The organism is Actinomadura sp. NPDC048021, from assembly GCF_040653135.1.
GTDB classification, from domain to species: Bacteria; Actinomycetota; Actinomycetes; order Streptosporangiales; family Streptosporangiaceae; genus Spirillospora; species Spirillospora verrucosospora.
The window spans coordinates 1-342,848 of record NZ_JBEZJQ010000007.1 but is presented as its reverse complement, the minus strand read 5'-3'; the positions used below and the strand labels follow the sequence as shown (position 1 = coordinate 342,848).

Sequence of the window (342,848 nt, the reverse complement as noted above, 5' to 3'; positions counted from 1 at the left end):
CGTATCTCAGCCGCCGCCCCTCTCCCCATCTCACCCTCAAGGTGTTCGACGCCGCGCCCTGGCGGGGCGTCCGCGCCGGCCGGGCGCCGCTGCGCGGCGGCGAGGTCGAACGGCGCAACGAGCTGGTCGAGGTGGTGCTGCGGCTGCGCGGGCACGGCGCGGCCGAGCCGTCCCTGGAGGCGTGGGCGCGGGCGGCGGCCCGGCGGTGGCTCGCGGCCAGGCAGCTCGACTCCCATCTGGCGCGCCGCCCCGAGCTGCGGGCCGAGCTGCGGGCCCTTCTCGCGGAGGGCGCGCCGTGAACCCCGTCATCGTGCTGCTGCTGATCGCCGTGTGGGCGGGCGCCATGTGGCTCGGGTTCCTGTACGTGTTCCCCGTGCTGTTCGCCGCGACGCTGGTCGTCGCCGGAGCCGCCGCGCTCGGCCTGTACTGCCTGCACGCGTGCCGGACGCTGGCGCCGTCCACGCTGGAGGGGCCGTCGCCGGTCGCCGAGCCCGCCGTCGCCTACCGGCACTACCTGCTCGGCCAGGTGTGGCGCGACTGGTGGACGATCAGCCGCACGGTCGTCCCGCAGGTGTACCGGACGGCCCGGGGCGTCGTGCTGAGGCTGACCCGGACGCTCCTCGGCGGCCCGTGGGGCTTCTTCGTCTTCCCGGTCTGGCTGGCGCTGTGCGCGGGCATCGTCGCCGCCGCCGTCCCCGCGGCGGTGTTCGTCCTCGCGCTGACGATCCTGTACGGGCTGGTCGCCGCGGTCGGGCTGGCGTCGTGGCTGGCGTGCGTGCTGGTCCTGGCGGTGGTCGAGCGCGTCTTCATGGGGTACGCGCGCATCCTGCAGACGTGCCCGCACCCCTTCTGCTACGAGCGGATCGGGCTGCCGGAGTACGCGTGCCCGAGCTGCGGGGCGCGGCACCGGCGCCTCTCGCCGGGGGCCGGCGGCGCGTTCCGGCACGTGTGCCGCTGCGGGGCACGGCTTCCCACGACCGTCCCGCTCGGGCGCTTCCGGCTGGCCGCGTACTGCCCGCACTGCGGCGGGCGGCTGCCCGAGCGCATCGGGCGCGTCCGCGTGGAGCCGCTGCCGTTCGTGGGCGGGCCGGCCGCCGGCAAGACCACGTTCATGGTCCTCGGCATCCGGGCCCTGCACGCGCGGGCCCGCGCGGTCCACGGGCGGCTGTCGTTCGTCGAGCAGCGGCACGCGCAGGCGTACGCGGGCGCGATACGCGAGTTCCAGCGCGGCGGGCGCCTCGCCAAGACCGGCCCCGAGCTGCCCCTGGCGACCATGGTGGACGTCGAGCTGCCGGGCCGCGCGCGGCGCATCCTCTACCTGTTCGACCCCGCGGGCGAGCACTACACGGGCGCGACGGAGGTCGAGTCGCTGCGCTACCTGGACCACAGCGAGGCGCTGCTGTTCGTCGTCGACCCGTTCGCGCTCCCCCAGCTCCGCCGGTCGCTCACCGGGGACGAGAGGGAGCTCGTCGACGAGGCCGCCGCCTCGTCGGAGGAGGACCCGGCCGACACCCTCCAGCGGGTGCTGAACGAGTTGCGCTCGCGTCCCGACCAGGGGCGGCAGAAGCGCGTCGCCGTCGTCGTCACCAAGACGGACCTGCTGCTGCGCACGGAGATCGGGCGCGGTCTCGACCCGGACGCCGGCCCGCGCGAATGGCTCGACCGCGTCGGGCTGGGCAACACGGTGCGCACGCTCGACCAGGTCGCCGCCGAGGTGCGGTACTTCGCCTCCGGCCTCGACACCGAGCCCGCCGCCGTCGCCGACCTGCTCGGCTGGGTGACCGGACTGCCCGCGGCGGACGCCGCGGACGGCGCCCGCGCGCCCGCCGACGTCCCTCCGGAGCCGCCGGGGACGGCGCCGCTGCGCGCCCCGTGGCCGGTGCGCGGCCGCGACGCCGGCCGCGTCCCCGCCGGGTACCAGGCGGGGCGCTGGGCGGTGCTGGCCGGAGTGTCGGTCCTGACCGTCGCCACCATCGCGGGCGCGCTCGTCGCGGCGGCCGAGCGCCTCCCGTTCTGACCGGCCGCCGCCGCGGCCGCCCCCGGGTGTGGCGCACCCCACTTCCTGACGCGGAAGATAACGGACCGTCATCGCATTGACCCTTCGGAGAGTTCCCGTCCGAGAGGCATCGCACGATGACGACCGCGACCCAGACCCCGCTGGTCCTGGACCCCGCCGCCCAGGAGCTGCTGTTCCGCGAGGCGCGCACCGCCAACGCCTTCACCGGCGAGCCGGTCGGCGAGGACCAGGTCCGCGCGATCTACGACCTGGTCCGGTGGGCCCCGACCTCCATGAACAGCCAGCCGCTGCGGATCGTGGACGTGCGCAGCCGGGAGGCGCGCGAGCGGCTGGTCCCGCTCATGAGCGAGGGCAACCGCGCCAAGACCGCGACGGCCCCGCTGACCCTCATCGCCGCCGCCGACGAGGACTTCCACGAGCACATGCCGGTCACGTTCCCGCACCGGGAGGGCGCCCGCGAGGCCCTGCGGGACAGCCCCGGCAGGCCGGCGATGGCCCGCTTCAACGCCGCACTCCAGCTCGGCTACCTGATCCTCGGCATCCGCGCGGCCGGTCTCGCCGCGGGCCCGATGACCGGTTTCGACGCCGGCGCCGTCGAGAAGGAGTTCTTCCCGGAGGGCAACGTCCGCCCCATCGCCGTGGTCAACGCGGGACGGCCCGCCCCGGACGCCTTCCACGCCCGCAACCCGCGCCTCGACGCCGCCCAGGTCATCACCACCGTCTGAGCCTCCCCCGCCCCCGCTGGAGACCCCCCATGACCCAGGCGGCCGCCTCTGCCGGCTCCAAGCTGTCCGATCCCCCCGCGGCCGGCCGGAGGCCGGTGCTGATCCTCGTGCTGGGCGCGCTGACGGCGCTGGCGCCGCTGTCGATCGACATGTACCTGCCGGCGCTGCCCCGGATGTCGGCGGACCTGTCCACGGGCGCCGCGCGAACGCAGCTCACCCTCACCGCGTGCGTCGTCGGCCTCGCCGCCGGGCAGGCGGTGGCCGGGCCGCTGAGCGACCGGCTCGGCCGCCGCCGCCCGCTGCTGGCCGGGCTCGCCGCCTACGCCGTCGCGTCGCTGCTGTGCGCCGCGGCGCCGACCGTGGAGACCCTCATCGCGCTGCGGCTGGTGCAGGGCGCCGCCGGGGCGGCCGGGATCGTGATCGCGCGGGCGATCGTCCAGGACCTGTACGACGGCGCCGCCGCGGCCCGGTTCTTCTCGGTGCTGATGCTGGTGAACGGGCTGGCGCCGATCCTCGCGCCCGTCCTCGGCGGCCAGCTGCTGCGGGTCGTGCCGTGGCCGGGCGTCTTCGCGGTCCTCGCCGGCATCGGCGTCGCGCTGTTCCTCGGGTCGCTGCTCGGGCTGGCGGAGACGCTGCCGCCCGGACGGCGCGAGACGGGCGGGCTGCGCGCGACGGCCGCGGCCTGCCGGACGCTCGTCCGGGACCGGGCGTTCACCGGGTACGGGCTGGCGATCGGCCTGTCGTTCGCGGCGCTGTTCACCTACATCTCGGGATCCCCGTTCGTGCTGCAGGACATCTACGGGATGTCGCCGCAGGGGTTCAGCGTCGCCTTCGGCGTCAACTCCCTCGGCATCGTCGCGGCCGGGCAGGCGGGCGCGCTGCTCGCCGGGCGCGTCGCCCTCACCCGGCTGCTGGCGGCCGGGCTCGCCGTCGTCGCCGCGGGCGGGGCGGTCCTGGTGGCCGCGGTCCTCGCCGGGTGGGGCCTCGGCGGGGTGCTGCCGGGGCTGTTCCTCGTCGCGGCCGGGCAGGGGCTGATCGGCCCGAACGCCACCGCCCTGGCACTGCGGGGACGCCCGCCGCGGGTGGCCGGGACCGCGTCGGCGCTGCTCGGGGTGGCCCAGTTCGCGCTGGGCGGCGCCGCCGCCCCGCTGGCCGGCGTCGCCGGGCCGGGCACCGCCGTCCCGATGGCCGTGACCATCGCCGCGCTGGCGGTGCTCGCCGCGGCCGCCGCCGCGGCCGCCTCCCGGGCCCCGCAGGCCGCGGAGCGGAGCTGAGACCGCGTCCCGCCGTCAGTCCGCGGGCCGGTCCAGGGCGCCGAGGATGAACCCGGCGACCTCGTCGGCGAGCCGGGCGGCGGGCTTGGGGCCGTCCGCGCGGTACCAGGACGGCATCTGGTTGACCATGCCGAGCGCGACGATCGTGATCGTCTCGGCGGGGGTCCCGGTGCCGAACACGCCGTCGCGCTGGCCCTGCTCGATGAGGTTCCGGAACGTCACGTGGTAGCGGCGGCGGTCGGCGCGGACCGAGCGCATCCGGGCGTGGTCCAGCCGGTGCATCTCGCGGGCGAACACCTTCGCCTCGTCGATGTGCTCGGCGGTGCTGCGGATCAGCCCGGTCAGCACCGCGTGGACGGCCTCGCGCGGCGGCAGCCCCCGCGCCAGCACCGCCCCGAGGTCGGCGAGCTGGCGGGCGATCAGCGAGTGGTAGATCTCGTAGAGCAGGTCGTCCTTGGAGTCGAAGTAGTGGTACAGCGCGCCCTTGGTGACCTCGGCGGCCTCCACGACGCTCTGCACGGGCGTCCCGTCGAAGCCGCGCTCGGCGAACAGCCGCAGCGCCGCGTCCAGGATCCGCCGCTCGACCGCGCTCTGCCGGACGGGCGCCGCCGACTCCGGCGCGGGGCCGGGCCCCGACTCGGACTGGGCCACCTGGGCACCTCCTTCGCGCGCCGCGTTGACTCCGGTGCGTTCCGCGCTCTAGCTTGCCAGAAACCGACCAGTCGGTATGCCCCCCGGGCCGATGTCGAAACCCCCGGCATCACCGCGCACCGCAGGAGAATCGATGCCCGCAGTTGAAACCGTCCGCGGCCCCGTCGACGCCGCCGCCCTCGGGCGCACGCTGATGCACGAGCACGTCTTCGTGCTCGGCGCGGAGTACGTCCAGAACCATGGCGCGGGCGACTGGTGGGACGAGGAGGAGAAGGTCGCCGACGCGGTCGGCAAGCTGCGCGAGCTGGCCGGGCTCGGCGTCACCACCATCGCCGACCCCACGGTGTGGGGTCTCGGCCGGTACCTCCCCCGGATCCAGCGGGTCAACGAGCAGGTGCCGGAGCTCAACATCATCGTGGCGACGGGCATCTACACCTACAACGACGTGCCGTTCCAGTTCCACCACCGGGGTCCCGGCACGATGATGGACGTGGGCCCCGACCCCATGATCGCCGACTTCACCCGCGACCTGACCGAGGGCATCGCCGGGACGGGGGTCAAGGCCGCGTTCCTCAAGTGCGCCGTGGACGCCCCCGGCCTCACGCCCGGCGTCGAGCGGGTGCTGCGGGCCGTCGCCGCGGCGCACCGGGAGACGGGGGCGCCGGTCACCGTGCACACCGAGAGCTCGACCCGGTCGGGCCGGACGGTCGTGGGCCTGCTCGCCGAGGAGGGCGTGGACCTCGCCAAGGTCGTCGTGGGGCACGCGGGCGACAGCAACGACCTCGACTACCTGATGGAGCTGGCCGACACCGGCGCGATCCTCGGCATGGACCGCTTCGGCCTCGACATCCTCAACACGACCGAGCAGCGGGTCGCGACCGTCGCGGCCCTGTGCGAGCGGGGCTACGCCGACCGGATGGTCCTCAGCCACGACGCGTCCTGCTTCATGGACTGGTTCGGCCCGGACCCGGCGACGGTGCCCGCGCTGCAGCCGAACTGGAACTACCGGCACATCGGCGAGGTCGTCCTGCCTGCCCTGCGCGCCGCCGGCGTCTCCGACGCGCAGATCGACCAGATGCTGGTGGAGAACCCCCGGCGCTACTTCACCGGCTGAGTTTGCCTCCTCCTCTTTCGGTCTAATCACATGGAATCGGGAATCATGGGAGGAACCTGCGGGAGGAGGCAACCAGGTGAGCGAGGACTCCAGGCGCCGCCGCGCCCGTGCCGCGGTCCCCCTGCTGCTGGTGGCGCTCCTGGCCCTCCTCGCACCCGGCTGCCGCGTCGTAGAGAGCGAGAGCCCGCAGGACGTCCCGCCGTCCGCCGCGCCGACCCGCCACCAGAACGCCAAGCCCAGCGGGCGGCGGCCGGGCGTGGTCAACATCGAGACCGAGCAGACGCTGAACGGCACCCGCGCCGCCGGGACGGGCATCGTGCTCACCGCGTCCGGCCTGGTGCTGACCAACAACCACGTCATCCAGGGCGCCACCGCCATCAGGGGGACGGACGTCGACGACCGGCGCGGCTACCCGGCGCAGGTCGTGGGCTACGACCGGGCGGGCGACATCGCGGTGATCCGGCTGTCCGGCGCGACCCGGCTGAAGACCGCCGCGTTCGCCTCCGCCGGCGGCGTCGCGGTCGGCGACACCGTCACCGCCGTCGGCAACGCGGGCGGCAAGGGCGGCACGCCCACGGTCGTCACCGGCAAGGTCACCGCGCTGGAGCAGTCGGTCACCGCGCGCGACGACAGCACCGGCACCTCCGAGCGGCTCACCGGGCTGATCGAGACGAACGCGCCGATCCGGCCGGGCGACTCCGGCGGGCCGCTGCTGGACACCTCCGGCAAGGTCATCGGCATCAACACCGCGGCGTCCGCCGGGTTCTCGGTGAAGGACGCCCGGAAGCGCGAGGACCACCGGGGCTACGCGATCCCGTCCGACCGGGCGCTGGAGACCGCCCGGCAGATCCAGCGCGGCGAGGCGTCCTCGACCGTGCACATCGGCCGCACCGCGCTGCTCGGCGTCAAGGTCCGCCCGAACGGCCGCTCCCCCGGCGCGCTGGTCGCCGAGCTCGTGCCCGGTTCCCCCGCCGAGGCCGCCGGGGTCCCAGTCGGGGGCGTCATCGTCGCCTTCGGCGGCGCCGCGGTCGACGCGCCGTCCACTCTCACGAGCCTGATGCTGGCCCGCCATCCGGGCGACACCGTCCGGATCGAGTGGACGACGAGCCGGGGCGACCGGAGGGCGGGGACGGTCCACCTGACGGAAGGCCCGCCCCAGTAGCGCGCCGGACCGGCGCCGGCGTGCGACAGTGGGGGTGTCGGCCGACCACGAGGATGTGCCCCATGACGCGCAAGGCGCCCGCCGGTGACTTCGACGACTCCGAACTGGAGGTCTCGGAGCCGAAGACCTGGGCGGCGGGCGTTCCCGGCGTCACGGCCGCGCTGCGCCACGCCCACGCGCAGATGGGCGTGCGGCGGACGGCGCTGACGCTGCTGCGCGTCAACCAGAAGCAGGGGTTCGACTGCCCGGGGTGCGCCTGGCCCGAGGGCGACCACCGGCACGCCGCCGAGTTCTGCGAGAACGGCGCGAAGGCCGTCGCGGAGGAGGCCACGGCACGGCGCGTCACCCGCGAGTTCTTCGCCGAGCACGGCGTCGAGGAGCTGGCCGGGCGCTCCGACCACTGGCTGGGCCAGCAGGGGCGGCTGACCGAGCCGATGGTGAAGCGCGCCGGGTTCGGGCACTACGAGCCGGTGTCGTGGGACGAGGCGTTCCGGCTGCTGGCGTCCGAGCTCAACGCCCTGGACTCGCCGGACGAGGCCGTCTTCTACACCTCCGGGCGGACCAGCAACGAGGCGGCGTTCGCCTACCAGCTGTTCGCGCGGGCGTTCGGCACGAACAACATGCCCGACTGCAGCAACATGTGCCACGAGTCGTCCGGGTCGGCGCTGAGCGAGACGATCGGCATCGGCAAGGGCTCGGTGCTGCTGGAGGACCTCTACCGGGCCGACCTCGTCTTCGTCGTCGGCCAGAACCCCGGGACGAACCACCCGCGGATGCTGTCGGCGCTGGAGCGGGCGAAACGGGAGGGCGCCCGCGTCATCGCCGTCAACCCGCTGCCCGAGGCGGGGCTGATGCGGTTCAAGAACCCGCAGCGCGCCTCCGGGATGGCCGGGCGCGGCACGGTGCTGGCCGACCGGTTCCTGCAGATCCGGCTGAACGGCGACCTCGCGCTGTTCCAGGCGCTCAACCGGATGCTGCTGGGGTCGGAGGCGCCCGGGGCCCTCGACCGGGAGTTCCTCGACGCCCACGCGCACGGCTTCGAGGCGTTCCGCGAGCACGCCCTCGGCCTGGACTGGGACGACGTGCTGGAGGCGACCGGCCTCACCCGCGAGGAGATCGCCGCGACGCTGGGCGACGTCCTCGCCGCCGAGCGGATCGTCGTCTGCTGGGCGATGGGCCTCACCCAGCACCGCAACTCCGTGCCGACCATCCGCGAGATCGTCAACTTCCTGCTGCTGCGCGGCAACATCGGCCGGCCCGGCGCGGGCGTCTGCCCGGTGCGCGGCCACTCCAACGTGCAGGGCGACCGGACGATGGGCATCTGGGAGCGGCCGAAGCCCGCCTTCCTGGACGCCCTCGCCGCCGAGTTCGGGTTCGAGCCGCCCCGCGAGCACGGCCTGGACACCGTCGGGGCGATCCGCGCCATGCGCGACGGCAGGGCGAAGGTGTTCCTCGGCATGGGCGGCAACTTCGTCCGCGCCACCCCCGACTCCGCCGTGACGGAGGCGGCCCTGCGCCGCTGCCGGCTGACCGCGCAGGTGTCGACCAAGCTCAACCGGTCGCACGCGGTGACCGGGGAGGTGGCGCTGATCCTCCCGACGCTCGGCCGCACCGAGCGCGACGTGCGGGAGACGGGGCCGCAGATCGTCTCCGTCGAGGACTCCATGGGCATGGTGCACGCCTCCCGCGGCCGCCTCGCACCGGCGTCCGGGCACCTGCTGTCCGAGGTGGCGATCGTCTGCCGGCTCGCGCGGGCCGCGCTGCCCGGATCGGACATCGCCTGGGAGGCGATGGAGCGCGACTACGACGTGATCCGCGACCACGTCTCCCGGGTCGTCCCGGGCTTCGAGGACTTCAACGCCCGCCTCCGCGAGCCGGGCGGCTTCACGCTCCCCCACGCTCCCCGCGACGAGCGCCGGTTCCCGACGGCGACCGGCAAGGCCAACCTCACCGTGAACGAACTGGAGGTCCTGCGGGTCCCCGAGGGGCGGCTGCTGCTCCAGACCCTCCGCAGCCACGACCAGTACAACACCACCGTCTACGGCCTGGACGACCGCTACCGGGGCATCAAGGCCGGACGCCGCGTCGTGCTCGTCAACCCCGCCGACCTGGACCGCCTCGGCATCGCCGACGGCGCGACCGTCGACCTGGTCTCGGAGTGGCCGGACGGCGCCGAGCGCCGCGCCCCCGCCTTCCGCGCCGTCTCCTACCCGACCGCGCCGGGCTGCGCGGCGGCCTACTTCCCGGAGGCGAACGTCCTGGTCCCGCTCGACAGCACCGCGGAGATCAGCAACACCCCCACGTCCAAGTCCGTCGTCGTCCGCCTGGAGCCGGCCGCGCCCTGACCCCCGCGGCGCGGAGCGCCGGTCTAGGCTGCGGGAATGACGAACCTCCCCGAGCATCCCGGAACGCCCGGAGCGCCGGAGATGCGGGCCGGTGACGCCGACCGCGAGCGGGTCGCGCAGGTGCTGCGGGACGCGGCCGGCGACGGGCGGCTCACGCTGGACGAGCTGGACGAGCGGCTGGACGCGGTGTACGCCGCCAAGACCTACGGGGAGCTCGAACCGATCACCCGCGACCTGCCGTCGCCGGGCCGGGCGGCTCCCCCGGCGACGGGGGCGGGCTGGCGGCCGGTCCCCGGCGCGCCGTCCTGGCGCCGCGGCATCGCGATCATGAGCGGGTTCCGCCGGGCGGGCGTGTGGAACGTCCCCCCGCGCTTCAGGGCGTTCGCCTTCTGGGGCGGCGGGAAGATCGATCTGAGGGACGCCCGGTTCGAGGAGGGCCGGGTGACGATCCGGGCCCTGGCGATCATGGGCGGATTCCAGATCATCGTGCCGGACGACGTCACCGTGCACGTCGACGGGCTCGGGATCATGGGCGGGTTCGACCAGCGGGCGAGCGGGCCCGGCGTGCCGGGCGCCCCCACGGTGGTCGTGAAGGGCCTGGCGTTCTGGGGCGGCGTCGGCGTGAAGCGCCGCAGGCGGCGCGGGGACGGGACCGCTCAGGACTGATCGGCCAGGCGGTCCAGCCACTCGCCCAGCAGCGCCGCCTCCGAGGGGGTCAGCCCCGCCGGCGGGGCTGACCGCAGCGCCGACTTCAGCGCCACCGCCCGCGCCGCGGGCGTGGCGTCGGCCGGGCCGTCGCCTTCCGAGGTCACGGCGGCGAGGACGGCCTCGCGCGTGCGGACCGCGGCGTCCCGGTCGGCGCCGCCGCCGGACGGGTTCGCGATCAGCGTGAGGGCCGTCCCGACCCCGGCGGCGTGGATCATGCGGGCGGCGGTGGCGACCGGGACGCGGAGCCGTCCCGCGGCGGCCGCGGCCTCGACCAGGCCCAGCAGGATGCCGTAGGCCTCGCCGGCGGCGGGCGGGGTGCGGGGCGTCCCGTACATCAGCGTGTAGAACGCCGGATGGGTGACGGCGTACTCGATGTGCAGGTCCCAGCCGCGGCGCAGGTCCTCGACCGGGTCGCCGGTGCCGCTCTGGGCCCGCTTGCCCGCCAGGTACTCCTCGAACCCGTGGGCGGCGACGGCGTCGAACAGGCCGCGCTTGTCGCCGAAGTGGTGGTACAGCGTCGGCGCCCCGACCCCCGCGGCGGTGCACACGGCCCGGGTCGAGACCGGCTCGCCGCCGGCCTCGGTGAGCAGGCGCGCGGCGGCGCGCAGGATGCGGTCGCGGGTGCGGGGATCCCTCTGAGCGGTCACAACAACGATGTTACAAAACTTTTCGAGCAGCGCTATGCTGCATCGTATAGCGTAGGTACAGTCATTGCTATACCGATGTTAGAGAACGGCCGGCCGGCCGTCACGACACGAGAGGGGGCGCCGCCATGCGCAGCGCCGTGCTCACCGCCCCGGGCGGGCCGCTGGAGATCGTCGAGCACGAGGAGCCCCGGCCCGGCCCCGGCGAGATCCTGGTGAGGGTCGCCGCCTGCGGGATGTGCTTCTCCGAGGTCAACCACCTGCGGGGCCACTACCCGTTCGGAACGTTCCCCGTCGTCCCCGGACACGAGATCAGCGGGGTCGTCGCGGCTCTCGGCGAGGGCGTCGACTGGCCCGAGGTCGGCACCGCGGTCGGCGCCGCCTGGCTGTACGGGTCCTGCGGCCACTGCGACCAGTGCGCCCGCGGCGACCAGATCCTCTGCACCGGCGCGCCGAAGCAGGTCACCGGCGTCAACCGCGACGGCGGGTACACCGAGTACTTCGTCGGCCGCGCCGGGTTCGTCACGCCGCTGCCGGACGGCCTGGACCCGGTCGCCGGCGCGCCGCTGATGTGCGCCGGCCTCACCGCCTTCAACGGGCTCCGGCAGGCCGGGGCCGCCGCCGGGTCGAAGGTGGCCGTGCTCGGCACCGGCGGCGTCGGGACGATGGCCCAGCGGTTCGCCGCCGCGATGGGCGCCCGCGTCGCCGTGGTGTCGCGGTCGCGCCGCGCCGAGAAGGAGGCGCTCGGCCTCGGCGCCGAACTGTTCGTCGCGACCGACGAGGAGGATCCCGCCGAGGCGCTGCGGGCGTGGGGCGGCGCCGACCTGGTGGTGAACGCCGCGCCCGCCACCGCGACGGGGCTCGCCGCGTTCGGCGGCCTGCGCCCGGACGGCACCCTGCTCTACCTCGGCCTGGGCGCCGAGAACGTGAGCGTGCCGCCGATGGCCCTGGTCAGCGGCCGGCTGCGGGTGATGGGCGTGCCCTCGGGCTCCCCGCACGACCTGCGCGACACCCTCGCGTTCGCGGTGGCGCACGGGATCGTCCCCGAGGTCGTCCCGGTCACGCTGGACGAGGCACCGGGCGTCCTCGCCGCGATGGACGAGGGCGTCCACCGGGGCCGCGCCGTCATCACCTTCCCGTGAACCGCCTCCACGGCCGCGCCCGCTCGTAGACGGCGCACGCGGCCATCACCAGGGCGTCGGCGTGGCGGGCGCCGACGACCTGGAGGCCGACGGGCAGGCCGCGGGAGGTGAAGCCGCACGGCAGGCTCGCCGCGGGCTGCTGGGTCATGTTGAACGGGTAGGTGAACGGGGTCCAGCCCGTCCAGCGCGGGGACGGCGAGCCCGGCGGGACCTCCAGGCCGGCCTCGAACGCGGCGATCGGCGTCGTCGGGGTGAGCAGCAGGTCGTAGCGCTCGTGGAACACGCCCATCATCCGCCCGAGCTCCATGCGCCGGGCCGTGGCCGTCAGGTAGTCCAGCGCCGAGTACCGCGCGCCCCGCTCGCAGATCTCCCGCAGCCCCGGGTCGAGCAGCCCGCGCTCCTCCTGCGACAGGTGCTCGACGACCTTGGCGGCGCCCGCGAACCACAGGACCTCGAAGTCCGCGACCGGGTCCCCGAAGCCGGGGTCGACCTGCTCGACCTTCGCGCCGAGCTCGGCGAAGGCCTCGGCGGCGGCCGCGACCGGCGCCGCGACCTCCGGGTCGACCTCCGCGAACCCGAGGTCCGGGCTGAACGCGACGCGCAGGCCGGTCAGGTCGTCCCGCCCGGCTCCGGCCTCGGCGAACGGCACGTCGGGCGGCGGCAGCGACGACCAGTCGCGGCCGTCCGCCCCGCACACGGCGTCGAGCAGCAGGGCGGCGTCCGCCACGGTGTTGGTCATGGGGCCGATGTGCGCGAGCGTCCCGAACGGGCTCGCCGGGTAGTGCGGGATGCGGCCGTAGGTCGGCTTGATCGTGAAGGTGCCGGTGAACGCGGCGGGGATGCGCACCGAGCCGCCGCCGTCGGTGCCGAGAGCGAGCGGCGCCATGCCCGCCGCGACCGCCGCCGCCGCGCCGCCGCTCGACCCGCCCGGCGTGCGGGAGGGGTCCCACGGGTTGCGCGTGACGCCCGTCAGCGGGTTGTCGGTCACGCCCTTCCAGGCGAACTCCGGCGTCGTCGTCTTGCCGGCGAACACCGCGCCCTGCTCGCGGAGGCGGGCCACGGACGGCGCGTCCTCGGCCCACGCGCCGGCGGGGTCGATCGTCCTGGAGCCGCGCAGCGTCGGCCAGCCGCGGGTGAGCAGGACGTCCTTGATGGAGACCGGCACGCCGTCCAGCGGCCCGAGCGTCGTGCCGCGCCGCCACCGCTCGGTCGCGGCCCGCGCCATGTCGAGGGTGGTCTCCTCGTCGACGAGGCAGAACGCGTTGAGCTCCGGATCGTCCCGCTCGATCCGGGCGAGCACGGCCCCGGCGGCCTCGACCGGGGACAGCGCCCCCGCCCGGTACTCCGCGAGCAGTTCGGTCGCGGTCAGATCGGCCGCATCGGCCATGGCTACCCCCTCTGGTGTGATGCCGCCCGCTCCGGGCCCACGTAGCCGAGGCGCTTGTCCACGACGTTGCGCAGCGGGCGGCCGGACACGTAGCGGCCGAGGTTGTCGGCGAAGAGCCGGACGAGCTCGTCCCGCCAGCCGACGACGTCGCCGGACATGTGCGGGGAGACGATGACGCCCGGCATCTCCCACAGCGGCGAGGACTCCGGCAGCGGCTCGTCCTCGAAGACGTCGAGCGCGGCGCCCGCGATCCGGCCCGCGCGCAGCGCCTCGACGAGGTCGCCCTCGGCCACCAGGCCGCCGCGCCCGACGTTGACCAGCCGCGCGGACGGGCGCATCCGCTCCAGCGCCGCGGCGTCGATCATGCCCCGGGTCTGCGGGGTGAGGGGCGCGGCGAGCACGACGTAGTCGGCCCGGGCGAGCGCCTCGCCCAGCCGCTCCATCGGGTGGACGACACCGAGGTCGGGGTCGGCGTCGCGGGCGGTGCGCCCGGCGCCGGAGACGACCAGGCCCGCCGCCGACAGGCGGCGGCCGATCGCGCGGCCGATCGGGCCGGTGCCGACGACCAGCGCGCGGGCGCCGGTGATCCGCTCGGTCTCGCGGTGCCGCCAGCGCCGCTCGCCCTGGAGGCGGACGGTGGTGTGCAGGTCCTTGGCGAAGGCCAGCACGAGCCCGAGGACGTACTCGGCGATCGGCTCGTCGAACACGCCGCGCGAGTTGGTGACAACCGTGTCACTGTCGACGAGCCCGGGGAACATGAGCCGGTCGACGCCGGCGCTGGCGATGTGGACCCATCCGGGGCCGCCGGACTCCGGCCACGCGCCGGCCACGGCGTCCGAGAGGAAATCCCACATGAACAGGACATCGGCGCCGGGAAGCGCCGCCGCGAGCTCTGTTTCACGCACGTAACGGACTCGCGCGAGGCTCTCCGCCTCCTCCATGCCGCGCGGATCGACGTCGCCCAGCAGGACCACCACGTCAGGCGGGCCACCGGATGCGTGCTGAGCAGGGTCCATCGGCGTCACTTCCGGGGTGTGCGGAGTTTACGAGAAGGCAACGGCGGGAGGCATTGACACGCTAGGAACCGTTCGTAGGATTGTCAACAATCAACGCGGTGGACCGCGGCCCCGGCCACCGCAGTGGGATATGTGCTGCAAGACCGTCGCAACCCGTGCCCAGCAGGGCCAGGACGGATCCCAGAGCGCTCTAACAGCCCCCGTCGGGGGTGTGGGGGGACGTCGTCCTCCCACGAACATGGAGAGTCCTTCGGGTGGCGACGCTCTCGCCCACCCCTGTTCACGGGGAGGTCAGCATGCCCAAGCTCATGACCATCACTCTGGAGCGCCGCGGCGTCTCCTGTGTCGCGGAGCTCCTGGAGAAGGATGCGCCGAGGACCTGCGAAGCGGTCTGGAACGCTCTACCGCTCGGAGGCGAGGCCTACCACGCCAAGTACGCCCGCAACGAGGTGTACACGATGGTCGAGCGGTTCTCCGAGGAGGAGGTCGGCCTGGAGAACCCCACCGTCACCCCGATCCCGGGAGACGTCGTCTACTTCTCCTTCCCCGGCGGGATGCTCGACCGGAAGTTCAAGGAGGAGAAGAACATCCACGCCCTGCCCGGCGTCATCGACCTCGCGATCTTCTACGGCCGCAACAACCTGCTGCTGAACGGGGACGTCGGCTGGGTCCCCGGCAACGTCTACGCGACGATCGTCGACGGCCTGGACCGCATGGCCGAGGCGTGCAACGACGTGTGGCGGTCCGGCGGCGTCGGCGAGCGCCTCCTCTACGCGCGCGCAGAGTCCTAGAGTGGCGGCCGCGCAGATGACATTCGACCCCTCGCTGGTCGTCGGCCCAGAGCTGCTCGCCCAGCACGGCATCGGGGTGGTCGCGCCTTTCGACTTCGCCCTCGACCGGGAACTGTGGCGCTGGACGCCCGACGACGTGTCGCTGTTCATGACCCGGCTGCCGTACGTGCCGGTCCCGGTCACGGTGGAGATGGCCTCGGCGCTGTCGGACCAGTCGATCGTCCGGCAGGCGACCCGCGACGTCCTGGCCCCCGAGCCGCTCGCGGTCGCCTACGCGTGCGCGTCGGGCAGCTTCATCCGCGGCAAGGCGGGCGAGCTCCAGCTGCACGAGTCGATGCTGCGGGCTGGCGCGCCGGTCTCGACGACGACCTCGGGCGCGCTGGTGGAGTCGCTCCGGCTGCTCGGCGCCCGGCGCATCTCGGTCGTCACGCCCTACATCGACGCCGTCACCGAGCGGCTCGTGTCGTTCCTCGGCGAGCACGGCGTCGAGGTGGTGTCCTCGGTCGGGCTGGGGCTGCTCAGCCACATCTGGAAGGTCGGCTACGGCGAGATCGTGTCGGCGGTGTCGGCGGTGGACTGCCCCGAGGCCGAGGCCGTCTTCATCAGCTGCACCAACGTCCCGACCTACGACATCATCGCGCCGCTCGAGCAGATGATCGGCAAGCCGGTGCTGACCGCCAACCAGGTGACGATGTGCTCGGCGCTGCGCGCCATGGGCCGGTCGGCGTCCGGTCCCGGACAGTCCCTGGTCGGCCTCGCTCCCTTCACGGCGGCCTAGCCGCCATGATCTCCAAAGGTAGGATTGTCGACAACATGCGCCAGAACGGGTTGCGCGCGGGGTTCCTCTACCCCGGCTACAGCGCCGAGGACGACTACCCCGCCATCGAGCGCGCCCTCGGGGAGGTCAGCCTCCCGGTCGTGCACACGCTGATGCGCGAGGACGCCCACCGCGTCGACGCGCTGCTGGACATCGGCGGCGCCGACGTGCTCGGCGACGGGGCCCGCACGCTCCGCGGCCTCGGCGTGAAGGCCGCCGTCTGGGCGTGCACCAGCGGAAGCTTCGTGTTCGGCTGGGACGGCGCCGCGCAGCAGGTCGCGGGGGTGCGCGAGGCGGCGGGCGTGCCCGCCTCCAGCACGTCGTTCGCGTTCGTCCACGCGGCGCGGGCGCTCGGCGTGACCCGGGTCGCGGTCGCCGCGACCTATCCCGCCGACGTCGCCGAGCGGTTCGTCGCGTTCCTCGCCCACGCCGGCATCGAGGTGGTGGCGCTGTCCTGCCGGGGCATCGTCACCGCCGCCGAGGTCGGCACCCTCGGCCGCGACGAGGTGCTGGCGTTCGTCGCGGCCAACGACCATCCGGACGCCGAGGCGGTGCTGGTGCCCGACACCGCGCTGCACACGGTGTCCTGGCTCGACAAGCTGGAGGCGCGGGTCGGCAAGCCGGTGCTGACCGCCAACCAGGTGAGCGTCTGGGAGGGGCTGCGGCTCGCGTCCGGCCCCGAGGGTCTCCCGCCGCGCACCGGGCTGGGCCGGCTGTTCTCCGTCCCCGCCGCCGCCCCCCTGCACGGGCGACATGCCTGGCAGACATGAGAAGACGAAAGGGAACCGCGCATGGGCCGACTGGGTGAGCTGGAGCCTGTTCCCCGCAAGTCGACGGTGGAGATCGTCTCGGACGAGCTGCGTTCGGCGATCATGTACGGGTCGCTGGAGCCCGGCGCGCAGCTCGGCGAGGCCGAGCTCGCCGCGCGCCTCGGCATCAGCCGCGGACCGCTGCGCGAGGCCATGCAGCGGCTCGTCCAGGAGGGGCTGCTCGTCAGCGAGCCGCACCGCGGGCTGTTCGTGATCACGCTGGACGAGGGGGACGTGGAGGACGTCTACCTCGCCCGGCTCGCGATCGAGCGCGAGGCCTGCCGGCTGATCATGGACCGCAACCGGGGCGAGGCGGTGGCCCGGCTCACCGAGGCGCTGGAGGCGCTCGTGGCCGCCGCCCGCGAGCGCGACCGGGTCGCGATGAGCGACGCCGACCAGGCCTTCCACGAGGTGCTGGTCAGCTCGTCGGGCAGTCCGCGGCTGGAGCGGATGGCGCACACGCTGCTGGTGGAGACGCGCATGTGCCTGAACGCGCTCCAGGACACCTATCCCGAGCCCGCCGACCTCGTGGAGGAGCACCGGCGGCTCGTCGACGCGATCGGCGACGGGGAGGAGGAGCACCTGCTCACCCTCATCGAGGAGCACATGACCGACTCCATCCAGCGGCTCCGCGAGTCCTAGCGACCGGCCCCGCCACGCGGGGCCGCGGGCCCTGGACAACGAACCCGGGGCCACCTAGATTGCAGATTGTCGACAATCTACCGGAGGGCCGTATGGCGACGCTGTCTCCCCTGCTCAAGCAGGCCACCCCCGTCCTCGCCGAGCGCGGCGAGGGCGTCTACCTCTACGACGCCGAGGGCCGCCGGCACCTGGACTTCACCGCGGGCATCGGCGTCGTCAACACCGGGCACTGCCACCCGCGCGTGGTCGAGGCCGCGCAGCAGCAGGTGGGCACGCTCGTCCACGGCCAGTACACGACCGTCATGCACCGGCCGCTGCTGCGGCTGACCGAGGCGCTCGGCGAGGTGCTGCCGGAGGGCCTGGACTCGCTGTTCTTCCTCAACAGCGGCAGCGAGGCGGTCGAGGCGGCCATCCGGCTGGCCCGGCACGCCACCGGCCGGCAGAACATCGTCGTCTTCCACGGCTCCTTCCACGGCCGCACGATGGGCGCCGCCGCGCTCACCACGGCGGGCACGAAGTTCCGCGCCGGGATCGGCCCGCTCATGCCGGGCGCCGCGATCGCGCCGTTCCCGCAGGCCTACCGGTACGGGTGGCCGGAGGAAGAGGCGACGCGGTTCGCGCTGCGCGAGCTCGACTACCTGCTCGCCACCGCGAGCCCGGCGTCCGACACGGCCGCCTTCGTGGTCGAGCCGGTCCTCGGCGAGGGCGGCTACATCCCCGCGCCGCCCGCCTTCCTGGAGGGCCTGCGCGAGCGCGCCGACCGGCACGGCATCCTGCTGGTCGTGGACGAGGTGCAGACCGGGTTCGGGCGGACCGGCCGGTTCTGGGGCCACGAGCACTCCGCCGCGCGCCCCGACGTCCTGATCACGGCCAAGGGCCTGGCGAGCGGGTTCCCGCTGTCGGCGATCGCGGCGCCGGAGGCCCTGATGGCCAAGGCCCGCCCGGGGTCGCAGGGCGGCACGTACGGGGGCAACGCCGTCTCGTGCGCCGCCGCGCTCGCCACCCTTCGGGTCATCGCCGACGAGGACCTGGTCGGCAACTCCGCCGTGCAGGGCGCGCGGCTGAACGACGGGCTCCGCAAGGTCGCCGCCGACCACCCGGCGATCGGCGACGTGCGCGGGCTCGGGCTGATGCAGGCCAGCGAGTTCACCACGCCGGACGGCGAACCCGACGCCGCCGCGGCGGCGCGGGCGCACGGGGCCGCCGCCGAGCGCGGGCTGCTGCTGCTGACCTGCGGCGCGTACGGCAACGTCGTCCGGATGATCCCGCCGCTGATCGTCACCGCGGAGCAGATCGACGACGGCCTCGCCCTGTGGGCGGACGCCGTCGCCGACGCCCTCGGCTAGGGGCCGCGCCTCAGGGCGGGTCCTTCGGGCCCGTCCTGCGGTAGACGATCGTGAGCGCCACCACCACCACGACCAGGGCCGCCAGGACGATCCCGCCCTTGATCAGGCGGTCCGCCAGCAGTTCGACGACCACGTCTCCGTCACCGGCCGCCGGCATCACCGGCCCCCTCCCGTCCCGCGGATGCCGCTCCGGTCGAGGTAGTGCAGGACGCCGCGGACGGCCAGCCGGCCGAGTTCGGACCGGCCGCCACGCCGCGCGTCGAGGCCGCCTCGGCCCTGGCCCGGGCGCGGACCCGGGCCGGCCGCCGGGCGGTCGGCCCAGGCGCGCAGGACCGGCTCGACCAGGCCCCGGGCCCGGCCGAGCCGGCCGCGGCGCTTCAGCATGATCGCCACGCTGAACACCGCGACGACCAGCAGCGCGATCCCGGCGACGATGATCGCGAAGCGGATCAGCAGGATGTTCATCACCTCGTCCACGTCGACCTCCCCTTCGGCCCGACTTCTTTAGCACGACCGTGCCAAAAACGACTGTAGCATGAGCGTGCTATAAAAGAGCGGTGCCGAAGATCGTCGATCCCGAGGCCCGCCGCCGCGAGGTGGCCGAGGCCGTGTTCCGCGTCGTGCGCCGCGACGGCCTGGACCAGGCGTCGCTGCGCACCGTCGCCGCCGAGGCGGGCCTGGCGATCGGGTCGGTCCGGCACTACTTCGACGGCCAGGCGGAGATCATGATCTTCGCGATGCGCACGTTCGCCGAGCGGGCCGGCGAGCGGCTGCGGCTGCGCGCGGCCCGGCTCGCGGCCCCCGGCCCCGCCGCGCCGCCGGCCGAGCACGCGGCGGCCGTGGAGGCGCTGTTCGCCGAGCTGCTGCCGCTGGACGCCGACCGGCGCGAGGAGGCCGAGGTGTGGCTGGCCTTCACGGCCGGCGCCCGCACCCGGCCCGAGCTTCGCCCGCTGGCCCGGGAGATGCACGACGACCTGCGCTCGATCGCGACGCGGGTCCTGCGGGCGGCCCGCCGCGCCGGCGCCCTGCGCCCCGACCTGGACGTCGAGGTCGAGGCCGCGCGGGTGCACGCGCTGGTGGACGGGCTGACCTCGCACGCCGTCCTGCGGCCCGACGCCGCCGGCCCGGCGGAGCTGCGGGCCGTGCTGCGCCGGCACGTCAGCGAGCTGACCGGCGTCCCGGCGGGAGACCTGCCCGCGCCGCCCGGCCCGGAGGACCTGCGCGCCGGCGGGTGACGCGCCGCCTGCTAGATTCCGAACCTCGTTCTACACGAGGAGGCGCGTTGGACCCCTGGCAGACCCCGGAGCGCGCGGCGCTGCGCGCCCTGGTCCGCGACTTCACCGCGCGGGAGATCGTCCCGTTCCTCGCCGGCTGGGAGGACGCGGGCGAGCTGCCCCGCTCCCTGCACGCCCGCGCCGCCGAGGCGGGACTGCTCGGGGCGGGGTTCCCGGAGGAGGCCGGCGGGTCCGGCGGGGAGCTGTTCGACGCGCTGATCGTCGCCGAGGAGATCATCCAGTCCGGCGGGTCGGGCGGCGTGGTCGCCTCCCTGTTCACGCACGGGATCGCGCTCCCCCACATCATCGCCTCCGGGGACGAGGCGCTGATCGAGCGGTTCGCGCGGCCGGCGCTCGCCGGGGAGCTGATCGGCGCGCTCGGCGTCACCGAGCCGGGCACCGGGTCGGACGTCGCGGGCATCCGCACCACCGCCGTCCGCGACGGCGGGCACTACGTCGTCGACGGCGCCAAGATGTTCATCACCTCGGGCGTGCGGGCCGACTTCGTCACCACGGCGGTGCGCACGGGCGGGCCCGGCTTCGACGGCATCTCCCTGCTGGTCGTGGAGAAGGGGACCCCGGGGTTCACCGTGTCGAAGCCGCTGCGCAAGATGGGCTGGCTCTGCTCGGACACCGCGGAGCTGTCGTTCGACGGCGTCCGCGTCCCGGCGGAGAACCTGGTCGGCGCGGAGAACAGCGGGTTCCTGCAGATCGTCGAGAACTTCGTGACCGAGCGGCTCTCCCTCGCCGTCCAGGCCTACGCGACGGCGCAGCGCTGCCTGGACCTCACCCTGGCCTGGGTGCGGGACCGGGAGACGTTCGGGCGCCCCCTGGCCTCCCGGCAGCTCGTCCGGCACAAGATCGCCGAGATGGCGCGGCGGACCGACGTCGCCCGCACCTACACCCGCGCCGTCGCCGAACGGCACGCCGCCGGTGAGGACGTCCTCACCGAGACCGCCTACGCCAAGAACACCGCCGTCCTGGCCTGCGAGCACGTCGTGCACGAGGCCGTCCAACTGCACGGCGGGACGGGGTACATGCGCGAGTCGGAGGTGGAGCGCCACTACCGCGACGCCCGCATCCTCGGCATCGGCGGCGGCACCAACGAGATCATGAACGAGATCGCCGCGAAGCGCCTCGGGCTGTGACGCCGGAGGCGGCGCGGCGGCGCCCGGCGGTGAGAGGGGAGCCCGCCGGACGCCGCCGTCTCCGGGTCAGCCGAGGGGGTTCGCGCAGTCGATGGGCCAGTACGGGCCCCAGACGTCGAGCGAGTTCAGCACGAATCTGATCATCACCGGGTCGAAGGCGATGCCGACGTGCGCGTTGGTGTCGTTCGGGCACTTGTCCTGCAGCAGGACGTTCTGCGCGTTGGAGCCGTTGAGGAACTCCGAGGTGTAGGGCGTGACGACCTCGTCGTACTTGGTGGACAGCACGATGTAGGTCGGGCCGGGCACGGTGTCGCCGCCCTCGTTCAGCTTCTTGAGGAAGTCGGAGCCGACGATCTGCTGGCCCGCGGCCGGCGCCGCCTTCACGACCGCCTGCGTGATGCCGAGCAGGCTGCCCAGCTCCACCAGCCCGGACATGTTGGTGCCGTGGTTGGACGGCACGACGCCGACCAGCTTGTTCACCTTCGCGGCGCCGCCGAGGAACTTCATGTAGTACCGCGGCATCATGCCGCCCTGCGAGTGCCCGACGATGTCGACCTTGGACGCCCCGGTGGCGGCCGTGACCCTGTCGACGAACGCCGCCAGCTCACCGGCCGACGTGGGGATGTCGCCGATCCCCTGGACGGGGCCGTCCTTGGGGCCGCCGTAGTTGAGGGCGTAGACGCAGTACCCGGCCTTCTTGAGCGCCGGAGAGAGCTTCTGCCAGTTGAAGGCCATGTTCTCGAACGTGCCGTGCACGAGCACCACGGGGCGCGGGTGGAGGAACGAGGGCTTGCAGTTCCAGTCGTTCGCCCCTTGCGGGCTCGTCTCGGCGTGCGCGGCGGGCGCGACCGTCCCGGCCAGGCCGAGGGCGGCGGGGACCGCCGCGGCGATGACCGCCCACGAGCGGAGTCGTGTGAAACGCATGGGCATCTCCCTAATGCGGGCACGACGAACCAGGCCGGCGTCCGGCCTTTCCTGTCGCCGTGTTGATCGGGGGTGGGGTGCCCACAAGGTACGACCGCGTTCCGGCGCAGTCTTGTGGAATGACCACCGGTTACCGCGAGGGAATTGTCAGCCGATTCACAAGCGATCCGCCGCGGCCGTGTCCGGACGGGCGCGGCCGCGACGGCCGGTCAGGCCTGGGCGACGGCGCCCTCCTTGAGGAGGGTCTCGGCGTCGTCGAAGCCCAGGTCGTCCAGGACGGCCCTGGTCTGGCCGCCGGGGAGGACGGGGACGCCGTCGGTCTCGGCCGGGGTCCGGGAGAAGCGGGGGGCCGGGGCCGGCTGGCGGTGGCCGGCGAGCTCGGGGAAGACCTCGCGGGACGTGTTGAAGGGGTGCTCGGCGGCCTCGGCCAGCGACAGGACGGGGGCCACGCAGGCGTCGCTCGGGACGAAGACCTCCGTCCACTCGTCGCGGGTCCTCGTGCGGAAGGCGGCGGCGAAGCGCTCGCGCATGGCGGGCCATCGGTCGCGGTCGTACTGGGCGGGAAGGTCCTCCCCTTCGACGCCGAGCCGGCGGAGGAACTCGGCGTAGAACTGCGGCTCGATGGCGCCGACGGCCATGTGGCGGCCGTCGGAGGTCTCGTAGACGTCGTACCAGGGGGCGCCGGTGTCGAGCATGTTGACGCCGCGGCGGTCCTCCCAGATGCCGCCCGCGAGGAAGCCGTGGATGAAGGTGGACAGGTGGGCGGTGCCGTCCACGATGGCGGCGTCGACGACCTGGCCGCGCCCGGTCGTCCGCGTCTCGAGCAGGGCCGCGAGGACGCCGGTGACGAGGTACATGCTGCCGCCCGCGAAGTCGCCGAGCAGGTTCATCGGGACCTGGGGCGGCCCGCCCGCGCGGCCGATGGCGTGCAGGGCGCCGGTGATCGCGATGTAGCCGACGTCGTGGCCGGCGGTGTGCGCCAGCGGCCCCTCCTGCCCCCAGCCGGTCATCCGCCCGTACACCAGGCGCGGGTTGCGGGCCAGGCAGTCGTCCGGGCCGATGCCGAGGCGCTCGGTGACGCCGGGGCGGAACCCTTCGAGCAGGACGTCGGACTTCTCCACCAGGCGGAGGACGACGTCCTTGCCGCGCTCGCTCTTGAGGTCGACGGCGATCGACCGCTTGCCGCGGTTGGTGAAGTCGGTGCCGCCGGCGGCCTGCCCGTCCCGGACGGCGGAGGCGCGGTCGACGCGGATCACGTCGGCGCCGAGGTCGGCCAGCAGCATCGCCGCGAACGGCCCCGGCCCGATCCCGGCCAGCTCGATCACCCGTACTCCGGAGAGCGGCCCGTTGCCCATCTGCGACTCCCTGAATCTCGTTCGGTCCCCCCAGTGTGCCCGATCGAGGTAAGCGGGTGCTGACCCGACCCGCCCTATCGGGCGGTGAGGGTCACGGCCGTGCCGGGGGTCCCCCTGCCGACGAGGAGGCGGTCGCGCGTCGCGGCGCCCCGGACCCCCTCGGCGTGCGGGACGAGACCGCGTCCCGCCGCGGCCACGTAGTACCAGCGGCCCGACGCCGCGCGCCACCACGTCCCGCTGACCGGACGCTGGACGTCGCAGGCGCCCGTGGCCCGGTTCTCCGCCCCGAGCAGGGTCGCGAAGGAGGCGGCGCCGCCGTCGGCGTACGCGACCCGGGTGCAGGTCCAGTCGGCGCTCTCCCCGCCGTGCGGCAGCGTCCCCGACCAGAAGTGGGACGCCGTGGCCGCGGAGAGGGGCCGCGAGGACGCGGGGACCGCGCAGGCCAGCCTCTTCCAGAAGGCCCGGGCGGTGCGGCCGAGCACGGCCGGGCGGTCGGGGCCGCCCGGGCGGCGGTCCGGCGGGCGGTAGCCGAGGACGGCGGCGCGCGGGCCGCCGAGGTCGCCGACCGTGCGCGCGCCGAGGTGGAAGAGCGGTCCGCGGCCGCAGCCGGTGCCGGGACGGACGGGCGCCGTCACGCCGCCGGACGCGGCGAGCCGCCCCCCGGCGAGGGTCTCCGGCCGGGCGTCCCAGGGCGACAGGAGGTAGCGCCCGCCGCCGAGGGCGATCGGCGCGGACGGGTCGGCGCCGATCGCGGCGACGTCCAGGCGCCCTGAGGCGTAGCGGGCCAGGCGTCCGCCGCTGCGCATCACCGCGAGCGGCACGCCGTCCACGGTGCCGGCGTACAGCAGTTGCGCGACGCCGCTGTCGGGGCGGCGGCCCCCGGGCTCGGCGGCCCACGCGGCGGCGGCGCGGCGGCCGAACGCCCGGTCGCCGGCGAGGTCGCCGCGGGCGGGCCAGACGTCGAGGGAGCGGGCGCCGCGCGTCCAGGCGTCCGGCGCCGCCGTGACGAGGCCGAGGCCGCGGGCGGACGCCTCGCGGGCGCCCTCCCGCTCCGTCACCAGCAGCGCGCCGACCAGCGCGGCGGTGAGGAAGACCGCGGCCGCCAGCGGGATGACCGAGCGGGTGCGGACGGGGCGCAGCAGCTCCGCCTCGAACCGGTCGCCGCGGCGGGGCACCGGCACCTCGACGGCCTCGGCGGCACGGATCACCGGCCAGGGGTCGCGCACCCGCAGCTCGATCAGCTGGTCGCGGACGGCGTAGCGGGGCATCCCCTCGACGTTCCGCAGGACGTAGGCGACGCGGACGTGGGGGTCGAGCCTGGACAGCGCCGCGGTCAGCGCCGGGTCGGGCAGGCGGGCGGGCAGCGCGCGCAGCCACGGGCCGAGGCCGATCTGCAGGCGGCGGGACGGCCGCAGCGCCCGGCGCAGCACGCGGGTGCGGCGCCGGGCGTGCCCGGCGGCGGAGCGGTCGCGGGCGCCGCGCGAGGTGGAGTCCACGATCCGGCGGGCGATCGCCAGCCGGTAGACGCGCTTTCCCCGTCCCGGCAGAACGAAATACGCCATCCGGACAAGGTCGCCATAAGCCGATTCGGTCGGTGGTGTTTCCCTGTGCGGATTCGTCATGACATCGTCCGTCACGGCGGGCCACTCCCTCTGGGGCAGTTCCTTCGTCGCGAATCCCGAGGTTAGGACGGAGAGAGCCGGTACTGGAGCGCAATTGGCACAACGATTAACCGACCGAATGGAAATGTCATCTCATTTCCGTACGATGTGCCGGAGGCGGCGGGCCCGGCCTTCCGCGCGAGAGCAGCCACGCCCGTTTCCTCCCCGTACTACGCTTGTGCCCGGGGGAACCGCCCCGGGCCGCGCCGCATCGAACGAACCAGCCGCGCACGCGCCCGCACGCGCCCCGGACGAGACGAGCGACCGAGAGGGAACCCCCGACCCATGACCGAGGACGTTCCGGGCTACCGGGTGCTTGAGCAGGTCGGCGAGGGCGGCTTCAGCGTCGTCTACCGCGCCCACCAGGAGCGCCTGGACCGGATGGTCGCGCTGAAGGTCATGTCGATCAGCGCGGTCGACGACGCGGCGATGCGGCGGTTCCAGCGCGAGTGCAAGATCACCGGTCGGCTCTCCGGGCACCCGAACATCGTGACCGTGCTGGACACCGGCACCACCCGGTCCGGGCGCCCCTACATCGTGATGGAGTACTTCGAGCACGGAGCGCTCACCGACCGGCTCGCGCGGGAGGGGCCCCTCGCGTTCGCCGAGGTGCTGCGGATCGGGGTGAAGATGGCGGGCGCGCTCGCCGCCACCCACGAGACCGACGTCCTGCACCGGGACGTCAAACCGCAGAACGTGCTGCTGTCGCGGTACGGCGAGCCCGCGCTCGCCGACTTCGGCATCGCCCGCCTCGTCGACAGCTTCGACGCCACCCACACGCAGGCGTTCACCCCGCACCACGCCGCCCCCGAGGTGCTGGAGGGCAGGCCGCCGGGCATCGGGTCCGACCTGTACTCGCTCGGCTCGACGCTCTACCAGCTGCTGGCCGGACGGCCCGCGTTCAAGGGGCCGCCCCGCGAGGGCATCGCGCCGCTGATGCTGCGGATCCTCAACGACCCGCCGCCGCCGATCCCCCGCCCCGACGTCCCGCGGCAGGTCACCGACGTCATCGTGCGCGCGATGGCCAAGACGCCCGACGAGCGGTTCGCGAGCGCCGTGGAGTTCGCGCAGGCGCTCCAGCGCGTCCAGGCCGAGCTGGGGCTGCCGGTGACGGACGTGGCGCACGCCGGCCGCGGCGCCCTGGCGCTGTCGGACGCCGGCCCGATCCCCTCGTTCCCCGACGTCTCCGCCCCGCCGCCGGCGCCCGCCGCGCAGGCGCCGTCCCCGCCCGCCCCCGCGCCGCCGGCTCCGGCGCCCCTCGCCGCGCCGACATCGGCGCCGCCGCGGTCGCCGTGGGCGCCGAACGCCCTCCCGCCGCAGACGCGTGAGACGGCCCTCCCCCAGGAAGGTCCGCCCCCCTCCCCGGAAGCCGCCTGGCCTCCGATGCCGGTGCCCCAGGCGGGCGACCGGCCCGCGAACGGGTCCTCCACGACGCCGCACACGTCACCGCACACGACGCCGCACGGGGGCCCGCACCAGACCACCTGGGACCAGCCCCGCCAGGGCCCGCGCCGCGGCCTGATCGTGGTGGGCGGGATCGTGCTCGCCGGCGGGCTGGCCCTCGGCATCGGGGCGCTCGCGCTGTCCGGCGGCGGCGACGGCAAGGGCGGGACCGCCGCCACGTCGCCGCCGCCCTCCCCGACCGCCCCGCAGGGGCAGACCACCCAGACCCCGCCCCAGCCGATCCCGGCCTCGCAGCTCGCGGCGACCCGCCCGCGCAAGGTGGTCGCGCGGCAGGTCGGCCGGACGGCGGCGCTGCTCTGGACGCTGCCGCCCGCCGCGCGCGGGCTGCCGCTGCTCGTCCAGCAGCAGCCCGCCGGGACCCAGCCGATCGTGTCGGTGAAGGCGGGCTCGCAGTCGGCGACCATGCCGGGCCTGCGGCCGAACACGGCGCACTGCTTCAAGGTCGGCGCGGTGCTGCGCCTCAACCAGGGCCAGGCTCCGGACGTGGCGTGGTCGGCGCCCGCCTGCGTCGGCAAGGCGAAGAAGCGCCCCAAGCCGTAGCTCTCGCGGAGGGTCCGCGGGTCAGGGCGCGCACGTCCAGACCGCGGGCCCCGCGAGGCTCCTCCAGTCGCCCGGCGTGTTGACCAGGTACCCGATGACGTAGCCGGTCTTGCCGCTCCACGTGATGTTGGCGTACATGTCGCCGGCGAGGGCGGCGTCCCTGGGGTGCCTGTAGTAGACGCCCTTCTTCTGGCAGTTCACGACGACGAGCTCGCCGTTGTTGTCGGTCATGGTGGCGACGGTCGTGCCGTTGTTGGCGTCGGCGGTGGCCCGGATGTAGGCGTTGGAGTTCCCGTTGCGCTCCACCGGGTACCTGGCGGCGGGCCCGGTGAGGCTGGCGCCGAGCGTCGCGGCGGCGCCCGTGCCGGCGCCGTTCACAGCGGAGACGGTGAAGGTGTAGGGCCCGTTGGTCCACACCTCCCCGAGCGTCGCGGTCATGGCCGAGCCCGTGGCGGCGGGCACCGTCCGGGACCCCTTGACCGGGCCGTCCCAGCCGATCCGGTAGGCGGACGCGCCGGGCGGGGCCGTCCAGGAGACCTTCGCCCCGGACGAGGTGGCCTGCGCCTTGAGGCCGGTCGGCGCGCCGGGCGTCACGCACGGGCGGGCGGGGTCGCTGGGCGCCGACACCTGCTCCCGGGTGCGTCCGCGGCCGTCCCGGTAGCGGACGGCGACGCGGAAGCGGTACTCGCGGGCGCAGTCCCCGCCGGTGACCGTGAACGTGAAGGGCCCGGCCCCCGGCGCGATCGCGGCCGGGCTCGCCGCGAGGCCGGACGGGACGTCCTTCAGCGCGTACCCGATGATCCCCTCGCCGTCCGAGGGCTGGAAGTCGATCCGCATCGTGCCCGCCCCGGGCGTGACCGACACGTTCAGCGGCGCGGCGGGCGGCGCGCCGGGCCGCGGGCGGCGCGGATCCCGCGGGGCGGTCGTCCGCGGCGGCTGCGGAGCGCCGCTGCCGCCGGGCTGCGGGAGGGCGCGGCGCACCGGGCCGCCCGGCACCTTGTCCCGGTACTTGTCGATGCCCTTGCGGCCGCCCTGCCCGTCGACCACGACGGCGCGCGGGCCGGACGGGTCGTTCGCCCACAGCAGGCCGTCGCGGACGAAGACGTCCAGCCGGGCGGGCCGCCCGCTGACCGGGACCGGCGCCTCGAAGCGGTTTCCCGCCGAGTCGTACACCAGCAGCGCCCCGGCCGTCTCGTCGGGGATGTAGACCTTGGGGCCGAGCATCTGCGGCGGCCGGTACCGGTGCTTCGGCATGGCGAGCCGCGTGCTGGAGTACCGCCCGGTGTCGGTGTCCACGGTCACCAGCGACCCGGCGCCGGGCACCAGCAGCGGGACGGTCTTGCCCTCGGTGGCGGGCGGGGCGAGGACGCCGCCGCGGCCCGCCTGCCTCACGGTGGCGGGCAGCCCGACCGTCAGGCGCGTCCCCGACGGCTTGACGACGGTGGCGGTGGCGTTCGTGGAGTTCACGACGACCGGGTCGCCCGCGGCCATGGTGAGCGCGAGGTCGTCCCCCGGCCCGCCGACGCGGACCGGCGGCTGCGTGCGTCCGTCCTTGAACGCCGTGACCTGCCCGTCCTTCGCCACGGGCACCCACAGGGCGCCCCGCGCGTCGATGCCCGCCTGCCCGAGGACGGGCGGGAGCGTCGCGGGCGCGCCGACCGGCGTCAGGCCGACCGGGTCGATCTGCTGGAGGAGGCCCTTGACGGAGTCGACCGTGTAGGCCTTCCCGGCGCCCGCGAGGACCTGGATGCCGCGGCCGAGCGGGCGGCTCGCGCCGACGTCCAGCTGGGAGGGGTCGAGCCGGCTGACGACGCCGGTGTCCTGGTCGATGATCAGGACGGTGGCGCCGTCCTGGACGATCCTGATGTCGTGGCCGCGCATCTGCGGGGGGACGCCGGTCTTGCCGTCCACCTTGGCCGCGGGCCCGTTGACGTGCACGACGAGGCCCTTGTCCCGCGCGGTGAGCCAGGCGCCGACGTCGGCGATCCGGTACTTGGCGCTCGCGACGCCCACCCCGTAGACGACGGCGGCGATGACGAGCAAGCCGGTGAGCCCGACGGCCACCTGCCCTGTCAGCCGATCACGCCGGAAGAAAACGCCCAGGCCCGCCATGTCCTGTTATCCCCCACCCATTTCGCAGGGGACACCGTAGCCGCTCGCGTCCCACCGGCGCCGGTGTTCCCGCGAAACGGCGGCGGTCAGTCTCCGCGGACGGCGGCGGCGTACTCCGCGGCGGTGATGTTGCGCCCGGACACGACCACCACCAGGCGGCCGGCGGCCTCGACCTTCCCTGCCATGACGGCGGCGACCGCCGCGCCGCCCGCGCCCTCGGCGACGAGGCCGTGCTCGTGGAACAGCAGGCGCAGCGCCGCCCGGATCTCGTCGTCGGTGACCGCCGTCAGCTCGGCGGTGCGGCCGATCACCTCGGGGGTGACGCAGCCGGGTTCGAGGTTGCCGGGCAGGCCGTCGGCGAACGTCTCGCCGACCTCGACCCGGGTGACCCGTCCCGCCGCCACCGACGCCGAGACTCCGCGCGACACCGCCGACTCCACGCCCACGACCCGCACGTCGCCGCGCTCGCGCGCCCACAGGCACAGGCCGGCGACGAGCCCCCCGCCGCCGACCGGCGCGACGACCGTGAGGGGGCCGTCCGCCTGCGCGTCGAGTTCGCGCCCGATGGTGCCCTGCCCCGCGATGACCGCCGGGTCGTTGTAGGGCGAGACGTAGTGGCCGGGCAGCGTCATCGCGTGCGCCTCGGCCTCGTCGTAGGTCGTCCCGTGCTGGACGAGGCGCACCGGGAACGCGCGGATCCTGTCGACCTTGACCTGCGACGCGCGGGTCGAGACCACCACGGTGACGTCCGCGCCCGCCCTCGCGGCGGCGTACCCCATGCCGAGGCCGTGGTTGCCCGCGCTCGCCGTGACGGCCGGCTCCCCGGCGGGGAGCGCGGCGACGGCCGCGAGCGCGCCCCGCACCTTGAACGCGCCGACCGGCTGGAACGTCTCCAGCTTCAGCAGCGCGCCCGGCGCCACGCCCGACGGGACCAGCGGCGTGGGGGCGAGCTCGGCGGACACGGCCCGCCAGGCGCGGTCCAGGTCGTCCGGGCCGGGCGGCCGGACGGCGCGCACCGTCATGCCGGCTCCCCCGGCGACCCGTCCAGCCGCTCGTGGAGGCGGTCCCGGATCTCCTCGGGGGTGTAGGCGCGGCGGCGGCGCTCGGCGCGCACGACCACGGCGCCGGTCGCGGCGACCCCGAGGAACCCCGCGACGCCCAGTGCCTTCCAGAGATTCGACGCCTTCAACAGGCCGGACCCTCGCAACGTGCGCATGCGGCTACCGTAGCGACCATGCCGGGCACGAGCATCTCCCTCGCCGAGGCCGCCGAACTGACCCGCACCGGGGACGTGTGGCTGTTCCGCGGCCGGACGGTCGCCGACCGCGCCATCCAGATGACCACCAACAGCCCCGTCAACCACGTCGGCATGGCGGTGGTGATCGACGACCTGCCCCCGCTGATGTGGCACGCCGAGCTCGGCCGCTCGCTGCGGGACATGTGGACCGGCGGGCACCACCGCGGCGCGCAGCTGCACGACCTGCGGGACGCGGTGCTGGCCTGGGGGAACCGCTACGGGCAGCGGGCCTGGCTGCGGCAGCTCGACCCGCCGCCGACCCGGGCGATGGAGGACGCGGCGCTGCGCGCGGTGGCGCGGCTGGACGGCACGCCGTTCCCCTCGACGTCGAAGCTGGCGACGCGGTGGCTGCGCGGGCGGGTGCCGATCCGGCGGCCGGCCGAGCGGGACCCGAACCTGGAGACGGCGTTCTGCGCGGAGATCGTCGCGGTGACGTACCAGTCCATGGGGCTGCTGCCGAAGGGGCGCCGCCCGAACTGGTTCGACCCGGGCCGGTTCTGGAGCGGGGACGACCTGGAGCTGGAGACGGGCGCGGTGCTCGGCGGCGAGATCGCCGTCAGCGTCCCCGCGTCCTGACGGCCCGGCGGTCCCGCAGCGACCGCGGGTGCAGGCGGCGCCGGAAGCGGCGCAGCCGCCCGGCCCTGGCGGTGACGAGGCGGCCGAGCTCGTCGGTGTGCCGCCACGCGCGGTCGGCGGCGCCGGGGTCCGGCTGGGACGCGGCGAACCGGCTGCGGTTGACCAGGTCGGCGAGCGGCCCGAGGTGGCCGTGGGCGTCCTCGCCGACGGCGGACGCGCCGAAGCGGGCGACCTCGTGCGCGGTCAGCGTCCGGGCCGTGGACAGGCCGACGTCGGCGAGATGGTCGAGCGCCTGGTGCCACGCGCCGGTGATGCGGGCGGCGGGCGGCCCGGCCCTCCGGCGCCGCTTCCGCAGGGCGGGGGCGAGGAGGACGGCGCCCAGGTAGCCGGCGGCGAGCGCGCCCGCCGCGAGCGCGGCGAGCACCCACCACGGCGTGGGACCGCCGTCCGAGGCGGTCGGCTTCTGCGGACCCTTCTGCGTCGTGGCGCCCGGCCCCTGGCCGCGCTGCTGGGAGGCCGCGTTCTTCTGGGCCTGCTCCAGCTTCTGCTCGGTCTCCCCCGCCGCGACGGAGTCGTTCTTCTTGGAGCGGCGCGCGCTGTCGGGGAGCGGGTTGAACCGGATCCAGCCGAGCCGGTCGAACTTGATCTCCGGCCACACCATCACGTCCCCGGACCGGACCTGGACGGTGTCGCCCGCGCGGGCGCCGCCGTCGAAGCCCACGGTGACCCGGGACGGCAGGCCGATCGTCCGGGCGAGCAGGGCGTAGGCGGTCGCGAAGTGCTCGGGCGTGCCGCGCCTGCCCTCGCCGAGGAAGTAGTCGAGCTGCCGGTAGCCGTGCCCCGGCGGGGCGGTGACGTCGTACCTGGCGTACCGCTTGAGGTACTCGGCGAGCATCGCGGCCTTCTGGATCGGCGACACGGCGCCCCGCGTCGCGGCCTGGGCGAACCTGCGGAACTCGGCGATCTGGACGGGCGGCTCCTTCGCGCCCGGACCCCACGGCAGCTCCCGCGCGGTCCTGGCCTCGGCGTCGCCGGCGACCTCCGCCCCGGCGAGGTCGTCGGCCGTCCATTCGGGGACGACGGAGTCGACGCGGTAGGTCTGGCCGGGGCGCAGCGGCTGCGCGGCGGCCAGCGCGCCGCTGCCGGGGTCGACGACGACGGGGAGCCCGGCGACCTCCCGCGGCCGGTCGGCGGCGGGCACCCACACGCCCGGCAGGTCGCGGATGGTGACGCGCTGCGCGACCTCGTGCTCGCGGTCCGGCTCCGGCCCCTCCGGAACGCGGCTCCCGGTGGGGACGAACCGGGCCGTGGACGACCAGGTCACGCCGTCGAACCGGTCCAGCACGGCGAGCCGCTCGATCTCGTCGCGCCTCGACTGGACCGTGAACATCACCTGGTCGGGGCTGAGCAGCCAGCCGCCGACGCGGTCCAGCGGGCTGACGCCGTCGCGCTGCTGCGGCGGAGGCGCCTGCACCTGCTCGCGCGGGTCGTAGGGGTCCGCGCTGACGGGGACGACGGGTCCGGCGGCGAACGCCAGCGCCCCGAGGAGGGCCGCGGCGGGGACGCCGACCAGCAGCGGCCGCCACGCGGTGCCCGAGTCGGGCCCGTCCGCGCGGACGAGGACCAGCACGGCGATGAGCACGACGGTCGCGGCGGCGAGCGGCAGGTTGGATCCGGGGCCGTCGACCCCGAGCAGCAGCGCGACCGCCCAGACGCCGAGCGCGGGCACGCAGGGCAGGGCGCGCAGCGAGGTGCGCAGCGCCAGCTCCGCCGCCGCGAACGCCGCCAGCCACACCACCACGTGGACCAGGACGAGGTACTCCGGCTTCGCGGGGGCGGGCAGCAGCGTGGTCAGGATCGACTTCCACGCGCCGAGCACGCCCTCGCGCAGCGTCTGCGGGAGCGTCCCGTCCCCGAGGGCGGGGCGCAGGACGGTCGCCGAGACCGTCGCCGCCCAGGCGAGGACGGTCAGCACCAGCGAGATCCACAGCGGCCAGGGACCCTTGTCCTTGCGCGGCCCCGACAGCAGCCCGCACAGCAGCGTCGGCACCACCGCCGCGACGGCGGCGACGGGGACGACCGGCCCGAGCCCGAACACCCGCTGGAACGCCAGCCCGGCGACGGCGACCAGGCAGGCCGTCACGGCGATCGAGGCGTACCGGGTCACCGGGCGCTCCCCAGCCGGTGCCACGCCTCCGCCAGCCCCTCCAGGTCGGCGAAGTCGACGAGCTGGACGCCGGGCGGCGCCGCCGCGGGACCCCCCGGGCGGACCCGCAGCACGACGATCCGGTCGAACCGGCTGCGGACGGCCGCGATGCGCCCGAGCTCGGCGGCGTCCGGGGTGATGACGACGAGGGACCCGCCCGGGCGCACACGGCGCACCGCGTCCACGACCGAGCCCGCCCCCTCACGCGTGCGGACGGCGGTGAGCCGGTCGAGGAGGACCTCCACGTCGTCCGGCCCGCCCCGCGTGTCGGCCACCTGGCCGTCGCCGGTGAGGATCCGGACGGGGAAGCTCGCCGACGCCGCCCCGGCCGCGACCGACGCCGCGGCGTCCACGGCGAGCTCGAAGTCGTCGGGTTCCGGCCACGAACCGGGGCGCGCCTCCAGCACGACCGTCGTCGTGGGCAGGCTGGCGTCCACGAGCTGGCGGACCATCAGCGTCCCGGTGCGCGCCGACGACTTCCAGTGGATGTGGCGCAGCTCGTCCCCGATCACGTACTCGCGCAGCGCGTGGAACGTCGCCGTCCCCGCCGGGGACCGGTCGCTGGTCGGGCCCTCCAGGTGGTAGGCGCGCCCGGACGGCAGCAGCGACAGCCGCACCGTCCTCGGCCGGACGAGCAGGACCCGCGGCGCCCCGTACTCGCGCACCCGGCGCGCCAGCCGGAGGGGGTCGGCGCGCACCAGCCGCAGCGGCCCCACCGGGATCTCGCCGCGCCGGGACGTCGGCAGCCGGTAGGTCACGGTGCGCCCGCCGCCCGGGCGCAGCCGCGGGATGTCGACCGCCACAGGCGTGGAGCCCGCCGCGTCCTCGGCGCTGAGCCCGCGCACGCCGCGCCCCTTGTTCGTCACATGCAGGACCCCGACGGCGGGCTCGCCGCGCGCCACCCGCGCCGGCGCGATCTCCCTGCCGACCTCCAGCTTCGGGCGCGGCAGCGTCCACAGCGCCGCCGCCCCCACCGCGACCAGGCCCGCGACGGCCAGCACGGCGGGCTCGGGATAGCCGAGCCACCAGCCCGCCGCGTACAGCAGGACCGAACCGGCCGCCGTCCCCCATCCGAGCGGCGTCAGCACGTCACACCCCGGCGGCCTGCGGCGTCGGCACGTCGCCCAGCGCCTCGGCGACCACGTCGGCGCCCGAGCGCCCGCGCAGCTCGGCCTCCGGCGTGACGATCAGCCGGTGCGCGATGACGGGCACCGCGAGCGCCTTGACGTCCTCGGGGACGATGTAGGAGCGGCCGGCCGCCGCCGCCCGCACCCGCGCGGCGCGCAGCAGCGCGATGCCGGCCCGCGGGCTCGCGCCGAGCCGCAGGTCCGGGTGTTCGCGGGTGACCGCGACGACGCGCACGAGGTAGTCGTACAGCGGCGGCGCGACGTGCAGCCGCTGCGCGAACTCGATCATCCGGGCGAGGTCCTCGCGGCTCAGCACCGGCGGCATCTGGTCGAGCACCGCGCCGGTCGGGGCCCCGGCGAGCAGCGCCACCTCGGCCTGGTGGTCGGGGTAGCCCATCGAGATCCGCATCAGGAACCGGTCGAGCTGCGCCTCCGGCAGCGGGTACGTGCCGTCCATGTCGACGGGGTTCTGCGTGGCGATCACCATGAAGGGGCGCGGCACCGGATGCGGGACGCCCTCGACGGTGACCCGGCGCTCCTCCATGACCTCCAGCAGCGCCGACTGCGTCTTGGGCGAGCCGCGGTTGATCTCGTCGGCCACGGCAAGGTTCGCGAAGATCGGTCCAGGGTGGAACTCGAACTCGGCCGTCCCCTGGTTGAAGATCGACACGCCGGTGATGTCGCTGGGCAGCAGGTCGGGCGTGAACTGGATGCGCGCCCACTTGGCCTCGACGGACGCCGCGATCGCCCGCGCCAGCGTCGTCTTGCCGACGCCCGGGACGTCCTCGACCAGCAGGTGCCCCTCGGCCAGCAGGCAGGTCAGCGCCAGCTCGACCTTCTCCCGCTTGCCGCGCACGACCCGCTCGATGTTGCCCGCCAGCGCCGCGAACATCTGCGCGAACCGCCCGGCCAGCGCGTCCGCGTCCACCGCCGCGGTCGTCCCGGGGTTCTCGGTCATCAGGTGCACTCCCACAGTGACGAAGAGAACGTCCCCGAGTTCGAGCCGGGGGTGTTCACGTAGAGGTCGCTGACCCAGCGCGTCTGGCCGTTGTACTCGATCTTGTCCCAGACGTTGCTGACGAGGCTGGGGTTGTTCTGGTCCGTGACGGTGTCGGATCTCTGCTGGCAGTACACCGTCACCTGGCCCGTGAAGCCCTGGGGGAACTGGCCGTTGCGCGGCGTGCCGGTGCCCGGACCGGTGTGCAGCCACGTGTTGGTGTTGTCGTTGTTGTGGCCGGAGTAGGGCTGGGCATGCGCGTCCGGGTTGAGGTCCGCCGACGCGCTCACCGCCGTGGACGACCCGGCGCCGTTGCGGGCCGTCACCCTCAGCGTGTACGTCCTGGCGTTGGCGAGGTTCCTGACCTGGTGCGAGGTGGCCTTGGTCGAGGCCGATCCGCCGTTCCAGGTGATGTCGTAGGTGACGTCGAAGCCGGCGGAGGGGGCCCATCGGAGGTCCGCTCCGTGGTTGACCGGGGTCGCGCTGAGGCCGGTCGGCGGGCCGGGGGCGGTGCAGGCGGTGGCGGCGACCTCGCCGGACTCGCTGTAGGCGGGCTTGCCGTCCTTCCCCCTGTACTCGGCTGCCACCTTGTAGACGTGGGTGGTCGTGTCGCAGGTGAGGCCGCCGACGGAGAACGTCCCGCCCTGGACGGCCCCGGCGAACTGCGCCGGCCTCGCGCCCGCGACCGGCTTGCCGTTCTGGCCGAGCAGGACGAACCGGGTCACCGGGTAGACGCCCTGCGGCTGCGCGGCCGCCGTGAACCGGACCTTGATCGAGCCGTTGTCGCCGGACGCGGCGGGCGTGGGCGGGTCGGGCGCGGTGGGGTCCTTCTTCACCGGAGGCCTGACGGGCCTGCTCGGCGGCGTGACGGTGGTGGTGCCGCCGTTGCCCGTGCCGCCGCGGTTGCGGTTGCCCTGGCCGCCTCCCGGGTTGGCCTGGACGGGCAGCGGGCGCCGCGCGCTGCCGGGGACCTTGTCGTCGTACTTCTCGATGCGCTTGACGCCGCCGTCCGGGCCGAAGGCGAGGGCGGTGGGGCCGTCGGGGTCGTTGACCCACAGCATGTGGTCGCGGACGAGCATCTCGATCGTTCCGCCGGGCCGCGCGGCCGCGACGGGCCGCTCCCAGGCGTTGCGCTCGGTGTTGAAGACCAGCAGCCGGCCGGACGTCCGGTCGGGCAGGTAGACGCGCTGCCCGAGGACGTTCGGGGGCTCGAAGGCGTGGTGGTCCGGCACGCGCAGGGCCACCGAGTCGACCCGCCCGACGCCCGTGTCCAGCAGGTAGAGGGAGCCGCCCGCGCCGAGCATCGGGACGATCTGCCCGTCGGCGACCGCCGGGACCTTGACCCCGTCCGCGGCCCGCGTGACGGGCGCGGGCAGGTTGACCCGCTGCGTGCCCTCGGGGCGGACGATCAGCGCGGTGGCGGACGTGCTGTCGGTGATCACGGGCCGTCCGGCGGCGATCGTCAGCGCGAGGCGGTCGCCGGCCTTCCCGACGGCGACGGGCTCGCCCTGGCGGCCCGACCTGAACGGGACGACGCGGCCCGTCTGCGGGACGGGCACCCAGAGCGCGCCGTCGGCGTCGATGCCCGCCTGCCCGAGCGGCGCGGTGAGGGTCGCGGGGGAGCCGACCGGCGCCAGGGTCACCGGGTCGATCTGCTGGACGGAGCCCTTGACGAGGTCGACGGTGTAGGCGGCGCCGGCGCCGGAGAGCACCTGCATGCCCGGCCCGCCGGCCTGCCGGCTCTTGGTGATCTTGAGCTGGGAGGGGTCGATCCGGCTGACGACGCCGGTCTCCTCGTCGACCAGCAGCACCGTGGCGCCGTCCTGGACGATCCTGATGCGGTGGCCGCGCATCTGCGGCACCACCGGGGTCTTGCCGTCGACCTTGCCGGCCAGCCCGTTGGCGTGCACGACCAGGCCCTTGCCGCTCGCGCTCAGCCAGGCCCCCACGTCCGAGAGCCGGTACCGCGCGCTGGCGGTGCCCACGCCGTAGACGAGCGCGCCCACGGCGAGCACGCCGACCAGCCCGGCGGCGATCTGGCCCGTCAGCCTGTCACGCCGGAAGAATCGGTAATGACCGCGCGGGCCGGTGGTCCGCGCGGAGGATCGGTCCCCGTTCAATCCCCGCTCACCCTCTCGGCGCGCCGGGAGCGGGAAACCGCTGACCCGGGGCGCGAAGGCACCTTAACGGCAATACGGGGCGCTCCGGAATGGGTTTGCGGAGATCGGCCTGGTAGATCGATGCCGGTCCGGCGGGTGACGGGCGATCCGCCATGACATCAATCGGTTGTGGGCAAGGGATTGCGGCTTGCCCCGGTCCGTCGGTCTGAGATCCGAACGCGAACGTTATCCGGGACGTCCTAGTGTTGGGCATCGCGACGACGACTCCGAGGTGGACGTGGAAAACGTGAGCATCGCCGACCTGTGGCACCGGGTGACGGGAACGCAGCCGGATCCGCCGTGGTGGCTGGTGGCCCTTGTCGGCCTCGTGGCGCTCGCCTCGGTGGTGCACGGCCCGACCTGGCGGATGGCGCGCAACACCGTCACGATCGCGCACGAGGGCGGGCACGCGCTGGTCGCGCTGGTCACCGGCCGCAAGCTGGACGGCATCAAGCTGCACTCCGACACCTCGGGCGTGACCGTGTCGCGCGGCAAGCCGCACGGCCCCGGCATGATCCTCACGGCGATGGCGGGGTACGTCACGCCGCCGCTGCTCGGGCTGCTGTTCGCGCTGCTGCTGGAGGACGGCCGCATCACGCTGATGCTGTGGTTCACCCTGGCCCTGCTCGCCGCGATGCTCATCATGATCCGCAATGCCTACGGGGCGCTCTCGGTGATCGTGACGGGCGCGGTGGTCTTCGCGGTGTCGTGGCTGGGCAGCGCCACGGTGCAGGCCGGGTTCGCCTACCTGGCCGCCTGGTTCCTGCTGCTGGCCGGCACCCGCCCGGTGATCGAGCTGCAGCGCATGCGGGCCCGGCACATGGCGCCGAGCTCCGACGCCGACCAGCTCCACCACCTCACCGGCGTCCCCGGGCTCGCCTGGGTGGGCCTGTTCGCCGCCACCGCCCTGCTGGCCCTGCTGGCGGGCGGCGCGCTCCTCATCCCGGACGTCTCGCTGCCCGACCTGCCCACCCCGCCCGGCTTCGGCGGGGTGGGCTGACGCCGGACCGGGCCGCGATGGCGCCGACTGTCCGAGGGCGCCGATAGTTTCGGCTGTGTGAGGGATCGGTGGTCTCGTGAGCAGGTGCTCGGGCTCGCGCCCGACGCGTCGTCCGCCAGGGCGGCGGGCGGCGTCGCCAAGCCCGCCAGGTGGGCGGGGACGGGGTGCGACGGCGAGGCCGTCTGGGGCGAGTGTCAGGGCAGCGGCAAGTCCTCCTACCGGACGTGCGCCGACCTGACCGGCCCGGCGTTCCGGTGCACGTGCCCGAGCCGCAAGTTCCCGTGCAAGCACGCCCTGGCGCTGCTGTTCCTGTGGGCCGACGGCCTCATAGAAGAAGCCGAAGGCGATGCGGGGGGTGCGGGGGGTCGTCCCCCCGCAGAGGTAGGAGCCGAAGGCGCTCCGGGGGCCGCGGGGGGTCGTCCCCCCGCAGAGGTAGGAGCCGAAGGCGCTCCGGGGGCCGCGGGGGAAGGCGCCGAGGGCGGGTCGCGTCCCGCGTGGGTCGCCGAGTGGCTGGAGGACCGCCGTGAGCGCGCCGGCCGGGCGGCCGAGCGGCGCCCCGCCCCGGCGGCCAAGGCCCGCGATCCGAAGACGGCGGAGCGGCGGGCCAGGCGGGTCGACGACGGGCTCGCCGAGCTCGACCAGTGGCTCCGCGACCAGGTCGCGCACGGCCTCGCCCAGGCGGAGAAGGCCCCCTACCGGCTGTGGGACGACGCGGCGCGGCGGCTCGTCGACGCCCAGGCGGGGGCGCTGGCGGGGCCGGTCAGGGGCCTGGCCGCGATCCCGCGCCGGCCCGGCTGGCCCGGGCGCCTGCTGGAGGAGTACGCGCTGCTGCGGCTGCTCGTCCGGGCCTACCAGCGGCGGGAGGAGCTGCCCGAGGGGCTGCGCGAGACCGTCCGCTCGCGGGTCGGCTTCACCGTCCCGCAGGAGGAGGTGCTGTCCGGCGGGGAGCGCGTGCGGGACCTGTGGTCGGTCACCGGGTCGCGCGACACCGCGCAAGACCTGCTCACCACGCGCAGGGTGTGGCTCCGCGGCGGCCGGACGGGGCGTCCCGCGCTCGTGCTGTCCTTCGCCGCGCCGGGCACGTCCCTGGACGGTTCCCTCGTGGTGGGTATGCAGATCGATGCGGAGCTGGTCTTCTATCCGGGCGCGCAGCCGCTGCGGGCGCTGGTCGCCGAGCGGTACGGGGCGCCGATGCGGGCCACGCCCGCGGGGACGTCCGTCCGGGGCTTCCTCGACGAGCACGCGGCCGCCGTCGCGCTCGACCCGTGGCTGGACCGCTGGCCCGCGACGCTGGCGGACGTCCGCCTGGCGCGCACCGGAGAAGGAGACCTGTACGTCGTCGACGGCGCCGGAGACGCGCTGCCGCTGCGGATCGGCGATCCGTGGCGGCTGCTCGCGCTGTCGGGCGGCGGGCCGGTCACCCTGGCCGGGGAATGGCGCCCGCGCGGCCTGCGCCCGCTGGCCGCGTGGCACGAGGACGAGGGGACGGTGGTCCTGTGACCGCGTGGGACGAGCACGTCACCGCCGCGCTGCTGGGCACCGAGCGCCGCGACCCGCCCGTCCTGGCGGAGGCGCCCCCCGACGGCGGCGCCGACAGGGCGGGGCGCCTGCTCGACCAGGCGGCGCTGCTGGCCGTCCGGCGGCGGGCGGGGCGCGTCCCGGCGGGCGCGGCGCCCGAGCCGGTGGCGCTGGCCCCGGTGGAGGACGTCCCGGCGGTGCCGAGGGCGGCGGCGGCCCGGCTGCGGCGGATCCTCGGCGGCGAGCAGATCCGGGTGCTGCCCGAATGGCTGGACGCGGCGGCCGCCCGGGGCCTGCGGGTGCCCGCCCAGTCCCTTCCCGAGCTGCTGGAGCGGGGGCGCAGCGACCGGATGCTGCGGCCCTCGATCGCGCGGGCGTGCGGGCGGCGCGGCGTGTGGCTGGCCCTCCAGAACACCGACTGGGCCTATCTGGTCGGCTCCGGCGACGACCCCGGCGGCGGCCCCGAAGTGTGGGAGACCGGGACGCGCAACCGGCGGGTGGCCTACCTGACCATGCTTCGCGAGACCGAGCCAGAGCGCGCGCGGGAGCTCCTCCGGGGAACCTGGGCCAAGGAGCCGGCGCCCGACCGCGCGGCGTTCCTCGCCACGTTCGGGCACGGGCTCTCCCTCGACGACGAGGAGTTCCTGGAGGCGGCCCTGGGCGACCGCGGCAAGGACGTCCGGCAGATCGCGTCCGACCTGCTGGCCCGCGTGCCGGGCTCGGCGTACGGGGAGCGCATGGCGGCGCGCGCCCGAGCCTGCCTGACCGCCGAGGAGCGCACGGTCCAGGGCCGGAAGCAGACGTGGATCCGGGTGGAGCCGCCGGACGCCCACGACGAGGACATGGCGCGCGACGGCGTCCCGTTCCACCCGACCGGGTCGTTCGCGCCGCGCGGCGGCGGCGCTCCGGTGGGGACGCGCGCCGCGTGGCTGCGCGAGATCCTGGCCCGCACCCCGCTGTCCACCTGGACGGAGCTGTTCGGGCTGCCGCCCATGGAGATCGTGTGCCTGCCCGTCTCCGACTCCGACGGGCGCGACGTCCACATCGGCTGGGCCCGCGCCGCCCTCGGCCAGCGCGACACCGGCTGGGCGCGGGCGCTGCTCAGGGGCGGCGTCATGGTCGACGAGCCGGAGGCCCTCGCCGACCTGCTGTCGGTCCTGCCCGGCCCGGAGCGCGACCCGGCGGCGGCCGACCTGATCCGCTGGGTGGAGGGGCGGCCCGGCCTGCTGCGGGTCCTGGAACGGGTGCCCGGTCCGTGGGCCGGGCCGCTCGCCGCCGCGGTGGTCGAGACGCTGAGCGCGTCGGCCGAGCGCCCCACCCGCCGTGACGAGCACCTGATCACGCAGCTGTGCCGGCTCGCCGACCAGCGGCTCGACCCGGCCGCCGCGGTCCGCCTGGCGGCCCTCGGACCGGCCGCCCCGCGGGCCGTGACCGACCTGGTCGCGACCCTGCGTTTCCGCGACGAGATGCTGAAGGAGCTTGACCAGTGACCGAAGAGGCAGGCCCGGCGGGCCTCGGGGACGGTTCCCCCGCGCTGACCGCGGGCGCCGTGCTGCGGCCGCACGCCGAGCAGGAGCACGCCGCCGAGCTGGCGCGGCTGGCCGAGCACGACGACCGGCCCCGGCCGCCCGGCTGGCGGCTGTCGCCGTGGGCCGTCACCGCGTACCTGCTCGGCGGCGAGCTGCCGGACGGCACGGCGATCACCCCGAAGTACGTGGGGCCGCGCCGGCTGATGGAGGTCGCGGTGGCGACGCTCGCGACCGACCGGGCGCTGCTGCTCCTCGGCGTCCCCGGCACGGCGAAGACCTGGGTGTCCGAGCACCTCGCCGCCGCGATCAGCGGCGACTCCACGCTGCTCGTGCAGGGCACGGCGGGCACGGCGGAGGAGGCGATCCGCTACGGCTGGAACTACGCGCGGCTGCTCGCCGAGGGCCCCTCGGAGCGCGCGCTCGTGGAGAGCCCGCTGATGCGCGCGATGCGGCACGGCTCCGTCGCCCGCATCGAGGAGCTGACCCGGATGCCCTCCGACGTCCAGGACGCCCTCATCACCGTCCTGTCCGAGAAGACGCTGCCCGTGCCCGAGCTGAACACCGAGGTGCAGGCGCGCAAGGGCTTCACGGTCATCGCGACCGCCAACGACCGCGACCGCGGCGTGAACGAGCTGTCCAGCGCGCTGCGCCGCCGGTTCAACACGGTCGTGCTGCCGCTGCCGGAGTCCGTCGAGGACGAGGTCGCGATCGTCGCGCGCCGCGTCGACCAGATCGGCGCCGGGCTGGAGCTGCCCGAGAGCCCGGCGGGCCTGGAGGAGATCCGGCGCGTCGTCACGGTGTTCCGGGAGCTGCGGTCCGGGGCGACGGCCGACGGGCGCACCAAGCTGAAGTCGCCCAGCGGCACCCTCAGCACCGCCGAGGCCATCTCGGTGGTCACCAGCGGGCTGGCGCTGGCCGCGCACTTCGGCGACGGCGTGCTGCGCGCCGCCGACGTGGCGGGCGGGCTCGTCGGCGCCGTCGTCCAGGACCCGGTGTCCGACCGCGTCGTGTGGCAGGAGTACCTGGAGGCGGTCGTCCGGGACCGCCCCGAGTGGCGGGACTTCTACCGCGCCTGCCGGGAGGTCTCTTGAGCCAGGTCGAAGTCTTCGGCATCCGGCACCACGGGCCGGGGTCGGCCCGCGCGCTGCGGGGTGCGCTGGAGGACTTCAAGCCGGACGCGGTGCTCGTCGAGGGGCCGCCCGAGGCCGACGCGATCGTGGAGCTGGCGGGCGACCCGGGGATGGTGCCGCCGGTCGCCCTGCTCGCCTACTCCCCCGCACCCGCCGACGGCGACCGCCGGGCCGCGTTCTGGCCGTTCGCCGAGTTCAGCCCGGAATGGCAGGCGATCAGGTACGCGCTGTCGGCGGGCGTGCCCGTCCGGTTCTGCGACCTGCCCGCCGCGAACCAGCTCGTCGCCGAGGAGGAGGAGCCGCCCGAGGAGGGCATCCGGCTCGACCCGCTCGGCTGGCTGGCGAAGGCCGCCGGGTACGACGACGCCGAGCGCTGGTGGGACGACGTGGTCGAGCACCGCCACGGCGGCCCGTCCCCGTTCCCCGCCATCGCCGAGGCCATGGCGGAGCTGCGCGGCGAGCTCGAACCGGCCGCCCGGGAGGAGCAGCGCGAGGCCCACATGCGCAGGACGGTGCGCCGCGCCCTCAAGGAGGGCCACGAGCGGGTCGCCGTGGTGTGCGGCGCGTGGCACGTCCCGGCCCTGCGCGCCAAGGTCCCGGCGAGCCGCGACGACCGGACGCTACGCGGCCTGCCGAAGACCAAGGTCGCCATGACGTGGGTGCCGTGGACGCACGGGCGGCTCGCCGGCCGGTCCGGCTACGGCGCCGGCGTGCGCTCCCCCGGCTGGTACCACCATCTGTTCGCGGCCCGCGACCGCCCGATCGAGCGCTGGCTGACCGCCGCCGCCCGCGTCCTGCGCGAGGAGGACCTGCACGTCTCCTCCGCGCACGTGATCGAGGCCGTCCGGCTCGCCGAGGCCCTGGCCGCGCTGCGCGGGCGCCCCCTCGCCGGGCTGGACGAGGTCACCGAGGCGACCCGGGCCGTCCTGTGCGAGGGCGCCGAGCTGCCCGTCCGGCTCATCCAGGACCGGATGGTCGTCGGCGAGCGGCTCGGCGCCGTCCCGGACCGGACCCCGATGGTGCCGCTGCAGCGCGACCTCCAGGCCGAGCAGCGGCGGCTCAGGCTCAGGCCGAGCGCCCTTGAGAAGGAGCAGGACCTCGACCTGCGCAAACCCACCGACCTGGAGCGCAGCCGCCTGCTGCACCGGCTCCGCATGCTGGACGTGAACTGGGGCGTCCCGTCGGAGAGCCGCTCCAAGGGCACGTTCCGCGAGACGTGGACGCTGCTCTGGCGGCCCGAGTTCGACGTGGAGCTGATCGAGGCGAGCGCGTGGGGCACCACCGTGCGCGGCGCGAGCACCGCCCGCGCGCGGGAGGCGGCCGAGAGCGCCGCCGCCCTCGCCGACCTCACCGACGTGGCCGAGCGCTGCCTGCTCGCCGACCTCGGCGACGCGCTCCCCGCGGTCATGCGCGCCCTCGCCGACCGCGCCGCGGTCGACACCGACGTCGCGCACCTGATGGCGGCGATGCCCGCGCTGGTGCGCGCGCTGCGCTACGGCGACGTCCGCGGCACCTCCACCGGCCCGCTCCGCACGGTGGTCGACGGCCTCGTCGTCCGGGTCTGCGTCGGGCTCCCGCCCGCGATCACCGGGCTCGACGACGACGCCGCCCGCGAGTTCCTCGGGCACGTCGACGCCGTCCACGGCGCCCTGTCCCTGCTCGCCGACGAGGGCCACGTCGAGCGCTGGCGCCGCGCCCTGGAGGGCCTGCTCGGCCGCCCGGACGCCCTGCACGGCCTCATCGAGGGGCGCCTCACCCGCCTGCTGCTGGACGCCGGGCGGCTGCACGACGTCCCCGACCGGATGGCGCGGGCCGTGTCCACCGGCGCGGCGCCCGACCGCGCCGCCGCCTGGGTCGAGGGCTTCCTCGCCGGCGGCGGCCTCCTGCTCCTGCACGACGAGGCGCTCCTGCGGCTCGTCGACGGGTGGATCGCCGGCCTGCCCGCCGACTCGTTCACCGACGTCCTGCCCCTCCTGCGCCGCACCTTCGGCGCCTACCCCGCCGCCGAGCGCCGCGCCATCGGCGAGCGGCTCCGCCGGCGGGGCCGCGCCCCCGCCGGGCGGGACCGGCCGCCGGAGGACGACGTCGACGAGGCCCGGGCCGCCCCGGCGGCCGCCACGGCCCTGCGGATCCTCGGATGGGAGAGCCCCGCATGACGAACGAGAGCGCGACCGGCGAGAGCGCGGACGACCGGCTGCGGCGCTGGCGGCTCGTGCTGGGCGGCGACCAGGCCGACGGGACCGGCGTGACGCTGGGCGGCGACGACGTCCGCATGGACGGCGCGCTGGAGCGGCTCTACGGGGCCGGCGGCGGCGAGGGGCGGCCGCGGCCGGGGCGGCGCGGCGCCGGGCTCGGCGACTCGGCGCCCTCCGTGGCCCGGTGGCTCGGCGACATCCGCGCCTACTTCCCGTCGAGCGTCGTGCGGGTGATGCAGAAGGACGCGATCGAGCGCCTCGACCTCACCCGGCTGCTGCTGGAGCCGGAGATGCTGGACGCGGTCGAGCCCGACGTCCACCTCGTCGGAACGCTGCTGTCGCTGAACCGCGTGCTGCCCGACAAGGCCAGGGAGTCGGCGCGCGCGGTGGTCCGCACGGTCGTGCGCGACCTGGAGCGGCGGCTCGCGCAGAAGACCCGCTCGGCCGTCGGCGGGGCCCTGGACCGGTCGGCGCGGGTGCTGCGCCCGAGGCGGCTCGCCGACGTCGACTGGGACCGCACGATCCGCGCCAACCTGCGCCACTACCTGCCCGACCAGGGCACCCTCGTGCCGGAACGGCTGATCGGGTACGGCAGGCGGCGGCAGGCCCTCAAGCGGGACGTGGTGCTCGCGATCGACCAGAGCGGCTCGATGGCGGCGTCGGTGGTGTACGCCAGCGTGTTCGGGGCGGTGCTGGCGTCGATGCGGTCGCTGCGCACGTCGCTGGTGGTGTTCGACACCAGCGTCGTGGACCTCACCGACCAGCTCCACGACCCGGTGGAGGTGCTGTTCGGCACGCAGCTCGGCGGCGGCACCGACATCAACCGCGCCGTCGCGTACTGCCAGGGCCTGGTGACGCGACCGGCCGAGACGACCCTCGTGCTGATCAGCGACCTGTACGAGGGCGGCGTCCGCGACGAGATGCTCCAGCGGGTCGCGGCGCTGACGGCGTCGGGCGTGCAGGTCGTCGTCCTGCTCGCCCTGTCGGACGAGGGCGCGCCCGCCTACGACCACGACAACGCGGCGGCCCTGGCCGCGATGGGCGTCCCGGCCTTCGCGTGCACCCCCGACGCCTTCCCCGGGCTGATGGCCGCCGCCATCGAACGCCGCGACCTCAAGGAGTGGTCAGAGCGCGCCGCACCGGACCGGTGAGCGCGTCAGACCGGTGAGCGGGACAGGCCGCGGACCAGGAAGAGCACCACCAGGGCGGTCACCAGGGCGTGGCCGGCCAGCGCGGACGGCTGGATCTCGACGAGCGCGCCCCAGGCCGCCCACATCGCGACGCGGGCGACACGCGCGGCCATCACCGTCCCGGCGGCGGCGCGGCTGCCGCGCCACGCCAGGATCACCCCGACCAGCGTGACGACGGCGACGACCGCGAACGACGAGGCGACCACGGGCAGAAGGCCGCCCCGGTGGCCCTCGCTGAGGGACGGCCGGGCGATCAGGATCGCGAGGGCGGCGACGTCCAGCGCGGCGAGAAGGCCGGCGAGGAGCAGGCCGGTCACGACCGCCGGGCCGCGCCGCAGCGTCCGGACGCCGCGGGGCGACCGGGGCAGCGGGCCCGGTGCGGGCGCCGATCCCTGCGTCGGCGCGGGAGCCGGCGCGGGCGAAGGCGGCGCGGGTGAGGCCGGTCCGGGTGAAGGCGGAGCGGGCGCAGCCGTGGACGGGCCGGGCCAGGTCGGCGTCTGCTCCCAGGAATCCGGGGCGGACGCGTCGGCGGCCGGCTGCGGCGCGAGCTCGGCCGCGGGCTCCGGGACCGGCGACGTCGGGCCGGCGAAGTCCTCCGTGAGGAACTCGGGAGGGATCTCCAGGCGGGCGTGCCGCTCGCTCTCGCCGAGCAGCCACAGCAGGACGTCCTCGGAGGTGGGACGGGCCTGCGGGTCCTTGGCGAGGCAGGCGGCGGCGACCTCGGCGAGCGGGCCGGGCAGGGCGCCGAGGTCGGGCGTCTCGTTCAGGATCCGGTACATCACCGCGGGCAGCGGGCCGCCCGCGAAGGGATCGCGGCCGGTGGCGGCGAACAGCAGGGTGCTCGCCCAGGCGAACAGGTCGGCCGACGGCCCGACCCGCCCGGTGAACTGCTCGGGCGCCATGTAGGCGGGGGTGCCGACCACCTGGCTCGTCATCGTCGCGCTCGCGTCGAACGCGCGGGCGATGCCGAAGTCGATCACGCGCGGCCCGTCCGGGCCCATCAGCACGTTCTGCGGCTTGAGGTCGCGGTGCACGACGTTCGCGCGGTGGATCGCCGACAGCGCCGTCACCGAGCTGATCGCGAGGCGGTCGAGCGCCGCGCCGGTGCGCGGCCCCTGGTCGTGGACGAGGGCGCGCAGCGACGGTCCCGGCACGTACTCGCTGACGATGTAGGGGCGGTCGCCCACCACGTCGGCGGCGAGCATCTGCGCGGTGCAGAACCCGGCGACCCGCTCCAGGACGGCCATCTCGCGCACGAACCGCTCCCGCGCGCTGGCGTCGCCGGCGAGCTGGGCGTGCAGCAGCTTGACGGCGACCCGGGACGGCCCGGGGCCCGGCTCGGCGGGCCGGCCGAGGTAGACCGCGCCCTGGCCGCCGGCGCCGATCCGGCCGAGCAGCTCCCACCGTCCGAGCCGGGTGGGATCGGCCGCTGTGAGGGGAACAGGACCCGCCATTCGCACCCTCTCGAAAAAATTGAGCATTCCCGCGGGCACAAAACCGCTCCGCCCGGCATCGAAGAGTATAGGTTCGGCGAGCCCGAAGCGGGAGAAGAGATGCTGCAGATTCGTTCGACGATTGCGCGGTCCAGGCCCGGCGCCGTGCCGCTGGCGGGGTGCGTCGCGGCCCTCGTGGCGGCCGGCGCGCTGACCGGCTGCGGGGACGCCGGCGCGACCATCACGCGGCTGACGGTGGGATCGCCGGGGCCCGACCCGTACACGCTGGTGTCCGGCACCGACAGGGTGGACGTGAAGGCGCGGCCGCAGGCGGGCGGCACGAAGGAGGGGGACGCACCGGGACTCTACGGCGGAACGCGCCGCGCTTCCACCTGCGACAGGGAGCGGCTCGTCGCCTTCCTGCGGACTCATCCCGACAAGGCGCGGGCGTGGGCGCGCGTGCAGGGCATCCCGGTGGGCGACATCCCGCAGTACGTGTCGCGGCAGACGCCGGTGCTGCTGCGCACCGACACGCTCGTCACCAACCACGGGTACCGGGACGGGGAGGCGGTGAGCGACCCCGCCGTCCTTCAGGCCGGAATGGGCGTTCTGGTCAATGGTTACGGAGTGCCCACGGTGAAGTGCAATTGCGGCAATCCCCTCAGTCCGCCCGGCAAAAAGATCTCCACCCGGAACGCGTCGTACAGTGGCCGGTCCTGGCCGGGATTCGAGAAGGGGAATGTCACCCGGGTACAGCCGCGGGATTCCCGTAAGGGACCGATCGCCACTTTCGTCCTTGTCGACCCGGAGGCCACGATGGGATTCGCCCGGCCCCGCGCCACCGGAGGGGCGTCGGACGGGCCGCCGACCGCGCTGCCGCCGGCGGAGACCGAGGTCGTGGCGAGCGACTCGCCCGCGCCGTCCGGCTCGGGCCTGGAGACGCCCGGCGCCGAGTCCCCCGGCACGGAGTCGCCCGGCACCGAGGCGCCCGCGCCGGAGTCGCCCGGCGCGCGGTCACCGGGGACCGAGTCGCCCGGACCGCAGACCCCGGGCCCCGCGCTCTCGTCCCCGTCGCCGGGCGTGGTCACGCAGGACCCGGGTACGGGCGCCGGTGGGAAGGAGGCGCCGGGCGACGAGGCGCACGGGCCCGTCTCCCTGCCGCCGTCGAGGGAGCCCGCGCCCGCGACCTCCTGAGATCGTGCGCTATCTTTGCTCATATGAGCAGTGCTTCAGATGTCATCGCCCCGGACGCCTGCGCCGTCCGGGTGGTCGACGCCGCGAAGGTCGCCGCCGTCTCGGCCTCCCTGCCGGACACGGAGACGATCACCGAGCTGGCGCAGGTGTTCGGGCTGCTGTCCGACCCCGGCCGGCTGCGGGTGATCACCGCACTGCTCGAAGGGGGAGAGATGTGCGTGTGCGACATCGCCGCGTCCTGCGGGCACTCGGAGTCGGCGGTCTCGCACGCGCTGCGCCTGCTGCGCGCCAACCGCGTCGTGCGCGTCCGCCGCGCCGGCCGGATGGCCTACTACCGGCTGGACGACTCGCACGTCCGGCTGCTGCTCGATCTCGCCCTCACCCACGTCGGCCACGGGGAGGAAGACCCATGATCGGGGACCGCGGGGACACGCCCGGGAAGCGGGGGCACGAGCACGGGGGCGCCCGGCACGGGGGGCACGGCCACGGGCACGGGCACGCCGTCTCCGCCGGCGCCGACCGGCGGCTGCTGACCGGCGCGCTTGCGCTGATCATCGCCTACATGTCGGGCGAGGTGGTTGTCGGCCTGCTCGCCGGGTCGCTGGCACTGATCACCGACGCCGCGCACATGATGACCGACGCGTTCGCGATCGCGCTGGCGCTGGTCGCGATGCGCATCGCCGCGCGCCCGCCGAAGGGCGGGTACACCTTCGGCCTGCGCCGCGCCGAGATTCTCTCCGCGCAGCTGAACGGGCTGACGCTGATCCTGCTCACCGTCTACTTCGTGTACGAGGGGGTCCGGCGGCTGGTCGAGCCGCCCGCGGTGGAGGGCCAGTTCGTCTTCTGGACGGCCCTCGCGGGCATCGCCGTCAACGTCGCGGCGACGATGCTGATCAGCCGGGCGGACCGGCGCAGCCTGAATGTCGAGGGCGCGTTCCAGCACATCCTGAACGACCTGTTCGCGTTCGTCGCGACCGCGGTCGCGGGCCTGGTCGTGTGGACGACGGGCTTCGCCCGCGCGGACGCGATCGCCTCGCTGGTGGTGGCCGCGCTGATGCTCAAGGCCGGGTACCGGCTGCTGCGGGACGCGGGCCGGGTGCTCATGGAGGCCGCGCCCGCCGGGATCGACCCGTCCGAGCTCGGCGCGCGGCTCGCCGGGCGCCCCTGCGTCGAGGAGGTCCACGACCTGCACGTGTGGGAGGTCAGCTCGGGCTACCCGGCGCTGTCGGCGCACGTGCTCGTGGACTCCCAGGGCGACTGCCACGCCGTCCGCCGCGACCTGCAGGAGCTGCTGCGCGACGCCTACGCGATCACGCACACGACGCTGGAGGTCGACCACGTGGCCGAGCCGTCCGGCGGCGGCCACGTCCACTGCGACGACGCGCACGGCCCCCGCCATGTGGCGGAGGCCGCCGAGCCCCACGAGCACGCGGGCGGCGCGCCGTGCGACCACTAGGGCCGCGCGGGCGCGCCGCCCCGTGATCAGCGGGCGGTGCAGGCGGCGCCGTTCACCGTGAAGGCGCTCGGGGGCGGGTTCGCCCCGCCGCTCGATCCGTTGAAGCCGATCGTCACCGAGCCTCCCGGCCGGATCGTCCGGTTCCAGTCGAGGTTGCGGGCGGTCACGTCCGGGCCGCTCTGCGACCAGGCGGCGTTCCAGCCCTGGGTGACGCGCTGCCCCGCGCCGAACGCGAACTTCAGCGCCCAGCCCTCGATGGGCGAGGTCCCGGTGTTGGCGACGGTGACCTGCGCGGTGAAGCCCGTCCCCCACTGGCTCTGCACCGAGTACCCGGCCGCGCACGCCGGGGCGGCCGGGCCGCCGCCCGCCGGGATCTCGACCAGCGTGATCGAGGACGCGGGGAACGTCGAGGTGAACCCGTCCGCTCCCGGCCTGTGGCGGGGGCGTCGCCCCGCACGAGCACGCAGGCGGCGGATCGTGCGACCACTAGCCTCTTCGCAAGGTCCTGCGTCGGCGGTCCGTCTGTCATCGTAGAGGTAGTTTTGACGCGCTCTCCAGCTCGAGGGCTGAGGGCAGCCTGGGCCGCATGTGCGGCGCTTCTGTGGCTTCCTGTTTCACCGGGTCCTGCCTCCCTCGGCGGGAGGTCTTGCGGTCCCTCCGCAGGCGTTTAGCCTGTCCGCCCGTCCGGCGGCCAGGATGTTGTCGGCGGCGTTGACGTCCCGGTCGTGGACCGCGCCGCACGCGCAGGCCCACTTGCGGATATTCAGCGGCAACGACTCGGCGACCGTCCCGCAAGCCCCGCACAGCTTCGAGGAGGGGAACCAGCGGTCGATCTTGGCGAAAGTGCGTCCGTGCCGGGCGGCCTTGTACTCCAGCATCGCCAAAAACTGGGACCAGCCCGCGTCGTGCACGGACTTGGCGAGCCGGGTGCGGGCCAGACCGTTCACGCACAGGTTCTCCACATAGACCGCTTGGTTATCGCGGATCAGTTGTGTGGAGAGCTTGTGGTGGTGGTCGCGCCGCGCGTCGGCGACCCGCGCGTGCAGCCGCGCGACCCTCGCGGCGGCCTTGCGCCGGTTGGCCGACCCCTCGGCCTTGCGGGACAGGGCCTGCTGGGCCTTGCGGAGCTTGCGCTCGGCGCGGCGCAAGAACCTGGGGCTGCTGATCTTGCGGCCGTCCGACAGCACCGCGAAATGTGCCAGCCCCAGATCGATGCCGACCTCGGCCGCGGTGTCCGGCAGCGGCTCGTCGGCGGTTTCGACGACGAAGGAGGCGAAGTACCGGCCCGCCGCGTCCCGGATCACCGTCACCGAAGACGGCGCCGACGGCAGCGTCCGGGACCACCGCACCGGTACATCCCCGATCTTGGGCAGACGCAGCTTCCCGCCCGCGGTGATCTTCCAGCGGGCGTTGCGGGTGAACCGGATCGCCTGCCGCCCGTCCTTGCGGGACCGGTACCGGGGCGCCGCGACCCCGCGGCCCTTCCGCCTGCCCGTCACCGACGCGAAGAAGTTGCGGTAGGCGGTGTTCAGATCGGCCAGAGCCTGCTGCAGGACCACGGCCGACACCTCGCCCAGCCACACCCGCTCGGGAGTCTTCTTCGCCTCGGTGATGACCCGCTTGGACAGCTCCCCGTCCGACGGGTACGCCAGCCCGGCCGCGCGCGCCTCTTCACGTGCGCGCAGAGCGTCATTGAACACCACCCGCGCGCACCCGAACGCCCTGGCCAACGCTTGCTGCTGGCCGGGGGCCGGGTAGAGCCGGAACCGGTACCTGAGCTGCACACCCCGATCCTGCCATCGACATGTGACAGTCTGCAGCGATCTCAGGACCGACAGACACTGTGCATTCGTCCTGCACGCCCGGAGAATGCACCAAGAGTAATCGCGTGCCGGGACGCGGACGGGTCGACGGTCAGAGCGGGCCCGTCGGCGGCCTGCGCCGGGGGCGCGGCGGCCGCGGCGACGGCGAGCCAGGCCTTCCTGGTCATGTCACACCTCGCATGCCTTGTCGTTCACCTCGAACGCGGCGGGCGCACCGCTCGCCGCGCCGGTCGCCTGGAACCCGACCGTGAGCGAGGCGCCGGGCGCGACCGAGGCGTTCCAGCCGAGGTTCTTGGCCGTGACGGCGGCGCCGCTCTGCGACCAGGCCGCGCTCCACCCCTGGCCGACCTTCTGGTCGCCGGGGAAGGCGAACTCCAGCGTCCAGCCGTTCAGCGCCGAGGACCCGGTGTTGGTGATGGTGACCTGGGCGGTGAAACCGCCTGACCAGCTGTTCTGCACGGTGTAGGCGACCTTGCACGACGTTCCCGGCGTGCCCGGGTCGCCGGGGTCGCCGCCCGGGTCGCCCGCGCCGAGCAGGTAGGGGTCGAGGTAGGCCTGCTTCGTCGTGTTGACGGTCGTCCAGTCGTCGTTGAGGATGCCGCCGGTGTCGCCCGAGTTGGGGTTCCACGACCAGAAGGTGAAGGAGACGCCGCCCGTGCCCTTGCCGAGGTAGGCCATCAGGGTGCGCAGCCACGTCTGGTCGCGCGGGTCCCTCAGCGTCGTCCCGAACTCGCCGAGCAGGACCGGCGCGACGTTGTTCTTGTAGAGGTAGCCCCAGTTCTTGTCCCAGATCCCGGCCAGGTTGGACGGGAAGGACGGGTCGTCGAACCACGGCTGCGGGTACACCGACGTGGCGTAGTCGTGGGCGGAGTACACGAGCCGGTTCGCGACGTTCAGCCGCACGGGGTACTGCGCGGCGCCCTGGAGGTTGCCGCCCCACCAGTAGTTGTCGCTCCCCTGGTCGTTGACGCCCTCGACGATGATCAGCCAGTTCGGGTTGGCCGCGAGGATCGCGTTGCCGGCCCGCTCGGCGGCCAGCCGCCAGTCCCTCGACTGGTCGCCGCAGCCCCAGCACGCCGGGGAGTGCGGCTCGTTGTGCAGGTCGGCCCCGATGACCGTGGTGTCGCCCGCGTAGTGCCGGGCGAGCATCGTCCAGTCGGAGATCCAGCGCGACTCGGGGTAGGCGGCGGTGTACCAGAGCGCGGACTGGCCGCCGGAGTCCGGGCGGTGCCGGTCGAGGACGACCTTGAGCCCGATCCGCCCCGCGTAAGCGATGATCTTGTCCAGGATCTGCAGCCCGTTCAGCCCCTGCAGGTCGGGGTTCTTGGAGTAGTCGATGCTGTTCGGCGTGCTGCCGGAGTCGAACAGCTGGCTGCTGTAGGGCAGCCGCAGCGTGTTGTACCTCAGGCTCTTGATCTGGTCGAGCATGTCCTTGTAGCCGCGCGACCAGAGGCCGTGCGGCGCGTAGTTGGACGTCTCGGCGCCGAACCAGTTGACGCCCGTCATCCGCACCGGCTGCCCGGCGGCGTCGAGCAGTTGCCGGCCGCTGGTGTGCCAGTAGCCGGCGCCCGCCGCGCGGGCGGGGCGCGGCGCGGCCTGGACGAACGCCAGCGCCAGCAGCACGGCCACGATGATCGGGACGAGGCGGGTCCGCCGGAGTCTCACGGTCACGGTCGTTCTCATACGGGGTCCTCGATCGACGGGGTGGGAGCGCTCCCACAGTCGGCCGCGGCACCCGGCCTGTCAAGGACGGCTCCAGCCGTCCCGCGCTGACCAGGCACCCCGCGTGAAAACCCGTGAAAAAAGACCGGCCCCGCCCGGGGGGCGGGACCGGTCTGCTTAATCAATCAACAAGGGCCGTTCGTCAGTTCCGCTAGCCCCGCTCGACGCCGAGGTTCTTCGCCACCTCGTCGATGACCTCGTTGAGGTCCTCCTCGGAACCGCTGACCACGGGCTGCTTGTCGGCCCAGTCGTCGCGCTTCTCCGGCAGTTTGCCGCCAGCCATATCGATCACTCCATCTCGTTTTATCCCTCACAAAAGGTCGAAGCATTGACTCCGACCACACCGGAGACAGTCCGCGATGCCCGGGACGCCGCAACAGCGGTGTGCCGGCTAGGAGAGGGCGAACAGGTCGGCGGGGCCGTGCCAGCAGACCGTGCGCAGCCAGTCGTCGCCGAGGCCGAGCGCGGCCAGCGACTCCAGCTGGTGCGCGTACTCGTAGGGGATGTTCGGGAAGTCGGTGCCGAGCAGGATGCGCCCCTCCAGGCCGAGGTCGCGCAGCCGGGGCAGCAGCGCGTCCGGGAAGGGCGCCAGGGCGGCGAAGCGGGTGAAGATCATCGTCGTGTCGAGGCGGACGCGCTCGTGGGCGTCGGCCAGGGCGAAGAAGCCCTCGAACTCAGGCGCGCCGAGATGGGCGACGATCGCCGTCAGGCCCGGGTGGCGGGCGAGCACCTCGCCGAACGGGCCGGGCCCGGTGAAGCCGTTGGCCACCGGCCCGGAGCCGGCGTGGACGAGGGCGGGCACGCCGGCGTCGGCGAGCATCCCCCAGACCGCGTCCAGCTCCTTGAGGCGCGGATCGAAGCCGCCGACCTGGAGGTGGACCTTGAAGACGCGGGCGCCCGCGTCCAGCGCGCGGCGCACGTACTCCTCGACGCCGGGCTCGGGATAGAAAGTGGCGGACTGGAGGCACTCGGGGACCCGGGCGGCGAACCGGGCGGCCCACTCGTTCAGGGACTCGGCCATTCCGGGCCGGTGCGGGTAGGCGAGCGAGGTGAACGCGCGGACGCCGAGCCCGCGCAGGAAGTCCAGCCGCTCCTGCTCGGAGTCGCGGTAGCGGATGGGCCACTCGGTGCCGATCAGCGGCCCGGCCTCGTCGAAGTAGTCCCACACCGCGCTCATCAGGCGCTGCGGCATGAAGTGGACGTGGACGTCGATGATGCCGGGCAGCCCGAGCGACCGCCAGAACGCGGGGACAGCTGAATCAGAACGAGGTTCGGCCACGCCCCGACCCTAGCCGCTCAGGTGATCTCGGCGAGCAGGGCGGGCAGCGCGGCCCGCAGCTCGCGGCGCCAGTACGGCCAGGTGTGGGTGCCGCGGTAGAAGTGCGTGGAGACGGGGACGCCGAGCTTCTTCAGCTTGCCCGCGAACTCGCGGGAGACGGTGTGGGCGAGGGCCTCCAGCGCGTCGTGCGGGACGGGGTCCCGCCCGCCCCGGCCGGGGTGGTCGAAGGGGCCGGGGGCGCCGTCCCCCGCACTGACGTGCACCCGGACGCCCGCGAGGCGCCCGGCGAGGTCGTAGGGGTTGTGCTGGCGCCACACGACGCGCTGCTCGTCGGGGTCGCCCCACACGTCCGTCCAGTCGAGGGACGGCGCGCCGATCGCGACGCTCAGCTCGACGAGGTCGGCGACGTCGAGACCGGCCGGGTCGCGGTGCAGCGTGTGGACCGGCCCGCTGAACGACGCCGCCGCCCGGAAGAGGCCCCGGTGCCTGGCCGCGTACGCCAGCGCGCCGAGCCCGCCCATCGCGTTGCCGGCGACGGCGCGGTCCGGGCCCGCGCGGTATCCGCGCTCCAGGATCTGCCGCAGCTCGGCGAGGTGGAAGGTCTCCCACTTCGGGGCGCCGCCGCCGCCGCGGTTCCACCAGTCGGTGTAGCTGCCGCACGGGCCGCCGTCCGGCATGACGACGATCACATCGGCGTCCTCGGTCAGCTCCTCGATGTCGCTGTGCTCGCTCCACGCGGTGTGGCCGTCCCGGCCCGCGGAGGCCCCGTGCAGGAGCCAGAGCGCCGGCCAGGTGCGGGAGGCGTCGCGCGACCAGCCGGGCGGCAGCAGGAGGCGGACGTGGACGACGTCCGCCAGGACGGGGGAGCGCACGGCCAGGTCGAGGACGCGGCGGCGCGGGCGGCGCTCGCCGACCACGGCCGCGCCGTCGTCGGCCGGGGCGCCGGGCGGGGCCGTGCCGCCCGCCGCGATGGACGCGGTCAGCCCGGCGACCGCAACGATGAGTCCCGCTCCCGCCAAGCCGCGCAACCGCATGATCTCCCCCGGTCGTCCAGAGGCGCCTGCTGGTAAAGGTTCCCTCTGACGGGAATGTTTCAACGCTGTGTAATCGGTTTATAAAATGTCGGGCCGGGAGTTCCGGTCCACGTACCCTCCAGGGTGGCGCGGACGAAGGGGGCGACCGGAAGAGATGCGGAGCGTCCAGATGCGGAGCAAGGCGGAGCTGGAATCGGCGATCGCGGGCGGCGGGCGCGCGGCGCTGGTGATCAACTCCCGCTCCCGGCGGGGGCGGCGGCTCTACGGCACGGCGCGCCGCCTGCTGCGCGAGGCGGGCCTGGAGTTCCCGCACGTCTTCCCGGTGACCGACCCGGCCCGCCTGCGGGAGCTGTTCACCGACGTCCTCGCCCTGGAGCCCGACCTGGTGGTCGTCGGCGGCGGGGACGGCACGGTCGCCGAGGCGGTCGGGCACCTGGCGCACCGCGACATCGCGCTCGGGGTGCTGCCGCTCGGCACCACCAACAACTTCGCCCGCAGCCTGGAGCTGCCGCTCGACCTGCCGGGCGCGGTCGCGACCCTCGCCCTCGGCCGGCCGGGCGGCGGGAAGGTCGCCGACGTCGACGTGGGCTGGTTCGAGTCGACGGGCGACCCGCAGGGCGAGGGGCCGGGCGCCGACCGCGAGCACATCTTCGCCAACATGGTCAGCCTCGGCCTGTCGGTCGAGGTCGCCGAGCACGTCCCGCACACGCTCAAGCGGTTCATCGGGCGCCCCGCCTACGCGCTGACGGCGGCGGGGCTGCTGCCCCGGCACAAGGCGTTCACCGCCCGCATCACGATCGACGGCGAGACGCACGAGGTCGCGACGCACCAGCTGAACGTCGCCAACGGCGCGCACCACAGCGGGCAGCGCATCGCCCGCGACGCCAGCCCGGACGACCGGCTGCTGGCCGTGTACCGGCTCGGCGACGAGCGGCGGCTGCGGCTGGCGTCGGCCACGGCCCGGCACGTCCTCACCGGCCCGTGGCGGTCGCTGGAGGACGACGCCTTCCTCACCACGGCGAACGTGGAGATCGAGACCGACCCGCCGATGCAGGTGGACGTGGACGGCGAGGTCCGCGGCCGCACCCCGGTGTCGATCAAGCTGCGCGGCAACGCGCTGCGGGTGATCGTCCCCAGGACGTTCGTCGACACCTGACCGGCCGCGGGCGCCGCGGGCGCCCGGGCCGTCAGCCGGTCGCGCCGCGCTCGTCGGCCATGACGTAGGCGCCCGCCTCCAGGCGCTCGATCACGCCGAGCGTCCAGGCCCTGGCGGAGTCGGCGGAGTGGACCCACCAGCCGAGCAGCTCGCGCAGGTGGTCGGAGGGGTCCAGCTCGTCCAGGGGCGGGGCGACGGAGGCGCGCCAGGCGGCGAGGCCGTCGAGGCGCTCGCGCAGCAGGGCGAGCGCCTCGGCGCGCGGCAGCTCGGTGAGGAACCCGAGGCCCGCCGTCAGCATCTCCGGATGCCGGACGTCCACCGCGGAGAGGGCGGAGCGCAGCAGCCGGTGGAACTCCGCCCGGCCGGCCTCGGTGATCTCGTAGTCGGTGTGCGGCGGGCCCGCCTCGCTCTCCTCCACCTCGTGGGCGTGCAGCAGGCCCTCCTTGGCCAGCTGCCTGAGCGCGTGGTAGATCGAGCCCGGGTTGACGTGGGCCCACTCGTCCGAGCCCCAGGAGAGCAGCTCACGGCGGACCTCGTAGCCGTGCGCCCGCCCGAACCTGCGCACCCCGCCGAGCACCAGCAGCCGCGTCGTCGACATCCTCTCCCCCTGATCGCAAACCCGTTCAGGGTAGAGGCTCCGGCGGCCGCGCGCGCGGTCCTCACCGCTTCAGGGCGGCGAGATCCTCCGGGGCGAGCACCAGATCCGCGGCGGCGAGGTTCTCCTCCAGGTGGTCCGGGGAGCCGGTGCCGGGGATCGCGAGCATCACCGGCGACAGCGCCAGCAGCCCGGCGAGCAGCACCTGCGGGACGGTGGCGCCGTGGCGGGCGGCGACCGCGTTGACGCGCGCGTCGTCGGGGATGCCGAACCCGCCGAGGGGGAAGTAGGGGGCGTAGGCGATGTGGTCGCGCTCACATGCGGCGAGGAGCTCGGCGTCCCGCGGCCGCGTCACGTCGAACCGGTTCTGGACGGCCGCGACCGGCGCGATCCCGCGCGCCTCCTCCAGCTGGGCGAGGCTCACGTGGCTCAACCCGAGATGCCTGATCAGCCCCTCCTCGCGGAGTCCGGCGAGGACGGCGAAGCGCTCCCCGATCGGCTCGGTCCCCGGCTCCTCCAGCCCGCCGGGCCGCAGGTAGACCAGGTCGAGCCGGTCGAGCCCGAGTTCGGTGAGGTTGCGCTCCACCTCGGCGCGCAGCTCCGGTGCCGGGAGCTGCCCGGACGGGAAGGGGTCGCCCGGGCCCCGGTACGGGCCCACCTTCGTGGCGACGACCAGGCCGGGCGGGTAGGGGGCCAGCGCGGCGCGGATCATCTCGTTGGCCGCGGGGCCGCCCTCGTAGTAGTAGAACGCGGCCGTGTCGATGTGGTCCACGCCCAGCTCGACGGCCCGCTGGAGGATCTTGATTCCGGTGTCCCGGTCGCCCGCGGGCCCGCCGCGGGTGCTCGCGGGCAGCCGCATCGCGCCGAAGCCCATCCGGGAGATCCGCAGGTCGCCGCCGAGATCGAAGTGTCGTGTCATGCGGTCCACTGTGCTGCGCCCGCCGGGGCGCGGCGACCGGCTGGCAGCTTGCTGCCACGGCGGCGGCCCGCGGGCCGCGTGGCAGACTGGGGCCGTGAGCGCCGATCTGGACCGGAACGTCGTGCTGCGCGGCGAGGAGGAGCTGGTCGAGCGCGCCGGACGGCTGTTCTTCGCGTGCGAGGAGTTCTCGTGCGCCGCGACGGACCAGAACACGTGGGCGCTGCCCGGCCTGCGGGAGTGGATCGTCGCCGAGCGGCGCCGGATCCGGCCCGCCCCGGCCGTCCGCAAGCTGTACAACCCGGCGGCCCTGGCCGACGAGGAGTCCGAGCGGCGGCTCCTCGCGATCGCCGCCGCGGGCGGGCGGGTGCGGATCTGCCCGGCCCCGCTCCCCCACGAGACGATCATCGTGGACCGGAGGGTCGCCATCCTCGCCGGCCCGGTCGAGGGCGGCGTCCGCGAGTACACCGTCGTCCGGTCGCCGGGCGTGGTGAAGGGCGTGGTCTCGCTCTTCGAGGCGACGTGGGAGACGGCGGCCGACCTGGCCGACCACCGGCGCGGCCGGCCGCCCGCGCTGAGCGAGGAGAGCCTGCGCATCCTGCGGCTGCTCGGCGGCGGGCTGAAGGACGAGGCCGCCGCGCGCCGGCTCGGCATGTCGCTGCGCACCTACCGGCGCCGCGTCGCTGAAATCCTGACCCTGCTGGACGCCGACTCCCGCTTCCAGGCGGGCCTGCGCGCCCACGAGTTCGGCCTGGTCGGCTGAGAGCCCCCTCAGCCGCCGACGAGCGGGACGAGCCTGATGAAGACCAGGTCGGGGTCGCCGGTGAGGTCGATCTCCTCGTCGAGGTCCTCGACCTGCCGGTCGGCGGCGAGGACGAAGAACCCGTTGCCCAGGAAGGCGCGCTCGGCGATGTCGGCCTGCCGCTCCCAGTCCAGGCGGCGGGGCTCGCGCAGGCGGTAGCCGTTCAGCTCGGCCTCGGCGCCGTCCGGGCGGACCAGGCCGTGGAACCGGTCGGAGGGGCGGGCGTTGTGCCGGGCGACCTCCTCGCGGACCCGGAGCCTGATCAGCTCCCGGAGGGTCATCCGGTCGGGCAGCCCGCCCACCTGGAACGCGGCGACGGGCGCGCCGGCGGCCGTCTCGTCGCGGAAGTTCACGGCGGTCATCAGGCGCCTCGCTTGATCTGCGTCAGGATGGACTCGTCGTCGATCGCGGCGTCGGCGGCGAGCAGGAACGCCTTGCTGAGGATGAGGGAGAGCCGCTCGTCCTCGAACGGCAGGAAGACCTTGGCGCCCGCTGCACGGCGCTCCGGGACGACGCACAGGAACGCGTCGTCCGGCTCCATCACGATGTTGGCCGAGCCGAGGTGGATCCTGTAGGTGCGCAGGTCGCCGCGCACGACCAGGTGGCGGCCCTCGATCGAGCAGCGGTCGGCGATCTTCGTGCGCGGAAGGACGCGTTCCAGGGCGTCCCGGCGCGTCCGGGCCGACTCGCCGAGGTCGGCGTACCACGCGCGCACCCAGTACTCGTGGGCCTCGCCGTCCTCCCACATGGGGTCGGCGGCGATGGAGGTGACGCCGACGAACAGGTCTACGTCGCGCATCGCCTCGCTGAACACCAGCGGCGGGACGTCGGCGAGGGCCGCCTCACGCCAGCCGCCGTCGCCTCGGCGGTCGAACACCACCCGGTTCGTGCCGGCGATCTCGTGCTCGCCCTGCCAGTCGGCCAGGACGTGAGAGAACCTGACCCGCCACTCCCCCGCCGCGAGCGTCCGGGCCGCCTCGTCGGAGCCTCCGCCGTCCCAGGGGCCGAGCAGGGCGCTCGTCCAGCCGCGGGCCCGGAACAGCGCGAACATCCGCCGGTAGTGGACGAGGTGCGCGGCGAACCGGTTGGAGTACGTCGCCGTTTCCACCTCCGCGGGGGTGAGCAGGTAGATCTCGCGGAACGCCTGCTTGAAGGGCTGCCGGATCCGCCGCTCGACGAGCAGGTCGCGCCAGGCGCGCACCTCGTCCGGCCCCGACCTGATGGGGTGCCACAGCCGGACGGAGGCGTCGTCGGCGGCGTCCGGAAGTTCGCCGGTCTCGGGCAGGACGGTGCGCCACTCGCCGGGCGCGGTCTCGATCTCCCAGATGAGGGTGCGCACCGTCGGCCCCGCGATCGGATGGCGCAGCAGGGTGTCCCGCCACCGGCCGAACGGGTGGACGGCGTCGACGGAGAAGCCGCCCTCCAGCGCCCGCGCGAGCGTGACGAGCTGGGCGTTGACGCGTGCGACGAGGTCGCGGAGCTCCTTGACCTCGTCCTTGTGGTCGCGGCGGACGGGCACGGGGACGCCCTTGAGCGCGGCGCCGCCCTTCTCGAAGGTCAGCGCGGCCTTGCCCGTGGTGATCGTGACGAAGGCGGTGTAGTCGCCCAATTCCCTGCGCAGGACCCCGCCGGGGCCGAAGCCGAGATCGGGGAGGCGCAGCGCGACCTCGGTCCGCTCGGCCAGGGCGGCCTCGACCTTCTTGAGCATCTTGTCGAGCTGCTTGGGCACCCCGGCGTGCCGGACGATCCCGCGGACGGTCCGGATCGCGGTGACCAGCTCGGGCGTGGGGAACTCCTGCGCGGCCCGGACGATCTCGTACAGCAGCGCCTGCGACGGCAGCGTCCTCGCCTGCGTCGGGGCCACCGAGACGCCGGGCAGGAGCCGGTCGAACAGGGCGGGCAGCCACGGCTCGTCGCGCAGCAGCGCGATGCGCGCGGCGAGCCCGACGGCGGCGACCTCGTCCCCGGTGAACGCCCGGTCCGCGCGGAACGGGACCTCCCCCTCCTGGACGGCGCGGGCGCGCTCGGCGGCGGTCTCCAGGGCGCGGCGGGCGAACTCGGCGCAGGCCGGGACGGCGGCGACGCGCTCCCACACCTCGGGCGGGACGGGCGGGGAGTTGAACGACCGGTTCTCGGCCACCTGGGCGAGCAGCACCCGTTCCACCGGAGCGAGGCGCACGACGGTGTCCAGTTCGTCGTGCACGATCGGTCCCTTCCACTTCTGGCGCAGGCGCCCGGCGACCGCCTGCAGGACGCCGTCGCCCGCGAGCCCGCCGACCGCGAGCAGCGCGAACGGCTGGTCGAGGCGCTCGCGGGCGAGGAGATACTCGACCAGCTTCCGGGCGGGGCCGGCGAGGTCGGGCCACGGCCCCGTGCAGCGGACCAGCGTGCCCGCGCCGAGCACGAGGTCGGCCCACTTGCGGTGGGCCAGCCCGCCGACGAGCGCCTGGAACATGCGCTCGCACGCCTCCGGCGTGTAGCGCGGCTGCCGCTGCTTGGCCTCGTCCTCGATCCTGAGCCGGACGGACATCGACACGAACGGCGCCTCCCGGCCGACCGCGTAGGCGGCGGGCACGAGGTCTCCGAGATCGCGGTCGGACAGCGCCGACAGGTCGGGATACCAGGTGCGGAACTCCTCGTCCTCCGCCGCCGGGTCGGTCATGGCGCGCAGCAGCCGCGCGGTCAGTTCCATCGGGCGTCCCTCCTGATCTGCCGCAGGACGGCCTCGTCGGTGATCCGGTGGTCGGCGGCCAGCAGGAACGCCGTGCCGAGGACGCGTGCCAGCACCTCGTCCTCGAACGGCAGGAACAGGCCCTTCTGCCCCGTCCGGCGGGACGGCCCGATCCGCAGCCGGTCGCCGCCCGGTTCCATCAGCACGCCGCCGGAGCCGAGGTCGACGCGGTAGGTGCGCAGCCCGCCGCGGACGACGAGGAACCGCCCGTCGACCGCGCAGCGGCCCGCGATCCTCGTGCCGGGCAGGATCCGGCGCAGCACGTCCGCCCGGATCTCGGCGGTCGCGGACGGCGCGCCGAACGGGTCCTCCTCCGCGGCCGGGGCGAGGCGCAGCAACAGGTCGGCCTCCCGCATCCCCTCGCTGAACACCGGCGGCGGCACGGCCCGCGGCGGCTCCTCCCGCCAGGACCCGGCGGCCCGCCGCTCGAACGTCACCCGCGCCCGGCCCTCGCGGCAGCCGACCCGCCACGCGCCCCCGGCGAGCACGCGCCGTTCCTCGCCGTCGAAGCGGCCGCGGCGCAGATCGGTCTCGGCCCCGGGCGGGCCGGGCCGGTAGGTCTCCCGGAACGCCTGCCGGAACGACTGCGCCATCCGGTTGCCGGTCACGAAGCTCCGCCAGGCCCGGACGGCGCCCGGGAGCGCCCGCACCGGATGCCACAGCCGTACCCGCGCGCCGCCCGGCGGTGCGGGCAGGGCGCGGCCGTCCACGGTGACCAGCACGTCCTCGCCGGGCGTGGCGGCCTGCCAGTGCCCGTCCGGCTCCTCGAACTCCCAGATCAGACCGTGCGCGACCCGTCCGGTGACCGGATGGTCGCGATAGTGCCGGCACCACTGCCCGTAGGGCCAGGTCCGCTCGGCCGCCATCAGCGCCTCGACCCGCGCCCGCTCGGCGGCCAGCGTCGCGCGGACCCGCCTCGCCAGCGCCTTCGTCTCCTTGACCTGCGCGGCGAAGCCCGTCCTGAGCGCGCCCGGGACGGTCGGCAGCGGGCGGCCCTCCGCGCCGATGAAGGTGAGCCGGACGGTCATCGGGTCGGCGATGGCGAGGACCGCCTGGTAGCCGCCGATGTCGCGGGCCAGCGAGCCGTCGCGGCCGAGCCCGTGCGCGGGCACCCCGGAGTCGGCGTGGCCGGCGGGCCCGCCGGGGGCGGGCGGGCGGTCCAGAAGGTCGAGCGCGGCCGGCGGCCGGTGGTCGTCGGACATGAGGCGATCTTTCCAGATGGAAGCGCCGGTTCCGGGACGTTTCAGGTGATCACACGCCGAGCTGCCGCCGGATCGACGGGTCGGTGATCTTGTGGTCGGCGGCCAGCAGGAACGCCTTGCTGAGGATGAGCGAGAGCCGCTCGTCCTCGAACGGCAGGTACAGCGTGCCGGGGGGCCGGCGGCCCTGGACGACGCACAGGTAGGCGCCGTCCGGTTCCATCAGGACGTTCGCCGACCCGAGATGGATCCGGTAGGTGCGCAGCTCGCCGCGCACGACCAGGTGCCGGCCGTCCAGGGCGCAGCGGCCGGCGATCCTCGTGCGCGGCAGGATGCGCTCCAGCGCCGCCCGGCGGACCTCGGCGCTCGCGGTCAGCGCGCCGAAGCCCGCCTCGCGCCGGTAGGCGGCGTGGCGGTCCTCGCCCCGGTCGGCCCAGTCCGGGTCGGCGGCGATGGAGGTGACGCCGACGAACAGGTCCACGTCCCGCATCGCCTCGCTGAACACGGGCGGCGGGACGTCGGCGAGCGGCGCCTCCCGCCAGCGCCGGCCGTGCCTGCGCTCGAAGCGGACCTGGTCGGTCGCGGCGTGCTCGACCGTCCAGTCGCCGTCGTCGTCGACCGGCTCGTGGTAGAAGCACGCCCGCCATTCGCCGCCGCCGAACTCGCCGCGCGCCTCGCCGTGGAGGCCGCCTTCGTGCCGGCCGAGGAAGTTCGACTGCCAGCCCCGCTCCTTGAACAGCGCGTACAGCCGCCGGTAGTGGACGATGTGCGCCGCGTACCGGTTGGAGTAGGTCGCGGTGCCCTCCTCCGCGGGGGTGAGGAGGTAGATCTCGCGGAACGCCTGCTTGAACGGCTGCCGGACCTGCTCGTCGACGACGCGCTCCCGCCAGGCCCGCACCTCGCCGACGGCCGCCCGGAGCGGATGCCAGAGCCTGACCCGCGCGGCGTCGCCGCCGGGAGCGCCGAGGGACGCGCGCCAGCGGCCGTCCTCGCCCTGGAACTCCCAGACGAGGCCGCGGGCGACCGCCCCGGTGATCGGGTGGTCGCGGTAGAACTCGCGCCATTCGGCGTAGGGCCAGGAGCGGTCCTCGGACAGCAGGCCCTCGACGCGCGCCCGCTCGCCCGACAGCGTCGCCCGCACCTCCTTGGCGAGCGCCTTCAGGCGCCTCAGCTCGTCGGGGAAGCGGTCCTTGACCGCTGCCGGGGCCGTCCGGGAGACGCGGCCGTCGGGGCCAGTGAAGGTGACGCGGACGGTCGCCGCGCCTTCGACCGCGACGCGCGCGGTGTGGTCGCCGAGGACCCGCTCCGCCGAGCCGTCCGGGCCGAGCCCGTGGGCGGGGACGCTGCGCTCCACGAGCTGCGCCCGCGTGATGCCCTGCCGCTCGGCCGCCGCCTGGAGCGCCGTGTCGAGCTGCTTGCGCAGCGCGCGGTTGGTGACCGGCGCGCGGAGCCGCCAGAGCGCCTCCAGCGCGCGCGGATCGTCGACCGCGCCCAGCGCGTTGATCGCCGCGCCCGCGACCTTGGGGCCCTCGTAGAGGTCGCGGCCGGCCGTGCCCATGCGGAGGGCGACCGCGCGGAGCCGGGGCACCGCGTCCGGGCCGCCGGTGAGGGCCGCCGCCCAGACGAGGCCGCGCGCGACGTCTCCGTGGTGCGGGTCGACCAGATGGTGGTACCCGCAGAACGTCGCGGTGTGCGGGCCGTCCTCGCGGGGGCAGTGCGGCTCGTCCTCCGCGAGCGCGCGGAGGCACTCGGCGACGTCCTCGCGCGCGGCCGCCTCGTCGGCGAGGGTGACGCACGCGCGGTGCCACGCGCGCGAGGGGCGCGGCGCCGACAGGCTCGCCAGGTGCCGGACGAACCGGGTCAGCTCGGCCGACGGCGCGACCCGCACTCGCTCGCGGAGCGGCGCGGCCCAGACGTCGTGGACGGGAAGCACCCCCTCGGGCAGGTACGCCTCGTCCACGCTCGCCAGCAGCGCCCGCAGGCGGCGGTCGACCCGCTGGCGGTACCCGATCGGGACCTCGGCCCGCGCGAAGACGCCGTTGAGTCGCTTCAGCGGCGGCGCCATCTCGCGCAGGGTTCCGGCGTCGAGGCGCTCGGCGCCGGACAGGGCCTCTTCGACGAGCACGGCCAGCCGGTAGCCCTCCTCTCCGGACTCGCAGGCGCGCGCCATCAGCGCCTGGACCGTTCCGGGACCGTCGTCGGCGCGCGCTTCGGCGGCGAGGGCATGGTCGGGCATGCCGGGATGCTGGCAGAACCGACCGACAAACGCGCCGCGGCGACACCTTCTCAGTGACTTCACGGTCACCTACGCTCGTGGGGGACCCAGACAGAATGAGATTCGGGACTGCCATGACGCACAGCGTGGTGATCATCGGGAGCGGGTTCGGCGGGATCGGGATGGCGATCCGGCTGCGGCAGGCCGGCGTCCGCGACGTGGTGATCCTGGAGAAGGCCGCCGACCTCGGCGGGACCTGGCGCGACAACACCTACCCGGGCGCGGCCTGCGACGTCCCGTCCCACCTGTACTCGTTCTCGTTCGAACGCAGGACCGACTGGTCGCGCCGCTTCCCGCCGCAGGCGGAGATCCTGGACTACCTGCGGCACTGCGCCCGCGAGCACGGCGTCCTCGACCGGATCCGGTTCGGCGCCGAGGTGACCGAGGCGCGGTTCGACGAGGACGCGGCGCTCTGGCGGATCTCCACCACGACCGGGGACCTCGCCGCGCGGGTGCTGGTCTCGGCGTGCGGGCAGCTCAACCGGCCCGAGCTGCCGCCGATCGAGGGCCGCGAGTCGTTCACCGGACCGGCCTTCCACTCCTCCCGCTGGGACCACGGCGCCGACCTGCGGGGCAGGCGCGTCGCGATGATCGGGACGGGCGCGAGCGCGATCCAGATCGTCCCGGAGATCGCCCGGGAGGCGGCGGAACTGCTGCTGTTCCAGCGGTCCGCGCCGTACGTGATCGACAAACCGGACCGGCCGTACCGGGCCTGGGAGCGGGCCGCGCTGCGGGCCGTGCCGGGGCTGTACGCGCTGAGCCGCGCCCGGATCTACGCGCTGTTCGAGGCCCGCGCGCTCGGCTTCATCCGGTACCCGCGGCTGATGGGGCTCATGGAGCGCGGCTTCCGCCGCCGCCTGGCCGAGCAGGTCGCCGACCCCGCGCTGCGCGCCGAACTCGTCCCCGGCTACCGGATGGGGTGCAAGCGGATCCTGCTGTCCGACGACTACTATCCGGCGCTGAGCAGGCCGAACGTCCACCTGATCACCGACCCGATCGAGCGCGTCACCCCGACCGGGATCCGGACCGCGCGCGGCGCGCACGAGGCCGACGTCATCGTGTACGCGACCGGGTTCCGCTCCACCGAGTTCCTGTCCCCCATGAAGATCGTCGGACGGGACGGCCGGGAGCTGAACGAGGCGTGGCGGGACGGCGCGCAGGCCCACCTCGGCATCACCGTCAGCGGCTTCCCCAACCTGTTCCTGCTGTACGGGCCCTACACCAACCTCGGGCACAACTCGATCATCTACATGCTGGAGTCGCAGTTCCGGTACGTCCTCGGATGCGTGGAGGCGCTGCGCGGCGCGGGCCTGGCCTGGATCGACGTGAGGCCCGACGTGCAGGACGCGTTCACCCGGGAGATGCGGGAGCGGATGCGCTCGACCGTCTGGGAGGCGGGCTGCCGGAGCTGGTACATGACGGAGGGCGGGAAGGTCGTCAACAACTGGCCGGGCTACACCTTCGCCTACCGCCGCGCGACCCGCCGCCCCGACCCGCGGCACTTCCGCGCGCGGCGTGCCGCCGCCCGGTAGGGAACGCGCCCTAGGCTCGGGGCCATGCCGACCGCCTTCATCACCGGCGCGACCGCGGGGATCGGTGCCGCCTTCGCCCGCCGCCTCGCCTCCGACGGGTTCGACCTGGTCCTGCTGGCCCGCGACGCCGAACGGCTGGAGCGGACCGCCGCCGAGCTGCGCGCGGCCTACGGCGTGCGCGCCGAGGCGCTGCCCGCCGACCTGTCCACCGAGGAGGGCCTGGCCGCGGCCGAGGAGCGCGTCGGCAAGGACGTCGACCTGCTGGTCAACAACGCCGGATTCGGCAACAGGGGCGTGTTCCTGGACGTCCCGGTGTCCGACGAGCTGACCATGCTGCGCGTGCACTGCGAGGCCGTCCTGCGCCTCACGCACGCCGCCCTCCCGGGGATGCTGGCGCGCGGCCGGGGCGGCGTCGTCAACGTCTCGTCGGTCGCGGCGTTCGCCACGCGCGGCACCTACGGGGCGTCCAAGGCGTGGGTCGTGAACTTCAGCCAGGGCGTCGCCGCCGACATCCGGAGACGGTCGCGGGGCCGCGTCCGGGTGATGGCACTGTGCCCCGGTTTCGTGCACACCGAGTTCCACGACCGCGCCCAGATGGACATGTCAGACGTCCCCGACTTCATGTGGCTGGACAAGGACGACGTCGTGGCCGCCGCCCTGCGCGACCTGCGCCGCGGCGTGCAGGTCAGCGTCCCGGGAGCGCAGTACAAGGCCGTCGTCGGGATCACCCGGCTGCTGCCCCGGGGCCTCGTCTCCCGCCTGTCGTCCACCCGCGGCCGTCACTACGATTGATCATGTAGTCAGGGGTCACGGCCTTGTCACGGGCGGTGCGAGAGGGCATCGTGGCAGGGCGAGTCGCTTCGAGGCGCGCCGGACGACTCTTCCCGCCCCCGTCCGCCGAAGGGTCTTTCCCGATGGGTCACGACCTGGGCTACGCCGCCCTCGCCCTGCTCGCCACCACCGTCTACTACATCGCCTTCCTCGTCTTCCGCGTCTCCGCGCGCCGGATGGAGCCGCTGCGGGGCAGCCGCCCGTTCCGCGTCGCCCGGCTCATGCTGACCGACCCCGTCTGGCTGGGCGGCGGCCTGCTGCTGTTCCTCGGCCTCGGCTACGAGGTCGTCGCGTTCTCCGCGGTGCCGCTCGCCGTCGCGCAGCCCGTCTTCGCCCTCGGCCTGGTGCTCCTCGTCGCCTTCGCGGCCGGGGTCCTCGGCGAGCGGCTGAGCCTGCGCGAATGGGCGAGCGTCGCGCTGTTCGTCCTCGCCACCGGGCTGATCGGCCTGTCGGCCACGACCGAGGGCGAACCGCGCGCCGACGCCACCCTCGCCGGGACCCTCGCCCGGCCCTGGACGATGCTCGCCGTCTGCGCCCCCGCGGTGATCGTCGCGGCCCTGGTCTGGCTGGTCGGCGACCGCCGCGCGGGCGGCCGGCACGCCCGCAGGCTCGCCGGGGTCGCCTACGGGATCGGCGCCGGGGCCTGCGCCGGGCTGGCCGAGGCCGGCATCCGCGGCATCTCGCTCGTCTACCAGGACACCGGCAGCGCGCGGGCGGTCCTGGAGTCCCCCTACCCGTACCTGACGATCGGCCTCGCCGCGATCGCGCTCGGGCAGCTCCAGGTCGCGCTGCAGCGCTGCCGGATCGCGATCGTCGCCGTCGTGCTCACCGTCATCGGCCGGACCTACCTCGTCCTCAGCAGCACCGTCCTGTTCGACGAGCAGTGGCCGCGCGACACCGCGCCGTTCGCGCTCCGGGCGGGCGGCTTCGCGCTCGCGCTGGCCGCGCTGGCGCTGTTCCCCCGCTACGAGGACCCTGCCGCGCAGACGCAGCGGGCCGCCGCCGGCAAACGCGTGCGCGCCGCCCCCTGATCGCCTACAGTGCGGCCATGGCCCTGCCCTCCCGCCGGTCCCTCGGTCTCGCGCTGCTCGGAGCCTGCCTCGGGCTCGCGCCGCTCGCCGCCACCGCCGCCCCCGCCGACGCCGTCGTGGGCGGCGCCCCGGCGCCCGCCGCCCGGTACCCGTGGATGGCCGCCGTCGGCTCCCCGATCTTCTTCGTCCGTCCGGCCGGGCAGTTCTGCGGCGGCGTCCTGGTGAAGCCCGATCGGCTGCTCACCGCCGGCCACTGCGTGTCGATGTTCCGCCGGGTCCCCGGCGTCCTCACCGCCACCTTCGGCCGGGACGACCTGGCCGGCCGCGGCGGGGAGACGGTCGCGGTGAAGTCCGTGCGCATGCACCCGAAGTACCGCGAGACGACCTTCAAGGACGAGACCGTCAGCCACCACGACCTCGCCGTCCTGACGCTCGCGCGCCGCGTGAACCGCCCGCCCGCGCCCCTCGGCGCCCCCGGCTCCGCCCGCACCGCAGAGATCGCCGGGTGGGGCTTCACCTCCGAGAACGACCTGTTCAACACCCGCCTCCGGGCCGCCGCCGTCCCGCTCCCCGGCGACGCGGCGTGCCGGCGCGCCTACGGCGACTCCTTCGACCCGTCCGACATGCTGTGCGCCGGATCCGCGAAGGCCGACTCGTGCCAGTTCGACAGCGGCGGCCCGCTGATCGCCGGCGGGCGCGTCGCCGCGCTCGTCTCCTGGGGCTACGGCTGCGGCAAGCCCGGCTACCCCGGCGTCTACGCCAGGCTCACCTCCCTGCCCTGACCCCGCGCCGCCCCGCCCCGGGCGCAGCGCGGAACGTTCCTACCCGCGCGGACGGATAAACTCGCCCGCGTGTCCGAGCCCAAGTTCGAAGTCCAGATGCTGCACGACCGCGTCATGATCAAGTCCGAGAAGGACAGCGGCGAGCGCCGCAGCACCGGCGGCATCGTCATTCCCGCGACGGTCGAGCAGCAGAACCGCCTGGTATGGGGAGAGGTCTGCGGGGTCGGCCACCACGTGCGGATCGTCAAGCCCGGCGACCGCGTCCTCTTCCACCCCGCCGACCAGTACGAGGTCGAGATCCAGGGCGAGAACTACCTGATCATGCGCGAGCGCGACCTGCACGCCATCGCCAGCGAACGCCCAGAACACGGCACTGGGCTCTATCTATAGCCTTTTTCTCCTCCTTCGGGCCTGGCGGCCCTCCATCGTCGAAAAACGCGGGCGATCGCTGGCATCGCTCCGGCTCGCCTTGCGGCTCGCTGCGCGATCAGATTCTTGCTTCGCTCGAATCTGCCTTCGGACGCGATCGCAGCCCCCCAGGTTGTCGCGTGGTCCTGTGGTGGCTGAGGTCGTCGCAGTAGTGGGTGCTGGTCTGCGGTATGGGGGCTCCGGACTTCGTCTGGTGTTGGGCGGCCAGTGCCCGCTGGGCGGGCGTGACAGGCCCTATCGCGCTTCCGTCGTCGTCCAGCCTGCTGAGACGCTTTGCTCCGGCTCGAAATCTGCGCCAGGCCTGCCAGGCGGCCGCACGTGCTCCGGAGATCTCGCCGCATGGCGGTCAGTGCCGGGTGCGGTGCTTCTCGGAGCCTGCAGCCGCCTGGAAATGGGCCTCTGCCCGGCGGAGTGACGGGTCAGTGCGCGGCCTCGAACTTCTGGAGCACATCGGCGGGAATGCGCCCGCGGTCGTTGACGGGGATTCCCGCCGACCTCGCCCACCGGCGGATCTCGGCGCTGCGCTCGCGGCTGCCCGCCGTGCGCGTGGCGCTCCTCGCCGCGGTGCGGCGCGCCTTGCGGGCGTGCTCCCGGTAAGGCTCGATGACCTTGCGCAGTTTGGCGGCGTTCTTCTTGTTCAGGTCGATCTCATAGGACCGGCCGTCCAGCGAGAACGACACGGTTTCCACCGCCTCCCCGCCGCTGATGTCGTCGACCAGGCGAACCTTGACCTGCTGCGCCATGAATTGCCTTCCCCCTCGTTCACTGACGAATGACGGTCCCGTCTTCATACTAGGCCGCCGGGGAACAGGCCAGGTCATCGCAACCGCGCCGCCACGGCCTCGTCCGGGCGAGGCACCGCCCCCATGTTCCGGTATAAAGGCAGCAGACCGGCGCGGACACGATGCTTCTGCAATTCGGACCCTGTCTTGGCAATTTCTTGTGCCCAGGGTGTCGATTGCAGTGCACTTCTCGGTCGGGCTCTCAGGGGGTGACCGGGAAGTTGCCGCGGAAGGTGTCGCGCGGGTCGTGGTGGGCCTTGACGCGGCGGAGGCGGTCCAGCGCCTCGGGGGCGAAGGCGTTCGCGGCGGTCTCCTCGGGGTTGAGGAACGTGAAGGGCTTGCGTCCGCTGGCGGGCAGGAGGCCGGCGAGCGCCTCCTGCTTCGCGGCGACCGCGTCGGCGGTCGCCGGATCGGCCGGGATGCCGAACATGTACAGCGCGTAGGGCTCGGTGAGCGGCCCGTGCGGGCTGTCGGAGGGACGGGTGAACGCGCCTTCCAGATGCCGGATCTGCACGCTCAGCAGCGGCGCGATGGGATCGGCCAGCAGCGCCTTGACCGCGCGGTCGTCCAGCTCCGTGAGCAGTTCGGCCCGTGAGCGGCCGGCGCCGGGGTCGGTGGGCTCGGCCGTGATGGCGCCCAGCTCGGAGACCGGCATGGTCGCCCTGCCGTCGGACAGGGGACGTGCGAGCCGGTCCAGGGGGCGCAGCAGGTCGCGCGCCTCGTCCGCGGGGCCGAGGTGGGTGACGTCCACCGCGACCATCGGGTCGGCGCCGGGGAAGTGCAGCAGGTCCAGCCAGACGGTCAGCTCGTCCGGGGCGGCGGCGGTGATCTGCCGGTAGGCGTCCATCACCTCGGGCGCGTGCACGGCCGGCCACAGCATCCGGCCGCCGTACAGGTGCGGCGCCGGGTGCAGCGCCAGGTCGAGGGACGTCACGACGGCGAGGCCGCCGCCCCCGCCGCGCAGCGCCCAGAACAGGTCGGCGTCGGTGTCCGCGGTGACGCGCCGGCGGCGGCCGTCGCCGTCCACGACCTCGAAGGCGGTGACGCTGTCGGCGACCCACCCGTGGGCGCGCCCGAACCAGCTCAGCCCGCCGCCGAGGGCGACCCCGGCGACGCTGACCACGGGAGAGCTCCCCGGCAGCCCGGTCAGGCCGTGCGGCGCGACCGCCGCCTGGAGCCGCCCCGAGGCGACGCCCGCGCCCACCCGGGCCCGGCGTGCCGCGGGGTCGATCTCCAGGCCGTCCAGCCGCCGGGTGCGCAGGAGGATCGCGCCCTCGGTGCGGCCGGTGGCGCCGTGGCCGTTGGGCTGCGTGGCGATCGCCGTCCCGGCGGAACGGGCGTACCGGACGAGCGCGGCGACGTCGTCGGCGTCGGCGGCCTCGACCACGGCCTCCACCGGCTGCTCCACGGCGAGGTTCCAGGGACGCCGCGCGGCGTCGAATCCGGCGTCGCCGGGCAGCAGGACCCGACCGCGGACAGCGGCGCGCAAGTCGTTCATCATTTCCTCCGAATCAGCAGGTCATCAAGCCCTACACCGAAATCTAGGAGGAGAAGAGACCGGAGATAGGGTGCAATCCCATGGCAGAAAACTGGGTCAATCTGGCAGAGCGGATCGGGGCCGACCTCCACCTCGACCTGCCCGGCGGCGGGCGGCGGGCGGCGCTGACCCGCGCGCTGCGCGCGGCGGTCCGCTCCGGGCGGCTGGCCCCCGGCACCCGGCTGCCGCCCTACCGTTCGCTGGCCGCCGACCTGGGCCTCGCCCGCAACACCGTCGCCGACGCCTACGCCGAACTCGTCGCCGAGGGATGGCTGACCGCCCGCCAGGGCTCCGGGACGAAGGTGGCGCTCGGCGCGCAGCCCCAGGCCCGGCCCGCCGCCCGTCCCCTCGGACCCCGCCCGTCCGAACCGGCGCACGACCTGCGGCAGGGCCAGCCGGACGCCTCGTCGTTCCCGCGCGCCGCCTGGCTGGCGTCGGCGCGCCGGGCGGTCACCGCGGCGCCGAACGAGGCCTTCGCCCCCGGCGACCCGCGCGGACGCCCCGAGCTGCGCCGCGCGCTGGCCGCCTACCTGGCCCGCACCCGCGGCGTGCGGACCGACGCCGACCACATCGTGGTCTGCTCCGGATTCGCCCACGCCCTGCGCCTGCTGTTCGGCGGCGGGGTGCTGCCCGGGCCGCTGGCGGTCGAGGGGTACGGCCTCCCCTTCCACCGGGCCCTGCTCGACCAGACCGGCACGCGCACCCGTCCGCTCACCGTCGACGGCGACGGAGCCCGGGTCGACGAGCTTTCCGAAGCCGAGCGCACCGTCCTCCTGACACCCGCGCACCAGTTCCCCACAGGCGGCCCGCTGCATTCGCGCAGACGCACGGCGGTGGTGGAATGGGCCGCCGCGTCGGACGGGCTCATCATCGAGGACGACTACGACGGCGAGTTCCGCTACGACCGCCAACCCGTCGGCGCGGTGCAGGGCCTGGCCCCCGACCGGGTCGTGTACGTCGGCTCCGTCAGCAAGAGCCTGTCCCCCGCCGTCCGGCTCGGCTGGATGGTCCTGCCCGACCGCCTGGTGGACGGCGTCCTCACGGCCAAGGGCGAGCGCGAAGCGTGGGCGAGCGTCCTCGACCAGCTGGCCCTGGCCGACTTCCTCGACTCCGGCTCCTATGACCGCCACGTCCGCCGGATGCGCCAGAGGTACCGCGCCCGCCGCGACCGCTTCGTCACCGCCCTGGCCGAGCACGCGCCCCACGTCCACGCGACGGGCATCGCCGCCGGTCTGCACGCCGTCCTGCGCCTGCCGTCCGGCACCGAGCCCGGCGCTCTGGCGTCCGCGACCCGCGCGGGAGTGGCGGTCGACGCCCTGTCGGCGTTCCGCCACCCCGGCGCCCGCCTTCCGCCCCAGGACGGCCTGGTGGTGGGCTACGCGACGCCTCCGGACCACGCCTTCGAGTCGGCGCTGCAAGCGCTCGTGCGCGTCCTCGCGGTCAGCCGCCGAAGAGGGGGAGGATCGCCCTGACCGTCTCCACCACGCCGTAGATCAGCGGGATGCCGACGACGGACCAGGAGACGGCGAGGCGCGCCGCCGCCCTGTCAGGGGGGCTCTCGTCCGGCGTTGACTCCATGGTGCTCCTCCTTCGCTCTCAGGTGGCCGGGCTGGGGTCGGTCACGGGGGCCTCGGCGTCCGCCACGTGGTGCCGCTCCGCCACCGGGCGGATGAGCAGGTTCGCGGCGAAGCCGACCGCGAGGACCCCGACCATCGTGAACAGGGCGGGCCGGTAGTCGGCGGCCGCCAGGGCGCCCGGTTCGCCGCGGGCGTCCAGGAACCGGTTCACGATCAGCGGCCCGGCGATGCCCGCCGCCGACCACGCGGTCAGCAGCCGGCCGTGGACGGCGCCGACCTGGTAGGTGCCGAACAGGTCCCGCAGGTACGCCGGGACGGTGGCGAACCCGCCGCCGTAGAAGGAGATGATCAGTGCGGCGAGGGCGACGAAGAACGCCGTCGAGGCGTCCCCGAAGAGCGCCAGCAGCACGTAGGCGGCCATGCCGGCGCCGAGGTAGCCGACGTAGACCGGTTTGCGGCCGAGGTAGTCCGAGGTCGAGGACCAGACGAACCGCCCGGCCATGTTGAAGATCGACAGCAGTCCGACGAACCCGGCCGCCTCGGTCGCCGACACCGAGGTCGAGCCGCCGGAGCGGAAGAAGTCGCCGATCATCGGCCCGGCCTGCTCCAGGATCCCGATCCCGGCGGTGACGTTGCAGAACAGCACCGTCCAGAGCAGCCAGAACTGCGGCGTCCTGATCGCCGACGCCGCCGAGACGCCGCGCGGAGCGCCGGCCCGTTCCGTCGTGGAGGCGGCCCCGGCGGGCCGCCATCCCGGCGGCGGCACCCGCACGGTGAACACCCCGAGCATCATCACCAGGAAGTATCCGGCGCCCAGCGTGACGAACAGCAGGGCGACGGCGGCGCCGGACGCGGGGTCGCCGCCCGGGTCGTAGAGCGACAGCAGCCGCCGCGACAGCGGCGAGGCGACCAGCGCGCCCCCGCCGAAGCCCATGATGGCCATGCCGGTCGCCAGGCCCGGCCGGTCCGGGAACCATCTGATCAGGGTCGACACGGGCGAGATGTAGCCGATGCCGAGGCCGATGCCGCCGATGACGCCGTAGCCGAGATAGACCAGCCAGAGCTGCCCGGCGGCGATGCCGAGCGCCCCGACCAGGAACCCCGACGCCCAGAAGCAGGCGGCGGTGAACATCGCCCGCCGCGGCCCGACGCGGTCGACCCACGTGCCCATGACCGCCGCGGACGCGCCGAGCATCACGATCGCGATGGAGAAGACGACGCCGACCGCGGTGAGGCTGGCGTCGAAGTGCTCGACGAGCGCCGTCTTGTAGACGCTGGTGGCGTAGGCCTGCCCGATGCACAGGTGCACGGCGAGCGCGGCGGGTGGAATCAGCCAGCGGTTGTAGCCCGGTTCCGCGACGGTGTGCCGCAGGTCGAGGAAGGAGAGCGCCACAGCGGGCCTCCGGTTCGGGAGCGTATCCGGACAGGTGATGCGCCCCCGACACCGACGACCATAAACACAAACGTGCTACATGAAAACCCCTCCACACCACCGACCTGTCGACCATGGTGCCGGGGGCGTCGGCCTTCCGCGGGCCTCAAGCGGGTGGCCCCGTGTGAAATCATGAGCGCATGTCCGAGCCGGTCAGCCCGCGCCCCCGCGGCCCCGGGAGGCCGGGGTACGACCAGGCCACGGTTTTGCGGCGGGCCATCGAGCTCTTCAATCGGAAGGGCTACGAGGGGACCAGCATGGGGGACCTCGCTGAGGAGCTCGGGTTCAGCAAGTCGGCGATCTACCACCATGTGCCGGGCAAGACGCATCTGCTCGCGCTGGCCCTGGACGAGGCGCTCGACGAGTTGACGGCGGTGATCCGCGAGGCGCAGGACGAGTCGGCGGGCAGCGCGTACGAGCGGCTGCGGTCGGTGGTGCGGGAGAGCGTGCGGGTGCTGGTGGCGCACCAGCCGGCGGTGACGCTGCTGCTGCGGGTGCGGGGGAACAGCGAGGTGGAGCTGGCGGCGCTCCAGCGGCGGCGGTGGATCGACGCGCGGCTGGCGGAGCTGGTGCGCGCGGCGGCCGCGGAGGGGGCGGTGCGCGCGGACGTGCCGCCGGAGCTGGTGAGCCGGCTCCTGTTCGGGATGGTCAACTCGCTGGTCGAGTGGTACCGGCCGGGCGGCGAGGTGAGCGCCGACGACCTGTCGGACGCCATCACCGCAATCGCGTTCGACGGGCTGGCCGCGCCGCCGTCCTGACGGGGTCAGGCGTCGAAGTCGACGGTGACGGCGGCGCTGACGGGGTGGGACTGGCAGGTGAGCACGAACCCGGCCTCGACCTCGGCGGGCTCCAGGGCGTAGTTGCGGACCATGTCGACCTCGCCTTCGGTGACGCGGGCGCGGCAGGTGCCGCAGACCCCTCCCTTGCAGGCGAACGGGAGGTCGGCGCGGGTGGCCTGGGCGGCGTCCAGGATGCGCTGGTCGCGCGGCATCGGCGCGGTGCTCGACCGGCCGTCCAGCACGACGGTGACCTCGCTGGTCTCGCCGGTGGCGGCCGGGGCGTCGCGCCGCACCTCGGGGGGCGGCTCGTCGACGTAGAACAGCTCGACGTGCACCTTCTCGCGCGGGACGCCGAACTCGGCGAGGACGTCGCGGGCGCCGGTGACCATGGGCAGCGGGCCGCACAGCCAGACGTGGTCGACGTCGTCGACGGGCGTCACGGCGCCCAGCAGGCGGCGCAGGCGGTCGGCGTCGAGGCGGCCGGAGAACAGCTCGACGTCGCGGGGCTCGCGGCTCAGCACGTGGACGAGCTGGAACCGGGGGCCGTAGCGGTTCTTGAGGTCGCCGAGCTCCTCGGCGAACATCACGGTCCCGCTGGTGCGGTTGCCGTACAGCAGCCGCACCTCGGTGCCCGGGTTGGCGAGCACGGTGGCGGCGATGGAGATCATCGGGGTGATGCCGGAGCCCGCCGCGATCAGCAGGTGCCGTCCGGGCTCGGCGGGGTCGGCGCGCAGGCTGCCGGACGGGACCTGGACGTCGATCTCGGTGCCGGGGCGGACCTCCCGCACGAGCCAGGAGGAGAACATCCCGTCGGGGATCTCCCGGACGCCGATCCGGGGCCGGGCGCCCGCGGGGGCGCAGATCGAGTACGACCGGCGGTGCTCCCGCCCGTCGATCACCCGGCGCAGGGTGAGGCTCTGGCCGGCCGCGAACGCGTAGTCGCCGGCGAGCTCGGGCGGGACGTCGAACGTCACCGCGGCCGAGTCGTCGGTCAGCCGGTCGACCGCGGCGACCTTCAACGGGTGGAACGTCGCTGGCGCCACCGCTAGATCTCCTTCACGTGCTCGAACGGCTCAAGGCAGCCGGTGCAGCGGTACAGCGCCTTGCAGGAGGTGGAGCCGAACTCCGAGGTCAGCTCGACCGAGGCCGATCCGCACCGCGGGCAGCGCAGCCTCCGGCGGGTCGGTGTCAGGGTGAGCGCGACGGGCCCGGAGGGCGCCGGGGCCGGGCCGGGCGGCGAGATCCCCGCGGCGGCGAGGGCGGCCCGGCCCCGCTCGCTGATCCAGTCGCTGGACCAGGGCGGGGACAGCTCGATCTCGACGCGCACCTCGGCGTACCCGGCGTCGGTGAGCCGGTGGACGAGGTCGTCGCGCATCGTGGCGAGCGCGGGGCAGCCCGAGTAGGTCGGGGTGATCGCCACGGTGACGGCGGAGCCGTGCTCCTCGACGCGGCGCAGCACGCCGAGGTCCTCCAGGGTCAGCATCGGCATCTCCGGGTCCCGGACGGACGCGGCGACGGCGCGGGCGGTTCCGGTCACGGCGGTCACCACCGTCCCAGGGGGTGGGCGCGGGCGACGACCTGCATCTCGGCCAGCATCCGGCTCAGCGCCTCGGTGTGGACGCCGTCGCGTCCGGCGCGCCCGCCGAGCATCCCCGTCTGCGGCACCTCGGGCCGCTCGACGCCGCTCGCGGTGAAGACCTGCGCGAGCACGGCGTCGGCGTCGCCGGCGGTGGCGGCGGGGTCCGCGGCGACGCCCGCCTCGGCCAGCGCCCGCTCGACCGGGTGGGTGCGGAACAGTTCGTCGTGGTGGCGCCAGACCTCGTCGAGCCCGGCGAGGACGCGGCGGCGCGACTCCTCGGTGCCCTGGGCGAGGGTGAGGAACCACCGGCCGGCGAAGTCGCGGTGGTAGGCCAGCTCCTTGGCGCCCTTGGCCGCGACGGCGGCGAGGACGGCGTCGCGGCTGCCGGTGAGGCGCTCGAACAGGGCCAGCCGGGCGGTCGCGAACACCAGGACGCGGGCCATGGTGTGCCCGAAGTCGCCGTTCGGCAGCTCGGCGAGGCGCACGTTGCGGTAGGCGCCGGCGTCGCGGAAGAACGCCAGCGCGTCCTCGGCCGGGACGGGTGACCCCTCCGGGAGCGCCGGGACGACCGACGGGTCGGCGGTGGCGGCGCGGGCGAGCAGCAGCCGCGCCTGGCCGAGCAGGTCCAGCGCGATGTTGGCGAGGGCGATGTCCTCTTCGAGGTCGGGGGCGTTGCCGCACCACTCGGAGAGCCGGTGCGACAGGACGAGGGCGTCGTCGCCGAGCATCAGGCAGTACGTCGCGAGCGCGTGCGGGTCGACGCCGTCGGGGACGGTCGTGTCGACGCCGGCCAGCGGGTCCTCGAAGTCGGTCCCGAAGGCCCACTGGGAGCTGTCGCCGTCCAGGAGCCCGTCGTAGACCGAGCCGTGCTGACTTTCCATGGCGGCCTTCACATGTGCGGGACGTTCTCGGGGATCTCGTAGAACGTCGGGTGCCGGTAGACCTTGTCGCCGCTGGGGGCGAACAGCGGGTCCTTCTCGTCCGGGCTGGAGGCGGTGATGGCGTCCGACCGCACCACCCAGATGCTGACGCCCTCGTTGCGGCGCGTGTACACGTCGCGCGCGTGCCGGACGGCCATCTCGTCGTCGGGGGCGTGCAGCGACCCGACGTGCACGTGGTTGAGGCCGCGCTTGCCGCGCACGAACACCTCGTAGAGCGGCCACTCGCTCATGTCCCGGCTCCTTCCTCGCTCCGGGCCGCCTGCTTGCGCGCGAAGGCGGTCGCGGCCTCGCGGACCCAGGCGCCGTCCTCGTGGGCCCGGCGGCGGTGCGCCAGCCGCTGGGCGTTGCAGGGCCCCTCGCCCTTGATCACGGCAGAGAGCTCCGACCAGTCGGGCTCGCCGAAGTCGTGGGCCTGGCGCTCCTCGTTCCACCGCAGGTCGGGGTCGGGGAGCGTGACACCCAGGGCCTCGGCCTGCGGGACGGTCATGTCGACGAAGCGCTGGCGCAGCTCGTCGTTGCTGTTGCGCTTGATGCCCCACGCCATGGACCGCTCGGAGTTCGGCGAGTTCGCGTCGGGCGGGCCGAACATCATCAGCGAGGGCCACCAGAACCGGTCCACCGACTCCTGCACCATCCGCCGCTGCTCGTCGGTGCCGCGCATCATCGTCATCAGCAGCTCGTAGCCCTGCCGCTGGTGGAAGGACTCCTCCTTGCAGATGCGGATCATCGCGCGGCCGTAGGGGCCGTAGGACGTCCGGCACAGCGGCACCTGGTTGCAGATCGCCGCGCCGTCCACCAGCCATCCGATCGTGCCGACGTCGGCGTAGGAGAGCGTGGGGTAGTTGAAGATCGAGGAGTACTTCTGCCGGCCGGTGAGCAGCATCTCGGTCAGCTCTGCGCGGGAGACGCCGAGGGTCTCGCACGCCGAGTACAGGTACAGGCCGTGCCCGGCCTCGTCCTGGACCTTGGCCAGCAGGATCGACTTGCGGCGCAGGGAGGGGGCGCGGGTGATCCAGTTGCCCTCCGGCTGCATCCCGATGATCTCCGAGTGCGCGTGCTGGGCGATCTGCCGGACCAGCGTCCGCCGGTAGGCGTCGGGCATCCAGTCGCGCGGCTCGATCCGGTCGTTGCGCGCGATCGTCGCCTCGAACTGCTCGGCGGGCGCCGGCTGGGGCGCGGCCTGCGGCGTCGTCATGGGCTCCTCCCGCTGGGGACCCGGCTGGACTCGGCCTATTAACTGACCGATCGGTCTGTATTCAGACTGACACAGGCCGCGCGAGCGTGCAAGAAGGGCGGCGCACCCACCCCGCGGCGCGACCGGGAGCTCAGTCGTCCCAGGCCTCCCACTGCGCTCCCCTGCCCCGCGCCTCGTCGAAGACCAGCCAGGTGCGGGTCGCCCGGACGCCGGGGATGTCCTGGATCTGCTCCAGCACCACGTGCCGGAGCGCCTCGTTGTCCGGGGCCCTGACCAGGGCCAGGACGTCGTAGTCGCCGCCGACCATCGCGAAGTGCTCGACGTAGGGGGTGTCCTGGAGCCGGGCGGAGACCGAGCGCCAGGAGTTCTGCTCGATCGTGACCGAGACGTAGGCGCTGGTGCCGAGGCCGGCCTTGTGCGGGGCGAGCTCGGCGGTGAAGCCGGTGATGACGCCCTCGTCCAGCAGCCGGGTGAGCCGCGCGTAGGCGTTGGCGCGCGAGACGTGCACGCGCTCGGCCAGCGCCCGCACCGAGAGCCGGCCGTCGCGCAGCAGCTCGGCGATGATCGCGCGGTCCACGGCGTCCAGCCGCGCGGCAGAACGTCCGGGCCGGACGCCCTCCGCGCTCACGTCGGATGACATTTGGTGCCCCCATAGCCACTGAACGAGCCATTTGTCGCTCATTGTGCCCCATGTCTTGAGCAGATCGTCGACCGAGCGGACGATCGAACCGACAACCGTCCACAGGAAGGGAGCGCGCCATGTCCGTGCGGACACCTCATCAGGAGGTCGAGGGCCTCCTCCCCTCCGCCGTCCCGGTGCGCTTCGTCGCCGAGGACGGGACGGACGCCGGGACGCCGGCCGGATACCGCGCCCCGGAGGACGGGACGCTGGTCGAGGCCTACCGCCGGATGGTGCTCGGCCGCCGGTTCGACCGGCAGGCGACCGCGCTGACCAAGCAGGGCCGGCTGGCCGTCTACCCGTCCAGCCGCGGGCAGGAGGCCTGCCAGATCGCCGGGGTGCTCGCGCTGCGCGAGGACGACTGGCTGTTCCCCACCTACCGCGACTCGGTGGCGCTGGTCGCCCGCGGCATGGACCCCGTCGAGGTGCTCACGCTGCTGCGCGGCGGCTGGCACTGCGGCTACGACCCGGCGGCCGCCCGCGTCGCGCCCCAGTGCACGCCGCTGGCCACCCAGACGATCCACGCCGTGGGCATGGCCGACGCCCTGCGCCGCAAGGGCGAGGACGGCGTGGTGATGGCGTTCGTCGGCGACGGCGGGACCAGCGAGGGCGACTTCCACGAGGCGCTCAACTACGCCGGTGTCCTGCGCGCGCCCGTGGTCTTCTTCGTCCAGAACAACAAGTACGCGATCTCGGTGCCGCTGGCCAAGCAGACCGCCGCGCCCGCCCTGGCCTACAAGGGGGTCGGCTACGGCGTCCGGTCCGAGCAGGTCGACGGCAACGACCTCGTCGCGGTGCTGTCGGTCCTGACCGCCGCCGTCGAGCACGCCCGCTCCGGAGGCGGCCCGTTCCTGGTCGAGGCGCACACCTACCGCATGGACTCCCACACCAACGCCGACGACGCCTCCCGGTACCGCGAGGACGAGGAGGTCGCGCGGTGGGAGGCGGCCGACCCCCTCGCGCGGCTGGAGACCCACCTGCGCGGGCGGGGCCTGCTCTCGGAGGAGGACGTCGCGTCGGCCCGGGAGGCCGCCGAGGAGTACGCGGCGCGCCTGCGCGACCGGATGGCCGCCGACCCGGAGGCCGACCCGTTCGAGCTGTTCGACCACGTCTTCGCCGAACCCACGCCCCAGCTGCGCGAGCAGCGCGCCCTGCTGGCGTCCGAGATGCTCCCCGGGGAGGACTGACATGCCCGCGACGACGATGGCGCAGGCGCTGAACGCCGCGCTGCGGGACGCGCTGGCCGAGGACGAGCGGGTGCTGGTCTTCGGCGAGGACGTGGGGCCGCTCGGCGGGGTCTTCCGCATCACCGACGGGCTGACCCGGGACTTCGGCGAGGACCGCTGCTTCGACACCCCGCTGGCCGAGTCGGGGATCGTCGGCCTGGCCGTGGGCATGGCGATGGGCGGCTTCCGGCCCGTGGTGGAGATGCAGTTCGACGCCTTCGCCTACCCGGCCTTCGAGCAGATCGCCTCGCACGTGGCCAAGTTCCGCAACCGCACCCGCGGCCGCCTGTCGCTGCCGATGGTGATCCGCATCCCCTACGCGGGGGGCATCGGCGGCGTCGAGCACCACTGCGACTCCAGCGAGGCCTACTACGCCCACACGCCGGGCCTCAAGGTCGTCACGCCCGCCACCGCCGACGACGCGTACTGGCTGCTGCGCGACGCCGTCGCCGACCCGGACCCGGTCGTCTTCATGGAGCCGAAGCGGCTCTACTGGGCCAAGGGCGACGTCACCCGCGAGAACCGGCGCGCCCCCGGGTTCGGCCGGGCCGTGGTGCGCCGCGAGGGGCGGGACGCGACGCTGGTCGCCTACGGGCCGAGCGTCCCGGTGGCGCTGGAGGCCGCCGAGGCCGCCGCGCGGGAGGGACGCGACCTGGAGGTGGTGGACCTGCGCACCATCGTCCCGTTCGACGACGGGACCGTCGCCGCCTCGGTCCGCAAGACGGGCCGGTGCGTGGTCGTCCAGGAGGCCCAGGGCTTCGCGGGCGTGGGCGCGGAGATCGCGGCCCGCGTGCAGGAGCGCTGCTTCCACTCGCTGGCCGCGCCGGTGCTGCGGGTCTCCGGGTTCGACATCCCCTACCCGCCGCCGAAGCTGGAGCACTCGCACCTGCCGGACGCCGACCGCGTCCTGGACGCCGTCGACCGGCTCCAGTTCGACGACGTCCCCGACGTCCTGCACCTGGACAGGGAGGCCTCGTGACCGCCGCCACCCGGCAGGTGTTCCGCCTGCCCGACCTCGGCGAGGGCCTCACCGAGGCCGAGATCGTCGAATGGAAGGTCGCCGCGGGCGACACCGTCGAGGTCGACCAGGTCGTGGTGGAGGTCGAGACCGCCAAGGCGGCGGTGGAGGTCCCCGTCCCCTTCGCGGGGACCGTGCTGAGGCTGGCCGCGGAGGCGGGCGCGATCCTCGCGGTCGGCGAGCCGCTGATCGAGGTCGGTCCCGCCGGCGGCGCCGGGACGGAACCCGCCGCGGACGTGCGTGCCGTCCCGGACGCGCACCCGGACGCCGCCCGCTACCGCGAGGAGGAGCAGGCCGGGTCCGGCAACGTGCTGATCGGCTACGGCACCGGGCACGGGCCGGGGCGGCGCGGACGCCGCCGCGCGGGCGGCCCGAAGGCCCCGGCGGCGGCCCCCGCTCCGGTGACCCCCGCTCCCGTGGCCCCCGCTCCGGCGCCCCGCCGCGCGGACGCCCCCCGCGTGATCTCCCCGCTCGTCCGCAGGATCGCGCGCGAGCACGGCCTCGACCTCGGCGCCGTCGCCCCCACCGGGCCGCGCGGCGTGATCCTGCGCCGCGACGTCGAGGAGGCCATCGCCGCCGCCGGCACTCCCGCCGAGACGGCCGCCGAGGCTCCGGCGCCCGCCGCCCGTCCCCTGCCCGAGCGGATTCCGCTGCGCGGGCTCCGCCGCGCCGTGGCCGACAAGCTCACCCGCAGCCGCACCGAGATCCCCGACGCGACGACCTGGGTGGACGCCGACGCCACCGCCCTGGTCGAGGCCAAGGACGCGCTGCGCCGGTCCCGCCCCGAGCTCGGCATCGGGCTGCTGGCCCTGCTGGCCCGCATCTGCGTGGCCGCTCTGCGGGAGTTCCCCGAGCTGAACTCCTCGGTCGACGCCGACCGGCAGGAGATCGTCCGGTACGGGCACGTCAACCTCGGCTTCGCCGCGCAGACCGACCGCGGCCTCGTGGTGCCGGTCGTACGGGACGCGCACCTGATGACGACCGCGCAGCTCGCCGCGGAGCTGGCCAGGCTCACCGGCCTGGCCCGCTCGGGCGGGCTGCCGCCCGAGTCCCTGACGGGCGGCACGTTCACCCTCAACAACTACGGCGTGTTCGGCGTGGACGGCTCCACCCCGATCATCAACCACCCCGAGGCGGCGCTGCTCGGCGTGGGCCGGATCATCGACCGCCCCTGGGTGGTGGACGGCGCGGTCGTGCCGCGCAAGATGACCCAGCTCTCGCTGACGTTCGACCACCGCGTCTGCGACGGCGGCGCGGCGGGCGGGTTCCTGCGGTTCGCGGCCGACTGCGTGGAGAACCCCGCCGTCCTGCTCACGAACCTGTGACGTCCGGCGGCGGGCGCCGGTAGGCGAAGCCGCCCCCGGCACCGTGGCCGGCGGCGGCGGTCAGGTCGCGCACCAGGTGGTGGTCGGGCGAGAGCGAGCAGGCGGGGTCGGTGCGGGCGGCGTCCCCGGTGAGGGCGTGCGCCTGGCAGCGGCAGCCGCCGAAGTCGGTGTCGCGGCGGGGGCACTCCCGGCACGGGCCGGTCATCCAGCCGGTCCCCCGGTAGGCGTTGAAGGCGGGCGAGTCCGCCCAGATCCATGCCAGCGGGTGGTCGCGGACGTTCGGCGCCTCCAGGTCCGGAAGCGCGTACGCGGCCGGGCACGGCAGCGCGGAGCCGTCCGGGCCGACCGTGAGGGAGCGCGCGCCCCATCCGCCCATGCAGGGCTTCGGGACGCCCTCGTAGTAGTCCGGCACCACCCAGACGATCTCGGGGCCGGGCCGTCCCCGGCGCTCGGCGACGACGGCCTTCGCCCGGTCCAGCTGGTCGCGCGAGGGCAGCAGCGCCGCGCGGTTGCGCAGCGCCCAGCCGTAGAACTGGGCGTTGGCCAGCTCGATCCGGTCGGCGCCCCAGGCCGCGGCGAGGTCGAGGATCTCCGGGAGGCGGTCGAGGTTGTGCCGGTGCAGGACGACGTTCAGCCCGAACGGGAGCCCGGAGGCGGCGACGACCCCGGCGGCGCGTTCCTTGGCCCGGAAGGACGTCCGCCCGGCGATGAGCTCGGACGGCTCCGGGCGCGCGTCCTGGACGGACAGCTGCACGCCGTCCAGCCCGGCGCGGACCAGGCCGTCCAGCCGTCGCGCGGTCAGGCCGAGGCCGCTCGTGACGAGCTGGGTGTGGACGCCCGCGCGGTGCGCGGCCCGGGTGATCTCCGGGAGGTCGCGGCGCAGCAGCGGCTCGCCGCCGGACAGGTGCGCCTGGACGACCCCGAGAGCCGCCGCCTCGGTGAGGACGCGGGCCCAGTCGCCGGTGCCGAGCTCGGCGTCCCGCCGGACGAGGCCGAGGGGGTTGGAACAGTAGGGGCAGTGCAGCGGGCAGGCGTGGGTGAGCTCGGCGAGCAGGGCCCACGGGGCGGGTGCACCGGTCATCGCAGCCATCCTTCCGCCCGCACGCGGTCGAGGAACTCGGGGACGTCGTCGTCGAGCGGCGCGTCCGGGAAGCTCTCGCCGAGCGCGGCAACGATGTCGCCGACCGTCCTCGCGCCGTCGCAGAGCCGCAGGACGCGGCCGCCGGTCGCGCTGAGCAGCACCGCCCGCTCGGGCATGAGCAGCAGGTCGGCGCCGCGGACCGCGTCGTGCCTGAGGACGACGGAGCGCGCGAGGGCCGGCCGCCACTCCCCCTCCGCCCGGTCAGCCGGCATCGGAGGGCTCCGCGGCGGCGGACGCGTGCTCGACGGCGTCCAGCAGCGACCAGAGGACGTCGCACTTGAAGGCGAGCGCGGCCAGCGCCGTCTCCTCGTCCTCGGGGGTGCGCGCCCACTCCCGGACGAGGGCGAGCGCCTCGGCGGAGTCGCGCCGCCCCTGCGGCACCCGCACGCGGAAGTAGCGCAGCCCCTCGGGCTCGACCCACGGGTAGTGGCGCTCGAAGGCGCCGATCCTGGTCGCCATCAGCTCGGGCGCGAACAGCTCGGTCAGCGAGGACGCGACGGCCTCCAGGCGCGAGCCGTCGCGGCAGAAGCCCACGTAGGCGTCGACCGCGAACCGGACGCCCGGCAGGACGCCCTCGCCGGACAGGAGCACCCGCCGGTCCAGCCCGACGGCCTCCCCGAGGCGCAGCCACCGCTCGGCGCCGCCGTCCTCGCCGGGGCGGCCGTCATGGTCGTGGATGCGGCGGATCCAGCTCCGCCGCAGGTCTCCGGTGCCGAGCTTGGCGAGGACGTACGCGTCCTTCACCGGGATGCGGCGCTGGTAGTGGAACCGGTTGAGCACCCAGCGGCGCAGCTCGTCCGGGGAGAGCAGGCCCTCGTGCATGCGGACGTTGAACGGGTGCCGGTGGTGGTAGCGCTCGGCGGCGAGCGCGCGGAGCCGGTCTTCGAGGTTCACAGTTCGATCACCGCGCCCTCCGCGGCGACCTCGATGCCGAGGGCGGCCAGCGCGCGGTGCCCGTCCGCGTTCGGGTCGACCAGCGGGTTGGTGTTGTTCAGGTGGGTGTAGAGGCGGCGCGCGGCGGGCAGCTCGGCGAACGGGCCGCGCGTGGCGGTGATGGGCAGGTGCCCCATCTCCGTCGCGGTCCGGTCGCGGACGCCGGAGCGCCGGGGCTCCTCGTCGTCCCAGAAGGTGCCGTCGAGGATCACGCAGCCGGCCCCGCTCAGCGCGGCGTCGAGTGCGGGGGGCCAGGCGGCCAGGCAGGGCGCGTAGACGACGGTCCCGCCGTCCCGTCCGTCGGTGATCCGCAGTGCCGCCGACCACGCGTCGCTGGGGGCGTCGAGGCCGGCGGCGTAGCGGGGCCGCTTCCCCGAGACGCGGACGGCCCGCACCTCCAGCGCGCCGAAGACGGCGGGCTCCTCCTCCCCGAGCTCCGCCCACGTCAGGTTCGCGTAGGGGGCGAGGACGGCGTCGAGCCGGAGGCCGCCGGAGAGGGCGTGCCGGACCGCGCCCGTGGCGAGGACGTGCAGGTCCGGCGCCTCCCGCAGCAGGGGGAGCCCGAGGACGTGGTCGAGCTCGGCGTCGGTGAGGGCCACGCCCGCCACCGGGCTGCGCCGCGACCCCGGCTCCGGGCGCAGCTCGGCGACGGCCCCGATCTGCTCGGCGACGTCGGGCGTCGCGTTGACCAGGAGCCACCGCCCGCCGCCCGCCTCGACCGCGACGCAGGCGTGCCGGCGGCGCAGGGCGGGACGGGCGCGGGCGGCGGCGCACCCGGTGCATCCGCAGTTCCATTGGGGAACGCCGCCGCCCGCCGCGGTGCCGAGAATCCGCAACCGCATATGAGCCGTTCTCAGCTTTCGGCGGTGAAATACGCCGTGACCTCCAGCGAGGTCTCGATGATCTCGTAGTCGGGCCTGACCCAGCGGGTCTCCCGGTCCTGGGAGCCGGTCATGGCCTCTCCTTTCGCTCGGTGACGAACCGTCCGAGGCGATCACCCGAGGGCCATTGAAGCACAATTTCCCGACTTTCTACAGAAAGCCAGTTAGACCCGCATGACCCTCCATAACACGGCAGATCTTCATGTTTTCCGGCGGACCATGAATGCCATTCACCTATTCCCGCGATGGCCGGTTCGGCGGTCAAAGTCCCCGGACGGCGGCGACGGTGAAGGGGATCTCCGGGGTGCCCTCGCCGAGCGGGCCGCCCTTGTCGAACTGCGAGCGGACGACGTAGAGGGTCCCGTGGCGGCGGACGAGCGTCGTCGGCACCTGGAGGGACGGGTCCGCCAGCGTGCGCTCAAGGCGGGCCCGCGTCCCGTCGGGCGCCACGCGCCAGCGCGTGAGGACGTTGTCGACGTTGTTCGCCGTCCAGAGGCGCCCCTCCTGGAGTTCGAGGCCGTCGGCGTTGCGCATGTCGCCGCCGCTGAGCGCGACCTTGCGGATGGCGCCGGTCGCGAGGTCGAGCCGGTAGAGGTCGCCGCCGAGCATGTCGTCGGTCAGCAGGAACCGCCCGGTGGGGTCGGCCACGATCCCGTTCAGGGTGAAGTCGGCCGGCTCGTGCGGTTCGAGGACGTCGCTCAGGTCGAAGCGCGGCGAGAGCGTCCCCGTCCCGCCGCGGGCGGCGTCCAGATCCCGCGGCGTGACCTCGTAGACGACGGCGCGGGAACTGTCCGTCAGGTAGACGGCGCCGTCGGGGGCGACGGCGAGGTCGTTGACGAACCGGGCGCCGTCGCCGGGAACGACGAAGCGCGCCAGGAGGGCGCGGCTCCGGGCGTCGTAGACCGCGACGCCGGACGAGGAGTCGGTCACCCACAGCCGTCCGGCCCGGTCGGTCTTCAGGCCGTTGGCGGTGCGGCGGCCGTCGGCGCCCGCGGGCAGGAACACCTCGGCCGTCCGGTGGCCCGGACGCATGCGGTAGACCGTGCCGTCCTTCCAGGACCCGGCGTACATCGTCCCGGTGCGCGGGTCCGCGGCGATGCCCTCCGGGTACACGCGGTCGCCCGGCAGGACGTAGGCCGCGGAGATCCGCGACGCGGCCGCGGACGCGGGCGCCGCGGAGACGGCGAGGGAGGCGGCGGCGAGGCCCGCCACGGCCGCCGCGGTGGAGCGCTGGATGCGCGACATGACTCTCCATTCGAGATGCATCATTAGTACGCACACATACGATAGTTAGAACTCTAATGCTCGTCAACGGTCTTCTCTTCAGGGGCTCGGTACCATGCGGGAATGACCTCGTTGCCCGTCTCGGAGCGGCTCGGCTCGCACCTCAAGCGCGCCGAGCAGGCGCTCAACGGCGCCAAGCAGGCGGCGCTGAAGCCGAGCGGGCTCACGAGCCCGCAGTACGCCGCCCTGCTGCACCTCGCCGACAACCCGGGCATGTCGGCCGCCGCGCTGGCCCGCAAGTGCGCCGTCACCCCGCCGACGATGAACACCGTCCTGAAGAACCTCCAGGAGCGGGGGCTGATCGAGCGCACCCCGCACGAGTGGCACCGCAACATCCTGGAGACGCGGCTCACCGCCGAGGGCACGGCCGTCCTGGAGGACGCCGACGCCCGCGCCGTCAAGGTCGAGCGCGGGCTCGCCGCCGAGTTCACCGACGCCGAGCGGCAGGCGCTCATCGACCTGCTCGGCCGGTGCGTCGGCTTCCTGGAAGCCGCCCGGTCCGCGCCCGGCGGCTGAGACACTCCCTACGGAACGGGACGAACGCCGCGAGCACCGGAGGAGCCATGGGCGACGGGGTCCAGCACGACAGGTCGGGCCAGCTCAAGCAGATCGAGAGCGGGCTGCTGCCCGGCGAGCAGATCATCGCCGTCTACGACGCGATCGGCGCCGGCACCGGGTTCATCGGGCTCACCGACCGCCGGGTCATCGTCCAGGACCGCAGCTTCGCCGGCAAGAAGTACGCCATCACCAGCGTGCCCTACTCCCGCATCACCTCGGTGAGCGTGGTCAGCAACAAGTCGTGGGCCGGGTCCTACTTCTCCACCGGCTCGATCGCGATCAACGTCGGGACCCACACCTACGAGGTCGAGTTCCGCGGCGCCGACAAGAGCCACCACGTGCACAACGTGATCCTGCAGTACATCTCCGCCTGACCGGCGCCCGGAGCCTCCGGCGCGTCAGACGACGACCGCGGCGGTGGAGCCGGCGCGGTCCTTGGTGACGCGGAGCTGGGCCGGGATGCGGGCCCGCAGCTCGGCGACGTGGCTGACGATGCCGACCGCGCGGCCGCCGTCGCGCAGGCCGTCCAGGACGTCCATCACCTCGTCGAGGGTCTCCTCGTCGAGCGTGCCGAACCCCTCGTCGACGAACAGGGTGCCGATCTCGGTGCCGCCCGCCTCGGCGGTGACGACGTCGGCGAGGCCCAGGGCCAGCGCCAGCGAGCTGATGAACGACTCGCCCCCCGACAGGGTGACCGGGTCGCGCGTCAGGCCCGTCCAGGAGTCGGCGACGCGCAGGCCGAGGCCCCCGGCGCCCTTGGTGCGGTCGCCCGCCGCCTTCTCCGTGGTGTGGACGAGGGCGTAGCGCCCCCCGGACATGCGGTGCAGCCGCTCGTTCGCGGCGGCGACGACCTGTTCGAGGCGGGCGGCCAGCACGTACGCCGACAGCGACATGGCGTGCCGGTTCGCGGCGTGCTTGCCCGAGGCGAGCCCCGCCACGCGCTCGGCGACCTCGTGCCGGGCGGCGGCGGGGCGCCACGCGCCGACGGCGGCGGCGAGGTCCATGCGCAGCTCGGCCAGCCGCTCGCAGCGGTGCCGCGCGCGGTCGGCGGCGTTCGCGGCCCCGGTGTGCGCCGCGTCCGCCGCGGCCACCGCCGCCTCCAGGGCGGGCAGGTCGGGCGCGGGCGCGGCGGCGGCCGCGACCAGCTCCGGATCGCCGAGCAGGGCGCGGACCTCCGCCTCCTCGTCGTCGAGCCTGCGGATCCGGTCGCGCAGGACGCCCTGCTCCTCGTCCGGCAGCGCGGCTTCGAGGACCTCCTCCGGCGTCCGGAACCCCTGCTCCTCGGCCTCCTGCGCCGCCTTGGCGCGGGCGGCGGCCAGCTCCTCGCCGGCGCGCGCGGACGCGCGCGCCGCCTCGACCGCCGCGGCGATCCGGTCGGCCTCCCCGGCGAGCCTGGCGATGCGGGCCTCCAGCGTCGGGTCGCCGCCGCGCGCCTCGTCGAGCTCGGCGGACAGGCGGGCCCGCTCGGCGGCCAGCTCCCGGTCGTGGGTGCGGTTCTCGGTGAGGGCGCGGCCGGTCTCCTCCTGCGCGGAGCGGACCCGGTCGAGCTCACGCTCGTCCCGGTGCAGCGCCGCCTCCAGCCGCTCGGCCTCCGCGGCGCGGGCCTCCGCGGCCGCCAGCGCCGCGTCCGCCTCGGCGAGCTCGGCGGCGAGGGCGTCGGGGTCGGCCTCTCCGGCGATCTCCCGCAGCTCGTCGCGCGCGGTGCGCAGCTCCCCGGCCGCCGTCGCGGCGCGCTCGCGGGCGTCCTGGGCCTCGTCGGCCTCGGCCTGCGCCCGCTCCACCTGCTCCTCGGTCGGGATCAGGGCGAGCGAGGTGACCGGGTCCGGGTGCTCGGTGGAGCCGCAGACCCGGCAGGGCTCGCCGTCGGCCAGCTCCTCGGCGAGGACGGCGGCCATGCCGTCCAGCCGCGCCTGCCGGAGGTCGAGGACGCGCTGCCGGGCGTCCTGGGCGGCGTCGACCGCCGTCCGGTACGCGGCCTCCGCCTCGGCGAGCCGGTGCTCCACCTCGTCGCGGCGCCGCGCCGCGTCGAGGCGGCGCCCGGCGTCGCGGACGGCGGCGGCGGCGCCGGAGCGTCCGGCGGCGGCGATCCTGGCCTCGTCCAGCTCGGCGCGGCGCTCCTCGACGCGCGCGGGCAGATCGGCGAGCGCGGCGCGGTTCCGCGCGTCCTCCGGCTCCAGCCGCCGCAGCTCCGCGGCCAGCGCCTCCCGCTCGCGGTCGACCTGCCGGAGCCGGGCGGCGGCGGCCCTGCGGCCCTCCAGCGCCGCGACCTCGTCGCGGCGGTCGCGCTCGGCCTTGGCGAGGACGTCCTGCGGCGCCCGCGGCGGGAGCAGCGCGGCGGCCCCGGACCGGGACTCCTCGGCCCAGCGGCGGGCGCGGCTCGCCTCCTCGTACCGGGCCTGGACGTCCCTGACCAGCGGGACGACCCGGTCGGCGCGGGCGGCGGCGTCGAGCCGCGAAGCCAGCCCCGACTTCTCCTCGGCGCGCCCGGCCAGCGCGTCGCGCCTGGCGAGCGCCTCGGCGTGGCGGCGCCGCCGGTCGGCGAGCGCCCGCGCCTCCTCCAGCTCCTCGCGCGCGGCGCGCAGCGTCGCCGCCACGCCCGCCCGCAGCTCCTCGACGACGGCGCGGACGTCCTCCTGGCCGCCCGCCAGCTCGGCGGCCCACGCGGTCAGCGCCTCCACCTCGGCGAACGGCTCCACGGCGGGCTCTCCGCGGCGCGGCGCCGGGACGGCCGGGCGCGACTCGCGCGGCGGCGCGGCGCCCGTCGTCTCGCAGATCCGATCGGAGATCGAGACGGCCCGCGCGCCGAGCTCGGCGGCCTCCCGGCCGGTGGCGGCGCGGCGCTCGGCGAGCCACTTCTCGACCTGCGCGAACACCTCGGCGGCGAACAGCCGCTCCAGCACCTTGCGGCGCTCGTCGGCGCCGGCGCGCAGGAACCCGGCGAACTCCCCCTGCGGCAGCATCGCCACCTGGCAGAACTGGACGGCGGTCATGCCGAGCATCCGCGTCACGAGGTCGCCCGCCTCGTCCAGGCGGGTGGTGAGGCCCACCCAGCCGCCGTGCTCGAACTCCTCGACGACGACCTTGGCGTGCTCGGTCGTCGTCCCGGACCCGCGCAGCTTCGGCCGCTCCCAGGCGGGCGAGCGCGAGACGCGCAGCCGGCGGCCCCGGATGGTCGTCTCCAGCACCACGCGCGGCCCGGCGCCGGGGGGCGCGTGGTCGCTGCGCAGGCCCTTCACCGCGTTGCGGACGCCGGGCACCTGCCCGTAGAGCGCGAAGCAGACCGCGTCGAGGACGCTCGTCTTGCCCGCGCCCGTCCGGCCCTGGATGAGGAACAGGCCGGCGTCGGACAGCGCGTCGAAGTCGATGACCTCCGTGCCCGAGAAGGGCCCGAAAGCCGCGATCTCCAGGCGGTGCAGCCTCACGCCGTGGCCTCCTTCTGGCGGCAGGCCTCGAAGGCCTCGTAAAGCAGGGCGCGTTCGGCCTCGGTCGCGGGCCCGTCGGTGACCTCGGCGACGAAGTCGCCCGCGATGTCGAGGGCGGAGCGCTCGCGGACGCGCTCGGACCAGGTGCGGCCGCCGTCCGCGCCGCCGCCCTGCGGGTCGAAGCCGAGCACGAGCGTGTGCGGGAAGCGGCGGCGCAGCCGCTCCATCGCCGCGGACGGGCGGCGCGCGTCGGTGAGCGTGACCTGGAGCCAGCGGTCCTCGACCTCGTCGTAGGACGGGTCGGACAGCAGGTCGTCGATGCGGCCGCGGACCCGGGCCAGGCGCCGCGGGACGGGGGCCTCCACGAACTCCGCAGCGACGCCGCCGGGGCGCAGGTCGATCAGCCACGAGCCCTTGACGTGCCGCTCCTCGGAGAAGGAGTACGCCAGCGGCGAGCCCGAGTAGCGGACGCGGTCGCCGATGCTCCAGGCGCCGTGCAGGTGGCCGAGCGCCGCGTAGTCGACGCCGTCGAACACCGACGCCGACACCTGCGAGGAGCCGCCGACCGAGATGTCGCGCTCGCTCTCGCTGGACTCGCCGCCGGTGACGAACGCGTGCGCGAGCACGACCGACAGCCGGTCGTGGCGGGCGGCGTCGTCGCGGACGCGGCGCATGGCCTCGGTGAGCGCGGCGGCGTGGCTGCGCTCCTCCAGCTCCCACGGGTGGCGGACGAGCTCGGGCTCCAGGTAGGGGACGCCGTAGATCGCGGCGTCGCCCACGACGACGGGCTCCCCCACGGTCGCGAAGTCGGTGCGGACGTGCACGCCGGCGGCGTCCATCAGCGCCGACCCGAACCCGAGGCGGCGCGCGGAGTCGTGGTTGCCCGCGATGAGCACCACCCGGGTGAGGGCGGCGAGCCGCTCCAGGGCCTCGTTGCACAGCCGGACGGCGTCCACCGCGGGCAGGGCGCGGTCGTAGACGTCCCCGGAGACCAGCACGCACTCGACCCGCTCCGCCGCGACGGTCTCGACCAGGTGGTCGACGAACGCCGCCTGCGCGGCCAGCAGGTCCTCGCGGTGGAACGATCTGCCGAGATGCCAGTCGGAGGTGTGCAGGATTCGCATGTCGCAGCAACCATAGGCACCCCCTCCGACACATCCGGCGCAGAAACGCCGAGTCGCCTCAAACGATCTGCGCCGGCGATGCGATCAAGGACGCGGCGCTCCCGTAGGGTGGCGGCGTGAGCGAGCGTCCCTACGTGCTGCTGAGCTGCGCGATGTCCGCCGACGGCTACATCGACGACGCGACTCCCGAGCGGCTCCGGCTGTCCAGCACGGCGGACTGGGACCGGGTCGACGCGGTGCGCGCCGGCTGCGACGCGATCCTCGTCGGCGCGGGCACCGTCCGGGCCGACGACCCGAGGCTGCTCGTGCGGTCGGCGGCGCGGCGGGAGCAGCGGGTCGCGCGCGGGCTGCCGCCCGACCTCACCAAGGTGACGCTGACCTGGAGCGGCGACCTGGACCCCGGCGCGCGGTTCTTCACCACGGGCGAGTCCCCGAAGCTCGTGTACGCCCCGACCGGCACGGCGGCCGGGCTGGCGGACCGGCTGGCCGGCCGCGCCGACGTCGTGGACGCCGGCGACCCGCTCGCGCTGGACGCGGTGCTCGGCGACCTCGCCGCCCGGGGCGTCCGGCGGCTGATGGTCGAGGGCGGCGGCGGGATCCACACGCTGTTCCTCACCGCCGACGCGGTGGACGAGCTGCAGCTCGTGGTCGCGCCGTTCTTCGTCGGCGACCCGTCGGCGCCGCGCTTCGTGCGGTCCGGGGTGTTCCCGCAGTCGCCCGCGCGCCCCATGCGGCTGCAGGAGGCCACCCGCATCGGCGACCTCGCCCTGCTGCGCTACCTGGTCGGGGGCGCGCGTGGATGACTTCGGCTGGCTGGCCCTGGCCTGCGACCTCGCGGCCCTGTGCCCGCCCTCGCGCACCGCGTTCTCGGTGGGCGCGGTCGTCGTCGGGGCGGACGGGCGGGAGGTCGCGCGCGGCTTCTCCCGGGAGCACGACCCGCACGACCACGCCGAGGAGGCCGCGCTCGCCAGGGCCGGCGGCGATGTGCCGGGCGCGACGGTCTACAGCTCCCTCGAACCGTGCGGGCACCGCGCGTCGCGCCCCCGCACCTGCGCGGAGCTGATCGTCGCCTCGGGCGCCCGCCGCGTCGTGTTCGCCTGGCGCGAGCCGGCCCTGTTCGCCGCGGGCACGGGCGCGGAGGTCCTCGCGGCCGCGGGCGTCGAGGCGGTCGAGCTGCCCGGGCTCGCCGAGCGCGCCCGCCGCCCGAACGCGCACCTGCTCTAGGAGGGGCCGAACCAGACGTCGGCGATCTCGGCCACGGCCCCGGTTCTACCAAATGAGACTCCAGTCTCATTCCTCTTGCCAACGCCCCGGGACGTCATGCGATGCTGTGGCCAAGCAAGCATTCGGTTACCCGCGTCGGCCCTCGGGCAGGGGAGGCACAGCAGCATGCGCGAGCACGATCGGCTGTTCATCGGAGGCGAGTGGGCCGCACCGGCCGGGACCGGCGTGATCGACGTCGTGTCCCCGCACACCGAGGAGGTCATCGGGCGGGTCCCCGAGGGCACCGAGGGCGACATCGACGCCGCCGTCGCGGCGGCCCGGCGCGCCTTCGACGAGGGCCCCTGGCCGCGGATGACCCCCGCAGAGCGCGCGGAGATCGTCGGCCGGCTCTCGGCAATCTACGCCGAGCGGCAGCAGGAGATGGCCGACCTCGTGACCGCCGAGATGGGGTCGCCCATCATGTTCTCGGTGTTCGGGCAGGCGGCCATCCCGCAGATGGTGCTGCAGTACTACGTCGACCTCGCCGCCTCCTACACCTGGGAGGAGGAGCGGCAGGGCATGCTCGGGCCGGTCACGGTCACCCAGGAGCCGGTCGGCGTCGTCGCGGCGATCGTCCCGTGGAACGTCCCGCAGTTCACGCTGATGCTCAAGCTCGCGCCCGCGCTCATCGCCGGCTGCACGGTCGTGGCCAAGCCCTCCCCCGAGACTCCCCTCGACTCCTACCTGCTCGCCGAGTGGATCCGCGAGGCGGGCGTCCCCGAGGGCGTCGTCAACTTCGTCCCGGCCGGGCGCGAGGTCGGCGCCTACCTCGTCGCCCACCCCGACGTCGACAAGGTGTCCTTCACCGGGTCCACCGCCGCCGGACGCAAGATCGGCGCGGTCTGCGGCGAGCAGCTCAAGCGGGTCACCCTCGAACTCGGCGGCAAGTCCGCCGCGATCATCCTGGACGACGCGGACCTGGCCTCCACCGTCGAGGGCTTCAAGCTGGCCTCGCTGATGAACAACGGCGAGGCGTGCGCCGCGCAGACCCGCATCCTGGCGTCCCGCCGCCGCTACGACGAGGTCGCCGACGCGCTCGCGACCATGGTGAGCGGCCTCAACGTGGGCGACCCCGCCGACTACGGCTGCGAGATCGGCCCGCTGGTCGCCAAGCGGCAGCAGGAGCGCGTGGAGAACTACATCCGGATCGGCCAGGACGAGGGCGCCAAGCTGATCACCGGCGGCCTGAACCGCCCGCACGACCGCGGCTGGTACGTCGCGCCCACCGTGTTCGGCGACGTCGGCAACGACATGCGCATCGCCCGCGAGGAGATCTTCGGCCCGGTGCTGGTCCTCATCCCCTACGAGGACGAGGCCGACGCCGTCAGGATCGCCAACGACAGCGACTACGGGCTCGGCGGCTCGGTCTGGACCTCCGACGTCGACCACGGCGTCGAGGTCGCCCGCCGCATCCGCACCGGGAGCTGCGGCGTCAACATGTACACCCTCGACCCGAACACCCCGTTCGGCGGCTACAAGAACAGCGGCCTCGGCCGCGAGCTCGGCCCCGAGGGCCTGCACGCCTACCTGGAGCACAAGTCCATCCCCCACCCCGCCCCCGCGGGCTGACATCCGGGCGTTCCCGCGCGTCTTCGGGACGCGCGGGAACGGCCCGTCAGGCCAGCGGGACGACCCGCCAGCCGTGCCGGGCGCGGCAGGCGCGGACCGCCTCGGCGGACGGCGCGCCCGTCACCAGGAGGCGGACCCCCGCGACGGCGACGCGTCCGTGGTCGAAGGCGATGGCGCGGAGCTTGGCCGGGGTGACGACGGCGGCCGTGGCCCGCTGGCCGAGGATCGCTTCGAGCAGGTCCGCCGCGTCGCGGCCGGGGACGCCCACGAGGGTGGCGCCCCGCATGAGGCACAGGTCCACCAGCCCCATCCGTGTGCGAGCGGAGACGTCCTGGCCGCACAGGACGAGCACGTCGCCGTCCGAGACGCCCAGCGTCCCGGAGAGGCGGTCGAGGTCGGCGAGGCGGTCGGCGTGGGTGATGTCCCGCGGCGGGGACGGGACGCGCAGGGCGGTGTCCCGGAGCGAGCCGGGCGGCCCGCCGCCCGGGGCGGCGCCGGGCTCCAGGAGGCGGCGGAACGGCGTGGCGCCGGGGACGTCTCCGAAGGCGAAGACCTGCCTGACGTACGACCGCTCCACGGCCGCCATCGACAGGTCCGCGGTGTCCTCGCCGGTCAGCAGGAACCGGGCGCCGGACTCGTTCATCAGCGCCGCGAGCCCGTCGGTGCCGCCGCCGGCCGGGAGCAGGACCGGCACGGCCCCGGCAGCGGCGACCGCGTGGACGGCGACGGCCAGTTCACGCACCCCGGAGACGTGCACCGCGCCGGGGTCGCCCTTCCGGACCCCGTGCCGGCGCAGGCCCTCCGCGGCGGCCGGGACGGCCCGCGCGAAGTCCCCGCGCGCGAGCCCGCCCGCCGGGTCGACGAGGGCGGGGCGCTCCCCGCGCCGGGAGGCGGCGGCTCTCTCCGCCGCCTCACCGGCCGCCTCCAGGACCACGTCGGTGATCGTGGCGGGTGCGCACGTCACGGGGCCAGGCCGGCGCGCTCCAGGAGCTCCCGGCGCCTGACCCGGCCTCCGGCCGTGCGGGGGATCTCGTCGACGACGTGCACCGCCGACACCGCCCGGGTCGCCGGCACGCGCCCGTTGACATAGGCGAGCAGGTCGGCCTCGGGCACCGGTTCGGACAGCACGGCGAACGCGTGGGGCGCGAGCCCGAGGTCGTCGTCGGGGGCGGGCGCCACGACGGCGTCCCCCACGGACGGATGGGCGGCCAGCACCGCCTCCGGGTCGCCGGGCGGTTCACGGCGCGCCCCGGAGAGCCGCCCGAGGATGAACGCCCGCCCGTGCTCGTCGGCGAAGGCCGAGTCCCCGGTGGGCAGCCACCGCCCGGGTCCCGCGGCGTCCCGCCCCGCCGGGAGCCGCACGCACATCTCGCCGGGCTGGTAGGACGGCTGCACCGCCCCGGTGCGCGGATCCACGACCCGCCACGCCACGCCCGGCAGGCCCCGCCCGACCGAGTCGAGCGTCCCCTCCTCGGCGGCGCGCAGGTTGAGGTGGGTGAACCCGCCGGCCTCGGCCGGCCCGTACGCCTGCCGCACCGGGCAGCCCAGCCGGGTCGCGGCGGCGCGGGCCCCCTCCGAGGCGAGCGGCCCGCCCGCGACCACGACGGCGCGCAGCACCCGCAGGTCGTAGTGGCAGACGGCGCGCTCGTGAGCGAGGGCCTCCACCAGCTCCGGCGGCAGCACCGCGACGGTCACCCGGTGGTCCCGCAGCGCGCGGAGCAGGTCGTGGCGTCCCGCCCCGGCGTACGCGACGGCGGTGGCGCCGAGCCGCAGCACCGGGTTGAGCACCCCGTTCAGCCCGAGGACGGTGCCGAACGGCAGCGCGCTCAGCACCGTGTCCGCGCCGCCGAACATGGCGGACTCGGCGACCCTCATCAGGGCCGCGACGACCTCCGCGTGCGTCAGGCGCACCGTCCGGGCAGGGCCGCCTTCGCCCTCCGGCGTACAGGCCAGCAGCGCGACGTCGCCCCCGGCGCGGTCGGCCACCGTGTGCGGGGCCGCGCCCGCGGGGGCCGGGGCGGCGAGCAGATCGGCGAGCCGCAGCCGGGCCGTCTCGCCGGTGTGGCCGGTTCCGGCGTCGTCATCGCCGCCGGGAGCGTCGGTGATGACGGAGCGTGCGCCGGCCTCTTCGAGCAGGCGGGACGCGTCCGGGCCGGTGACGGGGAAGGGGACGGCGCCGGCCGCGATCACCGCGTGCAGGGCGACGGCGAGGTCCAGGGGCTCGCGCAGGCGCAGGCCGACCACGTCCCCCGGCATGGTTCCGTCGCGTGCAAGAGCGGAGGCCGCGGTCCCGACCAGGGTGGAGAGTTCCGCGTGGGACAGGGCGCGTCCGGACGACGCGTCCAGCACCGCGGTCCTCCCGGGGTCGGGTGCGGCGCCGAACACCGCGTGGGTCACCGTGACCGCCGGGTAGGCGGGGTCCACGCTTCTGGGGAGCATGGCGCCGACGCTAGGCGGGCGCGCCGGCCCGCGCATGCGCCGAAGTGCGCAACCACCGTCGTATTCGACCGACGCCCGGGAGCGCACGCGATGTGTACACACCCCCGGTCAGGAATCCTCCGCGGGGATGTTGTCCACGGCCCAGGCGGCGATCTGGGCGCGGGAGGAGAAGCCGAGCTTGGTCAGGATGTTGGTGACGTGGCGGGCGACGGTGGCGGGGCTGATGACGAGCTCGTCCGCGACTCCGCGGTTGCTGAGACCGCGGCGGACCAGGCGGGCGATCTCCCGTTCGCGGGCCGTGAGGCTGCTCGGCGGCGTGACCGGTCCGGCGGCGCCCGGCGCGGCGAGGCCCCGCGCCGGCGGCCGAGGCGGCGGGACCGTCCCGGGACCGCGGAGCGCGTAGGTGATCGCGTCGTCGGCGGTCATCGCGCGGCCCTCCCCCCAGTACTGGGCGAGGAGGGGTTCGCCGATCCCGCGGCGGATCGGTTCGAGGACGCGTTCGCGGCGCGCGCCCGTGCCGGGCTCGCGGCCGGTCGCCTCGCGCAGCGCGGACGCCGCGCCGGCGAGCGTCACCGCGCCCCGCTCGTCGCCCTCGCACGCGACCACCTCGGCGAACGCGTCCAGGGCGCGGGCCATGTCCAGCCGGATCCCGCACGAGCGGCTCAGCGCGAGGCTCTCGGCGAGCGACGCGCGGGCCGAGGGCAGGTCTCCCCGGGCCAGCGCGACGCGGCCGAGACCGGCCAGGGCCCGCGCCAGCTCCGGCCGCGCGCCGATCTCGGCGAGGACCGGCAGGACCGCGGCGTAGTGGCCGCGGGCCGAGGCCGGGTCGCCGCGCAGCTCGGCGAGCCTGCCGAGGCCGATCATGGCGTGGGAGGCGCCCCACAGATGGCCGATGTCCCGCATGACGGACGCGGCCGCGCCGAGCCGCTCGCGGGCCTCGCGCAGCCGCGACTCCCGGATCAGCAGGTAGCCGCGGGCCGCGCACGCGTAGGCGCGGGTCCACTCCCGGCCGGGGTCGCGGACGAGGGCGTCGGCCTCGTCCAGGCGGCGGGCGGCGGCGGCGAAGCGGCCGGCGCGGGCGAGGCACTCGGCGCCGGTGATCAGCGCGGTCGCGGTCATGACGTCGTCCCCGGCCTCCCGGCAGGGCCCGAGCGCCTCGTCGGCGCGCCGGGCGGCCTGGACGAAGTCGCGGCCCCCCATGGCGAGCTGGGCGCGGCCGGCGAGCGCCGGGCCGAGGACGCGGGGGCCGACGTCGCGGGCGGCGGACAGGAAGCGGTCGGTCCGGTCTGCCCATTCGGCGACGCGGCCGCGCGCGATCCAGAACGTCCGCAGCGCCGTGCACAGCCGCAGCCCCTCGGCGATGTCGCCGTGGTCGAGCGACCAGGTCAGCGCGGCCCGGACGTTGCCGAGCTCGGTGTCGTACCGGTGGAACAGCGCCACCCGGTCCGTCCAGGGCGCGGGCTCGACGCCGAGCGCGATCGCGCCGTCGCGTTCGGCGTCGGCGAGGACGGCGTCGCGGTGCCGCCCGCGGAACTCCTCCTCCTCGCCGGCGTCCGCGAGCCGCTCCGCCGCGTACTCGCGGATGCTGTCGAGCAGCCGGAACCGGACCTTCCCGCCGGTCTCCCCGGTCACGGTCGCGAGGGACTTGTCGACGAGGGCGGTGAGCGCGTCCAGGACGTCGTCGGCGGGCAGGGCGCCGCCGGACGGCGCGGGATCGGCGCAGACGTGCTCGGCCTGCTCCAGCGTCCAGCCCGCGAAGACCGACAGGCGCCGCAGGAGGACGCGCTCCGGCCCGTCCAGCAGGTCGTGGCTCCAGTCGATCGCGGCGCGCAGGGTCCGCTGCCGGGCGGGGGCGGTGCGGTCACCGGCGCTGAGCAGCCGGAACCGGTCGGCGAGGCGGCGCGCGATCTGCTCGGCCGACAGCACCCGGACCCGGGCGGCGGCGAGCTCCAGCGCCAGCGGCATCCCGTCGAGGGCCCGGGTGACCTCGTGGACGGCCTCCGACACGGCGAACCCGGGCCGCGCCGCGTTGGCGCGCTCCAGGAACAGCCGGACCGCCTCGTCCGGCTCCAGGGGCGGCACCCGCCACACGTTCTCCCCCGCCATCCGCAGCGGCTCCCGGCTGGTGGCGAGGATCCGCAGCCGCGGGCAGCGGGCCAGCAGCCGGCCCGTGAGCTTCGCGCACTCCTCGACGACGTGCTCGCAGTTGTCGAGGACGAGCAGGACAGGCGGCGCGTGCAGCGCGTCGGCGAGCGTCTCGGTGAGCGGACGGCCGTCCTCCTCGGCCACGTCGAGGGCCGCGGCGACGCGCCGCGCGACGGGCTCGGTCGTCCCGTCCGGGCGGACGTCGGCCAGTTCCACGAACCAGACGCCCCCGTCGTGCGCGCCGGCCGCCGGGGACGCGTCGAGGACCGCGTGCGCGACGTGCAGCGCGAGCCGCGTCTTGCCGATCCCGCCCGCCCCGCACAGGGTGACGGCCCGCATGCCCTCCAGCAGCCTGCCGAGGTCGGCGGCGTCGCGTTCGCGGCCGACGAAGGCGTTGGGCTCGGCGGGGAGATTGGTCTTCACGGCTCTGTGAGTGTGGCATCGCGCTGCGTGATCCGCCACGGTTTCGCGGTCTCGGTCTGGAGAGCGCGCGCCCGCGCCGGACCGGCGCCGCCCGAGCCCCGGGCGAGGACCGCCCCGGGCCGCCGGAGCGGCCCGGGGGGCCGTCAGTCGCCGGTCAGGCCCAGGCTCTCGGCCTCCTTCGCCATCCGCGCGGCGGCGGCGGACGAGCCCGCCGCGTCGAGTTCGTGGGCGAGCTCCTCCAGCTCGCCCCCGCCCGCCATGAGGCCGGTGAGCTCCTCGCGGGTGATCTCCTCCTTGGTGTGGTACCCGATGCCGCGCCCGCGGTTGAGGATCAGGAAGCGGTCGCCGACCGGGTAGGCGTGGTGCGGGTTGTGGGTGATGAAGACGACCGCGAGGCCCCGCTCCCGCGCCTGGACGATGTAGCGCAGCACCACCCCGGCCTGCTTGACGCCGAGGGCGGCGGTGGGCTCGTCCAGGACGAGCGCCTCGGCCCCGAAGTGCACGGCGCGGGCGATGGCCACGCACTGCCGCTCGCCGCCCGACAGGGTCCCGATGGGCTGGTCGACGTCGCGCAGGTCGATGCCCATCGCGGCCATCTCCCGCTGGGTGGTCTCGCGCATCGACCTGACGTCCATCGCTCCGAAGCGGCCCCGCTTCTCCGAGCCGAGGAAGAAGTTGCGCCAGACCGGCATGAGCGGGACGACCGCGAGGTCCTGGTAGACGGTCGCGATGCCGCGGTCGAGCGCGTCGCGGGGCGATCCGAAGCTCACCTCCTCGCCCCGCACCTCGTAGGCGCCGGTGTCGTGGCGGTGCAGCCCGGCGACGATCTTGATGAGCGTGGACTTGCCGGCCCCGTTGTCGCCGAGGACGCAGGTGACCTCGCCCGCGGAGGCCTCCAGGTCCACGTCGCGCAGCGCGATGACGTTGCCGTAGTTCTTGCCGACGCCGCTGAGCCTGATGAGCGGCGCCCCCTTCGCGTCCGTCATGGCGTCCGCTCCACTCTGCGCCGCACCACCAGGTTGACCACGGTGGCGACCAGCAGCATCGCGCCGAGGAAGAACCGGAACCAGTCGGGGTTCCACTCGGCGTACACGATGCCCTTGTTCGTCATGCCGAAGATGAACGCCCCGATCGCCGCGCCGACCGCCGACCCGTAGCCGCCGGTGAGCAGGCACCCGCCGATGACCGCGCAGATGATGTAGAGGAACTCGTTGCCGACGCCCTCCCCGGACTGGACGGTCGCGAACGCGAACACCAGGTGCATCCCGGAGAACCACGCGCAGAACGCCACGCCCACGAACAGGCCGATCTTCACCCGGTCGACGGGGACGCCGACCGCGCGGGCGCTGCCGGCGGCCCCGCCCACCGCGAAGATCCAGTTGCCGAGGCGGGTGCGCAGCAGGAGCCAGGTGGCGATCGCCGTGAACGCCAGCCACCAGAACACGGTCACCTTGACGTTGACGCCGAGCACGTCCACGTCGGAGGCGAAGACCGCGCGGGCGGAGGCGAAGCCGTCCATGTCGCGGACGGAGTCGCTCGCGACGTTGCCGGTGAGCGCCTTCGTCACGCCGAGGTTCAGGCCCGCGAGCATGAAGAACGTGGCGAGCGTGATGATGAAGCTCGGCAGCCGCGTCCGGACGTACAGGACGCCGTTCACCATGCCGAGCGCCAGCGTCAGCACCAGCGAGATCACCACGCCCGCCCACACGTTCAGCGTGAACTGGTAGGCGGTCAGCGCGGCGATCAGTGCCGAGGACGTCACCATCACCCCGGCGGACAGGTCGAACTCGCCGCCGATCATCAGCAGCGACACCCCGACCGCCATGATCCCGAACGTCGAGGCCGCGTACAGGACGGTGGAGAACGAGCCGGCGCGCAGGAAGGCGTCCGCGACGATCGAGAAGAACGCGAACAGCGCCACCGCGCCGAGCAGCGCGCCGAGCTCCGGGCGGCCCAGCAGCCGCCGCACGGGCGACCGCCGGGCCAGGCGCTCGTCGGGGCGGGCCGCCGGCGGCCCGGCCACCGCCTGGGTCATCGCGTCCCCCGGTTCGCGAACGCCTCCAGCTGCGCCGCGTTCTGCTTGGTCACGATCGCGGGCCCGGTCAGCACGGGCCGTCCGCCGCCGAGCACGTTGCCGTTGTTCTTCAGCAGCCACAGCTCGTCGACGGCCCCGTAGCCCTGCAGGTAGGGCTGCTGGTCGACGGCGAACTCGATCGCGCCGGAGTTGATCGAGGCGATGAGGTCCTTGTTCAGGTCGAACGTGCCGACCTTGGCCTTGCTCCCGGTCTCCTTGACCGCGTCGACGGCGGTCGCGGCGAACGGGGCGCCGAGGGTGAGGATCCCGTCGATGCTCTTGTCGGCCTGGAGCTTGGCCGTGATGGAGGACTTCACCTCCGGCATGTTGGTGCCCTGGACGAACAGGTTCTGCAGGTCTCCGCCGAACGTCTTCTTCGCGCCGGCGCAGCGGTCCTCCAGGCCGACGTTGCCCTGCTCGTGGACGACGCACAGCGCCTTCTTGGCGCCGAGCTTCCCCAGCTCCGTGCCGGCCGCCTCACCGGCGATCGACTCGTCCTGCCCGAAGTGCGCGACCGCGCCGAGCTTCGCCGACTCCTCGGCGCCGGAGTTGATCGACACGACCGGCACCTTCGCGGCGGCGGCGCGGGCCAGCACGTCCTTCATCGCGTCCGGCTTGGCGAGGGTGACGATGATGCCGTCGACCTTCTTGTCGAGCGCGGCCTGGACGAGCTGGGCCTGCTTGCCGCCGTCCGGGTCGGCGGAGTAGAGGAACTCGACGTTGTCCTTGGCGGCGGCGGCCTTCGCCCCCTTCTGGACGATGTCCCAGAAGGTGTCGCCCGCGCCGGAGTGCGTGACCATCGCGATCTTCAACCGGGGGCCGGCGCCCTCCGGGGTCTCCTCGGACTTCTTGCCGCCCGAGCTGCTGCAGGCGCTCAGCGCCAGCAGCCCCGCGGCGGCCAGCACCGCCAGGCCCCTGGACGTCCCACGCGCGAAAACGCCTCTCATCGGCTGTTCTCCGTTTCTCCCCGAATGGTCGGTCTGAGGAGTTGATCACAGATGATGACGGCGCGTACGCCTATCCCTTTCATATCGGGCGCGGGCCTCCCGGGTGGAGTCCAGCGCCGACACCTCCGCGACCGGGACGTCCCACCATGCCTCACTGTCGGGGGTGTCCGCCAAGGGGTCCGTCTCAATGTGGACGACCGTCGTCCTCGGGGACTTGCGCGCCTGCTGGAGCGCGTCCCGCAGGTCGGCGGTCGTGGCCGCGCGGATGACGTCGGCGCCGAGGCTGGCGGCGTTGGCGGCGAGGTCGACGGGGATGGGGTCGCCGTCCAGGCCGGTGGGGGTGCGCAGGCGGTGGCGGGTGCCGAAGCGCTGGGCGCCGACGCTCTCGGACAGGTTGCCGATGGAGGCGTAGCCGTGGTTCTGGACCAGGACCACGACCAGTTTGATCCCCTCGGCGACGGCGGTGGTGAGCTCCTGGGCCATCATCAGGTAGGAGCCGTCACCGACCAGGACGAACACCTCCCGGTCGGGCGCGGCCATCTTCACCCCCAGACCCCCGGCGATCTCGTAGCCCATGCAGGAGTAGCCGTACTCGACGTGGTAGCCCTTGGGATCGCGCGCCCGCCACAGCTTGTGCAGGTCGCCGGGCATCGACCCGGCCGCGCACACCACCACGTCCCGCGGCCCGGCGGCCTCGTTGACCGCGCCGATCACCTCGGCCTGGGTGGGCGGCTCCCCGTTCCGGGGCGCGAAGGCCCGGTCGGCGGCGGCGTTCCAGTCGGCCGTCAGGGCCTGGGCGCGGTCCCTGTGCGCCTGCGGGACGGCGTAGCCGGTCAGGGCGGCGTGCAGGGCCCGGATCGCTTCGCGGGCGTCGGCCACGACCGACACTCCCCCGAGCTTGACCGCATCAGCGCGGGCGACGTTGATGTTGACGAACCTCACCGAGGGGTGGGCGAACAGGCTGTGCGAAGCGGTCGTGAAATCGCTGTACCGCGTCCCGATCCCCACCACCACATCGGCCTCACGCGCCAAAGCGTTGGCCGCGGCGGTCCCCGTCGCGCCCACCGCACCCACCGAACACCGGTGATCCCACGCCAGCGAACCCTTGCCCGCCTGCGTCTCGGCCACCGGAATCCCGGTCGCCTCGGCCAGCACCCGCAACTCCTCGGCCGCACCGGAATAGATCACCCCGCCGCCCGCCACGACCAACGGACGCTCCGCCCCCCGCAGCAGCCCCACCGCCTCCCGCAACGCCGCCGGCTCGGGCACCGCACGCGCGACCCGCCACACCCGCCGCGCGAACAACTCCTCCGGCCAATCGAAAGCCTCGGCCTGCACATCCTGCGGCAACGCCAACGTCACCGCACCCGTCTCGGCCGGATCGGTCAGCACCCGCATCGCCGCCAGCAACGCCCCCGGCAACTGCTCGGCCCGATTGATCCGATCCCAATACCTCGACACCGGCTTGAAGCAGTCGTTCACCGACACATCCAGCGAACGCCCATCCTCCAACTCCTGCAACACCGGACTCGCCGCCCGCGTGGCGAAAATGTCCCCCGGCAGCAACAACACCGGCAACCGGTTCACCGTCGCCAGCGCCGCACCCGTCACCATGTTCGTCGCACCCGGCCCGATCGACGTCGTACACGCCAACGTCGAAAGCCGATCACTCATCCGCGCGAACCCCGCCGCCGCATGCACCATCGCCTGCTCGTTACGCGCCATGAAATACGGCAGCCCACCACCGGACTCCAGCAGCGCCTGCCCCATCCCGGCCACGTTGCCATGCCCGAAAATCCCGAAACACCCCGCGAAGAACCGCCGCTCCACACCATCCCGCTCGCTGAACTGCACCGACAGGAAACGCACCAGCGCCTGCGCCACGGTGAGTCTCACGAGCGTCCCTCCGGCGAGGTCAGGGGCAGCCGGGGGTCCACCGGCTGCCCTTCCCAGGTGTCGCGGATCCAGGCGTGCGCCGGGTCGTCGCAGATGCGCCACGCGCGCTCCGGCGACGGCCCGGCCATCACGTTCAGGTAGTACAGGTCGTGCCCCGGCGGCGCCATCGACGGGCCGTGCCAGCCGTGCGGGATCAGCACGGCGTCGCCGCTGCGGACCTCCGCCAGCACGTCGATCGGACGTCCCGGCGAGCCGTAGACACGCTGGTAGGCCATGCCGTCCCGGGCGACCTCGAAGTAGTAGATCTCCTCCAGGACCGACTCGCCGGGCCTCTGCTCGTCATGCTTGTGCGGCGGGAACGACGACCAGCACCCGGCCGGCGTCAGCACCTCGCACGCGATCAGCTTCTCGGCGAACGGGAACCCCTCCGGCGTCCCGAAGTTGTTGACCTGCCGGCTCGCCGACCCCGCGCCCCGCAACTCCACCGGGACCTTCTCCGCCGGTCCGTAGCGCGGTGCGAGCCGCCGCTCGCACCGGGCGCCCGCCAGCGCGAACCGCCCGCCGCCGCGGACGGTCACCCGGGCGTCGCGCGGCACGTAGGCGAAGTCGCTGACCCGGGCGAAGACGTCCTCGCGGCCCTCCAGCTCGAACCGCTCGCCGTCGCACTCCACGGCGCACGACCCCGCCAGCGGCAGCACGATCGTCTCGAACTCACCGGTGTCGAACGTGTGGGAGCCGCCTTCCGGCAGCTCCAGAACCCGCAGCCCCGAATAGGCCCAGCCGGCCGACTCGGGGGTCACGACGAGCCCGTACGGGGCTTCGGCGGCGGTTCCGGCGGGGAGGTGGTACTTCATCGTGGCTCCTTGAGGAGTTCGTCGACCTCGTCTTGCGTGGGCATCGCGTCGGAGCAGGCGATACGGGACGCGACGATCGCCCCCGCGGCGCCCGCGAACCCGACGAGCCGCCGCAGGTCCCATCCGGCGAGGAGGCCGTGGCAGACGGCGCCGCCGAACGCGTCTCCGGCGCCGAGTCCGTTGACGACGTCCACCTTGACGGGGGGCACCTCCACGACCTCGTCGGCCGTCGCCGCGAGGACGCCTTCCGGGCCCATCTTCACGATGGCGAGCTCCGGGCCGCGGGCCAGGATCGCGCGGGCGGCGGCGCGCGGCTCCCGCTCCCCCACGGCGACCTCGCACTCCTCCAGGTTTCCGACCGCGACCTTCGCCCGTTCCAAGGCGAGGCCCGCCCAGTGCGGGGCCTCCGACGGGTCGTCCCACAGCATCGGCCGGTAGTCGAGGTCGATGACGGTCTGCCCGGGGTGCTCCCCCAGCGCGGTCAGGGTCGCCTCCCTGCTGGGCTCCTGGGAGAGGCCCGTGACCGTGGCCCAGACGATGCGCGCCGAGCGGATCGCGTCGAGGTCGAGCTCGTCCGGACGGATCTCCAGGTCGGGAGCCTTGGGGTAGCGGTAGAAGTACAGCGGGAAGTCGTCGGGCGGGAAGATCTCGCAGAAGGCCAGCGGGGTCGGCAGGCCGGGGACGGCGGTGACGAACCGGTCGTCCACGCCGTAGCCCCGGAGGGCCTTGTGGACGAACCGGCCGAAGGGGTCCTCCCCCGTGCGTGTGACGACGGCGGTCCTGCGGCCGTACCTGGCCGCCGCCACGGCGACGTTGGTCGGGCTGCCGCCGAGGTACTTGCCGAACGACTCGACGTCCTCCAGCGGCGTGCCCACCTGGTTCGGATAGACGTCGACGCTGACCCGCCCCATCGTGATGAGGTCGAACGTCATCGGGCCACCCCGGCGAGGTAGTCGAGGCTCCTGCGGACGTCGCCGCACGGTCCGGCGTCCCGCGCGGGTTCGCCGGTGAGGACGGTGTCCTGCTCCATCACCCACCAGCCTTCGTAACCGGAGACCTCCAAGGTCCGGATGATGTCGGGGATGTCGATGTCGCCGTCCCCGAGCGGCTTGTACAGACCGTCCCGCACCGCGCTCGTGTACGTGATGTCTCCCTTGAGTACCTGTTGGGCAAGTCCCACGTCCACGTCCTTCAGATGGACATGCGCTATGCGCGGCGCCGCGAAACGCGCCAGCCACACCGGATCGGTCCCGCCGACCAAGAGGTGCCCTGTGTCGAGGCAGAGCGGGATGCTGCATCCGCCCAGCACGCGTTCGACCTCGGCGCGCCGCTCCACGACCGTCCCGACGTGAGGATGCAGGGTGGCGAGCCTGCCGCGCTCGGCGGCGCGCGCGGCGATCGCGTCGAGGTTCGCGAGCAGCGCCGCCCACGCCTTGGTGTCGAGGACGGGGCGCTCGTCGTATCCGTCGAGTCCGGTCGCGGCGGCCAGGACGAGGACACCGTCGATGTCGTCCAGCGCCTGCTCGACCACGGGCAGCGGGTCGAACGCAGGGTCGTGCAGAACGACGGGCACGAACGCCCCTACGAGACCCAGGCCGAACGAGGTCAGCAGTTCGTCCCGCTCCTGCGCGGCCCTGGGGAGGAAGCCGTCCGGCCCCAGTTCCGTGGCGGCGAGGCCGAGGTCGCGCATCTCGGCGAGCACCCGGTCCGGTTCCATCTGGTGGCCCCAGCCGGGCACCTCGCACACACCCCACGAGATCGGCGCGCCGGCGATCCTCACCGCCGCACCTCCTCGACGGCCACCATCCGCCCTTGCCGCATGGACAGCTCGCACGCCTCGGCGAGGTAGAACGCCTCCAGCGCCTCTTCCGGCGGGCACGGATTGGCGCGGCGGCCCGCCACGACGTCCGCGAAGGCCCGCAGTTCGGCGTCGTAGGCGTCGGTGAAGCGCTCCATGAAACCGCCGTAGGGCGCCCTGGGCTGGTCCCCGTCCGGGAGCGCGGTCGCGGGCGTCCGGTCGTCCAGGCCGGCGATGACGCTGTCCTTGGACCCGAACAGTTCCAGGCGCGCGTCGTACCCGGCGGCGTTGTAGCGGGTGGCCGAGACCTGGCCGAGCGCCCCGTCGTCCAGGACGAGCATCGCCGAACCCGTGTCGACGTCCCCGGCCTCGCGGAAGAAGTCGTCGCCCCGGTTGGCGCCCACCGCCATCACGCGGACGACCTCGCGGCCCGTGACGAACCGGATGAGGTCCAGGTCGTGGATGAGGCAGTCGCGGAACAGCCCGCCGGAGGTGGGGACGTACTCGGCCGGCGGCGGCGCCGGGTCGAAGCTGCACGAGCGGACGGTGTGCAGCCAGCCGAGCCTCCCGGACGCGAGGGCCTCGCGCGCCGCCGCGTTCCCGGCGTCGAACCGGCGCTGGAACCCGACCTGCACCGGAACGCCGCCGCCGGCCGCCGCCCGGACGATTTGGAACGTTCCATCAATGTCGGACGCGAGCGGCTTCTCGCAGAAGACGGGGGTTCGCGCCGCCACGGCGCGCTCCACCAGGGCCGCGTGCGCGTCCGTGGCCGCCGCGACGACCAGGCCGTCCAGTCCGGCGGAGAAGAGCCCCTCGACGGTCTCCAGCGCGGTGACCTCGGACGGTCCCCCGCCCAGGCGCGCGGCCAGATCCCGGGCGCGCCCCGGTGCGGCGTCCGCGACGACCACCGCCTCGACCTCGGGCAACTCTCGCAACGCGGCGGCGTGGCGCGCACCGATGCGCCCCGCGCCGGCCAGTCCGATCCTCATCGATCCCCTCCCGGTGGGCGGTCAGATGGAGACACGAGTCTGATGGAGCGTTCCAGACGCGTCAACGCCCCGACCGTCCGCCTCTCCGGTAATGGAGGTGTCCGAAATCCCGGCCCTTACTCGGGGGCTCGGCTGTCGCCGGAGGCATACCAAGCGCTAGTTTTGCCCTATGCGGATCTTCGTCACCGGCGCCTCCGGGTTCGTCGGGTCCCACGCCGTCCGCGCCCTGCTCGCCGCCGGGCACCGGCCCCGCGCGCTGGTCCGCGACCCTGCCAGAGCGGCGCAGGTCCTGCGCGCCGTCGGCGTCGACCCCGGGGACGTCGAACTCGTCCCCGGCGACATGCTGGACGAGGACGCGGTCGCCGAGGCGCTCCGCGGCTGCGACGCCGCGATCCACACCGCCGCGGCCATCGGGGTGACCGGAGGCGCCGGCGACCTGGTGGAGGTGAACGTCCGGGGCACCCGCAACGTGGTCGGCGGCGCCGTCGCGCAGGGCCTGGCGCCGGTGGTCCACGTGTCGACGATCGCGGTGTTCGTCCCGCCGTCCGGCCCCGTCATCACCGCGGACGGCGCCCTGGCGAGCCCCCGGACCGACTACGGCCGGTCCAAGCTGGCGGCCGAGCACTACGTGCGCGGCCTCCAGGAGGACGGCGCGCCGGTCACCATCGTCTACCCCGGCGGCGTGTGCGGCCCGAACCAGCCGACGCTGGACGCGCTGATGGAGGGCCTCGCCGCCGCGCTCGGCAAGGTGTGGCCGCTTCCGGGCGGCGGCGTCTCGGTCGTCGACGTCCGCGACCTCGGCGAGGCGTTGGCACGTTCCGTCGAGGCGCGGCAGGGCCCCAGCCGCTGGGTGCTCGGCGGCCACTACCTGACCTGGCCGCAGTACGCCGACCTGTGCGACCGCCTCACCGGCGTCCGGTGCCGCCGCGTCCGCGTGCCCAGCCGCCTCATGCTCGCGCTGGGCTCCGTCCTCGACGCGGCCAAGCGCGTCCGCCGCTTCGACTACCCGCTCACCCGCGACGCCGCCGAGTTCATGGTCACGCTGGTGCCGACCGACGACCGCCCCGTCCTGGACGCCCTCGGGCTCACGCTGCGCCCCGTCGAGGAGACCGTCGCCGACGGCCTGCGCTGGCTGGCCGAGAGCGGCCATCTGAATCCGCGCCGGGCCGGACGGCTCGCCGCCAAGGAGGCCCCGATGCCGACCCTCGTCCAGCGCACCTTCGGCCCGGTCTTCCACCGGGTCTCGGGCGCCGAATGGTTCTCCCGGGTGGGGCCCAAGATCGTCCCGCCCGTCGACCGGACGCTGCACCGGCTCACCGGCGGACGGCTCATGCTCGGCCAGCTCCTCGTGCCGAGCCTCGTGCTGACGACGACCGGCGCCGTCAGCGGCCTCCAACGGCAGACGCCGCTCGCGTGCCTGCCCGACCGGGAGGGCGGCTGGTACGTCGTCGGATCCAACTTCGGCCGGGAGAAGCACCCCGCCTGGACGGGCAACCTCCTGAAGAACCCCGGCGCGCAGGTCAGCTTCCAGGGCCGCACCGTCCCGGTCACCGCCCACCTCCTGGACGACGTCGAGCGCAAGGAGATCTGGCCTCGCCTCACCGCCGTCTGGCCCGTCTACGACCGCTACGTGGAACGCACCGAGCGGCAGCTCAGGGTCTTCCGCCTGACCCCCCGCTAACGGCCGCGGAGGGTCCTGGAGAGCCGCCGGCCCAGGAGCAGGTAGGCGAGCACGACACCGATGACGTTCAGGATGACGTCGTCGACGTCGAAGGCCCGTCCCATCACGAACGTGCCCTGGACCGTCTCGATGGCCAGCGAGAGCATGCCGCTCACCAGCGCCAGCCGCAGGGGGCCGCGGAGGGTCGTCCAGACCAGGGGCAGGAGCACTCCCAGCGGCGCCAGGAGTATCACGTTGCCGCCGATCTGGAGGAGGGCCTCCTTCGTCGGGCGGTCCATATAGAACCGGAGCGACCTGCCGGGATCGGTGTTCCCGCCTGCCTGCCCGTTGTCATGGACGGGCGTCAGCGTGAGCCTGAACGCGAAATAGAAGAAGACGCCAAGAAAGCCCAACGCGATGATGACGACCAACGCGCGCAGGGCGACGACGTACCAAGGGACCCTCTCGCCCGCTGCTGCGGGCTGCCACATCTCGACCAACACGCGGCGCGGTCTGCCCCGTCCGCCGCGGTCCATGCACGGTCCCGGGTTTCGGGCGACCAGATAGTCCATTGAAGTCAGAACGCCCGTGCCGGGACGAACCCGGCACGGGCGTTCCGTGCGCCGCGATCAGACGGCGACCGGGGTGGTGGCGGGCTCCAGGGCCAGGTCCAGCACCTCGCGGACGTCGCTGACGGCGAACACCGTCATCGTGTCGAGCACCTCGGCCGGGACGTCCTCCAGGTCCGGCTCGTTGCGCTTCGGCACGATCGCGGTGGTGATGCCGAGCCTCGACGCGGCCAGCAGCTTCTGCTTCAGCCCGCCGATCGGCAGCACCCGCCCGGTCAGCGACACCTCACCGGTCATCGCCACGTCCGAGCGCACCGGGCGTCCCGACAGCAGCGACGCCAGCGCCGTCGTCATCGTGATGCCCGCGCTCGGGCCGTCCTTCGGGATCGCCCCGGCGGGCACGTGGACGTGCACGCCGCGGTCCTTCAGGTCGCCGACCGGCAGCTCCAGCTCCGCGCCGCGCGAGCGCAGGTAGCTGAGCGCGATGCGCGCCGACTCCTTCATGACGTCGCCGAGCTGGCCGGTGAGCGTCACGCCGGTGTCGCCGGTCTCCCGGTCGGCCAGCGACGCCTCGATGTAGAGCACGTCGCCGCCCGCGCCGGTGACCGCGAGGCCCGTGGCCACGCCCGGCACGCCGGTGCGGCGCTCGTTCCTGCTCAGCTCGACCTCCGGGGTGAACCGCGGCCGGCCGAGGTAGTCCTTCAGGTCGTCCGCGCCGATCCGGACGGGCAGCGCCGCCTTCCCGAGCGCGACGTTGGCCGCGACCTTGCGCAGCACCCGCGCGATCGAGCGGTCCAGGGACCGGACGCCGGCCTCCCGGGTGTACTCGGCCGCCAGCAGCCGCAGCGCGTCGTCGCCGAAGGCCACCTCGGACGCCTCCAGCCCCGCCTTGTCGAGCTGGCGCGGCAGCAGGTGGTCGCGGGCGATGGTGACCTTCTCGTGCTCGGTGTAGCCGTCCAGCTGCACCAGCTCCATCCGGTCGAGCAGCGGCCCGGGGATCGCCTCCACCACGTTCGCGGTGGCGAGGAACAGCACGTCGCTCAGGTCGAGCTCCACCTCCAGGTAGTGGTCCCGGAAGGTGTGGTTCTGCTCGGGGTCGAGGACCTCCAGCAGCGCCGCGGTCGGGTCGCCCCGGTAGTCGGCGCCGACCTTGTCGACCTCGTCCAGCAGGACGACGGGGTTCATCGTCCCCGCCTCGCGGATGGCCCGGACGATGCGCCCCGGGAGGGCGCCCACGTACGTGCGGCGGTGCCCCCGGATCTCGGCCTCGTCCCGGACGCCGCCCAGGGCGACCCGGACGAACTCGCGTCCCATGGCCCGCGCGACCGACTCGCCCAGCGACGTCTTGCCGACTCCGGGAGGGCCGGTCAGCGCCAGCACCGCGCCGCTCCTGCGTCCGCCCACGACGCCCAGGCCGCGCTCCTCGCGCCGCTTGCGCACGGCCAGGTACTCGACGATGCGCTCCTTGACGTCGTCGAGACCGGCGTGGTCGGCGTCCAGGATCTCCCGGGCGCCCGCGATGTCGTAGGCGTCCTCGGTCCGCTCGTTCCACGGGATGTCGAGGACGGTGTCCAGCCAGGTGCGGATCCAGCCGCCCTCGGGCGAGGCGTCGGACGACCGCTCCAGCTTGTCGACCTCCTTCAGCGCCGCCTCGCGCACCTTCTCGGGAAGGTTCGCGGCCTCGATCCGGGCCCGGTAGTCGTCCTCCTCGTCGGCCGGGTCGCCATTCAGCTCGGCCAGCTCCTTGCGGATGGCCTCCTGCTGCTGGCGCAGCAGGAACTCCCGCTGCGTCTTCTCCATGCCCTCCTGGACGTCCTTGCGGATGGTCTCCGCCACGTCCAGCTCGGCGAGGTGGTCGCGCGCCCATCCGATCACCAGGGTGAGCCGCTCCACGAGGTCGACGGTCTCCAGGACCTCGATCTTCTGCTCGTCGGTGAGGTACGGCGCGTACCCGGCGTTGTCGGCCAGTGTGGAGGGGTCGTCGATCTGCTGCACGACGTCCACGACCTGCCAGGCGCCCCGCTTCTGCAGGATCGCGCTGACCAGCCCCTTGTACTCCTTCGCCAGCTCCTGCGCCCGCCCGGTCGCCGGCGGCGCCTCCACCGCCGTCCCCTCGACCCACAGCGCCGCGCCCGGCCCGGTCGTCCCGGTGCCGATCCGCACCCGCTGCACGCCGCGGACGACCGCGCCCGGCTCACCGCCGGGCAGCCGCCCCTCCTGCTCGATCACGCCGAGCGTGCCGATGCCGGCGTACTGCCCGTTCAGCCGGGGCACCAGCAGCACGCGCGGCTTGGCCGCCGACCGGATGCCCGGCCCCTTGGTCTGCGCCACCGCCCGCGCGGCCTCGACGGCGGCCCGGACCTCGCCGCTCTCCGACAGGTCCAGGGGCACCACCATGCCGGGCAGAACGACCCCGTCCTCCAGGGGCAGCACCGGCAGCGTCAGGGTCTCGCTCATGCTCAGCTCCAACTCAGTAGGACACCCAACCGCAAGATTGAGTCACTCACACTCAAGAAAACGGAGCAGCATTTTGTTTCCGCAGCAACGTTCGCTCTCAGCGATCACACCCCGAGCCGGTTCTTCAAGGTCCAGATCACCGCCTCGACGCGCTGGCGCAGCCAGCCGGGGAACACCGCCACCGGCGGATCGGACTCGTCGGCGCGTGGTGGCCGGATCAGCACATGGCCCAGATCAGCGGCGGCCTTCCGCGCCCCGGCCCCGGCGAACCCCATCGTGCACACGATCGGGCACGACCCGAGCCCAGGCGGCTGGGCGTGCAGCAGGCGCACCGTCTGCAGCCGCTCCTGCCAGGACGGTGTCCGGCGGACCAGCCACGCCGCCACGGCCAGCAGCAGCGGGGCGGCACCGCGCAGATGACACACCGACCATGGGCGCCCTTCCCCGTGCCCACACCCAGTTCAGCAATTTCCCATCAACGATCTAGGCGCTGCACCCAGACGGCACCACGCGCCGCACCGGCTACGAACTGGTGTCCGACCGGACAATATTTCAATTATCTACGAGTGGTCAGTCACCCTCATCAACGTCTGCAACAAGTGCGCCACAGGCACGACATCCCTCGCTACGTCATGTCTATCTTCGGTCTCTCAACAACACGACGGAACGAGGCGGCGAGGAGATCCGCTACCAGTGCAGCCGGGACATCGCCAGCGTCATCATCGCCGTGTGGGACGCCAGCACGGCAAGCCCGCGCCCTCGTCCAGTAGTGAAATTGACGCTCGACACCCTGGACAGCTCCGAGGAGCACTGGACGACAACGGCGGCCGAGGCCTCCCCTCCCGATCGCCACGGCCCTAGCCGCCGAGAGCGGCTACACCCCCGACCCAGCAGGAGGAAAATGGGTCTGGGCCAGACTCAAACCATGACCCCACCGCAACGACTTGCGGCGTGTTGCTCCAAAGGGACGTCCCGTAGAGGCAACACGCCGCACGTCGATGCCCGAAAACGCCCCACTCGCCACTTACACAACAGTTCTTGCATTGAGCTCTCGCGTAGGACGTCACGCATAGGGGCAACGAGAACGACGTCTCAGTGGAGGTTCCTGGGGTGCCCCAGACCGAAAACCGCGGGCCATCCCGAGGGCGGGAACCAGAACACTCTGAATCGAGTCCAAAGAGCCCCAGTTTAGGTGTCGACCGAGGAGCAGCGATGGATGCGGACACTATGACCGCCGCCAGTGCCGTGGCGATCGCGATTGGGGCACTCGTGGTTTCTGTTGTTCAGACGCGGGCCATCATGCTGCACAACCGACAGTCGGTACGGCCGATATTGCAAATCAGGCGGAACCGTAAATACGACAGCCCCGGGGCCGGGCTAAGGATCATTAATAGCGGGCCCGGTCCTGCGGTGATCACGAAAACCATCGTCATGTTCGACGGCCAGGTCGTCGGGCCCTGGGACCGCGAGTCCGTCCGGAGCATCACTGACGGGATGCCGCACAAACCCCAGCTCAACTCCTTGGACGGAGCGGTCCTCGGCCCGGGATATGACGGCTACCTTCTCCGTCTCGACTCTTACGAACGCGAGGAACATGGGTGGTTCTGGGAGCTGATATCGGAGCGGCTCCAGTTGACCGTTCACTACGAGTCCCTCTACGGCGGCGAGGACTACGTGGTGATCAAGAGGACGGCCAGAGCGTGATCCATTCGTTCACGCGCCCGGCTGCCATCCCGGTCAGGGCCCACGATTCTGACCCGTGTCCGATTCGGCCGAGGCTGCCAGGACGCCCACGGCGTAGCGAGTGATGCACCTTGGAGCCCCGCCACCCCTCCGGCTCCGCGCTGATCCGGCCGCGTCGGATCAAACCGGAAAACTTCCCGGGAATCACATGCGCATCCCCGCGCCGGGCATCATCTGCCCGCGCGGCCGGTCCCGGGGCGCCCGCGCCCCGGGACCGGCCCACACGCCCGTCAGGCCCGGTTGAGCGCCCCGTCCTTGATCCGCCGAAGCAGACTCCCGAACGCATCGCCACTCACGGTCAACCGGCCCCCCATGGGGGTCCTTGGAATCCCCGATGGGCCGCTACGTCCCGGTGGTGTCTCCCCAGCCTTGGTTGCCGCTAGTAGCGGACGGCCCGAGATGGTTGGGTGTGGCGTGCTGTGCCTGACCGGCACGTTGGCCTTCGACGCCGCCTTCCACGCCCGCGACACCCTGAGCGAACTCGGCGTTCTGAGCACGCCCGCTCTCCCACCCGCCTTCTTGATCATCGACGTGGGACGCCTGCTGTTCTTGGGCATGGCGGGCCTGTGAGTCCTGCGACGCCACATCACCACCGCCGGTGGCAACGACCTCGTCGATTTCATCCTGGAAGTCACCGCATGACCGACGCCTTCCCCCGCCACCCCACCGTCGACCACGCCGCCGCCCACATCCACCCCGCCAACGGCTCGACCGCTGGCTGAGCACCGATCACACGCTCATCCCCTACGGGAAACGCTTCCATATAGAAACGCTGTCTAGCAGGGCCGACCGACCTCCGTAGCGCGTGCGCTGGTGGGTGCACTGCCGGTTGGATTTGCAGGACGGGCCCCCGCCCGTCAGGTCCAGGGCCAAGTGCCACTCCCACGGTTCGCTAGTCCTGGAGTGAGCGCCGTAGTTGGCCAGGGCCAGGAGCAGATGCGCGGACCCGCCCGGACCCCAGCCCGGGTGCGCTCGCCACGGGCAAGCACGAGAAAGCCATGGCGGGGGCTGCTGACGCGGGGCCCGGACGACCGGCCCTTCCTGACCGGCGCGGACGCCCCGCGCAGCAACTGCGCCGCATCGGCTACAAGCTGGTGGCCAACGAGTCGGAGAGTGCACCCGCCCCCCGCACAGGCGGCGCATGAACAGGCCGCGGGGCAGCCGCCGCAGACGTACCACCATGACCTGGGTGGGGTGCGAAGTGGGGTTGCGTCATTCGGAAGGAAGAGAGATACATGCGCCACCCAAGAACCCTGTTCGGCGTCGCGACAGGGACGGATGGCCGACTCGAACGCCCAGGTCAAGGGGCGGCCGTCATCGCGAGGAGGCCCTCCGCCGGACCCGGAACTCCTACAACGAAGCGACAGCGTTCCCGCCTCGCTTGCGCGGCAGCCGCTTGACACCCTTGGGCCGCGAGGTCTGCTGCCGGGGCGCGGTAGACCGCCGAGACCGACGGGGGCTTCCCGGTGTTGACGCCGGCGCGCGGGACATGAGAAGGGCCTCCGCCCGGCAGGAGCTGGAGACTCGACCCGGGGTGGGGCCCTTCCTCCCGCTAGGGGAGGTCCTGGACGCCGCGGAGCAGGTTCCAGAGGATCCACAGCCCGGCCTTGACGGCCTCCCCGGCGATGTGGACCTTCCAGTACCGCCGCTCCAGGTCAGCGCTCCGGTTGGCCCTCCGCTCCCGAACGTGTCCCCAGCCGCCAAGTAGCTGATCATTAGTGTCGGGATGTGGACGGGCGGCTGGGGATGTTTCCACCCGCAGGTGAGGTGGTTGCGGCCTGCGGGTACCGGATTACGCCTCGGTTGCGCCGGCGAATGCCTCGAGTTCGCTGAGGATGTCCGGTCCGGCCGGGACGTACACGATCTCGGTCACTCCGGCGGCGCCTGCCTCTTCGAACCGGGCTGCGATGGAGGCGGCGTCACCCGTCCAGCCGGGCTCCAGGATCGCTGGGCCGGCGGCGGTCACGACGGCGCGGTCGCGTTCGGTCAGCTGGGAGAGATGTCCCTGGTGGACAACGAGGTGCCGTTGGTTCTCGGGGCGTTCGGCTTCGATCGCGGTACGCCAGGCCTTGCCGCCGGGCAGGGCATCGACCGCGTTGCCGGTGTTCTGCCACACGGCGTGAACGATGCTGGCGTAGCCGGGGCCGGCGGCCTCGATGACCCGCGGGCTGGCGTGATCCTCACCCGCCCGCATGACGGTGCCGAACCTGAGCAGCGCGCACTGTGCCCAGCCACGATCACTTTCCGCCGGGACGCTGGTCATGACGACGCCGGGCGCGTCGAGCTCTCGCGCCGCCGTCGCCCCTTTCGGTCCGGCGGCTGCCACCCACAGCGGCACGTTGATCGGACGCGAGGCCCCAGAGCCGTGCAGTTGCATCATCTGGCACGGCCGGCCGTCGATCTCGACGACCTCGCCATCGAGAAGCCCCCGTACCTGCCGGATATAACGGACGGTATCGGCCCATGGGATGGGCTTCTTCCCCAGAGCGTGCCGGGCCGTGTAGCCGGTCCCGACGGCGACGATGAGCCGATCGGGCGCCAGCTCATGGATGGAGCCGATGGCTGATGCGGTCACCATCGGGTGACGCAGGCTCGGGACGGCTACCCCGGTGGCGAGCCCGATCCGGTCGGTCCCGGACGCGATGCGAGCCAGCGCCACCCACATGTCGCCGTGAAGCGCTGGTGAGTCGAACAGCCAGACGCGCTGGTAACCGAGCCGCTCTGCGAGCTTGGCCTTGTCGACGACATCGGCGGTCGGCGCAAGCGCGCAGGAGTAGCTCGGGCGAGCCGTCATGAGATGCTCGCGGTGGCGGGCTCCCACAGGGCGATCGTTGCGCCTTCCGGGTCCTGGATGACGATCACGGACCCGGCGGGGAAGTCCACTCGCGGCCGCACGATGGTGGCACCGAGTTCCATAGCTCGCTTTGCCGCATCCTCCAGGCCGGTCACCGGCGCGTAAGGGATCCACTGTGGCTGGCGGGTGTCGCCTTCGGCGAGCTGGGTGAAGCCGCCCCACGGGCCGTCTCCGTCAACGAACATCGGGACGGTCGCGGGTCCGGCGGGCACGTCGGCGACGGTCCAGCCGAACAGCTCGGTGTAGAAGCGTCGTGAGGCCTCGAGGTCAGCGGTTCGCAGGTCCATGAAGACGAACGGTGGGGTCATGATTGCCTTTTCTTCGTCGAGGTCGCGTTGCCTGCGCACCCAAGATTAGGACGCGCGTCCTGAACATTAGGACGAATGTCCCGACAGTGCAATCGAACCGATAGGCTCGTCCCTATGGGGTCATCGTCGGAGAGCCGGGCGAGGCAGTGGTCGCCGAATCAGCGCGCCAAGCAGGAGCAGATCATCGAGGCGGCGAAGGACATCCTTGCCCGTGAGGGCCTGGCCGCATGCACAGCTCGCGCGGTGGCCGATGCCAGCCCGCTGACCAAGAGCGCGATCCACTACTACTTCGATGACATGGACGAGATCATCGACGGCGCGATGGCGCGTCACATGAGCGGGTGCCTGGACCGCATCGCTGACGCGGCGAACCAGCAAGAGCGCCCTCTCGATCGTTTCTGGGCCGCCATCCGGACGTACCTGGAGATCTTCACAGAGCGGCCGAACGCAGCACTGCTGTGGTTCAGCTACTGGGTGGACGTGGGGCAGAAGTCCCGTCTAGAGCCGATCGATCGGATGCACCAAGCGATGATCGGTGCCCTTCAGGACCTGCTGGCCGCGATCCCCGTCGACGACCCACCAGCACGAGCCCACGCGTTGTTCTCCTACCTGCTCGGCACCCTCATGCAGCAGGCCGTACGTCCATTGCCCTTCTCTGGGTTGATGCCGGAGATCGCCACCGTGTGCCACCTGGACTCCACCCTCTCCTAAAGCCCAGCCGGAACCCCGCGCCAGGTCTCCCCTCCGGGTTTCTCGACGGCTCGGCAGGAGGAGCTGTGGTGTCGTTGGCGTAGTGGTGAGTCGCTGGGCTGTGTTGCCAGGGGCATGGAAGCGCAGCCACAGCATGTGCTTGCAGTTCCTGCTGCAGACCGGTGGACTGAAGATGCTTTGATCGTGTTTCGGGGTGAGGTGAGCGTCGGCGTGTTGTGAGCCGGACGCAGTGAGGTCTCCGGTAGATGGTTCATCGACCAAGAAGAACCTGAAACCGGAGCTCCGTGGCGGACGTGTCCGATTGCTACGGCGCCTGGCAGGCGGTCTACGGGCGGTTTCGCCGCTGGCGGCGTGACGGGACCTGGGCGCGTGTCCTGGCCGGGCTGCGGACTCGGGCGGACGCGGCCGGGTTGATCGGCTGGGAGGTCAACGTCGATTCCACCGTCGTGCGGGCCCACCAGCACGCCGGCGGCGCCCGGACCGGATCCGGGGCGACAAGGCCTACTCGTCCCAGGCGACCCGTGCCCGCCTGCGCCGACGCGGTATCGCAGCCACGATCCCAGGGCCGGCCGACCAGGCAGGCCACCGGCAACGCAGAGCAGCAACGGCGGCCGTCCACCCGCCTTCGGCCTAGACCCGCCACTTCCTCGCCGCTCGCCCGGACGGACCCCTGACCCGGCATCGCTCCGCCGTCCTGGCACTCGGCCGGCGCCTCTGGGGCGCGAGAAGCCGCAGCGGCAGCACCGACGTCATCACGCGATACGAAAGCGGCGCCTTCCAGCCACAGGCCATCGAGCGAACACTCTCAGTAAAGTCTGAGCAACAGATAGCGACCGGCGGTCTCCCGGCCGCGGATCGCGTCCCCCGAGGGCCAGAACGGCGGAACGGCGGGAACATCCGATGAACATGACGACCAGAATCACCGCGATCGCGGCGGCAGCCGGGCTGGTGCTCGGCGCCCACTCCAGTGCGGCGTTAGCCCTCGGAGCGCGGCCGGCGGCCGCGGCGGCGACCGGCGCGCGGGCTCAGGCGCCCGAACGGCACTGCGTGGTCCACCTGGGCGAGCGGGGGCGGACGAGCTGCCACCGCACCTTCCGCCAGGCCATCGCGGACGCCACCGGCGGCCGGGTCGCCGACGCTCCCCTCGACCCGGCCGCCGCGGTGTCCGACCAGACGTTCAACCACCACCTCGACTCGACGGCCGACGGCAAGAAGCACGCGCGGGTCGCCGTCCAGGACGCCATCGTGGTCTCCATCGAGTACCAACACGCCGACTTCGGCGGCTCCAGCAGGGTGTTCACGGGAACCCACCCGTGCACGGCCACCACTGGTGACGTGGACTTCGTCTACTCGAACCTGGCGGCGGTCGGCTTCGACGACACGATCTCGTCGTTCATGACCTTCGGCAACTGCTTCGTGTCCCACTTCGAGAACCCGGACTTCGGCGGCATCCGCACCGTGTTCGAGCCGACCCGGTCCTACATCGGCGATCTGATGAACGACCGGTCCTCGTCCCTGCAGTGGTCCTGACCCCTCGTCGCCCCGGTCCGGGACGGCCGTCCGTTCCGGACCGGGGCGGTCTGACGCGACCGTGCCCGGACGTGGCAGGCTCGGCGCATGGAGCGAACTGCGGGCGCTGAGCGCGGCGGATGGCGAAGGCGGGTCCGCGTGCTGCCGCCGGCCGCAGTGTGGTCGCCGGTGACCCCCTCACCAGGCCGCGCCGATGCGCATGGCGCACGGTCGCGCCGGCCGTGTCCGCCTTCGGCGCTGCCCTGGGCCCGGTGAGGGTGCGCGAATACCGTTATGTCGGCCCTGCCGACATCCTTGAGCAGGCACGGCCCGGGCGGCGCGGCCAGGCGATCGGGTCGCCGGGCGACCTCGCCGTCTGGCTGGCAGGGCAGACCGCGCAGGACGCGGGGGAACCGTTCACCTACGTGGTCGACCTGGGCGGGACGCTGCGCCTGGCCCCGCAGCGCAGCGAGCACGTCGCCTGCGCGGGCCGCGAGCCGGTGCTGGGCGCGGGTGAGATCACGTTCGCCGCGAGCGGGGGCGCCTGGACGGTCAGCGAGATCAGCAACCAGTCGACCGGCTACTGCCCCGACCCGTCCTCCTGGACGGCTGTCGCGGCGGCCCTCGACCGGGCCGGCCTCGAACGTCCCCCCGAGTTCACCCACCCGATCGTGTTCCGACGGTGCCGGCGGTGCCGCCAGCGCAACATCGTGAAGGACGACCACTACGTCTGCGCCGTGTGCGGGGGCGACCTGCCCGCCGCCTGGAACATGGACGAGCCCCACGCGCGCTGAGGCTCACGGAAAACCCGTTGCGGGCGGGGTCGGGGGCATGCAAGGGTCGGCGCGAAGATCTTGGATGCGCTACGGGAGGTCGCGCGTGTACACCGCTTCCGGCAAGGCCACTACCGGCGTCTCGGCGACGAGGCGCGCGGCGGCTTAGGCCGGCACCGCTCCACGACGCCGAGGCGATTCCGGCGGGGGGTCGATCCCCCGCTCTCCCGGCCTGCGCGGATTCCGCGCCGGTGTCGACTCGACGTGGAGCATCCTTGTCTTCTCCCCTGCCCGCGGCGGACGCCTCGATCGACCGCCGCACGCTCTTCCTTCTCTCTCTGACCTGCGGCGTCGCCGTGGGGAACATCTACTTCCCGCAGGCGGTGAGCCCGCTCATCGCGTCCGGGCTGCACGTGGCGCCGGACTCGGCGGCGCTGGTGGTGACCGCGGCGCAGTTCGGGTACGGAGCCGGAAACTTCCTGCTGGTGCCGCTCGGCGACCGGTTCCCGCACCGTCCGCTGATCATGGCGATGCTCGCCGTCACCGGCGCGGCGATGCTCGGCGCGGCGGCCGCGCCCGGGCTGGCGGCGCTGATCTGCGCGAGCGCCGTGACCGGGGTCACGACCGTCGTCGCGCAGGTCATCGCGCCGATGGCGGCCGGCCTGGTGGGTGCCGAGCGGCGCGGCGCGGTCATGGGGACGCTGCTGGCCGGCTCGATCGGCGGCATCCTGCTGGCCCGCACGTTCGGCGGGTTCGCCGGCGAGTGGCTCGGCTGGCGGGCACCGTACCTGATCGCCGCCGTCGCCACCCTGGCGATCGCGGCGGCGCTGGCGTTCACGCTGCCGGCGACCGTCCCGCCGTCGCGGCAGTCCTACCCGGCGCTGCTGGCCGCGCCGCTGCGGCTGCTGCGCGAGGAACCGGAGTTGCGGCGGTCGTGCCTCTACCAGGCGACGCTCTTCGGCGGGTTCCAGGCCGTCTGGACGGGCCTCGCGCTGTATCTCACGGGCCCCGGGTACGGGCTCGGGGCGCAGGCGGTCGGCGTCCTCGCGCTGGTCAGCGCCGGCACCATGGCCGCGATGCCCGCCGCGGGACGCCGGGTGGACCGGCGGGGCCCGGACCCGGTCAGCCTCGTCGCGATCACCGGGACGCTCGCGGCGGCCGGGGTGCTGGCGCTGGGCGCCCTCGGCGGAGCGCCGGGGCTCGCGGCGCTCGGCGCCGGGACGCTGCTGCTGGACGTCGCGCTGCAGTCCGGCATGATCGCGAACCAGGCGCGGATCTTCGCGCTGCGCCCGGACGCCCGCAGCCGCGTCAACACGGCCTACATGACGTGCGCGTTCCTCGGCGGCAGCACCGGATCGTGGCTCGGAGCGGCCGCCTGCACGCGGTTCGGCTGGACGGCCGTGTGCCTGCTCGTCGCCCTGCTGGCCGGCGTCGCGCTCGCCCGGCACCTGCTGCGCCGTCCCGGGGGCACCGGACCCGCGGGCCGGCGGGGCAACGCGGAGGCAAAGGCCCCTTCGCGATCTTGATTCTTTGCCTGGGGGCCGGTTTACGCGCGCATGACGCGAGGGTACCTAACGCAACGAGATCGTGACGCAGGGTGAACGGCAGGTACTCGGGCGGCAAAGCCCCAGGTAGAACGTCAGGAGGCGGCAGATGAACCGTGGCGAACACGCGAACCGGGCCGCCTCCGCGTCCCGTTCCCCGCGCGGCCCGGTCCGTACGGCCGAGAACGTTCGCGACGTACCGCGCCGCGGCCGCCCCCGCCCCCCGGCGGGTGCCGCGGAGGGCGGGCACGGCGACACACCTCGGGTCCTCGGCCGTACCGGACCGTCCCCGCGCCGCCTCCCTCCCCCGGGCCCCGTGCCGCTCGCCCCCGCGGCACCGGCGCCCCCACTGGCCGGACCGGCCGCGGCGCGCAGCCGCGCCGCCGGTCCGGCCGCAGGCATCCGGGCGCCGCGCAGGCGCCCTCTCCCGACCGCCGGGCGAGCGCCCGCGCCCGGCGCGGCACGGGAAGGAGGTGGGCCCGAGACCCGATTCGAACCGGCGCGCAGCCGGTGAGTTCAGGCGGCCGGTACTCCGTCCGACCCCCGTCCCGGCCGCCGACGCAGTCAGGGATCGCTGCGGAGCAGGGCCCGTGGAGGAGCGACACCCTCCACGGGCCCTGTTCACAGCTTCCTACGCCAGACCTGCCCGTGCACGACGTCCCCGAAGCGCTCCACCGGGTCCTCCTGCTCCTCCAGGACGAACCCGGCCCGCTCGTAGAGGCGGTGCGCGGGACGCTGCAGCGCCGTCGTCCACAGCATGATCTCGGAGTAGCCCGCCTCGGCGGCGAAGTCCACGCAGGCGCCGACCAGCGCCGCCCCGACGCCCGTCCCGCGGGCCCGCGGCTCGACGTGCAGCAGCCGGAGCTGCGCGACGTCGTCCTCCCGCCGGACGCAGAACACGGCGCCCAGCCGCTCCCCGTCCGACTCGGCGATCCAGGCGTTCTCCCGCTCCGGGTCGTGCCCGCGCACGTAGTCGGCGACGACGGAGGCGACCAGGGCCTCGTAGGTGCGGTCCCAGCCGCACTCCGCGTCGTAGAGGGCGCCGTTGCGCTCCACCACCCAGCCGAGGTCGCCGGGGCGCAGCGGGCGCAGAACGAACTCGGCTCCGCGGGGGCGCTCCCCGAGGACGTCCTGGACGGTGCGCATCGCCGCGAGCAGGCGGCGGCGGTCGACCGGGTCCAGGCCGTCCAGCAGCTCGCGGATCTCGGCGACGGACCGCTCGTCCAGCAGGGCGAACACCTCGCGGCCGCGCGGGGTGAGCCGGACGATCTGGCGCCGGGCGTCCCCCGGCGCGCGTTCCCGCGCGACGAGGCCGTCGGTCTCGAACCGGGCCAGCATCCGGCTGAGATAGCCCGCGTCGAGATCGAGGGCGCGGCGCAGGGCCAGCACCTCGCTGTCCTCGCGCTGCGCCAGCTCGAAGATCACCCTGGCCTCGGTCAGCGAGTACGGCGACCGGACGACCCCCTCGCCGAGCACCCCGATCACGCCGGTGTAGAAGCGGTTGAACGCGCGGATCGTGCCGACGTCCTCCCGGGTCGCCTCCATGCCCGCCTCCTAACGTTTGACTCAGTCAAACATTAGGCGAGACGGGCGCCGCGCGCCACCCCCAGGGGTCGTCAGACGTTCGCCTCGGCCTTCGCGGGCCGCAGTTCCCGCGCGTCGCGGACCACCCTGCGCTCGACGAAGAAGGTCATCAGCGGCACGACGCCGCCGAGCACGATCATCACCATCCGGCCCAGCGGCCAGCCGGTGCGCCGCCACAGGTCGTAGGCGACCGCCAGGTAGACCATGTAGAGGAAGCCGTGGACGGGCGCCACGATGCCCGCGAGCGCCGGCATGTCGGTGGGGCCGTACTTGAGGATCATGCCGATCACCAGCAGCACCAGCAGCGTGCCGACCACCAGCGCCAGGATCCGGTACCTGGCCACCGCGCCTTCCACAGCAAACGCACCTTTCGTTCGGCGGCCCCTCGGGCGGGGCGGGCCCCCATGGGCGGGGTGTGCGGGACGCGGGTCAGCCGCGCCCGCGGCTCTCGGAGTTGAGCCGCGCGAGGTAGCGGTTGTACGCCGCGAGCGCGGGGTCCTCTTCCTCCTGCTGCCGGATGATCTCCCGCTTGACCTCGGCCTCGGCGGGCTCCTCGATGGTCCTCGGCGCGGGCCGCACCCCGGCCCGCTCGTCCCGGACCATCTTGACCCACATCACGATCACGAAGATCGCGAAGATCGGCCACTCGAACGTGTAGGCCCAGCTGCGGTCGTTGCCGCCCTGGGCCCGGTCGAACTGCCACCAGCCGAAGCCGAGGAACGCGCCGCACAGCACGATGGCGAGCGCGTGAAGCCCGAGCCAGCCGGGGGTGAGGAACCGTCGCACGTCACCGAGCCTACCCCCGGTCCGGCGGCCCCCGACCGCGACCCCGGCCCGGCGCGCCGGGCCGTCAGGAGGGCTCCGGGCCCACGTAGACGGCGCGGGGGCGCAGCGGGCCGCGCCGCCCGTACTCCTCCAGCGCGTGCGCGAGCCACCCGGCGGTGCGGGCGACGGCGAAGACGGCCTCGCCGGCCCCCGGGACGAGCCCGGCGACGGCGCCGAGCGCCGCCAGGGAGAAGTCGACGTTGGGCTCGGGCAGGCGGCGCCGGGCGGCCTCGGCGAGCACGGCCTCCGCGGCGGCGAGCCGGTCGTGGCCGGGCGCCGCGGCCCGGACGAGGTCCATCAGCAGCGCGGCGCGCCCGTCGCCGGACTTGTAGACCGCGTGCCCGAACCCCGGCACGGGCTCGCCGCCGCGCAGCCGCTCCCCGACCACGCGGGACGCCGCCTCCGGGTCGGCGACTTCCGCGATCAGGCGTTCCGCGCCGTAGGACGCGCCGCCGTGCAGCGGGCCGCTCAGCACTCCGAGCCCGGACGCGACGACCGCGTAGGGGTCGGCGCGCACGGACGCGGCGACCCGCGCCGCGACGGTGGAGGCGGCGAGCTCGTGGTCGGCCAGCAGGATCATGGCGGCCTCGAACGCGCGCAGCAGCCCCGCGTCCCCGGGCGGGTGCGGGCACAGCCGGTTCCAGAGCCGCTCGGCGATCCGTCCGCCGCTCCCCTCGCCGCCCCGTCCGCCGCCGGGGGCCCGGTTCGCGGCGGGCAGGGCCTCGACGAGCCCGGCGATCAGCGCCCGCCCGGTCGCGACGACGCCCTCGGGATCGAGGTGGTGGCGCAGCGGGTCGGTCGCGGCGAGCGCGGCCGCGATCAGGTGGAGGCGGTCGAGCGGGAGGAGCCCCGGCGGCAGGCCGGACTGGGCCGCGACGGCCGCGGCGACGCCCTCCGCCCTGGCCCGCCAGGGCTCGGCGCCTTCCTCGGGCTCCCGGGGCTCGTCGCGCCCCTGCCACAGCCAGGCGGCGACCTCCTCGAACGTCCGGCTCCCGGCCATCTCCAGGGCGTCGCGGCCCCGGTAGTAGTGGCGGTCGGCGCCGAGCGCGGTGATCGCCGACTCGATCGCCAGCTCGCCCGGCCCCGGCGGGCGGCGGGGCCTGCCGCGCCGGGCCAGCTCCTCCACCTGTGCGGCCTCGAACAGGCTGCGGCGGCCGTCCGGCGCCTGCCGGCGCCGCAGCACGCCCCGGCTCACGTACGCGTAGAGCGTGGCGGGCTTCACACCGAGCCGCTCGGCCGCGGCCTTGGCGTCGATCCACCCGCTGAGCTGCTCTTCGTCCGCCATCCTCATCCCCGTATATTGATTTTCGTCAATATTGATACACAGGATTGCCGGTGTCAATCTGGGGCCATGCCACAGATTCACTTCCTGGACGTCACCAACCGCGACGGCGTCCAGACGGCCCGGACGGGCCTGTCCAAGTTCGGCAAGACGATGGTCAACTTCTACCTGGGGCGGCTGGGCGTGGCGCAGTCGGAGATCGGCTTCCCGTTCCTGTTCCACGAGGTCCCCTACGTCCGGGCGCAGATCGCGCTGGCGGAGGCGGGCGCGTTCGGGGACCTGCGCCTTTCGGGGTGGTGCCGGGGCGTCGCTGCGGACGTGGAGAAGGCCGCCCGGGTCCGGGCCGGAGGGACCGGGCTCGCGCACTACAACCTGTCCATCTCGACGTCCGACTACATGATCGCCAACAAGTTCCGGGGCCGCCTCGACCGCGACGCGATCATCCGGGAGACCGTCGCGGCGGTCCGCGCGGCCAAGGCGGGCGGCGCGCGGACGGTCGGGGTCAACGCCGAGGACGGCTCGCGCACCGACGAGGGCTTCCTCACCGAGTTCGCGCTCGCTGCGAAGGAGGCCGGCGCCGACCGCGTCCGGTACTGCGACACGATCGGCGGCGACACGCCGGAGCGCATCAGGGAGCGCTTCGCCGGGCTCGCCTCCGCCGTCGCGATGCCGGTCGAGACCCACTGCCACAACGACCTCGGCATGGCCGTGGCCAACTCCGTCAGCGGCGCGCTCGGCGCCCTGGAGGCCGGCCAGGACGCCTGGATCAACACGTGCGTGAACGGCATCGGCGAGCGCTCGGGCAACGCCGACCTGCTGTCGACGATCCTGGCGTTCCGCCACGGCTTCGGCCTTGAGGGGCGCGCCGAGATCGGCGATCCGATCGACCTCGGGTGGGCGCGCCGCTTCGCGCTGTGGGCGAGCTACGCGTTCGGCCAGCCGCTGCCCGCCAACCAGGTCGGCGTGGGACGGAACGCGTTCGCGCACGAGTCCGGCATCCACGCGGACGGCGCGCTGAAGGACCACGGCAACTACGAGCTGTACGACGAGGCGACGCTCGGCCCCTTCCCCGACGACTGGCACGCCCGTCCCGGCCGCGTCGTGCTGACCGGCGAGTACGGCGGCAAGGCGGGCTTCCGGCACGTGATGGACGGCCTCGGCGCCGAGCCCGCCGACGAGGACCTGGCCTTCCGGCTCGTCCAGCTCTGCAACGCCCAGACGGGCCGCCCGCTGACCGACGACGAGCTGCGCCTCATCGCCGCCCACCCGCGCGAACTGGCGCTGCTCTTCCCCGACCAGATCTCCTGATCGCGGATTCGGCCTGATTTGTCAGTCTGAAGCCCTACGTTTCCGGCATGGCGAGCAGCACGATGGCGGCAGGGGCCGCGCAGTCGTACCGGTACACGAGCCCGTCCGGGCTGGACGAAGGGCTCCTGGGGCTCTCCACGTCCGGCGGGACGACCAGCAGCGGGCCGCAGGCGCACCCGCACTTCTTCAGCGGCGTGCTCACGCAGCCGGGGGCCGCGGCGGCCGGACTGCTCGCCCTGGCCGACGTCGCGCAGACCCGGTACTACCAGCCGCGTCCCACCTCGTTCCGGGATCCGGTCGTCACGTGCAACGGCGACCGGATCCGGATGGAGTCCTTCTCCGCCTGCGGCGGCGTGTACGCCCGGCTGGACGTGCTGGAGCCGGCGCTGGACGGCGAGGTCCACGAGCGCGGCACGACGAACGTGGACGTGAACGGGCCGCTGCGCGAGGCGCTCGCCCGCGTGGGCGGGTCCGACCCGCTGCACCTGGCGGTCGGCGCCGGGGAGATGGCCGTCACCACGATGGACGGGGCCGTGGTGGAGAAGAAGGTCCCGCTCCCCGACCGCTGGCTGCGCGGCTTCGCCGAGGTCCAGGTCATCACGGCCGGGTTCGACCCGCGCGGGGAGCTGGCCGGGCCCGACGCGGTGCGGTTCCTGCGGTCCCTGCCCCGCGGGGGGCGCGGGCCGCTGTGGGTCGTCCCCGCGGGCCGGACGCTGCGGGTCGCGGCGCGCCCGTCTCCCGGGGCGGTCTGCCTGGCGGGGCCCGACCGGCTGCGGACGCTGCTGCCGCTGCTCCGCTTCGCGAAGGCGCTCCGCGTCTACGGGCCGCCCGTCGCCGGCGGGAGCGGGCCGGTGTCGAGCGTCTGGGAGCTGGAGCTGCCCGGCATGCGGTACGTCCTGACCCTGTCGCCGCAGCACTCGCGCGGCTTCTCCGGGGAGGGCGCCGTGCTGGACGCCGTCTCGACCGACGAGGCGGCGGGGGACGCCGACCTGCTCGGCGCCCTGCTGTCCTTCGAGCCGCGCGTGGAGCCGGGCCTCCTGGCCGAGCGGTCGGGGCTCCCGCTCTCGCGGACGAAGGCGGCGCTGGTCCAGCTCGGGACGTCCGGCCGCGTCGGCTTCGACACCGCCGAGGCCGCGTACTTCCACCGCGAACTGCCCTACGACCCGGCGCGGGTGGCCGACCTCAACCCGCGGCTGCGTTCGGCGCGCGCGCTGGTCGAGGAGGGCGCCGTGCGGTTCACCGCCGAGGACGCGGCGGTCGTCTCCGGCAACGGCGGCGAGCGCCAGGTCCGCTTCGACGGCGACCGCGCCACCTGCACCTGCCCGTGGTGGTACGACCACCGGGGCGGGCGCGGCCCGTGCAAGCACGTCCTCGCCGCCCGGATCGTCCGCCGCGAGGCGAGCGCGGAGGCGGCCCGATGAGCGCCCGCGAGGACGACCTCCAGAAGGCGCTCCACGCCGGCGACGTGGAGCTGACGGCGCGCCTGGTCGCCGAGCTCGACGACGACGCCCGCCGCGCCGTCGCCAAGGACCTGCCCGACCGCCTGAAGGCGATGCGCGCCGCGACGCGCCACGGCGAGCTGCCCCACATGACGCTGGAGCCGCTGCTGGTCGCCGGCGCCGGCACGCTCGGCGGGCCGGCGGCCGCGGCCGCGTGGCTGTGCCGCCGCGACCTGCGCGTGTGGTGGACCCAGGACGGCCCCGCCCGGACCTGCGAGACGCTGCGCGCGGTCACGTCCACGCGCCCGGACGAGTGGCGCGCCGAGGTCGCCCGGCGCGTCGCCGACCGGTTCCGCGTCTCCGGCGGCGAGTCGCTGCTGTGGCACATGGCGGCGGTGCTGGCCGAGTCGGCCGGGACGGTCCCCGAGTCGGACGGTTTCGTGGTCGGCTGGGTGACCGAGCGCGACCTCCCCGACGCCGGCGACCCGTTCCTGGACGCGCTCGTCCCGAGGCTGTTCGACGTGGAGGCCGTGGGAGGCGCCCTCGCCGACGACGGGGCGAGGCCCCAGTGGAACCGTCCCCGCATAGGCGGCTGGGCAGGCGCCCTCGCCGGCCTGGCCGCGACCGGGCGGCTCGACCGCGCGGTCCTGCTCGACGGCTGCGTCCGCCGCTTCCTGCGCGGCGGCACCGCCCGCGACCTCCGCTGGTTCATCGCGCTGCACGACACGCTGGAGCCCGACGACGACGAGACGGCCGCCCGCGTGCGCGACTACGTCCGCCTGCTCCCGGCCGCGCCCTCGACCGTCGCGGGACTCGCCCTGCGCCAGGTCCGCCGCGTCGACGACCAGGGCGGGCTCGACGCCGCGCTGTTCGACGAGGCCGCGGACGCGCTGCTGTTCCGTCCCGAGAAGAAGCTCGTCCAGGCCGCGCTGATCTGGCTCGACCGCACGGCCCGCAAGCGCGACCGGGTCGACGCCACGCTGCGCGCAGTCACGGCCGTCTTCCACTCCGACGCGCTCGACCTGCGCGAACGCGCCGTCGCGATCGCCGCCAAGCACGCCGCCCACGCGAGCGGGGCCGTCCACGAGGAGGTCCGTGCCGCCGCCCGCGACCTGCCCGCCGTCCTGCGCGAGCCCGTGGCCGCGGCGTTCGGCGCGGTCGAGACGACCGACGACTCCGAGCGGTCCCCGGGACCGCCGCCCTTCACCCCGCGCGAGGCGCCCGCCCCGATCGGCTCCCTCGACGAGCTGGCCGAGGAGTTCGCGGTCCTGCTGCGCGCCGACGAGGAGTGGCGCACGTCCGAACGCTTCCTGGCCGCGCTCGTCGAGTTCACCTACCGCGACCCGGAGGCGACGCGCGCGGCACTCCGGAAACCCGCCGGCGACGTCGCCCCCTGGCTCACCGACTCCGACCGTCACGGGTACTGGCGCGCCTACGTGAAGGCGAGCTGGATCGCGCTGCCGGTGCGGAGCCTCCTGCACCCGCCGAAATCGCACGGCCTCAGGGATGCGCTCGCCTCCCTCCTGAAGGGGCGGTCCCGCGCGGCCGGGACGGTGTTCAGCCCGCAGATGGAGCGCTTCCTCACCCTGCGCAGGCACGAGATCGCGTCCGTGGTCGGGAAGGTGCCCGTCCTCCTCGCGACCCCGACCGAGGGCAGCGGCCACGTCGACCCGGACGTGCTGGTCGCGCGGCTCGAACGGATCGAGGCGGCGGGCGCGGAACCGGGGCGGGCCGACCTCACGCAGGCGATGCTACGCGTGCCGCGCGAGATCGACCCGGCCGCGGTGGGACGCGCGCGGCGGCTGGAGTCCAAGGCGGGCCGGACCCTCGCGGCCTGGCTGGCGGACGGCGGGCTCGCCGACCCCGCCGTCGAGTGCACGGTCCTCGACAAGCCCCTCGCGAGCGTCCGCGGCCGCACGCTGCGCCTGCCGACCCGGATCCTGTCCACGGTGGACGTCCCCGGCGACTCCGACATCGCCCACCTGTGCGCCTTCCCCGAGGACGGCTGGACGGACTTCGGAACGGCGGGGATCCACGCGGCCCAGGGGTTCTGGCCGTCGGTCCTGCCGTCCCACCGCGAGGTGACCGCCGCGCATCTCGCCCCCGACCTGGCGGGCGCGAGCGAGGAGGAGCTGGGCCAGGGCGCCGTCATGCTCGACCTGGCCGGGGCCGACGGGCCCACCGGCTCCGCCACCGGGACGCTGCTCGCCTGCGCGCTCGCCCACCGGAGCCAGAACGAGCGCGCGGACGCCGTCGAGGCGCTGCTCGTCCTCAGCGCCCGGGGCGACCTGCCGGCGGCCGAGACGGGCACGGCGCTCGGACGGCTCGCCGCCCTGAAGCGCCTCACCCTCCCCCGCGCGGTGAAGGCCCTCACGGCGGCCGCCGACGGCGGCGGGCACGCCGGAGTCTGGGCGATCCTCGCCGCGGCCCTCCCGCACGCGCTCCCCGCCCCCGGCGAGCGCGCCGTGACCGGGGTCCCCGACCTCATCGCCCTGGCGACCCGCCTGGCGGAGACGACCGGCGCCCGGGACGCCGTCCCGGGCCTTGAGGACGTGGCCGCCCGCGGCGGTTCCAGCCGCCTGGTGAAGGAGTCCGCCCGCCTGCACCGCACGCTCGCAACGTGATGGGCCAGGCCGGTGTTGGAAGAGGAGCCGGTCCGGTGTGGGACGCTGAGCCCGGCGGAAGGAGCGCTGAACGATGACCGAGACCCTGGCGTTCGGAACGGTCGACACCGTGCTCGGCCGCCTGCTCGTCGGCGAGACCGAGACGGGGGTCGTCTCGCTGCACTTCCGCGACACCCCGGCCGCGCGCGCCCGCACCGCCAAGGCGACCGCGCTGCCCGTCGTGGACGCCCCCGCCCGCCTCGCCCCGGCCCTGGCGGCCCTGCGGGACTACTTCACCGGCGACCTGAAGCACTTCGAGCTGCCCATCGACTGGCGGCTGACGTCCGACGTCCAGCGGCAGGTGCTCTCCACGCTGTACGAGACCGTCCCCTACGGGCAGGTCCTCACCTACGGCGACCTGGGAGAGCTCAGCGGCACCGGCGTCCACGCCCAGGTCATCGGCCAGGTCATGGGCTCCAACCCGATCCCTCTGATCGTCCCCTGCCACCGCGTCGTCGCCTCGAACGGGCTCGGCGGCTACAGCGGGGGCTCCGGCGTCGAGGTCAAGCGCTGGCTCCTCACCCTCGAAGGCTCCGTCCCCGCCACCCTCGACTGGGACATCGACCGGGGGCCGTGACCTCCCGGGCCGCGGCGGGCGGCGCTAGGCCTTCGCCTGGGCGTAGGTGACGCCCGTGAGGTTCTCGGACACGTCCCAGAGGCGCTCGCCCAGGCCGGGACGGTCCGCCTGCCGGGGCGTGACGACCTTGGCCGGAGCGCCCCGGTACTGGAACAGGCGGGGGCCGTAGCAGGCCCCGCCGCGCACGTCCGGCGCCGTCGCGGCGTAGAGGGACGGGAGCGCGCCCGCGGCGGCCGACTGCGCCATCACCGCGTTGCCCAGCCCGGTGGCCTTCTCCATGAGCGTGTTGCCCTGCATGCGCGGCCCCGCCTGCTGCAGGTTCGTCGCGGCGTAACCGGGGTGGGCGGCGACGCTGGTCACCTCCGGGACGCGCCGGTCGAGCTCCTTGGCGAAGACCAGGTTGGCGAGCTTGGCCTGGCCGTAGGCGGTCCACTTGCGGTACCGGCGCTCGCCCTGCAGGTCGTCGAAGTCGATACGGCCCGTCCAGGCGAAGCCCGAGGTGACGGTGACGACGCGGGCGGACGGGGCGGCGCGCAGCGCGGTCAGCAGGAGGCCGGTGAGCGCGAAGTGGCCGAGGTGGTTCGTGCCGAACTGCATCTCGAAGCCGTCGGCGGTGGAGCGGCGCGGGATCGCCATCACCCCGGCGTTGTTGACCAGGATGTCGAGCGGCGCCTCGCCGTGCCGGGCCGCGAACTCCCGCACGGACGCCAGGTCGGCGAGGTCGAGGGAGCCCAGGACGAGGTCGCCCTGCGGCGCGGCGGCCTTCATCCGCTCCAGGGCGGCCCGGCCGCGCTCGGCGCTGCGGCAGGCCAGCACGACGGACGCGCCGTGCCGGGCGAGCTGGAGCGCGGTGTGGTAGCCGATGCCGCTGTTGGCCCCGGTGACGATCGCCCGCCGCCCGCGCAGATCGGGGATGTCTCCGGCCGTCCATCCGCCCATGGGGGCACCTCCACGTCCTGTCGCGAATCCACAAGTTAGACGGGCCATCGAATACGAGGCAACGCCCGCGCGGTGTGGCGCGATTCACACCCCCGGCGAACGCGCCCCCCGGCCGGAGGGCGCGTTCCCGGTCAGGCCGGAAGGGCCCTCTCGATGGCGGTGACGACCTCGGCGGACTCCGGCTCGGTCTGGGGCGCGAAGCGGGCCGCGACGGCGCCGTCCGGAGCGATCAGGAACTTCTCGAAGTTCCACCGGATGTCGCCGGTGTGGCCCTCGCCGTCGGGGACGCCGACGAGCTCCCGGTACAGCGGGTGCCGGCCCTCGCCGTTGACCTCGACCTTCTCGGTCATCGGGAACGTGACCCCGTAGGTCGCCGAGCAGAACTCGGCGATCTCCTCGGAGCTGCCGGGCTCCTGCCCCATGAACTGGTTGCAGGGGACGCCGAGGACGGTGAAGCCCCGTCCGGCGTACGTCTCCTGCAGCCGCTCCAGGCCGGAGTACTGCGGGGTGAGGCCGCACTTGGAGGCGACATTGACGACCAGGACGGCCTTGCCCCGGTACTGCTCGAGGTCCGCGGGCCCGCCGCGCAGGCCCTCGATCTCTACGTCGAAGACAGACATGGGGCCGATCCTAGGAGATCGCTCCGCGGATCGGCCGCGTCCTCGCCGCTGACGCCGCCGGCGGGCGGGTGGTTCCCGCCGCCGGCCGCCCTCACGCCCTCGGGGCGCCGGTCAGTTGCCCAAGGCGTTCACGAAGGCGGCGAGCTGGTTGCCCGCGTTGCCCAACTCACTGAAGGCGTTGTTGACCACTCCTGCCGCATCCGTCGGTGAGCTCAGCAAGTAGAAGATGACGAAGGCGATCGCCACATAGCGGAGGTTCTTCTTCATCCGTAACGCCATCCCTGTCCGTAGCGCGCGACACAATCGACCCGATCTCCATTGTGCCCAGCCGCGTCTGCCCGCAAAGCGCGATTTTACTGTGACGTACGGGCAACTTCATGGTGGCGTCGCGAAGAGAAGCCCCGCACCGGCGGGGGCACGGGGCCCGGGACCCGGCGTTCAGTTCGGGATGGCGCTCATGAACTGCGACAACGACTCGGCGGCGTTGCCGAGCCCGCTCAGGGCGCCGTTGACGAGATGCGCCGCCCCCTCGGGCCTGCTGATGACGTACCACGCCGTGAAGGCGATGGCGGCGATCTTCATGTGCTTCTTGTTCACTTCAACCACCCTCTGCGGTCGATCACTTACTCTCAGTGATTCCCCAGGGTGGCCTAAGAGAGATCAAGAGGGGACAAAGAGCAGGTCAGGTCCCCTTGGCGTGCCGGTGGAGATAGTCGATGTAGAAGGGCCGCAGGGCGTCGGCCATCTCGCCCTCCCCCGCGTGCGTGAACTCCTCCAGGAGCGACAGGCCGTGGAGGAGGTCGAACTCGGCGCGGCCGACCTCCCCCGTGGCCGCCGCGGCGGCCGGGATGGCCCGCAGCAGGTCCCACACGAAGCCGACGTCGCGCCGCTCCTTGGCGACGCCCATCGCTCGCTCGTACAGCTCCTTGGACGTCAGGTCGTCCAGATTCCCGCCGTCCGGCGTCTGTTCGGACATGATCCGACTCTATTCGAGCGTCCGGCCCGTCACCTCGCGCCGGGGGGCGAGGCTCCGGGCCGGGACGTCACTTCGTGATGACGCTCGGCGGGATCTCCTGGTCCTGCTTCAGCGCGCCGAAGAGCGTGGAGGCCTTGGACCTGTCCCAGGTGATGTAGGACCCGGCGGAGGCCGAGCTCCCCGCGCCCCCGATCGGGACGGTCGTCGTGACGCCGCCGCCGCCGCTGACGCCCTTCATCGCCCACATCATGCGGACCAGGTCGTACAGGTGGTCGCCGTCGTCCACCAGGAAGTTGCTGGTGGCGTTCATGGCCAGCGGGACGCTGCGGAACGGGTTGAGCATCGTGCCCGGACTCGTGGCCTTCTTCATCAGCGCGCCGAAGAACTGCCGCTGGTGCTCCACGCGTTCGAGGTCGGCGCGGGCGAAGGCGCGGGTCCGGACGTAGCCGAGCGCCTCGCCGCCGTCCAGCGTCTGGCATCCGGCCTTGAGGTTCAGCCCCGCCTTGCGGTCCTTGATGTTCTCCTTGACGCAGATGTCGACGCCGCCGACGGCGTCCACGACGCCCACGAAGCCGCCGAAGCCGATCTCGGCGTAGTGGTCGATGTGGAGCCCGGTGGCCTTCTCCACGGTCTGCACGAGCAGCTTGGGCCCGCCGAAGGCGAACGCCGCGTTCAGCTTGTTCGAGCCGTGCCCGGGGATCGGGAGGTAGGAGTCGCGCGGCAGGCTGATGAGGGACGTCCCCCCGGAGCCGTAGTGCAGCAGCATCATCGAGTCGGTGCGGCGCCCGGAGGCGAACCCGGTCGCGAGGCGCTTCTGGTCGTCCTTCGACAGGCCCTCGCGGCTGTCGGAGCCGACGATCAGCCAGTTCGTCCCCGGGGTGTCGGCGACCCGGCCCGCGTAGTCCACGAGGACCGACTCGCGCTTCAGCCGGGAGTCCAGGTAGAAGTAGCCGCCGACGACGACCACCAGGAGCACGGCGAGGAGGCCGCCGAGCACCCGCGGCCAGCGCCGCCGGCGCCGCCGCCGGTAGGGCCCGCCGCCGTGGGGGCCGCCCTGGTCGGCCCGTCCCCCGGCGAGCTGGTCGCCGGCGTACGGGTCGTCGTAGGGGTCCCCGTAGGTGTCCCGCCCGTAGGCGGCGTGGTGGTGCTCCGCGCGTGCGGAGTTCTCCCTGCTGCGCCCCACGGGGTCGCCCTCCTTGCGTGTCCGGCCCTGCGGCCAGCCGTCGGTCATGCCGTAGACCCTAGACAACCCGGGCGTGCCGCGCGTCCGTCCGGCGCATGATTGTCCACACCGACAAATCACCGCGCTCTGGGAGGAAAGAACCGGACACCGTCCCCCTGAAGGCGCATGCTGCCGCCGGCCGGTAGTACGCGCGCACGACCGTGCACGTGCGCACGACGGCCTTCTCCCGGCGGGAGCGCCCCGCCGGCCGTTCCGGCGCCGCCCGGCTAGATGTAGAGGCCGAACCCTCCCTCCTCCTCGCGGGGCGGGGCCTCGGGCAGGTCCTCGGGGCGCAGCAGCGCGACCTCGGCGGGGTCGATCTCGCCTGCCGCCGCGTCCTCCTTGGCGGTGATGCGCTGGGCCTGCCGGGAGATCGTCGCCTCCAGCAGGTTGCGGACGAGCCGGGCGTTGCCGAACGAGGAGCCGCGCGGCTGGGCCGCGACGAGGCGGCGGAGCCCCTCCAGGATGCCGGGGGCGAGCGCGAACCCGTCCTCCGCCGCCATGAACTCGAAGATCGTGACGAGTTCGTCGTCGGAGTAGTCGGGGAAGCGCAGCCGCTTCGGGAACCGCGACTTCAGCCCGGGGTTGGCGTCCAGGAAGCGCTCCATCTCGGCGTCGTAGCCGGCCACGATGACCACCAGGTCGCCGCGGTGCTCCTCCATCAGCCGCAGCAGCTCGGCGATCGCCTCGTGGCCGAAGTCGCGCCGGTCGCCGCCGCCGGACGCCAGCGTGTAGGCCTCGTCCACGAACAGCACGCCGCCGAGGGCGCGGCCGACCGCGTCCCGCACGCGCGGCGCGGTCTGCCCGATGAACTCGGCGACGAGGTCGGCGCGGCTGACCTCCACCAGGTGCCCGGACGACAGCAGGCCGAGCCGGGCGAACACGGCCGCGATGAGCCGCGCGATCGTCGTCTTGGCCGTGCCCGGGTTGCCGGAGAACACCATGTGCCGCGCCGGGGGCGCCGGCGACACCTTGGCGTCGCGCCGCAGCTGCTCGGCGCGAACCTCGGCGACCAGCGCCGCCACCTCCCGCTTGATGTCGGCCAGGCCGATCAGCCGCTCGACCTCCGCGAGCGGGTCGCCGGGGACGTCGTCGCGGCCGCGGGTGAGGGTGTCGGGGACGTCCTCCGGCAGGATCACGTCGAGCGACTCGTCCTCGTCGACGATCCCGTCGGCCAGGACGCGGCGCCCCTGCCCCGCGACGGCCCGTTCGAGCAGGTTCGTCATGATGCGGACGTTGCCGACCCCGCGCTCGCGCGGCGCCGCCTCGACGAGCGCGCGCACCTTGTCCAGGACGCCGGGGGCCAGCTCGAACCCCGAGTCGGCGGCCTTGGCGGTGAACACCTCCACCAGCTCCGCGTCGGTGAGGTCGGGGAAGCGAAGCGTGCGGGGGAAGGCGGCGGCGAGATCGGGGTGGGCCTTCAGCAGCCCGTTCATCTCCGCCGCCGGGCCGGTCAGCACGACGACGAGGTCCTCGGTGTGCGCCTGGACGCTCGTCAGCAGCACGTCGAGCACCTCGCGGCCGCGCGCCGCGTCGGCCGCCGCCGACACCAGGGCGTGCGCGTCGCGGACGACCAGGACGCCGCCGTGGGCCTGCTCCACCGCCCTGCGGACGCGCAGGACGCTCTCGCTGGCGTACTCGCCGAGCAGGTCGGCGCGCTCCACCTCGACCGTGTGGCCGGACGACAGCACGCCGAGGTCGGCGTAGATCCGGCCGAGGATCCGCGCGACCTTGCCCTTGCCCGTGCCGGTGTTGCCGGTGAAGACCAGGTGCCGCAGCCGGGTCCGCGCCGTCATGCCCGCCTCGCGGCGCAGCCGGGCGGCCTTGGCCTCGGCGACGAGCGCGTCGACCTCCCGCTTGACGGGCTCGATGCCGACGCAGGCGGCCAGCTCGGCGAGGGGGTCGGACTCGGCGGGACGGCCGGCGATGAGCCGCTGCGGCAGGTCCGCGGCGGTGATCTCCAGGGGTCCGGCGTCCGTCCCGTCCTCCCGGGCCCGCCGGTCCGCCGCGGCGACGGCCTGGCCCGCCATGTGCTCCACCAGCCGGGCGCCGCGCAGGTTCAGCATCGGCGGGGTGCGGCGGAGCAGGGCGCCGGCGGCCGCGGCGACCTCCGCGCCGGCGCGCGCGCCGCGCCGGGCGGCGGCCAGGGCGAACAGCTCGGCGAAGTCGTCCTCGGCGAAGTCGCGGGTGCGGGCGACGTCGAACGCCCGGACCAGCGCGGGGTTGGCGTCGAAGAGCCGCCGGTCGCCGCCGGGGCGGCACAGGGCGACGACGTTGAGGGACGGCGAGCGCGCCATGAGGCGCCGCAGCTCCTCGGCCGCGGCGGCGCCGCACCGCTCGTGCGCGGCGAGCTTCTCCAGGTCGTCCACGACCAGGAGCATGCGGGCCTCCAGGCAGTCGCGGACGCGGGCCTGCAGCCACAGGACGGCGTCGCTCACGCCGAGCGAGGCGAAGACCTGGTCGGAGATCCACAGCGCCTCGCGGACGGCGCCGCCCTCGCCGAGGGCGGCCTCGACGATCTCGGCGGCGGTGCCCTTGCCGGTGCCCTCCGGGCCCGCGACGAGCAGCCGGACCGGCCGCCGTCCGGCCAGCCGCTCCGCCACGGCGTCCTGCACCGCGCGCGAAAGCTCCGGCTGCCCGACCAGCGGCGGCCCGCTCTCCTCGGCGGGTTCGGCCCGCTCGGCGGGGTCGGCGGCGTCCCGCCGGCCGTCCTCGCCGGAGCCGAACTTCAGCGTGTTGAAGACCCGCCGGACGGTGAACAACCGTCGCAGGTCGGCCTGGAACGGGCGCACCGGCACCCGGGAGCGCGGGATGACCGGCGCCTCCGGCAGGCCCTGCGTCGCGCCGGTGAACCGCACCGCCATGTCCAGCCAGGCGCGGGCCGCGTCCGCCTCGCCCGCGACGAGGCCGCGCGCGAGCCATGCCCGCACGTCGGACTGCCACGCCTCGGCGGCGAAGCCCTCGCGGGCGGCGCGGAACCGCTCCTCCACGTTCTCGTAGCGGGTGGTGCCCAGCACGACCGCCAGTTCGGCTGGGACGACCGCGGCGTCGGCCGCCAGCAGCAGGCGCGCCAGCGCGGTGTCGGGCTCGGCCGTGTCGGCGACGGCCCCGGCCAGCCTCTCGTGCGCGGCGTCCAGCCCCTCGCACACCCAGCCGAGGTAGCCCACCGGCCCGGCCAGCTCGGGCAGGACGGCCAGCTCCTCCTCGGTCAGGCCGGAGACCCAGACGTCCTCCAGCCGACGGTTGGGGACGGTCATGTCCGCCTCGCGCAGCGCGGGGTCGGCGGCGCGCCGGTCGAACAGGTCCATCAGCGTCCGCCGGCGCCGCTCCAGCGGCTCCAGGCCCTCGAAGACGTCCAGCCCGGCGCGCGCCAGCTCGAACATCACCGCGCGCCGCTCCCGGTCGTCCCCGGCCGGCTCGGGCAGCCACAGGCCCGGCGGGCGCCACCGCCCGCCCTGGCTGAACCACGCCAACGGGTCCCGCACGGCCGACTCGGGCGTCGCCAGGAACGCCGACAGCAGCTCGTAGTCGACGTCGCCCCGCGACCCGCCGCGCAGCGCCGACGCGCCCAGCAGGAACGTCAGCAGCGACCACTGCTCCGCCCCCGCCGCGCTGGTCCCGCTTCCGTAGAAGTCGCTGAGCTGCCGCGTCAGCACGACGGCGCGCTGGTCGGTGTTGTAGGCGACCGCGCGCTCGCGCATCTCCTCGTACAGGCCGTCGGGCACGCGCCAGGGGCCGTAGGCGTACACGTCGAGGACCGGCTCCTCAGTGAGCAGCACTTCGAGATGGTCCGGCAGCCGGGGGGAACTCACCTGGGGTCGTCTCCTACGCAGCGGATCGTCGAGGCAATCACATCCGACAAGCACCTTACGGCGCGTCACGATCACGCACACCCCTGTTGCGGCGGGTTGGCAGGCGGCCCGGCGTCCGCGATAGTTGTCGAACGGAAAATATTTGCCGGGTGATTCCGGCCAAAGCAGCACACAAGAGGGGAACCCCCCGTGTCACCTTTGGAAGTGACCACACGGCCGGACGGCGGACGCGCCGTCCTCAGGCTGTGCGGAGAACTCGACGCCGCGGGCTCGCAGGAGCTGCGCGTCCACCTCGACGAGGCCCGCCGCGAGCACGGCGACCACCTCGTGCTGGACCTCACCGACCTCGAGTTCATGGACTCGGGCGGCCTCTCGGTCATCGTCGCCTGCTACAAGGCCGCCACCGCGGCGGGCGGCAGCCTCGTCCTCGCCGGCCCCCGGCCCATCGTCCGCCGCGCCCTGGAGATCACGGGGCTGCACCGGCGCATCCCCGTCAAGAGGACCCTCCAGGAGGCGCTGGCGGCCGAGCCCGACCGCGCCTAGGGACGGCGCGGCCCCGGCGGGCGGCCCCGCCCTAGAGCGGGAGGGGGGTGGGGCGCTTGGGGCCGCGGCCGTCGCCGGAGGAGCGGCCCGTGGCCCGGCGGCCGATCCACGGCAGCAGGTAGGTCCGGGCCCAGTGGACGTCCTGGCGCCTCATCGTGAGCCAGTCGGCGGGGTCGAGAGGCGGCCAGGGCTCGCGCCAGTCGCCCTCGACCGGGACCCCGACCACCCCGGCGACGTAGAGCGCCATGCGCCGGTGCCCCTCGGGCGACAGGTGCAGGCGGTCCTCGTACCAGGCGCGCGGGTCGTGGAAGACGCGCAGCGGCCACAGGTCCACCACCGAGCAGCCGCGGTGGTCGGCGATCGCGCGCAGGTGCATGTTGTAGGTGGCGGCCTTGCCCCGGATGCGGCCGCCCGAGCGCAGCCCGCGCGGGTCGAACCCGGTGAAGACCACGACGCGCGAGCCGGTGGCGCGCAGCCGCCGGACCGCGTCGTCGAACACGACGGCGGCCGCGTCGGGGTCCGCGCCCGGACGGATCATGTCGTTGCCGCCCGCGCACAGCGTCACCAGGTCGGGCGAGAGCCCGACGGCGATCGGCACCTGCTCGTCCACGATCTGCCGCACGAGCTTCCCGCGGACGGCCAGGTTGGCGTAGCGCAGGTCCGGGTTCAGCACGGCGATGTGCTCGGCGAGCCGGTCGGCCCAGCCGCGGAAGACGTCGGTCTCGCCCGGGTAGGGGTCGTTCATGCCCTCGGTGAAGCTGTCGCCGACGGCCACGAACGTTCCGATCTTCTCCACTTCGCTCATCGCAACCCCCAGAGCGGATTCATGCTCGATCACGACGAACAATCATGCATCGTGCACACGACCTACGCGACCGTAGCCACCGGCCGGACCGCGCCGCGCCCCCCGCGCGCGGCGTCTAGGTCCAGCTGGGGGACGTGGTGCCGAGCTGCCCGCCGGGGGCGCCCTGCGCGGGGGCGCCCGCGTGGGCTCCGGCGGCGTGCACCGTCATCGCGTGCTTGACCAGCGTGATCAGCACCTGCTTGGTGGACTCGCGGCTCCGCGCGTCGCACTGCACGATCGGCACGTGCGCGCTGATCGACAGGGCGTCGCGGATGTCCTCGACGGCGTACTGGAACTCGCCGTGGAACCCGTTGACCCCCACCACGAACGGCAGGCCGAGCTCCTCGAAGTAGTCCACCGCGGCGAAGCAGTCCTCCAGCCGGCGGGTGTCGACCAGCACGACGGCGCCGATCGCGCCGCGGACCAGGTCGTCCCACATGAACCAGAAGCGGTGCTGCCCGGGCGTGCCGAACAGGTAGAGGATCAGCTCGCTGTCCAGCGACACGCGGCCGAAGTCCATCGCGACCGTGGTGGTCGTCTTGTCCGGGACGGCCGACAGGTCGTCCACGTCGGCGCTGGCCGCCGTCATCACCGCCTCGGTGGTGAGCGGCATGATCTCCGAAACGGAGCCGACGAAGGTGGTCTTGCCGACGCCGAAGCCGCCACCGACGACGATCTTGACCGAGGTCAGCTCGGCCTCCCCGCCGTGCGGCCCCGGGACCTGGTCAGAGCTTCCGAAGGCCACTGAGCACCCTTTCTAGCAAGCGGAGGTCCGGCTGTCCGCCGGCGGTGGTGGGGGACTGCGACTGGTGCAGCCGCAGCAGCCCCTCGACGGCCATGTCGGCCACGAGGACGCGCGCGACCCCGAGCGGCAGGCGCAGCAGCGCGGACACCTCGGCGACCGAGCGGGCCGACCGGCACAGGTCCATGATCGCCCGGTACTCCGGGGTCAGCACGGCCACGTCCCGCGGCGGGTAGGGCGCCGCGGTGACCAGCGCCTCGATGGCCAGGTCGTAGCGCGGCCTGGTGCGCCCGCCGGTGACCGCGTACGGGCGCACGAGCGAGCTGCCGTCGTTGTCGTCGCGCTCGGGGGGCCTGCCCTGCACGGGGGCCCGCCCCTGGTCACCCGGCCAGCGGCCGCCGCCTCCGGGACCGCCCCCGAAGGGACTGCCTCGATCCATGTCGCCGACCTCCGTCAGAGTCAGTCACGGTCAATAGCGGGCGGGCCCGGCGCCCATCTCGGTCACGGAAGGCCCCGAGTACGGGGGCTGCTCCTGGGCGCGCAGGGCGGGAGTCAGCACCCGTCCCACCCGCTCCACCAGGAGCGTCATCTCGTAGGCCACCAGCCCGAGATCGCAGTCGGGCGCCGCCAGCACCGCGAACACCGACCCGTTCGTGATGGACATGACGAACAGCAGCCCGCGGTCCATCTCCACGACGGTCTGGTTGACCCCGCCGGCGTCGAAGATCTTCGCCGCACCCTGGGTCAGGCTCATCAGCCCCGAGGCGATCGCCGAAAGCTGGTCCGCCCGCTCGGGCGGGAAGCCCGCCGAGTAGGCCATCGGCAGCCCGTCCGAGGAGACCACGACGGCGTGCGCGACCTTCGCGACACGGTCCGCGAAGTTCGTCACCAACCAGTTGAGATCCTGCCCGCTCACCGGGTGCCTCCTGTCTCGCCGTCACCCTGGGACGGCGCTTCACCTGACGTGCCTGCGCCGCGTGCCTCATGGCGTCCGCGGTGGACGCCGCGCTGCAGGCTCGCAAAGCGGTTGCGTACGACGTCGGCCGACTGGCCGTGACCCTGCTGCTGTCCCTGCGGCTGCCCCGGCGCCTGGCCGACGACCGGCAGGCCCTGCGTCGGCGCCTGCGGTCCCTCCAGGCCGCCCCCTCCGGGCGCAGGGCGGCCCAGCGGGGCCGCCGGCGGCCGGGGCGCGTCCTGCGCTCCGCGGCCCACCGCACCGGGGATGCGGTTCTTGCCGGGCACCCGCTTGGGCAGTCCGACGGTGGTGCGGCTCGTCGCCACCGGCTCGCGGGCCGCCTCGGCGGCGCGGAAGCCCGCGTCCGCCGGGGACTCCCAGCCCTTGCCGAGGTCCTCGCCGGACCCGCCGCCCGTCCTGCGCTGGAACCACTCCGACTGCATCGCGTCGAAGATGGGCGAGCGCTCGGGCAGCCGCGGCGGGGCCTTCGGCTCCGGCTGTGCGGCCGCCGCGGCCCGCACGGCCGGCTGGGGAACGGGTGGCGGCTCGTGCACCGGGGCCTCCGGCACGTGGGGAGCGGACATGGGCGGGACGTCCGGAGCGGACATCGCCGGGATGTCCTCGGCGTACGGGGCGGGCGCCTGGCCGGGGTTCGGGCCGACCTGCTCCAGCGGCCCGGTCTCCCAGGGGATGTGCCGCCCGCCGCCGGACTCGGGCACCAGCGGCTGCGCCTCCGGGACGACCGGCTGGGGGCCCGTCCGCCCGCCCGGCGGGTAGGCGCCGTTGGCGGGGGCGTCCTCCACCTCCTGCGAGCGCTCGCCGCGCGGCTGGAAGAGCCCGTTCGAGGACCCTCCGTCGGAGGGGCGGCCCTGCAGGTGCGTGCCCGGCTCCCGGACCGGCAGCTCCCCCGGCCTGCGCGGCTGGCGCTCGCCGGTCCCGTAGGGGTCGCCCGCGGGGGCGCGCCGGTCCCGCGAGGGGCGCCGCTCGGCGGGCGGGACCGCGGGATGCGCGCCGGTGCCGTAGGGGTCGTGCACGCCCTGGGCCGGGATCGGACCGGTCTCGGTGATGCTCGGCTGCGGGCCGGTGGCGCCGCGCACGGGACGCAATGGTCCGGTGCCGCCGACCATGGGGTGCGCGCCCGTGCCGCCCGCCATGGGATGCGGTCCGGTGCCGCCGCCCATGGCGGCGGGGCCGTAGTCGTCCTGCCGGAACCCGCCCCCGGGCGGCTCGGCGGCGGTGGTGGTGGTGAGCGCGGCGAGCTGGCCGTGGGAGCCGGCCTCGCGGGGGGCGAGGCCGGGGCGGCTGCCGATGCCGCCGGACTCGCCCGGCGTGACGACCGCGTCCGGCAGCACCACGAACGCGGTGAGGCCGCCGCCCTGGGCGGCCCGCAGCTCGACGCGGATCCCGTGCCGGACGGCCAGGCGGCCGACCACGAACAGGCCCATGCGGCGCGCCGCGGAGAAGTCGATGACGGGCGGGTTCGCCAGGCGCCAGTTGGCCTGCTCCAGCTCCTCGGGCGACATGCCGACGCCGTTGTCGGTGATCTGCAGCATGCAGCCGCCGCCGCTCAGCATCTGCCCCGAGACCGTCACCTTGGTGTTCTCGGACGAGAACACGGTGGCGTTCTCCACCAGCTCGGCCAGCAGGTGGACGAGGTCGTTGACGACCGGGCCGGCGACCGTCATGTCGCCCTGAACCCGCAGCGCCACGCGCTCGTACTGCTCGACCTCGGACAGCGACGCGCGGACGACGTCGATCAGCGGGACGGGCTGGTTCCACCGGCGCACCTGCTCCTGGCCGCCGAGGACGAGGAGGTTCTCGCAGTTGCGACGCATGCGGGTGGCGAGGTGGTCCAGCCGGAACAGGTTGCCGAGCTGCTCCTCGTCGCGCTCGCTCTGCTCCAGCTCCTCGATCAGCCGCAGCTGCCGCTCGATCAGGGACTGGCTTCGGCGGGAGAGGTTGACGAACATCGCGTTGATGTTGCCGCGCAGCACGGCCTCGTCGGCGGCGAGCCGGACCGCCTCGCGGTGGACCTCGTCGAACGCCCGCGCCACCTGGCCGATCTCGTCGGTGGAGTCGATCTCGATCGGCTTGACCTCGATGCCGCCCGCGGCGGCCTCGGGGTCGCGCAGCCGGTCGACCAGGCCGGGCAGCCGCGTGTTGGCCACGTCCAGCGCGCCGGACTGCAGCCGGCGCAGCGGCCGCACCAGCGAGCGGGCCATCACGATCAGGGTCGCCAGGACGACCGCGAGGACGAGGAACAGCAGCACGCCGTCCCGGATCGCCGCCGTCTGCGCGCCGGCACGGGCGTCGTCCGCCTTGGCGGCGAGGTCGGCGGCGATGCTCTTCTCGACCGTCCGCAGCTTGTCGACCCGCGCGGTCGAGTCCGACGTCCACGACCGGGCCGTGCGGGCGCCGAGCCTGACCCGCAGTTGCCGGGAGGAGTCGGCGACGGCCAGCGTCTGCAGCCGGGTGACCTCCGCGCGGTCCAGCTCGGGACCGGTGACGGTGTCCTCGAACAGCCTCAGCTGGGCCGGCGTCGCCGAGCTCCGAAAGGCGTTGATGCTGGTGTCCATGTCCGCACGGGCGTCGTCGACCGCGGCGCGGTCGAGCGGCTCGAACCGCCCCTCCCAGAGCGCGGAGGCGAGCAGGGCCCGTTCGCGGGACGCGGCGTCCTTGGCGTTCGCCAGGTCGGCCAGCGCCAGCGCGCTCTGCGCGAGCTCGGCCGTGGGGGCGTCCTGGGAGACCAGGACATGGAAGGAGGTGAAGTCGTCGACGAACTCGGTGTACTTGTCGATGATCACCCCGGGTGCGAGGCGGACGGCCGCCGTGCGCAGCGCGGGCAGGTCGTCCACCCGGTTGAGGACGTTGCCGACCGCCAGCCGCAGGCCGGAGGAGTACGTCTCGACGTCCGCCGCGGCGGCGCGCACCTTGCGGGCGTCGGCGTCCACCGCCTCCTGCCGCGCGGCGAGGATGTCGGCGCCGCCGGTGCGCCCGCCTCCCGCCGCCCGTTCCGCCATCGCGTCGCGCTCGGCCTCCACGTCGTGCGCGAGCGCGGTCAGCTGGTTACCGAGCGTAGCCAGCTGGCCGGTCCGGCTGTAGGCCTCGGCGTTGTCCAACGACACCGAGACCCGGTAACCCGCGAAGAACGCGGCCACGATCGTGGGCACCGCGATGAGGGCGAACAGACGCGTGCGCACTCGCCAGTTGCGCAGCTTGTAACGCCCACCCTGGGAACTTCGCTTCGGGGCGTCGCCCCTGGCAGACGGGCCTGGCTGGGGGGATTGCGGGGCCATCTCGGCCCCTTCTGCTTTCCGCACTGCCCTCCGCTACCTCTCAATGGGGTCGATCGCTCGCGGCGTACAGTGGCCTGAACGGGATTCGGGTCGCATCGCTCACCCACGCCACTGCGGGCGAGCGCGAGATATTGCAACACAGAGCCACCATCATGGCCAACCCGAATGATCACACAAGTCTGGACTTGTGATGCAGAAGATGCCCATGTCACAGACTGTTATCTCATGTTCACATAATTGCACATAATCCTCGCATCTCACCCAAGCCAGGCCCACAGTGCGCTACGCTCCCGCCTCGTTTGAAAGATCAGGTTCAACGTGCTTCCCCCGCAAAATGGAGCCTTGCCATGCCTGCTTCCCACCGCCGTACAGCCGTCACCGGCGCGCTAGCGATCGCTCTGGCTCTCTCCGCCGCGGCCTGCGGCTCCTCGGAGAAGAAGTCGGCCAACGGTCTGGAGAAGTCCGAGATCACCCTCGGCAACATGACCGTCGCCGACACCGCGCCCGTCCAGCTCGCCATCTCCAAGGGACTGTTCAAGGCCGAGGGCCTGACTGTCAAGACCCAGGTCATCCCGGGTGGCGCCGCGGGCATCCCGCTTCTGAAGAGCGGCCGGCTGGACTTCAGCATCAGCAACTACGTCTCGCTGCTCACCGCCGGGGCCAAGGACCCGGGCTTCAAGCCCAAGATCGTCGTTGAGGGCATGCAGAGCGCGCCGAAGACGCACACGCTGATGGTGCGCAAGGACTCCCCGTACCACACGATCAAGGACCTGGCCGGCAAGAAGATCGCCGTCAACACCAAGCGCAACGTGGCCACGCTGCTGGTGCGGGCCGCCGGCAAGCCGCAGAGCGTCGAATTCGACGAGGACAGGAACTTCGTCGAGGTCCCCCCGCCCGCCATGGAGCAGGCCCTGAAGTCCAAGAGCGTCGAGGCCGTCCAGGCGATCGAGCCGTTCGGCACCCAGATGCAGCAGTCCATGGGCGCCCGCATGGTCGCCGACCTGTCCAGCGGCCCGACCGCGGACTTCCCGGTCGCGGGTTTCGCCACCACCGAGAAGTTCGCCAAGGAGAACCCCAAGACGGTCGCCGCCTTCCAGCGCGCGCTGCTGAAGGCGCAGGGCATGGCCGCCGACCGCAAGCTGGTCCAGGACGTCCTGCCGACCTACGCCAAGGGGATCGACGCCAAGGTCGCCTCCACCATGAGCTTCGGCACGTGGCCGACCACGCTGAACGCCACCCGCCTCCAGCGCGTGGCCGACCTGATGCAGCAGTTCGGCTACCTGGACAAGCCCCTTGACGTCAAGTCGTTCATGGTGACCTCCTCTTAATGAAGTACCGCCGTATCCTTCTCGGCGCCGCCGGGGTCGCCGGGCTGGTCGCCGTCGTCGAGGTCGTGAGCCGTACCGGCCTCGTCGACGAGACCGCCCTGCCCCCGGCGTCGACCGTCCTGCGGGAGGCCGGGAAACTCGCCGTCGACGGGGAGTTCCTCGCCGACGTCGGGGCCACGCTCACGGCATGGGCGGGCGGGCTCGCGCTGGCGGTGCTCGTCGCGGTGCCGCTGGGCGTGCTGCTCGGCTCGGTGCCGGTGCTCGGCACCGCCTCCCGCGCGCTGGTCGAACTGCTGCGCCCCATTCCCTCGGTCGCGCTGATCCCGCTCGCCATCATCCTGTTCGCCGACCCCACGCAGATGAAGATGTCCTTGATCTTCTATGCCTGCCTGTGGCCGATCCTCATCAACACCCTGTACGCGCTCCGCGACGTCGATCCGGTCGCCAAGGAGAGCCTGCGCAGCTTCGGCTTCGGGACGCTGTCGGTGCTGTGGCGCGTCTCCCTGCCGAGCGCTTCGCCGTTCATCGCCACCGGCGTCCGGATCGCCGCCTCCGTCGCCCTCGTCGTGGTGATCAGCACCGAGCTCCTCGCGGGCGGGATCAACGGGGTGGGGATCTACCTCTCCGACACCCAGTCCGGAGGCGGCCGGACCGACCTGCTGCTGGCCGGCGCCTGCTGGGCCGGAGTGCTGGGACTGCTGGCCAACACGGCCCTCTTCGGGGTGGAGCGGATCGCGTTCCGCTGGCACAACGCTCGCGTGGAGGGGATCGCATGAGGGCCCTGCGAGCGCTGCGCGGGTTCGCCGGGCGGGTCTGGCTCGTCGCCGCCGCCGCCGTGCTGTGGGAACTGGTCACGCGCGCGGTGGACGAGACCTACTTCCCCCCGCCCACGACGATCTTCGACGCGCTGCACGAGCTGTGGTTCTCCGGACCGGCCTCCCACGCGTTCCTCACGGACAAGGCGGTGGACGACTTCTCCACCAGCCTCACCCACCTGTTCGTGGGATGGGCGGTCGCGGGCGCCGCGGGCGTCCTGGCGGGCGCGGCGATCGGCAGGTCACGGGTCCTGTACGACTTGCTGAACCCGGTGCTGGAGTTCCTGCGCGCGATCCCCCCGCCCACCCTGGTGCCGTTCTTCATCATCGTGTTCCAGCTCGGCGCGACCATGCAGGTCGTCACGATCGCGTTCGGCGTGGTGTGGCCGGTGCTGCTCAACACCTGCGACGGGGTCCGCACCGTGGATCCCCTGCATCTGGAGACGGCCCGGGTGTTCGGCGTCGGCCGGGTCCGCAGGCTGCTGACCGTCACGCTCCCGGCGGCCTCCCCCAAGATCTTCGCGGGGCTGCGGGTCGCGCTGTCGTTCGCGCTGATCCTGATGGTCATCTCCGAGCTGTTCGGCAGCACCTCGGGCATCGGATCCGAGCTCATCGGCGCCCAGCGCTCGTTCGAACTGCCCCGGATGTGGGCGGGGATCGTCATGCTGGGCCTGCTCGGGCTCCTGTTCAACGCGGTGTTCATGCTCCTGGAGCGGCGCCTGCTCTCCTGGCACACTGGCGCGAAAAGGCTCGCGAGCTGACGATGACCCCAATGCCGACCCTGACGACATACACACAGCAAAGGCGGCCGTGGTGCTCCAGATAACCGGCCTCAGCCATTCCTACGGCGACGGTCACCGGGCCATCGACGGGCTCGACCTCACCGTCCCGGACGGTCAGCTGCTCAGCATCGTCGGCCCGTCCGGCTGCGGCAAGTCCACCTTGCTGCGCTGCATCGGCGGGCTGATCCGCCCGACCGCCGGGACCCTCACCCTGAACGGCGAGCCGATCGACGGCGTGCCCGACGACCTCGCCGTGGTGTTCCAGGACTACAGCCGGTCGCTGTTCCCCTGGCTGACCGTCCGCGACAACGTGGCGCTGCCGCTGCGGCGGCGCGGCAAGGGCCGCTCGGAGCGGCGCGCCGCGGCGCAGGAGGCCCTGGAGTCCGTGGGCCTCGCGGACGCCGGACGCAAGTACCCGTGGCAGCTGTCGGGGGGCATGCAGCAGCGCGCGTCGATCGCGCGGGCTCTGGCCTACCGCCCGTCGCTGCTGCTCATGGATGAGCCGTTCGGGTCGGTGGACGCGCAGACGCGGGAGGACCTGGAGGACCTCGTCCTGCAGATGCACCGGACCCGGGAGATGACGATCCTCCTGGTCACGCACGACATCGACGAGAGCGTCTACGTCGGTGACCGAGTGGTCGTACTGAACCGCTCGCCCGCCCGCGTCCACGCCGACCTGCCGGTCGGGCTTCCCTCGGCGCGCGACCAGATCGAGACCCGCGGGACCCCGGAGTTCGTCCGGCTCCGGGCCGAGGTCGGACGGCTGGTCCGCGGTGGCGCGAAGGTGCCGGGCGCGGCGCCCGCGGGCACCGCGCCCGGCACCGGGTGAGCCGGAGGGACGGCGGACCGGGGCCCCGGCGGCGCCCGGTCCCGGCCGGTGAGACCAGGACGCCCCGGTGAGAACGGCCGCCACGTGCGGCGACACGAACGAGACCGGCGCGGGCGGGCCGCCTGGGCCCGGTCGCCCGAGACCAACGGAGGGTGATTCATGCGCGTACTCATCGTGGGGGCGGGCATCGGCGGGCTCACCACCGCGCTGAGCCTGCACGAGGCCGGAGTCGAGGCCCTCGTCGTCGATTCCGCCAACCGGCTGCTGCCGCTCGGCGTCGGCATCAACCTGCTGCCGCACGCCGTCCGGGAGCTCACCGAGCTGGGATTCGCCGACGAGCTGGCCGAGACCGGCATCCCGACAGGCGAGATGGTGCACTTCGACCGGCACGGCGGCCGGATCTGGGCGGAGCCGCGCGGGCGCGCGCTCGGCTACAACTGGCCCCAGTACTCGATCCACCGCGGCGAGCTGCAGATGATGCTGCTCGACGCCGTCCGCGCGCGGCTCGGCCAGGACGCCGTCCGCACCGGGACCGTCTTCGAGGGCTTCGAGCAGGACGGGACGCAGGTGCGGGCCCGCCTGCTCGACCGGGCGTCGGGCACCGCCGAGACGGTGACGGCCGACGCGCTGGTCGGCGCGGACGGCCTGCACTCCGCCGTCCGCGCGCAGCTGTACCCGGACGAGCCGGCGCCGCTGTGGAACGGCATCAGGCTGTGGCGCGGCATCACCGAGGCCGACCCCATCCTGACCGGGCGGACCATGGTCGTCATGGGGAGCAACGCCACCTCGAAGATCGTCGTCTACCCGATCTCCATGCGCGTGGAGCGCCGGGGCAAGGCGCTGCTCAACTGGGCCGCGGAGGTCAGGCTCGCCGACGATCAGCTGGACTGGGACCCCGACTGGAACAAGGCCGGCCGCCTGGAGGACGTGCTCCCCTACTTCGCGGACTGGAAGTACGACTGGCTCGACTTCCCCGCGCTGATGTCCCAGGCGGCGGAGATCCTGGAGTATCCGATGGTCGACCGGGACCCCGTCGACCGCTGGACGTTCGGCCGCGTCACGCTGCTCGGCGACGCCGCCCACCCGATGTACCCGATCGGCTCCAACGGGGGCTCCCAGGCCATCCTCGACGCCCGCGTCCTGGCGCACGAGCTGGCCGGCGCCGACGACCCCGCCGAGGGGCTGCTCGCCTACGACAAGGCGCGCCGCGAGCCGGTCAACGCCATCGTCCAGGCCTGCCGGGACATGCCCGCCGACCGCATCCTCCACACGGTCAGCCAGCGGGCGCCCGACGGTTTCTCCTCGATCGAGGACGTGCTGACGCCCGACGAGCTGAACACGATCACCGGCGCGTACCGGCAGACGTCGTTCTCCGACGTCGAGGCCCTGAACTCCCGCCCCTCCTTCTCGGCGGCGGGCTGACGGCGACGCGGACCGGCGCGCGTTGACGGGCGCGGTGAGGCGGTCGCCTCGCCGCGCCTTCGGCTTTCGCGCGGAAGACGGTCGTGCGCTCAGGAGGCGGCGACGGCGGCCAGCCGGGCGCTCATGGCGCGGGAGGCCCGCTCGTAGAGGGACGCGTCGTCGTGGAGCAGGGCCTGCGCGCCGCCCGCGCGGCAGAGGGCGTCCAGTTCGAAGGCGAGCTGGGAGACGTCGGTCGCGGCGTCGATCTCGCCGAGGTCGCGCGCCTCGCGGAGGCAGCGCTCCAGGAAGGCGCGCCAGTCGCGCTGCGACGCGGCGATCGCGTCGCGGACGCGTCCGGGGCGGGCGTCGAACTCGGCCATCGCGGAGTGGAAGAAGCATCCGCCGGGGAAGACGGGGTCGCGCTGGTAGCGCTGCCACGCGTCCAGGAGCGCGCGGACGCGGCCGATCCCCTCGGGGACGGCGAGCGCGGGCTCGATCACGTGCAGGCGGAACACCTCGGCCGCCTTGCGGATCGTCGCCAGCTGGAGCTCCTCCTTGGAGCCGAAGTGGGTGAACACGCCGCTCTTGCTGATCCGCAGCTCGGTGGCGAGCCGGCCGATCGACAGGCCCTCCAGGCCCTCCGCCGAGGCGATGTCGGCGGCGCGGCCGAGGATCGCGCCGCGCGTCTGCTCGCCCTTGAGAAGCCGTCCGTCGGTGGTCACGCCCTTAAATCTGCACGACCGTTCGTTCAAAGTCAATGCGCCCGCCCCCTTGACTCGGAACCTCCTTCTAGAAGAGTGTACGATCGTTCGTTTACTTTCCTGAGAGGTCCCCCCATGCCCACCGAGACGCAGACCGGCGCGGCGCCGCCGCGGCCGGTCGCCGCGCGCCGGGACGTCCCCTGGCTGGCCGCCGGCGCGACGTTCCTGGCCATGCTCGACGCCACCGCCGCGAACCTGGCCGTCGCCGACCTGCACACCGACTTCCCGGGCAGCACCCTGTCCGGCCTGACCTGGGTGATCACCCTGTACGCGGTGCTGTTCGCGGCGCTGCTCGCGCCCGCCGGCCGCGTCGCCGACCTGGTCGGCCGGCGGTCGCTGTACCTGTGGGGCACCGGCCTGTTCACGCTGGCGTCGCTGGCCTGCGCGGTCGCGCCGAACCTGCCCGTCCTGCTGGCGACGCGCGCCGCGCAGGGCGCCGCCGCGGCGGCGCTGATCCCCGCGTCCCTCGCGCTGCTGCTGCACGACACGCCTCCCGAGCGGCGCGCCCGCAGCATCGGGCTGTGGAGCGCGGCGGGCGCCTTCGCCGCCGCGATCGGCCCCGGCCTCGGCGGGGTGCTGGTCGACCTGTCCGGCTGGCGGTCCCTGTTCGTCATCAACGTGCCGATAGGGCTGGCGATGCTGCTCGGCGGGCGGCGCCTGCCCCGGGCCGCGGGCGGCGCGGGCCGGCTGCCCGACCTCGCCGGGACGCTGCTGCTCGCCGCCGGGGTCGGCGGGGCCGCGCTCGGCGTCACGCAGAGCCGGGACTGGGGCTGGACGGACGCCCGGACCCTCGCGCTGCCGCTCGGCGGCGCCGCCCTGGTCGCCCTGGCGCTGTGGCGATCGGCGCGGCACCCGGTGCCCGCGCTGGAGATCTCGCTGTGGCGCGACCGCCGGTTCGCCGCCGCGAACGCCGCCTCGTTCCTGTACGGGACGGCACTGTACGCGTGGCTGCTCGCCGGCGTGCTCTACCTGACGGGCGAGTGGCACTACTCGATCCTGAAGGCGGGGTTCGCCTCGACGCCGGGCGCGTTCACCGCCACCGCGGCGGCGGTCGCGGCGGGCCGCCTCGCCGCCCGCTTCGGCGTCCGCCCGGCCGTGACCGGCGGCGCGCTGATCATGGTCGTGTCCGGGGCGTGGGTCATCGCGACCCTGCCCGCGGAACCGCACTTCGCGACGTTCTGGCTCCCGCTCGGCCTCCTTGTCGGGACGGGCATGGGAATGATCAGCACCGGCACCGCCTCGGCCGCCGCGCTGTCGGCCGGGCCGCTGCGGTTCGCCGGCGCCACCGGGCTCAACACCACGGCGCGGCAGCTCGGCGGCGCGCTCGGCATCGCCGTCCTCGCCGCGCTGCTGCCGGAGCGGGCCGCGCTCGGCGACTACGCCTCCGTCTACCTGTTCTGCACGATCGCCGCCGCGGGCACGGCCGCCGCCGGCCTGCTCCTCACCGTCCGCCCGCCGAGGCCCTGAGCCGGTCCGCGCGCCGGCCGCTCACTTGGCGTCGGCGTAGCGGTCGACGACCGCGATCTCCATCGGGAAGACGACCGGGGTGTCGCCGAACAGGAGGCCGCGCGCCTCCCGCGCGGCCGCGCGGACCGCGTCGGCGACCTCGGCGGCCAGGTCGGCGGGGGTGTGCACGATGACCTCGTCGTGCTGGAAGAACACCAGGCGGGGCGGGCCGATCCCGGCGAGGCGGCGGCGCAGGGAGCCGAGGAGCGCGAGCGCCCAGTCGGCGGCGGTGGCCTGGACGACGAAGTTGCGGGTGAAGCGGCCCCGCCCGCGCAGCGCCTGGGCCGCCGTGCCGCCCCGGGGCCCCGGGGCGGCGTCGTCGTCGCCCGCCGACGTCAGCTCGCGCCACCCGGCCGAGGGCGGCGGGCACGTGCGGCCGAGGCGGGACCGCACGAGCAGCCCGCGCTCCCCCGCCCGCGCGGCGGTCTCGACGTACTCGAACGCCTGCGGGAACCGGCTCTTCAGGACGGCGAGGAGCTGCACCGCGTCCGCCGTCCCGCCCCCGTACATGGCGGACAGCAGGGCGATCTTGGCCTTGTCGCGCGCGGTCCGCGCGCCGTCGGCGTCGTCGCGGAAGGCGTCGGACAGGGCCGCGTAGAGGTCGCCGTGCGCGGCGGCCTCGGAGAACGCGCGGTCGCCGGCGAGCGCCGCCAGCACCCGGGGTTCGAGCTGCGCGGCGTCGGCGACGACCAGGGCCCAGCCCGGGTCGGCGACGACGGCCTTGCGCAGCACGCGCGGGATCTGCAGGGCGCCTCCGCCGCTCGTCGCCCACCGCCCGGACACGACGCCGCCGACGACGTACTCGGGACGGAACCGGCCGCCGCTCACCCACGTGTCGAGCCACGTCCAGCCGTGCGCGGCGTGCAGCCGCGACAGCTCCTTGTACTCCAGCAGCAGGGGCACGGCGGGGTGGTCGACCTGCCGGAGGACGTACGCCCGCGTGGACGCGATCGGCAGCCCCGCCGAGGCGAACGCCCGGATGATCTGCGCCGGGGAGTCGGGGTTGACGTGCACGCGCGGCCCGAACGCGGCGCTGATCCGGTCGGCGAGCTCCTGCAGCCTGCGGGGCCGCAGACCGCCCGTGGGCCGCGGCCCGAGCATCTCGGTGAGCAGCGCGTCGTGCTCAACCGCCGACCAGGGCAGCCCGTCGTGCGCCATCTCGGCGGCCACCAGCGAACCGGCCGACTCGGCCGCCGCGAGCAGCGCGAACCCGTCAAGCCCGGCGATGCCGCGCTGCTGCTCGGCGTGCACCGCGACGATCTGGCCGAGGTCGTCGGCGGACTCCTCCCGCCCGGCGTCGTCGTCGAACAGCGACGGCTGCGCGGCGTCTTCCCGGGGCGGCAGCGGATCGGCCGGGACGGGCTCGCCGCGCAGCCGCGCCCACGCCGCCCGGACCGAGCGCGGCTCCCCGTACCGCCCGGCATGGCCGAGCAGCAGGCTTTCGACGAGTTCGAGGTCGTGGCAGCGCGCGACCCGCACGCCCGCCTCCAGCAGCCGGGGGTAGAGCCGCGCGGTGGACGGCCACACCCAGCGCGGCGCCGACTCGCGTTCCCGCTCGGCGATGGCCGGGACCAGGTCGGGAACCTCCTCGACGGGCCCCGCGGGCGTGCCGTCCTCGGCCACCGCCCGCAACGCACCCCCACGCCCGCCCCCGGCCGCGACCGCGATCCTCACCCGCCCATTCTGACCCCGCCCACCGACAATCCAGCTCCTGCACAAAGCGAAGACCCCCCGTGACAAGGTCACGGGGGGTCGAGCGCGATCCGAATCAGCAGGCCAGGGCCGTGGCCCGCTGCTCAAGGCAGCGTCTGAAGCTCGGCTGGCGACGACCTCCCCCATGCGATCGCGTCCGAAGGCAGATTCGAGCGAAGCAAGAATCTGATCGCGAAGCGAGCCGCCAAGGCGAGACGAAGCGATGCCAGCGATCGCCCGCCTTCATCGACGATGGAGGGCCGCCAGGCCCGAAGGAGGAGAGAAGGCCGAGAAAAAGGCCTAGAGGATCGACACCTGCTGGCCGGCGGGGGTGTCTCCGTAGCGGTCGATGACCTTGTTCAGCTGGAGCTGGTAGTACAGCACGCCGAAGCCGAAGATGCCGAGCAGGAAGCCCATGCCGCCGCTGCAGCTCGGCTGGAGGCCGGCCGAGCGCTGGGCCTGGGCGATGCGCCCGCCGAGCTTGACCCACATGACGAGCGGCCAGATGCCGAGGGTGATGCCGCCGAACAGCATGGACAGCAGCGCGTTGGTGGCGGCGTTGTCGATGCGCCGGTCGTACTGGTGCAGCTCGTCGTGGACCTTGAAGAACCAGACGAGCCCGTAGATGCCGAACGTGATGATCGGCAGCCCGAGCCAGGCGCCGACGGGGTTGCGGCGCTTCATGTTGAGGCCGGTGCCCGCGGCTGCGGGCGCCTGGTGCTGCGCGTGGGCGGGCGCGTAGCCGCCCTGGTATGCCTGCTGTTGGCCCTGACCCTGCTGGGGGTGACTCATGGAAAAGCTCTCCTGAAGGACGCGGTCGTTTTCCGGCCGACCGTCCGTTACCGTTCACCGGTGTGGTGAGCCACGACTGTAACGGCAGCCGGGCACGCCGCGAGGCAAGATCGCCTACTTTCGCCCCATGACTGGCAGATCATCCAAACCGGCCGGTCAGCGCAGCGGGATCGTCACCTCGTCCTCGCACGGCGGCGACGTCTCGTGGTCGCCGCACCCCGTCGCCGCGAAGCAACGGATGCGCAGCTGCGACTCCGTCACGTCCAGGCGGAGGAAGCTCTTGAAGAACGGCGGCCGGTCCCAGTCGGCCAGCTCCGACCGGAACCGCTGCGGCAGCCTGCGGACGGGGAGCCGCAGGAAGCGGGGGCGGCCGCGGCCGCCCCGCGGCACGCCGAGGACGGCGGCGACGAAGCGCGCGCGGCGCGACGCCGCGGGGCCGTCGTACCCTCGCCCCGGCTTGATCCCGAGCCGGTGCTCGACGGCGGCGGTGGCCTCCTCGGGGGTGAGCTCGAAGAGCCCCGGGAGCCGCAGCCACCGGCCGTACAGCTTGCTGTAGCGCGACAGGGAGTCGCCGCGCAGCGGGTAGCAGCGGAACTCGTCCTCCTCCACCACCCGGGTCCGCGGGATGACGTGGGTCGCGTGCATGAAGGCGCCGCCGCCGCCCGAGACGATGTACTGGATCGTCCGGCCGTCGCCGGTCCGCACCGGGTAGCGCTGGTAGTTGTGGATGTCGCCGCCGATCGCGGCCACGTAGTGGTGCGCCGGGTCCTGGACGATCTCGTCGACCGTCCCGCCGCCCTCGATCGCCCCGGGACGGTGGTCGTCGTCCACGTAGAGCGGCTTTCCGGTCACCAGCAACTTTGGTTTCGGCCCCCCGGAGACCTCCCGGAGCCAGCGCCCCTGGTCGCGGTCGAGCCGGCCCGTGATCCCGGTGTCGATGCCGATGATGCGCAGCGCGGGGGTGTCGATCGCCCAGTACGGCCCCGGTTGCGCGCCCTGCTGGCCGGGCGCGCCCCGGTACAGCCGGCGGGCCTCGGCGAGCGCCTCCGCGTCGACGGCTCCGGAGTGGCGCCACAGGCGGCGCGGGATGAAGGCGAGCGGGCCGCGCCACGGGGGCGGCGAGCAGTTCTCGTCCAGGCCGCAGAAGACGTGCAGGAAGCCGCGCAGGCCGTCGTACCAGTCGTGGTTGCCGGGCACCGCGTAGATGGGCGCGGGGTAGTCCTTGTAGGGGCGGAAGAACTTGTCGGGGTAGTCCCCCGCGTCGCCCGTCGGGTAGATCACGTCGCTGGCGATGACCATGAAGTCGGTGCCCGCGGCCGCGTGCAGCAGCGGCGGGACCACCGCGTACTGCGACCGGTCCCCCTCGCCGGTGTCGCCGACCAGCGCGAAGGAGAACTCCGGCGCCGGGCGGTGCACGGTGAACGCGGCCGGGGTGCCGCGCTCGCGCAGGGACGCCACGCAGCGACGGCGGATCGCGTTCGCCGGGTCGCCGAACAGGCGCGCCAGCACGTCGTTGCGCGATCGCCAGAGCACCGAGGGGCGGCGCCAGGAGAAGTCGGGGACGCGGTCCGGGAGCATCTCGTGGAAGCTTCCCCGCCTGCCGCAGGCCCAGCCGGCGCCTTCCTCGGAGGTGCGCGAGTTGTCGGGTCCGGGGGGGACCTCGGCAGACACAGAATGCCTCCGGGCGTGAGGGGGTGCTCACAGCCTTTCCGGAGGCGGTCACGCCGTCAAGGCGACACGACGCCAGGAAGCAGACACTTCGTCAGGCAAGCGCGGTTGGCGCCGGCGCCACCCCCAAGGACACCGGCGCCACCACGACGAGGGGGCCTGCGGTCATCATGAGTCCCCCCAGAACGGCGAGCAGTGAAGTCGCCTTCCCATGATGCCTCCACAGACAGCCCCAAGGTCCCGTAGCGGGACGTAACCGACACTATCCGGAGAGCCGTAATGGGGGCGTAAACCGCCCTAAACGCCCTGCAAAACCTGGCGGCGTGCCGGTCAGGGCGCCAGGACGCGCAGCGCGCCGGGCATCACCCGCGCGGTGACCGGCAGGATCCCGGGGAGTTCGCCGTCCGCCCCGTACGGGAGCGTCCTGCCGGACCCGCCGGCGAGCTCGATCCGGACCTCGCGGCCGCGCAGGACCTCCACCTCGGGCCGCCGGACGTGCGTCCCGGCCTCCAGCTCCCGCATGACGGCGAAGAACAGCGTCCTCGGCGCCTTGCGGATCAGCACGACGTCGAGCAGGCCGTCGTCGACGCGCGCGCCGGGGGCGATGTGCTTGCCGAACCCGTAGTAGCCCGAGTTGGCGGCGACGACGGTGTAACCCTCCCGCCGGTACCGCTCGCCGTCCACGGTGATCAGGTAGTCGGCGTGCCGCCACGAGGCGATCGCGCGCAGCGCCCCGACGTAGTAGGCGGCCGAGCCGCGCAGGAGCCGCGTCCTGTTGGCGTTGTCGTTGGCGACCGCGTCCACGCCCGCGTAGACGCTGCCGAGCACGGCCGTCCCGTTGGCGTCGATGGCGTCCACGGCGCGCGGCTCGCCCTCCAGCAGCAGCCGGGCGAGCCGCTCCGGGTCGGACGGGACGCCGAGCTGGCGCGCGAAGTCGTTGCCCCGGCCGGCGGGGACGATCCCGAACAGGGCCCCCGTCCCGGCCAGGGCTCCGCCGACGCAGCCGACCAGGCCGTCCCCGCCGACGCCGAGCACCACCCGGCCCGCCTCGGCGGCGGCGCGGGCGGCGTCGGCGGCGTGCTCCATCCCGCGGCTGTACTCGACGTCGACCTCGGCGCCCGCGTCGCGCAGCAGCCGGGCCAGCGGGATCAGGCAGGAGGCGGACGCGCCGCCCGCCGCCGGGTTGACGATCGCGGTGAACGCGCGCACGCCGCTCACTTCCTTCCCGCGCACGGAGCTCACTCTCCTTCCGCGGGCGGGACGAGGACGCCCGGGTTGAGGATCCCGGCGGGATCGACCCTCTCCTTGACGGCGCGCAGCACGGCGGCGCCGAGCGGCCCGATCTCCCGGGCGTACCAGTCGCGGTGGTCGGTGCCCACCCCGTGGTGGTGGCTGATCGTCCCGCCGGCGGCGAGGATCGCGTCGCAGGCCGCGCGCTTGGCGGCGGCCCAGTGCCCGACGGGCTCCTCGCCCTGCGCGGACACGACCGTGAAGTAGAGGGACGCGCCCGTCGGATACACGTGCGAGATGTGGCACATCACCAGCGGCGGCGTCCCGGCGCCCGACAGCGTTCCGATCAGGGCCTCCCGGACGGCTTCGTACAGCGCGGGGACGTCCGACCAGAAGGCGGCGGTCTCCAGCGTCTCGACGAAGGCGCCGGCGTCCAGGAGGGAGTCGCGCAGGTAGGGGGCGTCGAAGCGGCCGCGCTCCCACTTCTCCCCCGGCCCGGCGCCGAGCGGCTCGCCGCCGGCCTCGCGCAGCACCCGCGCGGCCCCGGCCCGCCGGTCGGCGACGCGCTCGGACGTCCCCTCGAAGCCGAGGACGGCCAGGGTCCCGGCGGCGGAGGAGCCCTCGCCGATCGCCGCGGGGTCGGCCAGCCCGACCATGGTCTCGGTCTCGTCGGACAGCCGCAGGACCGCGGGGAGGGGGCCGTCCTGGGCGAGGCGCCGCAGCGCGGCGGCGCCCTCGTCGAAGGAGGCGAACCGCCAGCCCTCGTACTCCCGGGCCTCCGGGACGGGATGCACCCGCACCCGCACGGAGGTGATCACGCCGAGCGCGCCCTCCGAGCCGAGGAGGAGCTGCCGCAGGTCGGGCCCGGCCGCCGACTTCGGCGCCCGCCCGAGGTCGAGCGTCCCCTCGGGGGTGGCCGCGGTGAGGCCGACGACCATGTCGTCGAACCGCCCGTACCCGGCGGACGCCTGCCCGCTCGACCGCGCCGCCGCGAACCCGCCGATCGACGCCCACTCGTAGGACTGCGGGAAGTGCCCGAGCGTGTAGCCGCGCTCGTTGAGCAGCGCCTCGGCCGCCGGGGCGCGCAGGCCGGGCTGCAGGACGGCCGTCCGGGAGACCTCGTCGAGCTCGACGAGGCGGTCCATGCGGCGCAGGTCGAGGGCGACGAAGGCGTCCGCGCCCCGCGGCGCCAGCCCGCCGACGACCGAGGTGCCGCCGCCGAACGGGACGACCGCGACGCGCCGCCCGGCGCACGCCTCCAGCACCGCGAGCACCTCGTCGTGGTCGCCGGGCAGGACCACCGCGTCCGGCGCGCCGGCGGCGTCGCCGGCGCGGATGCGCAGCAGGTCGGGCGTGGACTTGCCGCGCGTGTGGCGGAGCCGCGCCTCGGTGTCGGCGCGCACGTTGCCCTCCCCCACGACGGCGGCGAGCGCGGTCAGGTCGTCCCCGGACAGCCGGGGCTCGGCGAGCCGGACGCCGGACGGCCCGGCCGGCGGCCCCGCGGCGGGCCGCACGCCGAGCAGGTCGCGCAGCAGGCCGACCATCGGCTCGGGCAGCGGCGCCGCCTTCGCCGGGTCGCCCCAGCCGCTCCACAGCATGTCGCGCGTCTCCACGCCCGCCTCCCTCGCCGCCCCGCCCGTCTGGTGGCTTACACTGTGACACATGACGTCGAATCGTCACAACAGGACGGCGGCACGGACCGCCGACGACACCGTGCTGGACGCCGCGCGCGACTGCGTGCTCGCGGTCGGGGTGCGGCGCACGACGCTGACCGACATCGCGCGGCGGGCCGGCGTCTCGCGCATGACGCTCTACCGGCGCTGGCCGGACGTCCGCACCATCGTCGCCGACCTGATGACCCGCGAGTGGACCGCGATCGGCGACGCGCTGTCGCCCCCCGACGACGGCCGCCCCGTCCGGCCCAGGCTGGTGGACGGCCTGGTCACCGGCGTGCGGACGTTCCGCGACCACCCGCTGCTCCGCAAGATCATCGAGGTCGACCCCGAGCTGCTGCTGCCCTACCTGCTGGACCGCTGCGGCGCCAGCCAGCGGGCCTTCCTCGCGGGGTTCGAGGAGTCGATCTCCGCCGGCCAGCGCGACGGCACGATCCGGGCCGGCGTCCCCGCGCTCCAGGCCCGCGCGCTCCTGCTGGTCGTCCAGTCGTTCGGGCTCTCCGCGCAGATCATGATCGACGCGCTGGAGCCCGGGGTCGACGCCGACGCCCTCGACGCCGAACTCCGCCACATCCTGGAGAGGACGCTCGCACCGTGAACGCAGCCGGACCCGATCCCCGGACCTCGCTCAACGCCGCACGCCGGGAGCGCGAGCTCGCCGAACTCCCCGGCGAGGTGGTGGACGTGCTGGTCGTCGGCCTCGGCGCCACCGGGGCGGGCGCCGCGCTGGACGCCGCGTCCCGCGGCCTGTCCGTCGCCGCGGTCGACGCCCGCGACCTGGCGTTCGGCACGTCGCGCTGGAGCTCCAAACTGATCCACGGCGGGCTGCGCTACCTGGCGTCCGGCCAGGTGGACGTGGCGCACGAGAGCGCGGTCGAACGCGGCGCGCTGATGCTGCGCACCGCCCCGCACCTCGTGCGGGCGCTTCCGTTCGTGCTGCCGCTGACCCCGCTGGTGTCCCGCTCGCAGGCGCTGCTGGCCGGCGGCGGCATGCGCGCCGGGGACCTGCTGCGGCTCGCCGCCCGCACCCCGCGGTCGGTCCTGCCCGGCCCCCGGTGGCTGTCGGCGGTCGAGACGCTCCGGCTCGCGCCCGCCCTGCGCCCCCACGGGCTGCGCGGCGGGCTGCTGTCGTGGGACGGGCAGCTCGCCGACGACGCCCGCCTCGTCACCGCGCTCGCCCGGACCGCCGCCGGGCACGGCGCCCGGATCCTCACCCGCTGCCGAGCGGTCGAGGTGACCGGCGACGGCGCCCTCGTCCGGGACGAGCTCACCGGACGCGAGACCACCGTGCGGGCGCGCGCGGTGGTGAACGCGGCCGGGGTGTGGGCGGGCGGCCTGGTGGACGGGGTGCGGCTGCGCCCGTCCCGCGGCACCCACCTGGTGCTGCGGGCCGAGGCGCTGCGCGGGCTCACCGCCGCGATGCACGTCCCCATCCCCGGGGCGGGCAACCGGTTCGTGCTGGTGCTCCCGCAGGGCGACGGCCGCGTCTACGTCGGTCTCACCGACGAGCCGGCGGACGGGCCCGTCCCGGACGTGCCGGAGCCGACCGAGGGCGAGATCGGCTTCCTGCTCGACGTCCTGGACTCGGCGCTGGACGTCCCGGTGCGGCGCGCCGACGTGGCCGGCGCGTACGCCGGGCTGCGTCCCCTGCTGGACCTCGGGGGCGGGGGCGACACCGCCGACATCTCCCGCCGGCACGCCGTCCTGACGTCGCGGGACGGCGTCGTGACGATCGTCGGCGGCAAGCTGACCACCTACCGGCGCATGGCCGAGGACGCCGTGGACGCGGTCGTGCGCGCCCGCGGCCTCACCGCCGGTCCCTGCCGCACCTCGCGGCTGCCCCTCGTCGGCGCGGCTCCGCGCGCCCGTCTGGACGCGCTGGACGCGCCCGCCCGGCTCGTCCAGCGGTACGGCGCCGAGGCGCCGCTGCTGGCCGCGCTCGCCGGGCGGGACGCGGGGCTGCTGGAGCCGGTCGTCCCCGGGCTGCCGGTGACCGGCGCGGAGCTGGCCTGGGGAGTGCTGCACGAGGGCGCCCTCGACGCGGGCGACCTTCTGGACCGGCGCACCCGGATCGGGCTCGTGGCGAGCGACCGGGAGGCCGCCCTGCCCGCGGCGGAGGCGGTGCTCGCCACCCCGCTGGTTTGACCGTCGCGCCTTAGGTTACCCTTACCTAATCGATTTCAGCTCGACGGGGACGAACGATCGGCGGGGGGACTGCGTGACGCGCGGCAGAAGCTGCGGACACTGCCCGGGGAGCCACACCGGCGAGCGGCCGTGCCTGGCGACCGCCACCGTGAAGGCGGGCGCCTGGCTGCTCGTCGAGCACCCCGGCCCCTGGCCCGAACGCGTCGAGGACCTCGCCGGCCCGGGAGCGGTCGCCGACGCCGTGCGGGCGGCGAAGAAGGCGGGCGTCCGGCCGCAGCTGATCCGCCGGCCGGGCCGCCGCCGCGCCACCCCGCCCGTCCAGGTCTACGCCGGGTTCTCCCGCGGGGGCGAGGCCTGGATCGAGGGGCGCGAGCTGGCCGACCCGGCCGAGCTGGCGGCGCTCGACCTGGACGCGCTCGCGAAGGGCCGGTCGCCGGGCCTCGGGGAGCGGGTGGCCGAGCCGGTCCTGCTGGTCTGCACGCACGGGCGCCGCAACGCCTGCTGCGCCCGCACCGGGGCGCCGCTGGCCCGTTCTCTCGCGACGCGTTTCGATCGCCTCATCTGGGAAACCACCCATGTCGGCGGTGACCGATTTGCGGCGAATTTGGTATGTCTTCCCCACGGATTCTCGTACGGCGACCTCAGCGAAGCGGAGGCGAACGCGGCGGCGGACGCCTACCTGCGGGGCGAGGTCGTCCTCCCCAGGCTGCGCGGACGGGCGGGAGCCCCGGAGCCCGCACAGGCGGCGGAGCACTTCGTCCGCGCGCACACGGGACGGCTCGGGGTGGACGAGGTGAGCGTGGCGTCGATCACCGCGATCCCCGGAACAACCCGGCACGAAGCGGTTGTTCTTCTGAGGCGGAGCCGTTACCGGGCGGTCGTCGAAGCCGTCCAGCAACCCGACCCGTGCGGGACCGACTGCGGGGAGAACCAGAGAACCTACGTTGTTAGGGAACTCACCCTTCTCAACGAGGCGGCCCTCGTGTAATCTCTCTGAGGCCCCATTCGAGGGCTTCCCTGTCGCACGTCCCCAGGTTTCCGGAGTAACCGGACGGGGAACAGAGCGGCAACTCCAGACGTTGGAACATTCGGCGCTTCTCTGACTCTTGTCATCCGAAGTACGTCGAGCGTCCATGTCCTGAATTTGTTCGAAACCAATCAAGGTGGGTGTTCCATGGCTCAGGTACGTCGGCAGGCAAACCTCCCTCGTCCCAGCTGGGGCTGGCAGGACGCCGCGGCGTGCCGGGGGGAAGACCTCGTCCTCTTCTTCGGCCCCGACGGCGAGCGCCAGCCCGAGCGCGAGATCCGCGAGCGCAAGGCCAAGCAGATCTGCATGGGCTGCCCGGTCCGTACGGACTGCCTGGACTACGCGGTGTCCCGGCCCGAGAAGTACGGCACCTGGGGCGGCCTGAACGAGGACGAGCGCGCGTCCGAGCGCCGTCGCCGCATGCGTCGCGCCAACGCCGCCTGAACGAAGGCACAGGCCGCCGAAACGCTCCCATCGCGATCCCCGGCACGCCACCTAAAACGTCACGGCCCCGCCCCGCGGGGCCGTTTGCGTTGCCCGGGCCCGGTCCATCGCGACCGGGCCCGGGTTCTTCGTCACATCTGCGTCACAACCCGGTCACGTCGTTCACGACATTCCGGCGGGACGCCCTTTTACCGCACCGGCCCCGCCGATGTGGCCATTTCCCGAAAATTCCCGGACGCCATTCAGTCCCGGCCTCCGGCGGCCCGGACCCGGCTCCACGGGTCACTCCCGGCCCGGGTCCCCGGGCCCGCCCGGGGCCGCGCCGCCCGGCGGCGCGGCACGCCGCAGCCAGGCCGTCACGTCGGCGTCGCTGAGCTGTTCGAAGTCGCGGTACCACTGCCCCACGGCGTGGAAGTCCCAGGGCGCGACCGGCACGACCAGGTCGTCCACCTCCGCCTCCAGGCTCCGGACGGTCTCGGCGGCGCCCACCGGCACCGCGAGGACCAGCCGGGACGGTCCGCGCCCGCGCACCGCCCGCACGGCCGCGCGGGCGGTGCCGCCGGTGGCGAGCCCGTCGTCCACCACGATCACCGGCCTCCCGGCGACCGGCGGCAGCGGGCGGCCGCCCCGGTAGACCGCCACCCGGCGGTCCAGCTCGGCGCGCTCGGCCTCCACCGTGGGGGCCAGGTCGTCCTCGCGGAGCCCGAGGCGCGCCAGCAGGCCGTCGTCGAACACCGGGGCGCCGCCCTCGGCGATCGCGCCGACGCCGAGCTCCGGCTGCGGCGGGTATCCGATCTTGCGGGTCACCAGCACGTCGAGCGGCGCCCGGAGGTGCCGCGCGATCTCGTGGCCGACGGGGACGCCGCCGCGCGGCAGCGCGAGGACCACGGCCCCCTCCAGCCCCATCGTGGCGAGCCGTGCCGCGAGCACCCGGCCCGCCTCGGCGCGGTCGGTGTAGGGGAGCCGGACGGTTCCGGACCGCCCCCGGGCGCCTCCGCCCGCGAACCTGTTCCAGGGCATCGGGCGCACCCCCTTCCGGGGGTCCCCTACCCACTCAGGAAGCGGTGAGCCACCGCAGGGGGTTGTCGTGCAGGATCGCGCGGAGGGTCGCCTCGTCGGCGCCGGCGGCGCGCAACGCGGGCAGGAACGTCTCGAACAGGTACCCGAATCCGGCGCCGCCGTAGCGGGCGACCTGGGACATCCGCGCGACCCCGGTGCTCAGCAGCACCCGGTCGGCGTGCCCGGCGTCCAGCAGGTCCAGGACGCGGCGCACGCGGGCGCCGACGGCGGCGGCGTCCTCCCCCGCGAGGCCGAGCGTGCCGAACGAGACGTAGCCGCCGGACTCGGCGATCTTGCGGTGCTGGCCGGGGTCGTCCACCCGGTCCTGCTGCCCCACCGCCACGCGCCCGGGAGGCAGCCCCGCGGAGGTGAGGATCTCCAGCTGGGCGAGGCCCGCGCGCCCGTAGGTCGCGACCGGCAGCCCGGAGTAGCGGGCGGCCTGGGCGGCGGCGCGCAGGCACAGCTCCTCGGTCTCGGTCGGGGCCTCCCCCCAGGCGCCGATCTCGCCGATGACCCCGGGCAGCGAGTTCGTGCCGTCCATCCCGAAGCCGACCTCGGCGAGCAGCCGCTCGGCGAGCCGGTCGACCGCCGAAGCGCCCGGGTGCCCGCCCTCGCGGCCGGTCTCGAAGCCGGGGGCGGCGGGGGACGTCCCGCCGGCGAGGACCTCGCGGACGAACGCGGGGTGGAACGGCTCGGTGAACACGCCCGTCCCGGCCACCACGGCGACCCGGGCGCCGGCGCTGATGCGGGCGAGCGCGGCGGCGTTGCGTCCCATGCCCGAGCAGGTGAGGTCGACGACGAGGCCGAGGCCGTGGTCCTTGCGCAGGGCGTTCAGCTCCCGCTGGACGGCCTTCTCCTCGTCCAGCCACCGGTTCGGGTCGGAGGTGGCGAGCTGGGGGCGCGCCGGCCAGCGCAGGTCCAGCTGGAGGTGCTCGTGGGAGAGCACAGGCCCGGTGATGTCGGACGTCGCGATCGTGCCGGTCACGGTCCGCAGCCGGCCGGGCTCCTCACGGGGGGTCATGTCACGCGAGGTTACGACATGTTTGCCCTTATCAGGACCTCATTCGGGGTGGTTTTTACCCGTCGCTCCCTGGTCCCGCGGCACCTGGTCGGCCTGCGCCTCCAGTGCGGCGCGGATCCGGGCGGTGTCCCCGCTCGGCCACAACCGGTCGATCTCGGCGTTCAGCGCCGCCCCGATCAGCACCGCGAGCGCCGCCACGTACAGCCAGGCCAGCAGCGCGATCGCGGCGGCCAGCGAGCCGTAGACCGACACCCCGCTCAGCGAGCCGGCCAGGTAGATCCGCAGGACGAAGCTGCCCACGATCCAGATCAGCAGCGCGAGCGCCGCGCCGGGCGTCTGGCGCCACCAGGACGTCCGCACCGGGACGCTCATGTGGTAGAGCAGCGAGAGGAAGATGATCGACAGGCTCACCACGACCGGCCAGTACAGCGCCTGGACGGCCTCGGTGCTCTCCGGCAGCGCCTGGCGGACCAGCGCGGGCCCGGCCACGATCATCGGGACCACGACGATCAGGGTCAGCAGCCCGATGAGGTAGAGCACGAACGCGCGCACCCGGGTGCGGATCACGCCCCGCACGCCCGACAGCCCGTAGGCGATCGTGATCGTGTCGACGTAGACGTTCGTCGCCCGCGACCCCGCCCACAGCGAGATCAGGAAGCTGACCGACACGATGTCGGGGCTGCCGCCCCGGATCACGTCGTCGATGAGCGGGACGACGACCGTCTTGACGGTCGGGCCGGTCAGCACCGTCTGGGCGTGCTCGATCACCCAGGAGCGCACCTCGGCGATCGTCTCCGAGCCGAACAGGCCGCGCAGGTGGCCCATCGTGCCGATGAGACCGATGACGAGGGGCGGCATCGACAGCAGGGCGAAGAACGCCGCCTCCGCCGCCAGCCCGGTGACGCGGTAGCGGAACCCGCCGATCGCGGTGCCCTTGATCAGCGTCCAGGCGATCCCCGCGGCGGCCCGCGCGTCGGCGTGCACGCGTGAGGCCAGGCGGTCCCGCCGGCGTCGCCGGGGACCCTCCGGGTCCTTCCCGGAGGGCGGATCCCCAGCCCGGGAGGCGCCCGCTGCGTCGGAGACGGTGGTCACACCGCCCCACCGTAGAGGGTTGCGCGCCCGGAACATGCCGCATCGCCCACTTCACTGGTCCGCTCCGCGCGTGGCGTGCCGATCGCCTCCCCCGCCCGGTCGTCCCGCGGGCCCGCCGCCCGTTCCCCGCACATCCCTTGCCCCATACCCGTTATGACGGCACAGAACGTTTCCCGGACCATGATCATCCGCACTCGACCTCGGTGAACCGGGCATTTGCCTTCATGGGTGACAATGGAGACATGATCTGCCCGTCGTGCCGCGAGCGCCACCACGAGGAGTGCCGTGGCGGCTCCTGGTGCGACTGCCAGCACCGGCCCGGGTCCGCCGCCCCCGCGTCCGGCGCGCCCGCCGCCGCCGGGCGCCGCCCCGGCTCCGCGGACGGCGGGAAGGCCGAGCCTCCGGTGAACTGGAGGCGGCAGGGATGACGCATCTCACGCGTCCGCATGCCGGACGTAACTGGACAGTCCGCGAGACGGCATGTCAGAGTTCAGGTATGAGCGCCGCGGACCCGCTGCTGGCCAAGCGCCGGCACGTCGACTTCCTCCGCGTCCGCAGCGCGATCTGTAGGTGACGCTCCGACCACGCCCCTGTACAGCCGGGCGCGTGGCGCATCGGCGTCACCTTTGACTTCATCCTGCTCAGCGTCGAGCCGGCTGCCTCAGAGCGCCGGTGCGCTACGCGTCCCTCACGACCACAGATGAGGACGCGCACCGTGCCACCCGCGACCACACGCAAGAAGGCCGAGGGCCAGTGGGCCCTCGGCTACCGCGAACCGCTCAACAAGAACGAAGAGAACAAGAAGAACGACGACGGCCTGAACGTCCGCCGCCGGATCATCGACATCTACTCCAAGAGCGGTTTCGACTCCATCGACCCCGCCGACCTGCGCGGCCGGTTCCGCTGGATGGGCCTGTACACCCAGCGCAAGCCGGGCATCGACGGCGGCCGGACCGGCGCGCTGGAGGACGAGGAGCTCGAGGACCGCTACTTCATGATGCGGGTGCGCATCGACGGCGGCCAGCTGAGCGGCCCGCAGCTGCGCACGATCGCGGACGTCTCCACCCGCTACGCCCGCGGCACCGCCGACATCACCGACCGCCAGAACGTCCAGCTGCACTGGGTGCGGATCGAGGACGTCCCGGCGATCTGGGAGGCCCTGGAGGCGGTGGGGCTGCACACCACGGAGGCGTGCGGCGACGTCCCGCGAGTGATCATCGGCTGTCCGCTGGCCGGGATCGCGGCCGACGAGGTGGTGGACGCGACGCCGCAGCTGCGCGAGATCCACGACCACTACATCGGCTCCCCGGAGTTCTCCAACCTGCCGCGCAAGTTCAAGACGGCGATGTCGGGCTGCACGTCGCACTGCACCGTCCACGAGATCAACGACATCGCGTTCACGGGCGTGGTGAACGAGGCCGGCGAGACCGGCTACCAGGTGTTCGTCGGCGGCGGGCTGTCCACCAACCCGATGTTCGCGCAGAGCCTCGGCGTGTTCGTCAAGCCCGAGCAGGCCCGCGAGGTGTGGCACGGGGTCACCTCGATCTTCCGCGACTACGGCTACCGGCGGCTGCGCAGCCGCGCCCGGCTGAAGTTCCTGATGAAGGACTGGGGCGCCGCGAAGTTCCGCGAGGTGCTGGAGAAGGAGTACCTCGGGTACGCGCTGCCGGACGGCCCCGAGCCCGCCGCGCCGCTCGCCCGCCGCGACCACGTCGGGATCCACCCGCAGAAGGACGGCGCCTACTACGTCGGGTTCGCGCCCCGGGTCGGACGCGTGGACGGCGAGCTGCTCGGCGTCATCGGCGACCTCGCCGAGCGCTACGGCTCCGGCCGGGTCCGCACGACCAACGAGCAGAAGATGGTCATCCTGGACGTCCCGGAGCAGCACACCGAGGCGCTCGCCGACGAGCTGGCGAAGCACGACCTGCAGGTGCGGCCGTCCACGTTCCGCCGCCAGACGATGGCGTGCACGGGCATCGAGTACTGCAAGCTCGCCATCGTCGACACCAAGCAGCGCGCCATGGACCTGATCGACGAGCTGGAGAAGCGGCTGCCCGACTTCGACCAGCCGCTGTCGATCAACGTCAACGGCTGCCCGAACGCGTGCGCCCGCATCCAGGTAGCCGACATCGGGCTGAAGGGCCAGCTCGTCGTGGACGACGACGGCGAGCAGGTCGAGGGCTTCCAGATCCACCTCGGGGGGCGGCTCGGCGCGTCGTTCGGCAAGAAGGTCCGCGGGCTGAAGACCACCTCGGCCGGGCTCACCGACTACGTCGAGCGCGTCGTGCGCAGGTTCGACGAGCAGCGCACCGGCGCGGAGACCTTCGCCGAATGGGTGCACCGCGCCGACGAGGCGGACCTCAAGTGAGGGGGGCGGGTCGCGCATGAGCGAGCGGATGGCGCCGTTCCACTGCCCCTACTGCGGCGAGGAGAGCCTCGAACCCCGGGACGAGAACCCCGGGGCCTGGTTCTGCCCCGACTGCCTGCGTTCCTTCAGCCTGAAGTTCCTCGGTGTCGGTGCTCCCCGCACCGCGAGCAAGGAGGTCCCCCAGTGACCCTGCTGGAGACCGACAGACCCACCCTCGACCTTCAGGACATCGTCGAGTCGGCCGCCGCCGCGCTGGAGGGCGCTCCCACGCTGGAGGTCATCCGGTGGGCGGTCGCCACGTTCGGCGACCGCATCTGCCTCACGTCGTCCATGTCGGACGCGGCCCTGATCCACCTCGTGTCGAAGGTGAAGCCGGGAATCGACGTGCTGTTCGTCGACACCGGCTACCACTTCGCCGAGACGATCGGGACGCGCGACGCCGTCGAGGCCGTCTACCCGGTGAACGTCATCGACGTCACCCCGTCCCGGACGGTGGAGGAGCAGGAGGCCGCGCTCGGCCCGCGCCTGTACGGCCGCAACCCCGACCTGTGCTGCCACCTGCGGAAGGTGGAGCCGCTCGGCCGCGCGCTGGAGGGCTACATGGCCTGGTTCAGCGGCATCCGCCGGGACGAGACCGCCAGCCGCCGCGACCGCAGGGTCGTCGAGTGGGACCGCAAGCGCGGCATGGTCAAGGTGAACCCGATCCTGGGGTGGACCCAGGAGGACATGGACAACTACATCGAGGACAACGGGGTGCTGGTCAACCCGCTGCACTACGACGGCTACCCCTCGATCGGCTGCGCTCCGTGCACCCGTCCGGTCGCGCCCGGCGAGGACCCGCGCAGCGGCCGGTGGGCCGGGATGGGCAAGACCGAGTGCGGCATCCACCTGTGAGCGTCCCCATGGTCGCGGTGGCGCACGGGAGCAGGGACCCCCGCGCCGCCGCGACCGTCGCCGCGCTGCTCGGCGCCGTCCGGGCGCGCCGCCCGGACATGCCCGTGCACGCCTCGTTCCTGGACCACGCGCCGCCCGCCCCCGACCGGGTGCTGGACGGCCTGGCCGGGGACGGCGTCGACGAGACGGTCGTGCTGCCCCTGCTGCTCACCGCGGCCTACCACAGCAGGACCGACATCCCGGGCGTGCTGAACCGGGTGCAGGGCCGGCACCCGCGGCTCGTCCTGCGCACGGCGGGCACGCTGGGCCCGCACCCGCTTCTGCTGGACGCCCTGGAGCGGCGCCTGGCCGAAGCGGGCGTGGCGCCCGGCGACCCGGACACGGCGGTCGTGCTCGCCTCGGCGGGCTCCAGCGACGCGTCCGCCAACGCCGTGATCGCGCGGCTGGCGCGGCGGTGGCGCGCGCGCGGCTGGCGGGACGTGGTGCCGGCGTACGCGACGGCGGCCCGCCCGGCGCCGGCCGAGGCGGTGCGGTCGCTGCTCGCGGCGGGCGCGCCGCGCGTGGCGGTGGCGTCCTACATCCTCGCTCCGGGCCTCTTCGCCGACAAGGTCAGCCGGGAGTCCCTGGCCGCCGGAGCCGCCGCGGTCTCCCCCGCCCTCGGCGCGGCGCCGGAGGTCGCCGACCTGGTCGTCCTCCGCTACGCCGAAGCGCTGGAGGCCTCCCGCGCGGCGACCGCGGTCTGACGGGGCGTTCGAGGCGCCGGTCGCCGGGTATGCGGGCGGCCATGACGCGCGAAGAGACCGGCCATGAGCCCGAGGAGACCGACGACCGCCGCTTCGCCCCGGTGAACGAGCGGTCCGACGCCCGCGGCCGCACCGTCCCGGACGGGGAGGAGACCAGCGGAACCGGGACTCCCGGGGTGAGGTACGAGCACCCCGACACGCTCCCACCGGACGAGGAGGGCGTCGAGGACGCCGAAGCGCACGACGACACCCGCTGACCCGCCCACCCGCTACCGGCGGTCCTTCCACCAGGTGGCGAGGGCGCGCCGGAGCGGGGCGTGGTGCTCGTCGTCGACGATCTTGATGTCGCCCATCACGGCGGTCGCGGTGACGCGCACGACGGGGACGCGGGCGCCCGGATGCGGGTCGCGGACCGCCACCCGCCGGTCGCCGAGGAAGTTGTGCCCGGTCAGCACGATGCTGACGCCGTCCGGAACGATGATCTTGACGTCGCCCATCACCGCGGTCACGCAGATGTGGACCTCGCCGGTGGGGACCTGCGCGCCGCGCAGGTCGAGCTCGACGTCGCCCATCACCGACACGGCCTCCAGCGGCCCGTCGATGCGGCCGACGATGCGCTCCTTGCAGTCCCCCATGACCGCGCTGAACCTGCGCTTGACCTGCACGGGCGCGGGGTTGGCGCCGGGCGCGCCCATGCTGGGCAGGTCGGCGGTGATGCGTTCGAGCTCGCCCCGGCTGACGGCCGCGTAGGCGGCCTCGGTGCGCTCGGTCAGCTCCTCGAAGGTGAGCCGCCCCTCCACCGAGGCGACCCGCAGCCGCTCCACGACGGCCTCGCGCTCGGCGTCGGACGCCCGCACCGGGTCGGAGGCCCGCCGGGCCTCGGGCGCCCGCGGGGTCTCGGAGAGCCGCGCGGTCTCGGCCGCCCGCCCGGTGTCGGGGGCGGCCGTCACGTCGACCGGTTCGGGGACGGGGCCGCCGTCCCGCCGCCGCTCCGGCGGCCGGCTCGGGGCGGGCCGCTCGGGCTGCGGACCGGACTGACTCATGATTTCGACGGTATGCCCCCGGCGGCGCGGGACAATCCGCCGCGCGGACGAGATCGCCCTCCACCTGAGGAGGATGGACGTCCTCCCACCCCGCAGGCATGATCATCTTGTTGTCCGAACCGCGTTCTGTATTCTGCGACCGACGGCATGAACGTTGGGAGAGCGCGTGACGCACGAGGTGTTCAACCAGGTCCCCCCGCTCGCCGGGCACGACGCGTCCGACGAGGCGGCCCTGCTGGACGGGCTGCACCGCGAGGGCGCCGGGTGGGCCGAGCCCGAGGTGCGCGAGCTCGGCCGCCTCGCCGGCACCGAGCGGGCCCAGGAGTGGGGACGCCTCGCCAACGAGCACCCGCCCGTCCTGCGCACCCACGACCGCTGCGGGCACCGGATCGACGAGGTCGAGTTCCACCCGGCGTGGCACGAGCTGATGACCGTCGCGGTGACGCACGGCCTGCACGGCTCCGCGTGGACCGACCCCCGCGAGGGCGCCCACGTCGCCCGCGCCGCGAAGTTCTACACCTGGCGCGTCGACGCGGGCCACGGCTGCCCCGTCTCGATGACCTACGCCGCCGTCCCCGCGCTGCGCCAGTCCCCGGAGCTGGCCGCGCAGTACGAGCCGCTCCTGGCCAGGCCGGAGTACGACTTCGGGCTGCGGCCCCCGCTCACCAAGACCGCGCTCCTCGCCGGCATGTCCATGACCGAGAAGCAGGGCGGCTCGGACGTCCGCGCGAACACCACCACGGCCGCGCCCCAGCCCGACGGGACGTACCGGCTCGTCGGCCACAAGTGGTTCACCAGCGCCCCGATGTGCGACGTGTTCCTCACCCTCGCCCAGGCGCCCGGCGGCCTGACCTGCTTCCTCGTCCCCCGCGTCCTGCCGGACGGCGGCCTCAACCCGCTGCGCCTGATGCGGCTGAAGGACAAGCTCGGCAACCGCTCCAACGCCTCCTCCGAGGTGGAGTACGACGAGGCGGTCGCCTGGCGCGTCGGCGACGAGGGCCGCGGCGTCCGCACCATCATCGAGATGGTCAACATGACCCGTCTGGACTGCGTCATCGGCGCCGCGTCCGGCATGCGGCTCGGCGTCACCACCGCCGCGCACCACGCCGCGCACCGCTCGGCGTTCGGCCGCCCGCTGATCGACCAGCCGCTGATGCGCAACGTCCTGGCCGACCTGGCGATCGAGTCCGAGGCCGCCACGACCACGATGCTGCGCCTCGCGGGCGCCACCGACCGCTCCGTGCGCGGCAGCGAGACCGAGACCGCCTTCAAGCGCCTCGGCCTCGCGGTCAGCAAGTACTGGATCTGCAAGCGCTGGCCCGCGCACGCCGCCGAGGCCCTCGAATGCCTGGGCGGCAACGGCTACGTCGAGGAGTCCGGCATGCCCCGCCTCTTCCGCGAGTCCCCGCTGAACTCCATCTGGGAAGGCTCCGGCAACGTAGCGGCGCTCGACATCCTGCGAGCCGTGCTGCGCGAGCCGCAGACGTTGGAGGCCTTCTTCGACGAAGTCGACCAGGCGCAAGGAGCCGACGCCCGCCTCGACGCGGCCGTCAAGGAGGCCAAGGAAGCCTTCGCCGACACCACGACGATCGAGTACCGCGCCCGCCGGGTCGCCGAGAACCTGGCACTAGTCCTACAGGCATCGCTGCTGGTCAGACACGGCCACCCGGCAGTAGCCGACGCCTTCTGCGCCACCCGCCTGGCCGGCGACTGGGGCGGCGCCTTCGGCACCCTCCCCCCAAGCCTGGACGTCGCCCCGATCATCGACCGCGCCACCCCGAAGGTCGGCTGAGCCGCGGGCGAGATCGGCGTCCGGAGCCTTCCGGAGGCGCCTCGTCGTCCCGGCTTCAGCCCGGGTTCGGGGGCGGTCCCGGCGCTGCGTTCGCGAGAAGCCCCTTGGCATAAGGGTTTTTCGCATTCTGCGCGGCTCCGCGAAGCTACGATGCGGTACAAGATCTCCTGAGCCTCGAGGTGCACATGGCCGAGTCGTCCCCGCAGATTCCCACCGGCGTCCCGACCGCCGCACGCGTCTACGACGTGATGCTCGGCGGCAAGGACAACTACGAGGTGGACCGGGCCGTCGCCGAGGGCAGCCTCGCGATCATGCCGGAGCTCCGGGACATCGCCCTGCACAATCGGGCGATCCTGCACCGCGTCGTGCGCCATCTCGCCGCCGAGGAGGGGATCACCCAGTTCCTCGACCTGGGCTCGGGCCTGCCGACCGTCCGCAACACCCACGAGGTCGCCCAGGAGGTCAACCCGGCGGCCCACGTGGTGTACGTCGACATCGATCCGATCGTGCTGGCGCACGGCCGTGCGATCCTCGCCGACAACGCCAACACCACCGTGGTGACCGCCGACATCCGCCAGCCCGAGGACCTCCTCGGGCGCCCTGAGGTCCGCGCGCTGATCGACTTCGACAAGCCCGTCTGCGTGATGCTCGTCGGGATCCTGCACCACCTCGCCGACGACGAGAAGCCCGGCCGGATCGTGCAGGTGCTGCGGGACGCGATGCCCAGCGGCTCCTTCTTCTTCATCACCAACTTCACCCGGCTGGGCGACGCCCCCGAGTCCGTCGCGCTGGAGAAGCAGCTCCTGGAGCAGCTCGGCACCGGCCGCGTCCGCACGCCCGCCGAGCTGGCCGCCTTCTTCGACGGCTTGGAGATCCTGCCGCCCGGCCTCGTCCCGCTCCCGCTGTGGCGCCCCGAGGAGCCCGTCCTGGACGCCAGCACCATCGACGTCCGCTTCATGACGGGCGGCGTCGGCCGCAAGCCCTGATCCCGACACCGCCGCTTTGGTTCGCCTCCGGGCGCTGCTCCCTTTCGGGGGCGGGGAGGCGGATCCGCGTGGATCCGCCTCCCCGCTCGCCGGCCGTGGCGATCCAGCGCGGCTAGAGGTCGAGGTCTCGCCGCTGGTGCATCCGCCCGTCGCCGTCGAGTTCGATGACGGTGTCGACGCCGATCCGTTCGAGGAAGGCGACGTCGTGGCTGACGATGAGAAGCGCTCCCCGGTACGCGTCGAGCGCTTCGGCGAGTTGTTCGACGCTTGCGATGTCGAGGTTGTTCGTGGGCTCGTCCAGGATCAGCAGTTGAGCGGGCGGCTCCGCGAAGAGGAGGCTTGCGAGCGAGACGCGGAACCGCTCTCCGCCTGAGAGCGTGCGGACCGGGCGGTCCACGCTGTCACCGCGTAGCAGCAGCCGGGCGAGCTGGTTGCGGATCGCGCCGGCCGGTGTCCCCGGAGCGACGGCCCGCACGTTGTCCATCGCGCTGGCGTCGTCGTCGAGTTCGTCGAGGCTCTGCGGAAGGTAGCCGACGAGGTCGGTGCTCAGGCTGCCGTGCGGACGCCCCGGAACGGGTTCGGAGGCGTGGACGAGCTGCGCGATCAGAGTCGACTTCCCGGCGCCGTTCGCGCCGACGAGCGCCACCCGTTCCGGGCCCTGGATCATCACGGTCAGGTTCTCGTCTCTCAGTTCCGCGATGCGTCGCCCGCGGGGAACACCTGGATCGGGCAGGACGAGGTGGATGTGCTCTTCGTCGCGGACGCGCGCGTCAGCGGCGTCGACGGCGGCCTGGGCGGCCTGCACCTTGTCGTCGAGTGTGGACCGCAGCGATCCCGCCGACGCCTGCGCCTTGGCGGCCCGGTTGCCGGCGAGGATCCTCGGGATCCCGCCGTCCCTCTGCGTCTTCTTCGCGGTGCGCTCGCGGCGCGCGAGCTTCGTCTCGGCCTCGACGCGCTGCCGCTTCTCGACCTTGAGCGCCTGCTGGGCCGAGCGGGCCGCCTGCACGGCGGCCGCCTGCTCGTTCTCCCGGTGTTCCTTCCACGCGCTGTACGGGCCGCCGAAGGTGTCGACTCCTCCCGCGAAGAGCTCGGCGGTGTGGTCCATGCGCTCCAGCAGTTCGAGGTCGTGGCTAACGACGACGAGCGTCCCGGGCCACTGGTCGACGAACTCGGCCAGTTCGGCGCGGGTCGGGCGGTCGAGGTTGTTGGTGGGTTCGTCGAGCAGCGTGATCGGGGTGCGCCGGAGGCGCAGCCCGGTGATCGCGATCAGCATCGCCTCCCCGCCGGAGACCTCGGCGACGCGGCGGTCGAGGTCGCCCGCGGAGAAGCCGATCTGATGCAGCGCCTCGTCGGCGCGGGACTCGATGTCCCAGTCGTCGCCGATCGCGTCGAAGTGGCGCTGGTCGACGTCGCCGGACTCGATGGCCCTCATCGCCGCGAGGACGCCGTGGATGCCGAGCAGTTCGGCGATGGTGGCGCCGCGCCTCAGCGTGAGGGTCTGCGGCAGGTAGCCGACCTCGCCCGTGGTGTCGATCTGCCCGGCCGTCGGGCGCAGTTCGGCCGCGATGATCTTGAGCAGGGTCGACTTGCCGACGCCGTTGCGGCCGATCAGTCCCGTCCGACCGGTGCTGAACGTGGCGTTGACGCCGGCGATCGCGACGGACCCGTCAGGCCACTCGAAGGTCAGGTCGCGGAGGGTGATCGCGGAGTTGGTAGACATGGCGTACTTCTCTTTCTCCCGTCAACCGTCGGCAGGCGGGACGGGGTCAGTTCTGTGCCGGAAGGGCAGCCCCGGGGAGGATGCGCGGCGAGGTGCCTCGCGTGCAGCCGCACGCGAGGGGCGCCGAATCGGCGTCGCGCCTATCTGGGAGGCCGAAGTCGCGCATTCGCAGTCATGCACCCGTGCCAGGGCTGGTGCGGTGCGAACGTGCCGGGGATTCGCAAGGCGGTGTCAACACCCAGGACGGGCGGACGTACACGCGTGCGTCGAGAAATACCGTTCACCGCGGAGGAGAGTTCCCGCGCGAATGAAAGCCACCGGCAGTTCGATGGCTAGGCTCTGTCTACCTCGATCAATTCCACGCCTTCATTCTATCAGCCAGGCGCTCGCGGACGACGACGCGAACCGCCGGCCCTCTCGGCGAGAGCCACCAGCGGGGCTCCGGCTGGGCTCACGAGGCCCCTGGCGGACCCTCGGCAGCGCAGTCGGGCGGATGCCCTTGACCTGGAAAAGAAAGACGACGAAGCAGCCGCGTGCACCGAAGGGGTCCCAATGAGCATTACCGTTTCACCACGGCTGATCCGCCGTCTCCCGTTCGCCCCTGCCGACGGGTGACAAGTCCGCCGCGCCAGGGGGCGGCCGGGCGCCGGTCAGAGTTCGTCGGGCGCGATGCACCTGGAGTTCTTCTCCGCACTCGCCCGGGGCCGGGAGCCGAACCTGCCAAAGGCGCGGATCTTCTCGCAGTCCGCGATCGAGGTGCGCTAGGACGTCCTGCCTGACCTCGGCGCCGCTGGAGACCGATCTGGCCATCGCGGGCGAGGTGGTCCTGCCGCTGGAGCCGGCGTCGTCCGCCGAGGACCGCGACTGGACGGCGCGCCTCGCCGAGGTCGACGCGCACGGCCGGTCGACCGGGCTCGTCGACGGCATCGTCCGGGCGCTACCGGCACGGCGGCGGGCCCGTCCCGCTCCGGCCGGGCCGCCGGGAGTCGTACCGGCCGCCGCTCGGGGCCGGCGCGTGTGAAGCTCCCGGTCAGAGGTCGTCGGCGGCCTCGGGGGCGGAGACGATGCCCTCCGCCAGGCTGCCGAGCCTGACGTTGAGGTTCTGCGACGTGCGGGACAGCAGCTCGAACGCCTTGTCGGCGTCGAGACCGCGGCGGGCCATCAGGATGCCGGTGGCCTGGCCGATCACCGTCCGGGTGTCGAGCGCCCGGCGCAGGTTCGCCATCTGGTTCGCCGCGTCGGCCAGGTCGCGGGCGCCGTCGGCGGCCGTCCTGACGGAGGCCAGGGCGAGGGAGGCGTGCGTGGCCAGCAGCAGCGCGGTGTCGCGGGCGACGTCGTCCAGCCTCCCGCGCTCCCGCGAGTACACGTTGAGCGCGCCGACGGCCGCGTCCGACTCGGCCGGCAGCAGCAGCGCGGTGGCCAGGACGGACGCGTAGCCGTACGAGGCGGCGGCCGGGCCGAACTCCGGCCAGGCGGGCTCGGCCGACAGGTCGCCGCTGCGGGCGAACGCGACGCCGGCGGGGTCCGCGGCGGCCACGCACGGGCCCTCGCCCAGCCGGTACTGGAGCCGGTCCAGCTCGACCGCCGACGGGTCGCTGTGGAACGGCGTGCGCAGCTCGCCGGTGCGCTCCCGCAGCGTGATGCTGGCCATGTCGGCGTCGGGGATCAGCATGCGGGCGGCCAGCAGGATGCGACGCAGGACCCCGTCGACCGTCTCCGCGGCCAGCAGCGAACGGGTCAGCTCGACCATGTGGCCCCCGGACTCCCGGGAACGGTCCGACCTGGGGACGAGCCGATCGTTCACCGAGTTCTCCAACGTCATCAGGCGGCGGCGGCCGCGACCACCCCCAGCCGGGAGCCGCCGCCCCCGAATGCTATGCCGTCCGGCCCGCCGGCAGCTGGTCCCCGCCCCTCGGCCGGGCCCGCCGGGGCCGGTGGCCGGGGCCGTCCGCCGGTTTGAGGCCGACTCGCATGGGGAAATGTGAGAAGAAGTCCCGTTCCGGTGTCTTCTGGGTCCAACAGCGCGGCCCGCTTCACTCCGACTCTCTCGGTGAGGTGGCATGCGCAAAGCCTTCACGACCCCCAGCGGCATCTCGGTGAGGTTCACCCGGCGTCAGGCGGTTCTGCGCCTGCCGGCCGTCCTCGGACTCGCGAACTACGACGACCTGTGCGACTCCTCGCGGCGCCTCCTGGACGACGGGGTCCCCGCCATCGTCCTCGACCTGACCGGCTGCGACTACTGCGACCCCAGCACCATGGAGGCGATCCTGCGCGTCCACATCCACGCCTCCGAGCTGGCCACGCCCCTGTCCCTGCGGCTCCCCCCGTCCGGGACGGTGCCGCGCGTCTGCGCCACGACGGGTGTGAGCCGCGTCGTCCCCTTGGAAGCTCCCGAGACCGCCGCACCGCCGACCCCCCTCCCGCACCACCACGGACGGTTCCGGCGCTGAGCCCCGGGCCGCCGCACGACTCCCGCACCCCGACGCCCAGGAAGGGGCCCTAGTGACAAATGCCGAGGCACCGGTGAGGGACGGCGGCGGCCGAGCCGCCCCCCGCGAGGACGAACCGCCCCCCGCCGAGGCGCTGCTGGACGAGATGAACCACCCCGGGACCGGCCCCGAACGGCGCGACCGGCTGAGAGCCGCGCTGGTCGAGGCGCACGCCTCCATGGTCGAGTCGATCGCGCGGCGCTACGGGCACCGCGGCGAGCCCCTGGAGGACATCCGGCAGGTCGCCTACCTCGGCCTGGTGATGGCCATCAACCGCTTCGACCCCGAGCGCGGGGACAGCTTCCACGCCTACGCCTACCCCGTGATCCTCGGCGAGGTGCGCCGGCACTTCCGGGACCGGACCTGGGGCATCCGCGTCACCCGCCGCATCCAGGAACTGCGCCCCCGCCTGGTGCACGCCACCCAGGTCTTCTCCCAGGAGAACGGCCGCTCCCCCACGCCCAGCGAACTCGCCGGCCTCCTCGGCCTCGGCCTGGAGGAGGTCACCGAGGCCGTCATCGCGTGGGACTCCTACAACCCGCTGTCCCTGGACGCGCCCGCCGAAGGGGGCTCCGAGAGCGACGCGGGGCTCATCGTCGACCGCCTCGGCGCCGAAGACCCGGACCTGCAGCACGTGGTCGAGCGCAAGACCCTCTGGTCCCTGCTCAGCGAGCTGCCCGAACGGCAGCGCACCATCGTCATGCTGCGCTTCTTCGGCAACCAGACCCAGACGCAGATCGCCGAGCAGTTCGGCATCTCGCAGATGCACGTCTCGCGCCTGCTCAGCAAGTCCCTCCTCCAGTTGCGCCACGGCATGCTGCCCGCCTGAGGCGGCCCTACCAGGGCAGCGGGCCGTCCTCGCCGAAGAAGCCGGCGGTCGGCCCGTCCGCGCCGAGCGTGGCCAGGCGCACCACGACTGCGGCGCCCTCCGCGGGGGTGAGATGCCCGGTGTGGTCGTTGCTGTCGGTGTCGACGAAGCCGGGGGCGACGGCGTTGACGAGCACGCCGTCCTTGCGCAGTTCGTTGGCGTACTGCACGGTCAGCGCGTTCAGCGCCGCCTTCGACGGCGTGTACGCGGCCGACGGCAGCAGCGCCGTGAAGGGGCCGTCCGGGTCGCTGGTGAGGGTCAGCGACCCGGCGTGGCTGCTGACGTTGACGACGCGCGCCGCCGATGACCGGCGCAGCAGCGGCAGCATGGCGTTGGTCACCGCGATCACTCCGAAGACGTTGGTCGCGAACACCGCCCGGACCAGCTCCAGGTCGACGGAACTGGGGATCTGGTCGACGGCGTCCTGAGGCGCCACCTGTCCCGAGCCGGTGATGCCCGCGTTGTTGACCAGCACGTCGAGGCGCCCGTAATGCTCCTCGACCCACGACGCGGCGTCCTGGACGGTGGCCGGGTCGGTGACGTCCAAGCGCACCGCGTGGACGTCGCCGCCCGCAGCGCGCAGCGCCGAGGCCGCCTCCTCCCCGCGCCGCCGGTCCCGCGCACCGAGCAGGACCGTCATGCCCCGGTCGGCGAGCGCCTCGGCGACCGCCCGGCCGATCCCCTTGTTGGCCCCGGTGACCATCGCGACCGTCCGGCTCCCGCTGTTCTCGATCATGATCAAGCTCCCGTCTCGTGGCCCGCGCGGCTCTCCACGCGGTTCCGGACACGAGATGCCGCCGCCCCCGCCTCCGTGACAGGGGCCCGAGTGTGACGTGCGCCACCGATCGCCGATGTCACACGCGGACCGGGCCCGACGTCCTGTGCACGGCACGAAACGCGTAATGGAGAGGGCCATGGACGAACGAACGAAGGACACGGCCGACAGCCGCATGGACGCCGCCACCGAGCTGTTCATCGCCCACCGCAACCTGCTGTTCACCGTCGCCTACGAGATGCTCGGCTCGGCCGCCGACGCCGAGGACGTCCTGCAGGAGACCTGGCTGCGGTGGACGGGCGTCGACCTGGAGACGGTGCGGGATCCCCGCGCGTACCTGGTGCGGGCCACCACCCGCCAGGCGCTCACCCGGCTGCGCACGCTGCGCCGGCGCAAGGAGTCCTATGTGGGGCCCTGGCTGCCCGAGCCGCTGCTGACCACGCCCGACGTGGCCGAGGACGTCGAACTCGCCGAGAGCCTCTCGATGGCGATGCTGCTGGTGCTGGAGACCCTCGCCCCGACCGAGCGGGCGGTGTTCGTGCTGCGCGAGGTGTTCGGCCTCGACTACGACGAGATCGCCCAGGCCGTCGGCAAGAACCCCGACGCGGTCCGCCAGATCGCCCACCGCGCCCGCAAGCACGTCGCCGCGCGCAGGCCCCGCGACACCGCCGCACCGTCCGACGCCCGGGCCGCGCTCGACGCCTTCCGGCAGGCGGTCGAGACCGGCGACCTGCGGAACCTGCTGGACGTCCTCGCGCCGGACGTCGTCCTGCTGACCGACGGCGGCGGTGTCGTCCGGGCCGCGCTCGCGCCCGTGGTCGGGGCGGAGAAGGTGGCCGCCGTGCTCGCCCGGCTCTCCGGCGCGGTCACGCTGCGGCCGACGCACGTCAACGGCCACCCCGCGCTGATCCTCGGCCGCGCCGGCGAGATCGACACCGTCATCGCGACCCGCGTCGACGACGGCCGCGTCACCGGCCTCTACGCCGTCCGCAACCCCGAGAAGCTCTCCCGCATGACCCAGGAAACCCCCCTCCACCGCTGACACCCCGACCACCCCCGGAGCGCACCCTCACACCACAACCCGCAACCCGGTGGGGTTGCGGTCATGGGTGGGCGGGTTCGGGGGGACGAGTGGGGGCGTCCAGGATTCTGGTGACGGCCTCGTGGACCGCGGTGCGGACCGTCGCCGGGTCGTCGAGGTCGAAGCCGACGGCGAGGCCGTCCCTCAGGAGCATGAGGGTGTGGGCCGTGCGCTCGGGGTCGGGATGGCCGTCGGCGGCCAGCAGGTCGCGGAACAGGCCCCGGCACCACTCGCGGTGCTCGTCGACCGCCCGGCGGACCGGGTGGGCGGGGTCGGGGTACTCGGCGGCGACGTTGATGAACGGGCAGCCGCGGTAGGAGGGCTCGGAGCCGAACGTGCACATGCGCTCGAACGCCGTGAGGAGCGCCTCGCGGGGCGTCGCGGACGCGGGCACGTCGGCGATGCCGCGCTGCCGCAGGCTCTGCTCGGTGACGTAGGCGCGGACGAGGTCGTCCTTGCTCGGGAAGTGGTGGTAGAAGGTCGCCTTCGCCACCCCGGCCTCGGCGATGATCCGGTCGACGCCCACGGCGTGCACGCCCTCGGCGTAGAACAGGCGCGTCGCGGTGTCGAACACGCGGGACCAGGCCGCGCTCCGGCGGGGCGCCGGGGATCTCGTGGTCACCCCTTGACGCTACCAGACAGACCCGTCTAGTCTCCGGAGTGCAGACAGATCTGTCTGTCTACTTGTGAAGGGACGGCTCATGAGCCAGTACACGACCACCGCCACCGCCACCGGGCGCGACGGGCGCGCCTTCACCGGCGACGGGCGGCTGGACCTCCAGCTGGCCCTGCAGAAGGAGCTCGGGGGCGACGGCGACGGCACGAACCCCGAGCAGCTGTTCGCGGCCGGCTACGCCGCGTGCTTCGCCAGCGCGCTGCAGCTGGTGGCGCGGAAGCAGAAGATCGACGTCTCCGGCATGTCCGTGACCGCGGAGGTCGGCCTCGGCCCGAACGGCTCGGGCGGCTTCCAGCTCGACGTCAAGCTGGTGGCGAAGCTGCCCGACGCCCTCAGCGCGGAGACCAAGCAGCAGCTCGTCGAGACCACCCACCAGGTGTGCCCCTACTCCAACGCCACCCGCGGCAACATCCCGGTGGAGCTGTCGGCGATCTGAGCGGCGGACGGGGCCGCCGGCCGGTTCCGGCCGGCGGCCCCGTCCGGTCAGGCCTTGCGGGCGACCCCGCAGAGGGTCGAGGTGCTCGGCGTCTCACCGAACGGGCTCGGCTCGGGGCGCCACTTCTCGCACGCCACCACACCGGGCTCCACCAGCTCGAAGCCGTCGAAGTACCCGGCGATCTGCTCGGGACGGCGCAGCCGGTACGGGACGGCGCCGGTGTCGTCGTACTCCTGCTGCGCCTTGTTGTGGGCCTCGTCGGTGTCGGTGTCGTCGTAGAGGGCGAGAAAGCTGCCGGAGGGCAGGCCGCCCATCAGGGTCCGGATGATGTGCAGGATCTCGTCGTAGGAGTCGACGTGCCCGAGGACGCCCATCAGCATCAGGGCGATCGGGCGGTCGAAGTCGAGCTTGCCCCGGGCGATCGCAAGGATCTGCTCGGGCTCGCGCATGTCGGACTCGATGTAGCTGGTCTCGCCTTCGGGACGGCTCGTCAGCAGGGCGTGCGCGTGGGACAGCACCAGCGGGTCGTTGTCGACGTACACGATGCGCGCCTCGGGCGCGACGCGCTGCGCCACCTCGTGGGTGTTGTCGACGGTGGGCAGGCCGGTGCCGACGTCCAGGAACTGGCGGACGCCCGCCTCCCCTGCCAGGTACCGGACGGCGCGAGCCAGGAAATGCCGGCCGGTCCGCGCGATGTCCACGATCCCGGGGTAGATGCTGACGTACTGGTCGCCGGCGTCGCGGTCGACCGGATAGTTGTCCTTGCCGCCGAGCCAGTAGTTCCATATGCGCGCGGAGTGCGGAACGGAGGTGTCGATCGCGTTGACCGGGTCTTCGGCCATGGTCTTCTCCCTGCTGTGCTCCACCGGTGGTCGCGCATAAAATAGATCATTCTTCCGGCGCCGGGACACCGACCGACGAAGCGAGGCCTGGGTGCGTTTTCGGCGGCTTGCCGCGGTCGCGATGATCCTGCTGGTATTCGCCGTGCTCGCCGGGTGCGGCGGAGCGCCGCCCCGGGAGCGGCGGGCGCGGATGGAGGTCGCCCTTCTGGCCGACGGCGGCGCCCAGGTCGACCTGTACGCGGCGGGGCGGCTCCGGTCGGACGCCGAGGTGCGGGCGCTCGCGGGACGGGTCGCCGCGGCGCTGTTCCCCGGCGCCGGGCCCGTCCGCGTCCGCACCAGGAAAGACCGCGGGGCGCCGTTCGCCCGCGCGGAAATCGGCCGCGCCTACCGCACGGGACGCAGGCCGTTCCTGAGAATCGACACTTCCGGCGCGGCGCGCGAACTCGCGGCGCGGGGTTTCGACGACACGGCCATGCAATTGCGGCTTCCGCCGGTATCCGCAACGGTGCGTCCCGACATTTCCGATAATCACCGCTGGCACCTGCGCAAAGGCGTCCCGGCGCCCCTCATCCAGGTCGGCATGAGGCCGGAGCCGGGACGCTGGTACGGCGTGATGGCGCTGCCCGTCCTGGGGGCGCTGGGCGTGGCGCTGGCGTTCTTCGTCCGGCGCCGCGCGCTGGCGGCGCCCGCGGCCGGCCTCGCCGTCGCCGCCGCCCTCCTGGCGCTGCCGCTCGGCGCCGGACGGCGCGGCGCCGACCTCGGCGTCGCGGGCCTGCTCGGCGGGACGGCCCTGGACGTGGCGTCCGTCGCCCCGCTCACGGCCCTCCCCCTCGGCATGCCCGCCGCGATGCTGCTGGGCGCCATGGCCGTCCGGGGCCTGCGCGGCCCGGCCGTGCGGCACGAGCACGAGGCGCCGCCGCGCGACACCGGCGCGTTCTGGTGATCCTTCGCGCAGCGGCATGCTCGCCCAGGGGCGATTGATCGTAAGCTGAGGGTCATGTCCGGCGACCGCCTCTCATGCACCTGCGTGATGTGCCGTGACTATGGCGACCGCGACCGGCTGGACAACTTCCATCTCCGCACCATCGTGCACATCACCCAGTACGGGTGGAGCGTCGTCCTCGTCCAGCCGGACGAGGACGGTCCCGGCTGGGCGTACACGGTCGGCCTGTGGCACAGCCACGGCGCCCCCGAGCTCGCGATGTTCGGCGGCGACGTGTACGAGACGGAAGAGATCCTCAACATGCTCGGCCGGGAGACCGCCGAGGGGCGCGCCCCCGCCGACGGGGAGCGCCGCGACGGCGTCGTGCGGGGGCAGCAGGCGGCCTTCCGGAACGTCGAACCGGACTGGTCCGTCGGGCTGTTCGGCGGCGCCGTGGCGTTCTACCGGCGGCCGCCGCCGGTCCTGCAGGTCGTCTGGCCCAACGGCGACGGCCTGTTCCCGTGGCAGCCCGGCACCGACCTGCCGTTCCGGCACGCCCAGCCGTGGCTGTGGCTCCAGCCGCGCCAGCATCCGGCCGGCGCCTGGACGCGGCGGCTGTCCGGCCGGCGGTCCGAGTGGCGGCTCTGAGGGCCGCTCCACGGGCCCGCCGCGACGCGAGAGCATAGGATCGGCGGGTGTACGGGCCGATCGCCGACACCATCCGCACCCAGCGCCTCGTCCTGGAGCCGCTGGCGGTCCACCACGCGGACGAGATGGCCCCCGTCCTGGACGACCCCCGCCTGCACCGCCACATCGGCGGCGAGCCCCTCACGCGCGACGAGCTGCGCGCCCGCTACGCGCACCTGGTCGCGGGCCCGGCGCCCTACCACCAGGAGTTCTGGCTGAACTGGATCGTCCGCCGCACCCGCGACGGGCAGGCCGTCGGGTACGTGCAGGCGACGGTCACCCCGGCGCCGCCGGGGTTCGCCGTGACGCCCGCCTCGGCCGGGTCGACGGTCACGCCGGGCCCGCCCCGGCTGCTCGCGTCGGTCGCCTGGGTGATCGGCATGCCGTACCAGGGGTTCGGGTTCGCCACCGAGGCCGCCCGCGCGCTGCTGGACTGGCTCGCGGCGCACGGCGTGGGCGACGTCGTCGCGACGGTCCACCCGGACAACCGCGCGTCCGCGGCCGTCGCGTCGAGGATCGGGCTGCGCCGTACCGGGGAGACCCGCGACGAGGAGGTCGTCTGGCGCCTCCCCCACCGCGCCGCACCGGAATGACACGTGTGTGAAACGCCTCCGCGCGCGGGGAAGGGTGCGGGTAGGCCACAATCGACGGGCCAGAGGAACCGGCCGAGGGGTGGAGGAGCATGCGGGAGGTGTGGCCCGGGGACCCCTATCCGCTGGGCGCCACCTGGGACGGCACGGGCACGAACTTCGCGCTGTTCTCGGAGGTGGCCCGGCGGGTCGAGCTGTGCCTGTTCGACGCCGAGGGGCGCGAGACGCGGCGCGACCTGCCGGAGGTGGACGGGTTCGTCTGGCACGGCTACTTGCCCGGCATCGGGCCCGGCCAGCGGTACGGGTACCGGGTGCACGGGCCGTTCGACCCCCGCGAGGGGCACCGCTGCAACCCGTCCAAGCTGCTGCTCGACCCGTACGGCAAGGCCGTCGCGGGCGTCACGCCGCACGAGCTGATCCACTGGCACGAGGCGCTGTTCTCCTACCGGTTCGCCGACCCCGACGTGCTGAACGAGGACGACAGCGCCCCGTACATGCCGAAGAACGTGGTGGTCAACCCGTTCTTCGACTGGGGGGACGACCGGCCGCCGCGCGTCCCCTACCACGAGAGCGTCATCTACGAGGCGCACGTCAAGGGCCTGACGAAGCTGCACCCGGGCGTCCCCGAGGAGCAGCGCGGGACCTACGCCGGCGTCGGGCACCCGGTGATGATCGACCACCTCCTCGACCTCGGGGTGACCGCGGTCGAGCTGATGCCGGTGCACCAGTCAGTGCCCGAGCACGCCCTGGTGGCGCGGGGCCTCGACAACTACTGGGGCTACAACACGATCGGGTTCTTCGCGCCGCACAACTCCTACAGCTCCTCGGGGCAGTCCGGCGAGCAGGTGCTGGAGTTCAAGGCGATGGTCCGCGCCCTGCACGAGGCGGGCATCGAGGTCATCCTGGACGTCGTCTACAACCACACGGCGGAGGGCGACCACCTGGGCCCGACGCTGTCGTTCCGGGGCATCGACAACGCGTCGTACTACCGGCTGCGCGACGACGACAAGCGCTACCACCTCGACTACACCGGCTGCGGCAACTCGCTGAACGTCCGGAACCCGCACGCGCTGCAGCTCATCATGGACTCGCTGCGCTACTGGATCCTGGACATGCACGTCGACGGGTTCCGCTTCGACCTCGCCTCGGCGCTGGCCCGCGAACTGCACGACGTCGACCGGCTGGCCGCGTTCTTCGACCTCGTCCAGCAGGACCCCGTCGTGTCCCAGGTGAAGCTCATCGCCGAGCCGTGGGACGTGGGAGAGGGCGGCTACCAGGTCGGCAACTTCCCGCCGCTGTGGACGGAGTGGAACGGCAAGTACCGCGACACCGTCCGCGACTTCTGGCGCGGCTCGTACGCGACCATGCCGGAGTTCGCGTCCCGGCTGACCGGCTCCTCCGACCTCTACGAGCACAGCGCGCGCCGGCCGTTCGCGTCCATCAACTTCGTGACCTGCCACGACGGGTTCACGCTCACCGACCTCGTCTCCTACGACCACAAGCACAACGAGGCCAACGGCGAGGACAACCGGGACGGCACCGACGACAACCGGTCGTGGAACTGCGGCGTGGAGGGTCCCACCCGCGACCCCGGGGTCCTCGACCTGCGGGCCCGCCAGCGCCGCAACTTCCTCGCGACGCTGTTCCTGTCGCAGGGCGTGCCGATGCTCTCCCACGGCGACGAGCTCGGCCGCACGCAGGAGGGCAACAACAACGCCTACTGCCAGGACAACGAGATCGCCTGGGTCCACTGGGAGGACTCGGACGACATGGAGTTCGTCCGGCTCCTGTCGCGGCTGCGGCACGACCACCCGGTGTTCCGCCGCCGCCGCTTCTTCACCGGGACGGGCCGCGGCGCCGCCGCCGACATCGCCTGGCTGACCCCGGCCGGCGAGAGCATGACCGACCAGGACTGGAACGTCGGCTTCGCCAAGTCGCTCGGCGTGTTCCTCAACGGCGACGCCATCACCGAACCCGACCCGCGCGGCCGGCGCGTCCGGGACGACTCGTTCCTGCTGCTGATCAACGCCGGGTCGGAGCCGGTCGAGTTCACGCTGCCCGGCGCCGAGTACGGCGAGCGCTGGGAGTTCGCCCTCGACACCGCCGAGCCCGGCACGGTCGGCGAGCGTCCCCGCCTCAAGGCCCGCGACGTGGTGACGGTCGGCGACCGCGCGCTCCTCGTCCTGCGGCGCGGGGCGTGAGCCGCGCGGCTCACGCCCGGCCGACCTCCATCGCGGTCAGGAAGACCAGGACGAACGTCGCGACCGCCACCGCGCCGTGGACGGCGACGGCCGCGGCCGGGAACGCCTGCTCCGCTCCCCTGGCGTGGCGGCCGCCGCGGCCGACGAGCCAGCGGGTGAACAGCAGCAGTCCCTGGAAGATGATGACGAGCAGGGCCGCGAAGGCGACCCAGGCGTAGGCGGCGTTCCCCGTGACGACGTAGACGATCCACACGGCCAGGCCCGCGACGGCCGAGAGCGGATGCCCCGCCACGACCAGCCGCGGGAACCGCGTCACCTTCGTCGAACGCCCCCCGTTGACCCACCACACGACCAGCAGATATCCGCCCGCGACGGCGGCGATGATCCACGCGCCCAATGCGGCGTACTCCACCCCCGCTCCTTTCGTGAGATTCTCACCCGTCCCCCTGCCGCCTAGTGTCGCCCCCCAGCGCTTCCGGCATGACGGATTCGTACAGATTGGGGGACAGACCGTCACCACGCCGGTCCGTGCGGGGGTGCCGCGGACGTCCTCACGGAGGTCGCGGGAGCCGGGCCCGCGCTACGCCCGCAACCGGTAGCGGACGAACAGCACGCCCTCGTCGAGGTAGAGGGCGGCCGGTTCGAGCGGCACCTCGGCGTCCAGACCCTCCAGCAGGCGGGTGTGGCGCGCGCCTCCGAGGAGGGTGGGCGCGATGTTGAGGCACAGCTCGTCGACGAGCGACGCCCTGATGAGCGCGGTGGCCAGGGACGGGCCGCCCTCGCAGAGGAGGTGCTCGTAGCCGAGGTCCTCGCGCAGGGCTCTCACGGCGGCGGGGAGATCGACCTCGTCGTCGCCTTCCGCGACCACCCGGAGGTGGCCCGGAACCCCGGCCCCGGCGTTCCGGGTCGTCACGACGACGGTGGGCGTCTCGGCCTCGGTGAACAGCGGGAGCGTCCAGTCGAGGTCGAGGGAGCGGCTCACCACCACGATGGGGGCGGGCGGCCCGCCGCGGCGGGCGCGCAGGTCGGGGCGCAGGCGCGCGGGGCCGAGGCGTCCGGTGCGGACGGTCCCGGCGCCGACGAGGATTGCGCCGGCCAGGGCGCGCAGGGTCCGGAAGACGCGGAAGTCGGCGGCGCCGCCGAGGCCGTCGGTCCAGCCCTCGGCGTCGGTGACGGACCCGTCCGCGCTCATGACCATGCCGAGCCGCAGGCGCGGCAGGTCTCCGTAGGCCTCGTAGGGATCGACGCCGGCGGCGGCGGGCTCGGGCAGCAGACGGCGCATGACCTGCACGTTATCGGACCCCCGGGGCGCCCTTTTGTCGGTGCGGGGGCGCAAGATGGGGGGCATGGACCTGCCGATCAGCCCGCCGCTGCCGCCGATGCTGGCCAAGGCCGTCAAGACCATGCCCAAGGGCGACCTGCTGTACGAGCCGAAGTGGGACGGGTTCCGCTGCATCGTCTTCCGCGACGGCGACGAGGTGGAGCTGTCCAGCCGCGGCGAGAAGCCGCTCACCCGCTACTTCCCCGAACTGGTCGAGGCGGTGCGGCGCGAGCTGCCCGAGCGGTGCGTGGTGGACGGCGAGATCGTGCTCCCTCGGGGGACGCGCCTCGACTTCGACGCCCTCCAGCAGCGCATCCACCCGGCCGCCTCCCGGGTCAAGCTCCTGTCGGAGCAGACTCCGGCGTCGTTCGTGGCCTTCGACCTGCTCGCCCTCGGGGACGAGTCGCTGATGGAGGTGCCGCTCGGCGAGCGGCGGCAGCGGCTCGTCGACACCCTGGCCGGGGCGAAGGCGCCGATCCACGTCACGCCCGCGTCCGACTCCTACGAGCTGGCGCTGCGCTGGTTCGACGAGTTCGAGGGCGCCGGGCTGGACGGCGTCATCGCCAAGCCGCGCGACACCCCGTACGAGCCCGACAAGCGCGTGCTGTTCAAGGTCAAGCACGAGCGGACGGCCGACTGCGTGGTGGCGGGCTTCCGCTGGCACAAGTCGGGGCCCATCGTGGGGTCGCTGCTGCTCGGGCTCTACAACACCGACGGCAATCTCCAGCACGTCGGCGTCGCGGCGTCGTTCACGATGAAGCGCCGCGCCGAACTGGTCGAGGAGCTGCAGCCCTACCGGCTGGAGGACCTGTCCCAGCACCCGTGGGCCGAGTGGGCCAGCCAGACGGAGGCGACCGCCGACCGCATGCCCGGGGCGATCTCCCGATGGACGGGCAAGAAGGACCTCAGCTGGGTCCCGCTGCGTCCGGAGCTGGTGGTCGAGGTGGCGTACGAGGCGATGGAGGGCGACCGGTTCCGGCACACCGCGCGGTTCCGGAACTGGCGCCCCGACCGGACGCCGGACTCCTGCACCTACGCCCAGCTGGAGGTGCCGGTGGCCTACGACCTCGACGACATCTTCGGCGGTCCCGCGACGAGCCCGCGCGTGGACCGCTGAGGGCTGACGCCCCGGCGCCGGGGACGGCCGGGACGCTGCGCGCGTCCCGGCCGTCCGATCCTCAGGGCTGGGTCTCGTTCCGGACGGTCTGCCGGATCAGGTCCTGGTCCGGCTGCGCCGCCGCCTTCGCCGAGGCGTAGGGCCGCAGGTAGGCCTGGTTGACGCCGGGGACGCGGTCCTCGATGACGAACGTCGCCTTGGTGGAGATGTCGGCGCCCGGGGTCCGGACGGTCGGGAGCGTCTTGAAGTCGGCCCTCATCTCCTCCTTGTCGATCCTCGTCAGCACGTAGCCGCGCTGGTTGTTGTAGAAGCGCAGGTGCGGGTTGATCTTGAGGTAGGGGTGGTCGGCGGGGTTGGAGTCCTTGCCGTCGCCGGTGCTGGTGATGGAGGTGCACACCAGTTCCGAGCCGACCGTCCTGGAGTCCGGGTCGTCGTAGTCGGCCTTCAGGTCGCTCGCCCAGTGGGCGTGGACGTCGCCGGTGAGCACGACGGGGTTGCGGACCCCGGCGTCCAGCCAGCCCTTGGTGATCCGGTCGCGGGAGGCGGCGTAGCCGTCCCAGGAGTCCATCGAGGTCTTCTTGACGGGCCCGGCGGTGTTGTCGCGCTGGGCGAAGAAGACCTGCTGGCCGAGGACGTCCCACCGGGCGGTGGAGCGGCGGAAGCCGTCGAGCAGCCACTTCTCCTGCTCGGCGCCGGTGATGGAGCGCTTGGGGTCGGTGGCGGCGGGGCAGTCCTTGTAGCCGTCGCCGCAGCCCTGGTCGTCGCGGAACTGGCGGGTGTCGAGCATGTGGAAGTTGGCCAGCCGGCCCCACCGCACCCGCCGGTAGACCTGCATGTCGGGGCCCGCGGGAACGGACCGCCGGCGCAGCGGCATGTTCTCGTAGTACGCCTTGAACGCGGCGGCGCGGCGGGCGCGGAAGTCGTCGTAGGAGGGCGTGTCGGAGCCTTCCTCGGGGACGTAGCCGGCCCAGTTGTTCTCGACCTCGTGGTCGTCGAACACGACGAGCCACGGGGCGGCCTGGTGCGCGGCCTGGAGGTCGCGGTCGGTCTTGTACTGGGCGTGCCGCAGGCGGTAGTCCGCCAGCCTGACCGTCTCGGGGCCCTCGTGGTCGCGGACGTTGCCGCCCGGGATCGTGTAGACGCCCTTCTTGTACTCGTACTGGTAGTCGCCCAGGTGCAGGACGAGGTCGGGGTTCTCCTCGGCCAGCCGCCGGTACGCGGTGAAGTAGCCGTGCTCGAACTGCGAGCACGACACGAAGGCCATGGCGAGGGCGGGGCCGAAGGTGGCCGGGTGGGGGGCGGTGCGCGTCCGCCCGACCGGGGAGACGTGGCCGTCCACGCGGAACCGGTACCAGTAGTCGCGGCCGGGGCGCAGGCCGTTCAGCTCGACGTGGACGGAGTGGGCGGCGTCGGGGCGGGCGGCGGCGGTGCCGCGCCGGTCGATGCGGCGGAACCGGGAGTCGGAGGAGACCTCCCAGCGGACGGGGACGGTGCGGGCGGGCATGCCGCCGAGGCCGTCCTCGGCGTGCGGGTCCAGGGCCAGGCGGGTCCAGAGGACGAACCCGTCGGGCTCGGGGTCGCCGGAGGCGACGCCGAGGGTGAACGGGTCGGCGGGCAGGGCGCGGCCCCGGGGGGCCGCGTGGGCGGTGCCGGGTACGCCGGTCACGGCGACGGCGGTGAGGAGTCCGCTGGTGGCGAGCCCGCTGGAGGCGAGGAAGGCGCGCCGGTTCAGCGGGCGGGCGGAGTCGGCCATGGAGAGGTGACCTTTCGGAGGGGTCCGGCAGTGCTGCTCGCCGACAGCCTCACGAAGATCGATGTCCAGGGGGTTCCGCGCGGATGACGCCCGCCACAACACAGACGATCTTTTGGAGGGCGCTAGAAGATCACGCGGAGCGCGGAAAGGGTGCTAGACTGCTGAGTCGCAAACGCGCATACAGATACTCCACCCTATGAATAGGAGTGTAGCCGGGGCATGGGACATCGTCAAGCGGACACTGTCAACCCCGAACGGGATGAGAGGGCGGCGACGGCCGCCGTGCGCGTCGAGCAGGACTACGTGTCCCGCGTGTACGCGCGGCTCGACGCCGAGCGCGACAGGACCGCGACCGCGCTGCGCGAGGGGCCGGCGGCGGGCGGTGGCGCCGCGTTCCAGGCGCGGGTCGAGAGCGCCATCGCCACGGACGAGGCGGCCCGGCGGCTGGTCCAGCTGAACGCCGTCGAGCACGGCCTGTGCTTCGGCCGCATCGACCACCGCGCCGACGCCGACGGCCCCGGCGACACCTTCTACATCGGCCGCATCGGCCTGCGCGACGAGGACCACGAGCCCCTCCTGATCGACTGGCGCGCCGCGGCGGCCCGGCCGTTCTACACCGCCACGCCGGGGGCGCCCGGCACGCTCGCCCGCCGCCGCCACCTCCACCTGCGCCACCGGGAGGTCGTCCGGCTGGACGACGAGGTGTTCGACCTGGACGGCCTGGAGGAGTCCGAGCGCGGCGGCATCGTCGGCGAGGCGGCCCTGCTCTCCACCCTCCGCCGCGGCAGGACGGGCCGGATGAGCGACGTCGTCGCCACCATCCAGGAGGAGCAGGACCAGGTCATCCGCTCCGGCCTCCAAGGGGTCCTGGTCGTCCAGGGCGGGCCCGGCACGGGCAAGACGGTCGCCGCCCTGCACCGGGCCGCCTACCTCCTCTACACGCATCGCGACGTCCTGGAGCGGCGCGGCGTCCTCATCGTGGGCCCGAACGCCACGTTCCTGCGCTACATCGAGCAGGTGCTGCCCGGCCTGGGCGAGACGGACGTGGCGCTGGCCACGGTCGGCGAGCTGTACCCGGGGCTCAAGGCGACCGCCGCCGAGACTCCCGCGGCCGCCGTCCTCAAGGGCGACCTGCGGATGGCGGGCCTCGTGGAGGCCGCCGTCCGCGACCGGCAGCGCGTCCCGGCCGGAGGGTTGCGCGTCGAGGCCGACGGCCTCACGCTGGTGGTGGATGCCGACAAGTGCGAGCGGATCCGTGACCGCGCCCGCGCCCTGCGCGCCCCGCACAACCTCCAGCGCCGCCGCTTCGTCCACGACATGCTGGAGGCGCTCGCCTTCGACCGGGCCGAGCAGTTCGACCGCATCATGGACGAGCCCCTCGAGGAGATGGCGAAGTCCGGCGGGCTGCCCGGCTGGCTCCAGGAGCTGATCGACGAGGCCGAGGACGAGCCCCTCCTGGACGAGACGGACCTCCGCCTGGCCAAGGAGGCCCTCTGGCAGGACCCGGGCGTCCGGTCCGCTCTGGACGATCTGTGGCCCGACCTGACCCCCGAGCGGCTCCTCGGCGACCTCTACGGCTCCCCCGAGGCGGTGGCGCGCGTGGGCGCCGAGGCCGGCCTGTCCCCCGACGAGCGGGAGCTCCTGCACCGCCCGCCGGGCTCGCCGTGGACGGTCTCCGACGTCCCCCTGCTGGACGAGGCCGCCGAACTCCTCGGCAAGGACGACTCCGCCGACAAGGCCCGCGCGAGGGCCGCGCAGGCCAGGCTCGCCGAGGAGGAGCGCTACGCCCGCGAGGTCATGCAGACCACGGACGGCACCGAGATGATCCTGGCCAGCGACCTGATCTCCGCGAGCGAGCTGGCCGAGCGCCACCACGACGGCGGCCCGCGCCTCACCACCGCCCAGCGCGCCAAGGCCGACCGCGAGTGGGCCTACGGCCACGTCATCGTGGACGAGGCGCAGGAGCTCTCGGAGATGGCGTGGCGGACCGTGATGCGGCGCGTCCCGACGCGCTCCCTCACGGTGGTCGGCGACATCGCCCAGACGGGCAGCGCGGCGGGCGCGGCCTCGTGGGGCCAGATGCTCGACCGCTACGTCCCGGGCCGGTGGCGCGAGCAGCGGCTCATGGTCAACTACCGCACCCCGGCCGCCATCATGAAGGTCGCCGCGGACGTCCTGGCCGCCGTCGCCCCGGACCAGACGCCGCCCGAACCCGTCCGCGACGACGGGCCGCCGCCCGCCGCGATCGCGATGCCGGTCGACGAGCTGCCGTCCCTCGTGCGCTCGGAGCTCGTCCTGGTGACCGGCGGCGAGGACATCGGCGGCGCCTTCAAGGAGGGCCGCCTCGCCGTCATCACCTCGGCGGCGCGCCACGCCGGCGTGCTGCGGGCCCTCCCGGACGCCGCCGTCGGCGCCACCCCCGAGGCCCTCGACTCGCCCGTGGTCGTCCTCACCGCCGAGGAGGCCAAGGGCCTGGAGTTCGACTCGGTCGTCGTCGTCGACCCGGCCGGGATCCTCGCCGAGTCCGCCAAGGGCGGCCAGGACCTCTACGTCGCCCTCACCCGGGCCACGCGCCGCCTGACGGTCGTCCACGACGGCGACCTGCCGCCCCTGCTATCCGCCCTGGAGTAGGCCGGCCAGGGTCCGGTCGAGCTCGGCCCTGATGACGGCGCTCGCGGCCGCCGGATCCCGGGCGCGGACGGCCTCGACCAGGGCGGCGTGGGCCGCCCGGCCGTGGGCGTCGTCGGCCGCGCGGACGTCCACCAGGGCGGCGAGGTCGAGCAGGCCGTCGCGCAGGACGGGCACGAACCCGGCGTACAGGTCGGCGAGGACCGGGTTGTGCGCGGCGGCCACGACGGCGGTGTGCAGGGCGATGTCGGCGTCGATGAACGCCTCGACGCCGGGGCCGGCGCCTTCGCCGACCAGGGCCGCGTCGCGGTCGGCGAGCGCCCGGTCGAGGGCGCCCAGGTCGTCCGGCGTGCGGCGCTCGGCGGCCAGCTCGGCGGCGCGGACCTCCAGCATGGCGCGGATCTCGTAGACGTCGGCGACCGAGGCGCGGCGGAGCCGGGCGGGCCAGTCCTCGGCCGGCTCGGTCGCGGTAACGAAGACGCCCGCGCCCTGCCGGGCCTGCACGAGACCGGCCCCGGCCAGGGCGCGCAGGGCCTCGCGGACGGTGGAGCGGCCCACGCCCAGCTCCCTGGCGAGGGTCGTCTCGCCGGGCAGCCGCGTCCCGACCGGCCAGGCCCCGGCGGCGATCTGGTCGCGCAGGCGCTGCGCGGCCTGCTCGACGAGCGGGCTGGGACGGAGCGGGCCGAGCGGCATGGGGAGTCCTCCGGGACGGCGGCGGGCCTCCAGGGTAGGCCACCTCAGCTTGTCTGAGGAGCTGAGGTGTGGTTGGCTGGCGGCGTGTCGTGGCAGGGCCTTCTTCTCGGTCGCCGCGGCGGGGCCTGATCCTGACCGGCACCCCGCCGCGGGGTCCGGTGCTGCCGGTCGTCCGGCGATCGAACGAGGAACAGGCCCATGACCTCCCCCAGCACGCCCACGCGCTTTCCCACCCTGCGCACCCCGTCCGGCCCGGTGGCGGACGGCGCGCCCTTCTGGAACCCCCAGCGCGGCAGCTCCATGCCGTTCCACCGGTACCGGTCCGTCCACGAGCGCGTGCCGTCGCCCGTGCCGGACGTCGAGCGGACCTGGCCGTCCAGGCGCGTCGAGAGCGCGCCCCTGTGGGTGCCCGTCGACCTGCGGGACGGCAACCAGGCGCTGGCCGAGCCCATGGACACCGCCCGCAAGCGCCGCATGTTCGACCTGCTCGTGGCGATGGGCTTCAAGGAGATCGAGGTCGGCTACCCCTCGGCCAGCCGGACCGACTTCGACTTCGTCCGGCACCTGGCCGAGACCGGCGTGCCCGACGACGTGACGCCCGTCGTGTTCACGCCCGCGCGTACGGAGCTGATCGAGCGGACGTTCGCCTCCGTCGCGGGGCTGCCGAGGGCCGTCGTCCACCTGTACACGGCGACGGGGCCGGTGTGGCGCGACGTCGTGCTCGGGTCCGGCCGGGACGGGGTGCGGCGGCTGATCCTGGACGGGGCGGCCGACGTGGCGCGGCTCGCGGGGCCGGGCGTGCGGTTCGAGTTCTCCCCCGAGACCTTCAACGTCACCGAGCCCGACTACGCGCTGGAGGTGTGCGACGCGGTCACCGCGCTCTGGGACGCCTCCCCCGACCGGCCGGTGATCCTGAACCTGCCGGCCACGGTCGAGATCGCCACCCCGAACGTGTACGCCGACCAGATCGAGTACATGCACCGCAACCTGGCCAGGCGCGACGCGGTCATCCTGTCGGTCCACCCGCACAACGACCGCGGGACGGGCGTCGCGTGCGCCGAGCTGGCGCTGCTGGCCGGCGCGCAGCGGATCGAGGGCTGCCTCTTCGGCAACGGGGAGCGGACGGGCAACGTCGACCTGGTCACCCTGGCGCTGAACCTGCACGCGCAGGGCGTCGACCCTCGGATCGACTTCTCCGACATCGACGAGATCCGGCGGACGGTCGAGCACTGCAACCGGCTGCCCGTCCACGAGCGGCACCCGTACGGCGGCGACCTCGTGTACACGGCGTTCTCCGGCACCCACCAGGACGCGATCGCCAAGGGCATGGCGCGCCACGCGCGCCTCGCCGCGGAGCGGGGCGTGCCGCCGGAGCGGCTGCCGTGGGACGTGCCGTACCTGCCGGTCGACCCCGCCGACGTCGGGCGCGGGTACGAGGCGGTGATCCGGGTCAACAGCCAGTCCGGGAAGGGCGGCGTCTCCTACCTGCTGCGCACCGGGCACGGCCTCGACCTGCCGCGCCGCCTGCAGATCGAGTTCTCGCGCGTGGTGCAGCGGGCGACGGACGGCAGCGGCGAGGAGGTCACCGCGGACGAACTGTGGGAGCTGTTCCGCGCCGAGTACCTGGACCGGCCGGGACCGGTCCAGGTGACCGGGTGGCGGACCTCCCGCACGGGTCCGGGGCGGCACGACTTCACCGGCGTGGTCCGGGTCGACGGCGCCGGGCGCGAGCGCACCGGCAAGGGCAACGGCCCGCTGGACGCCCTGACCGGCGCGCTGGCCTCCGCCGGGATCGAGGTGGAGGTCCTGCGGTACGCCGAGCACTCGGCCGGGACCGGGCGCGACGCCGCGGCCGTCGCCTACGCCGAGTGCCGCGTGGACGGCGTGACCCGCTGGGGCGCGGGACGCGACACGTCCGTGCTCACCGCGTCGGTGGAGGCCGTCCTGTCCGCGGTCAACCGCGCTAAGAGCGGCTAGACGACTTCAGGGACCGCCTCCACGACAGGCCGGTTCCGGGGATGCGCAGCGTCATGTGACGGCGCCCGTCCGCCGAGCGGGTGTAGCGGGCTCCGCGCGCTCCGACGCTGTGCCCGACGCCCTTCTTGGAGAAGTTGAGGCGGAACGGGCCCATCTTCAGTGATTTCCGATAGCTCCAACCCATGGGGCGGGGATGCCCGGCCGGTGCGCCGGGCATCCCCGCGACCCTTTCCCGGACATCCGAAATCCGCAATAGGGACATTTTTGTCGAGGCAAGGGCAGGACGTGACCAAATCCGGGCGGTCTTCGTCGCGCACCGCCCTTTACCCGCGGCCCCCGGCCGGGGAGCCTGTGCCCGTCGGAGATCGTTTCCATAGACGGAGGTGCGGGTTGGCCAGGCGATCCCTGAGACGAACCCGGCGGACCATGACGGCGGCCGTGCTGACCGGCGCGGCGCTCGCCGCCGCGGGCGGCGGCGCGACGGCGCTGGCCGGGACGTCCCCCAAGATCGTGGTGAAGGACGGGGTCACCCAGCCCGTCTTCTCCTACAAGGACGCGATCCGTGAGCACGTCTACGTCGAGTCCGGCGTGGACAGCGACCGGGACGGCAAGAAGGACCGCGTCAACGTGGACATCATCCGGCCGAAGGAGACCGAGCACGGTCTGCGGGTGCCGGTGATCATGGATGAGAGCCCCTACTACGACAACGCGGGGCGCGGCAACGAGAGCGAGCGCAAGACCTACGACGCGAACGGGAACCCGGTGAAGTTCCCGCTCTACTACGACAACTACTTCGTCCCGCGCGGGTACGCGTTCCTCGCCGTGGACATGGTCGGCACGACCCGCTCCGACGGCTGCCCGGTCAGCGGCGGCCCGACCGACGTCCTCGGCGGCAAGGCCGTGGTCGACTGGCTCAACGGGCGCGCCCGCGCCTACCGGCCGGACGGCAGCCCGGTGAAGGCGACCTGGACGACCGGCCGCACCGGCATGATCGGCAAGTCCTACGACGGCACGCTCGCCAACGGCGTGGCGGCCACCGGCGTCGAGGGGCTGGAGACGATCGTCCCCATCTCGGCGATCAGCAGCTGGTACGACTACAGCCGCATGAACGGCGTGAAGTACACCGACGACGAGCAGCCGTGGCTCGCCGACTACGTCGACACCGACCCGCCCGCCAAGTGCGCGGCCGTCAACGCGGAACTGGACGAGGGCGAGGACGACGCGACCGGCAACTACAACGCCTACTGGAAGACCGCCGACTACCGGGACGGGACGATCGCGCGGGCCTCCCGCGTCCACGCGAGCGTCTTCGCCGCCCACGGCGTCAACGACCTGAACGTGAAGGACGACCACTTCGCCAAGTGGTGGAGCGCCCTCGCGCGGCGCGGCGTCCAGCGCAAGGTCTGGCTGTCGCAGCGCGGCCACGTCGACCCGTTCGACACCCGGCGGGACGCGTGGGTGGCGACCCTGCACCGGTGGTTCGACCACGAACTGCAGAAGGTGCCCAACGGCATCATGAGCGAGCCGCGCGCCGACATCGAGGTCGGACCGGACCAGTGGATCACCCAGCGGGACTGGCCGTCCCGCGACGCGCGCGGCGTCGTCCTGCGCCCCGGCGCGGACGGCTCCCTGGGCCTGAAGCCGGCCGCGGCGGGCGCGACCGCCTCCTTCACCGACGCCGCCGGCCCCGAGGGCGCGGGATACCCGGAGGAGGCGATGGTCGCCGATCCCACGGCGGCGCGGCCCTACCGGACGGCGTTCGTGTCGGCGCCCCTGCCGAAGACCGGCCGCCTGTCCGGCACCCCGGACGCCCGGCTAAGGATCAAGCTGGACAAACCGACCGCGAACCTCACCGCGCTGCTCGTCGACTACGGCGAGGACACCCGCGTGAACTACCTCGGCGCGGGCTCCGGCATCCGGACCCTGACCACCGAGGACTGCCACGGTGAGAGCACGCCCGCCGACGACGCCTGCTACCGGCAGACCGAGGTCACGACGGTCAGCTCACCGGTCAACGTCGTCGCCCGGGGGTGGCTCGACGCCCAGAACCACCGGTCGCTGAGCCGGCCCGAGCCGCTGAGGTCCGGCCGCTACTACACCGTCTCCTGGCAGACGCTCAGCCAGGAGTACCTGCTGAAGAAGGGGCACCGGCTGGCGCTCGTCCTCGCCGGGACGGACGCGGACTACAACTTCGACACGCCCACCGGCGCCCAGGTGACGGTCGACCTGCGCGGCAGCTCCGTCTCCGTCCCGGTCGTCGCGGCCGGGGAGGACGTGGAGACGCTGGTCGCCCCGCCGCGCAGCGCGACCACGTGGCGCGGCCCGTCCGAGGTCAGCCTGCCCGTCCAGGAGCGCAAGCTCTACTGATCCCCTGACACTCCGCCCCCTGCCGTGAGGCCCGCCGCCCCCGAGGCGGCGGGCCTCACGCCCGTCACGACGCGAGGCCCTCGCGGCCCCCAGCAGGTGAAGACGATCGGTCAGCCCTTCGCCGGAGGAGGAAGCCGGTGACCGGGCCCGTCAGATGCTCGGGGCCGTGCGGCGGAGATTCCCTAGTGGTTGTCGGTGTCCTTGCTGGGCTGGACGCGCTTGGGCTCCCCCGGCATCTTCGGGTAGTTCGGCGGGTACGGCATGTCGCCGAGGCCGTGGTCCTTCTCGTCGCGGTCGGCCATGTCGAGCAGGGCGTCGAGGGAGAAGGACGCGTCGTCGATCGCGGCGTGCAGGTCGCCCACCTCGGCGAAGCGGGCCGGCATCGTGGCGATGGTGAAGTCGTGCGGGTGGACGTCGGGCAGCTCGTCCCAGGTCACGGGCGCCGACACCGGCGCGTGCGGGGCCGGCCGGACGCTGTAGGCCGACGCGATCGTGCGGTCGCGCGCGTTCTGGTTGAAGTCGATGAAGACCTGCTCGCCCCGCTCCTCCTTCCACCACCGCGTGGTGACCTCGGCGGGGGCACGGCGCTCCACCTCGCGACCGAAGGCGAGGGCGGCCCGGCGGACCTCTGTGAACGTCCAGCGCGGCTCGATGCGGACGTAGATGTGCACGCCGCCCTTGCCGGACGTCTTGACGTACCCGGTGTAGCCCAGCTCCGACAGCAGGTCGCGGGCCGGGCCGAGCGCCACCCGGACGGCGTCGGAGAAGTCGGTGCCGGGCTGCGGGTCGAGGTCGATGCGCAGCTCGTCCGGATGGTCGACGTCGCCCTTGCGGACGGGCCACGGGTGGAAGGTCAGCGTCCCGAGGTTGGCCGCCCAGGCGATCACGGCGACCTCGGTCGGGCAGACCTCGTCGGCGGAGCGGCCACTGGGGAAGGCGATCCGGGCGGTCCGCACCCAGTCGGGCGCGCCCTTCGGGATGCGCTTCTGGTAGAAGGCGTCCGACTTGCCCGCGCCCATGCCCGCCTGGCCGCGGGCGTAGTCCTCGCGGGTGGCCATCCTGGCGCCCTCGAAGACCCCGGCGGGCCAGCGTTCCAGCGTCGTCGGGCGGTCGCGGGTGGCGCGCAGGATCCCCTCCCCCACGGCCAGGTAGTACTCCACGAGCTGCCGCTTGGTGTAGCCGTGCTCGGGGAAGTAGACCTTGTCGGGATTGGTCACCTTGACGAGCCGATCCCCGACCGGGATCTCGATGAAGGGCGAGGCCATAACCGCACGTTAACCCACGGGCACGACAGTCCTCCCGCGCACCCGCGCCGGGTACGGTCGAACCCATGGAGAAGATCCGCAAAAGCGAGGACGAGTGGCGGGCCCGGCTCAGCCCGGAGGAGTACCGCGTGCTGCGTGAGGCGGGCACCGAGAAGCCCTTCACCGGCGAGTACACCGACACCAAGACCGTCGGCGTGTACCGGTGCCGCGCGTGCGGGACCGAGCTGTTCCGGTCGGAGACCAAGTTCGAGAGCCACTGCGGCTGGCCGTCGTTCTTCGCGCCGTCCGACTCCGACGCGGTCACGCTGATCGAGGACCGCTCCCTCGGGATGGTCCGCACCGAGGTCCGCTGCGCGGTGTGCGACTCGCACCTCGGGCACGTCTTCCACGGCGAGGGCTACGACACCCCGACCGACGACCGGTACTGCATCAACTCGATCTCGCTCACCCTCGAACCGGCCGAATGACGCAACCTCCCCGGGCCCTGACGCGTCACATCGACGAACGCGGAAGTGACCGCCAGCCCCCCGGGGAGCCGCCGTGGACGAGTTCACCCCCTACGAGACCGCGTTGCTCTGCGGCGGGCCCACGCGCGCCGCGCAGTGCGCCCTGCTCGCCCTCTACGAACGGCGCCGCGTGCGGGTCTCGCGGGGCACGCGCCGCGTGACCGTCGTCGAGCGCGAGGCAGGCGACGGGATCCAGGCCGCGCTTCTCGACGAGGTCCCCGACACCGGCATCCAGCTCGGCCACGTCCTCGACGCGGTCGCCGAATCCGACGAGGTGGCCGCCGTCGCGGGCGGCCTGGTCGGGAGGGGCCTCCTGCGCCGGGGGTTCCGCGGCCGGCTCCGGCCGACGCGCGAGGGCAGGGCGGCCCGGCGGAGGCTCCGCGCGGACGCCGAGTCCGGCACCGCGTCCGGGCCGGGCGCGCTGAAGGGCACCGGGCCGGGCGCGGTGAGACGGCTCGCCGTGCTGGGCACGGCCGCCGTCGAGGACGCCAAGCTCCGCCAGGTCATGGAGATGGACAACCCCAAGCCGCTCGACCTGCCCTACGCCTGGGCCCTGAGCGGGGTCAACCGGAACACCGAGCAGAGCCGCCTGTCCGACACGCAGTACTCGGGCTACTACTACGACTCGAACTCCGGGGGATCCGGCAACTACTAAGGGGTCTCGGGGACCTCGCAGTCGTCCTTGTCGCTCTGCTTGTTGGCCAGGACGACGCTGCCGTTGTCGTCGCTCTTGCCGTGGACGAAGACGCGGGGCTCGTCGTCGCCGCCGTCCCTCAGGAACTGGGTCGTCCACTTGCACAGGTCGATGGCCGGCTCGGAGTTCTCGTCGGCCTCCCCGAGGTCGGTGTAGACGCGCACGAAGCTGCCGCTGCGGCGGACGTCGGTGACGTGCTTGACGACCTTCCTGCCGGGGTCCTTCGTCTCGAAGTACGGCACCGCGTCGGTGATCTCGTCGGGGTCGGCGGCGGCCGCGACGCGCTCGTTCGGGGACGGGACGGTGGCCGTGCGGGCGGCGACGGCGGCGCGGGGCGCGGGCCCCGAGCCGCCGGGCAGCGCCAGGACGGCGACGGCCGCGAGCACCGCGGCCGTCGCGGTCACCGCCCCCGCGACGCCCAGCCGGCGCCTGCGGGACTCGCGAAGGGACGCGAGCAGGCGGTGCAGGCGGGCCGAGAACTCGGACGGCGGCCGGGCGTGCCGTCCGCGGGCGTGCCGGGCGGGAGACTTGGTCACGGACGGCACTTTACTGCCGGCCGCCCCCGCCCCACGCGCGATCCGGAATAGGAACGGCGGGATCCTCGCGGAGGGACGCCGAACCCGGTCAGATTACGGGCGAGCAGGGAGTTTTCCATGGGCCCGCCGGGCCACCGGCGGCGCGTCAGCCGGCGGCCAGGCGGTGGGCGAGCCAGGCGACGGCCTGGGGCTGGCGGTACTCGACCGCGTGGTGGCCGCCGTCGAAGAGCTCGAAGAAGACGTTCTCCGGCGGCACGCCCGCCTGCTCGACGGCGTCGCGGAAGGCCAGCGCGCCGAGGTCCAGGAACCATTCGTCGCGGGTCCCCGCGTCGATCCAGATGGCCCGCATGGACCGCAGCGCCTCGGCGTGCGCGGGCGCCATCCGGACCGGGTCCCACTCCAGCCAGCGCTCCCAGATCCGCGGCCGCAGCGCCCCGGTGACCGGGTCGAAGGGCAGCAGCGGCGTGCCGTCGGCGCCGGGCGAGAAGCAGGCGGACACCCCGAGGATCTCCAGCAGCCGCATGTCCTCCTCCTTGGTGAAGGCGACCCGGGAGCGGAAGTCGTCCCACCAGGAGAAGATGTCGCCGTCGTAGGCGCGCAGATGCCGCGCGGCCCACAGGAAGTGGGGGATGTACTGGGCCTCCGACAGGGCGTCGCCGGAGTGGGTGGCGAACGCGCCGAACAGGTCGGGCCTCAGCATCGAGGTGACCATGGCGCCCAGGCCCCCGCTCGACTTCCCCGCGATGGCGCGGTGGTCGCGGGCGGCGAGCGTCCGGTAGCGGGCGTCCACCCAGGGGACGATCTCCTCGCACAGGTAGGAGTGGTACCGGCCCGTCCCGGTCGAGTCGACGTACTGGCTTCCGCCGTAGGCCGTCCAGGCGTCCACGAACACCATGATCATGGGCGGCGCCGCGCCCCGCGCGAACAGCTCGTCGACGGCGACCGGCACGGGCCTGCGGTAGGCGGTGGGCGCCTTGCTCCAGGCCTCCAGCCTTCCGGTGAAGCCCAGCAGCATGTAGACGGCCGGGTAGCGGCGCCCGGGCTCGTCGTCGTAGCCGGGGGGCGTGTAGACCCACAGCGGCCTGCGGTGCGGGTCTCCCAGCGGGTTGCCGCGAAGCAGTTCGCTGTCGACGGTGTGCTCGTCGAGCCTGCCGGCGAAGTCTTCTGGCCATGGGGACATGCGGCCTCCTGATCTCGGGGCCGCCGAAATTACTACGGAATCATAATATTTGCAATGATAATATTCCGCCGGTGAAGGACACGGCGACGGACTCGATCGACCGGCACATCGCCCACTGGACCAGCGAGCTGCCCGACCTCGACCCCCACATCGAAGGCGCGGTGACCCGCATGCAGGTCCTCGTGCGGTTCCTGCGGCAGGACAAGGAGGCCGGGCTCGCCGAGCACGGCCTCGAAGGGTGGGAGTACGACATCCTGTGGCGGCTGCGCTCGGTCGGGCCGCCCTACCGGGCCGCCCCGACCTGGCTGGCCGAGGCCCTGGGCACCCACCCGGCCACGCTCACCGGCAGGCTGAACCGGCTCGAGAAGGACGGGTACGTCGTGCGCGCACCCGACCCCGCCGACCGCCGGCGCCTCCTGGTCCATCTGACGGACCAGGGGCACCGGGCCTGGCAGGACACGATCGGAGCGTCGGCGGCCACGGAGCACGCCCTGCTGGGCGTGCTCACGGACGCCGAGCGGGAGCAGCTCGCCGACCTGCTGCGCAGAGTCGTCCTCGCCGTGGAGGACGGCGGGCCGGACCTGATGCCGCCCGCCACCTGACGGGCGGCCGGAACGGCCCGGCGGCGGACGCTAGGCCAGCCCGGCGACCAGCTCGGCGACCGGCTTGCGGCGACCCGTGTAGAAGGGCACCTCCTCGCGGGTGTGCAGGCGCGCCTTCGCCCCCCGCAGGTGCCGCATCAGGTCGACGATGCGGTGCAGCTCGTCGGCCTCGAACGCCAGCATCCACTCGTAGTCGCCGAGCGCGAACGCCGACACCGTGTTGGCCCGGACGTCGGGGTAGTCGCGCGCCATCAGGCCGTGCTCGGAGAGCATCGCGCGGCGCTCGTCGTCCGGCAGCAGGTACCACTCGTAGGAGCGGACGAACGGGTACACGCACACGTAGGCGCGGGGCTCCTCGTCGGCGAGGAACGCGGGGATGTGGCTCTTGTTGAACTCCGCCGGGCGGTGCAGTGCCATCTGCGACCACACCGGCTCGCTCGCACGGCCCAGCGCCGTCCGCCGGAACCGCGTGTAGACCTCCTGCAGGTCGTCGGACGTGGGCGCGTGCCACCAGAACATGTAGTCGGCGTCCGCCCGCAGGCCCGCGACGTCGTAGGCGCCGCGCGTGGTGACGTCCTTCTGGGCGGCCTGGTCGAGGAGGTCCTGCACCTCCGCCGCCGCCTGCTCGCCCACGGTCCCCGGCTTCGCGACCCGGAACACCGACCACATGGTGTAGCGGATCACGTTGTTGAGTTCGCGCGCCTTCGGCTTGCCCTGCTGCTCCGTCATGGTCCAACTCCTTCTCGACTGCGCAAATGGTCCAGGACGCGGAGCGCCGCCGCGCGCGCGGAGGCGATGCACGCGGGGATGCCGAGGCCGTCGTAGGCGGCGCCCGCGACGGCCAGCCCCGGCGCTCCGGCGACCGCGGCCCGGACCTTGGCCACGCGGTCGGCGTGGCCCACGTTGTACTGCGGGAGGCCGCCGCCCCACCGGGTCACCCGGCTCTCGACCGGAAGCTCGGTGACGCCGCACGTCGCGGCGAGCTCGGCCATGGCGGTCGCGACGAGCTCCTCGTCGGCCCGCTGGAGCAGGTGCTCCTCGCCGTACCGGCCGATGGAGCAGCGCACCGCGACGACGCCCGGGTCGCGGTCGCGCAGGTGCGGCCACTTCAGCGAGCTGAACGTGACGGCCTTGACCCCCCGGCCGCCGCGGGCCGTGTCGCTCTCCACGTTCGGGACGAGGTAGCCGCTGCCCTCCGGAAGCCGCGGGAACGCGGTCGCCCGGTAGGCGAGCGTGATGATCGCCATACTGGCGTGCTCGATGCCGCCGAGCTCCCGCGCGGCGGCGGGGACGTCCGGCTCCAGCAGGCGGGACGCCGGGGCCGCCGGGACCGCGACCACCACCGCGTCGGCGTCGAGGTACTCGGGGTCGCGGGCGGACCCGACGGTGAGGCGCCAGCCGTCCTCGCGGCGGCGCAGCTCGCGGACCGTGGCGCCGGTCCTGACCGTCCCGCCCGCCTCGGCGATGTCGGCGGCGACCAGGTGCGGGAGCGTGCCGAGCCCGTCCGGCAGCGTGGCGAACACCGGGCCCGGGTCCTTCGGCGCGGCGTCCCGGATCCCCTGGACGGCGTGGATCAGCGACCGGTGGGACCGCGCGGCGGCGGCGACGGCGGGCAGCGTGGACTCGAAGGACAGCAGCTCGGCCCGTCCCGCGTACACGCCGCCGAGCAGCGGCTCCACGAGCCGGTCGACGACCTCGCCGCCGAGGCGGGCGCCGATGTAGCCGGCGACGGACACGTCCCCGCCGCGCGGCGTCTCCGGCAGCACGAGGTCCAGCGGGACGCGCGCGAGCCCGGCCGGCGACAGCACGTGCGCGGCGGCCAGCGCCTTCAGGTCGGACGGGACGCCCATCACCTGGCCGGACGGGATGGGCCGCAGCGCGCCGCGGCTGAGGATCGCCGAGGAGGTGGTGCCGGGGTTCACGAGTTCGCCGGAGCGGCCGAGGTCGCGCACCAGGTCCAGGCCCTCGGGGCGGCGTGCGAGCATCGACTCGGCGCCCTCGTCCACCGGGATCCCGGCGATCTCGCTGACCCGCAGCTTTCCGCCGATCCGGGAGGCGCCCTCCAGGACGGTCACCCGGACGCCCTCCCGGACGAGCACGCGCGCGGCGGCGAGGCCCGCGATGCCGCCCCCGACGACAACGGCATGGGACGTGGTCATGCCTCCAGCCTTCCAGACGCCTCGCCGGATCGCGCACCGGGGCGGGCCCGGCGCCGCGCCCGGGCGCCGGATTCTTGTCACGGAGATGACAAGATCTCAAAACCATGCCAGTGAATACTGGCGAACATGATGCCTCGGAAGACCTCCACCCTCCTCACGGCCGCCCTCACGGCGGCGGCGCTCGCGGCCGGCGGGCTCGCGTCCCCCGCGTCGGGCGCGGCCCGCGGCGAGTTCACGCCGGTCGCGCTGCCGTTCTTCTGGCCGAACAACAGCCTCTACGACGTGGACGCCGCCTCGGCCGACAGCGTCTGGATCGCCGGGAACCAGGGCGAACTCGTGATCCCCGGACCGATCCCGGGAACCGGGCAGAGCATCCCCGGAAACCCCGTCGTCCGGCGCTGGAAGGACGCCCGCTGGGTCGAGTACGACCTCCAGAACCTGTCCAGCCGCGGCACCATCACCGACGTCGACGCGGCCGGTCCCGAGGACGTGTGGATCACCGGCCCGAAGTACGGCTCCGGCGGCACGGCGCCGGAGCCGTACGCGGCGCGCTTCACCGGCTCGCGGTTCGAGCAGGTGGCGCTGCCGCCCGGCGCCGTCGGCGCGAACCTCCAGGCGAGGGCCGACGGCGTGTGGGTCGCCACCGCCGGCGCCGTCTACCGCCGGACGGGCGACACCTGGACGCGCGTCACCGCGATCCCGGACATGCAGCAGAACGCGTCCTACATCCGGGCGGACGACGACATCTGGTTCCTCGGCACCGTCTCCGCCGCCGACCAGACGCTCACCGCACGCCACTGGGACGGGCACTCCTGGCAGAGCGTCCCGGTGCACGAGCCCGTCCCCGGGACGGGCTTCACCGACATGATCGCCCTCTCCCCCACCGACGCCTGGGCCACCGGCATCAGCTACCGCACCTCCCCGGCCTCGCCCGTCCTGATGCACTGGGACGGCACGGCCTGGACGGGCGTCACTCCGCCCCCCGGCCTCAACGCGCTCACCCGGATCGTCCGGGGCGGGGACGGGACGCTGTGGGCGATCGGGCACTCGCTCGACGAGCCCGCCAAGCCCGGCCTGCTCCGCTACGACGGCGGGGCCTGGGAGCGCGTCCCGACCACCGCCGTGCCGAACCGGAGCAACGTCTACGCGACCGCGCTCGCCGTCGTCCCCGGCACCGGCGCCCTGTGGACGCTCGGGTCCGTGAACGTCGGCGGGCCGGTCGTCCTCACCGACGGCCCTTGATCACCGGCGGCCCGTGACCGCCGCGTGCCCGCTTCGTTCCCGGATCGCGACCGGCCCCGGGGAACGGTGATCCGCCGCACTCCGTCCAAGCCCCATGCGGATCGTCAGGAGCATCACCTGCGCACTGCTCGTCCTGCCGCTGGCGGCGGGCATGGCCGCGTGCGGAGGCGGCGGCGGCCAGTCCTCCGGAGCGTCGGACACCGCCCCCCGCGGCGTGGCCACGGCGCCGGCCCTCCCGAGCAGCGGCGCCCAGCGCGCCGAGGGCGTCCCGCAGAGCGGGACCGCGAAACGGCCGGAGAAGCCCCTGCCCACCGGGCGCGAGGTCGTCCAGACCGCCGACCTGCGGGTGCGGGCCAAGGACGTGGAGGCCGCCGCCGCCAAGGCCAAGCAGCTGGTCGCCGCGGCGGGCGGCTACGTCGAGCGGGAGTCGACGTCGAGCGACCCGGCCCGCTCGGAGATCGCGCTCAAGATCCCGAGTGACCGGTACGCCGAGGTGCTGGGCCGGCTCGGCGCCGACCTCGGCACCAAGCTGTCGCTCGGCCAGCAGGCCGAGGACGTGACCGGCGAGGTGGCCGACGTCGACGCGCGGGTGCGGTCCGCGAAGGCCACGCTGGAGTCGTTCCGCAAGCTGCTCGGCCGGGCGGGCTCCGTCGGCGAGATCATGAGCATCGAGCAGGAGATCTCCGAGCGGGAGGCCGACCTGGAGGCGCTCCAGGCGCGCCAGAAGTCGCTCGCCCACCGCACGCAGTTCGCGACCGTGACCGTGACCCTGGTGAGCAGGACCTCGCCGCCCGAGAGGGACGAGCCCCGCGGCGGCTTCGTCGGCGGGCTGGAGAACGGCTGGCACGCGTTCACCGCGTTCGTCGGCGGCGTCGCCGCCGTGCTGGGCTGGCTGCTGCCGTTCCTCGTCGCGGCGGCCGTGATCGGGCTGCCGGCGCTGGCCCTGCGCCGCCGGAGGCGCGCCCGGTCCGCGGCCCGCGACGCCGACTCCGCACCGGCCTCGGAGCAAACGCCGGAGCCGGAGCCGGAGAACGCGAAGGCCGCCGTCGGCGCGGGCGAGGAGCCCCCGCAGGGGCCGCCGCCGCCCGCCTAGCGCGGGTCCTCGGCGCTCGCCTCGTGGACGAGGTCGGCGAGGCGGGCGAGCACGTCCGGGTCCATGGACGGCAGGACGCCGTGGCCGAGGTTGAAGATGTGCCCCTCGGCGGTGCGGCCGCGGGCCAGCACGTCGCGGGCGCGGCGCTCCACGATCTCCCACGGGGCGAAGAGGACCGCCGGGTCGAGGTTGCCCTGCAGGGCCTTGCCCGGCTCGACGCGGCCGACGGCCTCGTCCAGCGGCACCCGCCAGTCGACGCCGACGACGTCGGCCCCGGCCTCGCCCATCAGGCCGAGCAGCTCGCCCGTCCCGACGCCGAAGTGGATGCGCGGGACGCCGAGCGGCTCGATCTCGGCGAAGATGCGGCGGGCGTGCGGCAGGACGGACTCGCGGTAGTCCTCCGCGGCGACCGCGCCCACCCACGAGTCGAAGACCTGCACGGCGCTCGCACCGGCCGCGATCTGCACCTTCAGGAAGGCGATCGTGAGGTCGGCCAGCCGCTCCATCAGCCGGTTCCACAGCCGCGGCTCGCCGTACATCATGGCCTTGGTGCGCTCTTGGTTCTTGGACGGGCCGCCCTCGATCAGGTACGAGGCGAGCGTGAACGGGCCCCCCGCGAACCCGATGAGCGGCGTCGCGCCCAGCTCTCCGACCAGGCCCTCCACGCCCTCGGTCACGTACGGGACGTCGTCGGGCGAGAGGGGGCGCAGCACGTCCAGGCCCGCGGCGTCGCGGATGGGATCGGCGATGACCGGGCCGACGCCGGGCTTGATGTCGAGGTCGACGCCGACCGCCCGGAGCGGCACCATGATGTCGCTGTAGAAGATCGCCGCGTCGACCGCGTACCGGCGCACCGGCTGCATCGTGATCTCCACGATCATGTCCGGGCGGGTGCACGACTCCAGCATCGGGACGCCCTCGCGGACCCGCAGGTACTCCGGCAGGGAGCGCCCCGCCTGGCGCATGAACCACACCGGCGTGTGCGGCACCGGACGGCGCCGGCAGGCCAGCAGGAAGGGGCTCTCGGCGAGGCCGCCGTTGTCAGGCGTCCGCGCGGAGTGGTCGTTCGAACGGGCTGCGTCAGCGGTCACGTTGCGATGGTCCCACGAAACGCCGACGGGAGAGCACCGGAGTGGCGCGTGAGGCGCAACGAACTTCCGGACACGCCGAGCGAAGTCCCGCATTCTGTCACCGGCGCGTGCGAACGTGATGCGTGTCATAGCCGAGGGAGGTTCCCCCTTGTACTGCTTCACCTGCGGTGATGAACGGGTGTTCGAGCAGCCGCCGTGCGAGGACGGGCACGGCGAGGAGTGCCCCGAGCGAGCCTGCGCCGACTGCGGCTCGGCCGTCCTGGTCGGCCTGCCGCCCGCCGCCACCGCCCCGGCCCGCCCCCGGGCCTCCGAGACCGCCCGGGCGCGCGGCGACGCCGCCACCGCGCGGGCCGTGGCCTGACCGGCCCGGCCCCCGAGACGAAACCCGTGCCGTGCCTGCCTCCCCTCCACGTCCTCCCGCCGCCCCCCGCGGCGCCGCCCCGCCCCGCCGCCACCGGCCCGAGCCGGGGCCCGGCGACCCGTCCCTCCCCCGCGATCAGGCCGGTCCGCCCATGAACCCACCCGCCTTCCAGCGGGCCGTCGACACGCTGCGCGAGATCCTCGACGGGCCCGCCCTCCGGCCGGAGCTCGACCTTGAGGACATGCCCGCCCCGCAGAGCCTCGCGCCCTACGCGGCGGCCATGTCCGGCAGCGTCTACCGCGACGACGACACCGAGGTCGCCATGGGCCGCCTCATCGTGCTGTACGACCCCGAGGGCCGCTCCGGATGGACGAACGGCTTCCGCGTCGTCGCCTACATCCGCGCCGACCTGGAGCCCGACATCGCCGCCGACGAGCTGATCGGCTCCGTCGCGTGGGACTGGCTGCTGGAGGCCCTGGAGCCCGCCGGCTACGCGGGGGTGTCGGGGACGATCACCCGCGCGGTGTCGGAGAGCTTCGGCGACAAGAGCGACGAGCCCTCCACCACGGAGCTGGAGCTGCGCGCCTCGTGGTCCCCGACGGGCGACGACCTCGCCGGTCACGTGCTGGCCTGGTGCGAGGTGATGTGCACCACGGCGGGGCTTCCGCCCACCGGTGTGACCGCCCTGCCGGACCGGCCGGGCGGCGGGGGCGGCTGAGCGACGTACGGTAGGGGGCGTGAGCACAGCGTCCGAAACCGAGGCGGCGGGGGAGAACACGGAAGAAGTGGGAGTGTCCGAAACGCGCGCCACCGGCCCCGAACGGGGCGCCGGTGCGGAGAAGACGGCGGCGACCCCTCCCGGGAGCGTTCCCGGTCCGGCCGGGCCGGGCCCCGGCCCGGCGGGCGCGGAGGCCGACACCGGTCCCCCTGCCATCCCGCTGCTGGAGCCGCGCGAGGGCGTCCCGCCGGTGCTCACCGCTCCGGCCGACCTGGAACGCGTCATCGCGGCGTTCGCCGCCGGCACCGGTCCCGTCGCGGTCGACGCCGAGCGGGCCTCCGGCTACCGGTACGGCCAGCGCGCCTACCTGATCCAGCTGCGCCGCGCGGGCGCCGGCACCGCGCTGATCGACCCGGTCGCGCTGCCCGACCTGTCCGGGCTCGACGCCGCGCTCGCCGACGCCGAGATGGTGCTGCACGCCGCCAACCAGGACCTCCCGTGCCTGGCCGAGGTCGGCCTCGTCCCGCGCCGGCTGTTCGACACCGAGCTGGCCGGGCGGCTGCTCGGCTACCCCCGGGTGGGGCTCGGCTCCATGGTCGAGAACGTCCTCGGCTACGTGCTGGAGAAGGGCTACTCGGCGGCCGACTGGTCGACGCGCCCCCTCCCGGAGGACTGGCTGCGCTACGCCGCGCTCGACGTCGAGCTGCTGGTCGAGCTGCGCGACGCGCTCCACGGCGAGCTGGAGGCGGCGGGCAAGCTGGAGTGGGCGCGCGAGGAGTTCGCCGCGATCCTGACCACGCCGCCGAAGCCGCCGCGCCCCGACCCGTGGCGCCGCACGTCCGGCATCCACCGGGTGCGCAACCGGCGGGCGCTCGCCGCCGTCCGCGAGGTCTGGGAGGCGCGCGACAAGATCGCCCGCGAGCGGGACCTGTCCCCCGGCCGGGTGCTGCAGGACGCGGCGATCATCGAGCTGGCGCAGAAGTCGCCGAAGACCCCGGCCGAGCTGCAGGCCCTGCCGACGATGCGGGGCCGCGGCGCCCGCCGGCACCAGTCGGCGTGGCTGCGCGCCGTCGCCCGCGCCCGCGAGCTCGGCGAGCGCGGGCTGCCCGAGTCGAACCTGCCCGGCGACGGGCCGCCGCCCGCGCACCGCTGGGCCGACCGCGACCCGGAGGCCGCCAAGCGGCTCACCGCCGCCCGCGCCGTCGTCGCCGCGCTGGCCGACGAGCACTCGATGCCGTCGGAGAACCTCGTGCAACCCGACTACGTCCGCCGGCTGGCGTGGACGCCCCCCGCGGAGTCGTCGCCGTCCGCGATCGGCGCCGCCCTGCGCGACCTCGGCGCCCGCGGCTGGCAGGTCGAGCTCACCGCGCAGCCGATCGCCAAGGCGTTCCTCCGCCTCGAAAGCAAAGGTGAGCTGTAGGCGGACTTGCACGGGGGCGGCCGCGAGGCACACACTGGCTTAGGTTAGCTTTGCCTAAAACGTGTGTGTTGATCCCCCGAGGAGTACGTCGATGCTGCTGGGCAACTTCCTCATCGGCCTGCGTGAGGGGCTCGAGGCCGCCCTGGTCGTGAGCATCCTGATCGCGTACCTGGTGAAGACCGGCAACCGCCGGGCCCTGCTCCCCGTCTGGACGGGCATCGGCGCCGCCGTCGTCCTGGCGTGCGGGTTCGGGATCGCGCTGAGCGCCGCGTCGTCGGAGATGCAGTTCAAGACGCAGGAGCTGTTCGGCGGCGTCCTGTCGATCATCGCGGTGGGGCTGGTCACCTGGATGGTCTTCTGGATGCGCAAGACCGCCCGGTTCATGAAGGCCGAACTGGAGGGCAGGCTGGAGGGCGCGCTCGACGTCGGGCCGGTCGCCCTCGCGGCGGTGGCGTTCCTGGCCGTCGGGCGCGAGGGGCTGGAGACGGCGCTGTTCCTGTGGACCAACATCTCCAACTCCTCCGGCGGGTCCGCCCAGCCGATCACCGGCGCGTTCCTCGGCCTCGCCGTCGCCGTCGCCCTCGGCTACCTGCTCTACCGCGGCGGCCTCAAGATCAACCTCAAGCGGTTCTTCACCTGGACGGGCGCCGCGCTCATCGTCGTCGCCGCCGGCGTCTTCGGCTACGGCTTCCACGACCTGCAGGAGGCGGAGGTGTTCCCCGGCCTGCACGCGGTCGCGCTGGAGCCGCACGCCTTCTTCGCCAAGTTCGGCGGCGCCGGCGACTGGATGCAGACCGTCTTCCAGGGCGTCCTGAACGTCACCCCGCAGATCACGTGGCTTCAGCTGGTCATGTGGGCGGCCTACCTGGTGCCGGTGATGGTGCTGTTCCTGCGCAGCCCGTCGCCGTCCAAGCCCGCCCCGGCCAAGGCCACCGAGCCGGCGCCCACGTCCTGACGCCGCGTCACAGGTCGGGCAGCGGGTCGCGGGGAAGGCTGTCGCGGGCGAAGACCTCGGCGTCGGCCGCGTTGACGACCGGCACGTACTCGTCGTCGAGCTCGAACACCGCGCCCCCGAACTCGAACGACGCCCCGACGCCCGTCTCCACCGGCCCGATCCGGGTGCCGCGCGGGTAGCTGCCCCAGATGCTCTTCGGGGTGCTGCGGCTCAGCGGGCCGGTGGAGATCACGGCGACCTGGTCGCCGGTGACGACGAAGACGAACCCCGCACCGCCGCCGTAGGTCATCGCGGGGAAGATGTAGCGGATCTCCCCGTCGATGCCGAGGAACTCCCTGCAGCGCTCGCGGAGCGGGCGTGGCACCGGCATGGCGGTTGGGGCACCTCCCCCAGGGCGGGTCGACGTCGCCCCAATCATGCACCGATCGGACAGATCGTGACCAGTCTCACGCGGTCGCCAGCGCCGCGGTCGGGGGCAGCCGCGCGGCCCGCGCCGCCGGGTACAGTCCCGCGACCGTCCCGATCACCAGGGTCGCGGCGAGCGCGCCGCCGAGCGCCCACGCCGGCACGACCGGCGGCCACCCCTTCCACAGCGCGAACCCGGCCGTCACCGCCGCGCCGAGCACGACCCCGGCCGCGCCTCCGAACGCCGACAGCAGCAGCGACTCGGCGAGGAACTGGACCCGCACCTGGCCGCGGGTGGCGCCGAGCGACCGGCGCAGCCCGATCTCGCGGCGCCGCTCCAGCACCGAGATCACCATCGTGTTGGCGACCCCGACCCCGCCGACGAGCAGCGCGACGGCGCCGAGCCCGAGCAGCAGCCCGGTGAACGCCCCGGACGCCGCGGCCCGCGCCTCCAGGGCGTCGGAGGGCCGGCTGACCTGGACCTGCTCCGGATGCTCCGGGTCGACCGTCCGGGCCAGGACGTCCCGGACATCGCCGACCGACGCGTCCGCGGAGCGCTCGTAGATCGTCGTGGGGTGGCCGTCGAAGCCGAGGTACCGGCGGGCGGCGTCCCAGCCGACGAGGGCGGAGCGGTCGATCTCCGGGGCCAGCTCCGCCGGCCGCAGCACGCCGAGGACGACGAACCACCGGCCGCCGATCCAGACCTGGCCGCCCGCCCGGTCCAGGCCGAGCCGCCGCGCCGCCTCCGACCCGAGCACGACGGCGGGACGGCCCCCGGTCGCCGCGTCCAGCGCCCGCCCGCTCGCCGGCGCCACGTCGAGCGTGCCGAGCAGCCCCGCCGTGGCGGCCTGCACGGCGATGCCCTGCGTGACCTCCTCCGGGATCCGGTCGGTGCGGCGGACGGTGGCCTCCACCGACCCTGTCGCGCCGACCGCCGTGACCGTCCCGATCCGCCGCACCATCTCCGGCGCCGTCTCGGGCAGCTGCGCCTTGTCGCCGAACAGCGTGTCGCCCGGCTTCGCCGTCAGCAGGTTCGTGCCCAGCCGGTCGAGCCGCCGGAGCAGGTCCTCCCTGCTGGAGGAGGAGATCCCGATGACGGCGACCATGGTGGCGATCCCGATCGCGATCCCGAGGGCCGACAGCACCGCCCGCGCCGGACGGGCCCGGAGCCCGCCGAGCCCGACGCGCAGCACGTCGCCCGCACCGAGCCGCGCGGGCCTCATCGGCTCACCGTCCCGGCCCGCTCGTCCGCGACGATCAGACCGTCCCGGACCCGCACCCGCCGCGGCGCCCGCGCCGCCACCTCCGCGTCGTGCGTGATGACCGCGACGGTGGTGCCGGCGCGGTTCAGCTCGTCCAGCAGGGCGAGCACCTCGGCGCCCGCGGCGGAGTCGAGGTTGCCGGTCGGCTCGTCGGCGAGCAGCAGGTCGGGCTCGCCCACGACCGCCCTCGCGACCGCGACCCGCTGCTGCTCGCCGCCCGACAGCTGGTGCGGCCGGTGCGCCGTCCGCTCCGCCAGCCCGACCCGTCCGAGCGCCGCCCGCGCCCGCTCCCGCCGCTCCCGCAGCCCGACCCCGCGGTAGAGCAGCCCGTCGGCGACGTTGTCGAGGGCGCTCACCCCCGCGGCGAGGTGGAACTGCTGGAACACGAACCCGATGTGCCGCGCCCGCAGCGCCGACAGCTCCCGGTCCCCGAGCCCCGCGACCTCGTGCCCCGCGACCCGCACGCTCCCCCGCGTCGGCCGGTCCAGCGTCCCGATCATGTGCAGCAGCGTCGACTTCCCCGACCCCGACGGCCCGACGATCGCCACCAGCTCCCCCGGCGCGATCACCAGGTCGACGCCCCGGAGAGCCGCGACACCGCCCCCGTACTCCTTGACCACCCCGGCCAGCTCCACGATGTCCGCGCCCCTGTCGTTCATTCGGCGGGCACCCCGACCTTCATGCCCTCGCGCAGCCCGTCCCCGGCCACCTCGACCCGCCCGCCGCCGAACGCCCCGGCCCGAACGGGCACCAGGCGCCTGGACCCGTCGACGACCTCGACCCCGAAGCCGCCCTCCCGCAGCGCCAGCAGCGCCTCCACCGGAACCGACAGGACGCCTTCGCGCCGCTCGCTCTCCAACTCGACGCTGACCGGCGCCTCGTCCAGCCGTCCCGTCCCGGCGTCCCCGATCGAGATGTCGACGCCGACCGTGGTCTTCTGGTCCTGCCCCGAACCGGTCGTCCGGGCGACGCTGCCGACCTCGCTGATCGTCCCCTTCACCGACGCCCCGCCGGGGAGCTCCACCGACACCCGGGCCCCCTTCTTGGCGAGATCCTGCTTGTCGGCCTCCAGATCGACGTGCACGACCCGCCTCGTCCCGGCCACCGTCAGGACGGGCTGCCCCTGAGCGATCCGCTTCCCCTCGGGCGCCTTGACCTCCCGCACCCGCACGGCCCCGTCCGAGAACACGACCTGCCCGGGGTCGACCTGACCGGTCTCCGCCAGCCCCCGGTCGTCCTGCCATTTCTCGACAGCGGCGGTCGTGGCCCCGGTGAACTCCCCGTCCACGGTCATGCCGCCGTACCCGAGAGCCCGCAGGTTCTCTTCGAGCTGCCGGACGTCCTTCCCGGAGACGCCCTCACGCAGCGCCCGGTACATGGGCCGAGCGCCGTACATCAACGTCACGGGCTTGCCCGCCACCGACAGGAGCGCCTCCCCGCGCCGAACGGTCGCACCCTCCTCCGGCGCCCAGGTCACCACCCCGGACGCCCCGATCCACACGTCCCGGACATCGGCATAGGTGAGCTTCCCGTCCACCTTCTCGGTGTCCACGAGATCGCCCCGGCTCACCACCGCCGTCGCCAACGGAATCTGCGCCCCCTGCGCCTGGCCCCCGTCCCGGCTCCAGGCAAGGGCGCCGCCGACCACCACCACGACGGCGGCGGCCCCACCCGCGACCGCGACCCGCCTCACTTCCCGACCCCCGGCAGGCTGCCCTTGCACGCCTCCCGCGCCTTCTCTGCCTGCCCCCGGTCGACCTGCCCGGTCGGAAGCTTGATCTGCCCGTCCGGCCCCGGATCCGGGATGTCGACCCCGTGCTCGCGCATGCACTGGGTGAACTCGACGTACTGGTCGCGCACCTTCGGATCCTTGAGGTCGGGCATCTTCCCGCCCGCCTGAAGCCACGACTGGCACTTCTTCAGCGCCGCCTCCAGCTTCGAGCGGTCACCGCCCTTCCCCAGCCGCATCGCGTGCCCGTCCCCACTCCCCGGGTCAGGAACGTCCACCCCGTTGTCCCGCATGCACTGCGCGAACTTCAGCTGAGCGTCCTCCGGAGAGACCGACCTGCTGGGCGAAGCAGAGGCCGAGGCCACCCCACCAGCACTGGCGACCCCGCTCTCTTTCCCATCGCCCCCACACCCGGCGACACCCAGCACAAGCCCCGCGACAACACCCAGAACCCAAACCCTCATGGTCGGCCCTCTCCCCGAAGCACCCTGCCCCGGCCCGCCCATAAGACCCCCCAGAGGGTTAAACCCGCATTAGCGGCTGTTGTGAGTGGCTGGAGGCGGGGCGTGGGTGCGGGCGGCGGCGGACCAGTGGGGGGCGTTCCAGTGGGCGGCTATGGCGGCGGCTTCGGCGAAGTGGGCGGCGGCCTCGTCGTCGCGGCCAAGGAGGAGGGCGAGTTCGCCGAGGGTGTGGGCGACCGGGCGCAGGGCCAGCGAGACGCTCTCCGCGCCGGCCGGGGGGCCGTCGCGGTGGGGCAGCAGGTCCGCGTAGATCTCCTCGGCGGCGTCGCGGTCGTTCAGGGCGACGATCGCCATCGCGCGCAGGCTCGTCAGGAAGGTGAAGAAGAAGTCGGGCCGGATCGGGGGCGGTGACGTGCGGGCCCGGCGCGCCTCGCCGGTGCGGCCGGCGGCGTGGAGGGCGAGCGCGAGCAGGTCGGTGACCATCGGGCCGAGCGCCTCGTGGAGAGCGCGCACGTCGTCCAGGTGGTCGCCGAGCGTGCCCTCGTTCAGCCAGATCACCGCCAGGGCGAGGCCGAGGAAGCCCGCGTGCACCGATCCGGCGCGCTCCATGCGTTCGGTGGCCTCGGTGTAGAGGCGCCGGGCGTCGGTGAACCGGCCCTCGATGAGCACCAGGGTCGCCAGTGCGATCTCGGCGGCGCTGATCGCCTCCGGCATCCGGTAGGCGCGGGCGAGGTCGAGCGCCTCCCCCGTCGCGCGGCGCATGGTCGCGGGGTCGTTGGCCGCGGCGGCGATCGCGGCCTGGTCGAGCAGCCCGGTCACGCGGTAGACGGGCAGGTCGTGCTCGACGCCGATCTCCACCAGTTCGCGGGCGTGCTCCTCCCCGTCGGGGCCGCCGGCCAGGATCACGAGCGCCGCGGCCCGGAGGCGGGGGTCGGTGGCGAGTTCGAGCGCCTCCCCCGCCGCCGCCATGGCCGTCGGGTCGTCCTCGCCCGCCAGCTCGGCGGCGTACGCGGTGAGGAGGCGTGACCGCACGTCGGCGGCGAGGTCGGTCCGCTCGAGCAGGCGGACGAGGCGGTCGACGACGGGACGGTCGACCGTGCCGTACGTGCGGGCCTGCCAGGGGGTCGGCTCGGTCCAGGCGGTGAACGCGGCGATCACCAGATCGTCGCGGCCGATCGATTCGGCGTACTCCGCGGCCCGCTCGCGCGTGGCCCGCGCCGCGGCGACGGCCCCGGCCCTGACCTGCGCGCGCAGCAGCCTGCCGAACAGGTCGGCGCGCTCGTCCGGTTCGCTGGAGTTGGCGACGGCGTCGGTGAGGAGCGCGACCGCCACGTCGTGGGCGTAGCGCGCCTCGGCCAGCTCGGCGGCCCGGACGCAGTAGCCGACGGCCTTCGGCGATCCCGCCCGCGCGTAGTGGTGGGCGAGCGCCGCGACGTCGCCGGTGCCCTCCAGGGCGGCCGCGATCCGGGCGTGCATCCTGGTGGCCCGCAACCGGGTGACGTCGGCGACCAGTGTGTCCCTGACCAGCGCGTGAACGAACCGGACGCGCCCGGGTCCGGGCTCGTCGAGCAGCCCGGCGATGACGCCCGCGTCCAGGGCGTCCAGCACGCCGTCCTCGTCGGAGTCGGCGGCCCGCACGAGCACGTCCACCGAGCTCTCCCGGCCGGCCACGGCCGCCAGCCGCAACACGGACACGCCGCTCTGCGGGAGGCGCGCGAGCCGGCGCCGCAGCACGTCCCGTACACCGTCGGGTACCTCGGAGAGCGCGACCAGCGCGCCCTCGCCGTTCAGCAGCCGCGCGCTTTCCCGCACGTAGAACGGGTTCCCGCCGGTTCGCTCCGCGATCCCGGCCACGGTCGCGTCGTCGGCCTCGCACTCGGCGCGTACGAGTTCCGCGACGGCGTCGCCTTCCAGTCCGGGCAGGTCCAGCCGGAGCGGCGCGGCGCGGGCGAGGGACCCGAGAGTGTCGGTGAGGCGCTCGCTCTCGTCCGCGCGGTACGCCGCGACGACCAGGATCGGGGCCCGTGCGCCGACGCAACCGCGGAGAAGCTCCAGCGTGGCGGCGTCCGCCCAGTGGAGGTCGTCCAGGACGACGGCTACCGGCCGGTCGGCGGCGACCGCCGCGAGCCAGTTCCACACGGCCCGCCGCAGCCGGAACCGTCCGGCCGCCGCGTCGTCGTCCATCGTCGCGGAGTCGGAGAGCAGCGGCGCCAGGTCGTCCGCGAACTCTCCCGGCGGGACGCTCGACGCCACCGTCCGCAGTGCCTCGACCCACGCCCACGCGGGCGGCGCGCCGTCCACCTCGGGACAGCGCCCGGCGGCGACGAGCCACCCGTCCCGTCCGAGCCGCGCCCCGAAGTGCTCAAGGAGCGTCGACTTGCCGAGACCCGCCTCCCCGGTGACGAGCACAACCCGCGCCCCATCGGCGGTGGCCTCCCCGGCGGCCGCCACCAGCGCCGCGAGCTCGCCCTCACGTCCCACGAACGTTGTCGCGCCGGGCCCGTTCTTCGGAGGCGGCGGCGCGGTCGCCTGGGAACGGGACGCTGGGGCGGGAACAGCCGAGCGGAGGACCTCCGTGCGCTGGGTGAGGATCGCCTCTTCCAAGGTCACCAGGTCCGGGCCGGGGTCGAGGCCCAGCTCGTCGGCGAAGACGGCGCGGGCGCGGCGGAGGGCGGCCAGGGCGTCGGCCTGGCGCCCGCTGCTCCACAGCGCGAGAGCGTGCATGCGCCAGCCCTCCTCGCGCAGGGGCTCGTCGCGGGTGAGGCCCTCGGCCTCGGGAACCACCGCCGCGGGGTCGCCGAGCCGCAGCCCCGCGGCGACGCGCAGTTCGCGGGCGACCACCCGCAGCTCGTTCAGCCGGGCGGTCTCGGCCGCGGCCCACGGCTCGTCGGCGACCTCGGCGAACGCGGGTCCGCGCCACAGCGCCAGCGCCTCGTCCAGCCGGGCGCGGGCGTCACGGGGATCGGCGAGCGCGCGGGCCTCGTCGAGCATCTCCTCGAAGCGCCACGCGTCCACCGACCTCGGCGGCAGCCGCAGCGCGTAGCCGGGCGCCGCGCTCACCAGAAGGCGCGCCGGGGCCCGCGGCGGGCGGCCGGGCTCCAGCAGGCGGCGCAGGTTGGAGACGTACGCCTGCAACGACGCCAGGGCGCGGGACGGCGCTTCGCCGCGCCACAGGTCCTCGACCATCCGGTCGACCGGCACGACGTGCCCGCGCGCGGCCAGGAGCAGGGCCAGGACGCCCCGCTGCCGCGGTCCGCCGAGAGGAACGGGCTCGCCCCCCGCCTCGGCCGCGAACGAGCCCAGCACCCTGATCAAGACCATGAGGCCACACATCGTACGCGCGGCCGGCGGAGGCGTTCCAAGTCGGCTCCAAGTGCCTTCCAAACGTCCGGGAGCAGCCTTGAGCACGTCGAACAGGACGGATGAAGGGCAGGACAGGATGAGCGTCGACACCCAGGACATGGAGATCGTCCACCGCGCCTTCCGCCGCGAGTCGCGGCTGCTCATGGAGCTCGTCGCGGCGGTCGCCCCGGGTGACACCGCCCGCGCCAAGGTGATCGCCGACCACTTCCGCGACTACCGGCTCGGGCTGAAGAACCACCACGAGGGCGAGGACGAGCTGCTGTGGCCGCCGCTCCTGTCCCGGGTGGATCTGGAGGCGGACGTCGTTCTGCGCATGGAGGCGCAGCACGAGCGCGTCGCGGCCACGATGACGAGGCTGGAAGCCGCCGTCCCGGCATGGGAGGCCGCCGCCGGAGCCGACGAGCGCGACACCCTCGTGGCGGCCCTCGCCGAGCACCGCGCGGTCCTGCTCGAACACCTCGACGACGAGGAGGCCACCCTCCTTCCGCTCGCGGCCGAGCACATCACCGAGCAGGAGTGGGCCGCCCTGGGCGACCACCTGGTGGCCCACACGCCCAAACTCACCCTGCTCACGCTCTTCGGTCTCGTCCTGGAGGACGCGGACCCGGCCGAACGGGCCATCCTCCTCTCCGCCCTCCCCAGACCGGTACGCGGCATCTGGCACGTCATCGGCCGCCCCCGCTACGCCCGCCACATCCGCCGCGTCCGCGCCGCCTGACCAGACCCACGCACCACCCAGCAAGCTCACCGAAGACCCGCAAGGAGAAGAACGATGTCGCTGAAGAACATCAACACCGCCCTGGCCGCCGCCTTCGTCCTCTTCATCCTCTGGTTCGGGACGGAGTTCATCCTGAGCCCGGAGACCACCGCGCCGAGCTTCGGCCTGCCGACCTGGCCGTCCGGCGACGGCGGCGGCTTCCTGATCATCAAGGGGATCCGCGACGTCGTCCTGGCCCTGGTCTTCGGCGTCCTGCTGGTGACGGGCCAGCGCCGGGCGCTGGGCTGGGCGCTGCTGGTGGGGGCCCTCGCCGCGTACGGCGACATGGCCACCGTGCTGGGCCACCACGGCTCCGTGGCCACCGCGCTCGGCGTCCACTGCCTGACCGCGACGCTGATGGTGGTCAACGGCCTGCTGATCATGCGCGAGACCCGCAGGGGGGCGGCCGCTCAGGCATCGCCCGCCCCGCGGCACGCCTGACCCCGCCGGCCGCGGGTGCGGCCGGTGGCGCACGCCTGGTGCGGTGGGACCGCGCCAGGCGTGCGCGTGCCGGTCAGAGGCCTGCGGCCGTGCCGGTCAGAGGCCTGCGGCCTGGCCGGCGCGGCGGGGGCCGGCGGACGCGTGGAGCGTCCCGGTGTCGTCGCGCCAGGTCATGTGGAAGCTGCCCATCTGGTACTGGTACGGCGCCATCGGGCGGACGAGGATCCCCATGCGGGCGACCTCCGCGACGACCTCGGCGGGCAGGCGGCTCTCGACCGTCACGGAGTAGTCGTCGGCGAGCGGCAGCATGCGGGGCGCGTCGTCGGCCGCGTACGGGTCCAGGCCGTGTTCGAGGATGCTCGTCATGACCTGCGGCACCGTGATGTGCGGGATACCGGGCGTGCCGAGGGCGAGCCACGGGCGGCCGTCCCGCAGGAGCAGCGTGTTGCCGATGACCGAGCGGATCCGCCCGCCGCCGGTCAGCCAGCCGCCGAGCATGGCGGTCAGGCTGCTCGTCATGGTGCTGCCGATCATCGGGACGCCGCCGATGACCTGGCCCGGGACGCCTCCGCCCTGCACCGTGTTGACGAGCTGGACCCAGTTGCCCTGGGCGTCGACGACGCTCAGCTCGCAGCTGCCGACGGACTCGCCCGACCGGCCGGTCGCCTCGCCCAGCGCGCCCGGCGTCGAGGTGAGCCGGACGTGCTCGGTGAGGTCCACTTTGGTGCGGCTCATCCGGAGAACGGCGGCGAGCGCGCGGTGGTACTCCCGCGACATCAGCACGCTGCTCGGGTCCTCGAAGACCTCCGGGTCGTTGATGAACCCGGTCTCGTACGCGGCGCGGCGCAGCGCGTGCGCCATGTAGTACAGCGACTCGGGCGACTCGGCGTAGTGCCCGAGCTCGGCGACGCCCAGCTCGTGCAGGATGCCGAGGACCATCGCCGACATGACGGCCTGGCGCTCCGGCGGCGCCTGCTGGACGACCTCGACGCCGCCGTGCCGGTAGCGCAGGCCGTCTCCCCACCGGGGCTCGTCCTGGCGCATGTGCCGCATCTCGATCGGCCAGCCGACCTCGTTCGCCCGCTCGACGAACAGCCGCGCCCACTCACCGTCGATGAACAGGTCCGGCCCCTCGGCGGCCAGCTTCGTCAGCGTCCGGGCCAGCTCCGGCTTCGGCCACCGCTGCCCGGCCTGCGGAAGGTGCCCGTCGGGGGTGAAGTGGCGCCGCCCGGACGCGGTGTTCATGTACAGCTCGGCGCTGTGGCCGAGGACCAGGTGTTCGAAGGAGTCGACCTCGTGGCCCTCCTCGGCCCAGTGGATCGACGGCGCGCACAGCCGGTCCCACGGCCGCGACCCGAACCGCTCGTGCATCGCCTTGAGCCCCGGCATGAAGCCGGGGATGACCGCGCAGGGGCCCTCCGGGATCGCGGTGTACGGCCCCGACGAGATGGCGACCGGGCGGAACGGCGCGAGCCCGGGCACGATCGTGCCCATGCTGTTGAGCTCGTGGCACCGGCCCTGCTCGGCGTTCCAGAACAGCATCGTGACCGTTCCCGCGTGGCCGGTCATGTCCTGCTGGATCGTCGCGTTGAGCAGGCTTCCGACGATGGCCGCGTCGATGGCGTTGCCGCCCTCGCGCAGGATGTCGAGCATCGCGTCGGTCACCAGCGGGTGCGCGCTGGAGCACACCGCCTCCCGGCTTCGCGCCGTCGTTTTGGGGCCGATCCGGCCGACCTTGGTTTCGCTCATCGTCCCGTCCTTGTCGAGAGAGGGTTCACCGGCGCCGCGCCTCGACGTCGGTCAGGAACGCCGAGGTCTCGGCGATGAAGGCGTCCGGCTCTTCGAGGAACGCCATGTGCGAGCTGTCGTCGAAGACCCGGAACCTGGCGCCCGCGATGCCGTCCGCCAGCACGGCCATGTGCTCCGGTGCGGCTTCGTCGTGGCGCCCGCAGGTGACGAGGGTGGGCACGCGTATCCGCGGCAGGCGCGGTGTGACGTCCCAGTCCGCGAGCGCGCCGGTGACCGGGCCGAACTCGCTCGTCCCCCACAGGGCCGCGTACACCTCGTCGCCGAAGCCGCCGAGCGCGTCCTTGAGCGGTGCGGGCCACGGCCGCGTCCGGCACATGTGCCGGCGGTTGAAGACGGCGAGGGCGTCCCGGTACTCGCGCGAACGGACCGTGCCGGCCCGCTCGTGCTCGTCGAGCGTCCGGACCACGTCCTCGGGAAGCCGGGCGCGCAGCGCGCGCACCCCGCCGATCCAGCTCGCCACGCTCGGCGGAGAGCTGTTGAGCAGGAGAGAAACCGGCGGCACGGGCGGGTCGCCGAGCGCGTACTCCAGGGCGAGCCATCCGCCCCAGGAGTTGCCGAAGAGGTGGAACTCCTCCAGGCCCAGGGCCGCAACGACCGCCCGAAGCTCCTCGACGAAGTACGGGATCGTCCACGACGGCCCCGGCGGCCGCCGGCCGGACTCCCCGCAGCCCGCCTGGTCGTAGAAGACGACTTCCCGGTCGGCGCCCAGCCGGGCGAGCGGCGCCAGGTAGGAGTGCGGCAGGCCGGGCCCGCCGTGCAGGCACACGATCGGGGTCCGGCCGGGGGTGCCGGCGCGCCAGTACGCGACGGAGCCCTGCGGCATGGAGACGAAGCCGGTCGGCTTCTCGGAGAGGTTCACTGGCGTTTCCCGACGACCGTAGGGACAGGGTGAAGGGTGCGCGCCGAGACCTCTTCTAGTACGAGGCGGGCGTCTGCACCCAGAGCAGTTCCGACGAACCGCGGGACAGGTTCTGGCTGCCGTGGACGTCCTTGCCGGGGAAGGTGAGGCTGTCCCCGGCGGACAGGCGGTGGGTCTCCGACCCGACGGTGATGGCGACCTGCCCCTTGAGGACGAACACGAACTCGGTGTCCGCGCCGTGGGCGAACAGCTCCGGGCCGGTCCCGCCGCCGGGTTCGAGCTTCACCCACAGCACTTCCAGGCATCCGCTGGCGTCCGAACTGACCTGGGCCTCGGTGATGCCGCGGTCCGGGTACTCGTACGCGGCGCGTTCGTCGTGCCGGACGATCTGGCTGCGCGACAGCGTCGCCTGGAACAGGTCGCCGATGTGGGCCCGCAGCGCCTGCGCGATGCGGACCAGGGTCGGCACCGAGGGCGACGCCGTTCCGTGCTCGACCTGCGAGATGAACGCCGCCGACACGCCGGCCTGCTCGGCCAGGTCCCGGACCGCCATTCCGCGCTGGGTCCGCAGGCTGTTGATGTTGCGGCCGAGCAGCGTCTTGACGGCGTCGGCGTCACCGTCCGGCGCCTCGTCGCCGCGGGCCCCCTCGGCGGGCGGACCGCCGAAGTGGCCGGGGCGCTTGTTGCCGCTCTGGTGATGTGCCGGCGGTCGAGCAGCCAATGCGCTTCCACTCCTCTATGAGGCCTTGTACCAGGGTCCGAGCTCGCTGCGCAGCGCGTCGGGCGTCGCGATCGGCCTGGCCAGCAGATCGGCGAGGCCGGTGGCGACGTGGACGAGTTCCGCGTTGCTCTCCGCCTGCCGGTCGCGGCGGACCCGGATGTTGTCCTCCAGGCCCACCCGGCAGTCGGCGCCCCACGACAGCGCGGTCGCGACATGGCGGAACTCGCCCGGGAAACCGGTCGCGGCCACGCTGAGGCTCGCAGCGTCGGGTCCGAGGATACGGGCGGCCGCCTGGGACAGAATGAAGAAGTCGTCGAGGGCGTTGCCGGCGCCGCCGAGCACGCCCAGCACGAGCTGGATCCGCACGGGCCCCTCAAGGGTGCCCTCGTCGAGCAGGAAGCGGATCATGGACAGGTGCCCGAGGTCGTAGGCCTCCAGCTCCGGCGTCACGCCCAGGTCGCGGAACTCGGCGGCGAAGCGGCGGATGGTGCCGAGCGTGTTGGTGAACACGCCCTCGCCGGACTTGTCCAGGACCTCCTGCTCCCAGGCGTGCCGCACCTTCGGCCAGCGCGCCCTGTCCGGGAAGCCCTCGTAGTTCATCGTCCCGAGGTTCAGGGTGCCGATCTCCGGCCGGCAGGCGCGGATGCCGGCCAGGCGCTGCTCCTCGGGCATCCCCGGGGTGCCGCCGGTGCTGATGTTGATGACGGCGTCGGACCGCTCGCGGACGCCGGCCACGATCTCGCGGAACAGGCCGGGGTCGCCGGAGGGGCGGCCGTCGGGCTCGCGGGCGTGGAGGTGGACGCACGTGGCGCCCGCCTCGGCGGCGGCGACGGCCTCCTCGATGATGGCCTCCGCGCCGCACGGGATGTGCGGGCTCTGGCTCGGGAGGACGTCGCCGCCGGTCACGGCGGCGGTGAGGACGCACGGCTCGTACTTGTCGCGCAACATGGCTGATCCCTTCGGTAACGGTGGGTACTTCAGGACGCGAGCGTGCCGAGGTCCGCCGGTAGGCAGACGCCGGTCACCGCGGAGGAAAGATCACTGGCGAGGAACGCGAAGAGGGCGGCGACCTCGTCCGTGCCGATCAGGCGTTTGACGGGCTGGCGGTCGAGCAGCAGCTCCAGCACCTGCTCGCGGGTGAGGCCGCGCAGCGCCATCTGCTCCGGCAGCTGGCGCTCGACCATCGGCGTCGACATCCAGCCGGGGGCGACCGCGTTGACGGTCAGTCCGTGCGGCGCCCCCTCCAGCGCGGCGACCTTGGTGAGGCCGTTGACCGCGTGCTTGGCCGAGACGTAGGCGGCCTTGAACGGCTCGGCCACCAGGCCGGAGACGGAGGAGGTGATCAGGACGCGCGACGCCGGGCGGCCGGTCAGTTCCGCCCAGGCGGCCTTCATGGCCAGGAACGGGCCCTTGACCATCACGTCCATGAGCCGGTCCCACTGCTCCTCGGGGAACTCGGGGATCGGCGCGACGAACTGCACGCCGGCGTTGAGGACCAGCACGTCGAGGCGCCCGTGGCGGCGCAGGGCCTCGGCGACCATGAGCCGGTTGCCCTCGGCCGTCGCCACGTCCGCGACGAAGTCGCAGGCGCCGCCCTCGGCCAGGTCGACGCCGACGACCTCGGCGCCCGCCCGGGTGAGGGCGCGGCAGATCGATTCGCCGAGCGCGCCGGCCGCACCGGTGACCAGGGCGACCCGGCCGGTGAGCAGACCGCTCAGGGAGGTTTCGAACACGCTGGTCAGCGCCCCCTCGGTCGTCGTGGCGGTTCACCACATCGTTACTGTCACTTAGGGGGCGTAAGCTATACTTACGTCGAGAAGGGCGTCAAGGACGAGGTCGTTCCCGACGCCGACGCTTCGCGCTGTTCAATATATTGACGCCACCTGCCCGGGTCGGGCAGGCTGTCACCATGCCGCGCAGCGCAAGGCCGACAGAGGCCGGTAGACCGGGCGACCCGACGCCGCCGACGCCGTCCATGGCGGTCGTGGGCAACCTCGTGCGCGAGCTGCGCCGCACCGCCGGCCTCAGCATCGCCGCCCTCGCCCAGGCCTCCGACCTGAGCCCCGGCCTGCTGAGCCAGATCGAGCGCGGCCAGGGAAACCCCTCCTTCACGACGCTCGTGAAGCTGTCGCAGGCGCTCGACGTGCCGGTCGGCCGGTTCTTCCTCGCCGACACCGAGGCCGGCGCCCTGGTCCGCGCGGGCACCCACCGGCGTCTGCTGCTGGCCGACGAGAACCTCGAGTACACCCTGATCACGCCGCACATGAACGGACGGCTCGGCATGATCAAGGCGCAGGTCGCCGCCGGGTGGAGCAACGAGAGCGCGCCGTTCGAGCACCCCGGCGAGGAGTGCATCCTGATCACCGAGGGCGAGCTGATGGTGTCCATCGCGGGCACCGTCCACACGCTCTACGAGGGCGACTCGATCACCTACGACTCCGGCCTGTCGCACTGGTACCGCAACGCCACCGACCGCAACGCCGTGCTCGTCGGCGCGATGACCCCACCGTCGTTCTGACAGACGGAACACCCAGGCGCAGCCGTTCCGGCTGCGCCTGATTCGTGCGTTCAACATATTGACATCGGATAGCCGGATCGTCACCATGGCCGACACAAGTTCACTTTGATGAACACGGCCAGGCGCCCGGCTCCCGGGGCACCGCACCTCCCATCCGGCACATCACCGAAGGACCACCATGAGAATTCGAATGGGGCATCGGGCAGTCGTCGCGAGTGTCTCCGTCAGCGCGGCCCTCGCCGCCGGTTGCGGCGGAGCCTCGGACTCCGCCGCCAAGGCGCCGCCGAACGTCACGAACGGCGTCGTCTCCATGACCCTCGACGGCCCGGTCAGCAGCTACGACCCGACCCAGGCGAGCACGTTCCAGGACTCCGTCGCCCTCGCCGCGCTGTACGACACGCTGGTCGCCTTCGACCCGTCCGGGAAGCTCGTCCCCGGGCTGTCGGACACCTGGAAGTCCACCCCGAAGACCGCCACCTTCCACCTCCGGAGCGGCGTCACCTGCTCGGACGGCACGGCGCTGACCGGCGCGATGGTGGCGGCGTCGCTGAACCGGCTCTTCGATCCGGCGACCAAGGCGCCGCTCGTGCGCCAGGCGATCGGCCCGGGCAACTCGGCGAAGGCGACGTCGACCGCGGACTCGGTGACGATCACGCTGGCGAAGGCGTGGTCGGACCTGGCGCCCGGGATGACGGGGCCGTTCGCCGGCATCGTCTGCCCGTCCGGCATGAAGGACCCGTCGAGCCTGCGGACGAAGTCCGCCGGCACGGGCGCCTTCGTCTCCGAGTCGCAGGTCACCGGCTCCAGCTACACGCTGACCCGGCGGCCGCAGTACACGTGGGGCCCGGCGTACGCCGGCCAGACGGCGGGCGAGCCGCCGAAGAAGCTGGTGCTCAAGGTCGTGGACGACGAGAACACCCGGGCCAACCTGACCTCCACCGGCGAGCTCCAGATCCCCTCGTTCACCTCCAACGCGTGGGACCGGTTCAAGTCGACCGGCGGGATCACCGTCCGCACGTCGCCGCAGTCCGACACGATGCTCGTCTTCAACGAGACCGCCGGCCATCCGACCGCCGAGCGCGACGTCCGGCTCGCGATCGCCCAGGCCTTGGATCGTTCCGTTCTGAACAAGGTGCAGAGCTTCGGCTCCGGCACGCTGATCTCCAGCGTCGGCCGCCCCACCTACGAGTGCTTCGACAGCGGCTCGAACGCCCTGGTCCCCAAGTACGACGCGGCCGCTGCGGCCAAGGCCCTCAAGGGCGTGAAGCTCCAGGTCATCGGCACCAACATCCTGGCCGGCGGCGCGGCCAACGACCAGGTCATGTCCGCGCTGCAGGCCGCCGGCGCCTCCGCGACGGTCCGCACGATGGACAACCAGGCGTGGGTGTCCGACCTGTTCAGCGGCAAGAACGACTGGGACGTCACGATCTTCGTGTACGGCAACCGGCTGTCGAGCTTCCTGCCCGTCGGGCAGTTCTTCGTGCACGACGCGCCGCCGAAGGGCCTCAACATCGGCGCGACGAACAACCCGGAGGCGGCGCGGGCCTACGACCGGGCCGCGACCGGCTCGGCCGAGGAGAAGTGCGCCGCGCTGACGACCTTCCAGCAGTCGCTGCTGCGCAACGTCGACGTCCTGCCGCTGGCCACCGCGCCGGTGCACGTCCTGTTCGCGGGCGGCACGAGCGGCAGCGTCGTCAACGGGTTCGCGGTGCCGGCCTCGATCCGCGTCGCCAAGGCGGGCGGCTGATGGTGCCGACCGCCGCCGGCGCGTCGGTGGCGAGCCGCGGTCTCGCCCGGCGGGTGGCCGGTTCCCCGTGGACCGGCTACCTCGCCCGGCGTCTCGGCGGCGTCGCCGCCGTGCTCGCCTTCCTCGTCGTCGTGACCTTCATGATCGTTCGCTGGGTGCCGGGCGATCCGGCCCGGCAGATCGTCGGGCTGACCGCCGGCGAGGAGGAGGTGCGGCAGGTCCGCGAGCGGCTCGGGCTGACCGAGCCCTGGTGGCGGCAGTTCGGCTCCTACCTCGGCGGGCTGGCGCACGGCGACCTCGGCGCCTCCTTCACCACCGGCCAGCCGGTGTCGGCGATGCTCGCCCAGCGGCTGCCGCTCACGATCGCGCTGGCGACGAGCGCGCTGGTCGTCGTGCTGGCCGTGGCGATACCGCTCGGCACCGCCGTCGGGGTCGCGCAGCAGCGCGGACGCGCCCGCGCCGCGACGTCGTCGTTCGGCGTCGGCGCCTCGGTCCTCGGCGCCATGCCGGAGTACGTCGCCGGGACCCTGCTGGTCTTCGTGTTCGCGCTGACCCTGCGCTGGCTGCCCGTGCAGGGCGGCGCGGGGTTCACCTCGATGATCCTGCCCGCCCTGTCCATCGCCATCGCGCCGGCCGCGGTGCTCACCCGTCTGGTGCGCAACGAGACCGCGACGGTGCTGTCCCAGGACTACATCACGATGGCGATGAGCAAGCGGCTGACGAACACGCGACTGCTGCTTCGGCATGTGGTCCCCAACGTCGTGACCAGCACGCTGACGCTCGGCGGCCTCATCCTCGTCGCGCTGCTCGGCGGGACGGTCGTCGCCGAGAACGTCTTCAACATGCCCGGCATCGGCTCGGAGATCGTCCGCGCGATCGTCAAGCGCGACTATCCGGAGGTCCAGGGGATCATCCTCGTCCTCGGGCTGGTCGCCGTCCTGATCAACCTGATCGTCGACGTCGCGCTGGGCCTGCTCGATCCGCGAGTGCTGACGAGGACACGCTCATGAGACGCAACCGGCTGCCGGCGCCGCTCGTCGCCGGCCTCGTCCTGGCCGCCCTGATCCTGGTGGTCGCCATCGTCGCGCCGATGCTGTGGCAGGGACGCGCCGACGCGCTGACCGCCGACATCCGCCAGGGTCCCTCCGGCGCGCACTGGCTGGGCACCGACGCGCTGGGGCGCGACGTGTTCTGGCGGACCGTCGTCGCGACGCGGCTGACGGTCGAGATGGCGACCGCCGCCACCGCGATCGCCGCGGTGCTCGGCACGCTGCTCGGGGCGGGGATCGCGGCCGCCGGAACGGCCGTCCGCGCGGTGGGCGACCGGGTCATCGACCTGCTGCTGTCGTTCCCGCCGATCATCATCGCGCTGACGTTCACCGCGATCCTCTCGCCGGGGCGCGCCTCCGTGGTCGGCGCGCTCGGCCTGGCGTTCTGCCCGCAGTTCGCGCGGCTGACGAACCGGCTCGCGCTGTCGGTGAACCAGCGGGACTACGTCGCGGTCGCGCGCCTGCTGGGCGTCGGCCGGGTCCGCGCCCTGACCCGGCACGTGGTGCCGAACATCGCCGCGCCCCTGCTCGTGCTCGTCTCGGTGGGGTTCGCGACCAGCGTGCTGACGGTCTCCGGGCTCAGCTTCCTCGGGCTGAGCGTCCAGCCGCCGGCGTACGACTGGGGCAGCCTGCTGGCGAGCGGGCTGCGCAACATCTACGACAATCCGGGCGAGGCGCTCGGTCCCGCCCTGGCGATCCTGGTCACCGGACTCGCCGCCGGCCTCGTGGGCGACGGGCTCGTCCGGCACCTGGATCCGCGCGGGGCGCCACCGCCGCGGCGGACCACGCCCGCCCCCGCACCGCCGCGCCGAGCACCGGCGGGCCGGGCACCGTCCGGCGGCGCCGGGCCGGAACGCGCCGCGGCAGCGTCCGTCCAGGGCCTGTCGGTCCGCCGGCCCGACGGCCGGGAGCTGATCCACGAGGTCTCGCTGACCGTCGGCGCCGGAGAGATCGTCGGCATCGTCGGCGAGTCCGGCTCCGGCAAGAGCCTGACCGCGCTCGCGCTCGCGCGGCTCCTCCCCCGCGAGCTGGACTGGTCGGCGGAGCGCCTCGACGTCGGCGGCATCGATCTGGCCGACCCGGCGAAGGCCCCGCCCGCGCGGCTGGCCACCGAAGTCGGGATCGTCTTCCAGGACCCGTCGAGCAGCTTCAACCCCGCGCTGCGGATCGGCACCCAGCTCACCGAGGTCCTCCGGGCGCACACGAAGACGTCCCGGCGGCAGGCGGACGCGCTCGCGGTCGCCCGGCTGACCGAGACGCGGGTGTCCTCGCCCGAGCTGCGGATGCGCCAGTATCCGCACGAGCTCTCCGGCGGCATGCGGCAGCGCGCGATGATCGCCGCGGCGATCATGCACGAGCCGAAACTGATCATCGCCGACGAGCCGACCACCGCGCTGGACGTCACCGTGCAGGCGGACGTGCTGCGCCTGCTGAAGCAGATCAACCTCGCGCACGGCACGGCGATCCTGCTCATCTCGCACGACATCGGCGTGGTGTCCGCGCTCTGCGACCGGGTCTGCGTGATGTACGCCGGGCGCGTCGTGGAGGAGGTGTCGGTGGAGGACCTCCGCCGGCGCGACGTACGGCACCCCTACACCCGCGCCCTCCTGGCCGCCTCGCCCGACGCGGCGACGGACCTGGACGGCGCCCGGCTCGTGCCGCTTCCCGGACGCGCCCCGTCCGCCGAGGCCCGGGGCGCGGGCTGCGCCTTCGCGCCCCGGTGCCCGCTGGCCACGCCCGTCTGCGCCGAGGTCGTTCCCGCGCTGGTCGCCGAGCCCTCGGGCAACGCGGTCGCCTGCCACGCCGAGACACCGACCCCGGAGGTCCGGACATGACCCACACCGACGAACCGGGCGACACCGTGCTGAGCGCCGAGGGGGTTTCGGCCGGTTACGGCGCGCGCTCCCGCAACGTCCTGCACGACGTGAGCGTCGCGATCGCCCGCGGCCGCACGATGGGGGTCGTGGGCGAGTCAGGCTCCGGCAAGTCGACGCTGGCCCGGGTGCTGGTGGGGCAGCTCGCCCCGGCGCGCGGCGTGGTCCGCCTCGGCGGGGCGGACGTCCACCGGCTGCCGCGCGGGGAGCGCTTCGCGGCCCGCCGCCGGATCCAGCTGGTCCCGCAGGACCCGTACTCCTCGCTGGATCCCCGCATGTCCGTCGGGCGGGCGCTGGCCGAGGCGATCGACCCGCGGGGGCGGCTGCGCACCGGCAGGCACCGGGAGCGCATCGCCGAGCTGCTGGAGTCGGTCGCGCTCGACGCCTCCGCCGCGCGGCGGCTGCCGCACGAGTTCTCCGGCGGCCAGCGCCAGCGCATCGTCATCGCGCGCGCCCTGGCCGCCGAGCCCCGGGTGGTGATCGCCGACGAGGTGACCTCCTCGCTCGACACCTCGGTGCAGGCCGAGATCCTGGAGCTGCTGCTCGACCTGCAGAGACGGCTGGGGCTGACCTACGTCTTCATCACCCACGACCTGGCGGTCGCGCAGTACATGTGCACCGACCTGAGCGTGCTGTACCTCGGCACACTGGTCGAGCAGGGGGCGACCGACGTCCTGTCCCGCCCGGGCCACCCCTACACCGAACTGCTGCGCGACAGCCGTCCCGATCCGAGCGGCCGGTCGCTGGCGGCGCCGGCCGGCGGGCTCACGAGCGAGGACGTCGCCGACCCGGCGAATCCGCCGTCCGGCTGCGTGTTCCACCCGCGCTGCCGGTACGGGCCGCGGACCAACGGGGACCGCGGCCGCTGCGCGGTGGAGCCGCCGGTCCTCCGGGACGTCGCACCGCACGCGCGCAGGACGGCGTGCCACTACCCCATCGGGCCGGCCACGCAGAACCGTGCCTCGCAGGACCCCGCCGAGGACGGTAGCGGTGAGTGAGCGCCTGCCCGCGGGCCCGGCGGCCTTCCTGATCCGGGACGTGAACCTGATCGACGGGCACGGCGGGCCCGGCCGCCCCGGCCTCGCCGTGGTCGTCGACCGCAGGCGGATCGCGTGGGTCGGCCCGGCGGAGTCCGCGCCGTCGTTCCCGGCGCACGCGATCGTCCACGGCGCCGGCCACAGCCTGCTGCCGGGGCTGATCAACTCGCACGTCCACCTGTCCGCCGACGCCGGGCCGGACTTCACCCGGCAGATCGAGTCCGACTCCCTGCCGCTCGCCGCGCTGAAGAGCGCGACGACGGCCGCGCTCACCCTGCGGACCGGGGTGACCGGCGTCCGCGACTGCGGCGCCGCCGACGGGGTCGTGATCGAGGTCGCCAAGGGGATCGACGACGGCCTGATCCCCGGGCCGCGCGTCAGGGCCGCCGGGCGGGTGATCACGATGACCGGCGGGCACGGCCACTTCATCGGGCGCGAGGCCGACGGGGTGGACGGCGTCCGGGCGGCGACCCGCGCCGAGCTCAAGGCGGGCGCCCACTTCATCAAGGCGATGGCGACCGGCGGCGTCCTGACCTCGGGGGTGGATCCCGGGAACACCGCTCTGGTCCAGGAGGAGCTGGCGGTCGCGGCGCAGGAGGCGCACAACGCGGGGCGGAAGATCACCGTGCACGCCATCGGCAACCAGGGGATCAAGAACGCCCTGCGCGCGGGCGTCGACTCGATCGAGCACGGCATCCGGCTCGACGACGAGGCGCTCGAACTCGCCGTCGCGCGGGGCGTCTACCTCGTGCCGACGCTGCTCGCGGTGGCCTCGATCGTGACGGCCGGGACCGGCGCGGGCATGCCGCCCTGGGTGCACGAGAAGGCCGCCCGCGAGGCGGAACGGCACCGGGAGAGCTTCGTCGCCGCGGTCCGCTCCGGCCTGAAGATCGCGGCCGGCACCGACGCGGGCACCCCGTACAACCCGCACACGGACCTCGTCCGCGAGCTGGAGCTCATGGTCCGGTACGGGCTGACCCCGCCCGAGGTGATCCGCGCGGCCACCCGCAACGCCGCGGAGAACATGGACGTCCTGCACGACACCGGCACGGTGGACGTGGGCAAGCTCGCCGACCTGGTGCTGGTCGAGGGCGATCCCGCCGCCGACATCGGCGCCCTGGCGCGGATCCGGCTGGTCGTCAAGGACGGCCGGATCGTCCACGAGAGCGCGGAGGCGGGCGTGGGCGCACGGGCGGGCGAGAGCGCACGGGTGGGTGAGGCATCATGACGCGCGCGATCCGCGATCCGGCGCTGACGGGCGAGCAGCGGGCGATGCTCGCGGGCGACCGCGGCGACGGCGCCGCGCTGGCCATGCGGGTGATCGTCCGGCTCGCCCGCGCGCTCGGCGCCGACCGGCTGATCCCGATCGACTCGGCGCACGTCGACGGCTGCCTCTTCCACGGGCAGGTGGGGATCGACCTGGTCGAACGGCTGATCGCCGGGGGCGCGCGGACCGCCGTCCGGGCGACGCTCAACGTCGGCTCGCTGGACCTGCTGCACCCGGGCGTGGTGCGCGGCGAACCCGGCGAGCGGGCGGACGCCCGGCGGCTGATGGACGGCTACGTGGCCCTCGGCGCGAAGCCCACGTGGACCTGCGCCCCGTACCAGCTCCCGGAGCGGCCGGCGTACGGCCGGCACGTGGCGTGGGCGGAGTCGAACGCCATCGTGTTCGCCAACTCGGTCCTCGGGGCCCGTACCGACCGCTACGGCGACTTCGCCGACATCTGCGCCGCCGTCACGGGCTTCGCCCCGCTCGTGGGCCTGCACCTGGACGAGAACCGCGCCGGTCAGGACCTGTTCGACTGCTCGGGGGTGCCCGCCGGGACGTTCGAGACGGACGTCGCCTGGGCGGCGCTCGGCCACCTGGTCGGCCGCCGGTCGGGGACCCGGGTCCCGGTGCTGACCGGGCTGCCCGGCGGCGCGGACGAGGACCGGCTGAAGGCGTTCGGCGCCGCGGCGGCCTCGGCCGGGGGCGTGGCCCTGTTCCACGCGGTCGGCCTGACGCCGGAGGCGCCCGACGCCGCGACCGCCTTCCGCGGCCGCGCCGCCGAGCGGCGCTTCGAGGTGACCGCGGCGGACCTGCGCGCAGCGCGCGACGAGCTCACCACGGCGCCGGACGGGCGGCTCGACGCGATCAGCGTCGGCACCCCGCACTTCTCGGCGGCCGAGTTCCGCGCGCTCGCCGCGCTGCTGTCCGGCGGGCCGCCGTTCGACGCGGGCGTCGAGTTCTGGATCTCGACGAGCCGGGCCGTCCTCGCCGAGGCCGAACGCACCGGCGACGCGGCGGTCTGCCGCCGCGCCGGAGCACGGATCCTGGTCGACACCTGCACCTACATCGCCCCGGTCCTGCGGGCGTCGGCGCGCGTGGTGATGACGAACTCCGCGAAGTGGGCGTGGTACGCGCCGACCAATCTCGGCATCGACGTGGTCTTCGCCTCGCTCGCCGAGTGCGTGCTGTCCGCCCGCGCGGGCCGCGTGGTGCGCGACCCCGCGCTCTGGGAGGCGTCGTGATCGGGACACCGCTCAGCCCGGGGCGGGCGACCGCTCCCCTGCTGCTGTTGGACGAGCCGCTGTCGTTCTGGGGCGGCAGCGACGTGGCGACCGGCGAGATCACCGACGTCCACCATCCGCAGCGCGGGGCGCGCGCCGCCGGCCGCGTGCTGGCCTTCGCCGCGAGCCGCGGGTCGAGTTCGAGCTCCACGGTGCTCGCCGAGCAGATCAGGCGCGGTGCCGCCCCGGCGGCCGTCCTGCTCCGCCGCCCGGACGCGATCGTGGCGCTCGCGGCGATCGTGGCCCGCGAGCTCTACGCGATCGAGATGCCCGTCGTCGTGCTGTCCGCCGGCGACTTCGACGCGCTCCCGCGCACGGGCACGGTGACGGTGGCGGCGACGGACGAGAGCGCCGAGGTTCGGATCGAGGAGGCGGGACGGCGATGAGCATCGATGGGATCGGCCCCGAGCGGATGCGGCGGCTCGCCGACGCGCGGCACCTGGTCGACGCGCTGGAGCGGGCGCTGCTCGGCGGCCTCCGGCCCGCGGACGAGCAGGGACGCGTCTCCCGGCCGACGAGCCACGGCGAACTGCTGCTGATGCCGTCGGAGGTCAGCGGCCACGTCGGCGTCAAGGTGCTCGGCCTGGCGCCGGGCAACCCGGCCCAGGGGCTCCCGACCATCTCCGGGCTGTACCTGCTGATGGACGCCCGTACGCTGCGGCTGGTGGCCACGCTGGACGGCGGGGAGCTCACCCTCCTGCGGACCCCGGCCGTGTCCGCCCTCGCCGCGCGGCACATGGCGGCCCGGCCGATCCGCACGGCCGTGGTGTTCGGCAGCGGGCCGCAGGCGCTCGCCCACATCGAGACGTTCCACGCGCTGCACGGGCTGAGCGACGTGGTCGTCGCCGGACGTGATTCCGAACGGACCGAGCGGCTCGTCCGCCGCTGCGCCGACGAGGGCCTGCGCGCCCGCGCGGGCTCGGCCCGCGACGTGCGCGGGGCCGACGTCGTGCTCTGCTGCACCAGCGCCCGCGAACCGCTGTTCGAGGCGGAGCTGCTGGCCCCGCGGACCGTGGTCGTCGCCGTCGGCTCCCACCACCCCGAGGCCCGCGAGCTGGGCGACGACGTCATGGCGGGCGCACACGTCGTGGTCGAGTCGCGGACGGTCGCGACGACCGAGGCCGGCGACGTGGTCCAGGCGCTCGGCCACGGGGCGATCGAGGAGACCGGCCTGATCGAACTGGCCGACCTCGTCCGCGGGGAGGCCCTCATGGACGACGCGAGACCGAGGGTCTTCAAGAGCGTCGGCATGGCCTGGGAGGACCTGGTCGTGGCGGTCGCGCTGCACGAGCGCGAGCGGGCGCCGCGATGACCTCCGAGGACTTCCGCCGGATCGGCGCCGAGGTCAGCAACTGGGGCCGCTGGGGCGCCGGCGACGAGCGCGGCACCACCAACCTCATCACGTCGCGGGAGATCGTGGAGGCGGCGCGGCTCGTGCGCAAGGGCGCGGTGTTCGACCTCGGGATCCCGCTCGGAGCCGACGGCCCGCAGGCGTTCCCCGGCCGTACCAACCCGCTGCACATGATGACCGAGACCGGTGCGGGTCAGGACTACCCCGGGGGTGCGAAGTGGTCGGACGACTACGTCGTCATGCCGCTGCAGGCCGGAACGCAGTGGGACGCGTTCGCGCACGTCTGGTACGACGGCCGGCTCTACAACGGGTTCGGCGAGGACGAGGTCGGCCCGCACGGCGCGGCGCGGTGCTCGATCGACGCCCTCGGCGGCGGGATCGCCGGGCGGGGCGTCCTGCTCGACGTCGCCCGGCACGCCGGTGTCGACTGGCTGGAGGGCGGCCACGTGATCGGCCCGGAGACGCTCGACGCCGTCGCGGAACGGCAGGGCACCGAGATCCGCGCGGGTGACGTCCTGCTGGTCCGGACCGGGTGGTGGAGGAAGTTCGCGGTCGAGCGGGACGCCGCCGGGTGGATGAGCACCGAACCCGGGCTCGGCCTCGACTGCGTGCGGTGGATCCGCGACCACGACCTCGCGGCGCTGGGCATGGACAACTGGGGCATCGAGGTGGCGCCCGGAGAGGACCCCGCCGTCACCAGCCCCGTGCACTGCGTGCTGCTTCGCGACGTCGGGCTCCCGCTCGGGGAGATCTTCGACCTGGAGGCCCTCGCGGAGGACTGCGCGGGCGACGGCGTGCACGAGTTCTTCTTCGCCGCACCGCCGCTGAAGGTCACCGGCGCCGTCGGCTCGCCCGTGAACCCGCTCGCGCTGAAGTAGGCGCCGGCGGCATCGCGCCGTGTCCGGCCACCCGGGCCCGGGGCTCAGCAGGCTGCCAAGAGCGTGGAGACCTCGGTCAAGGTCGAGATCCGATGTATCCCGGCCGGAGTCGGGGTCGCCGTTTCCGCCCGGTCGAGCCAGATGGCGTGGAGGCCCGCGTTGCGCGCGCCTTCGGCGTCCACGTCCAGCTTGTCGCCGACGTAGGCGATGCGAGCGGGCGGCAACTTCAGGGCGGCGCACGCGGCCTGGAAGGCCCTGGGGTCGGGTTTCTCGCAGCCGAGCCGGTCAGAGCAGAGGAGCACTTCGAAGTGGTGGCGGAGGCCCAGGGCCGTCAGCCGGCGCTCCTGATGGACGGTGCTGGAGTTGGACAGGATTCCTTGGCGGTAAGGAAGCGCGGCCAGCGCCGATGCCGCGTCGGGGAACGCCGACCATGCCGCTGCGAACAGCGCCTCGTATCGCTCGTGCCAGGCGTCCGCTTCGATGTCGCTCAGCGGACGGTCGACGAACGTGCGGACTCTGACGCGGCGGTACTCCTCGTACGTCAGCCGACCCGCTGTGAGGCGCAGAAGTGCGGCCTCGGCGATCCGGTGCCAGCGCTCCAGGGCGGCCTCGTCGGAGGGGAGGCCCTCCGCCTCGAAGTGGCGCAGCAGTCCGGTCCGTTCCGAGCCGGTGAAATCGAAGATCGTGTCATCGACGTCCCACAGCACGGCCTCGATCATGGTCTGAGGCTAGCTCGGCGAGGGCGCGGAGGCGCACCGGGGCGGGGAGGGCGGTCGCGCGCGCGGCGAACTCGTCCTGCCGGTCGGCTGAGCTGGGGCGGTACAAGGTCAAGACGCGGCGGCGCGGGTAGGGACCCGGGTGTGGGACGGGCGGTGTCTCGGGATCCTGATCGGCTGGTCCTGTTCACTGATGCGGTCGTCGCGATCGCCGTGACGCTCCTTGTGCTGCCGCTGGTCGAGGTGGTGCCGGAGGCGGTGCACGCGCACCGGCGGTCGGTGGAGGTCGTCACCGGGCACCTCCCGCAGATCTGGGCGTTCGCGCTCAGCTTCGTGGTGATCACCCGGTTGTGGTTCGTGCACCACCGGGTGTTCGAGCACATCGGCGGCTACACGCGCGGCTTGATGGCGCTGAACACGGGATGGCTGTTCGCCATCGTGGTCCTGCCGTTCCCCACGGAGATGGTCGCCTCCTATCCGGGGGACGACCGCTTCACCGTGATGCTCTACATCGGGAACGTCCTCGTCGCGACCGCCTGCCAGGCCGCGCTGGCCGTGCTCTCCTACCGGGACCCGGACGTCGCGTCGAAGACGGATCCGGCCGGGATCGAGTCGGTCCGCGGCGCCCTGTCGGCCGTGGTGCTGCTCGGACTGAGCCTCGCCGTGGTCGCGGTGCTCCCCGGCGTCTCGTACTTCGCCCTGCTGCTGCTCTTCCTCTCGAAGCCGGTGAGCAGGATCTGGAGCCACGCCGGCCTGTGACCGCCGCCCTTATCGGGGTTTAACCCTCCTCGCGTCATGCTCGGCGGCATGCGTGTACTGATCGTCGAGGACGAGCGGGTGCTCGCGGACACGATCGCCGAGGGCCTGCGGGACGAGGCGATGGCCGTGGACGTGGTGTACGACGGCGACGACGCGCTGGAGCGCGCCTCCTACAACGAGTACGACGTGGTCGTCCTCGACCGGGATCTGCCGACCGTCCACGGGGACGACGTGTGCCGGGAGCTGGTGGGGCGGCGGAGTCCCACCCGGATCCTGATGCTGACCGCGTCCGGGGACGTCGACGACCGGGTGGACGGGCTGACGCTCGGCGCCGACGACTACCTGCCCAAGCCGTTCGTGTTCGGCGAGCTGGTGGCGCGGGTGCGGGCGCTGGCGCGCAGGTCGGGGCCGCCGGTGCCGCCCGTCCTGGAGGGGCGGGGCATCCGGCTCGATCCGCACCGGCGCAGGGCGGCGCGGGACGGGCGGGAGCTGCGGCTCACCAACAAGGAGTTCGCCGTGCTGGAGGAGCTGCTGCGGGCGGAGGGCGGCGTGGTGAGCGCCGAGCGGCTGCTGGAGCGGGCGTGGGACGAGAACATCGACCCGTTCAGCAACATCGTCCGGGTCACGATGGCGACGCTGCGGCGCAAGCTCGGGCAGCCGCCGGTGATCGAGACGGTGACGGGGTCCGGGTACCGGCTGGAGGCGCGGTGAAGAGGCTGAGCGTCAGGACGCGGCTCACGCTGGTGTACGGGTCGCTGTTCCTCGTCACGTCGGCGGCGCTGGTCGCGGTGACGTACCTGCTGACCGTCCGGACGATGGACGCCCGGTTCACCTCGCGCCAGAACGTGGACGCGACGACCGTCACCCGGCTGCGGGCGCTGGCCGTCAACGGGGACGTCACCCAGCTGGTGAAGTTGAAGGCCGACGCCGACCGGGAGCTGGCGCGGCAGAAGCACGAGGTCCTGGCGCAGCTCCTGCAGAGCTCCCTGGTGACGATGCTGGTGCTGGGTGTCCTGGGCGTGGTGATCGGGTACGTGGTGGCGGGGCGGATGCTGCGGCCGCTGCACACGGTGACCGCGACGGCGCGGCGGCTGTCGGAGAGCAACCTGCACGAGCGGATCGCGCTGGACGGCCCGCAGGACGAGATCAAGGACCTGGCCGACACCTTCGACCGGATGCTGGACCGGCTGAACCGCGCGTTCGACGCCCAGCGCCGGTTCGTCGCGAACGCCTCGCACGAGCTGCGCACACCGCTGACCATCAACCGGACGGTGCTGGAGGTCGCGCTGGCGAGCCGGCGGAGCCCGCCGGAGACGAGGGCGCTCGCGGACGTCCTGCTCGGCAACACCGCGCGCCACGAGCGGCTCATCGAGGGACTGCTGCTGCTGGCGAAGTCCGAGCGGGAGCCGGACGCGCGTGTCGGCACGCCGCTGCCGGACGTGGTGCGCAGCGCCCTCGACCAGCTCGACGGCCGGGCGGAGGAGGCGGGCGTTGACGTCGAGGCCCGGCTCGGTCCGGCGGCGGTGGCCGGCGACCCGGTGCTGCTGGAGCGGTGCGCCGTGAACCTGGTGGAGAACGCCGTGAAGTACAACGTGCGGGACGGGCGGGTCTGGGTGCGCACGGGCGTCCGGGACGGCGAGGCGTTCCTGCGGGTGGTCAACACCGGGCGGCCCGTCCCGTCCTACGAGGTCGCGACGATCTTCGAGCCGTTCCGGCGGCTGCGCGCGGACCGGACGGGGTCCAGGGACGGCGCGGGACTCGGGCTGTCGATCGTGCGGGCGGTGGTCACGGCGCACGGCGGCTCGATCGACACCGTCCCGCGGCCGGACGGCGGCCTGTCGATCACGGTCCGGCTGCCGGTGGCCGCCGAGCCCGCCGCCTAGGCCCTGCTCGAATCGGCCAGGCCACGCGCGAACGCGTGACCTGGCCGGTGGAGCGAAGCCGCAGGCGAGCGGAACCGGGCAGATCGCGAAGCGATGCCGCGTTCGCCCAGGCCCGGTCACGGAGCGAGCCGCAAGGCGAGCGAAGTGGGCCGGCGCTAGATCAACACAGCGGCGGCTGCGGCCACAGGACGCGGCCCTCGGGCTCGGACCCGCCGGGGCGGGCGGTGAGCCAGCGGTGCACCACCTTGCCGGTCGCGTTGCGGGGCAGCTCGGGGATGAAGAACACGTCGCGGGGAACCGCGTAGCGGGCGACCTGGGCGTGCACGTAGGCGCGGACGGCGTCGGCGTCGAGGCGGGCACCGGGCCGCAGGACGACGTACGCGGCGAGGCGCTGCCCCCACTCGGGGTCGGGCACGCCGGTGACCGCGACCTCGCGGATCTCCGGCATCCGCATCAGCGCGTCCTCCACGTCGCCGGGGACGATGTTCTCGCCCCCGGACACGACCATGCCGTCGTTGCGGCCGTCCACGAACAGCAGGCCGCGGTGGTCGACGTGGCCGAGGTCGCCGGTGGCGAGCATGCCGTCGCGGACCTCCATCGGCTCGCCGCCGGTGTAGCCCTCGAACAGCAGCTCGTTCGCGGCGAAGATCTGCCCGCGGGTGGAGCGGCCGAGGCGGCGGCCCTGCTCGTCGAGGATCGCCAGGGCGGTGTTGCGCGGCGGGCGGCCGGCGGTGCGCGGGTCGAGCCGCAGGTCGCGCGGGGTGGCGATGGACACCCAGGACGCCTCGGTGGAGCCGTAGACGTTGTAGAGCCGGTCGCCGAACGCGTCCATGAACCGGGTCGCGAGGTCGCCGGGCAGCGCGGCGCCGCTCAGCGCCGCGATCCGCAGCGAGGACGTGTCGTACCGCTCGCGGACCTCGGGGGCCAGTTCGAGGATCCGCTGCAGCATGACCGGGACGGCGAACAGGGCGGCGTCCCGGTGGGAGGCGACGGCCCGCAGCGTCCGCTCGGGGTCGAACCGGCGGTGCAGGACGACCGGCGCCCGCAGCGCCCAGGCCATCTGCAGCGCGGCGTAGCCCCAGGTGTGGAACAGCGGCGCTTCGATGATCATGGTCTGCCGGGCGCGCAGCGGGATCCGGGACGTCATCGAGGCCAGCGGCCACAGGCCGGGCCGGGGCGGGCGGCGGGCTCCCTTCGGGCGGCCGGTGGTGCCCGAGCTCAGCATGATCGTCCGGCTCTGGATCTGCGGCGGCCCGACGGCGGGCGCCGGGGCCGACCGGATGATCTCCTCGATGCTCGGCCCGGGGTCGGCGGGCACGGCGTCCGGGGCGGTGCGGGGCCGCGGCAGCGTCGCGGCGGGGACGGGGGCCGACAGCGGGGCGGCGGCGGGCGGCCGCCGGTCGGCCCACACCACCTTCCGGCGCAGGGCGATCGGGACGTTCGCCAGCAGCGGCGCGAACTCGGCGTCCGCGACGAGCAGGGTGGGGCGCAGCTCGCCGAGCACGGCGCGGATCTGGCCGGTTCCGAAACCGGTGTTGAGCAGCACGACCTCCGCGCCGCGCCGGGAGCAGGCGACGAGGGTCAGGGCCATGCCGCGGTGGTTGCGGCACAGGACGCCGACGCGCGGGCGGGGGCCGTTCAGCGGCAGGCCCGCGGCGAGGCGGGCGGCGAGCTCGTCCAGTTCGGCGAACGTCAGCTCGCCCTCGTCGTCGATCAGGGCGGCGCGGGACGGGGAGCGGGCGGCGGCGGAGGCGACCAGCCCGGCGAGCGTCGTGCCCCAGCGCCGCAGCGTGCCGAACTGGCGGACCGTCCCACGGGGCCCGCCGGAGAACAGCAGGCCGGTGCCGAGCAGGAGGGCGGCGAGGTCGCGGATGTGCCCGAGCCGCCGGCGCATCCCCGGCCGGTAAGCGGGCCTCGCGTGGGTCACCGTGCCCTCCTCCGGTGATTTCCGGTCACGTTACCCATCAGTCATGAGCCGGACAAGGGCATGAGAACCCCGACCCGGGGCATCAGCGCGCTGAGCGGCGCGTCAGTGGTTACTGACGAGTAGCATTAAGGGTTACCAGCAAGTAGCATCGCTGACGCGGGTCCTCGTGCCGCCGGCAGGGGCGGCGCGAGGCTCGACACCTTCACCCGAGTCCATCGCAGGGAGGACGACCCGTGCCTCGCACCGCACGCGACGTCGTGTTCGTCGACGGCGTCCGCACGCCGTTCGGCAAGGCCGGCCCCAAGGGCCTCTACGCGCAGACCCGCGCCGACGACATGGTCGTCCGCGCGATCCGCGAGCTGATGCGCCGCAACCCGTCCCTCCCGCCCGAGCGGGTGGACGAGGTCGCCGTCGCCGCCACCACCCAGACCGGGGACCAGGGCCTGACCATCGGGCGGTCCGCCGCCGTGCTGGCCGGGCTGCCGAAGAGCGTCCCCGGCTTCGCCGTCGACCGGATGTGCGCGGGGGCCATGACCGCCGTGACCACCACCGGCGCCGGGATCGCGTTCGGCTCCTACGACGTCGCCATCGCGGGCGGTGTCGAGCACATGGGCCGGCACCCGATGGGCGAGGGCGTGGACCCGAATCCGCGGTTCCTCGCCGACAAGCTGGTCGACCCGTCCGCCCTGGTCATGGGGTCGACCGCGGAGAACCTGCACGACCGGTTCCCCGGCATCACCAAGGAGCGCGCCGACGCCTACGCCGTGCGCAGCCAGCGGAAGGTCGCCGAGGCCTACGCGGCCGGGAGGATCCAGCCCGACCTGGTGCCGACCGCGGTCCGCTCCGCCGAGCTGGGCTGGGGCCTGGCCACCGAGGACGAGCCGCCGCGGCCCGGCACGACGATGGAGAGCCTGGCCTCGCTGAAGACGCCGTTCCGCGTGCACGGCAACGTCACGGCGGGCAACGCCGCCGGCCTCAACGACGGCGCCACCGCCTGCCTGCTCGCGGCCGAGGACGTCGCGCGCGAGCTCGGCCTCGCGCCGCGGATGCGGCTCGTCGACTTCGCCTTCGCGGGCGTCGAGCCGGAGGTGATGGGCGTCGGGCCGGTCCCCGCGACCGAGAAGCTCCTCGCCCGCAACGCGCTGACCATGGACGACATCGGCCTCATCGAGATCAACGAGGCCTTCGCCGTGCAGGTGCTCGCGTTCCTGGAGCACTTCAAGATCGCCGACGACGACGCGCGGGTGAACCCGTGGGGCGGCGCGATCGCCCTCGGCCACCCCCTCGCCTCGTCCGGCGTGCGGCTGATGAACCAGCTGTCCCGTCTTTTCGAGGAGCGCACGGACGTCCGGTTCGGGCTGACCACGATGTGCGTCGGCATGGGCATGGGCGGAACCGTCCTCTGGGAGAACGCGAACTGGGAGGGCGCCAAGTGAACCCCGACATCTTCAAGGACGAGGTCGTCACGCACGCGCGCGTACGCGACGTGACGCTGCCCTACGGCGCGGGCACGCTCGCGCTGATCACGCTCGACAACGGCTTCGACCACACCAAGCCCAACACGTTCGGCCCCGGCGGCCTCGCCGAGCTGAACGCCGCGCTGGACGAGGTCGCCGGGCGCGACGACATCGCGGCCGTCGGCGTCATCGGCAAGCCGTTCGTCTTCGCGGTGGGCGCCGACCTCAAGGGCGTCCCGATGATCCGGCGGCGCGAGGACGCCGCCGCCATCGGCAGGCTCGGGCACGACGTGTTCCGCCGCCTCGGCGAGCTGGGCGTCCCGTCCTTCGCCTACTACAACGGCGCGGCGATGGGCGGCGGAGTCGAGATCGGCCTGCACTGCACCTACCGGACGATCTCGCGCGGCGTCCCGGCGTTCGCGCTGCCCGAGGCGTTCCTCGGCCTCGTCCCCGGCTGGGGCGGCACCTACCTGCTGCCGAACCTGATCGGCGCCGAGAAGGCGCTCAAGGTCGTCATCGACAACCCCCTGGCCCAGAACCGGATGCTCAAGGGCGCGCAGGCCCACGAGCTCGGCATCGCCGACGCGATCTTCGACTCGGCCGACTTCCTGGAGGAGTCCCTCGCCTGGACGGCCCGGGTGCTCAAGGGCGAGATCACCGTGGGCCGCCCGGAGGTCGACAAGGGCAAGGCGTGGGACGACGCCGTCGCCATGGCCCGCTGGAACGTGGAGGGCAGGCTCCACGGCGCGGCGCCGTCCTTCACCCGGGCGCTGGACCTGGTCGCCGCGGCCAAGGACCGCACCCGCGACGAGGGCTTCGCCGCCGAGGACGAGGCCCTGGCCGACCTCATCATGAGCGACGAGCTGCGCGCCGGGCTCTACGCGTTCGACCTCACCCAGAAGCGCGCGAAGCGGCCCGCCGGGGCGCCGGACAGGGAGCTCGCCCGCAAGGTCACCAAGGTCGGCGTCGTCGGCGCCGGGCTGATGGCCTCGCAGCTCGCCCTGCTGTTCGCGCGGCGCCTGGAGGTGCCGGTCGTGCTGACCGACCTCGACCAGGAGCGCCTGGACAAGGGCGTCGGCTACGCGCACGGCGAGATCGACAAGCTGCTCGGCAAGGGGCGGCTGTCCCCCGACAAGGCCAACCACCTCAAGGGGCTCATCACCGGCTCGCTCACCAAGGACGCGTTCGCCGACGCCGACTTCGTCATCGAGGCCGTCTTCGAGGAGATGTCGGTCAAGCAGAAGGTGTTCGCCGAGGTCGAGGAGTACGTCTCCGCCGAGTGCGTTCTCGCGACCAACACCTCCTCGCTGTCGGTCACCGAGATGGCCTCCGGGCTCGCCCACCCCGAGCGGGTGGTCGGGTTCCACTTCTTCAACCCGGTCGCGGTGCTGCCGCTGCTGGAGATCGTCCGGGGCGAGCGGACCGACGACGCGGCCCTCGCCACCGCGTTCGCCGCGGGCAAGGCGCTGAAGAAGTCCTGCGTCCTGGTCAAGGACGCCCCGGCCTTCGTCGTCAACCGCGTCCTGCTGCGGCTGCTCGCCGAGATCGTCAGGACGGTGGACGAGGGCACGCCGATCGAGGTCGCCGAGCGCGCCGCCGCCCCGCTCGGCCTGCCGATGCCGCCGTTCGTGCTGATGGGCCTGGTCGGCCCGGCGATCGCGCTGCACGTCAACGAGACGCTGCACGCGGCGTTCCCGGACCGGTTCCCGCTGTCGGACAACCTGGCGGCGATGGTCGCGGCGGGCAAGAGCGGCGTGTACCTGCCCGACCTCACCCTCGACCCCGAGGTCGTGGAGATCTTCTCCGGCGGGTCGAGCCCCTCCACCGAGGAGCAGGTCCTCGACCGGGCGCTCGCGGCCCTCGCCGACGAGATCCGGATCATGCTGGACGAGGGCGTCGTCGCGGCGCCGCAGGACATCGACCTGTGCATGATCCTCGGCGCCGGCTGGCCGTTCCATCTCGGCGGCATCACCCCGTACCTGGACAGGTCCGGCGTCGCCGAGCGCGCCGCGGGCGGCCGCTTCCTGGAGCCGGGGGTCGCCTCCCTGCCCTCCTGACCCCGGCCCTCCTCGACCACGGGCCCCATCCCGGAAGAAGGGGCGTTCCGAACCGCCTTTGGAACGCCTCTTTTCCGGCGTTTCCCCTTGTCACGGACATGCGCGTGTTTCGGCGGATCATAACCCGCGCACAAATGGGCATACGGCTGACGGTCGTATGCCGTGCACCGGACACGAGGGGGGCGCCGAAATTGAACGTGCTGCGCACGAAGTCGGTCGAGCAGTCGATCAGGGACACCGAGGAGCCCGAGCACCGGCTCCGCCGTGACCTGTCGGCGTTCGACCTGACGGTCTTCGGGATCGGCGTGATCATCGGAACCGGCATCTTCGTGCTCACCGGCGAGGTCGCCAAGGACAAGGCCGGTCCGGCGGTCGCGCTGTCGTTCATCCTCGCGGCCGTCGTGTGCGGCCTCGCGGCGCTCTGCTACGCCGAGTTCGCCTCCACCGTCCCGGTCGCCGGCTCGGCCTACACGTTCTCCTACGCCACGATCGGCGAGTTCCCCGCCTGGATCATCGGCTGGGACCTCATCCTGGAGATGGCCCTCGGCGCGGCCGTGGTGTCGGTCGGCTGGTCGGGATACTTCGCCTCGCTGCTGGACGACGCGGGGGTCACGATCCCGACGGCGCTCGCGGCCCCGCCGGGCGAGGGCGGGACGGTGAACATCCCGGCCATCTGCCTCGTGCTGGTGGTGACCGCGCTGCTCGTCCTCGGCGTCAAGATCTCCTCGCGGGTGAACGCGGTGGTCGTCTCGGTCAAGGTGGCCATCGTGCTCCTGGTGATCTTCGCCGGGCTGTTCTTCGTCAAGGGCGCCAACTACCACCCCTTCATCCCGCCGTCCCAGCCGACGCCGAGCGTGGAGGGCCTCAAGGCGCCGCTGATCCAGGTCATGACCGGCCACGCGCCGGTCAGCTACGGCTGGCTCGGCATCTTCTCGGCCGTCGCCATCGTGTTCTTCGCCTACATCGGCTTCGACATCGTCGCGACCGCGGCCGAGGAGGCGCGGCGCCCGCAGCGGGACCTGCCGATCGGGCTCATCGGCTCCCTCATCATCACCGCCGTCCTGTACGCGGCCGTGGCGAGCGTCGTCGTCGGCATGCAGAAGTACACGGAGCTGAGCGTCGCCGCGCCGCTCGCGGACGCGTTCAAGGCCGTCGGCCATCCCGTCTTCGCCACGATCATCAGCATCGGCGCGGTCGTCGGGCTCACCACCGTCGTTCTCATCCTGCTCCTCGGGCAGAGCCGCATCTTCTTCGCGATGGGCCGCGACGGCCTGCTGCCGCCCTGGCTCTCGGCCGTCCACCCGCGCTTCGGCACCCCCTACCGCGCGACCATCATCATGGGCGTGATCGTCGCGGTGCTCGCCGGGTTCATCCCGCTCGCCGAGCTGGCCGAACTGGTCAACATCGGCACGCTGTTCGCGTTCCTCGTCGTCTCGATCGCCGTGATGATCCTGCGCCGCACCCGCCCCGACCTGCCCCGCGCGTTCCGCACGCCCTGGGTGCCGGTGATCCCGATCCTGTCGGTGCTGGCCTGCCTGTTCGTGATGATCAACCTGCCGGTGGAGACCTGGCTGCGGTTCCTCGCCTGGATGGTCGTGGGCGGTGTCGTCTACGCCGCCTACGGGTACCGCAACAGCAGGGTGGGCCGTCGGGCGGAGCAGATTCCCTCCAAGTCCTGACACCGCCCCGCCGTGACGGGAGTCACGGTGTCCTTTCGACCGACGGGTGTGCACAATGGCGCGCATGGCACCTCCAGCGCGCGTCGCGGTGATCGGGTCGGGGCCGGCGGGGATCTACGCCGCCGAGGCCCTGGTGAAGCAGGCCGGCGACGACGTGCGGGTGGACGTCTTCGACCGGCTCCCGACGCCGTACGGGCTGGTGCGCTACGGCGTCGCGCCCGACCACACCTCGATCAAGTCGATCGCCCGGTACCTGCAGCGGGTGCTGGAGAACCCGGCCGTCCGGTTCTTCGGGTGCGTCGAGCTGGGCCGCGACGTCACCCGCGACGACCTGCTCGGATGCTACGACGCCGTCGTCTACTCCACCGGCGCGATGGTCGACCGGCACATGCGGATCCCCGGCGAGGACCTGCCCGGCAGCATCGCCGCCACCGACTTCGTCAACTGGTACTGCGGGCACCCCGACGCCGCCGACCACGCGTTCGACCTGTCGGTCGAGGAGGTCGCGGTGGTCGGGGTCGGGAACGTCGCCGTGGACGTCGTGCGGATCCTGGCCAAGACGGCCGCCGAACTGCGCGCCACCGACGTCCCCGAGCAGGTGATCGAGGCGCTGTCGCGCAGCCGGGTCCGGCGCGTCCACATGATCGGGCGGCGCGGGCCGGCGCAGGCGAAGTTCACCACGAAGGAGGCTCGCGAGCTGGGCGAGCTGCCCAACGCGAGCATCCACGTCAGCCCGCGGGACATGGAGCTCGACCCGGCGAGCGTGGAACTGGCCGAGAGCGACCGGCACGTCCGCGGCAACATCAAGGCGCTGAGCGCCTGGACGGACGAGCCCGCCCCCGGCCGCGCCCGCCACATCGACGTGCGGTTCTGGCGCGCCCCCGTCGAGATCCTCGGCACCGACCGCGTCGAGGGCCTCAAGCTGGAGAAGACCCGGCTGGACGAGTCGGGCCGCGTCACCGGCACCGGCGAGTTCGAGACGCTTCCGGTCGGCATGGTGCTGCGCTCCGTCGGCTACCAGAGCGTCCCGCTGGAGGGCGTCCCGTTCGACGAGCGCTCCTTCGTCGTCCCGAACGAGGGCGGCCGCATCGTCGGCCCGGACGGCGCCTTCGTGCCCCGCGAGTACGTCGCCGGCTGGATCAAGCGCGGGCCGTCCGGCGTCGTCGGGACCAACAAGTCCGACGCCGCCGAGACCGTCCGCAACCTGCTGGAAGACCTCGCGGACGCCGGGACGGCGCCCGAGCGCACCATCGAGGAGCTGCTGGAGTCGCGCGGGCTGCCCGTCGTCACCTACGACGACTGGCTCAACCTGGACGCCGCCGAGGTCGCCCTCGCCCGCAGCCTCGACCGCGGGGAGCGCGTCAAGCTCGCCCGCTGGGAGGCGATGCGGTCCGCCTGCCGGGGTTCCGCGTGATCCTTCCGAAGTCCCCGCCGGGAAACTAGTGACGCAAAGGTGACCCGGACGCTACGGTGCGCGTGTGACCGGCGGTCCTGAACTGCACGGGTTCCCCCCACCCGAGACGGTCCCCGACCTCAGGTGGCTAGGACCCGACTACGTCTCCGTACTCGTGTACGACCTGACGCGAGGTCTCCTGCGCCAGGATCCGCGCACGTCCGTCATGGGCGTGCGCTGCGAGGGCATGCCCCGGCTGGCGCCCTCGGTCGACCCGGCGGGGGTCATCCGCGCGCACGACGCGTGCTTCCCGCTCCAGGTCTACGTCCAGGACGGCGCGGGGCGCCCCTGGTGCCTGCGCGGGCGATGGACGTACTTCGGACGCGACCTCGGCACGTCCGGCGCGTCCATCACCCACGCGTGGCGGCTGCTGTCCGCCGAGGGCGGCTAGGAGCGCTCGTCGGAGGTGGCGGGCTCGTCGGCCTCGGCGGTGAGGCGGGCCACCGACTCGGTCACGTCGCGCGCCAGCGCCTGCGGCGTGAGGCCGATGTCGGCGAGGATCTGGCCCCGGGACGCGTGGTCGAGGAACTCCTGCGGGATGCCGAAGGTGCGCAGGGGCGCGTCGACGCCGGCGTCGCGCAGCAGCCGGGCCACCGCGTCGCCGACGGCGCCGGTGCGGCCGTTGTCCTCGGCGACGGCGACGAGCGTGTGCTCGCGGGCGAGGTCGAGCAGCGCCGGGTCGAGCGGCTTGACCCACCGGGGGTCGACGACGGTGACGCCGATGCCCTGCGCGGCGATCAGCTCCGCCGCCTCGACCGCCGGTGTCGCCATCGAACCGGCCGCGACCATGAGGACGCGGGCGCCGTTGGAGCCGTCGTGGCGGGCCAGCACGTCCATGCCGCCGGCCTTGCCGACCGCCTCGACGTCGGCGGCGGCCGGGCCCTTGGGGTAGCGGATCGCGGTCGGGCCGTCGGAGACCGCCACGCACTCGCGCAGCAGCTCGCGGAGCCGGGCGCCGTCGCGCGGGACGGCGATGCGCAGGCCCGGGACGAGCTGCAGGATCGACAGGTCCCACATGCCGTTGTGGCTGGCGCCGTCGCTGCCGGTCACGCCGGAGCGGTCCAGGGCGAAGGTGACGGGCTGGCGGTGCAGCGCCGCGTCCATCAGGACCTGGTCGAAGGCGCGGTTGAGGAACGTGGCGTACAGCGCCACGACCGGGTGCAGCCCGCCCATCGCGAGGCCGGTGGCGGAGGTGACCGCGTGCTGCTCGGCGATGCCCACGTCGAAGATGCGGTCGGGGAAGGCCTCGGCGAACGGCGCGAGCCCGACCGGGTAGAGCATCGCGGCGGTGATGCCGACGACGTCGCGGCGCTCGCGCCCGATCGCCACCATCTCCTCGCCGAAGACCTTCGTCCAGTCGGGGCCGCCCTTGCCGGTGACGAACTTGCCGGTGGCGGGGTCGAACGCGCCGCCGCCGTGCATGCAGTCCTCGGTGTCGTTCTCGGCGGGGGCGTAGCCGCGGCCCTTGGTGGTGATGCAGTGCACGATCACCGGGCGGCCGAACCCGCGGGCGCGGCGCAGCGCCCGCTCGACGGCGTCCTCGTCGTGGCCGTCGATCGGGCCGACGTACTTCATGCCGAGGTCCTCGAACATGGCCTGCGGCTGGAGGACGTCCTTGAGGCCCTTCTTGATGCCGTGCAGCGCCTCGTAGGCGACGTTGCCGACCACGGGCGCCCGCGGCACCGTCTTCTTGATCAGGTCGAGCGCGTTCTCGTAGCCCTGGGTGACGCGCAGGTCGGCCAGGTGCGAGGCGAGGCCGCCGATGGTCGGCGAGTACGAGCGGCCGTTGTCGTTGACGACGACGATGACGGGGCGGTCGACGCCGGCGGCGATGTTGTTCAGCGCCTCCCAGCACATGCCGCCGGTCAGCGCGCCGTCACCGACGACCGCGACGACGGCGCGGTCGTCCTCGCCGCGCAGCTGGAACGCCTTGGCGAACCCGTCGGCGTAGGACAGGGCCGTCGAGGCGTGCGAGTTCTCGATGATGTCGTGCTCGGACTCGGCGCGGCTCGGGTAGCCCGACAGGCCGCCGCGCTGGCGCAGCAGCTCGAAGTCGTGCCGGCCGGTGAGAATCTTGTGCACGTAGGCCTGGTGGCCCGTGTCGAAGAGAATCTTGTCGTGCGGCGAGTCGAAGACGCGGTGCAGCGCGATCGTCAGCTCGACCGCGCCCAGGTTGGGCCCCAGGTGCCCCCCGGTCTTGGAGACCGCCTGGACGAGGAACTCGCGGATCTCCTCCGCGAGCCGAGACAGCTGAGCGGCGTCCAGTCGCTTGAGGTCGTCGGGACCCGTGATCGACTCCAGCAAGCTCACTCGTTTCAACTCCTCCGTCGGGGATTCGGTCTCCCCTGGCTCGGGCCGTTCCGAGTTTAATCCCGGTTCGCCCGCGACGCGCCGCAGACCACCCGCCCGGGGGGTGTGAAAAGACTGACCCCGGTGCGAGGGATGAGGTAGGAAAAGAGCATGGGCGTCGAAGAGATTGTGCTGCTCAACGCGGACGACGAGGCCGTCGGAACCGCACCCAAGAGCGCCAGCCACCATAGAGACACGCCGTACCACCTGGCCTTCTCCTGCTATGTCACGGACACGGAGGGTCGTGTGCTGATCACTCAGCGCGCCCTCGGAAAGCGCACCTTCCCCGGCGTCTGGACGGGCAGCTGCTGCGGCCATCCGGGCCCCGGCGAGAAGCTGCGCGACGCCGTGCTCCGGCGATTGCAGGACGAGCTGGACATCCAGGACGCGACGCTGACCCCGGTCCTGCCGCGGTTCCAGTACCGGGCCGTGGCCGACGACGGGACGGTCGAGCACGAGCGCTGCCCGGTCGTGCGCGCCGTCGTCCCCGCGGGCGAGGCCGTCCACCCGAATCCCGAGGAGGTGGAGCGGGCCGAGTGGTGGACGTGGGAGCAGTGCCTGGAGCTGACCGGAAAGCCCGAGTCCTCTCCCTGGTACCGGCTCCAGCTGGCCGAACTGGCGCCGCTCGGCACGCCGCTCGACTGGCCGGACGCGGGCCGCGCCGGCCTGCCGCCCGCCCTCGGCTGGTAGCCGCGGGCGGCCGCGCCCCCGGCCGCGCCCGCCGGGGCGCGGGCCGGGCCGGTGTGGCGCGCATCACCGAAAGATCACTATTCGGCGTCCGGTGTTGACCGTCCGTCCGTCCAAGCAGACGCTTGTTTCTCGGTGCAACCGAAGGGACGGACGATGCGAGTACGTGCTCCCCGGCGCCGCTGGACGGCGGTCGCGGCGTTGACCATGACGGCCGCCGTCGCCGTGTCGGCCTGCGGCGGCAGCGACGACAAGGGCTCCAACGACACATCCCAGGTCGAGGTCTTCTCCTGGTGGACCGGTCCGGGCGAAGCGGACGGGCTCGCCGCGATGCAGGCCGACTTCGAGAAGAAGAACGCCGGAACCAAGTTCGTCAACGCGGCCATCGCCGGCGGATCCGGCACCCAGGCCCAGGCCGTGCTGGCGAGCCGGCTGCAGAACCGCAAGCCGCCGGACTCCTTCCAGGGCCACGCGGGCGCCGAGCTGCTCGACTACATCAAGGCCGGGCAGATCGAGCCGCTCGACTCCTTCTACGACGAGAACAACCTGAAGTCGGTCTATCCGCAGCAGCTCCTCGACCAGATCAGCTACCAGGGGAAGATCTACTCGGTGCCGGTGAACATCCACCGGTCGAACATGCTCTGGTACAACCCGGGCATCCTCAAGGACGCCGGGATCTCGGGGCCGCCCGCGACGATCGCCGACTTCATCACCGCGCTGAAGGCCGTCAAGGACAAGACCAAAAAGGTCCCGCTGTCGCTCGGCGCGCAGTGGACGGCCGACCACCTGCTGGAGAACGTCCTGCTGGGCGACCTCGGCACCGACGCCTACAACGCGCTGTGGAAGCCGGGCGCCGACTGGGGCAGCCCGGCCGTCACCAAGGCGCTCACCGACTACGCCGAGATCATGAAGTACACGACGCTGGAGGCCGCGTCCACGGACTGGCAGGGCGCCGCGAAGGCCGTCGTCGACGGCAAGGCCGCGTTCAACATCATGGGCGACTGGGCGTACGGGTACTTCACCGGGAGCGCCCCCAACGGGCTCGGCAAGAAGCTCGACACCGACTTCAAGTACGTGCCCTCCCCCGGCACCGACGGCACCTACCTGTGGCTGTCGGACAGCTTCACCCTGCCCAAGAACGCGCCTCACCGCGGCGGCGCCCTCGCGTGGCTGAAGGAGGTGTCCAGCAAGGAGGGGCAGGACCTGTTCAACCCGAAGAAGGGATCCGTCCCCGCCCGCAAGGACGCCGACAAGAGCCTCTACAAGGGCTACCTCCAGTACGCGTTCGAGCAGTGGAACAAGCCCGGCATCAAGCTGGCGGGCTCGTTCTGGCACGGCGTCAACGCCAGTAAGAAGCAGCACACCGACATCGACACGGCGGTGGGCCTCTTCCTGCAGAACAAGGACGTCGCCAAGCTGCAGCAGGGGCTGGTGAGCGCGGCCAAGAACAGCGGCCAGTGAGGCCCTCCGGCTCCAGGTGGGCCCGTAGCCGCAGGTGGCTGCCCGGGCTGCTGCTGGTCTCGCCGTCCATCGTCGCGATCGGCCTGTTCGTCTACGGGCTCATCTTCTGGAACACGCGGGTCGCGGTGAGCGGCAAGCACGACGAGGTCACCGAGTACGGGTTCGACAAGGGAAGGAACTTCGTCGACCTGTGGGACCAGCCCAGCTGGCCCGGCGCGGTGAAGCACGCGCTGCTGTTCACGGCGGTCTTCGTCGTCGGCGCCCTGGTGCTCGGCGCGTTCCTGGCGTTCCTGATGGACAAGGGCATCAGGGGCGAGGCGTCCTTCCGCGTCGTCTACCTGTTCCCCATGGCGGTGTCGTTCATCGCCAGCGGCGTCGTGTGGCGCTGGCTGATGAACCCGGCGCCGCCGGAGCGCGCGGTCGGCCTGAACCAGCTGTTCGGCAAGCTGCACCTCGGCGCGCTGGCGAACAGTTGGTGGCAGGACCCGGACTGGGGCATGGCGGCCATGGCACTGCCCGCGATCTGGCAGATGTCCGGGTACGTCATGGCGCTGTACCTCGCCGGCTTCCGCGGCGTCCCCGGCGAGCTGCGGGAGGCGGCGCGGGTGGACGGCGCGTCCGAGTGGAAGGTGTACCGGTACGTGGTGTTCCCGCAGCTCCGTCCGGTGACGCTGTCCGCACTGATCATCCTCGGGCACATCTCGCTGAAGGTGTTCGACCTGATCATGGCGATCGCGGGCAAGCAGATCATCACCTATGTGCCGGCCGTGGCCGCCTATGTCGAGATCTTCGACCGGCACGACCCGGCGAACGGCGCCACGATCGCCACCTACCTGCTGCTCGCGGTGGCCGTGCTGGTGATCCCCTATCTGGTCTGGTCGGTGCGGACGGAGCGGACGCGATGACGGGCGTGGAGGCGTCCCCGGCGCCGGCGCGGCGCCGGGCGGCGGGCGGGCGGCGCGGCGCGGCGGCGGAGCCGGGGAGGTCGTCCGGCGCCTGGCGGGCCGTCAAGCTGGCCGTCCTGCTGGCGTTCGTCCTGCTCTTCCTGATCCCCGTGTACGTGCTGGTGGTCACGAGCTTCAAGCCGCTGGACGAGGCGGACCCGAGCAGTGCGTGGAACCTGCCGGGCCAGTGGAGCACGTCCGGCTGGAGCTCGGCGTGGGAGGCGCTGAAGCCCGGCCTGGCGAACAGCGTCAAGATCGCCGTCTCGGGGTCGCTGATCTCGGCGGTGCTCGGCTCGCTGAACGGCTACGTGCTGTCCAAATGGCGGTTCCCGGGCGCGGACGTCGTCTTCACGCTGTTCCTGTTCGGCATGTTCATCCCGTACCAGGCGGTGATGATCCCGCTGGCGGGCCTGCTCACCGACATGGAACTGGTGGGCACGATCCGCGGCCTCGTCCTCGCGCACGTCGTGTACGGCATCCCGATCTGCACGCTGATCTTCCGGAACTACTACGTGACGATCCCGGACGAGCTGGTCGAGGCGGCCCGCGTCGACGGCGCCGGGATGCTCCGCACCTACTGGTCGGTCGTCCTGCCCGTGTCGGCGCCGGCGTTCGCGGTGACGCTGATCTGGCAGTTCACCTCGATGTGGAACGACTTCCTGTTCGCGGTGTTCCTCGGCGCCCCCGACAGCTGGCCGGTCACGGTGATGCTGAACAACACGGCCGGCTCGGGGGCCGTGGCCGTCCAGTACAACCAGCAGATGGCCGAGGCGCTCCTCGCGTCCCTGCCGACCCTCCTGGTCTACCTGCTCCTCGGACGGTTCTTCATGCGCGGCCTCATGGCGGGCGCGTTGAAGGGCTGAGAATTCCACCGGCGCGTCAACCGCATATCGACCTCAAGCGTCACATGGGTGATCAACCACCTCATGGGTTAAAAGGCCCATGACGGACAAGGACCCTTTCGCCTTGTGCGTTGGCAATTCCTGCGGGATGCGCCTAGCCTCTCGGGCATCGTCGTACGACACCCGGCGTCCGTCGCCGGGCGTCCCGGCGATCCCGGGGGCGAACGGACCGGGCGGACAACGGAGGTGACCGCGTGCAGGCGATGAGTGTTCAGCAGCCCTGGGCGTTCGCGATCGCGCGTGGTGGCAAGAGCGTGGCGAACCAGAGCTTCCCGACCGCCTACCGCGGTCCGCTCCTCATCCACGCCTCGATGCGCGTCGACCTGAAGGCGTGCGACTCCCCGCTGGTCCAGGCGGCCGGCTGGGACCCGCGCGACCCGCTCGCCACGATCGGCGCCGTCATCGCGGTCGCCGAACTCGACGACGTCTGCTCCGCCGCCGTCCGCGGCGCCTCCTGCGACTGCGGCCCCTGGGCCGACTCGGCCTCCCACCACTGGCTCCTGTCCGGCATCCGGGCCCTCCCCCGCCCCATCGTCGCCCTGGGCCGCACGGACCTGTGGCAGCCCACCCCCAGCCTCCTCAAAGAGGTCGAGACGATGTTCGCGAGCGCCGCCCTGCACAACGCCACCTGAGCGGAAGAAGGATCCTCAGGAGGCTCTGAGGGCTTCGGCGGCTTCGCGGAGGCGGGCGAACTCGGCGGCGATGCCGTCGAGGGGCCAGCTCGCGTTGAGGCCGCTCGGGTTGGGCAGGACCCACAGGCGCGCGGGGCCGAAGTCCTCGTCCTGCGGGCCGATCCGCGTCCGGGGGCGGGCGAAGGCGGTGCGGTAGGCGGTGACGCCCGCGACGGCCAGGTAGGCCGGGCGGTGGCGTTCGACGAGGGCGGCTAGGCGGCGCCCGCCCTCGCGGAGCTCCGACTCGGTCAGCTCGTCGGCGCGGGCGGTGGTGCGCGGCGCCAGGTTGGTGATGCCGAGGCCGTAGCCGGGCAGGAGGTCCTGCTCGGACGGGTGCAGCCGCCGGTCGGTGAAGCCGGACAGGTGCAGCGCGGGCCAGAAGCGGTTGCCGGGACGGGCGAAGTGGCGGCCGGTCGCCCCCGAGTACAGGCCCGGGTTGATGCCGCAGAACAGGACACGGAGCGTCCCGGGGGCCTCGGGCAGGACGTCGGGGATGACGCGGTCGCGGGCGGCCTCCAGGTCGGCCTTGGTGGGGCGCATCAGATCAGGTTACGGACCGCCGAAGACACCACACGCCACCCCTGAAACTGCCAACAGAATGCAAAGGAACGACTACTCTAGGTCACGACAGTCGGGCGGGGTACCGTTGTCCCTGCATGGATTCGGTATGCCACCAGCGGGAGCGGAAACGTGAGCGTCGCGCACGATCATGGCGGGTTTGGCCCGTACACGGCGGAGGACCTGCACGCCCGAGAGGACGAAGGCCGCGGCCTGGAACTCGAAGACGGGTGGCTGATCGAGTTGTCCCCGAGCGCACCTCACAATTGGGCCGCCAGGCAGATGCAGGACGCCCTCCAGGAGGCGGCGGCGGACGCGAAGGCCTCGGTCTTCATCGCCGGTGGAGGCGATTGGGAGATCAGCACGCCGGCGGGTATCCGCAAGCCCGACGTGTTCGTGGTACCGAAGAGCGTGGCCCGCGCCTCGATCGTTGACCGCAACCCGATCGTGATTCCCGGCATCGAGGTCCTGCTCGCCGTCGAGGTCGTGTCCCCCGGCAGCGGCAGCGAACGCACCGATCGCGTGCGCAAGCTCAAGGAGTACGCGGCCCTCGGCATCCCTCAGTACTGGCTTGCCGAGTTCGTCCCCAGTCCCAGCGTCCAGATCTTCGCTCTGGACGCCGCGGCCGCCACCTACCGCCGCGTCCAGACGGTGAGCGCGGGAAACGTTGTCGAGGCGAAGGTGGAGGCGGACACCACGATCACCGTCCGATTCGATCCGCAGGTTCTGACGGAGTTCTGAGAAGACACCGCGGTCAGGCGGACACCGCGGTCAGGCGGACACCGCGGTCAGGCGGACGCGGCGGTCAGGCGGTCGAGCTGGTCGGCGGTGAGCGTCGTGCGGGCGGCCTCCACGAGCGGCGGGAGCTGCTCCAGGGTGCGGGCGCTCGCGATGGGCGCGGCGACGGTCGGCTGGGCGGCGAGCCAGGCGAGGGCGACCGTCGCGACCGGGACGCCCTGCTCCTCGGCGACGATGTCCAGCGCCGCCAGGACGGCGCGCCCGCGCTCGGTCTCCAGGTGCCGCGCCGCGCCTCCGGCGCGCGCGCTGTCCACCGTGGACCCGGGGCGGTACTTCCCGGTGAGGAAGCCGGACGCCAGCCCGTAGTACGGGACGGCGGCGAGCCCGTACTTCTCGGCCAGGTCGCGGCGCGGTCCCTCGTAGGAGCCGCGGGAGACGAGGTTGTACTCGGGCTGGATGGCGACGTAGCGGGCCGTCCCCTCGCGTTCGGCGAACTCCAGGGAGGCCTGGAGCCGGTCCAGCTCGATGTTCGACACCCCGATCTGCCGGATCTTGCCGGCGGCGACCAGGCCGTCCAGCGTCGTCATGGGCTCCTCGACGGGCACCGACGGGTCGTCGAAGTGGGTGAAGTACAGGTCGATGCGGTCGGTGCGCAGCCGCCGCAGCGAGTCGTCCACGGCCGCCCTCATCGTCGCCGCGGACAGGCCCTGGTGCTCGGGGTGCCTGCCCCCCTTGGTCGCGATCACGAGGTCGTCGCGGTTGCCGCGCGACTCGGCCCACTCCCCGATGATCGATTCGGACTCGCCGCCGCGGTTGCCCTCCACCCACGCCGAGTAGGAGTCGGCGGTGTCGAGGAAGTCGCCGCCGGCCGCCGCGTAGGCGTCCAGGATCTCGAACGAGCGCTCCCGGTCCGCCGTCCAGCCGAAGACGTTCCCGCCCAGGCAGAGCGGGAAGACGTCCAGTTCACCGATCTTGTGCATGGCTTCCTTGTCGTCGATCGCGGAAGGGGTTCCAGGGACCACTACCCCGTGCCGGCCGCGCTAGCCGCGACCTGGGCGGCGAGCGCGCGGGCGAGCGCGTCGGGCGTCCCGAGGACGTGGCGCAGGCGATCCTGCCGACCGTACGGAACGGGCCGCCCCCCGGTGGGGAGGCGGCCCGTTTCGGGGTGCGGACTACTTGCGGAGCAGGTTCCGCAGGACGTACTGGAGGATGCCACCGTTGCGGTAGTAGTCGGCCTCGCCGGGGGTGTCGATGCGGACGACCGCGGCGAACTCCTTGCCGTCGGCCCTGACGGTGACCTCCTCCGGGATCCCGCCCTCGTTGAGCGCGGTGACGCCGGTGATGTCGAACGTCTCGGTGCCGGTGAGGCCGAGGGACTCGGCCGACTCCCCGTCCCTGAACTGCAGCGGCAGGACGCCGAGGCCGATCAGGTTCGAGCGGTGGATGCGCTCGTAGGACTGGGCGATGACGGCGCGGACGCCGAGCAGCGCGGTGCCCTTGGCCGCCCAGTCGCGCGACGAGCCGGAGCCGTACTCCTTGCCCGCGACGACCACGAGCGGGGTGCCCTGCGCCGCGTAGTTCTGCGCGGCGTCGTAGATGAACGCCTGCGGCGCGTCCTCCTGGGTGAAGTCGCGGGTGTAGCCGCCCTCGACGCCGTCCAGGAGCTGGTTGCGCAGCCGGATGTTGGCGAACGTCCCGCGGATCATGACCTCGTGGTTGCCGCGGCGCGAGCCGTAGGAGTTGAAGTCCTTGACCGCGACGCCGTTGTCCTCCAGGTACCGCGCGGCGGGCGTGCCGGCCTTGATGGACCCGGCCGGGGAGATGTGGTCGGTGGTGACCGAGTCGCCGAGCTTGGCCAGGACGCGGGCGCCGTGGATGTCGGCGACCGGCTCCGGCTCGGCGCCCATGCCGTCGAAGTACGGCGCCTTGCGGACGTAGGTCGACGCCGCGTCCCACTCGAACAGGTCGCCGGTCGGGATGTCGAGGTTCCGCCAGCGGTCGTCGCCCTTGAAGACGTCGGCGTAGCTCTCGGTGAACATCTCCTGCCCGATGGACGACTCGACGATCGCGGCGACCTCCTCCGGCGCGGGCCAGATGTCGGCCAGGCGGACCGGGCCGTCGTCGCCCTCGGCGATCGGGTCGTTCAGGATGTCGATGTCCATCGTCCCGGCGAGCGCGTAGGCGATGACCAGCGGCGGCGAGGCCAGGTAGTTCATCTTCACGTCGGGGCTGATGCGGCCCTCGAAGTTGCGGTTGCCCGACAGGACCGCGGTGACCGCGAGGTCGTTGTCGTTGACCGCCTTGGAGATCTCCGGCTGCAGCGGGCCGGTGTTGCCGATGCAGGTGGTGCAGCCGTACCCGACCAGGTTGAAGCCGATCTTGTCGAGGTACGGGGTGAGGCCGGCGCGCTCCAGGTAGTCGGTGACGACCTGGGACCCGGGCGCGAGGGAGGTCTTCACCCACGGCTTGCGGGTCAGGCCCTTGTCCACCGCGTTCTTCGCCAGCAGCGCCGCCCCGATCATCACGTACGGGTTGGAGGTGTTGGTGCAGGAGGTGATGGCCGCGACGGCGACGTGCCCGTGGTCGAGCTCGAAGGACGTCCCGTCGTCCAGGGTGACCGGGACGGGGTTGTGCGGGCGCTCGGACCCGTTGGAGCCGTGCTGCCGCGGCTTGTCGCCGTCGGTGTCGCCGCTGATCGCCGGGGAGTCCGAGGCCGGGAACGACTCGCTGGAGGCCTCGTCGGCCGGGCCCTGGATGCTCTCGGCGTAGTTCAGCACGTCCCGCCGCCAGGTCTGCTTGGCCTCGGACAGGGAGATGCGGTCCTGCGGGCGCTTCGGGCCGGCCAGCGACGGGACGACCGTCGCGAGGTCCAGCTCCATGTACTCGGAGAACTCCGGCTCCACCGACGGGTCGAGCCACAGGCCCTGCCCCTTGGCGTAGGCCTCGACGAGCGCGATCTGCTCCTCGTCGCGGCCGGTGAGGCGCAGGTACTTCAGCGTCTCGTCGTCGATCGGGAAGATCGCGCAGGTGGAGCCGAACTCGGGGCTCATGTTGCCGATCGTGGCGCGGTTCGCCAGCGGCAGCGCCTGCACGCCCTCGCCGTAGAACTCGACGAACTTGCCGACGACGCCGTGCTCGCGCAGCATCTCGGTGATGGTGAGCACCAGGTCGGTGGCGGTCGTCCCGGCGGGCATCTCGCCGGTCAGCTTGAAGCCGACGACGCGCGGGATGAGCATGGAGATCGGCTGGCCGAGCATCGCGGCCTCCGCCTCGATGCCGCCGACGCCCCAGCCGAGCACGCCGATGCCGTTCTCCATCGTCGTGTGCGAGTCGGTGCCGACGCAGGTGTCGGGGTAGGCGACCCCGCCCCGGTCGAACACCACGCGGGCCAGGTGCTCGATGTTCACCTGGTGGACGATGCCGGTGCCGGGCGGGACGACCTTGAACTCGTCGAACGCCGTCTGCCCCCAGCGCAGGAACTGGTAGCGCTCCTTGTTGCGCTCGTACTCGCGCTGCACGTTGCGCTCGAAGGCGTCCGGCGAGCCGAAGTAGTCGACGATCACCGAGTGGTCGATCACCATCTCGGCCGGCGCCAGCGGGTTGATCCTGGTCGGGTCGCCGCCGAGGTCGCGCACCGCCTCGCGCATCGTGGCCAGGTCGACCACGCACGGCACGCCGGTGAAGTCCTGCATGATCACCCGGGCGGGGGTGAACTGGATCTCCTTGCTCGGCTTGGCCTTCGCGTCCCACTGGGCGAGCGCGCGGATGTGGTCGGCGGTGACGTTGGCGCCGTCCTCGGTGCGCAGCAGGTTCTCCAGCAGCACCTTGAGGCTGTACGGGAGACGGGCCGAGCCCTCGACGGCGTCCAGCCGGTAGATGTCGTACGACCTGTCGCCGACCTGCAGCTTGTCGAGACTGCCGAAGCTGTTCGCGGACACGGACTCCTCCTCCGTCGCCACCGCGCGTCCGGTCCGGGACATGAGCGCGCGGCGCTGGGTTGATCTTCAGTAAGGCCCGTCCCCGAGGCCGACGCGGGACGGCGCGCGGCGGGACGGGAGCTTCGTCTCCCTTGATCCTGCCTTAGTCGGACTCCTGACCGGGAATCAGGGCCGCCTAACTTCCGCCGGTTTTCTCTCGACGTCAAGCTATCTTCATTTTATCTCGACATCAAGCTACTTGTCCCCGGCCAGGCGGCCCCGGGCACGACGAGCAGGACGGGTGCGGCCGGAGGGGGTTCCACCGGCCGCACCCGTCCTCAGGGGGTGCGGGCTCTACCTGAGCCAGAGGATCCACGGCGGGTGGCCGAGGTCGTTCGTGCCCGGGCGGCCGAGGGCGGCCGCGCGCCGGGTCAGAGAGAGTTCCAGAAAGAGCAGTTCGCGGTCGTGGCGGTGTCGGTGCGGTGAACGGCGTCAGGCGCCAGGGACAGGACGTCGCCCGACGAGCGGAAGCGCGGCCAGTGCGGCGCCTGACGGGCCTGCGGCCTGCCGTCGCGGGCGAAGGACGTCCAGTAGCCCACCATGGCGTCGGAGAGCCGCTGCTGCGCCGGGGTCAGCGTGCCGATCAGCCCCGGGAACAGGAACGTCAGCTCGCTGGCGTGCTCGGCGCCCTCCTCGAAGCCGGGGACGTCGAGCAGCGGCGGAGCGCCCCGGTCGGCGAACTGGTACGCGTACACCGGGACGCCCGCGCGGTCGAGCAGGCGGAACGCGTTCTGGTGCACGCACGCCGAGAGCACTTCGTTGGAGTCCGTCTGGAGCGTCGCCAGCGCGATCCTGGGCTCCGGATAGGCCCCCGCCGGGTAGCGGGCCAGTACCTTGCCGGCGTCGGCGCCGTAGGCGGAGCGGACGATGTCCTCGTACTGAGCAGCAGTGATGGGGTCCGGATAGGAGAGGGAGACGAACAGGCGCATCTCGTCCAGCGTGTTGCCGTGCATCACGGGGACCCGGTTGAAGCGGCCCCGTTCGATCGCCTGCTCGGGCTGGAGCGGCAGAACGCGGTCGCCGCCCCCCACAGGACCCGCGTCCGTGGCCTTGGCCTCGAAGGTCTCCAGCACCGTCTTGACGGGCGTCGCGCGCAGGCACGCGGCGTCGGCCGCGTCCGAGCCCTTGTCGCACCCCATGGCCTTGGCGATCGTCACCCCTTCGGCCTCGGCCGAGGACTCCGTACGGGCGGGCGCGGTACAGGAGTAGCTCTGCGCGATGACCTTGTGGAACAGGCCCGCGGCGGCGGGAGAGGCGAGGTTGGCGCAGGCGTTCCACGAACCCGCGGACTCGCCGAACAGCGTGACGTTTCCGGGGTTCCCGCCGAAGGCCTCGGCGTTGCGCTGGACCCAGCGCAGGGCCGCCTGCTGGTCGAGCAGGCCGTAGTTGCCCGTCTGGTAGCGCCGGTCGGCGCCGGACTCCAGGCCGGGGTGCGCGAGCCAGCCGAACGCGCCGAGGCGGTAGTTGATCGTGACGACCACGACGCCGCCCTCCACGGCCAGTTTGGCGGCGTCGTAGATGCTCGCGGTACCGGTCGTGTTGCCGCCGCCGTGCACCCACACCATGATGGGCAGTCCGTGCTTGCGTTGCGCACGGTCCGGCGTGGTGACGTTCAGATAGAGGCAGTCTTCCTCGTAGCTCGTCTCACCCCCGTAAGGCGCGGGAAGCTGAGCGCACTGGCCGCGCGGGGAGGTGGCGTCGCGCACGCCCTGCCACGGCCGCGCCGGCTGCGGCGGCCTGAAGCGCCGGTCCCCCGTCGGCGGCGCGGCGAACGGGATGCCCTGGAACAGGCGGTGGTCCTGCCGCACCTGGCCTCGCACCAACCCCAGGTCGGTGCGGACGACGGCGGACGAGTCCGGTGCCCGGTGCTGGGCCGCGGCCGGAGCCGTCCCTCCTAAGACGAGAGCGGATGCGAGCAGCGCGATGGCGGTGAGTCTCACAGGGTCCCCTTTCAGCGTGACTCTTTCTGACACCCCCCGAACGGCCGATCTCTTCGCATCACATCAGCGCTTGATCTCGAAAAGGACGCGAGTGGCCAACGTGTTCGTCTACGACACGATCCGCAAATTCCGGACATGGTCGCGGCGGGGGGGGACGCGGCGCGGCTCACCACCGCTGGCGGGCCTCCTCCGCCCAGCCGGTGAGGCCGTCGAAGTCGAGCCAGGTGCCGTCGTCGGCCTGGGCGCGGCCGCTGAAGTGGCCGAAGCACTGGTGGGTCTCGCTGCCGACGACGCCGAGCTCCGTCCGCGCGACCTTCTCGTGGAAGGGCCGGAACTCGGCCTCGACGCGGGGCCCGCGGATCGTCCAGGGGCGCAGCCGGTCGCCGCGGTCGTAGGACCAGTCGAGCTCGTCGCCGATCTTGTGCAGCCGGCCGCCGATGAACAGCGCGTTCTCCGTCATGCCGGTGCCGTCGGTCCATGTGCCGCCGAGCTGCAGGGCCAGGCCGGGGCCGCTCGCCGCCGCCCAGTTCCACGTCATGCGGTACGGCCACTTGCCGCGCCCGTGGTCGAGGACGGCGAACGCGCCGTCCCCGATCTCGTGGTCGCCGGACGGGAGCCGCAGCCGCCCGTGCACGGGGCGCCCGACGTCCTTGACCGTGTACTGGAAGCGCCGGTCGCTCCAGGGGACCACCACGCCGAGCGACTCGTGGCCGTCCGGCAGCGGGACCCGGACGTCCAGGTCCACCACCCCGGGGACCAGCGCCCGCAGCCGCGAGCCGGACGGGTCCTGCCGGACGCCGACCGCGAAGCCCGCCCCGCGCACCGACGCCTCCCCGGAGCCGCTGCGGTCGGGGAACACCGCGCCGCGCGCGAGGGGGACCACCCCGTCCCGGGAGATCTCCTCGCCCGTCCCGCGGTCCAGCACGTACACGCCGTGGACCGCGGCGTAGTCGAGCGACGAGGCGACCAGCCCGACGATGTGCCGGGGCGTGACGAGGCCCCAGTACTCCCAGCGCTTGGCCCGCCCCCACCCGCGCAGGTTCGCGCGGTGCAGCGGGCGCCGCGTCCAGCCGACCGCCCGCGGATCGAGCCGCCCGTCCGGCGTGCACAGGTCGACGGGCTCGGTGATCTCGCGCTCATGGGTCGGCATGTTCCGAGGCTACCGAGCGGTCCGCGCGACGCCGTGGTCCCTGGAACGGTTCAGCCTCGGACACGGGCCCGTTTAAATAAGTCCATACCTGGGCCAGAGTTTCTCTCGTGCCGGACCGGTCGATCTCCTCTAGGTGATCATTGAACCGCCCTGGAGCGCCGAGGAGCACGATCGCGCGCTGGACCGGCTCGCCGCCCGGGAGAACTTCCCGGTGGCCGCGCGGGTCCTGCCCGCCCGGCACCGCGCCGCCCTGCGGGCCGTCTACGGCTTCGCGCGGCTCGTCGACGACATCGGCGACGAGGCCCCGCCGGAGCAGCGGCCCAAACTGCTCGGACTCGTGGACGACGACCTGGACCGCGTGTTCGCCGGGCGGACGCCCGCCCTGCCGCAGCTGCGGAGGCTGGCGGAGACGGTGCACGCGCACCGGATCCCCGAGGAGCCGTTCCGCGACCTCGTGCAGGCGAACCGGCAGGACCAGACCGTCCACCGGTACGAGACGTTCGCCGACCTGAAGGGGTACTGCGCGCTGTCCGCCGCGCCGGTGGGACGGATCGTCCTGCATCTGTTCCGCGCGCACACCCCGCGCCTCGCGGCCGCGTCCGACGACGTCTGCACGGCGCTGCAGATCGTCGAGCACTGCCAGGACGCCGGGCAGGACTACCGGGCCGGCCGGATCTACCTGCCCGGCGAGGACCTGCGCCGGTTCGGCTGCGCCGAGGAGGACCTCGCGCGGCCGGTGACGCCGACCCGGCTGCGCGGCGTCCTGGCGCTGCAGGCCGGCCGCGCCCGCGAGCTGCTGGACGGGGGCGCCGCGCCGCTGCTGGCGGACCTGACGGGATGGGCGCGCATCGCCGTGGCGGGCTACGTGGCCGGCGGGCGCGCCGCGCTGTCGGCTCTGGAGCGCGGGCGGTACGACGTGCTCGCTCATGCGCTGCGTCCACGGCGGGCCGCACTGCCGGCCGGGTGGGCGCGCGCCCTTGGAAGGAGGGGGCGATGACGGTTTCGGAGACGTGCGAGAGTTCCGAGCGGGTGGTCGGGGCGTACCGGCACTGCGAGCGGGTGGTGCGCGAGGAGGCCCGCAACTTCTCCTACGGGATCCGGCTGATGCCGGCCCCGAAGCGCCGGGCGATGAGCGCGGTGTACGCGTTCGCGCGCGGCATCGACGACATCGGCGACGGCCCGGAGCCGGCGTGCGTCCGGCTCGACCTGCTGGACCGGACGCGGCAGCGGCTGACGACCGTGCAGGAGGTGCTGCGGCGGCGGGTGGACGTCCGGGCGCTGGAGGGGCATCCGGTGCTGACCGCGCTGGCGGACGCGGCGGGCCGGTTCCCGATCCCCCTGGAGGCGTTCGAGGAGCTCATCGACGGCTGCGAGGACGACGTGCGCGGCGCCGACTACGAGACCTTCGACGACCTGCTGCGCTACTGCCAGCGGGTCGCGGGCTCGGTCGGGCGGCTGTCGCTCGGGGTGTTCGGGTCCGACGGCCGGCAGCGCGCCGAGGGCCTCGCCGACTCGCTCGGCGTCGCGCTCCAGCTCACCAACATCCTGCGCGACCTGCGCGAGGACCGGCTGGCGGGGCGGACCTACATCCCGGCCGAGGACCTCGCGCGGTTCGGCTGCACGCTGAAGCTGGACGAGTCGGGCGCGTTCATCGACCCGCCGTGGCGGCTGAACGAGCTGATCGGCTTCCAGGCGGAGCGGGCGCGGGCCTGGTACGCCGAGGGGCTGCGGCTCCTGCCGCTGCTGGACCGGCGCAGCGCGGCGTGCACGGCGGCGATGGCCGGGATCTACCGGCGGCTGCTGGAGAACATCGCCGCGCGCCCGCAGATCGCGCTGGACGCGCGGATGTCGCTGCCGACCTGGCAGAAGGCCGTGGTGGCGGCGCGCGCGCTGTCGGGGGTGGAGCGGTGAGCGTCGTCATCGTGGGCGGGGGCCTCGCGGGCATCAGCGCGGCGATCGCGCTGCAGGAGTCGGGCGTCGCGGTCACGCTGCTGGAGTCCCGGCCGTGGCTCGGCGGCGCCACCCACTCGTTCGGGCGGGGCGAGCTGAGCGTCGACAACGGCCAGCACGTCTTCCTGCGGTGCTGCACGGCGTACCAGGGGCTGCTGCACCGGCTGCGCGCCGACCACCTCGTCGAGGTGCAGGACCGGTTCGACGTGCCCGTCCTGCGGGCGGGCACGCCGCCGGCGCGGCTGCGCCGCTCGGGCCTGCCGAGCCCGCTGCACCTGCTGCCCTCGCTGGCCCGGTACGCGCCGCTGTCGGCCGCCGACCGGCTGAGGGCCGTGCGCGCCGCGCTGGGGCTGGCGCGCCTGGACCCCGCCGATCCCGTCCTCGACCAGGTCTCCGCCGGGGCGTGGCTGGCGCAGCGCGGGCAGCGGCCGTGGGCGCGGGAGGCCCTGTGGGGCCTGTTCCTCACGTCCGCGCTGAACGCCGAGGTGGACGACGCGGCGCTCGGCCTGTCGGCGATGGTGTGCCGGCGGGCCCTGTTCGGACGCCCCGACGCGGCCGACATCGGGGTGCCGCTCGTCCCGCTGGAGGAGCTGCACGGCGGCCCGGCGCTGCGGCGCATCGCGGAGATGGGCGGGACCGTCCGGCTGAAGGCCCGGGTGGAGTCCGTCACCGCCGACCCGAAGGTGGTCGTGGACGGGACGCCGATCGCCGCCGACGCGGTGGTCATCGCGGTGCCGCACGAGGCGGCGGCGCGGCTGCTGCCCGCCGAGGCGCTGCCGGACCCGCTGCGCTGGCCCGAGCTGGACGCCAGCCCGATCGTGAACGTGCACGTCGTCTACGACCGCAGGGTCATGGACGCGCCGTTCGCCGCCGCGGTCGGCTCGCCCGTCCAGTGGGTCTTCGACCGGACGGCGGTCAGCGGGCTGCGCCGCGGCCAGTACCTCGCGGTGTCGCTGTCGGCCGCCGACCCGTGGATCGACATGCCGACCGCCGAGCTGCGCTCGCGGTTCGTGCCCGAGCTGCGGCGGCTGCTGCCCGCCGCGTGGGGCGCGCAGGTCCGGGAGGTGTTCGTGACGCGGGAGCGGCGCGCGACGTTCCGGCAGCGCCCCGGCAGCGCGGCCGCCCGCCCCGGCGCGGCGACGCGCGCGCCGGGGCTGTATCTGGCCGGCGCGTGGACCGACACGGGCTGGCCCGACACCATGGAGGGAGCAGTGCGCAGTGGTCTCACCGCCGCCCGCCTGGTCCGCCGCCACCTGGAGAAGGTGAAGGACCGATGACGGCCGTGCCCGTTTCGCTGACCGATGTCCGTGAGCTGGTCGACGGGGCGCTGCGCGCCGCGGTCGGGCGGCTCGATCCGCGCACCTACCGGGTCGCGGCCTACCATCTCGGCTGGACCGATGAGGAGGGCCACCCGCGCAGGGCGCCGGCGGGCAAGGCGCTGCGCCCGGCGTTGGCGCTGCTGTCAGCGCGGGCCGCGCTGGCTCCTCCGGAGAGCGGGTTGCCGGGCGCCGTCGCCGTCGAGCTGGCCCACGCGTTCTCCCTCCTGCACGACGACATCATGGACCGCGACCGGACGCGCAGGCACCGCCCGGCGGCGTGGACCGTGTTCGGCGACGCGTCCGCGATCCTGGCGGGCGACGCGCTGCTGGCCCTCGCCGGCGAGGTCCTGCTGGAGGCGCCCGGCCAGGGCTCGGCGCGGGCGGCCCGCGCGCTGGCGGCCGCCGTCCGCCGCCTCGTCGCCGGGCAGTCCCTCGACATGGACTTCGAGACGCGCAGGCAGATCGGCGTGGACGAGTGCCTCACGATGGCGTCCGGCAAGACCGCCGCGCTGCTCGCGTGCTCGTGCGCGATCGGGGCCGTCCTGGACGGCGCACCGGACCGGCTGTGCGCCGCGCTGGAGGCGTTCGGCGAGGACCTCGGCATCGCCTTCCAGCTGGTGGACGACCTGCTCGGCATCTGGGGCGACCCGGAGTCCACCGGCAAGCCCGCGCTGTCGGACCTGCGGTCCCGCAAGATGTCGCTGCCGGTCGTCGCCGCGCTGAACTCCGGGTCGCCGGAGGCCGCGCGGCTGGCCGAGCTGTACGCGCGGCCCCTACCCGCCGAGGAGGAGGCGGCCGCGGAGGACCTGGCCGAGGTCGCCGGGCTGGTGGACGCGGCGGGCGGGCGCGCCTGGGCCGAGATGGAGGCGGAGAGCCGCATCCAGCGCGCCGCCGAGCACCTGCTCAACGCGCGGCTGCCGGACGCCGTCCGCGCCGAGTTCCTGCACATCGCCGACTTCGTCACCTGCCGGGACCACTGATGACGACGACAGAGCCCACCACAGAGCCCACCACAGAGCCGGCCCCCGGGACGGCGCCCGCCGCGGGAGCGCCCGTCACCGCGGAGCCGCCGGCCGCCGGCGGGGCGGCCCGGACCAGGTCGGCCGCCGAGGCGCTGGAGGCCGCCCGCGACCACCTGCTCATGCTCCAGTCGCCGGAGGGCTGGTGGAAGGGCGAGCTGCAGACCAACGTGACGATGGACGCCGAGGACCTCCTGCTGCGCGAGTTCCTCGGCATCCGCGACGAGGCGGACACCCGCGAGACAGCGCGCTGGATCAGGTCCCAGCAGGCCGCGGACGGCACCTGGGCGAACTTCCACGACGGCCCGCCGGACCTGTCCACGACCGTCGAGGCGTACGTCGCGCTGCGGCTCGCGGGCGACCCGCCCGACGCGGGCCACATGGTCCGCGCCGCCGCCTTCGTCCGCGGCGGCGGCGGCATCCCCGCGACCCGCGTCTTCACGCGGTTCTGGCTGGCGATGTTCGGCCGCTGGCCGTGGGAGAGGCTGCCGGTGCTGCCGCCGGAGATGATGTTCCTGCCGCGCTGGTTCCCGCTGAACGTCTACGACTGGGCGTGCTGGGCGCGGCAGACGATCGTCCCGCTGACGGTGGTGGCCGCGCTGCGCCCCGTCCGGCCGCTGCCGTTCTCGCTCGACGAGCTGTATCCCGGCTACGACGTCCCCCCGGCGCGCCGCCGGGGCCTGTCGGGGTGGGACGCGGCGTTCGGGGCGCTCGACCTGGCCCTGCACGCGTACGAGCGGCGCCCGGCGAAGGGGGTGCGCAGGGCCGCGCTGCGCCGCGCCGCCGACTGGATCATCGCGCGGCAGGAGCGCGACGGGTCCTGGGGCGGGATCCAGCCGCCCTGGGTGTACTCGCTGCTCGCGCTGCACCTGCTCGGCTACGGCCTCGACCACCCGATCGTCCGGCGGGGCCTGGACGGGCTGGAGCGGTTCACGATCCGCGACGACCGGGGGCGGCGCCTGGAGGCGTGCCAGTCCCCCGTCTGGGACACGGCGCTCGCGATGAACGCCCTGGCCGACGCGGGCCTGCCCGCCCGGCACCCCGCCCTGGACCGGGCCGCCGAATGGCTGATCGGCGAGGAGGTGAGGGGCCCCGGCGACTGGTCGGTGCGGCGCCCCGACCTCCCCCCGGGCGGCTGGGCGTTCGAGTTCGACAACGACTGCTACCCCGACACCGACGACACCGCCGAGGTCGTCCTCGCGCTCGGCCGCGCCGGGCATCCGATGGCCGAGCCGGCGATCGAGCGGGGCGTGCGCTGGATGGCGGGGATGGCCTCCCGGGACGGCGGGTTCGGCGCGTTCGACGCCGACAACACCCGCGCCCTGTGCCGCAGGCTGCCGTTCTGCGACTTCGGCGAGGTGATCGACCCGCCGTCCGCCGACGTCACCGCGCACGTGGTGGAGGCGATGTCCCACCGCGGCATGGCCGACTCGCAGGTGGTCAAGCGGGCCGTCGTGTGGCTGCTGAAGGCGCAGGAGCCGGACGGGTCCTGGTTCGGCCGCTGGGGCGCCAACCACGTGTACGGGACCGGCAGCGTCGTGCCCGCCCTCATCGCGGCGGGCGTGCGGCCGGGCAAGCCGGCGATCCGCGACGCGGTCGCCTGGCTCGAGCGCCACCAGCGCGACGACGGCGGGTGGGGCGAGGACCTGCGCTCCTACCGGGACCGGACGTGGATCGGGCACGGCGCCTCCACGCCCTCGCAGACCGCGTGGGCGCTGCTCGCCCTGCTGGCCGCCGGCGAGCACGGACCGGCCGTCGAGCGCGGGGTCCGCTGGCTCGTCGAGCACCAGCGGCCGGACGGCACGTGGGACGAGGACCACTTCACCGGCACCGGCTTCCCGGGCGACTTCTACATCAACTACCACCTGTACCGGCTCGTGTTCCCGCTGTCGGCGCTCGGCCGGTACCTAAAGGAGATCTCCTAAATGGCGATGCCACTGCGCCAGAGCCTGCGCGTCGGCGGGTATGTCCTGCGCAACAAGCTGGCGGGGCGGACGAGATACCCCCTGATCATGGAGCTGGAGCCGCTGTTCGCGTGCAACCTGGCGTGCGCGGGATGCGGCAAGATCCAGCATCCGGCGGACGTGCTCAAGCAGCGGATGCCGGTCGAGCAGGCGGTCGCGGCGGTCCGCGAGTGCGGTGCGCCGATGGTGTCGATCGCGGGCGGCGAGCCGCTGATGCATCCGCGGATCGGCGAGCTGGTCGCCGAGCTGGTGCGGATGAAGCGGTACGTGTTCCTGTGCACGAACGCCGCGCTGATCCCGAAGAAGATCGATCTGTTCCGGCCGTCCCGCTACTTCGCGTGGGCGGTGCACGTCGACGGGCTGCGCGAGCGGCACGACGCGTCCGTCTGCAAGGAGGGCGTGTTCGACCAGGCGGTGGACGCGATCCGGATGTGCCGGGAGCGGGGGTTCCGGGTCACGACGAACACGACCGTGTTCAACACCGACACCCCGCAGACCGTCATCGAGGTGCTCGACTACCTCAACGACGAGCTCCGCGTCGACCAGATGATGATCTCGCCCGCGTACGCCTACGAGAAGGCGCCCGACCAGGACCACTTCCTCGGCGTGCAGGAGACCCGCGCCCTGTTCCGCAAGACGTTCGCCGACGGGCGCCGCGAGCGGTGGCGGTTCAACCACTCGCCACTGTTCCTGGACTTCCTGGAGGGGAAGGTCGACTTCCCGTGCACGGCGTGGGCCATCCCGTCGTACTCGCTGAAGGGCTGGCAGCGGCCCTGCTACCTGATGGACGACGGCTACACCGCGACCTACCAGGAGCTCCTCGACACCACCGACTGGGACGCCTACGGGCGGGGACGCGACGAGCGGTGCGCGAACTGCATGGCGCACTGCGGCTACGAGCCCACCGCCGTGTTCGCGACCATGGGCTCGCTCAAGGAGTCGCTGCGCGCCATGCGGAGCATCTGAGCCTGCGGCGTCCGATCACTCCGGCCCTTTGCGCAGTTCCTCGAAGACGTCGCGGACGGCGTCCATCAGCGCGTCGGCGTCGTCCGTCAGACCGGGGTCGGCGGAGAGGCCGAAGCACAGGTCGCGGTGGACGCCGAGCCCGGCGATCGCCAGGGGCGTGCCGGGGGCGAGCGGGACGATCGGGTAGACGGCGGTGAGCGGGGCGCCGCACAGGCGCAGAAGCCGGTCGGGCCCCGGAAGGCTCGACACGGTGCCCTGCAGGAACCGGCCGCTGTAGGACATGCGCGCGAAGCGGGCGTGCAGCGGGGGCGGCATCAGCCGCCCGGCCTGCCACATGACGAACCACGCCGCCTGCGCCCGCGTCCCGGACCGCAGCACCCGGCTGCGCCTGGCGATCACGGCGAGCCGGTCGACCTCGGCCATCTTCCCGATCGGCAGGTCCACCATCACCGCGGTGGTGTGGTTGCCCACCATCGCGCTGCCCGGCGGCCGCATCATCAGCGGGACCGCGACGCGGCACGTGCCGGGCCGGCCGTCCTCCTCGCTGACGCTCCGGTTCAGGGCGCCCGCGACCGCGCACAGCACGACGTCGGTGACGCGGGCGCCGTGGCGGCGGGCGACGTCGCGCACCGTGCCGAGCGGGAGGACCATGGTGCCGAACCGGCGCTCGCTCGTCCCGGCGGCGGGCAGCGGCTCCGGCCTGCCGACGGCGGTGGCGAGCTGGCCGAGGCCGACCACGGTGGCCAGCGCCTTGCGCAGCGGCGCCCGGGGAGGCGCGGCGACCGGCTCGGGCGGCGGCTCCATCAGGTACACGGCCTGCGCCACGATGCCGACACCGTCGGCGACCACGTGGTGCATCATGTAGACGACCGCCGTACGGCCCGGCTCGGCGCCCTTCAGCACGACCATCCGCCAGGGCGGCCGGTCCAGCGGCAGGGCCTCGGACTGGAGCCCGGCCACCTCGGCGCGCAGCCCGGCCATCCCGTCGACCCGCTTCTCGACGACGTGCCACTCCCAGTCGATCCGGTCGAGGTCGCGCCAGACGGGGCGGCGCCAGCGGCCCCGGTGGACGAGCCGCTGCCGGAAGCGGGGCAGCCCGTCGAGGCGCTCCTCGATCACCCGGACGAGGTCGGCGCGGCCGACGTCCTCCCGCGAGGTGTCGAGCATGATGACGCCGCCGGGATGCTGCGGGGCCTCGGGCGTCTCCACCGCGAGGAAGAACGCGTCCGGCCCCTGGACGCGCGACGCCTTCGGCCGCGCGAAGCGCTCGGCCAGGTACACCGGCACGACGACGAGCGGCACGGCGGCCAGGGCGTCGAGCAGGTAGTGGTTCGCGGTCGCCAGGATGACGTAGAGGGTGACCAGGATGTGCACGGTGTTCAGCCCCTGCACCCAGCGCCTGGCCTTCACGCGCGCGAGCTCGACGCCGACCCACAGTGTCCAGGCCATGTGCAGGGACGGGACGGCGGCGAACTCGTCGGCGTGCTTCACCAGCGGGGACCCCCACGACCCCCAGGTGCGGCCGTTGGTGACGGTGTCGACGAAGCCGAGGCCGGCGGGCATGAGCCTGGGCGGCATGACGGGGTACAGCGCGAAGCACGTGAGGCCGGCGAGGTTGAGCATGACGAAGGCGTTGCGGGCCGTGCGGTAGCGCTCGGGGTGGCGCAGGAACAGCCAGACCAGCAGGGCGAGCGCGCTGGCGACGTAGGTGATGGCGTACTCGTAGTTGGCGAGGACCCGCAGGACGGGCTGGCCGGAAAGCCAGCCGTTGAGGGCGGGCTCCACGTCGATGTGCAGGGCCCGTTCCAGCGCGTACAGCGACTCCCCGTGCTCGCGGGCCGCCGCCTTCCTCGCCTGCTCGGGCAGCATCGTCACCACCGAGTAGAGCGCGAAAACCGCCAGGCCGAGCGCGAGCTCGTTCCTGGCGCGGAGCCTCCTGACGCCCGTGGCGCCCGGGGTGAAGACCGCGTCCTGCGCGGCGACCGCTTCCTGTGTGCCCATCGTCCCCCTCGCTCACGGTGGTACCCACGGACGCGCGCGATCAGACGGCCTTGGCCGCTTTCGGAGGCTTTGGCCGGTTTGTCCCGCGACCGCGGTCGCGCATCGATCCGGATCCGGGGAACCATCTGGCCGATCCGTACGTCTTCGATATATCGTTGTCGTATCGCGAGAGGTCATAGAGAGCTCTCAGAAGGTGGTGCAGAACATGGGGCACATGCACGGCCGCGGGCCCTGGGGCCGCGGCGACTTCCCGAACTTCGGCGCCCTGTTCGGCGGCGGGCCGGGCCCCTGGGGCCCGCCCGGCGGATTCGGCCACGGGCCCGGTCCGCGCCCGCCGTGGGCGCGGGGGCGCGGCGGCCCGTGGGGCCGGAGCGCCAAGGCCCGCAAGGGCAACGTCCGGGCGGCGATCCTCGTCCTGCTGGCCGAGGAGCCGCGCAACGGCTACCAGATCATCCAGGAGATCAACGAGCGCAGCGACGGGGCCTGGAAGCCGAGCCCCGGCGCGGTCTACCCGGCGCTGCAGCAGCTCGCGGACGAGGGGCTGATCGCGGGCGACGAGTCCGGCGGCCGCCGCACCTTCCGTCTCACCGACGAGGGCCGCGCCTACACGGAGGCGAACGCCGAGCGGCTGGCCGAGCCGTGGGCGGAGATGACGCCCGAGTTCGGCGAGGGCGTCCCGGAGCTGTTCAAGCAGGCCGCGCAGACCGGGGCCGCGGTGATGCAGATCGTCCACTCCGGCTCGCCCGAGCAGGTCGCGCAGGCGCGCGACGTCCTGTCGGAGACCCGCCGCAGCCTGTACCGCATCCTGGCCGACGACCTGGACGGCCCCGGGCCGACGGCCGACGACACCGAGGAGTGATCATGGTCCGGCACGACGAGATCCGCGTCGGCGACGCCGAGCGCGACGCCGTCATGGTCGCCCTGCACGACCACTTCGCCGAGGGCAGGCTCGACCGGCCCGAGCTCGACGAGCGGCTGGAGTCCGTGCTGGCCGCCAAGACGCGCGGCGACCTGCGCGCCCTCGTCCGGGACCTGCCGTCCCCGACCGGGCTGCCCGAACCCGCGAAGGAGGCCCCGTGGGGGTCCCCGCCCGGGCACGCGTGGGGGCCGGGCACGGCGGTCGGGTTCGGCGGCCCGGGGCACCCTGCCTGGCACCGCCGTCAGCGGCACATGGCCCACCGCCGCCGGCCCGGGCCTCTCTTCCCGGCGTTCCCGCTCCTGTTCGCGGCGTTCATGGTGCTCGCCTTCACGGCCGGGCCCGGCACGGGGTTCCTGGTCGTCCTGCAGATCGCGCTGGCCGTCTGGGTCGTGCGCGCGGTCCTGCTGGCGTTCGGCGTCCGCCGGGCCCGCCGCCACGCCCCCGGCTCCTGACGCGGGGGCGGTTCAGGCGGCCGCCGGGACGCAGCGGTCGGGGACGGCGTCGCGGAGGGCCCGCAGGCCGCGCGCGACCAGCGGGTGGCCTCGGCCGCCGCGCCGCACGCAGGTCAGCACGCGCCGCTTCGGGACGCCGTCCCCGATGAGCGGCACCCGCACGACCGGCTGGTCGGCCTGCCCGCCGGCCAGCCGCGGCACGAGGGACACCCCGAGGCCGTTGGCGACCAGGGCCCAGATCACCGACCAGGTCGTGACGTTGTGCGCGATCCGCGGCGTGAACCCGGCGGCGGCGCAGTAGGCCATGACCTGCTGGTGGTGGGCGCAGCCGTGGACGCTGATCCACGGCTCGCCCGCGGCGTCCTCCAGCCGGACGCGGTCGCGCAGCGCCAGCGGATGCCCCGCCGGGACGATGAGGTCGAGCGCCTCCTCCAGCAGCGGCTCGCGGTCGAAGCGCGGATCGCCCGCCGGCGGCGCGCCGGGGGTCGGCTCGATCACCGCGATGTCGGTCTCCCCCGCCGCGAGCAGCCCGACGGCCTCGTCGGTGTCGCACTCGCGGACCTCGACCACGAGGTCCGGGTCGTCTCGCAGCAGGGCGCCGGCGGCGGGGGCGACGAGCCCCGAGACGGCCGTGGTGAACCCGCACATGCGCAGCGGCCCCGCCGCCCCGGCGCGGTGCGACTCCAGGTCGGCCAGGGCCTCCTCCCACCGGGCGAGGAGGCCGTCGGCGTGCCCGATCAGCAGGTGCGCGGCCGGGGTCAGCCGCACCCGGCGGCCCTGCGGCTCCAGCAGCGGCACCTTCAGCTCCCGCGCCAGCTCGCGCAGGTGGTGGGAGACCGCCGAGGGCGTCAGGTGCATCGCCTCCGCCGCGGACGTGACGGTCCCGTACTGGTGGACGAGCCTCAGCATGTGCAGCCGGCGCAGGTCGATCATGCAAGCATCTTGCACGATTCCCTGCGGAAATCTGAAATGGACGGAAACGTTCGCCCCGTCGCAGACTGCTGCCATGAGCGAACCGACCACTCTCGTTTCCCGGCACCTCACCAGCGACGGCGTCGTCACCTGGACGCGCTGCGCCTGCGGGCGGCTGCGGATGGACCTCGTCCCCGCGGGCGGCGGGCGGGGCCTGGCCGCGGGCCCGTGCCCGCACCGCGGTCAGGACCCGTCGAGCGTGAGCTCGTAGTGCAGCGTCCGGTAGCCCTTCAGCTTGTGGGCCAGCGGCACCGCCACCCCCTGCAGGAGCGGATGCTTGCGGGCGAGCAGCCGGCGGATCGGCCGCGCCTCCTGCTCGCTGAGCAGGCGGACGCGGCCGCGCGCCTCCGGGCCGGTGACCCTGCCCCGGAAGGTGCTCGGCGCGAGCTCCACCTCCGGATTGCGCGCCAGCCGCCTGGCCTTGAACGCCTTGTCGTAGGTGCGGAAGTAGGCGCGGTCGCCGCGGACGACGACGTTCACGGGCGTCCCGACCGGCGTCCCGTCCTTGCGGTAGCTGGTCAGCAGGACCGTGCGCTGCTTCTTCAGCTTCTCAAGCGTCGATGTGGTGTCCATACCCGGGAGACGGGAGCGCCGTCCCGGGATGTGACATCACCGCGCACCGAGGTCATCCCGTGCGGAGCGCCGCCGCCTCGGAGGCGAGCTTGCGGACGCGGTCCCAGTCGCCCTCGCGGACGGCGTCCGCGGGGGTGAGCCAGGAGCCGCCGACGCAGCCGACGTTGCCGAGCGCGAGGTACTCGGCGGCGTTGCGCAGGCCGATCCCGCCCGTGGGGCAGAACCGGATCTGCGGAAGCGGCCCGCCGAGCGCCTTCAGGTAGGCGGCGCCGCCCGCCGCCTCGGCCGGGAAGAACTTCATCGCCGTGATCCCGCCCTCCAGCAGGGCGATCGCCTCGGAGGCGGTGGCGACGCCCGGCAGGAACGGCAGGCCCGTCGCGACCATCGCCGCCTGGAGGCGGGACGTGCAGCCGGGGCTGACGAGGAACCTCGCCCCGGCGGCCGCCGAGCGCTCGGCGTCCTCGGGGCGCACGACGGTCCCCGCGCCCACCACGGCGTCCGGGACCTCGGCGGCGATCCGCGTGATCGCCGCCAGCGCGGACGGCGTGCGCAGCGTCACCTCGATCACGGGGAGGCCGCCCTCCACCAGGGCGCGGGCCAGCGGGACGGCGGCGTCGGCGTCGTCCAGCACCACCACGGGGATGACGGGCGCGAGGTCGAACAGGTCTTCGGCGATCATGCGGGCTCCAGGTCGGGCAGGCTCTGCGCGAGCCGGGCGGCGGCGCCGACGAGGGCCGGGCCGGGATGGACGATGAGAGCGGTCGGGATGGCGCGCAGGTAGTCCTCGACAGGGGGCTTCCCCTCGAACCGTGCCCGGAACGCGCTGCCCCGCAGCACGTCCACGATCCGCGGCAGGATCCCGCCGCCGAGATAGACGCCGCCCCGCGCGCCGAGCGTGAGGGCGACGTTGCCCGCGTGCGACCCGAGCAGCGCGCAGAACATCTCCACGGCCTCGCGGCTCAGGGGGTCGTCGCGGTCCTCGCTGATCTGCCGCGGGGTCAGGTCCAGCGCGGGCCGGCCGTCGATCGCGGCGAGGTACCGGCGGATGCGGGCCAGCCCCGCCCCCGACAGCAGGTACTCGGCGGAGGCCGCGCCCTTCTCGGCGCGCAGCAGCCGCGCCACCAGGAGCTCGCGGTCGGTCGCGGCCGGGACGTCGACGTGGCCGCCCTCGCCGGGCAGGGGCACGGGGCCCGACGGCGTCCGGACGAGCCCGGCGACGCCGAGGCCCGTGCCGGGCCCGACCACCGCGAGGGGCGCGCCGGGGTCCGCGTCGCCCCGCCCGATGGGAACGAGGTCGTCGCCACCGAGGTGCGGCAGGGCCAGGGCGAGCGCCTCGAAGTCGTTGATGACGTCGAGATGCGCCAGGCCGAGATGGGCCCGCACCGCCTCCGGGTCGCCCTTGGGCCAGCCCGCGTTGGTCAGATGGAACGTGCCATTCACGACGGGGCCCGCCACGGCCAGGCACGCCGCCACCGGGCGCGCGCCGACCGCGTCGAGGTAGGCGGCCGCGGCCTCCGCGAGGCCCGGATAGTCGCGGGTCGGCAGCGCCCGGACCTCCGACAGGGCGCCGTCCGGGCCGTCGATCAGAGCGAACCGGGCATTGGTGCCGCCCACGTCCGCGACCAGCCACTCGGCTCCGCTCAGTGATACCTGTGAGGGTGCGAGCCCCCACTCCCCCCGGTCCGCTCCGCTCAGTGTTTCCTGTGGGGGGGCGACCCCCCACTCCCCCCGGGTCGCTTCGCTCATGAGGAGAAGACCCCCGCCCCGCGTTCGGCCGGGCCCACGGCGGCGCGGAAGGACTGGAACAGCTCCCGCCCCGTGCCGTAGGTCTGGTCGGGCGGCCCCTCGGCGGGCGCGCGGGCGGCGAGCTCCTCGTCCGGGACGAGCACCTTCAGCACCCCGGCGTCCGCGTCGAGCCGGACGACGTCTCCGTCGCGGACGCGGGCGAGCGGACCTCCGGCCGCGGCCTCCGGCGACACGTGGATCGCGGCGGGCACCGCGCCGGACGCGCCCGACATGCGGCCGTCGGTCACCAGCGCGACGCGGTGCCCCCGGTCCTGGAGCACCGACAGCGGCGGGGTGAGCCGGTGCAGCTCCGGCATGCCGTTCGCGCGCGGCCCCTGGTTGCGGACGACCGCCACGACGTCGCGGTCCAGCTCCCCGGCGGCGAACGCCTCCTGGAGCGCCTCCTGCGAGTCGAACACCCGCGCGGGGGCCTCGATGGTCCGGTGCTCGGGCCTGACCGCCGACACCTTGACGACCGCCCGCCCGAGGTTGCCGCGCACGGTGTGCAGGCCGCCGTGCGTGTCGAACGGCTCGGCGGCCGGGCGCAGGACCTCGGTGTCGCCGGAAACCCCGGGCGCCTCCCGCCACTCGACCTTGCCGCCGGCGAGCTCGGGGACGTTCCGGTAGGCCGCGAGGGTGTCGCCGCCGACCGTGCGCGCGTCCTCGTGCAGGAGCCCGGCGTCGATCAGCTCGCCGATGAGGAACGCGGTGCCGCCCGCCGCGTGGAAGTGGTTCACGTCGGCGGTGCCGTTCGGGTACAGGCGGGTGAGCAGCGGCGTGACCTTGGAAAGCTCGTCGAAGTCGTCCCAGGTCAGCTCGATGCCCGCCGCGGCGGCCATGGCCACCAGGTGCAGCGTGTGGTTGGTCGAGCCGCCCGTCGCGAGCAGCGCGACGACGCCGTTGACGAACGCGCGCTCGTCGAGCATCTCCCCGATCGGGGTGTAGCCCTCGCCCAGGTCCGTGATCTTGAGGATGCGCCGGCCCGCCGCCTCGGTGAGGCCGTCGCGCAGCTTCGTGCCCGGCGGGACGAAGCTGGCGCCCGGCAGGTGCAGGCCCATGACCTCCATGAGCAGCTGGTTGGAGTTGGCCGTCCCGTAGAAGGTGCAGGTGCCGGGCGAGTGGTAGGACGCGGCCTCGGCGGCGAGCAGCTGCTCGCGCCCGATCTCCCCCGCCGCGTACCGCTTGCGGACCTTGGCCTTCTCGGCGTTCGGCAGCCCCGAGGCCATCGGACCGGCGGGCACCAGGATCGCCGGCAGGTGCCCGAACGACAGGGCCCCGATCACCAGCCCCGGCACGATCTTGTCGCACACGCCGAGCAGCAGCGCGCCGTCGAACATGTCGTGCGACAGCGCCACGGCCGTCGCCATCGCCACCACGTCCCGGCTGAACAGCGACAGCTCCATGCCGGCCCGGCCCTGGGTGATGCCGTCGCACATGGCGGGGACGCCCCCGGCGAACTGGGCCGTGCCGCCCCCCGCTCGGATCGCGGACTTCAGGATGTCGGGGTAGTCCTGGAGCGGCTGGTGCGCGGACAGCATGTCGTTGTACGCCGACACGATCGCGATGTTCGGCGTGGCGTCGCCGCGCAGCCACAGCTTGTCCTGGACGCCGCAGGCGGCGAAGCCGTGCGCGAGGTTCGCGCACCCCATCCCGCTGCGCACCGGGCCCTGGGAACGGGCCTCGCCGATCCGCTTCAGGTACGCGCCGCGGGGTCCGGCGCTCCGCTCGACGACGCGCCGGGTCACTGCCGCCAGCACGGGATGCACAGCCATCAGATGCTCCAAGACCAGGGGGGATCGCTCGATCACCAAACTAGCGAGACATCGGTCACCTGTTCAACCGTACTTATGAACTTCAGATGACAAAAGTTCGGATGTTCGTCGAACTGGACGCACGAAAGCCCCGGGTGCTTGACTGGCCGGATGCCCCGCCCCGTCACCCGCCCGGCCACCGGCGGCGACATGCTGCGCCTGATCCGCGAGGACGGCGTGGCCACCCGCGCCGAGCTCGGCCGCATCACCGGGCTCTCCCGGCCCGCCGTGGCGTCCCGCGTCGCGGCCCTGATCCGGCGCGGCCTGGTGGTCGAGCGCGCCGACGGGCCCTCCACGGGCGGGCGCCCCCCGGCCCGGCTGGAGTTCAACGCGGCGGGAGGCTCCGTCCTGCTCGCCAACCTCGGCCAGTCCCGAGGCCAGCTCGCCGTCTGCGACCTCGCCGGCACGACCCTCGCCCGCGCCGACGGGCCCCCGGCGGAGGTGAGCCCGGGCAGGACGCTCCCGCGCCTGTTCGAGCAGTGGGAGGCCCTCCTCGCCGAGTCCGGCGCCGACGCGTCGAGCATCCGCGGGGTCGGGCTCGGCGTCCCCGACGCCGTCGAGCACGTGGCCGGGAGCTGGGACGCGATGGAGATCGGCGCCCCCATCTCCGAGCGCTTCGGCGTCCCCGCCTACCTCGACAACGAGGTCAACGCCGCCGCCCTCGGCGAGCACCAGGCCCACCCCGGCGTCGGCGACCTCCTGTTCGTGAAGGTCTCGACCGGGATCGGCGCGGGCATCATCGCGGGCGGCCGCATCCAGCGCGGCGCCCTCGGCGCGGCCGGGGAGATCGGCCACATCCCCGTGCCCGTCCCCGGCGAGGCCCCCTGCCGCTGCGGCAACGTGAACTGCGTCGAGGCCGTCGCCGGCGGCACCGCCCTGCTGGCCCGCTCCCCCGCCGAGGACCTGCCCGCCCTGGCGGCGCTGGCCCGCTCCGGCGACCCGGCGACCGTCGCCCTGCTCCGCGACGCCGGCCGCCGCATCGGCGAGGTCGTCGCCACCGCCGTGAACCTCCTCAACCCCGCGGTCGTCGTCCTGGGCGGCGACCTCGCGGGCGCGGACGAGCCCCTGATCGCGGGCGTGCGCGAGATCGTCTACCAGCGCGCCACGGCGCTGGCGACCCGGGACCTGCGCATCGAACCGAGCCGCCTGGGCGAGAGCGCGGGCCTGACCGGCTGCGCCGCCATGGTCCTGGATCGCATCCTGTCCCCCGACGCCGTCGACGCGGCCGCCGCCGGCGCCTGAGAAGCACCAGGCCTGTAAGCACGGGCCTGAGAAGCGCGGGCCGTGCGGGAAGGGCGCCCGCGCTTTCGTGCGCGACGCGTCGTTAGCACACCCGGGCGACGGGTCGCCACCGGGCGACGTGGCAGCCATCGGACATGACACGCTAAACCACGCCCTTGACCCAATGGGCAAAGCGATCATGTTTTCTAGTGACGACAAACTCGACATTTCCCCAGATTGTGGAATGACGAGCGGCGATCATTGTCACTCTCCGCACAGGGACGACGCGTACATCCCCCGCCAGGTAAGACTTTTCTACCGGCCGCGAATAGGTCCGACTAAAGAGATTGACTGGCGTTTCCGGGGGATTCGTGGTTACCGTGTCCTTGCTCAATGAAAGCAACATCCGATCGTTCTTTGACTTTTGACCCCAAAAGACAAAAACGATCAATAACTCCGCCCGGGCGGTCCAGGCGGTCCGGGGCGGAAAAGGGAGAGTGCGAGCGGGGATGGCGGACTTCCATTTCAGTGTCCTGTCCGGGGCGGCCGCCGCGGAGAGCGACGACACCCGCCTGCTCGACGTCCTCGACCGGGCGCTCGGCGCGGCGGCCGGCCCGCTCCGCTGGAAGTCGCTGCGCAGCGGGATGTGGGCCCACGTCCGCCCCGAGAACGGCGAGTGTCCCCAGCAGGGCTGGAAGCTGCACGTCTCCGCGACGCCGGCTTCGGCCCAGGACGTGCTGGCCCGCTCGCTGCCCGTGCTGCTGGCGGGCCGTTCCATGTTCAAGTTCGCCGCCACCCGCGACCATGTCGCGGCCATGAACGCGCGCAACACCTCGCGCGGCCATTCCGGGAAGTTCATCACCGTCTACCCGGTCGACGACGACGAGGCCGTCCGCCTCGCGGCGGAACTGCACGTGGCGACCGCGGGCCTGCCCGGGCCGCGCATTCTGTCCGACCGCCCCTACGGGCCGGGCAGCCTCGTGCATTACCGCTATGGAGCGTTCGTCGAGGTGCGCCGCATCACCAACGACGGATTCTACGCGTGGATGATTCTCGACCCGGACGGCAATCCCGTGGAAGACCGCCGCGGTGCGACGTACACGCCGCCGCCCTGGGCCGCCTGCCCATTCCCCCAGGACGTCCCGCCGACGGAAAAGCAGAACGACACAGACGCGGGCGATAGCACCGAAAGCACCCGGAAGAGCACCACCGAGAATGGCGCCGTCCGAAACGGAAAAGGCGTTCGGATCGGGTCGCGGTTCACCGTCCACGAGGCGATCCGCCACACCAACAAGGGCGGCGTGTACCGGGCGACGGACACCGAGACCGGCGAGGCGATCGTCATCAAGGAGGGCCGCCCGCACGTGGACGTCGACGCCAAGGGGCGCGACACCCGCGACCGGCTGCGGACGGAGGCCCGCGTGCTGGAGGCGGTCGACGCCCTGGGCATCGCCCCGCGCCCGGTGGCGCTCTTCGCCCAGGCGGGCCACCTCTTCCTGGCGGAGGAGATGATCCCGGGCACCTCCCTGCGGCAGTGGATCGCCGACGTGATCGGCGACGCCGGGTGGGGCCCGCACGTGCCCCCCGTCCTGGAGATGTGCGGGCGCCTGGCCGATCTGATGGCGAAGGCGCACGAGGCCGGGCTCATCGTGCGCGACTTCAACCCGAGCAACATCATGGTGCGCCCGGACGGCGCCCCGGTGATGATCGACCTGGAGCTGGCCCTCACCGCCGACGACGGCGAGCGGGAGGGGATGCGGGTGGGCACCCCCGGCTACAGCGCGCCGGAGCAGATGTCCGGCGCCGCACCGGACCCGGCGGCGGACTACTTCGCCCTCGGCGCGACGCTCTGCCACGTCCTCACCGGCGGGCCGCCCTACTTCCTGGACGAGAGCCCCGCGGCCAGGCCGCTGAGCGAGCGCCTGGCGGAATGGCTGGCCGCCCGCACCCTGGACCTCGACCTGCCCGGCTCGCTGGCCCCGCTCCTGCTCGGCCTGATGGCCGACGAGCCCGGCCGTCGCTGGACCCCGCACCGGGCACGGGAGGCCCTGGCCCGGATGCGCCCGGATCACGCGGCGGGGAGCCCCGGGACGCAGCGCGGCCCGGTGGAGCCGGACGGCGGCGCATCGCGGGCCGCCCGCCCCCCGTCGCTGCGGCAGCAGTGCCGGCTGTCCGTCGCCGGGATCGTCGACCAGCTGATCACCACCATGGACCCGGAGTCGGCCGAGACGCTCTGGCCCGCCTCGTGCGTCCACGGCGCGCCCGACCCGTGCTGCCTCCAGCACGGGGCCGCGGGAACCCTGGGCGCCCTGACCCGGTGCTACGAGGTCGAGGCCGAACCGCGCCTGGCCGAGGCCATCGCCGGCGCCGGCCACTGGATCCTGCGGCGGCTGGACGAGGACGGCGGCCGTCCCCCCGGGCTGTACTTCGGCACGGCGGGCGCCGCGTGGGCGGTGCTGGACGCCGGCCTCGCCCTGGCCGACGCCGACCTCGTCGAGGGCGCTCTCGCCGTCGCCGACCGGCTTCCGGAGGCGGTCCCCAGCCCGGACGTGACGCACGGGACGGCGGGCCTCGGGTTCACGGCCCTGCACCTGTGGTCCCGCACCGGGCGGGCGCGGTTCGCCGAGCGCGCCCGCGCCGCCGCCGACGCCCTCGCCGAGACCGTCCAGGAGCAGGAGGGCGGGCTCGACTGGAGCACGCCCGCCGAGATCGAGTCCAAGCTCGCCGGCCGGCGCTACTACGGGTTCGCGCACGGCGTCTCGGGCGTCGGATCCTTCCTGCTCGCCTGCGCCGGGTCGGTCGGCGGCGACGCCCACCGGGCGCTCGCCTCCCGGGTCGGGGAGACGCTGCTCGACACCATGATCGACACTGGGCGGTCGGCGATGTGGGCGGCCAGCTCCGGCGACATCGCCACCGCGCCGTACTGGTGCCACGGCTCGGCCGGCATCGGCGGCTTCCTCGGCCGCCTCGGCCGGGCGACCGGTGACGGGCGCTTCCTGCGGGCCGCCGAGATGTCCGCCCGCGCGGTCATGGACAACCGCTGGCGCGCGATCCTCGGGCAGTGCCACGGCCTGGCCGGCAACGGCGACTTCCTGCTCGACATGGCCGCGCTCACCGGCGCCGAGCGGTACCGGGACGACGCGTGGCGGCTGGCCCAGGTCATCCTGGCCAACCGGGCGCACCGCGGCGCACGGGTGGTGTTCCCCGACGAGCAGGGCGGCGTCTCGACCTCCTGGGGAGACGGCCTGGGCGGCATCCTCGGCTTCCTGGTGCGCCTCCAGCACGGGACGTCGCGGCTGTGGACGGCCGACGACGCCGCCGCGCACCCCGCCGATGGCGCCGAACCGTCGATCGCGGGGCGGGTGTCATGACCGAGACCCTTCCGGATCTTCCGCCCGTGCCGAGCCGCTTCGGCTTCGCCTTCTCCGCCGACGGCCGCTGGGCCACCTGCCTGCGGTCCGCGCAGGACAGCGTCGTCCTGGAGCGCTGGGACCTGACCTGGCCGCGGCCGTCCCTGCGGACGCTCGACGACGCCGCCCTCCCGGGCCGGACCGAGGAACGGATCATCGATCGCGGCACCGGGGCGCTGCCGCTGAACGACGGCCGCGTCCTGGTCGTGCGGCCCGCGGTCGGCGAGCACGGGGAGCCCGCGGGCCACGGAACCCTCGCCACCGCCGAGCCGACCCCCGCCGGGCTCCGGATCACCCGGTCGTGGCCGGTGCCGCGGATGCTCGCCGGGTTCCTGCTGGCCGCCCCGGGGCAGGCGCAGGTCGCGGTGCTCGTGGTCGTCGAGAACGAGCGGCACTCGCGGATCTGGCGGGTCTCGCCCGCGTCCCCCGTCCTGGAGCCGGTGCTGCGGATCCCCGGCGTGCTGTCGGGGGGCGTCTGGGCCGACGAGGGCCGCGTCCTCGCCCTCGACCGCGACGGCGCCGGCCAACGCACCGAGGGCATCCTGGTCGACCTGCGCGAACGCGGCTGGCGGCCCTTCTGGTCGGTCTCCGACACCACCGGCGACCGGATCGCGGCCTACAGCCCGCGCTCGGGCGTCCTCGCGGTGACCACCACCCTGCCGGGCGCGCAGCAGCGGGGCGCGCCGCAGATCGGGCTGCGGCTGCCCGGCGGCGGCCCCGTCCGCTTCCCCGAGACCCTCAACCGGTCGGCCGCCCACCGGACGCCCCTGGCCTTCGACGCCTCCGGCGAGCGGCTGCTCGTCCGGGAGATCGCCGGCGCGACCGCACGCCTGGCCGTGTACGCCACCGGCAGCGACCGGATCAGCCCGGTCCCCGGCCCGCCCGGCATGCTCTGGCCGCCCGCCCACTGGGCCGGGGACGGCCGGATCCACGTCCGCTTCTCGGCCCCGCACCAGCCGCCGACCCTCGCGACGGTGCGGAGTCCCGCGCGCTCCGGCTGGGACATGGCCGCGCACCCCTCCGACGGCGCGGCGGCCTGGCGGCACGCCGAGCTCGTCGAGCTGTCCGGCCCGGCGGGGCCCGTCGAGGCGATCGTCTACGGCGGCCCCGGCTGGCGCGACCGCCCCCGGCTGGTGCTGGCCCTGCACGGCGGGCCGCTGTCGGCGTGGCGGTACGAGTTCGAGCCGCTCTTCCAGTACCTGGCCGCCGCGGGCGCCTCCGTCGTGGCCCCCAACTACCGGGGCAGCACCGGATACGGCGACGACCACCTGCGTCCCGTCATCGGCGACTGGGGCGGCCCCGACCTGGACGACGTCGTCCACCTCGGGCACGCGATCGCGCACGGCCGCGGCGCCGCGCTGCCGCGCCCCGTCGTGCTCGGCGCCAGCTACGGCGGGTTCCTCGCGCTGCTCGCGGCCTGCCGCGCCCCGGACCTGTGGACCGGGTGCGTCGCGCTCGCGCCGTTCACCTCGGCCTCCGGCCTCCACCGCACCACCACCGGGATGGTCAGAGACCGCGTGTCGCGGCTCGGCCTCGCCGATACCGGCGACGACGAGGACGCCCGGCGCGACGTCCTGCGGGCGTGCGAGACGCTGACGGCGCCGCTGCTGGTGGCGCACGGCGTCCGGGACGAGGCCGTCCCGGTCGAGCAGTCCAGGGCGCTGCGCCGGCGCCTCCTCGAACTCGGCAGGACCGAAGGAGTCGACTTCGACTACCTGGAGACCGCCGACGACCACAACGGGGTCGTCCAGGCATGGTCCCCGGTCCTCCGCCAAGCGGTGGTCCGCTTCTGCCTCACGGCGGGGCGGACCTTGGCCCTCGACAACGAAAGGAGGTGAAACGCAATGAACACGTTCGACGGTGACCTCGTGGCCGCTCTGCAGGAGCTGCCCGAGACCGACCCCGTGGAGATCGACGGCATCCAGCTCGGCGGTACCTGCGCCTGCGTCGGTCTGCTCACGCTGCTGAACACCGTGTGCATCGGCATCTCCTGCGCCTGATGCCGCGCATCCCATGCGGTACCCGGGACCCCTGAGAAGAACCCCGGCCCGCAGAACCCCGGTCACGGACCGGCCACGAGCCGGTCCGTGACCGGACCCACTCGCGAGTGTAGAAGACTTCTCCCGACCGTGAACGGAGTCGTGGCGCGTGGCCCTCACCGGCACCCCGGGCGACTCCGCGGCGCTGCGCGCCGGCGGCCGGCGGCTGCTGCGCGGCGCCATGGCCCGCTTCCGGCCGGCCATGGGCGTGCTCGTCCTGCTCACGACCGTCCGCGTCGCCGCGACGCTGGCGACGCCGGTCATGCTGGCCCGCGCGGTCGACGCGGCCCGCGCCCAGCAGGACGCCGGCGCCGCCGCCGCGTGGCTCGCGCTCGTCCTGGCCGCGGCGGCCGTCGCCACCACGGGCGAGGACGTCCTCGGCTCCTACTGCGGCAGCGACATCACCGCCTGGCTCCGGCACCGGCTCCTCGGGCACGTGCTGGCCCTCGGCCCGGAGGGGCGGCGGCGCTTCCCCGCGGGGGACGTGCTGTCGCGGCTCACCGAGTCCGCGTCGGGCCCGGCGGCGTTCCCCGTCCTGCTGCTGTCGGCCGCCGCCACGCTGGCCACCACCGTGGGCGCGCTGGCCGGCCTCGCGCTGATCGACTGGTGGCTCGCCGCCGCGTTCGCGGCCGGGATGCCGCCGCTGCTGGTCGCGCTGCGCGTGTTCGTCGTCCGGGCCACCGATCCGTTCGCCCGCTACCAGGCGTGCCAGGCGGCGATCGCGACGCGGCTGCTCGACGCCCGGCAGGGCATCCGGACGATCCGGGCGAGCGGCACCGCCGCCGCCGAGGTGCGGCGCATCCTCGCGCCGCTTCCCGGCCTCGGCCGGGCGGGCCGGGAGACCTGGGCCGTGCAGGGCAGGGTCAGCCGGCGGCTCGCGCTGCTGGCCCCCCTCACCCAGGTCCTGGTCGTCGGCGTCGCGGGCGTCCGCCTGGCCGCCGGCGAGATCACCACCGGCCAGCTCGTGGGCGCGCTGTCCTACGCCGCCATGGCCGCCGCGTCGGCGTCGGTGTTCGACACCGTCGTCGCGCTCCTCAACTGCCAGGTCGGCGCCGGGCGGATCGGCGAGATCCTCACGGCCGTCCCGGCGGTGCGGCCCCCCGCGCGGCCGTCGCGGCTGCCGGACGGGCCCGGCGAGCTGCGGCTGCGCGGCGTCACCGTCCGGCTCGGCGGCCGCGCCGTCCTCGACGGGCTCGACCTCGACGTGCCGCCCGGGACGACCGTCGCGGTCGTCGGCACGTCCGGCACGGGCAAGAGCGTGCTGATGTCGACCGTCGGGCGGCTCCTCGACCCCGACGAGGGGGTCGTCGAACTCGACGGCGTCCCCGTCACCGAGGTCCCGCTCGCGGAGCTGCGCCGCGCCGTCGCCTACGCCTTCGAACGCCCCGCGCTGCTCGGCGCGACCGTCCGCGAGACGATCGCCTACGCCCGCCCCGCCGCGACGCGCGCCGAGGTGCACCGCGCCGCCCGCGACGCCGTCGCCGACGCCTTCATCCGGGCCCTGCCGAACGGCTACGACACCCCGCTCGACCGCGCCCCGCTGTCCGGCGGCGAGCTGCAGCGGCTCGGCCTGGCCCGCGCCGCGCTCGCCGACGCCCGGATCGTCCTCCTCGACGATGCCACCAGCAGCCTCGACACCGCCACGGAGCTGAAGGTGACCCAGGCCCTCCGGCAGATCCTGGCCGGACGGACCAGCCTGGTGGTGGCGCGGCGCCCGGCCACGGCCGCCCGCGCCGACCTCGTCGCCTGGCTGGACGCCGGGCGCGTACGGGCGCTCGCCCCCCACGCGGACCTGTGGGCGGACCCGGCCTACCGCGCCGTGTTCTCCACCCGGGCGGCCTCATGACGGCGCCGCCGGCCGCGCGCCTGCTGCACCGCCACCTGCGCGGCCAGTGGCCCGCGATGCGCCGCCTCTCCGCCTGGTCGGCCGTGGAGTCCCTGCCGATGTTCGCGTCCGGCCTGCTCCTGGCCCGCGCCGTCGACCACGGGTTCCTCGCGGGCCGCACCCTGACGGGCCTCGGCTGGCTCGCCGTCCTCGCCGCCCTGTACGCCGTCGGCGCGGTCGCGACCGGGCGGGTCTACCCATGGCTGGCCGCGACCGTCGAACCGCTGCGCGATTCCCTGGTCACCGAGGTCGTCGCGGCGGCCCTCCGCCGGATGGCCGACCGGACCCCTGACGCGGCCGGCGCGGGCGTCTCCCAGGTCACCGAGCAGGCCGAGGCCGTCCGGGCCCTGGTGGGGACCGCGCTGCGCAACGTCCGCCAGCTGGTCTCCGCCGGCGCCGCCGCCCTCGTGGGCCTGGCGCTGCTGTCGCCCCTCCTGGCCCTCGTCATCTGCCTGTCGGTGGCGCTCGCCCTGGGGCTGTACGCGGCGTTCGTGGGCTTGCAGATCCGCCGCTACCGAGCGGTCATCCGCCAGGCCGAGCGCATCGGGGAGGCCGCCGCCACCGTCGTGCACGGCGTCCGCGACGTCGCCGCCTGCGGCGCCGAGGACCGCGCCGCCGCCGCGGTGGGCGAGGTCGTGGACACGCAGGCGGAGGCCCTGCGCGCCTACGCCCGCACCCGCTGGGTCCGCCTCCCCGTCCTGGCCCTGGGGGTGCACCTTCCCCTGCTCGCCCTGCTCGTGCTGTCGCCTTACCTCACCGCCCACCACGGGCTCACCGCCGGGCAGATCGCGGGCGGCGCGGGCTACCTGGTGACCGGACTCCAGCCGGGCATCACCGTCCTGGTCGACGCGGGCGGCACCCTCCTGCTCAGCCTCGCCGTGGTCCTGGGCCGCCTCGCCGAGGTCTGCGCCGTCCCCGAGGCCCCGCCGCCCGGCACGGCGACGGCCGAGTCGTCCGGCATCGAGGCCGACCACGTCACCTTCGCCTACTCCCCGCACGCCGCCCCCGTCATCGAGGACCTCTCGCTCCACCTCCCCGAGGGCACGCACCTGGCCGTCGTCGGCCCCAGCGGCACCGGCAAGTCCACCCTCGCGAACCTGCTCACCGGCCTCCTGGAACCCCAGAAGGGCAAGATCACCCTGGGCAAGGTCCCCCTCCCCCACCTGGACCCGGCGGACCTGCGCTCCTCGATCACGCTGATCCCGCAGGAGAGCTACGTCTTCGCGGGCAGCCTCCGCGACAACCTGACCTACCTGAACCCGGAGGCCGGCACCCGCGACCTGGACGAGGCCGCGGCCGCCGTCGGGCTCCCGGACCTCGTCGAACGCCTGGGCGGCTACGAGACCGACATCCCGCCCGGCGGCGGTGACCTCTCCCAGGGCGAACGCCAGCTCATCACCCTGGCCCGCGCCTACCTCTCCCCGGCCAGAGTGATCGTCCTGGACGAGGCCACCAGCCACCTGGACCCCGCGACCGAGGCCCGTGCCGAACAGGCCCTGGCGACCCGCGGCGGCACGCTGATCGTCATAGCCCACCGCATGACCTCGGCCGAACGGGCCCAGCAGGTCCTCCTCCTGGACGGCCCCGTCCCCCTCCTGGGCACCCACGAGACCCTCCAGACCCGCAGCCGAACCTACGCGGCCCTAGTGGGCCACTGGCACACCTGAGTCACCGGGCCGGCTTTCGCTGTGCTGATGCGACGCAGGTCGGGCGACGGTCAGTTCGCACACGCCGTCCTTGCAGGAGCGCTGCAACCGGCCCATGGAGACGGTCTGCACCAGCCCGATCGCCCAGCAGGCCGGACACCCGCGCAGCGCGAGGAGGCCGATCGGCGCGAGCAGGAGGCTGCCGGGTCCGAGCACCGGCAGCAGCGCGAACGCCCCGATCAACGCCCCGAAGCCCGTCGCACCGCGGAGAAGGTGCCGGGGAAGCGACGTGCTCGCGAAACTCTGCTTGTCAGTCATCGCCGTCTCCTGAAACCGAGTGGGGTGCGCCCCGCAGCGTCTGATGGACCGACGCGCGGGCGCGATGCAGCCGCGACTTCATCGCGGGCAGGCTGAGGCCGAGCGCGTCGGCGACCATGCGCCCGCTGTATCCCTGGATGTCGCGCATGATGAGGACGCGTCGCTGGTCCGCCGGCAGATCGGCGATCGCCGCCGCGATCCGGCCGGCCTCCAGGCGTCGCAGGACCTCGTCCTCGGCCGAGACCACGCTGACGTCCGGGACCTCGTCGTAGTGCGGCGGCCTCAGTCGCGCCCGCCGCAGGCACTCGTTGCGGACGATGCGGAACATCCACGACGCCAGCGCGCCGGACGCCCGCAGCGTCCCGATCTTGCGATACAGGATGATCAACGCCTCCTGCGCGGCGTCCTCGGCGTCCTCGGGTGACGCGCACAGGGTCCGGGCGAACCGGCGCACGTGCGGATGCGAGCCGGACACCAGCGCGGCGATCGACTCCACATCACCGCCCTGCGCGGCGGCGACCATCCGCTCCCCGGGCCAGGTCAGCTCAGCCACGCGAGCGCCCCCGCCTGCGCAGCACGGTGACACTGCACGCGCACACGAGCACGGCCACACCGATCACGGCAGCACCAACGATCATGACAACCTCCCGGTCGAGTTCCCTGTCGACGCTCCGGCCGACACCCTTAAGAGAGGCAGGAACCCACCCAAAGGATTCACCCCACCCCCGGTCTGAAGACCCGCATCCAGTCTCCGCACCTCAGAAGGCGAGCCGACCCCAGGCCGCCAGGCAGCGAGCCGCCGTCCACCCCAGCGGAGTCAGACAAACCCGCTCTCACCTGGCCCCCACAAGGCACGCGATGTCCCGGCGCGTATCGCCCGTCATTAAATGGACCATTTGGACAACACTTGGCGCGCATGAGCGACGGTGAGAGAATTCGATCAAATACCGGCTACTGGAAGTGAGTGGCATCATGACCAGGCCATGGGAAGCCGATCAGGGCGCGGGGTTCCAGCGACGGTTAGGGAAGACGGCCGCCGAGGTGGGCGACAGCCGCACGACGCAGGACTGTCCTGAGATTTGGGAGTTGGACAACGGCGACATCGCCGTCATCGGCCGTGACGCCACCGGCGCCTACCGTGACCGTCTGCCTCCGGGTGTGAGCATCGGCTCCGACGAACGTCTCGTGATCATCTCTGGAAGGCTGCTTTCGGCCGCCAAACCGGACATCCGCGATGCTTGATCGACTCGCACGATTCCGGGGGGACGTGCTGGACCGCGCGGCCTACCATCGGGATTTCGCTCGCCAGTGCGAAGACCTGCGCGGGACCATCTGGAAGCTCGAACGCTCCCAGGTCTTCCGCGAACTGGAGGATCCCAGCTGGCAGGCGTTCGCTTCCGGTGACTGGCGACACGCCCTCGACCTGCTGGAAGAGGATCGCAAGGCCGTCCAGACCGAGGCCGACAGCAACCGGCGGCAAGGCTTGAAGATCAGGCGGGTTCGCGTGGTCGAGCACCCCTTGAGCCCGTACGTCCAATGGGAGCTTCACGCGCTGCGGATGCTGGCGGAAGAGGGCTTCGAAGTGCGCGTCCTCTCCGCCGACAATCTCGCCTACCTGGAGAATCAGAGCCAGTTGCCCGAAGTCGTGGTCGTTGGCGATCGCGTCCTCTACGAGGTCCGATATCTGCCAGATTGGACGCCTTGCGGTGCACGCCGCATCAGGACGCCGGACGTGATCCGTACCGCCGCGTCCGAGATCGGCCGCCTGTACCGCAGGGGCGAGCCATTGCTCCGCTTCTTCGAACGGGAAGTAGCCCCGCTACCCGCACCGGCTGTCTGAACTATCGTTCGTGGATGCCGTTCGTTCGCTTGGGCCGAAGCAGGGTGAAGACGTTCTCCCTCTGCCTCCTCACGCTTGTCGTCATCGCCCTTATCGCAGCTTCACCGTGGGGCTTGCGCGCTTTCGGCGGCCCGACGGCCCGCTGGGAACGGTTGAGTTTCATCGGTCAGACCTACGGCGCCGCATCGGCGCTCCTGGCAGCGCTCGCACTGATCGGCATCGCGGCAACCCTGATCTTCCAGGCGCACGATACGAGGATCGCGCGGGAGGAGGCCCGGCGCATCGCCATAGCGGAGCTGCTCAAGATGGCCATGGACGACCCGGCCCTCGACGAGGCATGGGGACCGGTTCCGGCGGATGCGGACCGCAGGGCCAGACGGCAGCTCATGTACATCAACATGATCCTCTCCGAGTGGCAGATGTCCTTCGAGACGAAGGCGCTTCCCGAGAAGAGGCTGCGGGCCATTTCGCGTGAGATGTTCTCGGGGCGTCCTGGCCGGGCCTTCTGGGAGGAGGCACGTCAGGTGCGCATGGGGACCGCCGGGAGCAGGCGAGCGCGCCGGTTCCACGAGATCTTGGACGAGGAGTACGGGCTGGCCCCCGTTCCCCCGCCCGAGCGGCCGCGGGCACGGCGCCCCTGGAGGTTTCTCGCCGGTTCGGTGGTGGGCGTCGTGGTGTTGGGTCCTCTCGTCCGCCGGGCCGTCGCCCGCCGCCGATCCTCTGCTTGACCTCGTGTTTGGTTGAGGTTTTAGCGTGGCGGCTCCTGGTGTTTTCGGAAGGGGGCGTTGTGGGTTCTGGTGATGGGGCCGTTGGCGTGGCGGTGCTCGGGCTCGGGGAGATGGGGGGCGCGCTGGCGGGAGCGATTCTGGACGGCGGGCATCCGACCACCGTGTGGAATCGCACTGCGGGGCGGGGTGACGCGCTGGTCGCCAAGGGGGCGCGGCAGGCCGACGGCGTCCGCGATGCCGTCGCCGCCGGGCAGGTCGTGGTGGTGAACGTGAAGGGGAACTCCGTCGCTCGTGAGCTGCTGGAGGCGGCGGGGGACGTCCTGCGCGGGCGGGCCGTCGTCAACCTGACGGACGGGACGTCGAGCGAGGTCAGGGAGGTGGCCGCGGTGGTCACCGAGCGCGGCGGGGAGTACCTGCACGGGCAGATCATGACCATCGCGCCGGGCGTCGGGCATCCGGACGCGACGGTCTTCTACGGCGGGTCCGCGGACGTCCACGAGCGTCACCGGAAGGTGCTGGGGCTTCTCAGCGGGCAGGCACCGCTGGTGTCCGAGGATCCCGGCGTCGCGGTGCTCTACGGCATGGCCGTCCACGGGACGATGTGGGGGCTCCTCAACGGGTTCCTGCACGCGGCCGCGGCGCTCTCGGGCGCGGGGGTCGAGGTCGGGCGGTTCCTGGAGGAGGCCAAGGGTCCCCTCGCGTCGCTGTCGGCCTTCCTGCCGTCGATCGCCGAGGAGGTCGACCGGGGCCGTTTCGCGACGCCGTACGGGGCGCTGCGCCACCATCTGCCCTCGATCGAGGATCTCGCGCGGGAGAGCCGGGAGCGGGGCATCGACGACGAGTTCCCCGAGTACTCCCGGGCACTCGTGGCGGCGGCGGTCGAGCGGGGGCACGGCGACGACAGCTACTCCAGGCTCGTCGAGCACTTCCGCAAGGCGTAGAAGTACCAAGGTGGTCTGGATGCCGGGATGGTGTGGGCGATGCCTCGGCTCGACACCTTCCCGGCCAGGATCCCGTCAGGCGGATTGCGCGGATGCGGCGCCCAGGGCTCGGATCGCGAGATCGATCGCGGTGGTCAGGCGCTCCAGATCGTGACCAGCGCGCTCTCGTACCCGTAGGCCGAGCACCGTCGTGAACAGCGACTCCACGGCTCCGTCGATGTCGAGGTCGGCGGACAGCTCGCCTCGCTCCCGCCCCTCGGCCAGCACCGCCTGCAGGGCCTGCCGGGTGACCGTGAACGCGGCCTCGATCCGCTCAAGGACCTGGTCATCAGTAGTGCCGAGTTCGGTGGCGGTGTTGACCACGAAGCATCCGCGGCCGGTCGTGCCGCCGGCCGGGCAGGTCACCAGCCACAGCATCCATTCCCGCAGCACCTCGCGAACCGGGCGGTCACTCGCATCCAGACGCCGGCGGGCCTGCGTCGACTCGGTGGCCCGGTAGTGGTCGAGCGCGCGCAGAAAGAGCGTGTGCTTGTCCGTGAACGTCCGGTACAGGCTGCTGGGCGTGAGCTTCAGCTCGTCGCCCAGGTCGCGCACCGAAGTGGCGTGGTAACCGCGTCGCCAGAACAGCTCGGTCGCCGAGGTGACCGCTTTCTTCTCGTCGAACTGCCGGGGTCGTGCCATGGGTTCACCGTACCCAACTTGTGGAGCGATCGCTCCCATACTAGGGTCCCCATTCGGGAGCGATCGCTCCCGAATTGCTGGAGGAGGATCCGTTGACGACCGCTGAGCAGACCCCCACCCAGAGACAGGAGCCAGGGACCCCGGACAAGAGTCGCTGGCCGGCGGTCTGCGCGGTGGCTCTGGGCACCTTCCTGCTGGTGACCGCCGAGCAGCTGCCGATCGGGCTGCTGACCTCCGTGGAGTCCGCGCTGTCGGTCTCCGAGGGGACGGCGGGACTGATGGTGACGGTGCCCAGCATCGTCGCCGGGTTCGCGGCACCGCTGGTCCCGATGGTCGTCAGGTCGCTGGACCGCCGCATCCTGCTGGTCGGGCTGATGACCCTGATGACCGTCGCGAACCTGGGCTCCGCCCTGGCGCCGACCTTCGCGGTGCTGGTGGGCTCCCGGGTGCTGGTCGGCATAGCGATCGGCGGCTTCTGGGCGGTCGCCGCCGGCCTGGCGGTCCGGCTCGCCGCCCCCGCGGACGTGCCTCGCGCCACAGCGGTCATTTTCGGTGGTGTCGGGGCCGCGAACGTTTTCGGCGTCCCGCTCGGCACCCTGGTCGGCGACCTCACCGGCTGGCGCATCGCCTTCTCTTCGCTCAGCGCCCTGGCGCTCGTGACCCTGATCGCCCTGCCGGCGGTACTGCCGAGGCTGGTCGCCTCCCAGGCCGTCCGGCCCGAGCTGCTGATGGAGCAGCTCCGCAACCCAGGCGTACGCGTCGGCATCATCGCGACGGTGCTCCTTGTGTTCGGCCACTTCGCCGCTTACACGTTCGTGAGCCCGGCGCTGCAGAAGCTGTCGGGGATCGACGAGCGCTATGTCGGTCCGCTGCTGTTCGGGTTCGGTGCGGCCGGCATGATCGGCAACTTCGTCGCCGGTTCGGCGCTCTCCCGCCGCGTGCACCGCAGCGTGCTGACGATCGCAGTAGCCATGACGGCCGCGATGCCGCTTTTCCTGCTGCTGGGTCGGACCGCGGTCGGCGGCGCCCTCCTGCTGATCGTCTGGGGTCTGGCCTTCGGCGGTGTGTCCGTGGGCCTCCAGACTTGGATGATCAAGACCGCTCCGCAGGCCGTGGAAGCCGCCTCCTCGCTGTGGGTGGCGGTGTTCAACCTGTCCATCGGTTTTGGCGCGCTGGCCGGCGGCGTCATCGTCGACACGCTCACTCTCCGGGGCGTGCTCTGGCTCGGTGGCGCCTGCGCCTTGCTCGCCGCCCTGGCGATCTGGACCGCCCGCGGCAACCGAGCCCTGCGATAACCCGATATCCGCTCGGGTCGCCTGGGCACCGGAGAAGGACCTCCAGTGCCCAGGCAGCCGTACTTCCAGAACAACAAGCCGAACAGGCGCCGGCTACGGCTGGTCGCCGAGGCTGAGGAGGAGGGTGCGGAGGGTTTCGGCCAGGGCGTCTTGTTCGTGCTGGTCGAGGGCGGCGAGGAGGCGGCGTTCGTTGTCGAGGTGGGCGGCGACGGCGCGGTCGATGAGGTCGCGGCCGGCGGGGGTGAGGGCGACGAGGACGGTGCGGCGGTTGGCGGGGTCGAGGTCGCGCGTGACGTAGCCCTTGGCGACGAGCCGGTCCAGGCGGTTCGTGACGGCGCCCGAGGTCACCATGGAGGAGCGGGCCAGCACGCCCGCGGTGACGCCTTGGGGAGCGTCCGCGCGGCGGAGGGTGGCCAGGACGTCGAACTCGCCCCGTTCCAGCCCGAACTCGGCGAACAGGGCCTTGAGTTCGCGCTCGGCGATGCGGGTCAGCCGGGAGAGGCGGCCCAGGACCCGCATGGGGGACGCGTCGAGGTCGGGCCGGGCGCGAGCCCACTGCTCGACGATGAGGTCGACGGCGTCACGCTCCACGATTACCTCTCAACGTTGAACTGTTTGACATCAAGGTAGCATCCGGCCTACCGTCCTCAGCGTTAAACACTTCAACGTTGAGAGGTTGCTTCATGCGACGTCGGACGATCTCTGCCGTGCTGGTGTTCGGGCTGGCCGCCGCGACCAGCGCGCCTGCCCGGGCGGCGGACGCCGGGGGCGGCACGGTGTACCCGACCACGATCCGGCTGCCGGACGGGTTCCAGCCCGAAGGCATCGCGATCGGCCCCGGGCCGGTCGCCTATGTCGGCTCCATGGCCGATGGGTCGGTCTACCGCGCCGACCTGCGCACGGGGGCCGGGGCCGTCCTCGGCCGGGGGCCGGGCACGCAGGCCCTCGGGCTCAAGAGCGACGGGCGCGGACGGCTGTTCGTGGCGGGCGGCACGGGTGGCGACGCCCGCGTCCTCGACGCCCGGACCGGACGGGTGCTGGCGTCCTACCGGCTGGCCACCGGCCCGTCGTTCGTCAACGACGTCATCATCACGCAGGGCGCCGCGTGGTTCACCGACTCCACCAACCCGGTGCTCTACAAGCTGCCGCTCGACGGTGGACGGCTCCCCTCGACCGCGGTCCGGATCCCCCTGACCGGCGACCTGGTGTACCAGGGCAGTCCCGACAGTCCCGGCAGCGCGGGGTTCAACGCCAACGGCATCACCCCTACACCGGACGGGCGGGGACTGCTCGTGGTGCAGTCGAACACCGGCAGGCTGTTCCGCGTCGAGCCGACGGGCGAGACCCGCCGGGTGAACCTGCACGGCGAGTCGCTGCCGGAAGGCGACGGGCTGCTGCTGCGGGGCCGGACGCTGTACGCGGTGCAGAACCGGCTCAACACCGTGGCCGTCGTGCGACTGGACGCGGACGGGACCGACGGCCGCGTCGTTCGCCGGGTGACGGATGCCCGGCTCGCCCTGCCGACGACCGTGGCCGCCTTCGGCTCGCGGCTGTACCTCCCCAACATCCGGTTCTTCGCCACGGGACCGACGCCGGACGTCTCGTACGACGCGGTCGCCATCCCCCGTCCGTAGCCCGATTCGCGTTTTACCCGGAGGCGCGGGCGGGGTTGGAATGAGCCGGACATAACTTGAACAACACCGCACGCGGCGGCGGACATGGCGGCGGACAACTAGGGCAGATCGACCGGCGTCGGGCACCTAATGGAAAGGCGCCCGAATAGTCCATTTCTCTTGATCTGATGGGATACCTGGTTAATGTCGCGAATAGCTGCGGCGGTGGCGGCCGTCGTGGGCCTGCTGGTCGCCGTGATGTCCGGGCTCGCGCAGTCCGCCCCGAGCCCGTCTCCGAAGCCCACGCCTCCCGGTGTCGGGAAGAACGGCGAGGCGTGGGCCTGGACGCAGTTGGTGAACGGGACGAGCCACACGACCGAGGTCCGGTTCGCCACCACCGAGAAGCCCGCCGGAAACTGCCCCACCCTCCAGTACACCCTGGGAGGCAAGACGCAGACGGCGGTGCTGAGGAAGGTCAGCGATCCTTTCGTCACCGGCGGCGGGCTCCAGCAGTTCCCGACGACCTTCTGCGTGGCGCCGGTCCCCGACGGGGCGAGCAACGCGCTGATCGAGCCGTCCACGACCAATGCGGCCACCGTGCATCCGGGGAATCTCCAGCTTCCGCTGCCCGAGTGGCCCGTGAACGGGCGTCCCCGGAGCGTCGCGGTGATCGGTGACGCCGGGTGTGAGGTCACCTCGCCCACGGTCGGCGCCCCGAAGAACCAGGACTGCCAGAAGAACTGGCCGCTGGAGCCGCTCTCGGTGCACGCGGCGGCGCAGTCCCGGCCGGACCTGGTCGTCCACGTCGGCGACTACGTGTACCGGGAGACGCCGGAAGGCGCGAACGACGCCACGCCGGGGTGCGATTCCCAGGGGCAGGCCGCCGACTGGAGCTGCCTTATCAAGGACTTCCTGCGGCCCGCGCAGGCCCTGCTCGCCGAGGCGCCGTTCATCTTCGCGCGGGGCAACCACGAGGTCTGCACGCCTCCGAAAGTGGGGCGGGGCGCCGAATGGTTCCGCTATTTCGCCGCGGTTCCGCAGAAGAACAACGAGTGCTTCTCACTGCCGCAGACGCAGGCCGAGCCCGTCCAGATCAATGCGGGCACGCTGCATTTCATCCTGTTCGACTCCAGCTCGGCGAGTGAGAGGAACAAGCCGGACAAGGCCCAGGCCGCCCAATACGCGAAATGGTTCGACGAAGTGAACGCCCTGGCAGCCAACCATCCGACGCACGACTACTTCCTGATCACCCACAAGCCGCTGTGGATGGTCAAGCAGGCCTCGTCCACCGCCGTGACCTGGATCAACCCGACGCTGGCGAACGCGGTCGGGCAGACGGCGAAGGGGGCGCTGGCCGGCAACATAGACCTGGTGATGTCCGGGCACGTGCACCTCTACCAGATGCTCGACTTCCTCAACAGCTCGCGTCCGCCGCAGCTGACCGTGGGCTCGTCCGGGACGACGCTCGACACGCCGCCGGACGACAGCAAGGTGATGGGCAAGACCGTCGACGGCGAGACCGTGCAGCACTCGGTCTCACGGGGCGTTCACGGCTACGCGCTGCTGCGCGACACGGGCGGCCGGTGGCATCTCACCTTCCACGGGGTCTCCGGTCAGGCGTGGCCGCTGGACTGCGCTCTGAGCACCGGGGCCACCAAGGAATTCGACTGCACATAGGCGGCTTCATGGATGCAGGGCCGCGTCGGGCGGAGTTTCGGCGACGCGGGTGAAGCGGACGGTCAGGCCGTCGCGTTCGGGGGCGCAGCAGTAGGGGCCCGCGGCGGCCATGACGCCGGGAGGGAAGGGCGCCAGCCGGATCATCCGCCAGGGCTCGTCGCCGGCGCGGGCGCGGACGGTCACGGCGTCGCCCGAGCGGCTGGCGCGGATGGTCACCTCGCGGCCTTGCCACGGGACGGGCGCCGAGGACCAGTCGGACACGCCGTGGGTGACCACCGCGCCCAGCTGGAGGGCGCCGTCGCAGTACTCGGCGCCCGCCTTGATCCAGGTCGTCGCGGAGAGGCGGACGAGGAGGCCGGCCTGGTCGAACTGGTGGTCGTAGGAGGCGACGAAGGAGACCTCGATCGCGGCCTCGGGGCCGAACGGGGACAGCAGGGCGTGCCCGCTGTCGCGGTCGTAGCCGTAGGACGTCGTGCGCCAGAAGTCGCCGCCCCGCGCCGCGGTGACGACGAGGGCGGGGCCGTCGGGCGTCGCGGACGGCGGCGGGTTGAGCCATTCACCGGTGATCATAGGTCGGAAATCTACGTCAAGGGGGTGGAGTCAACCCCACCACCAGGGGTGGGTTTTACCTCCCATGATCGGGTAGCTGAACCCAGTGTCTCCGGAAATGTCAGACGCGAGGGTTGAGATGGACGGGGACGACCGGGCTGGGAGGCACGATGGTGAGCGGAGCGGCAGTGGGCGGGGCGGTGCGCGGCCGGATGCGGCCGCTGCTCACCGAGGTGGGGCTGCTGGCGGTCCTGTTCGCCTTCTACAAGTGGGGCCGGACGCTGATCGAGAGCGGCCCCGGACAGGCGATGGCGAACGCGCACGGGCTGTGGCGGTTCGAGCGGGAATGGCTGCCGAGCGAGGTCGGATTCCAGCATTGGGCGCTCGGATGGGACCACGCGGCGTTCCTCGCCAATGTCTATTACGTGAGCGTCCATTTTCCCGGAACGGCGTTGCTGCTGATCTGGCTTTATGTGCGGCACAGGTCCGCCTATGCCCGGGTCCGCAACGAACTGGTGGCGCTGACGGCGGCCGGCCTCGTGGTGCACACGATGTTCCCGCTGGCGCCGCCCCGGCTGGCGGGGATCGGGGCCGTCGACACGATGCTGACCGTGGGGCCGTCGGCCTATCCGGCGGCGGCCGACGGGATCGCCAACCAGTACGCGGCCATGCCGTCCCTGCACATCGGGTGGGCGATCCTGGTGGCCGTGGCGGTACTGCGGGTGTCGCGGAGCCGGTGGCGGTGGGTCGTCGCGCTGCACGCGCCGCTCACGGTCCTCGTGGTGGTGGTGACGGCCAACCACTACTGGACAGACGGGATCGTCGCCGCGCTCCTGCTGGCCGGCGCCATGGCGCTGGTTTCCCTGGCCGGACGGATGCGGCAAGCTGTGGGTCATGCTGCCGACGCACACGAGTCCCGAGGTCCCGGACGTCCCCGTGGCGGTCCTGCCGATCGGGAGCCACGAGCAGCACGGCCCGTTCCTTCCCCTCGCGACGGACACGGTGATCGCGTGCACGATCGCGGCGGAGATCGCGAAGGCGTACCCGGTGCGGACGCTCCCGCCAGTGACGATCTCGTGCTCGCATGAGCACGCGGACTGGCCCGGGACGGTGAGCATCTCGGCGGCGACCCTGTACGCGGTGGTCAGGGACGTCGCCGAGTCGCTGCGCCGGGCCGGCGTCCCCAAGCTCGTGCTGGTCAACGGGCACGGGGGCAACTACGTGCTCGGCAACGTCGTGCAGGAGGCGCACGGCGACATGGCCCTGTTCCCCGCGATGGAGCACTGGGAGGCGGCGGAGAGGGCGTCCGGCGCGGAGACGTCCGCGGTCAGCGACATGCACGCCGGGGAGCTGGAGACCTCCATCCTGCTGCACGCCCATCCGGAGCTGGTCCGGGACGGGTACCGGACCGCCGACCATCTGGCCGACGACCGGCGGCACCTCCTGACGACGGGGATGGCGGCCTACACGACGTCGGGCGTGGTCGGGCGGCCGTCACTGGCCAGCGCCGACAAGGGCCGGGAGACGCTGCGGAGCTTCGTCGCGTCGTTCGGGGACGTCCTCGCGGTGCTTCAGCAGCAGGGCGGCCGCGCCGGGCAGGGACGCGACGAAGGTGAGAACCCCGTACACGACGGAGACGGTCAGGCCCTGCGCTGAGCCGAGCCCGGCCGCGCCGAACGCCAGGGCGAGCACGGCCTCGCGCGGTCCCCAGCCGCCGACGTTCACCGGCAGCACCATCACCAGGAGCGCCAGCAGGAGCAGCGGCAGGAGGGTGAGCAGCGGGGCCGTCGCGCCGGCGAGGCGGGCGGCGACCACGAACAGGGCCAGGTGACCGGCCAGCGCCGCGGCCGACAGGCCCACGATCGCGGGCCAGGCGCGCAGGGCGGCGCGCACGTCCGCGAACGCCGGCGCCAGCGCGCGGCGCCGCCACCGGGCGAGGACCAGCACCGCGGCCAGGACGGCTCCCGCCGGGACCAGGGCGGGCGCCAGCGCCGACACGAGCGCGGGGTGGGCGAGCAGCGCGGCGGCGCCCGCGGCGATCGCGACGCCCTGACCGGCGACGCGTTCGAGGAACACGGCCCGCACGCCGCGCGCGACATCGCCCGCTCGGTTCCCGTGGCTCACCGCGCGGTGGACGTCCCCGAGCACGCCCGCGGGCAGCACGGCGTTGAGGAACTGGGACCGGTAGTAGTCCGCGACGGCTCCGCCCAGCGGCAAGTGGAGGCCGAGCCGAAGCGCGACCAGCCGCCAGCGGGCCGCGCTGAGCACGGTGGTCAGCAGGCCCAGGGCGAGCGCCGCCGCCACGGCCCCGGCGTCCACGGCGTGGAGCGCGTCCACGAACGCGTCCGTGCTGTGCCACCACAGGAGCGCGGCGAGGATGCCCAGCCCGGCGAGCGGGCGCAGCCAGGGCAGGAACTTCGTCACGGGGCGCTCCCGGGGAGGACGAGGAGGTCGACGTGGTGGACCTCGGCGGTGAGGCGCCCGGCGGCGCACTCGGTGAGGCGGCGGCCGAGGTAGTCCTCGGCGAAGGGGGCCAGGTCGGGCCGCTGCTCGACGGCGGCGGCGACCCAGCCGCGCAGCCACTGCGCGGTCAGCGCGGCCTGGCCGGGGCCGAGCCGCCACGGGCTCGGGCGCGCCTGGACCGACGCGCCGCGGCGGCCGAACGCCCGGGTCGCGGCGGCGACGGCGTCGGGCCCGAGGAGCCCGCCGCGGCGCTGGTGGGCGTCGAAGGCGGTGGCGAACTCGGCGTCGAGCGGCTCGGGCGGGGAGAGGCGGACGCGCCCGACGACCGACAGGGTGAGCAGCGCCGGGCAGGCGACCGCGGCGGCGATCGCCTCGACCTCGGCGGCGGTGAGCACGTCCAGCAGCGCGGACGCGGTGACCAGCGACGCGCCCACCAGGTCGGACGCGCGGAGCGCGCCGATGTCGCCCGCGCGCGTCTCGACCGTCGCGGGCGTCCCGTCGGCGGTCGCGTACTCGCTCGCGCGGGCGCGGTCGAGCAGGCGCGGATCGGCGTCGTGCAGGATCCAGTGCTGCGGGCCGCGCAGCCGCCCGGACAGCCAGCGCCCCTGGGAGCCGGTGCCGCACCCGAGGTCCCAGATGACCAGCGGCCCGTCCGCCGGGAGCGCGGCGCGGAGCGGGTCGAGCAGCTCCGTGGCCCGCGCCGTCGCGTCCGCGCCCTCGCGCAGCTCCAGCCAGGATGGATCGAACTCCGTCACAGCGCCTCCTCGCGCCTCGACCCCCGTCATGGCGCCTCCCTTCGCAGCTTCGACAAGACGGTTCCCATGCGGCGGGCGGTGTCGTCCCAGCCGGGCAGCGTGCCGCGCCGCAGCCGGGCGGAGGCGCGCAGCCGGTCGCGCAGCTCCGGTTCGACGAGCCAGCGGCGCAGCGCCGCGCCCAGCGCGACGGGGTCGTCCGGCGGCACGAGCATGCCGGGGACGGCCCCGGACGGATCCCAGCCCAGCGTGTCCGGGACCCCGTCCACCGAGGTCGCGAGCACCGGGACGCCGCGCGCCAGCGCCTCGGTCACCACCATCCCGAACGTCTCCGCGCGGGACGCCAGGACGAGCAGGTCGGCACCGGCGTAGGCGTCGTCCAGCCGCTTGCCGGTCAGCGGACCCGTCAGCTCGACGCGCCCGTCGAGCCGGTGCCCGCCGATCAGCCGCCGGACCCGCGCGACGTGTTCCGGGTCGCCGCCCAGCGGCCCGACGCACTCGCAGTCCCAGGACAGGTGCGCAATGGTGGCGAGCGCCTCCACGAGGACGTCGTGCCCCTTGCGCGGGGTCACCGACGCCACGCACAGCAGCCGCGCCGCGCCGTCGGTGCCGGACGCGAGCGGCGCCGGGTCGGTGCCCGGGGCGACGGCGTGGACGCGGGACGGCTCCAGGCCGTGGTGGGCGATCAGGTGGTCCCGGGCCCACGGGCTCGTCGCGACGACGGCCCCGGCCGCCTCCAGCACCTCGCGTTCGCCCGCGTTCAGATCGCCCTGCCCGGGTTCGTCGGCGAGCGGGAGGTGGACGAGGACGGCGAGCCGCAGCCGCGCCGCCTCCGGGACGACGATCTCCGGGACGCCGCACGCCACCAGCCCGTCCATGAGGACGACGGACCCGCCGGGCAGCGCGGCCAGCGCGCGTCCCAGACCGGCGCGGGCCGCCCGGTCCGGCCGCGGCCACGCGCCGGGCACCGCCACCTCCCGGACGGGGCGCCCGGACGCCGCGAGCTCCTCGCACAGCCGCCGGTCGTAGCGGTTGCCGCCGCTCGGGGCGGCGGCGTCGTCGACGCCGGCCGGGACGACCACGCACACCTCGCGGGACGTCACAGTTCACGCTCGTAGCTGGCCCAGGCGACGTGCGACTCGTGCAGCGTCACCGTGATGCCGGCCAGGCCGGCGGCGTTGGCGCCGAACGAACCGGCGCGCACCCGGTCGGCGAGCCGGTCGGCGATGACCTTGGCGAGGAACTCCGTCGAGGTGTTGACCCCGGCGAAGTCCGGCTCGTCGTCCAGGTTGCGGTAGTTCAGCGCGCCCAGGACCTCGCCGAGCTCGCTGGTGGCAAGCCCGATGTCGACGACGATGCCGTCCGGGTCGAGGTCGGCCCGGCGGAAGGTCGCGTCCACCACGAACGTCGCGCCGTGCAGGTGCTGCGCGGGCCCGAAGACCTCGCCGCGGAAACTGTGCGCGATCATGACGTGGTCGCGGACGGTGATGGCGAACAACGAACGTCCTCCTCGGTAAGCAGGCTCGGCGGGCGGTCCCGCCTCAGTAGGCGATCCGGTGGCACAGGGCGGGCTGCTCGCCGCCCGCGAGGCGCGGCATCAGCCGCGGCAGCTCGGCGAACGGGCTCTCCCCGGTGATCAGCTCGCCGAAGGCGGGGTCGGCGAGCAGCCGCAGCGCGAGCGCGATCCGGTCGGCGAAGCCGCGGCGCGACCGGCGGGACGGCGGCACGGCGCCGACCTGGCTGCCCCGGATCGCCAGCCGCCGCGAGTGGAAGAACTCCCCGAGCGGGACGGTGACCCGCCGGTCGCCGTACCAGCTCAGCTCGATCACCTCCCCCTCCGGTGCGAGCAGCTCCAGCGACCGGGCGAGCCCGGCCTCGGACGCGCTCGCGTGCACGACCAGGTCGCAGCCGCCCTCGGCCTGGTCGGGATGGGCGAACCCGACGCCGAGCGCCCGCGCGACGTCCGCGCGGGACGGGTCGGTGTCGACCAGCTGGATCCGGCATCCCGGGAAGCCCGCGAGCACGCCGGCGACCGAGCAGCCGACCATCCCGGCGCCGACCACGGCGATGCGGTCGCCGACGAGCGGCGCCGCGTCCCACAGCGCGTTCACGGCCGTCTCCACCGTCCCGGCGAGGATCGCCCGCTCCGGCGGCACGCCGTCCGGGACGGCGCTGACCGCGCTCGCCGGGACGACGTACCGGGTCTGGTGCGGATAGAGGCAGAACACCCTGCGGCCGGCCAGCTCGGCGGGGCCGTGCTCGACCACGCCGACGTTGAGGTACCCGTACTTGACCGGGCCGGGGAACGCCCCGTCCTGGAACGGCGCCCGCATGACGGCGTGCTGGTTCGGCGGGACGCCGCCGCGGAACACGATCGCCTCGGTGCCGCGGCTCACCCCCGAGAAGAGCGTCCGGACGAGCACCTCCCCCGGCCCTGGCTCGGGGAGGACGACATCGCGGATCTCGCCCTCACCTGGCGACCGGATCCAGAAGGCGCGCGCGTCGCGCTCCATCCGTGCCCCTTCCCCGAATCGTCCGGTTCTCCTGAGTTCCTTGCGCCTCTCCGACAGCGGCGGGCACACGATCCGCCGTGCGCCGCCGCTTCGCCAGCCACGCCACGTCCCGTCCGAAGGACCACACCAGCAGCGCCAGCGCCGCCGCCACGAGCGCGCCCGAGTGCGGCACGACGCCCGACGCCGCGACGACCAGCGCCACCCCCTGCACCACGGCGACGGCCTTGCGCGCGACGCTCGGCCGCAGCTCCGCGCGCAGCCACGGCGCCGTCCAGGCCGCCGCGCCGAACGCGTACCGCATCGCCCCGATCGCCAGCACCCACAGGCCCGCCGTCCGCGCGACCTCGACGCTCAGCACCAGCACCAGGACCGCGTCGGTCTCCATGTCGAACCGCGCCCCGAGCCTGGACACCGTCCCGGTGCGCCGTGCGACCCGACCGTCGACGCCGTCCAGCACGAGGGCCGCGGAAGCGGCCGCGACCAGCGGCCAGAGGCCGGCGTCACCGGTGAGATGCCCCGCGACCAGCGCCGCGACACCCCCGGTGAGGACCACCCGCGCCAGCGTCACGTGGTCGGCCGGCCCCAGCGCCCGCCGCCGCCGGAACGCGGCGGTCAGCAGCGCCCACGAGGCCAGCGCGTACCCGACGCCCACGGCCAGGCCCGCGTGGCCGGGACGGAGCAGCGCCAGCAGGGCGAGCTGGGCGGCGACGGCCGCGGCCAGCTCCGGTCCCCTCGTCAGGCGGGGACGGCGCGGGGCAGGGAGCCCGGCCGGCGCCGGGCGCGGCAGCGCCATCGGCCGCGTCATCGCCGCACCTCGCCGAGCGCCCCGGCGGGGGCGTCGAGCTGCGGGAGGTCGTGGCCGAGCCGGTCGCGCTTGGCGGTGAGGTAGCGGACGTTGTCGGCGCTGACCGGGACGAGCAGCGGGACGCGCGCCGCGACGGCGACCCCGTAGGACTCCAGCGCGCTCACCTTGACCGGGTTGTTGGACATCAGCCGCACCGACCGGACGCCGAGGTGCCGCAGGATCCGGGCGGCCGGGCCGTAGTCGCGCACGTCCACCGGCAGCCCGATGGCCGTGGCGGAGTCGACGGTGTCCAGTCCCTGGTCGTCCTGCAGGATGTGGGTCCGGACCTTCGCCACCAGCCCGATCCCGCGGCCCTCGTGGCCGCGCAGGTAGACCAGTGCACCGGCGCCCTCGCGGGCGATGGCGTCCAGGGCGGCGCCGAGCTGGTCCCCGCACTCGCAGCGCGTCGCGCCGAAGATGTCGCCCGTCATGCACTCGGAGTGCATCCGGACGAGCACGTCGTCGCGCCCCCGCACCTCGCCCCGCACCAGCGCCATGTGCTCGTGCCCGTCGACCGGGTCCCGGAACGCGACGGCGCGGAACACACCGCGCCGGGTTCTGAGGTCCGCCTCCGCGATGTCCTTCTGGTCGATGCCCTCGTCCATCGCTCCCCTTCCCTGGCTACACAACCACCCCTGGTACGTCGCGAACGCCCGAGGTGGTTGTGTCCCAAAACGGTCCGTACAACCGATGGCACGCAGGGGAGGCGCCTCAGGGTTCAGCCCAGGCGGACGCGGACCACCAAGTCGTGGAGGGCGCGGCGGTTCGCGGGTGCCTCGGGGAGGGCGCTGCGGTCGCGTTCGCTTTCCAGAAGGACGCTGAGAGCGGCGACGTCGTCCTGCAGGCGGGCCGGGTCCGGCGCGTCGTCCGGCAGCGCGGCGTGCTCGGCGGCCCGCTTCGCCTCGATCAGCTCGGGCAGGTAGGACGGCCCGTCTCCGGCGAGCCGGGTCAGGTCGGCCTCGACCTCGCCGGTCCGCATCAGGTGGACTCCGGTCAGCAGCACCCGGAACGTGTAAAGGAGCGGTTTGAGCTCCCGCGACCGCTCGAAGAGCTTCCACTGGGACCGCGCGAACCCCAGGTAGTGGTGCGCGTGGTTGAAGGTGACCAGCCCGGGGACGAGGGACTTCAGCTCCGCGTGCACGGGAGAGGTGGCCACGACCAGGGGCGACATGACCTGCTCCAGGACGTAGCCGTTGCGCCGCATGAGCAGCGTGCAGAACTTGGCCAGTTCGTGGGTGACCGCGTCGGCCTCCACTCCGGCGTGGTCCCACATCAGCGTGACGGTCTCCTCCCCCGTCTCCAGGCCGACGACCTCCTCCAGCGGCAGCAGGTGGACGCCGCGCAGGTCGACGTCGGAGTCCCGCGACGGGAACCCGTACAGGTGCGCGCCGCTGACGGTGAGGAACGCGCGGGGGTAGGGGTGGTCGGCGGCGAGGCGGTCGGCCATGCCCTCGGGGAGGTTCACCAGGTCACACTCCTACGTCGAACGGAGACCAGCAGTTCCTCGACCGCGGCGCGGTCGGGCTCGGGCGGCAGCGGGCTTCGGTCCAGGGCCTCGTCCATCGCGGCGCCGACGGAGGCGCGCCACGCGCCGATCTCGTCCCAGCCGACTTCGCCGCGGCGGACGGCGAGGAGCCGCTCGCGCAGGCCGCCGACCTCCAGCCGCGGCTCGCCGTGCCGGACGAGGCGCAGGCCGCTCTCCAGCAGCCGCAGCATGTGCATGACGTGCTTCCAGCGCGGCGCTCCGCCGTTGCGCAAGTCGCCGTCCAGCTTGCGGAACTGGGCCTCGGCGTAGCGGAGGAACGTGCGGTGCGCATGCCGGGACAGGAACGCCGGCCGCACGGCAAGCAGCTCCTCCCCGACCGGCGTGACCCGCTCGACCAGCGGCGACCACAGGCATTCGAGGACGGTCGGGTTCGCGGCCAGCGCCAGCTCGCAGAAGCGCTCCAGCTCCCAGGAGAACTGCTCGGGCAGCGGGCCGTCCAGATGCGTCGGCGGCTTGGTAAAACGCCAGAACAGGGGCGCCGGGGCCGCGTAGACGCCGCGCCGGTCGACGTCGCTCTCATCGGTGGCCAGTCCGTACGCGCGCGACCCGACCACGACCGACAGGATCGTGTGGTCGCGGACGAGGTCGAGCGCGCCGGAGGGGTCGGGGTTCGTCACGCGGGCAGCCTGGCGCAGGCCCCGCGGGCATGTCGACCGGATTGTCCGGTCTGTGCAAAACGGTTACAGATCGGCCACGAACTTGCTGAAAGTTTCTGCAAGTGATTTACGCGGCTGAAACGCGTTGCTAACGTCCCGGACCAGCCACCCCCAACTCTTGACCTGCGGGACGACGGCCCGGCGCGGGACGTCCCGCGAAGGAGGACACCATGCGGCGCACTCCCCTGATCGGCGGCACGGTGGTCTGCGCCGCCCTCGCGCTGTCGCTCTCCGCCTGCGGCGGCGACGACGACGGCGGCTCGAAGGGCGGCGCGGGCGCGGCGAGCCTGCAGGGCCGCGGTCCGATCACCTTCGTGACCGGCAAGGACCGCTCGGGCTACCTGCAGAAGCAGCTCGACGGCTGGAACACCGAGCACCCGAAGGAGCAGGTCCGCATCATCGAACTGCCGGACGAGCCGAACGACCAGCGGCAGCAGATGATCCAGAACGCCACGACCAGGTCCGACGCCTACTCGGTGCTGAACCTCGACGTGGTGTGGACGGCCGAGTTCGCCGCCAACCGCTGGCTCGCGCCGCTGCCCAAGGACGAGATCGACCTGTCCAGGATGCTGCCCGCGACCATCGCCACCGGGCAGTACCGCGACAAGCTGTACGCCGTGCCGTCCACGTCCGACGCCGGAATGCTCTACTTCCGCAAGGACCTGCTGGAGAAGGCCGGCATCACCGACCCGCCGAAGACCTACACCGAGATGTGGGACGACTGCGCCAAGGTCAAGAAGCTGCCCGAGGCGAAGGACGCCGACTGCTTCTTCACCGAGGTCAACAAGACCGAGAGCATGACGATCAGCGCCGTCGAGGCGATCGAGAGCGCCGGCGGCTCCATCATCGGCCCCGACGGCAAGCCCTCGCTGAACACCCCGCAGGCCAAGCAGGGCGTCGAGTTCCTCGTCGGCGCCAAGAAGGACCACATGCCGAAGGAGGCCGTCACCCTCGACACCGAGGGCGGCCGCCGCTACTTCCAGTCCGGCAAGCTGATCTTCCAGCGGCAGTGGCCGTACCAGTACGGGCTGGCGAACTCGGACGACGGCTCGTCGAAGGTGGCGGGCAGGTTCGCGGTCGCGCCGCTGCCCGGCCCGACCGGCCCCGGCGTCGCCAACCTCGGCGGCCACAACCTCGCGATCTCCGCGTTCGCCAAGAACAAGGCGACCTCGCTCGACTTCATCCGCTACCTCACCGGCGAGCAGGCCCAGCGCGCCAACCTCCTCGCGACCTCGCAGGCGCCCACCGTCGCGGCGCTGTACGACGACCCCGAGATGGTGAAGAAGTTCCCGTACCTGCCCGTCCTCAAGCAGGCCATCGCCAACGCCAGGCCCCGTCCGGTCGCCGTCAAGTACGGCGACGTCACCGCCGCGATCCAGGGTGAGATGTACGACGCGGTGACCGGGAAGAAGCCCGCCGACCAGGCCCTGACGGACCTGCAGGGCAAGCTCCAGCCGCTGACCGCGCAGTGAGCGGGACGACCACCGCCGAGAGCGCGCCCGCCGCCGGCACCGCCGCGGCGGGCGCGCCCCGCGGACGCGCGAAGTCCGACGTGCAGGGCACGCGGCGGCTCGCGGCGCTGCTGCTGTCGCCCACCCTGCTCGTGCTCGCCCTCGTGATCGGCTACCCGGTCCTCGCCGGGTTCCGCGAGTCGCTGTACGCGCGCGGCGAGGGACTGGACGCCGACGGGTTCGTCGTCGAGGGCGACCGCTTCGTCGGCCTCGACAACTACACCGCGATCTTCCAGGGCGACCGCGCCGACGCCTTCTGGAACGCCTTCTCCAACACCACGTTCTTCACCCTCACCACGGTCGTGCTGGAGACGGTGATCGGCGTCGCGATGGCGCTGATCATGCAGCAGGCGTTCCGCGGGCGGGCGCTGGTGCGCGCGAGCATCCTCGTCCCCTGGGCGATCCCGACCGCGATCTCCGGGCTGCTGTGGCGGTGGATCTTCCAGGCAGACGGCGCCGCGAACGCGGTGCTGCGCCAGGAGATCCTGTGGACCGCCGACGGCTTCCCCGCCAAGGCGGCCGTCGTCATCGCCGAGGTGTGGAAGACCTCCCCGTTCATCGGGCTGCTCGTCCTCGCCGGGCTGCAGATGATCCCCCGGGACGTCTACGAGGCCGCCCGGGTGGACGGCGCCGGCCCGGTCCAGCAGTTCTTCCGCATCACGCTGCCGCTGGTCAAGCCCGCGCTGCTGGTCGCCGTGCTGTTCCGGATGCTGGACGTGCTGCGGATGTTCGACCTGCCCGCCGTGCTGATCGGCGTCAACCAGAAGTCCGTGGAGACGCTGACGATGATCGCCTGGTTCGAGGCGTCCAACCTGCGGTACGGGTCGGCGGCGGCATACGCGACCGTCCTGTTCCTGTACATCGCGCTCATCGCCTACCTGTTCGTGAAGCTGCTCGGCGCCGACATCATCGGCGAGGCCCGGCGGGCCAGGCGCCCGCGCGCCGTCCGGACGCCGCGCGGCGGAAGGAGGGCGGCGGCATGACCGGCTCAGTGGTGAAGCGGACGCTGTCCTCCCTCGGGTTCGCCGCCGTGGCGGTGTACTGCCTCGCGCCGTTCTACTGGATGGCGGTCTCGGCGTTCCGCCGGCCGCAGGACCAGTTCGACAACTCGCCGGTCCCGGCGCGGTGGTCGTGGGAGAACTTCTCCGCGGTGTTCTCCGGCGACAACGGCTTCGGCCGCGCCCTGCTGAACAGCGTCATCGTGGCGGGCGCCACCACCGTGCTCACCCTGCTGGTCGGCACGTTCACCGCGTACGCGCTGGCCCGGCTGGACTTCCGGTTCAAGAACGCGGTGCTCGGACTGATCGTCGCGACGACGATGTTCCCGGGAATCTCGCAGCTGGTCCCGCTGCTGAAGCTCTTCACCGACATCAAGTGGATCAACACCTACCAGGCGATGGTGCTGCCCAGCCTCGGGTTCGCGCTGCCGCTGTCGGTGTGGCTGCTCACCGCGTTCTTCCGGCAGCTGCCGTTCGAGCTGGAGCAGGCGGCGATGGTGGACGGCTGCACCCGCGGCCAGGCCTTCCGCAAGATCATCGTCCCGCTGGCGGCGCCCGGGGTGTTCACCACGGCGATCCTGACCTTCATCGCCGCGTGGAACGAGTTCCTCATCGCGCTGTCCATGGTCAACAAGAAGGAGATGCAGACCGCGACCGTCGCGATCTCCAAGTTCACCGGCGTCTCCGGGTTCGACCAGCCGTTCGGCACCCAGATGGCGGCCGGGGTGATCGTGACCGTCCCGCTCATCGCCGTGGTGCTGGTCTTCCAGCGCCGGATCGTCGCCGGCCTCACCGCCGGCGGCGTCAAGTAGCACCCGACAGCTCCCGACAAAAAAGGATGTTCATGACCCAGGACACCCTGCTCGTCCACACCGCCGGCGACCGCGCCGAAGGCGGAGGCTGGTGGCGCGACGCCGTCATCTACCAGGTGTACGTGCGCAGCTTCGCCGACTCCGACGGCGACGGTGTCGGCGACCTGCCGGGCATCCGGTCCCGGCTGCCCTACCTGGCCGGCCTCGGCGTGGACGCGCTGTGGCTGACCCCGTTCTACGTCTCGCCGATGGCCGACTTCGGCTACGACGTGGCGGACTACCGCGACGTCGACCCGCTGTTCGGCACCCTCGCCGACGCGCGCGGCCTCATCGCGGACGCGCACGCGCACGGGCTGCGGATCATCGTGGACGTCGTGCCGAACCACACCTCCGACCGGCACGCCTGGTTCCGGGCCGCGCTCGCCGCGGCCCCCGGGTCCGCCGAGCGCGACCGCTACGTCTTCCGGGACGGGAGGGGACCGGACGGCGCCGAACCCCCCAACGACTGGGAGTCGGTGTTCGGCGGCCCCGCCTGGACGCGGGTGCCGGACGGCCAGTGGTACCTGCACCTGTTCGCGTCCGAGCAGCCCGACCTCAACTGGGAGAACCCCGAGGTCCACGCCGAGTTCGCCGACGTCCTGAGGTTCTGGCTCGACCTCGGCGTGGACGGCTTCCGCGTGGACGTCGCGCACGGCATGGCCAAGGCGCCGGGCCTGCCCGACGTGGGCCACCCGAACCAGACGGAGATGCTCGGCACGGCCGTCCTGCCCTACTTCGACCAGGACTCCGTCCACGACATCCACCGCGCGTGGCGCCGCCTGCTCGACTCCTACGGCGGGGAGCGGATCGCCGTCGCCGAGGCGTGGGCGCCGACGCCGCAGCGGCTCGCCGACTACACCCGTCCCGACGAGCTGCACCAGGCGTTCAACTTCCACTACCTGACCGCGCCGTGGGAGGCCGGCGGGATGCGGGCGGTGATCGAGGAGTCGCTGCGCACGGCCGGGGCCGTCGGCGCGCCCGCGACCTGGGTGCTGTCCAACCACGACGTGAAACGGCACGTCACGCGGTACGGCGACGGCGAGACCGGCCTGCGGCGCGCCCGCGCGGCCGCGCTGCTGACGCTCGCGCTGCCCGGCTCGGCCTACGTCTACCAGGGCGAGGAGCTCGGCCTGCCGGAGGTCCTGGACCTGCCGGAGGAGTTCCAGCGGGACCCGCAGCGGCTGCGCGCCGAGGGCGCCGGCCGCGACGGCTGCCGCGTCCCGATGCCGTGGGAGGGCGAGGAGCCCCCGTTCGGCTTCGGCGCGGGCGGCGCGTCCTGGCTCCCGATCCCCACCGCGTGGCGCGACCTGACCGTCGCCGCGCAGGACGGCGACCCCGGCTCGATGCTCGCGCTCTACCGCGAGGCGCTGCGGATCCGCCGCGGGCATCCGGCACTCGGTGACGGGGATTTGTGCTGGATTGCGAGCTCACCCGGCACACTGGTCTTCGTGCGTGCGGCCGGGGGCGGGAACGGGCGGCTCGCGTGCGCGGTCAACATGGGCGGCGCGACCGCGCGCGTCCATGTGCGGGGGACCCCGCTCCTGGCGAGCGGGCCGGTCCGCACCGACGGCCTCGCGGACGGCGGAGACGTCGACCTGCCCCCGGACACCGCACTGTGGTGGGACGTCGAGGAGGGATGACTTGAAACCTATGACGACGCGCCTGGCGGACATCGCGGCACACGCCGGGGTGAGCGAGGCGACGGTGAGCCGCGTGCTCAACGGCAAGCCGGGCGTGTCCCCGACCACGCGCCAGGCGGTGCTGACCGCTCTGGACGTGCTCGGATACGAGCGCCCGGCCCGGCTGCGCCAGCAGCGGGCCGGGCTGATCGGGCTGATCATCCCCGAGCTGACCAACCCGATCTTCCCGGCGTTCGCCGAGGTCATCGAGAGCGCGCTGGCCCGGCACGGGTACATGGCGGTGCTGTGCTCGCAGACGCCGGGCGGCGTCGCCGAGGACGACTACATCGAGATGCTGCTGGAGCGCGGCGTCGCCGGGATCATCTTCGTCAACGGCCTGCACGCCAACGCCAACTCCGACCGCGCCCGCTACGCGCGGCTGCTCGAACAGGCCCTGCCGATCGTCCTGGTCAACGGCTACCGCCCCGACATCGACGCGCCGTACGTCTCCAACGACGACGTGGCGTCGATGGAGGCGGTCGTCGCGCACCTGGCCGCAATGGGCCACCGCCGGATCGGCCTCGCGATCGGCCAGGACGTGTACGTGCCGACGCGGCGCAAGACCGAGGGGTTCCGGCGGGGGATGGCCGCGCACACCGGGCTCGCCCCGGACGAGGTGGACGAGCTGGTCGTCAACACCATGTACACGGTCGAGGGCGGGCAGGCGGCGGCCGCGAAGCTGCTCGACGCGGGCTGCACGGCGATCTGCGGCGGCAACGACATCATGGCGCTCGGCGCGATCCGGGCCGCCCGGTCGCGCGGCCTCCAGGTCCCCGAGGACGTGTCGGTGACGGGGATGGACGACTCGCCGCTCACCGCCTACCTCGACCCCCCGCTGACCACGGTCCGGCAGTCGGTGCGGGAGATGTCGATGGCCGCGGTGAGCACCGTCCTGGACGAGATCCGGGGCACCCGCGCGCCCCGCACCGAGCTGCTCTACCGGCCCGAACTCGTCGTCCGGCGGTCCACGGCCCCGGCCCCGGCGGCGGCCCGGCTGACCCCCGTCAAGGAGGGCTGACCCGGGCCTGACGGGGTGTCGGACCAGGCCTGACCCGGCTGCCGCGGGAGCCAGGTTCTTGTAACGGTTATGTTTCGGCACATTGACAGTGAGCCGGGTCACGGTCTTTCATCCGTGGGAGCGCTCCCACACCGATGCACCACCACAACCTGAGAGGGGTCCGCCATGAGGGCCATCATGCGGCGCGGACTGAGTACGGCGATGGCGGCGGTACTCGTCGGCGGCCTCGCCGTCGCGTGCGGCGGCGACGGCGACGACGACAAGGGAGGCTCCGACAGCGGGCCGGTCGAGCTGACCGTCGACGTCTTCGGCGAGCCGGGCTACGACGCGCTCTACAAGCAGTACGAGCAGTCCCACCCCAACGTGAAGATCAAGCAGCGCAAGGTCTCCACCCTGGACGAGTACAAGCCGCGCATCCAGCAGTGGATGGCGACCGGCAGCGGCGCGGGCGACGTCGTGATGCTGGAGGAGGGCATCCTGCCGCTCTACATGCAGCAGAAGGCCAAGTTCCTCAACCTGTTCGACTACGGCGGCAAGGACCTGGAGAAGAACTTCCTGCCGTGGAAGTGGCAGGCGGGCGTCACCCCCGACGGCAAGCAGCTCATCGGCCTCGGCACCGACGTCGGCCCCCTCGCCATGTGCTACCGCACGGACCTGTTCAAGAAGGCGGGCCTGCCCACCGACCGCGCCGAGGTCGGCAAGCTCTGGCCGACGTGGGACGCGTTCCTGTCCACGGGGCAGAAGTTCCAGGAGAAGGTGCCCGGCAGCAAGTGGCTGGACGGCCCCACCGCCGTGTTCCGCGCCACCGTCCTGCAGAACGCCGGCACCGGCCCGGGCTACAGCTTCTTCGACAAGAGCGAGAACCTCGTCTTCGACAGCAACCCGGCGGTCCGGCAGGCGTTCGACACGTCACTGAAGTTCGAGCAGAGCAAGCTCACCGCCGACATGTCGATCTTCACGCCGCCGTGGCAGACCGCTCTCAAGCGCGACACCTTCGCGACCCTGCCGTGCCCGTCCTGGATGCTCGGCGGCATCGAGGAGTTCTCCGGCAAGTCGGGTAAGGGCAAGTGGGACGTGGCCACCACGCCCGGCGGCTCCGGCTACTGGGGCGGCTCGTGGCTCGCGGTGCCCAAGCAGACCAAGCACGCCAAGGCCGCCGCCGAGCTCGCCGAGTTCCTGACCTCCCCCGAGGGCCAGGTCGGCGCGTTCAAGGCCGCGAACGTCTTCCCGTCCTCGCCGCAGGCCGCGCAGGACCCGGCGGTCGCGGGCGCCAAGAGCGCGTACTTCAACGACGCCCCGATCGGGCAGATCTTCGGGCAGCTGGTGGCCGCGGTGAAGCCGGTGCACCTCGGGCCGAAGAACGAGGACGTGCGCGCCGCGGTGGAGAACGTCCTGATCTCCGTGGGCCAGGGCCGGCAGAAGCCCGACCAGGCCTGGACCAAGTCCGTCGACGAGGCGAAGAAGGCCGCCAGGTAGCCGGCGGTCCCCCGACCACGGCGGCGGCGCCGGGCCGTACCTCCCCGCCGGCGCCGCCGCCGTTCCCCTCCCCCGCTTCGTCCCGTCCTCGGAAAGGAGGCGCACGACGTGACCACCGATCTGCGCCCCAGCCGGAACGGCCCGCCGGCGGCCTCGCCCGCGGCGGCGCGGCCGGAACCGGGCCGCACCTGGCGCGCACGGCTGGCCCGGCTCGACGTGAAGGGCGCCCCCTATGCCTTCATCTCGCCGTTCTACCTCGTCTTCCTGATCTTCGGCGCGTTCCCGCTCGTCTACACGCTCTGGGTCTCCCTGCACGACTGGGAGCTGGCGTCGGGGACCCGCAAGTTCGTCGGGCTCGACAACTACGACTACCTGCTGAGCGACGCCGACTTCTGGCACGCCACGGTCAACACCCTCGGGATCTTCGCCCTCTCGACCGTCCCGCAGCTGCTGATCGCCCTGCTGATCGCCAACACCCTGAACCGGCGGATGCGGCTGCCGACGCTGTTCCGGATCGGGATGGTCGCCCCGCTGGTCACCTCGACCGCCGCCGTCGCGATCGTGTTCACCCAGATGTTCGACAAGGACTGGGGCATGGTCAACTGGGCGATCGGGCTGGTCGGCATCGACCCGATCCACTGGTCGAGCAGCCGCGGCTGGTCCTGGGCGGCCATCGCGATGATGGTGGACTGGCGCTGGACCGGCTACAACGCGCTCATCTACCTGGCCGCCATGCAGGCGATCCCGAAGGACCTCTACGAGGCCGCGGCGATCGACGGCGCGTCCCGGCTCCGGCAGTTCTGGCAGATCACGGTGCCGATGCTGCGCCCCACCATCATCTTCACGGTGATCATCTCGACGATCGGCGGGCTCCAGCTGTTCACCGAGCCCGTGCTGTTCAGCGTCGGCACGCCGAACAAGATGGACGGCGGCCCGATGCACCAGTTCCAGACGATCACGATGTACATGTACGACAACGCGTTCGGCCATGACCGCTACGGCTACGGCGCGACGGTCGCCTGGGCGCTGTTCGTGATGATCATCGTGTTCTCCCTGATCAACTTCCAGGCCGTGCGCCGCACGGGAGGCACCAAGTGACCACGCTCCTCGCCGGCCCCGGTGGCCGGAACCCCGGCGGCCGGCGCGCCGCCGCGCATCCCGGCCGCTACCGCGGCCTGTGGAACGCCAGTCCGCTCACCTATCTCACGCTGGTCGTGGCGCTGGCCCTGTCGATCTTCCCGATCTACTGGATGATCATCGTGGCGACCCGCACGAACAGCGTGGTCGCCGACGTCCCGCCCCCGCTGCTGCCGGGCGGCCACGGCGGCGACAACGTCGGCCGGCTGTTCGACAACCCGGAGGCCTACTTCGCCAAGGGCCTGCTGAACTCCGCGATCGCCTCCGCGGCGGTGACGGTCTCCACGGTGTTCTTCGCCTCGCTGGCCGGGTTCGCGTTCGCCAAGCTGCGCTTCCGCGGCAAGAACGGGCTGCTGCTCACCATCATCGCCACGATGATGATCCCGGTGCAGATGGGCATCATCCCGCTCTACATGATCATGGTGAAGCTGGGCTGGCAGAACCACCTGCAGGCGGTCATCGTCCCGTTCCTGGTCACCGGGTTCGGGGTGTTCATGATGCGGCAGTACGCCGACCAGGCCGTCCCGGACGAGCTGATCGAGGCGGCCCGCGTCGACGGGTGCACCACGTTCGGCATCTACTGGCGGGTCGTGCTCCCCGCGCTGCGCCCCGCCGCGGGCGTCCTCGGGCTGTTCACGTTCATGCAGACCTGGAACGAGTTCATGTGGCCGCTGGCGGTGCTGAGCCCGGACAACCCGACGGTCCAGCTGTCCATCAACAACCTCGCGAACGCCTACTTCAAGGACTACACGCTCATGTTCGCCGGGACCAGCGTGGCGATCCTGCCGCTGCTCGTGGTGTTCATCGTTTTCGGCCGCCAGATCATCGGCGGGATCATGGAAGGTGCAGTGAAGGCGTGACCTCCCTCAAGGACGACACCAGCGCGGCTCCCGCCGCACCTTTCCCCACCGGCTTCCGCTGGGGGGCGGCCACCGCCGCCTACCAGATCGAGGGCGCCGCGGGCGAGGGCGGGCGCGGACCGTCCATCTGGGACACCTTCTGCCGCACGCCAGGCAAGGTCCTGCGCGGCGAGAACGGCGACGTCGCGGTGGACCACTACCACCGGTTCCCCGAGGACGTGGCCCTCATGTCCGACCTCGGGCTCACCGCGTACCGGTTCTCGATCTCCTGGCCGCGGGTGCAGCCGTCCGGGGCCGGGCCCTTCAACACCGAGGGCCTCGACTTCTACCGGCGGCTCGTGGACGCCCTGCTGGAGGCCGGCATCGAGCCGTGGCCGACGCTCTACCACTGGGACCTCCCGCAGCCGCTGGAGGACAAGGGCGGCTGGCCCGACCGGGACACCGCGCACCGGTTCGCCGAGTACGCCGACCACGTGCACGCGGCGCTCGGCGACCGCGTCGCGCAGTGGATGACGGTGAACGAGCCGTGGTGCGCGGCGTTCCTCGGCTACGCCTCCGGCGACCACGCGCCCGGACGCGTCGACCCGTCGGCGTCGCTGCTGGCCGCGCACCACCTGATGCTCGGCCACGGCCTGGCCGTCGAGGCGATGCGGGCCCGCCGCCCCGGCAACCGCTTCGGCGCCGCCGTCAACCTCTACGCGGTGTCGCCGGCGACCGGCGACCCGGCCGACGTCGACGCGGCGCGCCGGATCGACGGGCTGCAGAACCGGCTGTTCCTCGACCCGCTGCTGCTCGGCCGCTACCCCGAGGACGTCCTCGCCGACACGTCCCGCTACGGGTTCACCCCGCCCGACGCGGACCTGGCGGTCATCAACCAGCCGCTCGACCAGCTGGGCATCAACTACTACTCGCGGCACACCGTCGCGGGGACGCCCGGCGAGGCGGCGCAGACCGCGTCGTCGCCGTTCGCGACGAACTCCCCCTGGCCCGGCAGCGGCCACGTCCGGTTCGTGCCGGCCGGGCGCCCGGTCACCGGGATGGGCTGGGAGATCGACGAGCGCGGCCTGCACGAGGTGCTGACCCGGCTGCACCGCGAGTACCCGTCCGTCCCGCTCTACATCACCGAGAACGGCGCCGGCTACGACGAGGTCCCCACCGAGGATGGCACGGTCCAAGACGCGGGCCGCATCGCCTACCTCGACGCGCACCTGCGGGCGTGCCACGACGCCATCTCCGAAGGGGTGCCGCTGCGGGGCTATTTCACATGGTCGCTGCTGGATAATTTCGAATGGGCTTGGGGCTACTCCAAGCGTTTCGGGCTGGTCCACGTCGATTACGCCACGCAGCGCCGGGTGCCCAAGGAGAGCGCACGGTGGTACGCCGGAGTGATCCGGCGGGGCGGGCTGCCCGAGCGGGGCTGACCCGGGCGACGGCACGGACGAAGGGGGCCAGATGACGGGCAGGAGCACGCGCCCGACCCTGGAGGAGGTCGCGGCGCGGGCCGGCGTGGGCCGCGGCACGGTGTCCCGGGTGGTCAACGGCTCGCCGCGGGTCAGCCCGCAGGCCCGCGAGGCGGTGCTGAAGGCGATCGAGGAGCTCGGGTACGTGCCGAACCGCGCGGCCCGCACCCTCGTCACCCGCCGCACCGACACCGTGGCCCTGGTCGTCGCCGAGTCCGACCAGCGGCTGTTCGGCGAGCCGTACTTCGCCGGGATCATCCGCGGGATCAGCAACGGCCTCGCCGACACCGGCCTGCAACTCCTGCTCGCCCTCGCCCGCTCCCCCGCCGAGTACGGCCGGCTGGAGGACTACCTCACCACCCAGCACGTGGACGGGGTGCTCCTCACCTCCCTGCACGCCGAGGACCCGCTGCCCGCGAAGCTGGAGGCCAACGGGGTGCCGACCGTCCTCGGCGGCCGCCCGCCCGGCCTGCACCCGGTCAGCTACGTCGACGTCGACAACCGCAGCGGCGCCCGCGAGGCCGTCGGCCACCTCATCGCGGGCGGCCGGCGGCGCATCGCGACCATCGCCGGCCCCCAGGACATGGGGGTCGGCATCGACCGGCTGGCCGGCTACCGGGAGGCGCTCGCCGAGGCGGGGCTGCCCGAGTACGTCGAGTACGGCGACTTCGGCGAGGCCAGCGGCATCACCGCGGCGGAGCGGCTGCTGGCCGCCGAGCCGTCCCTGGACGCGGTGTTCGCCGCCGACGACCCGATGGCGCTCGGCGCGCTGCGGGTCCTGCACCGCAGCGGGCGCAGCGTCCCCGGCGACGTCGCGGTGATCGGCTTCGACGACTCGGCCGCCGCCCCGCTGGCCGACCCGCCGCTCAGCACCGTCCACCAGTCGCCGGAGGAGATGGGCCGGGAGATGGCCCGGCTGCTGGTCTCCCGGATCCGCGGCGAAACCGTCGCCGACCCGGTCGTCATTCTGCGCCCCCACCTGGTGCTACGCGATTCCGCGTGAGAACCTCGGCTCCGCGCTTATGATCGTTCGAGTCGTCCCGGGCAAGGAGCACAGACATGGCCTACGAACCGACCGCCGCCGAGCGCGTCCACCTCGACCGCTGCGTGGAACTCGCGCGGGAGGCGCTGGAGGCGTCCGACGAGCCCTTCGGGACCGTGCTCGTGTCGGCGTCCGGCGAGGTCCTGTTCGAGGACCGCAACCGCACCGCGGACGGCGACCAGACCCGCCACCCCGAGTTCGAGGTCGCGCGGTGGGCGGCGAACAACATGGCGCCGGACGAGCGCGCGACCGCCACCGTGTTCACCTCCGGCGAGCACTGCCCGATGTGCTCGGCCGCGCACGCCTGGGTCGGCCTCGGCCGCATCGTCTACATCATGTCGTCCCGCCAGCTCGTGGCCCTGCGCACCGAGCTCGGCGCCGCGCCCGGGCCGGTCAGCGCCCTCCCGGTCCAGGAGGTGGCGCCGGGCGTCCCGGTGGACGGCCCGGTCGCCGCCCTCGAAGCGACGATGCGCGAGCTGCACACGCGCGCCTCCGCCTGAGGGCGGCGGTTCCGGGGCTCACCGCCCGGTCAGCGCCTCCAGCCGGTCGACGGCGCCGCGCCAGTCGGAGGGGAGCCAGCACCGGGTCGCCCGGTGCCCGCGGTAGGTGAGCGTGTAGGTGAAGTGGTCGGCCACCTGGCACCCCTCGGACGAGGACTCGGTGGTGACGACGCGGCTCAGCGCGTCCTTCAGACCGCGCATCTCCTCCGCGCCAAGCGCGATCCTCTCGTCATTGACGAGCGCCGTTCCCGCCATGTTCACCGTCACTTTCTGGTGAATTCCAGCGAATCCTCCTGAACGTTCGTAGGCGACCAGCACGTCCGGCCCGGTGTGAGCGAGCATGGGCATCTCCTTTTGCGCGGGCCGCCGGACAGCACCCCGCTCCCCATTCCGGCGGCCCGCAGATCGTGAGTTACTCGCTGAAAAGGATTCCACCGGTGGCGCGCACGGCGAGGCACCGGTTCGCATACGTCCGCGCGAAATGCCGGCCGGATCCGTGCCAGACGCCGTTCGCGATCACCGTGACGGGCGCGTGCTCCAGCGTGCAGGCGGTCGGCCGCGCCGGAACGCGCCCGACCTCGCCGTCGACGGCTTCGAGCTGGTCACAGGCCTGGGACGCGGCGGCGTGCGTCCCTCCGTCCGGGTCGCACCACAGGGTCCGCGTGGCGACGGGACCGCTCTGCGGCATCACCGTGAGCAGGTAGACGCCGGCCGGGCCGTCCGCCCGGGCCGGCACGGCCGGGGCGGTCATCGCCATTCCGGCCAGAACGGCCGCCCACCGGAAACGGGCACGCGACATGTGCATGTCTTCCTCCCTGGATCGCCCACCGCGATCTGCGGCAATGGCCGGCGGGGCATCGAATTGTGGTGGATGTCCCGCCGCATCCAGACATTAGGTGCCACAAACTCCCTCGAACAAGGCCGATCTACGTCCCCAACCGGCCACCCGTTCATTCTTAAATCACGTCTGCCCGAATGTGCAATGCCGATAACTGGTGAATTGCCCGCCGGGTGTGCTATTCGCGCCGTCCCGTCCACCGGGACTCCGCCCGCCGCGCCGCGCGGGCCGTGGGCCAGGATCGGGCCATGCCCGCCGACCAGCCCAGCCACCAGGCCATCGCCAACCTCGTCTTCCGCTACGCCGCGTGCGTCGACGGCGCGGACTTCGCGGGCATCCGCGACCTGTTCGCCGACGCCTCGTTCACCGGCAGCGGCGGCACCATAAGCGGCGGCGAGGCGATCGCGGCGATGTTCGAGCGGACCGTGATCGTCCACGCCGACGGCACCCTCGGCACCAAGCACGTCACCACGAACCTGGCCGTCGAGGTGGACGAGGAGGCGGGCACGGCGACGTCCAAGGCGTACTACACCGTCCTCCAGGCCGTCCCGGGCCTCCCTCTCCAGCCCATCGCCTGCGGCACCTACGACGACGCCTTCGCCCGCACCGGCGGCCGCTGGCACTTCACCGCACGCCGCATCACCCTCGACCTGGCCGGCGACCTGACCCACCACCTCCGCCGCCCCGAGAACCTCCCGTCCCGCACTTCGCCACCTCACCAGGGATAGGTGCCGCCGTTCTCGTTGAGGAAGACGCCCGTCGTCTCCTCCGCGAACTGCCTGGCTATGTGGGCTCCGCCCTCCTCCGCGCTCAGCACGCCCGTGTGGCCGTTGAGGTCGGTGGCACAGAAGCCGGGCGAAAGCGCGTTGACCCGGATCCCGGAGTCCCGGAGGGCGTGGGCGTAGATGAGCGTGACGGCGTTGAGCGCCGCCTTGGACGAGTTGTAACCCAGGAGCGTCGCGTACCGGGCGAACCCTTCGTCCGGATCGCTCAGGAAGGCGAAGGTCCCGAGCCCGCTGGAGACGTTCCCGACGTAGCCGGACGGCGACCTGCGCAGCAGCGGCAGCATGGCGTTGGTGACGGCGACGACGCCGAACACGTTGGTCTCGTAGACCTCGCGCAGGTCGTCGACGGGCATCTCGCCCGGCGGGCGGCCCCCGTCCCGGGTGGTGACGGCGTTGTTCACCAGGACGTCGAGGCGGCCGTACTCGGCGTCGACCAGTTCCGCGGCCGCCGCGATCGTCGCCGGATCCGTCACGTCCAGCCGGACGTACCGGACGTCGAGCCCCTGCTCGGCCAGGCTCGCGGCGGCGGCCGTCCCGCGGCCCTCGTCCCTCGCGCCCAGCAGCACCGTGTGCCCGTCCCGCGCCATCGCGCCGGCGGTCGCGAAGCCGATGCCCTTGTTGGCGCCCGTGATGAGAACGATCAGTTTGGTCGTCATGGGACGCAACCCTGGCCTCCCGCCGCCGCGGGCGGGAGAGCACCGCCGAGGCTGGTACCGGCGGTCCCATGGTGGCCGCGCGGCCGGGCGGTCACACTGGAGCCATGCAGCACGGGGACCGGGCGGAACTGGCCGCCTTCCTGCGGCGGCGACGGGCGCGGATGCAGCCGTCCGAGGTCGGGCTGGAGCGGGGACGCCGCCGCACGCCCGGCCTTCGCCGCCAGGAGGTCGCGAATCTCGCCGGGATGTCGGTGGACTACTACGTCCGCCTCGAACAGGGCCGGGGGCCGCGGCCGTCGCGGCAGATGCTCGCCGCGCTCGGGCGGGCGCTGCGGCTGACCGACGACGAGCGGTCCCATCTCCACTACCTGGCCGGCGAGGTGCCCGCGCCGCCTCCGGCGCCGGTGCGCGAGGTGCGGCCGGGCCTGCTGCACCTGCTCGAACGGCTCGCCGACACCCCCGCGCTCGTCTGCGACGCCAAGTACGACGTCCTCGCCTGGAACCCCATGGCCGCCGCCCTGTTCGGCGACTTCTCCGCTGTTCCGGAAGACGAGCGCAACGTCGTCTGGCGCTTCTTCGCCCGCCCGCAGGCCCGTGACCGCCTTGATCCCGGCGACGCCCGCCGGTTCGCCCGCGAGGCCGTGGCCGATCTGCGCGCGGTGGCCGGCCGGTACCCGCGCGACCCCGGGGTGCGCTCGCTCGTCGAACGGCTGCTGACCGCCAGTCCCGAGTTCCGGGCGCTGTGGGCCGAGGGCGACGTCCGGCTCCGGCGCTCGACGCGCAAGCTCATCCGGCACCCGGTGGCGGGCCTGCTCGACCTCCAGTGCGAGGCTCTGCACGACCCGAGCCGCGACCAGTGGACCGTCTTCTACACCGCCGCCCCCGGGTCCCCCACCTCCGACGCCCTCCGGGCGCTGAGGGGCGCGAACCTGTGAGGTCGCGCCCCTCGCGCCAGGAGTGGGTCAGGGGGTCAGGGAGAAGGTGCTCAGGCGGGTCTCGCCCTTGAAGACCAGGTAGACGTCGCGGTTTCCGCGGGCTCCGGCCAGGGGTGCGGTGATCTCCTTGTAGGTGTAGGCGTCGGCGGTGGACGGGACGGTGAGGGTTCCGGCGCGGGGGCCGTCCGGACGGTCGAGGCGGACCTCGACGGTGGTCGCGGAGGTTCCCGCCACGCGGGCGGTGACGCGTCCCGCGGACGAACCGAGGGCGGCGTCCGCGAACTTCAGCCACGAGCCGGACGCGCCGGCCACCGCGTCCCCGGACGCCTTCGTCTCGTCGACCAGGCTGATGCCGTTCTGATCGTCGAAGTCGGCGGCCCGGGTCGGCTCGGCGAGGTCGCGGGCGGGGATCGTCTCGCCGCGCACGTCGAGGACCGCCCGCCGCCGGATGTCGGTGGACGAGGAGCCGATGAGCAGGTCGTGCTCCGACTTCTCGACCGCCCACCTGCCGCGGGTCACGTCCCAGACGGCGAGGTCGGACGCGTTCAGCCGGAGTCGCGCCGTCACCGTCCGCCCCGGGGCCACGTGGACCTTGGCGAAGGCGCGCAGCCTCTTCACCGGCTGCTTCACCCGCGACTTCCGCTGGTGCGTGTAGAGCTGGACGACCTCGTCCCCGGCCTTCTCACCGGTGTTGGTGACCGGGACGGTGACGGTCACCGTGCCGTCGCGTCCGATGGAGCGGGCGCTGAGCCGCGGCTCGCCGTACCGGAACGTGGTGTAGGACAGGCCGTGGCCGAACGGGTAGAGCGGCTTGCCCTTGAAGTACTGGTACGTCCGGTCGGACTTGATGATGTCGTAGTCGAGGATGTCGGGCAGGTCCGCGCCGGAGCGGTACCAGGTCTGCGGGAGCTTGCCCGAGGGGCTCTCGTCGCCGAACAGGAGGGACGCCAGGGCGTTGCCCGTCTCGGCTCCGGCGTGGCTCGTCCACAGGATCGCGGGGACGTTCTCCTGCTCCCAGTCGAGCGTCGTCGGATAGCTGTTCTCCACCACGACGACCGTGTTCGGGTTCGCCCTGCGGACGGCCTTGACGAGCTCGGACTGCCCTTCGGCGAGCGCCATCGTGGTGCGGTCGTGGTCCTCGCGGCCGTTGATGAACGGCATGCTGCCGACCACGACGACGGCGGCTCCGGCGCCCGTCACGGCCTTGACCGCCGAGTCCACGCCGCTGCTGACGACGTCCTTGGAGAAGCGGGACGCCTCGGCCTTCGTGGTGAGGGCGAGCGTTCCGTCGTCCTGCGCCTTCACATAGGTCTTCGCCGGGTCGGCCCAGTCATAGGCCTTCTCGTAGCCGGCGTAGCGGAGCAGGTAGTCGCCGCCGTCCTGCTTCTCCAGCGCGAACATCTGCTGGACGAACCAGCCGTTCGGCTGGTCCTGGTCATTGGCGAAGGTCTCGCCCCAGTTGTGGCGGCCGACCGTCTTGCCGTTGGCGGCGCTGCGCAAGGTCACGATGCCCTGGCCCCAGTCGAACACGTCGAACTGCGTCGTGGCGTCGGAGGACGAGGCGGGCCCGGTCCTCAGGACCGCGCCGGAGCCGGTTCCCCCGGCGATGTACTTGCCGGTCTTCACGTCCTTGAGGGCGATGCGGTCGACGCCCTCGCTGGAGGCCACCGCGCCGGCGCGCTTCCTGATGCCGTCCAGCGGCGTGACCTCGTAGGGCAGCGAGCCGGAGTACCAGTCGGTGTAGAGGGTGTTCGACAGGGGCCCCACGACCGCGACCTTCTGCCGCGAGAGCGGCAGCGTGCCGCGCTGGTTCTTCAGCAGCACCATCTGCTCCGCGGCGGCGGTGCGGGCCAGCGCCCGGTGCGCGGGGCTGTCCACCGCGTCCTTGGTGATCTTGGCGTAGGGGCCGCCGTCCGGGTCGAACTCGCCGAGCCGCACCCGGACGCTCAGGATGTGCCCCGCCGCGCGGTCGATGTCGGACTCGGCGAGCAGCCCGCGTGACAGTGCCTGCTTGACCGCGTTCACGGTGATGGCCGAGTTCGTGTCGTCGGTGGTGAGGCTGTCCACGCCCGCCTTGAGGATCGCCGCGTCGCCGGTGGCCAGGTCGGGGTGGTACTTCTGGGAGCCGACGAGGTTGTTGGGGGCGCCCGCGTCGGTGACGTTGAACAGCGTCCGGTCCGACCAGGAGCGGACGAGCCCGCCGGCGTCGGGGGTGACCGTGGCGGGACGGCCGTTGACGAGGTTGTAGGACGTCATGATCCCGGTCGCGGCGTCGCGGGCGAGCGGCATCTGGAACGGGACCTCGTCGTACTCCCGGCGCACCCGCGGCGGCAGGCTGGAGGACGTCTGGTCGCGGCGGACCTCGTTGTTGTTGGCCATGTAGTGCTTGAGGACCGGCGCCGCCTTGAGGCGCTCGGGGTCGTCGCCCTGCATGCCGCGGCCGTAGGCGGTGGCGAGCAGGCCGGTGAGCAGCGGGTCCTCGGAGTAGCCCTCCTCGTTGCGCCCCCAGCGGGGGTCGCGGAGCAGGTTCACGACCGGCGCCCACAGCTGCAGGCCCCAGACGTCGGGGTTCTCGCTGTTGTACCCGCGGGCCTCGTCGCCGACGGCCGAGCCGATCCGCTTCATCAGGGCCGGGTCCCAGGTCGCGCCGAGCCCGACCGACTGCGGGAACACGGTCCCCTTGGCGGTCACGACGGCGCCGCCGTCGTGGACGTCGGTGGACCACGCGACCCCGTGCAGCGCCTCGGTGCCGGTCTTGAACCGGCCGATGCCGAGCCGCGGGATCGCGGGCTGGTACTGGTGCAGCAGCGAGATCTTCTCGTCGAGCGTCAGCCGCCCGACCAGGTCGTCCACGCGGGCCTGGACGGGCAGTCCCGGGTCGCGGAACGGGTAGGACTCGCGGGCGGCGGCGGGCGCCGTCCACGCGAGGGGGGCCGCCAGCGCGGCGGCGAGGACGAGGGTCAGCGACCGGTTGCGCCGGCCGGGGGAACGGGGATCGCGACGGAATCTGGGCAACGGTTCTCCTTCTGGAAGATCCCCCGAGCGGTGTGTCGAAGCGCTTCGATAACGGGCCGGGCGACGGCCCCTCTCCTCCTTCGGCAGAGTGGCGGGATTCGGCCTCTCAGCGGGGCGCGGGCGCGCTGCTGGCCCGCGGGGTCAGGGTGGGCGGAAGCAGGGTCGCGGCGGGCACGGGCACGCCGTCGAGCTTGGACATCAGCAGTTCCACGGCGCGCCCGCCGACCTCCTCGGCGGGGATCGCCACCGACGTCAGGGGCGGCTCGGCGTGCTCGGCCATCTCGTCCGGGCACAGCGCGACGACGGACACGTCCTCGGGGACGCGCCGGCCGGCCGCGCGCAGCGCCCGCACCACGGGGCCGACGACCGGCTCGTTGTGGACGAGGACGCCGGTGAGACCGGGGCGCTCGGCGAGCAGCCGGGCGACGAGCGCGCGGGCCGCGTCCGCGGTCGCCTCGCACGGGTGGACCTCCCCGGTCAGCCCGTGCTCGCCGACCGCGGCGGCGAACCCGTCGGCGACCCGCTGGGCGTAGCCGGTCTGCCGCGCGTACACCTCCGGCGGCGAGCCGATCAGCGCGATCTCCCGGTGGCCGAGCCCGGCGAGGTGCTCGACGCAGACCGCCCCGGCCGCGTGGAAGTCGAGGTCGATGCAGGTGAGGTCGCCCGCGTCGGCGGGGAAGCCGATGAGCACGCTCGGCCGGTCCAGGGAGCGCAGCAGCGGCAGCCGCGGGTCCCTCATCTGCACGTCCATGACGATCAGCGCGTCGACCAGGGCGCTGTCGGCGACGCGCCGCAGGCCGTCCTCGCCCTCCTCCTGGGTGAGCAGCAGGACGTCGTGGTCGTGGCGGCGCGCGGCGGTGACGACGGAGACGGCGAACTGCATGACCACGGGCACGGCGATGCCGGAGCGCAGCGGGATCATCAGCGCCAGCACGTTGGAGCGGCTGCTGGCGAGCGCGCGGGCGCCCGCGTGCGGCCGGTAGCCGAGCTCGCGGATGCTCTCCCGGACGCGCCGCCGGGTCTCCTCGGAGATCGAGCGCTTCCCGCTCAGCACGTAGGAGACCGTGCTCGGCGACACCCCCGCGTGCCGCGCCACGTCAGTGATCTTGACCACGGACCGTCCCGTCGTGCTCGAAGCGGTTCAGAGTGCGAATGATCGTAACCCCGCGCGCGGGCCTCACGAGGGGCGGCGGGCGATGGCGTCGCGGTACCAGTGGGCGCTGTCCTTCCAGGTGCGGTCGCCGGTGGCGTAGTCGACGTGGACGAGGCCGAAGCGCTTGGAGTAGCCGTAGGCCCACTCGAAGTTGTCCAGCAGCGACCAGGCGAAGTAGCCGCGGACGTCGGCGCCCGCCTTGCACGCCCTCTCGACCGCGGCGATGTGGTCGCGCAGGTAGGCGATGCGGCGGTCGTCCCGGACGCGGCCGTCCCCGTCGACCGCGTCGTCGAACGCGGCGCCGTTCTCGGTGACCATCAGCGGCGTGTCCGGGTACTCGCGGTGCAGCCGCAGGAGGAGCTCCTCCATGCCGGTCGCGTCGATCGGCCAGCCCATCTCGGTGGAGGGGCCGGGCTGTTCGGCGAACTCGACGGCGTCGCAGCCGACGAACGGGCTGGCCGCGCCCCTGCGATGGCCGTCCGCGTGGGCGCGCGGCGCGGCGCCGTCCCAGTCCCGGACGAGGGTGGGCGAGTAGTAGTTGACGCCCAGCACGTCGAGCGGCGCGGCGATGATGTCCGCGTCCCCGTCGCGCAGGAAGCCCCAGTCGGTGAGGGACGCCGTGTCCTCCAGCAGGTCGGCGGGGTAGCCCCTGCCCAGCATCGGGTCGAGGAACACGCGGTTGGCGACGGCGTCCACCCGGCGGACCGCCTCCGCGTCGCCGCGCAGGTGGTGCAGGTTCAGCGTGACCGAGTGCCGCGCGGACGGCGACACCACGCCGCGCAGCGCGCGGACCGCCAGGCCGTGCGCGAGGTTCAGATGGTGCGCGGCGGTCAGCGCGGCGACCGGGTCGGCGCGGCCGGGGGCGTGCACGCCGGACGCGTAGCCGAGGAACGCCGAGCACCACGGCTCGTTCAGCGTGGTCCAGGTGTGGACGCGGTCGCCGAGGACGCGCCCGACGCGCTCGGCGTAGTCGGCGAACCGGCGGGGCGTGTCGCGGTCCGGCCAGCCGCCGGCGTCCTCCAGGGACTGCGGCAGGTCCCAGTGGTAGAGCGTCGCGACCGGGGCGATGCCGTGGTCGAGCAGCGCGTCGACCAGGCGGGAGTAGAAGTCCATGCCCTTCGGGCTGGGCCTCCCGTCCGGCAGGACCCGCGACCATGAGAGGGAGAACCGGTAGGCGCCGATGCCGAGCTCGGCCATCGTCGCGACGTCCTCCTCCCAGCGGTGGTAGTGGTCCGTGGCGACGTCGCCGGTGTCGCCGTTCAGGACCTTGCCGGGGGTGTGGCTGAACGTGTCCCAGATGGACGGCGCGCGGCCGTCCTCCTGGGCCGCGCCCTCGATCTGGTAGGCGGCGGTGGCCGCTCCCCACAGGAACCCTTCCGGGAACCCCATCAGCTCTCCTCTTCCATGGTGACGACCACTTCGCCACCGATCGCCCTGACGAGGACGCCGTGCGGATGGTCCGACGGCTCTCCGCCCTCGACCGCGGCCACGCGCGCGTTGACGAGAAGGACGTTCCATGTCCCCTCGCCGGTCACGCGCAGGTTTTCACCGTTTCTCACCGTGGTGAAAACGGTGTCGCCGACCTGGGTGACGACGGTGGCCCCGTCGGCGGGCTCGTAGACGCGCAACGTGACGCCGTCAGCATGGTCGTAGTCGGGACGGTCGTCCACCGCTCCCTCGGGAAAGACCGCACCCGGACGGACGAGCAGCGGCACGCTGTCGAACCCGTGCCGTTCGCGGACCCAGCGGCCGCCCGCGACCCGCTCGCCGGTGAGGTAGTGCGTCCACACGCCCTCCGGCACGTAGTAGGCGACCTCCCCGCCGGAGGAGAACACCGGCGCGACGAGCAGATCGTCGCCGAGCATGTACTGGCGTTCCAGATGCGTGCAGGCGGGGTCGTCCGGGAAGTCGACGACCATCGCGCGCATCATCGGCAGCCCTTCCCCGTGCGCCTGGCGGGCCGCGCCGGCCAGGTAGGGCATCAGCCGCATCTTCAGGCGGGTGAAGTACCGCAGGACGTCCACCGACTCCTCGTCGAACAGCCACGGCACCCGGTAGGAATGGCTGCCGTGCAGGCGGCTGTGCGAGGACAGCAGCCCGAACGCGATCCACCGCTTGAACAGCGCCGGATCGGGCGTCCCCTCGAAGCCGCCGATGTCGTGGCTCCAGTAGCCGAACCCCGACATGCCCAGGGAGAGGCCGCCGCGAAGGCTCTCCCCCATCGCCTCGAACGTCGACTCGGCGTCGCCGCCCCAGTGCACCGGGAAACGCTGCCCGCCGGTCGTGGCGGACCGGGCGAACACCACCGCCTCACCCTCGCCGCGCTTCTTGCGGAGCAGGTCGAAGACGGTCTGGTTGTAGAGATAGGTGTAGTAGTTGTGCGCCCGCTCCGGGTCGGATCCGTCGTGGTAGACGACGTCGGTGGGGATGCGCTCGCCGAAGTCGGTCTTGAAGCAGTCGACGCCCATGTCGAGCAGCGCTTCCAGCTTCCCCGCGTACCAGTCCCGCGCCTCGGGGTTGGTGAAGTCGACGACGGCCAGGCCGGGCTGCCACTTGTCCCACTGCCACACGTCCCCGTCCGGCCGCACCAGCAGATAGCCGCGCGAGCGCCCCTCCTCGAACAGCGGCGAGCGCTGCCCGATGTAGGGGTTGATCCAGACGCAGATCCGCAGGCCGCGGTCCCGCAGCCGGCGCAGCATCCCCTCCGGGTCGGGGAACACCCGCGGGTCCCACTCGAAATCGCACCACTGGAACTCGCGCATCCAGAAGCAGTCGAAGTGGAAGACGCTGAGCGGCAGGTCGCGCGACGCCATCCCCTCGATGAACGAGGTGACGGTGTCCTCGTCGTAGGAGGTCGTGAACGAGGTCGACAGCCACAGCCCGAACGACCAGTCGGGCAGCCGCGCGGGCCGTCCGGTGAGCGCCGTGTACTTGCGGAGGATCTCCTTCGGCGACGGCCCGTAGATGACGAAGTAGCGCATCGACTGGCCCTCGACGCTGAACTGCGTCCGGGCGACGGCCTCCGACGCCACCTCGAACGAGACCCGCCCGGGATGGTCGACGAAGACGCCGTACCCCGCGTTGGTCAGGTAGAACGGCACGTTCTTGTACGCCTGCTCGCTCGCCGTCCCGCCGTCGGCGTTCCACACGTCCACGGCCTGGCCGTTCTTCACCAGCGGCCCGAACCGTTCCCCGAGCCCGTAGACGAAGTGGTCGACGCCCAGGTCGAGCTGCTCCCGCACGTAGTGGCGGCCGTCGTCGGTGTCGATGACGGCCTGCGCCTTGGGCGCGCTCCCGGTCAGGCGGCGCCCGTCCGCGAGGAAGTCGACGCCCCACTCCCCCTTACGCCCGACCCGGACCGACAGGGCCCCGGACGTCAGCGTCGCCGCCTCCTCGTCCACGGACACCTCCCCCGTGGGGTCGGCGGCCAGCTCGAAGTCCGGGCCGCGGCGCCTCTCCCCCGCGAAGTGGGTGAGGGTGACGCCGATGACGTCCGGCATCGGCGACTCGCACGTCACCGTCACCACCGGCCCCTTGAGCAGGTCGCCCCGGTGCCGGATCCGCTGCACCGGCGCGTGCACCGTGAACGCGCCCGGCCCGGCGTCCACGTCGAGGACCTCCACCGGATGCGACGCCCGCACACCTTCGCGCAGCATCCAGTAGCCGTCGCTGAACTTCATTACTTGACAGCCCCCGCCGTAAGTCCGCGCGCAAGGGTGCGCTGGAAGATGAGGAAGAACGCGACGGTCGGCAGGAGGCCGAGGAGCGACGCGGCGCTGGACATGGTGGCGTCCATGAGGCGCTGCCCCTGCAGCACGCCGAGGGCGACCGAGACCGTCTGGTTCTCGTTGGAGATGAGGAAGACCATGGGGATCAGGAACTCGTTCCAGGTCCACACGAAGAAGAACACGAGCAGGACCGACATGGTCGGCCGGACGACCGGGACGACGACCCGCCACAGCACCTGCCACCGGCCGGCGCCGTCGATCCGCGCCGCCTCCAGCAGCGGGCGCGGGAACGCCGCCATCACCGACGACAGCAGGTACGTGCCGAACGCGCTCTGGATGACCGTGAACACGATGATCACGCTGATCCTGGTGTCGTACAGGCCGACCTGCTTCGACATGTAGTACAGCGGGTAGACGAGCGCCTCCTGCGGCAGCGTGTTGGCCAGCAGCAGCACGGCCAGCACCCACATCCGCCCCTTGATCCGGCCGATGCCGAGCGCGTAGGCGTTGAGCACCGACAGCAGCACGGCGAGGACGGCGACGGAGCCGCTGATGACCGCGCTGTTCAGCAGGACGTGCCCGAAGTCGACGCGCTCCCAGAACTGCCGCACCCCGTCCAGGTGGAACCCGTCGGGAGGGGACAGCGGGCCGCTCGACGAGTACTCCTGCGGCGTCTTCAGCGCGTTGAAGACCACCACGACGAACGGGATCAGCATCACGCCCGCGAGCGCGACCAGCGCCACCAGCACCGCGTAGGCGGACGGGCCGCGGCGGCGGGCCCGGCGGGGCGCGCCCCGCCGGTCGCGCGGCGGCGCGCCCGTCTTCCTCGTCAGCGTCGCGGTCATCGCCCCTCCCCCAGGTCACGGCCCTGCAGGCGCAGGAAGACGACGGTCAGCGCGACGATGACCAGCGTCAGCACGGTCGCGATCGCCGAGCCGTAGCCGACGTCGGACTTCTCGAAGAAGTTGACCCAGGAGTAGTAGGACGGCACGTTCGTCGCCCCGCCCGGGCCGCCCTTGGTCAGCACGAAGATCTGCGGGAAGGCCTTCAGCGCGGCGATCGTCGTCCACAGCAGCACGACGAAGATCTCCGGCCGGATCTGCGGGACCGTGATGTGCCGGAACCGGCGGCCCCACGAGGCGCCGTCGATCTCGGCCGCCTCGTACAGCGAGGGGTCCACCCGCTGCAGACCCGACATGAAGATCACCAGCGGGAAGCCGATCTGCATCCAGACCATGACGCCGACGACGCTCCACAGGGCGGTGGCCGGGTCGCCGAGCCAGTCGTGCGCGAGGGAGCCGAGGCCCACGGCGTCCAGGAACGCGTTGACCGCGCCGTTCTCCGGGGCCAGCAGCCAGCTCCACACCACGCCCGCGATGACGACCGGCAGCACCTGCGGCAGGTAGACGCAGGCGCGCAGGACGCTCGCGGCGCGCGGCCCGAAGTGCCGGTCGACCAGGTCGGTCAGGGCCGCGGCCAGCACCAGGCCGATCAGCGTCGGAACGATCGCCATCCCGACGATGATCAGGACGTTGTGCCGGAACGAGGCCCAGAACTCCCCGTCCTTCACGAGCTCGCGGTAGTTGCCGAGCCCGATCCACTCCGGGGTGCCGACGCCCGTCCACTCGGTGAAGCTCGTCCCGATGTTCATCAGGAACGGCACCCCGATGACGGCGGTGAACAGGAGCAGGCCGGGGAGCAGGTAGGGCACGTAGCCCCACTGCTCCCGCGACCGGCCGCGGCCTGGCGTCGTCACTTCGGCAGGCCGCCGTCGTAGGTCTTCTGGATGCCGCCGAGGACCTCGCCCGGCGCCGCGCCGTTCATGAGCTTCTGCGTCTGCGCCACCCAGGCGTCGTAGAAGCCGGCGACCGGCCAGTCCGGGTAGTAGGCGAGCCCGTCGGAGCGGGACAGCCCGTCGAAGTCGGCGATGAGCTTCTTGGCCTTGGCGTCGGTGATGGCGGCCGGGTCCGCCGCGACCGGCACGCCGCCCGCGTTGCCGAGGGTGGTCTGCGCCTGCTTCTTCATCGTGATGTCGATGAAGTCGTAGGCGAGCTGCTTGTTCTCCGACCCCTTGGGGACGACCCAGAGGTTGCCGCCCGAGCCGAGCGTCATCTTGGCGCCGGGCCAGACGGCGGTCTCCCAGTCGAACTTCGCCTCAGCGGCGACCCGGCCGAACCACCAGCTCCCGGAGAACATCATGGGGAACTTGCCGCTCATGAACGCGACGCCCGCGTCCTCCGCCTTGAGGCTGACGGAGTTCTTGGCGATGTAGCCCTTCTTCACCCAGTCGGCGAAGGTGGTCGCCCCGTAGGTCCAGGCGGCGTCGTTGAAGTTCGTCTTGCCGGTGTAGCGCTGGAAGGCGTCCACCCAGGCGCGGTCGGCCTTGTCCAGGGCGAGCTGGTAGACGAACTGGTGCGCCATGTACTCGGCGCCCGCGTTGGTCATCGGCGTGACGCCCTTCGCGACGAACTCGTCCATCGCGGCGGTCAGCTCGGCGAACGTCCTCGGGATCTCGACGTCGTTCTTCTTGAACAGGTCCTTGTTGTAGTAGACCTGCACGTACTCCGCATAGTCCGGAACGCCGTACCATTTGTCGCCGCCCATCGTGCCCTTGGCGTCGTACTTGGCGGTGACCTGGACGTTCGGGCTGATCAGCTTGTCCCAGCCCCGCTTGGTGACCTCGGGGGTGAGATCGGTGAGCAGACCCTGCCTGGAGAGCAGGCCGGCGGTCGCGTTGCCCTTGTTGTACTCCATGACGTCGGGGGCGTCCTTGGAGTTCAGCACCATGGGCGCGGTCTTCTGGATCTGCTCGAAGCCCTTCTCCTCGAACTTCACCTTGACGCCCGGGTGGGTGGCCTCGAACTCCTTGACCGCCTCGTCCCACGCCTTGCCCATGGCGCTGTCCGGGGCCTCGTAGTGCCAGAGCTTCAGCTCCTTGCCGCCGGAGCCGCCGTCGTCGCCGCCGCACGCGGTGAGCGACAGCGCCGCCGCGGCAAGGGCGGCGAGCACCGCCGCGCTCCTGCCTGCCTTGATCATGGGTCTTCCTCCGGGGTGGGACCGAGCGCCTGTCGAAGCGCTTCGATTGCGGGGATGCTAAGCCCTCACTCGGCCGCGACACAATAGGACGGCCTACACCAATTCGGCTACGAGCCCACTGACCTGCGCCGACGACTTGGGAGCGCTCCCATAGCGCTGAGGGCGATCGCGTCCGAAGGCAGGTTCGAGCGGAGCGAGAACCTGATCGCGCAGCGAGCCGCCAGGCGAGACGGAGCGATGCCAGCGATCGCCGCGTTTGTCGACGATGGAGGGCCGCCAGGCCCGAAGGAGGAGATAAATGCAATGAACACTGCTCAGTTACGGCACTCGGCGCCGTTCAGGGTGAATCGCGAGGGGGTTCCGTTGGCGCCGTCCTGGCTCCCGAGGAAGCCGAACTCGGCCGCCCCGTGCGGCGGGATCGACCGGTTCCACTCCGCCGCCGTCACCGTGACGGACGTACCGTCCTGCGACCTGCTGCCGTTCCACAGCTGGGTGATCGACTGGCCGTCCGGGAAGGCGAAGCCCAGGGTCCAGCCGTCGATCGCGCCGTCTCCGAGGTTGGTGATGCGGACGGTGGCCTGGAAGCCCCGCGGCCACGTCCCGTCGACGCGGTAGGACACCGAGCACGCGGTCGCCGCGGCCGTCGTCCGGCCCGCCGGAGGCGTCGACGGCGGTCTCGCACCGGCCCGGTCAGAGGAGCCGGGCGCCAGGGCGGCCAGCAGCGCGGCCAGCGCGGTCAGCGCCCCGGCCGCGACCCCGGCGACCAGCAGCGGCCGCCGCGCGGGCCCTCGCCGGGACGGTCCGGGGTCGTCCAGGACGCGGGTCGGGTTCCGCGGCCGGTCCGGCGGCGGAGGGTCCGCGGGGGCGGCGGCGCCGGGCACCTGGAGCCGGACGCCCGAGGCGCCGGACAGGACACGGGCCGCTTCGGCGGCGGTGGGGCGCGCACCGGGGTCCGGGGACAGGCAGCCGCGGCAGAGGGCGGCGACCTCGTCCGGTGTGCCCTTCCGGAAGGCGGACGAGGGCGTGGGCGGCGCTCCGGTCAGGCACTCGTGCAGGACGACGCCCAGGGAGTAGACGTCGGCCGCCGGGGTCGGCGGCGTCCCGCTCACCAGTTCGGGCGCCATGTAGGCGGGCGTGCCCATCACCGGTCCGCCCGCCGTGCCGGTGAACGCGATGCCGAAGTCGAGGACCTTCACCTCGACCGGGGTGAGGTAGACGTTGCCGGGCTTGATGTGGCGGTGCACGATGCCGGCGTCATGGGCGGCGGCCAGGGCGTCGGCGACCCGGGCGCAGATCCCGGCCGCCTCGCGCCAGGGCAGCGGGCCGCGCGCCAGGCGCACGGCCAGGCTCTCCCCGTCCAGCAGCTCCATGACCACGTACGGGATCCGGCGCGGCTCGCGCCACGGGGCCCCCTCCGAGCCGACGCGGTGCTCGCCGTAGTCGTACACGCCGGTGACGCCCGGGTGGGTCAGGGCCGCGGCGGCCTGCGCCTCCTGGCGCAGGCGCCGCGAGAACTCCTCGGGCCCGCCGTCCTTGGGGACCTTGACCGCGACGGCGCGGTCGAGGACGGTGTCGACCGCGCGCCAGACGGTCGCCATGCCGCCGGAGCCGAGAGGCCGCTCGATGCGGTAGCGCCCCCCGAGGCGTTCGCCCGGGGCGATGATCTCGGGCATGGACGAAGCCTATGCCGGACTCAGGGAACGAGGTACCGGCTGTCGCGCGCGTCGGTGATCGCCATGTGGCCGGGGGCGTGCCCGATGGCGAGCTTGGGGCGGGAGGCCATCACCGCCGCCTGCGGGGTCACACCGCAGGCCCAGAACACCGGGATCTCGTCCACGCGGATCTCGACCGGGTCGCCGAAGTCCGGCGCGGACAGGTCGTCGATGCCGAGCTCGACGGGGTCGCCGACGTGCACGGGCGCGCCGTGGACGGAGGGGTACCGGGACGTCACGCGCACGGCGTCGGCCACCTGCGCGGCGGGGACGGGGCGCATGGAGACGACGAGCGGGCCGCCGAACTCGCCGGCGCGGCGGCACATCCGGTTCGTCCGGTACATCGGGACGTTGCTGTTCTGCTCGATGTGCCGGACGGGCACGCCGGCCTCGCGGAGCGCGTCCTCGAAGGTGAAGCTGCACCCGATGAGGAACGAGACAAGGTCCTCGCGCCAGTGGGCGGTCACGTCGTTCGTCTCGGCGACCGGCACTCCGTGCTCGTAGACGACGTAGCCGGGCAGGTCGGTGCGCAGGTCCCCGGCGAACAGCGGGGAGGAGGTCTCGCCGGGCTCGGTCACGTCCAGGACGGGGCACGGCTTGGGGTTGCGCTGCGCGAACAGCAGCAGGTCGAAGGCGTACTCGCGCGGCACGGCGATGAGGTTCGCCTGCGTCCAGCCGGCGCACCAGCCGGACGTGGGAACGCGCAGGCCGGCGCGGAACAGGGCCCTCGCCTGGTCCGGCGTGAGCGCGCCCGGGTCGAGGGGTGCGGTCATGTTTCCTCCCGGAGGTTCGGTGCGGGGTGCGGCCGGAACCGGAGCCGCTGGCCGGGGCGGGCCTGGGCGGCGCGGCCGACGTCGGCGGAGGCGACCACCGCGATCACGGGGTAGCCGCCGGTGAGCGGGTGGTCGGCGAGGAACAGCACGGGCCGCCCGGACGGCGGGACCTGCAGCGCCCCGGTGACCGTCCCCTCGCTGGGCAGCTCGCCGCGCCCGGCGTGCTCCAGCTCCGGCCCGTCCAGGCGCATGCCGACGCGGTCGATCTCGCTGGTCACCGTGTAGGCGGCGGAGAAGAGCGCCGCGAGCGCGCCGGGGGCGAACCAGTCGTGGCGCGGGCCGGGCATCGCGCGCAGCACGATGTCGCCGCCGCGCGGGGGCGCGACGGGCGCGGCGTCCAGGAGCGGCGCCGCGGCGGGCGGCGGGCCGACGGGCAGCAGGTCGCCGGGCTTGAGCGGGGCGGGGCCGAGGCCGGAGAGCGTGTCGGTGGAGCGGGACCCGAGGACGGGCGGGACGGCGACGCCGCCGCGCACGGCCAGGTAGCTGCGCAGCCCGGAGGTGGGCACGCCCATCCGCAGTTCGGCGCCGTCCGGGACGTGGAAGACCGAGTAGGGAGCCTCGGGGCGGCCGTCCACCAGCAGCGGGGCGGGCGCGCCGGTCACCGCGGCGAACACGCCGCCGCGGCAGCGCACGTGCAGGCCGCCGAAGGTTACCTCGACCGCGGCCTCCTCCTCGGGGTTGCCGAGCAGCCGGTTGGCGAGGCGGAACGAGCCCGGGTCCGCGGCGCCCGACACCCCCACGCCGAGCGCCGCGTGACCCGAGCGGCCCAGGTCCTGGACTGTCGCCAGGGGTCCTGTGCGGAGAACGTCCAGAGCGCGCTTCATGGTTCCCGCCGGGGCTTCACGATTTCCTCCGGACGAAGCGGACCCGCGTTCCCGGGCGCAGGAGGGCGGGCGGGTCGCGTTCGAGGTCCCACAGGACGGCCTCCGTGCGTCCGATGAGCTGCCAGCCGCCCGGGGACTCGACCGGGTAGACGCCGCTGAAGCGCCCGGCCAGGCCGACCGCGCCCGCCGGGACGCGGACGCGGGGCGTGGCGCGGCGCGGGACGTCCAGCCGCGGGTCGCCGCCCTCCAGGTAGCCGAATCCGGGCGCGAACCCGGTGAACGCGACCCGCCACGGGGTCCCGGTGTGGGCGGCGACGACCTCGTCCGGGGCGAGCCCGGTGAGGCGGGCGACCTCGGCGAGGTCGGCGCCGTCGTAGACGACGGGGATCTCGGCCTCGCCGGCGTCGCCGCCCGCCGTGCCCGGCCGGCGGGGGCGCACCGCGGCGGCGGCGGCGGGCGGGGCGGGGGGTGGTGCCCCGAACTCGCCGATACCGGTGGCGA

The 342,848-nt window shown here is 73.6% G+C and carries 313 protein-coding genes and 4 pseudogenes; 159 read left to right on the top strand and 158 right to left on the bottom strand.

The window, feature by feature from the left end:
* From AB0C87_RS14860 to AB0C87_RS14845, 4 genes and pseudogenes are all read left to right on the top strand, one after another.
* A pseudogene (locus AB0C87_RS14860) lies at positions 1-299 on the top strand (hypothetical protein); the annotation flags it as partial.
* Positions 296-2,017: a hypothetical protein gene (locus AB0C87_RS14855; RefSeq protein WP_360577845.1), complete on the top strand. Its 1,722-nt coding sequence runs from the start codon at positions 296-298 to the stop codon at positions 2,015-2,017. The pseudogene AB0C87_RS14860 and the gene AB0C87_RS14855, both read left to right, overlap by 4 nt.
* Before the next feature lie 116 nt (positions 2,018-2,133).
* Positions 2,134-2,742 carry a malonic semialdehyde reductase gene (locus AB0C87_RS14850; protein WP_360577843.1) on the top strand — a complete coding sequence of 203 codons (609 nt, stop codon included), beginning with the start codon at positions 2,134-2,136 and terminating at the stop codon, positions 2,740-2,742.
* 29 nt (positions 2,743-2,771) lie between these two features.
* Complete coding sequence (locus AB0C87_RS14845; protein ID WP_360577841.1) at positions 2,772-4,016, top strand: multidrug effflux MFS transporter; 1,245 nt, start codon at positions 2,772-2,774, stop codon at positions 4,014-4,016.
* Positions 4,017-4,031: 15 nt separating this feature from the next.
* On the opposite strand, the gene AB0C87_RS14840 is transcribed toward AB0C87_RS14845, so the two are convergent.
* Positions 4,032-4,667: a TetR/AcrR family transcriptional regulator gene (locus AB0C87_RS14840; RefSeq protein ID WP_345182362.1), complete on the bottom strand. Its 636-nt coding sequence runs from the start codon at positions 4,665-4,667 to the stop codon at positions 4,032-4,034.
* 133 nt (positions 4,668-4,800) lie between these two features.
* Here AB0C87_RS14840 and AB0C87_RS14835 point away from each other — a divergent pair, with 133 nt between their 5' ends.
* From AB0C87_RS14835 to AB0C87_RS14820, 4 genes are all read left to right on the top strand, one after another.
* Positions 4,801-5,781: a phosphotriesterase-related protein gene (locus tag AB0C87_RS14835; protein ID WP_345182360.1), complete on the top strand. Its 981-nt coding sequence runs from the start codon at positions 4,801-4,803 to the stop codon at positions 5,779-5,781.
* A gap of 76 nt (positions 5,782-5,857) precedes the next feature.
* Positions 5,858-6,943, top strand: a complete 1,086-nt coding sequence (locus AB0C87_RS14830) for a trypsin-like peptidase domain-containing protein (RefSeq protein ID WP_345182357.1) — start codon at positions 5,858-5,860, stop codon at positions 6,941-6,943.
* A 62-nt stretch (positions 6,944-7,005) separates the two neighbouring features.
* A complete protein-coding gene (locus AB0C87_RS14825; protein ID WP_360577838.1) occupies positions 7,006-9,288 on the top strand; it encodes an FdhF/YdeP family oxidoreductase in 2,283 nt (760 codons plus the stop codon).
* A 36-nt stretch (positions 9,289-9,324) separates the two neighbouring features.
* Entirely contained in the window at positions 9,325-9,954 is a 630-nt protein-coding gene (locus tag AB0C87_RS14820) for a DUF1707 domain-containing protein (RefSeq protein ID WP_345182352.1), read from the top strand.
* Here AB0C87_RS14820 and AB0C87_RS14815 read toward each other — a convergent pair.
* Positions 9,945-10,643, bottom strand: coding sequence for a TetR family transcriptional regulator (locus AB0C87_RS14815; RefSeq protein ID WP_353835222.1), 699 nt, complete (start codon positions 10,641-10,643; stop codon positions 9,945-9,947). The genes AB0C87_RS14820 and AB0C87_RS14815 overlap by 10 nt on opposite strands.
* A 125-nt stretch (positions 10,644-10,768) precedes the next feature.
* On the opposite strand from AB0C87_RS14815, the gene AB0C87_RS14810 reads away from it, so the two are divergent.
* Positions 10,769-11,782, top strand: coding sequence for an alcohol dehydrogenase catalytic domain-containing protein (locus AB0C87_RS14810; RefSeq protein ID WP_360577836.1), 1,014 nt, complete (start codon positions 10,769-10,771; stop codon positions 11,780-11,782).
* Here the strand turns inward: AB0C87_RS14810 and AB0C87_RS14805 are convergent.
* Complete coding sequence (locus AB0C87_RS14805) at positions 11,769-13,169, bottom strand: amidase (protein WP_360577834.1); 1,401 nt, start codon at positions 13,167-13,169, stop codon at positions 11,769-11,771. The two genes, AB0C87_RS14810 and AB0C87_RS14805, sit on opposite strands and share 14 nt — an antisense overlap.
* A gap of 2 nt (positions 13,170-13,171) precedes the next feature.
* Positions 13,172-14,110, bottom strand: a complete 939-nt coding sequence (locus AB0C87_RS14800) for an NAD(P)-dependent oxidoreductase (protein WP_353835226.1) — start codon at positions 14,108-14,110, stop codon at positions 13,172-13,174.
* Positions 14,111-14,493: 383 nt separating this feature from the next.
* Here AB0C87_RS14800 and AB0C87_RS14795 point away from each other — a divergent pair, with 383 nt between their 5' ends.
* From AB0C87_RS14795 to AB0C87_RS14775, 5 genes are all read left to right on the top strand, one after another.
* Positions 14,494-14,976, top strand: coding sequence for a DUF3830 family protein (locus AB0C87_RS14795; RefSeq protein WP_221493891.1), 483 nt, complete (start codon positions 14,494-14,496; stop codon positions 14,974-14,976).
* A gap of 16 nt (positions 14,977-14,992) precedes the next feature.
* The gene (locus tag AB0C87_RS14790; protein WP_345182343.1) at positions 14,993-15,754 is read left to right on the top strand and encodes an Asp/Glu racemase; all 762 of its coding nucleotides are present in this window, start codon (positions 14,993-14,995) and stop codon (positions 15,752-15,754) included.
* Positions 15,755-15,789: 35 nt separating this feature from the next.
* A complete protein-coding gene (locus AB0C87_RS14785) occupies positions 15,790-16,563 on the top strand; it encodes a maleate cis-trans isomerase (RefSeq protein WP_345182341.1) in 774 nt (257 codons plus the stop codon).
* 21 nt (positions 16,564-16,584) lie between these two features.
* Entirely contained in the window at positions 16,585-17,244 is a 660-nt protein-coding gene (locus tag AB0C87_RS14780; protein WP_345182339.1) for a GntR family transcriptional regulator, read from the top strand.
* Between the two features lie 92 nt (positions 17,245-17,336).
* Entirely contained in the window at positions 17,337-18,590 is a 1,254-nt protein-coding gene (locus AB0C87_RS14775; RefSeq protein ID WP_360577832.1) for an aminotransferase class III-fold pyridoxal phosphate-dependent enzyme, read from the top strand.
* Positions 18,591-18,600: 10 nt separating this feature from the next.
* On the opposite strand, the gene AB0C87_RS14770 is transcribed toward AB0C87_RS14775, so the two are convergent.
* Entirely contained in the window at positions 18,601-18,747 is a 147-nt protein-coding gene (locus tag AB0C87_RS14770; RefSeq protein ID WP_345182334.1) for a hypothetical protein, read from the bottom strand.
* Positions 18,747-19,067 (bottom strand): hypothetical protein, encoded by a 321-nt coding sequence (locus AB0C87_RS14765; protein WP_360577830.1) that lies wholly within the window; start codon positions 19,065-19,067, stop codon positions 18,747-18,749. Before AB0C87_RS14765 ends, AB0C87_RS14770 begins: the two co-directional genes overlap by 1 nt.
* Positions 19,068-19,147: 80 nt before the next feature.
* Between AB0C87_RS14765 and AB0C87_RS14760 the strand changes: the two genes are divergently transcribed.
* Both AB0C87_RS14760 and AB0C87_RS14755 read left to right on the top strand, forming a co-directional pair.
* Complete coding sequence (locus AB0C87_RS14760) at positions 19,148-19,825, top strand: TetR/AcrR family transcriptional regulator (protein WP_360577828.1); 678 nt, start codon at positions 19,148-19,150, stop codon at positions 19,823-19,825.
* A 47-nt stretch (positions 19,826-19,872) separates the two neighbouring features.
* Entirely contained in the window at positions 19,873-21,012 is a 1,140-nt protein-coding gene (locus AB0C87_RS14755; RefSeq protein WP_360359074.1) for an acyl-CoA dehydrogenase family protein, read from the top strand.
* A gap of 66 nt (positions 21,013-21,078) precedes the next feature.
* Here AB0C87_RS14755 and AB0C87_RS14750 read toward each other — a convergent pair whose 3' ends face one another.
* From AB0C87_RS14750 to AB0C87_RS14740, 3 genes are all read right to left on the bottom strand, one after another.
* On the bottom strand, positions 21,079-21,936 hold the full coding sequence (locus AB0C87_RS14750) for an alpha/beta fold hydrolase (protein ID WP_345182326.1): 858 nt from the start codon (positions 21,934-21,936) through the stop codon (positions 21,079-21,081).
* A 209-nt stretch (positions 21,937-22,145) separates the two neighbouring features.
* Positions 22,146-23,291, bottom strand: a complete 1,146-nt coding sequence (locus AB0C87_RS14745) for a CaiB/BaiF CoA-transferase family protein (RefSeq protein ID WP_360577826.1) — start codon at positions 23,289-23,291, stop codon at positions 22,146-22,148.
* Between the two features lie 74 nt (positions 23,292-23,365).
* Positions 23,366-24,853, bottom strand: a complete 1,488-nt coding sequence (locus tag AB0C87_RS14740; protein WP_360577824.1) for a hypothetical protein — start codon at positions 24,851-24,853, stop codon at positions 23,366-23,368.
* A gap of 384 nt (positions 24,854-25,237) precedes the next feature.
* Here AB0C87_RS14740 and AB0C87_RS14735 point away from each other — a divergent pair, with 384 nt between their 5' ends.
* Positions 25,238-26,956: a serine/threonine-protein kinase gene (locus AB0C87_RS14735; protein ID WP_360577822.1), complete on the top strand. Its 1,719-nt coding sequence runs from the start codon at positions 25,238-25,240 to the stop codon at positions 26,954-26,956.
* Between the two features lie 21 nt (positions 26,957-26,977).
* Here the strand turns inward: AB0C87_RS14735 and AB0C87_RS14730 are convergent, their stop codons facing one another.
* The 3 genes from AB0C87_RS14730 to AB0C87_RS14720 form a co-directional block, all read right to left on the bottom strand.
* Entirely contained in the window at positions 26,978-29,068 is a 2,091-nt protein-coding gene (locus AB0C87_RS14730; protein WP_360577820.1) for a hypothetical protein, read from the bottom strand.
* A gap of 86 nt (positions 29,069-29,154) precedes the next feature.
* Positions 29,155-30,090: a pyridoxal-phosphate dependent enzyme gene (locus tag AB0C87_RS14725; RefSeq protein WP_353833208.1), complete on the bottom strand. Its 936-nt coding sequence runs from the start codon at positions 30,088-30,090 to the stop codon at positions 29,155-29,157.
* The gene (locus AB0C87_RS14720) at positions 30,087-30,284 is read right to left on the bottom strand and encodes a hypothetical protein (protein WP_353833228.1); all 198 of its coding nucleotides are present in this window, start codon (positions 30,282-30,284) and stop codon (positions 30,087-30,089) included. The genes AB0C87_RS14725 and AB0C87_RS14720 overlap by 4 nt, the downstream gene beginning before the upstream one ends.
* Positions 30,285-30,302: 18 nt before the next feature.
* On the opposite strand from AB0C87_RS14720, the gene AB0C87_RS14715 reads away from it, so the two are divergent.
* Positions 30,303-30,941, top strand: coding sequence for a hypothetical protein (locus AB0C87_RS14715; RefSeq protein WP_345182314.1), 639 nt, complete (start codon positions 30,303-30,305; stop codon positions 30,939-30,941).
* On the opposite strand, the gene AB0C87_RS14710 is transcribed toward AB0C87_RS14715, so the two are convergent.
* From AB0C87_RS14710 to AB0C87_RS14695, 4 genes are read right to left on the bottom strand one after another with little or no spacing between them, the layout of a single operon-like run.
* On the bottom strand, positions 30,922-33,108 hold the full coding sequence (locus tag AB0C87_RS14710; protein WP_360577818.1) for a DUF3488 and transglutaminase-like domain-containing protein: 2,187 nt from the start codon (positions 33,106-33,108) through the stop codon (positions 30,922-30,924). The two genes, AB0C87_RS14715 and AB0C87_RS14710, sit on opposite strands and share 20 nt — an antisense overlap.
* Positions 33,105-34,235, bottom strand: a complete 1,131-nt coding sequence (locus tag AB0C87_RS14705; protein ID WP_345182309.1) for a DUF58 domain-containing protein — start codon at positions 34,233-34,235, stop codon at positions 33,105-33,107. Before AB0C87_RS14705 ends, AB0C87_RS14710 begins: the two co-directional genes overlap by 4 nt.
* Before the next feature lies 1 nt (position 34,236).
* Positions 34,237-35,232, bottom strand: a complete 996-nt coding sequence (locus AB0C87_RS14700) for a MoxR family ATPase (protein ID WP_360577816.1) — start codon at positions 35,230-35,232, stop codon at positions 34,237-34,239.
* Positions 35,232-37,391 carry a hypothetical protein gene (locus AB0C87_RS14695; protein ID WP_360577814.1) on the bottom strand — a complete coding sequence of 720 codons (2,160 nt, stop codon included), beginning with the start codon at positions 37,389-37,391 and terminating at the stop codon, positions 35,232-35,234. Before AB0C87_RS14695 ends, AB0C87_RS14700 begins: the two co-directional genes overlap by 1 nt.
* Positions 37,392-37,662: 271 nt before the next feature.
* Between AB0C87_RS14695 and AB0C87_RS14690 the strand changes: the two genes are divergently transcribed.
* From AB0C87_RS14690 to AB0C87_RS14665, 6 genes are read left to right on the top strand one after another with little or no spacing between them, the layout of a single operon-like run.
* Positions 37,663-38,430 carry a M50 family metallopeptidase gene (locus AB0C87_RS14690; protein WP_345182303.1) on the top strand — a complete coding sequence of 256 codons (768 nt, stop codon included), beginning with the start codon at positions 37,663-37,665 and terminating at the stop codon, positions 38,428-38,430.
* A gap of 57 nt (positions 38,431-38,487) precedes the next feature.
* Positions 38,488-39,930, top strand: coding sequence for an SWIM zinc finger family protein (locus AB0C87_RS14685; protein WP_360577812.1), 1,443 nt, complete (start codon positions 38,488-38,490; stop codon positions 39,928-39,930).
* A complete protein-coding gene (locus AB0C87_RS14680) occupies positions 39,927-41,438 on the top strand; it encodes a DUF5691 domain-containing protein (RefSeq protein WP_353833212.1) in 1,512 nt (503 codons plus the stop codon). The genes AB0C87_RS14685 and AB0C87_RS14680 overlap by 4 nt, the downstream gene beginning before the upstream one ends.
* A gap of 44 nt (positions 41,439-41,482) precedes the next feature.
* Positions 41,483-42,568: an AAA family ATPase gene (locus tag AB0C87_RS14675; protein ID WP_360577861.1), complete on the top strand. Its 1,086-nt coding sequence runs from the start codon at positions 41,483-41,485 to the stop codon at positions 42,566-42,568.
* Positions 42,565-44,763, top strand: coding sequence for a DUF5682 family protein (locus AB0C87_RS14670; RefSeq protein WP_345182296.1), 2,199 nt, complete (start codon positions 42,565-42,567; stop codon positions 44,761-44,763). Before AB0C87_RS14675 ends, AB0C87_RS14670 begins: the two co-directional genes overlap by 4 nt.
* On the top strand, positions 44,760-45,953 hold the full coding sequence (locus tag AB0C87_RS14665; RefSeq protein WP_345182294.1) for a VWA domain-containing protein: 1,194 nt from the start codon (positions 44,760-44,762) through the stop codon (positions 45,951-45,953). The genes AB0C87_RS14670 and AB0C87_RS14665 overlap by 4 nt, the downstream gene beginning before the upstream one ends.
* Before the next feature lie 5 nt (positions 45,954-45,958).
* On the opposite strand, the gene AB0C87_RS14660 is transcribed toward AB0C87_RS14665, so the two are convergent.
* Positions 45,959-47,446, bottom strand: coding sequence for a protein kinase (locus AB0C87_RS14660; RefSeq protein WP_353833215.1), 1,488 nt, complete (start codon positions 47,444-47,446; stop codon positions 45,959-45,961).
* Positions 47,447-47,545: 99 nt separating this feature from the next.
* Between AB0C87_RS14660 and AB0C87_RS14655 the strand changes: the two genes are divergently transcribed.
* The 3 genes from AB0C87_RS14655 to AB0C87_RS14645 are packed head-to-tail and all read left to right on the top strand — an operon-like array spanning position 47,546 to position 50,075.
* A complete protein-coding gene (locus AB0C87_RS14655) occupies positions 47,546-48,619 on the top strand; it encodes a DUF6777 domain-containing protein (RefSeq protein WP_345182289.1) in 1,074 nt (357 codons plus the stop codon).
* A 23-nt stretch (positions 48,620-48,642) separates the two neighbouring features.
* Entirely contained in the window at positions 48,643-49,032 is a 390-nt protein-coding gene (locus AB0C87_RS14650; protein ID WP_360577809.1) for a metalloregulator ArsR/SmtB family transcription factor, read from the top strand.
* Positions 49,029-50,075, top strand: coding sequence for a cation diffusion facilitator family transporter (locus tag AB0C87_RS14645; RefSeq protein WP_345182285.1), 1,047 nt, complete (start codon positions 49,029-49,031; stop codon positions 50,073-50,075). The genes AB0C87_RS14650 and AB0C87_RS14645 overlap by 4 nt, the downstream gene beginning before the upstream one ends.
* A 26-nt stretch (positions 50,076-50,101) precedes the next feature.
* Here the strand turns inward: AB0C87_RS14645 and AB0C87_RS14640 are convergent, their stop codons facing one another.
* The 6 genes from AB0C87_RS14640 to AB0C87_RS14615 form a co-directional block, all read right to left on the bottom strand.
* On the bottom strand, positions 50,102-50,449 hold the full coding sequence (locus tag AB0C87_RS14640; RefSeq protein WP_360577859.1) for a cellulose-binding domain-containing protein: 348 nt from the start codon (positions 50,447-50,449) through the stop codon (positions 50,102-50,104).
* Positions 50,450-50,689: 240 nt separating this feature from the next.
* Positions 50,690-51,859, bottom strand: a complete 1,170-nt coding sequence (locus AB0C87_RS14635; RefSeq protein WP_360577807.1) for a transposase — start codon at positions 51,857-51,859, stop codon at positions 50,690-50,692.
* 207 nt (positions 51,860-52,066) lie between these two features.
* Positions 52,067-53,569, bottom strand: a complete 1,503-nt coding sequence (locus AB0C87_RS14630; protein ID WP_360577805.1) for a cellulase family glycosylhydrolase — start codon at positions 53,567-53,569, stop codon at positions 52,067-52,069.
* A 202-nt stretch (positions 53,570-53,771) separates the two neighbouring features.
* Entirely contained in the window at positions 53,772-53,903 is a 132-nt protein-coding gene (locus AB0C87_RS14625) for a hypothetical protein (protein ID WP_345182279.1), read from the bottom strand.
* A 108-nt stretch (positions 53,904-54,011) separates the two neighbouring features.
* Complete coding sequence (locus AB0C87_RS14620; RefSeq protein WP_345182277.1) at positions 54,012-54,899, bottom strand: amidohydrolase family protein; 888 nt, start codon at positions 54,897-54,899, stop codon at positions 54,012-54,014.
* A gap of 17 nt (positions 54,900-54,916) precedes the next feature.
* Complete coding sequence (locus AB0C87_RS14615) at positions 54,917-55,933, bottom strand: alpha/beta hydrolase family protein (protein WP_345182275.1); 1,017 nt, start codon at positions 55,931-55,933, stop codon at positions 54,917-54,919.
* Between the two features lie 169 nt (positions 55,934-56,102).
* On the opposite strand from AB0C87_RS14615, the gene AB0C87_RS14610 reads away from it, so the two are divergent.
* On the top strand, positions 56,103-57,089 hold the full coding sequence (locus AB0C87_RS14610; RefSeq protein WP_345182273.1) for a diacylglycerol kinase family protein: 987 nt from the start codon (positions 56,103-56,105) through the stop codon (positions 57,087-57,089).
* Positions 57,090-57,120: 31 nt separating this feature from the next.
* Here AB0C87_RS14610 and AB0C87_RS14605 read toward each other — a convergent pair whose 3' ends face one another.
* Both AB0C87_RS14605 and AB0C87_RS14600 read right to left on the bottom strand, forming a co-directional pair.
* Complete coding sequence (locus AB0C87_RS14605) at positions 57,121-57,687, bottom strand: PadR family transcriptional regulator (protein ID WP_345182271.1); 567 nt, start codon at positions 57,685-57,687, stop codon at positions 57,121-57,123.
* Positions 57,688-57,748: 61 nt separating this feature from the next.
* A complete protein-coding gene (locus AB0C87_RS14600) occupies positions 57,749-58,603 on the bottom strand; it encodes an aldo/keto reductase (RefSeq protein WP_353833219.1) in 855 nt (284 codons plus the stop codon).
* A 94-nt stretch (positions 58,604-58,697) separates the two neighbouring features.
* Here AB0C87_RS14600 and AB0C87_RS14595 point away from each other — a divergent pair, with 94 nt between their 5' ends.
* A complete protein-coding gene (locus tag AB0C87_RS14595) occupies positions 58,698-59,363 on the top strand; it encodes a DNA-binding response regulator (RefSeq protein ID WP_345182267.1) in 666 nt (221 codons plus the stop codon).
* 8 nt (positions 59,364-59,371) lie between these two features.
* On the opposite strand, the gene AB0C87_RS14590 is transcribed toward AB0C87_RS14595, so the two are convergent.
* The 4 genes from AB0C87_RS14590 to AB0C87_RS14575 are packed head-to-tail and all read right to left on the bottom strand — an operon-like array spanning position 59,372 to position 65,568.
* Entirely contained in the window at positions 59,372-59,764 is a 393-nt protein-coding gene (locus tag AB0C87_RS14590) for a hypothetical protein (protein ID WP_345182264.1), read from the bottom strand.
* The gene (locus tag AB0C87_RS14585; RefSeq protein ID WP_360577802.1) at positions 59,764-62,094 is read right to left on the bottom strand and encodes a DUF4132 domain-containing protein; all 2,331 of its coding nucleotides are present in this window, start codon (positions 62,092-62,094) and stop codon (positions 59,764-59,766) included. Before AB0C87_RS14585 ends, AB0C87_RS14590 begins: the two co-directional genes overlap by 1 nt.
* Positions 62,085-63,335 (bottom strand): DUF4132 domain-containing protein, encoded by a 1,251-nt coding sequence (locus AB0C87_RS14580; protein ID WP_360577801.1) that lies wholly within the window; start codon positions 63,333-63,335, stop codon positions 62,085-62,087. The genes AB0C87_RS14585 and AB0C87_RS14580 overlap by 10 nt, the downstream gene beginning before the upstream one ends.
* 49 nt (positions 63,336-63,384) lie before the next feature.
* Complete coding sequence (locus AB0C87_RS14575; RefSeq protein ID WP_360577799.1) at positions 63,385-65,568, bottom strand: DUF4132 domain-containing protein; 2,184 nt, start codon at positions 65,566-65,568, stop codon at positions 63,385-63,387.
* Positions 65,569-65,681: 113 nt separating this feature from the next.
* Between AB0C87_RS14575 and AB0C87_RS14570 the strand changes: the two genes are divergently transcribed.
* The 5 genes from AB0C87_RS14570 (at position 65,682) to AB0C87_RS14550 (ending at position 70,173) form a co-directional block, all read left to right on the top strand.
* Positions 65,682-67,139: an NAD(P)/FAD-dependent oxidoreductase gene (locus tag AB0C87_RS14570; RefSeq protein WP_360577797.1), complete on the top strand. Its 1,458-nt coding sequence runs from the start codon at positions 65,682-65,684 to the stop codon at positions 67,137-67,139.
* 24 nt (positions 67,140-67,163) lie between these two features.
* Positions 67,164-67,931, top strand: coding sequence for an SDR family oxidoreductase (locus tag AB0C87_RS14565; RefSeq protein WP_345182253.1), 768 nt, complete (start codon positions 67,164-67,166; stop codon positions 67,929-67,931).
* Positions 67,932-68,053: 122 nt separating this feature from the next.
* A complete protein-coding gene (locus AB0C87_RS14560; protein ID WP_345182251.1) occupies positions 68,054-69,001 on the top strand; it encodes a DMT family transporter in 948 nt (315 codons plus the stop codon).
* Positions 69,002-69,018: 17 nt separating this feature from the next.
* Positions 69,019-69,783 carry a serine protease gene (locus AB0C87_RS14555; RefSeq protein WP_360577795.1) on the top strand — a complete coding sequence of 255 codons (765 nt, stop codon included), beginning with the start codon at positions 69,019-69,021 and terminating at the stop codon, positions 69,781-69,783.
* Positions 69,784-69,852: 69 nt separating this feature from the next.
* On the top strand, positions 69,853-70,173 hold the full coding sequence (locus AB0C87_RS14550) for a co-chaperone GroES (protein ID WP_345182246.1): 321 nt from the start codon (positions 69,853-69,855) through the stop codon (positions 70,171-70,173).
* Between the two features lie 458 nt (positions 70,174-70,631).
* Here AB0C87_RS14550 and AB0C87_RS14545 read toward each other — a convergent pair whose 3' ends face one another.
* Together AB0C87_RS14545 and AB0C87_RS14540 are read right to left on the bottom strand one after the other, a co-directional pair.
* Positions 70,632-70,955 (bottom strand): Lsr2 family protein, encoded by a 324-nt coding sequence (locus tag AB0C87_RS14545; protein ID WP_345182244.1) that lies wholly within the window; start codon positions 70,953-70,955, stop codon positions 70,632-70,634.
* Between the two features lie 241 nt (positions 70,956-71,196).
* Positions 71,197-72,492, bottom strand: coding sequence for an FAD-dependent oxidoreductase (locus AB0C87_RS14540; RefSeq protein WP_360577793.1), 1,296 nt, complete (start codon positions 72,490-72,492; stop codon positions 71,197-71,199).
* An 80-nt stretch (positions 72,493-72,572) separates the two neighbouring features.
* Between AB0C87_RS14540 and AB0C87_RS14535 the strand changes: the two genes are divergently transcribed.
* Positions 72,573-74,003, top strand: coding sequence for a PLP-dependent aminotransferase family protein (locus AB0C87_RS14535; protein WP_360577791.1), 1,431 nt, complete (start codon positions 72,573-72,575; stop codon positions 74,001-74,003).
* Here the strand turns inward: AB0C87_RS14535 and AB0C87_RS14530 are convergent.
* Entirely contained in the window at positions 73,972-74,109 is a 138-nt protein-coding gene (locus AB0C87_RS14530; protein WP_353835215.1) for a hypothetical protein, read from the bottom strand. The two genes, AB0C87_RS14535 and AB0C87_RS14530, sit on opposite strands and share 32 nt — an antisense overlap.
* Positions 74,110-74,127: 18 nt before the next feature.
* Positions 74,128-75,501: an OFA family MFS transporter gene (locus AB0C87_RS14525; RefSeq protein WP_360577789.1), complete on the bottom strand. Its 1,374-nt coding sequence runs from the start codon at positions 75,499-75,501 to the stop codon at positions 74,128-74,130.
* A gap of 179 nt (positions 75,502-75,680) precedes the next feature.
* Here AB0C87_RS14525 and AB0C87_RS14520 point away from each other — a divergent pair, with 179 nt between their 5' ends.
* Positions 75,681-76,298 (top strand): TetR/AcrR family transcriptional regulator, encoded by a 618-nt coding sequence (locus AB0C87_RS14520; RefSeq protein WP_345182234.1) that lies wholly within the window; start codon positions 75,681-75,683, stop codon positions 76,296-76,298.
* 5 nt (positions 76,299-76,303) lie between these two features.
* Here the strand turns inward: AB0C87_RS14520 and paaE are convergent, their stop codons facing one another.
* The 6 genes from paaE to AB0C87_RS14490 all read right to left on the bottom strand — a co-directional run bounded on the left by paaE (position 76,304) and on the right by AB0C87_RS14490 (position 80,674).
* Positions 76,304-77,362, bottom strand: coding sequence for a 1,2-phenylacetyl-CoA epoxidase subunit PaaE (gene paaE / locus AB0C87_RS14515; protein WP_345182231.1), 1,059 nt, complete (start codon positions 77,360-77,362; stop codon positions 76,304-76,306).
* Between the two features lie 2 nt (positions 77,363-77,364).
* Positions 77,365-77,856, bottom strand: a complete 492-nt coding sequence (paaD, locus tag AB0C87_RS14510) for a 1,2-phenylacetyl-CoA epoxidase subunit PaaD (RefSeq protein ID WP_345182229.1) — start codon at positions 77,854-77,856, stop codon at positions 77,365-77,367.
* 5 nt (positions 77,857-77,861) lie between these two features.
* Positions 77,862-78,779: a 1,2-phenylacetyl-CoA epoxidase subunit PaaC gene (paaC, locus tag AB0C87_RS14505; RefSeq protein WP_360577787.1), complete on the bottom strand. Its 918-nt coding sequence runs from the start codon at positions 78,777-78,779 to the stop codon at positions 77,862-77,864.
* An 8-nt stretch (positions 78,780-78,787) separates the two neighbouring features.
* Positions 78,788-79,069: a 1,2-phenylacetyl-CoA epoxidase subunit PaaB gene (gene paaB / locus AB0C87_RS14500; RefSeq protein WP_089315753.1), complete on the bottom strand. Its 282-nt coding sequence runs from the start codon at positions 79,067-79,069 to the stop codon at positions 78,788-78,790.
* Positions 79,066-80,034, bottom strand: a complete 969-nt coding sequence (paaA, locus tag AB0C87_RS14495) for a 1,2-phenylacetyl-CoA epoxidase subunit PaaA (protein WP_345182222.1) — start codon at positions 80,032-80,034, stop codon at positions 79,066-79,068. The genes paaB and paaA overlap by 4 nt, the downstream gene beginning before the upstream one ends.
* A gap of 130 nt (positions 80,035-80,164) precedes the next feature.
* Positions 80,165-80,674 (bottom strand): Lrp/AsnC family transcriptional regulator, encoded by a 510-nt coding sequence (locus AB0C87_RS14490; RefSeq protein WP_360577785.1) that lies wholly within the window; start codon positions 80,672-80,674, stop codon positions 80,165-80,167.
* A gap of 119 nt (positions 80,675-80,793) precedes the next feature.
* On the opposite strand from AB0C87_RS14490, the gene pdhA reads away from it, so the two are divergent.
* From pdhA to AB0C87_RS14475, 3 genes are read left to right on the top strand one after another with little or no spacing between them, the layout of a single operon-like run.
* Positions 80,794-81,900, top strand: coding sequence for a pyruvate dehydrogenase (acetyl-transferring) E1 component subunit alpha (gene pdhA / locus AB0C87_RS14485; protein WP_345182217.1), 1,107 nt, complete (start codon positions 80,794-80,796; stop codon positions 81,898-81,900).
* 1 nt (position 81,901) lies between these two features.
* Positions 81,902-82,918: a transketolase C-terminal domain-containing protein gene (locus AB0C87_RS14480; protein ID WP_353835211.1), complete on the top strand. Its 1,017-nt coding sequence runs from the start codon at positions 81,902-81,904 to the stop codon at positions 82,916-82,918.
* Positions 82,915-84,282: a 2-oxo acid dehydrogenase subunit E2 gene (locus AB0C87_RS14475; RefSeq protein WP_353835210.1), complete on the top strand. Its 1,368-nt coding sequence runs from the start codon at positions 82,915-82,917 to the stop codon at positions 84,280-84,282. The genes AB0C87_RS14480 and AB0C87_RS14475 overlap by 4 nt, the downstream gene beginning before the upstream one ends.
* On the opposite strand, the gene pqqE is transcribed toward AB0C87_RS14475, so the two are convergent.
* The 6 genes from pqqE to AB0C87_RS14445 form a co-directional block, all read right to left on the bottom strand.
* Positions 84,269-85,363, bottom strand: coding sequence for a pyrroloquinoline quinone biosynthesis protein PqqE (gene pqqE / locus AB0C87_RS14470; RefSeq protein WP_345182210.1), 1,095 nt, complete (start codon positions 85,361-85,363; stop codon positions 84,269-84,271). The two genes, AB0C87_RS14475 and pqqE, sit on opposite strands and share 14 nt — an antisense overlap.
* Positions 85,360-85,635, bottom strand: a complete 276-nt coding sequence (gene pqqD / locus AB0C87_RS14465; RefSeq protein ID WP_345182208.1) for a pyrroloquinoline quinone biosynthesis peptide chaperone PqqD — start codon at positions 85,633-85,635, stop codon at positions 85,360-85,362. The genes pqqE and pqqD overlap by 4 nt, the downstream gene beginning before the upstream one ends.
* Positions 85,625-86,317: a pyrroloquinoline-quinone synthase PqqC gene (gene pqqC / locus AB0C87_RS14460; RefSeq protein ID WP_360577781.1), complete on the bottom strand. Its 693-nt coding sequence runs from the start codon at positions 86,315-86,317 to the stop codon at positions 85,625-85,627. The genes pqqD and pqqC overlap by 11 nt, the downstream gene beginning before the upstream one ends.
* The gene (locus AB0C87_RS14455; protein WP_360577779.1) at positions 86,314-87,198 is read right to left on the bottom strand and encodes an MBL fold metallo-hydrolase; all 885 of its coding nucleotides are present in this window, start codon (positions 87,196-87,198) and stop codon (positions 86,314-86,316) included. The genes pqqC and AB0C87_RS14455 overlap by 4 nt, the downstream gene beginning before the upstream one ends.
* Positions 87,199-87,209: 11 nt before the next feature.
* Positions 87,210-87,311: a pyrroloquinoline quinone precursor peptide PqqA gene (gene pqqA / locus AB0C87_RS14450; RefSeq protein WP_345182202.1), complete on the bottom strand. Its 102-nt coding sequence runs from the start codon at positions 87,309-87,311 to the stop codon at positions 87,210-87,212.
* A gap of 187 nt (positions 87,312-87,498) precedes the next feature.
* Positions 87,499-88,482: an SMP-30/gluconolactonase/LRE family protein gene (locus AB0C87_RS14445; RefSeq protein WP_360356506.1), complete on the bottom strand. Its 984-nt coding sequence runs from the start codon at positions 88,480-88,482 to the stop codon at positions 87,499-87,501.
* A 102-nt stretch (positions 88,483-88,584) separates the two neighbouring features.
* Here AB0C87_RS14445 and AB0C87_RS14440 point away from each other — a divergent pair, with 102 nt between their 5' ends.
* Together AB0C87_RS14440 and AB0C87_RS14435 are read left to right on the top strand one after the other, a co-directional pair.
* On the top strand, positions 88,585-89,037 hold the full coding sequence (locus AB0C87_RS14440) for a MarR family transcriptional regulator (RefSeq protein ID WP_345182197.1): 453 nt from the start codon (positions 88,585-88,587) through the stop codon (positions 89,035-89,037).
* Between the two features lie 47 nt (positions 89,038-89,084).
* Positions 89,085-89,453 carry a PH domain-containing protein gene (locus AB0C87_RS14435; protein WP_345182195.1) on the top strand — a complete coding sequence of 123 codons (369 nt, stop codon included), beginning with the start codon at positions 89,085-89,087 and terminating at the stop codon, positions 89,451-89,453.
* A 24-nt stretch (positions 89,454-89,477) separates the two neighbouring features.
* Here AB0C87_RS14435 and AB0C87_RS14430 read toward each other — a convergent pair whose 3' ends face one another.
* Complete coding sequence (locus tag AB0C87_RS14430; RefSeq protein WP_360577777.1) at positions 89,478-92,501, bottom strand: SMC family ATPase; 3,024 nt, start codon at positions 92,499-92,501, stop codon at positions 89,478-89,480.
* Complete coding sequence (locus AB0C87_RS14425) at positions 92,498-93,625, bottom strand: exonuclease SbcCD subunit D C-terminal domain-containing protein (protein ID WP_353835472.1); 1,128 nt, start codon at positions 93,623-93,625, stop codon at positions 92,498-92,500. The genes AB0C87_RS14430 and AB0C87_RS14425 overlap by 4 nt, the downstream gene beginning before the upstream one ends.
* A 116-nt stretch (positions 93,626-93,741) precedes the next feature.
* Between AB0C87_RS14425 and AB0C87_RS14420 the strand changes: the two genes are divergently transcribed.
* The 3 genes from AB0C87_RS14420 to AB0C87_RS14410 all read left to right on the top strand — a co-directional run bounded on the left by AB0C87_RS14420 (position 93,742) and on the right by AB0C87_RS14410 (position 96,457).
* Positions 93,742-94,428 (top strand): dihydrofolate reductase family protein, encoded by a 687-nt coding sequence (locus AB0C87_RS14420; protein ID WP_345187592.1) that lies wholly within the window; start codon positions 93,742-93,744, stop codon positions 94,426-94,428.
* Positions 94,421-94,849, top strand: coding sequence for a deaminase (locus tag AB0C87_RS14415; protein WP_353835471.1), 429 nt, complete (start codon positions 94,421-94,423; stop codon positions 94,847-94,849). The genes AB0C87_RS14420 and AB0C87_RS14415 overlap by 8 nt, the downstream gene beginning before the upstream one ends.
* A 165-nt stretch (positions 94,850-95,014) precedes the next feature.
* Positions 95,015-96,457, top strand: a complete 1,443-nt coding sequence (locus AB0C87_RS14410; RefSeq protein ID WP_353835470.1) for an aldehyde dehydrogenase family protein — start codon at positions 95,015-95,017, stop codon at positions 96,455-96,457.
* A gap of 46 nt (positions 96,458-96,503) precedes the next feature.
* Here the strand turns inward: AB0C87_RS14410 and AB0C87_RS14405 are convergent, their stop codons facing one another.
* From AB0C87_RS14405 to AB0C87_RS14355, 11 genes are all read right to left on the bottom strand, one after another.
* A complete protein-coding gene (locus AB0C87_RS14405) occupies positions 96,504-97,421 on the bottom strand; it encodes an AMP-binding protein (protein ID WP_360577774.1) in 918 nt (305 codons plus the stop codon).
* On the bottom strand, positions 97,418-98,896 hold the full coding sequence (locus tag AB0C87_RS14400) for an AMP-binding protein (RefSeq protein ID WP_360577773.1): 1,479 nt from the start codon (positions 98,894-98,896) through the stop codon (positions 97,418-97,420). Before AB0C87_RS14400 ends, AB0C87_RS14405 begins: the two co-directional genes overlap by 4 nt.
* 108 nt (positions 98,897-99,004) lie before the next feature.
* Positions 99,005-101,464 (bottom strand): LuxR C-terminal-related transcriptional regulator, encoded by a 2,460-nt coding sequence (locus AB0C87_RS14395; RefSeq protein WP_360577772.1) that lies wholly within the window; start codon positions 101,462-101,464, stop codon positions 99,005-99,007.
* 143 nt (positions 101,465-101,607) lie between these two features.
* Positions 101,608-102,450: an ATP-binding cassette domain-containing protein gene (locus AB0C87_RS14390; protein ID WP_345187607.1), complete on the bottom strand. Its 843-nt coding sequence runs from the start codon at positions 102,448-102,450 to the stop codon at positions 101,608-101,610.
* Positions 102,447-103,499 carry an ABC transporter permease gene (locus AB0C87_RS14385; RefSeq protein ID WP_345187609.1) on the bottom strand — a complete coding sequence of 351 codons (1,053 nt, stop codon included), beginning with the start codon at positions 103,497-103,499 and terminating at the stop codon, positions 102,447-102,449. Before AB0C87_RS14385 ends, AB0C87_RS14390 begins: the two co-directional genes overlap by 4 nt.
* A complete protein-coding gene (locus AB0C87_RS14380; RefSeq protein WP_345187611.1) occupies positions 103,496-104,485 on the bottom strand; it encodes a sugar ABC transporter substrate-binding protein in 990 nt (329 codons plus the stop codon). Before AB0C87_RS14380 ends, AB0C87_RS14385 begins: the two co-directional genes overlap by 4 nt.
* 45 nt (positions 104,486-104,530) lie before the next feature.
* A complete protein-coding gene (gene iolD / locus AB0C87_RS14375) occupies positions 104,531-106,381 on the bottom strand; it encodes a 3D-(3,5/4)-trihydroxycyclohexane-1,2-dione acylhydrolase (decyclizing) (protein WP_360577770.1) in 1,851 nt (616 codons plus the stop codon).
* A complete protein-coding gene (gene iolB, locus AB0C87_RS14370; protein WP_353835510.1) occupies positions 106,378-107,235 on the bottom strand; it encodes a 5-deoxy-glucuronate isomerase in 858 nt (285 codons plus the stop codon). The genes iolD and iolB overlap by 4 nt, the downstream gene beginning before the upstream one ends.
* Positions 107,232-108,167, bottom strand: coding sequence for a 5-dehydro-2-deoxygluconokinase (gene iolC, locus AB0C87_RS14365; RefSeq protein ID WP_345184556.1), 936 nt, complete (start codon positions 108,165-108,167; stop codon positions 107,232-107,234). Before iolC ends, iolB begins: the two co-directional genes overlap by 4 nt.
* The gene (locus AB0C87_RS14360) at positions 108,164-109,015 is read right to left on the bottom strand and encodes a TIM barrel protein (protein WP_353835511.1); all 852 of its coding nucleotides are present in this window, start codon (positions 109,013-109,015) and stop codon (positions 108,164-108,166) included. The genes iolC and AB0C87_RS14360 overlap by 4 nt, the downstream gene beginning before the upstream one ends.
* Positions 109,012-110,022, bottom strand: a complete 1,011-nt coding sequence (locus tag AB0C87_RS14355) for a Gfo/Idh/MocA family oxidoreductase (protein WP_353835512.1) — start codon at positions 110,020-110,022, stop codon at positions 109,012-109,014. Before AB0C87_RS14355 ends, AB0C87_RS14360 begins: the two co-directional genes overlap by 4 nt.
* A gap of 169 nt (positions 110,023-110,191) precedes the next feature.
* Here AB0C87_RS14355 and AB0C87_RS14350 point away from each other — a divergent pair, with 169 nt between their 5' ends.
* Complete coding sequence (locus AB0C87_RS14350) at positions 110,192-111,703, top strand: nitroreductase family deazaflavin-dependent oxidoreductase (RefSeq protein ID WP_353835513.1); 1,512 nt, start codon at positions 110,192-110,194, stop codon at positions 111,701-111,703.
* Here the strand turns inward: AB0C87_RS14350 and AB0C87_RS14345 are convergent.
* From AB0C87_RS14345 to AB0C87_RS14335, 3 genes are all read right to left on the bottom strand, one after another.
* Positions 111,700-112,185, bottom strand: a complete 486-nt coding sequence (locus AB0C87_RS14345; RefSeq protein ID WP_345184565.1) for a VanZ family protein — start codon at positions 112,183-112,185, stop codon at positions 111,700-111,702. The genes AB0C87_RS14350 and AB0C87_RS14345 overlap by 4 nt on opposite strands.
* A 126-nt stretch (positions 112,186-112,311) precedes the next feature.
* Positions 112,312-114,708 (bottom strand): endopeptidase La, encoded by a 2,397-nt coding sequence (gene lon / locus AB0C87_RS14340; protein ID WP_345184567.1) that lies wholly within the window; start codon positions 114,706-114,708, stop codon positions 112,312-112,314.
* A gap of 104 nt (positions 114,709-114,812) precedes the next feature.
* Positions 114,813-115,133: a hypothetical protein gene (locus tag AB0C87_RS14335; protein ID WP_360577767.1), complete on the bottom strand. Its 321-nt coding sequence runs from the start codon at positions 115,131-115,133 to the stop codon at positions 114,813-114,815.
* Positions 115,134-115,920: 787 nt separating this feature from the next.
* On the opposite strand from AB0C87_RS14335, the gene AB0C87_RS14330 reads away from it, so the two are divergent.
* Together AB0C87_RS14330 and AB0C87_RS14325 are read left to right on the top strand one after the other, a co-directional pair.
* Positions 115,921-116,412, top strand: coding sequence for a hypothetical protein (locus AB0C87_RS14330; RefSeq protein ID WP_360577766.1), 492 nt, complete (start codon positions 115,921-115,923; stop codon positions 116,410-116,412).
* A gap of 453 nt (positions 116,413-116,865) precedes the next feature.
* On the top strand, positions 116,866-117,021 hold the full coding sequence (locus AB0C87_RS14325) for a hypothetical protein (protein ID WP_360577765.1): 156 nt from the start codon (positions 116,866-116,868) through the stop codon (positions 117,019-117,021).
* A gap of 1,222 nt (positions 117,022-118,243) precedes the next feature.
* Here the strand turns inward: AB0C87_RS14325 and AB0C87_RS14320 are convergent.
* On the bottom strand, positions 118,244-119,245 hold the full coding sequence (locus AB0C87_RS14320; protein WP_360577763.1) for an LLM class flavin-dependent oxidoreductase: 1,002 nt from the start codon (positions 119,243-119,245) through the stop codon (positions 118,244-118,246).
* Positions 119,242-119,613, bottom strand: a complete 372-nt coding sequence (locus AB0C87_RS14315) for a VOC family protein (protein ID WP_360577761.1) — start codon at positions 119,611-119,613, stop codon at positions 119,242-119,244. Before AB0C87_RS14315 ends, AB0C87_RS14320 begins: the two co-directional genes overlap by 4 nt.
* Positions 119,614-119,727: 114 nt before the next feature.
* Here AB0C87_RS14315 and AB0C87_RS14310 point away from each other — a divergent pair, with 114 nt between their 5' ends.
* From AB0C87_RS14310 to AB0C87_RS14295, 4 genes are all read left to right on the top strand, one after another.
* The gene (locus AB0C87_RS14310) at positions 119,728-120,324 is read left to right on the top strand and encodes a TetR family transcriptional regulator (protein WP_360577759.1); all 597 of its coding nucleotides are present in this window, start codon (positions 119,728-119,730) and stop codon (positions 120,322-120,324) included.
* 906 nt (positions 120,325-121,230) lie between these two features.
* Positions 121,231-121,854: a hypothetical protein gene (locus AB0C87_RS14305; RefSeq protein WP_360577757.1), complete on the top strand. Its 624-nt coding sequence runs from the start codon at positions 121,231-121,233 to the stop codon at positions 121,852-121,854.
* Between the two features lie 251 nt (positions 121,855-122,105).
* The gene (locus AB0C87_RS14300; RefSeq protein ID WP_345184572.1) at positions 122,106-122,627 is read left to right on the top strand and encodes a hypothetical protein; all 522 of its coding nucleotides are present in this window, start codon (positions 122,106-122,108) and stop codon (positions 122,625-122,627) included.
* A 254-nt stretch (positions 122,628-122,881) separates the two neighbouring features.
* Positions 122,882-124,132 carry an MFS transporter gene (locus AB0C87_RS14295; protein WP_360577755.1) on the top strand — a complete coding sequence of 417 codons (1,251 nt, stop codon included), beginning with the start codon at positions 122,882-122,884 and terminating at the stop codon, positions 124,130-124,132.
* Between the two features lie 639 nt (positions 124,133-124,771).
* Here the strand turns inward: AB0C87_RS14295 and AB0C87_RS14290 are convergent.
* The 4 genes from AB0C87_RS14290 to AB0C87_RS14275 all read right to left on the bottom strand — a co-directional run bounded on the left by AB0C87_RS14290 (position 124,772) and on the right by AB0C87_RS14275 (position 127,850).
* Positions 124,772-125,695 carry a GNAT family N-acetyltransferase gene (locus AB0C87_RS14290; RefSeq protein WP_345184579.1) on the bottom strand — a complete coding sequence of 308 codons (924 nt, stop codon included), beginning with the start codon at positions 125,693-125,695 and terminating at the stop codon, positions 124,772-124,774.
* Between the two features lie 71 nt (positions 125,696-125,766).
* Entirely contained in the window at positions 125,767-126,090 is a 324-nt protein-coding gene (locus tag AB0C87_RS14285; protein WP_345184581.1) for a DUF3817 domain-containing protein, read from the bottom strand.
* A gap of 73 nt (positions 126,091-126,163) precedes the next feature.
* On the bottom strand, positions 126,164-126,520 hold the full coding sequence (locus AB0C87_RS14280; RefSeq protein ID WP_360577753.1) for a hypothetical protein: 357 nt from the start codon (positions 126,518-126,520) through the stop codon (positions 126,164-126,166).
* Between the two features lie 64 nt (positions 126,521-126,584).
* Positions 126,585-127,850: a citrate/2-methylcitrate synthase gene (locus AB0C87_RS14275; protein WP_360577751.1), complete on the bottom strand. Its 1,266-nt coding sequence runs from the start codon at positions 127,848-127,850 to the stop codon at positions 126,585-126,587.
* Between the two features lie 60 nt (positions 127,851-127,910).
* Between AB0C87_RS14275 and AB0C87_RS14270 the strand changes: the two genes are divergently transcribed.
* The 4 genes from AB0C87_RS14270 (at position 127,911) to AB0C87_RS14255 (ending at position 133,828) form a co-directional block, all read left to right on the top strand.
* Positions 127,911-129,149, top strand: coding sequence for a hypothetical protein (locus AB0C87_RS14270; RefSeq protein WP_353834506.1), 1,239 nt, complete (start codon positions 127,911-127,913; stop codon positions 129,147-129,149).
* Between the two features lie 47 nt (positions 129,150-129,196).
* Positions 129,197-130,570 (top strand): SWIM zinc finger family protein, encoded by a 1,374-nt coding sequence (locus tag AB0C87_RS14265; protein ID WP_360577749.1) that lies wholly within the window; start codon positions 129,197-129,199, stop codon positions 130,568-130,570.
* Complete coding sequence (locus AB0C87_RS14260) at positions 130,567-133,212, top strand: DUF6493 family protein (protein WP_360577747.1); 2,646 nt, start codon at positions 130,567-130,569, stop codon at positions 133,210-133,212. The genes AB0C87_RS14265 and AB0C87_RS14260 overlap by 4 nt, the downstream gene beginning before the upstream one ends.
* 73 nt (positions 133,213-133,285) lie before the next feature.
* Positions 133,286-133,828, top strand: coding sequence for a methylated-DNA--[protein]-cysteine S-methyltransferase (locus AB0C87_RS14255; protein WP_360577745.1), 543 nt, complete (start codon positions 133,286-133,288; stop codon positions 133,826-133,828).
* A gap of 24 nt (positions 133,829-133,852) precedes the next feature.
* Here AB0C87_RS14255 and AB0C87_RS14250 read toward each other — a convergent pair whose 3' ends face one another.
* The 7 genes from AB0C87_RS14250 to AB0C87_RS14220 all read right to left on the bottom strand — a co-directional run bounded on the left by AB0C87_RS14250 (position 133,853) and on the right by AB0C87_RS14220 (position 141,397).
* Positions 133,853-134,767: an oxidoreductase gene (locus AB0C87_RS14250; protein ID WP_353834509.1), complete on the bottom strand. Its 915-nt coding sequence runs from the start codon at positions 134,765-134,767 to the stop codon at positions 133,853-133,855.
* A 131-nt stretch (positions 134,768-134,898) separates the two neighbouring features.
* Positions 134,899-135,387: a glutathione peroxidase gene (locus tag AB0C87_RS14245; protein WP_353834510.1), complete on the bottom strand. Its 489-nt coding sequence runs from the start codon at positions 135,385-135,387 to the stop codon at positions 134,899-134,901.
* Positions 135,388-135,498: 111 nt separating this feature from the next.
* Positions 135,499-135,654 carry a hypothetical protein gene (locus AB0C87_RS14240; protein ID WP_185025660.1) on the bottom strand — a complete coding sequence of 52 codons (156 nt, stop codon included), beginning with the start codon at positions 135,652-135,654 and terminating at the stop codon, positions 135,499-135,501.
* Between the two features lie 171 nt (positions 135,655-135,825).
* Entirely contained in the window at positions 135,826-135,984 is a 159-nt protein-coding gene (locus AB0C87_RS14235) for a hypothetical protein (protein ID WP_179278923.1), read from the bottom strand.
* An 85-nt stretch (positions 135,985-136,069) separates the two neighbouring features.
* On the bottom strand, positions 136,070-136,363 hold the full coding sequence (locus tag AB0C87_RS14230) for a hypothetical protein (RefSeq protein ID WP_353834511.1): 294 nt from the start codon (positions 136,361-136,363) through the stop codon (positions 136,070-136,072).
* Between the two features lie 67 nt (positions 136,364-136,430).
* Positions 136,431-137,594 carry an LCP family protein gene (locus tag AB0C87_RS14225; protein WP_353834512.1) on the bottom strand — a complete coding sequence of 388 codons (1,164 nt, stop codon included), beginning with the start codon at positions 137,592-137,594 and terminating at the stop codon, positions 136,431-136,433.
* Between the two features lie 218 nt (positions 137,595-137,812).
* A complete protein-coding gene (locus AB0C87_RS14220) occupies positions 137,813-141,397 on the bottom strand; it encodes an AAA family ATPase (RefSeq protein WP_360577742.1) in 3,585 nt (1,194 codons plus the stop codon).
* A gap of 204 nt (positions 141,398-141,601) precedes the next feature.
* On the opposite strand from AB0C87_RS14220, the gene AB0C87_RS14215 reads away from it, so the two are divergent.
* Entirely contained in the window at positions 141,602-141,940 is a 339-nt protein-coding gene (locus AB0C87_RS14215; protein WP_345184612.1) for an STAS domain-containing protein, read from the top strand.
* 31 nt (positions 141,941-141,971) lie between these two features.
* On the opposite strand, the gene AB0C87_RS14210 is transcribed toward AB0C87_RS14215, so the two are convergent.
* From AB0C87_RS14210 to AB0C87_RS14190, 5 genes are all read right to left on the bottom strand, one after another.
* Positions 141,972-142,745, bottom strand: a complete 774-nt coding sequence (locus AB0C87_RS14210; RefSeq protein ID WP_345184614.1) for an SGNH/GDSL hydrolase family protein — start codon at positions 142,743-142,745, stop codon at positions 141,972-141,974.
* 115 nt (positions 142,746-142,860) lie between these two features.
* Positions 142,861-143,475: an ATP/GTP-binding protein gene (locus tag AB0C87_RS14205; RefSeq protein WP_345184669.1), complete on the bottom strand. Its 615-nt coding sequence runs from the start codon at positions 143,473-143,475 to the stop codon at positions 142,861-142,863.
* 34 nt (positions 143,476-143,509) lie between these two features.
* A complete protein-coding gene (locus AB0C87_RS14200; protein ID WP_345184616.1) occupies positions 143,510-143,965 on the bottom strand; it encodes a DUF742 domain-containing protein in 456 nt (151 codons plus the stop codon).
* A 30-nt stretch (positions 143,966-143,995) separates the two neighbouring features.
* Positions 143,996-144,442 carry a roadblock/LC7 domain-containing protein gene (locus AB0C87_RS14195; protein WP_179836164.1) on the bottom strand — a complete coding sequence of 149 codons (447 nt, stop codon included), beginning with the start codon at positions 144,440-144,442 and terminating at the stop codon, positions 143,996-143,998.
* Positions 144,439-147,681 carry a nitrate- and nitrite sensing domain-containing protein gene (locus AB0C87_RS14190; protein WP_345184620.1) on the bottom strand — a complete coding sequence of 1,081 codons (3,243 nt, stop codon included), beginning with the start codon at positions 147,679-147,681 and terminating at the stop codon, positions 144,439-144,441. Before AB0C87_RS14190 ends, AB0C87_RS14195 begins: the two co-directional genes overlap by 4 nt.
* 443 nt (positions 147,682-148,124) lie before the next feature.
* On the opposite strand from AB0C87_RS14190, the gene AB0C87_RS14185 reads away from it, so the two are divergent.
* From AB0C87_RS14185 to AB0C87_RS14165, 5 genes are all read left to right on the top strand, one after another.
* A complete protein-coding gene (locus AB0C87_RS14185; RefSeq protein ID WP_345184622.1) occupies positions 148,125-149,105 on the top strand; it encodes an ABC transporter substrate-binding protein in 981 nt (326 codons plus the stop codon).
* Positions 149,105-149,881, top strand: a complete 777-nt coding sequence (locus tag AB0C87_RS14180; RefSeq protein ID WP_353834515.1) for an ABC transporter permease subunit — start codon at positions 149,105-149,107, stop codon at positions 149,879-149,881. The genes AB0C87_RS14185 and AB0C87_RS14180 overlap by 1 nt, the downstream gene beginning before the upstream one ends.
* Positions 149,878-150,681, top strand: a complete 804-nt coding sequence (locus tag AB0C87_RS14175; RefSeq protein ID WP_353834516.1) for an ABC transporter permease subunit — start codon at positions 149,878-149,880, stop codon at positions 150,679-150,681. The genes AB0C87_RS14180 and AB0C87_RS14175 overlap by 4 nt, the downstream gene beginning before the upstream one ends.
* 52 nt (positions 150,682-150,733) lie before the next feature.
* Complete coding sequence (locus AB0C87_RS14170; protein ID WP_360577740.1) at positions 150,734-151,531, top strand: ABC transporter ATP-binding protein; 798 nt, start codon at positions 150,734-150,736, stop codon at positions 151,529-151,531.
* 159 nt (positions 151,532-151,690) lie between these two features.
* Complete coding sequence (locus AB0C87_RS14165) at positions 151,691-152,953, top strand: flavin-dependent oxidoreductase (RefSeq protein WP_345184631.1); 1,263 nt, start codon at positions 151,691-151,693, stop codon at positions 152,951-152,953.
* Positions 152,954-153,042: 89 nt separating this feature from the next.
* On the opposite strand, the gene AB0C87_RS14160 is transcribed toward AB0C87_RS14165, so the two are convergent.
* Positions 153,043-153,654, bottom strand: coding sequence for a TetR family transcriptional regulator (locus AB0C87_RS14160; protein WP_353834517.1), 612 nt, complete (start codon positions 153,652-153,654; stop codon positions 153,043-153,045).
* Positions 153,655-153,768: 114 nt separating this feature from the next.
* Here AB0C87_RS14160 and AB0C87_RS14155 point away from each other — a divergent pair, with 114 nt between their 5' ends.
* A complete protein-coding gene (locus AB0C87_RS14155) occupies positions 153,769-155,160 on the top strand; it encodes an MFS transporter (RefSeq protein ID WP_353834518.1) in 1,392 nt (463 codons plus the stop codon).
* A gap of 21 nt (positions 155,161-155,181) precedes the next feature.
* Here AB0C87_RS14155 and AB0C87_RS14150 read toward each other — a convergent pair whose 3' ends face one another.
* The 5 genes from AB0C87_RS14150 to AB0C87_RS14130 form a co-directional block, all read right to left on the bottom strand.
* A complete protein-coding gene (locus AB0C87_RS14150; RefSeq protein WP_360577738.1) occupies positions 155,182-156,873 on the bottom strand; it encodes a bifunctional 3'-5' exonuclease/DNA polymerase in 1,692 nt (563 codons plus the stop codon).
* 318 nt (positions 156,874-157,191) lie between these two features.
* Positions 157,192-157,683 (bottom strand): DUF4234 domain-containing protein, encoded by a 492-nt coding sequence (locus AB0C87_RS14145; protein ID WP_345184640.1) that lies wholly within the window; start codon positions 157,681-157,683, stop codon positions 157,192-157,194.
* A gap of 156 nt (positions 157,684-157,839) precedes the next feature.
* Entirely contained in the window at positions 157,840-159,354 is a 1,515-nt protein-coding gene (locus tag AB0C87_RS14140) for a metallophosphoesterase (RefSeq protein ID WP_360577736.1), read from the bottom strand.
* Between the two features lie 327 nt (positions 159,355-159,681).
* Positions 159,682-160,584, bottom strand: coding sequence for a diacylglycerol kinase family protein (locus tag AB0C87_RS14135; protein WP_345184644.1), 903 nt, complete (start codon positions 160,582-160,584; stop codon positions 159,682-159,684).
* Positions 160,585-160,589: 5 nt separating this feature from the next.
* Entirely contained in the window at positions 160,590-162,179 is a 1,590-nt protein-coding gene (locus AB0C87_RS14130) for an FAD-binding oxidoreductase (protein WP_360577857.1), read from the bottom strand.
* A gap of 64 nt (positions 162,180-162,243) precedes the next feature.
* Between AB0C87_RS14130 and AB0C87_RS14125 the strand changes: the two genes are divergently transcribed.
* From AB0C87_RS14125 to AB0C87_RS14110, 4 genes are all read left to right on the top strand, one after another.
* Positions 162,244-162,852, top strand: coding sequence for a TetR family transcriptional regulator (locus AB0C87_RS14125; protein ID WP_353835929.1), 609 nt, complete (start codon positions 162,244-162,246; stop codon positions 162,850-162,852).
* Positions 162,849-164,399, top strand: a complete 1,551-nt coding sequence (locus AB0C87_RS14120) for a glycerol-3-phosphate dehydrogenase/oxidase (protein WP_360577734.1) — start codon at positions 162,849-162,851, stop codon at positions 164,397-164,399. Before AB0C87_RS14125 ends, AB0C87_RS14120 begins: the two co-directional genes overlap by 4 nt.
* Positions 164,400-164,472: 73 nt before the next feature.
* Complete coding sequence (locus AB0C87_RS14115) at positions 164,473-165,387, top strand: sucrase ferredoxin (protein WP_353835699.1); 915 nt, start codon at positions 164,473-164,475, stop codon at positions 165,385-165,387.
* 186 nt (positions 165,388-165,573) lie between these two features.
* Positions 165,574-165,870: a WhiB family transcriptional regulator gene (locus tag AB0C87_RS14110; RefSeq protein ID WP_075901375.1), complete on the top strand. Its 297-nt coding sequence runs from the start codon at positions 165,574-165,576 to the stop codon at positions 165,868-165,870.
* A 282-nt stretch (positions 165,871-166,152) separates the two neighbouring features.
* On the opposite strand, the gene AB0C87_RS14105 is transcribed toward AB0C87_RS14110, so the two are convergent.
* From AB0C87_RS14105 to AB0C87_RS14095, 3 genes are read right to left on the bottom strand one after another with little or no spacing between them, the layout of a single operon-like run.
* A complete protein-coding gene (locus AB0C87_RS14105; protein ID WP_360577731.1) occupies positions 166,153-166,890 on the bottom strand; it encodes a phosphoribosyltransferase family protein in 738 nt (245 codons plus the stop codon).
* A 34-nt stretch (positions 166,891-166,924) separates the two neighbouring features.
* A complete protein-coding gene (locus AB0C87_RS14100) occupies positions 166,925-167,950 on the bottom strand; it encodes an aryldialkylphosphatase (protein ID WP_360577730.1) in 1,026 nt (341 codons plus the stop codon).
* 39 nt (positions 167,951-167,989) lie between these two features.
* Entirely contained in the window at positions 167,990-168,934 is a 945-nt protein-coding gene (locus tag AB0C87_RS14095; RefSeq protein ID WP_345184657.1) for a YihY/virulence factor BrkB family protein, read from the bottom strand.
* Positions 168,935-169,284: 350 nt separating this feature from the next.
* Between AB0C87_RS14095 and AB0C87_RS14090 the strand changes: the two genes are divergently transcribed.
* The 6 genes from AB0C87_RS14090 (at position 169,285) to AB0C87_RS14065 (ending at position 173,304) form a co-directional block, all read left to right on the top strand.
* Positions 169,285-169,470 carry a hypothetical protein gene (locus AB0C87_RS14090; protein WP_360577728.1) on the top strand — a complete coding sequence of 62 codons (186 nt, stop codon included), beginning with the start codon at positions 169,285-169,287 and terminating at the stop codon, positions 169,468-169,470.
* A 287-nt stretch (positions 169,471-169,757) separates the two neighbouring features.
* Positions 169,758-171,410, top strand: a complete 1,653-nt coding sequence (locus tag AB0C87_RS14085) for a nitrite/sulfite reductase (protein WP_345184660.1) — start codon at positions 169,758-169,760, stop codon at positions 171,408-171,410.
* 16 nt (positions 171,411-171,426) lie between these two features.
* A complete protein-coding gene (locus AB0C87_RS14080; RefSeq protein ID WP_345184662.1) occupies positions 171,427-171,597 on the top strand; it encodes an Insertion element protein in 171 nt (56 codons plus the stop codon).
* Entirely contained in the window at positions 171,594-172,304 is a 711-nt protein-coding gene (locus AB0C87_RS14075; RefSeq protein WP_345184664.1) for a phosphoadenylyl-sulfate reductase, read from the top strand. The genes AB0C87_RS14080 and AB0C87_RS14075 overlap by 4 nt, the downstream gene beginning before the upstream one ends.
* A gap of 8 nt (positions 172,305-172,312) precedes the next feature.
* Complete coding sequence (locus AB0C87_RS14070) at positions 172,313-173,047, top strand: sirohydrochlorin chelatase (RefSeq protein ID WP_360577855.1); 735 nt, start codon at positions 172,313-172,315, stop codon at positions 173,045-173,047.
* 41 nt (positions 173,048-173,088) lie between these two features.
* The gene (locus AB0C87_RS14065; protein WP_345187617.1) at positions 173,089-173,304 is read left to right on the top strand and encodes a hypothetical protein; all 216 of its coding nucleotides are present in this window, start codon (positions 173,089-173,091) and stop codon (positions 173,302-173,304) included.
* Between the two features lie 12 nt (positions 173,305-173,316).
* Here the strand turns inward: AB0C87_RS14065 and AB0C87_RS14060 are convergent, their stop codons facing one another.
* Entirely contained in the window at positions 173,317-174,090 is a 774-nt protein-coding gene (locus AB0C87_RS14060; RefSeq protein WP_353835864.1) for a DUF1707 domain-containing protein, read from the bottom strand.
* A 166-nt stretch (positions 174,091-174,256) separates the two neighbouring features.
* Between AB0C87_RS14060 and AB0C87_RS14055 the strand changes: the two genes are divergently transcribed.
* Together AB0C87_RS14055 and AB0C87_RS14050 are read left to right on the top strand one after the other, a co-directional pair.
* Positions 174,257-175,882, top strand: coding sequence for an acyl-CoA dehydrogenase family protein (locus tag AB0C87_RS14055; RefSeq protein ID WP_360577725.1), 1,626 nt, complete (start codon positions 174,257-174,259; stop codon positions 175,880-175,882).
* A gap of 185 nt (positions 175,883-176,067) precedes the next feature.
* Complete coding sequence (locus AB0C87_RS14050; protein ID WP_345187623.1) at positions 176,068-176,868, top strand: SAM-dependent methyltransferase; 801 nt, start codon at positions 176,068-176,070, stop codon at positions 176,866-176,868.
* A 112-nt stretch (positions 176,869-176,980) separates the two neighbouring features.
* Here the strand turns inward: AB0C87_RS14050 and AB0C87_RS14045 are convergent, their stop codons facing one another.
* A complete protein-coding gene (locus tag AB0C87_RS14045) occupies positions 176,981-178,588 on the bottom strand; it encodes an ABC-F family ATP-binding cassette domain-containing protein (protein ID WP_360577723.1) in 1,608 nt (535 codons plus the stop codon).
* A gap of 601 nt (positions 178,589-179,189) precedes the next feature.
* Between AB0C87_RS14045 and AB0C87_RS14040 the strand changes: the two genes are divergently transcribed.
* Complete coding sequence (locus AB0C87_RS14040; protein WP_360577853.1) at positions 179,190-179,609, top strand: CocE/NonD family hydrolase C-terminal non-catalytic domain-containing protein; 420 nt, start codon at positions 179,190-179,192, stop codon at positions 179,607-179,609.
* A 9-nt stretch (positions 179,610-179,618) separates the two neighbouring features.
* On the opposite strand, the gene AB0C87_RS14035 is transcribed toward AB0C87_RS14040, so the two are convergent.
* Complete coding sequence (locus AB0C87_RS14035) at positions 179,619-180,392, bottom strand: GAF and ANTAR domain-containing protein (protein WP_360577721.1); 774 nt, start codon at positions 180,390-180,392, stop codon at positions 179,619-179,621.
* A 256-nt stretch (positions 180,393-180,648) separates the two neighbouring features.
* On the opposite strand from AB0C87_RS14035, the gene AB0C87_RS14030 reads away from it, so the two are divergent.
* Positions 180,649-181,038 carry an STAS domain-containing protein gene (locus AB0C87_RS14030; protein ID WP_345187634.1) on the top strand — a complete coding sequence of 130 codons (390 nt, stop codon included), beginning with the start codon at positions 180,649-180,651 and terminating at the stop codon, positions 181,036-181,038.
* A 52-nt stretch (positions 181,039-181,090) separates the two neighbouring features.
* On the top strand, positions 181,091-181,906 hold the full coding sequence (locus tag AB0C87_RS14025; RefSeq protein ID WP_360577718.1) for a SigB/SigF/SigG family RNA polymerase sigma factor: 816 nt from the start codon (positions 181,091-181,093) through the stop codon (positions 181,904-181,906).
* Positions 181,907-181,913: 7 nt separating this feature from the next.
* Here the strand turns inward: AB0C87_RS14025 and AB0C87_RS14020 are convergent, their stop codons facing one another.
* Positions 181,914-182,681: an SDR family oxidoreductase gene (locus AB0C87_RS14020; protein ID WP_360577717.1), complete on the bottom strand. Its 768-nt coding sequence runs from the start codon at positions 182,679-182,681 to the stop codon at positions 181,914-181,916.
* Between the two features lie 178 nt (positions 182,682-182,859).
* Between AB0C87_RS14020 and AB0C87_RS14015 the strand changes: the two genes are divergently transcribed.
* A complete protein-coding gene (locus tag AB0C87_RS14015; protein WP_360357274.1) occupies positions 182,860-183,762 on the top strand; it encodes an RNA polymerase sigma-70 factor in 903 nt (300 codons plus the stop codon).
* Between the two features lie 61 nt (positions 183,763-183,823).
* Here AB0C87_RS14015 and AB0C87_RS14010 read toward each other — a convergent pair whose 3' ends face one another.
* Positions 183,824-184,423, bottom strand: a complete 600-nt coding sequence (locus tag AB0C87_RS14010) for a TetR/AcrR family transcriptional regulator (protein ID WP_360577715.1) — start codon at positions 184,421-184,423, stop codon at positions 183,824-183,826.
* Positions 184,424-184,502: 79 nt separating this feature from the next.
* On the opposite strand from AB0C87_RS14010, the gene AB0C87_RS14005 reads away from it, so the two are divergent.
* Complete coding sequence (locus AB0C87_RS14005) at positions 184,503-184,913, top strand: organic hydroperoxide resistance protein (RefSeq protein ID WP_345187647.1); 411 nt, start codon at positions 184,503-184,505, stop codon at positions 184,911-184,913.
* A gap of 47 nt (positions 184,914-184,960) precedes the next feature.
* Here AB0C87_RS14005 and AB0C87_RS14000 read toward each other — a convergent pair whose 3' ends face one another.
* On the bottom strand, positions 184,961-185,755 hold the full coding sequence (locus AB0C87_RS14000) for an SAM-dependent methyltransferase (RefSeq protein WP_345187649.1): 795 nt from the start codon (positions 185,753-185,755) through the stop codon (positions 184,961-184,963).
* Positions 185,756-185,876: 121 nt separating this feature from the next.
* Between AB0C87_RS14000 and AB0C87_RS13995 the strand changes: the two genes are divergently transcribed.
* From AB0C87_RS13995 to glgX, 4 genes are all read left to right on the top strand, one after another.
* Positions 185,877-186,698, top strand: a complete 822-nt coding sequence (locus AB0C87_RS13995) for a hypothetical protein (protein ID WP_360577713.1) — start codon at positions 185,877-185,879, stop codon at positions 186,696-186,698.
* 54 nt (positions 186,699-186,752) lie between these two features.
* Positions 186,753-187,325: a DUF4262 domain-containing protein gene (locus tag AB0C87_RS13990; protein ID WP_345177242.1), complete on the top strand. Its 573-nt coding sequence runs from the start codon at positions 186,753-186,755 to the stop codon at positions 187,323-187,325.
* Between the two features lie 47 nt (positions 187,326-187,372).
* Positions 187,373-187,957 carry a GNAT family N-acetyltransferase gene (locus AB0C87_RS13985; RefSeq protein ID WP_360577711.1) on the top strand — a complete coding sequence of 195 codons (585 nt, stop codon included), beginning with the start codon at positions 187,373-187,375 and terminating at the stop codon, positions 187,955-187,957.
* Between the two features lie 89 nt (positions 187,958-188,046).
* Positions 188,047-190,155 carry a glycogen debranching protein GlgX gene (gene glgX, locus AB0C87_RS13980; RefSeq protein WP_360577710.1) on the top strand — a complete coding sequence of 703 codons (2,109 nt, stop codon included), beginning with the start codon at positions 188,047-188,049 and terminating at the stop codon, positions 190,153-190,155.
* Positions 190,156-190,165: 10 nt separating this feature from the next.
* Here glgX and AB0C87_RS13975 read toward each other — a convergent pair whose 3' ends face one another.
* Both AB0C87_RS13975 and AB0C87_RS13970 read right to left on the bottom strand, forming a co-directional pair.
* Positions 190,166-190,567: a hypothetical protein gene (locus AB0C87_RS13975; protein ID WP_345177250.1), complete on the bottom strand. Its 402-nt coding sequence runs from the start codon at positions 190,565-190,567 to the stop codon at positions 190,166-190,168.
* Positions 190,568-190,735: 168 nt separating this feature from the next.
* Positions 190,736-191,437 carry a dihydrofolate reductase family protein gene (locus AB0C87_RS13970; protein WP_353833887.1) on the bottom strand — a complete coding sequence of 234 codons (702 nt, stop codon included), beginning with the start codon at positions 191,435-191,437 and terminating at the stop codon, positions 190,736-190,738.
* 64 nt (positions 191,438-191,501) lie between these two features.
* On the opposite strand from AB0C87_RS13970, the gene AB0C87_RS13965 reads away from it, so the two are divergent.
* A complete protein-coding gene (locus AB0C87_RS13965; RefSeq protein ID WP_345177255.1) occupies positions 191,502-192,593 on the top strand; it encodes an ATP-dependent DNA ligase in 1,092 nt (363 codons plus the stop codon).
* A gap of 61 nt (positions 192,594-192,654) precedes the next feature.
* Here AB0C87_RS13965 and AB0C87_RS13960 read toward each other — a convergent pair whose 3' ends face one another.
* A complete protein-coding gene (locus tag AB0C87_RS13960) occupies positions 192,655-194,346 on the bottom strand; it encodes an alkaline phosphatase D family protein (RefSeq protein ID WP_345177258.1) in 1,692 nt (563 codons plus the stop codon).
* A gap of 219 nt (positions 194,347-194,565) precedes the next feature.
* Between AB0C87_RS13960 and AB0C87_RS13955 the strand changes: the two genes are divergently transcribed.
* Positions 194,566-196,977, top strand: coding sequence for an ATP-binding domain-containing protein (locus AB0C87_RS13955; RefSeq protein WP_353833888.1), 2,412 nt, complete (start codon positions 194,566-194,568; stop codon positions 196,975-196,977).
* Here AB0C87_RS13955 and AB0C87_RS13950 read toward each other — a convergent pair.
* Positions 196,960-197,667, bottom strand: a complete 708-nt coding sequence (locus AB0C87_RS13950; RefSeq protein ID WP_360577707.1) for a FadR/GntR family transcriptional regulator — start codon at positions 197,665-197,667, stop codon at positions 196,960-196,962. The genes AB0C87_RS13955 and AB0C87_RS13950 overlap by 18 nt on opposite strands.
* Before the next feature lie 300 nt (positions 197,668-197,967).
* On the opposite strand from AB0C87_RS13950, the gene leuA reads away from it, so the two are divergent.
* On the top strand, positions 197,968-199,644 hold the full coding sequence (gene leuA, locus AB0C87_RS13945) for a 2-isopropylmalate synthase (protein WP_360577851.1): 1,677 nt from the start codon (positions 197,968-197,970) through the stop codon (positions 199,642-199,644).
* Here leuA and AB0C87_RS13940 read toward each other — a convergent pair.
* Positions 199,631-199,828, bottom strand: coding sequence for a DUF4236 domain-containing protein (locus AB0C87_RS13940; RefSeq protein ID WP_185025777.1), 198 nt, complete (start codon positions 199,826-199,828; stop codon positions 199,631-199,633). The genes leuA and AB0C87_RS13940 overlap by 14 nt on opposite strands.
* A 242-nt stretch (positions 199,829-200,070) precedes the next feature.
* On the opposite strand from AB0C87_RS13940, the gene AB0C87_RS13935 reads away from it, so the two are divergent.
* On the top strand, positions 200,071-202,011 hold the full coding sequence (locus AB0C87_RS13935; protein ID WP_360577705.1) for a Xaa-Pro dipeptidyl-peptidase: 1,941 nt from the start codon (positions 200,071-200,073) through the stop codon (positions 202,009-202,011).
* A gap of 182 nt (positions 202,012-202,193) precedes the next feature.
* On the opposite strand, the gene AB0C87_RS13930 is transcribed toward AB0C87_RS13935, so the two are convergent.
* Entirely contained in the window at positions 202,194-203,276 is a 1,083-nt protein-coding gene (locus tag AB0C87_RS13930) for a DNA primase small subunit domain-containing protein (protein WP_353833892.1), read from the bottom strand.
* Between the two features lie 65 nt (positions 203,277-203,341).
* Here AB0C87_RS13930 and msrB point away from each other — a divergent pair, with 65 nt between their 5' ends.
* Both msrB and AB0C87_RS13920 read left to right on the top strand, forming a co-directional pair.
* Positions 203,342-203,743 (top strand): peptide-methionine (R)-S-oxide reductase MsrB, encoded by a 402-nt coding sequence (gene msrB / locus AB0C87_RS13925; RefSeq protein ID WP_345177270.1) that lies wholly within the window; start codon positions 203,342-203,344, stop codon positions 203,741-203,743.
* A gap of 70 nt (positions 203,744-203,813) precedes the next feature.
* Positions 203,814-204,437 (top strand): annotated as a pseudogene (locus AB0C87_RS13920) (TIGR04222 domain-containing membrane protein); the annotation flags it as partial.
* On the opposite strand, the gene AB0C87_RS13915 reads toward AB0C87_RS13920, so the two are convergent.
* On the bottom strand, positions 204,434-205,012 hold the full coding sequence (locus AB0C87_RS13915; RefSeq protein ID WP_353833893.1) for a hypothetical protein: 579 nt from the start codon (positions 205,010-205,012) through the stop codon (positions 204,434-204,436). The pseudogene AB0C87_RS13920 and the gene AB0C87_RS13915 overlap by 4 nt on opposite strands.
* A 145-nt stretch (positions 205,013-205,157) precedes the next feature.
* Positions 205,158-206,192: an alpha/beta hydrolase-fold protein gene (locus tag AB0C87_RS13910; protein WP_360577703.1), complete on the bottom strand. Its 1,035-nt coding sequence runs from the start codon at positions 206,190-206,192 to the stop codon at positions 205,158-205,160.
* A gap of 71 nt (positions 206,193-206,263) precedes the next feature.
* On the opposite strand from AB0C87_RS13910, the gene AB0C87_RS13905 reads away from it, so the two are divergent.
* A complete protein-coding gene (locus tag AB0C87_RS13905) occupies positions 206,264-206,794 on the top strand; it encodes a MarR family transcriptional regulator (protein ID WP_345177275.1) in 531 nt (176 codons plus the stop codon).
* A gap of 30 nt (positions 206,795-206,824) precedes the next feature.
* On the opposite strand, the gene hemQ is transcribed toward AB0C87_RS13905, so the two are convergent.
* The gene (gene hemQ, locus AB0C87_RS13900; RefSeq protein WP_345177277.1) at positions 206,825-207,523 is read right to left on the bottom strand and encodes a hydrogen peroxide-dependent heme synthase; all 699 of its coding nucleotides are present in this window, start codon (positions 207,521-207,523) and stop codon (positions 206,825-206,827) included.
* A complete protein-coding gene (hemG, locus tag AB0C87_RS13895) occupies positions 207,520-208,953 on the bottom strand; it encodes a protoporphyrinogen oxidase (RefSeq protein WP_360577701.1) in 1,434 nt (477 codons plus the stop codon). Before hemG ends, hemQ begins: the two co-directional genes overlap by 4 nt.
* Before the next feature lie 126 nt (positions 208,954-209,079).
* Here hemG and AB0C87_RS13890 point away from each other — a divergent pair, with 126 nt between their 5' ends.
* Positions 209,080-210,195, top strand: coding sequence for a hypothetical protein (locus AB0C87_RS13890; RefSeq protein ID WP_360577699.1), 1,116 nt, complete (start codon positions 209,080-209,082; stop codon positions 210,193-210,195).
* A gap of 94 nt (positions 210,196-210,289) precedes the next feature.
* The gene (locus AB0C87_RS13885; protein ID WP_360577697.1) at positions 210,290-211,288 is read left to right on the top strand and encodes a DUF4349 domain-containing protein; all 999 of its coding nucleotides are present in this window, start codon (positions 210,290-210,292) and stop codon (positions 211,286-211,288) included.
* Here AB0C87_RS13885 and hemE read toward each other — a convergent pair.
* Positions 211,285-212,298, bottom strand: a complete 1,014-nt coding sequence (hemE, locus tag AB0C87_RS13880) for a uroporphyrinogen decarboxylase (RefSeq protein WP_345177615.1) — start codon at positions 212,296-212,298, stop codon at positions 211,285-211,287. The two genes, AB0C87_RS13885 and hemE, sit on opposite strands and share 4 nt — an antisense overlap.
* A gap of 229 nt (positions 212,299-212,527) precedes the next feature.
* Between hemE and AB0C87_RS13875 the strand changes: the two genes are divergently transcribed.
* The 4 genes from AB0C87_RS13875 (at position 212,528) to efeU (ending at position 215,833) form a co-directional block, all read left to right on the top strand.
* The gene (locus AB0C87_RS13875; RefSeq protein ID WP_345177284.1) at positions 212,528-212,740 is read left to right on the top strand and encodes a hypothetical protein; all 213 of its coding nucleotides are present in this window, start codon (positions 212,528-212,530) and stop codon (positions 212,738-212,740) included.
* A 151-nt stretch (positions 212,741-212,891) separates the two neighbouring features.
* Positions 212,892-213,458: a DUF3000 domain-containing protein gene (locus AB0C87_RS13870; RefSeq protein ID WP_345177285.1), complete on the top strand. Its 567-nt coding sequence runs from the start codon at positions 212,892-212,894 to the stop codon at positions 213,456-213,458.
* 214 nt (positions 213,459-213,672) lie between these two features.
* Positions 213,673-214,878 (top strand): ribonuclease D, encoded by a 1,206-nt coding sequence (locus AB0C87_RS13865; RefSeq protein ID WP_360577849.1) that lies wholly within the window; start codon positions 213,673-213,675, stop codon positions 214,876-214,878.
* A gap of 91 nt (positions 214,879-214,969) precedes the next feature.
* A complete protein-coding gene (gene efeU, locus AB0C87_RS13860; RefSeq protein WP_345177287.1) occupies positions 214,970-215,833 on the top strand; it encodes an iron uptake transporter permease EfeU in 864 nt (287 codons plus the stop codon).
* 7 nt (positions 215,834-215,840) lie between these two features.
* Here efeU and AB0C87_RS13855 read toward each other — a convergent pair whose 3' ends face one another.
* The 6 genes from AB0C87_RS13855 to AB0C87_RS13830 form a co-directional block, all read right to left on the bottom strand.
* Positions 215,841-216,203 (bottom strand): hypothetical protein, encoded by a 363-nt coding sequence (locus AB0C87_RS13855; RefSeq protein ID WP_345177290.1) that lies wholly within the window; start codon positions 216,201-216,203, stop codon positions 215,841-215,843.
* A 76-nt stretch (positions 216,204-216,279) separates the two neighbouring features.
* Positions 216,280-217,461: an FtsX-like permease family protein gene (locus AB0C87_RS13850; RefSeq protein WP_353833900.1), complete on the bottom strand. Its 1,182-nt coding sequence runs from the start codon at positions 217,459-217,461 to the stop codon at positions 216,280-216,282.
* Positions 217,458-218,159 (bottom strand): ATP-binding cassette domain-containing protein, encoded by a 702-nt coding sequence (locus AB0C87_RS13845; RefSeq protein WP_353833901.1) that lies wholly within the window; start codon positions 218,157-218,159, stop codon positions 217,458-217,460. Before AB0C87_RS13845 ends, AB0C87_RS13850 begins: the two co-directional genes overlap by 4 nt.
* Positions 218,156-219,193 carry a peptidoglycan-binding protein gene (locus AB0C87_RS13840; RefSeq protein ID WP_360577695.1) on the bottom strand — a complete coding sequence of 346 codons (1,038 nt, stop codon included), beginning with the start codon at positions 219,191-219,193 and terminating at the stop codon, positions 218,156-218,158. The genes AB0C87_RS13845 and AB0C87_RS13840 overlap by 4 nt, the downstream gene beginning before the upstream one ends.
* Positions 219,190-219,507 carry a hypothetical protein gene (locus tag AB0C87_RS13835; protein WP_360577693.1) on the bottom strand — a complete coding sequence of 106 codons (318 nt, stop codon included), beginning with the start codon at positions 219,505-219,507 and terminating at the stop codon, positions 219,190-219,192. The genes AB0C87_RS13840 and AB0C87_RS13835 overlap by 4 nt, the downstream gene beginning before the upstream one ends.
* Positions 219,508-219,762: 255 nt before the next feature.
* Complete coding sequence (locus AB0C87_RS13830; protein ID WP_360577691.1) at positions 219,763-223,011, bottom strand: BTAD domain-containing putative transcriptional regulator; 3,249 nt, start codon at positions 223,009-223,011, stop codon at positions 219,763-219,765.
* A gap of 118 nt (positions 223,012-223,129) precedes the next feature.
* On the opposite strand from AB0C87_RS13830, the gene AB0C87_RS13825 reads away from it, so the two are divergent.
* Entirely contained in the window at positions 223,130-223,771 is a 642-nt protein-coding gene (locus AB0C87_RS13825; protein WP_360577690.1) for a hemerythrin domain-containing protein, read from the top strand.
* Between the two features lie 54 nt (positions 223,772-223,825).
* On the top strand, positions 223,826-224,251 hold the full coding sequence (locus tag AB0C87_RS13820; protein WP_360577688.1) for a DUF4267 domain-containing protein: 426 nt from the start codon (positions 223,826-223,828) through the stop codon (positions 224,249-224,251).
* A 96-nt stretch (positions 224,252-224,347) separates the two neighbouring features.
* Here the strand turns inward: AB0C87_RS13820 and AB0C87_RS13815 are convergent, their stop codons facing one another.
* The 5 genes from AB0C87_RS13815 to AB0C87_RS13795 are packed head-to-tail and all read right to left on the bottom strand — an operon-like array spanning position 224,348 to position 229,373.
* Positions 224,348-226,000, bottom strand: a complete 1,653-nt coding sequence (locus AB0C87_RS13815; RefSeq protein WP_360577686.1) for a gamma-glutamyltransferase — start codon at positions 225,998-226,000, stop codon at positions 224,348-224,350.
* A gap of 25 nt (positions 226,001-226,025) precedes the next feature.
* Positions 226,026-226,919: a proline iminopeptidase-family hydrolase gene (locus AB0C87_RS13810; RefSeq protein ID WP_345177366.1), complete on the bottom strand. Its 894-nt coding sequence runs from the start codon at positions 226,917-226,919 to the stop codon at positions 226,026-226,028.
* A 55-nt stretch (positions 226,920-226,974) separates the two neighbouring features.
* Positions 226,975-227,640 carry an XRE family transcriptional regulator gene (locus tag AB0C87_RS13805; protein ID WP_345177370.1) on the bottom strand — a complete coding sequence of 222 codons (666 nt, stop codon included), beginning with the start codon at positions 227,638-227,640 and terminating at the stop codon, positions 226,975-226,977.
* 15 nt (positions 227,641-227,655) lie between these two features.
* Positions 227,656-228,588, bottom strand: a complete 933-nt coding sequence (locus AB0C87_RS13800; protein WP_360577684.1) for a 3-keto-5-aminohexanoate cleavage protein — start codon at positions 228,586-228,588, stop codon at positions 227,656-227,658.
* A gap of 29 nt (positions 228,589-228,617) precedes the next feature.
* The gene (locus AB0C87_RS13795; protein ID WP_353835462.1) at positions 228,618-229,373 is read right to left on the bottom strand and encodes an SDR family oxidoreductase; all 756 of its coding nucleotides are present in this window, start codon (positions 229,371-229,373) and stop codon (positions 228,618-228,620) included.
* 176 nt (positions 229,374-229,549) lie between these two features.
* Here AB0C87_RS13795 and AB0C87_RS13790 point away from each other — a divergent pair, with 176 nt between their 5' ends.
* From AB0C87_RS13790 to AB0C87_RS13745, 10 genes are all read left to right on the top strand, one after another.
* Positions 229,550-230,158 (top strand): helix-turn-helix domain-containing protein, encoded by a 609-nt coding sequence (locus AB0C87_RS13790; protein WP_353835461.1) that lies wholly within the window; start codon positions 229,550-229,552, stop codon positions 230,156-230,158.
* A 190-nt stretch (positions 230,159-230,348) separates the two neighbouring features.
* A complete protein-coding gene (locus tag AB0C87_RS13785; RefSeq protein WP_360577682.1) occupies positions 230,349-231,905 on the top strand; it encodes an ABC transporter substrate-binding protein in 1,557 nt (518 codons plus the stop codon).
* Complete coding sequence (locus AB0C87_RS13780) at positions 231,905-232,915, top strand: ABC transporter permease (protein ID WP_345177382.1); 1,011 nt, start codon at positions 231,905-231,907, stop codon at positions 232,913-232,915. The genes AB0C87_RS13785 and AB0C87_RS13780 overlap by 1 nt, the downstream gene beginning before the upstream one ends.
* Positions 232,912-234,789: a dipeptide/oligopeptide/nickel ABC transporter permease/ATP-binding protein gene (locus AB0C87_RS13775; RefSeq protein WP_360577680.1), complete on the top strand. Its 1,878-nt coding sequence runs from the start codon at positions 232,912-232,914 to the stop codon at positions 234,787-234,789. Before AB0C87_RS13780 ends, AB0C87_RS13775 begins: the two co-directional genes overlap by 4 nt.
* Complete coding sequence (locus AB0C87_RS13770; RefSeq protein WP_360577678.1) at positions 234,786-235,826, top strand: ABC transporter ATP-binding protein; 1,041 nt, start codon at positions 234,786-234,788, stop codon at positions 235,824-235,826. The genes AB0C87_RS13775 and AB0C87_RS13770 overlap by 4 nt, the downstream gene beginning before the upstream one ends.
* A complete protein-coding gene (locus AB0C87_RS13765; RefSeq protein ID WP_353835456.1) occupies positions 235,819-237,093 on the top strand; it encodes an amidohydrolase family protein in 1,275 nt (424 codons plus the stop codon). The genes AB0C87_RS13770 and AB0C87_RS13765 overlap by 8 nt, the downstream gene beginning before the upstream one ends.
* Entirely contained in the window at positions 237,090-238,376 is a 1,287-nt protein-coding gene (locus tag AB0C87_RS13760) for an aconitase X catalytic domain-containing protein (protein ID WP_360577675.1), read from the top strand. Before AB0C87_RS13765 ends, AB0C87_RS13760 begins: the two co-directional genes overlap by 4 nt.
* The gene (locus AB0C87_RS13755; protein WP_353832601.1) at positions 238,373-238,801 is read left to right on the top strand and encodes a DUF126 domain-containing protein; all 429 of its coding nucleotides are present in this window, start codon (positions 238,373-238,375) and stop codon (positions 238,799-238,801) included. The genes AB0C87_RS13760 and AB0C87_RS13755 overlap by 4 nt, the downstream gene beginning before the upstream one ends.
* Entirely contained in the window at positions 238,798-239,727 is a 930-nt protein-coding gene (locus AB0C87_RS13750; protein WP_360577673.1) for an ornithine cyclodeaminase family protein, read from the top strand. The genes AB0C87_RS13755 and AB0C87_RS13750 overlap by 4 nt, the downstream gene beginning before the upstream one ends.
* Positions 239,724-240,644: a cyclase family protein gene (locus AB0C87_RS13745; RefSeq protein WP_353832603.1), complete on the top strand. Its 921-nt coding sequence runs from the start codon at positions 239,724-239,726 to the stop codon at positions 240,642-240,644. The genes AB0C87_RS13750 and AB0C87_RS13745 overlap by 4 nt, the downstream gene beginning before the upstream one ends.
* Positions 240,645-240,688: 44 nt before the next feature.
* Here the strand turns inward: AB0C87_RS13745 and AB0C87_RS13740 are convergent, their stop codons facing one another.
* Entirely contained in the window at positions 240,689-241,363 is a 675-nt protein-coding gene (locus AB0C87_RS13740) for an HAD family hydrolase (RefSeq protein WP_360577671.1), read from the bottom strand.
* 153 nt (positions 241,364-241,516) lie between these two features.
* Here AB0C87_RS13740 and AB0C87_RS13735 point away from each other — a divergent pair, with 153 nt between their 5' ends.
* Genes AB0C87_RS13735 through AB0C87_RS13725 form a run of 3 tightly spaced genes read left to right on the top strand, consistent with a single transcriptional unit; the run spans position 241,517 to position 244,002 of the window.
* Positions 241,517-242,119: a TMEM175 family protein gene (locus AB0C87_RS13735; protein ID WP_353832605.1), complete on the top strand. Its 603-nt coding sequence runs from the start codon at positions 241,517-241,519 to the stop codon at positions 242,117-242,119.
* Between the two features lie 48 nt (positions 242,120-242,167).
* On the top strand, positions 242,168-242,830 hold the full coding sequence (locus tag AB0C87_RS13730; protein WP_185025848.1) for a response regulator transcription factor: 663 nt from the start codon (positions 242,168-242,170) through the stop codon (positions 242,828-242,830).
* Positions 242,827-244,002 carry an ATP-binding protein gene (locus tag AB0C87_RS13725; RefSeq protein WP_345177406.1) on the top strand — a complete coding sequence of 392 codons (1,176 nt, stop codon included), beginning with the start codon at positions 242,827-242,829 and terminating at the stop codon, positions 244,000-244,002. The genes AB0C87_RS13730 and AB0C87_RS13725 overlap by 4 nt, the downstream gene beginning before the upstream one ends.
* Before the next feature lie 160 nt (positions 244,003-244,162).
* Here AB0C87_RS13725 and AB0C87_RS13720 read toward each other — a convergent pair whose 3' ends face one another.
* Positions 244,163-245,929: an AMP-binding protein gene (locus AB0C87_RS13720; RefSeq protein WP_360577669.1), complete on the bottom strand. Its 1,767-nt coding sequence runs from the start codon at positions 245,927-245,929 to the stop codon at positions 244,163-244,165.
* A 233-nt stretch (positions 245,930-246,162) separates the two neighbouring features.
* On the opposite strand from AB0C87_RS13720, the gene AB0C87_RS13715 reads away from it, so the two are divergent.
* From AB0C87_RS13715 to AB0C87_RS13695, 5 genes are all read left to right on the top strand, one after another.
* The gene (locus tag AB0C87_RS13715; protein WP_360577667.1) at positions 246,163-247,365 is read left to right on the top strand and encodes a thiolase family protein; all 1,203 of its coding nucleotides are present in this window, start codon (positions 246,163-246,165) and stop codon (positions 247,363-247,365) included.
* Positions 247,362-249,443, top strand: coding sequence for a 3-hydroxyacyl-CoA dehydrogenase NAD-binding domain-containing protein (locus AB0C87_RS13710; RefSeq protein ID WP_360577665.1), 2,082 nt, complete (start codon positions 247,362-247,364; stop codon positions 249,441-249,443). Before AB0C87_RS13715 ends, AB0C87_RS13710 begins: the two co-directional genes overlap by 4 nt.
* A gap of 191 nt (positions 249,444-249,634) precedes the next feature.
* Positions 249,635-251,122, top strand: a complete 1,488-nt coding sequence (locus AB0C87_RS13705) for an amino acid permease (RefSeq protein ID WP_360577663.1) — start codon at positions 249,635-249,637, stop codon at positions 251,120-251,122.
* A 64-nt stretch (positions 251,123-251,186) separates the two neighbouring features.
* Complete coding sequence (locus tag AB0C87_RS13700; protein ID WP_360577661.1) at positions 251,187-252,536, top strand: FAD-dependent oxidoreductase; 1,350 nt, start codon at positions 251,187-251,189, stop codon at positions 252,534-252,536.
* Positions 252,537-252,600: 64 nt separating this feature from the next.
* A complete protein-coding gene (locus tag AB0C87_RS13695) occupies positions 252,601-252,966 on the top strand; it encodes a hypothetical protein (RefSeq protein ID WP_345177417.1) in 366 nt (121 codons plus the stop codon).
* Here AB0C87_RS13695 and dxs read toward each other — a convergent pair.
* A complete protein-coding gene (gene dxs, locus AB0C87_RS13690; protein ID WP_345177418.1) occupies positions 252,963-254,885 on the bottom strand; it encodes a 1-deoxy-D-xylulose-5-phosphate synthase in 1,923 nt (640 codons plus the stop codon). The two genes, AB0C87_RS13695 and dxs, sit on opposite strands and share 4 nt — an antisense overlap.
* 150 nt (positions 254,886-255,035) lie before the next feature.
* Between dxs and idi the strand changes: the two genes are divergently transcribed.
* The 5 genes from idi (at position 255,036) to AB0C87_RS13665 (ending at position 259,550) form a co-directional block, all read left to right on the top strand.
* A complete protein-coding gene (gene idi, locus AB0C87_RS13685) occupies positions 255,036-255,614 on the top strand; it encodes an isopentenyl-diphosphate Delta-isomerase (protein ID WP_345177421.1) in 579 nt (192 codons plus the stop codon).
* Positions 255,615-255,767: 153 nt separating this feature from the next.
* Positions 255,768-257,072, top strand: a complete 1,305-nt coding sequence (locus AB0C87_RS13680) for an ABC transporter substrate-binding protein (protein WP_360577659.1) — start codon at positions 255,768-255,770, stop codon at positions 257,070-257,072.
* Positions 257,069-257,977 (top strand): sugar ABC transporter permease, encoded by a 909-nt coding sequence (locus tag AB0C87_RS13675; protein WP_345177427.1) that lies wholly within the window; start codon positions 257,069-257,071, stop codon positions 257,975-257,977. Before AB0C87_RS13680 ends, AB0C87_RS13675 begins: the two co-directional genes overlap by 4 nt.
* The gene (locus AB0C87_RS13670) at positions 257,974-258,879 is read left to right on the top strand and encodes an ABC transporter permease subunit (RefSeq protein ID WP_353832612.1); all 906 of its coding nucleotides are present in this window, start codon (positions 257,974-257,976) and stop codon (positions 258,877-258,879) included. Before AB0C87_RS13675 ends, AB0C87_RS13670 begins: the two co-directional genes overlap by 4 nt.
* Before the next feature lie 242 nt (positions 258,880-259,121).
* Positions 259,122-259,550, top strand: coding sequence for a hypothetical protein (locus AB0C87_RS13665; RefSeq protein WP_345177430.1), 429 nt, complete (start codon positions 259,122-259,124; stop codon positions 259,548-259,550).
* 15 nt (positions 259,551-259,565) lie between these two features.
* On the opposite strand, the gene mug is transcribed toward AB0C87_RS13665, so the two are convergent.
* The gene (gene mug, locus AB0C87_RS13660; RefSeq protein WP_360577657.1) at positions 259,566-260,129 is read right to left on the bottom strand and encodes a G/U mismatch-specific DNA glycosylase; all 564 of its coding nucleotides are present in this window, start codon (positions 260,127-260,129) and stop codon (positions 259,566-259,568) included.
* Between the two features lie 150 nt (positions 260,130-260,279).
* Here mug and AB0C87_RS13655 point away from each other — a divergent pair, with 150 nt between their 5' ends.
* Positions 260,280-260,888, top strand: coding sequence for a Uma2 family endonuclease (locus AB0C87_RS13655; protein WP_360577656.1), 609 nt, complete (start codon positions 260,280-260,282; stop codon positions 260,886-260,888).
* A gap of 47 nt (positions 260,889-260,935) precedes the next feature.
* On the opposite strand, the gene AB0C87_RS13650 is transcribed toward AB0C87_RS13655, so the two are convergent.
* The 4 genes from AB0C87_RS13650 to AB0C87_RS13635 form a co-directional block, all read right to left on the bottom strand.
* On the bottom strand, positions 260,936-261,865 hold the full coding sequence (locus tag AB0C87_RS13650) for an aldo/keto reductase (RefSeq protein WP_360577654.1): 930 nt from the start codon (positions 261,863-261,865) through the stop codon (positions 260,936-260,938).
* A 192-nt stretch (positions 261,866-262,057) separates the two neighbouring features.
* Positions 262,058-264,823: an aconitate hydratase gene (locus AB0C87_RS13645; protein ID WP_360577652.1), complete on the bottom strand. Its 2,766-nt coding sequence runs from the start codon at positions 264,821-264,823 to the stop codon at positions 262,058-262,060.
* A gap of 410 nt (positions 264,824-265,233) precedes the next feature.
* Positions 265,234-266,802: a carboxylesterase family protein gene (locus tag AB0C87_RS13640; RefSeq protein WP_360577650.1), complete on the bottom strand. Its 1,569-nt coding sequence runs from the start codon at positions 266,800-266,802 to the stop codon at positions 265,234-265,236.
* Positions 266,803-266,968: 166 nt separating this feature from the next.
* Positions 266,969-267,952, bottom strand: coding sequence for a DUF2804 family protein (locus AB0C87_RS13635; protein ID WP_353832620.1), 984 nt, complete (start codon positions 267,950-267,952; stop codon positions 266,969-266,971).
* Between the two features lie 133 nt (positions 267,953-268,085).
* Here AB0C87_RS13635 and hpnC point away from each other — a divergent pair, with 133 nt between their 5' ends.
* The 6 genes from hpnC to hpnH are packed head-to-tail and all read left to right on the top strand — an operon-like array spanning position 268,086 to position 275,170.
* Positions 268,086-268,949 (top strand): squalene synthase HpnC, encoded by an 864-nt coding sequence (gene hpnC / locus AB0C87_RS13630; RefSeq protein ID WP_345177449.1) that lies wholly within the window; start codon positions 268,086-268,088, stop codon positions 268,947-268,949.
* Positions 268,946-269,863 (top strand): squalene/phytoene synthase family protein, encoded by a 918-nt coding sequence (locus tag AB0C87_RS13625; protein WP_345177451.1) that lies wholly within the window; start codon positions 268,946-268,948, stop codon positions 269,861-269,863. The genes hpnC and AB0C87_RS13625 overlap by 4 nt, the downstream gene beginning before the upstream one ends.
* Positions 269,860-271,179 carry a hydroxysqualene dehydroxylase HpnE gene (gene hpnE, locus AB0C87_RS13620; protein WP_360577647.1) on the top strand — a complete coding sequence of 440 codons (1,320 nt, stop codon included), beginning with the start codon at positions 269,860-269,862 and terminating at the stop codon, positions 271,177-271,179. Before AB0C87_RS13625 ends, hpnE begins: the two co-directional genes overlap by 4 nt.
* Positions 271,176-272,201 carry a polyprenyl synthetase family protein gene (locus tag AB0C87_RS13615; RefSeq protein WP_353832622.1) on the top strand — a complete coding sequence of 342 codons (1,026 nt, stop codon included), beginning with the start codon at positions 271,176-271,178 and terminating at the stop codon, positions 272,199-272,201. Before hpnE ends, AB0C87_RS13615 begins: the two co-directional genes overlap by 4 nt.
* Positions 272,201-274,165, top strand: coding sequence for a squalene--hopene cyclase (shc, locus tag AB0C87_RS13610; RefSeq protein WP_353832623.1), 1,965 nt, complete (start codon positions 272,201-272,203; stop codon positions 274,163-274,165). The genes AB0C87_RS13615 and shc overlap by 1 nt, the downstream gene beginning before the upstream one ends.
* Positions 274,166-275,170, top strand: a complete 1,005-nt coding sequence (hpnH, locus tag AB0C87_RS13605) for an adenosyl-hopene transferase HpnH (protein ID WP_345177463.1) — start codon at positions 274,166-274,168, stop codon at positions 275,168-275,170.
* Positions 275,171-275,185: 15 nt separating this feature from the next.
* On the opposite strand, the gene AB0C87_RS13600 is transcribed toward hpnH, so the two are convergent.
* Entirely contained in the window at positions 275,186-277,171 is a 1,986-nt protein-coding gene (locus tag AB0C87_RS13600; RefSeq protein WP_360577645.1) for a phosphatase PAP2 family protein, read from the bottom strand.
* 205 nt (positions 277,172-277,376) lie between these two features.
* Here AB0C87_RS13600 and AB0C87_RS13595 point away from each other — a divergent pair, with 205 nt between their 5' ends.
* Together AB0C87_RS13595 and AB0C87_RS13590 are read left to right on the top strand one after the other, a co-directional pair.
* Positions 277,377-278,030 carry a PadR family transcriptional regulator gene (locus AB0C87_RS13595; RefSeq protein ID WP_360577643.1) on the top strand — a complete coding sequence of 218 codons (654 nt, stop codon included), beginning with the start codon at positions 277,377-277,379 and terminating at the stop codon, positions 278,028-278,030.
* Positions 278,031-278,032: 2 nt separating this feature from the next.
* Positions 278,033-278,542 (top strand): DUF1707 domain-containing protein, encoded by a 510-nt coding sequence (locus AB0C87_RS13590; RefSeq protein WP_360577641.1) that lies wholly within the window; start codon positions 278,033-278,035, stop codon positions 278,540-278,542.
* A 12-nt stretch (positions 278,543-278,554) separates the two neighbouring features.
* Here AB0C87_RS13590 and AB0C87_RS13585 read toward each other — a convergent pair whose 3' ends face one another.
* Positions 278,555-279,475, bottom strand: coding sequence for a LysR family transcriptional regulator (locus tag AB0C87_RS13585; protein ID WP_345177471.1), 921 nt, complete (start codon positions 279,473-279,475; stop codon positions 278,555-278,557).
* A 73-nt stretch (positions 279,476-279,548) separates the two neighbouring features.
* Between AB0C87_RS13585 and AB0C87_RS13580 the strand changes: the two genes are divergently transcribed.
* Positions 279,549-279,725, top strand: a complete 177-nt coding sequence (locus tag AB0C87_RS13580) for a hypothetical protein (protein ID WP_345177473.1) — start codon at positions 279,549-279,551, stop codon at positions 279,723-279,725.
* On the opposite strand, the gene AB0C87_RS13575 is transcribed toward AB0C87_RS13580, so the two are convergent.
* The 4 genes from AB0C87_RS13575 to edd all read right to left on the bottom strand — a co-directional run bounded on the left by AB0C87_RS13575 (position 279,698) and on the right by edd (position 283,644).
* Positions 279,698-280,087: a PPOX class F420-dependent oxidoreductase gene (locus AB0C87_RS13575; RefSeq protein WP_345177475.1), complete on the bottom strand. Its 390-nt coding sequence runs from the start codon at positions 280,085-280,087 to the stop codon at positions 279,698-279,700. The two genes, AB0C87_RS13580 and AB0C87_RS13575, sit on opposite strands and share 28 nt — an antisense overlap.
* A gap of 52 nt (positions 280,088-280,139) precedes the next feature.
* On the bottom strand, positions 280,140-280,766 hold the full coding sequence (eda, locus tag AB0C87_RS13570) for a bifunctional 4-hydroxy-2-oxoglutarate aldolase/2-dehydro-3-deoxy-phosphogluconate aldolase (protein WP_353832628.1): 627 nt from the start codon (positions 280,764-280,766) through the stop codon (positions 280,140-280,142).
* Entirely contained in the window at positions 280,763-281,701 is a 939-nt protein-coding gene (gene glk, locus AB0C87_RS13565) for a glucokinase (protein ID WP_345177478.1), read from the bottom strand. Before glk ends, eda begins: the two co-directional genes overlap by 4 nt.
* Before the next feature lie 128 nt (positions 281,702-281,829).
* Entirely contained in the window at positions 281,830-283,644 is a 1,815-nt protein-coding gene (gene edd / locus AB0C87_RS13560) for a phosphogluconate dehydratase (protein ID WP_345177481.1), read from the bottom strand.
* Positions 283,645-283,794: 150 nt separating this feature from the next.
* Here edd and AB0C87_RS13555 point away from each other — a divergent pair, with 150 nt between their 5' ends.
* From AB0C87_RS13555 to AB0C87_RS13530, 6 genes are all read left to right on the top strand, one after another.
* Positions 283,795-284,925, top strand: a complete 1,131-nt coding sequence (locus AB0C87_RS13555; RefSeq protein WP_345177483.1) for an ROK family transcriptional regulator — start codon at positions 283,795-283,797, stop codon at positions 284,923-284,925.
* 488 nt (positions 284,926-285,413) lie between these two features.
* Positions 285,414-288,275, top strand: coding sequence for a class IV lanthionine synthetase LanL (gene lanL / locus AB0C87_RS13550; protein WP_360577638.1), 2,862 nt, complete (start codon positions 285,414-285,416; stop codon positions 288,273-288,275).
* Positions 288,272-290,152, top strand: coding sequence for an alpha/beta fold hydrolase (locus tag AB0C87_RS13545; RefSeq protein ID WP_360577636.1), 1,881 nt, complete (start codon positions 288,272-288,274; stop codon positions 290,150-290,152). The genes lanL and AB0C87_RS13545 overlap by 4 nt, the downstream gene beginning before the upstream one ends.
* A 6-nt stretch (positions 290,153-290,158) precedes the next feature.
* On the top strand, positions 290,159-290,314 hold the full coding sequence (locus tag AB0C87_RS13540) for a VenA family class IV lanthipeptide (protein ID WP_345177492.1): 156 nt from the start codon (positions 290,159-290,161) through the stop codon (positions 290,312-290,314).
* Between the two features lie 148 nt (positions 290,315-290,462).
* Complete coding sequence (locus AB0C87_RS13535) at positions 290,463-292,199, top strand: ABC transporter ATP-binding protein (protein ID WP_360577634.1); 1,737 nt, start codon at positions 290,463-290,465, stop codon at positions 292,197-292,199.
* On the top strand, positions 292,196-293,905 hold the full coding sequence (locus AB0C87_RS13530; RefSeq protein WP_360577632.1) for an ABC transporter ATP-binding protein: 1,710 nt from the start codon (positions 292,196-292,198) through the stop codon (positions 293,903-293,905). Before AB0C87_RS13535 ends, AB0C87_RS13530 begins: the two co-directional genes overlap by 4 nt.
* Here the strand turns inward: AB0C87_RS13530 and AB0C87_RS13525 are convergent.
* Positions 293,882-294,202, bottom strand: coding sequence for a hypothetical protein (locus tag AB0C87_RS13525; RefSeq protein WP_345177502.1), 321 nt, complete (start codon positions 294,200-294,202; stop codon positions 293,882-293,884). The genes AB0C87_RS13530 and AB0C87_RS13525 overlap by 24 nt on opposite strands.
* Entirely contained in the window at positions 294,195-294,755 is a 561-nt protein-coding gene (locus AB0C87_RS13520; protein WP_360577630.1) for a sigma-70 family RNA polymerase sigma factor, read from the bottom strand. Before AB0C87_RS13520 ends, AB0C87_RS13525 begins: the two co-directional genes overlap by 8 nt.
* A 419-nt stretch (positions 294,756-295,174) precedes the next feature.
* Here AB0C87_RS13520 and AB0C87_RS13515 point away from each other — a divergent pair, with 419 nt between their 5' ends.
* The 4 genes from AB0C87_RS13515 (at position 295,175) to AB0C87_RS13500 (ending at position 297,711) form a co-directional block, all read left to right on the top strand.
* Positions 295,175-295,444 carry a hypothetical protein gene (locus AB0C87_RS13515; protein ID WP_360577628.1) on the top strand — a complete coding sequence of 90 codons (270 nt, stop codon included), beginning with the start codon at positions 295,175-295,177 and terminating at the stop codon, positions 295,442-295,444.
* Between the two features lie 25 nt (positions 295,445-295,469).
* A complete protein-coding gene (locus tag AB0C87_RS13510) occupies positions 295,470-296,042 on the top strand; it encodes a DUF6879 family protein (protein ID WP_360577626.1) in 573 nt (190 codons plus the stop codon).
* A gap of 14 nt (positions 296,043-296,056) precedes the next feature.
* Entirely contained in the window at positions 296,057-296,770 is a 714-nt protein-coding gene (locus tag AB0C87_RS13505; RefSeq protein WP_360577624.1) for a DUF6082 family protein, read from the top strand.
* A gap of 86 nt (positions 296,771-296,856) precedes the next feature.
* Positions 296,857-297,711 (top strand): NAD(P)-binding domain-containing protein, encoded by an 855-nt coding sequence (locus tag AB0C87_RS13500; protein ID WP_360577622.1) that lies wholly within the window; start codon positions 296,857-296,859, stop codon positions 297,709-297,711.
* Between the two features lie 75 nt (positions 297,712-297,786).
* On the opposite strand, the gene AB0C87_RS13495 is transcribed toward AB0C87_RS13500, so the two are convergent.
* Complete coding sequence (locus AB0C87_RS13495; RefSeq protein WP_345177511.1) at positions 297,787-298,392, bottom strand: TetR/AcrR family transcriptional regulator; 606 nt, start codon at positions 298,390-298,392, stop codon at positions 297,787-297,789.
* 74 nt (positions 298,393-298,466) lie between these two features.
* Between AB0C87_RS13495 and AB0C87_RS13490 the strand changes: the two genes are divergently transcribed.
* The gene (locus AB0C87_RS13490) at positions 298,467-299,687 is read left to right on the top strand and encodes an MFS transporter (protein ID WP_360577620.1); all 1,221 of its coding nucleotides are present in this window, start codon (positions 298,467-298,469) and stop codon (positions 299,685-299,687) included.
* A 93-nt stretch (positions 299,688-299,780) separates the two neighbouring features.
* On the opposite strand, the gene AB0C87_RS13485 is transcribed toward AB0C87_RS13490, so the two are convergent.
* Complete coding sequence (locus AB0C87_RS13485) at positions 299,781-300,278, bottom strand: MarR family transcriptional regulator (RefSeq protein ID WP_345177514.1); 498 nt, start codon at positions 300,276-300,278, stop codon at positions 299,781-299,783.
* Positions 300,279-300,370: 92 nt separating this feature from the next.
* Here AB0C87_RS13485 and AB0C87_RS13480 point away from each other — a divergent pair, with 92 nt between their 5' ends.
* The gene (locus tag AB0C87_RS13480) at positions 300,371-301,321 is read left to right on the top strand and encodes a superoxide dismutase (RefSeq protein ID WP_360577618.1); all 951 of its coding nucleotides are present in this window, start codon (positions 300,371-300,373) and stop codon (positions 301,319-301,321) included.
* A gap of 183 nt (positions 301,322-301,504) precedes the next feature.
* Positions 301,505-302,977, top strand: coding sequence for a metallophosphoesterase (locus AB0C87_RS13475; protein ID WP_360577616.1), 1,473 nt, complete (start codon positions 301,505-301,507; stop codon positions 302,975-302,977).
* A gap of 6 nt (positions 302,978-302,983) precedes the next feature.
* Here the strand turns inward: AB0C87_RS13475 and AB0C87_RS13470 are convergent, their stop codons facing one another.
* Positions 302,984-303,547 carry a DUF1349 domain-containing protein gene (locus AB0C87_RS13470; protein ID WP_360577614.1) on the bottom strand — a complete coding sequence of 188 codons (564 nt, stop codon included), beginning with the start codon at positions 303,545-303,547 and terminating at the stop codon, positions 302,984-302,986.
* A 149-nt stretch (positions 303,548-303,696) separates the two neighbouring features.
* Between AB0C87_RS13470 and AB0C87_RS13465 the strand changes: the two are divergent.
* Together AB0C87_RS13465 and AB0C87_RS13460 are read left to right on the top strand one after the other, a co-directional pair.
* A pseudogene (locus tag AB0C87_RS13465) lies at positions 303,697-304,371 on the top strand (phosphatase PAP2 family protein); the annotation flags it as partial.
* A gap of 49 nt (positions 304,372-304,420) precedes the next feature.
* Entirely contained in the window at positions 304,421-305,182 is a 762-nt protein-coding gene (locus tag AB0C87_RS13460) for a creatininase family protein (RefSeq protein WP_345177523.1), read from the top strand.
* Here the strand turns inward: AB0C87_RS13460 and AB0C87_RS13455 are convergent.
* The 9 genes and pseudogenes from AB0C87_RS13455 to AB0C87_RS13415 form a co-directional block, all read right to left on the bottom strand.
* Positions 305,177-305,863: pseudogene (locus tag AB0C87_RS13455) on the bottom strand (lysylphosphatidylglycerol synthase domain-containing protein); the annotation flags it as partial. The gene AB0C87_RS13460 and the pseudogene AB0C87_RS13455 overlap by 6 nt on opposite strands.
* An 83-nt stretch (positions 305,864-305,946) precedes the next feature.
* Positions 305,947-306,744, bottom strand: a complete 798-nt coding sequence (locus AB0C87_RS13450) for a class I SAM-dependent methyltransferase (RefSeq protein WP_360577611.1) — start codon at positions 306,742-306,744, stop codon at positions 305,947-305,949.
* Between the two features lie 26 nt (positions 306,745-306,770).
* On the bottom strand, positions 306,771-307,844 hold the full coding sequence (locus tag AB0C87_RS13445; protein ID WP_360353309.1) for a glycosyltransferase family 4 protein: 1,074 nt from the start codon (positions 307,842-307,844) through the stop codon (positions 306,771-306,773).
* Entirely contained in the window at positions 307,841-308,239 is a 399-nt protein-coding gene (locus AB0C87_RS13440) for a 6-carboxytetrahydropterin synthase (RefSeq protein WP_360577609.1), read from the bottom strand. Before AB0C87_RS13440 ends, AB0C87_RS13445 begins: the two co-directional genes overlap by 4 nt.
* A gap of 43 nt (positions 308,240-308,282) precedes the next feature.
* Positions 308,283-309,254 (bottom strand): zinc-binding alcohol dehydrogenase, encoded by a 972-nt coding sequence (locus AB0C87_RS13435; protein ID WP_360577607.1) that lies wholly within the window; start codon positions 309,252-309,254, stop codon positions 308,283-308,285.
* Positions 309,211-310,059 carry a CDP-alcohol phosphatidyltransferase family protein gene (locus AB0C87_RS13430; protein ID WP_360577606.1) on the bottom strand — a complete coding sequence of 283 codons (849 nt, stop codon included), beginning with the start codon at positions 310,057-310,059 and terminating at the stop codon, positions 309,211-309,213. Before AB0C87_RS13430 ends, AB0C87_RS13435 begins: the two co-directional genes overlap by 44 nt.
* A complete protein-coding gene (gene ribA, locus AB0C87_RS13425) occupies positions 310,056-310,703 on the bottom strand; it encodes a GTP cyclohydrolase II (RefSeq protein WP_345177536.1) in 648 nt (215 codons plus the stop codon). The genes AB0C87_RS13430 and ribA overlap by 4 nt, the downstream gene beginning before the upstream one ends.
* 113 nt (positions 310,704-310,816) lie before the next feature.
* Positions 310,817-311,563, bottom strand: coding sequence for a nucleotidyltransferase domain-containing protein (locus AB0C87_RS13420; RefSeq protein ID WP_345177538.1), 747 nt, complete (start codon positions 311,561-311,563; stop codon positions 310,817-310,819).
* Entirely contained in the window at positions 311,560-312,261 is a 702-nt protein-coding gene (locus AB0C87_RS13415) for a nucleotidyltransferase domain-containing protein (protein ID WP_345177540.1), read from the bottom strand. The genes AB0C87_RS13420 and AB0C87_RS13415 overlap by 4 nt, the downstream gene beginning before the upstream one ends.
* A gap of 209 nt (positions 312,262-312,470) precedes the next feature.
* Between AB0C87_RS13415 and AB0C87_RS13410 the strand changes: the two genes are divergently transcribed.
* From AB0C87_RS13410 to AB0C87_RS13360, 11 genes are all read left to right on the top strand, one after another.
* Complete coding sequence (locus tag AB0C87_RS13410) at positions 312,471-313,772, top strand: ABC transporter substrate-binding protein (protein ID WP_360577605.1); 1,302 nt, start codon at positions 312,471-312,473, stop codon at positions 313,770-313,772.
* A complete protein-coding gene (locus AB0C87_RS13405) occupies positions 313,769-314,794 on the top strand; it encodes a sugar ABC transporter permease (protein WP_360577603.1) in 1,026 nt (341 codons plus the stop codon). Before AB0C87_RS13410 ends, AB0C87_RS13405 begins: the two co-directional genes overlap by 4 nt.
* Complete coding sequence (locus AB0C87_RS13400) at positions 314,791-315,621, top strand: carbohydrate ABC transporter permease (protein ID WP_345177546.1); 831 nt, start codon at positions 314,791-314,793, stop codon at positions 315,619-315,621. The genes AB0C87_RS13405 and AB0C87_RS13400 overlap by 4 nt, the downstream gene beginning before the upstream one ends.
* A gap of 32 nt (positions 315,622-315,653) precedes the next feature.
* Positions 315,654-317,300, top strand: a complete 1,647-nt coding sequence (locus AB0C87_RS13395) for a glycoside hydrolase family 13 protein (protein ID WP_360577601.1) — start codon at positions 315,654-315,656, stop codon at positions 317,298-317,300.
* Positions 317,301-317,310: 10 nt separating this feature from the next.
* Positions 317,311-318,357 (top strand): LacI family DNA-binding transcriptional regulator, encoded by a 1,047-nt coding sequence (locus tag AB0C87_RS13390; protein ID WP_345177553.1) that lies wholly within the window; start codon positions 317,311-317,313, stop codon positions 318,355-318,357.
* A gap of 177 nt (positions 318,358-318,534) precedes the next feature.
* Positions 318,535-319,833 (top strand): extracellular solute-binding protein, encoded by a 1,299-nt coding sequence (locus AB0C87_RS13385; protein ID WP_345177556.1) that lies wholly within the window; start codon positions 318,535-318,537, stop codon positions 319,831-319,833.
* A 201-nt stretch (positions 319,834-320,034) separates the two neighbouring features.
* On the top strand, positions 320,035-320,931 hold the full coding sequence (locus AB0C87_RS13380) for a sugar ABC transporter permease (RefSeq protein ID WP_360577846.1): 897 nt from the start codon (positions 320,035-320,037) through the stop codon (positions 320,929-320,931).
* On the top strand, positions 320,928-321,830 hold the full coding sequence (locus AB0C87_RS13375; RefSeq protein WP_345177558.1) for a carbohydrate ABC transporter permease: 903 nt from the start codon (positions 320,928-320,930) through the stop codon (positions 321,828-321,830). The genes AB0C87_RS13380 and AB0C87_RS13375 overlap by 4 nt, the downstream gene beginning before the upstream one ends.
* The gene (locus AB0C87_RS13370; protein ID WP_360577599.1) at positions 321,827-323,251 is read left to right on the top strand and encodes a GH1 family beta-glucosidase; all 1,425 of its coding nucleotides are present in this window, start codon (positions 321,827-321,829) and stop codon (positions 323,249-323,251) included. The genes AB0C87_RS13375 and AB0C87_RS13370 overlap by 4 nt, the downstream gene beginning before the upstream one ends.
* Positions 323,252-323,282: 31 nt before the next feature.
* Positions 323,283-324,293 carry a LacI family DNA-binding transcriptional regulator gene (locus AB0C87_RS13365; protein ID WP_345177565.1) on the top strand — a complete coding sequence of 337 codons (1,011 nt, stop codon included), beginning with the start codon at positions 323,283-323,285 and terminating at the stop codon, positions 324,291-324,293.
* 56 nt (positions 324,294-324,349) lie between these two features.
* Entirely contained in the window at positions 324,350-324,832 is a 483-nt protein-coding gene (locus AB0C87_RS13360; protein ID WP_345177568.1) for a nucleoside deaminase, read from the top strand.
* Between the two features lie 18 nt (positions 324,833-324,850).
* Here AB0C87_RS13360 and AB0C87_RS13355 read toward each other — a convergent pair whose 3' ends face one another.
* Entirely contained in the window at positions 324,851-325,174 is a 324-nt protein-coding gene (locus AB0C87_RS13355) for a hypothetical protein (RefSeq protein ID WP_360352957.1), read from the bottom strand.
* Positions 325,175-325,244: 70 nt separating this feature from the next.
* Complete coding sequence (locus AB0C87_RS13350; protein WP_360577597.1) at positions 325,245-325,637, bottom strand: SSI family serine proteinase inhibitor; 393 nt, start codon at positions 325,635-325,637, stop codon at positions 325,245-325,247.
* A gap of 281 nt (positions 325,638-325,918) precedes the next feature.
* On the opposite strand from AB0C87_RS13350, the gene AB0C87_RS13345 reads away from it, so the two are divergent.
* Positions 325,919-326,398: a nuclear transport factor 2 family protein gene (locus AB0C87_RS13345; protein WP_360577595.1), complete on the top strand. Its 480-nt coding sequence runs from the start codon at positions 325,919-325,921 to the stop codon at positions 326,396-326,398.
* Here the strand turns inward: AB0C87_RS13345 and AB0C87_RS13340 are convergent.
* Positions 326,386-327,111, bottom strand: coding sequence for an SDR family NAD(P)-dependent oxidoreductase (locus AB0C87_RS13340; RefSeq protein WP_360577593.1), 726 nt, complete (start codon positions 327,109-327,111; stop codon positions 326,386-326,388). The genes AB0C87_RS13345 and AB0C87_RS13340 overlap by 13 nt on opposite strands.
* Before the next feature lie 104 nt (positions 327,112-327,215).
* Between AB0C87_RS13340 and AB0C87_RS13335 the strand changes: the two genes are divergently transcribed.
* Complete coding sequence (locus AB0C87_RS13335) at positions 327,216-328,046, top strand: helix-turn-helix transcriptional regulator (RefSeq protein ID WP_360577592.1); 831 nt, start codon at positions 327,216-327,218, stop codon at positions 328,044-328,046.
* A gap of 27 nt (positions 328,047-328,073) precedes the next feature.
* Here AB0C87_RS13335 and AB0C87_RS13330 read toward each other — a convergent pair whose 3' ends face one another.
* The 11 genes from AB0C87_RS13330 to AB0C87_RS13280 form a co-directional block, all read right to left on the bottom strand.
* Entirely contained in the window at positions 328,074-331,061 is a 2,988-nt protein-coding gene (locus AB0C87_RS13330; protein WP_360577590.1) for a glycoside hydrolase family 3 C-terminal domain-containing protein, read from the bottom strand.
* Positions 331,062-331,167: 106 nt separating this feature from the next.
* A complete protein-coding gene (locus AB0C87_RS13325; protein WP_345177581.1) occupies positions 331,168-332,175 on the bottom strand; it encodes a LacI family DNA-binding transcriptional regulator in 1,008 nt (335 codons plus the stop codon).
* Positions 332,176-332,238: 63 nt separating this feature from the next.
* Positions 332,239-333,603, bottom strand: coding sequence for a GH1 family beta-glucosidase (locus AB0C87_RS13320; RefSeq protein ID WP_345177583.1), 1,365 nt, complete (start codon positions 333,601-333,603; stop codon positions 332,239-332,241).
* Entirely contained in the window at positions 333,603-335,894 is a 2,292-nt protein-coding gene (gene yicI, locus AB0C87_RS13315; protein WP_360577588.1) for an alpha-xylosidase, read from the bottom strand. Before yicI ends, AB0C87_RS13320 begins: the two co-directional genes overlap by 1 nt.
* Positions 335,894-336,787, bottom strand: coding sequence for a carbohydrate ABC transporter permease (locus AB0C87_RS13310; protein ID WP_345177588.1), 894 nt, complete (start codon positions 336,785-336,787; stop codon positions 335,894-335,896). The genes yicI and AB0C87_RS13310 overlap by 1 nt, the downstream gene beginning before the upstream one ends.
* A complete protein-coding gene (locus AB0C87_RS13305) occupies positions 336,784-337,698 on the bottom strand; it encodes a sugar ABC transporter permease (protein WP_360577586.1) in 915 nt (304 codons plus the stop codon). The genes AB0C87_RS13310 and AB0C87_RS13305 overlap by 4 nt, the downstream gene beginning before the upstream one ends.
* The gene (locus AB0C87_RS13300; RefSeq protein WP_345177594.1) at positions 337,695-338,978 is read right to left on the bottom strand and encodes an extracellular solute-binding protein; all 1,284 of its coding nucleotides are present in this window, start codon (positions 338,976-338,978) and stop codon (positions 337,695-337,697) included. Before AB0C87_RS13300 ends, AB0C87_RS13305 begins: the two co-directional genes overlap by 4 nt.
* A 314-nt stretch (positions 338,979-339,292) precedes the next feature.
* On the bottom strand, positions 339,293-340,651 hold the full coding sequence (locus AB0C87_RS13295) for a cellulose binding domain-containing protein (protein WP_360577584.1): 1,359 nt from the start codon (positions 340,649-340,651) through the stop codon (positions 339,293-339,295).
* A 20-nt stretch (positions 340,652-340,671) separates the two neighbouring features.
* Positions 340,672-341,463, bottom strand: a complete 792-nt coding sequence (locus tag AB0C87_RS13290) for a putative hydro-lyase (RefSeq protein ID WP_345177599.1) — start codon at positions 341,461-341,463, stop codon at positions 340,672-340,674.
* Positions 341,460-342,347: a 5-oxoprolinase/urea amidolyase family protein gene (locus tag AB0C87_RS13285; RefSeq protein ID WP_353835927.1), complete on the bottom strand. Its 888-nt coding sequence runs from the start codon at positions 342,345-342,347 to the stop codon at positions 341,460-341,462. Before AB0C87_RS13285 ends, AB0C87_RS13290 begins: the two co-directional genes overlap by 4 nt.
* A 16-nt stretch (positions 342,348-342,363) precedes the next feature.
* Positions 342,364-342,848: carboxyltransferase domain-containing protein (locus AB0C87_RS13280; RefSeq protein WP_360577581.1), on the bottom strand; the 485-nt coding region annotated here is incomplete at its 5' end.

Coding starts and splice junctions, on each gene's coding strand:
- AB0C87_RS14850 (WP_360577843.1), top strand. CDS start 2,134: ATGACGACCGCGACCCAGACCCCGCTGGTCCTGGACCCCGCCGCCCAG.
- AB0C87_RS14845 (WP_360577841.1), top strand. CDS start 2,772: ATGACCCAGGCGGCCGCCTCTGCCGGCTCCAAGCTGTCCGATCCCCCC.
- AB0C87_RS14835 (WP_345182360.1), top strand. CDS start 4,801: ATGCCCGCAGTTGAAACCGTCCGCGGCCCCGTCGACGCCGCCGCCCTC.
- AB0C87_RS14825 (WP_360577838.1), top strand. CDS start 7,006: ATGACGCGCAAGGCGCCCGCCGGTGACTTCGACGACTCCGAACTGGAG.
- AB0C87_RS14820 (WP_345182352.1), top strand. CDS start 9,325: ATGACGAACCTCCCCGAGCATCCCGGAACGCCCGGAGCGCCGGAGATG.
- AB0C87_RS14810 (WP_360577836.1), top strand. CDS start 10,769: ATGCGCAGCGCCGTGCTCACCGCCCCGGGCGGGCCGCTGGAGATCGTC.
- AB0C87_RS14805 (WP_360577834.1), bottom strand. CDS start 13,169: ATGGCCGATGCGGCCGATCTGACCGCGACCGAACTGCTCGCGGAGTAC.
- AB0C87_RS14800 (WP_353835226.1), bottom strand. CDS start 14,110: ATGGAGGAGGCGGAGAGCCTCGCGCGAGTCCGTTACGTGCGTGAAACA.
- AB0C87_RS14795 (WP_221493891.1), top strand. CDS start 14,494: ATGACCATCACTCTGGAGCGCCGCGGCGTCTCCTGTGTCGCGGAGCTC.
- AB0C87_RS14790 (WP_345182343.1), top strand. CDS start 14,993: ATGACATTCGACCCCTCGCTGGTCGTCGGCCCAGAGCTGCTCGCCCAG.
- AB0C87_RS14785 (WP_345182341.1), top strand. CDS start 15,790: ATGCGCCAGAACGGGTTGCGCGCGGGGTTCCTCTACCCCGGCTACAGC.
- AB0C87_RS14780 (WP_345182339.1), top strand. CDS start 16,585: ATGGGCCGACTGGGTGAGCTGGAGCCTGTTCCCCGCAAGTCGACGGTG.
- AB0C87_RS14775 (WP_360577832.1), top strand. CDS start 17,337: ATGGCGACGCTGTCTCCCCTGCTCAAGCAGGCCACCCCCGTCCTCGCC.
- AB0C87_RS14770 (WP_345182334.1), bottom strand. CDS start 18,747: ATGCCGGCGGCCGGTGACGGAGACGTGGTCGTCGAACTGCTGGCGGAC.
- AB0C87_RS14750 (WP_345182326.1), bottom strand. CDS start 21,936: ATGCGTTTCACACGACTCCGCTCGTGGGCGGTCATCGCCGCGGCGGTC.
- AB0C87_RS14745 (WP_360577826.1), bottom strand. CDS start 23,291: ATGGGCAACGGGCCGCTCTCCGGAGTACGGGTGATCGAGCTGGCCGGG.
- AB0C87_RS14740 (WP_360577824.1), bottom strand. CDS start 24,853: ATGGCGTATTTCGTTCTGCCGGGACGGGGAAAGCGCGTCTACCGGCTG.
- AB0C87_RS14735 (WP_360577822.1), top strand. CDS start 25,238: ATGACCGAGGACGTTCCGGGCTACCGGGTGCTTGAGCAGGTCGGCGAG.
- AB0C87_RS14730 (WP_360577820.1), bottom strand. CDS start 29,068: ATGGCGGGCCTGGGCGTTTTCTTCCGGCGTGATCGGCTGACAGGGCAG.
- AB0C87_RS14725 (WP_353833208.1), bottom strand. CDS start 30,090: ATGACGGTGCGCGCCGTCCGGCCGCCCGGCCCGGACGACCTGGACCGC.
- AB0C87_RS14720 (WP_353833228.1), bottom strand. CDS start 30,284: ATGCGCACGTTGCGAGGGTCCGGCCTGTTGAAGGCGTCGAATCTCTGG.
- AB0C87_RS14715 (WP_345182314.1), top strand. CDS start 30,303: ATGCCGGGCACGAGCATCTCCCTCGCCGAGGCCGCCGAACTGACCCGC.
- AB0C87_RS14700 (WP_360577816.1), bottom strand. CDS start 35,232: ATGACCGAGAACCCCGGGACGACCGCGGCGGTGGACGCGGACGCGCTG.
- AB0C87_RS14665 (WP_345182294.1), top strand. CDS start 44,760: ATGACGAACGAGAGCGCGACCGGCGAGAGCGCGGACGACCGGCTGCGG.
- AB0C87_RS14660 (WP_353833215.1), bottom strand. CDS start 47,446: ATGGCGGGTCCTGTTCCCCTCACAGCGGCCGATCCCACCCGGCTCGGA.
- AB0C87_RS14655 (WP_345182289.1), top strand. CDS start 47,546: ATGCTGCAGATTCGTTCGACGATTGCGCGGTCCAGGCCCGGCGCCGTG.
- AB0C87_RS14650 (WP_360577809.1), top strand. CDS start 48,643: ATGAGCAGTGCTTCAGATGTCATCGCCCCGGACGCCTGCGCCGTCCGG.
- AB0C87_RS14645 (WP_345182285.1), top strand. CDS start 49,029: ATGATCGGGGACCGCGGGGACACGCCCGGGAAGCGGGGGCACGAGCAC.
- AB0C87_RS14625 (WP_345182279.1), bottom strand. CDS start 53,903: ATGGCTGGCGGCAAACTGCCGGAGAAGCGCGACGACTGGGCCGACAAG.
- AB0C87_RS14615 (WP_345182275.1), bottom strand. CDS start 55,933: ATGCGGTTGCGCGGCTTGGCGGGAGCGGGACTCATCGTTGCGGTCGCC.
- AB0C87_RS14610 (WP_345182273.1), top strand. CDS start 56,103: ATGCGGAGCAAGGCGGAGCTGGAATCGGCGATCGCGGGCGGCGGGCGC.
- AB0C87_RS14605 (WP_345182271.1), bottom strand. CDS start 57,687: ATGTCGACGACGCGGCTGCTGGTGCTCGGCGGGGTGCGCAGGTTCGGG.
- AB0C87_RS14600 (WP_353833219.1), bottom strand. CDS start 58,603: ATGACACGACACTTCGATCTCGGCGGCGACCTGCGGATCTCCCGGATG.
- AB0C87_RS14590 (WP_345182264.1), bottom strand. CDS start 59,764: ATGACCGCCGTGAACTTCCGCGACGAGACGGCCGCCGGCGCGCCCGTC.
- AB0C87_RS14585 (WP_360577802.1), bottom strand. CDS start 62,094: ATGGAACTGACCGCGCGGCTGCTGCGCGCCATGACCGACCCGGCGGCG.
- AB0C87_RS14580 (WP_360577801.1), bottom strand. CDS start 63,335: ATGTCCGACGACCACCGGCCGCCGGCCGCGCTCGACCTTCTGGACCGC.
- AB0C87_RS14575 (WP_360577799.1), bottom strand. CDS start 65,568: ATGCCCGACCATGCCCTCGCCGCCGAAGCGCGCGCCGACGACGGTCCC.
- AB0C87_RS14570 (WP_360577797.1), top strand. CDS start 65,682: ATGACGCACAGCGTGGTGATCATCGGGAGCGGGTTCGGCGGGATCGGG.
- AB0C87_RS14565 (WP_345182253.1), top strand. CDS start 67,164: ATGCCGACCGCCTTCATCACCGGCGCGACCGCGGGGATCGGTGCCGCC.
- AB0C87_RS14560 (WP_345182251.1), top strand. CDS start 68,054: ATGGGTCACGACCTGGGCTACGCCGCCCTCGCCCTGCTCGCCACCACC.
- AB0C87_RS14555 (WP_360577795.1), top strand. CDS start 69,019: ATGGCCCTGCCCTCCCGCCGGTCCCTCGGTCTCGCGCTGCTCGGAGCC.
- AB0C87_RS14545 (WP_345182244.1), bottom strand. CDS start 70,955: ATGGCGCAGCAGGTCAAGGTTCGCCTGGTCGACGACATCAGCGGCGGG.
- AB0C87_RS14540 (WP_360577793.1), bottom strand. CDS start 72,492: ATGAACGACTTGCGCGCCGCTGTCCGCGGTCGGGTCCTGCTGCCCGGC.
- AB0C87_RS14535 (WP_360577791.1), top strand. CDS start 72,573: ATGGCAGAAAACTGGGTCAATCTGGCAGAGCGGATCGGGGCCGACCTC.
- AB0C87_RS14530 (WP_353835215.1), bottom strand. CDS start 74,109: ATGGAGTCAACGCCGGACGAGAGCCCCCCTGACAGGGCGGCGGCGCGC.
- AB0C87_RS14520 (WP_345182234.1), top strand. CDS start 75,681: ATGTCCGAGCCGGTCAGCCCGCGCCCCCGCGGCCCCGGGAGGCCGGGG.
- paaC (WP_360577787.1), bottom strand. CDS start 78,779: ATGGAAAGTCAGCACGGCTCGGTCTACGACGGGCTCCTGGACGGCGAC.
- paaB (WP_089315753.1), bottom strand. CDS start 79,069: ATGAGCGAGTGGCCGCTCTACGAGGTGTTCGTGCGCGGCAAGCGCGGC.
- paaA (WP_345182222.1), bottom strand. CDS start 80,034: ATGACGACGCCGCAGGCCGCGCCCCAGCCGGCGCCCGCCGAGCAGTTC.
- AB0C87_RS14490 (WP_360577785.1), bottom strand. CDS start 80,674: ATGTCATCCGACGTGAGCGCGGAGGGCGTCCGGCCCGGACGTTCTGCC.
- pdhA (WP_345182217.1), top strand. CDS start 80,794: ATGTCCGTGCGGACACCTCATCAGGAGGTCGAGGGCCTCCTCCCCTCC.
- AB0C87_RS14480 (WP_353835211.1), top strand. CDS start 81,902: ATGCCCGCGACGACGATGGCGCAGGCGCTGAACGCCGCGCTGCGGGAC.
- pqqE (WP_345182210.1), bottom strand. CDS start 85,363: ATGACCGGTGCACCCGCCCCGTGGGCCCTGCTCGCCGAGCTCACCCAC.
- pqqD (WP_345182208.1), bottom strand. CDS start 85,635: ATGCCGGCTGACCGGGCGGAGGGGGAGTGGCGGCCGGCCCTCGCGCGC.
- AB0C87_RS14455 (WP_360577779.1), bottom strand. CDS start 87,198: ATGCGGTTGCGGATTCTCGGCACCGCGGCGGGCGGCGGCGTTCCCCAA.
- pqqA (WP_345182202.1), bottom strand. CDS start 87,311: ATGACCGGCTCCCAGGACCGGGAGACCCGCTGGGTCAGGCCCGACTAC.
- AB0C87_RS14445 (WP_360356506.1), bottom strand. CDS start 88,482: ATGTCGCGCATCCAGCGCTCCACCGCGGCGGCCGTGGCGGGCCTCGCC.
- AB0C87_RS14440 (WP_345182197.1), top strand. CDS start 88,585: ATGACCTCGTTGCCCGTCTCGGAGCGGCTCGGCTCGCACCTCAAGCGC.
- AB0C87_RS14435 (WP_345182195.1), top strand. CDS start 89,085: ATGGGCGACGGGGTCCAGCACGACAGGTCGGGCCAGCTCAAGCAGATC.
- AB0C87_RS14425 (WP_353835472.1), bottom strand. CDS start 93,625: ATGCGAATCCTGCACACCTCCGACTGGCATCTCGGCAGATCGTTCCAC.
- AB0C87_RS14410 (WP_353835470.1), top strand. CDS start 95,015: ATGCGCGAGCACGATCGGCTGTTCATCGGAGGCGAGTGGGCCGCACCG.
- AB0C87_RS14400 (WP_360577773.1), bottom strand. CDS start 98,896: ATGCTCCCCAGAAGCGTGGACCCCGCCTACCCGGCGGTCACGGTGACC.
- AB0C87_RS14390 (WP_345187607.1), bottom strand. CDS start 102,450: ATGACGGACGCGAAGGGGGCGCCGCTCATCAGGCTCAGCGGCGTCGGC.
- AB0C87_RS14385 (WP_345187609.1), bottom strand. CDS start 103,499: ATGACCCAGGCGGTGGCCGGGCCGCCGGCGGCCCGCCCCGACGAGCGC.
- AB0C87_RS14380 (WP_345187611.1), bottom strand. CDS start 104,485: ATGAGAGGCGTTTTCGCGCGTGGGACGTCCAGGGGCCTGGCGGTGCTG.
- iolB (WP_353835510.1), bottom strand. CDS start 107,235: ATGAAGTACCACCTCCCCGCCGGAACCGCCGCCGAAGCCCCGTACGGG.
- iolC (WP_345184556.1), bottom strand. CDS start 108,167: ATGACGTTCGACCTCATCACGATGGGGCGGGTCAGCGTCGACGTCTAT.
- AB0C87_RS14355 (WP_353835512.1), bottom strand. CDS start 110,022: ATGAGGATCGGACTGGCCGGCGCGGGGCGCATCGGTGCGCGCCACGCC.
- AB0C87_RS14350 (WP_353835513.1), top strand. CDS start 110,192: ATGCGGATCTTCGTCACCGGCGCCTCCGGGTTCGTCGGGTCCCACGCC.
- lon (WP_345184567.1), bottom strand. CDS start 114,708: ATGAGCGAGACCCTGACGCTGCCGGTGCTGCCCCTGGAGGACGGGGTC.
- AB0C87_RS14330 (WP_360577766.1), top strand. CDS start 115,921: ATGGATGCGGACACTATGACCGCCGCCAGTGCCGTGGCGATCGCGATT.
- AB0C87_RS14320 (WP_360577763.1), bottom strand. CDS start 119,245: ATGACGGCTCGCCCGAGCTACTCCTGCGCGCTTGCGCCGACCGCCGAT.
- AB0C87_RS14315 (WP_360577761.1), bottom strand. CDS start 119,613: ATGACCCCACCGTTCGTCTTCATGGACCTGCGAACCGCTGACCTCGAG.
- AB0C87_RS14310 (WP_360577759.1), top strand. CDS start 119,728: ATGGGGTCATCGTCGGAGAGCCGGGCGAGGCAGTGGTCGCCGAATCAG.
- AB0C87_RS14305 (WP_360577757.1), top strand. CDS start 121,231: ATGACGACCAGAATCACCGCGATCGCGGCGGCAGCCGGGCTGGTGCTC.
- AB0C87_RS14290 (WP_345184579.1), bottom strand. CDS start 125,695: ATGGAGGCGACCCGGGAGGACGTCGGCACGATCCGCGCGTTCAACCGC.
- AB0C87_RS14275 (WP_360577751.1), bottom strand. CDS start 127,850: ATGAGGATGGCGGACGAAGAGCAGCTCAGCGGGTGGATCGACGCCAAG.
- AB0C87_RS14270 (WP_353834506.1), top strand. CDS start 127,911: ATGCCACAGATTCACTTCCTGGACGTCACCAACCGCGACGGCGTCCAG.
- AB0C87_RS14265 (WP_360577749.1), top strand. CDS start 129,197: ATGGCGAGCAGCACGATGGCGGCAGGGGCCGCGCAGTCGTACCGGTAC.
- AB0C87_RS14260 (WP_360577747.1), top strand. CDS start 130,567: ATGAGCGCCCGCGAGGACGACCTCCAGAAGGCGCTCCACGCCGGCGAC.
- AB0C87_RS14255 (WP_360577745.1), top strand. CDS start 133,286: ATGACCGAGACCCTGGCGTTCGGAACGGTCGACACCGTGCTCGGCCGC.
- AB0C87_RS14250 (WP_353834509.1), bottom strand. CDS start 134,767: ATGGGCGGATGGACGGCCGGAGACATCCCCGATCTGCGCGGGCGGCGG.
- AB0C87_RS14245 (WP_353834510.1), bottom strand. CDS start 135,387: ATGTCTGTCTTCGACGTAGAGATCGAGGGCCTGCGCGGCGGGCCCGCG.
- AB0C87_RS14240 (WP_185025660.1), bottom strand. CDS start 135,654: ATGAAGAAGAACCTCCGCTATGTGGCGATCGCCTTCGTCATCTTCTAC.
- AB0C87_RS14230 (WP_353834511.1), bottom strand. CDS start 136,363: ATGTCCGAACAGACGCCGGACGGCGGGAATCTGGACGACCTGACGTCC.
- AB0C87_RS14225 (WP_353834512.1), bottom strand. CDS start 137,594: ATGACCGACGGCTGGCCGCAGGGCCGGACACGCAAGGAGGGCGACCCC.
- AB0C87_RS14210 (WP_345184614.1), bottom strand. CDS start 142,745: ATGAGCGAAGTGGAGAAGATCGGAACGTTCGTGGCCGTCGGCGACAGC.
- AB0C87_RS14200 (WP_345184616.1), bottom strand. CDS start 143,965: ATGGATCGAGGCAGTCCCTTCGGGGGCGGTCCCGGAGGCGGCGGCCGC.
- AB0C87_RS14185 (WP_345184622.1), top strand. CDS start 148,125: ATGCCTGCTTCCCACCGCCGTACAGCCGTCACCGGCGCGCTAGCGATC.
- AB0C87_RS14180 (WP_353834515.1), top strand. CDS start 149,105: ATGAAGTACCGCCGTATCCTTCTCGGCGCCGCCGGGGTCGCCGGGCTG.
- AB0C87_RS14175 (WP_353834516.1), top strand. CDS start 149,878: ATGAGGGCCCTGCGAGCGCTGCGCGGGTTCGCCGGGCGGGTCTGGCTC.
- AB0C87_RS14165 (WP_345184631.1), top strand. CDS start 151,691: ATGCGCGTACTCATCGTGGGGGCGGGCATCGGCGGGCTCACCACCGCG.
- AB0C87_RS14155 (WP_353834518.1), top strand. CDS start 153,769: ATGCCCACCGAGACGCAGACCGGCGCGGCGCCGCCGCGGCCGGTCGCC.
- AB0C87_RS14145 (WP_345184640.1), bottom strand. CDS start 157,683: ATGAGTCACCCCCAGCAGGGTCAGGGCCAACAGCAGGCATACCAGGGC.
- AB0C87_RS14130 (WP_360577857.1), bottom strand. CDS start 162,179: ATGCTGTGGAGCGGCTGGGGCGACCCGGCGAAGGCGGCGCCGCTGCCC.
- AB0C87_RS14125 (WP_353835929.1), top strand. CDS start 162,244: ATGACGTCGAATCGTCACAACAGGACGGCGGCACGGACCGCCGACGAC.
- AB0C87_RS14110 (WP_075901375.1), top strand. CDS start 165,574: ATGGCTCAGGTACGTCGGCAGGCAAACCTCCCTCGTCCCAGCTGGGGC.
- AB0C87_RS14105 (WP_360577731.1), bottom strand. CDS start 166,890: ATGCCCTGGAACAGGTTCGCGGGCGGAGGCGCCCGGGGGCGGTCCGGA.
- AB0C87_RS14100 (WP_360577730.1), bottom strand. CDS start 167,950: ATGACCCCCCGTGAGGAGCCCGGCCGGCTGCGGACCGTGACCGGCACG.
- AB0C87_RS14090 (WP_360577728.1), top strand. CDS start 169,285: ATGATCTGCCCGTCGTGCCGCGAGCGCCACCACGAGGAGTGCCGTGGC.
- AB0C87_RS14080 (WP_345184662.1), top strand. CDS start 171,427: ATGAGCGAGCGGATGGCGCCGTTCCACTGCCCCTACTGCGGCGAGGAG.
- AB0C87_RS14070 (WP_360577855.1), top strand. CDS start 172,313: ATGGTCGCGGTGGCGCACGGGAGCAGGGACCCCCGCGCCGCCGCGACC.
- AB0C87_RS14065 (WP_345187617.1), top strand. CDS start 173,089: ATGACGCGCGAAGAGACCGGCCATGAGCCCGAGGAGACCGACGACCGC.
- AB0C87_RS14060 (WP_353835864.1), bottom strand. CDS start 174,090: ATGAGTCAGTCCGGTCCGCAGCCCGAGCGGCCCGCCCCGAGCCGGCCG.
- AB0C87_RS14050 (WP_345187623.1), top strand. CDS start 176,068: ATGGCCGAGTCGTCCCCGCAGATTCCCACCGGCGTCCCGACCGCCGCA.
- AB0C87_RS14045 (WP_360577723.1), bottom strand. CDS start 178,588: ATGTCTACCAACTCCGCGATCACCCTCCGCGACCTGACCTTCGAGTGG.
- AB0C87_RS14030 (WP_345187634.1), top strand. CDS start 180,649: ATGCGCAAAGCCTTCACGACCCCCAGCGGCATCTCGGTGAGGTTCACC.
- AB0C87_RS14020 (WP_360577717.1), bottom strand. CDS start 182,681: ATGATCGAGAACAGCGGGAGCCGGACGGTCGCGATGGTCACCGGGGCC.
- AB0C87_RS14015 (WP_360357274.1), top strand. CDS start 182,860: ATGGACGAACGAACGAAGGACACGGCCGACAGCCGCATGGACGCCGCC.
- AB0C87_RS14005 (WP_345187647.1), top strand. CDS start 184,503: ATGAGCCAGTACACGACCACCGCCACCGCCACCGGGCGCGACGGGCGC.
- AB0C87_RS14000 (WP_345187649.1), bottom strand. CDS start 185,755: ATGGCCGAAGACCCGGTCAACGCGATCGACACCTCCGTTCCGCACTCC.
- AB0C87_RS13995 (WP_360577713.1), top strand. CDS start 185,877: ATGATCCTGCTGGTATTCGCCGTGCTCGCCGGGTGCGGCGGAGCGCCG.
- AB0C87_RS13990 (WP_345177242.1), top strand. CDS start 186,753: ATGTCCGGCGACCGCCTCTCATGCACCTGCGTGATGTGCCGTGACTAT.
- glgX (WP_360577710.1), top strand. CDS start 188,047: ATGCGGGAGGTGTGGCCCGGGGACCCCTATCCGCTGGGCGCCACCTGG.
- AB0C87_RS13970 (WP_353833887.1), bottom strand. CDS start 191,437: ATGCGCCGTCTGCTGCCCGAGCCCGCCGCCGCCGGCGTCGATCCCTAC.
- AB0C87_RS13965 (WP_345177255.1), top strand. CDS start 191,502: ATGGACCTGCCGATCAGCCCGCCGCTGCCGCCGATGCTGGCCAAGGCC.
- AB0C87_RS13960 (WP_345177258.1), bottom strand. CDS start 194,346: ATGGCCGACTCCGCCCGCCCGCTGAACCGGCGCGCCTTCCTCGCCTCC.
- AB0C87_RS13955 (WP_353833888.1), top strand. CDS start 194,566: ATGGGACATCGTCAAGCGGACACTGTCAACCCCGAACGGGATGAGAGG.
- AB0C87_RS13950 (WP_360577707.1), bottom strand. CDS start 197,667: ATGCCGCTCGGCCCGCTCCGTCCCAGCCCGCTCGTCGAGCAGGCCGCG.
- leuA (WP_360577851.1), top strand. CDS start 197,968: ATGCCGTTCCACCGGTACCGGTCCGTCCACGAGCGCGTGCCGTCGCCC.
- AB0C87_RS13940 (WP_185025777.1), bottom strand. CDS start 199,828: ATGGGTTGGAGCTATCGGAAATCACTGAAGATGGGCCCGTTCCGCCTC.
- AB0C87_RS13935 (WP_360577705.1), top strand. CDS start 200,071: ATGACGGCGGCCGTGCTGACCGGCGCGGCGCTCGCCGCCGCGGGCGGC.
- AB0C87_RS13930 (WP_353833892.1), bottom strand. CDS start 203,276: ATGGCCTCGCCCTTCATCGAGATCCCGGTCGGGGATCGGCTCGTCAAG.
- msrB (WP_345177270.1), top strand. CDS start 203,342: ATGGAGAAGATCCGCAAAAGCGAGGACGAGTGGCGGGCCCGGCTCAGC.
- AB0C87_RS13910 (WP_360577703.1), bottom strand. CDS start 206,192: ATGTCCCCATGGCCAGAAGACTTCGCCGGCAGGCTCGACGAGCACACC.
- hemQ (WP_345177277.1), bottom strand. CDS start 207,523: ATGACGGAGCAGCAGGGCAAGCCGAAGGCGCGCGAACTCAACAACGTG.
- hemG (WP_360577701.1), bottom strand. CDS start 208,953: ATGACCACGTCCCATGCCGTTGTCGTCGGGGGCGGCATCGCGGGCCTC.
- AB0C87_RS13890 (WP_360577699.1), top strand. CDS start 209,080: ATGATGCCTCGGAAGACCTCCACCCTCCTCACGGCCGCCCTCACGGCG.
- AB0C87_RS13885 (WP_360577697.1), top strand. CDS start 210,290: ATGCGGATCGTCAGGAGCATCACCTGCGCACTGCTCGTCCTGCCGCTG.
- AB0C87_RS13870 (WP_345177285.1), top strand. CDS start 212,892: ATGAACCCACCCGCCTTCCAGCGGGCCGTCGACACGCTGCGCGAGATC.
- efeU (WP_345177287.1), top strand. CDS start 214,970: ATGCTGCTGGGCAACTTCCTCATCGGCCTGCGTGAGGGGCTCGAGGCC.
- AB0C87_RS13855 (WP_345177290.1), bottom strand. CDS start 216,203: ATGCCGGTGCCACGCCCGCTCCGCGAGCGCTGCAGGGAGTTCCTCGGC.
- AB0C87_RS13850 (WP_353833900.1), bottom strand. CDS start 217,461: ATGAGGCCCGCGCGGCTCGGTGCGGGCGACGTGCTGCGCGTCGGGCTC.
- AB0C87_RS13845 (WP_353833901.1), bottom strand. CDS start 218,159: ATGAACGACAGGGGCGCGGACATCGTGGAGCTGGCCGGGGTGGTCAAG.
- AB0C87_RS13830 (WP_360577691.1), bottom strand. CDS start 223,011: ATGGTCTTGATCAGGGTGCTGGGCTCGTTCGCGGCCGAGGCGGGGGGC.
- AB0C87_RS13825 (WP_360577690.1), top strand. CDS start 223,130: ATGAGCGTCGACACCCAGGACATGGAGATCGTCCACCGCGCCTTCCGC.
- AB0C87_RS13820 (WP_360577688.1), top strand. CDS start 223,826: ATGTCGCTGAAGAACATCAACACCGCCCTGGCCGCCGCCTTCGTCCTC.
- AB0C87_RS13815 (WP_360577686.1), bottom strand. CDS start 226,000: ATGAGCGAAACCAAGGTCGGCCGGATCGGCCCCAAAACGACGGCGCGA.
- AB0C87_RS13800 (WP_360577684.1), bottom strand. CDS start 228,588: ATGTTGCGCGACAAGTACGAGCCGTGCGTCCTCACCGCCGCCGTGACC.
- AB0C87_RS13790 (WP_353835461.1), top strand. CDS start 229,550: ATGCCGCGCAGCGCAAGGCCGACAGAGGCCGGTAGACCGGGCGACCCG.
- AB0C87_RS13785 (WP_360577682.1), top strand. CDS start 230,349: ATGGGGCATCGGGCAGTCGTCGCGAGTGTCTCCGTCAGCGCGGCCCTC.
- AB0C87_RS13780 (WP_345177382.1), top strand. CDS start 231,905: ATGGTGCCGACCGCCGCCGGCGCGTCGGTGGCGAGCCGCGGTCTCGCC.
- AB0C87_RS13775 (WP_360577680.1), top strand. CDS start 232,912: ATGAGACGCAACCGGCTGCCGGCGCCGCTCGTCGCCGGCCTCGTCCTG.
- AB0C87_RS13770 (WP_360577678.1), top strand. CDS start 234,786: ATGACCCACACCGACGAACCGGGCGACACCGTGCTGAGCGCCGAGGGG.
- AB0C87_RS13760 (WP_360577675.1), top strand. CDS start 237,090: ATGACGCGCGCGATCCGCGATCCGGCGCTGACGGGCGAGCAGCGGGCG.
- AB0C87_RS13750 (WP_360577673.1), top strand. CDS start 238,798: ATGAGCATCGATGGGATCGGCCCCGAGCGGATGCGGCGGCTCGCCGAC.
- AB0C87_RS13745 (WP_353832603.1), top strand. CDS start 239,724: ATGACCTCCGAGGACTTCCGCCGGATCGGCGCCGAGGTCAGCAACTGG.
- AB0C87_RS13740 (WP_360577671.1), bottom strand. CDS start 241,363: ATGATCGAGGCCGTGCTGTGGGACGTCGATGACACGATCTTCGATTTC.
- AB0C87_RS13730 (WP_185025848.1), top strand. CDS start 242,168: ATGCGTGTACTGATCGTCGAGGACGAGCGGGTGCTCGCGGACACGATC.
- AB0C87_RS13700 (WP_360577661.1), top strand. CDS start 251,187: ATGGCACCTCCAGCGCGCGTCGCGGTGATCGGGTCGGGGCCGGCGGGG.
- idi (WP_345177421.1), top strand. CDS start 255,036: ATGGGCGTCGAAGAGATTGTGCTGCTCAACGCGGACGACGAGGCCGTC.
- AB0C87_RS13680 (WP_360577659.1), top strand. CDS start 255,768: ATGCGAGTACGTGCTCCCCGGCGCCGCTGGACGGCGGTCGCGGCGTTG.
- AB0C87_RS13670 (WP_353832612.1), top strand. CDS start 257,974: ATGACGGGCGTGGAGGCGTCCCCGGCGCCGGCGCGGCGCCGGGCGGCG.
- AB0C87_RS13665 (WP_345177430.1), top strand. CDS start 259,122: ATGAGTGTTCAGCAGCCCTGGGCGTTCGCGATCGCGCGTGGTGGCAAG.
- mug (WP_360577657.1), bottom strand. CDS start 260,129: ATGCGCCCCACCAAGGCCGACCTGGAGGCCGCCCGCGACCGCGTCATC.
- AB0C87_RS13650 (WP_360577654.1), bottom strand. CDS start 261,865: ATGCACAAGATCGGTGAACTGGACGTCTTCCCGCTCTGCCTGGGCGGG.
- AB0C87_RS13635 (WP_353832620.1), bottom strand. CDS start 267,952: ATGCCGACCCATGAGCGCGAGATCACCGAGCCCGTCGACCTGTGCACG.
- AB0C87_RS13625 (WP_345177451.1), top strand. CDS start 268,946: ATGACGGTTTCGGAGACGTGCGAGAGTTCCGAGCGGGTGGTCGGGGCG.
- AB0C87_RS13615 (WP_353832622.1), top strand. CDS start 271,176: ATGACGGCCGTGCCCGTTTCGCTGACCGATGTCCGTGAGCTGGTCGAC.
- shc (WP_353832623.1), top strand. CDS start 272,201: ATGACGACGACAGAGCCCACCACAGAGCCCACCACAGAGCCGGCCCCC.
- hpnH (WP_345177463.1), top strand. CDS start 274,166: ATGGCGATGCCACTGCGCCAGAGCCTGCGCGTCGGCGGGTATGTCCTG.
- AB0C87_RS13600 (WP_360577645.1), bottom strand. CDS start 277,171: ATGGGCACACAGGAAGCGGTCGCCGCGCAGGACGCGGTCTTCACCCCG.
- AB0C87_RS13595 (WP_360577643.1), top strand. CDS start 277,377: ATGGGGCACATGCACGGCCGCGGGCCCTGGGGCCGCGGCGACTTCCCG.
- AB0C87_RS13590 (WP_360577641.1), top strand. CDS start 278,033: ATGGTCCGGCACGACGAGATCCGCGTCGGCGACGCCGAGCGCGACGCC.
- AB0C87_RS13585 (WP_345177471.1), bottom strand. CDS start 279,475: ATGATCGACCTGCGCCGGCTGCACATGCTGAGGCTCGTCCACCAGTAC.
- AB0C87_RS13580 (WP_345177473.1), top strand. CDS start 279,549: ATGAGCGAACCGACCACTCTCGTTTCCCGGCACCTCACCAGCGACGGC.
- AB0C87_RS13575 (WP_345177475.1), bottom strand. CDS start 280,087: ATGGACACCACATCGACGCTTGAGAAGCTGAAGAAGCAGCGCACGGTC.
- eda (WP_353832628.1), bottom strand. CDS start 280,766: ATGATCGCCGAAGACCTGTTCGACCTCGCGCCCGTCATCCCCGTGGTG.
- edd (WP_345177481.1), bottom strand. CDS start 283,644: ATGGCTGTGCATCCCGTGCTGGCGGCAGTGACCCGGCGCGTCGTCGAG.
- AB0C87_RS13555 (WP_345177483.1), top strand. CDS start 283,795: ATGCCCCGCCCCGTCACCCGCCCGGCCACCGGCGGCGACATGCTGCGC.
- lanL (WP_360577638.1), top strand. CDS start 285,414: ATGGCGGACTTCCATTTCAGTGTCCTGTCCGGGGCGGCCGCCGCGGAG.
- AB0C87_RS13545 (WP_360577636.1), top strand. CDS start 288,272: ATGACCGAGACCCTTCCGGATCTTCCGCCCGTGCCGAGCCGCTTCGGC.
- AB0C87_RS13540 (WP_345177492.1), top strand. CDS start 290,159: ATGAACACGTTCGACGGTGACCTCGTGGCCGCTCTGCAGGAGCTGCCC.
- AB0C87_RS13530 (WP_360577632.1), top strand. CDS start 292,196: ATGACGGCGCCGCCGGCCGCGCGCCTGCTGCACCGCCACCTGCGCGGC.
- AB0C87_RS13525 (WP_345177502.1), bottom strand. CDS start 294,202: ATGACTGACAAGCAGAGTTTCGCGAGCACGTCGCTTCCCCGGCACCTT.
- AB0C87_RS13515 (WP_360577628.1), top strand. CDS start 295,175: ATGACCAGGCCATGGGAAGCCGATCAGGGCGCGGGGTTCCAGCGACGG.
- AB0C87_RS13505 (WP_360577624.1), top strand. CDS start 296,057: ATGCCGTTCGTTCGCTTGGGCCGAAGCAGGGTGAAGACGTTCTCCCTC.
- AB0C87_RS13495 (WP_345177511.1), bottom strand. CDS start 298,392: ATGGCACGACCCCGGCAGTTCGACGAGAAGAAAGCGGTCACCTCGGCG.
- AB0C87_RS13480 (WP_360577618.1), top strand. CDS start 300,371: ATGCGACGTCGGACGATCTCTGCCGTGCTGGTGTTCGGGCTGGCCGCC.
- AB0C87_RS13475 (WP_360577616.1), top strand. CDS start 301,505: ATGTCGCGAATAGCTGCGGCGGTGGCGGCCGTCGTGGGCCTGCTGGTC.
- AB0C87_RS13470 (WP_360577614.1), bottom strand. CDS start 303,547: ATGATCACCGGTGAATGGCTCAACCCGCCGCCGTCCGCGACGCCCGAC.
- AB0C87_RS13460 (WP_345177523.1), top strand. CDS start 304,421: ATGCTGCCGACGCACACGAGTCCCGAGGTCCCGGACGTCCCCGTGGCG.
- AB0C87_RS13435 (WP_360577607.1), bottom strand. CDS start 309,254: ATGGAGCGCGACGCGCGCGCCTTCTGGATCCGGTCGCCAGGTGAGGGC.
- AB0C87_RS13430 (WP_360577606.1), bottom strand. CDS start 310,059: ATGACGCGGCCGATGGCGCTGCCGCGCCCGGCGCCGGCCGGGCTCCCT.
- ribA (WP_345177536.1), bottom strand. CDS start 310,703: ATGGACGAGGGCATCGACCAGAAGGACATCGCGGAGGCGGACCTCAGA.
- AB0C87_RS13410 (WP_360577605.1), top strand. CDS start 312,471: ATGCGGCGCACTCCCCTGATCGGCGGCACGGTGGTCTGCGCCGCCCTC.
- AB0C87_RS13400 (WP_345177546.1), top strand. CDS start 314,791: ATGACCGGCTCAGTGGTGAAGCGGACGCTGTCCTCCCTCGGGTTCGCC.
- AB0C87_RS13395 (WP_360577601.1), top strand. CDS start 315,654: ATGACCCAGGACACCCTGCTCGTCCACACCGCCGGCGACCGCGCCGAA.
- AB0C87_RS13390 (WP_345177553.1), top strand. CDS start 317,311: ATGACGACGCGCCTGGCGGACATCGCGGCACACGCCGGGGTGAGCGAG.
- AB0C87_RS13385 (WP_345177556.1), top strand. CDS start 318,535: ATGCGGCGCGGACTGAGTACGGCGATGGCGGCGGTACTCGTCGGCGGC.
- AB0C87_RS13365 (WP_345177565.1), top strand. CDS start 323,283: ATGACGGGCAGGAGCACGCGCCCGACCCTGGAGGAGGTCGCGGCGCGG.
- AB0C87_RS13360 (WP_345177568.1), top strand. CDS start 324,350: ATGGCCTACGAACCGACCGCCGCCGAGCGCGTCCACCTCGACCGCTGC.
- AB0C87_RS13355 (WP_360352957.1), bottom strand. CDS start 325,174: ATGCTCGCTCACACCGGGCCGGACGTGCTGGTCGCCTACGAACGTTCA.
- AB0C87_RS13350 (WP_360577597.1), bottom strand. CDS start 325,637: ATGCACATGTCGCGTGCCCGTTTCCGGTGGGCGGCCGTTCTGGCCGGA.
- AB0C87_RS13345 (WP_360577595.1), top strand. CDS start 325,919: ATGCCCGCCGACCAGCCCAGCCACCAGGCCATCGCCAACCTCGTCTTC.
- AB0C87_RS13340 (WP_360577593.1), bottom strand. CDS start 327,111: ATGACGACCAAACTGATCGTTCTCATCACGGGCGCCAACAAGGGCATC.
- AB0C87_RS13335 (WP_360577592.1), top strand. CDS start 327,216: ATGCAGCACGGGGACCGGGCGGAACTGGCCGCCTTCCTGCGGCGGCGA.
- AB0C87_RS13320 (WP_345177583.1), bottom strand. CDS start 333,603: ATGGGGTTCCCGGAAGGGTTCCTGTGGGGAGCGGCCACCGCCGCCTAC.
- yicI (WP_360577588.1), bottom strand. CDS start 335,894: ATGAAGTTCAGCGACGGCTACTGGATGCTGCGCGAAGGTGTGCGGGCG.
- AB0C87_RS13310 (WP_345177588.1), bottom strand. CDS start 336,787: ATGACCGCGACGCTGACGAGGAAGACGGGCGCGCCGCCGCGCGACCGG.
- AB0C87_RS13300 (WP_345177594.1), bottom strand. CDS start 338,978: ATGATCAAGGCAGGCAGGAGCGCGGCGGTGCTCGCCGCCCTTGCCGCG.
- AB0C87_RS13295 (WP_360577584.1), bottom strand. CDS start 340,651: ATGCCCGAGATCATCGCCCCGGGCGAACGCCTCGGGGGGCGCTACCGC.
- AB0C87_RS13290 (WP_345177599.1), bottom strand. CDS start 341,463: ATGACCGCACCCCTCGACCCGGGCGCGCTCACGCCGGACCAGGCGAGG.
- AB0C87_RS13285 (WP_353835927.1), bottom strand. CDS start 342,347: ATGAAGCGCGCTCTGGACGTTCTCCGCACAGGACCCCTGGCGACAGTC.